The 461,373-nt window shown below is 27.6% G+C and carries 406 protein-coding genes, 4 tRNA genes, 1 rRNA gene, 8 pseudogenes and 1 riboswitch (2 of these 420 cut by a window edge); of the genes and pseudogenes, 236 read left to right on the top strand and 183 right to left on the bottom strand.

The window, feature by feature from the left end; genetic code table 11:
- A protein-coding gene (locus tag BPP43_RS07400) for a dicarboxylate/amino acid:cation symporter (RefSeq protein ID WP_013244360.1) crosses the window boundary here: on the top strand, positions 1-68 show its 3' end. It extends 1,225 nt beyond the left edge of the window; 68 of the gene's 1,293 nt are visible here — the last part of the coding sequence; the start codon falls outside the window, past its left edge; it ends in the stop codon at positions 66-68.
- A 100-nt stretch (positions 69-168) separates the two neighbouring features.
- On the opposite strand, the gene BPP43_RS07395 is transcribed toward BPP43_RS07400, so the two are convergent.
- On the bottom strand, positions 169-1,593 hold the full coding sequence (locus BPP43_RS07395) for a 6-phospho-beta-glucosidase (protein ID WP_013244361.1): 1,425 nt from the start codon (positions 1,591-1,593) through the stop codon (positions 169-171).
- Between the two features lie 175 nt (positions 1,594-1,768).
- On the opposite strand from BPP43_RS07395, the gene celB (BPP43_RS07390) reads away from it, so the two are divergent.
- On the top strand, positions 1,769-3,109 hold the full coding sequence (gene celB, locus BPP43_RS07390) for a PTS cellobiose transporter subunit IIC (RefSeq protein ID WP_015274604.1): 1,341 nt from the start codon (positions 1,769-1,771) through the stop codon (positions 3,107-3,109).
- 51 nt (positions 3,110-3,160) lie between these two features.
- On the opposite strand, the gene BPP43_RS07385 is transcribed toward celB (BPP43_RS07390), so the two are convergent.
- Together BPP43_RS07385 and BPP43_RS07380 are read right to left on the bottom strand one after the other, a co-directional pair.
- Positions 3,161-5,326 (bottom strand): peptidase U32 family protein, encoded by a 2,166-nt coding sequence (locus BPP43_RS07385; protein ID WP_015274603.1) that lies wholly within the window; start codon positions 5,324-5,326, stop codon positions 3,161-3,163.
- Positions 5,327-5,591: 265 nt separating this feature from the next.
- Positions 5,592-6,014 (bottom strand): hypothetical protein, encoded by a 423-nt coding sequence (locus tag BPP43_RS07380; protein WP_015274602.1) that lies wholly within the window; start codon positions 6,012-6,014, stop codon positions 5,592-5,594.
- A gap of 175 nt (positions 6,015-6,189) precedes the next feature.
- Here BPP43_RS07380 and BPP43_RS07375 point away from each other — a divergent pair, with 175 nt between their 5' ends.
- The 4 genes from BPP43_RS07375 (at position 6,190) to BPP43_RS07360 (ending at position 9,677) form a co-directional block, all read left to right on the top strand.
- On the top strand, positions 6,190-6,759 hold the full coding sequence (locus tag BPP43_RS07375) for an ankyrin repeat domain-containing protein (protein ID WP_015274601.1): 570 nt from the start codon (positions 6,190-6,192) through the stop codon (positions 6,757-6,759).
- Between the two features lie 229 nt (positions 6,760-6,988).
- The gene (locus BPP43_RS07370; RefSeq protein ID WP_014936817.1) at positions 6,989-8,017 is read left to right on the top strand and encodes an ankyrin repeat domain-containing protein; all 1,029 of its coding nucleotides are present in this window, start codon (positions 6,989-6,991) and stop codon (positions 8,015-8,017) included.
- A gap of 183 nt (positions 8,018-8,200) precedes the next feature.
- A complete protein-coding gene (locus tag BPP43_RS07365; RefSeq protein WP_015274599.1) occupies positions 8,201-9,070 on the top strand; it encodes a hypothetical protein in 870 nt (289 codons plus the stop codon).
- A gap of 28 nt (positions 9,071-9,098) precedes the next feature.
- Positions 9,099-9,677: a DUF4234 domain-containing protein gene (locus BPP43_RS07360; RefSeq protein WP_015274598.1), complete on the top strand. Its 579-nt coding sequence runs from the start codon at positions 9,099-9,101 to the stop codon at positions 9,675-9,677.
- Positions 9,678-9,748: 71 nt separating this feature from the next.
- Here BPP43_RS07360 and BPP43_RS07355 read toward each other — a convergent pair whose 3' ends face one another.
- Positions 9,749-10,708 carry an HTH domain-containing protein gene (locus BPP43_RS07355; RefSeq protein WP_015274597.1) on the bottom strand — a complete coding sequence of 320 codons (960 nt, stop codon included), beginning with the start codon at positions 10,706-10,708 and terminating at the stop codon, positions 9,749-9,751.
- A gap of 412 nt (positions 10,709-11,120) precedes the next feature.
- On the opposite strand from BPP43_RS07355, the gene BPP43_RS07350 reads away from it, so the two are divergent.
- Positions 11,121-12,218 carry an ankyrin repeat domain-containing protein gene (locus BPP43_RS07350; RefSeq protein ID WP_015274596.1) on the top strand — a complete coding sequence of 366 codons (1,098 nt, stop codon included), beginning with the start codon at positions 11,121-11,123 and terminating at the stop codon, positions 12,216-12,218.
- A gap of 145 nt (positions 12,219-12,363) precedes the next feature.
- Here the strand turns inward: BPP43_RS07350 and BPP43_RS07345 are convergent, their stop codons facing one another.
- Together BPP43_RS07345 and BPP43_RS07340 are read right to left on the bottom strand one after the other, a co-directional pair.
- Positions 12,364-12,711 (bottom strand): hypothetical protein, encoded by a 348-nt coding sequence (locus tag BPP43_RS07345; RefSeq protein ID WP_015274595.1) that lies wholly within the window; start codon positions 12,709-12,711, stop codon positions 12,364-12,366.
- A 128-nt stretch (positions 12,712-12,839) separates the two neighbouring features.
- Positions 12,840-13,598, bottom strand: coding sequence for a hypothetical protein (locus tag BPP43_RS07340; protein ID WP_015274594.1), 759 nt, complete (start codon positions 13,596-13,598; stop codon positions 12,840-12,842).
- A 221-nt stretch (positions 13,599-13,819) separates the two neighbouring features.
- Between BPP43_RS07340 and BPP43_RS07335 the strand changes: the two genes are divergently transcribed.
- The 3 genes and pseudogenes from BPP43_RS07335 to BPP43_RS07325 all read left to right on the top strand — a co-directional run bounded on the left by BPP43_RS07335 (position 13,820) and on the right by BPP43_RS07325 (position 17,093).
- Positions 13,820-14,191: a hypothetical protein gene (locus BPP43_RS07335; RefSeq protein WP_015274593.1), complete on the top strand. Its 372-nt coding sequence runs from the start codon at positions 13,820-13,822 to the stop codon at positions 14,189-14,191.
- Between the two features lie 210 nt (positions 14,192-14,401).
- Positions 14,402-15,764: pseudogene (locus BPP43_RS07330) on the top strand (phage terminase large subunit).
- A 219-nt stretch (positions 15,765-15,983) separates the two neighbouring features.
- Entirely contained in the window at positions 15,984-17,093 is a 1,110-nt protein-coding gene (locus BPP43_RS07325; RefSeq protein ID WP_015274590.1) for a hypothetical protein, read from the top strand.
- Between the two features lie 64 nt (positions 17,094-17,157).
- Here BPP43_RS07325 and BPP43_RS07320 read toward each other — a convergent pair whose 3' ends face one another.
- The 3 genes from BPP43_RS07320 to aspS all read right to left on the bottom strand — a co-directional run bounded on the left by BPP43_RS07320 (position 17,158) and on the right by aspS (position 22,672).
- Entirely contained in the window at positions 17,158-18,567 is a 1,410-nt protein-coding gene (locus BPP43_RS07320; RefSeq protein ID WP_015274589.1) for an alanine/glycine:cation symporter family protein, read from the bottom strand.
- A 357-nt stretch (positions 18,568-18,924) separates the two neighbouring features.
- Positions 18,925-20,712: a tetratricopeptide repeat protein gene (locus BPP43_RS07315; protein WP_015274588.1), complete on the bottom strand. Its 1,788-nt coding sequence runs from the start codon at positions 20,710-20,712 to the stop codon at positions 18,925-18,927.
- Between the two features lie 196 nt (positions 20,713-20,908).
- Entirely contained in the window at positions 20,909-22,672 is a 1,764-nt protein-coding gene (gene aspS / locus BPP43_RS07310; protein WP_015274587.1) for an aspartate--tRNA ligase, read from the bottom strand.
- A gap of 313 nt (positions 22,673-22,985) precedes the next feature.
- On the opposite strand from aspS, the gene BPP43_RS07305 reads away from it, so the two are divergent.
- The 6 genes from BPP43_RS07305 to BPP43_RS07280 all read left to right on the top strand — a co-directional run bounded on the left by BPP43_RS07305 (position 22,986) and on the right by BPP43_RS07280 (position 28,272).
- Positions 22,986-24,149, top strand: coding sequence for a DUF819 family protein (locus tag BPP43_RS07305; RefSeq protein WP_015274586.1), 1,164 nt, complete (start codon positions 22,986-22,988; stop codon positions 24,147-24,149).
- Between the two features lie 60 nt (positions 24,150-24,209).
- Positions 24,210-24,767: a class IV adenylate cyclase gene (gene cyaB, locus BPP43_RS07300; protein WP_041752878.1), complete on the top strand. Its 558-nt coding sequence runs from the start codon at positions 24,210-24,212 to the stop codon at positions 24,765-24,767.
- 129 nt (positions 24,768-24,896) lie between these two features.
- A tRNA-Val gene (locus BPP43_RS07295) sits at positions 24,897-24,969 on the top strand.
- A 34-nt stretch (positions 24,970-25,003) separates the two neighbouring features.
- Positions 25,004-26,098, top strand: coding sequence for a M15 family metallopeptidase (locus BPP43_RS07290; protein WP_013244384.1), 1,095 nt, complete (start codon positions 25,004-25,006; stop codon positions 26,096-26,098).
- Between the two features lie 616 nt (positions 26,099-26,714).
- Complete coding sequence (locus tag BPP43_RS07285; RefSeq protein ID WP_013244385.1) at positions 26,715-27,866, top strand: VWA domain-containing protein; 1,152 nt, start codon at positions 26,715-26,717, stop codon at positions 27,864-27,866.
- A gap of 19 nt (positions 27,867-27,885) precedes the next feature.
- Entirely contained in the window at positions 27,886-28,272 is a 387-nt protein-coding gene (locus BPP43_RS07280) for a VOC family protein (protein WP_013244386.1), read from the top strand.
- An 89-nt stretch (positions 28,273-28,361) separates the two neighbouring features.
- Here BPP43_RS07280 and rseP read toward each other — a convergent pair whose 3' ends face one another.
- The 3 genes from rseP to BPP43_RS07265 all read right to left on the bottom strand — a co-directional run bounded on the left by rseP (position 28,362) and on the right by BPP43_RS07265 (position 32,172).
- A complete protein-coding gene (gene rseP / locus BPP43_RS07275; RefSeq protein ID WP_013244387.1) occupies positions 28,362-29,738 on the bottom strand; it encodes an RIP metalloprotease RseP in 1,377 nt (458 codons plus the stop codon).
- 790 nt (positions 29,739-30,528) lie between these two features.
- A complete protein-coding gene (locus BPP43_RS07270; protein ID WP_013244436.1) occupies positions 30,529-31,119 on the bottom strand; it encodes an L-threonylcarbamoyladenylate synthase in 591 nt (196 codons plus the stop codon).
- A gap of 30 nt (positions 31,120-31,149) precedes the next feature.
- On the bottom strand, positions 31,150-32,172 hold the full coding sequence (locus BPP43_RS07265) for a diguanylate cyclase (protein ID WP_013244437.1): 1,023 nt from the start codon (positions 32,170-32,172) through the stop codon (positions 31,150-31,152).
- Positions 32,173-32,393: 221 nt separating this feature from the next.
- On the opposite strand from BPP43_RS07265, the gene BPP43_RS07260 reads away from it, so the two are divergent.
- Complete coding sequence (locus tag BPP43_RS07260; protein WP_232478458.1) at positions 32,394-32,969, top strand: OmpA family protein; 576 nt, start codon at positions 32,394-32,396, stop codon at positions 32,967-32,969.
- On the opposite strand, the pseudogene BPP43_RS12680 reads toward BPP43_RS07260, so the two are convergent.
- A pseudogene (locus tag BPP43_RS12680) lies at positions 32,966-34,523 on the bottom strand (NAD-dependent epimerase/dehydratase family protein). The gene BPP43_RS07260 and the pseudogene BPP43_RS12680 sit on opposite strands and share 4 nt — an antisense overlap.
- 8 nt (positions 34,524-34,531) lie before the next feature.
- Complete coding sequence (locus tag BPP43_RS07250; protein WP_015274584.1) at positions 34,532-36,103, bottom strand: hypothetical protein; 1,572 nt, start codon at positions 36,101-36,103, stop codon at positions 34,532-34,534.
- A 221-nt stretch (positions 36,104-36,324) separates the two neighbouring features.
- Between BPP43_RS07250 and clpX (BPP43_RS07245) the strand changes: the two genes are divergently transcribed.
- Positions 36,325-37,533 carry an ATP-dependent Clp protease ATP-binding subunit ClpX gene (clpX, locus tag BPP43_RS07245; RefSeq protein WP_013244441.1) on the top strand — a complete coding sequence of 403 codons (1,209 nt, stop codon included), beginning with the start codon at positions 36,325-36,327 and terminating at the stop codon, positions 37,531-37,533.
- Positions 37,534-37,885: 352 nt separating this feature from the next.
- On the opposite strand, the gene BPP43_RS07240 is transcribed toward clpX (BPP43_RS07245), so the two are convergent.
- A complete protein-coding gene (locus tag BPP43_RS07240; protein ID WP_353933487.1) occupies positions 37,886-39,712 on the bottom strand; it encodes a DUF5682 family protein in 1,827 nt (608 codons plus the stop codon).
- Between the two features lie 35 nt (positions 39,713-39,747).
- Positions 39,748-40,224, bottom strand: a complete 477-nt coding sequence (locus tag BPP43_RS12675; protein WP_353933482.1) for a DUF5682 family protein — start codon at positions 40,222-40,224, stop codon at positions 39,748-39,750.
- Positions 40,225-40,405: 181 nt separating this feature from the next.
- Between BPP43_RS12675 and BPP43_RS07235 the strand changes: the two genes are divergently transcribed.
- The gene (locus BPP43_RS07235; protein ID WP_015274583.1) at positions 40,406-40,771 is read left to right on the top strand and encodes a DUF4234 domain-containing protein; all 366 of its coding nucleotides are present in this window, start codon (positions 40,406-40,408) and stop codon (positions 40,769-40,771) included.
- Positions 40,772-41,111: 340 nt separating this feature from the next.
- Here BPP43_RS07235 and BPP43_RS07230 read toward each other — a convergent pair whose 3' ends face one another.
- Positions 41,112-42,113 carry an NADP-dependent oxidoreductase gene (locus BPP43_RS07230; protein WP_015274582.1) on the bottom strand — a complete coding sequence of 334 codons (1,002 nt, stop codon included), beginning with the start codon at positions 42,111-42,113 and terminating at the stop codon, positions 41,112-41,114.
- 390 nt (positions 42,114-42,503) lie between these two features.
- On the opposite strand from BPP43_RS07230, the gene BPP43_RS07225 reads away from it, so the two are divergent.
- The 5 genes from BPP43_RS07225 to BPP43_RS07205 all read left to right on the top strand — a co-directional run bounded on the left by BPP43_RS07225 (position 42,504) and on the right by BPP43_RS07205 (position 45,876).
- Positions 42,504-43,079, top strand: a complete 576-nt coding sequence (locus BPP43_RS07225) for a hypothetical protein (RefSeq protein WP_015274581.1) — start codon at positions 42,504-42,506, stop codon at positions 43,077-43,079.
- Positions 43,080-43,279: 200 nt separating this feature from the next.
- The gene (locus tag BPP43_RS07220) at positions 43,280-43,849 is read left to right on the top strand and encodes a hypothetical protein (protein ID WP_015274580.1); all 570 of its coding nucleotides are present in this window, start codon (positions 43,280-43,282) and stop codon (positions 43,847-43,849) included.
- A gap of 567 nt (positions 43,850-44,416) precedes the next feature.
- Positions 44,417-44,950 carry a hypothetical protein gene (locus tag BPP43_RS07215; protein ID WP_015274579.1) on the top strand — a complete coding sequence of 178 codons (534 nt, stop codon included), beginning with the start codon at positions 44,417-44,419 and terminating at the stop codon, positions 44,948-44,950.
- Between the two features lie 32 nt (positions 44,951-44,982).
- Positions 44,983-45,240 (top strand): hypothetical protein, encoded by a 258-nt coding sequence (locus BPP43_RS07210; RefSeq protein WP_015274578.1) that lies wholly within the window; start codon positions 44,983-44,985, stop codon positions 45,238-45,240.
- A gap of 27 nt (positions 45,241-45,267) precedes the next feature.
- Complete coding sequence (locus tag BPP43_RS07205) at positions 45,268-45,876, top strand: hypothetical protein (RefSeq protein ID WP_015274577.1); 609 nt, start codon at positions 45,268-45,270, stop codon at positions 45,874-45,876.
- A gap of 57 nt (positions 45,877-45,933) precedes the next feature.
- Here BPP43_RS07205 and BPP43_RS07200 read toward each other — a convergent pair whose 3' ends face one another.
- The gene (locus tag BPP43_RS07200) at positions 45,934-46,515 is read right to left on the bottom strand and encodes a hypothetical protein (protein ID WP_015274576.1); all 582 of its coding nucleotides are present in this window, start codon (positions 46,513-46,515) and stop codon (positions 45,934-45,936) included.
- Positions 46,516-46,794: 279 nt separating this feature from the next.
- Between BPP43_RS07200 and BPP43_RS07195 the strand changes: the two genes are divergently transcribed.
- From BPP43_RS07195 to BPP43_RS07150, 10 genes and pseudogenes are all read left to right on the top strand, one after another.
- Positions 46,795-50,532 (top strand): glycosyltransferase family 117 protein, encoded by a 3,738-nt coding sequence (locus BPP43_RS07195; RefSeq protein WP_015274575.1) that lies wholly within the window; start codon positions 46,795-46,797, stop codon positions 50,530-50,532.
- A gap of 173 nt (positions 50,533-50,705) precedes the next feature.
- A complete protein-coding gene (locus BPP43_RS07190) occupies positions 50,706-51,404 on the top strand; it encodes a hypothetical protein (RefSeq protein ID WP_181893520.1) in 699 nt (232 codons plus the stop codon).
- A 188-nt stretch (positions 51,405-51,592) separates the two neighbouring features.
- Entirely contained in the window at positions 51,593-52,243 is a 651-nt protein-coding gene (locus tag BPP43_RS07185) for an amino acid ABC transporter permease (protein WP_041747773.1), read from the top strand.
- Entirely contained in the window at positions 52,227-52,985 is a 759-nt protein-coding gene (locus tag BPP43_RS07180; protein ID WP_013244453.1) for an amino acid ABC transporter ATP-binding protein, read from the top strand. Before BPP43_RS07185 ends, BPP43_RS07180 begins: the two co-directional genes overlap by 17 nt.
- 92 nt (positions 52,986-53,077) lie before the next feature.
- Positions 53,078-54,816 (top strand): annotated as a pseudogene (locus BPP43_RS07175) (sulfatase).
- Positions 54,817-55,007: 191 nt separating this feature from the next.
- A complete protein-coding gene (locus tag BPP43_RS07170) occupies positions 55,008-55,244 on the top strand; it encodes a 4Fe-4S dicluster domain-containing protein (protein WP_013244455.1) in 237 nt (78 codons plus the stop codon).
- Positions 55,244-56,299: a 3-methyl-2-oxobutanoate dehydrogenase subunit VorB gene (gene vorB / locus BPP43_RS07165; RefSeq protein ID WP_015274571.1), complete on the top strand. Its 1,056-nt coding sequence runs from the start codon at positions 55,244-55,246 to the stop codon at positions 56,297-56,299. Before BPP43_RS07170 ends, vorB begins: the two co-directional genes overlap by 1 nt.
- Positions 56,296-57,030, top strand: a complete 735-nt coding sequence (locus tag BPP43_RS07160; RefSeq protein WP_013244457.1) for a thiamine pyrophosphate-dependent enzyme — start codon at positions 56,296-56,298, stop codon at positions 57,028-57,030. The genes vorB and BPP43_RS07160 overlap by 4 nt, the downstream gene beginning before the upstream one ends.
- A 13-nt stretch (positions 57,031-57,043) precedes the next feature.
- Positions 57,044-57,598, top strand: coding sequence for a 2-oxoacid:ferredoxin oxidoreductase subunit gamma family protein (locus BPP43_RS07155; RefSeq protein WP_013244458.1), 555 nt, complete (start codon positions 57,044-57,046; stop codon positions 57,596-57,598).
- Between the two features lie 195 nt (positions 57,599-57,793).
- On the top strand, positions 57,794-58,435 hold the full coding sequence (locus tag BPP43_RS07150; RefSeq protein ID WP_013244459.1) for a hypothetical protein: 642 nt from the start codon (positions 57,794-57,796) through the stop codon (positions 58,433-58,435).
- A gap of 79 nt (positions 58,436-58,514) precedes the next feature.
- On the opposite strand, the gene BPP43_RS07145 is transcribed toward BPP43_RS07150, so the two are convergent.
- Complete coding sequence (locus tag BPP43_RS07145) at positions 58,515-59,576, bottom strand: hypothetical protein (RefSeq protein WP_015274570.1); 1,062 nt, start codon at positions 59,574-59,576, stop codon at positions 58,515-58,517.
- Positions 59,577-59,793: 217 nt separating this feature from the next.
- On the opposite strand from BPP43_RS07145, the gene glyA reads away from it, so the two are divergent.
- Positions 59,794-61,233, top strand: coding sequence for a serine hydroxymethyltransferase (glyA, locus tag BPP43_RS07140; RefSeq protein ID WP_013244461.1), 1,440 nt, complete (start codon positions 59,794-59,796; stop codon positions 61,231-61,233).
- 73 nt (positions 61,234-61,306) lie between these two features.
- Here glyA and BPP43_RS07135 read toward each other — a convergent pair whose 3' ends face one another.
- Positions 61,307-61,960: an HAD family hydrolase gene (locus BPP43_RS07135; protein WP_013244462.1), complete on the bottom strand. Its 654-nt coding sequence runs from the start codon at positions 61,958-61,960 to the stop codon at positions 61,307-61,309.
- 194 nt (positions 61,961-62,154) lie between these two features.
- On the opposite strand from BPP43_RS07135, the gene BPP43_RS07130 reads away from it, so the two are divergent.
- Positions 62,155-62,913 carry a glucosamine-6-phosphate deaminase gene (locus BPP43_RS07130; RefSeq protein ID WP_013244463.1) on the top strand — a complete coding sequence of 253 codons (759 nt, stop codon included), beginning with the start codon at positions 62,155-62,157 and terminating at the stop codon, positions 62,911-62,913.
- An 81-nt stretch (positions 62,914-62,994) separates the two neighbouring features.
- On the opposite strand, the gene BPP43_RS12260 is transcribed toward BPP43_RS07130, so the two are convergent.
- The 5 genes from BPP43_RS12260 to yajC are packed head-to-tail and all read right to left on the bottom strand — an operon-like array spanning position 62,995 to position 67,111.
- Positions 62,995-63,624 (bottom strand): tetratricopeptide repeat protein, encoded by a 630-nt coding sequence (locus BPP43_RS12260; RefSeq protein WP_252832290.1) that lies wholly within the window; start codon positions 63,622-63,624, stop codon positions 62,995-62,997.
- Positions 63,625-63,653: 29 nt separating this feature from the next.
- Positions 63,654-64,160, bottom strand: coding sequence for a hypothetical protein (locus BPP43_RS12255; RefSeq protein WP_252832289.1), 507 nt, complete (start codon positions 64,158-64,160; stop codon positions 63,654-63,656).
- Between the two features lie 13 nt (positions 64,161-64,173).
- A complete protein-coding gene (gene secF / locus BPP43_RS07120; protein WP_015274569.1) occupies positions 64,174-65,118 on the bottom strand; it encodes a protein translocase subunit SecF in 945 nt (314 codons plus the stop codon).
- A 20-nt stretch (positions 65,119-65,138) separates the two neighbouring features.
- Positions 65,139-66,650, bottom strand: a complete 1,512-nt coding sequence (gene secD, locus BPP43_RS07115; protein ID WP_013244466.1) for a protein translocase subunit SecD — start codon at positions 66,648-66,650, stop codon at positions 65,139-65,141.
- A gap of 35 nt (positions 66,651-66,685) precedes the next feature.
- Positions 66,686-67,111, bottom strand: a complete 426-nt coding sequence (gene yajC / locus BPP43_RS07110) for a preprotein translocase subunit YajC (RefSeq protein ID WP_013244467.1) — start codon at positions 67,109-67,111, stop codon at positions 66,686-66,688.
- 350 nt (positions 67,112-67,461) lie between these two features.
- Here yajC and BPP43_RS07105 point away from each other — a divergent pair, with 350 nt between their 5' ends.
- From BPP43_RS07105 to BPP43_RS07065, 11 genes are all read left to right on the top strand, one after another.
- Positions 67,462-68,853: a hypothetical protein gene (locus BPP43_RS07105; protein WP_015274567.1), complete on the top strand. Its 1,392-nt coding sequence runs from the start codon at positions 67,462-67,464 to the stop codon at positions 68,851-68,853.
- Between the two features lie 230 nt (positions 68,854-69,083).
- Positions 69,084-69,518, top strand: a complete 435-nt coding sequence (locus BPP43_RS07100) for a hypothetical protein (RefSeq protein ID WP_144044148.1) — start codon at positions 69,084-69,086, stop codon at positions 69,516-69,518.
- A gap of 5 nt (positions 69,519-69,523) precedes the next feature.
- Positions 69,524-70,150, top strand: coding sequence for a hypothetical protein (locus BPP43_RS07095; protein ID WP_015274565.1), 627 nt, complete (start codon positions 69,524-69,526; stop codon positions 70,148-70,150).
- A gap of 3 nt (positions 70,151-70,153) precedes the next feature.
- Complete coding sequence (locus BPP43_RS07090) at positions 70,154-70,933, top strand: glycosyltransferase family 2 protein (RefSeq protein ID WP_015274564.1); 780 nt, start codon at positions 70,154-70,156, stop codon at positions 70,931-70,933.
- A 192-nt stretch (positions 70,934-71,125) separates the two neighbouring features.
- Positions 71,126-72,058: a GDP-L-fucose synthase family protein gene (locus tag BPP43_RS07085; protein WP_013244470.1), complete on the top strand. Its 933-nt coding sequence runs from the start codon at positions 71,126-71,128 to the stop codon at positions 72,056-72,058.
- An 18-nt stretch (positions 72,059-72,076) separates the two neighbouring features.
- Positions 72,077-73,075 carry a GDP-mannose 4,6-dehydratase gene (gene gmd / locus BPP43_RS07080; protein WP_013244471.1) on the top strand — a complete coding sequence of 333 codons (999 nt, stop codon included), beginning with the start codon at positions 72,077-72,079 and terminating at the stop codon, positions 73,073-73,075.
- 127 nt (positions 73,076-73,202) lie between these two features.
- Entirely contained in the window at positions 73,203-74,525 is a 1,323-nt protein-coding gene (locus tag BPP43_RS07075) for an MATE family efflux transporter (RefSeq protein WP_015274563.1), read from the top strand.
- A 363-nt stretch (positions 74,526-74,888) separates the two neighbouring features.
- Positions 74,889-75,083, top strand: coding sequence for a hypothetical protein (locus BPP43_RS12250; protein WP_015274562.1), 195 nt, complete (start codon positions 74,889-74,891; stop codon positions 75,081-75,083).
- Between the two features lie 182 nt (positions 75,084-75,265).
- Positions 75,266-76,948 carry a hypothetical protein gene (locus tag BPP43_RS07070; protein WP_015274561.1) on the top strand — a complete coding sequence of 561 codons (1,683 nt, stop codon included), beginning with the start codon at positions 75,266-75,268 and terminating at the stop codon, positions 76,946-76,948.
- A 13-nt stretch (positions 76,949-76,961) separates the two neighbouring features.
- The gene (locus BPP43_RS12245; RefSeq protein WP_252832288.1) at positions 76,962-77,492 is read left to right on the top strand and encodes an NAD(P)-binding protein; all 531 of its coding nucleotides are present in this window, start codon (positions 76,962-76,964) and stop codon (positions 77,490-77,492) included.
- A complete protein-coding gene (locus BPP43_RS07065) occupies positions 77,407-78,465 on the top strand; it encodes an FAD-dependent oxidoreductase (RefSeq protein WP_252832287.1) in 1,059 nt (352 codons plus the stop codon). Before BPP43_RS12245 ends, BPP43_RS07065 begins: the two co-directional genes overlap by 86 nt.
- A gap of 58 nt (positions 78,466-78,523) precedes the next feature.
- On the opposite strand, the gene BPP43_RS07060 is transcribed toward BPP43_RS07065, so the two are convergent.
- A complete protein-coding gene (locus tag BPP43_RS07060) occupies positions 78,524-79,699 on the bottom strand; it encodes an acetyl-CoA C-acetyltransferase (protein WP_013244475.1) in 1,176 nt (391 codons plus the stop codon).
- A 108-nt stretch (positions 79,700-79,807) separates the two neighbouring features.
- Here BPP43_RS07060 and BPP43_RS12240 point away from each other — a divergent pair, with 108 nt between their 5' ends.
- The 3 genes from BPP43_RS12240 (at position 79,808) to BPP43_RS07050 (ending at position 81,615) form a co-directional block, all read left to right on the top strand.
- Complete coding sequence (locus BPP43_RS12240; protein ID WP_252832286.1) at positions 79,808-80,200, top strand: TRM11 family SAM-dependent methyltransferase; 393 nt, start codon at positions 79,808-79,810, stop codon at positions 80,198-80,200.
- Between the two features lie 30 nt (positions 80,201-80,230).
- Positions 80,231-80,551, top strand: coding sequence for a hypothetical protein (locus BPP43_RS12235; protein WP_252832285.1), 321 nt, complete (start codon positions 80,231-80,233; stop codon positions 80,549-80,551).
- A gap of 137 nt (positions 80,552-80,688) precedes the next feature.
- Positions 80,689-81,615 (top strand): glycosyltransferase family protein, encoded by a 927-nt coding sequence (locus BPP43_RS07050; RefSeq protein ID WP_015274560.1) that lies wholly within the window; start codon positions 80,689-80,691, stop codon positions 81,613-81,615.
- A gap of 67 nt (positions 81,616-81,682) precedes the next feature.
- Here BPP43_RS07050 and BPP43_RS07045 read toward each other — a convergent pair whose 3' ends face one another.
- The 4 genes from BPP43_RS07045 to BPP43_RS07030 form a co-directional block, all read right to left on the bottom strand.
- Positions 81,683-82,651: a beta-ketoacyl-ACP synthase III gene (locus tag BPP43_RS07045; RefSeq protein ID WP_014936758.1), complete on the bottom strand. Its 969-nt coding sequence runs from the start codon at positions 82,649-82,651 to the stop codon at positions 81,683-81,685.
- Between the two features lie 83 nt (positions 82,652-82,734).
- Complete coding sequence (locus tag BPP43_RS07040) at positions 82,735-83,511, bottom strand: YdcF family protein (protein ID WP_015274559.1); 777 nt, start codon at positions 83,509-83,511, stop codon at positions 82,735-82,737.
- Between the two features lie 123 nt (positions 83,512-83,634).
- On the bottom strand, positions 83,635-84,444 hold the full coding sequence (locus BPP43_RS07035; protein WP_013244480.1) for a family 1 encapsulin nanocompartment shell protein: 810 nt from the start codon (positions 84,442-84,444) through the stop codon (positions 83,635-83,637).
- 46 nt (positions 84,445-84,490) lie between these two features.
- A complete protein-coding gene (locus BPP43_RS07030) occupies positions 84,491-84,841 on the bottom strand; it encodes a demethoxyubiquinone hydroxylase family protein (RefSeq protein WP_013244481.1) in 351 nt (116 codons plus the stop codon).
- A gap of 205 nt (positions 84,842-85,046) precedes the next feature.
- Here BPP43_RS07030 and BPP43_RS07025 point away from each other — a divergent pair, with 205 nt between their 5' ends.
- Complete coding sequence (locus tag BPP43_RS07025) at positions 85,047-85,676, top strand: lactate utilization protein (RefSeq protein ID WP_015274558.1); 630 nt, start codon at positions 85,047-85,049, stop codon at positions 85,674-85,676.
- Between the two features lie 45 nt (positions 85,677-85,721).
- Here the strand turns inward: BPP43_RS07025 and BPP43_RS07020 are convergent, their stop codons facing one another.
- Together BPP43_RS07020 and BPP43_RS07015 are read right to left on the bottom strand one after the other, a co-directional pair.
- Entirely contained in the window at positions 85,722-86,249 is a 528-nt protein-coding gene (locus BPP43_RS07020) for a hypothetical protein (protein ID WP_041752876.1), read from the bottom strand.
- A gap of 46 nt (positions 86,250-86,295) precedes the next feature.
- Positions 86,296-87,264, bottom strand: coding sequence for a P1 family peptidase (locus tag BPP43_RS07015; RefSeq protein ID WP_015274556.1), 969 nt, complete (start codon positions 87,262-87,264; stop codon positions 86,296-86,298).
- Positions 87,265-87,397: 133 nt separating this feature from the next.
- On the opposite strand from BPP43_RS07015, the gene BPP43_RS07010 reads away from it, so the two are divergent.
- Both BPP43_RS07010 and thiD read left to right on the top strand, forming a co-directional pair.
- Positions 87,398-88,108 carry an ANTAR domain-containing protein gene (locus tag BPP43_RS07010; protein WP_015274555.1) on the top strand — a complete coding sequence of 237 codons (711 nt, stop codon included), beginning with the start codon at positions 87,398-87,400 and terminating at the stop codon, positions 88,106-88,108.
- Between the two features lie 18 nt (positions 88,109-88,126).
- The gene (gene thiD / locus BPP43_RS07005; protein WP_015274554.1) at positions 88,127-88,936 is read left to right on the top strand and encodes a bifunctional hydroxymethylpyrimidine kinase/phosphomethylpyrimidine kinase; all 810 of its coding nucleotides are present in this window, start codon (positions 88,127-88,129) and stop codon (positions 88,934-88,936) included.
- Here thiD and BPP43_RS07000 read toward each other — a convergent pair.
- Positions 88,933-91,122, bottom strand: coding sequence for an LTA synthase family protein (locus tag BPP43_RS07000; RefSeq protein ID WP_041752826.1), 2,190 nt, complete (start codon positions 91,120-91,122; stop codon positions 88,933-88,935). The two genes, thiD and BPP43_RS07000, sit on opposite strands and share 4 nt — an antisense overlap.
- A gap of 179 nt (positions 91,123-91,301) precedes the next feature.
- On the opposite strand from BPP43_RS07000, the gene rpmG reads away from it, so the two are divergent.
- The 11 genes from rpmG to rpoC all read left to right on the top strand — a co-directional run bounded on the left by rpmG (position 91,302) and on the right by rpoC (position 102,670).
- Positions 91,302-91,478: a 50S ribosomal protein L33 gene (gene rpmG, locus BPP43_RS06995; protein WP_013244490.1), complete on the top strand. Its 177-nt coding sequence runs from the start codon at positions 91,302-91,304 to the stop codon at positions 91,476-91,478.
- Positions 91,479-91,492: 14 nt separating this feature from the next.
- A tRNA-Trp gene (locus BPP43_RS06990) sits at positions 91,493-91,565 on the top strand.
- A 41-nt stretch (positions 91,566-91,606) separates the two neighbouring features.
- A complete protein-coding gene (gene secE, locus BPP43_RS06985) occupies positions 91,607-91,927 on the top strand; it encodes a preprotein translocase subunit SecE (RefSeq protein ID WP_013244491.1) in 321 nt (106 codons plus the stop codon).
- A gap of 3 nt (positions 91,928-91,930) precedes the next feature.
- Positions 91,931-92,104, top strand: a complete 174-nt coding sequence (locus BPP43_RS12230; RefSeq protein WP_252832284.1) for a transcription termination/antitermination NusG family protein — start codon at positions 91,931-91,933, stop codon at positions 92,102-92,104.
- A gap of 55 nt (positions 92,105-92,159) precedes the next feature.
- Complete coding sequence (nusG, locus tag BPP43_RS12225) at positions 92,160-92,513, top strand: transcription termination/antitermination protein NusG (RefSeq protein WP_252832283.1); 354 nt, start codon at positions 92,160-92,162, stop codon at positions 92,511-92,513.
- Positions 92,514-92,531: 18 nt separating this feature from the next.
- Complete coding sequence (rplK, locus tag BPP43_RS06975; RefSeq protein WP_013244493.1) at positions 92,532-92,954, top strand: 50S ribosomal protein L11; 423 nt, start codon at positions 92,532-92,534, stop codon at positions 92,952-92,954.
- 73 nt (positions 92,955-93,027) lie between these two features.
- Positions 93,028-93,729: a 50S ribosomal protein L1 gene (rplA, locus tag BPP43_RS06970; RefSeq protein WP_013244494.1), complete on the top strand. Its 702-nt coding sequence runs from the start codon at positions 93,028-93,030 to the stop codon at positions 93,727-93,729.
- Positions 93,730-93,830: 101 nt separating this feature from the next.
- Positions 93,831-94,355, top strand: coding sequence for a 50S ribosomal protein L10 (gene rplJ / locus BPP43_RS06965; RefSeq protein ID WP_013244495.1), 525 nt, complete (start codon positions 93,831-93,833; stop codon positions 94,353-94,355).
- A 57-nt stretch (positions 94,356-94,412) separates the two neighbouring features.
- Positions 94,413-94,802 carry a 50S ribosomal protein L7/L12 gene (rplL, locus tag BPP43_RS06960; RefSeq protein ID WP_013244496.1) on the top strand — a complete coding sequence of 130 codons (390 nt, stop codon included), beginning with the start codon at positions 94,413-94,415 and terminating at the stop codon, positions 94,800-94,802.
- 129 nt (positions 94,803-94,931) lie between these two features.
- Complete coding sequence (rpoB, locus tag BPP43_RS06955; RefSeq protein ID WP_013244497.1) at positions 94,932-98,453, top strand: DNA-directed RNA polymerase subunit beta; 3,522 nt, start codon at positions 94,932-94,934, stop codon at positions 98,451-98,453.
- 14 nt (positions 98,454-98,467) lie between these two features.
- Positions 98,468-102,670 carry a DNA-directed RNA polymerase subunit beta' gene (gene rpoC / locus BPP43_RS06950; protein WP_015274553.1) on the top strand — a complete coding sequence of 1,401 codons (4,203 nt, stop codon included), beginning with the start codon at positions 98,468-98,470 and terminating at the stop codon, positions 102,668-102,670.
- A 558-nt stretch (positions 102,671-103,228) separates the two neighbouring features.
- On the opposite strand, the gene aroF is transcribed toward rpoC, so the two are convergent.
- Both aroF and BPP43_RS06940 read right to left on the bottom strand, forming a co-directional pair.
- The gene (gene aroF / locus BPP43_RS06945) at positions 103,229-104,272 is read right to left on the bottom strand and encodes a 3-deoxy-7-phosphoheptulonate synthase (RefSeq protein WP_014932355.1); all 1,044 of its coding nucleotides are present in this window, start codon (positions 104,270-104,272) and stop codon (positions 103,229-103,231) included.
- Between the two features lie 326 nt (positions 104,273-104,598).
- Entirely contained in the window at positions 104,599-105,627 is a 1,029-nt protein-coding gene (locus tag BPP43_RS06940) for a threonine aldolase family protein (protein WP_015274552.1), read from the bottom strand.
- Positions 105,628-105,864: 237 nt separating this feature from the next.
- On the opposite strand from BPP43_RS06940, the gene BPP43_RS06935 reads away from it, so the two are divergent.
- Both BPP43_RS06935 and BPP43_RS06930 read left to right on the top strand, forming a co-directional pair.
- Positions 105,865-106,341 (top strand): chemotaxis protein CheX, encoded by a 477-nt coding sequence (locus BPP43_RS06935; protein ID WP_013244501.1) that lies wholly within the window; start codon positions 105,865-105,867, stop codon positions 106,339-106,341.
- A complete protein-coding gene (locus BPP43_RS06930) occupies positions 106,338-106,661 on the top strand; it encodes a hypothetical protein (protein WP_014936749.1) in 324 nt (107 codons plus the stop codon). Before BPP43_RS06935 ends, BPP43_RS06930 begins: the two co-directional genes overlap by 4 nt.
- Here BPP43_RS06930 and BPP43_RS12220 read toward each other — a convergent pair.
- From BPP43_RS12220 to BPP43_RS06910, 6 genes are all read right to left on the bottom strand, one after another.
- On the bottom strand, positions 106,658-106,879 hold the full coding sequence (locus BPP43_RS12220; protein WP_252832282.1) for a hypothetical protein: 222 nt from the start codon (positions 106,877-106,879) through the stop codon (positions 106,658-106,660). The genes BPP43_RS06930 and BPP43_RS12220 overlap by 4 nt on opposite strands.
- Positions 106,880-106,906: 27 nt before the next feature.
- Positions 106,907-108,118, bottom strand: coding sequence for an HD domain-containing protein (locus tag BPP43_RS06925; RefSeq protein ID WP_252832281.1), 1,212 nt, complete (start codon positions 108,116-108,118; stop codon positions 106,907-106,909).
- 97 nt (positions 108,119-108,215) lie between these two features.
- Positions 108,216-108,593, bottom strand: coding sequence for a YkgJ family cysteine cluster protein (locus BPP43_RS06920; RefSeq protein ID WP_013244504.1), 378 nt, complete (start codon positions 108,591-108,593; stop codon positions 108,216-108,218).
- A gap of 79 nt (positions 108,594-108,672) precedes the next feature.
- Complete coding sequence (locus BPP43_RS12215; RefSeq protein WP_252832280.1) at positions 108,673-109,707, bottom strand: LysM peptidoglycan-binding domain-containing protein; 1,035 nt, start codon at positions 109,705-109,707, stop codon at positions 108,673-108,675.
- Positions 109,708-109,735: 28 nt separating this feature from the next.
- Positions 109,736-110,737 (bottom strand): hypothetical protein, encoded by a 1,002-nt coding sequence (locus BPP43_RS12210; protein WP_252832279.1) that lies wholly within the window; start codon positions 110,735-110,737, stop codon positions 109,736-109,738.
- A 4-nt stretch (positions 110,738-110,741) separates the two neighbouring features.
- The gene (locus BPP43_RS06910; RefSeq protein ID WP_014932359.1) at positions 110,742-111,494 is read right to left on the bottom strand and encodes a hypothetical protein; all 753 of its coding nucleotides are present in this window, start codon (positions 111,492-111,494) and stop codon (positions 110,742-110,744) included.
- Between the two features lie 568 nt (positions 111,495-112,062).
- Here BPP43_RS06910 and BPP43_RS06905 point away from each other — a divergent pair.
- Positions 112,063-113,575 (top strand): 16S ribosomal RNA (locus BPP43_RS06905).
- Between the two features lie 360 nt (positions 113,576-113,935).
- Here BPP43_RS06905 and BPP43_RS06900 read toward each other — a convergent pair.
- From BPP43_RS06900 to rbsD, 9 genes are all read right to left on the bottom strand, one after another.
- Entirely contained in the window at positions 113,936-115,465 is a 1,530-nt protein-coding gene (locus BPP43_RS06900) for a vWA domain-containing protein (protein ID WP_015274550.1), read from the bottom strand.
- A 194-nt stretch (positions 115,466-115,659) separates the two neighbouring features.
- Positions 115,660-116,142, bottom strand: coding sequence for a Spy/CpxP family protein refolding chaperone (locus BPP43_RS06895; RefSeq protein WP_013244507.1), 483 nt, complete (start codon positions 116,140-116,142; stop codon positions 115,660-115,662).
- Between the two features lie 53 nt (positions 116,143-116,195).
- Positions 116,196-116,444 carry a hypothetical protein gene (locus tag BPP43_RS06890; protein WP_015274549.1) on the bottom strand — a complete coding sequence of 83 codons (249 nt, stop codon included), beginning with the start codon at positions 116,442-116,444 and terminating at the stop codon, positions 116,196-116,198.
- A gap of 46 nt (positions 116,445-116,490) precedes the next feature.
- Positions 116,491-116,736 (bottom strand): hypothetical protein, encoded by a 246-nt coding sequence (locus BPP43_RS06885; RefSeq protein ID WP_013244509.1) that lies wholly within the window; start codon positions 116,734-116,736, stop codon positions 116,491-116,493.
- Between the two features lie 189 nt (positions 116,737-116,925).
- Entirely contained in the window at positions 116,926-117,795 is an 870-nt protein-coding gene (gene rbsK / locus BPP43_RS06880) for a ribokinase (RefSeq protein WP_015274547.1), read from the bottom strand.
- Between the two features lie 64 nt (positions 117,796-117,859).
- The gene (locus BPP43_RS06875; protein ID WP_015274546.1) at positions 117,860-118,753 is read right to left on the bottom strand and encodes a D-ribose ABC transporter substrate-binding protein; all 894 of its coding nucleotides are present in this window, start codon (positions 118,751-118,753) and stop codon (positions 117,860-117,862) included.
- A gap of 42 nt (positions 118,754-118,795) precedes the next feature.
- Complete coding sequence (locus BPP43_RS06870) at positions 118,796-119,731, bottom strand: ABC transporter permease (protein ID WP_015274545.1); 936 nt, start codon at positions 119,729-119,731, stop codon at positions 118,796-118,798.
- The gene (locus tag BPP43_RS06865; RefSeq protein WP_015274544.1) at positions 119,728-121,215 is read right to left on the bottom strand and encodes a sugar ABC transporter ATP-binding protein; all 1,488 of its coding nucleotides are present in this window, start codon (positions 121,213-121,215) and stop codon (positions 119,728-119,730) included. Before BPP43_RS06865 ends, BPP43_RS06870 begins: the two co-directional genes overlap by 4 nt.
- A gap of 21 nt (positions 121,216-121,236) precedes the next feature.
- Positions 121,237-121,632 (bottom strand): D-ribose pyranase, encoded by a 396-nt coding sequence (gene rbsD / locus BPP43_RS06860; protein ID WP_015274543.1) that lies wholly within the window; start codon positions 121,630-121,632, stop codon positions 121,237-121,239.
- A gap of 200 nt (positions 121,633-121,832) precedes the next feature.
- Between rbsD and BPP43_RS06855 the strand changes: the two genes are divergently transcribed.
- From BPP43_RS06855 to BPP43_RS06840, 5 genes and pseudogenes are all read left to right on the top strand, one after another.
- On the top strand, positions 121,833-122,489 hold the full coding sequence (locus BPP43_RS06855; protein ID WP_252832278.1) for a LacI family DNA-binding transcriptional regulator: 657 nt from the start codon (positions 121,833-121,835) through the stop codon (positions 122,487-122,489).
- Between the two features lie 22 nt (positions 122,490-122,511).
- Positions 122,512-122,823: a substrate-binding domain-containing protein gene (locus BPP43_RS12205; RefSeq protein ID WP_252832277.1), complete on the top strand. Its 312-nt coding sequence runs from the start codon at positions 122,512-122,514 to the stop codon at positions 122,821-122,823.
- A gap of 83 nt (positions 122,824-122,906) precedes the next feature.
- Positions 122,907-123,392, top strand: coding sequence for an SsrA-binding protein SmpB (smpB, locus tag BPP43_RS06850; protein WP_015274542.1), 486 nt, complete (start codon positions 122,907-122,909; stop codon positions 123,390-123,392).
- Positions 123,393-123,394: 2 nt separating this feature from the next.
- Positions 123,395-124,326 (top strand): annotated as a pseudogene (mnmL, locus tag BPP43_RS12560) (tRNA modification radical SAM protein MnmL/YtqA).
- Positions 124,327-125,024: 698 nt separating this feature from the next.
- Positions 125,025-128,177 carry an efflux RND transporter permease subunit gene (locus BPP43_RS06840; protein WP_015274541.1) on the top strand — a complete coding sequence of 1,051 codons (3,153 nt, stop codon included), beginning with the start codon at positions 125,025-125,027 and terminating at the stop codon, positions 128,175-128,177.
- A 28-nt stretch (positions 128,178-128,205) separates the two neighbouring features.
- Here BPP43_RS06840 and BPP43_RS06835 read toward each other — a convergent pair whose 3' ends face one another.
- The 5 genes from BPP43_RS06835 to BPP43_RS06820 form a co-directional block, all read right to left on the bottom strand.
- Positions 128,206-128,955: a DMT family transporter gene (locus BPP43_RS06835; RefSeq protein WP_252832274.1), complete on the bottom strand. Its 750-nt coding sequence runs from the start codon at positions 128,953-128,955 to the stop codon at positions 128,206-128,208.
- Positions 128,897-129,070: an EamA family transporter gene (locus BPP43_RS12190; RefSeq protein ID WP_252832273.1), complete on the bottom strand. Its 174-nt coding sequence runs from the start codon at positions 129,068-129,070 to the stop codon at positions 128,897-128,899. Before BPP43_RS12190 ends, BPP43_RS06835 begins: the two co-directional genes overlap by 59 nt.
- A 1-nt stretch (position 129,071) precedes the next feature.
- The gene (lpxD, locus tag BPP43_RS06830; RefSeq protein WP_014936734.1) at positions 129,072-130,112 is read right to left on the bottom strand and encodes a UDP-3-O-(3-hydroxymyristoyl)glucosamine N-acyltransferase; all 1,041 of its coding nucleotides are present in this window, start codon (positions 130,110-130,112) and stop codon (positions 129,072-129,074) included.
- A 159-nt stretch (positions 130,113-130,271) separates the two neighbouring features.
- Complete coding sequence (locus tag BPP43_RS06825) at positions 130,272-130,949, bottom strand: DUF305 domain-containing protein (protein WP_015274540.1); 678 nt, start codon at positions 130,947-130,949, stop codon at positions 130,272-130,274.
- A 61-nt stretch (positions 130,950-131,010) separates the two neighbouring features.
- On the bottom strand, positions 131,011-132,681 hold the full coding sequence (locus tag BPP43_RS06820; protein WP_014936733.1) for a restriction endonuclease: 1,671 nt from the start codon (positions 132,679-132,681) through the stop codon (positions 131,011-131,013).
- Positions 132,682-132,869: 188 nt separating this feature from the next.
- On the opposite strand from BPP43_RS06820, the gene BPP43_RS06815 reads away from it, so the two are divergent.
- Positions 132,870-133,451, top strand: a complete 582-nt coding sequence (locus BPP43_RS06815; RefSeq protein ID WP_014932375.1) for a thymidine kinase — start codon at positions 132,870-132,872, stop codon at positions 133,449-133,451.
- A gap of 1 nt (position 133,452) precedes the next feature.
- Here BPP43_RS06815 and BPP43_RS06810 read toward each other — a convergent pair whose 3' ends face one another.
- Positions 133,453-134,334 carry a fumarylacetoacetate hydrolase family protein gene (locus BPP43_RS06810; RefSeq protein WP_015274538.1) on the bottom strand — a complete coding sequence of 294 codons (882 nt, stop codon included), beginning with the start codon at positions 134,332-134,334 and terminating at the stop codon, positions 133,453-133,455.
- A gap of 243 nt (positions 134,335-134,577) precedes the next feature.
- Here BPP43_RS06810 and BPP43_RS06805 point away from each other — a divergent pair, with 243 nt between their 5' ends.
- The 7 genes from BPP43_RS06805 (at position 134,578) to BPP43_RS06780 (ending at position 137,857) form a co-directional block, all read left to right on the top strand.
- Positions 134,578-135,225, top strand: a complete 648-nt coding sequence (locus tag BPP43_RS06805) for a hypothetical protein (RefSeq protein WP_014936731.1) — start codon at positions 134,578-134,580, stop codon at positions 135,223-135,225.
- 157 nt (positions 135,226-135,382) lie between these two features.
- Complete coding sequence (locus BPP43_RS06800) at positions 135,383-136,336, top strand: peptidylprolyl isomerase (RefSeq protein WP_015274537.1); 954 nt, start codon at positions 135,383-135,385, stop codon at positions 136,334-136,336.
- An 87-nt stretch (positions 136,337-136,423) separates the two neighbouring features.
- Positions 136,424-136,555: a bL21 family ribosomal protein gene (locus tag BPP43_RS12185; protein ID WP_015274536.1), complete on the top strand. Its 132-nt coding sequence runs from the start codon at positions 136,424-136,426 to the stop codon at positions 136,553-136,555.
- Between the two features lie 43 nt (positions 136,556-136,598).
- Positions 136,599-136,739 carry a bL21 family ribosomal protein gene (locus tag BPP43_RS12180; protein ID WP_252832426.1) on the top strand — a complete coding sequence of 47 codons (141 nt, stop codon included), beginning with the start codon at positions 136,599-136,601 and terminating at the stop codon, positions 136,737-136,739.
- Positions 136,740-136,745: 6 nt separating this feature from the next.
- Positions 136,746-137,102, top strand: a complete 357-nt coding sequence (locus BPP43_RS06790; RefSeq protein WP_014936729.1) for a ribosomal-processing cysteine protease Prp — start codon at positions 136,746-136,748, stop codon at positions 137,100-137,102.
- Positions 137,092-137,346: a 50S ribosomal protein L27 gene (gene rpmA, locus BPP43_RS06785; RefSeq protein ID WP_013244528.1), complete on the top strand. Its 255-nt coding sequence runs from the start codon at positions 137,092-137,094 to the stop codon at positions 137,344-137,346. Before BPP43_RS06790 ends, rpmA begins: the two co-directional genes overlap by 11 nt.
- A 106-nt stretch (positions 137,347-137,452) precedes the next feature.
- The gene (locus BPP43_RS06780; RefSeq protein WP_015274535.1) at positions 137,453-137,857 is read left to right on the top strand and encodes a YbaN family protein; all 405 of its coding nucleotides are present in this window, start codon (positions 137,453-137,455) and stop codon (positions 137,855-137,857) included.
- A 479-nt stretch (positions 137,858-138,336) separates the two neighbouring features.
- On the opposite strand, the gene mnmA is transcribed toward BPP43_RS06780, so the two are convergent.
- From mnmA to rpoN, 5 genes are read right to left on the bottom strand one after another with little or no spacing between them, the layout of a single operon-like run.
- Positions 138,337-139,398 carry a tRNA 2-thiouridine(34) synthase MnmA gene (gene mnmA / locus BPP43_RS06775; protein WP_013244530.1) on the bottom strand — a complete coding sequence of 354 codons (1,062 nt, stop codon included), beginning with the start codon at positions 139,396-139,398 and terminating at the stop codon, positions 138,337-138,339.
- A gap of 41 nt (positions 139,399-139,439) precedes the next feature.
- Positions 139,440-140,390 (bottom strand): HPr(Ser) kinase/phosphatase, encoded by a 951-nt coding sequence (hprK, locus tag BPP43_RS06770; protein ID WP_013244531.1) that lies wholly within the window; start codon positions 140,388-140,390, stop codon positions 139,440-139,442.
- On the bottom strand, positions 140,390-140,854 hold the full coding sequence (locus tag BPP43_RS06765) for a PTS sugar transporter subunit IIA (protein ID WP_014932382.1): 465 nt from the start codon (positions 140,852-140,854) through the stop codon (positions 140,390-140,392). The genes hprK and BPP43_RS06765 overlap by 1 nt, the downstream gene beginning before the upstream one ends.
- A 40-nt stretch (positions 140,855-140,894) precedes the next feature.
- A complete protein-coding gene (gene hpf, locus BPP43_RS06760) occupies positions 140,895-141,671 on the bottom strand; it encodes a ribosome hibernation-promoting factor, HPF/YfiA family (protein WP_013244533.1) in 777 nt (258 codons plus the stop codon).
- Positions 141,672-141,690: 19 nt separating this feature from the next.
- On the bottom strand, positions 141,691-142,959 hold the full coding sequence (gene rpoN / locus BPP43_RS06755; RefSeq protein ID WP_015274534.1) for an RNA polymerase factor sigma-54: 1,269 nt from the start codon (positions 142,957-142,959) through the stop codon (positions 141,691-141,693).
- Positions 142,960-143,099: 140 nt separating this feature from the next.
- On the opposite strand from rpoN, the gene BPP43_RS06750 reads away from it, so the two are divergent.
- Positions 143,100-144,485 carry a sodium-dependent transporter gene (locus BPP43_RS06750; RefSeq protein ID WP_013244535.1) on the top strand — a complete coding sequence of 462 codons (1,386 nt, stop codon included), beginning with the start codon at positions 143,100-143,102 and terminating at the stop codon, positions 144,483-144,485.
- A 412-nt stretch (positions 144,486-144,897) separates the two neighbouring features.
- Here BPP43_RS06750 and BPP43_RS06745 read toward each other — a convergent pair whose 3' ends face one another.
- The 6 genes from BPP43_RS06745 to BPP43_RS06720 all read right to left on the bottom strand — a co-directional run bounded on the left by BPP43_RS06745 (position 144,898) and on the right by BPP43_RS06720 (position 152,987).
- Entirely contained in the window at positions 144,898-148,065 is a 3,168-nt protein-coding gene (locus BPP43_RS06745; protein WP_015274533.1) for a DUF4132 domain-containing protein, read from the bottom strand.
- A gap of 19 nt (positions 148,066-148,084) precedes the next feature.
- Complete coding sequence (locus BPP43_RS06740) at positions 148,085-148,924, bottom strand: TP0624 family protein (protein WP_013244537.1); 840 nt, start codon at positions 148,922-148,924, stop codon at positions 148,085-148,087.
- A gap of 63 nt (positions 148,925-148,987) precedes the next feature.
- The gene (locus BPP43_RS06735) at positions 148,988-149,824 is read right to left on the bottom strand and encodes an ankyrin repeat domain-containing protein (RefSeq protein ID WP_015274532.1); all 837 of its coding nucleotides are present in this window, start codon (positions 149,822-149,824) and stop codon (positions 148,988-148,990) included.
- 235 nt (positions 149,825-150,059) lie between these two features.
- On the bottom strand, positions 150,060-150,860 hold the full coding sequence (locus BPP43_RS06730; protein WP_015274531.1) for a uracil-DNA glycosylase: 801 nt from the start codon (positions 150,858-150,860) through the stop codon (positions 150,060-150,062).
- Positions 150,833-151,741, bottom strand: a complete 909-nt coding sequence (locus BPP43_RS06725; protein ID WP_014932388.1) for an SAM hydrolase/SAM-dependent halogenase family protein — start codon at positions 151,739-151,741, stop codon at positions 150,833-150,835. Before BPP43_RS06725 ends, BPP43_RS06730 begins: the two co-directional genes overlap by 28 nt.
- Positions 151,742-152,024: 283 nt before the next feature.
- Positions 152,025-152,987: a class II fructose-bisphosphate aldolase gene (locus BPP43_RS06720; RefSeq protein ID WP_013244541.1), complete on the bottom strand. Its 963-nt coding sequence runs from the start codon at positions 152,985-152,987 to the stop codon at positions 152,025-152,027.
- 607 nt (positions 152,988-153,594) lie between these two features.
- On the opposite strand from BPP43_RS06720, the gene BPP43_RS06715 reads away from it, so the two are divergent.
- The 3 genes from BPP43_RS06715 to BPP43_RS06705 all read left to right on the top strand — a co-directional run bounded on the left by BPP43_RS06715 (position 153,595) and on the right by BPP43_RS06705 (position 157,523).
- Positions 153,595-155,034: an aminoacyl-histidine dipeptidase gene (locus BPP43_RS06715; RefSeq protein ID WP_013244542.1), complete on the top strand. Its 1,440-nt coding sequence runs from the start codon at positions 153,595-153,597 to the stop codon at positions 155,032-155,034.
- Between the two features lie 59 nt (positions 155,035-155,093).
- Positions 155,094-157,019: an OPT family oligopeptide transporter gene (locus BPP43_RS06710; protein WP_013244543.1), complete on the top strand. Its 1,926-nt coding sequence runs from the start codon at positions 155,094-155,096 to the stop codon at positions 157,017-157,019.
- A gap of 96 nt (positions 157,020-157,115) precedes the next feature.
- Positions 157,116-157,523 (top strand): hypothetical protein, encoded by a 408-nt coding sequence (locus tag BPP43_RS06705; protein ID WP_015274529.1) that lies wholly within the window; start codon positions 157,116-157,118, stop codon positions 157,521-157,523.
- On the opposite strand, the gene BPP43_RS06700 is transcribed toward BPP43_RS06705, so the two are convergent.
- Positions 157,516-159,852, bottom strand: a complete 2,337-nt coding sequence (locus BPP43_RS06700; protein ID WP_015274528.1) for a hypothetical protein — start codon at positions 159,850-159,852, stop codon at positions 157,516-157,518. The two genes, BPP43_RS06705 and BPP43_RS06700, sit on opposite strands and share 8 nt — an antisense overlap.
- Positions 159,853-159,960: 108 nt before the next feature.
- Here BPP43_RS06700 and aroB point away from each other — a divergent pair, with 108 nt between their 5' ends.
- A complete protein-coding gene (gene aroB, locus BPP43_RS06695; RefSeq protein ID WP_015274527.1) occupies positions 159,961-161,013 on the top strand; it encodes a 3-dehydroquinate synthase in 1,053 nt (350 codons plus the stop codon).
- 79 nt (positions 161,014-161,092) lie between these two features.
- On the opposite strand, the gene BPP43_RS06690 is transcribed toward aroB, so the two are convergent.
- The 4 genes from BPP43_RS06690 to BPP43_RS11485 form a co-directional block, all read right to left on the bottom strand.
- Positions 161,093-161,524, bottom strand: a complete 432-nt coding sequence (locus BPP43_RS06690) for a flavodoxin (RefSeq protein ID WP_041752875.1) — start codon at positions 161,522-161,524, stop codon at positions 161,093-161,095.
- A gap of 22 nt (positions 161,525-161,546) precedes the next feature.
- On the bottom strand, positions 161,547-162,128 hold the full coding sequence (locus tag BPP43_RS06685; RefSeq protein ID WP_015274525.1) for a DUF3793 family protein: 582 nt from the start codon (positions 162,126-162,128) through the stop codon (positions 161,547-161,549).
- 89 nt (positions 162,129-162,217) lie between these two features.
- A complete protein-coding gene (locus BPP43_RS11490) occupies positions 162,218-162,487 on the bottom strand; it encodes a topoisomerase DNA-binding C4 zinc finger domain-containing protein (RefSeq protein WP_051013558.1) in 270 nt (89 codons plus the stop codon).
- Positions 162,488-162,567: 80 nt separating this feature from the next.
- Positions 162,568-162,936, bottom strand: a complete 369-nt coding sequence (locus BPP43_RS11485) for a nuclease-related domain-containing protein (protein WP_051013557.1) — start codon at positions 162,934-162,936, stop codon at positions 162,568-162,570.
- A gap of 439 nt (positions 162,937-163,375) precedes the next feature.
- Between BPP43_RS11485 and htpG the strand changes: the two genes are divergently transcribed.
- Positions 163,376-165,295 carry a molecular chaperone HtpG gene (htpG, locus tag BPP43_RS06675; protein ID WP_015274524.1) on the top strand — a complete coding sequence of 640 codons (1,920 nt, stop codon included), beginning with the start codon at positions 163,376-163,378 and terminating at the stop codon, positions 165,293-165,295.
- Between the two features lie 286 nt (positions 165,296-165,581).
- Positions 165,582-167,183, top strand: a complete 1,602-nt coding sequence (locus BPP43_RS06670) for a peptide ABC transporter substrate-binding protein (protein ID WP_015274523.1) — start codon at positions 165,582-165,584, stop codon at positions 167,181-167,183.
- A 442-nt stretch (positions 167,184-167,625) separates the two neighbouring features.
- Here BPP43_RS06670 and BPP43_RS06665 read toward each other — a convergent pair whose 3' ends face one another.
- Together BPP43_RS06665 and BPP43_RS06660 are read right to left on the bottom strand one after the other, a co-directional pair.
- On the bottom strand, positions 167,626-168,234 hold the full coding sequence (locus BPP43_RS06665) for a hypothetical protein (protein ID WP_014932397.1): 609 nt from the start codon (positions 168,232-168,234) through the stop codon (positions 167,626-167,628).
- 89 nt (positions 168,235-168,323) lie between these two features.
- Positions 168,324-169,664: a CoA-disulfide reductase gene (locus BPP43_RS06660; protein WP_015274522.1), complete on the bottom strand. Its 1,341-nt coding sequence runs from the start codon at positions 169,662-169,664 to the stop codon at positions 168,324-168,326.
- Positions 169,665-169,803: 139 nt separating this feature from the next.
- On the opposite strand from BPP43_RS06660, the gene BPP43_RS06655 reads away from it, so the two are divergent.
- The 5 genes from BPP43_RS06655 to pnp all read left to right on the top strand — a co-directional run bounded on the left by BPP43_RS06655 (position 169,804) and on the right by pnp (position 174,556).
- Positions 169,804-170,184, top strand: a complete 381-nt coding sequence (locus BPP43_RS06655; RefSeq protein WP_013244554.1) for an STAS domain-containing protein — start codon at positions 169,804-169,806, stop codon at positions 170,182-170,184.
- A 48-nt stretch (positions 170,185-170,232) separates the two neighbouring features.
- Positions 170,233-171,180, top strand: coding sequence for a hypothetical protein (locus BPP43_RS06650; RefSeq protein WP_014936708.1), 948 nt, complete (start codon positions 170,233-170,235; stop codon positions 171,178-171,180).
- 4 nt (positions 171,181-171,184) lie between these two features.
- Positions 171,185-172,114 carry a bifunctional riboflavin kinase/FAD synthetase gene (locus tag BPP43_RS06645; protein ID WP_014932400.1) on the top strand — a complete coding sequence of 310 codons (930 nt, stop codon included), beginning with the start codon at positions 171,185-171,187 and terminating at the stop codon, positions 172,112-172,114.
- On the top strand, positions 172,087-172,356 hold the full coding sequence (gene rpsO, locus BPP43_RS06640; RefSeq protein ID WP_013244557.1) for a 30S ribosomal protein S15: 270 nt from the start codon (positions 172,087-172,089) through the stop codon (positions 172,354-172,356). The genes BPP43_RS06645 and rpsO overlap by 28 nt, the downstream gene beginning before the upstream one ends.
- Positions 172,357-172,417: 61 nt before the next feature.
- Complete coding sequence (gene pnp, locus BPP43_RS06635; protein ID WP_015274521.1) at positions 172,418-174,556, top strand: polyribonucleotide nucleotidyltransferase; 2,139 nt, start codon at positions 172,418-172,420, stop codon at positions 174,554-174,556.
- Positions 174,557-174,616: 60 nt separating this feature from the next.
- On the opposite strand, the gene BPP43_RS06630 is transcribed toward pnp, so the two are convergent.
- Positions 174,617-174,883, bottom strand: a complete 267-nt coding sequence (locus tag BPP43_RS06630; RefSeq protein WP_014932402.1) for an HPr family phosphocarrier protein — start codon at positions 174,881-174,883, stop codon at positions 174,617-174,619.
- Positions 174,884-176,755 (bottom strand): BglG family transcription antiterminator, encoded by a 1,872-nt coding sequence (locus BPP43_RS06625; RefSeq protein WP_015274520.1) that lies wholly within the window; start codon positions 176,753-176,755, stop codon positions 174,884-174,886.
- Positions 176,756-176,914: 159 nt separating this feature from the next.
- Between BPP43_RS06625 and BPP43_RS06620 the strand changes: the two genes are divergently transcribed.
- From BPP43_RS06620 to BPP43_RS06565, 13 genes are all read left to right on the top strand, one after another.
- Positions 176,915-177,223: a PTS sugar transporter subunit IIB gene (locus tag BPP43_RS06620; protein ID WP_014932404.1), complete on the top strand. Its 309-nt coding sequence runs from the start codon at positions 176,915-176,917 to the stop codon at positions 177,221-177,223.
- A gap of 43 nt (positions 177,224-177,266) precedes the next feature.
- The gene (locus BPP43_RS06615) at positions 177,267-178,349 is read left to right on the top strand and encodes a DUF871 domain-containing protein (RefSeq protein ID WP_013244562.1); all 1,083 of its coding nucleotides are present in this window, start codon (positions 177,267-177,269) and stop codon (positions 178,347-178,349) included.
- Positions 178,350-178,397: 48 nt separating this feature from the next.
- A complete protein-coding gene (gene celB, locus BPP43_RS06610; RefSeq protein WP_013244563.1) occupies positions 178,398-179,735 on the top strand; it encodes a PTS cellobiose transporter subunit IIC in 1,338 nt (445 codons plus the stop codon).
- Positions 179,736-179,769: 34 nt separating this feature from the next.
- Positions 179,770-181,107 carry a PTS cellobiose transporter subunit IIC gene (gene celB, locus BPP43_RS06605; protein ID WP_015274519.1) on the top strand — a complete coding sequence of 446 codons (1,338 nt, stop codon included), beginning with the start codon at positions 179,770-179,772 and terminating at the stop codon, positions 181,105-181,107.
- Between the two features lie 23 nt (positions 181,108-181,130).
- Positions 181,131-182,516 (top strand): glycoside hydrolase family 1 protein, encoded by a 1,386-nt coding sequence (locus BPP43_RS06600; protein ID WP_015274518.1) that lies wholly within the window; start codon positions 181,131-181,133, stop codon positions 182,514-182,516.
- A gap of 21 nt (positions 182,517-182,537) precedes the next feature.
- Positions 182,538-183,869 (top strand): 6-phospho-beta-glucosidase, encoded by a 1,332-nt coding sequence (locus BPP43_RS06595; protein WP_013244566.1) that lies wholly within the window; start codon positions 182,538-182,540, stop codon positions 183,867-183,869.
- Between the two features lie 18 nt (positions 183,870-183,887).
- On the top strand, positions 183,888-184,208 hold the full coding sequence (locus tag BPP43_RS06590) for a PTS lactose/cellobiose transporter subunit IIA (protein ID WP_013244567.1): 321 nt from the start codon (positions 183,888-183,890) through the stop codon (positions 184,206-184,208).
- A gap of 80 nt (positions 184,209-184,288) precedes the next feature.
- Positions 184,289-185,302, top strand: a complete 1,014-nt coding sequence (locus tag BPP43_RS06585) for an alpha-hydroxy-acid oxidizing protein (RefSeq protein ID WP_013244568.1) — start codon at positions 184,289-184,291, stop codon at positions 185,300-185,302.
- A 406-nt stretch (positions 185,303-185,708) separates the two neighbouring features.
- The gene (gene trxA / locus BPP43_RS06580; protein WP_332835222.1) at positions 185,709-186,044 is read left to right on the top strand and encodes a thioredoxin; all 336 of its coding nucleotides are present in this window, start codon (positions 185,709-185,711) and stop codon (positions 186,042-186,044) included.
- Positions 186,045-186,161: 117 nt separating this feature from the next.
- Positions 186,162-186,875 (top strand): hypothetical protein, encoded by a 714-nt coding sequence (locus tag BPP43_RS12175; protein WP_252832272.1) that lies wholly within the window; start codon positions 186,162-186,164, stop codon positions 186,873-186,875.
- Positions 186,876-187,068: 193 nt separating this feature from the next.
- Entirely contained in the window at positions 187,069-187,809 is a 741-nt protein-coding gene (locus BPP43_RS12170; RefSeq protein WP_252832271.1) for a hypothetical protein, read from the top strand.
- A gap of 21 nt (positions 187,810-187,830) precedes the next feature.
- The gene (locus BPP43_RS06570) at positions 187,831-189,369 is read left to right on the top strand and encodes a bifunctional ADP-dependent NAD(P)H-hydrate dehydratase/NAD(P)H-hydrate epimerase (protein WP_015274516.1); all 1,539 of its coding nucleotides are present in this window, start codon (positions 187,831-187,833) and stop codon (positions 189,367-189,369) included.
- 1 nt (position 189,370) lies between these two features.
- Complete coding sequence (locus tag BPP43_RS06565) at positions 189,371-189,913, top strand: hypothetical protein (protein ID WP_014932412.1); 543 nt, start codon at positions 189,371-189,373, stop codon at positions 189,911-189,913.
- Positions 189,914-190,498: 585 nt separating this feature from the next.
- Here BPP43_RS06565 and fliN read toward each other — a convergent pair.
- Genes fliN through BPP43_RS06550 form a run of 3 tightly spaced genes read right to left on the bottom strand, consistent with a single transcriptional unit; the run spans position 190,499 to position 193,157 of the window.
- Positions 190,499-191,545, bottom strand: coding sequence for a flagellar motor switch protein FliN (gene fliN, locus BPP43_RS06560; RefSeq protein ID WP_014936697.1), 1,047 nt, complete (start codon positions 191,543-191,545; stop codon positions 190,499-190,501).
- 4 nt (positions 191,546-191,549) lie between these two features.
- Positions 191,550-192,581, bottom strand: a complete 1,032-nt coding sequence (fliM, locus tag BPP43_RS06555; protein WP_013244574.1) for a flagellar motor switch protein FliM — start codon at positions 192,579-192,581, stop codon at positions 191,550-191,552.
- Positions 192,582-192,611: 30 nt separating this feature from the next.
- Positions 192,612-193,157 carry a flagellar basal body-associated FliL family protein gene (locus BPP43_RS06550; RefSeq protein WP_013244575.1) on the bottom strand — a complete coding sequence of 182 codons (546 nt, stop codon included), beginning with the start codon at positions 193,155-193,157 and terminating at the stop codon, positions 192,612-192,614.
- Between the two features lie 239 nt (positions 193,158-193,396).
- On the opposite strand from BPP43_RS06550, the gene pyrR reads away from it, so the two are divergent.
- Positions 193,397-193,924 (top strand): bifunctional pyr operon transcriptional regulator/uracil phosphoribosyltransferase PyrR, encoded by a 528-nt coding sequence (gene pyrR / locus BPP43_RS06545; protein ID WP_013244576.1) that lies wholly within the window; start codon positions 193,397-193,399, stop codon positions 193,922-193,924.
- Here the strand turns inward: pyrR and BPP43_RS11480 are convergent.
- From BPP43_RS11480 to BPP43_RS06525, 4 genes are all read right to left on the bottom strand, one after another.
- The gene (locus BPP43_RS11480; protein ID WP_015274515.1) at positions 193,921-195,729 is read right to left on the bottom strand and encodes a midas domain-containing protein; all 1,809 of its coding nucleotides are present in this window, start codon (positions 195,727-195,729) and stop codon (positions 193,921-193,923) included. The genes pyrR and BPP43_RS11480 overlap by 4 nt on opposite strands.
- Complete coding sequence (locus BPP43_RS06535) at positions 195,677-199,192, bottom strand: midas domain-containing protein (RefSeq protein ID WP_015274514.1); 3,516 nt, start codon at positions 199,190-199,192, stop codon at positions 195,677-195,679. The genes BPP43_RS11480 and BPP43_RS06535 overlap by 53 nt, the downstream gene beginning before the upstream one ends.
- A gap of 2 nt (positions 199,193-199,194) precedes the next feature.
- Positions 199,195-199,506 (bottom strand): hypothetical protein, encoded by a 312-nt coding sequence (locus tag BPP43_RS06530; protein ID WP_014932417.1) that lies wholly within the window; start codon positions 199,504-199,506, stop codon positions 199,195-199,197.
- A 76-nt stretch (positions 199,507-199,582) separates the two neighbouring features.
- Entirely contained in the window at positions 199,583-201,094 is a 1,512-nt protein-coding gene (locus BPP43_RS06525) for a DUF4026 domain-containing protein (RefSeq protein ID WP_014932418.1), read from the bottom strand.
- Positions 201,095-201,260: 166 nt separating this feature from the next.
- Between BPP43_RS06525 and BPP43_RS06520 the strand changes: the two genes are divergently transcribed.
- From BPP43_RS06520 to BPP43_RS06500, 5 genes and pseudogenes are all read left to right on the top strand, one after another.
- Positions 201,261-202,724, top strand: a complete 1,464-nt coding sequence (locus BPP43_RS06520) for an AlbA family DNA-binding domain-containing protein (protein ID WP_014936618.1) — start codon at positions 201,261-201,263, stop codon at positions 202,722-202,724.
- Positions 202,725-202,809: 85 nt separating this feature from the next.
- Positions 202,810-203,748, top strand: coding sequence for a thioredoxin-disulfide reductase (gene trxB / locus BPP43_RS06515; protein ID WP_013244581.1), 939 nt, complete (start codon positions 202,810-202,812; stop codon positions 203,746-203,748).
- A 153-nt stretch (positions 203,749-203,901) separates the two neighbouring features.
- On the top strand, positions 203,902-204,450 hold the full coding sequence (locus BPP43_RS06510) for a ribosome assembly cofactor RimP (protein ID WP_014936619.1): 549 nt from the start codon (positions 203,902-203,904) through the stop codon (positions 204,448-204,450).
- A 28-nt stretch (positions 204,451-204,478) separates the two neighbouring features.
- A pseudogene (gene nusA, locus BPP43_RS06505) lies at positions 204,479-205,967 on the top strand (transcription termination factor NusA).
- Entirely contained in the window at positions 205,967-206,863 is an 897-nt protein-coding gene (locus BPP43_RS06500) for a class I SAM-dependent methyltransferase (RefSeq protein WP_015274513.1), read from the top strand. Before nusA ends, BPP43_RS06500 begins: the two are co-directional and overlap by 1 nt.
- Before the next feature lie 65 nt (positions 206,864-206,928).
- Here the strand turns inward: BPP43_RS06500 and BPP43_RS06495 are convergent, their stop codons facing one another.
- The 4 genes from BPP43_RS06495 to lepB all read right to left on the bottom strand — a co-directional run bounded on the left by BPP43_RS06495 (position 206,929) and on the right by lepB (position 213,773).
- Positions 206,929-209,883, bottom strand: a complete 2,955-nt coding sequence (locus BPP43_RS06495) for a PD-(D/E)XK nuclease family protein (protein WP_015274512.1) — start codon at positions 209,881-209,883, stop codon at positions 206,929-206,931.
- A 71-nt stretch (positions 209,884-209,954) separates the two neighbouring features.
- Positions 209,955-211,031, bottom strand: a complete 1,077-nt coding sequence (queA, locus tag BPP43_RS06490) for a tRNA preQ1(34) S-adenosylmethionine ribosyltransferase-isomerase QueA (protein ID WP_015274511.1) — start codon at positions 211,029-211,031, stop codon at positions 209,955-209,957.
- A 38-nt stretch (positions 211,032-211,069) separates the two neighbouring features.
- Positions 211,070-212,713 carry a hypothetical protein gene (locus BPP43_RS06485; protein WP_015274510.1) on the bottom strand — a complete coding sequence of 548 codons (1,644 nt, stop codon included), beginning with the start codon at positions 212,711-212,713 and terminating at the stop codon, positions 211,070-211,072.
- A 13-nt stretch (positions 212,714-212,726) separates the two neighbouring features.
- The gene (gene lepB, locus BPP43_RS06480) at positions 212,727-213,773 is read right to left on the bottom strand and encodes a signal peptidase I (protein ID WP_013244588.1); all 1,047 of its coding nucleotides are present in this window, start codon (positions 213,771-213,773) and stop codon (positions 212,727-212,729) included.
- A 185-nt stretch (positions 213,774-213,958) separates the two neighbouring features.
- On the opposite strand from lepB, the gene BPP43_RS06475 reads away from it, so the two are divergent.
- Both BPP43_RS06475 and BPP43_RS06470 read left to right on the top strand, forming a co-directional pair.
- Entirely contained in the window at positions 213,959-214,402 is a 444-nt protein-coding gene (locus BPP43_RS06475) for a hypothetical protein (protein ID WP_013244589.1), read from the top strand.
- A gap of 26 nt (positions 214,403-214,428) precedes the next feature.
- Positions 214,429-215,790 carry an MATE family efflux transporter gene (locus BPP43_RS06470; protein ID WP_015274509.1) on the top strand — a complete coding sequence of 454 codons (1,362 nt, stop codon included), beginning with the start codon at positions 214,429-214,431 and terminating at the stop codon, positions 215,788-215,790.
- 24 nt (positions 215,791-215,814) lie between these two features.
- Here BPP43_RS06470 and BPP43_RS06465 read toward each other — a convergent pair whose 3' ends face one another.
- Entirely contained in the window at positions 215,815-216,306 is a 492-nt protein-coding gene (locus BPP43_RS06465) for a hypothetical protein (protein WP_013244591.1), read from the bottom strand.
- Positions 216,307-216,763: 457 nt separating this feature from the next.
- Between BPP43_RS06465 and BPP43_RS06460 the strand changes: the two genes are divergently transcribed.
- Genes BPP43_RS06460 through BPP43_RS06445 form a run of 4 tightly spaced genes read left to right on the top strand, consistent with a single transcriptional unit; the run spans position 216,764 to position 220,670 of the window.
- On the top strand, positions 216,764-217,822 hold the full coding sequence (locus BPP43_RS06460) for an ABC transporter ATP-binding protein (protein WP_013244592.1): 1,059 nt from the start codon (positions 216,764-216,766) through the stop codon (positions 217,820-217,822).
- Entirely contained in the window at positions 217,819-218,634 is an 816-nt protein-coding gene (locus BPP43_RS06455) for an ABC transporter permease (RefSeq protein WP_013244593.1), read from the top strand. Before BPP43_RS06460 ends, BPP43_RS06455 begins: the two co-directional genes overlap by 4 nt.
- A complete protein-coding gene (locus BPP43_RS06450; RefSeq protein WP_013244594.1) occupies positions 218,631-219,443 on the top strand; it encodes an ABC transporter permease in 813 nt (270 codons plus the stop codon). Before BPP43_RS06455 ends, BPP43_RS06450 begins: the two co-directional genes overlap by 4 nt.
- Positions 219,444-219,467: 24 nt before the next feature.
- Positions 219,468-220,670, top strand: a complete 1,203-nt coding sequence (locus BPP43_RS06445; RefSeq protein ID WP_015274508.1) for an ABC transporter substrate-binding protein — start codon at positions 219,468-219,470, stop codon at positions 220,668-220,670.
- A 421-nt stretch (positions 220,671-221,091) separates the two neighbouring features.
- Here BPP43_RS06445 and BPP43_RS06440 read toward each other — a convergent pair whose 3' ends face one another.
- Both BPP43_RS06440 and BPP43_RS06435 read right to left on the bottom strand, forming a co-directional pair.
- Entirely contained in the window at positions 221,092-221,718 is a 627-nt protein-coding gene (locus BPP43_RS06440) for an MBL fold metallo-hydrolase (RefSeq protein WP_015274507.1), read from the bottom strand.
- Positions 221,719-221,739: 21 nt separating this feature from the next.
- The gene (locus BPP43_RS06435; protein ID WP_013244597.1) at positions 221,740-222,495 is read right to left on the bottom strand and encodes a hypothetical protein; all 756 of its coding nucleotides are present in this window, start codon (positions 222,493-222,495) and stop codon (positions 221,740-221,742) included.
- Between the two features lie 318 nt (positions 222,496-222,813).
- Positions 222,814-222,910, top strand: a riboswitch (purine riboswitch).
- Between the two features lie 19 nt (positions 222,911-222,929).
- Here BPP43_RS06435 and BPP43_RS06430 point away from each other — a divergent pair.
- Both BPP43_RS06430 and BPP43_RS06425 read left to right on the top strand, forming a co-directional pair.
- On the top strand, positions 222,930-224,288 hold the full coding sequence (locus BPP43_RS06430; protein ID WP_015274506.1) for an 8-oxoguanine deaminase: 1,359 nt from the start codon (positions 222,930-222,932) through the stop codon (positions 224,286-224,288).
- Between the two features lie 191 nt (positions 224,289-224,479).
- A complete protein-coding gene (locus BPP43_RS06425; protein WP_015274505.1) occupies positions 224,480-225,544 on the top strand; it encodes a Leu/Phe/Val dehydrogenase in 1,065 nt (354 codons plus the stop codon).
- A 227-nt stretch (positions 225,545-225,771) separates the two neighbouring features.
- Here BPP43_RS06425 and BPP43_RS06420 read toward each other — a convergent pair whose 3' ends face one another.
- Positions 225,772-226,641, bottom strand: coding sequence for a glycine--tRNA ligase subunit alpha (locus BPP43_RS06420; RefSeq protein WP_013244600.1), 870 nt, complete (start codon positions 226,639-226,641; stop codon positions 225,772-225,774).
- 232 nt (positions 226,642-226,873) lie between these two features.
- On the opposite strand from BPP43_RS06420, the gene adhE reads away from it, so the two are divergent.
- The 7 genes from adhE (at position 226,874) to BPP43_RS06385 (ending at position 238,021) form a co-directional block, all read left to right on the top strand.
- Positions 226,874-229,477: a bifunctional acetaldehyde-CoA/alcohol dehydrogenase gene (gene adhE, locus BPP43_RS06415; protein WP_015274504.1), complete on the top strand. Its 2,604-nt coding sequence runs from the start codon at positions 226,874-226,876 to the stop codon at positions 229,475-229,477.
- Between the two features lie 206 nt (positions 229,478-229,683).
- Positions 229,684-231,627 (top strand): hypothetical protein, encoded by a 1,944-nt coding sequence (locus tag BPP43_RS06410; protein WP_015274503.1) that lies wholly within the window; start codon positions 229,684-229,686, stop codon positions 231,625-231,627.
- Positions 231,627-232,520: a glycosyltransferase family 2 protein gene (locus BPP43_RS06405; RefSeq protein WP_013244603.1), complete on the top strand. Its 894-nt coding sequence runs from the start codon at positions 231,627-231,629 to the stop codon at positions 232,518-232,520. The genes BPP43_RS06410 and BPP43_RS06405 overlap by 1 nt, the downstream gene beginning before the upstream one ends.
- Before the next feature lie 93 nt (positions 232,521-232,613).
- Positions 232,614-233,909: a phosphopyruvate hydratase gene (gene eno, locus BPP43_RS06400; RefSeq protein WP_013244604.1), complete on the top strand. Its 1,296-nt coding sequence runs from the start codon at positions 232,614-232,616 to the stop codon at positions 233,907-233,909.
- Between the two features lie 267 nt (positions 233,910-234,176).
- Positions 234,177-234,626 (top strand): bacteriohemerythrin, encoded by a 450-nt coding sequence (locus BPP43_RS06395; protein ID WP_013244605.1) that lies wholly within the window; start codon positions 234,177-234,179, stop codon positions 234,624-234,626.
- A gap of 117 nt (positions 234,627-234,743) precedes the next feature.
- The gene (locus tag BPP43_RS06390; protein WP_013244606.1) at positions 234,744-235,202 is read left to right on the top strand and encodes a bacteriohemerythrin; all 459 of its coding nucleotides are present in this window, start codon (positions 234,744-234,746) and stop codon (positions 235,200-235,202) included.
- A gap of 38 nt (positions 235,203-235,240) precedes the next feature.
- On the top strand, positions 235,241-238,021 hold the full coding sequence (locus BPP43_RS06385; RefSeq protein ID WP_015274502.1) for a trep protein: 2,781 nt from the start codon (positions 235,241-235,243) through the stop codon (positions 238,019-238,021).
- Between the two features lie 169 nt (positions 238,022-238,190).
- Here BPP43_RS06385 and BPP43_RS06380 read toward each other — a convergent pair whose 3' ends face one another.
- The 6 genes from BPP43_RS06380 to BPP43_RS06355 are packed head-to-tail and all read right to left on the bottom strand — an operon-like array spanning position 238,191 to position 242,014.
- Entirely contained in the window at positions 238,191-238,442 is a 252-nt protein-coding gene (locus tag BPP43_RS06380; protein ID WP_101503085.1) for a DUF167 domain-containing protein, read from the bottom strand.
- Between the two features lie 13 nt (positions 238,443-238,455).
- Entirely contained in the window at positions 238,456-239,052 is a 597-nt protein-coding gene (locus tag BPP43_RS06375) for a tia invasion determinant (RefSeq protein ID WP_015274500.1), read from the bottom strand.
- A gap of 9 nt (positions 239,053-239,061) precedes the next feature.
- On the bottom strand, positions 239,062-239,679 hold the full coding sequence (locus BPP43_RS06370) for a tia invasion determinant (RefSeq protein ID WP_015274499.1): 618 nt from the start codon (positions 239,677-239,679) through the stop codon (positions 239,062-239,064).
- A 29-nt stretch (positions 239,680-239,708) separates the two neighbouring features.
- Entirely contained in the window at positions 239,709-240,485 is a 777-nt protein-coding gene (locus BPP43_RS06365; RefSeq protein ID WP_014932442.1) for a hypothetical protein, read from the bottom strand.
- A gap of 9 nt (positions 240,486-240,494) precedes the next feature.
- The gene (locus tag BPP43_RS06360) at positions 240,495-241,430 is read right to left on the bottom strand and encodes a hypothetical protein (protein WP_015274498.1); all 936 of its coding nucleotides are present in this window, start codon (positions 241,428-241,430) and stop codon (positions 240,495-240,497) included.
- Between the two features lie 56 nt (positions 241,431-241,486).
- A complete protein-coding gene (locus tag BPP43_RS06355; RefSeq protein WP_015274497.1) occupies positions 241,487-242,014 on the bottom strand; it encodes a hypothetical protein in 528 nt (175 codons plus the stop codon).
- A 190-nt stretch (positions 242,015-242,204) separates the two neighbouring features.
- On the opposite strand from BPP43_RS06355, the gene BPP43_RS06350 reads away from it, so the two are divergent.
- The 4 genes from BPP43_RS06350 (at position 242,205) to BPP43_RS06335 (ending at position 245,353) form a co-directional block, all read left to right on the top strand.
- On the top strand, positions 242,205-242,627 hold the full coding sequence (locus BPP43_RS06350; RefSeq protein ID WP_015274496.1) for an HIRAN domain-containing protein: 423 nt from the start codon (positions 242,205-242,207) through the stop codon (positions 242,625-242,627).
- Between the two features lie 9 nt (positions 242,628-242,636).
- Positions 242,637-243,503, top strand: coding sequence for a DNA polymerase III subunit delta (gene holA / locus BPP43_RS06345; RefSeq protein WP_015274495.1), 867 nt, complete (start codon positions 242,637-242,639; stop codon positions 243,501-243,503).
- Between the two features lie 240 nt (positions 243,504-243,743).
- Positions 243,744-244,298 carry a DJ-1 family glyoxalase III gene (locus BPP43_RS06340; protein WP_013244616.1) on the top strand — a complete coding sequence of 185 codons (555 nt, stop codon included), beginning with the start codon at positions 243,744-243,746 and terminating at the stop codon, positions 244,296-244,298.
- Positions 244,299-244,366: 68 nt separating this feature from the next.
- Entirely contained in the window at positions 244,367-245,353 is a 987-nt protein-coding gene (locus BPP43_RS06335; RefSeq protein ID WP_013244617.1) for a sugar phosphate nucleotidyltransferase, read from the top strand.
- Here the strand turns inward: BPP43_RS06335 and BPP43_RS06330 are convergent.
- Genes BPP43_RS06330 through prfA form a run of 4 tightly spaced genes read right to left on the bottom strand, consistent with a single transcriptional unit; the run spans position 245,350 to position 249,031 of the window.
- Positions 245,350-245,775 carry a hypothetical protein gene (locus BPP43_RS06330; RefSeq protein WP_013244618.1) on the bottom strand — a complete coding sequence of 142 codons (426 nt, stop codon included), beginning with the start codon at positions 245,773-245,775 and terminating at the stop codon, positions 245,350-245,352. The two genes, BPP43_RS06335 and BPP43_RS06330, sit on opposite strands and share 4 nt — an antisense overlap.
- 18 nt (positions 245,776-245,793) lie before the next feature.
- Positions 245,794-247,230, bottom strand: coding sequence for a spiro-SPASM protein (locus BPP43_RS06325; RefSeq protein WP_015274494.1), 1,437 nt, complete (start codon positions 247,228-247,230; stop codon positions 245,794-245,796).
- Positions 247,231-247,240: 10 nt separating this feature from the next.
- On the bottom strand, positions 247,241-247,945 hold the full coding sequence (locus tag BPP43_RS06320) for a hypothetical protein (RefSeq protein WP_013244620.1): 705 nt from the start codon (positions 247,943-247,945) through the stop codon (positions 247,241-247,243).
- A gap of 9 nt (positions 247,946-247,954) precedes the next feature.
- Entirely contained in the window at positions 247,955-249,031 is a 1,077-nt protein-coding gene (prfA, locus tag BPP43_RS06315; RefSeq protein ID WP_014932451.1) for a peptide chain release factor 1, read from the bottom strand.
- A 370-nt stretch (positions 249,032-249,401) separates the two neighbouring features.
- Here prfA and BPP43_RS06310 point away from each other — a divergent pair.
- The 3 genes and pseudogenes from BPP43_RS06310 to BPP43_RS06300 all read left to right on the top strand — a co-directional run bounded on the left by BPP43_RS06310 (position 249,402) and on the right by BPP43_RS06300 (position 255,048).
- A pseudogene (locus BPP43_RS06310) lies at positions 249,402-250,791 on the top strand (MATE family efflux transporter).
- A gap of 73 nt (positions 250,792-250,864) precedes the next feature.
- Positions 250,865-253,036: a single-stranded-DNA-specific exonuclease RecJ gene (gene recJ, locus BPP43_RS06305; protein WP_015274493.1), complete on the top strand. Its 2,172-nt coding sequence runs from the start codon at positions 250,865-250,867 to the stop codon at positions 253,034-253,036.
- Positions 253,037-253,386: 350 nt separating this feature from the next.
- A complete protein-coding gene (locus BPP43_RS06300) occupies positions 253,387-255,048 on the top strand; it encodes a formate--tetrahydrofolate ligase (protein WP_013244624.1) in 1,662 nt (553 codons plus the stop codon).
- A 391-nt stretch (positions 255,049-255,439) separates the two neighbouring features.
- On the opposite strand, the gene BPP43_RS06295 is transcribed toward BPP43_RS06300, so the two are convergent.
- From BPP43_RS06295 to BPP43_RS06275, 5 genes are all read right to left on the bottom strand, one after another.
- Entirely contained in the window at positions 255,440-255,907 is a 468-nt protein-coding gene (locus tag BPP43_RS06295; protein ID WP_015274492.1) for a PepSY-like domain-containing protein, read from the bottom strand.
- Between the two features lie 210 nt (positions 255,908-256,117).
- Positions 256,118-257,686 (bottom strand): FAD-dependent oxidoreductase, encoded by a 1,569-nt coding sequence (locus tag BPP43_RS06290; RefSeq protein WP_014936627.1) that lies wholly within the window; start codon positions 257,684-257,686, stop codon positions 256,118-256,120.
- A 63-nt stretch (positions 257,687-257,749) separates the two neighbouring features.
- A complete protein-coding gene (locus BPP43_RS06285) occupies positions 257,750-259,114 on the bottom strand; it encodes a 2Fe-2S iron-sulfur cluster-binding protein (RefSeq protein ID WP_015274491.1) in 1,365 nt (454 codons plus the stop codon).
- Positions 259,115-259,132: 18 nt separating this feature from the next.
- Positions 259,133-260,269, bottom strand: coding sequence for an NADH-ubiquinone oxidoreductase-F iron-sulfur binding region domain-containing protein (locus tag BPP43_RS06280; protein ID WP_015274490.1), 1,137 nt, complete (start codon positions 260,267-260,269; stop codon positions 259,133-259,135).
- A complete protein-coding gene (locus BPP43_RS06275; RefSeq protein WP_014932459.1) occupies positions 260,266-260,538 on the bottom strand; it encodes an NAD(P)H-dependent oxidoreductase subunit E in 273 nt (90 codons plus the stop codon). Before BPP43_RS06275 ends, BPP43_RS06280 begins: the two co-directional genes overlap by 4 nt.
- Positions 260,539-260,812: 274 nt before the next feature.
- On the opposite strand from BPP43_RS06275, the gene BPP43_RS06270 reads away from it, so the two are divergent.
- Both BPP43_RS06270 and BPP43_RS06265 read left to right on the top strand, forming a co-directional pair.
- Positions 260,813-261,229, top strand: a complete 417-nt coding sequence (locus BPP43_RS06270) for a secondary thiamine-phosphate synthase enzyme YjbQ (protein ID WP_015274489.1) — start codon at positions 260,813-260,815, stop codon at positions 261,227-261,229.
- Positions 261,230-261,231: 2 nt separating this feature from the next.
- Positions 261,232-261,990, top strand: a complete 759-nt coding sequence (locus BPP43_RS06265) for an HAD-IIB family hydrolase (protein WP_015274488.1) — start codon at positions 261,232-261,234, stop codon at positions 261,988-261,990.
- Positions 261,991-262,070: 80 nt separating this feature from the next.
- On the opposite strand, the gene BPP43_RS06260 is transcribed toward BPP43_RS06265, so the two are convergent.
- Complete coding sequence (locus tag BPP43_RS06260) at positions 262,071-263,957, bottom strand: alkyl/aryl-sulfatase (RefSeq protein ID WP_015274487.1); 1,887 nt, start codon at positions 263,955-263,957, stop codon at positions 262,071-262,073.
- A gap of 85 nt (positions 263,958-264,042) precedes the next feature.
- Here BPP43_RS06260 and BPP43_RS06255 point away from each other — a divergent pair, with 85 nt between their 5' ends.
- Positions 264,043-264,645: a TetR/AcrR family transcriptional regulator gene (locus BPP43_RS06255; RefSeq protein WP_041752873.1), complete on the top strand. Its 603-nt coding sequence runs from the start codon at positions 264,043-264,045 to the stop codon at positions 264,643-264,645.
- Between the two features lie 52 nt (positions 264,646-264,697).
- Positions 264,698-265,243 (top strand): hypothetical protein, encoded by a 546-nt coding sequence (locus BPP43_RS06250; RefSeq protein ID WP_015274485.1) that lies wholly within the window; start codon positions 264,698-264,700, stop codon positions 265,241-265,243.
- 616 nt (positions 265,244-265,859) lie between these two features.
- Here the strand turns inward: BPP43_RS06250 and BPP43_RS06245 are convergent.
- From BPP43_RS06245 to BPP43_RS12155, 3 genes are all read right to left on the bottom strand, one after another.
- A complete protein-coding gene (locus BPP43_RS06245; RefSeq protein WP_013244633.1) occupies positions 265,860-267,020 on the bottom strand; it encodes a phosphopentomutase in 1,161 nt (386 codons plus the stop codon).
- An 87-nt stretch (positions 267,021-267,107) separates the two neighbouring features.
- Entirely contained in the window at positions 267,108-267,317 is a 210-nt protein-coding gene (locus tag BPP43_RS12160; RefSeq protein WP_252832269.1) for a hypothetical protein, read from the bottom strand.
- A 13-nt stretch (positions 267,318-267,330) separates the two neighbouring features.
- Positions 267,331-267,639 (bottom strand): hypothetical protein, encoded by a 309-nt coding sequence (locus tag BPP43_RS12155; protein WP_252832268.1) that lies wholly within the window; start codon positions 267,637-267,639, stop codon positions 267,331-267,333.
- Between the two features lie 119 nt (positions 267,640-267,758).
- On the opposite strand from BPP43_RS12155, the gene BPP43_RS06235 reads away from it, so the two are divergent.
- Positions 267,759-269,021, top strand: coding sequence for a M16 family metallopeptidase (locus BPP43_RS06235; protein ID WP_015274483.1), 1,263 nt, complete (start codon positions 267,759-267,761; stop codon positions 269,019-269,021).
- A 369-nt stretch (positions 269,022-269,390) separates the two neighbouring features.
- On the opposite strand, the gene BPP43_RS06230 is transcribed toward BPP43_RS06235, so the two are convergent.
- From BPP43_RS06230 to coaBC, 3 genes are read right to left on the bottom strand one after another with little or no spacing between them, the layout of a single operon-like run.
- Entirely contained in the window at positions 269,391-271,706 is a 2,316-nt protein-coding gene (locus BPP43_RS06230) for an ABC transporter permease (RefSeq protein ID WP_013244636.1), read from the bottom strand.
- 27 nt (positions 271,707-271,733) lie between these two features.
- Entirely contained in the window at positions 271,734-272,441 is a 708-nt protein-coding gene (locus BPP43_RS06225; RefSeq protein WP_013244637.1) for an ABC transporter ATP-binding protein, read from the bottom strand.
- A 32-nt stretch (positions 272,442-272,473) separates the two neighbouring features.
- A complete protein-coding gene (gene coaBC / locus BPP43_RS06220; RefSeq protein ID WP_013244638.1) occupies positions 272,474-273,676 on the bottom strand; it encodes a bifunctional phosphopantothenoylcysteine decarboxylase/phosphopantothenate--cysteine ligase CoaBC in 1,203 nt (400 codons plus the stop codon).
- Positions 273,677-273,874: 198 nt separating this feature from the next.
- Between coaBC and BPP43_RS06215 the strand changes: the two genes are divergently transcribed.
- Positions 273,875-274,945, top strand: coding sequence for a mannose-1-phosphate guanylyltransferase (locus BPP43_RS06215; protein WP_015274481.1), 1,071 nt, complete (start codon positions 273,875-273,877; stop codon positions 274,943-274,945).
- 2 nt (positions 274,946-274,947) lie between these two features.
- Here BPP43_RS06215 and BPP43_RS06210 read toward each other — a convergent pair whose 3' ends face one another.
- The 6 genes from BPP43_RS06210 to BPP43_RS06185 all read right to left on the bottom strand — a co-directional run bounded on the left by BPP43_RS06210 (position 274,948) and on the right by BPP43_RS06185 (position 280,008).
- A complete protein-coding gene (locus BPP43_RS06210) occupies positions 274,948-275,772 on the bottom strand; it encodes a hypothetical protein (RefSeq protein ID WP_015274480.1) in 825 nt (274 codons plus the stop codon).
- 5 nt (positions 275,773-275,777) lie between these two features.
- A complete protein-coding gene (locus BPP43_RS06205; protein WP_015274479.1) occupies positions 275,778-276,779 on the bottom strand; it encodes a hypothetical protein in 1,002 nt (333 codons plus the stop codon).
- Between the two features lie 68 nt (positions 276,780-276,847).
- Complete coding sequence (locus BPP43_RS06200; protein ID WP_015274478.1) at positions 276,848-277,678, bottom strand: hypothetical protein; 831 nt, start codon at positions 277,676-277,678, stop codon at positions 276,848-276,850.
- Positions 277,679-277,683: 5 nt separating this feature from the next.
- Complete coding sequence (gene pncB, locus BPP43_RS06195) at positions 277,684-278,883, bottom strand: nicotinate phosphoribosyltransferase (protein WP_015274477.1); 1,200 nt, start codon at positions 278,881-278,883, stop codon at positions 277,684-277,686.
- 23 nt (positions 278,884-278,906) lie between these two features.
- On the bottom strand, positions 278,907-279,125 hold the full coding sequence (locus tag BPP43_RS06190) for an AtpZ/AtpI family protein (protein WP_013244644.1): 219 nt from the start codon (positions 279,123-279,125) through the stop codon (positions 278,907-278,909).
- Complete coding sequence (locus tag BPP43_RS06185) at positions 279,109-280,008, bottom strand: M23 family metallopeptidase (RefSeq protein WP_014936682.1); 900 nt, start codon at positions 280,006-280,008, stop codon at positions 279,109-279,111. Before BPP43_RS06185 ends, BPP43_RS06190 begins: the two co-directional genes overlap by 17 nt.
- A 220-nt stretch (positions 280,009-280,228) precedes the next feature.
- On the opposite strand from BPP43_RS06185, the gene rplS reads away from it, so the two are divergent.
- From rplS to BPP43_RS06170, 3 genes are all read left to right on the top strand, one after another.
- On the top strand, positions 280,229-280,666 hold the full coding sequence (gene rplS, locus BPP43_RS06180; protein WP_013244646.1) for a 50S ribosomal protein L19: 438 nt from the start codon (positions 280,229-280,231) through the stop codon (positions 280,664-280,666).
- Positions 280,667-280,720: 54 nt separating this feature from the next.
- Positions 280,721-281,533: a sulfide/dihydroorotate dehydrogenase-like FAD/NAD-binding protein gene (locus BPP43_RS06175; RefSeq protein WP_252832267.1), complete on the top strand. Its 813-nt coding sequence runs from the start codon at positions 280,721-280,723 to the stop codon at positions 281,531-281,533.
- Positions 281,534-281,620: 87 nt separating this feature from the next.
- Positions 281,621-282,031: a hypothetical protein gene (locus tag BPP43_RS06170; protein ID WP_015274475.1), complete on the top strand. Its 411-nt coding sequence runs from the start codon at positions 281,621-281,623 to the stop codon at positions 282,029-282,031.
- Positions 282,032-282,065: 34 nt separating this feature from the next.
- Here the strand turns inward: BPP43_RS06170 and BPP43_RS06165 are convergent, their stop codons facing one another.
- The 4 genes from BPP43_RS06165 to coaD form a co-directional block, all read right to left on the bottom strand.
- On the bottom strand, positions 282,066-283,058 hold the full coding sequence (locus tag BPP43_RS06165) for an ATP:guanido phosphotransferase domain-containing protein (RefSeq protein WP_015274474.1): 993 nt from the start codon (positions 283,056-283,058) through the stop codon (positions 282,066-282,068).
- The gene (locus BPP43_RS06160) at positions 283,045-283,602 is read right to left on the bottom strand and encodes a UvrB/UvrC motif-containing protein (protein ID WP_015274473.1); all 558 of its coding nucleotides are present in this window, start codon (positions 283,600-283,602) and stop codon (positions 283,045-283,047) included. The genes BPP43_RS06165 and BPP43_RS06160 overlap by 14 nt, the downstream gene beginning before the upstream one ends.
- Positions 283,603-283,712: 110 nt before the next feature.
- A complete protein-coding gene (gene miaB, locus BPP43_RS06155; protein WP_015274472.1) occupies positions 283,713-285,023 on the bottom strand; it encodes a tRNA (N6-isopentenyl adenosine(37)-C2)-methylthiotransferase MiaB in 1,311 nt (436 codons plus the stop codon).
- 41 nt (positions 285,024-285,064) lie between these two features.
- Positions 285,065-285,553, bottom strand: coding sequence for a pantetheine-phosphate adenylyltransferase (coaD, locus tag BPP43_RS06150; protein ID WP_013244652.1), 489 nt, complete (start codon positions 285,551-285,553; stop codon positions 285,065-285,067).
- 164 nt (positions 285,554-285,717) lie between these two features.
- Between coaD and lspA the strand changes: the two genes are divergently transcribed.
- Positions 285,718-286,272 carry a signal peptidase II gene (gene lspA / locus BPP43_RS06145; protein ID WP_015274471.1) on the top strand — a complete coding sequence of 185 codons (555 nt, stop codon included), beginning with the start codon at positions 285,718-285,720 and terminating at the stop codon, positions 286,270-286,272.
- A gap of 3 nt (positions 286,273-286,275) precedes the next feature.
- Complete coding sequence (locus BPP43_RS06140) at positions 286,276-287,172, top strand: RluA family pseudouridine synthase (RefSeq protein WP_015274470.1); 897 nt, start codon at positions 286,276-286,278, stop codon at positions 287,170-287,172.
- Between the two features lie 45 nt (positions 287,173-287,217).
- Here the strand turns inward: BPP43_RS06140 and BPP43_RS06135 are convergent, their stop codons facing one another.
- Positions 287,218-287,406 carry a hypothetical protein gene (locus BPP43_RS06135; RefSeq protein WP_013244655.1) on the bottom strand — a complete coding sequence of 63 codons (189 nt, stop codon included), beginning with the start codon at positions 287,404-287,406 and terminating at the stop codon, positions 287,218-287,220.
- Between the two features lie 300 nt (positions 287,407-287,706).
- On the opposite strand from BPP43_RS06135, the gene BPP43_RS06130 reads away from it, so the two are divergent.
- The 4 genes from BPP43_RS06130 to BPP43_RS11720 all read left to right on the top strand — a co-directional run bounded on the left by BPP43_RS06130 (position 287,707) and on the right by BPP43_RS11720 (position 291,564).
- Positions 287,707-288,759 carry a galactose ABC transporter substrate-binding protein gene (locus BPP43_RS06130; protein WP_013244656.1) on the top strand — a complete coding sequence of 351 codons (1,053 nt, stop codon included), beginning with the start codon at positions 287,707-287,709 and terminating at the stop codon, positions 288,757-288,759.
- A 110-nt stretch (positions 288,760-288,869) separates the two neighbouring features.
- Positions 288,870-290,372 carry a galactose/methyl galactoside ABC transporter ATP-binding protein MglA gene (gene mglA / locus BPP43_RS06125; RefSeq protein ID WP_013244657.1) on the top strand — a complete coding sequence of 501 codons (1,503 nt, stop codon included), beginning with the start codon at positions 288,870-288,872 and terminating at the stop codon, positions 290,370-290,372.
- 22 nt (positions 290,373-290,394) lie between these two features.
- Positions 290,395-291,417, top strand: a complete 1,023-nt coding sequence (gene mglC, locus BPP43_RS06120) for a galactose/methyl galactoside ABC transporter permease MglC (protein WP_013244658.1) — start codon at positions 290,395-290,397, stop codon at positions 291,415-291,417.
- A 6-nt stretch (positions 291,418-291,423) separates the two neighbouring features.
- Positions 291,424-291,564: a hypothetical protein gene (locus BPP43_RS11720; RefSeq protein WP_015274468.1), complete on the top strand. Its 141-nt coding sequence runs from the start codon at positions 291,424-291,426 to the stop codon at positions 291,562-291,564.
- A 332-nt stretch (positions 291,565-291,896) separates the two neighbouring features.
- On the opposite strand, the gene BPP43_RS12815 is transcribed toward BPP43_RS11720, so the two are convergent.
- The 5 genes from BPP43_RS12815 to BPP43_RS06100 form a co-directional block, all read right to left on the bottom strand.
- The gene (locus tag BPP43_RS12815) at positions 291,897-292,013 is read right to left on the bottom strand and encodes a peptide-methionine (S)-S-oxide reductase (protein WP_232473449.1); all 117 of its coding nucleotides are present in this window, start codon (positions 292,011-292,013) and stop codon (positions 291,897-291,899) included.
- 1 nt (position 292,014) lies between these two features.
- The gene (gene msrA, locus BPP43_RS06115; protein WP_015274467.1) at positions 292,015-292,503 is read right to left on the bottom strand and encodes a peptide-methionine (S)-S-oxide reductase MsrA; all 489 of its coding nucleotides are present in this window, start codon (positions 292,501-292,503) and stop codon (positions 292,015-292,017) included.
- Positions 292,504-292,520: 17 nt separating this feature from the next.
- Positions 292,521-293,045, bottom strand: coding sequence for a peptide-methionine (R)-S-oxide reductase MsrB (gene msrB / locus BPP43_RS06110; RefSeq protein WP_013244660.1), 525 nt, complete (start codon positions 293,043-293,045; stop codon positions 292,521-292,523).
- 79 nt (positions 293,046-293,124) lie between these two features.
- Positions 293,125-294,108 (bottom strand): hypothetical protein, encoded by a 984-nt coding sequence (locus BPP43_RS06105; protein ID WP_013244661.1) that lies wholly within the window; start codon positions 294,106-294,108, stop codon positions 293,125-293,127.
- Positions 294,105-295,244 (bottom strand): hypothetical protein, encoded by a 1,140-nt coding sequence (locus BPP43_RS06100; protein WP_015274466.1) that lies wholly within the window; start codon positions 295,242-295,244, stop codon positions 294,105-294,107. Before BPP43_RS06100 ends, BPP43_RS06105 begins: the two co-directional genes overlap by 4 nt.
- A 474-nt stretch (positions 295,245-295,718) precedes the next feature.
- Here BPP43_RS06100 and BPP43_RS06095 point away from each other — a divergent pair, with 474 nt between their 5' ends.
- The 3 genes from BPP43_RS06095 (at position 295,719) to BPP43_RS06085 (ending at position 298,555) form a co-directional block, all read left to right on the top strand.
- Positions 295,719-297,017, top strand: coding sequence for an O-acetylhomoserine aminocarboxypropyltransferase/cysteine synthase family protein (locus BPP43_RS06095; protein WP_015274465.1), 1,299 nt, complete (start codon positions 295,719-295,721; stop codon positions 297,015-297,017).
- A gap of 27 nt (positions 297,018-297,044) precedes the next feature.
- On the top strand, positions 297,045-298,082 hold the full coding sequence (metX, locus tag BPP43_RS06090; protein ID WP_015274464.1) for a homoserine O-acetyltransferase MetX: 1,038 nt from the start codon (positions 297,045-297,047) through the stop codon (positions 298,080-298,082).
- Between the two features lie 77 nt (positions 298,083-298,159).
- The gene (locus BPP43_RS06085) at positions 298,160-298,555 is read left to right on the top strand and encodes a hypothetical protein (RefSeq protein WP_015274463.1); all 396 of its coding nucleotides are present in this window, start codon (positions 298,160-298,162) and stop codon (positions 298,553-298,555) included.
- Between the two features lie 89 nt (positions 298,556-298,644).
- Here the strand turns inward: BPP43_RS06085 and BPP43_RS06080 are convergent, their stop codons facing one another.
- Positions 298,645-299,931, bottom strand: a complete 1,287-nt coding sequence (locus BPP43_RS06080; protein ID WP_015274462.1) for a malic enzyme-like NAD(P)-binding protein — start codon at positions 299,929-299,931, stop codon at positions 298,645-298,647.
- 60 nt (positions 299,932-299,991) lie between these two features.
- Entirely contained in the window at positions 299,992-301,611 is a 1,620-nt protein-coding gene (locus BPP43_RS06075; RefSeq protein ID WP_015274461.1) for a peptide ABC transporter substrate-binding protein, read from the bottom strand.
- A gap of 242 nt (positions 301,612-301,853) precedes the next feature.
- Here BPP43_RS06075 and BPP43_RS06070 point away from each other — a divergent pair, with 242 nt between their 5' ends.
- The 3 genes from BPP43_RS06070 (at position 301,854) to BPP43_RS06060 (ending at position 304,140) form a co-directional block, all read left to right on the top strand.
- The gene (locus BPP43_RS06070; protein WP_041752823.1) at positions 301,854-302,753 is read left to right on the top strand and encodes a tetratricopeptide repeat protein; all 900 of its coding nucleotides are present in this window, start codon (positions 301,854-301,856) and stop codon (positions 302,751-302,753) included.
- Between the two features lie 206 nt (positions 302,754-302,959).
- Positions 302,960-303,544, top strand: coding sequence for a chromate transporter (locus BPP43_RS06065; protein WP_015274459.1), 585 nt, complete (start codon positions 302,960-302,962; stop codon positions 303,542-303,544).
- A gap of 2 nt (positions 303,545-303,546) precedes the next feature.
- Entirely contained in the window at positions 303,547-304,140 is a 594-nt protein-coding gene (locus tag BPP43_RS06060) for a chromate transporter (protein ID WP_015274458.1), read from the top strand.
- Here BPP43_RS06060 and BPP43_RS06055 read toward each other — a convergent pair.
- Positions 304,127-305,917, bottom strand: a complete 1,791-nt coding sequence (locus BPP43_RS06055; RefSeq protein ID WP_015274457.1) for a glycosyltransferase — start codon at positions 305,915-305,917, stop codon at positions 304,127-304,129. The two genes, BPP43_RS06060 and BPP43_RS06055, sit on opposite strands and share 14 nt — an antisense overlap.
- A gap of 153 nt (positions 305,918-306,070) precedes the next feature.
- On the opposite strand from BPP43_RS06055, the gene BPP43_RS06050 reads away from it, so the two are divergent.
- On the top strand, positions 306,071-307,024 hold the full coding sequence (locus tag BPP43_RS06050; RefSeq protein ID WP_013244674.1) for an ROK family protein: 954 nt from the start codon (positions 306,071-306,073) through the stop codon (positions 307,022-307,024).
- Here the strand turns inward: BPP43_RS06050 and BPP43_RS06045 are convergent.
- Positions 307,021-307,956, bottom strand: coding sequence for an N-acetylmuramoyl-L-alanine amidase family protein (locus BPP43_RS06045; RefSeq protein ID WP_013244675.1), 936 nt, complete (start codon positions 307,954-307,956; stop codon positions 307,021-307,023). The two genes, BPP43_RS06050 and BPP43_RS06045, sit on opposite strands and share 4 nt — an antisense overlap.
- A 172-nt stretch (positions 307,957-308,128) precedes the next feature.
- Here BPP43_RS06045 and BPP43_RS06035 point away from each other — a divergent pair, with 172 nt between their 5' ends.
- From BPP43_RS06035 to BPP43_RS06015, 5 genes and pseudogenes are all read left to right on the top strand, one after another.
- The gene (locus BPP43_RS06035) at positions 308,129-309,595 is read left to right on the top strand and encodes a S41 family peptidase (RefSeq protein ID WP_014932490.1); all 1,467 of its coding nucleotides are present in this window, start codon (positions 308,129-308,131) and stop codon (positions 309,593-309,595) included.
- Between the two features lie 150 nt (positions 309,596-309,745).
- A complete protein-coding gene (mrdA, locus tag BPP43_RS06030) occupies positions 309,746-311,728 on the top strand; it encodes a penicillin-binding protein 2 (protein ID WP_041752821.1) in 1,983 nt (660 codons plus the stop codon).
- Positions 311,721-313,038 (top strand): annotated as a pseudogene (locus BPP43_RS12670) (FtsW/RodA/SpoVE family cell cycle protein). The gene mrdA and the pseudogene BPP43_RS12670 overlap by 8 nt, the downstream one beginning before the upstream one ends.
- Complete coding sequence (locus BPP43_RS06020) at positions 313,038-314,204, top strand: fused response regulator/phosphatase (RefSeq protein ID WP_014932491.1); 1,167 nt, start codon at positions 313,038-313,040, stop codon at positions 314,202-314,204. The pseudogene BPP43_RS12670 and the gene BPP43_RS06020 overlap by 1 nt, the downstream one beginning before the upstream one ends.
- A gap of 134 nt (positions 314,205-314,338) precedes the next feature.
- A complete protein-coding gene (locus BPP43_RS06015) occupies positions 314,339-315,055 on the top strand; it encodes a periplasmic-type flagellar collar protein FlbB (protein ID WP_013244680.1) in 717 nt (238 codons plus the stop codon).
- 73 nt (positions 315,056-315,128) lie between these two features.
- On the opposite strand, the gene BPP43_RS06010 is transcribed toward BPP43_RS06015, so the two are convergent.
- The 3 genes from BPP43_RS06010 to BPP43_RS06000 are packed head-to-tail and all read right to left on the bottom strand — an operon-like array spanning position 315,129 to position 317,668.
- The gene (locus BPP43_RS06010; RefSeq protein ID WP_013244681.1) at positions 315,129-315,791 is read right to left on the bottom strand and encodes a hypothetical protein; all 663 of its coding nucleotides are present in this window, start codon (positions 315,789-315,791) and stop codon (positions 315,129-315,131) included.
- A 3-nt stretch (positions 315,792-315,794) separates the two neighbouring features.
- Positions 315,795-316,514 carry a DUF5058 family protein gene (locus BPP43_RS06005; protein WP_013244682.1) on the bottom strand — a complete coding sequence of 240 codons (720 nt, stop codon included), beginning with the start codon at positions 316,512-316,514 and terminating at the stop codon, positions 315,795-315,797.
- Positions 316,514-317,668: a M20 metallopeptidase family protein gene (locus BPP43_RS06000; RefSeq protein WP_013244683.1), complete on the bottom strand. Its 1,155-nt coding sequence runs from the start codon at positions 317,666-317,668 to the stop codon at positions 316,514-316,516. Before BPP43_RS06000 ends, BPP43_RS06005 begins: the two co-directional genes overlap by 1 nt.
- Before the next feature lie 157 nt (positions 317,669-317,825).
- On the opposite strand from BPP43_RS06000, the gene BPP43_RS05995 reads away from it, so the two are divergent.
- The 3 genes from BPP43_RS05995 to BPP43_RS05985 all read left to right on the top strand — a co-directional run bounded on the left by BPP43_RS05995 (position 317,826) and on the right by BPP43_RS05985 (position 319,687).
- Positions 317,826-318,698, top strand: a complete 873-nt coding sequence (locus BPP43_RS05995) for a VIT1/CCC1 transporter family protein (RefSeq protein WP_015274455.1) — start codon at positions 317,826-317,828, stop codon at positions 318,696-318,698.
- A gap of 32 nt (positions 318,699-318,730) precedes the next feature.
- Entirely contained in the window at positions 318,731-319,252 is a 522-nt protein-coding gene (locus BPP43_RS05990; RefSeq protein WP_015274454.1) for a YcxB family protein, read from the top strand.
- A gap of 90 nt (positions 319,253-319,342) precedes the next feature.
- A complete protein-coding gene (locus BPP43_RS05985; RefSeq protein ID WP_013244687.1) occupies positions 319,343-319,687 on the top strand; it encodes a DUF1232 domain-containing protein in 345 nt (114 codons plus the stop codon).
- On the opposite strand, the gene BPP43_RS05980 is transcribed toward BPP43_RS05985, so the two are convergent.
- Positions 319,684-320,361, bottom strand: a complete 678-nt coding sequence (locus tag BPP43_RS05980) for a tetratricopeptide repeat protein (RefSeq protein WP_015274453.1) — start codon at positions 320,359-320,361, stop codon at positions 319,684-319,686. The two genes, BPP43_RS05985 and BPP43_RS05980, sit on opposite strands and share 4 nt — an antisense overlap.
- A 73-nt stretch (positions 320,362-320,434) precedes the next feature.
- On the opposite strand from BPP43_RS05980, the gene BPP43_RS05975 reads away from it, so the two are divergent.
- The gene (locus BPP43_RS05975; protein WP_015274452.1) at positions 320,435-320,842 is read left to right on the top strand and encodes a hypothetical protein; all 408 of its coding nucleotides are present in this window, start codon (positions 320,435-320,437) and stop codon (positions 320,840-320,842) included.
- A 249-nt stretch (positions 320,843-321,091) separates the two neighbouring features.
- On the opposite strand, the gene BPP43_RS05970 is transcribed toward BPP43_RS05975, so the two are convergent.
- Entirely contained in the window at positions 321,092-321,862 is a 771-nt protein-coding gene (locus tag BPP43_RS05970; protein ID WP_015274451.1) for a hypothetical protein, read from the bottom strand.
- Positions 321,863-321,956: 94 nt separating this feature from the next.
- The gene (locus BPP43_RS05965) at positions 321,957-322,559 is read right to left on the bottom strand and encodes a hypothetical protein (RefSeq protein ID WP_013244691.1); all 603 of its coding nucleotides are present in this window, start codon (positions 322,557-322,559) and stop codon (positions 321,957-321,959) included.
- Between the two features lie 288 nt (positions 322,560-322,847).
- On the opposite strand from BPP43_RS05965, the gene mnmG reads away from it, so the two are divergent.
- The 4 genes from mnmG (at position 322,848) to BPP43_RS05945 (ending at position 328,687) form a co-directional block, all read left to right on the top strand.
- Positions 322,848-324,692, top strand: coding sequence for a tRNA uridine-5-carboxymethylaminomethyl(34) synthesis enzyme MnmG (mnmG, locus tag BPP43_RS05960; RefSeq protein WP_015274450.1), 1,845 nt, complete (start codon positions 322,848-322,850; stop codon positions 324,690-324,692).
- 77 nt (positions 324,693-324,769) lie between these two features.
- The gene (locus tag BPP43_RS05955) at positions 324,770-325,480 is read left to right on the top strand and encodes a zinc metallopeptidase (protein ID WP_013244693.1); all 711 of its coding nucleotides are present in this window, start codon (positions 324,770-324,772) and stop codon (positions 325,478-325,480) included.
- A 551-nt stretch (positions 325,481-326,031) separates the two neighbouring features.
- Positions 326,032-327,072: a thiamine biosynthesis protein gene (locus tag BPP43_RS05950; protein WP_013244694.1), complete on the top strand. Its 1,041-nt coding sequence runs from the start codon at positions 326,032-326,034 to the stop codon at positions 327,070-327,072.
- A 1-nt stretch (position 327,073) separates the two neighbouring features.
- Entirely contained in the window at positions 327,074-328,687 is a 1,614-nt protein-coding gene (locus tag BPP43_RS05945; protein ID WP_015274449.1) for a hypothetical protein, read from the top strand.
- On the opposite strand, the gene BPP43_RS05940 is transcribed toward BPP43_RS05945, so the two are convergent.
- On the bottom strand, positions 328,688-329,983 hold the full coding sequence (locus tag BPP43_RS05940; protein ID WP_041752820.1) for a hypothetical protein: 1,296 nt from the start codon (positions 329,981-329,983) through the stop codon (positions 328,688-328,690).
- Between the two features lie 113 nt (positions 329,984-330,096).
- Here BPP43_RS05940 and pepT point away from each other — a divergent pair, with 113 nt between their 5' ends.
- Entirely contained in the window at positions 330,097-331,323 is a 1,227-nt protein-coding gene (gene pepT / locus BPP43_RS05935) for a peptidase T (protein WP_015274447.1), read from the top strand.
- Positions 331,324-331,341: 18 nt separating this feature from the next.
- Positions 331,342-332,448, top strand: a complete 1,107-nt coding sequence (locus tag BPP43_RS05930; protein ID WP_015274446.1) for a glycosyltransferase family 2 protein — start codon at positions 331,342-331,344, stop codon at positions 332,446-332,448.
- On the opposite strand, the gene thiL is transcribed toward BPP43_RS05930, so the two are convergent.
- Together thiL and BPP43_RS05920 are read right to left on the bottom strand one after the other, a co-directional pair.
- Complete coding sequence (gene thiL / locus BPP43_RS05925; protein WP_015274445.1) at positions 332,445-333,398, bottom strand: thiamine-phosphate kinase; 954 nt, start codon at positions 333,396-333,398, stop codon at positions 332,445-332,447. The two genes, BPP43_RS05930 and thiL, sit on opposite strands and share 4 nt — an antisense overlap.
- Before the next feature lie 49 nt (positions 333,399-333,447).
- Positions 333,448-333,520: transfer RNA gene (locus tag BPP43_RS05920), tRNA-Thr, on the bottom strand.
- A gap of 150 nt (positions 333,521-333,670) precedes the next feature.
- On the opposite strand from BPP43_RS05920, the gene gatB reads away from it, so the two are divergent.
- From gatB to ade, 4 genes are all read left to right on the top strand, one after another.
- A complete protein-coding gene (gene gatB, locus BPP43_RS05915; protein ID WP_013244700.1) occupies positions 333,671-335,122 on the top strand; it encodes an Asp-tRNA(Asn)/Glu-tRNA(Gln) amidotransferase subunit GatB in 1,452 nt (483 codons plus the stop codon).
- A 70-nt stretch (positions 335,123-335,192) separates the two neighbouring features.
- The gene (locus BPP43_RS05910) at positions 335,193-335,708 is read left to right on the top strand and encodes a DUF262 domain-containing protein (RefSeq protein ID WP_015274444.1); all 516 of its coding nucleotides are present in this window, start codon (positions 335,193-335,195) and stop codon (positions 335,706-335,708) included.
- A 7-nt stretch (positions 335,709-335,715) separates the two neighbouring features.
- Entirely contained in the window at positions 335,716-336,918 is a 1,203-nt protein-coding gene (locus BPP43_RS05905; RefSeq protein ID WP_015274443.1) for an HNH endonuclease family protein, read from the top strand.
- 63 nt (positions 336,919-336,981) lie between these two features.
- Positions 336,982-338,712 (top strand): adenine deaminase, encoded by a 1,731-nt coding sequence (gene ade / locus BPP43_RS05900; RefSeq protein ID WP_015274442.1) that lies wholly within the window; start codon positions 336,982-336,984, stop codon positions 338,710-338,712.
- Between the two features lie 4 nt (positions 338,713-338,716).
- Here the strand turns inward: ade and BPP43_RS05895 are convergent, their stop codons facing one another.
- From BPP43_RS05895 to BPP43_RS05885, 3 genes are all read right to left on the bottom strand, one after another.
- Positions 338,717-340,390 (bottom strand): restriction endonuclease, encoded by a 1,674-nt coding sequence (locus BPP43_RS05895; RefSeq protein WP_015274441.1) that lies wholly within the window; start codon positions 340,388-340,390, stop codon positions 338,717-338,719.
- Between the two features lie 32 nt (positions 340,391-340,422).
- Positions 340,423-342,099 (bottom strand): tetratricopeptide repeat protein, encoded by a 1,677-nt coding sequence (locus tag BPP43_RS05890; protein WP_252832264.1) that lies wholly within the window; start codon positions 342,097-342,099, stop codon positions 340,423-340,425.
- Between the two features lie 93 nt (positions 342,100-342,192).
- Entirely contained in the window at positions 342,193-344,064 is a 1,872-nt protein-coding gene (locus BPP43_RS05885; RefSeq protein ID WP_015274439.1) for a methyl-accepting chemotaxis protein, read from the bottom strand.
- A 340-nt stretch (positions 344,065-344,404) separates the two neighbouring features.
- On the opposite strand from BPP43_RS05885, the gene prmC reads away from it, so the two are divergent.
- From prmC to BPP43_RS05870, 3 genes are all read left to right on the top strand, one after another.
- The gene (prmC, locus tag BPP43_RS05880) at positions 344,405-345,277 is read left to right on the top strand and encodes a peptide chain release factor N(5)-glutamine methyltransferase (RefSeq protein ID WP_015274438.1); all 873 of its coding nucleotides are present in this window, start codon (positions 344,405-344,407) and stop codon (positions 345,275-345,277) included.
- Between the two features lie 18 nt (positions 345,278-345,295).
- The gene (locus BPP43_RS05875; RefSeq protein WP_013244707.1) at positions 345,296-345,706 is read left to right on the top strand and encodes a hypothetical protein; all 411 of its coding nucleotides are present in this window, start codon (positions 345,296-345,298) and stop codon (positions 345,704-345,706) included.
- A gap of 205 nt (positions 345,707-345,911) precedes the next feature.
- Positions 345,912-347,624 (top strand): amidohydrolase, encoded by a 1,713-nt coding sequence (locus BPP43_RS05870; protein WP_015274437.1) that lies wholly within the window; start codon positions 345,912-345,914, stop codon positions 347,622-347,624.
- A 195-nt stretch (positions 347,625-347,819) separates the two neighbouring features.
- On the opposite strand, the gene aroC is transcribed toward BPP43_RS05870, so the two are convergent.
- Positions 347,820-348,929, bottom strand: coding sequence for a chorismate synthase (aroC, locus tag BPP43_RS05865; RefSeq protein WP_014935464.1), 1,110 nt, complete (start codon positions 348,927-348,929; stop codon positions 347,820-347,822).
- A gap of 196 nt (positions 348,930-349,125) precedes the next feature.
- Between aroC and BPP43_RS05860 the strand changes: the two genes are divergently transcribed.
- From BPP43_RS05860 to BPP43_RS05850, 3 genes are read left to right on the top strand one after another with little or no spacing between them, the layout of a single operon-like run.
- Positions 349,126-350,088 (top strand): Gfo/Idh/MocA family protein, encoded by a 963-nt coding sequence (locus tag BPP43_RS05860; RefSeq protein ID WP_015274436.1) that lies wholly within the window; start codon positions 349,126-349,128, stop codon positions 350,086-350,088.
- A 53-nt stretch (positions 350,089-350,141) separates the two neighbouring features.
- Positions 350,142-351,161 (top strand): galactose ABC transporter substrate-binding protein, encoded by a 1,020-nt coding sequence (locus BPP43_RS05855; protein ID WP_015274435.1) that lies wholly within the window; start codon positions 350,142-350,144, stop codon positions 351,159-351,161.
- 25 nt (positions 351,162-351,186) lie between these two features.
- On the top strand, positions 351,187-352,221 hold the full coding sequence (locus BPP43_RS05850) for a galactose ABC transporter substrate-binding protein (protein WP_015274434.1): 1,035 nt from the start codon (positions 351,187-351,189) through the stop codon (positions 352,219-352,221).
- Positions 352,222-352,273: 52 nt separating this feature from the next.
- On the opposite strand, the gene BPP43_RS12135 is transcribed toward BPP43_RS05850, so the two are convergent.
- Together BPP43_RS12135 and BPP43_RS05840 are read right to left on the bottom strand one after the other, a co-directional pair.
- Positions 352,274-352,522, bottom strand: coding sequence for a LexA family protein (locus tag BPP43_RS12135; protein ID WP_041752819.1), 249 nt, complete (start codon positions 352,520-352,522; stop codon positions 352,274-352,276).
- A complete protein-coding gene (locus BPP43_RS05840; RefSeq protein WP_041752818.1) occupies positions 352,479-352,901 on the bottom strand; it encodes a LexA family protein in 423 nt (140 codons plus the stop codon). Before BPP43_RS05840 ends, BPP43_RS12135 begins: the two co-directional genes overlap by 44 nt.
- Before the next feature lie 146 nt (positions 352,902-353,047).
- Between BPP43_RS05840 and BPP43_RS05835 the strand changes: the two genes are divergently transcribed.
- Both BPP43_RS05835 and lptB read left to right on the top strand, forming a co-directional pair.
- Positions 353,048-353,584 carry a ferritin gene (locus tag BPP43_RS05835; RefSeq protein WP_013244714.1) on the top strand — a complete coding sequence of 179 codons (537 nt, stop codon included), beginning with the start codon at positions 353,048-353,050 and terminating at the stop codon, positions 353,582-353,584.
- Positions 353,585-353,613: 29 nt separating this feature from the next.
- Complete coding sequence (gene lptB / locus BPP43_RS05830) at positions 353,614-354,441, top strand: LPS export ABC transporter ATP-binding protein (protein WP_013244715.1); 828 nt, start codon at positions 353,614-353,616, stop codon at positions 354,439-354,441.
- 618 nt (positions 354,442-355,059) lie between these two features.
- On the opposite strand, the gene BPP43_RS05825 is transcribed toward lptB, so the two are convergent.
- Entirely contained in the window at positions 355,060-355,866 is an 807-nt protein-coding gene (locus BPP43_RS05825) for a ZIP family metal transporter (protein WP_013244716.1), read from the bottom strand.
- A 131-nt stretch (positions 355,867-355,997) separates the two neighbouring features.
- On the opposite strand from BPP43_RS05825, the gene BPP43_RS05820 reads away from it, so the two are divergent.
- From BPP43_RS05820 to BPP43_RS05805, 4 genes are all read left to right on the top strand, one after another.
- Positions 355,998-356,327 carry a histidine triad nucleotide-binding protein gene (locus tag BPP43_RS05820; protein WP_013244717.1) on the top strand — a complete coding sequence of 110 codons (330 nt, stop codon included), beginning with the start codon at positions 355,998-356,000 and terminating at the stop codon, positions 356,325-356,327.
- Positions 356,328-356,346: 19 nt separating this feature from the next.
- The gene (locus BPP43_RS05815) at positions 356,347-357,165 is read left to right on the top strand and encodes a TatD family hydrolase (RefSeq protein WP_013244718.1); all 819 of its coding nucleotides are present in this window, start codon (positions 356,347-356,349) and stop codon (positions 357,163-357,165) included.
- 72 nt (positions 357,166-357,237) lie between these two features.
- Positions 357,238-357,900, top strand: coding sequence for a hypothetical protein (locus BPP43_RS05810; protein ID WP_015274433.1), 663 nt, complete (start codon positions 357,238-357,240; stop codon positions 357,898-357,900).
- Between the two features lie 20 nt (positions 357,901-357,920).
- The gene (locus BPP43_RS05805; protein WP_015274432.1) at positions 357,921-358,667 is read left to right on the top strand and encodes a hypothetical protein; all 747 of its coding nucleotides are present in this window, start codon (positions 357,921-357,923) and stop codon (positions 358,665-358,667) included.
- A gap of 400 nt (positions 358,668-359,067) precedes the next feature.
- Here BPP43_RS05805 and BPP43_RS05800 read toward each other — a convergent pair whose 3' ends face one another.
- The 4 genes from BPP43_RS05800 to BPP43_RS05785 all read right to left on the bottom strand — a co-directional run bounded on the left by BPP43_RS05800 (position 359,068) and on the right by BPP43_RS05785 (position 363,193).
- Complete coding sequence (locus BPP43_RS05800; protein ID WP_013244721.1) at positions 359,068-361,275, bottom strand: transcript cleavage factor; 2,208 nt, start codon at positions 361,273-361,275, stop codon at positions 359,068-359,070.
- Positions 361,276-361,279: 4 nt separating this feature from the next.
- Positions 361,280-362,260 (bottom strand): tetratricopeptide repeat protein, encoded by a 981-nt coding sequence (locus tag BPP43_RS05795; RefSeq protein ID WP_013244722.1) that lies wholly within the window; start codon positions 362,258-362,260, stop codon positions 361,280-361,282.
- Positions 362,261-362,366: 106 nt separating this feature from the next.
- Complete coding sequence (locus tag BPP43_RS05790) at positions 362,367-362,786, bottom strand: PepSY-like domain-containing protein (protein WP_013244723.1); 420 nt, start codon at positions 362,784-362,786, stop codon at positions 362,367-362,369.
- A gap of 14 nt (positions 362,787-362,800) precedes the next feature.
- Complete coding sequence (locus BPP43_RS05785) at positions 362,801-363,193, bottom strand: PepSY-like domain-containing protein (RefSeq protein ID WP_013244724.1); 393 nt, start codon at positions 363,191-363,193, stop codon at positions 362,801-362,803.
- A 292-nt stretch (positions 363,194-363,485) separates the two neighbouring features.
- Between BPP43_RS05785 and BPP43_RS05780 the strand changes: the two genes are divergently transcribed.
- The 19 genes from BPP43_RS05780 to BPP43_RS12125 all read left to right on the top strand — a co-directional run bounded on the left by BPP43_RS05780 (position 363,486) and on the right by BPP43_RS12125 (position 383,945).
- Positions 363,486-364,148 carry a LolA family protein gene (locus tag BPP43_RS05780; protein ID WP_013244725.1) on the top strand — a complete coding sequence of 221 codons (663 nt, stop codon included), beginning with the start codon at positions 363,486-363,488 and terminating at the stop codon, positions 364,146-364,148.
- 24 nt (positions 364,149-364,172) lie between these two features.
- Positions 364,173-365,531: a helix-turn-helix domain-containing protein gene (locus tag BPP43_RS05775; RefSeq protein ID WP_013244726.1), complete on the top strand. Its 1,359-nt coding sequence runs from the start codon at positions 364,173-364,175 to the stop codon at positions 365,529-365,531.
- A 62-nt stretch (positions 365,532-365,593) separates the two neighbouring features.
- Positions 365,594-366,916 carry a 30S ribosomal protein S12 methylthiotransferase RimO gene (gene rimO, locus BPP43_RS05770; RefSeq protein ID WP_015274431.1) on the top strand — a complete coding sequence of 441 codons (1,323 nt, stop codon included), beginning with the start codon at positions 365,594-365,596 and terminating at the stop codon, positions 366,914-366,916.
- Between the two features lie 146 nt (positions 366,917-367,062).
- A complete protein-coding gene (clpX, locus tag BPP43_RS05765) occupies positions 367,063-368,733 on the top strand; it encodes an ATP-dependent Clp protease ATP-binding subunit ClpX (RefSeq protein ID WP_015274430.1) in 1,671 nt (556 codons plus the stop codon).
- 60 nt (positions 368,734-368,793) lie between these two features.
- On the top strand, positions 368,794-369,363 hold the full coding sequence (locus BPP43_RS05760; protein WP_014932538.1) for an RNA polymerase sigma factor: 570 nt from the start codon (positions 368,794-368,796) through the stop codon (positions 369,361-369,363).
- Positions 369,360-369,701 (top strand): hypothetical protein, encoded by a 342-nt coding sequence (locus tag BPP43_RS05755; RefSeq protein ID WP_014932539.1) that lies wholly within the window; start codon positions 369,360-369,362, stop codon positions 369,699-369,701. Before BPP43_RS05760 ends, BPP43_RS05755 begins: the two co-directional genes overlap by 4 nt.
- Positions 369,702-369,842: 141 nt before the next feature.
- Positions 369,843-372,347: an ATP-dependent Clp protease ATP-binding subunit gene (locus tag BPP43_RS05750; RefSeq protein WP_014932540.1), complete on the top strand. Its 2,505-nt coding sequence runs from the start codon at positions 369,843-369,845 to the stop codon at positions 372,345-372,347.
- A 319-nt stretch (positions 372,348-372,666) separates the two neighbouring features.
- Positions 372,667-374,022 (top strand): MATE family efflux transporter, encoded by a 1,356-nt coding sequence (locus BPP43_RS05745; protein WP_014935478.1) that lies wholly within the window; start codon positions 372,667-372,669, stop codon positions 374,020-374,022.
- Between the two features lie 93 nt (positions 374,023-374,115).
- Positions 374,116-374,766 carry a deoxyribose-phosphate aldolase gene (gene deoC / locus BPP43_RS05740; protein WP_013244733.1) on the top strand — a complete coding sequence of 217 codons (651 nt, stop codon included), beginning with the start codon at positions 374,116-374,118 and terminating at the stop codon, positions 374,764-374,766.
- A gap of 37 nt (positions 374,767-374,803) precedes the next feature.
- Positions 374,804-375,604 (top strand): nucleoside phosphorylase, encoded by an 801-nt coding sequence (locus BPP43_RS05735; protein WP_014935479.1) that lies wholly within the window; start codon positions 374,804-374,806, stop codon positions 375,602-375,604.
- 8 nt (positions 375,605-375,612) lie between these two features.
- Entirely contained in the window at positions 375,613-376,416 is an 804-nt protein-coding gene (locus BPP43_RS05730) for a nucleoside phosphorylase (protein WP_015274429.1), read from the top strand.
- 58 nt (positions 376,417-376,474) lie between these two features.
- A complete protein-coding gene (locus tag BPP43_RS05725; protein WP_014932543.1) occupies positions 376,475-377,545 on the top strand; it encodes a BMP family lipoprotein in 1,071 nt (356 codons plus the stop codon).
- A 61-nt stretch (positions 377,546-377,606) separates the two neighbouring features.
- Positions 377,607-378,668, top strand: coding sequence for a BMP family lipoprotein (locus BPP43_RS05720; RefSeq protein ID WP_013244737.1), 1,062 nt, complete (start codon positions 377,607-377,609; stop codon positions 378,666-378,668).
- An 86-nt stretch (positions 378,669-378,754) separates the two neighbouring features.
- Positions 378,755-380,257, top strand: a complete 1,503-nt coding sequence (locus BPP43_RS05715) for an ABC transporter ATP-binding protein (RefSeq protein WP_258017740.1) — start codon at positions 378,755-378,757, stop codon at positions 380,255-380,257.
- The gene (locus tag BPP43_RS05710; protein ID WP_013244739.1) at positions 380,257-381,378 is read left to right on the top strand and encodes an ABC transporter permease; all 1,122 of its coding nucleotides are present in this window, start codon (positions 380,257-380,259) and stop codon (positions 381,376-381,378) included. The genes BPP43_RS05715 and BPP43_RS05710 overlap by 1 nt, the downstream gene beginning before the upstream one ends.
- Before the next feature lie 43 nt (positions 381,379-381,421).
- The gene (locus BPP43_RS05705; RefSeq protein WP_015274428.1) at positions 381,422-382,375 is read left to right on the top strand and encodes an ABC transporter permease; all 954 of its coding nucleotides are present in this window, start codon (positions 381,422-381,424) and stop codon (positions 382,373-382,375) included.
- A 45-nt stretch (positions 382,376-382,420) separates the two neighbouring features.
- Positions 382,421-383,209 carry a Cof-type HAD-IIB family hydrolase gene (locus BPP43_RS05700; RefSeq protein ID WP_013244741.1) on the top strand — a complete coding sequence of 263 codons (789 nt, stop codon included), beginning with the start codon at positions 382,421-382,423 and terminating at the stop codon, positions 383,207-383,209.
- The gene (locus BPP43_RS12130) at positions 383,206-383,715 is read left to right on the top strand and encodes an HAD family hydrolase (RefSeq protein WP_252832263.1); all 510 of its coding nucleotides are present in this window, start codon (positions 383,206-383,208) and stop codon (positions 383,713-383,715) included. Before BPP43_RS05700 ends, BPP43_RS12130 begins: the two co-directional genes overlap by 4 nt.
- Positions 383,712-383,945, top strand: a complete 234-nt coding sequence (locus tag BPP43_RS12125) for an HAD family hydrolase (RefSeq protein ID WP_252832262.1) — start codon at positions 383,712-383,714, stop codon at positions 383,943-383,945. The genes BPP43_RS12130 and BPP43_RS12125 overlap by 4 nt, the downstream gene beginning before the upstream one ends.
- 56 nt (positions 383,946-384,001) lie before the next feature.
- Here BPP43_RS12125 and BPP43_RS05690 read toward each other — a convergent pair whose 3' ends face one another.
- Together BPP43_RS05690 and BPP43_RS05685 are read right to left on the bottom strand one after the other, a co-directional pair.
- On the bottom strand, positions 384,002-385,390 hold the full coding sequence (locus tag BPP43_RS05690) for an HD-GYP domain-containing protein (RefSeq protein WP_013244743.1): 1,389 nt from the start codon (positions 385,388-385,390) through the stop codon (positions 384,002-384,004).
- A 2-nt stretch (positions 385,391-385,392) separates the two neighbouring features.
- Positions 385,393-386,004: a DUF8513 domain-containing protein gene (locus tag BPP43_RS05685; RefSeq protein ID WP_013244744.1), complete on the bottom strand. Its 612-nt coding sequence runs from the start codon at positions 386,002-386,004 to the stop codon at positions 385,393-385,395.
- A 139-nt stretch (positions 386,005-386,143) separates the two neighbouring features.
- On the opposite strand from BPP43_RS05685, the gene BPP43_RS05680 reads away from it, so the two are divergent.
- Complete coding sequence (locus BPP43_RS05680; protein WP_014932552.1) at positions 386,144-387,481, top strand: TonB-dependent receptor domain-containing protein; 1,338 nt, start codon at positions 386,144-386,146, stop codon at positions 387,479-387,481.
- A gap of 21 nt (positions 387,482-387,502) precedes the next feature.
- Here BPP43_RS05680 and BPP43_RS05675 read toward each other — a convergent pair whose 3' ends face one another.
- The 9 genes from BPP43_RS05675 to pheS all read right to left on the bottom strand — a co-directional run bounded on the left by BPP43_RS05675 (position 387,503) and on the right by pheS (position 399,549).
- Complete coding sequence (locus BPP43_RS05675) at positions 387,503-387,997, bottom strand: TspO/MBR family protein (RefSeq protein ID WP_015274427.1); 495 nt, start codon at positions 387,995-387,997, stop codon at positions 387,503-387,505.
- Positions 387,998-388,091: 94 nt separating this feature from the next.
- A complete protein-coding gene (locus BPP43_RS05670; protein WP_013244747.1) occupies positions 388,092-389,090 on the bottom strand; it encodes a squalene/phytoene synthase family protein in 999 nt (332 codons plus the stop codon).
- 10 nt (positions 389,091-389,100) lie between these two features.
- Positions 389,101-389,574, bottom strand: a complete 474-nt coding sequence (gene ispF / locus BPP43_RS05665; protein ID WP_015274426.1) for a 2-C-methyl-D-erythritol 2,4-cyclodiphosphate synthase — start codon at positions 389,572-389,574, stop codon at positions 389,101-389,103.
- A 141-nt stretch (positions 389,575-389,715) separates the two neighbouring features.
- Positions 389,716-392,913, bottom strand: a complete 3,198-nt coding sequence (locus tag BPP43_RS05660) for an efflux RND transporter permease subunit (protein WP_013244749.1) — start codon at positions 392,911-392,913, stop codon at positions 389,716-389,718.
- 56 nt (positions 392,914-392,969) lie between these two features.
- Positions 392,970-394,424, bottom strand: coding sequence for a TolC family protein (locus tag BPP43_RS05655; protein ID WP_015274425.1), 1,455 nt, complete (start codon positions 394,422-394,424; stop codon positions 392,970-392,972).
- 25 nt (positions 394,425-394,449) lie between these two features.
- The gene (locus tag BPP43_RS05650) at positions 394,450-395,160 is read right to left on the bottom strand and encodes a TetR/AcrR family transcriptional regulator (protein ID WP_013244751.1); all 711 of its coding nucleotides are present in this window, start codon (positions 395,158-395,160) and stop codon (positions 394,450-394,452) included.
- A 501-nt stretch (positions 395,161-395,661) separates the two neighbouring features.
- Positions 395,662-396,060, bottom strand: a complete 399-nt coding sequence (locus BPP43_RS05645) for a phosphoribosyltransferase (RefSeq protein WP_014932559.1) — start codon at positions 396,058-396,060, stop codon at positions 395,662-395,664.
- 20 nt (positions 396,061-396,080) lie between these two features.
- A complete protein-coding gene (gene pheT, locus BPP43_RS05640) occupies positions 396,081-398,504 on the bottom strand; it encodes a phenylalanine--tRNA ligase subunit beta (RefSeq protein WP_015274424.1) in 2,424 nt (807 codons plus the stop codon).
- Positions 398,505-398,529: 25 nt separating this feature from the next.
- Positions 398,530-399,549: a phenylalanine--tRNA ligase subunit alpha gene (gene pheS, locus BPP43_RS05635; protein WP_013244754.1), complete on the bottom strand. Its 1,020-nt coding sequence runs from the start codon at positions 399,547-399,549 to the stop codon at positions 398,530-398,532.
- 178 nt (positions 399,550-399,727) lie between these two features.
- Between pheS and BPP43_RS05630 the strand changes: the two genes are divergently transcribed.
- Positions 399,728-401,473: a TrkH family potassium uptake protein gene (locus BPP43_RS05630; RefSeq protein ID WP_015274423.1), complete on the top strand. Its 1,746-nt coding sequence runs from the start codon at positions 399,728-399,730 to the stop codon at positions 401,471-401,473.
- A gap of 231 nt (positions 401,474-401,704) precedes the next feature.
- Here BPP43_RS05630 and thpR read toward each other — a convergent pair whose 3' ends face one another.
- Both thpR and BPP43_RS05620 read right to left on the bottom strand, forming a co-directional pair.
- Positions 401,705-402,235 carry an RNA 2',3'-cyclic phosphodiesterase gene (thpR, locus tag BPP43_RS05625; RefSeq protein WP_015274422.1) on the bottom strand — a complete coding sequence of 177 codons (531 nt, stop codon included), beginning with the start codon at positions 402,233-402,235 and terminating at the stop codon, positions 401,705-401,707.
- Between the two features lie 16 nt (positions 402,236-402,251).
- Positions 402,252-402,929: an 8-oxoguanine DNA glycosylase gene (locus tag BPP43_RS05620; protein ID WP_014935493.1), complete on the bottom strand. Its 678-nt coding sequence runs from the start codon at positions 402,927-402,929 to the stop codon at positions 402,252-402,254.
- A gap of 146 nt (positions 402,930-403,075) precedes the next feature.
- On the opposite strand from BPP43_RS05620, the gene BPP43_RS05615 reads away from it, so the two are divergent.
- Both BPP43_RS05615 and BPP43_RS05610 read left to right on the top strand, forming a co-directional pair.
- Positions 403,076-404,131 (top strand): metallophosphoesterase family protein, encoded by a 1,056-nt coding sequence (locus tag BPP43_RS05615; RefSeq protein WP_015274421.1) that lies wholly within the window; start codon positions 403,076-403,078, stop codon positions 404,129-404,131.
- Between the two features lie 19 nt (positions 404,132-404,150).
- Positions 404,151-406,304, top strand: coding sequence for an ATP-binding protein (locus tag BPP43_RS05610; RefSeq protein WP_015274420.1), 2,154 nt, complete (start codon positions 404,151-404,153; stop codon positions 406,302-406,304).
- A gap of 80 nt (positions 406,305-406,384) precedes the next feature.
- Here BPP43_RS05610 and BPP43_RS05605 read toward each other — a convergent pair whose 3' ends face one another.
- The 3 genes from BPP43_RS05605 to BPP43_RS05595 all read right to left on the bottom strand — a co-directional run bounded on the left by BPP43_RS05605 (position 406,385) and on the right by BPP43_RS05595 (position 408,033).
- Positions 406,385-407,212: a thioredoxin fold domain-containing protein gene (locus BPP43_RS05605; protein ID WP_015274419.1), complete on the bottom strand. Its 828-nt coding sequence runs from the start codon at positions 407,210-407,212 to the stop codon at positions 406,385-406,387.
- An 86-nt stretch (positions 407,213-407,298) separates the two neighbouring features.
- Positions 407,299-407,934, bottom strand: coding sequence for a flagellar biosynthetic protein FliO (locus BPP43_RS05600; protein WP_013244761.1), 636 nt, complete (start codon positions 407,932-407,934; stop codon positions 407,299-407,301).
- A 13-nt stretch (positions 407,935-407,947) separates the two neighbouring features.
- Positions 407,948-408,033: transfer RNA gene (locus BPP43_RS05595), tRNA-Ser, on the bottom strand.
- A 186-nt stretch (positions 408,034-408,219) separates the two neighbouring features.
- Here BPP43_RS05595 and BPP43_RS05590 point away from each other — a divergent pair.
- From BPP43_RS05590 to BPP43_RS05560, 7 genes and pseudogenes are all read left to right on the top strand, one after another.
- The gene (locus tag BPP43_RS05590) at positions 408,220-410,787 is read left to right on the top strand and encodes a BspA family leucine-rich repeat surface protein (RefSeq protein ID WP_015274418.1); all 2,568 of its coding nucleotides are present in this window, start codon (positions 408,220-408,222) and stop codon (positions 410,785-410,787) included.
- Positions 410,788-410,880: 93 nt separating this feature from the next.
- Positions 410,881-411,783, top strand: a complete 903-nt coding sequence (locus BPP43_RS05585) for a glycosyltransferase (protein ID WP_013244763.1) — start codon at positions 410,881-410,883, stop codon at positions 411,781-411,783.
- Between the two features lie 134 nt (positions 411,784-411,917).
- The gene (locus BPP43_RS05580) at positions 411,918-414,500 is read left to right on the top strand and encodes a BspA family leucine-rich repeat surface protein (RefSeq protein WP_015274417.1); all 2,583 of its coding nucleotides are present in this window, start codon (positions 411,918-411,920) and stop codon (positions 414,498-414,500) included.
- Positions 414,501-414,538: 38 nt separating this feature from the next.
- Positions 414,539-417,089: pseudogene (locus BPP43_RS05575) on the top strand (BspA family leucine-rich repeat surface protein).
- A 289-nt stretch (positions 417,090-417,378) separates the two neighbouring features.
- Positions 417,379-418,722 carry an MATE family efflux transporter gene (locus tag BPP43_RS05570; protein WP_015274414.1) on the top strand — a complete coding sequence of 448 codons (1,344 nt, stop codon included), beginning with the start codon at positions 417,379-417,381 and terminating at the stop codon, positions 418,720-418,722.
- 134 nt (positions 418,723-418,856) lie between these two features.
- The gene (locus tag BPP43_RS05565) at positions 418,857-419,135 is read left to right on the top strand and encodes a type II toxin-antitoxin system RelB/DinJ family antitoxin (protein WP_013244767.1); all 279 of its coding nucleotides are present in this window, start codon (positions 418,857-418,859) and stop codon (positions 419,133-419,135) included.
- The gene (locus BPP43_RS05560; protein WP_013244768.1) at positions 419,128-419,394 is read left to right on the top strand and encodes a Txe/YoeB family addiction module toxin; all 267 of its coding nucleotides are present in this window, start codon (positions 419,128-419,130) and stop codon (positions 419,392-419,394) included. The genes BPP43_RS05565 and BPP43_RS05560 overlap by 8 nt, the downstream gene beginning before the upstream one ends.
- 65 nt (positions 419,395-419,459) lie before the next feature.
- Here the strand turns inward: BPP43_RS05560 and BPP43_RS05555 are convergent, their stop codons facing one another.
- From BPP43_RS05555 to BPP43_RS05550, 3 genes are all read right to left on the bottom strand, one after another.
- Positions 419,460-420,164 (bottom strand): DUF2806 domain-containing protein, encoded by a 705-nt coding sequence (locus BPP43_RS05555; RefSeq protein ID WP_252832424.1) that lies wholly within the window; start codon positions 420,162-420,164, stop codon positions 419,460-419,462.
- 113 nt (positions 420,165-420,277) lie between these two features.
- Positions 420,278-420,478: a hypothetical protein gene (locus tag BPP43_RS12120; protein ID WP_015274412.1), complete on the bottom strand. Its 201-nt coding sequence runs from the start codon at positions 420,476-420,478 to the stop codon at positions 420,278-420,280.
- 133 nt (positions 420,479-420,611) lie between these two features.
- Positions 420,612-423,266 carry a valine--tRNA ligase gene (locus tag BPP43_RS05550; protein WP_015274411.1) on the bottom strand — a complete coding sequence of 885 codons (2,655 nt, stop codon included), beginning with the start codon at positions 423,264-423,266 and terminating at the stop codon, positions 420,612-420,614.
- Between the two features lie 256 nt (positions 423,267-423,522).
- Between BPP43_RS05550 and BPP43_RS05545 the strand changes: the two genes are divergently transcribed.
- From BPP43_RS05545 to BPP43_RS05535, 3 genes are read left to right on the top strand one after another with little or no spacing between them, the layout of a single operon-like run.
- Positions 423,523-425,460: a methyl-accepting chemotaxis protein gene (locus BPP43_RS05545; protein WP_014935506.1), complete on the top strand. Its 1,938-nt coding sequence runs from the start codon at positions 423,523-423,525 to the stop codon at positions 425,458-425,460.
- A gap of 14 nt (positions 425,461-425,474) precedes the next feature.
- The gene (locus BPP43_RS05540) at positions 425,475-427,418 is read left to right on the top strand and encodes a methyl-accepting chemotaxis protein (protein WP_014932575.1); all 1,944 of its coding nucleotides are present in this window, start codon (positions 425,475-425,477) and stop codon (positions 427,416-427,418) included.
- A 3-nt stretch (positions 427,419-427,421) separates the two neighbouring features.
- A complete protein-coding gene (locus BPP43_RS05535) occupies positions 427,422-427,877 on the top strand; it encodes a CvpA family protein (protein ID WP_015274410.1) in 456 nt (151 codons plus the stop codon).
- 55 nt (positions 427,878-427,932) lie between these two features.
- On the opposite strand, the gene BPP43_RS05530 is transcribed toward BPP43_RS05535, so the two are convergent.
- From BPP43_RS05530 to BPP43_RS05520, 3 genes are all read right to left on the bottom strand, one after another.
- Positions 427,933-429,321: an MATE family efflux transporter gene (locus BPP43_RS05530; protein WP_013244775.1), complete on the bottom strand. Its 1,389-nt coding sequence runs from the start codon at positions 429,319-429,321 to the stop codon at positions 427,933-427,935.
- 158 nt (positions 429,322-429,479) lie between these two features.
- Entirely contained in the window at positions 429,480-431,084 is a 1,605-nt protein-coding gene (locus BPP43_RS05525; RefSeq protein ID WP_015274409.1) for a peptide ABC transporter substrate-binding protein, read from the bottom strand.
- 93 nt (positions 431,085-431,177) lie between these two features.
- On the bottom strand, positions 431,178-432,407 hold the full coding sequence (locus tag BPP43_RS05520) for a M20 metallopeptidase family protein (RefSeq protein WP_013244777.1): 1,230 nt from the start codon (positions 432,405-432,407) through the stop codon (positions 431,178-431,180).
- A 142-nt stretch (positions 432,408-432,549) separates the two neighbouring features.
- On the opposite strand from BPP43_RS05520, the gene BPP43_RS05515 reads away from it, so the two are divergent.
- The 8 genes from BPP43_RS05515 (at position 432,550) to BPP43_RS05475 (ending at position 443,014) form a co-directional block, all read left to right on the top strand.
- Positions 432,550-433,278 (top strand): gamma-glutamyl-gamma-aminobutyrate hydrolase family protein, encoded by a 729-nt coding sequence (locus BPP43_RS05515; RefSeq protein WP_014935510.1) that lies wholly within the window; start codon positions 432,550-432,552, stop codon positions 433,276-433,278.
- Positions 433,279-433,328: 50 nt separating this feature from the next.
- Positions 433,329-434,612 (top strand): APC family permease, encoded by a 1,284-nt coding sequence (locus BPP43_RS05510; protein WP_015274408.1) that lies wholly within the window; start codon positions 433,329-433,331, stop codon positions 434,610-434,612.
- 232 nt (positions 434,613-434,844) lie between these two features.
- Positions 434,845-435,222, top strand: coding sequence for a GrdX family protein (locus BPP43_RS05505; RefSeq protein WP_013244780.1), 378 nt, complete (start codon positions 434,845-434,847; stop codon positions 435,220-435,222).
- A gap of 22 nt (positions 435,223-435,244) precedes the next feature.
- The gene (locus BPP43_RS05500; protein ID WP_013244781.1) at positions 435,245-436,201 is read left to right on the top strand and encodes an NAD(P)/FAD-dependent oxidoreductase; all 957 of its coding nucleotides are present in this window, start codon (positions 435,245-435,247) and stop codon (positions 436,199-436,201) included.
- Between the two features lie 271 nt (positions 436,202-436,472).
- A complete protein-coding gene (gene grdC, locus BPP43_RS12555) occupies positions 436,473-438,662 on the top strand; it encodes a glycine/sarcosine/betaine reductase complex component C subunit beta (protein ID WP_015274405.1) in 2,190 nt (729 codons plus the stop codon).
- Between the two features lie 13 nt (positions 438,663-438,675).
- A complete protein-coding gene (gene grdD, locus BPP43_RS05485) occupies positions 438,676-439,845 on the top strand; it encodes a glycine/sarcosine/betaine reductase complex component C subunit alpha (RefSeq protein WP_013244786.1) in 1,170 nt (389 codons plus the stop codon).
- A 138-nt stretch (positions 439,846-439,983) separates the two neighbouring features.
- Positions 439,984-441,384 (top strand): alanine/glycine:cation symporter family protein, encoded by a 1,401-nt coding sequence (locus tag BPP43_RS05480; protein ID WP_015274404.1) that lies wholly within the window; start codon positions 439,984-439,986, stop codon positions 441,382-441,384.
- Positions 441,385-441,604: 220 nt separating this feature from the next.
- A complete protein-coding gene (locus tag BPP43_RS05475; RefSeq protein ID WP_014932641.1) occupies positions 441,605-443,014 on the top strand; it encodes an alanine/glycine:cation symporter family protein in 1,410 nt (469 codons plus the stop codon).
- A 64-nt stretch (positions 443,015-443,078) separates the two neighbouring features.
- Here the strand turns inward: BPP43_RS05475 and BPP43_RS05470 are convergent, their stop codons facing one another.
- Positions 443,079-444,065: a Rieske 2Fe-2S domain-containing protein gene (locus BPP43_RS05470; RefSeq protein ID WP_015274403.1), complete on the bottom strand. Its 987-nt coding sequence runs from the start codon at positions 444,063-444,065 to the stop codon at positions 443,079-443,081.
- A gap of 280 nt (positions 444,066-444,345) precedes the next feature.
- Between BPP43_RS05470 and ychF the strand changes: the two genes are divergently transcribed.
- Positions 444,346-445,446, top strand: a complete 1,101-nt coding sequence (ychF, locus tag BPP43_RS05465) for a redox-regulated ATPase YchF (RefSeq protein WP_015274402.1) — start codon at positions 444,346-444,348, stop codon at positions 445,444-445,446.
- An 81-nt stretch (positions 445,447-445,527) separates the two neighbouring features.
- Positions 445,528-446,784: a chloride channel protein gene (locus BPP43_RS05460; protein ID WP_013244793.1), complete on the top strand. Its 1,257-nt coding sequence runs from the start codon at positions 445,528-445,530 to the stop codon at positions 446,782-446,784.
- Positions 446,785-446,867: 83 nt separating this feature from the next.
- Here BPP43_RS05460 and BPP43_RS05455 read toward each other — a convergent pair whose 3' ends face one another.
- Positions 446,868-448,040 carry a dicarboxylate/amino acid:cation symporter gene (locus BPP43_RS05455; RefSeq protein WP_041752817.1) on the bottom strand — a complete coding sequence of 391 codons (1,173 nt, stop codon included), beginning with the start codon at positions 448,038-448,040 and terminating at the stop codon, positions 446,868-446,870.
- Between the two features lie 252 nt (positions 448,041-448,292).
- Between BPP43_RS05455 and BPP43_RS05450 the strand changes: the two genes are divergently transcribed.
- From BPP43_RS05450 to BPP43_RS05420, 7 genes are all read left to right on the top strand, one after another.
- Positions 448,293-449,564 carry an L-cysteine desulfidase family protein gene (locus tag BPP43_RS05450; protein ID WP_014935521.1) on the top strand — a complete coding sequence of 424 codons (1,272 nt, stop codon included), beginning with the start codon at positions 448,293-448,295 and terminating at the stop codon, positions 449,562-449,564.
- Between the two features lie 85 nt (positions 449,565-449,649).
- A complete protein-coding gene (locus BPP43_RS05445; protein ID WP_013244796.1) occupies positions 449,650-450,492 on the top strand; it encodes a hypothetical protein in 843 nt (280 codons plus the stop codon).
- Positions 450,452-451,291 (top strand): tetratricopeptide repeat protein, encoded by an 840-nt coding sequence (locus tag BPP43_RS05440; protein ID WP_015274400.1) that lies wholly within the window; start codon positions 450,452-450,454, stop codon positions 451,289-451,291. Before BPP43_RS05445 ends, BPP43_RS05440 begins: the two co-directional genes overlap by 41 nt.
- A gap of 5 nt (positions 451,292-451,296) precedes the next feature.
- Positions 451,297-451,737: a DciA family protein gene (locus BPP43_RS05435; protein WP_014932648.1), complete on the top strand. Its 441-nt coding sequence runs from the start codon at positions 451,297-451,299 to the stop codon at positions 451,735-451,737.
- Positions 451,738-451,745: 8 nt separating this feature from the next.
- Positions 451,746-452,615 carry a hypothetical protein gene (locus BPP43_RS05430; RefSeq protein ID WP_015274399.1) on the top strand — a complete coding sequence of 290 codons (870 nt, stop codon included), beginning with the start codon at positions 451,746-451,748 and terminating at the stop codon, positions 452,613-452,615.
- A complete protein-coding gene (locus tag BPP43_RS05425; protein WP_015274398.1) occupies positions 452,612-453,118 on the top strand; it encodes a hypothetical protein in 507 nt (168 codons plus the stop codon). The genes BPP43_RS05430 and BPP43_RS05425 overlap by 4 nt, the downstream gene beginning before the upstream one ends.
- 289 nt (positions 453,119-453,407) lie before the next feature.
- Complete coding sequence (locus tag BPP43_RS05420) at positions 453,408-453,956, top strand: DNA-3-methyladenine glycosylase I (RefSeq protein WP_015274397.1); 549 nt, start codon at positions 453,408-453,410, stop codon at positions 453,954-453,956.
- 12 nt (positions 453,957-453,968) lie between these two features.
- On the opposite strand, the gene BPP43_RS05415 is transcribed toward BPP43_RS05420, so the two are convergent.
- From BPP43_RS05415 to BPP43_RS05390, 6 genes are all read right to left on the bottom strand, one after another.
- Entirely contained in the window at positions 453,969-455,591 is a 1,623-nt protein-coding gene (locus BPP43_RS05415) for a Na/Pi cotransporter family protein (protein WP_015274396.1), read from the bottom strand.
- Positions 455,592-455,663: 72 nt separating this feature from the next.
- Positions 455,664-457,499, bottom strand: coding sequence for a methyl-accepting chemotaxis protein (locus BPP43_RS05410; protein WP_015274395.1), 1,836 nt, complete (start codon positions 457,497-457,499; stop codon positions 455,664-455,666).
- A 177-nt stretch (positions 457,500-457,676) separates the two neighbouring features.
- The gene (locus tag BPP43_RS05405) at positions 457,677-458,516 is read right to left on the bottom strand and encodes a beta/alpha barrel domain-containing protein (protein WP_013244804.1); all 840 of its coding nucleotides are present in this window, start codon (positions 458,514-458,516) and stop codon (positions 457,677-457,679) included.
- Positions 458,517-458,535: 19 nt separating this feature from the next.
- Complete coding sequence (locus tag BPP43_RS05400) at positions 458,536-460,095, bottom strand: phosphotransferase system protein (RefSeq protein WP_015274394.1); 1,560 nt, start codon at positions 460,093-460,095, stop codon at positions 458,536-458,538.
- Positions 460,096-460,199: 104 nt separating this feature from the next.
- Positions 460,200-460,916, bottom strand: coding sequence for a GntR family transcriptional regulator (locus tag BPP43_RS05395; protein ID WP_013244806.1), 717 nt, complete (start codon positions 460,914-460,916; stop codon positions 460,200-460,202).
- A 39-nt stretch (positions 460,917-460,955) separates the two neighbouring features.
- On the bottom strand, positions 460,956-461,373 hold the 3' portion of the coding sequence (locus BPP43_RS05390; RefSeq protein WP_015274393.1) for a hypothetical protein. It continues 164 nt past the right edge of the window; only the last 418 of its 582 coding nucleotides appear in the window; its start codon lies beyond the right edge, outside the window — the gene reads right to left on this strand; it ends in the stop codon at positions 460,956-460,958.

Below are 461,373 nucleotides of genomic sequence, written 5' to 3'. Positions count from 1 at the left end.
ATTTATGCGGTACTGCAGTGGTTGCTAAAATTACTAAACAGATGGATATGAGTAAGTGGCAAGATTAAATATTTATTAAAGTTTGTTCAAATAAATTGTTAAATAAAATAAAGGCTTTTAGTGGGAAAAACACTAAAAGCCTCTACAATAAAATAAAAAATACCTCTATTATAAATTTTCCCCATTACTATCTATAACTTGTTTATACCAGTAGAATGATTTTTTCTTGCTTCTTTTTAGAGTTCCATTTCCAAAATCATCTCTATCTACATATATAAAACCATATCTCTTAGACATTTCACCGGTACCAGCAGAAACCAAATCTATAGGTCCCCAAGTAGTATATCCTATCAAATCAACCCCATCAATTTCAACAGCATCTTTCATATTTTTTATATGTTCTCTCAAATACTCTATTCTATAATCATCTTCTACATAACCATTTTCATCAGGCTTATCATAAGCACCAAGTCCATTCTCTACTATAAACATAGGTTTTTGGTATCTATCATAAATGTCATTTAAAGTTATTCTTATACCAAGCGGATCAACAGTCCAACCCCAATCAGTTTGTTTTAATTCAGGATTTTTTATATCGCCTTCCAAATTATCTTTTGTTATTGTATATTTACTCTTATCAGCAGTAGCACATCTTGTTGAATAATAAGAGAAAGAAATAAAATCAACAGTATATTTAGCTAATATATCTAAATCTTCTTTTTCCATTTTTATGTTTAAGTTTTCTCTTTCAAACTTTTTTAAAGCATAATTAGGATATTTTCCTCTTGACTGTACATCAACAAAGAAATACATCTCATCATTTTTATGCTGTGCTGCCAATACATCTTCAGGTTTTGAAGAGTAAGGATAATAAATTCCTGCAGCCAACATACACCCAACTTTATTATTAGGGTCTACTTCATGAGCTATTTTAGTAGCTATTGCACTAGCAACCAATTCATGATGGCTTGCCTGATATTTCATTTCTTCTTCGTTTTCGCCTTCTTCAAAATAAAGTCCAGCTCCCATAAAAGGTGCATGCAAAATCATATTTATTTCATTGAAAGTAAGCCAATATTCAACTAAACCTTTGTATCTATTAAATATAACATTACAAAGATTCTCATAAAATTTTATCATTATTCTATTTTTCCAACCGCCGTATTTTGTAATTAAATGCATAGGGCAGTCAAAATGTGTGATAGTTACTAAAGGTTTTATATTATATTTTAAGCACTCTTTAAATACATCTTCATAAAATTTTAAGCCTTCTTCATTAGGCTTTTCTTCATCGCCTTTAGGAAATATTCTGCTCCAAGCAATAGACATTCTGTAAACTTTAAAACCCATCTCAGCAAAAAGCTTTATATCTTCTTTATAATGAGTATACATTTCTATAGCGTCTTTTGAAGGATAAAAATGTTCATTATCAAAATCAAACATTTTCATTTTTCCTTTAATAACAGCAACTCTATCTTTACCATGCGGAGCAACATCTACATTAGCTAAACCTCTTCCGCCTTTATTAAATCCGCCTTCGCATTGATTTGCTGCGGTAGCTCCGCCCCATAAAAAACCTTCTTTAAATGGCATAAATGACTCCTTAAATATATTAAAAAGTAATATAAAATTAATATGAAAAAGATAAAAACTCAAACAAGATTTTTTCCATATTAATCTGGTAATTAATTAATATAACTTTAATTGAATTTATAAAATTTGATAATTATACTATAAAGAAATGAAAAGAAAATTTAAGGAGATAACAATGAAAGAAAAATTCAATGCTTTTATGGAAAGCAAATTTCTTCCAATAATGTCAAAAATTGCTATGAACCGATATTTGAATGCTATTAAAGATGGTTTTGTATTTGCAACACCATTCATTATTATAGGCTCTTTTGTATTATTATTATTTAATTTACCTTTGAGTGATAAAACTAATTTTATGTATTTCCCTCCTTATGAAAATTTTGTACAAGCAGTATCAGGAAATTATATACAAATATTTAATGTTAGTATGGGGATAATGTCATTGTTTGTTTCTTTTGGTATTGGATATTCTTTAGCTGGATATTATGGTCAAGACCAAATTACAAATGGTTTATTATCTATGTATGCTTTTCTATTATTATCTGCAAAGTCTTTGGCTGTAACTGTAGTAGGAACTGCTGCTGAGTTATTGCATGTAGCAGAAAATGTTAATGTTGGTGTATTGGATGCAAGATATTTAGATGCTAAGGGGCTTTTTGTGGCTATTATTGCAGCATTGGTATCTGTAGAAATTTCTAGATTTTTAGCAGCAAAAAAAATCATGATTAAACTTCCTGAATCAGTGCCTCCTGCTATATCCAAATCTTTCGAGATATTAGTTCCTGTAGCTGTAATTTCTTTCTTGTTCCAAACTGTAAATATGCTTATACAAAATGGTATGAAGATTATGGTGCCAGATTTGATTATGAAGATTTTACAGCCATTATTAAATATGTCTGATGGTTTAGTATCTATAATCATCATATTGTTATTGATACATATATTGTGGTTCTGCGGTATACATGGTGCTAATGTTGTTAATGCTGTGTTGCAGCCTATTACTCTTACAAATTTAGCTCTTAATCAGGCTGCTCTTGCTGCTGGTGAACAGATACCAAAAGTTTTATCTGGTGAGTTTATGAATTGTTTTGTATATCTTGGCGGTTCTGGAGCTACTTTAGGTTTATGTATTGCTATGATTATGACTAAAAATGCTCATATGAAATATATTGGTAAGCTTTCTATAGTACCTGGTTTCTTTAATATTAATGAGCCTATAATGTTTGGTGCTCCTATAGTAATGAACCCTATATTTATTATACCTTTTATTTTTACTCCTATATTTAATGCTACTGTAACTTATTTATTTATGAAGTTTAATATAATAGGTAAAGTTGTAGCATTGGTTCCTTGGACTACTCCTTCTATATTGGGTTCATTTATCTCTACTAATTTGAATTTTATAGCTCCTTTACTAGTAATAGGATTAATTGTTTTAGATTATTTTATATACAAACCTTTCCTTAATATGTATTTAAAAGAATTAGAAAAAGAAGAGAGTACAGCAAACCAATAAATATATATTTACTATTAAGGGGCTAGATATCAAATAATATTTAGCCTCTTATTATTTTATATAAATCTCGCCTGTTTTATTTTTTATATTCTCTAAAATAAAGCTTGTTTTGTTATATATTTTCACACAATCAAATATTACAATATTTCCTTTGTGGTCAATAATATCTTCTTCTTTGCATTTAGAACATCCTACAGACATACTCTTTGGACAGAAGGCAAAGTTCATAGCAGGAATCAAACCTTCTTTTATTGATAATGTGTGTTTTAAATTTTTACCAGCTTCAATAGCTGATATAACAACATCAACTCCTAATTTATATAAAAAGTCTACAGTATAGTTATTAATTGCATTAAGCCCAATGCCAGCCCATAATATAGCTTTTTCTTTTAATGCTTCAATATGACCTAAGTTATTGCATATTACTATCATATTATTTGTTTTTTCTACTATGCTTTTTATCACTTCAATGTCTTTATCGAATGTTACATGAGGAAGAATTATTCCGTCTATTTTTTTATTTTCAAAAAGCTTAATTATATTTTCATCATAAACATTTGGAAATAATATTTTTTTGTCATAATGAATATCAGAATATAAATTAATTTTCTCTTCACTGTTAGCAATTAAAACTTTTATATTTGTGTTTGGATAATTAATATTTTTTTCAAAATCTTTATTATAATCAATTTTTTTTGACTGCATTAAAACATTTTCTAATTTTTCAATTATGCATCTTCTAGCTTCATTTAAAATTTTAACAGGTATAAAAGGATTTTTGAATTTTTCTTCTATATTAATATTTTCAAATTCAAATACTGTTCCTCCTGTTTTTGAAAGAGAATTAAAAATATCTTCTTTAATTGTTGCTTTAGTTTTAGCTTCTTGAAGTGTATAATCGCTAATATATTCTATATTATTTAGTCTCTTATCATATTTGCTATGAACTACTAATTTTATTTTTTTATTATCATCAATGTCATTAAATCCAATAATACAATTTAAATCAAGCAAATGCTTAAAATTATCACTTTCAATTATTTTCTCTGCTTCGTCCATTTGTAATTTATCAGTAGTTCTATAAACTTCATCACCTACATTTACATTTTTTATAACAGCCGAAAAACTTAAATTTCCTTTAGCTCTTTTTACTCTAATATTATCTTTATATAAATCAGAAATCTGCATTCCTACCTGTCCGCTATCTCCAAATGAAAGCCCATCATAAACATTTAATTCTTTTTCTGCTTTTATATGTATTTTATTTTTTTTGTATGCTACAACTTCTCCTATATATTCACCGTCATGACTAGGCTTATAATTTTCAAAAATATCTTTTGAATTATAATAATACCCTTGAGAAAATCCGCCTCTATTAAAAATCTTCATCAAACTTTCTCTATATTTCTGGATAGGTATATCTTTATTTTCTAAAGCCAAATCGATGGCATGTCTATATATCGAAGTAGTAACTGCAACATATTCACTTCTTTTAGCACGTCCTTCTATTTTAAAAGAAGTTATTCCGCTTTCAAGTAAGTTTGGAATTATATCAATAGTCATTAAATCTTTAGTGCTTAGAGGATAATCAGTTTTTCCTCCAGTATATTCCATTCTGCAAGGCTGTGCACATGCACCTCTGTTTGCGCTCCTTCCTCCATGCAAATAAGAATAAGCACATTGACCAGAAAAACTTACGCATAAAGCTCCATGCACAAAAGTTTCAAGTTCTATGTCTGTGTTATCTCTAATATATTTTATATTCTCTAAACTCATTTCACGTGCTAGAACAACTCTGTCAATACCAATGCTTTTAAGAAGTTTTACACTATCTAAATTATTACAAGACATCTGCGTGCTTGCATGCATGGCAATATTTAAATTATTTCTAACAATATCAATAATACCTAAGTCTTGAACTATAATAGCATCGGCTCCTAAATCAGAAACAGTTTTTATTAATGGAAGTACTTTATCAATTTCATCATTATAAACTAAAGTATTAACTGTAATATAAACATTCACATTTCTTAATTTTGCAAACTTTATATTTTCTTCAAGTGTCTTTTCATCGAAGTTTTCAGCCGCACCAACTCTCGCATTAAAACTTTTAGTACCGAAATATACAGCATCAGCCCCCGCATTAACAGCAGCCTTTAACCCCCTTTCATCGCCAACAGGTGCGAGCAGTTCTATTTTTTTGTTTTTATTATTCAAATCATTTCCTATTAATTATATATTTATTGCAAAACTATAGCATATAAGTAAATGAATTCAAGTGTTAAATAGATTTTTGATAATTATATTTTATATTGAAAATATATTTGATAGTTTATTCAACTTTTTCTCGTAATAAAAAGTTAAAAGATTTTAGTTTTATATCAAATATATATTAATAATACATTTATTTTTTAACTATATAATATTTTATATAAAAAAAGCCTGATTAAAAAATCAGACTTTTTATATAATACAAATTTATTTAAATATTTTTTGTTATAATTTCATTAACATCAGCATTGTGAAGTTCTGTTCCATCTTCTGAAACAGCTTTCTCATTTATTTTAACTGTTCCTGAATTTTCTGTATCAAAAGTTATATCTAAAGTTAAAGTTATTACAGCAGTAACATAGTCTTGAACTAAATTTTCTTTAAATACAATTACATAGTTGTTTTCTGAGTTTTTTGTAAAAGATTCTGCTTTTTTATTGTTTATTATACAAGAGCCATCTTTATTAATTGTTAAAACTCCTCCTTTATAATTAGGTGTATTAGTGAAAGTCCAACTGCCTGAATATTTTAAATCATTATTATTATTTGATGATGGTCCAGTTTTATTTTCATTGCTGCAGCTTACAAATAAAATAGCAGTTAAAAATAGTATAGATATTAATTTTTTCTTCATAAACACTTCCTTTTTAAATTTTATAAAAAATATAACCATAATAATATAATGAAGTAAATTTATTATAGATAACAATAAAGAATTATACCTCATATATGTACATTGACTTTTGTATTTTAATTATTTATACTTTCAAAATTAGTAATGAGAATATAAACAACAATGGAGGTATATAATGAAAAAACTAATTCTATCATTTTTATTGGGTATCTTTACTATATCTTGTTCAAATAATAATAATATATTAGATGCTATACTAAATAATGATTTAGAAGGTCTCAAAAAATTAATAAACAAAGAAAATATTAATACTGGAATAACCATAAAGGATGAGGTTTCTATATTAGATAGATCTTATGAGATTAATAAAGAAACTCCTATCATATTAGCTGTACTTAATAAAAATAAAGATATGATAAGATATTTGCTTGATAATGGTGCTGATCCTTCTATTTATGATGGTAGAGAGAGAAATGCTTTTCTTTGGGCTTGCGGTGCAGGTGATGTTGAAATTATACAGATGTTAGTTGAACATGATCCTAATTTAGTTAATTCAAGAACTGGCAATAATGCTAATGGAATTATTATAGCAGCGGATTTTCGTAATATAGATGTATTTGAATATTTAGTAAAAGATTTAGGTCTTGATGTAAATCACATGGATGATTTAGGAGTAACTGCTCTGCTTTTATCTCGTAAAAAAGAGGCTAAAGAAAAATTAATAGAGCTTGGTGCAACAAGATAAGAATAATAAAAAGTTAGTCATAGCAGCCAGTAACTTTAGTTGCTGGCTTATATTGTCGCTTAACGTTTTGCAAGGCACTATTACTTGCGGAATAGCAATGATATAAAAGTATATCATTTCATATATAGTAATAATAAAATATAATTTATAAAAATTGTGAGCCTCTAGCAAATTTATTTGATAGAGTTTGATTAGCGAACAATTTTTATTAGTAATAATAGGAACTAAAATGCTAAAAAAATATATTGTGTTAATTATTGTTGGAGTAGTTTTAATGGTCAATGATTCTTATGGTATAACTCAAGATGAAAGAAATTTTCTTCATGCATGCCGTTATGGTCAAATGTATGTAATTGAAGAATTAATTGATAAAGTTAATATTAATGTTCAAGATGAAGAAGACGGATTTACTCCTTTAATGAATGCTGTAACAGAAGGAGAAATAGAGGTTGTTAAAATTTTATTAGAGCATAATGCAGATGTTATTAAAATAAAAGATAATAAGGGAAGAAATGCATTTTTCTGGGCTGCTGTTTTAGATGAACTTGAAATCTTAAAACTATTTGAAAAATATAATCCTGATTTTAATGTGTCAGATAATTATGGTTCTAATGTTTTCTTTTTTACTAGAAAAAAGGAAACCGTTAATTATTTCCTTCAACATGGTGCAGATATAAATAAAAAAAATAAATCTGGAAGAACTCCTTTAATACAGCATTCTTTAGCTTATGAAAATCAAGAACATGTAAAGTTTTTACTTGAAAAAGGTGCTGATATTAATGCTCAAGATAATGAAGGTGTTACTACATTGATGTTTGCTGTTCAAACTGATAAAGTACAAATAATAGATATATGTTTATCAGAAAATGCAGATATTAATATAAAAGATAATGAAGGAAAAACAGCTTTATTTCATACAATATCATCTTTTGGTGTTTTAGAGAATGTTAAGGCAATGACGGAAGATATGTTTGGAGATCATGCTAAAACAGACTATATAAAAGATTATATGAATCAGAAGAAAATGGAAGAGACAGATAGGGCTATTAGACTTATAAAGTTATTAGTATCTAATGGTGCCGATATTAATGCTCAGGATAATAAGGGAAATACTTTATTAATGTATGCTATAGAACTTCGCAATGAACCTCTTATAAATGAGATATTAAAATTAAATCCTGATGTTAATATAAAAAATAAAAAAGGAAAAACAGCTAATGATATGGCAAAGGAGTACGGTTATAAAATAGTAAAATAGTGAATGTTTTATAAATTGTAATATTTATGTTTTAATTTATATATAATGATAATAAAAAATTAAAACTACATAGAATTAATAAAAAACTTATGAATGTAGTAACAAATAAGTTTTTTATATATAATAAAAAAATGTAGGTAATACACCATTACGGGTGGCATAGCAATAATAGGAGTTATTACAATGAAAAAAATTATTTTATTTCTTTTAAGCATTAATTTTTTATGGGCATTTCCACCTAGTGAAGCGTATTTTTCTGAACTTTTAAGTGATAATGGTAAAGTGACAAAAAATACACTTAAAGCCTATAATGTAGAAAGTTATGGTATGGTTTATTTTGATGGAGAGATTACATTAACAGGAGTTCTTGAAAGATCTGATAATTATGATATGGGAAATAATTATACTGCTTTAAGATTTTATCCTGATAATAATGTAGATCTTCCTTTTTTATATGCTTCATTTGAAATGAATTTGAAAAATCAAGGGGCTTCTAAATATGGTGATTCTTGGGATTTTAGCGGCGTTAAATTTGACAGATTGGAATTCGGTGTTTTATTAAAAAATATTGAAGTAAAATTACCAGAACCTTTGAATAAAAGATTTTTAGGTGCTGCTGCTGTAAGAGCTGAAGTTACAATTAGAAATTATCGTTTTTATGGAGAAGGTGAAGCATCTAGAGAGGCTTACGGTGATATTGTAGGTTTTAAGGCTTTAGGTGATGTAGAAACAGAGTATTTTAGTAAAAATAATTATAATTCAGGAGATGTTCATTACAACGAACTTCAATATAATTCTCAAGACAATTATGTGAATATAAGAGATAAAGCAAATGGAAAAATAATAGGAAAGATTTTGAAAAGAGATATGATTTATAATGGGGGAGTTTTATTATCTATCAATGGAGAAGGTATTGATTATGAGAATTATCAAGATATCGAAACAAAGTGGCTTGAAGTATTTTATCTTCCTCCAGAGGCTGAAGACGGAAAAGATGCAATTCATGGCTTTGTGCATGGTTCGCAGATAAAACTTGAAAATGGAGGCTATTAAAAGAGCATAACAATAATAGGATAACAATATGAATATTATAAGGTCTATTCCTATAATGTTTCTTTTAAACTTTATTACTTGCGGTATATATCATTACTATTGGATTTACAATGTTAGCTTAGAAGTTAAAAAATTTACTAGTAGAAAAGACATATCTCCTGAATTAGAACTTCTACTTAGTATTTTAACATGCAATATCTATAGCATATATTGGTATAATAAATACGGAAATATTATTTATAAAGAAATAGCTTTAAAAATTGATGAAAAAGATAAAAATAATGTTACTCAAATAATTATGGTTTCATTTATTATTGTATTATTTGTGGGTATGCCAATTATAGGTGGATTAATACTTGCTTTTGTTATGGGAGTATTTGTAAGCGGTATGTCGGTACTTTACGGAGGAGCTTATAATAATTACACTTTAATTGAATCTATTTCCCATGCTCCTGAAGTATTATTAGTATTTGCTGGTACTATATTAGCAGTTATTGCTATTGTTCTAGTAATTACTGCTATGCTGCTTATTCCTGATATTATTATGCAAAAGAAATTAAACTCTATATGGATAAAACTAAAAGAATTTTATAATAATAAAAACTAATTCGTATTCAAGATATAATAAAATATTATTTATAAAAATAGTTATATGAAAAATTATAAATTATAAAATCTTCAATTAGGGTTATTAAATCTTTTACTATTTATCAAACTTGATATTATATGATTTTTTGATTTATCTTTAGCTTCCAATATTTCATTAACATCATTAATAAAATCTTGAAACTGTCTGTTATAGCAAAGCTTATGCATAGTGTCTATATCTAAATTATTTCTTTTTTTAGCTGAAAATAATATTTCTGAATCTTCAGGATTATAATAATTTAATTTTATTATACCTACACCAAAAGACTGATTTAATCTTTTTATTTCTTCCATTAATTCATCATAGTTATTTTCATCTATTTCCATAGCAACAAGCCAAGCTTCATTAGCCCAGCCTGAATTTGATAATGCTTGAAAATAATATTCAGTTAAAGTTCCAAGTGTGAGTTTTAATTTTAATTCATAAGCGTAAATTTCTGTAGTTGGCAGGTTTATATGATTAAATAATTCTAAAACTGATTTATTAATATAATCTTTAAAAGTAACAGATACAATATCTGGAGTGCCCCATTTCATTTTTCCTTTTAAGTTAATATCTGTAGCATTGGCATTTATAGTTTTAGAATATATTTTCATTGAGTACAAATATTTTGTGAGAGGTATATGCAAATCTTCTTCTAATATTTTTTTATTTGTAATTGTATTTTCTGAACTTTCTTCTGTATCTTCTTCTTCGCTTAAATCATTAATTTCATTTATTAAATTTTGATTAGAGCTATTTATTTTGCTTTTTAATAAAAATTTACCTTTACCAACTTTAGTAAAGATTGTAGTATCTGGATTAAATTTTATATCTGTATATATTTTTGCTCCTAAACTTGCAATAGGAGTTTTACTCATTTTACCGTTTAATGTTTCAGCTATAATTTTATCATAACCTAGTTCGCAAGCCTTCTCCCATATTTCATCAACTTTCATAGGAACATCGCTTTGCTCTAAAACTTTTTTTGCTGCATCATAATATGTCATAGCTAACTCCTAAAACTTATATACTAATAATACACTATTTTTGTAAAAACTCTATAAAATTTTGTACAATTTAGACATTAAATATATTTAAAAATTTTTTCTCACTCCCCGCCCTTTAGATTTTATGATTTTGTTTGAACTTTTTAGTCTTATATTTTTTGTTGTTTAATAAGAAATGTTAACGCCCGCCCAAGTTCGCTTTAACTTTTTTAATCTTACTTCCCGCACGCAGAATAAAATTAAAAAATATATAACATCTAATAATTGCATTTATGTTATAACTAATAACCTGCTTACCGTGCGGTGAATAAATTATAAGTTTAATCAAGTTTTTTGTATCAAGCATTCAATATTATATATACGAATTCCGAATTTGTAATAAGGCTAAAACTATATTTGAGGAATATTTATTATGCGTTATCTTAGTTTGATTTTTATACTTATTTTTAATATATCTTTTCTATTTTCTCAAAATACTAATACTGGAAAATTAGACCAATTATTAGATTATGCTAATACAGGTAATATTAATGGAATAAAAAGATTAATTTCTGCTGGTTCTATTTCAAGTTATATAGATTTTGGAGATATGCAGGGACATAATGCTTTAATAACAGCTACTTTTAGAGGTTATAAAGATATAGTTGTTTTGCTATTATCTCAAAAAATAGATGTTAATGCTAGCTGTATACATGGAAAGACTGCTTTAACTTATGCGGCAGAAAACGGATATGTTGATATAGCTTCTTATTTGCTTGCTAAAAATGCTAATCCTAATATAAAAATTAATAACGGTACTACAGCTTTACTTCAAGCAGCTGGTAAGGGGTATTATACTATAACAGAAATGATTATTAATGCCGGTGCTGATGTTAATATGTCTGGACTTTATGTTAATCCTGATGATGCCAATTATAATATGACTCCTCTTATGGTTGCTGCTTATAATAATCATGATGATATAGTGAAATTGTTGCTTGACAATGGAAGCGATATAAATAAAGTTAATAATGTTGGAGCTAATGCTTTATTTTATGCTATAGCTAAGGGTAATGGAGAAGTAGCTAAAATGCTCCTTGAGAGAAATGCTGATGCTAATGTAGTATCTAGTTATGGATATTATGGAAATATTACAACACTTGCTTTAGCTTCATCATTGGGATTGAATGATATAGTGTCATCACTTTTAATAGGTAAGGCTAATATTAATTATAGAATGGCAGATGGAAGAACTGCTTTAATATGGGCTAGTATATCAGGCAAGAAGGATATTGTTTTATCATTAATTAACGCTAATGCTGATGTTAATATTAAAGATAATGATGGAAAGACTGCTTTGATGTTTGCTGCCGAGAATGGCGATTATGATTCAGTTCAATATTTACTTGACGGTAATGCAGATTTGAGCATAGTAGATAATTTGTCAAAAAATGCTTTAATGTATGCTATGGAAAACGGAAATACAGATATAGTTGATTTAATTACAAAAAGAAGTTTGGCAAAGAAATAATTTATAAAATATATTTAAAGTTTATATATTGCTGTGAATAATAACTAATATTGATTAAAAACTAAAATAGCAGTGTATGGGGTTTAGATTATATAAAAAGGCTTTGAACTATAAGTTTAAAGCCTTTTATATTTTGTAATTATTATTATTGTTTTGTCAATGTACCACTATGAGGTGTTCCGTCAGGTTCTGGGGCATCATAAGAACCGGTAGTATCACTAGTAAATTTTAATGTCAATGTTACTGTACCATCTGTATTTGTAAATACTATACTATAAGTTTCATTTCCTCTATCTGTAACATCAGTACTATTGAGATTTAATTCTTTAAGATTTACTGAGCCATCTTCAGCTATTACCATAGTTCCGCCGCCACTACCTGTAGTTGTTTCTTTCAAAATCCAAGTTCCTGCATAATTAGCTAAACCTTTGCTAGTGCTAGAGTCGCTTCCTGTTTTATCTTTGTTGCTGCAGCTTACAGCTAAAACACTCACTAAAAAATAAAACCGAAATTAAACTTAATAATTTTTTATTCATAAAGTATATTATCCTTTTTATTTTATAATTAAAGGCTTCAAACTTAATGTTTAAAGCCTTTTATATTTTTTTAATTGTATATTTATTATTTTTGTTTTGTCAATGTACCAGAACTTATAATATCATCTAATTTTGCTTCATAAGAACCAGTATTATCATCATTGTTAAATTTTAAAGTTAATATTAATGTTGATGATATTCCAGCATTAGGGTCTTCATCTACAAATTTTACTTCATATATTTCGTTTCCTTTATTTGTTACATTTGTACTAATGTATTTATCAAAAGTGACAGAACCATCATTTCCTATAATAATATTTGGATTTTGAGCAGCTTGAGCTGGTTGTTGATTAGGAGTAAGTATCCATGTACCTTCATAATACCATAAACCTTTGTTTCCGCCATTTTGTTTTTTTATAACTCCATTTCCATAAAAATCATAAGTATCATTTATAGTACCTGACTTTTCATCCGTAAATATAATAGTTACTGTTGAATGTTCTCCTCCTACAATATGTTGTACGCTCATAGTATATGTATTCCCATTTTCTGTTATATCTGTGGCTTCTTTTGTAGTGAGTGAGCCATCATCTATAGTTACTTTTCCATCAGTACCTATAATAACTTTATAACTAGCAGTGGCATTAAATTTAGCTGTCCAAGTGCCTGCATATTTTGCTATACCTTCAGGAGTTGGAGTTGTGCCGCCATCGCCGCCTGTACCGCTGCCACCATTTCCGCTATTATTATCACCGCTTCCTGTTTTATTTGCATTGCTGCAGCTTAAAACAAGAATACTGCTCAAAAACAATATACTAACCAACCTTAAAACTCTTTTACTCATATTTTACTCTCCTTTTTTACTTTTATTAAATATAACAAAAATAAAGCACTTTTTCAAATGAATTTTTTATTATAATTACTTATATTTAATACTTATATTATATATTAAAAAATGGATTATTATGAATAAATACAGCAAAAAAATAAGAAAATGAAATATATAATTTTATAAAAAAACTAACCCAACAATCGAAGAAGTATCTAAAGAATTAAATATAAGCTATGATAAAATTAAAAAGCTATATTAATAAATCTAGTAAAAAAAATAAAAAAACTCTAGTAAGAAAAATTAGGAAAGCAAAAGACGAATATTTTTTAGATGCAAAAACAAAAATAGAAAATGCATTAATAAAAAAGTCATTAGGCTATTATAGTAAAGATATTATAAAAGAAAGAAAAATAGATAAAGACGGAAATGAGTCTAAAACAAAAAAAATAGTATATAAATATAATCCTCCAAGTGAAAGAGCAATGATAGTATTTTTTGAGTTACTAAAAAAGCGTAATGATAAAAGGCTAGAATATATAAGAAAAAAGATAGAAGAAAAAGAAAATAATAATAAAATCAATATAAGAGTAGGGTTTGATAATTAATAAAAAACTATTCTGATAAATAACATATGTTTTAAAATATACGAAATAAAATTTATTTTTTAATATTTCAAAAATAATCATTTATTAACGCACGGTAAGTATACTCTATAAATAAAAATAATTTTGATTAATAACTGTTTTTATATTTTTTATATTCACACCGTGCGTGCGGATAAGATTACTTATAATTTTTACACCTTTGAGAAATTTATGAATATTAATATAAACATTTTAAAACCTTTTGAAAAATGGATTAACACTGAAAAACGATTAAAAATAGCATTCGGCGGACGAGGAGGCGGAAAAAGTGAATCTATTGCAAGAATCTTAATAGCTAAAAGTTTTGAAATTAATGGAGTAATATTATGTGCGAGAGAGATTCAAAAATCTATTTCTTATTCCACTTATCCTCTTCTTATAAGCATTATAAAAGAACTTAATTTAAATGAGTTTTTTGTAGTAAAAAGAAATGAGATAATAAACAAAATTACAAACTCTAAGTTTATATTTTTAGGTATTAGAGAATGTTCTATAGAGGAAATTAAATCTATTTACAATGTAAGAATATGTTTTATAGAAGAAGCTCAAACTCTCACACAAAGAAGTTACGAAATATTAGAGCCTTCAATAAGGGCTGATAAAAGTGAAATATGGCTTGCATTTAATCCTCGCTTTGAAACTGATTTTATTTATAGGGTTGTAAGTCAATTTAATTTAGATAATAAGGTTTATAGAGATAAAACAAACAAAGAGTATTATTATAAAGAATATGAAGATGCTAATATATTAATTACTTTTATTAACTATGACGGCAATTATTATTTTAGCGACATATTAAATAAATCAAGATTATCCACATTAAAACTTATGCCAAAGATGTATGAACATATATGGCTTGGAAAAATTAAAAGTAAACATGGAAAAGTTTTTTTGTATTCAAAATTAAAGTTCTATGATGAAAATAAAGAAAAAGATAAAATATATTCTAATGAGCATAAAGCAATAGTTGACCCCGCATTTGGAGAGTATAATTGTTTTACTTCTGTTATAGTCTACACACAAATAGATAATAATATTTATTTGATAGACAGCGGACTTATGCGTAATGATTCAAACACAACAACAGATGAAAGCATCACAAATTTTTTAGTAAGCAGAAACGTAGAAAAAAATATTATGCGAAAGTAATTTTGCTCAAAAGGAATTAGTAAAAAGACTTGAGAAACATTTTGAAGTAACGCCGTTTTTTGTTCATAAAAATAAAATAGAGAGAATAGTAAATGCAAGTTATGTTATATATGAGAGAGTATATTTTCCTATTGGCTGGCAGGAAGTACCTGAAGGCTCTGATACAGATAAATGGCTTCAAACAAATAATGGACGCGGATATATAGCTCTTCGTCAATTACTTAATTTTGATGATTCTGTAAACAATATTAAAGGAGATGTTTTTAGTTATTTGGATTTTCCAGATGCTTTATCAAGTTTAATAAGCTTTGGAATGGAAGATGCAGAAGATGATGAAAAAATTGAAGAAGATAATAGTTTTATGGATTTTATTTTTGGGAATTAATTTTCACTATAAATCAATTTATAAAGAAGCTATATACTTCGTATACGCTTCTAGAAATAATTGATTTTTAATAAAAATATAAGTATTGTTTTATATTAACAAATATCTCCTACATATAAAGTTAAAATATTTGCACTTTTTGGTTCTTTTTGCGGCGGGAAAAAGAACAACATAAAATTAACAAACTTAATAAATTTCAGTATATAAAAAGGAGCATATATGGATAATAATTTAAACTATATAAAAGAAATGAATGAAGAGCTTATTAAAACTCAAGCTTATATAGGCAGTATTAATAATGCTATTGGTGTTGAATTAAAAGAAAGCTCTAATGTTGCTGCTGATTCCATTAGCTTAATTAAAGATAGTATAAACAAAATAGATATAAAAAGTTTCTCTTCTGATATTAATAGTATATTGTCTAGCACATCAACTTTGTATAGCAGTATATCATCAAGTTTCTTTTCGTTTTTTGATTATGACTTGAGTATTTATGATAATGCTATAAATGAGGCTAAACAAAAGCTTGAAGAGTTTAATAATTATCAAAATGAGCTTAGAGAAAGCAATAAAGAAAAAGAAGATGAGTATTACAATAATTTTTTAGCTCGCTTAGATGAAGAATTAGAACTTACTATAGAAAATGATGATTTGATGAGTGCTGAGGCTATAAGAATAAAAAAAGAGGAGATAGCAAAAAAGAAAGAAGAAGAAAATAAATTATTATTATTAGAAAAAGAAAAAAATGAACAAAAAGAATTATTAGAAAGAAACCTAGCAGAAGCAGAGTATAAAAAAGATTATGCCAAATGGGAAAATGAAGTAAAATTGGCGGAGATGGAAAAAAGTAAAGCTATTGCTGATGCTGTATTAATACCTTCGCTTGCAATAGCAAAGTCTGCATTAGGTGTAGCTACTTCTTTTGCTGAAGGCGGATTAGTTGGCTTTGCTGCTGGGTTGGCTGTGTCTGCTACAACTGTTGCTTCTGCTATTTCTGCTGCTTCTGGTATAGTATCTTCTACAAATGCCCTAGATAGTGTAAAATCTAATCCTCCAACTCCTCCAAAATTTGCATTTGGTACTACAGGCTACACCATTCCAGACGGAGGATATGCTATAGTTGGAGAGATGGGGGCTGAACTTGTTAGAAATAATGCTGGTAAAATTACAGTTCAAAGTAATGCACAGTTAAATGACAATTATAATTCAAGAGATTCTATGTATATAGAAAATGTTATTTTTAATGTTTCTCAAGTATTAACAGAAGAAGAAGTTTATAAGTATATGAATGATTATAAATATAGAAACTCACAAATGTATGTAAGATAAGTGATAAAAATTATACCTCTTATCTTACATAAATTATTACAAAATTTAATTACCAAAAATATAATTATTCATTTACATTCCACTGACTAATAGCATCATCATTTGATAAATCTGCAATAGAGTTTTTATTGAATTTAGGTTCTTTATGTTCTTTTAATTGTGATACATAATGTTTTGTAAGTAAGTATACTGGTTTATTAAGTATTACCATTACTATAATGTTTAATAAAGCCATAAATCCCATAAACATATCACCTGCTCCCCAAATAGTTTTGAACTCTGCCAATGAACCAGCAAATACCATTACTATAGTCATAAGTCCTACTATTATATATGATGCAAAATTATCTTTTACAGCAGCAGCACCTGTTTTTATATAGAAGAAATTACCAAGTATAGAGCTATATGAGAAGAACAATATACATACAGTAATAAATATAGAACCAAAACTTCCTAAATGTGATTCCATAGCATATTGAAATAAATTAATACCTTCTATGTTTTTTACTTCTTTCATAGCTTCAGGAGATAATAAAAGTATAAAACCAGAAATAGAACATATTAATAAAGTATCTGTAAATACAGAGAACATTTGTATAAGTCCCTGTTTACAAGGGTGAGAAGTATGAGCAGCAGCAGCAGCATGCGGAGCTCCTCCCATACCAGCCTCATTTGAGAATAATCCTCTTTTTAATCCGTTTGAAATTGTAATACCTATAGCACCTCCAAAAATTGCACTAGGTTTAAATGCTTGTATAAATATATTTTGAAAAACTGAAGGCACTGAAGGTAAATTAGTGAAGAATATAAAAAGCCCCATTAATATATAAGGTATTGCCATAACAGGCACTATAAATACGCATGCATGTGTTATAGTATCTCTCTTTTTGCTGAATAATATTAATGCTGTGAGTATTGTTAAAATAACAGCAGTAATTATTACAGATACATTATATTTTGATAATGCATTTGATATAGTATTTGCCTGAACTCCATTAAAAGTAGTATAAGTAAATATCATACATAAAGCAAATAGCATTGCAAGTACAGGTTTTTTTAATTTACTTTTTATATAGAAAGAAGCTCCTCCTATAAACTTACCCATAGAATCTTTTTCTTTATATAATTGTGCGAGTGTACTTTCAGAAAAAGCTAAACTTCCGCCTAAAAGAGCCATAATCCACATCCAAAATAATGCCCCAGGTCCTCCCGCAGAAACAGCACCCATAACACCAGTAATGTTTCCAGTACCTACTCTTGAAGCAGTACTTATACAAAAGCTTACAAACCCTGAAACTCCGTCTCCTTTTTCATGCTTTGAGAATAGAAGTTTTAGTGCATGTATAGAGTGAGAAATTTGTATTCCTTTTAGTCTAATAGTAAAAAATACAGCCACCACAAAAAATACGGCCAAAAGTAAATATCCATACATAACATTATTTGTGTTTGTTATAATAGAATTAATAATATTCATATGCATAACCTCTTAAAAAATTGAAAATATTAGATTTTGTAAGCAATTATTCATTACTAATAATAGAATTGTTAAAAATATATATTATTTTTATGATTTTGTCAAAAAGTTTTTATATGAGTTTTGAATAGATTTTATTGATGATTTTTTATTGTTCTTTTTCCTGCCTTACGCTCTGCGGACTTCGTCAAAGAACCAAAAAGGCTATGGTTTTAGATAGAATTTAGGTATTATATTATTTATATGTTTTTAAGCATATAAGTAAAAATATTTGCACTTTTTGCAACTTTTTGCGGCGGGAAAAAGTTGAATAAAAAAACTTACATAAAAAATATAGTTGTAATAGTTTTAGTAAAATTAGTATTCCCAACACATTTCATCGCATATTTTTATCATAACATTATAACCTTGTTTAGCAAAATTTATAGCTTTTTGTTTATACTTATCTTTTAATTTATCATCAGCTAAATTATAACCATTGATGAAATCATTATAAGCTTCTTCTATTAATTTATTTTTTTCTTTTTCATCTTCTGTTGTATTTGCTAATAATTGTTTTGGTAATACCATATTAAAATAAGCATCTGAATTACTAGGATTTAATTCTATAGCTTTATCATAATCTTTAATAGCTTCTTTATATTTTTCTAGTTTATGTTTTGAAACACCTCTATTATTATAAGCATTTGAATAATTAGGATTTAATTCTATAACTTTATCATAAATTTTAATAGCTTCTTCATTATAACCTAAGTTTGACTTAGCTGTGCCTATATTATTATAAGCTTCTGAATTATTAGGATTTAATTCTATAGCTTTATTATAATCTTTAATAGCTTCTTCATATAATTCTAAATATGATTTAATATTACCTCTATTATTATAAGCTTCTGAATTATTAGGATTTAATTCTATAGCTTTATCAAAATCTTTAATAGCTTCTTTATATAGTCCTAAATATGATTTAGCATTACCTCTATTATTATAAGTTTCTGAACTATTTGGATTTAATTCTATAGCTTTATCATAATCTTTAATAGCTTCCTCGTTATAATCTAAATCTGATTTAGCGTTACCTCTATTATAATAAGCAATAAAACAATAATTTTTATATTGATAATATTCTTCAGAGTTTTCATCATATCCTTTTAATAATTCATCTGTCATTTCTATAATTTTGTTATAATAATTTATAGATGAATTATAGTCCTTATTATTATCAGATTGATAAGCTAAATTAAATAAATTTGATATCTCTATATTTCTATTATTTTCTTCTATTAATTTTTTAGTTTCTTCTTCTGCTTTATCTTTTATTGATTCTATTAATTGTTTGCTTTCTGTTTGTGCTTGTTTTTTTATATCTAATATCATTTGATTTGATTTTTCTTGAATTGAATTAATAGAGTTATTAAATTCTATTTTTAATTTATCTATTGAATTTAAAGCTTCACTATTTTTTTCATTTATTTCTTTCAAAAATTTATTTGAACTTGTTTCTAATTCAAATATTTTTCTTTGTGTTTCTGTATCAATTTTTAAATGTAAATTTTTAGTATCAAGTTCATAATGTTGTATTTTATCTTTGTAGTTTTCAATATCTTTTTTTAAGATTTCTATATATTCCAAATTTTCCTTACTTTCAGATAAGATATTATTATTGATAAATATACTAGAAAATGTAAATACTATCATTATTACAGACAAAAATGCAAACCAGAAACTTAATAAATCATTTGAGTTTTTCATTATCTCTGCCATTGAGGATTCTAGCATTCTTGTGTTTATATCAAATGTTGATTTGAAACTATTTGCTATTTCATCATTAATTATAAATTCGTTGTTTATTGTAATGCTATTTTCTGATTCATTAGTTATAACAGTTTTATCTATGGTTGTATTGCTTATTATAGTTTGGATATTTAGAGAGTAATTTTCTAATGCTTTATCAAATCTGCTTTCTATTTTTTTAGTATGTGAAGAATATATCAATGCAAATGCCCCAAAAGCGAGCAAAAATAATGCAATCATTATGCAAGTGTTATTTTTATATTTGCTATTATTTTTAGGGTTGTTAGGTTTATCATTTGTGTTGTTGTTTGTATTGTTGTTGTTTGTATTGTTGTTGTTTGTATTGTTATCCATAAATAATCCTCAAGCTATTTGCTATATTATACAGTATTATGAAAATTATTAAACAATATATAAATAGTTTTTGGGTTATATATATGCAATATTTTTTACTTATCGTGTGTTTTGAGAATTAAAAATTTTAAAAAAATAAAAGCCCCTTATAACTTTAAGAGGCTTTTAATTAATTTATGTATTTATTAATTTTCTTTTATTCTTCTATACTCAAATGAAGCTCTTCTAATTGGTCGGCATCAACAGTAGAAGGACAGCTGCTCATCAAACATTGTCCCTTCTGAGTTTTAGGGAATGCTATAACTTCTCTTATGCTGTCTTGTTTTTGTAATAACATTATAACTCTGTCTATACCAAAAGCCATACCGCACATAGGAGGAGCACCATATTTTAAAGCATCAAGTAAGAAACCAAATCTTATTTTAGCTTTCTCTTCATCTATGCCTAAAAGTTTGAATATAGTAGCTTGTACTTTGCTGTCATATATACGCTGACCGCCTCCGCCTATTTCGTTACCGTTTAATACTAAGTCATAAGTATCACTTCTTACTTTTAGAGGCTCGCTTTCAAGTATAGCAACGTCTTCAGGTACAGGAGCAGTAAATGGGTGGTGAGTAGCTGATATTCTCTTTTCTTTGTGGTCATATTCAAATAATGGAAACTCTACTACCCACAAGAAGTTTAATTTGTTTTTATCTATTAAATTTAACTTCTCAGCAACTCTTAATCTTAAATTACCTAAAGCATCAAATGTAACTTTTGGTGTATCAGCAACAAAGAATAGTAAATCGCCTTTCTCTGCTTTTGTAACTTCTAATATTTTCTTTTGATTTTCCTCAGAGAAGAATTTAACAATGTTAGATTCAAGTCCGTTTTCAGTAACTCTCATCCAAGCAAGACCTTTAGCACCAAATATACCAACATATTTAGTAAAGTCATCAATATCTTTTCTGCTTAATTTATCAACTCCGCCTTTAGCATTCAAACATCTTATTATAAATTTGTTATCTAATGCATTTTTGAATACTGCAAAATCACAGCCTCTAACAGCCTCTTCAACATTAATAAGTTTTAATTCAAATCTAGTATCAGGCTTATCGCTTCCATACATTTCCATAGCATCATAATAATTTAATCTAGGGAATGGAGTTTTTAAATCTATATTATAAACATCTTTAACTATATTAGAAACAACTTTCTCCATAATAGATAAAAACTCATCAGTATTAAGGAAAGAAGTTTCAATATCAACTTGAGTAAACTCAGGCTGTCTGTCAGCTCTCAAGTCCTCATCACGGAAACATTTAGCAACTTGATAATATCTCTCAAAACCGCCAATCATAAGTATTTGCTTGAATATTTGAGGAGACTGAGGCAATGCGTAAAAATCTCCAGCATTTAATCTTGAAGGAACAAGGAAGTCTCTAGCACCTTCAGGAGTACTTTTGTTTAATATAGGAGTTTCAACATCTATAAAACCATTGTCAGCTAAATGTTTTCTAAAAGCATTAGTAATTTCAAATCTTTTATATAGGTTGTTGAATACTTTAGTTCTTCTTAAGTCTAAATATCTGTATTTTAATCTTATATCTTCACCAGTATCAATATCATCTTCAAGTAAGAAAGGAGGAGTTTCAGAAGTATTAAGAAGCTCCATTTTTTCAACCATAACTTCTATTTCACCAGTAGGAATTTTAGGGTTAATCATCTCTTCGCTTCTTGCTCTTACTTTACCTTCAACACTTATAACATATTCGCTTCTTAAATCTTGAGCGTTATTATGTGCTTCTTTGCTTATCTCAGGATTGAATACTATTTGTACAAAACCTGTTCTATCTCTTAAATCTACAAATATTACTCCGCCATGGTCTCTTCTTCTTAAGACCCAACCAGCTAATTTAACTTCTTTACCAATATCATTTTTTGTTAAAATTCCATTATAGGCACTTTTAAAACGCATATTAATTCCTCTTTAAAATTATTTACTTGACTATAAAATATAGTTATTTTAATTCTAATAAATACAATTATTATATTATATATAAGTATAAAAATCAATTGTTAAATACGAGTTAATTTTATATTATAATATATATTATAGTGTGTATATATGCTCAATATAGCAAATCTAATATAAAAATTAGCTAATATTGTTATATATTATTTGTTTATAAATAAAAAATAGTATATTAATTAGCGTAAATTTGAAATTAATATAAAAATATCCTATATTATTAATATTGTGTAAAAATAAAAAAATATAAGAGGTTTTTATGAGTTCATTTTTTCAAAGTGATGCTAGTATTTTAGCTATTATCTTTTTAATAACATCGCTTGCATTATTAGGGCAGCAAATAAAATTAGGTAGGATTTTAGGTCCTGCTTTAAGCGTTATATTATTGGGTATATTTTGTACGAATGTAGGCTTAACTCCTGTTGATCATAATGTATATGGAGTATTTTTTACATATTGTGTGCCTTTATCAATTTCTATAATACTTATGGGGGTTGATATTAAGGCTTTACTAAAATTATCAAGAGAGCCTTTTGTGGCTATGCTTGTTTCTGTTCTTAGTGTTTCTTTTTTGGCTTTTCTTTTTGGATTAATATTTGCAAAAGAAATAGAAGATGGTTGGAAAGTTGCTGGAATGTTTGTAGGAAGCTATACAGGAGGAAGCCCAAATTTAACTGCTATAGCTACTGCATTAGGAACCAGCAGAGAAGCAATAGCTGCTGCAAATGCTGCTGATTATGTGGTTGGTACACCTGCTGTTATTTTTTATATGTCTCTTCCTCCTATATTAAAAGCATCAAAACAGTTTAATAAAATTTGGCCTTATTCTTTTACAGAAGAAGAACTTGCAAAAGATGATGGACAGGGGGAGTTTTTAGGAAGCAAAGAATGGAGCATTAAAGAGATTTCTTCATTAATAGCAATAGCAATGATAATAGTTGCTGCTTCAACTTTTGTAAGTCAATATTTTCCTGATAGTGTTAAAGGTTCTGCTAGATTAATTTTAATAAGTACAGTTTCTTTAATATTATCAAGATTTCCTTTTATAAGAAAGCTTAGAGGCAATAATGATTTAGGTCTTTTCTTTTCACTTCTTTTTTTGACAGTGTTGGGTCTTACAATTAATTTAAAAGGTTTTTTAAGTTCAACATTTTATATAACAATATTCTGTGCTTTAATTATAATATTTTCTATGATTTTTCAATGGGTTGTTTCAAGGATATTAAAGATAAAATATCAATATGTTTTATTAGCTACAGTTGCTGCTGTTTGGGACGGACCTACTTCTGCTTTAGTTGCTGGAGGAGCAAAGTGGAAATCTTTGATGTCTATTGCAATTATAATGGGAATTATGGGAGGTGTTTGCGGTAACTATTTGGGAATAACTGTTGCTTTTTTAATTAAAAATACATTGGGGCTATAAATAAATATTATTATTAATTATTTTTTGACAATTTATTATATATTAAATATAATAATAGTTATGGTTAATAATGAAATAGAAATAAAAGCATATATTAGAGATTTTGAAAATACTTTAAGTTTTCTTTATAAGAATGCAAGATTTAAAAAGAAGTATTTTAAAAAAGATATATATTATGCTAAAAAAGATGATATTTTAAATGATGATATAAAATTAAAAAACTGCATTAGGCTTAGGGTAGAACATGGAGGCTATACATTTTGCTCTAAAGACAGAAAATTAATAGACGGCGTAGAAGTTAATGATGAGATAGAATTAAAAGTAAGTAAGAAAAACGCTAGATTTATAATTAATTTTTTATCATCTCTTCAAGGCTACAGAGAGTATGTGAGAAAAGAGAAGAAAGGTTATGCTTTTACATATAAAAACTCTTTAGTGGAAGTATCGAAAATAAAAGGTTTAGGTGATTTTGTAGAGATAGAGTTTTTAAATAGTGAAGAGAGTGTAGAAAATCAGGTTTGTCAGTTAAAAGCGATATTAAAAGAAATAGGCATAGACGAAAAAGATATAGAAACAAGAGCGTATATTGATATGCTTAAAAAAGCTAAAGAATTATAGATTATTTCCGAGAATGAATCATAATTTTTTAAGTTTATAAGTTAGGCTTTGTTTTTGTGTTAAAAAGATTTAATATACGCTTGACTTTTTTTAAGGTATATGCTAATATATTTAAGTCTTAAAACATGAGGGCGATTAGCTCAGCTGGGAGAGCGGGTGCCTTACAAGCACTAGGTCGGCGGTTCGAACCCGTCATCGCCCAAAGTCTTCTAAATGTTTAAATTATTTTTTAGTATATGGCAGGTTTTGAATATCTTTTAATTATAGTAGCTATTCTTTTTCTATTAATCTTACTTACTTTTCTTATTAAAAAAATTACTAAACATATTTCTATATTATTTGCTGTTATTATTATAATGGTGCTTTCTGTTGCTTCTATTGTAGGAGTATATTTTAATTATACAACTAATATCTCTGCAAATATGGAAAGCTTCTCAATGGAAAAACAAAGAGCAGAAGAGAAAAAGAGACTTATTAACAGTGTAAGCATGAAAGACGGAGTATTAGAGATTTTGTCTTTGCATTTAGCTTATTCTAATAGAATATCAAAGCCTATAATAAGAAATGGTGAGATAGGATTTTATTTAGATGATATTTGGTTTAACTGGGCTGACGGCAAGCTTTTAACAGATGAAGATATATCTAATGCTGATAATTATATAAGTTTTGGTTTTTATTCATATCCTGTTAATGGTCTTCCTGTTATACAAAAGGCCACACCTGAAAGAACTCTAGAGCTTCAAGAATATTATAAAAGAAGAATTAATAACAAAAAAATTATTAATAATACATTTTTAAATACACTTTATGATGGTTCTTCGCCTAAGACTATGATGAGGCATATAAAAACTGTAAGCATATTAGGATATAGAACTAGCATACATGATTATATAGTAGAGCCTCTTTCCAATGCGAGTGTAGAAGTTAAATCTATGGCTCAAACTAATGTTCAAGTAAAAAATTATTTAGCATCATTAAAAACAGTTAGCGGATATGTATGGAAAATAATATCAAAAAGTGCAAGCAGAAGCTATCATAGTTATGGAGTTGCTGTTGATACTCTTCCTAAGAGAAGTAACGGCAAGCAAATATACTGGGCTTGGACTAGGGTAAACAATAAAGAGTGGTATGCTGTTCCTTTTAATGATAGATGGAATCCGCCTAAAGAGGTTATAAAAATTTTTGAGAAGTACGGATTTATTTGGGGCGGTAAATGGCATAACTATGACACTGTGCATTTCGAGTATAGACCAGAACTTATAATATACAACAGAATAAAAGAAGATGAAGAAGAGCTTTACAGACTCATAAAAGAATACGGTTTATATTAATTAATAGCATTAAAAAGTATATTTCTTAAATTATCTTTATTGTATTTTTATAAAAACTAAATATTCTCAAATTTATAAAAAATTAGTTTTTTTATTATTTGTAATGACTATTGTTTGCTAATAGATATAATGAAAGTATAAAGCTTTAGTATTTGCACTTTCGCGAAGCGTACCCGAAGGGTGAAAACTTTGACGAAGTCCAGCTAAGGCGGGAAAAAGAACAATAAAAAAGTTGAATAAAAAACTTATTATATATATTGAAAACTTTTAATTTTATAAAAGATATTTTTTTAGTTTTTTATTTGAGGGGACTAGCCCCCGCACCCCCACTTCTTTTGCCGACGCTCTGCGTGCCTGCGGCAAGGTACCTACTCGGTATTGGTATAAAAGAACTGCATTTTTATTATAAATTTTATAATTTAATTGTACATTAAAAGGCACTCCCCCGCACGACTAAGAAGTTATAATTAAAGCATAACATTACCGTGCGGCAAGGTGGTACAGCTCGTACGCGGGAAAAAGTTGAATAAAACAAAAACTATAATATATTCATAAAAATTGACAAACTCAGTAATTTTTAGTATTATATAAAATAATATCAATATAAAAAATAAATATGATAAAATTAGATAATAATAACGAAAATAACACTCTAAATAGATGGCGTCTTATACTCGGAGATTTCGCAGATAATAATATTGAATTGCAAAATGGATTATCTGAACTTAATGAAACTCTAAATTTTTTGTATGACAGAGAATATTCACAAGAAGATGGTTATTATAATGATGATAATAGTACAACAACAAAGGGCGGTAAAAATAAAAGCAATTTAACTGTGCCGATATGGGTTTCTAAGATAAGAAAACTCTTTCCAAAAGAAACAGTTCAGATTATGCAGACTCATGCGCTAAATAAATATAATCTAACTGAGATGATTACAGATGAGAATATTTTAAAGGAAATGGAGCCTAATATGGAACTTCTTAAAAATATTCTAACATTCAGAGATATGATGGATTCTAATGTAAAAAAACTTGCATATGGAATAGTAAGAGATATTGTAGAAAAACTAAAAAGAAAAATGGAACAAGATATTAAAAAAGTTTTTTATGGTAAGAAGCTTCCTCATTCTTATACAATGCAAAAAAAAATGTTTAAAAATCTTGATGTAAAAAAAACAATCAGACATAATTTAAAAAACTATAATATTCAAGATAACACAATATTTGTAGATAAACTTTATTTTAATAACAATATAAAAAACTACAATCCTTGGCATATTATAATACTTGTAGATGAAAGCGGATCTATGCTTGATAGCGTTATATATTCTTCTATAATGGCGTCAATATTTGCTAATTTGCCTTATTTATCTGTGAAGCTTATTATATTTGACACTTCAATAGTTGATCTTACTGATTATGTTAAAGACCCGGTGGATACTCTTTTAAAGGTTCAATTAGGAGGCGGAACTGATATTGTTAATGCTTTGGAATATGCTAAAAAAATTACAACTATTCCAGATAAGACTATATATTTGCTTATAAGCGATTTGGAAGACAGCAATGATTATAAATGTATGCATAATAGTGTAAAGGGCATTATTGAGGCAAGGAGTAAGATTTTTATATTAACGGCACTAGATTATGAATGTAATGAATCGTATGATAAAAATGCTGCTCAAAAACTCTCTAAACTTGGTGCTAAAGTAGCTGCCATAACACCAAATAAATTAGCTCAGTATGTAAATGATGTTATATCATAATTAATTTAAGGAGCATAAAATGAAAATATCTCATATTGCTATTTGGACTAAAGATATTGAAAAGATGAAAGAGTTTTACATAAAATATTTTAATTGCAAATGCGGCGATAAATATGTTAATACAAAAAAATGTTTTGAATCTTATTTTCTTGAGTTTGAAGATAATAGCTCTAGATTAGAGATTATGAAAAGAAATGATATTAATGATTTGGATAAAAATAAAGAATATTATGGATTTGCTCATATTGCTATATCGGTTGGAAGCAAGGAGAGAGTTGATAGCTTAACTAATTTGTTTGAAAAAGACGGTATTAAAATATTATCATATCCTAGAGTAACAGGCGACGGCTATTATGAGAGTGTTATACTTGATATAGAAAATAATAGAGTAGAGATAACAGTTTAAAATTAATCTTATAAATAATCTTATAAATAAAAAAGAGAATCTATTAAATATAGACTCTCTTTTATCTATTTTTTATTTTAAACCTTCATTTATTTAAATATTTGAGTGATGTCGTTTATTGTTATAAATATAGCAAGCGTTATTAAAAATGCTGCACCAAAAGCTTGTATTTTTGTAAGTACGCTTCTATTGATTGGTCTTCTCATTACAAGCTCTATAAAAGAAAATACTATCATACCTCCGTCTACAACAGGAAGAGGCAAAAGATTCATTAAAAATAATATTAAACTTATAGTAGCAGTAAAAGACAATATAGTTCTAATTCTGTCAACACTAACAGATATTACCTGAGAAGAAAGCTGTATTATTCTTACAGGTCCTCCCAAATTTTCTCTTACTGATAGCTTTCCTGTAAATAAAAGTTTTAATCCATTTACATAAGAAACAATATATTTACCAGTCTCTTTAAAAGCCTCTGGTATAGATTTTGGAAAAGGTGTACCCTCTATTTTTTCAACCTTTATAGGTGTGCTCATAAACTCTATGCCTAAGCTTCCATAAGTACCGTTTTTTGATTCTACAGGTCTTGGTATAGCTTCTCTTGTTATCTCTTTGCCGTCTCTTAAAACAGTGATTGTAATTTTATTTAAAGCATTATCCATTATAAGAGGTCTGAAATCTGCTATATTATCAGCATTTATATTGTTTACAGCTAATATCTTATCTCCATTTTGAAGACCAGCTTCCTCAGCAGCAGAACCTTTAACTACATTTTTTATAATTAAATCACCGCCGAAATAAAAGCCTAATGCTCTCTCACCGCTTAATGCTTTTAATATTTCTACAGAAGGTATAGATACATTTACTTTTTCTATATTTCCGCTTTCTGCAGATTTTCTGTTTAATGTGAATTTGATGTTGTCTGCATTTTTTTGTACTGCTTCTTCATTTATAAGTTTTAATACATCATTATCATAATTAACTTTAGTTCCATTTACAGCAGTAATAGTGTCTCCGCTTTTCATGCCATATTCATAAGCTAATGTGCTTCCAGATTTGGCATGCATATATCTAGCATCTTTAAATACGCTTATAGTTGGTGAATATAAATCCACTGTAGAAGGTATTGATACTAATATAACAAGAAGCAAAAAAGCAAATAAATAATTAAAAAATGGTCCTGCAAAATATACTATGATTCTTTTTAAAGGCGACATGCTTATAAAATCATCATCTTCCACTTTTCCGTCTTCTGACATCTCTCCCTTAAACTTACAGTATCCTCCAAATGGTATGATAGAGAATCTAAAATCTATTCCTTTTATAGTTTTTCTAAATATTATAGGTCCGAATCCTATTGAAAAAGCTTCAGCCTTTATGCCTACAGCCAAACCAGCAAGTAAATGCCCCATTTCATGGACAAATACAAGTACACTTAATAATATAATAGCACCTATCCAACTCAATTTTTAGCCTCCTTATATTAAATACTATATTTATTAAGAATTATTACTAATAAGTATATAATACACAATAAAATATTTCAATACTAATGTTTTAATATTTTTTAAATTTGAAAAATGATATATTATTTTTAATATATTTCAATAGGAATTATGTAAATTTATTTTTTATATAAATTAATAGACTTGTTTCAAAACTAAATTAATAAATATTTATTTTGTTTTTATTTTAATTATTTGTGGGGACTAGCCCCCACACCCCCACTTCTTTTGTTGCCACAAAGAAGCAAAAAGGCTACATTTTTTAGCTCAGATTTAGGTATTACGTTATATTTAATACATATTCCAAATATACAAAGTTAAAACACTTGCACTTTTTGCAACTTTTTGCGGCTGGAAAAAGTTGAATAAAAAAATCATATAACAAAATGTAGTTATTTCAGAATATATTGAAAATTTTTAGCTTTTTTTATTTTTATTATTTTGTGGTGGCTTTGCCCCCTGCGAAGCGTGCCCTTAGGGTACACGACCCCAGTTCTTTTACGACCAAAGGGGGAGTCCTTCCGGACGACCGAAGGAAGTGCCTGCGACTGAAAGGAGTACCCTTTAGGTATGGTATTGGTATAAAAGAACCTCATATCCTTCGGATACGCTTCGCGAAGAACTGCATTTTTATATACTAAAATAATTAATGATACAACATGTAAAATATTGTTTTGTAAGTAAAATTATTTTTATTTTTTTCAACTAATTTTCTCAAGTACTTTTGAAACAAGTATAAAGTATTTTAAAACTATAGATAAACACTTCCCTGACGAAGCACTTTATTATTAATACAATCATATAAGGTAGAAGGTAATTTTTTTTCAATAGTGCCGCAATTAACAATAAGATCAACTTTGTCTTTATATAGCTCTACTAGTTTATTTCCGTCATATATTACTCCATAACCTGTAGGATTAGCAGAAGGAGCAACTAGCGGAGGAGTTAATTTTAATAGTTTTTCCATATAATCATCTTTAGGTATTCTAAGAGCAACTGTATTTTTAAGATATAGAAAATCTTTTTTTATAATTTCTTTTAGAGGCATGATAAAAGTAAGTTCGCCTGGTATTTTTGCTTTTACTATATCAGGAATATTTCCTTCGCATAATATATTAATAAACTTAGAATCTTTTAAGAGTATAAGAAGCGGTTTTTCTCTTTCTCTCTCTTTTATTGAATATATTCTATTAATAGCATCAACATTAAAAGCATCAGCCAACATTCCATAAACAGTATCAGTTGGAGATATTACAACCCCTCCATTATTTATAACTTTAGCAACCTCTTCTACAGCATATTCTATACTATCAGAATTATTTTTATCAAGCTCAATTACCATATAACTATCCTCATAATTTATTTTTTTAAATTATCTTCTAATAACAGTAGGGTGAATATACACTTTAGCAAAGCCTCTTCTTTTAGCATTGTGTAAAGCAAGAAGTGAAGGGGCAATTTCTTTGTCAAGATTATCAAAATGATAGTTAGCCTTGTATGCAGTATATGCTATTCCAGCAGATACAGTATATTTTATAACTATTTCATTATACATTATTTCATTTTTATTAACTAATTCTTTTATTTGTTCTATTTTATCTTCATAGAGTCTTATATCCATTCTCTTGAATGCCACCATAAATAAATTAGTATCATATCTAGTGATAATATCTTCTTCTCTTGCGGCATTAGTTAATACTTTAGAAAATTGTAATATTATTTCTTCTCCAGCCATTATTCCAAATTCTTCTATAATATCATCTATACCGTCTATTGAAAAAGAAGCTAATATAATAGTTTCCTCATGTCTTACTGTTTCTGCTAATAATCTTTTAAATTGAATTAAAAACTCTTTTTTATTATAAAAACCTGTTTCCAAATCAATATTTAATATCTCTTCATATTTCTTTTGCGAATCTTTATAAGACTGATAATTTTTATTTGAAGTTTCAGTCATATTATTTAGAGCATTTTGCAAATAATCAATTTGTTTTAGAGTTTTTTGATGTTCTATATACATTTTCTTTTGCTTCATGGCATTATGAACATTAACTATAAACTCCATTTCATCAAAAGGAGTAAATACAAGCCCGTCAATGTCTAATGATATAGCCTCTTCTATAAACTCTATTTTTTTATATGGCGTACTTAATAATATTACAGGTATTCCTTTAGTATTTTCTTGATTTTTAAAAGTGTCCAAAAGCTGAAGCCCTTGAGAATCGCCTATATCTGCATCAATAATTATTAAGTCAATAGATGTTTCATTAGATATATTAATAGCTTGAGAACGTGATTTTGTTGATATTGGGTTATAATGTCTTTCTTTTAATATATCAACTATTTTTTCTAATAGTTCTGCTCTATGTTCTATGACTAAAATGTTTTCATTCATAAATAATACTTTACTAATTTGATATGTATATGTTTTAATATCGTAAATAAAACAAAATATATTAAATAAAAATATTCAAATTGCATGCTTAAAATGTAATATGTAATTTTAGAAAAAATAATATGAATATTAGAGTTTATAAATAATTATCCGATAATATAATAAAATTTAAATAATAATAAGTAGATAAAATTAATTGTATAATGAGAATTTTTATATTATTGTTTTTGTTATTTTTTATAGGCTGCCAAAGTGCCGTTATTATATCAAAAGATTCTAATGAAGTAAATAATAAAGAAAATATTACCAACGAAATAACAACTAATACTAATAGTGTTTATTATGTTCAAAATACTAAAAGAGGAAAACTCTTAATATTGAAAGACCCTATATTATTTGATTCTAATAGCAGTGTTGTAAATACAAATAAATATGCAGAAACTTTGGATTATCTATCTTTAGTATTAAAATCTACAAATATTCTTAATATATATATAGAAGGTCATATTGATTCTAGTGAAGTTAGATATATGAATAAGAATACTGTATACAATTTAAGTACTACAAATAATATATTATATTTATATGATAGAAATAATGAAGTTGATTTATCATATTTACGTTCATTAGCTGTAGGAGATTTATTAACAGATAATGATAATAAACTAAAAGCAATAGGGCTTCAAAATTTAATAGACTATGGTACACCTGAACAAAATAGAAGAGTTGAATTTGTAATAATAGAAAACTCTAATGATATGTATATGTATACCAACTATATATATAATTTATATTAAACTTTTTTGTAATGAGCTTTAAAGTTCTCATCAAAGTAATAAATCATATTTTCATTTTCATCATGTGAGTCATACCATACTTGAGCGAAGTAAGGATTTTTCTTAGCTAGTATATCAAAGTTCCAAGTGTAATCTGGCATACATTCTTCGCACCAATGTCCTGCTTTTATAACAGTAAATGGAGAAGCTTCAAATTCATGACCTTCAGCACAAGACCATTTTAATTTTGTATATAAATCACCTTTAGTCATGCTAGTGCTTAAAAGTTTACCGCCTCTAAACTCTGCTGCTTTTTTAAGGTCTTCCAAATCTATTTCACTATCTTTTTTAGTTTCATCATAACCATGACTAAGAAGCTTAGCGTTTTTTATATCAAGTAAAGCCCTATAATCTATGTAATTTCCTTCAGAGTCTTTATTTTCAAAAAGCAAATTAAAATCTTCCCATTTTTTAGGTAAATTATCAAAGTTTTCTAAACTTCCAAAATAAGCAATTATTTTTCCGTCTTCATTATTTTTACGCCAATATGTTGGTGAATTAGGGTGAGGCAAAAGTCTCTGTATGGCAAAAAATGATATTAAAGAAGGCGGTACTATTTTACCAAATGCATAATACCAATGAGTACGACCTATTTCATTCCAATAATCAGTAACAGACTCTTTTTGATATGAGAATAATTCTTTCTAATTTGTATCCGTCATAATACCAAAGACCATGGAAATTTCTTGTAGCATTCCAATTAGGCTTCATGTATTTTTTTGTAGAGCCTCCAATAAGTTTAAATCCGTCATTAAATGTATCATAACCAATAAGTCTGTTTTCTGCCTTGCTTCCCAAATTGAAACAGCCTTTCCAAAAATAGTCATCTAAATTGCCTTTTATATCTTCTTCAACAATTCTTTTCATTAAAAGTCCGCTGTCTCTTGCAGTAGCCCATTCAAGCGGTGCATTATAACAAGTATGAAACATTAATCCATCGCTCATATTGTCAGTAAGCATTCTGTTATGAAGCATTGCAGTTTGTCTTATTATAGCTCTGTTTTCTAATGATGAATCAAGAACATATCTTTCACCTTTTAGTTTAGAGAAAGAATAAGCATCATAAGGACTTATAAGTAATGGGTCTCCAACTCTTCCCCAAGGGTGTTTTTCGTTTCTGTTTCCATAAAGAGCAACTGTTGATATATGAACAAGTTTAGGACGTTTGTCTTTAGGCATTTCTTCTAATATATCAACAATGTTTTTAACTCCTACAAAGTTAGTTAAATGTGCTAGTTTTGGGTATTTATCAGAATTTGGCGGAATAACTGCGGCAAGATTAAGCACATAATGGCTGTCTTTTATTAAGTTTTTGCAGTCTTCTTTATCATATAAATAGCCTGTAACTATTTCTACTCTTTTACCATACTCTTTTTTAAATTTTTCGCCTGCTTTTTTGCTTTCTTTTCTTACAAGTACCTTTACAAGTTCAATATCTTCTATCTCCATTAATTGTCTTAATGTTTCAAGCCCCATATTTCCTGTAGCACCGGTTAAGCTAACTGTATATTTCATTAATTCTCCTATAATATGTCATTTGTAATATTATTGTTGTTTAAGTCAATATCATTATTTGTGTCGCCATTTGTATAAGAATATATAGGAGGTTCTTCTTTTTGTAAATAGTCAAATTTAGTAAATGCATAAGATAATTGAAGTCCTACACCATTAACCCATATAGATTCTTGTTTACTTGTTACAGCTAAATCTAAAAATAAATCAAGGAATAGTCTGTCTTTCCAAGAAAAACCAAGACCAGCATACATTCCTAATTTTGATACAAAATCTGTTTCAAGTGTTTTTATTACTTCTTTTTGGGCTGTTTCTCTGTATAAAGAATATATATTCATATCTATTCCATATTTTATTCCAGCTCTAATTTCAAACCATTCTAAAGGTTTTATTGTAGTACCAACTGGTATTTCTAAATATGGAATAATACTTATTGCATTATGAAGTATATCGCCTGTTGCTATTAAATTACCTTCATCTATTGTATTATTAACATCATTATAAGTATTAGACATTACATAAGTTGTACCTAAATTAGTTATATCTAGTCTTAAACCTAATCTAGGCTCTGTTGTTAATTTTATTACTCTGTCTATAATATTCCATTCTAAAGTAGGAGCAACACTAATATCAAAACTCATATTAAGATTATAAGTTTGATTGCTTTTAGCTAAGCTTCCATTTATTACTTTATCTATTTCATTTGGTGATATATTAGTTGAGTTTAAAATAAATCTATTTTGATTATCTTTGTAAAGGTCAAACTCCAATCCTAAATTGAAAGTTAGTTTTTGTAAAGGTCCTGCTACTAAAGGCATCATAAACTCTGGATAAAATAATAATCTCACAGAAGTATCAAAAGAATTTGTTGCGGTGTTTATATATTGATGGCTTAATGTATCTTTAGTGCTATTGTTTGTTGTATATCTTTGTGAATAGTTATTTACTGCTACTGCTATTGGTAAATTTAATCTCATATCATTATCAAAATTAATTGCAACAGCTATTTCATTATACCATTGAGAGTTTGTAATATTATTTGTAAGATTAGCATAATTGTTTACATTAGTTTGATGATAATAAGTATATCCTTGATTAAAATAATATCCTCCGGATTTTGCTAATAAGTAATGTATAGATATCATATCATTAATTTTAAATACTGGTCTAATAGCAAAAGAAGTATCTAAGTTTTTTTCTTCTCCAAGTATTACTCTATTTATTACAGGTATATATTCCCTATTATAGTTCATGCTTTGAGAGTCTATAGAGAAAGCTCCTCCAATACCAAAATACATTTCATTATCTTTTATTGGTATTCCAAAGTATAATTGTGCTGCATTTTGCATACCGTTTTTAAAACTAGGTGCATACATTCCTGAAAATAATGTTCTGTCTAAATCAAATATATCCTTTGCCATTAACTTATCTGAATATGAAGACATTTGAGAAGCTGTTGATCTTTTTACTGCTGAGTTGTCTAGATTAAATATTATGTCTTTAGTTGTGTATAGATTTTGAGAGAACAGATTTGAAAAAGAAAATACAATTATGAAAATTATAAATATTTTTGCATTATTCATTTATCTTTCCTAACTAATTTTGTTGTATAAATATTAAAATTTCATTTTCATTATATCAAAATTTATTATAAATGTAAATTAATAAAAAAAATAAATTTTAATAATATTATATTCGTAATTTCATATTATAATATTTATAATTTCTATTGAAATACTTTTATTTTAGTATAGAATGTATTAACTTAATTAAAAAATATATATAACATAAGAATGGAACGTATATGTCTAAAAAAAATAATAAAGAAGCATGTGCTTTATGCGGAAGAGAATTAAAAGAACTTAGCAGATATATAGAAGGAAATGAGGGGTATTTATGCTCTGATTGTTCTGCTATAGCAAATGATTATTTCAATGCTCATAATAGTATAAAACCTAATAATAAAAAATATGATATAAAAATACTTCCTCCAAAAGAGATTAAAGCATTACTTGACCAATATGTGATAGGGCAGGATTATGCTAAAAAGATATTATCAGTTGCTGTGTATAATCATTATAAGAGAATAATGCAAGATAATACTAATAATGATGTTGAAATAGAGAAGTCTAATGTACTTTTAATAGGACCTACAGGAAGCGGAAAAACTTTACTTGCTCGCACTTTAGCTAAGGCTTTGAATGTGCCTTTTGCTATTGCCGATGCTACTACTGTTACAGAGGCTGGGTATGTGGGTGATGATGTTGAGAATATACTTCTTCGCCTTATACAAAATGCTGACGGAGATGTGAAGTTAGCAGAAAAAGGAATAATATATATTGATGAAATAGACAAAATATCACGCAAGAGTGAATCTCGTTCTATTACAAGAGATGTTTCTGGAGAAGGTGTTCAGCAGGCTTTATTAAAGATAATAGAAGGAACAATATCTAGCGTGCCTCCTTATGGTGGAAGAAAGCACCCTCATCAAAATAACATAGATATAAATACTTCTAATATACTTTTTATATGTGGTGGGGCTTTTATAGATATAGAAAAGTCTATTGCGGAGCGTACTTCAAAAAAAGGTCTTGGTTTTGCTGCTGAAGTTAATTCTATGGAAAACTTGGAATATGATGAGATAATGAAGCATATTGCAACTGAAGACTTAGTAAAATTCGGTCTTATACCAGAGCTTATAGGAAGGCTTCCTGTTGTTGCCACTTTACAAGAGCTTAAAGAAGAGGATTTGATTAGAATATTAAAAGAGCCTAAAAACTCACTCATTAAACAATATAAAAAATTATTTGAGTATGATAATGTTGATTTAAGTTTTGATGATGAGGCTTTAAAAGTGATAGTAAAAAAGGCAATGGAAGAGCATACAGGAGCAAGAGGTTTGAGAGCTTTATTTGAAAAGGTAATGCTTGATTCAATGTATGATTTGCCTTCTGATAAAAAGTCTATCAAGATAAAAAAAGAATACGTTGAAGAGAAACTAAATATACACTGAAAATTTTTAAGTTTTGTAATTTTTTATTGTTCTTTTTCCCACGTACGAGCTGTACCACCTTGCCGCACGGTAATGCTATGCTTTAATTATAACTTCTTAGTCGTGCGGGGGAGTGGCTTTTAATGTACAATTAAATTATAAAATTTATAATAAAAATGCAGTTCTTCGCGAAGCGTATCCGTAGGATATAAGGTTCTTTTATACCAATACCGAAAGGTACCTTGCCGCAGGCACGCAGAGCGTCGGTAAAAGAAGTGGGGTGCTACCCTACGGGCACGCTTCGCAGGGGGCAAAGCCATGCAATATTTTAAATTTATAAAATATAATTTTTAACTACAAATAATTAATTTTCTTAATTAAATATCTCATATTCTCTCATCTTCTCAAATATCTTTTGGTCTAATAATATATCTGCTTCAAACTCTTTATTTATTTCTTCTGCTTTACTTTTATTATGCAGCTTTGATAAAAATAAAGAAAGCCTGTCTATTTCATCTGGTGAGAGATTTGTAAAGGCATATCTTAAATTGGGTAGTATACTTAAAAAACTCTCTTCATCTTGCTTTTCTACAATAGTGTCTATTTTCTTTATTATATCATCATTAATAAATAAAATATCTCTTGATATAATAAATATTCCAGACAAAAAATAACTTATAGTATTAGCATCAGATGATTCTAAAAAATTGCATATAATGTTAGAAAACTCTTCTGTTGTCATTCCTTTTAATTTATATTTTATTGCCAAACAAACTGCATATATATGTGAGCTTCCAAATGTGTTTGACAATATAGAGTTTATTTTTATAGTGAAAGCTTCTATTAAATCAGCATCATTTAATATGTTAGTGTAAATGTTTTTTATATGCTTTGAATATTTAATAGCTTCCTCTTCTTCTAAATCTTTTACATAATCCATATTGTTTATGGCACAAATAAATGTTGTGTTTAAAAGTTTTTTTATTAAGTCATTAGCAAAAGATTCTTTTTTTATCATGGTGTTATATTCAACTATATTTAATAAATAATATAAATTATATAAACATTCGCATAAACTTATAAAATTACTGTCTTTTAAAATAACATCTTCTATTTTTGAATAGTTGTTTACTAAAAAACCTTCTATTCCCATCATATTAGTTTCTATTATTAATTTTGAAATCTCGCTTGAGTTTATATTACTATCTAATTTTTCTTTTATTATATTAATACAAACTTCATCTATAGTTACTCCATAAACTGATTTATCTATTAACAAAGATTCTGAATTTGTTTTATATTTATATTTCCAAATCTCTCTTGCTAAGTTTTTATTAATCCTATTAATATAATCCGGACCTTTTATTAGCTTACAAAAATCAATATCTAAAAATCTTATTTTATGAAAGAATCTGCTCTTTTGAAAATGTGTGTCATCTTTAACAATATCAAGTATAGTTTCTACTTCGCTGCTGTTGTCTAATTTAATTTTGAACTTTTTACATAAATTTCTAAAGTCAATTATTACAGGAGGCACTGAACTTTTTGATGATACTTTTCCATTTTTTATACCAGATAATAATTTAATAATAAAATCTATATTTGATTTATTTTCTAAATTAATATCTCCTTTTATAAATGAAGTTTTTAATGAATCTATAAGCTCATAAACTCCTGCTGTGCTTTTGCCTCTTAGTTTTGAAAGATTAACTGCCATGTAGTAGGCGTTTATACAATCTGATATGCTTGAATTATTGTTATTAAAATCCACATTTGAAGCTTTTATTATAAAATACATAATAGTGTCTAAATAACTATTTAAATTATTTTCTTCTAATTTATTATAAACAAAATTATAGAATGCAGGAAACTCTATACCAGACTGATAGCCGTTTCTTCTGTCTGCATCTTCAAATGAATACGGTATTAAATAGCTGTTTGCATTTTTTTTATTGTATTTTTTTAGCTTTTCTTCTATATTAATATTTTCTTTTAATTTAGCTATTATGCCTTCCATATGAAAGCTTCCTATAATAACTAAAATTCTATCATATTTTTTTATGGCTTTTTTTATATTACTAGCCATAAAATATTCTCTGTTTCTTGTTTCTGTATCTTCTTGTTCTATTAAACGCATATAATAGCCTAATGTATATACGCTTTTAAAAAAATCTTCTGGGGTTTTTACTATACCGTTTATTTCGAACTCTCTTTCCCAAAGCTCTTGAAATGTTCTTAATCCTGATTTTTGTGTAAGTTTTTTGTGTAATCATTTATATCAAATTTTAAATCATCTTTATCGTATACGGAACTTATTTTTTGATATTCATCATCTGTATTTTCTATCATAGAAGCAAAAGGCATATCTATAAACTCGCAGTTGATATTTCTTTTTGATGCTTCTTTTATTGCTACAAACTCTGGAGAATAATCTAAAAATGGATAGTAGCTTCTATATTTAATATCACTATCATAGCTGGAATATATACAAAATGGTGCTTTGGTTTCTTCGTCTGTCATAAACTCCATTAAGTTGTTAGAGTCTATTGGTCCTTCTATTAATATACAATCTGGGTTAAAACTATTTATTACTTTTTTTAAATGATATGAGCAAGCTGGAGAATGATGCCTTATAGGTAATAGTAGTTGTTGTTTTTCTAAGTTATTTTTTTTGACATTATTATAATACAATATTTTTTTATGATGATACAATATATATTAAACATTGCAAGCACAAAATTGATTATTGCAGTATATAGTTCTTAAGTTTATTATTTTATTCAATTTTTCCCGCAGCAAAAAGTACAAGTATAAAAATTAATATAAAATTAATTGTTGACTTATATGCTTTTTTATTTAAACTTAAAACAAAAAAAATATTTTAGAGATATTTATGAAAATAGAAAAGAAATCATTATTAAATGTTGCTTTATTATCATTAATTACATGCAGGGTATATGTGATTTATTGGATTACTGTTACAACAAAAGATATTAATAGCTATATGGAAAATGAATACATCTCTCCAACATTAGCTTGCATATTATCAATAATAACTTGCGGATTATTTGACATATATTGGTTTTATAAATATGGAAATATTGTTTTTAATGATATGTATAAAAAAGCTGATATTGATAGTTATGGAGAGAATGCTTTTGTTTTGGTATTGTTTTTTTTCATTCCTTTTGGATATATATATTCTGTTGTTACATTGCAGTCTAAGCTTAATATTATTTATGATAAAATTAATTCTTAATTAAAGCTTGGGCGGGAGCTATAATTTTTAATTAAATAGAAAGTTTAAATAAAATGTAAATTACAAGATAAATTATAAAAAATAAAGGGCGGGGTATGTAAAAAAGATTTTAAATTACATCTGCCCACCCTCTAGTTTTTTTGCTTTTATAAGTTGTTTTTATATTATTTTTCTTACTAATTTTATACTGTTATTTTAATACCCACCCTAAATTTATTTAAATTTAAAAATATATTCATCGCACGGATAGTTGAATTATGAATATTTGTTTATTTATAAATTATAACTTCAATTATGTGTAAGTGTCTACACACCGTGCGTAAAAGTAATATAAAGCTAATTACATAGATATTATTATTTTTCCATCTGTATGTTTTTGTAAAACACATTTCAAAGCATCTGATGCATTATCCATATTGAATATAGTAGAAAATATTTTAGGCTTTATATTTTTATCTTCTACAATTTTTGTAATTTTACGAAGCTGTTCTCCGTCAGCACGTACAAACATAAAACGATATTCTTTTTCATCTTTCATTGCTTTTTTATCATATTTAGAACCAGCAAGAGAAAATAATAATTTTTTGATAAAAGGAAAATTATTGTCTTCAGCAAACTTTTTATTTGGGCTAGTTCTCAAACTTAAAAGTCGTCCGCCTTTTTTTAATACAGATAATTCTTTGTCAAATTCATTTGCTCCAAGCGTATCTATTACATAATCAACATTTGAAACTAATTCAGAGTAATTTTCTTTATTATAACTAATATATTTATCTGTTCCTAAATCAATAAAATGTTCTTTTAATCTTTCATTACCAGAAACTATAACATTTAACCCCAAATATTTTGCAATTGGAACAGCAAGTTCTCCAAAACTTCCAGAGCCTCCTGTTATTAAAACAGTTTCTCCTTGTTTAGCTTCCAATTCTTCAGTAAATGCTTGATAGGCTGTGAGAGCTGTAAGGGGTATTGCTGCTGATGTAATAAAATCATAATCTTTAGGCATAACTGATACGAATTTACTATCTACTGCAACATACTCAGCAAAAGCTCCTATTTTGGATATAGGAAGACGAGTGTAAACTTTATCTCTAATTTTGAAATCGGTTACATTCTTGCCTATATTTTCAACTGTTCCAGAACATTCATTGCCTAATGTTAATGGCATTTTATAATCATGTATAAGTCTTACAGAACCTGTTAATGTTAATATTTCAAGAGGATTTACTGCAGCAGCTTTTACTTTAATTAATATTTCATTATCAGAAATATTAGGAATTGGAATATTTGAAACTTCTATATTTATATCTTTTGAATATTTTTTAATTTGAATAGCTTTCATATAATATCTCCTTTTTTGTTTTTTATAAAAATAAATTTATATGCTATATAAATCAATATAAAATTTAAAGAATTTATTGTTACTAATGTGGTAACAATAATATTTGTGTGTATAATAATACATATAAAACATATATTGTAGTTCACAAAATAAATATATTTTAGAGTTTTTTAAAGTACTACATGATTTTTTTATCAAAATTTATACTGGCGCACGTTAAACTAAATTATAAAAAAGAACTAATTATAAATATTATTTTGATTATATATATAGAGTCATTCACCGTGCGTTAAGAATTCTATAAACATATATTTACATTGACAAAAAGTGCCTATATATTAGAATTGAAAACTATATATGATAAAATAATTTTAATTAAAGAGTAGTTAAATGAAAATTAAAAAGAAAAAAAATGATAGCAAAGACAATATCAATATAATAGGTTTAATAATATATCTCTTCTTATCTTTAATTATACCGTCTACTGCAATATCATTTTTTGCTATGGCTGATAAAAATATAAAAGAAAAAAAAGAAATAATATATAATGATAAAGAAATAATAGATAATAAACAAACTAATGCAGCAAATTTTGACAAAGAAGAAATGCTTCAAAAAATAATAACATTATTATTAAAAGGAAGTTCATCATCTAAATATAGCAGCTCAAAAGTGGATTTTAGAATTCTTGGTATAAGAGTATTAATTGTATATGGACTGACTTATATATTATCGCTTGCAATTACCGCAATTATAGCCCAAAAATATTATCATGAAGAGATAAAAATAGAAGAAGATATTAGAGAGACTATAGGAATAATATTAGTAGAGTTGATTACTCTGGCATTAATTGCATTCATTTTAATAGTAGCAGTAATATATATGAAAAGTAATAGAGAATATTTAGCTTTCAGCGGAGTGATTTTTGGTTTTATAGCCTGTATTATCATTAGGAAAATAACATAAATTTATTAGTATTCTAAAAATATATACTTAATTTTTTAAGTTTATCAATTTTTGGTTTAATAGTTTTATTTTACGCTTACAATAAACTAAATCAATTTATAATTCAATAAACATCTATACTGTATTTACAAAAAAACTATATACATTAAAATTGAAAAACTATATATGCTAAAAAATAATTTTAATTAAAGAGTAGTTAAATGAAAATTAAAAATAAAAAAAATGACAGCAAAGTTAATGTAATAGCTTTAATAATATATATCTTCTTATCTTGTACTATACCTCCTACTGCAATATCATTTTTTGCTAAGGCTGATAAAAATATAAAAGAAAAAAAAGAAATAATATATAATGATAAAGAAATAATAGATAATAAACAAACTAATGCATCAAATTTTGAAAAAGAAGAAGTACTTCAAGAAATAATAACAATATTATTAAAAGGAACTTTATCATCTAAATATAGCAGCTCAAAAGTGGATTTGAATATTGTTGGTGTGAGAGTATTAATTGTATATATACTGACTTATGTATTATCGCTTGCAGCTACCGCAATTATAGCCCAAAAATATTATCATGAAGAGATAAAACTAAAAGAAGATATTAGAGAGACTATAACAACAATATTAGTAGTGTTTATTACTCTGGTATTAATAGCATTCGTTTTAATAGCAATAGTAATATATATGGAAAGTAATAGAGAATATTTAGCTTTCAGCGGAGTGATTTTCGGTTTTATAGCCTGTATTATCATTAGGAAAATATCATAAATTTATTAGTATTCTAAAAAATTTTAATTTCATCTATTTTTTATCAACTTTTTCCCGCCGCAAAAAGTTGCAAAAAGTGCAAGATATAAAATTAGTACTAAATCATACTAAAATTGTTTTGCATGTAATATAAACTATTAATTTAAGCTAAAATATAGCCCTTTTGCTTCTTTGGGGCACCAAAAGAAGTGGGGTGCGGGGCAAAGCCCTGCAGATAGTTAAAATTTAAAAAAATTATTTTTGACAAAATATAGTTGTTTAGGTATATACTTAATTTTTTTTATTTTAATAATTATATATATCAAATTATTATATTGCATTTTTATATTTACTTCAATTTTTGGTTTAATAGTTTTATTTTAGGCTTACAATAAACTAAGTCAAATTTATACAATATATCTAATTCAATAAACATATATACCGTATTGACAAAAAAGGTATATATAATAATATAATGACGAGGATTATGGAAAAGTAAAATTATACTAATATAAATATTTATATATTCATAAATAAAAAAGTATTGTCTTTATATTTTCTAATCATAATATCTATAAAGGCTTAAAAATGAGTAAAAAAGAATCTGCAAAATCTATAATAATTTTTGCAATATTTTTGTTTTCACCTATTATAATACCTCCTGCTCTTATAATATTATTTTCTTACAGAGATACAAATATAGGATTTGCAAAAGAAGTAGAAATAAATATAAAAAATGATTTAGAAAGAACTTATTTAAAAAATATATCAAAAGAAAAAAAGAAAGTGAACTTTACAACATATATAAAAAATAGTTTCTTTATAAGATATTATACGGCAAAAGCTTTTTTTAATACTATATTTATGAGAGTTTCTTTGCTATATGCTATATTGGCTATATTTACAGGTATTATACCAAATACAAAGAATGAAATTAAGAAATTCTACAGAACAATGAAAGAGGATAAAAAAGGTTTTCTATTCATACTTTTTTTATTTGCAAATGTTATTACTATAACAGTTTTATGTGTTATTAATGCTAAAAGTAAAATAGAATATTTAGCATTTAGTGCAATAATTTTTAGAAAAATACTAGATACTTTCTTAGAAAAATATTCATAAATATATATAGAGTAAAAAAGGATAAAATAGCTATGAGAAAAAGAAAAAAAGATAAAGAAGAAAAAATTGATGTAAGAGGTATTATTGCTATTTTATTTGTTATTGTATTAACTATGGGAATGATATTGTTTATTATGAATGTTCCTGATATATTAAATAAGTATGATGTAGTAAATAATAAATCAGAAACAATGTATAAATATTCTAAAAAACATGATTTACTTAATTTAATAAGAGATTTTATAACTTATCGCCGTCGTTACATAAGATTTGCATGGATAGACGTATAAAATTATTATGGAGATATATAAATATTTATGAAAGATATTATTTTTAATTTAATATATAAAATCAATATACCAGAAAATGATTTATTTAGAATGGCAGCATTATTTTTATGCTCTTTTATAATAGTATTTTTAATATTGCTTTTAATTAAAGGAATTGGTGAAACAGTAGTAGATGGTGATAGTGTAATAGGTTTGGCAATAGCTATAATATTAATAATAGTCTTTTTTGGAGTATCAGGATTTTTTATAATAAAAAATATTGAAAATACTTATGAATATATATTTATAGCCATTGGTATTATAACGGCATTATTTAATTTAAATGAAGATAACATAAAAAAGACATTGCTTGTTGCTTTTGTATTTTTTCTTATGCTTTTATATGCAGCGTTTTTTAATGCTCCGCCAATCATAAATGATGCCTTTATAAGTAATAAAACAAATAATTATACTAATAATTTGAAATCAACTTTATCAATTCAAAAAGATATTATTGAAACTATTTTAGGACCTTCAAATATTTTTACTATGGTTTTATTTGGAGATATTACATTAAAAGATGCTTTAATTATAGGATTAATTTTAATTTTATTAATAATTATAGCTGGTTATGTTTTTAAAAAAATTAGAAAATGAATATAAGAAAAACAAATATTATTATACATTAGTTGTACAAGAATTAAATTTTTATAATTATTCATTATTTTTTTTATTATCTTTATCCCTAAGGTGTTTACTAATAAGCAATACTATAAAAGATATTACACCGCCGAAAAAGAATGCTAATAATTCTAGTATGCTATCTATACTTCCGGCAATATTAAAAATAGCCAAGTTTTTATGTATTTTATAAATAATAACCGAGCTTATTACAAGAATTATTGCAAGTACAATAATATAGTATTTATAAGAGTCTTTTTTAAAAAATAATATCTCTATCAAAACACCTAGTATGGCAGCCCCTATCATAAATATTATTATTAATCTCACATATAAATCTTTTGAATCCTCTTCAAAATCTACGTTAGGATGCTCTCTATCTCTCCATCTAAGGTAGTTGCGGCGAATTTCTTTAATTTCTATACTACTATTAAAATCATAAGTATTTTCTAAAATAATATCATTATCAGTTACTATATAGTTTGCGTTGTAAATATTGTTAATTGTATTATTATTATTATTATTATTATTATCTATAAAGTCATTATAAAATATGTAAGAAATTATAATAAATATTAATATAATAGTTAATCTATTTGTTTTTAAGAAGTTCATTTTATTTCCTGAATATAACTGCTAAATATCATTTTACTATAATTTAAAAGATGTTTTATTTCAATATAAAATAAGTTTTACATTATTGAATAATAAGCGATTTTATTATATAATAACTGATTATAGTTGTAATATTTGAGTATTTAAAATTTAACAACTATTTGCACTTTTTGGTACTTTTTGCGGCTGGAAAAAGTACAAAAAAAATTTATTGCCGCATATAATCCAAAATAAAATATATCTGAAACTATTTAAAATTAGATAAGAGGAAATAATTCAATGGCTAAACTTTCGCATCTTGAAAAAGAGTATATTAAAGCTAATTACAAAAATAAAAGCATTGATGAGCTTACAAAAAAACTAGAAAAAGACAGAGAGTTAATAGAAGAATATATTAATAATCTGCAAAATGCTCAAAAAAATAATGCAAAGAATAATAAGAAAGAAAAAGCTAATAAAGAAAAAAGCGAAAACATACTTTCTAAATTATTCTCAAAGTCTTCTAACAGCGAACCAATATTTAAAAAGTACGAAATAAAACCCTATCACCTTTCAAAGATAGATATAATATTTTCTAGTGTAGCATTTTTGTTTACATTTTTGCTTTATTTGTTTACATTAACTCCTTCACTTTCTGCAGGAGATAATGGAGAGCTTACAACAGCAGCTTACTTCTTAGGGGTAGGGCATGCTCCGGGATATCCTTTTTATACTTTAATGTCTAAACTATTTACTTATATACCATTTGGAAACATCGCTTGGAGAACAAACCTATTTTCCGGCACATGCGGTGCTATTGCTATGATTTTCTTCTATCTTATCATGGTTAAAGTATTAGGACAAAACAGAATTGAGAGAGGTTTTTCTCCTGTAGTACATATACCAGCATTACTTGCAAGTGTTGCTTTTGCTATATCTGACAATATGTGGGCACAAGCTACTATGGCTGAAGTTTACAGCTTAAACATTCTTCAAATAGCTTCTATGCTTTTAATACTTGTTTATTGGTTTGAAGCAGTTTGGCAGCATGCTGATGATGATGTTCCTTACTATGGAAATAAATATTTAATGGCTTTCGGTTTTCTTTATGGGGTAGCACTTGCTAATCACCACGTTACTTTGCCTTTTGCTTTTGCTCCTCTTTTGTTTATAGCTATTGTATTATTCTTGGTTCATAAAGACAGATATATAGAAAACATTGAAACTCCTTTTATATCTATATTTGTATTTTTAGTGTTGCTCTTTATAGGTGGATTTGGATACTATAGATTTATTATGAATTATGAGGCTTATTTATATTTCCCTCCTGGTGTAGCTTCCAATGATTCTATATTCTCTATACTCTTTAAGCCTTTCACAGATATGAACATTTTAAGCGACATATTTACAGCACTTGCTAATGGTTCTTATTTAAGACCAGATATGATACAAAACTTAAAAGCTCCTTTCTACCCAACTCTTTATAAAGGAATGTTCTTAGTATTTTGGCCTTTATTTTTAGTTGTAGTTTGGGTGTTGGTTTATAGATATTTCTTGTGTAAGATAGATAAGTTTAATAATGATAATGATTTTATCACTGGAATATCATTTTCTTATTATAAAATGCTTTTAATGCTTGCTGTTGGCGTTATGATATATGCCTACATGCCTATAAGAGCAAGGGCTTTACCTCCTCTAAACTGGGGACAGCTAAATGAGCCATCTGGTTGGGAGAATTTAAGCTATTTATTTAGTATGATACACAGAAAACAATATGGTGCTTCTGGTAACGATATTGCAGCAGCTTTCATACTTCACCCAGAACAAGTATCTGCTTTAATTAATATATTTAAAACTCAATTAACTGTTTTAGGATTATTATTCTTAATACCTGGATTATTTCAGATATTTAAGAAAAATAAGTTTATAGGAATATTTTCAGTATTTGGACTATTAAGTTTTGGTGTATCTTTAATGGCATATACTAATCCTCCTCCAAGTGTAAGAACTTTATCATTTGTTGAAGTATTCTTCTTGCCTGCTACTTTATATATGATTGTAATAGTTGGATTTGGTATACAATGGTATATGGAATATTTTAATACTAATATAAAAAATGTATTAAAAAAACCTTCTGAAGAGACTACAGATACAAAATTAAAGCCTTATCATGCAATATCACTTATAGCAATATTTGCAATAATGGTTCCTATATTTGTAATGAACTTTAGCCGTAACAATAACTCTAAAGATTTTAGTAACCACGACTATTCATATAATATGATGAACTCTCTTCCAGACAATGCAATATTTGCAACAGAGGGAGGAGATAACCAAGTATTCGGTCTTGTTTACTATACTATGGTTGAAAGAAGAAGACCGGATTTAAAAATATATGACCAGAAGGGTAATGTATTTGAGAGAATATATGGTAACCTTATGAAAACAGACGGCAGATGGCTTGGAAGCATAAGCGATGCTGTGGACAAAGATTTTATAGACAGCGGCAGACCTTATTATATGGCTTGGAGAAGAGATGGTCTTGAAAGGCTTGGAGATTATTACTTTAAAGCTTACGGACTTGTATTTAAAGTTCAGCCTATAAAATATGCTTTAGTTGATGAGTTAGAGTTCTTCAAGGTGCTTACTGTTAATGATTATAAAGCAATAGCAAGAGAGCATTTGAAAAGAAATTATGAGAATGAAAAAGTTGCTTCAGATTTGAATGCTTTGCTTGATGAAGGTTTAATATCGGTAGAGAGAAAAAATAACTATAATGGCAATGAAGAGATAACTTTCGTAAAAATGTATGAACTTCCTTTCCCAGAGTTAAAAACAGAAGAAGATTATTGGAATAGCTACACTATGAAAGGAACTGCTGAAGAGATTTCTCATTATGACTTTTTAACTAGAGAGATTTTTGTAAGTTCTTATTCACTTGCTAAAATAGATATGTATAACAGAAGAATAAAAACATATCAAAAATTGCTTGGTTTTATGGGTAATGGAGACATTGCTAAAAACGGCATTACAAGAGAAGAGGCTAATGCAAAAATAGAAGAGTATAAAAAGCTTAAAAGAGAAGAAGAAGAAAGAATGCTTACTATAGGCTTTGATATGTCTAATGTTTACTTTGCTATAGGTAATCAGGCTATATTAGATGAGGATTATGAGAGAGCTACAGTGATGTATGAAGAGCTTATAAAACTTGAAAAGCTTATTTATCCTGCTTATTTCAATTTGGCTGCTTCTTATGAATATTTAGCTCGTTCTAAAAATACTCCTTATGAGAAAGAGGCTGAATATTTAAATAAAGCTAAAGATGTAATGGCAAGAGCAGAGAAAACTTTCCATAGAGGTAAAGATATGGGAGATGCTGCAAGGGCACAAAACACTACTTATCAGCAGATAATGCAGTTTAATAATAGATTAGATTTACAGCTTAGAACTACAAGACAGCAGGCAGATGCTCTAAAACAGCAGGCTATAGCTGAAAACACTTTTGATAGTTATACTGCTTATGCTAATTATATTTATCAAAACAGACAGGATTTAGATGAAACTATTTGGGCTAAAACTGAAGCTAAAAAGAGAGCTGTTAATAATACTCAATTGATAAATGTTAATAAAGAGCTTGCTATACTTTATGCTAATATTGGTGATGTTAATACTGGTATTAATATATTAAATGATACTTTGAATCTTCCTAATATTACTAGAGATGATAGAAGGGGTGTAGATTTTGATTTGGCTAGCATTTATCTTAATCAAAAGAGATATAATGAGGCTATAAATATATACTCAAAATATACAAATGATTTAACTCAAGACGGTGCTTTTGCTTTGTATGCTATAGGTCATATATATATAGAGCAGAATATGATTGTTGAGGCACTTAATGTTTATAATGATTTTAAGGTGAGAATGTCTCCTCTTGCTAAGGATAATCAGGTGATAGCTAATTTGGATAAAGATGTTGAAAGCAGAAGGGTACAGATAATGCAGTATTTAGGTACTGTTGGGGCTCCTAATCAATAATAAAAAAGTATAATAATTATTAAGGCTTGCTATTATTATAATAGTGAGCCTTTTTTTATTACTATAATAAGTATTGTAAAATTTCTTTTCATATTGATTTTTTAAATAAAATTAATATATTCTATAAAGAATAATGTATTTAATAATATATTTTATTAAACAGGAGATTAAAAATGAAAAAAATTATAGTTTTAGGATTAATGCTTATTTCATCGTCATTAGTCTACTCGCATTCATTGGGGATAGGTATGTATATACCGCTTGGAGGAAGTCTTCCTAGTTTTTATTCAGATAATGCAGAAGCTACTTCCTTTTTTAGTCCAAAATCTGCTTTTGAAGTTGGAGTAATATTCAACCCTAGAGTTAATTTTAATATAGGAGATGGAACTCATACTGTATCATTAGGTGTAGATGTTGGTTGGTATAGAGATACTTTTAAGTTTGCAAGTTCTACTGATGTTACTCATGAATTTGATACTGTTATGACAGGGCTTAATTTAGAGTGGAGACCTTTATTATTTCAATTAGGCGTTGGCGGAGGAGTAAAATTTCCATTTTTAGGAAAATATATAGAAGGAAATAATAAAATGGCATTAAGCGGCGGAGCTTTTGCAAGCAGATATAATAATGTTTTTATACCTTATATAAGATTGTATACAGGTATTAATATAATATTTATTAGCTTATCATTATATGTTAATTTTGATATACCTTATTTACAAATGAAAGATGGTCTACAAGGTTTGGGTGTTGGTTATAAATATCCTGGTAAATTAGGCTCTGTTGATGTTGGAGTTCAATTTGGAATACATTTAGATATATTTAATTTTGGCGGAACAAAGAAAAGAGAAGTAATAGAGTATAATATATAAAACTATTGTTAATTTTTATAAATGGGGGTATATTTTTATACTCCCGTTTTTTTAATATTGAATTTTTTATAAAAAAAGTAACATTTTTATTAATAGTATTTTAATAAATGTATTGATATTTTTATGAATAATATTATACTATTATGAATAGTAATACTATAAATATTTTTATTATAAAGTTTTATTATATGGAATACATAATATCTACAACAATTTATTTATTGAAAGGCACATATGTTACAATAAGCCTTTATTTAGTTACGGCAATATTTTCTATGCCATTATCTATCATTTTTGCAGCATTACAATTCAGTGCTCCAAAATTTGTTAGATATATTTTTGACATTTACGCTTGGCTTTTTAGAGGTACTCCTTTAATACTTCAATTAATATTTTTCTATTATGGTATTCCTCTTATTACCAATAATAAAATAGCTTTCCCGGCATTTACTTCTGCAGCTATTACTTTTGTTCTTAATTATGCAGCTTATCTTATGGAGATATTTAGAGCAGGTATAGAGAGTATAGATAAAGGTCAGTATGAGGCAGCTTATGTACTTAATTTGAATTACAGACAAATAATGACTAGAATAATACTTCCGCAGGCTATAAGAAAAGTATTGCCTCCTCTTTCAAATGAAGCTATTAACTTAATAAAAGACACATCATTAGTAATAGTTCTTGGAATAGGCGATTTAATGCTTTATGCAAGACAGGTTTTAACTAGAGATTTTAAGCTTATACCTTTCGTAATAGCAGGAATAATATATTTATTATTTACATTTGTTATAGTTGTTCTTTTTAGAAATTTGGAGAAGAAGTATGTCATTAGAAGCTAATTTAAAAGTTGTTGATTTAAAAAAGAAATATAAAGACTCTGCTGCAGTTAATGGTGTAAGTTTTACAGTACATAAAGGAGATATAGTTTCTATTATAGGACCATCTGGTGCAGGCAAGAGTTCGCTTCTTAGAAATATTATACAAATAGACAAGCCTGATTCTGGAGAGGTTTATATAGACAATGAACCTTTATTTTCAAATAATCTTGCTATATCTAAAGAAGATTTTGTAAAGAGAAAAGAAAAGATAGGAATGATATTTCAGCACTTTAATTTATTTCACCACAAAACAGCTTTAGAAAATATCATAGAAGCACCAATTATTGTAAAGAAGCAAAACAAAGATGAAGCAATAGAAGAGGGATTAAAATTACTCGATATGGTTGGTCTTAAAGATAAAAGAGACAGCTACCCTAGTGAACTTTCAGGCGGACAAAAACAGCGTGTTGCCATAGCTAGAGCTTTAGCAATGAAGCCTGAGGTTTTATTATGCGATGAGCCTACTTCTGCTTTGGACCCTGAACTTATAGGTGAGGTTCTTACTGTACTTAAAGGGCTTGCCGAAGAAAAGATGACTATGATTATAGTAAGCCACGAGATTAGCTTTGTAAGAGAGCTTTCTACAAATATAGCGTTTATGGACAAAGGCAAAATCATTGCTATGGATAATTCTGAAAACTTCTTTAATAATCAAAATAATGAAAGAATTAAAGAGTTTTTAAGCAAAATATTTCATAATTGATTTATACGTATTGAATAAAAAATATTTTAATTATATAATTCTCAAAATATAAATTTTATATAATAGTGTTTAGATAATAGTGTTTGGTACATATGAAAAATAATTTTTATTTTATTTCTTTTTTTATAATATTAATATTGTATTTTTTATTAATAGATTTTTTATTTCCATTTATGTCTTTAGGGAGCTTTGAGTTTCATCTAATTGATATAATATATATTTATTGGTTTTCTGTAATAGCTTATAATATATGTGATTATATACCAACAAAAAAAGACTTATAATATCATATTCTTTTGTAATTGTTGCTATATTTTCTTTTTTTAGTATAGAGCCTCTGGGTATCTCTGTAGTTACAAAACCTTTATTTTTTACAGATATGCCTGATTTATATCCATCATTAATAGAGGTTGTGCCTTTATATTTACAAATTATAACTATAGCTGCTACTGTACTTTATTTTTCTCTGCTTATAGCTTTTGCTTTATATTTTGTATATAGATTATATAAGATGTATAAGATAAAAAGAGTAAAATCTATTTCTTTAATAGTGATTGTGATATTAACAACATATTTATCATTTTTTAGACCTGTAAAGATTAATTCAATTTATGCAAATTATTTTGATATAGCAAACAGCAAGGGTATAATAAACACAATAAGCCATAGAATATCTTTTGATAAAAAATACAATAATATAGAATGCAATCTTAATGATGTAAAAAATGCAATTAATTTATTAAGTCAAAGAGATATAGATGTATCAAAACTCATAATGCCATATAGTGATAATACGGTTACAAATAGAAGCGTATTTTTAATATATTTAGAATCTTTTTATGATTACAGTCATTTTGCAAGTTTGTTTGATAAAGACCCTTTTCCAGAGGAGTATAGAAAGTGGGCTAAAGCTTCATCTAAAGTTGGACCTAATGATGGAAACGGTAGTTTGTTTGCAAGGCTATCTGGATTAACTGCTAGCTCGCCAATATTTCCAAAAAAGCCTGATTCTACTATCATCACTAAAACTCTTCCATTTTTATTTAGAGATAAAGGATATAATGTTATAGCTTTGGAAGAATCTGGAGTTACTTATTATTTAGATAAATTGTTTCCTGATATTGGAGTTGAAAAAACAGTATTTAGTTTAGGAATTACAAATATAAAAAACTATATTAAAGACAATATTTCAGATGATGGTGTTTTTGTTACAGGATTTACATTTTTAGGTCATGCTAATACTCATATAAAGAATGATTTAAATTTTGTTTCGAACAATCAAAGATTTATGAGAAAGATAGATAAAAAAAATAGAGCTGTTTTGGTAGAGACTCTTGAAAACTCAGCAATGACTGCTATTGATATAATAGAAACTAGAGATATTATATTAGAGAAATATCCAGATGCTATAATCATATTTAAACATGACCATTTATATCCTTATTTAAAAAATATTATATACAACTCTTCTATAGATGAAAGCATAAAATTATCTTTTTTAAGTTCATATACTGTAAATCCTCTTCTTATATGGAATGGTAAAGATGGTGCTTATAAACTAGAAGATGGTTTTCCTCCAGAGAATATACCTATGTTTATAGCAGCTAATACTAAGCTTGATTATACAAATAGTTTGATAGAGCTTCTATATAAAGAAAATACTGATAATGTTATAAGATTTTATAATAGTTTTTACACTAATAGTTATGGTAATATAAGACGTATAGAAGTTGACAGAGAAAGTTTATCATATAAGTATGACCATGCTCAAAGGATAGTATCAGAAGATATATTTAGAGGGAGTAAATACTTCAATTCTTTAATAGATTAAACGAATTAGACATTTATTACTATAAATAATAGTTATATATTATCATTCATAAATTTTTATTAATAATTTAAAATAATATACAATATTTTGACAAACATTATTTTTTTAATATACTAATTATAGGTAAATAAATTTTTGTTAAGAATATATGTAATTATTATAAATTTTATTAAAAAATAAATGGAGGTAATATGGCTAAAGGTCGTGTTATTATTGATAGTGAACAATGTAAGGGTTGTTCTAATTGTGTATCTGTATGTCCTACCAAGATATTGTATTTAGATAAGGAAAATATGAATTCTTGGGGGTATTATCCTGCAGCGGTTACAGACATGGAGAAATGTATAGGCTGTGCTAACTGTGCCATGATGTGCCCAGATATATGTATAAAAGTAGAGAGACTTGATGAGAAGAAGGAGGGTAAATAATGGCTAGAAGTTTGATGAAAGGTAATGAGGCTATGGCTACTGCGGCTATTGCTGCTGGATGCAAATGTTTTTTTGGATATCCTATTACACCTCAAAATGAGATACCAGAGTTTATGTCTAAGGCTATGTATGAATCTGGAGGAAAGTTTGTACAGGCAGAAAGTGAGGTAGCTGCTATTAATATGGTTTATGGTGCAGGCGGAGCTGGAGTTCGTGCTATGACATCATCATCATCACCTGGTGTTGCATTAAAACAAGAGGGTATATCATATTTAGCTGGTGCTGAGATTCCTGCTGTTATACTTAATGTTATGCGTGGTGGTCCTGGACTTGGAAGCATACAGCCTGCTCAGAGTGATTATAATATGATGACTAGAGGAGGCGGAGACGGAGATTATAATTGTCCTGTTTTAGCACCTGCAAATCTACAAGAAGCTGCAGACATGATAATGGAAGCTTTTGACATTGCTGACCATTATAGAACACCTGTTTATGTAGCTGCTGATGGTTTTATTGGTCAGATGATGGAGCCTGTAGAAATTATATATAAACCCAAATATGAATTAAAAGAGAAAACTTGGGCTGCTTGCGGTCATAGAGGCAAAAGAGAGAAAAATATTGTTAATTCACTTTATTTAGAGCCTGAACTGCTTTATGAACACAATATACATCTTCAAGAGAAATATAATGAAATAAAAGAGAAAGAGGCAAGAGCTGAAAATTATAAAACAGATGATGCTGATATTATACTTGTTTCTTACGGCACTATGTCTAGGGTTGTAAGGGGAGTTGTTGATACATTTAGAGCTGAGGGCAAAAAGGTAGGTATGATTCGTCCGCAAACTTTATGGCCTTTCCCTGTAAAAGCATTTAATAATCCTAATTGTAAAATGTATATTTCTATAGAGATGAGTATGGGGCAGATGATTGATGATATTAAGCTTGCTATTGAATGCAGGGTGCCTGTTAAGTTTTTTGGTAAAGCTGGCGGATTAGTTCCTGCAGCTTATGAGATAATAGAGCATGTTAGAGAGTTTGCAGGAGGTATTTTATGATAGTATTTGAAAAATCTAAGGGGCTTACTGACAGTAGGACACATTATTGCCCTGGTTGTATGCATGGTGTATCACAAAGAATAATTGCTGAATGTTTAGAAGAGCTGGGTGTATTAGATAGGTCAGTAGGTATAGCTTCTGTAGGCTGTTCTGTACTTGCTTATAAATATTTTTCTTGCGATATGCAGCAGGCGGCACATGGTAGGGCTCCTGCAGTTGCTACTGGAGTAAAGAGAGCTATTCCTGACAGCGTGGTGTTTACGCTTCAAGGTGATGGAGATTTAGCTGCTATTGGTACTGCTGAGATAGTGCATGCTGCAGCACGCGGTGAAAATATTACTGTTATTTTCTTAAACAATGCTATTTATGGTATGACCGGAGGACAGATGGCTCCTACAACTCTTGAAGGTCAAAAGACTACTACTACTCAGGCTGGAAGAGATTTCCACAGAGCTGGTAAACCTATAAGAGTTTGCGAAATGCTTGCTACTATTGAAGGGGCTACTTTTGTTGAGAGGGTTGCTTTGGATACTCCTGCAAATATTAGAAAGGCTAAAATGGCTACAAAAAAAGCTTTTGAAAACCAGATTGCTGGAAAGGGTTTCTCTATAGTAGAAATGCTTACAAGCTGTACTACTAACTGGGGTATATCTCCAACTGAATCGCATAAATGGATAAGAGAATATTTAATTCCTCATTATCCGCTTGGCAATTTCAGGAACGACGGTTAATTAAGGAGGAAATATGAGTACAGAAAGATTAATTTTTGCTGGTTTTGGCGGACAGGGTGTTATGTCTATGGGGCAGATGATTGCTTATGCTGGAATGATAGAAAATAAGCATGTTACTTGGTGTCCTTCTTATGGACCTGAGATGCGTGGAGGTACTGCTAACTGTTCTGTGGTTGTGAGCGATGAACTAGTTGGTTCTCCTATTGTTTCGCATGATGCTACTGCTGCTGTTATAATGAACCTTCCTTCATTAACTAAATTTGAAAAAGATGTTCTTCCTAATGGTGTGCTTCTTATAAATTCTTCTTTAATAGAAAAAAAAGCTTCAAGAAATGATATTCGTGTCGCTTATGTTGAGGCTAACAAAATAGCAGGCGATATTGGTAACCCTAAGGCTGCTAATATGGTTATGCTTGGTGCTTTACTTACGCTTCAAAATATTGTTTCTTTTGACAGCATTCAACAGGCTTTCTTAAAGGTATTTGGAGAGAGAAAAAAAGAGTTTTTACCTGGAAATGAAAAGGCTTTGAATGCTGGAAGAGATGCAGTTAAAAATTTAGTTTCTTAAATAAAATATTTTAATTTATTATTTTAATTATTTAAAAAGCCCTGTCATTATTATGATGGGGCTTTAAATTTTATATTAAAATATTTATATCAAACTATGTAAATATAATATCATTAATAATTGACTTTTTAATTATTTTATATACAATTTGTAGTTACATATGATTTTAATTATTTAATTATGGAGAATTAAAAAATGAAAAAAATTATATTAATGATTACATTATTTATCATGACTATAAGTACAACACTTATGGCTAAAAGCGGTGCTGGCGTTGATATTACTGTACCTCTTGGTGCTGGTATTGGATATTTCTTTGAAGATGGTAAGAAAAGTGAAACTCTTAAGCCAAATGCTGGTTTTGAGGGCGGAGTTTATTTAAGACCTAATTATTATTTTGATTTAGCTATACTTTCTTTAGGTTTCTCATTAGACTTAGGTTATCAGAGAGATGTTTTTGCTTATAAGTCTGATATAAATACTGAGTATTTAAGTTTTGACAGTTTAAGTATAGGTTTAATGCCAAAAATAGATGTATTATTTATGTCTATAGGTGTTGGTGCTGGTGTAAAATTCCCTCTTGGCGGAGCTAGTTATTCAAAAGAAAATAGCGGCGGAGAGCAAAGTCATACATACACTTTAAAACAATTACAAGAACAATATGATAATTTATGCATACCATATATTAAAGCAAGTTTAGATTTTCTTCTTTTATATAACTTTACTTTGGGTGTTTATGTATCCTATGACTTCCCTACAATGAAAACAAAGACTGTTAATCCTCAAGTTACTTTTGGCGGATTAGATGTAGGCGGACAAGTTGGTATAAGATTCTAATTAAGATATTTAAAAAAGTAAGAGGCTTTGATTATTTTCAAGGCTTCTTACTTTTTTTATAGTTTTATATTATTAAAAACTAATTATCTTTTCTAAACCTCGATGATGTAACATCAAATTTATTGAGTCTAACCATACAAATTGATAATATTATAGCAAGTAAAACAGCAAGCGATATAGAATAATAAGCAAGAGATACTTTTTTATTGTTTTTTATAATATTTATCTGTTCAGATTTTGAGTTAATATTTTCATCTATTGCACTAGCTTCTGCAATATTTCCACTTTCCATCAAAGTTCCCTTTTGAAGACGCAAATTATCAATATCTTTTATAATACTTTCTATCATCTTCTCTCTTTTTATTTTGTTATAGAAATCAAATCCCCATATTCCTATGCTAATGAGAGAAAATATTGCTGTTATTATTATCAATACAAATATAGCAAATTTTCTTTTTTTAATGCTTACATTAGAAATATTAACAGATTTTATTTTTATATCATTTATATGATTTATTAAATCCTCAGAATCTGGATATAATAGTTTTGACTCTTCCATACAAGATAAAAGATTAACCATAGCCTTATATCTTTCTGTTCTTTGAAAGTTTAAATAATATTTATCTATATCTTTTATTTTTTCTTCAGGACTAGTTATATGTTTATTAGTTTTATTTGAATGGAAGTTTAAAAGATAAGTTTTATTTTTTTTCTTTTCAGTGTTCTTCTTTGTATTTTTATTTAACTCTTTTTTAGTTTCTTTATTATCTTCTTCATTTGCATCTTCATCATCATCATCTACTAATGATATTTTTTTATGTCTTTCATCTTCATCAATATAATCTTTAGATAATTTCCTTATTCCTCCTAAAGTACTTGATTGACTTACAGTATTTCCATCTCTATCTTTAACTTGCACTCTTATACCAAATTTATCTCTAAACATAGCCTCTAAAGTTTCTACGCTAGTATCTTTGTCTATAACAATAGAAGCTTTTTGATTTTTTCTAGGGTCAGCTATTTCAAACAATTTTATATTATTAGATTTTTTAGCTCCTTTATATATTCCCAAAGTAATTCCAAATTCTCTGTCGAAAGAATCAAGCAAATTAGAAATAGACATGTCCAAAGTTATTTTCATAAAACCCTCTATATGCAATAATTATACATTTATAATTAATATCGAAATTATAATAAATAAAACGCAAAAAATAATAAAAAGAAAAATAAATAATTTAAAATTACTGAACATTTTAATTGAAAAAAAAGTGATGTTGGTATATCATTAATATAAATTATCATTTAATCATTTTTTATTATCAAAGTTTTTTAATAATAAAAGTTTCATTGGAGGTATTATGGCTGTATCTAAAAAAAATACTAAAGGTTCATTAAAGAAAGTATCGAAAACTGTCAAGAAATTAGCTGCAGAGAAAAAAACTGTTGCTAAGAAAGCTTCTTCTGCTGTAAAGAAAGCTGCTAAAAAAGTTGAGAAAAAAATCGAGAAAAAAGTTGCTGCTCTTCCTAAATATTATGTATCAGAAGTTCCTCTTAAGAGTGCTGACAGAGAGATATTTGCTGCAATGAAAAATGAGTATAAGAGAGAGATAAACGGACTTGAACTTATTGCTAGTGAAAATATAGTTTCTCGTGCTGTTATGGAAGCACAGGGTTCTATATTTACAAATAAATATGCTGAGGGTTATCCTTCTAAAAGATATTATGGCGGATGCAGTGAAGTTGATGTTGTTGAGAACTTAGCAAGAGAAAGAGCAAAAAAATTATTTAAAGCTCCTTTTATAAATGTTCAGCCTCATTCTGGTTCACAAGCTAATATGGGTGTTTATATGGCTATATTAGAACCAGGCGATACTTGTTTAGGATTATCACTCGATTCCGGCGGACATTTAACTCATGGTAAAAATGTTAATTTCTCTGGAAAGATTTATAAGTTCGAGCATTATAATGTTAGAAAAGATACTATGCAAATAGATTATGATGAAGTAAGAGATATAGCTAAAAAAGTAAAACCTAAATTGATAGTAACAGGCGGAAGTGCTTATCCTAGACAAATAGATTTTAAAAAGTTTAGAGAGATTGCAGATGAAGTTGGTGCTTATTTAATGGTAGACATGGCTCATATATCTGGTTTAGTTGCTACTGGACTTCACCCTAGCCCTGTACCATATGCTCATTTTGTTACTGGTACTACTCATAAAACTTTAAGAGGACCTCGCGGCGGATATATTATTTCTACTGAAGAAGAATTAGCTAAAAAAATAGATAAAACTATATTCCCTGGCATACAAGGCGGACCTTTGATGCATGTTATAGCTGCTAAGGCTGTATGTTTCAAAGAAGCACTTGACCCTAAATTTGTTAAATATCAAGAGCAGGTTTTGAAAAATGCTGATGCTATGGCTAATATGTTCCTTTCTAAAGGTTATGAACTTATTTCCGGCGGTACTGATACTCATTTAATATTAGTTGATGTAAAAAAATCTAAAGGCATTACAGGTCAGCTTGCAGAAACTGTTTTAGATAAAGCTCATATCACTATTAATAAAAACGGCATACCTTATGATACAGAATCTCCAATGGTTACTAGCGGTATTAGACTTGGTACCCCTGCTATTACTACTAGAGGATTTAAAGAAAAAGATGTTATGGAGCTTACTCAATATATTGATGAAGTATTAAGTAATGCTAATGATGAAAAGGTGGTTGCTTCTGTTGCTAAGAAAGTAGCTGCTTTATGCAAAAAATTCCCAATGTATAAGTTTATAGGCGATATGTAATCAAATAATAATTTATTAATATAAAAAAAGGGAGACTATTTTTAGTTTCCCTTTTTTCTTGTTTTTTTATTATTTAAATATTTAAATAATTAATGGCTTCGCTTATTTTATCTACAACAATATCAGCACCATGTTTTAATAATTCTTCTCTTTTATAAGTATTTGTAATTGCTATTATTTTTATACCTGTTTTTTTAGCTCCATCAATTCCAGCTAAACTATCTTCAAAAATAACAACATCATCTTTTGTTATATCATTATTTCTTGATTTTAAAATTTCAAATGCATTCAAAAATAAATCTGGTTCTGGTTTAGCTTTCAATGTTTCATTATGACAAGAATATCCTACTATATATTTTGATATAGATGTTTTTTTAGACATTCTTGTAACATAATCTATATTGCTGTTTGAAGCTATAACTATATCTATGTTTTTTAATTTTTCTAATATTTCAATAACACCGTCAAATGTTTCTAAATCAGTTTCTATTATTCTGCGGAAATATTTTTCTGCATTTTCAAAGAAGTTTGTAGGTATAATATAATTTTTTTCTCTTAGCATTCTTTTTATGTCATTAGTTTGATATCCAGCCATTGAAGAAAAATCTATATCTGTAAGTTCATTCATTTCTTTTGAAGTATATATTAATGCTTTTGTATACAAAGTTTCACTGTCTACCAATGTACCGTCAAAGTCAAAAATAGCTCCTTTAATTTTTTTATTCATTTTACTTCCTTTCTTATATAAATTTATTATTATTATGATGATATATTTTATATTTAATTATTAGTTACATCAATAGCTTTTATTTATTGTTAATAAAAATTATATTAATTGTAAATAAATTGCATATATGCTATAATTTAAACGTATTAGTTTATGAAAAATATTATAAATTAATAAAAGGAGTATTAAAAATTATGGGATTAAAACTTATAATTGCTAAAGACGCTAATGGAGTAGGAAAAAAAACGGCTAATGAGATTATTAATATATTAAAGGTAAAAAAAGATGCTGTTTTAGGTCTTGCTACAGGAGGCACAGCAGAGGCAGTGTACCCTCATTTAATTAAGGCTTATGAGAAAAAAGAGATTGATTTTAAAAAAGTGAAGTCTGTTAACTTAGATGAATATAAAGGTTTAGATGGAAAAAATGAACAAAGCTACAGATATTTTATGAACAAAAATTTATTTGACCATGTAAATATTGATAAAAAAAATACTTTTGTTCCTAAGGGAATAGGTGATAAAGAAAAAATATTAAAAGAGTTTAATGATAAAATAGAAAAACTTCCAAGAGATATTCAGTTACTTGGAGTTGGTCCTAATGGTCATATTGCTTTCAATGAACCTGATGAAGCTTTACATGCTAATGCTTTATGCGTGAAGCTTGATGAAAAAACTATTAAAGCTAATGCTAGATTTTTTGCTTCAGAGAAAGATGTTCCAAGAGAGGCTTTTAGTATGGGAATGGGCGGAATATTAAAAGCTAAAAAAATAGTAATAGCTGCTATTGGTAAGGGTAAAGCTGCTGCAATGAAAGAACTTTTAAATCATGATAAAGTTATGACTAGCTGTCCTGTTACTTTCCTTAAGCTTCATAATGATGTTGTTGTTGTTATAGATGAAGAGTTGGCTGATGCTATAGGATATAAGAAAAAAGTTTGTAAGAAAAAATAATTGGTTTAATAATTAGTTTATAAATAAAATGCAATGGGGTTTTATTAATCTCATTGCTTTTTTATTGAATTATATAATATATTAATACTTGTATATATAGTGAGGATTGTTGTTAGAGTCTAGAGATTCTTCTGAATTAATATTAAATGCTTCATTACAATCTTTTATTGATTTTTCAAAATATTTTTTATCTTTTGTATATTTGTATTTATCAAAATAAAGTATGCTTCTGTTGCTTAAGGCATATATATTATGATGGTCTATTTCTATAAGTTCATTATAATCTTTTAATGCTTCATCAAAAGAAGATGCATTTGCTGTAAGTTTATAATTTAATAAATTCAAAGTTGCTCTATTATGAATAATATCAAAATCATTATTGTAAGAGGATATTGCATTATTAAAAATACTTAAAGCAGTGTTATAATCATTATTGTTATTATCTTTACCATATTTAGTTGAATATAATATTGCTTTATTATTTAGAATATCTTTGTTTTTATTATATATAGAAATTGCAGATTCATAAAACTTATCAGCCTTTACAAAATAAGTGTTATTTCCGTTTTTAGTATATATCTTTGTATAAAGTATTCCAGCACCATTCAAAGCTAAATAGTTTCTGTCATCTATTTGAAATATTTTTTCAAGTATTTCCATAGCACTATCTTCTTTGGAATTCTTTATTTCTTTTACAAGATTTTGATACATATTATTTATTTCAATTTCTTTTTTATTATCTATCTCATTAGAAATAATAATATTAGGTTTTTCCTCTTTTTTTTCATTTCCTCTTTTACAATCTTTTTTGTAGTTTGAATATTATTTTTTTCTTTATTGTTATTAGTAAGTAAATTAATTATTAAGCCGGATATAAATGTAAATACAGCTAAAAACAATAAAACATAAGTTGTGTTTCTATTTCTTAATTGTATTATATCATTAATAGATGACTTTAGATTGTTAAAGTTTGAAGAGGATATTGATGCTGTGTTTTCTTTTATAAAATTATTTAATTCATTTCTTTTATTTTGATTAGTTTCATCTATTAGTTGTTCTTTAAAATATAAGGATAATATTTTTATATACTGATTTTTCATATTTTCTGCTAAAATATTACTAGTACTATCTATTTCTTTTTTGATATTATTATTTGCCCCTATCGTATATACATTGTATACCACTGTTAATACTAAAAATATAAGAGAAAATATTATAAGTATAATAAAAATATTATTCTTTTTCATTTTATTCTTTTAATTATGCTTTTTTTCCTTTCATAAATAATATTAAAAGGCCGCTTGCAATAAAGTTACTAGCATAAGTACCTATCACTACACCGCAAAAGAATGTAAAAGCAAAATCATAAAGTATAAATCCGCCCCATATCATTATAGCAAGAGCAGCAAGCAATGTAGAAACACTAGTAATTACAGTTCTACCTACAACATTATTAAGACTTATATTAACAATTTCTTTAAATGGTCTTTTAACATCAGCATTTTCTCTGATTCTATCAAATACAACTATTATATCGTTGATTGTATAACCTATTAAAGTAAGCATTGAAGAGAGAACTAATACAGAAAACTCTTTATTCAAAAATAGAAGTATACCAAATACTATAACAACATTATGTATAAGAGTAATAATAGCAGGGAAAGCATATCTATAATTAAATCTTATAGTAATGTATATCATAATGATAATCCAAGACACTATTACAAGTATAAAAGCTAGTTTTAAATTATCAGAAGATACAACACCGCTTATAATATTACTTCCTATAAGAGTTACTTTTTCTTTTGTATATTTATCATAAAGCACTTGCATAGCTCTATCAGATTCTTCATTAGAGCCTCTAAATCTTAAAAGAAAAGCATTGATATTATCTTCTCCTTCAAGTTCTTGTATATTAACAGTTTCTGTACCAAAGTTTCTGTATAAATTTCTTATTTCAGCGATATTTATTACTTCTGGATTATCAATTTTCACTTGTAATTCAACACCGCCTGCAAAATCTATACCCATATTAAAGCTATTAGTAGTCAATTTATTAATAAAAAGCCCAATAGAAGCTATAAATAATATACTAGATATAACAGCCGCAACAGGCATAAATTTAACAAAAGGAATTTTATTTTTTGTTACATCATTATTTTCAGTTTTTTTAACATCATTATTTTTTTTAATATTTTCGCTCATACTATAAAATCCTTATTATATTAAATAAAGAAGAAACCAGCTTTCTTCACAAGTTTTGTACGAATAATTTCCTCATATATATATCTAGTAATAAATACAGCAGTAAATAGGTTTATTAAAATACCAAAGAACAATGTAACAGCAAAACCTTGTACAGGGCCGCTTCCAAATATCCATAGTATTAAAGCTACTATTATTGTTGTAATGTTAGAGTCAAATATTGTAGCAAAAGCTCTGTCATAACCAGATATAATAGCATCAGAAATATTAGATTTTATTTTTAATTCATCTTTTATACGTTCAAAAATAATAACGTTAGCATCAACTGCCATACCTATAGTAAGTATAAGACCAGCTATACCAGGCAAAGTAAGAGTAAATCTTAAAGGAGAAAGTATAGCTATAATAAGTATAACGTTTATAAGCATAGCTATTGTAGATAAAACTCCAGATACTCTATATACAGCAATCATAAATACAGCAACTAATATTGCAGCCATAAATAAAGCAGTAGTACCAGCCTTAACAGAGTCAGCACCTATAGATTGACCTACAACTTCTTCCTCTACAACACTTACTTTTAAAGGTAAAGCACCTTCTTTAAGTATTCTAGCTAAATCTTGAGCTTCTTCCAAAGTAAAGCTTCCAGAAATAACTCCTCTTCCACCTCTAATTTCCTGATTGATATTAGGAGCACTTATTACTTTATCGTCTAATACAATAGCAAGCATTCTATTAACATTAGCAGCAGTTACTAATGCAAACTGTTCAGCTCCTTCATTATTAAGTTCAAACTCAACAGTAACCTCTCCAAATTGTCCGCCGCCTACATTAGCATTAATTAAAGCAGAACCATCTAAAGAAGCCTCTTTTTCTATAAATACAGGAGCTCCTCTAACTCTTCTTCCAAAGTCATCTTTTTCGCTATAAAAATAAACTTGCTTGTCGTTTTCTGGTACTTTAGCAGTATTAGTGAAAACTCCAAGAAGTAAGTCATTGCTAGTAATTGTAGCAGAAGCCTCTTGGTCTACCAAATTGAAAGTGAGAGCACCTTGGCTAAGTACAACACTTTTAATTCTATCAGGGTCTCTAGCACCAGGAAGTTCAACAACCACTCTGTCATCGCCTTGCTTTCTTATACCAACCTCACTAACTCCAAATTGGTCAATTCTTCCTCTTAATCTAGATATAAGTCTTTCCATAGCATCATTTTTCTCTTCAGCAGTAAGAGATAATGCTGTTCTGTCTAATTTGTTGGCATAATCTTCAAAATCTGCCTGAAGTACTATTCTTATACCGCCCTGTAAGTCTAATCCTAAATTTACAGATTCGCTTCTAAGACGTTTAAGAGACTGAATCTCATCAATTTGTTCTTTTGTATATCCATTAGATATCATCTCATCTAATGACATATTACTTTCTTCTTTTTTATCTTCTGGTGTGAAAAAATACCATCTTACTGTAGGAGTGATAAACCAACCCATTATAGCAAGACCTATAATTATGAATGCTAGCCTTAAATTATGACTCATATTATTTTCCTATTTCTTTATTATTATTTTTTCTATTATTCTTTTTTTTCTTCAGATTGTGCTTTTTCTAACTCTTCTTTTATCTGATTTTTGTCTTCTATAGCTTTTTTATCTTTCTTTTCTTCTTTTTTATTGTTAAGAACTTCTTCGCTAACTACAGCTGATATAGAAGATTTTATTATTTCTATTTTTGTATTTTCTCCTAATTTCACTATAGCAACTCTTCCGCCTTCTTTGTCAGATACATATTCAGCTACTATACCGCCGGCTACTATTATTTTATCGCCTTTTTTTAAACTAGCTATGCTTTGAGCCAATTTTTGTTGTTGTTTTTTTTGTGGTCTAATAAGTAGAAAGTAGAATATAGCAAAAATAGCTACCATCATACCTATTGATACTAAAGGACTTCCTCCTGCTTGAGCTCCTCCTGTAGTTTGTGCATATAAAGTTGCTGTGAACATTTAATTACCTCTTTAAAATTATTTTTTATATTTTCAATGATTTTATATGATATCAATAATTTATACTTATGTCAATATTGCAGTATTTCATTTTTATAGTATTTGTTTTTAATAATTTATACTATTGTTTTATTGACAATAGCATTAAGTATAGTATAATATCGTGAAAATTGGGTAAAATTATATGAAACAAACAAACAAACAAACAAACAAACAAACAAACAAACAAACATTTCTCTATATACTCTCAAGTTTTATTCTACTAATACGTTCTATTTCTGTTGCAAAAATAAATACTACAAAATTAAATATCTTTTTTCTAAACTTTGTATGTTTTCAAGAGGTAGTATATGAAAACTAAAGAGATTTTGATAAAGATATTTGTTGTTTTTTCATTTGTAATAATTATTTCAATAGCTGTATTAGGATTATTAGGTATAAAAGAAAGAGTAGGATTTTTATCAGATTTTAATTTAAATATAGATAAAACTTTATATATTAATGGATTAGATATAAATGAAACTAAAAAATTATTTACATTAGATGATAAGTTAGACTATAATTCTATTACCAATTATATTTTTACTAATGATTCTATAACAAATTATAGTTATGACTTTAGAATAAAATATTATAGCAAAGTATTTAGAAATAGCGATATATATGATGTTTATCCTAATATAGAAAATATATTAAATAATAATAATTTTATTAAAGAAATAAAAATGGGTGAGAAAGGTAGTCCTTTTGGTGATTTTATTTCTAGTAAGATTATATATACAGAAAAAATTGATAATATAAATTATACGCTAAAATTAAAATATAAAATTATATTATCTATATTAATTACATTGTTCTCTATATTAGTAATTTTTATATTTTATTTTTATAGAAATAAAATATTATTATTGGTTAATAATATTCGTAATTTTTTAATTAATGATTGTGAGAACAATTTTAATATTTCTATTATAGTTTTTATTATATTTTTTCCTTTTATATTTTTTATCTATAATCATATACGTTTATCATATTATTATTATTATATGACCGATTCTACAAATCAGTATACAAAAGATATGCTACTAGTTTCATTAAATATGATGCCAGAGCATTTTCTACATCCTAATATGATACCTTTGGTTCTATTTAAAATAATATTCATTCCATTTGGTAAGTTCTTTAACATACTTACAAATATTACTTTTGAAGATTTTAAAATTAGTTTAAATCCTTATTTTATATTTGCAGAAATGGCAGAATATTCTATTACAATATTTTATATATCTTTTCTTCTATTTTTGTCAATAATGTTTATTAATGGAATGAAAATAATTAATAAATATAATATTGTTAAAAATAAGTTTTTATATTTTATTATATCAATATTGATGCTGATATTTTTTATGTTTCCATCTTCTATAAGTTCATTTTATATATTTAATGCTTTTATAAATATTATTAGATATGAAACTTTTGGATTACTATTTGCTTCTATATCGTTATTCTTTATAATATTATCATCTGAAACAAAAACTTGTATTAGTAATAAACATAAATTATATATAATAATATCAGGTATATTTTCTGGTTTTGCTATTTTATCAAAGATACAATTATCTGGATGGGCAGTATTAATTTTTATAATTTATATTTTGCTTAACTTAGATAAATTATATAAAAATAAAAATAATAATATAAATTATAAAATATATTTATATTATTATTTTTATTTACTATAGTGCTTATAATTTTTAATATTGTAATATATAAACTATTTATTACTAAATCTATTAAATCAAGCTCCTTATTATACGATATAGATCCTAATAAATTAATATATTTACAATCTTTATTGCCTATATTTTTTATAATATTAACAGTAATTATTTCTCTTATTTATTTTAATAAAATTAATGTTTATTGTATAATCAAATTATTAATTAAATATTTTGTAATTTATATATTAGCTATGTTATCTCCTTTATTATTATCTTTATTATTACCAGATCCATTTGATAGTTTAGCTAATACTTATATTTTATCTTATGCTGGCGGTAGTATTCTATCAATTATAAATTGGGAAATTGTTGGATATGGTGATGCTAGTAAAAATGTACTTAAATATTTGATTGTTTTTATATTATTATTTATTTTTATTTTAATTGTATCAACTATATTTATATATAAAAATAAAAAAATTAGTATATCAAAAATAAAGTCAAGTTTAATAATCTCTATATTAATACTTATAATATCAATATTATTTATGAATACTATTAGAAAAGGAATTAGTACTGATTTTTTTATATCTGTTTATCTTGTTAAATTTTCTTATTTTGTTTATTTTTTGCAAATATATTATCCTGTAAAAGATATAATAATATTATATTATCACTCTTATTAATTATATTGTTAAAAAATGGATATGAATCTTTCTTATGTATAAAAAATAATATACCAAATACTTCTATAAGCAATAATAATGTACATTATAATCAAGATATATGGAAGAGCCATACTTATAATACAGATAGGGGAACAATATATACAAATATCATGAGTATATCAAGCATAAATACGAATGTTTGGAACTCTTCATTTTATTGGGCAAAAGATATAAGAAAAACTAAATTATTATTATTTAATACATATTCTAAATTTACAGATGTTACAGTATCAGATAATGGTTCACTAATATCTAAAGGCGCAAATGAATATATTTCTGATATAGATAAAAATATATCTGGAGGTTTATTAATTTTAATGACTAAAGATATTAATTATATTAATGTAAGAACAGATTATGATTTTTATTTTATATCTGATATTAAATATAAAAAAGAAGATGAAAGAATAATTTTTACAAATTATGATTTTTATATAAATAATAAAAAATATTTTGTGTATAAATTAAGCATGAAAACATTTCAAGAATTACCTTGGACATATAATGGTTCATATAATTTCGAAAAAGGTGAAGATTTTCTGAATAGAGGTTTTATTTTAATTAATGATAGATTAGCAAAAGGACTTTAACTAATGGAAAGAGAAATACCAAATTATGAATATAAAGAATATTTTAGTAAAAGAAATGAGTATTGTTTATTAATACCTACTTGGAACGAGGGAGAAAGAATACAAATAGAACTTAAACGTTTGAAAGATTCTGATATACCTGGAAAGATAGATATATTTTTGCTTGATGCTGGAAGTACAGATGGTTCTATAAATGATGATTTTCTTAGAGATATAGGAGTAAGGGCTGTTCTTACTATTAGAATGAAAGGTCAAGCCAATGCTTATAAAGCAGGTTTCTCAAAAGTATCTGATGAGAAATATAAAGGAATAGTTACAGTAGATGGTAATAATAAAGATAGTGTAGAGCAGACTATGGAGTTTGTAGAATTATTAGAAAAAGGTTATGATTTTGTTCAAGGTTCAAGATTTATGAAAGGTGGATATCATGAAAACACACCACTTTCAAGAGTATTAGCAATTAAATTAATTTCTAATCCTCTATTATCATTATCTTCAGGATTTAAATATACAGAAACAATGTCAGCCTTTAGAGGTTTTTCTATGAAGATAATAGATGATGATAGAATAGCTATTTTTAGGGATATATTTACTAGTTGGGAATCACAATGGTATTTAGCAAATATAATACCTAAATTGGGTTATAAAGTTATAGAGATACCACAAACAAGAGTTTATCCCAAAAGTGGTAAAATACCAACTAAAATAAATTTTTGGGGGAATTTACAAATAATGTCACAGTTAATAAAAGTAGTAACTGGATATTATAATGTAAAGAAATAAATTTGAGTTGACAAATAAAAGATAAACCATATAATCATCTAAAAGACGAAGATATGTAAAGTAAAATTAATTCTATATTATGTTTTTTATATAGAGAAATATTTACTTAAAAGGTTAATTTGCATTTTGGTTTTAATTTGTTGGATATTTGTAATATTAAATAATGTTTAATAATAATGAGGTATTTTTATTATGAAGAAAATATATATAGCAGGACATAGAGGTTTAGTTGGCAGCGCAATAGATAGAGTGCTTACAAAAAAAGGTTATTCTAATATAATAAGAAAAACACATTCAGAGTTAGATTTAAGAAACAGAGAAGATGTTTTTAAGTTTTTTGAAAAAGAAAAACCAGAGTGGGTATTTTTATCAGCTGCTAAAGTAGGCGGCATATATGCTAATAATACTTATCCAGTAGATTTTTTATTATATAATTTACAAATACAAAATAATATAATAGAAGCTTCTTATACTTATGGCGTTGAAAAATTAATGTTTTTAGGTTCAAGCTGTATATATCCAAAAGAATGCCCTCAGCCGATAAAAGAAGAATATTTACTTTCAGGATATTTAGAAAGTACAAATAGACCTTATGCATTAGCAAAAATTACAGGTATAGAATTGTGTGAATCTTATAACAGACAGTATAATACTAATTATATAGCTGTTATGCCTTGTAATCTTTATGGTATAAATGATAATTATCATGCAGAAAATGCTCATGTTATACCAATGCTTATAAGACGTTTTCATGAAGCAAAAATAAATAATTTGAAGGAAACTGTTATTTGGGGTAGCGGTACTCCTTTAAGAGAGTTTATGTGTTCAGATGATTTGGCAGAGGCTTGTATTTATTTAATGGAAAATAAAGATGCTAAAGATATAGGCAAATTTATTAATATAGGTTCTGGAAAGGAAGTTACTATAAAAGAATTAGCAGAGTTAATAAAAAAAGTTGTAGGTTTTACAGGTGAAATAAAATTAGATAGCTCTAAACCAGATGGCACTATGAGAAAATTATTAGATGTTTCAAAGATAAACGCTTTAGGTTGGAAATATAAAACAGAACTTGAAGATGGTTTAAAAATAGCTTATGAAGATTTTTTAAAAAATTATAATAAATAATAAATAGGATATAAAAATATGAAAAAAGCACTTATTACAGGAATTACAGGACAAGATGGTTCTTATTTAGCTGAACTTTTATTAGAGAAAGGCTATGAAGTACATGGTATAATTAGAAGAAGCTCATCTTTTAATACAGAGAGAATAGATCATTTGTATAGTGATCCTCATATTAATGATGTTAGAATGTTTTTACATTATGGAGATTTATCTGATAGTTCTAATTTATCAAGATTGTTAGAGAAAATACAGCCAGATGAAATATATAATTTGGCAGCACAAAGTCATGTAAGAGTAAGTTTTGATATGCCAGAATATACTGCTGATGTTGTAGGATTAGGTACTATAAGAATACTTGATGCTATTAAAGAAACACATATAAAAACAAAATTTTATCAAGCTTCAACAAGTGAATTATATGGTAAAGTTGTTGAAACTCCCCAAACTGAGAAAACACCTTTTTATCCAAGAAGCCCTTATGCTTGTGCTAAATTATATTCATATTGGATTACGGTTAATTATAGAGAAAGCTATGATATGTATGCTTGTAATGGTATATTATTTAATCATGAAAGCCCAAGAAGAGGTGAAACTTTTGTTACTAAAAAGATAACACATGCAATTGCTAAGATTTTAAAGAAAGAACAAGATAAACTATATTTAGGTAATTTGGATGCTAAGAGAGACTGGGGATATGCTAAGGATTATGTTGAGGCTATGTGGCTTATGTTGCAGCAAGAAAAAGCTGATGATTATGTTATAGCTACAGGAGAGACACATTCTGTAAAAGAGTTTCTTGATGAAGCTTTTGGTCTTGTTGGTCTTGATTGGAAAAAATATGTTGAAATAGACCCTAGATATTATAGACCTGCTGAAGTAGATTTACTTTTGGGAGACCCTACTAAAGCTAAAGAAAAATTGGGTTGGAAGCCAAAAACTACTTTTAAAGAGTTAGTAAAAATAATGTTAGAATATGACTTAAATAGTGTAGGATTAAGTTTAAAGGACTTTAATTAATATAAAAATAATAATGTAGAAAATAATTAAATTTGTCGCCGGATAAATTTATTTAGAACGTTTGTATTCATACCGTAGGCCTTAGAAAGTATGAACGCAAACGTTTTTTTATTATAGGGTATTTTTTATGAATAATATACTTCATCTATTTATTAAATATGTATCACTTAATGTGCTTGGTATGATTGGTTTATCTTGCTATATACTTGCTGATACTTTTTTTGTTGCTAGAGGAATAGGCTCTGATGGGCTTACCGCTTTGAATATTGCTATACCTATTTTTAATTTTGTTAATGGAATTGGTTTAATGCTTGGAATAGGCTCTGCTACTAAGTATGCTATATTAAAAGCACAAAATAAAAATAATGAAGCAAATATTATATTTACTAATTCTTTAATTTATATATTGATAATATCAGTTTTGTTTATAACTTTGAGTATTTTCTTTACATCTAGTATAGCTTATATTTTGGGAGCTAGAGGTAATATACATTCTATGACTAATATTTATATAAAGATGATACTTTTATTTTCGCCTATGTTTATGCTTAATAATGTGCTTTTAGGTTTTGTGAGAAATGATAATCACCCGAGACTTGCTATGATTGCTATGCTTATGGGAAGTTTGTTTAATATTGTTTTTGATTATATATTTATTTTTCCTTTTAATATGGGAATATTTGGAGCTGTGCTTGCAACAGTATTTTCTCCTGTTGTGAGCATACTAATATTATCAGCATTATTTATAAAAAAGAAAAATACATTTTTTATTGTAAAGCCTAATATTAGTTTTAGAAAATTCTTTGAAATATCATCTCTTGGTGTATCTTTTTTAATTACTGAAGTTTCATCAGGTTTTGTTATTTTATCTTTCAATATAATAATATTAAATATTGCAGGCGATGTAGGAGTAGCTGCTTATGGAATTACTGCAAATATAGCATTAGTGATTATAGCAATATTTACAGGAATGGGGCAGGGAGTGCAGCCTATTATAAGTATTAACTATAATAATCAAGATAATATAAATAAAATATATAAATATGCTGTAATTTTATCAACCAGTATTTCTATTTTTGTTTATATAATTACTTATTTATTTGCTAATGAAATAACTTCAATTTTTAATAGAGACAATATAGAAGAGCTTCAAAGAATATCAGTTAATGGACTTCGCATATATTTTACAGCATTTATATTTGTGGGATATAATATTATCACTTGCGTATATTTTTCTTCTAGAGATAAAGCTAAGCAGGCATTTATAATATCTATATTAAGAGGTTTTATATTCATAATGCCTTCAATATTTATTTTATCTAGTATTTTTAATATGACAGGGGTATGGTTATCATTTCCAGTTGCAGAGATTTTAACAAGCATTTTTTCATTTTTATTTTTTATTAATAGCAGAAATAAATTGATTAGTAATATTAATAATTTATTATAAAGAAAAATAATTATATTTAATTAAATAATTTAAGTGATACAAAAGGGTTAAAACAATCAAGCTTTAATACTTATTTATTGTTTTAATTATAAATTACATCTCTACAACTAAAGTAGTACACTACAGTTTCTTATACAAAGCTTAGCAAAACTTTTTTAGAACTGATTTTTTATTTTTTTATTAATAAGAATATGATTGATGATTTTCTTTATTATGATATAATATTTTATTTAAATGGAAGAATAATATGCAAACAAACAAATATTTATATATAATCTCATATTTTACTTTACTAATATGCTCTATTTTTGTTGAAAAAAATTTTATTTATAATAAACTATGTATTTTTTACAAGGATAAAATATGAAAAATAAAAATATTTTTTTAAAAATATATATAGTATTTGTTATTATACTAGCTATTTCAATTATAGTTTTATATGTTTTAGGAAAAAAAGAAAGAATAGGATATCTATCAGATTTTGAGATAAATGTTGATAAAACATTAGAAATAAATGGATTAGATTTAGAAAGAAAACTAAAAAATTATTTATTATAGAAGATAAATTAGATGAAACTTCTATTAATAATTTTTTATTTACTAATATATCTATAACAAATTATAGCTATAATTTTAGAATAAAATATTATAATAAAGTATTTAGAAATAGTGATATTTATGGTGTTTATCCTAATATAAACCAAATTTTAGAAAATAATAATTATATTAAAAAAATAGAAATGAATGAAAATGGCGGTCCATTTGGTAATTTAATTTCTAGTAAAGTTATAGATGCTGAAAAAATTTATAATATAACATATGTTCTGAAACTAAAACCAATGTTATTAACATATTCTATATTTATAATATTTTTAACAATATATATTAAAATAAGAAATATTTTTAATCTTAAAAAGATATTTCATACTGATAGAGATGTTATAATTACTATAATATTAATAGGATTTATATTATTTTTATTTCATTTCTGGTTGGGATTTCCTGGTTATTTCTATAATCCAGATAATATAGTCATACTAAAACAATCAATATTGAAAGATTATTCTAACTGGCATCCAGTTATAATAGCAGTAATACTTAACCTCTTATATAAAATATTTGGACAGCATACTTTTTATTTAACTTTAATTAATTTAATTTGTCTTTATAGCGGACTTTCATTAATAATAATTGCACTTTATTTAAAGTATAAAAATCCGCAAGTTTTGTTATTATTTTGTATAGCATTTATATCAGATATGTTTTTTACTACATTGACACAATTAAAAGATATAACATGTTCTATGTTTATATGGCTATCTATATCATTAATATTTTTTATGATATTAGTGCCAATAAAAAATATAATATTAAATATAATTATTAGACTTATCATTTTGGTGTCATTATTATTAGCACTATTATGGCGACATAATGCAATAGTAACAATATATCCAATAATATTATTTCTAATATTTTTATTAGTATGCAAATTTAATTTGAAATCTAAATTGAAAAATGTTTTTCTTTTTATATCAATTTCATTTATAGCAGCAATACTAATGGTGTTTATAGTAAAAATCAATCCTTATATATGGATAAAGTCAAATGATGGATATTATTATAAAGATATTAATTATGATGATTTATATTCTAAATATGGATATGTTATAGATTATGAAATTTGGATGGATATTAATGATAGATTTGCAAGAAATGCTCCAAATAATATATTTGCTATGCAAATAGCTGCCTGTGCTGCTGCTAATAATGATGATTCTCTAATTCCTAGTGATTGGTATGAAAAAGGAAAAGATTTTGAAGATTTAAAAAAATTGTATAATTCTACTTCATTATTTGGAGATGTATTTGTATTTTCACATTTCCCGCAGAGAATATTTAAGCCTGGATATTTGGAGAATATAAATAAAGTTTGGATTAAATATATATTAAAATATCCAAAAAGCTATATTAGTCATATATTAAAATTTGCTAATTCTGTAATACTATCTAAAAATGTATGGATAATTGGATCTTATCATACATATTATATACCAAAAAATTTAGAGGAACTTAATTTCAAAAATTATAATATAGAACCCAATAGTGTAAAAATATCAATATATAATTTTTTACACACTTTTTCTATAAGGCTATATAATTTATTTAATATATTTATTAGTATATTAATATTTTTTACATCATTATTTTTAATTATAAAATTAAGAAGTTTTAATAAATTATTAATGTATTCTTTTTTTGTATCATTTTCTAGTTTTGCTACAATTATTATAGTAATAATATTTACTTCTTTAAATGATAGTAGGTTTTTATTTCCAATAGTAGTAATGAATTTTAGTTTATTAGTATCTTTTATATCATATATATATGATATAGGTTTAATAAAAAAATATTTTATTTAATTAAGGAGAATAAATGGTCAATAATAAAAAAATAGTTATTATAGGTGCAGGACCTGCAGGGCTTACAGCTGCTTATGAGTTATTAAAAAAGAATGAGAACCTTAAAGTAGATATATATGAAGAAACTAATGTGATAGGCGGAATTTCTCAGACTGTAAATAATAATGGAAATAGAATGGATATAGGAGGGCATAGATTTTTTTCTAAAAGTGATAAAGTAATGAATTTTTGGCTTAATATTATGCCTGAAGAATCTAAAGATTTAAATCCTGAAAATATAGATAGGGTTATGCTTATAAGAAATAGGCTATCAAGAATATTTTTCTTAAAGAAATTATTTAATTATCCTGTAACTTTAAGTAAGGATTTAATATTTAATTTAGGTTTTTTAAGATGTACTAAAATAGGTTTTAGTTATATCAAGTCTTCTCTTTTTCCATATAAAAAAGTAGATTCTCTTGAAAAATTTTATATTAACAGATTTGGAAGAGAATTATATAATTTATTTTTTAGGGACTATACAGAGAAAGTGTGGGGGTGTTAAACCTTCTGAATTAAGCCCAGATTGGGGAGCACAAAGAGTTAAAGGGCTTTCTGTTTGGAAAACTATAATCAATGCTTTAAAACCAAAAAAGAAAAGTAATGATATAAAACAAAAAGGTGTAGAAACTAGTTTAATAGAGAAATTTTTATATCCTAAATATGGTCCAGGTCAATTATGGGAAACAGTTGCAAAAGAAATAGAAAACATGGGCGGAAAAATATATTTTAATAAAAAAATAGATAAAATAAAAATTGAAAATAATAAGATTATTTCAATCGCTTCAAATGATAATGAAACTATAGATAATATTGATTATTTAATTTCAACAATGCCTGTTAAAGACTTAATACATTCTATATCATCTATGAGTCAAATTCCTCAAGATGTATCAACGATAGCATCTAAGCTTCAATATAGAGATTTCATAACAGTTGGATTATTATTGAAAGACATAGCTTTGCATAATAAAGATGGAGTTGTAAAAGATAATTGGATTTATATACAAGAGCCTTATGTAAAAGTTGCTAGACTTCAATTATTTAACAACTGGAGTCCTTATATGGTTTCTGATAAAAAACTTCATTATGTTGGTATGGAATATATGTGCTTTGAAAATGATGAGTTATGGTCTATGAGTGATGATGAGTTTATAAAATTTGCTATAGGTGAAATGAAATCATTAAAATTAATAAGAGATGAAGATATAGTGTCTTCTAATGTTGTTAGAATTAGAAAGGCTTATCCTTCTTATACAGGTGTTTATAATGAGTTTTATAAGATAAAAGAATATACAGAAAAAATAGATAATTTATTTTTGATAGGAAGAAATGGAATGCATAGATATAATAATATGGATCATTCTATGCTTTCTGCTATGGAAGCTGTTAATTGTATCATTAATGAGAATATGGATAAAAGCAGTATATGGAATATTAATACTGAAGAAGAATATCATGAAGAAAAATCCAATTAAAAATTATAAGGGTTAAAACAATTAAGCTTTAACCCTTATTTATTGTTTTAATTATAAATTACATCTCTACCACTAAAGCAGTACCCATACCGCCGCCTATACAAAGTGTAGCAAGACCTTTTTTAGAACCGCGTTTTTTCATTTCGTATAAAAGTGTAGTGAGTATTCTAGCTCCTGATGCTCCTATTGGGTGACCTATAGCAATAGCGCCTCCATTAACATTTACTATATCCATATTGAATTTTAGCTCACGTGCAACAGCAATAGACTGAGCAGCAAAAGCTTCGTTGCTTTCTATTAAGTCCATGTCTTCAACTGTGAGATTAGCCATTTTTAAAGCCTTTCTGCTAGCTTCTATTGGTCCAATTCCCATTATCCTAGGCTCAACACCATGAGTAGCATAACCCAAAACTTTAGCCATAGGTTTAATTCCAAGCTCATCAGCCTTTTCTTTAGACATAAGTACTACAGCAGAAGCAGCATCATTAATACCAGAAGCATTACCAGCAGTAACAGTACCGTCTTTTTTGAATGCAGGCTTTAATCTGGCTAAAGATTCCATAGTAGTACCAAATGTAGGGTGTTCATCAGTATCTACTACTATTTCTCCTTTTTTGGTCTTTATTGTAACAGGCACTATCTCATCTTTAAATCTTCCGCTTTTTATAGCAGCCTCAGCTCTGTTTTGACTTCTGCATGCAAACTCATCTTGTTCTTCTCTTGTTATTTTCCACTGTTCTGCTATATTCTCTGCAGTAACCCCCATATGATAATGCTCAAAAGCACATACAAGAGCATCATTAAGTAAAGTGTCTTGCATTTTTGTCTCACCCATTCTTGCCCCCATTCTCATAGCAGAAGAAGTATACGGTGCCATGCTCATATTTTCAGTTCCACCAGCAACCACTATATCAGCATCACCAGCTTTAATCATTTGTGCTGCCATTGATACAGCTCTAAGTCCAGAACCGCATAATATGTTTATGGTCAATGCAGGTTTTTCTACAGGTATACCAGCATTAACAGAAACCTGCCTTGCAACGTTTGGAAGAAGTGCTGATTGTATAACACAGCCAAAATAAGTTTCATCAACTTGCTCTGGTTTTATATTTGCTCTTTTTAAAGCCTCTTTCACTGCAATAGTACCAAGCTCTACAGCTGAAGTATTTGCAAATGAGCCTAAAAACTTACCGACAGGTGTTCTAACGGCACTTGCTATTACTATTTCTCTCATAATATAATCTCCTAATAAAAAGCTTATTATGTATAGTATAGTCAATAAAAATATGTTTTACAATACTTTATACTTGTTAATATAGTTTTATAGTGTATAATGAGGAAAATGAAAAAGAAGCTAGAATTACAAACCACAACTCTTTGGGATTATCCTTCCCAGCAATATTTAAAAAGTGAAGAAGAAAAGCATAAACATTATATAGGAGCAACACCTTCGTATATAATATGGAATTTATTAAATAGATACACAAAAGAAAAAGATTTAGTTGTAGACCCAATGGCTGGAAGCGGAACAACGGTTGATGTTGCAAGAGAACTCGGAAGAAGGGCTTTAGGGTATGATATTAATCCAAAGGCTTTAGAGAGAAAAGACATTTTTAGAGCAGATGCTAGAAAGATACCTATAGAAGATGAAAAGGTAGATTTTGTTTTTATTGACCCTCCTTATAGCACGCATATCAATTACTCTGATAGAAAAAAATTGCATAAGGAAAATTAACTGACTAAAACAGATGAGTATTATAATGCTATGGAGAAAGTTATATCTGAAATATTTAGAATAATGAAAAAAGATAGGTATATGGCTTTATATGTTTCAGACTCTTATGAAAAAGATTATCCTTTTATGCCTATAGGTTTTAAGCTTTTTGAGATTATGAGTAAATATTTTATGCCTATAGATATAGTTTCTGTTGTAAGGCACAATAAAAGTTTAAGCAAGGGTAATTATCATTTATCTGCTATAGAATATAATTATTATTTAAGAGGTTTTAATTATCTTTTTATAATGTACAAACAAGGAAATAAAACCATAGATAAAAACGGCAAGGTTCATTTAAGGAATTTGTAAATATATTATTTTTATGAGTTAATTATCAGTAAGATATTTTTATTGATAAAGAATTATCGAAAAAGTATATAGTTAAAACAATTTGACAAATAAAAAAAATATTATATATTGTAATAAAAAAGGTATGTAATAATCTTATGAAGAAAAATACGGCTATTGTATTAGGCGGCAGTTTCGATTTATCATTTGCAATTGGTGCTTTTTTAATAAATTTAAAAAAATATTCTCCAAATTTAGCTGATGATATAATTATTTATCATGATAATATATCTGAAAAAGATCAGGAGATTATGAATAGCATAATTCCTGTCAAATTTATTAAATTTGAATTAAATGAAAAATTAAATAATATAGATACTTTTGTAAGAGAAAGATTTTCTGATTTGATATTTTTTAAATATGAATGTCTTAAATTATTAAACGAATATAAAACAGTAATAGTTACAGATTTTGATGTATTATTATTAGATGATATTTCTGAAATAGCTATACCAAAAAATAATAATGTGAAATGTAAAATGCTTAAAGACTTTATAGAAATTATTGGCGGTGATTTGTCTCATGATATTCTTAATGAGCCATCATTTAAATATGATAAAGATATGTTTGTAATGGGTGCTGGTTTAATAGTTTTTTATGATACTATAAAAAATATTGATGAGTTATATAATTATTGTTTAGATAAAACTATGCAATATAGTAAATATTTACTTTTGCCGGAGCAAGCAATTTTTAGTTTAATGCTTCATGATTTTAATATAGAGCCGGAAGTAATAGATAGAACAATATATGTTGTACACCCTAGGGAACATCATAAATATAAAGATGCTAAAATTTTACATGCTTTTGGTCCTCAGAAATTTTGGAATTCTATAGAAAATGATTCTTGGAATGCGAATTATAAGGAATGGATTAAGCTTGGGGGAAGCAAAAAAAGAAATTCTATTTTTGTAAGTTCAAAATTAAGCCATAGAGATTTTATCATTAATAAAATTGCTTGGTGGATTCCTATAAAAAAATGGCGTGGTAGTTTTAAAAATAAATTTAGAAAAAGCAGATTCTAATTTATTTAATTTAAAAAAAAGGATAGCCTTAAAGCTATCCTTATTATATATTTTTAAAAAGGTCTTATTACCAAATCATTAAACTGGAACCCCAAGTAAATCCGCCACCGAATCCTGTAAGAAGAACTAAATCTCCGTCATTAATTTTATTTTCTTCTAAAGCATCAGTTAAAGCTAAGCCTATACTTGCTGAAGAACAGTTTCCGAATTTATTTAATACAACGCTTACTTTTTCCATAGGAAGACCTATTCTTTTTGCAACAGCCTGCATAATTCTTAAATTAGCTTGATGCGGTACAAAATATTTAACATCGCTTAATTGTTTTCCAGTAGATTCTAAAACTTTATCTATACTATTAGAAAACTCAGTAACAGCTCTCTTAAAAGTTTCAGAACCGTCCATATGTATTTTAAACTCAGGAGCTTCTAAATCATCGGCTCTTATAGGGCAAACGCTTCCGCCATTAAGTACAATACTCATATCAGGCTCGCTTTGCATATGCATGCCTATTATTCCTTTTCCGTCATCTCTTGTTGTAATTAATGAAGCAGTAGCAGCATCTCCAAAAAGAATTGCAGTACCTCTGTCTTTCCAATTAACATCTTTAGTAAGTTTTTCGCTTGAAACTATAAGTACATTTTTACACTGTCCGCTTTCTATCAAAGAAACAGCTGTGTTTAGTGAATATATATATCCAGAACAAGCAGCAGATAAGTCTAAAGCAAAACAATGATTAAGTCCTAATGCTTGTTGTAATTGTCCAGCCATAGATGGAAATATATAATCTTTTGTTACAGTAGGAACTAATATAGCATCAACTTCTTTTAAATCCACACCTTTTTTCTCTAAGTTTTTAACAGCATTAATTCCCATTTCAAAAATAGTTTCATCAGGTCTTGCCATATGTCTTGTTTCTATACCTGTACGAGTTACTATCCATTCATTATTGGTGTCTAATATGCTTTCAAAATATTTGTTGTCTAATATTCTTTCTGGTACATAATAGGCTATGTTTTTAATGTATGCTCTTTTCATTATAAGCTCCAATTTAAAATATACTTTTCTAGTATAAAATATATTACTTTTTAAAAAAAATGATATAGTTATTAGTAACTATTTTATTTCTCTTTTGCCTCTCTTACCATATTAGGATAATATTTTTTTAATTCTAAAAATGCATTCTCCACTTTTTCTGGTATATCTATATGAATTAAAAAATCTTTACCCCTTGGTCCGTAACCTTCTTTATTGTCTGTTAATCTTGGTATCTCTCCCATAAGAAGATTAATATATCTATCTATATTCCACATTCCAATAGGGTAGTTGTCATAAATTAATTTTGAATCTTTATTTATTACTTTTACTTTATATGCTGCATAGTTAATAACTTCTATACTTTTATCTATATACTTCTTTATAACAGCACTCATTCTTAGCTGCATAGATGCATCTTGAATTAATATTATATTGTTGAAATCTAATTTTTCTTTTTTTATTATTTCTAATAGATTAGTAATATTATTTCCGCAATTTGTGGAATGCAGTTCCAAAAAATCTGCTTCTAGATTGTATTTATTTTTTATATATTCATTAAATATTTCTGCTTCTGTTTTATAGTTTATGTTTGGCATTATTTCTTTTATATTATTTATTAAAGTATCTGTTGTATGTCCGTATCCTCCGACTATTATGTATTTTTTAGCAATTTTTTCTTTTATAGCTTGAGCAAATATATCGCCTCCTTCAATTATGCTTCCTCCAAATAATACGATAATATCTGCTTGATTTATATTATATTTATTTTTTAACTCTTCTTTATTTAAAAAACTAATATCTCTTGTACCGCAAAAATCTGCTAATATGTTTATATATTCTGATATTTTTTTGTAACACATAAATTATTCCATAATATTTTTTATATATATTTTTTTAATAAAACTATATAAATAAAAAAAAGCAAAAATAAGCTTTATTGCCTACTTTTGCTTTTTTATAATATTTAAAAAATTATTGGGGTATTATTCTAGTACAACAATAGCATTAGGTTCTTTTATTCTAGGTAAAACAGTTTCCATAATTCTAAAAGTATGATTAAGGTCTTTTTGCTCTAAGTATGCAGTAGACATATCAACACCAATAGCTAAATCTATATATTGAGGCTCTACACATATAATAGCAGCTTTTTTACCTTTTATTGTAGGTATATTATATAGATTATGAATCATATTAGTTATTCTTTGAGCTTCAGTCATGCCAGTACCTTGCTGTATTCTCTGTAAGTCGAAAAATAATCCCTGACTCAAAGCTAGTATTATTCTTCCAACTATTCCTTTTTCTCTAATCATATTAATAGCTTTTACAATATCAATGTAAGGATTTTCACCAGCAGACCAATCGCTAATTTTTAGTTTTTGTACACCTTTAGTGTTTAGTATTCCAGTAACTCCAACAAACTCATTACCATAAAAAATTAATTCATCTTCTTTATTTGATAAAGTTTGTGCTGCAAATGATGTTACAGATAAATCTAAAGGCATTTTATTTTTTTCATTATTTTCTATATCTCTCCAAAGAAGAGTGAAGTCTTGATATAGCTGAGGAAGTTCCACAGAATGCCTTCCAGAAGTTTTTACTATACCATCTTGAAAAACTTCTTCTCTATCATTTCTATCATATTGCACGCTTATAGTGCCAGAACCTAAAGGTCCATATATACTTAAAAATCTTCTTCCTATTAAAGTTCTGCTTGCAGTTTCTATTACTGCTTTATCTATTTTACTCCAAAAGTCGCTATCAAAAGGCGAACCATCTCTTGCTAAAAAGTCCATATATTCTCCTTTTAAATTTATTTTATAATATTTAGTATAATAATAATTATTCTTTTTTCAAACTTCCAACTGTAAGACCTGATAAATCTGGTTCTTTTATTCCCAACTCTTCCATCATTTCTTTTACTTCCATTTCTCCAGAAGCAAAATGTTCAGCCTCTTTAGGGTCTAAATGTCTTAAAAGAGCCATAAGTTCACCTACATGTGCCTTTTCCTCATCTCTAATATCAGCTAAAACTGCCTTAGCAACAGGGTCATCTGTAGCCATACAATGAGCATCATATAAATATATAGCCTCTAATTCTCCAGCTATATCCAATCTCACAGCCTGTATTAATTCTTCTTTACTAATCTTTCTTTCAACATTTGCATTAAACGGGTTTGCAAAACTAGGCATATTTTCCTCCTTTGAAATACCTAATTATACTAATACAATAAATTACTTATTAATATTAATTACTAATAACAAGTATAGTATAAAAAATTATAAAAGTCAACATATAAAACAAATATAAAAAGAAAAAATGATATGTATTTACAAATATTTTTATATTAAGTATAATTTATTAGAATATTTAGTTAATTATTTTATGGAGTTTTTTATGACTATTCAAGAAGAGTATTTTAAGAATTTATCTAATATATTAAAAATAAATTTCAATAAAAAGGGTTTTGCTTTTGATAGCTTTTCTAATAAAGAAGAGGCTAAAAAGTTTTTGTTATCTCAAATAAAAAAAGATGATGTTATAACATTCGGCGGAAGTACTAGTGTTAATCAGATGGGTATATTAGAAGATTTAAAAGATTATAAAAACTTTGTAGATAGAAACAATAAAGAATTAAAAACAGAGGCAGAGATTAAGGCTTTTACTGCTGATGTATATTTATGTTCTGCTAATGCTTTGAGTAAGAATGGAGATGTTATCGCTATAGACGGAGGCGGAAATAGGGTTTCTGCTATGATTTACGGACCAAAAAAAGTATATTTAGTTGTTGGAAGAAATAAGATTGCTAATACTCAACAAGATGCATTAAAGAGAGCTAAAGATTTTGCTGCTTCACAAAACTCTATAAGATTTAAAGTAAATAATCCTTGCAGTGTGGGTGATATGGTTTGTAATGAGAATTGCAATATAGAAGAGAGATTATGTGCTTATACTGTTATTATAAATAAATGCCATATAAAAAACAGAATACATATATTATTTATAGATGAAGAATTAGGTTTTTAATTTATTACAAATTATAGGGCTTTTAAGTTTACTAGAAGTTTTTATTTAATCACTCAATTTTTCAGTAATATAAAAAGTTCCATGAATATTTACTTTTGTAGATTTATTAGCCTCTATGATTGTTTTATCGAATGCTTCTATATTAAAGCTTACACTTCCTTCGCAGATGCCGTTTACTTCTAAAGTGTTTCCATTATCATAAAAATTAAGCATTATATTTCCGCTTGCTGAAACTGATGAGATATGGGGTATAATATATTTTGTGATATTGTCTATTACCTCATATTGAGTGCTTGATTTTCTTATAATTTTACTTTTATTTACTTCTACATCTGTGTCTGTATCTATTCCTATTATTAATGATGTTGGTATTACGGATATAATATTTCCATATTTTGAAATTTCTATTTTAAAATTTTGTAAATGCACTTCTCCTGCTGCATCAGAATATGCAATCAATGTTCCATAATATATTCCAGCATAATCATCGATATTTTTATATTGATTATTGCTTATATTATTGCTGAAAGCTAAATTTGTAAGTATTAATAAAAAGATAAATATTTTTCTCATTAATTTAAATATATCAATTTTTAATATACTTATTAATAAAAAATAATTAAAAAATATCATTATAAGCTTTTAGCCCATAAGCAGCAGAAGTATTTTTTACAGCATTGTTAATAGCTCTTCCCATTACAATGGCAGCCAAACTTCCAACCGCATCAATACTAGCCTTAATATCTCCAACAGACATAGCATAAATACTATCCCCGTCTAATGTAGTATGTACTGGTTTTATAGTTCTAGCAAAACCATTATGAGCCATAGAGGCAATTTTTCCCATTTGTGTTTTTGTAAACTTAGCATTTGTGATAATAGCTCCTATTGTTGTGTTTTCTACTAAATTAAATGATATCTCTTTATCTCTTGTGAGTTTTATCAATTCTTCTTCAGAGCTTCTAAAACTTTTTTTATCTTCACCTAAAAGCCCTGCTAATTTCTCTCCAGTGTCATAATCAAATATATCCCCAAAAGCATTAACAGAAACTATAGCTCCCACTTTAACCCCATCAACTTCTAAAGCATAAAAACCTAATCCAGATTTCATAGCATAATCAACTCCCAATATCTTACCTACAGAAGCCCCAGTACCAGCTCCATAATTACCCATTTTAGGATTATTATTCTGAGCATCAATACAAGCATTATAACCCATTTCTATATCAGGACGAACCTTATAATCTCCAACACGCAAATCAAATATACAAGACTCACAAACCAAAGGCACTTTAGTAACACCCACATCAAAACCAATATTTCTCTCTTCAAGATACTTCATCACTCCGCCAGAAGCATCAAGACCAAAAGCACTTCCACCGCTTAATAGTACAGCATGTATAACTTCTGTAGTTGCAAAAGGTTTTGTAAGTTCGCTTTCTCTCGAAGCAGGTCCTCCTCCGCGTACATCAAGAGAAGTGTTAGCACCGCGTTCGCATATTATTACAGTGCAGCCTGTAGCAGCTTCTATATTTTGAGCGTTTCCTATTTTTATATTTTCTATATCTGTGATTTTTATTTCTTTCATTTTTGATGTCCTTACTTTATTATTAAATTGTGAGTTAAATGTATATTTGATAATTATAACATAATTTAGTTTTTTTTCTTGATTTTAATTTTAACTATCTTATAATTAATATATAGGCAAATGGAGGTGCTTTATGAGGGTATTAGTTTACGATTCTAATCACACTATAAGAGATAATATCACAACAATACTGCTTATGCAAGGTTATGATGTTGTAGCAGTAAAAGATAAAAAACATATACTTCCTACTTGTTCAAAAATGCCTTTCTCTATTGCTATTATAGAAACATCTCCTTATGATGAAGAAGCTAATAATATTTTAGAAAAAATGTATTATAATGATATATATAAAAATATTAAAGTTTTAATTTACGTTCCAGAAATTACGCCTGGGTTTGTTTCTAAGATGTTTAAAATAGGTGTTGCTGGAATATTATTTAAGCCGTTTAATGAAAAAGATTTTTTCAATAGATTTTCAAATATATTATCTAAATCTAATTTACTTCCTAAGAGATTAAAATATCCTGTTATTGGCAATGTAAATTATGATATAGTATTTAGACATGAAGAAACTAAGCAGATAGTACATAGTATGATATTAGAGATGTCTGCTAGGGGGTTAAAGTTTTTAATACCAAATGAGCATGTACGTCTTAATGTTGGATATAATATACAGCTTGTTTATATGTCTATAGGTTCTTATAAGATGACATTTTCTCTAAATATTATAGAGGTAATAGGTAAAGAATATATTGGATTATTTGAGAATTTATCTTCTTTTGACCATAAAGTAATTTGTAAATTTATATACGAAAAATATATAGAAAAAAATTTAATATCTTAAGTATTGGGATTTGTTATTATGATTAAGACTTTAACTATAGCTGGTTTTGATGGTTCTGGCGGTGCTGGAATACAGGCAGATTTAAAGGTGTTTTCTGCTTTGGGCTGTTATGGAATGTGTGTATTAACTGCATTGCCTGTACAGAATACTCAAGGGGTGAGAAGCTGTTATGAGATAGATATTAAGGCTATAGAAGAGCAGTTATATTGCATATTTGATGATATAGTGCCAGATGCTATAAAAATAGGAATGCTTTTTAATAATGATATAATAAAACTTGTTGCTAACTTTTTAGAGAATAATGCTAAAAATATACCTATAATAGTTGATCCTGTTATGGTTGCAAAAAGCGGAGATAGGCTTCTTTTGGAAGATGCTGTTGAAAGCTTAAAAAAATATATTATACCTATTTCTACAGTGATTACTCCAAATATACCAGAGGCAGAGGATATTACAAACAAAAAAATTGTTACAGATGAAGACATGATTGCTGCTGCTAATGATATACTAAAAATGGGAGCAAAAAATGTAATGCTTAAGGGCGGGCATTTAGACGGAAAGCTTTCAAGAGATTTATTTATAAACTACAGAGAGCATGAGTTTCTTGATGCTATTAGAATAGATACTAAAAATACACATGGCACAGGATGCACATTATCTGCTGCTATTTGCAGTTATATTGCACATGGTAAAACTCCTTTAGAAGCATGCATTTTAGCTAAGAATTATTTATTTAATGCTTTAGAATCTGCTAAAATTGACAGTGTTGGTAAAGGTCATGGACCTGTTAATCATTTTTATGAGCTTTGGAAGTATTTAAAATTTTAATTAGTTTTTTCTAAATTGTCTATTAACTCATAATAATATTTTTTACCTTGAAATATATCTTGCGACAATATTTTTTGGGCATTTTCGTATTTAAAAATTTCAGAGTTTTCATCAATATTATTTTCTATTATCAATGAGTTATTAGTAATTTTATAATATTTATGATATGTGCTTATAGTGTTATCAATATTTTCTTTGTAAAGCAGTGAAATAATAGAGTTTTTATAATTTGTTGCTCCAGCATTAATAGCTATAAACATTGGTATATTTTCTGGAACAATATTTACTGGTGCTTTGTATGCTCCGTTAGTGCCGTCCCATATAAGAAGCGGACTTGGACTACTATCTTCTAAAAAGCTTTTCTTTATGTTTTCATCTATAGTTGAACGCTCTACTATTGCTCTTAAATATGGATACAAATGGTCATGTTTGAATATTATTAATGCATTTGGTGAATATTTTAGTATTGTGTCTCTAATTTTTATTATTTCAATTGCTGCCATTACGGAATTGTCCATAGTTTCTATGAGATTGAGTTTATCATTGCCATTAAAATAATTCATAAACTTTTTATTTTTTTCTGCTATATTAAAATCATTTTCTATATGAGAATCTGTGTGTCCTAAAATTGTAAAGCCAGATACGAATAGAGGTTTTTTAAGATTGTTTATATTAGTTTTTAGGTATGTGTTTATATTTGTGATGTTTAAACCGAATATTGAATTACTAAAACCTATTGAAGGGTAGAATGTCTTAAGGTTGTATGTGTTTAATGCTTCTTCTAATGCCAAAGTGTAGTATCCTTCTTCATTTAAAAGGCTTATTAAAGTGTTATTTATTTTTTCTGATTGAGTTTTTGGATATAGTGGGCTTGAAGCAGTAAGTCCTGCCAGTCTTGCATAAAAACTTCCATTATTAACATTTGGAGATATTTTTTGAGAGGCATTTGCCCATTTTCTATATTCTTTTGGGAATGGGTCTTTATTAAATAGTTTTACAAAATGGGAATAATCATAAAAGGACTCTAAAAATATTAAAAATATGTCTCTTTTGTTTTCACTTTCTTGTAATAATAAATTTGATATGTCTCTTTTTTCTTCATAGGATTTCAATAAGTTTATAGAGTTTAATACTGCTTCTTTGCTTGGCTTTATATTGTTTATTCTGTCATAATTTATTCTATAATTGAGTGTATATATTATTCCTCTTTTGTTGGCATTTCTTAAAAAATCTATGCTCCATATGTCAACTTTGCTTGGTCTTAAAAATAAAACATATGATATAGCTATGATTGATAATATCATAATTATTGCATTTGATTTTTTCGTTTTAAACATTCTATATAAGTTGTATATAAATAGTGATAATAAAAATAATATTGAAGAGAAATATATTATAGTGGATAGTATTGTTATAATCTTCATATATAGAGGAAGCACTGTTATAAGTGAAGAATATAGATTTGGCATATCAGAAAAAAGTATTACCATATCTAACACGCTCAATGCTATAGTCTCTATCACAAAAAAAGAAAAATTTGTTATAACACAAAATAGTATCGTAAAAATTATTCTATGATTTTTTAAATGTATAAAATTTGGTATATAGCTTAGTAAATTATATGAAATTATTACAAACAAATATGAGTACAGTATATCATAAACATTTGTTTGTAATTTTAACATTGAAAATGATGGGAGAATTAATTTAGTTATTGAGAAGTAGAGCAGAGTATGTATTATTAGAAAAAGTATATATGTTTTATAGTTTTTTATTATGTTTGGTATTATATATAAATACAGTATTGGAAATATTAGTATTATTAAAATAAAAAATATAAATACTTCTTTTTTTAATTTTAATTTGTATTCTATATTCTCTATTTTGTCGTTTGTATTTAGTTTCTTATCTGTAATTAATGTGCCGAATGAGCTTCCATTTTTAAATTTAATAGAGATTACATCTTTTATTGTTTGGTTTGTGTTTGGCTGTATTTCATATATTTTATTATTTTTAAAAATTTTTGATTTATATTTAAATGTAAAAGAGTATTTATTTTCTACAATATTTTTAAAGTCTGAGATATATGCAGTTCTTTTGAAATTCCCCATAATTGATAGAGGTATTAGTATTAATATTGATATAATTATTGTTATAATAATGTATTTATATAATTTGTTTTTCATATGTTTTCTATGCGGTATTTTTTTATTATAAAACTGTAAAAATAAAATTATGTAAATATTTTTTATTATATATTAATATTGTAAAAAATTGCTTTAAAATCTATTGACATAAAAGAAAATTAGTTATATAATTGAATACCACTTAAAATATAAGTAGTCTAAATTTCGGAGATATAAAAATGGCAGGTAATAAAGTAAAAACCGAGCAAATACATTTACAATGCACAGAATGTAAAAGAAAAAATTATATAACAACTAAAAATAAACAAAATGTTCAAGAAAAATTAGAATTAAAAAAATATTGCCCTCATGATAGAAAACACACTATCCACAGAGAATTGAAAGTTTCAAGATAATTTTTTATATATTTGGGTCAGTAGTTCAATTGGTAGAGCACCGGTCTCCAAAACCGGGTGTTGCAGGTTCGACTCCTGTCTGACCTGATTTTTTACTTAATTTAATATTAAAATTTAAGGTATTGTATATGGCAGAGAAGAAAAAGAACAAATTATTTAATTCTTTAGAAGAGATAAAAAAAGAGCTTTTTGAGAGAAGTGTATGGCCTACTCGTCAAGAGGTTCTTAATCAGACAGTTGTTGTTGTGATTTTGCTTATTTTGTCTGCTGCTTTTTTGGGTGCTGCAGATTATATAGTAACATTTCTAACTAGAGCTTTATTAGATGGTTCTATATTATCTTCTATAGCTTCATCAAAAATAGCTTTGGTTTTAATACTTCTTGTTGTGGTATTATTTGTGGTTTATTTCGCTATACGATACATTAGAAAAAATAGATATAGTAGGTGATGTATGTCTGAAGAAATGACTAGAGATTATAGATGGTATATAGTTCACACTCAGCATGGTTATGAAAATAAAGTTCGTGAACGTTTAGAAAAAAGAATTAAAGAAAATGGTATGTCTGATTTGGTAGTAGACATATATATACCTTCTGAGACTGTACAAAAAAATAAAAATAGGTAAAAAAGTAACTAAAGAAGAGTTCTTTTACCCTGGTTATGTTTTAGTTAAGATGGTAATGAATGATGCTACACAATCTATGGTAAGAAGAACACCAGGAGTAGCAGGATTTATAGGAAGTCATGCTACAACTAAAGAAGAAGGTAATATAATTCCAACTCCATTAAGCGAAGCTGATGTTGCTCGTATATTTGAAGACAGAGAAGCTAAAAACAAAAATGATATTAATGAGCTTATAGGAATGGAATTTGAAATAGGGGAGAAGGTACAAGTTATAGACGGACCTTTCAATGGTTTAAATGGCTTAATAGAGAATATTAATGCTGATAAGGGTAAGGTTACAGTAAAAATAGAGATATTTGGAAGAAGTACCCCAACAGAATTAGACTTTAATAAAGTAAAGAAATTATAATAAAAAGAGGTAGTAAAAATGGCTAAAAGAGTAGTTGGTATTGTAAAGGTTAGAATACCCGGCGGAGAGGCAACTCCTGCTCCACCACTTGGACCTGCATTAGGTCAGAAACAAATACAAATAGCCGCTTTCGTTAAAGATTTTAATGCTAAAACATCTAAAATGAAAGGTCAGCTATTAAACACTTATATAACAGTGTATGAAGATAAAACTTATACATTTGTTACTAAAGGTACATCAACTTCTACTTTAATTAAGAAGAAATTGGGTATTGAAAAAGGTTCTGGTGAGCCTAACAAAACAAAAGTTGCAACAATCAATCAAAAGCAGCTTGAAGAAATAGCTCAAGAGAAAATGGCTTATATGTCAGCTAATGATATAGAAGCAGCAAAGAAAATAGTTGCGGGTACAGCTCGTGCTATGGGTATTAAAGTAGAATAATTATTAATTAAAAATAGGCAACACCATTTATAAATAATAAATGGAAGTACGCGTTTGAAAAAGGAAAGAAAAGATGGCAACAAAAGAAAAGAAAATAGGTGGCAAACGTTACGACGCTATAAGAAAGACAGTAGAGAAATTATCACTCTATTCTGTAGAAGAGGCTATTGATTTAGCTAAGAAAAATGCTACCTGTAAATTTGATGAAACTATTGAGGTTACAATCAACCTTAATATCTTACCAAAACACACAATAAGAGATACATTATCATTCCCTAATGCTTTCGGTAAAGAGAAAAGAGTAGTAGTATTTGCTCAAGGTGAGAAAGCAGATGAGGCAAAAAATGCTGGTGCTATGGAAGTAGGTTTTGAAGATTTAATAAGCAAAATTAAAGGCGGATACACTGACTTTGATGTTGCAATATCTACACCAGACTTAATGAAAGAAGTAGGTAAATTAGGACAGATTCTTGGTAGAAAAGGACTTATGCCTAACCCTAAAACAGGAACAGTTACACTTGATATAGCTCAAGCAGTAAAAAGCTTTAAAGCAGGAAGAATGGAATACAGAGCAGACAAATTCGGTGTTGTAAGAATGGCTATAGGTAAAGCATCTATGGACGTTAATAAATTAAATGAAAACTTCAGAGCTTTTTATGATGAGATATTAAGAAAGAAACCATCAGACTTAAAAGGTGATTATATAAAAAGCGTTGGTGTAACATCAACAATGGGTGTTGGTATAAAAATAGATTATAAAAAGATAAAACTATAATTAGCTGATAAACATTTTTATAAACGAAGTCGTATTTTGTGATCCCATTATATGAATAGCTTTATAGAGATTGTTTAATATAAATAGAAGAAGGTGGATATATGCCTAATAAGAAAAATATAGAAACAGTTGCAGCTCTTAAAGAAAGTATGGGCAGTTGTGCTGGTTTAGTATTCTTCGATTATAGAGGAGTAACAGTATCACAGCTTACAGATTTAAGACGCGAATTAGCAAAAACTTCTTCTTCAATGAAAATATGCAAAAACTCATTAGTAGACATTGCTTTGAAAGATTTAGGCAGAGAAGTAAAAGATGAGATGTTTATTAACCCAACAGCAGTTGTATTTGCAAAAGAAGATATGCCTTCAGCTGCTAAGGTTATTAGTGAAGCCGCTAAAAAGAATGATAAAATCAAAATAAAAGGCGGTTACATGGGAGAGGATTTATTAGACCCTGCTAATGTACAGGTTGTAGCTAATATACCTCCAAGAGAAGTTCTACTTTCTCATCTTGTTACAGCACTCGAGTCTCCTATATCAAGTTTTGCAAACAGCTTGCAAAGCGTTATATCAGAGCTTGCTTATGTGCTTGACAGCGTTGAAGAGGAAAAAAAGAAATCAGCATAATATGTTGATATTAAATTAAAAATAAGAAATTAAAGAAAACATTTAAGGAGAATAAAAATGGCTTTAAGTAAAGAAGAAATATTACAAGCAATAGAAGAAATGAAAGTTATCGAGCTTCATGAGTTAGTAGAAGCTATAAAAGAAAAATTTAACGTAACAGCAGCTATGCCAGTAGCAGCAGTAGCAGCAGCTCCAGCAGCAGGTGGCGCAGCAGCAGCAGCTGATGAAGAAAAAAGCGATTTCGATGTTATTCTTACAGGTTTTGATGCAGCTCAAAAAATTGCTCTTATTAAAGAAGTTAGAGCAGTTAGCGGTTTAGGCTTAAAAGAAGCTAAAGACGCTGTAGAAAAAGGCGGCGAAACAATTAAATCTGGCGTTTCTAAAGATGAAGCAGCAGCTATCAAAAAACAATTAGAAGCAGCTGGTGGTAAAGTTGAAATTAAATAATATCATTAATATTTGATTATATTTAAGAAGGGTATGATACAATTTCTACCCTTCTTATTAGCGTATCTTAAGAAAATAAAAAATAATAATATATAATAACTGTTATAAATATAGTGGAGATCTTTAAATATGTCTAATAACATTCAGATAGATAATAAAGTATATAAGGAACGCGGAGTAGAATTCGCAAAAAAATACAGAATGGAGAATGGCCGTGTAAACTTTTCACGTTCGGCTTCTGTGATAGAGCCTCCAGATCTCCTCGCTATACAAAAAGAATCTTATGAAAGCTTCCTTCAGAAAGATGTTCCTGAAAATAAAAGAAAAAATGAAGGCTTACAAGAGGTTTTAACTTCTATATTCCCTATAGTGGCAACTAATGAAAAAATGCAAATAGAGTTTATTTCTTACTCTATAGGCGAGCCTAAAATATCTGAAAAAGAAGCTAGAAGAAGAGATAAAACTTATGCTTATCAATTCAAAATAAAAGTACAATTAACTGTAAGAGACCCAGAAAGAATAATAGAACAAGAAATATTTGTTGGTGAAATACCTGCTATGACAGATAGAGGTACATTCATTATTAACGGTGCTGAGAGGGTTGTTGTTTCTCAGATTCATAGGTCTCCTGGTGTTGTATTTAACCGCAGTGATAGAGATGCTATGTTTGTAGCTAAGATTATCCCTGATAGGGGTACTTGGCTCGAGTTTGAACTTGATACCAAAAAAGATATAATGTATGTAAGAATTGACAGAAAGAAAAAACTTCCTGTTACAGTATTTTTAAGAGCTATTGGTATCACAACTAATGAAGAAATTTTAAAATTATTCTATGAAATAGATAAAATATCTTTGGCTAAACTTTCTGATGAAGAGAAAAAAGCAGCACTTATAGGAAGACGTTCATATTCAACAGTATTTGATAAAGAAAACCCAGAAGAAATCATCTTAAACCCAGGCGAGCTTATTAACCAAAACTTGGCAGAAAGACTTTTAATGAGCGGTATAGATGAAATTGAAGTATTAAATATGGAAGCAATAAAAGACAATGTTACTATAATTAATACTCTAGATAAAGACACTACAAAAAATCAGAAAGAAGCTTGTACAAAGATTTATAATGTAATAAGACCGGGCGAACCTGCTTTAATAGAGAACGTTGTAAAAACTTGTAATGATTTAGTATTTGACCCTAAACTTTATGCTTTAGGTGATGTTGGACGTTACAAAATAAACAAGAGATTAAACTTCCCAGAAAGTGAGCAGGATAAGGTTTTAAGACATAAAGATATAATAGAGACAATTCGCTTTTTAATAAAAGTTTTCATAAATGAAGAGCAATTAGATGATATAGACCATTTAGGCAACAGACGTATAAGAAGCGTTGGTGAATTATTGGCTATGCAGATAAAAACAGGCTTTACAAGAATGGAGAGAGCAGCTAAAGAGAGAATGCAAATGCAAGACATGGAAGCTGTAACTCCTCAATCACTTGTAAGCATAAAAGTAATACAAGCAGTAATTAAAGAGTTTTATGGTACAAGCCAATTATCTCAGTTCATGGACCAAAACAATCCATTATCAGAGATTACACACAAAAGAAGATTAAACGCTTTAGGTCCTGGAGGTCTTACAAGAGATAGGGCTGGTTTTGAGGTTCGTGACGTACACCATACTCACTACGGTAAAATATGTCCTATTGAAACTCCTGAAGGTCCAAACATTGGTCTTATAGTTTCACTTGCTACTTATGCTAAAATAAATAAACATGGATTCTTAGAGACTCCATATAGAAAAGTTGTTAATGGTAAAGTAACTGATGAGATAGAATACTTAACAGCTCATGATGAAGAGCGTTATCATATTGCTGATGCTAATGCTCCTTTAAATGAAGATGGAACATTCAAAGAAAATCTTATTTCTACAAGATACAGAAGTGAATTCCCATATTCTACACCAGATCAAGTACAGTATATGGACGTTTCACCTCAGCAGATTGTTTCACTTTCAAGCTCACTTATTCCATTCTTAGAGCATGACGACGCTAACAGAGCTTTGATGGGTTCAAACATGCAACGTCAAAGTGTACCTCTTTTATTCCCAGAATCACCTATAGTTGGTACTGGAGTAGAAGCAAAAATCTGTCAGCCTGGCACAGGAATAGCAGTTCATGCAAAAAGAGCTGGTAAGGTTATAAAAGTAGTTCATGATGAAATAGTTATTAAACCTACTAAACAAAATAGTGATGATGATTATGATGTTTATGAACTTATAAAATATCAAAGAACTAACCAAGATACTAATTATCATCAAAGACCTGTAGTTAATGTTGGGGACACTGTTAAAGCTGGCGGGCTTTTAGCTGACGGTCCTGCTACAGACCATGGTGAATTGGCACTTGGAAGAAACGTTTTAGCAGCATTCATGATTTTTGAAGGTTACAACTTCGAGGACGCTATTCTTTTAAGCAAAAGATTAGTACAAGAAGATGTATTTACTTCAATTCACATAGAAGAGTTTTCAGTTGAAGCTCGTGAGACAAAATTAGATAAAGAAAATATTACTAGAGATATACCAAATGTACCAGATTCTGCATTCAAAAATCTTGATGAGAGAGGTATTGTAAGAATAGGTGCTAAAGTAAAAGCTGGAGATATATTAGTTGGTAAAGTAACTCCTAAAGGTGAAACAGAAGTTACTCCAGAATATAGACTTCTTCATTCAATATTTGGTGAGAAGTCAAGAGATGTAAAAGATACTTCTTTAAGAGTTCCTCATGGTAAAGACGGTACTGTTATAGATGTAAGAGTTTACAGCAGAGAAAATGGCGATGAATTAAAGCCTGGTGTTGAGGAAGTAGTAAAAGTATTCTTAGCTAAGAAGCGTATAATACAAGAAGGCGACAAAATGGCTGGTCGTCACGGTAACAAAGGGGTTGTTGCTAGAATAATGCCTATAGAAGATATGCCTTATTTAGAGGACGGTACTCCTGTAGATATTTGTTTGAACCCTCTTGGTGTACCTTCTCGTATGAACATTGGTCAGGTAATTGAGATGTTACTCGGTTGGACTGGTCATAAGATGGGCTTAAAATATGCTTGTCCTGTATTTGAAGGTCCTAAAGAAGATGAGTTAAAAGAGGCTATGATATCAGCTGGTCTTAACCCTACTGGTAAAGTAAAACTCTTTGACGGCAGAACAGGAGAGCCTTTCAAAAATGATGTAGCAGTAGGATACATGTATATGCTTAAACTTAACCACTTGGTTGAAGATAAGGTTCACGCTAGAAGTACTGGTCCTTACTCACTTGTTACTCAGCAGCCTTTGGGCGGTAAATCACAATTCGGTGGTCAGCGTTTAGGAGAGATGGAAGTGTGGGCATTAGAGGCTTATGGAGCTGCAAATATGCTTCAAGAGTTCTTAACTGTCAAATCTGACGATATGACAGGTCGTGCTAGAATATATGAATCTATTGTTAAAGGTGATGTTATATCTTCTCCAGGTATACCTGAAAGCTTTAACGTATTGGTTCAAGAGCTTAGAGGCTTAGGTCTTAATATCACTATTCACGATGAAGAGGGCAATCAGCTTCCTTCTACTGAAAAAGAATTAAAGAAAAAAACTAAAAAACAAACTAAGATTTTTAAATAATTAGGAGAAGTTTAATGCAATTTACAAACTTTGACCAAATAAAAATAGGTATAGCAAGTCCTCAGGTTATGAGAGAGTGGAGTTATGGCGAAGTTAAAAAACCAGAAACTATCAACTACAGAACTTTAAGACCTGAGAGAGATGGGCTTTTTTGTGAGAAGATATTTGGAACTACTAAAGAATATGAATGTTATTGCGGTAAGTTTAAAAGCAAACGTTATAAAGGTGTTGTTTGTGATAAGTGTGGAGTTGAAGTTACACATTTCAAAGTAAGACGTGAGAGAATGGGTCATATAGAGTTAGCTGCTCCTGTTGCTCATATTTGGTATTATAGAAACACTCCTTCTAGAATCGGACTTCTTCTAAACATGAATATATCTCATTTAAGAAGCGTACTTTATTTTGAGAGATATGTTGTTATTGATGCGGGTGATAGTGATTATTCTAAGGGTGATTTGCTTACTGAAGATGAATATAATGAAGCTTTAGATAGATATGGTGATAATATTCGTATTGGTATAGGTGCTGAAGGTATACGTGATATGCTTAAAGACCTTGACATGGACGAAGAAATCAGAAAGCTTAGAGAAGAGATGATTAAAAAGGGTGAGAAATCTGACAGAAGACTTAGAAAACGTCTTGAGATTTTTGAAGATTTCAAATCATCAGGTAATGACCCTACTTGGATGATACTTGATGTAGTACCTGTTATTCCGCCAGAATTAAGACCTATGGTTCAGCTTGATGGTGGAAGATTTGCTACTTCAGATTTGAATGACCTTTATAGAAGAGTTATAAACAGAAATATTCGTTTAAGGAGATTATTAGTTTTAAGAGCTCCTGATATCATTATAAGAAACGAAAAAAGAATGCTTCAAGAGGCTGTTGATGCTTTATTTGATAACAGCAAGAGAAAAAAAGTTGTAAAAGGACCTGGAAACAGAGCTTTGAAATCACTTTCAGATATGTTAAAAGGTAAGCAAGGTCGTTTCCGTCAAAACCTTTTAGGTAAACGTGTTGACTATTCAGGCCGTTCAGTTATTGTTGCTGGTCCTAGACTTAAAATGCATCAATGCGGTCTTCCTAAAAAAATGGCTGTAGAATTATTTAAGCCATTCATTATGAAAAAATTAGTTGAGATTAATTCTGCTCATAACATAAAATCTGCAAAAAGATTTGTAGAAGAGGGCAGAGAAGAAGTTTGGGGAGTATTAGAAGAGATTGCTAAAGAGCACCCAGTTCTTTTAAACCGTGCTCCGACACTTCACAGACTTGGTATTCAGGCTTTTGAACCTGTACTTGTTGAAGGAAAAGCAATTCAGCTTCACCCACTTGTTTGTCACGCTTATAACGCTGACTTTGACGGTGACCAGATGGCAGTTCACACTCCGCTTTCTGCAGAATCACAAATTGAAGCTTGGACTTTAATGCTTGCTCCTCATAACATATTAAACCCTGCTAACGGTGAGCCTATTGTTAATCCTACTCAGGATATAGTTCTTGGTATTAGTTATTTAACTAAATTAAGAAGCGGTATGAAGGGTGAAAATAAAGTATTTGCTTCTCCTGAAGATGCTTTACTTGCTTATGACAGTAATTTGATTGAGCTTGAAGCTAGAATTAAAGTTCTTATGAAAGATAAAAACGGAGAAGAGAAATTTGTTGAAACTTCTGTTGGAAGAATTAAGTTTAATCAGGTGATACCTGAGGACTTTAGATTCCAAAACAGAGATTTCGGAAGTAAAGATTTAGCTAAATTTATTCATGAAGTATATTTAAAACATGGTACTGCTATTACTGTTAATATGCTTGATGATATTAAAGAACTTGGATACCAAAGTGCTACTGTATTTGGTTCTACAATATCTGTATCTGATATACTTATTCCTCCAATGAAAAAACATGAAATTGAAGAGGCTACTAAACAGGTAGAACAGCTTAGAGACCAGTACATGAACGGTATTATTACTGATGACGAGAGAAGCCAGAAGGTAAAGGACTTGTGGACTGCTGTAGAGGGTAGAATTACCGACGCTATGATGGATAACTTGAGACAAGACCAAGACGGATTTAACCCTATATACATAATGGCAGAGTCTGGAGCTAGAGGTTCTAAGCAGCAGATAAGACAGCTTGCTAGTATGAGAGGCCTTATGGCTAAGCCTAATGGTGATATTATAGAGCTTCCTATTATTTCAAACTTCAAAGAGGGTCTTACTGTACAAGAGTACTTTATCTCTACTCACGGTGCTAGAAAAGGTCTTGCTGATACTGCATTAAAAACTTCTAGTGCTGGTTATCTTACTAGAAAATTGGTTGACGTTGCTATTGGGGTTGTTGTTTCAGAACATGACTGCGGTACTGTTAAAGGTATTGAGATTGAACCTATTAAAGAATATGATGAGATTAAAAAATCATTAAAAGAGAGAGTTGTTGGTTTCTTCAGTAATGAACATATTTATCACCCTCAAACTAAAGAGCTTATATGTGAGGCTAATACTGAAATTACAGAAGAGATTGCTGATAGAATAGAGCAGGCTGGTATAGAGAAAATAAGAATAAGACACCCTCTTACTTGTGAAAGCAGAATGGGTGTTTGTCAGAAATGTTATGGTAGAAGCTTATCTACTAACACACTTGCTTCTATTGGTGAGGCTGTTGGTGTTGTGGCAGCTCAAAGTATTGGTCAGCCTGGTACACAGCTTACAATGAGAACATTCCACATTGGTGGTGTTGCTACTCAGTCTGTTGAAGAAAATGAAGTTAAGCTTAATTACCCTATATATATTGAGCAGTTCTCTAACTATGTTGTACAGCCTAATGGTGTTAAAATTACAGCAAGAAATGGTGAGCTTTTAATAAGACGTGTACTTAACAAATGGGAAAAAAGCTCTATAAAAGATATATTAAAAGAAAACAATGCAAAAGTACTTATAGGGGACGTTATTGCTACTACAAAAGATGGTGAAGATATAAAAGCTACACATAATGGTACTTTGAAAATCACTAGCGATAACAAATATGTAATGATTACAGGTGCTAAGCATAATATACCTATTAAAGTAGGTAGTGAATATAGAGTTAATGAGAATGTATTTATTGATGCTAATACAGTAATTGCTAGCTTCGATGGTTATAATGAACCTATAATATCTGAAAAAGCTGGTATAGTAAGATATCAAGACATCATTACTGGTAGAACTATGGTTGAGGCTATAGACGAACAAACTGGTAACGTTACTAAGATTATTCAAGAGTTTAAAGATGCTAGTATGCAGCCAAAAATACTCATTGTTGATGGTGATGATATTTTTGAAACTGATATACCTAATGGTGCTCAGCTTATGGTTGAAAATAACCAAAAAGTTGAAGTGGGTGAGGTTATAGCTAAAACTACTCGTGTACAACAGAAAAGTAATGACATTACAGGTGGTTTGCCTCGTGTACAAGAGTTGCTTGAGGCTCAAAAACCTAAAGATACTGCTATTATTGCTGGTATTGACGGTGAGGTTGAAATTGGCGGTTCTCATAAGGGTAAAAAAGTAGTTAAAATTAGAAACGAGTTTGATGAAACTAAACACTTAGTTCCTCATGGTAAAAAATTGTTGGTAAGAAATGGGGACTATGTTAAAACTGGTACTCAATTATGTGACGGTAAAATTAACCCTCATGATATATTGGAAACTCAGGGTGATTTGGCTTTACAAACTTATTTGCTTGAAGAGATACAGAGCGTTTATAATAAGCAGGGTGTAGGTATTAACGACAAGCACTTCGCTTTAATTATTAGACAGATGCTTAGAAGACTTGAGATTATTGACCCAGGTGATACTAAATATATTGTTGGTCAGTATGTTGATAAGTATGAGTTTGAAGAAGAAAACAGACGTTATGAAGAGGCTGGCGGTTCTCCTGCAAGCGGTAAGCCTGTACTTCTTGGTTTAACTAAAGCTGCTCTTAATACTGAAAGCTTTATATCTTCTGCTTCATTCCAAGAGACTACTAAAGTATTGACTAATGCTGCTATTAAAGGTAAAGTTGATAAGTTGCTTGGATTAAAAGAAAACGTTATTATCGGACATCTTATACCTGCTGGTACTGGTGTTAAACTTTATAATAAATTACATGTTTACAACAAAGAAATCGGTGATATGAGTAATGATAATGATATAGATTCTTCAGCTAAAGAAGAAGATGTAATGCAAATTACAGTTTGATAAAAAAATCATATTGATGATATAAAAAGCGATAGTACGGATTGTATTATCGCTTTTTTATTTATACTCAAGCAACTATATTTTTCTATATAAGTTTTTATTTTCTTCAACTTTTTCCCGCCTTCGCGGTGCGGACTTCGTCAAAGTTTTTACCCTACGGGTACGCTTTGCGAAAAGTGCAAAATATTTCAGTTTTATATCTAAGAAATATGTAAATAACATATTCTATTTTTTAACTATATCTAAATTCTACTTCATAAAAATGCAGTCCTTTTGCTTCTTTGGGTCACCAAAAGAAGTGGGGTGCGGGGCAAAGCCCTGCAAAAATTTTTATTTAAAAAATATTTTTTTGACATTAATTTTTATTTTATTCAACTTTTACCGCCGATACGCTCTGCGGACTTCATAAAAGTTTTTACCCTACGGGTATGCTTCGTGAAAAGTGCAAATACAGAATTATATTAATATTTTAAAGTTTTAAAATAATTATAAAAAATAAGCGATAGTACATATTGTATTATCGCTTATTATCACTTATTATCATTTAATTAAAATATTTTATTTTGTATAAACTCTTCCGTTGTGTTTTGCTTTTATTTTGGATACTGTTTCGCTAATCATATTAACAGATTCCATTACATCTGCAAATGTTTCTGGTCTTATAGATTGTGCTCCATCGCATAAAGCATGCTCTGGGTCATTATGTACTTCTATAATCATGCCGTCAGCACCTGCAGAAATTGCTGCAAGAGTTAAAGGAAGTGCCATCCAAGCTCTTCCGCTTGCATGTGAAGGGTCGCCTATAACTGGTAAGTGGCTCATTCTTTTTATCACTGGTATAGCTGATACATCGAAAGTGTTTCTTGTATATGTTTCAAATGTTCTTATACCTCTCTCACACAACACTACATTAGGATTGCCTTTATCTAATATATATTCAGCACTCATAAGCCATTCTTCCATAGTGTTAGCTAATCCCCTTTTTAAAAGTATTGGCTTTTTTAATTTACCAACCTCTTTTAAAAGTTCAAAGTTCTGCATGTTTCTAGCACCTATTTGAATCATATCAACAGTGTTTTCAAAATCTTCTAAGTGTCTTATAGATACTATCTCACTTACAATAGGAATGCCTACTTCTTCTTTTGCTAGTTTTAATATTTTAAGTCCGTCAAGTGCCAAACCTTGGAATGCATAAGGGGAAGTTCTAGGTTTGAAAGCTCCTCCTCTAAGTATTGAAGCTCCTGATGCTTTTACACTTTTTGCTATATTTATTACTTGCTCTTCACTTTCTACAGAACAAGGTCCTGCTATAATTACTGGTTTTTCTCCGCCTATTTTTACTCCACTAACATCTACTATAGTGTCTTCTTTTTTGAATGCTCTGTTTGCTCTTTTGAATGGTTCTTGTACTTTTAATACTTTATCTACACCTGGTAATGTTGCTATTAATTCTTTATCTACTTTTGAAGTATCTCCTACAATACCTATAACTGTGCAGTCTACTCCTACGATTTTATTTGTACCAAGTCCTAAATTTGTTAATCTATCTGTTATATTATTAACTTGTTCTTCTTTGGCATTAGCCTTCATTACGATAATCATGATTTTTCTCCTTAAAATATAATTTATTTTTTACAATAATATTAAGCATTATGCTTTATAATAATGTTTTTGTTTTGTTTATTAAATTAAAATGTATTTGTGTGTGGTTGTTTAAAAAAAGATACTCTGGCGCTTTAAACGCCAAAATAATAAAAAGACTTAAAGTAATAAGCTAGAAAATTATTTGTATTTAAAATAATATTACCTTTCATAGTAATATATTATATTCAAAATAATTAAAAAGTCAATAGATTTATAATTGTTTTTAATAATTTTAGTAATATTTTTTTAAACTTTTTGTGATTATTTTTTATTTAATATTGTTTTTAAATATTATTTTTAAAGCTTTTTATTATATCACAAGCTTCTTCAACTTCTTTCATGCTAATATCTCTATGAGTTACAAACCTTAATTTATAATCACCAAAAGAACTTGCTTTTATTCCTTTTTCCAAAAGTTTATTTACCAATTCTATTGATTTCTTTTGTGTTTTTGCTATAACAATATTAGTTTCAACTTCATCTAAACTCAACTCACCCAATTTTGATTCAATTACAGCAGAAGCTATTTTTTTTGCCTTTATATGGTCTTCTTCTAATGAGCCTATATTATTTTCTAAAGCATATATTCCAGCAGCAGCCATCAAACCAATCTGTCTTAATCCGCCTCCTATTAACTTTCTAATTTTGAAAGCCTCATCTATAAACTCTTTTTTTCCGCATAACATAGCTCCCATAGGTGCACCGAGTCCTTTTGACAAACAAAATGTGATAGAATCTGTATTAGAAGCTATTTCTTTTACAGAAGCTTTTGAAGCAATAGAAGCATTAAATACTCTCGCTCCGTCCATATGCATATGCACGTTTTTTGATTTTGTAAAACTATATAATTCTTTTAAAACCTCTATTGGGTATACGCTTCCCCCATGTCTATTATGACTGTTTTCAACTTCTACTATATTTACATTAGACATATAATAAGGCTGAGGAGAAAAATAATCTTCTATTATAGATTTTGTTAATATTCCTCTTTTAGCTTTTACTGGTAAAGGCAAAACACCAGCCAATGCAGCTACTCCTCCAAGTTCATAATGTACAATATGAGATTCTTCTTCCAAAAGTATTTGTCTTGTTTTTGAAGATAATATTAATAAAGGTATTAAATTACCCATAGTACCGCTTGAAACAAATATTGCTTTTTCTTTTCCTGTAATTTCTGCTGCCATGTCTTGAAGTTTATTTACTGTAGGGTCTTCCATATAAACATCATCACCGCATTCTGCTTTATATATTGCTTTACGCATTTCATCGCTAGGCTTTGTTATTGTGTCTGTTCTTAAATCATAAACTCTCATATTGTTGCTCCTAATATATAATAAAAGTTGATTGTTTTTATTTTATATACCTATTTTGGTATAAAAATATAATATTACAATTTTTACATAATGTCAAGAATTTAAAAAATATTACTCTACTTGATAAATTAAATATTATTAATATACTATTATTTATATATGAGTTTATTTTTATAAAAAAATATTAAATAATTTCCGATATTATTATATATAAATATTATTGTAGGTAAATAAAATATGTTTGATTTAGATGTTGTAAACGCTTTTAGTAAGGGTACAGTTGTTATATTAAAGAGTTATTTTAATTCTAATGTTGGTAAGGGTAGTATAAAAATACATAGAAATGCTAATCATGTTGGCGGGGTTATAGTTTTTATTGGTATTAATGGAGATTTAAGCGGAAGACTTATGTTTAATATGAGTAAGGCTACTGCTTTCAAGTTAGCTTCTGCTCTTAATATGGAATCTATTACTGTTATAGATGATATGTTTATTTCAACTATAAAAGAATTTGTTAATATGGTTGCTGGTTCTGCAATAAATGAACTTTCTACTAAACATATAGATTTGGATATGACTCCTCCTGCAATATTAATGAGTGACCAATTATCTATGCTTGAAAGAGAAAACGACCAAATACTTTCTATATGCTACAAAACAGAGCTTGGCGAAATATTTATGAACTTAATAATATTTAATCAAACTCCATCATGATTAATTATCTATTAATATTATTTGCTTTTACCCTTCTTATAAAATATATAGTTTCTAAAATAATAATATCAAAGAGAGCCAATATTTTTTTAAATAAACATTTTCAAGATGAAGATAAATTATACACAATAGAAGAAGTTTCAAATAGTTTTAAATTAGATAAAGAACATTTCAAATCACTTATAAGCATATTAGAAACGCATCAATATTTTAGTTTTTTTAATAAGAGAGGCGTTACTATGGTGAAAGATTATTATTCAAGATATGAGCTTAAATATTTAGTAGAGCTTCTTTTAAAGAAAAAGAAATTAAAGTTTTAATATGTTGCTTCTAACTTAGAAGAGAGTAAATCTTTTTCTATAGAATTGCTTAAAAACTCAACAAATACATCATAAAGTATAGGGTCTAACTTAACATGCTTTTCTATAAAATCTTCTTTCATAATCTTTAATGCTTCTTCAGGAGTAAAAGTTTTTCCTCCTCTGTATTTTCTTGCAGGGTCAATTAAAGCATCATATACATCTATTATCTCAAGCATCTTAGCAGGGAAATAAGCAAAAGCATCTCAGTCATCTATTACTTTAGCCTCATAAGACATTATTCTTGGTATCTGAAAGCTAGGAACTTTCTCTAATTTTAATTTGTATAAACGCTCATAAGGTCCATAACCAAGCCCATAATATTCATGATGCAAAGCAACAGTTAAAATAACCTCAAGAGAATATTCAGAAGTTTGGCTTACAAGAGTGTAGCTATTAAATAAATGTTTTTTTATTCTCTCATAATCTCTTCCAGATTCACCCTCAAAATAATCCAAATCTTTTACTTTTCCTATATCATGAAGCAAAGCACCAATAGAATATAAGTTCATCTCTTTTTCTTCTACAAAACGCATACCATTATCAATACAGTCTTCAAGAGTTCTAAAGTCTTCGTATATTCTGTATTTTTCTGAAGAAGAAGTCATATTCTCATAATATTTTTTATACACTGTAGGAAAAGATGTTCTTATGCTATGTATTAAATTTCTTCTTTTTATGAGATTGTTATAAAAGGCAAGAAAATTTACATAAGAGACAAAAACCCTATTTGAGTGAGCCATTACACCGCCGTCAGAGAAATTTCTTAATTCTGTAAAAACTTTCTGTGTTTCTAAATTTTTTGAAAGCATATTAACTATTGTGTTTACCAAAGAAGTAGTAGTATCATTAATTTCCTGATTCTCTAATTTTGCCTGGTCTTGTGTAATCTCATTTCCTTTAATTTTTTTGATACTTTCAAACATAGTAACTTTGGCAATAAGCCCAACATCATTACCAGCGTCTACTATCTGCTGAGCTGTGTTTCTGTTTATTGTATGTTTCTCATCAACTTTAATTTCTTTTAATTCTTTATTATAAGTTTCAATTATATTTACTTTTTCATTATAGCTCATTTTAGAGATTTCAGATATTTTTCTGCTCATCTCTTCAGCAGCTTCCTTTGGAGTTTGAAATACATATTTATTAGTTTCTATATATGTTGCTGCAGAGTTTGTGTTTAATAATTTAAACTCATTTATAAAATGAGAAAAAGTTTTTGGGGCATATAATTTAACATTAGAATATTTTGGATTATCTACAATAAGACTTAACTGCTCTGTTGGAAAAGCTATTATATTGTTTTCTTTATCCATTCTAAATAATGGTATATTATGTGCTATTAGATTATCTTTAATTTCTTTTATTTCATCTATAGTAAGAACGACATATTTATCTATATTTAATTCTTCAGGCATATTTATTAATTTTCCTTAAATTATAATAATTGTGTGTAATTCTAGTATATAATATTTTATAAAAAAATAAAACCACTATTTTTTTATAAATTTCACATTATTTCTTATTTTTTACTCTAACGCCAGGACAAGGTCTATTGAATTTTCCAGATATCAAATTTCCATTTTTATCAGTATATTCATTCCAATAAGGAAAAGTACGGCACTGTTTCGGCTTTGCATCATGTATAATACATTTATCATTTTCATCTAAAAAAGGACATCTATTTTCTTCATCAACTTTTATATGATATTCTAATGAATAGCTATGTTTTAAATATTTACTTATAAACACAAGAGGATTGATATTTAAATAATCTGAAGCTTTTTTTATATCTTCTAAAGAAAAATATACATATCCATTTTCTTTACAGCATAATCCGCAGCCTGTACAAGAGAATTCTAATATATCATTTTTCTTTTTAGTTTTTTTCATTATTTTATATTATTAGCAGCGTTTCTTACTATATTAGCCATATTAGTTTTTCCAAGTTCAATATATCTATCAGCCACTTTCATATAAGCATCATATAAATTTTTTTTTCAGTTTGATTCATATCTTCAATTTTTTTTTTGCCGTCATTAGGTATTTTTATATTTACATTAAATACTATTTTATCAGGGTCTGTAAATATATTATCATTAGCAGCAAATATCATAGGCCATTTTCTAGCATCTCCAAGCTCTTTTGTAGCAATAGAAGTTAAAGTATCTGTCCATTTAGTTTTATATACATTTCCGTCTATATATGAAACAGTATTGTTTTGAGTATTATTATTTTGTGTTGCAGGCGGAGTAGGAGGGTCTGGTATTACAGGAGGATTAGGCAATTCAGGCTCTTTTGGAGGGTTTACATTTGTGTTAATTGTGTTTGTTTTTACTACTGCTGTGTTTGTTTGAATATTATTTGTTTTTGCTTGAGTATCATTTGTTATTTTGTTTATTTGATTATTAGTAACAATATTGTTAGTAGGTGTATTATTAGTTACAATGTTATTAGTAATTTTATTTGCGTTGTTGTTTTGGTTACTTATAAGATTATTTTGATTGCTGCTTATAGCGTTTATATTTGATATATCAGATAAATCATCATAATCATTAGTCATTTCATTAATATTTTCATTGCTTAATACATTTTCATTTGTAACTATATTATAAAATCCATCATCATTGTTATCATTTTTAGAAGTTAAGAATTGGAAACCTAAGAATGATAAACCTAATATTATAATTATAATACCTATGATTGGTATAAGCTTATTTGATTTTTTCTCATCATTTTCAATAGAATGCTCTGGAACTTTGTAAGGTTCTACAGGTTTCTTTTCTATTTCAGGTATAACAGTAGATGTTTTTAATTCTTCTTCAGTTTCTATAATTTTAATATCTTTTTCTTCTAATTCTTTTAATTTTTTGTTTGAATAATTTTGATAAGCTTCCACTGGAGTATCATCATCTATTTCTACAGCATTTTCTATTGCTTTATCCATTTCTTCTTGATTGAATGTTGGCTCTTCATTAGATATTTGCTGTATAGTTGTAGGAAGCACAACTTTTTTATTTTTAAATATATCGCCTTTAGTGTAAGTTACTTTTTCTTTTGTTTCTTTCTTTTTTTGGCTCTTCTATTTCAGTTTTTGTTTCTATACCGTCAATATCATTTTTTATTTTTTCTAATTCTTCTTTTATCTCTTCAGTTTCTTTGTCTTTATTTTCATCTTCTTTGTATTTATCAAATGAATCAAAGTTATATTTTTTTACAACTTCTTCTAAAGTTTGAGGCTTATCAGTATTTTCTTTAAGAATTATATCATTTTCTTTTTTATTAAGTACATTATTTACTATATCACTTGTTTTGTTAAAGATATTTTCATTGCTTTTTATATTATTATCAACTTCTTTATTTGTTTCCTCTTCTATTTTATCATCTGTTACTACTAAATGTTTTTTTGCAACTATTGGCTTTGAAACATTTTTAGATTTAGCTCTTATAGCTTCTTTTAGTAATGTAATAGATTCTCTTTCTGAAGGTTTTTCAGTTGTTTTTATTGGCTCTATTTTTCTTATAGTTGATGATGTTCTTAATGGAATAAATGCTGTTTCTTTTGATGTTTTTGAAGATTTATCAGCAGAATCATCTTTAGTAGCCATTTTTTTGAAAATATTATCTATTGTTTTTTGTGTATTGTCTTTTTTTAAAGAAGTTAGGGGTGTTACTGTTTTTTTTGTTTCTGCAGCAGTTTTTTTAGTTGTATCTTTAGCGTCTGTTTTTTTTATGCTTGAATCAGCAGCTTTTTTGGTTGTAAGTGTTGTTTTAGCTGATGTTTCTTTATTAGCAGCAGATGTTGTTGTTTTTTTTACTGTGCTAGTCTTTTTTACAGATGCTTCTAGTTTTTTTAGGTGCTTCTTTAGTATCAGTCTTTTTAACAGTTGAAGCAGTTTTTTTAACAGCAGCAGTTTTCTTTTTTTGTTTTCTTTAGCTGATGTTTCTTTATTAGCAGTTTTTTTTGCTGTAGTAGTTTTTTTAGCTGCAGTAGATTTTTTTGCTTCTTCTTTATTTGTTGTTTTTTTTGTTGCCATATTTTTACTCTGTAATATTTTGTTTATTTTTTATAATTATATTTCTTATAGTATTCATTTTGTCATTATCAAATATGTTTTCTCTAATGTTTCCTTTTTTTAATAAATCTATAAGATATTTATTTAGGTCTATATTGCTATCATTTAAATTATATTTCTTAACTATATAAACCGAATCAGCCATAAAAAGTATTATTCTTAATTTGTTTCCATCAGAAGAGTATTTTTCTATTATTTTCTGCGGATTATCTATACCAAGACAACTTAAATTATAACAAACTTTGAAGAATAATTTATCTATAGCTTGTTTAACTTGCTGTTCTTTTTTAACTTTTTTGTTTATTGTGTATAGTACAGAAAAATCTCTAGGACTAAAACGGCACATATCAGCAAAAAACTTTTCTTGATATGGCATAAGATAATAATGGCTTTTTACTTTAGATTCAACTCTAGTAATAAAATTGTTTTCTTCTAGAGTATCCAAAGATTTTACTATAGTAGCGTTTCCTCCAATTCCAGCTTCATTAAGCATTTGAGAATGAGTAGTTTTTGCTATACCATTTTCGTAGTCATAATTAGCAACTAAAACTCTATATACTTCTTTAGCTGATAGAGGAAGTTTTTTCCATTTGTTGTTTTCTGTTATAGATTTTGGAATAAATGAGCATAAATTAGCTATTGATATAAAAGTATCCTTGTCTAAATTTTTGATACTCTCTAATTGTACCTTATTTATGATATCTAACATTGTTTCCAAAATACTTCTCCGATTATTATAGGATAATATAATACATTAGAATTGATATAAAATCAAGCTTATGAAAAAAATTTATAATTATTAAATTTTTATCAATTTATTTTGGTAAATATGCGTTAAAAATGATTTTAGAAGTTAATTTTTTCCTGATAATCAGTATTTTTAGAAGAATTTTGGGTGGAATTTGAGTTGAATTTGGGGTTAATTTTTAGTTTTAGGAATTTGGGTTTAAAAATATGTATAAAATGTAGTGTAAATAGGCTGATTTATGGAAAAAGATAAAAAAATTCAAAAAATTAGCCTTAAAACCTATTGCTATTTATCGCACTCATGCTATAATAATAAAACAAACGATGAGAAATAAAAAAATCGCTTGAAACAAAAGTTCTTTGAAATATGGATAGCAGAAGCTAGTTTAATAAAACAAAACACAACTGGTGTAAACGAACTTTTAATTAAGTTCGGAGACCTAAACGCGTTACAATAAGTAACAATTTCTTTGCAAAAAGTAAATCATCACTTAGTAAAGTGATAAAATAAAGAATCGAAAACGATTCACTGAAAAGTGAGTATGGAGAGTTTGATTCTGGCTCAGAGCGAACGTTGGCGATGCGTCTTAAGCATGCAAGTCGAGCGGGCTTATTCGGGCAACTGGATAAGTTAGCGGCGAACTGGTGAGTAACACGTAGGTAATCTGCCGTGAAGTGGGGGATAACCCATGGAAACATGGACTAATACCGCATATACTCTTGCTACATAAGTAGAGTAGAGGAAAGTTTTTTCGCTTCACGATGAGCCTGCGGCCTATTAGCCTGTTGGTAGGGTAATGGCCTACCAAAGCTACGATAGGTAGCCGACCTGAGAGGGTGACCGGCCACATTGGGACTGAGATACGGCCCAGACTCCTACGGGAGGCAGCAGCTGAGAATCTTCCACAATGGACGAAAGTCTGATGGAGCGACATCGCGTGAGGGATGAAGGCCTTCGGGTTGTAAACCTCGGAAATTATCGAAGAATGAGTGACAGTAGATAATGTAAGCCTCGGCTAACTACGTGCCAGCAGCCGCGGTAATACGTAGGAGGCAAACGTTGCTCGGATTTACTGGGCGTAAAGGGTGAGTAGGCGGATTTATAAGTCTAAGGTGAAAGACCGAAGCTCAACTTCGGGAACGCCTCGGATACTGTAAGTCTTGGATATTGTAGGGGATGATGGAATTCTCGGTGTAGCGGTGGAATGCGCAGATATCGAGAGGAACACCTATAGCGAAGGCAGTCATCTGGGCATTTATCGACGCTGAATCACGAAAGCTAGGGGAGCAAACAGGCTTAGATACCCTGGTAGTCCTAGCCGTAAACGTTGTACACTAGGTGCTTCTATTTAAATAGGAGTGCCGTAGCTAACGTCTTAAGTGTACCGCCTGAGGAGTATGCCCGCAAGGGTGAAACTCAAAGAAATTGACGGGTCCCCGCACAAGTGGTGGAGCATGTGGTTTAATTCGATGATACGCGAAAAACCTTACCTGGGTTTGAATTGTTAGATGAATGATTTAGAGATAAGTCAGACCGCAAGGACGTTTAACATAGGTGCTGCATGGCTGTCGTCAGCTCGTGTCGTGAGATGTTGGGTTAAGTCCCGCAACGAGCGCAACCCTCACCCTCTGTTGCTACCGAGTAATGTCGAGCACTCTTAGGGGACTGCCTACGTTCAAGTAGGAGGAAGGTGGGGATGATGTCAAGTCCTCATGGCCCTTATGTCCAGGGCTACACACGTGCTACAATGGCAAGTACAAAGAGAAGCAAGACCGCGAGGTGGAGCAAAACTCAAAAAAGTTGCCTCAGTTCGGATTGGAGTCTGAAACTCGACTCCATGAAGTTGGAATCACTAGTAATCGTAGATCAGAACGCTACGGTGAATACGTTCCCGGGGATTGTACACACCGCCCGTCACGCCATCGGAGTTGGTTTTACCTGAAGCCGTTAGCCTAACCGCAAGGAGGGCGGCGTCGAAGGTGGGACTGATGATGAGGGTGAAGTCGTAACAAGGCAGCCGTACCGGAAGGTGTGGCTGGATCACCTCCTTTATTCGGAGTTTGTCCTTTTAAACTCTTACTGCTATTCATATTTGAAAGAACTTTTATATATCTATACCTCGTTAATAACTAGCCTACTCGGCTGGTTTTTTTGTATCTAATTCTTTATTAAGAAAAACATTTTATAACCGCACGCAAAATAAAATCTATATATAATAAAATTACAAATTATATATAGAATAAAATATATAATATTTTTCAAACGTGCGTTAAATAGTAGTTAAAATATAAAATAAATCTTGGGTGGGTAATGCTTTATTTAGTAGGCATTATAAAAAATTGAATTATAGATTATAATAAATACAACAAACCTATAGGGTGGGGAATGTAAATAAAATTTTTAAAAATTAATTAAAATATTGGCTTTTCTATGTCTTCTGAATTTCTTTTTATTTCTTTTACGAGTATGTATTCTATTTTAATATTTTTTTCTTTGGCAGTTTTTTTGTTTGTGTCGGCGTTGGCTTTACCTATAACTTTGGCAGGGGCATCTGTAATTACTATTACTACTTTGTTGTCGTTTTTGTAATCAAAATCTTCTAAAGCTTTTTGTATTGCTTCATACATAGGTTCTGCTTTATCTCCGCCTCCGCTAGCATAAAAATAATTAACATCTCTATATATTTTATTTATATTATTATCGAAATCTATTTTTTTAGTGAGGTATGTATCTTTCACATCTCTATAAAGCAAAAAACCAATTCTTGAATTAATATCTTTTTTAAATACTTGTTTGCTTATAGATTTTATTTCTTCTTTTATTGAAGTTAAGTATGGATGCATACTTTCTGTTGTATCTAAGACTAATACCAAATCTACTGCTGAGTTATATTTATTTATAATATTATAAACTTGAGTATTCAAATCTTTTTCATCATCAGCATAGTGGCTTTTTAATTCACTAGCTTTGTTTAAAGAATCTATTGCTTCACCATCAAAAAAATTTCTTTCTATGTTATTATTTATTTGATTTTTTCTTACTATCATTTCATTTGTATTTAATTCTATAATTTCTTGATTAGGAGGTTCTATTATAGGAGGAACATTAACTTTTTCTTCTGTAGTTGTTGTATTATTTGTGATATTGTTTGTTATTTTGTTTTCTATTATATAATCTATAGGATAAGTAAAAGTTTCTCCTTTAGTATTAAACACATTAAATGATAAATATCTATCTTCTGGTAATTTTTTAAAATATGCTTTTATATATAATTGTTTTCCTATTTTGCTATTGTATGTGTCTTCTAATACTATTCCATTATTATCTGCTTTTACTGTATAATTTAATGAAGTTTTAATTAATTTATATGTAGTATTAGTTAAACCCTCTCTCACATAAAATGCATATTTACCATTTTCTCCTCCAGAATAGTAAAGATAAAATGCGTATAAATCACCTTCTTTTTCTACATTTCTTAATGTTATTATAGGGTTAGTTTTTTTATTATTGTCTATTTTAAATAAAAATTTTGAATCTGTTACAATATTTCCATTATTATCTAATGCCTCTAATATAAGCTCCATATTATCTGATAGTAAAATTCTTGCATTTCCATTATTAGTATCCAAATATACAGATTCTCCTATAGATGCTTGTAAAGCTGTTCCTAATTTATTATGTATTGATACTTTATTAATATTTATTAATGAATTAGCATCAGATGACTGATTTAAATAAAGATATGAGTATTTATTATTTTGTAATTTAAATAATAGTCTTATATTGTCTATATTATTTTTTTTTCTTATATTTATTTGATATCCTGTAACTAATTTTTCTATAATAATATCATCTTGTGTTATTTCTGTGTATTGACAATATAAATTTTCTAAAGCACTAAAAAATAGTACCGATAAAATAATAAATAAAAACTTTCTCATTGTTTAAAACCTCTATAATTTATTATCGGCTCTATTATTTATAAATATCTATTGTTATGTTAATTACATTTTAAAAATTATCGCTTTTATAAAAAATTAATATTTAAAATCTTTATTTAAAAATATTAATTTAAAATAAAAAAATACCCGCACAATATTATGCAGGTATTTTTATTTTAGCTATAAATATTTTATTATTTTACTTGAAACACTTTATCCATTTCTAAGAAAAACTCTGTTCTTAATTTGTCTAAATCAGATAAAGTTTTAGCTCTATCATCTATAGCTTTATTTATAGCATTTTGGTCAGGGTTTTGTTTGCTCATTTCTAAATTTATAACTTGGTTTTTGTTATATACTTCTCTTCTCAAATCATCTATTTGAGGGAAATATTTACTTTCTATAGATTGTATTTGATTAATTTGGTCTTGAGTAAGGTTGTAATATCCGTAACCTCTGCCATATCCTGCACCATAACCTCTGCCATATCCATAGTTACAACCCATTCCGTAACCTCTGCCATATCCTCTGCCGCAACCCATACCGTAACCTCTGCCGTATCCTCTACCATATCCTGCACCATAACCTCTGCCATATTGTCCAAATAGAGATACAGAACCAAATACCATAATTGCTATAGAAACTAATATTAATACTTTTTTGTTAATGTTTTTCATTTTAATTCTCCTTTAGTTGTGTGTTTTTTATTTAATTTTTTTTATTTGTTTTATTATTTAACATATGGGTTGTTATAATAATAACATCCATTGTATCCGTTAAATCTTTGGTTATAATATCTGCCTTCATATCCTTGATTATTGTATCTAGCATTGTATCCATAATTACAACCCATGCCATAACCTCTGCCGTATCCTCTACCATAACCCATTCCATAGCCTCTGCCATATTGTCCAAATAGAGATACAGAACCAAATACCATAATTGCTATAGAAACCAAAATTATAAATCCTTTTTTCATTTTTAATTCTCCTTAGTTGTGTGTTTTTTATTTATTTTATTTTTTATTATTTTACGTATGTATTATTGTAATAATAACATCCGTTGTATCCATTAAATCTTTGGTTATAATATCTGCCTTCATATCTTTGATTATTGTATCTAGCATTGTATCCATAATTACAACCCATACCATAACCTCTGCCATATCCTCTACCATAACCCATTCCATAGCCTCTGCCGTATCCAAATAAAGATACAGAACCAAATACCATAATTGCTATAGAAACCAAAATTATAAATCCTTTTTTCATTTTTAATCTCCCTTACTTTTATATTTATTTTATTATTTTTTGTTTTCTTATGCTTTATTAGACGTAGAAAATAAATAAAAGTTCCCAATAAAATAAAAAAAATGAATTTTTTTATATACTATACTAGGGTATAAAAAAGGGAGCCTTTTAAAAAAGCACCCTTTAATATAGAATATTAATTATTTATTATTAATAGTTATCAATTACTTCATTATATGTAGGTATAGAATCTATTGCTCCTTTTCTAGTAACAGTTATATTAGAAACTTTAGTAGCAAATTCAATAGCCTCTTCAATAGTTTTATCGTCAGCAATCATTCTTACAACTCCGCCTAAAAAACTGTCTCCTGCAGCAGTAGTATCAACAACATTAACTTTATATGCATCAAAATGTTTTCTATTTTGTTTTGTTATAAGCTCGCATCCATCAGCACCTAAAGTAAGTATTATATTTTTAACTCCGCATTCAAGTACATAATCAATACCACCTATAATATCTATTTCTGTTTCATTTGGAATTAGTATATCTACACAGCTTAAGAAATCTCTATCTAGTTTTACAGCAGGGGAAGGATTTAACACAACAGTTTTACCAAGTTTTTTAGCAATAGATGCAGCATATTTTGCTATTTCTAAAGGTATCTCCAATTGCATAACTATTATATCAAATGATGCAATTAATTTTTCTTTGATATCATCTTTTGTAATTAAAGCATTAGCTCCTTGTGCTACAATAATATGATTAGCTCCATCATTAGTAACTGTAATAACAGCTATACCTGTAGAAATATCATTTTTTATTAATAAATTATCTATATTAACATTATTAGAATATAAAGCATTTGATAAATCTTTACCAAAATTATCATTTCCAATAGCACCAAGCATGGCTACATTTCCACCCAATTTACCTATGGCACATGCCTGATTTGCTCCCTTACCGCCATTAGCAGTATAAAAATTATTGCCAAGTATAGTTTCACCTTCTTTAGGAAAACGTGGAGTTGTGATAACTAAATCTTTATTTATACTTCCTATAACTAAAATTTTTTTACTCATAAATTAAATCTCTTAAATTAAAAAAGCAGTAATAATTTATTATTACTGCTTTTATTTATTATAATCACTCTTTTATTAAAGTAACTTCTACAGGTATGCTTTTCTCTACTGTTTCACCATTAATAATTTTTAAAGCAGTTTCAACAGCTATAGCTCCCATTAAATCAGGTTGCTGAGCTACTGTAGCTTTGATAGAACCATCTTTAACTGCCAAAACAGCATCATCTGTAGCATCAAAACCTATAATAGATATATCTTTTCCTGTAGCTTTAATAGCTTCCAAAGCACCTAAAGCCATTTCATCATTATGAGCAAATACACCTTTAATATCTGGATTAGCTTGTAATATATTTTCCATTACTGTTAATCCTTCTGCTCTATTAAAATTAGCAGTTTGACTTGCTATAACATTTAATTTAGTGTCAGCTATTTCATGGAATCCTTTACCTCTATCTATAGTAGCAGAAGCACCAGGTATTCCTATAAGTTCAGCTACTTTTGCTTTTTCTCCTATTAGTTCTACTAAATATTCTCCAGCCATTCTAGCACCAGCAACATTGTCAGAAGCTATTTGAGCATTAACATCAACTCCATTAACAATTCTATCTAATGCTATAACAGGTATATTTGCAGCTATTGCATTTTCTACAGCAGGAGCAACAGCATCAGAATCAACAGGGTTTACTATAATTACTTTAACATTTTTAGATATTAAGTCTTCTATATCACTTGCTTGTTTAGCAGTATCATCAGAAGCATTAACTACACTTAAATTTATATTAAGTTCCTTAGCTTTAGCCTTAGCTCCCTCTGACAAACTTACAAAGAAAGGATTGTTCAATGTAGATACAGATAATCCAACACTTACTCCACTACTGCTTTCACCATTACTATTAGATGAGCCGCATGAAAACATAAATACTGATAATAATGAAATGATTAAAATAATTTTTTTCATGATTTTTCTCCTTAAATATTTAATTATATATTTTTTTATTTTTTATCTATTTCTATCTGAAACAACTGCTAAAAATATTACTAATGCTTTAACAACATCTTGATAATATGATGATACTCCTATAATATTTAGTCCATTATTTAATACTGCTATTATAAGTATACCAATTAAAGTTCCTGTAATCTTTCCTCTTCCTCCAGTCATACTAGTTCCACCTAAAGCAACAGCAGCTATAGCATCTAATTCATATCCCTCTCCTAAAGTTGGCTGTGCCGAACCTAATCTTGATACTAATATTAAACCAGATAAAGCAGACATAAATCCTGATGTAGCATAAACTATTAATTTAGTTTTATTTATATTTATACCAGCCAATTCAGCAGCATTAGCATTACTTCCTGTAGCATATATCTGTCTTCCAAATACAGTTTTTTTCAATACAAATAGGAATATAGCAAAGAATACAACCAATATCCAAACAGGTGTGGGTATTCCTAAAAAAGAACCCTTACCTATATGATTTAATAAAAAATTATTTCCAAGTCTTGATATAGGTTTACCTCCGCTTATTATCATAGTTAAACCTCTATATCCTGTCATAGTTATTAATGTGGCAATGAAAGGCTGTAATCTAGATTTTGTAACCATCAATCCGCTTATCACACCTAATATTATACCAAATATTAAAGCTATCAACATAGCTAAAGGAGCAGGCAAACCTAATTTAATTGTATGAGCACATATTATACTTGTTAATGCCAATATAGAGCCTACAGATAAATCTATACCACCTGTAAGAATAATACATGTCATTCCAAAAGCTATTAAACCATTAATTGCTGATTGTCTTAGTAAAGATAAAAAGTTATTAATAGTTCTAAAATCAGGACTTACAATACTTATAGCTATTATTAATAATATCAAAGCTATAAATGAACCATAATCTTGAAGATATTTTAATTTATTTTTAGTATTCACAGTTGTCCTCCAGTTGCTAATATCATAATATTTTTTTCTGTAGCCTGACTTCTGTCTAGAAATCCAGCTACCTTTCCTTCATGTATAACCATTACTCTATCACTCATACCTATAATTTCAGGAAGCTCTGATGAAACCATAATCATAGCTAATCCCTTAGATGCTAAGTCATTCATCATTGTATATATTTCTTTTTTTGATGCTATATCTACACCTCTAGTAGGTTCATCTAATATAAGGATTTTAGGCTTACTTAATATCCATTTTGCAAATATTACTTTTTGCTGATTCCCACCACTTAAATTATTACATATATGATTAACTCCGCTGCATTTTATATTGAAATCTCTAACTGCAAATGAACTTGTGAAAGTTTCTTTTTGTCTGCTTATTATAAAATTATTTGTTACTATTCTAGGAAAATTATTTAAAGATATATTATTTTTTATAGTTTCATTTAACATTAATCCTTCTACTTTTCTATCTTCTGTAATAAAACCTATTCCATTTTTTATAGCTTCTTTAGGATTTTTTATGCTTACTTTATTTCCATCTAATTCTATTTCTCCAGAATCTAAAGGCAAAACTCCAAATATTGTTTTCATTATTTCTGTTCTGCCGGCCCCCATTAAACCATAGACACCTAATATCTCTCCATAGCTTACATTAAAAGATACATTGTTAAAATATTTTCCAGATGAAATCTCTTTAATATTTAAAGCTATTCCTTTTTTTTCATTATCTGTCTTCGAAAATCTTTCTCCTATATCTCTTCCTATCATCATATTAATGATTTCATTCATATTCGTATCTTTTATATTTTTAGTTCCTACATATTCTCCGTCTCTCATTATTGTAATTCTATCGCATAGCTCAAATATTTCTTCCATTCTATGAGAAATATATATAATAGATACACCTTTTTCTCTTAAAGAATTAATTATCTTAAATAAATGCTCTGTTTCATTTATTGTTAATGCGGCAGTAGGTTCGTCCATTATTATTACTTTTATTTCAGATATTAATGCTCTTGCTATCTCAACCATTTGCCTTTGTCCTACAGACAAATCAGCTAATTTATCATTTGGATTTAAATTCATTCCCAAAATAGATAATGTTTCTTTTACTTTGTTTTGCATGTTTTTTTTATCTAAAATGCCAAATTTAGTATAAATCTCTTTTCCAAGAAATATATTCTCTTCTACTGTCATATCAAGCAAGCTATTTAATTCTTGATATATAAAAACAATACCATATTCTTCTGCCTCTTTAGGGTGATTAAATGAAATATTTTTTTCGTCTATAAATATTTCTCCAGCATCTTTACTATAAACACCTGTTAAAACTTTCATTAAAGTAGATTTACCAGCTCCATTTTCACCCATAAGAGCATGAATCTCTCCATCTGCTAATGAAAAACTAGCATTATTCAATACCTTTACTTTTCCAAAGGATTTCATAATATTTTTCATTTCTATTTTCATAATTAATAATCCTATAATTTATTAAAATATACAAGCAGACTGTAATATTATATTAGCGTAAGGAGTAGCTTCCCCACTTCTAATAATAGCTTTACAGTTTTGTGTTTTTTTCTTAAAATCATTATGACTTACATACTCAATAGATACCCCATTAAATATTTTTAATATTTTTTCATGTACATCTTTATTATGATTTTTTATTTCTTCAGCTAATATAATATGTTCTATTTTTAAATCCTTATAAACTTCTTCTAATACGTCTATAAAAGAAGGAAAACCAATTTTTAAAGATATATCTATATATTTTACATTATCAGGACAAGGCAAACCTAAATCTGATATACATATAGAATCTGTATGTCGCATATTGCTTAGAGTTTCAGATATATTAGTATTTATTATTCCATTTTTTTTCATATAGCATGCTTCCATTAATATATTTTTTTATATAAATAATAGTATATGAATAATCAAGTGGTTGTCAATTTTTTTCTGTATTTTTACAGAAAATTTTCTGAAATTTTTCTGTAAAATAACTCTTTATTAAAATTATATTGACAAATTAAACTTCATGCATTATAGTAATAAAAAATCTTAATTAGTATGATTTGTATATTATGAACGATAAAAAAATAACATTAAGCTATATAGCAAAAAAGGCAAATGTCTCTGTTGCTACTGTTTCTAGAGTATTAAATGGAAACAGCAGTGTTGATGAAAAGATAAAAAATAAAATAAATAAAATTATTAATTCTGATGGATATAATCTAAAAAAAACTATTAAAAATAAGCAAATTATATCAGTGATTATTCCAGATATTAGAAATCCTTTTTTTGCAAATATCATTGAAGGAATAGAAAATACTGCTAATCTTTATGGATATCATATTATACTTTCTCAGTTCAAAGAAAATAAAGATATATCAAATTTTAAAGATATAACAAATATAGGAGTATCTGGATATATTATAATACCATCTGTAGGAAGTACAAAATATTTTGATGATATAATTAATAATTCTAATTTGCCAATTGTTTTTTTGGATAGGAAAGTAGAGTTTGATAATATAAATTATGTTGGTTCCGATAATAAAATAGGGGCTTATAATGCAACTAAATATTTAATAGACTTGGGGCATAAAAATATTATATATATGGCAGGTCCTCAAGATATTAGCACAGAGAAAGAAAGATTTGATGGGTTTATAAAAGCATTAAATGATAATGATATAGATTTTGACAATACCAAATATAAAAAAGTAGCAAATTTTTAATTTTGATGAAAGTTATGAGCAAATGAAAGATATAATAAAATCAAAGCTTAATTATACTGCTATATTTTCTGCATGCGATGTTATGTGTTTTGGTATAAAGAAAGCAACAGAAGAGTATGGAATATCAATACCTAATGATATATCTTTAATGGGTTATGATAATATACCTTATTCATCTATGATAGGTCTTACTACTGTATCTTCTCAAGCTTATGAAATGGGTAAAAATGCTGTACTTTCTGTATTAAATATTATAAGTGAGAGAATAACAGATAATATAAATATTGTGCTTCAGCCTAATATAGTAATTAGAAACTCATGTAAAAAAATATAAATTAATAATATAGTTTTAAATTATTTCTTTATTTTGACAATTTTTGCAATTTATGTATAATCTCATATAAGAGTAAATGAAAAATGGCTAAAAAAGATAAGAAAGATAAAAAAAATAATTCTGTCTCATCTGGTGAGATAGCAAGAAACAAAAAAGCACTTTTTAATTATGAGGTGATAGAAAAGTTTGAGGCAGGTATAGTTTTACTTGGTACAGAAGTTAAATCTCTTAGAGATAGGGGAGTTAATATGTCTGATTCTTATGCTTCTTTTAAAAAGGGTGAGCTTTTTATAGTGAATATGCATATTTCTCCATATCATTTCGGCAACAGAAACAATCATGACCCTTTGCGTGAAAGAAAACTTTTAATGAAAAAAAGAGAGATTAAAAGACTTTATGGTAAAATAAAAGAACAGGGACTTACTTTGATTCCTATTAGTTTATATTTTAGCAGAGGAAAGGTAAAAGTTGAGCTTGCTTTGGCTAAAGGTAAGAAGCTTCATGATAAGAGAGAGACTCTAAAGAAAAAAGCATTAGACAGAGAGATGGAAAGATATATTAAAAGATAGATATGCAAAATTATTATAGTTTTTCTGATTATGTAAAAAAAAGTTCGGTTTTAAGGTTGGCAAGATTTCTATAGACACAGATTTCGGCTGTGCTCATAAGGCCAATAATGGAGGATGCAAGTTTTGCAATTTAAATAGTTATAAACCTCCATATGTGGAAGAAGATGATATAAAAAATCAATGGATAAACGGCGTAAACAATTATAAAAATAGATATAAAAAATATTATGCTTATTTTCAGCTTGGCACTCCTTTATCAAAATTAGCTTCATCAGAATCTCTTAAATATGCAAATAAATTAATTGAGTTTGAGGATTGTGTGGGGTTAATGTTTGGGGCAAGAAGTGATATGCTTGAAGAGGCAGTGCTCTTAGAATTAAATAATTTATCTAAAAAATATAATAAAGAGATATGGCTTGAAATGGGGCTTCAATCTTCAAATGATGATACTTCTATTTTTATAAACAGAGGACATAATTTTGAGTCTTTTGCTGATATGACAGAAAACATAAAAAATAATTATAGTAATCTCATAATATCAACTCATATAATATTTGGTTTGACCTAAAAAATAGAAGGTAAAAAAATAATTTTGGAAACAAGAGAAGAGATGCTTCAAACGGTAAGAGATATTTCTAAATTAAAAATTGACAGTGTAAAGTTTCATCAGCTTGATATTGTAGTTGGAAGTGCTTTTGAGTCAATGTACAAAAATTATGATTTTCCTACGCTTGATGAAGATTTTTATATAGAGCTTATGGCTGATGCTATATCTATTTTAAGAGAAGATATAATAGTGTCAAGGATTATGGGGGACAGTTTAGGAGATAGTTTAATAGCACCAAAATGGAAAAAATCTAAAGGCGAAATAATTAATTCTATAAACAAATTGATGACAGAGCGAGAGTTGCGTCAAGGCAGCAGGTTTTTATAGAGGCATTATCGATTTTTTTGTTGTTCTTTTCCCCGTAGCTTACGCGGTGCGGACTTCGTCAAAGTTGCAAAAAGTACGAATTTATATGTTGCCAATATATATAATAAAAAACAATATGTATTTTTTAGATTAAAATTGCAGTCTTTTTGCTTCTTTGGGTCACCAAAAGAAGTAGGGGGTTGGGGGCTGGTCCCCAAAATATAAAAACAAAAATTGATAAACTTAAAATTTTTAGATATATAATAAGTTTTTTTATTCAACTTTTTCCCGCGTACGAGCTGTACCACTACTCGCCGTAGCAGCTTGCCGCACGACAATACTCTGTTTTAATCATAGCCCTTTAGACGTGCGGGGGAGTGCATTTTAATGTACAATTAAATTATGAAATTTATAATAAAAATGCAGTTCTTCGCGAAGCGTATACGAAGGATATAAGGTTGTTTTATACCAATACCGAAGGAACTTCCTACGGTTGCTTTGCGGACTTCGTCAAAGTTGCAAAAAATGCACATATTATATCTAATATCTTAGGAATATGTATTAAATGTGGTGTAAAACCTAAATTTTAGCTAAAAAATCTTAATAAAAATTCACACAAATACACTCTAATACATAACTTAATTTAAAACTTTTTTATAACCTTATTCGTCTAAAATTATACAACAATATGTATACATACTATATAAGAAGGAGTGCGAATGAGGAGTTTTATAGAGTTAGTAGTAAAAAGACCTGTAGCTGTTTTTATGTGTATAGTGGCTGTATTAATATTAGGTTTTGTAAGTTTAACAAAATTAGCAGTAGATTTTTTGCCTGATATGGAGCTTCCCTATATTACAGTAAGAACAGAATACGAGAATGCAGGCCCAGAAGAAGTAGAAAAATCAGTAACTAGAGTAGTTGAAAATGCAGTTGCTACAGTAAGCGGCATTAATTCAATAACTTCTACTTCAGAAGAAGGTCAGTCAAGTGTATTTATAGAGTTTAATTGGGGTACAGATTTAGCCGTTGCTACAGCCGATGTAAGAGAGGCAATAGACGGCATAAAAAACTCTCTTCCAGATGATGCAGAAAGCCCTACAGTATTTAAATTTTCTACAGATATGATGCCTGTAATGGAAATAGCATTTTTTGGTACAGATAATTTAGGGGCATTATATACTTTAATAGACAATCAAATATTAAATAAAATAGAGCAAGCATCAGGAGTAGCAAGAGCAGAAATTAGAGGCGGACTTAAAACAGAAATGAAAGTTGATTTAGTGTTAAACCGTCTTCATGCTTATGGTTTGGATATTAACAGCATAGTTTCTCTTTTGTCATCAGAAAATCAAAACCTATCAGGAGGAGACACATACGAAGGAGTTTATAAATATACTATAAGAACAATGGGTGAGTTTACAACTGTAGAAGATATTGAAAATACTGTTGTAGCATTAAAAACTAATGATACACCCATAAAATTAAAAGACATAGGAAGAGTTTATCAAGGATACAGCGACGATTCTGAGATAGTAAAAATAAATGGAATGCCTGCTATATCGGTATCTGTTAATAAAGAATCTGGAGGAAACTCTGTTAATGTATCAAAATCTGTAAAAAAACAATTAGAAAATTTGAATCTTCCAGAAGGCATAAAATATGAAATATTATTCAACAGTGCTGACAATGTAAATGAATCTATAAACGGAGTATTAGAAACAGCTTGGCAGGGAAGTTTATTTGCTGTTATAATACTTATGCTTTATTTGTGGAATATAAAAACAGTTTCTATAATAGCAATATCAATACCAATATCAATAATTATTACATTTACATTAATGTATTTTATGGGAATAACTTTAAATATTATTTCATTATCAGGACTTGTACTTGGAATTGGTATGATGGTTGATAACTCCATTGTAGTGCTTGAAAATATATTCTTTTATCGAAATAGCGGATACGGGAAATATTCTTCTGCCATAAACGGAACTTCTACAGTGGCATTAGCAATATCAGCTTCAACACTTACAACAATAGCTGTATTTTTGCCTTTTCTTTTTGTTGAAGGTCAAACAGGGCAGCTTTTTAAAGATTTATGTATCACTGTAACAGTTTCAATGATAGGCTCTTTATTTGTTGCTCTTACAGTTGTTCCTATGCTTGGAGCTAGACTTGTAACGAATAAAAAAACTCAATTTTTAATACCAATAGAAAATTTTGTTAATAAACAATTTCACGATAGGGTTAATAATATATACTCTTTTATGCTTAACTTTTCTATAAAAAATAAAAAGAAAGTTTTAATTTCTTCTTTAAGCGTGATACTTGCTGTAATAGTGTTTGGTTTAACATTTATAGGAAAAGAAGGTTTTCCAACTTCAGATGAAGGTCAATTTAAAATAGATGTAAAAATGCCAGTGGGTACAAAATCAGAACAAACTCAGTCTTTTGTAAACAGAATGGAAACAGATATACAAGAAGTAATAGGGGAAGATTTTGACAGAATGCAGTCAAGAGTAAAATCAGGTTCAGAAGAAAACTCTGCTGAAATAAGAGTGCAGTTAAGAGATAAAAGCGAAGGAAGAGAAAAGTCTGTTTATGAATATATAGAGCTTACAAGAAATGTATTATCATCTTACCCAGCTCAAATAAATATAGCAGCAATAAGTACTTCAGGTATAGGCGGCGGCGGAAGAAACGGAGGCACAGGCGGGCAAGAAATAGAAATAGAGCTTGTAGGCGATGATTTAGATAAAGCAACAGAAATAGCAAACAATATAATAAATGCAATATCCGACATAGAAGGGATAAGAGAGCCAAGACTTACAAGAGATGATTCAAACCCAGAATTAAAAGTATATATTAATAGAGAATTAGCAGCAAAAATGGGATTAAATGTTAACACTATAGCAAATATCATTAAAACAAGTTTTGCAGGAACAACAGCAACAACCATGACACCAGACAATTCTGATGTTACAGATATAGATGTCAATGTTCAGTTGGGTGAACCTGACAGACTTAATATAGATGATATATCAAGACTTATGATACCAACAACATCAGGAATAGTGCCTATATCATCAATAGCAACAGTGGAAAAAAGCTACGGACCTACAGAGATAGAGAGAAAAGACAGCACAAGAATAACAAGTATAAAAGCTTCAGCTTATAATAGAGCCTTAAGCGATGTAATGCTTGATGTTCAAGAAAAAATAAAAAATGAAGTATTTATACCTTCAGGATTTAGCATTAATTATGCTGGAGATTTTGAGGATATGAACGAAGCATTTTTACAATTACTTCAGGCTTTGATATTAGCATTAGTTTTGGTTTATGCAATAATGGCAAGTCAGTTTGAATCGTTTATTGCTCCTTTTGTTATAGCATTAGCTATTCCATTTGGGTTTGCAGGTTCATTAATAGCATTATTTATAAGCGGGCAAACATTAAGCGTGTATAGCGGTATAGGTTTTATAGTGCTTATTGGTATTGTAGTAAATAATGGTATTGTGCTTATAGATTATATGAATCAGCTTATGCATGAAAAACATGTTAGCGGAGATGAGGCTGCTTTAGAATCTGGACCTAGACGTTTAAGACCAGTACTTATGACAACACTTACAACAATACTAGGGCTTTTACCTATGGCATTATCTGGAGGAAGCGGAAATGAAATGTATCAGCCTTTATCTATTGCTGTGTTAGGAGGGCTTTTACTTTCAACTATGTTTACTTTAATAATAGTTCCTACAGTTTATGCTGCTATAAGAAATAAAATACCTCTAAAAGATTATGATAAAAAAGATTTAGAAAGCAGAAATGACTTTTCTAATTATGATACAATAACTGTAACAGGTAAATAATAATTTTTTATAGAGTATTATTTGTTTTTTAAGTTTTTATTTTTGATGACATTATCATAAATATAGTGGACATTACAACTAGTATTGAACCAAATAATATATTTATGGTTAATGTTTCATCATAAATAAATATAGAAGCTATTACTGTGGTTGTAGGTTCAAACATATTTAATATTGAGGCAAGTGAAGAGCCTAATTGTTTTACTCCATAAAGCAAAAGACCTAAAGAAAATATTGTACAAAGCAGAGATGTAGCAAGGAAATTATTAAATACATTTATGCTGTCAATCATTTTTAGGCTATTAGTTGCTATACCAAATATAAAAAATACTATAGATACAAATAAAGACATATAAAAAAGCGAAACCATAGTATCAAGTTTGGCAAATGAAGCCTTTTTGTTTGATATAATATAAACTCCGTATGTTACTGTGGTTATTAAAGCATATATTACACCCTTAAAAGATTCTACTTCCACAACCCTAGTTAAAAGCACTATTCCAATAACCGCAGAAATTACAGAGATTATTTTTAATATATTAATTTTCTCTTTATATACTATAGCCATTAATATAATTACTACAACAGGATATCCAAAGTGAATCATATTGGTAAGCCCTGCTGATATATATAATAAAGAAAGCGATAAAAAGAAAAATGTTAAGCCAAGACCTATTATACTAAATAAAATTAATTCAAAAAATTGTCTTTTATCTATTTTAAAACTTTTTTTTCTTATGAGTATTATAAAAAATAAAAAATATTGCTGTAAAAGCATATCTGTAAAAAACTATAGCTACAGATGAATAATTTTCTCTTATAATATTTTTTGTAAATATTGGAAGAAAACCATAGGCAATAGAAGCTATAATTACTAATAATACATTAATCATTTTATTTAGCTCTTCTTATCTTAACATCAAAACGCTCTTCTACCAAACTAATTAATTCAGGAAGTTTTTGCTCTGCTATCATTTTTAATTTTTCTCTGTTGATATTTTGAGCAGGGGAGCCAAGCATAATAGAGTTTGATTCTATTTTTACATTAGACATAACACCGCTTTGTCCGCCTAATATTACTCTATCTCCCAAAGTAACATGGTCAGCCAAACCAACCTGTCCTGCAAGCACACAATGATGACCTAATTTACTGCTTCCTGCAATTCCAACTTGTGATACAATGATAGAATGCTCTCCTATGTCGCAGTTATGAGCAATTTGCACTAAGTTGTCTATTTTTACGCCCTCTCTAATAATTGTAGAGCCTAAAGTAGCCCTATCTATACAAACATTAGCACCTATTTCAACATCATTTTCTATTACAACATTTCCCCTTTGAGGAATTTTCATCTGCTTTCCATTAACTTCAAAAAATCCAAAACCATCATTGCCAATAACAGTAGATGAACCTATTATAACATTGTTTTTGATTATGCATCTGTCATGTATAGAAACATTTGAATGTATAATGCAGTTTTCTCCTATTTCAACATCATCTCCCAAAAATACTCCGCTCTCTATTACACTTCCTTTAGCAATTTTTACATTCTTTCCAATATGGGCATTATCTCCTATATAGGTTTCTTTATCTATTTTTGCATTATCTTTTATAACGGCAGTACTTTCTACTGTACCTAATGGATATTTTTTATCTTCAAATAAAATATAGAGAAGTTTTATAAATGCTTCTTTAGGGTTTGCATGTATAATAGCAGTTTTCTTTTTAAAATCTTCTATAGTGTTTGCTAAATCCTCTCTTAAAATAATTGCACTCGCCTTACTATTTAAAGCTGTTTCTATGTATTTATTATTATCAACACAAACTATAGAGCCTTCTGATATATCATTAATAGGAGAGAGTGTTGTTATATTAATATTATCATCTCCTAGTATTTTTATGGCATTCAAAAATTTAGAAATATCTTTAATATTCATGTTAGCTCCATTTACAAATTTATTAAAAAATGTTATTTCATTTTATAAATAAATATGTTTTTTTGCAAATTTATATTTTTCTTATTATATTTTTTAAAAAATAAAAAACGCTATAGATAATAAAATCCATAGCGTTTAATATTGTATTATTTACTATTATTATTTTGAAGTTAGTGAAGCTAATAAATTGTTCATATCAGCTATTTCTTTTTCTTGGTCAGCTATTATTCTATTAGCAATCTCTTTAATTTTATCATCTTTTGTATAAGCTAATATTTGTTTAGAAGCATCAACAGCACCTTGATGATGAGGTATCATTCCTTTAATGAAATCTATATCATTATCAGCACTAACTTCTATCATAGACATTTCCATCATCATATCATTCATTATTTTTTCTGCTTCATCACCAAAAGCAACAGTATCTATATCGCTATAATCTGTATTTTTTGCTTTTAATTCATCTACTAAAGCAGTAAACTCTTTTATTTCTTTTTCTTGAGCTTGTATAATATTATTAGCCAAAGTTTTTAGAGTTTCATTTGTAGTAGTCTCAAGAAGTATTTTAGAAGAATCTATAGCACCTTGGTGATGAGGTATCATATTAACTAAAAAGTCAACATCTATATTTTTAGTTTTCTCAAAAGCCTGAGCCATCATAGGAGCATGCATTGCATCTATTATCTTAGAGCCTGATGCATTATGAGCAGCATGTGCATTATGAGTATTTTCTGCATTATTAGTTTGTGCTGCAGGAGTTGTATCTGTTTTTTGATTACAAGAAACAGTAAAAACTAACATCATTATAATAGTAATTATAGTTAAAAAGTTTTTCATTATGTAAATATCCTTTAATAAAATGTACTATTATAACATCTTAATTACATAAATGGTAAAATTATATAGATTCATCTTTTAAAAAATTATTAAATTGTGCCCTAGAATAAACTTCTATTCTATTGTTATGAAGTACGAAGCTTTTAGCACTGCTTGTGAGGTCTACTGGTACAATTAATATTCCATTTTTAGCACCAGCCTCAGAAACAAGCATTAAAAAGTCTCTAATCATAAGCTCGCCAATTTCAACATTATTCCATCTCTTGAAAGATATTAAAGTTAAATCTTTTTTACTGCTTTTCATGTTGTATGCTAAATAATCTACCTCATCTCCATAACTGTTTTTTCCTTTTTCGCCTGTGTATTCCTGAACTATAGAATGTGATAATTTATTTTTTATTATGTTTTGGCAAACCTTTTTAAAATCAAGCATACTCATTTTAAATATTTTATCTATTTTATTGGTAGTGCTAAATGTGTTTGATTTATTTTCATTTATAGATATTTTTAATTGATTTAATATAGAATCAGTATTAATTGTAGATGTTGTTTCTACTAAAGTGGATATATAATCAAAATCTATAAAAGAAGCTTCCCATAAACTAATTGTTTTATCCCAAAAAGCTGTTAAATCTTTATCTATATAGTTTTCAAAGTTATCATTTTTGTATTTTTGAAGATAGTATGAACCTGAATCTTTTATTTTATTTAATTGGTCTGATGCTTTATATATTTCAGATAAGTAGCTTAATATTTTATCAAGGTCATAGATATTAAACTCTTCTATATTGAATGATTTTACCGCTCTGATAGATTGTATTGAAAATTCTATGTCTCTTAAAAAATATGAATAGAATGCGTAATCAAATATTAAAGTTGATATTTTTTTATCAAATTGAGGAATTTTATATATTGAATACAATTTATCATAATATGTTTTAAATTGCTTATTATCTTCTAATTTGTATAATATAAATAAATATAACTTATCCAAATCAAATATATATTTATCATCGAGAGATTTATCTGCAAGTGTTATCTCTAAAAAAGATTTTGCTATATTGATTTCTTCAGATATTAAGTATAGTGAAATTAAAGATTTAGCTATTTGTTTAGATAGTTCTTTGTTTGTTTTTTCTTTATTTACTTTTTTATAGAGCATTTCTAAAAATGTAAGAGCTTTTTTATAATCTTTTACTTTATAAAAAGCAAAAGCTGCTGCTTTAATATTATCAATATCAAATTCATCTTTTGAAGATAATACTTTAGAAAAATAATCGCAAGCTATTTTAAAATTTCCTTCGTATGTTAATATAGTTGCAGCCTTTATAGCATATATTGTATTTTTAGGGTCTATTTTAAATACAATAGCAGAATATTTTAATGTGTTTTCTCTATTTCCTAATGAATAGTATTTTTCCTCCAATTTTTTTGCAGCATCAATCTGAGCCTTTCCTCTTAAATATCCTATATCCATTAATTGTTCATATTTTTTTAATGCTTCTTCATTCTCTCCTATATTTTCTTCCAACATTGCAAGTTCATATATTGCCTCATAATCATTTTCATCTTTAGCAACTCTTTTTTTTAATTCTAATATTCTCTCTTTGTTTAATTTTGCTGATACTTTTCCTATTTTAGTATCTTTATTTGCTATTATTTTTTTTATTAAGATAAATGTAAAGAAAGCTAATGCTATTAAGATTATTAAATATATAACTATATTATTCATAAATTATCTTTTTGTCCTTTCACTATTTTTTTCAAAAATATTTTATATTATTTTTTATTTTAAATAAAGTTAAAGATTATAAAATATTTTTTAGAAGTTTGTGTTTTATAGTTTTACTTGCAAAAAGTGTTTTTTTTGATAAAATCTATTTTAATTTTTTACTTATTTTAGTTAGGTTTTATATTTCTATGAATTATTTAATAACAGGTCCCATGTTTGCAGGGAAGTCAAAATATTTAATAAAGACTTTGGATTATCTTCTTATGGAAAAAAGTGATATTAAGATACTATTTATATATCCTAATATTTCTTATAGGGGGTATTTTTGCAGGGATAAAAATGTTGTATTTGACAAGAGAATAGATATTATAACTGAAGAGGAATTAGAGGATAAATTTACAAATATAGAAAATTATTTATCTAATTATGATGTTGTAGGTATTGATGAGTTTTGCTTTTTAAATAAAACTTCTGAGTTTATTAAACTAATAAAAGATTTTTCAAGAAATAATATTAATATAGATTTTTACATAGCTTCTTTGGATATGGATTTTAAGAGGAATTATTGGGAGAGTGTGAGCAGTTTGATTGAAGAAGATTTGATTGATGTGCATATAAAGGTTTTTGGAAAATGTGATTGCGGAAGAAAGGGGATATATTCAAAAAGAATAGTTAAAGATGTTGATAGAATTGTGATAGGAGATGATATATATAAATGCGTATGCAGGTACTGCTATGAGGGTGAAGATGAAGTTAAATTAAACTTATAATTTATTTAACATAATTAGTCAGCTCGCCAATATTTTCTATAGAGCAAGTTATTTTATCACCATTTTTCATATATTTAGGAGGGTTAAATCCCATACCAACTCCAGAAGGTGTGCCGGTTGCTATTATATCTCCTGGTTCTAGTGTCATTCCTTTAGATATATCGCTTACTAATTCATATATATTATGTATCATATGTTTTGTATTTGAGTTTTGTCTTATTTCATCGTTTAGAGTTGATTTTATATTTAAGTTATTTACATCTTTTATATCATCTTTATATACTATGCATGGCCCCATTGAACTGTAAGTATCTAAACTTTTTCCTTTATACCATTGAGAATGTTCTTTTTGTATTTTTCTTGAAGATATATCATTAAAAATACTATATCCGAATATATATTCATTTACTTCTTCTGCTTTTATATCTTTTGCTTTTTTACCTATTATAATTGCTAACTCTGCTTCATAGTCTAATGCTTCATCTAAATCTAATCTTGCATTTATATTATGATTATGTCCTATTATATAAATAGCTCTTTTAGAGAAATATACAGGTTTTGTGTTTTGTACATCATTAATATTATTTTTTACTTCGTTAATATGGTCTTGATAATTTACTCCTACGCATATTATATCATGTATAGGCTTTGTGATAGGTGAAAGTAATTGAAGTTTTTCTATTGAATAAGTTTGCTTGAAAGTATCTATTTCTTTTTCTAATTTATTTAGTATTTCTTTATTACAATTTTCTATAAAATTAATCATATTATAATTTTTAAACTCTGGTATAATATCTGCTATAGGTATAACATTTTGTTCATTTTTAGTTAAAATTCCTATTGCTTCAGTGTTATTCCATTCTAAATAAGATACAAATTTCATATGTTTCTCCAAAAAAACTCTATTTAATTATAATAAATAGTTGTAGTTTTTCAAGCATAATGAAAAAAAAGTGATTTTTTTTACTTTTATTGTATATGGAATTTTATTTTTATAAAAAAAATCCGATAAATATATGTATTATTATTATATTGAAAGCCTATACAAAAATAATACTTGACTAAAGCATTAAATATTATTATACTTTAATTAAGTATAGGTAATTAGTATTTTTAGGAGACAATGATGAAAAAACTAATTTTAGTAATCTTTTTAGTGAGTTTTAGTACAGTTTTTCCAGCATTTGAAGTTGATGTTATAGGACAGCTTAGTGCTGTAACTGGATTTCCAATTTTGGATTCTCAGACTGTAAAAATTAATGGATCAACAGAAGTAAGACCAGACCTTTCTGTTCAAATAGGATATATGCTTCCTATGCAAAACGGATTAAAAGGTATAAGCCTTTTAGGTGATGTTATGATAGAGCAAACTACTATAGGTATCACTTATCCTGGAGATAAAAAAATAGTTAATAAAGAAAGCGGTCTAAGTATGGGATTAGGTTTTACAACTAAATTTGTAATTGGAAATGTTAATAGCTTAATTCCTAGAGATACAGTTTTGGGTGTTGGGGTTGCTGCTAAAGCTTTAATATATGCTCCAAATATAGTACTTACTATGACTCCTCCTCCTATAAGTATTTATTTCAAAACTTTTGTAGAACAGAGATTCTTTATATCTAGACAGTTAGCTTTTGTAGTTGGACTTAATTTATATGTAGACTACATGCTTCCTATGACTTATAAAGTTGATCAGTTGTTTATGGGTTATTTTGTAACTAGTTACCTTGATTTAGGTATAGGTCTTAGCGTAGGACTTCACTTCGGTAATTAATTTTTATTGTTAAATAAATATATTTAGGGGACTATTAAAAATTTAATGGTCCTCTTATTTATTTTTTTAAATAATATATTATAATTCTATTAGCTAAAAATTTCTTTTTATGATTTATTTTCAATTTGGTTAATAATTGTATTAGAAGGAGAGAATATTGAAAAAAAAGATTTTGCTTATTTTATCTGTATTCGTTTTTTACAGTAATATTTTATTTAATGATGTAGTTAATAGTATAGTTGGAGTTGTTGGTTCTATTCCAATTACTTATGAAGATTTTGTAAGTAGGAAATCTTTTTTATCTCTTCAGGCTAGGTCTATTGGTAAAAAAATTAATGATGATATGGTTTACAAGGATTTAGTTGAAGAGCGAATAATGTATTTGAAGCTTAAAGAATATAATTATGTTATAGAAGAAAATGATGTAAGCAGACGTCTTGAGAACATTGCTAATCAGTATAATCTTACATTAGACCAATTTGCTAAACAGTTAAAAGCAGAAGGCATATCATATGACGAATACCGTAATTCCATAAAAAAACAAATAGCTATGGAAAATTTGAGCGGACTTGTTGTAAATAATACAGAAATCACAGATGCTGAGGCAGATGAGTATTATAATAATAGTAAAGATAAAACAGCCTTTGAGGTAGATACTTTAGTAAAGCTTTCTTGGATATTTTTCAAAGCGACCACTTTTACAGAAAAAGGTGAAAAGCAAGAATTGGCAGATAAAGTTAGAGGTATGGCGGCAAGAGGTAATGATTTTGCTGAGTTAGCTAAAAAATATAGCGATGATGAAAAAACAAAGAATTATGGCGGAGATTTGGGCTATAATCTTTTATATGATGCAGGAAAACGTTCTTTGCCTGCACAGGTAAATGCTGGTCTTACTTTAGCAAAGAGAGGATATAAAGTAGGTACAGTGAGCTCAGTTCGTGAGTTGGTTGGTAAAGGCTTTTATATAGTAAAAATAGTAGAAATACAAAAGGATATGGATAGTATTCGCACAAGAGTAAAAAACTACCTAAGCGAGATTCGTATGAGAGATTCTTTTGTAAAATGGCTCGATGATGAAACTAAAAGAGTTACTATAAAGTTATATAAATAGTGTTGACAGAATTGTAAAAATATAGTATAATATATTACTCATGTAATAGTAGAATTTTAAAATTAATATAAATGGAGAAAAACCATCATGTATGCAATAGTAGAAGTAAAGGGAAAACAATACAAAATAGAAAAAGGACAAGATATCTTAATAGAATATTTGGGCGATGATGCTAAAGAATCACCAGAAATAAAAACGCTCCTTTCTAAAAAAAGATGATGAAAGTGTAGTTGTTGGTACACCTTATGTAAATGGAGTAAAAATAAGTTCTAAAATAGTTGAAAGCTTAAAAGGTGATAAAGTAGTAATAGGTAAACACAAAAGAAGAAAAGATTATAAAAGAAAAACAGGTCATAGACATAAATATCATAAAATCACTATAGAAGATATTACATTAGCTTAATATATAATGTCTTCTTTATTCAGTGTTGTTTATAATAGTGATGGTGTTATAATAAAAGTTACTATAGAAGGGCATGCTGGAATAAAAAAGTCTGGTGAAGGTTATGAGGTATGTATAGCTTTGAGTGCTTTATCTCAGGCTATGCTTAATGCTCTCACTGAAATAGTTGGCAGTAAGAGTATTAAACATAAAATTAATGATGGATATTTAAGCTTTGAATTGATTGGGTTTGATAAACTTAACAAAGAAAAAGCTTATGAGTATATTACAGTTAGTAGAGGGTATTTACTAGGTATAAAATCTCTTATTAAAGAGTATCCCGACTATGTAAAATATAAAGAGGAGTTAAAAAATGGCACATAAGAAAGGTGGCGGAAGTTCAAAAAATGGACGTGATAGTCAATCTAAACGTTTAGGTGTGAAAGTTTATGGTGGAGAAAAGGTTGTATCTGGTAACATTATAGTTAGACAAAGAGGTACACAATTCCATGTTGGTAAAAATGTTGATATAGGCAGAGACCATACTATTTTTGCAACTGCTAATGGTGTTGTTAAATTCCACACTAATAAGTTTGGTAAAAAAACTATAAGTGTAATAGCTGAATAATATTATACACTTAAAATATATTATTTTTATTAATATCCTATTCTTATTTTAAGAGTGGGATATTTTTGTTTATTTGTTATATTTAAACCAAGAGGATAATTATTTTATGAGAATATTATTTATAGTTTTAGGATTTATATTTCTTGGAGTAGGGGCTATTGGTATAGTTGTGCCTATTTTACCTACAACACCTTTTTTACTCTTGGCTTCATTTTTCTTTGCTAAAGGCTCTAAAAGATTTCATGATTGGTTTTTATCTACAAAATTATACAAAAAATATTTAGAGAGCTTTGTAAAATCAAGGGCTATGACTCTAAAAGGAAAATTAACAATACTTATACCTGTAAGCTGCATGCTTATAATAACATTCATTTTAGTAGATAATATATATGCTCGTATAGTTTTGGTGATATTATTTATTTCAAAATATGTTTATTTCTTTACGCAGATTAGAACAGTTTCAGATGAAGAGCTAAGTAAGATGCGAATAAGCTATCAAGAAGAGGAATGATTGTTTCAGTATATAAGTAATAAATAACTATATTTTTATTTTATATTATTGGCTTTACCAGAATTAAGGAATTTTGCTATAACACTTGTACTTTCGCGAAGAGTGCCCGAAGGGCGAAAACTTTGATGAAATCCGCAGAGCGAAGGCGGGAAAAGTTGAATAAAATAATCATATAACAAAATATAGTTATTTTAGAATATATTGATTTGAGTTTACCAAAAAATATTTATTAAGTTTTTTGTTTGTGGTGGCTTTGCCCCCTGCGAAGCGTGCCCTTAGGGTACACGCCCCCAGTTCTTTTATTGGTATAAAAGAACCAAAAGAACTGCATTTAATAAAGTATAGCTTTTTATATCCATATATTAAATATTTTACATTTATTTATGTATTTACTAACATACAAAGTTAAAACACTTGCACTTTTTGGTTCTTTTTGCTACGGGAAAAAGAACAAGAAAAAGTTGATAGAAAATATTATTTTAATATACAATTCCGCCGCACAATGTAATCTCGCCGTCATAGCAAACGCATGATTGTCCTTTGGCTACTATACCTGTAGGCTCTAAAAAATGTATATCTATTCTGTTATCATCTATTGGCACAACATTTGCCATAGTACCTTTATGGGCACTTCTTGTTTTTACTAATGCTGTAAACTCTTTTTCTCTTTTGTTTACTATCCAGTTTATATCATATATTGTAACTTTGTCTATAATGGTGTGATTTTTATTTCCAACATAAACAGTGTTAGTGCTGCTGTCTAATGATATTATAAAAAGAGGCTCTTTGTATGCAATGCCAAGTCCTTTTCTCTGCCCAACTGTATAATGCCATATTCCATTATGCTTACCTAATATTTCATTAGTTTCTATATGCACAATATTTCCTTCTAAATCCTCATCAAATAGTCTATGATATTCACCTGCAAAAAAGTCTTGACTATCATTTTTTTCTGCCACATCAATAAGATTATACTCTCTTGCTAAGCTTCTTGTCTCTTCTTTAGTCATCTCATACATAGGAAACATTATTTTTGATAATTGCTCTTGGGTTAATCTATATAAAAAATAAGATTGGTCTTTGATGTGGTTTTTTCCTCTTAAAAGTATATATCTTTTTTCCTCTTCATCATATCTCACACCTGCATAATGTCCGGTAGCAAATTTATCGAAAGTTAAACCGCTTTTTTCTATGGCATCAAATAAAGCCATAAACTTAATTTCTCTATTGCACATTATACAAGGGTTTGGGGTAAGACCTTTTTTGTATGAATCTTTTACATAATCTATTACTTTTTTTTGAAATAATTCACTAACATTAAAAGCATAATAATCAATGCCAATTTGAGCGGCATATTTTTTGCATTCTTCTACCACTTTATTTTGATAAGGACCATAACAAGAACCAGCTAAAGGAGCTCTCTCATCACCGTCCCAAAGAAGCATTGTAACTCCAAAAACTTCATTACCCTGTTCTTTTAAAAGCTTTGCCGTTGTTGTAGAATCTACTCCTGCACTCATACCAACAGCTATTTTTGACATATATTTTTAATCCTTTTTTAATGTAATAGATATGTTTGTTTTTATGAACCTTTTTTTTGCATAGCTTCTATTAAATCTTTATCCAATTCTTTAGCACTATTATAGCCCATCTCTTTTAAACGTAAGTTTTTAGCGGCAGTTTCTATTAATATACATATGTTTCTTCCGGCACGCACAGGCAATTTTATATAAGGTATTTCAGTGTTTAGTATATTATAAGTTTTATCATAAAGCCCCATTCTGTCATACTGCTCATCATCTTTCCACTGTTCAAGCTCAATCACCAAATCAAGCCTTTTTTTATCTCTAATGGCACTCATACCAGAAAGCCTGCTTATATCTACTATTCCAATACCTCTTACTTCCATTTTATGCTTAATAACATCATGTTTTTTACCAATAATTCTGCCGTCTTTTAATTTTTTAAACTCAACAGTATCATCTGCTATAAGCCTATGACCTTTATATATAAGCTCTAAAGTAGCCTCACTCTTACCAACACCGCTTTTACCTAATATTAAAATTCCAACTCCAAAAACCTCAACAAGCCCGCCATGAACTCTAAAAGATTCTAAAAACTCCTCTTCTATTAAGTTTTGCATAGATAATACAAACTCATTAGTAGGAAGTTCAGTAACAATAACACATATATCATTCTTTTTAGCAATTTCTATAAAAGATTCAGGCGGTACAAGCCCATAAGTAAATATACATATAGGAATCTTATAAGAAAGCATCTCTTCAAATATATCAGTCTTATTTTCTTTGTCTAAAGTTACAACATAATTTCCTTCGCCTTTTCCGAATATCTGTATTCTTTCAAAAGCAAAATCCTGAAAGTATCTAAATAATGCCATACCAGGTCTGTTGACATCGCAGCTGTATATTTCATTTTTCATGCCAATTAAACCAGTTAATCTTCTTATTTTTAATATGTTGTTTCTGTTTTCGTTGATTTCAAGGAATTTTTCAACATTTATTTTTTTAGGCATTATAATTTCATTTCCTCTTTAGCGATAAGAGATATTATATCTTCATTTTTATCTGTGTTTATAAGTTTTTCTACAAAATGGCTATTGTCTCTAAGTATTTTAGCTATTGTAGTTAATACTTTTAAATTCTCTGATGCAGAATCTTTAGGAGCAAGAAGCATAAAAACTATAAATACTTTTTTCTTGTCTACAGATTTATAATTTATTCCATTTTTTATTGTGGCAACAGTTAAAACTATCTTGTCTACAGCATCAGTTTTAGCATGTGGAATAGCTATGCCATTTCCAACCCCTGTGCTCATGAGTTTTTCTCTAGCCATAATTGAATGTTCTGCTTCGTCTTTACTCAGCAAAAGACCGCATTCATTAAGCCTTTCTACCATTTTAGAGAGCAAACGTTCTTTATCTGTCTCTTGAACATCTATCATTATTGCATCTTTGTTGATATAGTCTATCAAGCTCATTTTTATTAAGCCCTCCAAAATAGTATTAATTTATAAAAAATTATATCTCAAATATTCTTATTAAAGTAAAAGATATATCTGATTCTTTATATAAAGCTTCTACCTGACCTGTAACACTGCTTACATATACTACAAATTTTTCATTGTTGTTTTCTGTTAAGTAGTTTACTGCCTCACTCACATTGTATTCTTTTAATTCATATTTTTTGCTAGAACTAGCATCTATATTATTGTCGCTAGTTAAACTTACTTCATCTATATTCCAAGAATTAGAATCATCGCTCTCATATATTTCATAAGTTTTAGAATCATTTCCTTTAAATAAGTAAGAAGGATATTTACCTATTTTTACACTGTACAAATCTTCTTCTCTTTTTATAGGGAAATAAGCAAGATACGGTCTCTTATCATGATTAAATATAACAAGAGCATCAATTTCATCTAAAGGTTTTTCATACAAAGATACTGTATTTATAGAATAAGAAGCATCATCTTCAGTTTGTACACTTTTATCAACTACAGCTCTTTGAGATTTATCTATATTTTTCTCTTTAGATTTTCTAACCTTTCTTTCTATTTTTTGAAACATTGTATCTATTGCTGCATACAAGTCTTTTTCTTTTTCTTTATCATGGAATACTTGTTTACCGAAAGTAATAGTACCTTGAACTATATATTCTTCATGTATATGCTCACATATGATATTAGCATCTATGATTTTATCAGAATGAACTTTTATATTTTGCATCTTATTAGCTATATGTTCTCTTACGTTTTTAGTGATTCTCACATTTTTACCTATAATGTTTTGATGCATAAAATTTCTCCTTTGGTTTTTATAATATTGATGATGAAAGCCTATATTTAGCAACTGTTCTTCTTGATATATCAATACCTTCGCTTTTTAATATCAGCCTTATTTTTTCATCAGTCAATTTAGCGGGGGAGTCTTTTATTATTCTTTTTATTATTTCTTTCACAGCCCTTGATGATACACCACCTTTAAGCTCTTTTGAAAAGAAATATTTTATAGAAAAAGTACCCCAAACTGTATTTAAGTATTTACCATTTGATATTCTGCTTATTGTGGACTCACTTAAAGAGACTTCCAATGATAAATCTTGTAATTTTAAGGGCTTTACAAACTCTTTTCCATTTTCAAAGAAAGGAAGTTGAAATTTTAATAATCCTTCGCCTACTTTTAATAGTGTTTTTTTTCTTTCACCAACGGCATTTATTAAACTTTCAGCCATTTTCTTTTTTTCTTTCAAAAAGTTTATATCTTCTCTACTACTATTTTTCCCCTCATTTATTAGTTTACTATATTTTTTGCTAATTTTCAAGGGTTTTATAAAGCTTTCATTAGTTTTTACAACCCACTCATTGTTTTCTTTGAATATAAAAATTTCAGGAACTATATATTTTATAGGTGTAGTGTTATATTCTCTTGCAGGGTAGGGCTCTAATGTTTGTATTATCTTTAGAGCTTCAAGTACTTTATCTTTAGTAATATTAATTTCATTTGCTATATAATCATAATTTTTACTTCCAAGCTCTTTTAAGAAGTTTTCTACTATTTTTATAGCTATTTCTTTTATACTCTCTTCTATATCATCTCTCGATTTAAGCTGTATAGATAAACATTCTCCAATATCCTTCGCACAAACTCCTAATGGGTCAAAGGTTTTTAATATATTAATTATTCTCTGTACATCTTTTATATTTGCATTCAAAGTTTCTGATATTGTTTCGTATGGTGTTTTTATATATCCCTCTTTATCTATAAAACTGCATATATGTTCTGCTAATTCTATATCTTTTTTATTGTCAAATGCTATATTTATTTGTGTTTTAAGGTGTTCAAATAGGCTTTCTCCCTCGCTTTGAAGTGTGTTCTCTATTATATTATCAATATCTTTATTACTAGTATTTTTAAAATCATATTCCAAGAAAGGGTTTTCTTCCATTTCTTTTTCTATCTTTTCTTTTAATTCTATTGCTGGCATTGATATTGTATCTAGCCATAATTTTGTTTGAGCATTTAATCTTAATTCATGTCTTAATTGAGTTTTGATGTTTGTAGATAAATTGATAGATGAACTCATGAAAAAAGTATATAATAGTAAATTTTTTTGTCAATAAAATGTATATTAAAAAGTGTTAGCTATTGATTTTATTTGTTTTATATAATATCATACTAAATTATTATATATAGAAACATAATGTTTTTATTGGAGTATTATTTATGAAAGAGAGAGAAAAACTTGGCAGCAGATTAGGGTTTATACTTGTTTCGGCTGGCTGTGCTGTAGGTATGGGTAATGTTTGGAGATTTCCTTATATTACAGGTCAGTACGGCGGAGGTGCATTTGTTGTACTTTATATTATATCTATAGTGGCATTTTGTACTATACCTATGATTATGGAGTTTGCTGTAGGGAGAGCCGGCGGCCATGATATATCTAACTCTTTTCTAAAATTAGAGAAAAAAGGTCAGCATTGGCACAAAATAGGCTATGTTCAGATTATTGGTAATGTACTTCTTATGTTGTTTTATACTACTATATGCGGTTGGTGTTTAGCTTATTTTTATTTTACTTTAACTGGCAAGTTTACTTCATTAGATGCTAATCAGATTGGAACTTTTTTTAATGGCGTACTTGGAAGCCCTTCTACTTTAATTTTGTGGATGGGAGTTAGTGTATTAATAGGTATTCTAATTTGTTCTTTTGGGCTTCAAAACGGAGTTGAGAGAGCAAGTAAGTTTATGATGATATCTTTATTTGCTTTGCTTATAGTGTTAATAATAAGAGCTGTAACTTTAGACGGTGCTGTTGAGGGATTAAAATTCTATTTAATTCCTGATTTCAATAAATTATTCGGCGGCGGATTTTCTGGTTTTATTGGTATATTTTATGCTGCTATTGGACAGGCTTTCTTCTCTCTTAGTGTTGGTCAGGGAGGAATGGCTATATTTGGAAGCTATATAGATAAAAAACAAAGATTAACAGGGGAAGCTCTTATAGTTGTAGCATTAGATACATTAGTAGCTTTGCTTGCTGGTCTTTTAATATTTCCTGCTAGTTTTGCTTTTAATGTTAATCCTGGTCAGGGAGCTGGATTAACTTTTGTTACTTTGCCTAATATATTTAACTCTATGCCTTTGGGAAGATTATGGGGCTCTTTATTCTTCTTATTCCTTGCTATGGCTGCTCTTACTACTATCATTGCTGTATTTGAAAATATATATTCTTTTGCTATGGATAAGTTTGGATTATCAAGAAAGAAAGTTTCTGTAATATTATTTTTCGTAGTGTTCTTTGGAAGCTTGCCTACTGCTTTAGGTTTTAATGTTTTATCACATATTAATCCTTTGGGCGAGGGTACTGTAATACTTGATTTATTAGACTTTATAGTAAGTAATAATATACTTCCTCTTGGTGCTTTGGTTACTTTATTCTTCTGTACTAGAAAGTTTGGCTGGGGATTTGATAATTTTCTTAAAGAGGTTAATACTGGTGAAGGAATTAAATTCCCTGCATATTTAAGACTTTATAGCAGTTACATTATACCGCTTATAATACTTGCTATATTTGTTTATGAATACTTAAATAAATTTGTATTGAAATAAATATTTTTTAATATTATTGAGATTTATAAAAGATAGTGCTTATAGTAGTGCTATCTTTTTTTATTAATTTTTAAGTTTATTAAATTTTTCTTGTTCTTTTTCCCGCAGCTCGCTGTGCGGACTTCGTCAAAAGAACCAAAAAGTGCGAGGTTTTAGTTTTATATCTTTGTAATATACAATCTAAAATAATATTTATATTTTGTTATACATAAAAAGCTAGACTTTATTAAATGCAGCCTTTTTGCTTCTTTGTGGCACGCCGCAAGGGCACTTCCTTCGGTCGCCCTGAAGGACTCCCTACAGTCGCAAAAGAAGTGGGTTGCTACCATACGGGCACGCTTCGCAGGGGGCAAAGCCCCTGCAAATAATAAAACAAAAACTTATAATTTTTTAGATATATACTAAAAATCTTTTATTCGTATAATCCTAACGATAAATAATAAAGTATTGAACTAACAAACTTTTGACTAATTTCAAATGGATTTATTTTTTTGCCTAATCTCTCATTCTTTTCAAGCTCATAAAACTCTATAGAGCCTAAAACTATCTCTTCTCCATAGGCAAATGCATTAATTTTGCATACTATTTTTAATACATCATCAAATATCATATATGAAGCATTATCATTAAAATAAGTATCTCTTATATCAAGCTCTCTGCATAGTTGATTTATATATGAAGTGTCAATTTTTATTCCTTCAAACATTATAATAGAATCATATTTTACATTTTCTTCTTTTAATGTTATAAGCTCATTTATAAATTGATTAATTGGCTGTTCTATATCATAAAGTTCTAATTGTTCTTTCCACTTATAAAATTTTTCTATATCATCATCAATTATATTGTATATTCCAATATAGCAGCTGTCTGGAAGTTCATATAGTTCATCATCTGCTGTTATAAATGAACCGTCTTCCATATATCTAAATGAATCAATTAAAACATCATTTTCATCATAAACACCCCAAACAAAAGAGAGTGTAAAATAATGCATTATTGGATTATTTATAAATACTTCAAAAAAAGTTTTATAATCCCATTTTCTTCCATTTATTAAGGCTCTTGTTAATTTTATTTTCTCATGATTGATTATTTCTTTTAATGTTTTTTGAATATGTAAAAAATCTTCCTTTATATTTTCTAAATCTTTATCTCCGTCTGCATCTGGTAGTTCTTTAATTATTGAAGAGTTTTGAATATCAAATATTTCTAAATATGAATCGCTTAATAATTGTAATTGAAAGCTTCTATTACCATAGTTTATTATTTTTTTGCCTTCTATACTAAAGCCAAAGTTAGGGAATAATCTTTCAAAGATATTATCTATATTTGTATTTAATATTTCTGATGCATAAACGAGAATGTCTTTTATATTATTTTTTATTTCTTTGTTATTGCTGTTTAGAGCGAATTTGTTAATCATTTTTAATGCTGAAGTTTTACCGTTTATGGCTATTGATTGCATTGTATATAGTATTAATGGTGTTTTAAAACTATTATTCCAGTTTATTAATAATTGATGAAGTTTTTCTATATGACTTTCATCAGCATATATTGCATAAGGAGTTATTATTTTTATATTATCTTCTATTAGGTTATTATTTATAAAATATTCTACTGTATTTTCAACTGCTTCTATAAAAGATTTTATGTCTATAAACTCTAATATTTTCTCTGCATCTTTTATTTTTATAGGTTTCTCTATTTTTAAGAATTCATTTAATATATATTTTAATACTTTAATATTTATATTAGTGTTTTCTCTAGAGGCTATATTATAATAATTATTATCCAAAAAATCTAATAACTCATTGTCTGTATAATAATAATCAACATAATTATAAATCTCTTCAATGCTATTAAAACAAAAATCTTCTTTATTGTAATTCCATTTTTTTAATATCTCTTTAAACTCTTTGCAATTATCTAAATTATCTTCTATGTATTTTCTGTTTAATTCTTCGTTTTCAGCAATAATGTTTAGAGCATATTTTTTTAGCTCTTCATTATCAGTATTTAAAATATTATAAACAATACTATAATCATCAAAATTATTTTTACTATAAACTAATTCCAAAAAATCAATTAATGCATAACTTTTATTTGATACAGTATTTAAAAAGTCTATATCTTCAAATGCTTCTTTAATATTATAAGCATAGTTATTCAATAATTCTGTAATGTATTGAGATTTAAATATGTATATAGGGTAGCTATTAAAATAGGATATTAGTAAATCTTTTATGTTTATATTATATTGTTTTATTGTATCGTCTATATTTTTGTTAAATAAGTTTATATTGTTTTTTATAATTATAGGAATCATTAAATTGTATGGAAAAGATTCTAATACAGCATTTACAATTTTTTTAGAATTATCATCAGTTTCATAAAACCAATTAAAAACATTCAATAAAAATATTATACGCTCATTAAACTTAATAGTGAAATCATCTTTATATATTTTTAGAGCATGAATTAAATCATATATACTATTAAATTTTATATGCTTAATATTAAAAAAGTTTTCTAATTCTTTTTCTAAAGATTCCAAAAAATAATTTATATTATCAATACTTCTGTTTGTTATTAAATTAAATATTGACATTAATTCTATTGCATATTTATTATTATCTGAAAGTTTTAATACTTCATATATTTTATTAAAAGTCTCTTCATCATATTCTTTTATTTCTATAAGCTCTGAATATATATTATTATAGTTTAAGTGTATATTATTACTTAAATATTTAATTAAAAAAATTATATAATTATCTGCATTTAAATCTTTTAAATAGTTTATATAATCATCATAATTATTAAAATCAAAAAAGTATTTATTTTCTATTGGAAGCCTTGCTATATAAATAAAATCTGCTATAAGATTTTTATTATCTTTTTCTAATTGTTTTAATAACTCTAAAAATTTGTTTTCTATTTTTTTGTTTTTATCTACTATAATGCTGACAGCAAGCATAGAGTCTAGTGTATTTATATTATCTAAATATTCTAAAATTCTTTCTATATATTTTTCATTATTATTAAAATAGTATCCAACAACTAAAGCCATTAATGGTATTATTATATTGTCATTATATTCTTTATAAGATTCTTCGAATGTTAGTTTATATACATTTTCAATATAATTGTTTATATAGTTTGGAAAATATTTGTATGCATTATCAAAGTAGGTGAAGATACAGAATTTTCTTTTTAGTATTTCTTCTTCTGAAATATTCTCTTTATTATAATTTAGTATTTTTTTATTATTTATTGTTTTTAATATAGCATCTTTTATTTTTAGTCCTGCTATAATATTAATAATAAAAGCTTCAAATACATAAATATTGTCTATATCATATAAAGAAATAATTTTAAATACTCTAATCACATAATCATTATCATCATCTTTTTGAAAATATTTTTCTACTATTTTAGAATATACAGATTTGTCATTTGATATATTATTTTTATTTATTTTAAAGTTTATAATATCTGTTTGTTTTAATACATATTGTTTAATATCTTCTTGATTTTCTTCAAATATATAATCAATATAATATTCTATCTTTTTCATAATATTAAAAAGCTTATTATTAGTCTATTATAACTGTAACCTTACAATTTCTAATAGCCTCTTTTAATTTTTTGGCACTTAATATAATACTAGCATCTTCATTTCCTATCACCAAATCACTAGCGAATTTTCCTCTAGTACTCCAAGCTACTATATTATATGGTTTTTTGCCTGTAATATTTGTAGATATTTGATTAGTTAAAAATGAGTTTGTAGAATATTTTATATATCCATTAGTAGAAGCAATTTTCTTGTCTATATAAGCAATATCATAAATAGCATCGCCATTTTCATTATATATTGTAGGAAATAAGGAAGGTTTAAAACCTATTCCTCTAGCATCAATTACAAGTCCGTCATAATCAGTACCAGCATCAATATATGTTACTATTGGTGTAGGTTTGTAAGTATTCATATTTTGTATAAAGTTTGACATTAACTGATTAGTGATAATATCTAAAGCCATTAATACTTTAACGCTTGTTCTGCTAGGATAGGACACCCCTAAAAGTCTTGCATCATTAACAAAGTCCATAACATCTTCTCTTAATTTAGCATTTTCTTCTATAATGTTATAAACTGTATAATCACCATTAACTATAATATTACCTAAAGTCTGATAAAGAGTTCTAAAAGTTTCTTCTTCTGCCTGTTCTTGAAGTATTAATAATGCCTCTGGGTGTAAAACTTTATCTGTGAGAATATCAGCAGTAGCATCAGCATATATTGTATATGTTGTATAATCTACTCTTCCTACTCCGGTATTTATTAATATATTATTATCTCCAACATTGGAAGTAGATTGTGCAAATAGAAGTATGTTTATACTTATAAATAATAAGATAACTTTGATATTCATTATACTCTCCAATATACTGCAAATATTTTCGGTTTATATAAAAAATACTTAAAGACATTTTTATTATTCATCATTATACAATTTTTGTAAATAGTTAGACACATTTATTTTATTATTATATTTTAACACTTCATGAGCTTTTAATCCAATTGAGTTTCTGCTTTTATAATCTATATCATTGTAAATTAAATATCTAGCCATTTCTATTTTTGTAACATAAAATATAGCATTCTGTCCCCAGTCATCTTTTTCATTAATATCCACTTTTACTTTTTCTACTAAATATTTCACTAAGTTTAAATTCTCACTTTCAACAGCATACATCAATATGTTTTTACCTAAAATATCCCTTTGGCTAATATTACTTTTCTCTTTTATAAGTAATTGTACAGACATAATATTTCCTTTTTCTGCAGCAGTGAGAAGGGCTGTTTTTCCTTTATTGTCTATAGCATTTACATCTGCATTATTTTCTATAAGAAGATTTAATATATATGGATAATCTGCTGATAGTATTAAAGCATTTTCACCATTTGAGTTTGTAATATTTATTTCTGCTTTTTTATCTATTATATAGTCAACTAAATCGTAATAGCCTATTGCTGAAGCTTCCATTAAAATAGTGTTGCCGTTTGTGTTTGTGGCATTAATATCTCCGCCTTTGTCAATATAGTTTTGAAGATTAATTATTGTATCTTTTATTTTATATGAAGGGTTTATATAGTCGAATATAGTTGGTTTTGTGGGGGTGTTTGTTTTTTTGTTTTCTATATGCTCTTCTTTATCATTTGTATAATATTCTTTATATTCATTTGTGTCAAAATCGTCTGGTAATAGATAATCAAATTCTTGAGCGTATAAACAAGCACTTAAACAAAATAGTAATATTATTCTTTTCAAATCCGTTTCCTAATAAAAAAGTTTATATCAAAACAAGTATATTTTGTCATATAAGTTTATTTTATTCAACTTTTTCCTGTAGCTACGCGGTGCTGACTTCGTCAAAGTTTTACCCTTCGAATACGTTTCGCAAAGAACTAAAATTTTAAGCTAAAGCATTTGCACTTTTTGGTTCTTTTTGCGGCGGGAAAAAGAACAAAGAAACTTAAAAATTTTCACTATACATAAAATATAATTATTTTAGTTTTTCTAATTCCCTCATCATAAACTCCAAATCTTCTATTACTTTTATTTCTTCTTTTTGATTTCTCAATATATATGCAGGGTGATATGTTGCAATTACAGGTATGTTATTATAATAATGAATATTGTTTCTCACTTTTCCAAAAGGAGTTTTTAAATCAAAATCTACAAGGTTAGAAAAACCATGTCTTCCCAATGCACATATAATTTTTGGATTTAATATTTCAAGTTGCTTTGTAAAGAACTCTCTGCAATTATCTTTTTCTTCTAAAAGCGGGTCTCTATTTTCAGGCGGACGGCATTTTAAAGCATTCATAATATAGTAGTTAGAAATGTTTAGCTTCTCAATCCACTTATCTAATAATTTACCAGCTCTCCCTACAAAAGGAAAACCTAATTTATCTTCATCAGCACCAGGAGCTTCTCCTACAAATACTATATCAGGTTTTTCATCTCCTCTTCCAAATACCACATTTTTACGAGTGCTGCATAAAGCTTCGCATTTCATACATTTAGTTATAGTTTGATATAGTTTCTTTAACTCTTCATTTTTTATTTCTGTATTTTTTATTTCCATCTGTACTCCGTTAGTTTTTTTGAGATGCTTGTTTTTTATTATTATCTTTTTATTTTTATCACAGTGAATAGTATCGAAAAATTTTATTTTGTTTGTATTTAAGAGATATTGTTCTATTTTTGTCATATTTATATTACTATAAATTATAATAATGGGCTTTTTGTAAAACCCATCATTATAATTTTTTATTATTTTTTTGTAATTTCCATACTCCAATTAGGTCCGCTATATACTTTATATCTTTCAGAGAAATTACCCATATTAATAGCTAGAGAAAAATTAAGTTCAGAATTAAAATAAGCCATATTTTCGTTTTCAGGTACATCTCCAAAAGTATTTACAAGCTTAACGTCTCCAGTCCATACAAGCTCATTATAATTATATATTTTTACATTGAGAGTGTCTCCCGTATTAATTCCATTATCAATCATTAATTTACGAGGAAGTGATGACCATACATTACCATATTGAATATCAAGCACAGGTATATTAGCATAAAAAACTCCATTCTCATATTTAGCTTTTTGATATTCAATTTTTGTTATATTAGTTCCTAAAGATTGACCAACCTCTTCAAAAGTAATTTGCTTAGAGGCAAGTTTAGCCCCAGTATAAACATAAACATCTCTTCCATGGAAAGTGTATGATTCTTGTGAGTTTGTAAGTCTATTTTTTACTTCATCAATTTCTCTTACTTCTTCTACTCCTAAAGACTCTGCAACAAAAGTTAAAGTACCATTATCTGGAGTAACAAAGTAATAATTATTTTTAGTCTTCATAACAACCGATTTTCTATCAGTACCAACACCAGGGTCTACCACACTAACAAACACAGTACCTTCAGGCCAATACCTAGCAGTTTGGTCAAGTCTTAAAGCAGCCTCCCATATATTGTATGCAGGTATTTCATGTGTAAGGTCATAAACTTTTAAATCTTTATCTACACTAAGAGCAACCCCATACATGCTTGCTACAGCATTATCCTTTCTTCCAAAATCTGTTTGAATTGCAAGAGGGGATTTATTATTTACATTGTTTTGATTAGTACAAGAGATTACAAAAAATATTACTAATATTGATATAATAATCTTTTTCATTTTTCTACCTTAAATAAAATAATTTTAAATGTTGTTTAAAAATAAAATGTTTTAATTATATTGAATTATTTATTAAATATATTTATTTTACTAATGATTTATTATCAAATTACTAACAAAAAATTAAGGGTATAAGAAAAAACTTACACCCTTAAAAAAATCTTGTTTATTTAGCTTTAGCATTAAGAGCATCTTTTTGTCTTTTGATTCTTCTTAAAGCTCTTTTGCGTTTCACTACTTTTCTATGTTGTTTTCCCACAGTATATATCTCCTTTAATTTTTATTATATTTTACCATTTGAACCTAATACATTCATTATTTTATGAATATAAAGTTTTTTCATTTCATCACGAGCAGGTCCTAAATATTTACGAGGGTCAAATTCTTTAGGGTTATCATGGAATACTTTTCTAATAGCAGCAGTCATAGCAAGTCTTGAATCGCTGTCGATATTGATTTTACAAACTGCACTCTTAGAAGCTTCTCTTAATTGCTCTTCTGGAATACCTATAGCATCATCAAGTTTACCGCCATTTTCATTAATCATTTTAACATATTCTTGAGGTACGCTTGAAGAACCATGAAGTACAATAGGAAATCCTGGAATCTTTTTCTCAATTTCTTTAAGAATATCTAATCTTATTTGAGGGTTTTGACCAGGCTTGAATTTATAAGCACCGTGACTAGTACCAATAGATATAGCAAGTGAATCAACACCTGTTTTTTTAACGAAATCTTCTACTTCTTCAGGTCTAGTATAAGTATGACTTTCAGCTACAACATCATCTTCTACACCAGCAAGTACACCCAATTCTCCTTCAACAGTAACATCATATTTATGAGCATACTCTACAACGCTTCTAGTAAGTTCAACATTTGTATTGTAATCATGATGGCTTCCGTCTATCATAACAGAAGAGAAACCATATTCAATACAGCTTTTACAAAGTTCTAAGCTATCACCATGGTCAAGGTGTAATACTATAGGTACATTAACACCTAATTCTTTAGCATATTCCACAGCTCCTTGAGCCATATATCTTAATAATGTTTGATTAGCATATTTTCTAGCACCAGAAGATACTTGAATAATAACAGGGCTTTTAGTTTCTACACAAGCCTGTACTATAGCCTGAAGTTGTTCCATATTATTAAAGTTAAATGCTGGAATAGCATAACCGCCGCTAATAGCTTTTTTAAAAAGGTCTCTACTATTAACAAGACCTAAGTCGGCAAATTTAACCATATTTCACTCCAATTTTATAAAATATATTTTAATGATATAACAAAAATAATAATTTTTCAAGTAAATATATGCTTTTTATATTTTGGTATAGAGTTTTATATACAGCCCCGCCCTTCATGTTTTTTTGAATATTTTTAAGAAGTTTTATTTTTTTTTATATTTATTGCCTAATTAGAAATGTTAGCCCCCGCCCAAGCTTTGATTTGATTTAATGCCAACTTACCGCACGGTGTGTAAATTTATAAATATAAGATTAAAGTTAAATTTTAAAATTATTTATATATTTTGCTTGCTCTACCGTGCGGTGAGTAGATTACAAATTTTTAAAAAACTAGGGTGGGAAACAAAAATTAGAGTGTAACTAAAAAAATAAATATAATTTAAGATTTTAGTAAAAAACAAAAAGCCTATTGGGTGGGGAGTTAGAATAAAATTTATTTATGAAATTATATTATAAACAATAAAGTATATTACTACTTGAAGTTACATAAAAGTAAATTTTTTGATATATTATTAATTTTTTTTGACAATTTTTATATTATTTATTATACTAATAAAAGTACAAAATAATAAAAATAACTTATATTATTTTAAGGAGTAATATACTATGGATTTAAATGCTTTTAATTCAATAGAATCAAAAGAAGTATTCAAATGGTTCAATGAAATAAATAAAATACCAAGAGAATCAGGACATGAAAAAGAGATTAGTGATTTTTTGGTAAAGTTTGCTAAAGATAGAAATTTGGAAGTATATCAAGATAGTGCTATGAATGTAATTATAAAGAAGAAAGGTACAAGCGGATACGAAAACAAGCCTGCCGTAATAATACAAGGTCATGTTGATATGGTATGCGAAAAAACAAAAGACTCTAAGCATGATTTTAGAAAAGACCCTATAGAAATGATAGTAGAGGGCGATATATTAAGAGCTAATAATACAACACTTGGAGGCGATGACGGTATTGCTATAGCTATGGGTATGGCATTGCTTGATTCTAAAGACTTGCCTCACCCTCCTATAGAATTACTAGCTACTACTGCAGAAGAAACTGGTATGGACGGAGCTATTGCTATTACTGGTGAGCATATAGACGGTAAAACTATGATTAATATAGATGGAGAAGAAGAGGGAATATTTTTGGTAAGCTGTGCTGGCGGAATGAACACTTTAACAGATTTTGATATTAAAAGAGAAAAAGCAGATGGAAAGGCTTTAAAGATAGAAGTATCAGGACTTAAAGGCGGACACTCTGGAATAGAAATTATTAAACAAAGAGCTAATGCTATAAAATTGCTTGGCAGATTATTATATGCTGTAAGAGATGATGTTGTTATATCACATATAGAAGGCGGTGCTAAACATAATGCTATAGCAAAACATGCAGAGGCTTTAGTAGTTTCTAAAGATATTAGTAAAGTAAAAAAGACTTTAGAAGAAGTTGCTAAAAACATAAAAAATGAATATAGAGTAGAAGACCCTGATATGGTTATAAATGTTTCAGAGGCTTCAGATGTTAAAGAAAGCTTTACTAAAGAATTGAGCAATAATGTTATTAACTTTATGATGCTTGTTCCAGATGGTGTTGCTTATATGAGTAAAGATATAGAAGGTTTAGTTCAGACTAGCTGTAACAATGGCGTATTAAAAGAAGAAGATGGAAAATTAAGATTTACTATATCAGTAAGAAGTTCTGTAGAAAGCTCATCTAAAGAGATAGGTTTAAAGATAGAATCTGCTGCTCATATGACAAAAGCTTCTTTCCAAATGTCTAATGGTTATCCTGCTTGGGAATATGATGCTAATTCAAAAGTTAAAGATATAGCATTGAATGTTTATAAGAAAGTTACAGGAAAAGATGCAAAAATAGAGGCTATACATGCAGGATTAGAATGCGGAATACTTAAAAAGCCTTTGCCAGATGTTGATATGATAAGTATAGGTCCAGATATTAAAGATGTACATACACCTGCTGAGCATTTGAGTATATCTTCTGTTGATAGAATGTGGAGATTCTTGAAAGAGCTTGTTATAAGTATTGCTTAAACAAAAATACTTAAATAAAAAATATTAAATAATAATAAAAAATAGGGAGAGAAATAGGAATGTCTATTAAAGAAGAGGCTAGAAAGCTATCAAAAAATGCTTATGGCGGAATAAAGGGTGAAGATTATGTTCCTTTTATACCTGCTACTACTGTGATGCCGGAGATGACTGGTTATTCTATAATACTTGGTGTTATATTGGCTATAGTTTTTGCGGCTGCTAATACTTATTTAGGATTGAAAGTAGGTCTTACAATATCTGCTGGTATACCTGGTGCTATACTTGCTACTGGTGTGTTTAAAGCTTTATTTAAAAGAAATAACATATTAGAAGCTAACTTTGCAGCATCACTTACTGCAGTTGGTGAATCTATTGCGGGCGGTATAATATTTATTTTGCCTGCTTTAATATTGTTTGGTATGGGGCTTTCAATATTTACCGTAATAATTGTTACTATTATCGGCGGATTTATGGGTTGTTTTTTCATTACTCCTGTAAGAAAATATTTGATAGTAGAAGAGCATGGTTCTTTAGTTTATCCTGAAGCTATGGCTCAGGCTGAAGTGTTGGTAATAGGCTCTGAGGGCGGTAAAGGTTTTAAGTATATGATTACTGGTATTATTGCTGGTGTTGGATACAAACTTTTATCTGGCGGATTTGGTTTTTGGAAAGAGAGTGCTACTTACATAATTAAGCCTTATGAAAAAACTATGCTTGGAGTTGATACTTTAGCTTCACTTCTTGGTGTTGGTTTTATTATTGGACTTGAAACTTCATCATTAATGTTTGCAGGCGGTATAGTTGCTTGGCTTGGTCTTATACCTATCATTAAATATTTTGGAAGTTTAATTAATACTCCTATATTCCCTTCTACTACTTTGATATCAGAAATGTCTGCTCAGGAAGTTTGGGGCAGTTATATAAGATATATTGGTGCTGGTGCTGTTGCTATGGGAGGTTTTATCTCTTTAGCTAAATCTCTTCCTACAATTATAGATTCTTTCAAAAAGTCTATAGCTGGTATGGGTGAGAAGGGTGCTAGTGATAATCATGACAGAATCAATCAAGATGCTCCTATAATATGGCTTATTACTGCTGCTATATTTGGCTTTTTAGCTACTTGGCTTGTTCCTATAATTGGAGGCGGAATATTAGGCGGTATATTGGCTGTAGTATTCTGTTTCTTCTTTGCTGTTGTATCTGCAAGAATGGTTGGAGTTATTGGTGCTAGTAATAACCCTGTTTCTGGTATGACTATTGCTACTCTTTTAATTGTTGCTACTGCTTTCAAATTAACAGGCAATATTGGTGAAGAGGGTATTAGAATGTCTCTTGTTGTTTGCGGTGTTGTATGTGTATCTACTGCTACTGCAGGAGGTGTTGCTCAGTCTTTGAAATCTACTTTTATAATTGGCGGTTCTCCTAAAAATATACAAATTGGTATGTTTATAGCTCTTTGTGTGGCTTCTGTTGGTGCTGCTGCTACTGTTATACTTATGCAGACTGCTTATGGTATTGGTAGTGAGGCTGTTCCTGCTCCTCAGGCTACTTTGATGAAACTTATAGTTGAAGGTATTATGACTGCTCAGTTACCTTGGACTTTGGTTATAATTGGAGCTTCTATTGCAGTATTTTGTGCTTTAGCTAAACTTCCTATTCTTCCTGTAGCTTTAGGTTTATATTTGCCTATCACTTTAACTACTACTATATTTATTGGCGGTATAGTAAGAAAATTAGTTGAAATGAAGTTTAAAGACAAAGAAGAAGAAAAAACTGAGGCTGTTGAAAAAGGTATATTGCTTGCTTCTGGTTTAGTTGCAGGTGATGCTATTACTGGTATATTTATAGGTGTTATGGCTGCTTTGAATGTTGCTATTAATTTTGGTTCAAAAATTGTTCCTCAAAGCAATGCTATTACATTTATAATATTTATACTATTTGCTGCTTGGATTTATAAGTATTCTGTAAGCAAGGATAAAAAATAATATTTAAAAATAAATAGTATGGGCTTGGCAATCACATGAGCTAAGCCCATTATTTTATAAAAAATTATTTATATAATTTATAGGATTTTTTAATAAATGAAAGATAATAGATTCTCATTAGATAATTTCTTAAAAGAAGAAGATAAGCATAATTTTGTATTGTATGTTCCAGAGATTATACATACTAATTGGAAAATAAATGATAATGGAAAAGTACTTTTAATATTTGATGTTAATAACCCAATTACAAAAATAGCAGCTTGGCTTTTAAAAAAGAAACCAAATAAAGATATAGAATTCGATGAACTATGCACTTCCGCTTGGCTTAATATAGACGGAGAGAAATGCATATTTGAAATAGCTAAAATACAAAAACAAAACTCTAATGATAATTTTAAAAACTCTCTTATAAGATTAATTAAGTTTATGCATTATATACAAGGCAGAAGATGGATAAGATATAAAAAAGTAAAAGCAAAAGAAGATGTTGATATATCTAAATAGTGTTATTTTTATGATGCATAATAATATTTTTTAATAATTTATAAATAAAATATAATATCAATATACTAATAACTATTATATGAGATACTGCACTTATATAATTTGACAGTGTAAAATATTTTGGCTCTTCCCATTTAACTTCTTTAAAACTTAAGAAATTATTTAACTTATCAATATCATTTGTATTAAAGCCGCTAAATTGTGGAAAATTATTGTTAAAGAATATTAAGCTTCTTGGGTCTGTAAAGTTATATTTATTATTAACTATCTTGTATGGAGAGCCTTCTTCTTTAGCTTTAAAAGTTTCTAAGCCATATCCATATATTGATTCGTAGGGTAATCTTGATGTATTTAATTCATAAGCAGTATTATTTGTAAAATCTATCATGTTATATATTTCTAATTTGTTATTTATATATGTTACTTTATATTTATCATGATTGCTTTTTATAGAGTAAAATACTTTATCATCAAAATCTATATTTGTTTCAACATAATTTGTATTAATAGTTTGTATGCTAATAAATCTATGATAGTATAAGATTGTAGTTGATAGAATTATAAATATAGAAAGTATAATTTTTTTATTATTATTCCAAATATTTATTTTAGTAAATATCATTGAAAATATCATTAGTATAGGTATTATCAGAGTGCTTGCTATTCTTAGATGCAAGTTTACAGATCTTAGTTTTGTAAATGCAGAACGTATTAATCCATTTGCAAAAAATATGTCAAAGTATATATAAAGAAACATTAGTATAAATATAATATTAAATTTATATTTTTTTATAAACTCTATTTTTTCTTTTTTTGATGATTTTAATATAAAATATAAACTTATAAAAATTAATAATACTATCATCATTGTAGGCAAAGCTATATCATGCTCCCATCTTAATCCTAAATTATCTTTAATATATGATGCTGCAGATAATATAGGGTATAGTAATAAATTGCCAACAGTTCTAAATATTAGTGCTGGATTATTATCATGAAGACCAGAATTGCCTCTTTCTATTAGTCTTCCAAAATATACAGATTGTGTGAACTTTGAAAGTGATAATATTATTCCTAATAAACATGATAAAATAATAGATAAGCATTGAATAATAAACTTTTTATTTGGTTTAAATAATATAGCGGCAATACCTAATAAAGTAAAACAAGTATAGAAAAATATTGTCTGCATAGCTCCGCCGAATATCATTGCAGAAAATGTTAATGCATTTATTAATATTTTTATAACATAATTTAGTCTATCAGTAAATGAAAGATAAACTATTAATGCAGTTAAAGGGTGATATAAAAAAGTCCAGTGACCTATCATTATATGATGTATATAATATCCTGTAAAAGAAAATAATACAGCAGACATTAAAGATGTTTTAAAATCTACTTTTAATACATCTTTATTAAAATAATAAAAAGAAATAAATCCTATTATTGAAAATAAAAATACGCATAGTAAATAAGCTTTCCAAAAAGGCATTATATATCTTAAAAAGTAAAATATTGAAAATTGGTCATATTGAGGATTGGGATACGATATTAAACCGGCACCAAACAAAGGCGAAGCAAACTCTATGTTAAATATTCCATTATTTTTAGCATAGGTTAATAAAGAATATCCTCTTGGAAGTATCATGCTTATATCTTCTCCAACAAGAGGGTAGCTATAATTTATAATAAAAATATTGCTTAAAGCTACTAATATAGAAGATGTTATTAAAATTATTTTTTGATGTGTTATATTATTTAATTTGTTGGGAGGGTTTATATTATTTGATATTATTATGAGATAAAACGATATTAATAAAAATATTCCTGTGTAATTTATATTTACTTTTATTATAGCATTTATTATTATTAATATTATTAAAGAAAGATATAAAAAAACCGCTCTCTTTTTTAATGATTTTACATTAATGTTTATTATAATTAATAAAAGCAAATAAGATAGCATTAAAGATATAATATAAACCTCATTTTTTAATGATACTATATATTCTGCTTGATATTCTTTATTTTCATCTAGTTTCTCTGATGATATAATTTCTAGACTTGTATAACCTTTATTTGTTGATGATATTTCTTTTATATAGCTTGGCAGATTTTTTTCATTTAAAAATATAAAAAATAAATCGCTGTATCTAAATATTTTATTTGAGGTATACATATTTAATTTGTATTTATAAGTATTATTATTATTTTGTTCTAATAATTTGAACTTTAATGTTGCAGTTCTTGGTATATTTCCTAATATTGAAAATGATATTATTAGAGTGGGTATTAATATAAATATAATTATTGGTATTATTTTTTTCATTTTTATTCCTAAATATTTAGGTGTTATTATATATTTAATTAAAATAAAATGTTATCTATTTTTTTAAAATAATTTATAATACTAAAAAATAAATTAGGGCTTATATGTATGAATAAAGTTAATATTAATATAAACAACGATTTAAAAATAAACTATGATATTTTAGTTAAGAAAGGATTAATAAATGATACAGGTAAATTAGTAAAAGAAGTTCTTAGAGGAAAGAGGGCTTTAATAGTTACTGATGACATAGTTGATAAGTTTTATACTGAAACAGTGAAAAAAAATTTAGAGAAAGAAAATGTTATCACATCTGTATGCGTACTTGAAAATGGAGAAACTAACAAAAACATAGAAAGCATTTATAATATATATTCAGCTCTTGCAAAAAATGAGTTAAGCAGAAAAGATATAATAATAGCATTAGGCGGCGGTGTTATAGGGGATATGGCTGGGTATGCTGCTGCTACTTGGATGAGGGGTATTGATTTTGTACAGATACCTACAACACTTCTTGCTTGCGTTGATTCTTCTGTTGGCGGAAAGACAGGAATTAATATTAAAGAAGGTAAAAATCTAGTGGGTGCTTTTCATAGCCCTAGACTTGTTATAATGGATAGTGATGTTTTAAATACGCTTCCAAAGAGAGAGTTTAATGCGGGTATGGCTGAAGTTATTAAGCATGCATTTTTATTTGATAAAAAACTTTTAGAATATTTAGAAAATAATAATAACTTTGATATGGATTTTATTCTTAAGAGAAATTGTGAATTGAAGGGTCATATAGTAGAGATTGATTATAAAGAGAAAAAAGAGAGAATGTTTTTAAACTTTGGTCATACTATTGGGCATAGTGTGGAAAATGCTGCTGGGTATGGTGTATTGCTTCATGGTGAGGCTGTTGCAATAGGTGTGATTTTTGCTATAGAGTATGGAATAAAAAAGAATATTACTAAAGATAAAAGTTTACTTGAGAGAGCTAAAAATATATTTGCTAAATTCTCTCTTCCTACCGAAATACCAAGCAATATAAACTTAAAAGATGCAATTAAACTTGATAAAAAAAGAAGCAATGATGAAATTAATTTTGTGTTTTTAGAAGATATAGAAAAGCCTTTAATAAATAAAGTAAGCATTAATGATATAGTAAATCTTTTATAAGATACTAAAATATATTAAAAAAATAAGAGGCATTAAATTACTTTAATACCTCTTTTTTATTTATTTTACTTTATTTCTTTTACGCCTTAGCTAATTCTTCTCCTAATTTAATACATTCGTTAATAGCATTATCATCTGGAGTGAGATTTGCAATAAGTCCTTCTTTAACTAAAGAACCTCCCGCACTATTTACGTCTTCCTGCCATATTCTCATCCATTCGCCATCGCCCCAATCATAAGAGCCGAATAAAGCTACCTTTTTATTAGAAAGCTTATCTCTTATTGAATCATAAAAAGGCTGAAACTCAGATTCTTCCAAAACCTCAGCTCCCATAGCAGGACAGCCTAATGCTAATTTTGAATAATTATCTATATTTGCAGAATCAAAACTAGATACAGAACAAATATCAGCTTCTGCACCTGCATTTTCAATACCCTTTTTTACATTCTGTGCCATAAGCTCAGTATTGCCTGTAGCACTCCAATATATTACAGCTATTTTGTTACTCATTTTTATCCTCCATAAATTTTTATTAAATATAAGCATATTCTTTATAATCATCCATTATCTCCAATATGCCCTTACCATTTAAAAATGTGCTTGTATAAAAATCTCTGCACCTATTGTAGCTTTCAAAAGTTTTTATAGCTTCTTTTTTGTTATGATATACTTTCCAATATCCAGTGTATAAACTGTTTTTTCCATAATTATTTATAAAGCCGTATATGTCCATAAGAGGATATCCTAAAAATATTCCTATCTCATGAGGAAACTCTTTGTTATACTGCATTCTCTTTTTTAATAGTTCTATACACTTATATAGGTTTTTATCTTTATACCCATAATCCTCTAAAAAATCAAAAATCTCATCATTAAAAATATATTCCTCAAGTCTTTTTTTATTATAAACATAAACTATTACTTTATTATCATAATCTTTTATAATAGATACATTTATATTGCGGCTATTTAATATTTTGTTGTATGATGCTATTTTTTTATAAACATCTTTTTTAGAGAGGTATTGATATGTAAATATGTTAGCTATTTTTATACCAGAAAGTGTTGGTGCACAGTGGTTAATAATTAAATTATCAAAGTTATGCTCATTCATATGTTAGAGTATTCTAACATATATTTTAAAATTGTCAATAGTTTTGTTAGTGTATTCTAACTTTTTATTTAAAATTTATATAATAAATTTTATTTTTTTATAGTAAACCTACATCTTGGATAATTAGAGCAGCCGTAAAATTCTCCGTATTTTCCTTTTCTTAAAATGAGTTTTCCATTACACCTAGGACATATATCATTATTTATTTTATAGTTTGTATTTTTTATATTTGATATATGCTCTTCTTTAGATATAATTTGATTATTTGAAATTAATTTATTATAAATATAATTCATATCATCATCAGTATAATTTGAGCCATCATTAAATTGATATAAATAATTTTTTAAGTCGCACAAATTAATAACATTTCTTATATTGATATTATCAGCATTATTTTGAGTAAATACTATTACAGAATTAATATTATATTTGTTTCCTAATATTTTTTTAAATGATATATATGAGTATTATTTTGTTTTATTGGGTTATAAAAATAATTTCTTTCACCTTTTCTTAAACATTGTGTCCATTTTCTTTGATATTCACTTCCAAATATAAGTCCGCTATAGTTTTTAGTTTCTATACAAAATATTCCATTTTCTCTTATTTCAATATGGTCTATTTGATGACTTTGACCATTATTATCTACTATTGTTAAATTGTTTATTTGTCTATGTTTTACTTTTCCAAATAAATAAGGATTGAGAGTAGAATCAACTTGAATCTCCCCAACTTTACCTTTAATTGAATCTAAATCAAAAAAAGCATTAAAAATATTTTTTGCAATATATTTAAATAGTCCCATAATTATAAATATGTATTTTTATAGGTTGAACTAATATTAATTTATACTTAAATTTTATTTTGTCAAATATTATATTTTGTAAAAATGATATAAAATATTTGAATTTTCTATTTAACTTTTTCCGTAACAAAAAGTACAATTTATATATTGGAATATGTCTTAGTATAAAATAATACCAACATTTTAAGTATAAACAATGCAGCCTTTTTGCTTCTTTGCGGCTGCAAAAGAAGTAGGGGTTCGGGGACTAGTCCCCGAGAACAACAAAAACTTAAAATAATTATTATTAAAAAATTTGAATTTTTTTATTTTTCTTTTATAATATATTAAACTTTATTTTAGACTTTATATATTCACTTCAATACTTTTTATATATTTAATCTTTAATCCGTATAAAGAATTTTTTTAATTTATAAAAACCTATAAAGGAGAGTTTATTATGGCAGAAAAACAAATACTTAATTTTGAAGCCGAAACAAAACAGATATTAAATTTAATGGTGCATTCTATATACACTCATAAAGAAATATTTTTAAGAGAGCTTATATCAAATGCAAGCGATGCTCTAGATAAAGCTAGATTTGAATCTATAACTAAAAGCGATAAATATACTGATATAGATAATTTAAGAATAAAAATAGAAATAGATGAACAAAATAGAACATTGAGTATTATAGATAACGGAATAGGTATGACAAGAGAAGATGTTATCAATAATATAGGCTCTATTGCAAGAAGCGGTACCAAAGCATTTTTGGAGAAAATACAAAAAGATAAAGAAGCATCAAAAGAAAGCGGAATAGATTTAATAGGACAATTTGGTGTTGGTTTTTATTCTGCATTTATGGTTGCTGATAATATTATAATAGAGACTAAAAATGTTGATAGTGAAAAGGGTGTTCGTTGGGAGAGTAATGGAGACGGTTCTTATTCTATAGAAGATATTGATAAGCAAGACAGAGGAACAAAAATCATACTTAAGTTAAAACCAAAAGATAAAAAACTAGAAGAAGACGGATTTGTTGATGATGATTATTGCAACAGATACACTTTAGAAGGACTCATTCATAAATATTCAAACTATGTTCATTATCCTATTATTATGGATATGCCTATACCAAAAAAAGATGAAAAAGAAATTCAGCAATATGAAGAAAAAACTATTAACTCAATGGTGAGTATATGGCAAAAATCAAAAAGCGATGTTAAGCCAGAAGAGTATAATGAGTTTTATAAAGAGCATTTCCATGATTATGCAGACCCATTTGAAGTAATACATACAAAGGCAGAAGGTACTATAGAATATACTGCACTTTTATTTATACCTTCAAAAGCACCTTTCAATTTCCTACACCCAGATTTTGAGAGAGGTTTAGAACTCTATTCAAGAAACGTATTTATAATGGGTAAATGTAAAGACTTGCTTCCTGAATATTTAAAATTTGTAAGAGGTTTGGTTGATTCTCCTGACTTCTCTTTAAATATTTCAAGAGAGATTTTACAGCATAGCACTCAATTAAAAAGAATAGCATCAAATGTTGAAAAAAAGGTTTTGGAAACTTTAGAAAATATATTAAAAAATGACAGAAAAAGATATCAAGAGTTTTTCAAAGAGTTTGGTGAGTCTATAAAAATAGGAATATATTCAGACTTTAGTAAAAAAGATAAGTTATCTAATTTATTGTTATTCCAGTCATCAGAGACAAAAGACGAAGAATATACAACATTAGCAGAATATAAATCAAGAATGAAAGAAGGTCAAGAGTTTATATATTATGCAGCTGCTAAAGATAAAGCTACAATAGAAAAACTTCCTCATATGGAGGGCATGAAAGATAAAGGTTATGAAGTGCTTTATTTTACTGACAGAGTTGATGAGTTTATGGTTAATATGATGAGAGAGTTTGACGGCACTAAACTTCATTCTATACTTCAAGCTGACAACAATACAGAAAATAAAGATGAAAACAAAGATTCTTCTAATAAAGATGTACTTAATGCTATAAAAGAAGTATTAGGTGCTGATAAGGTTGCTGAGGTGAGAGAGACTAACAGACTTAAAGAGAGTGTTGTATGTTTATCAAATAAAGAAGATTCTATAAGCTTTAATATGGCTAAAGTTCTTGCTGAAAGCGGCAATCCTATGTTTGCTATGAAGCCAGAGAGAGTATTAGAAATTAATATTTCTCATGATGTATTTAAAGCAATAGAGAAAGAATATCAGGCTAATAAAACTTCTGATTTGTTTAAGGAGTATAGCGAACTTCTTTATGATGAGGCTTGTATATTAGAAGGACTTCCTCTTGAAGACCCTAAATTATTTGCAAGCAGAATGAGTAAGTTAATGTTAAAGTTATAATAGTTGATTATGATTTTATTAAAGATAGAAATTGGGAGAATAATTTTTAAAGGTTATATTTTTTCAATTTTTATCTTTTAAGAATTTTATTGTAAATTTTTTGAAGCATATGTTTAACATATTTCATAAAAATAGTTATAATAATTATTTTCTATCGACTTTTTCCCGTAGCAAAAAGTACAAATATTATAGCTATTATCTTAAGAATATATGTAGTTATAATACCGATATTTTAGCTAAAAAATGCAGTATTTTTTAAATATATATTAAATATTGGAGTTAATTTATGAGATTAAAAATTATTACTTGTTTAATGATGTTATCTGTTTTATTAGCATCTTGTTCTAATAATAATGAGTCATCTGATAACACATTAAATATCAACCTTGGTCCGCAGACAAAAAGTATAGACCCTGCTATAAGCTCTACTGTTATAGGATCATACTATATCACTCATGCTTTTGAGGGTTTAACTACAATTGATAAAGACGGAAAAATGTCCGGCGGAGCTGCTGAAAGCTGGGAAGAGCTTGACGGCGGTTTGAGATACATATTCCATTTAAGAACTAATGCTAAATGGAGTGATGGAAAAAATGTAACTGCTGAAGATTTTGTATATTCTTGGAGGAGAGTTGTTGATCCAAAAACTGCAAGCGATTATGGATATCAATTTGCTCCTGTAAAAAATGCAGAAAAAATTATAGCTGGTGAATTGACTAAGGAAGAATTAGGAGTTAAGGCTATAGATGATTATACTTTAGAAGTTGTATTAGAAAGACCTACTGTTTATTTTTTGGATTTAGTTGGTTTTACTACATTCTACCCTGTAAGAAAAGATATTATAGAACAGTATGCTGATAAATGGGAAGTAAATGCAGAAACTTATATAGGAAATGGTCCTTTTACAACTATAGAAATTTCTCCCGATGATAGAATAGTAATGGTAAAAAACACAAATTATTGGAATTATAAAGAAGTGTTGCCTGAAAAATTAAACTTTATAATGATGCAAAACCCTACTGCTTCAGTTGCTGGTATAAAAGACGGAACATTAGATTTTTCTAAAGTAGTTCCTACACAAGATATACCTGTATTAAAAGAAGAGGGCATATTGCAAATAAAACCTTTATTAGGCTCTTACTATTATTGTTTCAGCACTACTAATGAGATTTTAAAGGATGTGAGAATACGTAAGGCTTTAACATTAGCTATTGACAGAAAATATATAGTTGAAAATGTTACTAAAGGCGGAGAAGTTCCTACTAGTGCTTTTGTGCCTTATGGTGTTAATGATGTTGATGGAGAAGATTTTAGAGAGAAGGGCGGAGAGTTCTTTGATATAAATGATTATGCTAAAAATGTTGAAGAAGCTAAAAGGTTATTAGCAGAGGCTGGATATCCAAATGGTGAAGGTTTTCCTGTTTTAGAGTTTAACACAGACAGCGGATTAAATGTTACAATATTTGAAGCGGTTCAGCAGATGTGGAAAGAGAATTTAGGTATAGATGTTCAAATAGTTCAAGAAGAGTTGGCTGCTTTCTTTAGCAATAGATATAGCAGATTATTTACTATAGTGAGAGGCGGTTGGTATGCAGATTTTAATGACCCTATTAACTTCTTAGATTTATTTACCACTCCAGCACCTCTAAACTTCCCAACTTTTAGTAATAAAGAATATGATGAATATTTAAAAGTAGCTTTAACTTCATCAGATAAAAATGCTAGAATGGACGCTATGCATAAAGCTGAAAAGATATTGATAGATAGTTATGCTATAATGCCTATGTATTTCAATACTGAGCCTTTGCTTGTATCAGAGAAATTAAAAGGTGTATATTATAATCCTCTTTCAATACATAGATTCACATATGCTTATAAAGAAAAATAATTTTTAATAAATTGTGTTTTGACAAAAGTTCTTTTACTGCTAAATGAAGTACATACGGTAGTAAAAGAACTTTAATTTTTTTTGCTAGATTTCTAAAAATTTACATACTATGCTAATATTTAATTATATATATTATAATGCTTATATTTTAGGTTAAAAATGAAGTTCTTCGCGAAGCGTATCCGAAGGATATAAGGTTCTTTTATACCAATACCGAAAGGTACCTTGCCGCAGGCACGCAGAGAGTCTGTAAAAGAAGTGGGGTGCTGTACGGTGTGTACTTCGTTAAGCGCAAAGCCCTGCAAATAAAAAACTTAAAAAATATCACAACGCACGCAGAACATTACTTTAAAACATAATAAATCTAAAATGATAAGCCAAATTTTTAACCAAAATTTTGTCTACCGTGCGGTTAATATTTTAAACTATTTTAGATTAATTATTAATAAGTATTTGCTGAACCTTGAATTTCTTCAAGCTTGTTAATGGCATCTCTAAACATAGTAAAATTGCTTTGCCAGTTGCTTGTTGCTGTAGGCGATATTGCTATGTCTTCGTAGGTGTTTTCGTTTAGATTATTAATAAAATTAAATCTTATATTTGATATGCTTTTTGTAGTGAAATTGTCAAACTCATTATCATTATTAAATTTATATCTTACTTCTATATCATAGTATTTTAAATTACCCATTGTAAATGGATTATATACTGTTTTTTGTATGTTTGTTAATTCTAAAGTGCTTCCATCATCAAACATAAATATTATAGGAGTTGAGCTTGCTACTTGAAAATAGTATGGATATCTATATCTAAACTCTAATGTTAAAGTTCTTCCATATCTTTTGAAAAATCTAAAACTATTTTCACGCATATATTTTTGAGTATTTTTCCAAGAGGTAAGTATATTTATTTTTGATGTGAGTTTATCTCTTTCTGTGATATATGCTCTGTTTTTTAATATGTCATACATTATGCTATTAGTGTCCATATTGTTTTGAGCAGATAGCATTAGAGAGCTAAACATTATAAAGATAAATATATACCTATACATAAAAAACTCCAATTTTAAACATTATAACTCCATATAATAAAACGGAATTATAATATTTAAAATTGAATGTAAATACTTAATTTTTTATATTATTTAGCAGCATTGCCTACAACATTTAAAGAGTCCCAAGTGCGTGCAAAAGGAGGAGCATAACATAAATCAAGCATACCCAACTCATCAACAGTAAGCCCAGCATGTATACAAGCAGCTATTACATCGCTTCTAAGCACAGCCCCTCTTTTTCCAGCAATCTGACCGCCTAATATTTTTCTGTCTTCTGCAGAATATACTAGTTTAATGTGTAAGTCCTGATAATCCGGATAATAATGTGTATGGTCAATATCTTTTACTGTAACAGTTTTATAATTAATATTTCTTTTTTTAGCTTCTTCTTCTGTAATACCAGTTCTTGCCATCTCCAAATCAAAGCAAAGTATACAAGCGCTTCCTAAGCTCCCAATAAACTTTTCTTTTCCTCCAATCAAATTAGAAGCAACCATTCTTCCAAGTTTATTAGCACCAGTAGCTAAAGCAGCATAGCTTGTATCATTTAATACTCTGTCATATATTCCAGCACAATCCCCCGCAGCATATATAGAATCAATACTAGTCTTTCCTTCTCTATCAACAAATATAGCACCATTTTCCATTAATTTTATTCTAGCCTCTTTAGCCAAATCACTATTAGGGGTCACTCCAATAGCAACAACAACATAATCAGCATCATATTTACCTTTATCTGTAACAACTGCTTTAACATTATTATTGCTGTCTGCTTCTAATGATAAAACTTTTTCATTTAAGTTTAAATCAATATGTGCCTTTATATTTTCAATAGCTAAATCAGAAAACTCTTTATCAAATTTCGCTCCAAATACTCTATCAGAACGCTGTATTATTCTCACATTTTTACCAAGATGCTTTATATTATGTGCAGCCTCTATAGCTATAAAACCAGCACCAAGCACTACTACATTCTTTATTTTCTCATCTTTCATTTTTTCTTTCATGTTAAGAGCATCAGTAAACTCTTTAAGTGTAGATACATTTCCAATATTAATATTTTCTATTTTTGGTATTATAGATTTTGCTCCAGTAGCTATAAGCAAAGTATCATAGCTGTCTTCAAACTCTTTATTATTTTCTAAATCTTTTACTACTACTTTTTTGTTATTAGCATCAATTTTTAATACTTCATGTTTAACTTTTAAATCTATTCCAGATTTTATAGTAGCCTCAGCAGTTCTTGCTATCATAGTGTTGGAACTATCAAAAAAACCTCCAACATAATACGGCATACCGCAAGCTCCCCAAGATACATATTCAGTTTTTTCATAAACTGTTATAACAGCATCTTTGTCTAATCTTCTTGCCTTTGCAGCAGCACTCATTCCAGCTGCAACGCCTCCTATAATAATGATTTTTTTCATAAATAATAAACTCCGTTAATAAAAATAAATCTACGTTTAAAGTATAATAGATAATACTTATTTGTCAATTAAATGTTAACAACAATATTATTTTATGAATTTTTGTTGACAAAAGATAAAAAGTTGTTATCATATAAATATGATTGATTGTTCATTTGAAATTAATTATCTCATAAAAGAAGATTCTGTAATGGTATTATATTTAAAAAAGAATATATGCTTAGAATCTCTTCCTAAAATAAAAGATATAATGTTTGAATATCTATCTAAGGGCATTAATAATATAATACTTAATCTTTCTGAATGTTCTTTTATTGAAAGGGATATATGGAATTATTTTATAGATTTTAAAAAAGAACTTAATAATGATTGCTATGGAGATATTGTACTTTCAAATATGAATGGTATTGTTCAAATGGATTATGATTTAATGGAGCTTTCAAACTCAATAGAATCATTTGAGAGTTTAAATGATGCTCTTTACAATTTTGGAATATTTAATCATACTAAATCTGCTTAAATGTTTTTTATGCTTGAATTTTTGTCTTTATAGTATAATATATATGTTATGAAAGTTGCGAAGAATTTATTTACGGCATTTATATTTTTTATAATATTTTTTTGTATTTATTTATTTAGATATTTAGAAAACTTTTTATATGGTTTTAATATAAGTGTTTTAAAAAATTTTTGCATAAGTAATATTTTTTCTATATTATTTATATCTTTTTTATGCAGCTCTATATTTATAGGCGTATTTAATAAAAAAAATCATATATTAAATATTATTACTATAATTATATTTAGTATAATAGCTTTAATATATCCATCTTACATAATATTTTTTAATGCTAATTTTAATGATATAGAATATGCTGATAAATACATCATAAAAGATTCAAATTATTTATATAAGGTAGATAATTATTTAATAAAAGCTACTCCTACTAATGATGCATATGCTAGTTCAATATTAATAGATACTGTATATTCTAATAAACTATACTTTGCTGATAATATGATTGTTACAAAAAATGAAGTTATTATGAATAATGTTGTAGAAATAAATAGCAATGATGTTGTAAATAAGGATTTGGTTTCTTTGAGCAGAAAAAATATTTATGGCTATATATCTGGAATTGTAGAAGATATAGTATTTGGCTTTGATATGTCATCTTATTTGAATAGATTATTAAAATATATTAGTGTTAATGATTTATCTGTATTTTTTGTATCTATTTTATATATTGCTTTATTTTTATTGTTGTTATCAGTTTATATGATTAGCAGCTCTTTATCATTTTCTAAGTTTGTATATCATAATATGCTTTTGGGATTTATTATTTATATAATGCTTGGAATAGTATTTTTCTTTGTTAGATTTAAATATAGTTTTTTAATGGATAATTATATTAATTTTAGTATATTTTTATGTGTTTTTTCTTTATTAATTATAATATTGTCTTTAGTTATAAATATTATATTAATGCGTAATAATAAGAGAATGGAAGAATGATAGAATGAATCAAGTTGTTATTAATGATTTTTGCAAGATAGATATAAAAAAGGGTAGTGTAGTTACAATAGGTAAATTTGACGGTGTTCATAAGGGGCATCAGAAGCTTATTAAATATACTGTTAATATGGCTAAGAAATATAACTTATTATCTGTTGTTATGATGATAAGAAAGAAGAATGTATCTATTTATAATATGGAAGAAAATATATCTTTTATCAAGGCTTTGGGTGTTAATTATATAATAGTTATTGACTTTTTACCAGAATTTTATACAATGGAGGCTAAAGAGTTCTTTAATAGGTTAATAGAATATTATAAGATGAAGCGAATTGTTATTGGAGAAGACTTTGCTTTTGGTAAGGATAGAGTTGGAGATATTGATTTTCTAAAGAGATATGCTTTAGAAAAAGGCGTTAATGTAAATATAGTTAATTTTCTTAATCATTGCGGAGATAAGGTATCCAGCAGTAAAATAAGAGATTGTTTATCTAACGGCGAAGTAGATAATGTTTCTAAGATGCTTGGCAGAAATTATAGTATGAGCGGCATTATAATACATGGTAATGCTTTGGGCAGAAAGATTGGTTATCCTACTGCTAATTTAGAATTAAATGATAGCATATTTGTTCCTAAGATGGGGGTTTACAGCTCTTTAGTAAAAATAGGAAACAGTGCTAAATTATATAAAGCTCTAACGTTTATAGGTATAAGCAACATAAATAAAGAACTTAGAGTAGAAAGCCATATATTAGATTTTTCTAAAATGATATATGGTAAAAAAATAACAGTTATATTTCTTAAATATATTAGAGATAATATTAAAGTTAACTCTATAGAAGAAGTGAAATCATTATTAGAAAAAGATGAATACAATGTAAGAAAATATTTCAAAAGGAGAAAAAAATGTCTATTACAGCAGACGAAAAACTAAAAATTATTAAAGAATTTGGAAAGAACGAAAAAGATACAGGTTCAGCAGAAGTACAAATAGCTCTTTTAACTAATCGTATAACTTATTTAAAAGGACATTTCCAAGAGCACACAAAAGATAATCATTCAAGAATGGGACTTCTTAAAATGGTAGCTAAAAGAAGAAAACTTCTTAATTATTTAAGAAGAACTGACCTTGAAGCTTATAAAAATCTTATACAGAAATTAAAAATAAGAAAATAATAGTGCTTGATAATAGTGAATAGTTAATACTGTCTATGGTATTTTGTAATAAGGAGAATATATGGTAACAGTTAAGAGTGTATTTTGCGGAGAAGAATTAATTTTAGAGACAGGACTTTTAGCAAAACAAGCACATGGTTCAGTAACTTTAAGATTAGGAAATACTACTATTTTAGCTACAGTTGTTGCGGCAAAAGAGCCTAATTTAGAATCAGACTTTTTCCCGCTTACTGTAAATTATAATGAAAAATATTATGCAGGCGGTAAAATTCCTGGTGGTTTCTTCAAAAGAGAAGCTAAACCTAGAGATAAAGAGATACTTATTTCTCGTATAATAGATAGACCTTTAAGACCGCTTTTCCCTGAAGGTTTTAGAAATGAGGTGCAAATTATTCCTACAGTACTTTCTGTAGATACTGATATGCCTACAGATGCTTTAGCTTTAATAGCTTCATCTGCAGCACTCACTATTTCTTGGATACCTTTCGGAGGACCTGTGGCAGCTGTAAGAATAGGGTACAAAAATGGTGAATATATCATCAACCCTAAAAACCGTGAACTTGCATCAAGCGAATTAGATATTATAGTTGCTGGAAGTAAAGATGCTATACTTATGATTGAAGGTGAGGCAAGAGAGGTTTCTGAGGAAGTATTTATCGGTGCTATAGAGTTAGCTCATAAAGAGATGCAGAAATATATTGATATGCAAAATGAAATGGCTGCTCTTTGCGGTACTCAAAAAATAGAACAGGAATTATTTGAGTATGATGCTGAATTAGTAAAGATGGTTACTGAATACGGCAGAGAAAAAATAGAAGCTGCTAATTATAATCCTGATAAAGCTAAAAGAAATGAAAGTATGGATAATGCTTTTAATGAAGTAGAAGAGTATATTAAAACAAAAATAGAAGATGAAAAATTAATATCTCAAGTTAAAGGCATTTGTCATTCTATAGAAGAAGAAATTGTAAGAGAGGCTATAGTAGAGAAGGGAATGCGTCCAGACGGAAGAGCTTTAGATGAGATTCGCCCTATAAGCACAATGACTAATCTTATTCCTAGAGTTCATGGTTCTGCTTTATTTACTAGAGGACAAACTCAATGTTTATCTATAGTTACATTAGGAAGCGAGAAAGATGCTCAATTAATGGACGATATATACGGAAAAGAAAATAAAACTTTCATGCTTCATTATAATTTCCCTCCATTTTCTGTTGGAGAAGTTGGAAGATACGGCTCTCCTGGAAGAAGAGAAATTGGACATGGTAATTTAGCAGAGCGTTCTTTTAATGCAGTACTTCCTCCAAAAGATAAATTCCCATACACTATAAGAGTAGTTGCTGAAATATTAGAAAGTAACGGTTCTTCATCAATGGCTACAATCTGTGCTTCCACTATGTCGCTTCTTTCAGCTGGTGTTCCTCTTAATGCTAGTGTTGCTGGTATTGCTATGGGACTTGCTACTTATAAAGATGGATATAAAGTGCTTACAGATATACAGGGTGTTGAAGACCATTTAGGAGATATGGACTTTAAGGTTGCTGGTACACGTAAAGGTATCACTGCTTTCCAGCTTGATATTAAACTTACTGGTATATCTACTCAAATATTAAAAGAGGCTTTAGAACAGGCTAAAAAGGCAAGATATTTTATACTTGATAAAATTGAAGCTACTATATCTAACCCTAATGAGATTTCAGATTTTGCTCCTAAGTATAAAACTATGGATGTAAACCCTGAGAAAATTAGAGTATTGATTGGACCTGGAGGAAAAAATATAAAAGCTATCATTGAAGAGACTGGAAGTGATGTTGAGATACAAGATAGCGGCGTAATTAATATATTTGCTCCAGATACTCCTACTTTAGATAAAACTATTAGCCTTATTAACTCTTATGTTAAAGACCCTGAGGTTGGTGAAGTTTATGACGGTGTTGTAAAAGACATTAAAGAGTTTGGTGCTTTTATAGAGATTTTACCTGGTGTAGAAGGACTTTGTCATATATCTGAACTTGCTTATAAACATGTTATGAATGTGGAAGAAGTTTTAAAGATTGGCGATGAAGTAAAAGTAAAAATTATAGATGTTAAAGGCGGCAAATACTCTTTAAGCAGAAAAGCTTTACTTGAAAAACCTGCTGATTATGTTGAAGAAGAAAACAACAATAAAAGAAAGCATGACAGAAAAAAGAGATTTTAATATTTTAGTATTATAAATATATAAAGAGGTTATTATTTAATAATAGCCTCTTTTTTTATATTAAAAATTCGTTTTAAAAAAATTCAAGATATTTTTTTTAGCTTCACTCTCTTTTGATTTATTTTCTCCTTTTATATTGATAATAACTTCATCTCCAACTTTTAAGCCTAATTGCATTATGCCTATTATTTTTTTTATATCTTTTGATGTATTATCTTTTATTATAGTAACATCGCATTCGCTGTCTTTTGCTATTTTAGCAAGTTCGCTTAAAGGTCTTGCATGTATATTGTTTGTATTGTTAATAATATATTTAAAACTTTCCATTTATTCTCCCGAAGAATTTTTTAATAAATACATTAGATTTTCAAAACTTCTATTTTCTATAAGCTTTATCACGTTTTTTTCATTTAACAAAAAGTCAACAGTATATTGATAAAACTTCTGTAAATTATCATCTTTTTTATTTGATATAGAAACTAAAAATACAACCTGCACATTATTTTTATACCATATAATAGGCTTTTCTAATATAGCAACAAATACAAAAGTTTCATCAGTTACAATTTCAAAAGGATGCGGAATTGCAACAAGGTTTCCGAAATCTGTTTCTGACAAGCTTTCTCTTTTCATTACCAAATCATAAAAATTATCTGGTATATTAATATATTTTTTAATATTTTTACATATGTTTTTTATAATCTCTTCTCTGCTGTTTCCTGTTATATTTGTAGAGAATAATTTTTTATTATAATAATTATTTAAAAAATCATTTTCAGATAAATCTAGTACATTTTTTACTTTTATAATATCATTAGTCTCTAAAAATAATCCTATATGAACAATAGGAACAGGTACTTGAAAAACTATAGGTACTGTAGAAAATATATAATCTACTTTAGAAAAATCAAACTCTTTAAGCATTATCAAATCTGTAGTATAAATATTTTCTATATAGTCAGCAAACTCTTTTTTATATTTATGCATAAGAAGCTTTGAAGTAGTTTTTCCGCTTCCGCATACTATTAGTATATTGATTTTCTTTTTCTCTTCGCTATTTTCCTCTAAAGCTATTTGAAATAATAATGCCAAAAAACCAATTTCATCATCTGATATTTCTTTATTATAATATGTTTTAAGTACAGTATTAGCTTCTGATGCTATTAGGTATGCTAGAGAATAATTTGTTTTTATGTCGCTAAGCATTGGATTTTTTTGTAAAACATTATATCTTATTCTTATATCAAGCGGTATCATATGATGGTTAAGCAATAATCTTAAGTTTAAATTATCTCTTAAATCTATTTTTAAATTATTGTATATCAAATCGAGCATATCCTGAACTACATTGTCTAGTTTGTTTTGTATAATATAATTTTCACTATTTGATAATAAACTTTTTGATGCTATATGAATTGCTATAAAAATTATTTCAGTATCATTTAATTTTATATTTAATTCTTTTTCTAATATATTTGCTAATTTTCTTGCTAATTTCAATTCTTCTTTTTTTACATCTTTTAATATGTTATCATCATTATAATCGTTTATATTTTTATTTTCTTTTATTCTCTCTATTGATGCAGAAATATATAATATAAAGTTTTCTAAGTTTACCTCAGATAGTTTTATATCATTTTTCTTTATAAAATTAATTACTATATTTTCTATAGTTTTATTTATATATTTTTTATCATATATTTGCTGTTTTAAATAATAATCTATTATGCAGTTTCTAATATCAAATTCTTTACCAATTAATTTAATACCATAATTTGGCTTGCGTTCTATTTTTAAGTTATAATATCTAATATTATCTTCTATGATTTTTAATGTATTTGTTAGTGTTGTTTTTGATATATCTAATGCACTTATAAGATTATCAGATTTTATATATGTATTATTATTATTAATAAGATGTTCAAATATGTATTTTAATCTATATTCAAAATCGTTAAATATATGTGCATTAAGGTTTATATTTGACATATCTTTATGATTATCGCATTCTAAAATATAACCATATCTTGCTTTGGATACTACTTTAATTCCTGTGTTTTCTAATTCTTTATTTAATTCTGCTATTTTTATTCTTACAGTTTTTTCACTTATTTGCAATTTTTTTGCAAGCATTTCTGCTGTGATATATGATTCATTAGAGAGAATGGATAATAGTTCTTTTATATATTTACTTTTCATAATTCATATAAACTTATAAAGATATTTATATTATATATTAATATAAAAAAATAATACACAAAAAATTACCAGATTAAAATAGAAATTTTCTTGTTTGAGTTATTAATATAAAGTGTTATCTTTATAATAAATAAAAAATAAAAGAAGAGGTAAATATATATGACTAAAATTTTATTATTATGTTCAGCAGGAATGTCTACAAGCATGGTTGTAAAAAAAATGAAAGAATCTGCTGCAAAGAGAAATATTGAAGTAGAAATAGAGGCTGTAAGTACTGCAAGATTTAATGAGCTTTTAGACAGCTATGATGTATTTTTACTTGGACCGCAAGTAAAATTCCAGCTTAAAGAATTCCAAGCAAAAGCAAAAGAAAAAAATAAACCATTAGATGTTATAGATTTTAAAGATTACGGTATGATGAATGGAGAGAAAATATTAGATTTCGCTCTAAACTTGAAAGTTCAATAATAGCGTTACAAAATAGTTTTATTAATTTATTAGGATATACTTTATGAGAGAGTTAGGCATTTCTATTTATCCGTTTCATTCAAAAATGGAAGAAAATAAATCTTATATAGACTTAGCTTCTAAATATGGTTTTACAAGATGTTTTATGTGCTTATTATCGGTTGAGCATTCTAAAGAAGAGATTATAAAAGAGTTTTCTGAGATTATAAATTATGCAAAAGAGAGAGGAATAAAAACTACTTTAGATATTTCTCCAGCAGTATTTAAATCTTTAGAAATATCTTATGATAATTTAGAGTTTTTTTATAAATTAGGAGCTTGGGCTATAAGGTTAGATTTGGGTTTTAGCGGAAATGAAGAGAGCTTAATGACTTATAATGATTATAATTTAAAAATAGAGCTTAATATGAGTAATTCTACTTCATATATAGATACTATAATGAATTATTATCCTAATAAAGAAAATCTAATAGGCTGTTATAATTTTTATCCTCATGCTTACAGCGGATTAGATAAAAAGCTATTTATTGAAAGCATGAATCGTTTTAAAAAGCATTCAATAAAATCATCAGCCTTTATTAATGCAAAAGAGGCTAATTTTGGACCTTGGCCTGTAGATGACGGGATATGCACTTTGGAAGAGCATAGAAATCTGCCTATAGAAATACAGGCTATGGAATTATTTTTCTTAGGTGTAGATGCTGTATTTATTGCTAATTGCTATGCCAATGAAGAGTCTTTTAAAAAGCTTCAAAGTTTAGATAAAAGACTCATAACATTAAAGGCTAAATTATTAGACAGTATCCCTGAAATAGAGAGAAAAATTGTACTTGAAGAACTTCATCAAAACAGAGCTGACGCTAGTGAATATTTTATTAGGTCATCAAATCCTAGAGTAAAATATAAAGGACATAATTTTAAGTTATTTAATGCTGTTACAGAGATTAAAAGAGGAGATATACTTATTGACTCTTCAGAATATGGAAGTTATGCAGGTGAATTACAAATAGCATTAAAAGACATAAAAAACACTGGAAGAACAAATGTTGTTGGAAGAGTTGATGAAGAGTATTTGTTCTTACTAGACTATATAAACATGGCTCAAAGATTTAAAATAACAGAATAATTTTTTTTATAATAATAATAAGGATATATATATTATTGGAGATTGATAATGAATGATAAATTAATGACTTTTATAGAAAATAAAATTTTACCTATAGCTGCTAAAATAGCAAGCAACAGATATTTAAATGCAATAAGAGATGGATTTGTTTTTGCTATGCCATTTTTAATTGTAGGTTCATTTATACTTTTAATCTTAAACCTTCCTTTTACAGACAAAAACAACTTTTTATATATGGAATGGTATGATAATTTAATGAAAGCTTTTAAGGGTGATTTAGTTCAGCCTTTTTATGTGAGTATGGGTATAATGTCATTGTTTGTAGCTTATGGAATAGGTTATTCTTTATCTGGACATTATAATCTTAATTCTATAACAGGCGGATTTTTATCATTATTTAGTTTTTTACTTGTATCTGCAAAGGTTGAGTATGTGCCTATAGTGGAAGCTGTATCAAAATCATTTTTAGTTGACGCTGATAGCTATATACCAGTAATGGACGTAAGATTTATGGACGCTAAAGGATTATTTGTAGCTATTATATTTGGAATAGTTTCTATAGAGATATTTAGATTTTTGGTTCATAAGAAATTAATTATCACACTTCCAGAATCTGTTCCTCCTGCAATAGCTAAGTCATTTGAGCTTTTAATACCTGTAGCAGTTGTGATAGTATTATTTCAAGCATTAAATATTATTATACAAAAGAAACTAATTATGATGATACCTGAACTTGTAATGAAAATATTTGAACCGCTTCTTCATGTATCTGATTCTTTACCTTCTATAATAATATTATTGTTGGTTATACATATATTATGGTTTGCAGGTTTACACGGTACTAATATAGTTGATGCTATAGTAAAAGCAATTACTTTATCAAACTTAGCAATAAACCAAGCGGCATTACAAGCAGGAGAGCCTGTAACAAAAATATTTGCCGGCGGTTTCTTTGATTCTTATGTATTTATGGGCGGTGTTGGTACTACTTTAGGTTTGGCAATAGCGATGGTGAGAAGTAAAAATGAACATATAAAATCTATTGGTAAATTGTCAATAGTGCCTGCAGTTTTTAATATTAATGAGCCTATAATGTTTGGTGCTCCAGTGGTAATGAATCCAGTATTAATGATTCCGTTTATAGCTCTTCCTATAATCAATGCTACTATAGCTTGGATATTTACCAAATTAAATATTATAGGTCATATTGTATCATTGGTGCCTTGGACTACTCCTGGTCCATTAGCTGCTTTGCTTGCTACTAACTTAAATGTTGGTTCTATGATATTAAGTTTAGTTTTAATATTTACTTCATACTTAGCTTATATACCTTTTCTTAAAGCTTATGAAATATCTTTAGAGAAAGAAGAATCAGCTAATAAATAAGATTATAATATCATTAATAAAATGGAGCATAAAAATGAATGATAAAATAATGCATTTTATAGAAGAGAAAGTACTTCCTATAGCAGGAAAAGTTGCTAGTAATAGATATTTAAATGCAATAAGAGATGGTTTTGTATTTGCTGTACCATTTTTAATTGTGGGTTCATTTATACTTTTAATATTAAACTTACCTCTTACTGACAAAAATAATTTTTTATATTTAGAATGGTATACCAATTTAATGGCAAAATATAAAGCAGATTTAATGCAGCCTTTTAATGTGAGTATGGGTATAATGTGTATGTTTATAGTTTATGGAATAGGTTATTCTTTATCTGGACATTATAATCTTAACTCTATAACAGGCGGATTTTTATCATTATTTAGTTTTTTACTTGTATCTGCAAAGGTTGAGTATGTACCTATAGTGGAATCTGTATCAAAATCATTTTTAGTTGACGCTGATAGCTATATACCAGTAATGGACGTAAGATTTATGGACGCTAAAGGGTTATTTGTAGCTATTATATTTGGAATAATTTCTATAGAGATATTCAGATTTTTGGTTCATAAGAAATTAATTATCACACTTCCAGAATCTGTTCCTCCTGCAATAGCTAAGTCATTTGAGCTTTTAATACCTGTAGCAGTAGTTATAGTATTATTTCAAGCAATTAATCTTATAATACAAAAAAGTTTATTATTAATGCTTCCTGATTTATTTATGAAGATATTTGAACCATTACTTTATATATCAGATTCTCTTCCATCAATAATATTAATACTATTTTTGGTGCATTTATTATGGTTTGCGGGTCTTCATGGTACTAATATACTTGGAGCTATAATTTCTTCTATAAGCTTATCAAATTTAGCATTTAATCAAAGTGCATTACAGGCAGGAGAAGAAATCACTAAAATATGGGCTGGAAGTTTTTTTGATTTATATGCCCTTATAGGAGGAGTAGGAACAACATTAGGTTTAGCAATAGCAATGGTTAGAAGCAAAAATGAACATATAAAATCTATTGGTAAATTGGCATTAGTGCCATCAATATTTAATATTAATGAACCTATTATGTTTGGCACACCTGTAGTAATGAATCCATTATTAATGATACCTTTTATATTTATACCTATTATCAATATAACAATAGCTTATATACTAACAAAATTAAATATTGTAGGTCATGTTGTTACTTTAGTGCCTTGGACAACTCCTGCACCTTTAGGAGCATTGCTTGCTACTAATTTAAACTTTGGAGCTATGATATTAAGTTTAATTTTTATATTTACTTCTTATCTAATGTATAAACCTTTTCTAAAGGCTTATGAAATATCTTTAGAAAAAGAAGAAGCAAATAATAAATAAATTATAATGAGGTTTTTTATAATATGAAACAATATAGATTTAAAGATAATTTTTTATTTGGAAGCTCTACATCAGGACCTCAAAGTGAAGGTTTTTATGATAAAGCTAATAAAAGTATATGGGATTATTGGTTTGAAATAGCACCAGATAAATTCCATAATAAAGTAGGTCCAGTATATACATCTAATTTCTTTAGAGATTATAAAGAAGATATAAAATTAATAAAAGAAACAGGACATAATGTTTTTAGAACTTCAATACAATGGAGCAGAATAATAAAAAATTTTAACACTCTAGAGTTAGATGAAAAAGCAGTTGAGTTTTATAATAATGTTATAGATGAACTTATAAAAAATGATATAGAGCCTATAATGTGTTTGTATCATTTTGATATGCCTTTAAAACTTCAAGAGATTGGCGGATTTGAAAATAGAGAAGTTGTTGAACTCTATGCTAAATATGCTTCTAAAATGTTTGAACTATATGGAGATAAAGTAAAAAAATGGTTTACATTCAATGAGCCTATAGTTGTTGCTGAGGGAGGATATTTGTATAAGTTTCATTATCCTGAAGTTGTATCATTTAAAAGGGCTATTCAAGTAGCTTATAATATGAACTTGGCTAGTGCAAAGGCTGTAAAAGCGTTTAAAGAATCTGGAAAAACTGGAGATATAGGAATAATATTAAACTTAACTCCTTCTTACCCTAGAGATGAAAACAATAAAGAAGATTTAAAAGCTTCACATATATGCGATTTGTTGTTTAATAGAAGTTTTTTAGACCCTGCTACTAAAGGAGAGTTTCCAGAAGATTTAGTAAAATTCGTAAAAGAAAATAACCTTACTCCTATATGCGAACAAGGCGACAAAGAATTATTAAAAGAAAATACTATAACTTTGCTTGGAATAAATTATTATCAGCCTAGAAGAGTGAAGGCAAGAGAGACAGAGTTTAAATCAGATACTTTAATGCCTGAAAACTTCTTCGAGCCTTATGAAATGCCTAACAGACTTATGAATCCATACAGAGGCTGGGAAATATATTATAAAGGTATTTATGATATAGCAAAAAATATTCAAGATAATTATTCTAATATGAGATGGCTAATAACAGAAAATGGAATGGGTGTTGAAAATGAAGAGAGATTTATAAAAGAAGGCGTTGTAGAAGATGATTATAGAATAGAGTTTGTAACAGAACATTTAAAATGGCTTCATAAAGCTATAGAAGAGGGTTCTAATTGTCTTGGTTATTTAATGTGGACGCCTATAGATTGCTGGTCTTGGCTTAATTCTTATAAAAATAGATATGGTTTTATTCGATGCGATTTAGAAACAGGAAAGAAAACAATAAAGAAATCAGGTCATTGGTTTAGAGAGCTTGTAAAAAATAAAGGCTTTGATGCTTAATAAAAAATTAGAGGTATAAATATGTCAAATAAATTAAAAATTGCTACTATTGGAGGAGCTTCTTCATATACTCCTGAAATTATAGAGGGTTTTATAAAGAGATACGATAAATTGCCGGTAGATGAACTTTGGCTTGTTGATATAGAGCCTTCAAAAGAAAGATTGGAAATAGTTGCTAATCTTTCAAGAAGAATGATAGAAAAAGCAGGATTAAAAGATAAGTTCAAAATATTTACAACTTTAGACAGAAGAGAAGCTATAAAAGATGCTAGTTTTGTAACTACTCAATTAAGAGTTGGTTTACTAGATGCTAGAATAAGAGATGAGAGAATACCATTAAGTTATGGAATGATTGGTCAGGAAACTAATGGTGCAGGAGGATTTGCTAAGGCATTAAGAACTATACCTGTAATATTTGATATTTGTAAGGATATAAAAGAATTATCTCCAAATGCTTATCTTATAAACTTTACTAATCCGTCTGGAATAGTTACAGAAGCAGTTTTGAAATATCACCCAGAAATAAAAATGATAGGTCTTTGCAATGTTCCTGTAAACATGAAAAAAAGTGTAGCAGAAATATTGAATGTTTCTGATGAAGAAATTACTTTTGTTGCCGGAGGATTAAATCACTTTTTGTGGGGAAGAGAGGTAATACATAAAGGTGTTGATAGAACTCAGGAAGTTTTAGAGAAATATTTAGATGGTTTTGAAAATGGTCCTGCTAATATTAATACTGAAATAGCTTGGATAAAAGAACAAGTGCTTGATACAAAAATGATACCTTGCCCTTATCATAGATACTATTATCTTACTGATGAAATGCTAAGAGAAGAATTAGCAGAGTTTAGAGACGGTAAAGGCACAAGAGGAGAACAGGTAAAAGCAATAGAGAAAAAATTATTTGAAATATATAAAAATCCAGATTTAAATACTAAGCCTGAAGAGTTAAACAACAGAGGCGGAAAATATTATTCTGATTCTGCTTGCGAACTTATAAGTTCTTTGTATAATAATGCAGGTACAGAGATGATAATATCTACAAGAAATAATGGCACTATTGATTGTTTGCCTAATGATTGTGCTGTTGAAATTACAGTTAATGTTTATAAAGATGAATTAAAACCTCATAAGCAAAAACCTTTCCCTATTGAAGTGAGAGGATTATTACAACTTATGAAAAACTTTGAAGAATTAACTGTAGAGGCGGCTGTTCATGGAGATTATGGTAAAGCACTTCAAGCATTAACTGTCAATCCGTTGGTTGTAAGCGGAAGAGTTGCTAAAACTGTACTCGATGAAATAATAAAACAAAATAAAGACTATTTACCTCAATTTTATAAAAATAAATAATACAATAGGGAGTTTAATATGACTGAAGAACAAGAAAAGTTTATGGAAGAGAATGTATTTCCTATTATTAGTTTGGCAGGAGAAAGTAAAAGTTTAGCTTATGAGGCTTTAAGACTTGCTAAAGAGAATAAATTTGATGAGGCTGAAGAAAAAATGAAAGAGGCTGATTCTTTACTTTTAAAATCTCATGAGTTTCAAACTAATTTAATAAGTAGGGAAGCAGATGGCGAGAAAATAGAGATTACAATGCTTTTTGTACATGCTCAGGACCATTTAATGACTGCTATGAGTGAAAAAAACCTCATAAAAGAAATGATAGATATATTAAAACAAAAATAATTTTTTTTAATTAAAAACTATTTTATTTATTTTTTTTATTATATAATTATAAGATACAGTTTTAATTAAAGGAATTTTTTATGACATATAAAGAGATTATAGAAGTTGCAAAAGACTGCATGGGTTTTTGTAAGGCTTGTGCTATATGTAATGGAAGAGTGTGCAGAGATTGTATGCCTGGACCTGGAGCTAAGGGAATAGGTGATGTTGCTATTAGAAATTATGATAAATGGAGAGAGATAAGACTTAATATGGACACAATATCTTCTAATGAAGATGTTGATACTTCTTTTGAGTTATTTGGCAAAAAGTTTAAATATCCTATATTTGCCGGTCCTGTTGGAGCTGTTAAGCTTCATTATGGAAATAAGTATGAAGAAGAAGAGTATAATGATATATTAGTAAAATCTTGTGCTAATGCTGGTATTGCTGCTTTTACTGGAGACGGAACTAATCCTAATGTAATGATTGCTGCTACTACTATGATAAAAAAGCAAAATGGTATAGGTATTCCTACTGTAAAGCCTTGGAATATAGATGTTATAAAAGAAAAAATGAAACTTGTTGCAGATTCTAATGCTTTTGCTGTTGCTATGGACGTTGATGCTGCGGGTCTTCCTTTTTTGAAAAATCTTACACCAAAGGCAGGAAGCAAAACTGTTGATGAATTAAGACAAATAAAAGAAATTGCTAACAGACCATTTATAATAAAAGGAATAATGACAGCTAAAGGAGCTAAGAAGGCAGTTGAGGCTGGAGCTGATGCTATAATAGTATCAAATCATGGAGGAAGAGTGCTTGACCAGTGTCCTTCTACTGCTGAGGTTTTGCCTGAGATAGTTGATGCTGTTAAGGGTAAAATTAAAATATTAGTAGACGGCGGTATTAGAAGCGGTGCTGATATATTAAAGGCTCTTGCTATTGGTGCTGATGGGGTTGTTATTGCGAGGACTTTTGTTATAGCTGTTTATGGCGGGGCAGAAGAAGGAGTTGAATCGTATGTTGCTCAATTGGGGGCTGAACTTGAAGATGCTATGACTATGTGCGGGGTTCATAGCTTAAAAGAAATAACTAGAGATATTGTTAGATTTTAATTTTTTATTTTTATAGACCAATATTTAAACTCAATATTAAAGAGATTTAAAATTCTCTTTGTATTGAGTTTTTTTATATTTTGTTAAATTTTTATTATATTTTTAGTATACAAAAAATTTTATATATATTTTTTTCTATAAATATATAATTTTTGTACTGCTAATTTCTTTTGAATAAATATAATCTTATTTTGTAAAAATTAATTGTGTTTTTATTGGTTTTATTTATTATATTCAATATATATCTATAATGTGTATTATATGTTTTTTATAATATATTGGTATATTATAAAAATATTTGAATTCGTATATAAATATGTATTTATATAAGTTTGATTTTTAAAATTAACATAATTATATTGACATTTATTAAAATTATGTTTAGATTATACTAACATTAAATATTATGAACGAGGGGATTAATATGTCAGTACAAGAATTAAAATCAGATAATTTTGAAAGTGCTATATCATCAGATAAAGCAACTTTAGTAGATTTCTTTGCAGAGTGGTGCGGACCTTGCAAAATGCAAACACCTGTTTTGCATAAGGTTGCAGATGCTAATTCTGATAAAATGAATTTTGCTGCTGTAAACGTAGATGAAGCAGAAGAGATAGCTGCTAAATATGGTGTTCAATCTATACCAACACTTATGGTTTTCAAAAATGGAGAAATTGTTAAGAGAGCTGAAGGAATGAAAAATGAGGCTCAATTAAAAGAGTGGCTTCAAGAATATCTATAAAAATAAATTAAATAAATAAAAAATTAAAAGCCTGATTTTTTTATAAAATTATAGAATTAGGCTTTTTTTTATTTTAAATTAATATATAATTTTATTATGTTTATTTAAGGGGTAGTTATGTTTAGTACAAACAGTATATTAATTGATAGATTGTCTTCAAGATTGAGAACCACAAAAACCGAAATCAATAAACTAATTAGTGAATTATTTTCCAGTATTACTCCATATGTTTTAAACAATAAAGTTTTTTATATGTACGAGCTAGGGTATATATATTTAGATAAAAATTATAATATTATATTTAGAAGTTCTGATATATCTTTTGATGCTTCTTTGAATACTATAACAGAAAAATATGACACAGTTAAAAATAGAGCTATTAAAAAGAAGCTATATGAAATGATTTTTGAAAATATAAGACATTTAGTTGATAATGGAGAGAAAGTATATATAGAGAATTTTGGTACTTTTTTCCATGATGATGGATATGTGAATTTTGAGGAAGATAGAGCTTTAGTTTATTTGGTTGAAATGAAGATTCAAAATATCAAAAATAAATATTTGGGCTACAATAAACTACTTGATAGATTATGTTCTGCTAGAAAGAATTTAGATAGAAATGTTGTTAAAGATGAAATTAATAATTTATTTGAAAATATTAGTGCTTTGGTATTAGAAAAGAAAATATTTTTTATGTATGAAGTTGGAAATATATTTATTGACAAGAATTATAATATAGCTTTTAGAAGTGCTGATATGGGGTTTGATGCTTCACTTTACAGTATTATAGCTAAGATTGATGATGTTAATGAGAGATTAGAAAAGAAGTAAATTTTTTGAGGCTGTATTTGAAAATATTAAACATTTAGTTGATCATAATGAAAGTATTTATATAGATAATTTTGGTACTTTTTTCTACAATAAGGGATATATTAGTTTTAATGCTGATGCTGTTTTTGTTAATAGAGTTGATAATAAATTCTTTAATGAAAAAGCTGCTCTTAGTAATGAAAATAAATTAGAAATGAAAGATTATAGTAAAGATGAACTATTAGATATATCAAATATTTCTGATAAAGAAGTAAAATCTAATAAATCAAAACAATCTTCAGAAAAGAAAGAAACAAAAGGTAATTTTATTTTATTAAAAATAGCAGCAGTAATAGTTGTAATTATTGCTGTTATAATGATGCTTGCTTTGAATGTTAATAACAATGGAAGCAATAATGTAGATAATGAGAAATTATATAATATAGTAAACGGATATTTTACAAATGTAAAAACAGCTAATTTATCTTATACTGTATCAAACAATATGTATTATTGGGATATAGCTAAAGAGATTTATGGAAATTCTACATATTGGCCTATAATATCTGTTTATAATAAATATAATATAATTACTCCAATCAAAAAAGGAAGCAAAGTAACTTATAAATTACTTCCAAGATTTTGTACTGTAAATGATTTAAAAGCATTTGAAAATACTTTATCAAAATCTTTTATTAAAGTTTATCCTATTTTGCAAGATGGTAAAAAATATAATCATGCTATGTGGTCATTAAAATTGGCTGCTTATTATGATATAAGAGTTTTTAAAGATAATACTAATTCAATATCTAATGAAACATATACAAAAATATTATCACAGCATTCTGGATTTAATGATTTATTGTATAAAATGAGCAGATATAATAAAGTTACTAAAAATCCTGCATCTTCATTTGTAGAAATAATTAAAGATAATACCAAATATAGAAAATAACTTAAAAATAAGGATATCTAAATGAAGGTAGTAACAACAGAAGAGCTAATAAACATAGATAAAAAAACAACAGAAAAAATTCCTTCTATACTTTTGATGGAGCATGTAGCTTTAGATATATTTAATTTATTAGAAGAAAGATATGCTGAAACACTTAATACTCATTTTGTGCATATATTCTCATCTGTTGGAGGCAATGGCGGAGACGGTTTTGCTGTTGCGAGATATTTAATAAAAAACGGATACAATGTAAATGTTTATATTACCGGCAATTTAGACAAGGTTAATAAAGACACTTATGCTAATTTCAATATATTAAAATCTATGAATGTTGAAATAAAGTATTTGGGCAATGAAGAGAATGTTTATGAAGCTATTGATTTGATAGATGAAAATGATATAGTTTTAGATTCATTATTCGGCACAGGCGGAAGAAGACCTTTAGGCGGTATACAAAAGCTTTTAGTTGATAGTTTAAATGATTTAAATATCATAAGAATAGCTATAGATATACCTTCTGGACTATATTCAAAGATTGATGATAGTTCTAATAGTTGTTTTAAGGCAGATGAAACTTATACTGTATGTTTTGCTAAAGACATTATGTTTTTATACAACACTAGAGAGTATATTGGGGACTTATTTATAATCAAATCAATATTTCCAGAGAATATATTAAATGAAGCTCCTTATATTGCTAATTTAATAGATTATGATGAAAATATAGAGATAGTGAGAAATGCTTTTTATTCTAAGAGGGAGCAGGGTAGGCTTGCCATAGTATGCGGAAGCTATGAATATACAGGAGCTTGTATACTATCTGCAAAGGCTGCTTATAGGAGTGGGGTAGGATATATTAGACTTTATGTTCCTAAGGCAATATTAGAAACTGTTAGAAATGCTGTAATGATAGATATGCCTGAAATTGTTGTTATAGGTGTTGGAGAATATGATAATAAATATTTTACAGCAGATGATTTATATATTGCAGAAGATATAAATAAAAGTGATGCTTGTATAATAGGCTCTGGTATAGGCAGAGATATGTCTACAGAGGTTTTTATCAATTCTATATTAAAGCAAATAAATATTCCTACAGTTATTGATGCTGATGCTTTATATTTGATGTTTCAAAGCACTTTATCAGAATTGGGTAATAACTTTTTACTTACTCCGCATATTTATGAGTTTGAAAAGCTTATGGGTATTAATCATATAGAAGCTTTAACTAATCCTTATAATGCATTACAAAGGTTTAGAGAAATTACTAAGGCAAATATAATATTAAAAGATGCTGTAAGTTTTTTGATGAATGATGATGATATATATATAAATTATAATCCTACAGTTTCTATGGGTAAAGCTGGAATGGGAGATGTATTAGCTGGTTTTGTAGGGGCTTTTTTAGCAAGAAAATTACAAATGCTTGAGGCTTCAAAGTTAGCATTAATATTGCAGTCACAAAGTTTTTTAGAGGCCAGCAAAAAATTGGGCAGCGATTCTGTTCAGGCTAAAGATGTTGCTTATTTTCAGTCAAAAATATTAAAGAGGATGATGTAAATTGGCTAGAGAGGTATATGACCCAAAAAAACCAGAATTAGAGTTTTATAATGTTAAACCGCCGCATACTCCAAAAATGCCTAAAATACCAAGGACTACAAATATATTTTCTAGAAGATGGTTTATGCTTCTTTATGGAGGATTTCTTACTGTTGTGGTAGTACTCTTTTTTGCAAACAGGGCTGGATTATTTGATAATATAGAGTTTTTTAGAAAGTTTAGAGCTCCTATTACAAGTAAAATTAATAATATAGATTCAAAGAACCCTGAAGTTGTAGTAGCTACTATAGAAGTTAATAATTTTAACTATACTAATTCTAATACAATAGAAGAACTAAAAGCGAGTGTATCATTGTATAATAATAAAAAACTCATCTTTACAGGTAATGATAAGTTTTATAATGTAATGTTTCCTGTTGGTCAGCGTATTGGTTTTAGAATGCCGTTTGATAAAAATTATTGGAAAAAAGCAAATAGAATGCTAATCATTTTAGATATAGATGATAATTTTACTCACAGCAATTTTGTGAGAATAAGAAGATAGCAATTTTTAGTTTGTACTGAAAAATTGTCAAGTCTATAAGAGATTAGTTTTTAGCTTAAAATGTTGGTATTATTTTATATTAATACATATTCCTAAGACATTAGCTATAGTATGTGCGTTTTTTGCAACTTTTTGCTGCGGGAAAAAGTTGATATAAAATAATAGTTTTAATATACACTAATAATTATTAACTTTTTTATTTTAGTTATTTGCAGGCTTTGTCATTAACGAAGTACACACCGTGCAGCACCACACTTCTTTTGCGACCGAAGGAAGTGCCTTCGGTATTGGTATAAAAGAACCTTATATCCTTCGGATACGCTACGCGAAGAACTGCATTTTTATTATAAATTTTATAATTTAATTGTACATTAAAAGGCACTCCCCCGCACTTCTAAGAAGTTATAATTAAAGCATAACATTACCGTGCGGCAAGGTGGTACAGCTCGTACGCGGGAAAAAGTTGAATAAAATAAAAATTTATATAACAAAGTATAATTCTTGATTTATACTTTAAAAATAAAAAACGGAGCTTTTAAAAACTCCGTTATAAAAAGGTATTTATGTTTAATTAAATCTTATCTCTTATTTAGATTTGTTTCTTAATCTGTCCATAGGGCTAATGATATCAGTTACACGAACACCGAAGTTTTCATCTATAACTACAACCTCACCCTTAGCGATTAACTTTCCATTAACAAGCAAATCAACAGGCTCACCAGCTAACTTTTGAAGCTCAATAATAGAACCTTCACCAAGACCTAAAATATCTTTAATAGTCATAGTAGCTCTTCCAAGTTCAACAGTCATGTTCATAGTAACGTCCATTAAAAGACCAATGTTACCAGTACCTTGAACATCAGAAGCAGGCATTAAAGAATTAAATTCTGCATGCTGTACTCCAAGCTGTTTTCCATTATCATTAGCTTGAGTATTATTGCTGCTGCTTGCACTTGTTTTATTTGCATTAGAAGTAGTTTTTGAAGCATTAGATAAAATAGCTTGTAAAACAGGCAATTCAAAAGCAAATATATAAGGAGCGTTATCTATTTCTCCATCTATACTTAGAGAACCGCTTACTATAGCCAAAGGTCCAGTAATGCTTATTGAAGCGGAATCATCTAATATACTAGTTTCTACAGGAGCATTAGTAAAGTTTCCTCCGAATTTAGAAGTTAAAGCACTATCAGAAACTCCAATCATTTGAGAGAAAGCTTCTTTTAATACTTGAGCTACCATATCATTCAAATCAGTCTCAGCTTGACCAGTCATAAGAGAAGCTATAGTTAAAGCCTCTTTCTCATCCATAAAATAATAAACATTACCATTAGCTGAGCCAGTGTATGATACTTTTGCTTCTATTACTTTACCAGAAAGCATCTGATGCAAATTACTTACATCTCCAACAGTTGTAGTAATATTTGTGATGGACACAGTCTTTGTAGAAATAGAAGATAATGAATAAGCTTGATTATCTGCTATGATTTTAGCTGCCTCATTAAAAAGCTGCTTATCTACATTATTGCTGCTTCCAGCAGATGCTGAAGTGCTATCAGTGCTTCCAAAAGCCTCTTCACTTCCTTTAAGCAAAGCTTCTATTTCATCTTGAGATAATGCACCGTCACTCATCATAACCTTAATCCTCCTCTTTTAATAAATCATCTTCGGTGATATCAGTTTCTCCATCCATAACACCAGTAAGCTGTACAGCCATTCTGCTTCCAGATATACCAGGACGGCATAAGAATTTCTTCCTAGTACCAATCTTGAATATCACAGGGTCAGTAATCTTAGTCTCAGTAAACTTAACAACATCACCCTTTTGTAAATTAAGAATGTCTGATAATGGTAATTGCATAGAACCAAGTTCAGCCGAAGTTTCAACATATATATTTTGTAATTTTTCTTTAATAATTTTTAAGTTTTCGCTAGTACTTCCTCTTCTTACAGAAGCATACCAATATTGAGCAGAGAATTTAGAAAGTATAGGTTCAATAGTAATATAAGGTATACAGAAGTTCATCATACCTTCAACATCAGCAACCTTTGTCTCTAAAGTAATAAGTACAACCATGTCATTAGGGCTAACCATCTGAGCAAACTGAGGGTTAGTTTCTATAGAACCCAAACGCGGTCTTAAATCTATTACCTGAGACCAAGCCTCTCTTAAGTTACCTAATATTCTTACTATAATACCTTCCATAACAGACAACTCAATATCTGTTAATTCTCTATTTAAGTTTTTAGGGCTTTCTCCAGCTCCTCCAAACAACCTATCTATAATAGTAAAAGTAATAGATGGGTCAATCTCTAAAATAGAACTTCCTTTTAAAGGGTCCATACTCACAATAGCCAAAGTAGATGGATTACTTACACTTCTTATAAACTCTTCATAAGTAAGCTGGTCTACGCTTGCTACGTGAATACCTACCAAAGTTCTTAATTGAGCTGATAATGAAGTTGTAGTAACACGTGCAAAGTTTTCATGCATCATTTGAAGCGTTCTTATTTGGTCTTTAGAGAATTTGTCAGGACGCTTAAAGTCATAAATTTTAATCTTTCTATGCTCTACTTCCACACGTTTAGTATCAATATTATCCAACACTTCGCCAGATGATATAGCACTTAATAATGCATCTATTTCACTTTGTGACAATACTTCTGTCATACTATTATCCTTATACTTTATTTTAACTCATTAACTCAACAAGAAACTATCAAATAATATATCATCTATTTGTCCGTTTTTTAACATACTGTTTATTTCACGTTTAATATCAGCTTTCAATTGCTCTCTTCCTTCATTAGTTCTTAATTGGTCATAAGTATAAGAACTTATTAAAGAATATATTCTATCTCTTATCATATATCCTCTCTCTGGAAGCTCTACTGCTAATTGTTTAACATTAGTAGTGTAAGTCAATACTATGCTTACTCTTACAAATCTTGCAACATCCATATCAGCAGTATTAACATTAAACTCTGGAGTAATAGCAAAATATGTTGGAGGTGGCTGTTTAATCATGCCATCTACTACACCAGCATTTACTCCTGCGGCTCTTCCTACGCTCTTAGAAACAAAAAACGCTATAAGTCCAGATATTAAAGCAACTACTAAAATGGCAGCTACTATCATTAGTATTTTTATTATCATCGGGCTTAAAGTGAATTTTTTCTTTGCTTGAGCTTCGTTTTGTTCCTCTTCTTCGCCTTCTTCTAATTCTAAGTTTTCTTCTTCTGCCATATATAATTTCCTCTCTTATAAATATTATAATATTAATAATATCATTATATAACAGTAAAATAAATAATCAACTCTTATGTTAACTTTGTTATTACTGTATCTATATTAAAAATCGGTAAACTAAGAAAATACTTAACATATTTTTTTTATAAAATGTAAAAATTATTATATTGCTTTTTTTTGCTTTAATATTATAATCAAATAGTATTTTTAATGATAAATAAAAAGGGGTTATATTGATGAGAGTTTTATTAAAAGCTGAAGATTATGAAAAAGTTCTTCCAAGACTTGCTGCTGAAGTAATTGAAAAGGAAAATATGGATAAACTTTCTATTGTAGGCATAAGAAGAAGAGGCGATTATTTAGCTGTAAGACTTAAAAAACTTATAGAAGAAAAAATAAACATAGATATACCTATAGGTGCTATTGATATTAACCTCTATAGAGATGATTTATCTACTTTATCAGAATTCCCTGAAATTAAAGAAACTGACATACCTTTTGATATTACAGGAAAAACTATTCTTCTTGTAGATGATGTACTTTATACAGGCAGAACTATTAGAGCTGCTTTAAATGCTTTATTTGAATATGGCAGACCTCAGAGAGTTGTTTTACTTGTATTAGTTGATAGATTTGGAAGAGAGCTTCCTATATCTGCAAATTATGTTGGACTTGCATTAAATGTTCCTGCTGACCAATATATATCTGTAAGAATTAAAGAATTAGAGGGTGAGGATATAGTTTTACTTAAAGATAAAGCTTAATCGTCAAACTTTCTGCTTAAAGATGAGTAAAGGTCATAGAACTCTGTTTTAGAGAAATCTTTTAAACATTCAGTTGGCATTTTCTCTACTATGTTTTTAAAGTATGAGAATAGTTTTTTAAATTTATTCATTTCGCTTTCTGAAAGTAAAAGGTCATTTTTACCGCAATATGCCATTTCATTATTGTTGTTATTATTTTCTTCAGCTTCAAACATCTTTATAGCGAAATCTAAATCTAATTGACTTATTTCTCCGTCAAAATCTTCATTTGGGTTGTATTCTGTATTTTCTTTTTTTTCTATATCTTCATTAAGGCTAAATTCATCTTCTACTTTTACATTTGTTTCTATATTGTTTTTTTCAGTTTCATATAATTCTTTTTCTTCAGCCATTGTATGTTCCTTTGTTAGAAGTTTATCTGTTTCATCATATTCTTCAACAGATTTTTTATTTTTGTTATTATTGTTTATATTTTTTTTATTATCTATATGTATAAGTTCATGACCATCTTCATCGCTTTGACCTGATATAAGATGTTCCATAATACTTAAATCGGCATCTTTTACCTGATTAACAGCATTTAATTCCATAATTTCATTTAATTTTTCTAAATTATTTTCTACTATTTCTTCAAGTTCTTCATCATCGCCTATTAGAGTATTATCATCAATGATTACTTCATCATCTCCTATCAAAGAGTTATCATTTATATTTTCTTCTATTTCGTCTGCACCTATTAGAGTATTGTCATCAATTATTTGTTCTTCTTTTTCGTCATTACCTATTAGAGTATTGTCGTCAATTATTTGTTCTTCTTCTTCGTCATCACCTATTAAAGTGTTATCGTCTATTGTTGGTTCTTCTTTTTCATCATCGCCTATTAGAGCATTGTCGTCTATTATTAGTTCTTCTTTTTCGTCATTACCTATTAGAGCATTGTCGTCTATTGTTGGTTCTTCTTTTTCGTCATCACCTATTAAAGTATTATCATCTATTATTAGTTCTTCTTCTTCGTCATCACCTATTAGAGTATTATCATCTATTGTTGGTTCTTCTTCTTCGTCTGCACCTATTAGAGTATTGTCGTCTATTATTAGTTCTTCTTTTTCATCATCACCTATTAGAGTATTATTATCTATTGTTGGTTTTTCTTCTTCTTCGTCATCACCTATTAAAGTGTTATCATCTATGATTGGTTCTTCTTTTTCATCATCACCTATTAGAGCATTGTCGTCTATTATTAGTTCTTCTTTTTCGTCATTACCTATTAGAGTATTGTCATCAATTATTTGTTCTTCTTTTTCATCATCACCTATTAGAGCATTGTCGTCTATTATTAGTTCTTCTTTTTCTTCATCATCGCCTATTAGAGTGTTATCATCAATTATTTGTTCTTCTTCTTCATCATCACCTATTAGAGTGTTATCGTCTATTGTTGGTTCTTCTTTTTCTTCATCGCCTATTAGAGTGTTATTATCTATTGTTGGTTTTTCTTCTTCTTCGTCATCACCTATTAGAGTATTATCATCAATTATTTGTTCTTCTTTTTCTTCATCTGCACCTATTAGAGTGTTATCGTCTATTGTTGGTTCTTCTTTTTCATCATCACCTATTAGAGTGTTATCGTCTATTGTTGGTTCTTCTATTTCGTCATCACCTATTAGAGTGTTATCATCAATTATTGCTTCTTCTTCATTATTTTGTGTTAAAATTTCATCGTTTTTAGTTTCTTCTATATTTTCAGCTTTTTTTTTAGTTAGTTTTTCGTTTTTTTTTTCCTCTTCTTCTTTTATTATATTCTTCATTCATCTGCTTTAATTTAGCCAAAAAATCATTACTTTCTTTTTCTTCTTTTTTAGATTCTTCTTCTTTTCTCTCTTTCTCTTCTTCTTTATATTCCTCATTCATCTGCTTTAATTTAGCTAAAAAATCATTATTATCTTCTTCTTTGTTTTGCTCTTCTTTTTTTTCTTCATCTATTTTATTTTCTTCTATTTTGTTTTCTTCTATTTTGTTTTCTTCTATTTTGTTTTCTTCTATTTTGTTTTCTTCTTTGTATTCCTCGTTCACCTGCTTTAATAAAAAGTCATTGCTCTCTTTAATTTCTTCTTTTCTCTTCTCTTCTTTTTCTCTTTTATATTCTTCATTCATCTGCTTTAATTTAGCTAGAAAATTATTACTATCTTCTTCTTTGTTTTCTTCTTCTTTCTTATCCTCTTTTTCCTTTTTATATTCCTCATTCATCTGTTTTAATTTAGTTAAAAAGTCATTATTATCTTCAGCTTGTTCTTCTATTATATCTTTTTTTTCTTCTTCTATTATTTTATTTTCTTCTTTACTATTTTGAACTGATTCTAAATTGTTATTTATTTCTTCTTTATATTCAGTAGATAATAAATCATCGCTTGTTTTATTGCTCTCATCTTCTATAGAAGTATCAGAAGAACTATCAGAACTGCTGTTTTCTATATAGGCTTTATACATTAATTCTTCTTCATCTGTTAGCTCATCAGTTTTATCTTCAGAATCATCTCTATCTATGTACTCTTTATACATATTCACTTCTTCATCTGTCAACTCATTAATATCTTCTTTTTTATCAATACCTTCCAAATTATTAATACTTTCTTCTTTTTTTATATTTGTGTATTCTTTGCCCTCTATATAGCTTTTATACATATCTATTTCTTCATTAGAAAGCTCGTTCTCATCTAATTCATTATTCTCTATGTACTCTTTATACATATTCACTTCTGCATCTGTGAGTTCATATACTTCATTATTGTCTGCGTCCGATATTTGATTATTATATATACTATTTTCTTCATTAGATAATTCATCTATCTCTAATTCTTCTATATCTTTTTTTATTTTATTCATATCCATATACTCTTTATTATTATTTTGTATATATTTATATTCAATATTTTCATCTTTAGTTATTAAATCAAGTTCATTTCCAGATAATTCTATAATATCATCTTGATTATTATTTTCATTAATATAATTTGACTCATCTATATAATCAACATCATCAATATCAGGCACATCAATATTATGAATATTTTCTGTAATAATGTTTTTATCATCATTGTCTAATGAATGTTCAATATTTTCTATTTCATCTAATCCCTCTGATACCATTTCAGCTATATCATCATTATTTTCATCAACAATTTCTATTATATTATCATCACTTTTCAAAGAATTATTTTCAGCATATTCAATATTTTCTATTTCAGCTAAACCCTGCGATACTATATCAGCTATATTATTATTGTCGTATTCTGTATTGTCTAAGTTTTCAACTAAATCATCTAGTTTTTCTAACTCATCAATTACTTCATCATTATTTATAATATCAGTGTCAATATTCTCTTTTATTTCTGTATTTTCTAAATTGTCATTATTGTTTTCAAAGCTTTCAGCTTCTAAATAATTATCTAAAGCATTATTGATTTCATCATTAACAGTAGTTTCAAAAGTAGTATCATTTTCTTTGTTAATGTTAGTATTATTTTCATTTATATAGCTCTCTTCATCAATGATTTCTACTACACTGTCATCATTTTGCAAAGAACTATTTTCAGCATATTCAATATTTTCTATCTCAGCTAAACCATGCGATACTATATCAGCTATATTATTATTGTCGTATTCTGTATTGTCTAAGTTTTCAACTAAATCATCTAATTTTTCTAACTCATCAATTACTTCATCATTATTTGTTTCATTATTTATAATATCAGTGTCAATATTTTCTCTTATTTCTGTATTTTCTAAATTCTCATTATTGTTTTCAAAGCTTTCAGATTCTAAATAATTATTTAAAGCATTATTGATTTCATCATTAACAGTGGTTTCAAAAGTAGTATCATTTTCTTCAGTAATATTATCATCAATTGCAATATCATTATTTTCTTCAATACTTTCTGCTATATCGTTATTATCATTGCTGTTAGAGTTTTCAGCTTCTAAATAATTATCTAAAGCATTATTGATTTCATCATTAACAGTGGTTTCAAAAGTAGTATCATTTTCTTCAGTAATATTATCATCAATTGCGATATCATTATTTTCTTCAATACTTTCTGCTATATCGTTATTATCATTGCTGTTAGAGTTTTCAGCTTCTAAATAATTATCTAAAGCATTATTGATTTCATCATTAACAGTGGTTTCAAAAGTAGTATCATTTTCTTCAGTAATATTATCATCAATTGCGATATCATTATTTTCTTCAATACTTTCTGCTATATCGTTATTATCATTGCTGTTAGAGTTTTCAGCTTCTAAATAATTATCTAAAGCATTATTGATTTCATCATTAACAGTGGTTTCAAAAGTAGTATCATTTTCTTCAGTAATATTATCATCAATTGCAATATCATTATTTTCTTCAATACTTTCTGCTATATCGTTATTGTTTTCTAAATTATCATTAGTTTCAGAGATTTCATTAGCAGATTCTTCATTATTGATGCTAGCAGTATTATCTGATGCATCTTCTATAATAGGAGTACTATTAGTAAAAAAACTCTCCAAATTAAAATCATCAACATCACTTATAGCATTCAAATCATCTTCAGATATTCCAACATTGCTCTCTATTTCATTATATGCTCTATTTTCTTCTTCTGTGTATGCCTCTACAGTTTCATTATTAACATCATTTGTATTATCTTCAGAAATTTCCTCTATGCTTATAGTATCTTCATTATTATTTGAATCATTTTCTGCCGTATCTTCTATACTAGGAGCACTATTAGCAAAAAAACTCTCCAAATTAAAATCATCAACATCGCTTATAGCATTCAAATCATCTTCAGATATTCCAACATTGTTTTCTATTTCATTATATATTCTATTTTCTTCTTCTGTGTATGCCTCTACTGTTTCATCATTATTTACATTTTGGAAATGGTTTTCCAAATTAAAATCATCAACATCGCTTATAATATTTAAATCATCTTCAGATATTCCAATATTGCTTTCTATTTCATTATATATTTTATTTTCTTCTTCTGTGTAGGCTTCTACAGATGCTTCTTGATTATTATTTTCTATTGCTATATTTTCATCTGATGCAGAAGTTATGCTGTCATCTATTATAGAGCTATGTATGCTAGGAGATTCAGTACCTATAGATACAGTAGGAAAATTGTTTTCATTAATTTCTATATTTTTATCTACAAGAGAATCTATATCATATTCATCAAGAGAGATATCATTATTATCATCAAAAATATTTGAATTATTTAATTTCAATTTTATCTCCCTTCAGTATTTTTTTTAATGCTGTAATACTTAGCCGGTATATTTATAGTTATATCATTTGTTATTGGCATATTGTAATCTAAACCTTCAGGTAAATATCCTCTTTCTGTAATTCCTCCAGCTGTTTCAATTATTTTAGCAAAAGAAGAACCATATTTGCAAAAATATACACCCGAATGTCTTACAGCACCTTTCATAGTTACTTTTATATACCTTTCAGTATCGGTGTTATTAACAGTATTAATTATAATACCAAATAAAAAAACCAATAAAATAAAAGATAGACAAATAATTTTTTCTTTCATTTATAATAAATAATAAACTATATTTTATATTATTAATGATATCATTATTTCTATATAAGGTCAAGAAATTATAAATTTAATCTTCAAATAATAAATATATATTTTTAGAGTCATAATGTACGGATTTATAGTATATTATCCAATCTGTAAGATTTTCTATGCTATGCATTCCTCTGTCTCCCTCATGCATATTCAAATCTTTATAAGGCTCATTTATTAATGTAGCATCAAAATATCCGTCATCTGTAAAATCATGAACCTCAAACCATAAATGCTCTAAATCATTAGGGTCTTCGTCTTCTCTAGCATAACCTAATTTTACTAAAAACGAAGTATCTTCATCTTTCTTTTTCTTTGTTAATAATTCTATAAAATATTCAATTTTATCAAAAGCAGCTTCTCTCATTATAGCAGTTTCAAAATTGCTAAGCATAAAAATAGGATTATCTGTAAGTTTATCTTTATAGTAGTCCATAGTATGGTAATTTCCTTTTTCATCTACAGCTACTAATACACCAGAAGGAGTGTTATGTATATTATCATTTCTGTCTTTATAGCTTCCAGAAAAATCTTTATCAATATTAAGTTTTTCTAAAGCCTCTTGCCAAGGAAGCCAGCAAACACTAACACCATAAGCAGGAGTAAATTTAAAGCCTTTTTCAGGAACTCCTCTCTCTATAAATAGTTTTGCTACAGTGTTTAATAATTCTCCATAATAAGCATTAGAATCTTCAACACCAACTATTTCTAATTCTATCACACCAGCTCTGTATAATCCATGCGTATGAAACCAATATTCTACTTTGTTTGGGTCTTTATCATCATCATATATAGCATGAATAGTGTAAAGATAGTCTAGTGAAGGTAAAAGCGGGAATGTGGCAGTGTATGCAAGCCAATCTCCAGAACGTGCAGTAGAACAAGACATATCTAAAAATAATGAAGCATCTGCTACTATGCTGTTTAATAATTGTAATTGTCTTTGATAGTCTGTAAGAGGATAATTTTGAAATACTGTTGATATATGTATTGCATAATTTACTTCTAATGCCTCTTTATAATTTTCTTCTTTTATTGTATTAACTGAGAATATTTCAGGTACATTTTCTGTTACAGTTTTTGCATCTATTAGAGCAATATAGAATGTAAGTTCATCATTTTGTTTTACTTCTTCATCATGATTGCCGCAAGAGCATTGATGATTTTCTCCATGGCTGCAAGAGCATTGATGTTCTTCTTCATGGTGATGTCCGCATGAGCATTGATGTTCTTCTTCGTGATTATGTGAGCATTCATGTCCTTCACAAGAGCAATCGCTATCGCATTCATCATCACACTCATCATCATATTCTTCTATATATTCTGCTTTTAATATTACTTCCCATTTTGAGTTTTCTCTTATATAATTTTCTTTTTCTACCTCTTTTAATTCTGTAACTATAAAGCTATTTTCCTCTGCTAAAATTTCTTTAAGCTCATCTATAGTTACATTATGGTCATATTCTTTAGAAAATACAGCCGCCATCCAAGATTCTAATCTATGCTCCTTGTTTGAAAATACATTATATAGTTTTTCATTATAATCCATACTTTATTAACCTCTTAAAAATAATTAGTATATGATAAAATAAAAAATATTTTTTTGCAATTTATGAAAATATTATTATTTTTATTTTTTCTTTACAGGTTGATATTATAATTATATTATGTTATTATTATAAAAAAAGAATAAAAATAGGTACTATGGATATGGCATGAAAATAATATCTGGGAGATTTATCTCAAAATCTGAATTACGTAATAAGATACTTAGAGATGTGCTGTTAGTATTTCTATTTTTATCAGTGGCAGGGTTTGTATATTTCCAAATGAGAAGCCCTGTGCCTGTAAAGTTTCTTTTTAAATCACTTTTTCAAGATGTAAAAAACAGTGTAGTAGAGGAATATTCTAAAATATATTATCCAACCTACTATTTTTCTATGCAGATGACGCCTATATTTGATATAATCAATCAGGCTCCAGATGTTTATAAGGTTTTAATAACTAATTTCTTTCCAAAGCATACTTTTATAGAAAAAGCGGCTATGCAATTTGGAGATAGTTATATGTCTATTACTAAATCTGGAAATGGATATAAAGTTCAAGGTACTATTGCCACGAATAATATGCAAAAATACTCCGCAATACCAATGGAGCAGCTTAGTATAGACTCATTTTATGTAAAAGACGGTAAGCCTTATATACATTTAATTTATATTGCAAGTGAGAATGTTGCTTTTGAATATATTTCAGAGTTTAATGTGAAGTTTGATAATTTAGATATAAAAAATATGAATAATATATATGCCTATTTGGTTACTGGAAACAGTAGAATAATTTTCCCTGTATCTTTATCTAATACCAATGAAAACCCTATGGATTTTGTTGAAATAGCAGATATGCTTAATTATGAGTTTCAAAAGAATGAAAATGAAGATATAGCTAAAGTAATTTATAATAATAAGCATTATTGGGGATATAAGGGTAATTTTAGTGTATCAGAAAATAAAGTTGAAATAGGCATTATAATACCAGAGAAGTCTTTAATAAATAAAATACAAATACCTATAATACTTTTCTTTATTATATTTGTACTTCTTACAATAGGGCTTATAGTAATGTTCTCTGCTCATTATGTAAGGATAATAGAAGAGCTGAGAAACAATCATATGAATATTAAAAACATTATTAAAGAGGGTGAAAGTACAAATGTAGAGTTTAAATCTACTTTAAGATATGACAGCAATACAGAAAAGATAAATAAATCTCTAGAAGAAGTGATAATGAAATCAATTGCGGCATTTGCTAACACAGAAGGAGGCCGACTTTTTATAGGAATCACTAATGATGGAGAAATTATAGGTCTTGACCATGATTATTCTACTTTAAAACAGCCTAATAAAGATTTCTTTGAACTTCATCTTAGAACTTTGGTTGAAACTTATTACGGCAATGCTTTTTCTGCTGAAAATATTAGGATAGATTTTGTTGAAGAAGAAGGAAAAGATATATGTATTGTTTATATAAGTAAAAGCAGAGAGCCTGTATATAGTAAAATTACTAATAAACAAGGTCTTAAAGAGGAAAAATTCTTTATTAGAGTAGGCAATTCATCTAGAGAAATAGCAAACACAAGCGAGATAATAGCCTATATCAACAAGCATTTCAAAAAGCTATAAAAAGTTATAACACTATAACAAAATGTTTGACTAATTTAAAAAAATACGATATAATAATAATTACTAATAAAAAAGGAGTTCGATTATGTCAAATAATATATATGATTCTATTGTTATAGGCGGAGGTCCTGCTGGTCTTTCTGCTTTGCTTTATTTGGGAAGAGCTTTAACTAATTCTTTACTTATAGAGAAGAAAGGTATTGGCGGACAGATGATGAGTACTGATACTGTTGAAAATTATTTAGGTTTTCCGGAAGAGATGACTTCTTTTGAACTTGTTGATAGAATGCAAAGACATGCTGAAAAATTTTCTAAAAACCCTATAGTTTATGATGAGGTAACAAAAATAGAAAATATTAAAGATAAAGTGAAAACTATTCATACTGCAGATGGAAAAACTTATCAAACTAAAACAATAATACTTGCTATGGGTGGTTTTGCTAAGAAATTAGGCACTAAAGGCGAAGCAGATTTTGCTGGAAAAGGTGTTTCATACTGTGCTACTTGTGATGGTGCTTTTTATAGAGGAAAAACTGTTGCTGTAGTTGGAGGCGGAAACAGTGCTTTTGATGAGGCTTATTTCCTTACTAGATTTGTTAATAAAATATATTTAGTTCACAGAAGAAAAGAGTTTAGAGCTGATGCTATCAATATAGAACATTTAACTAATACTGGTAAAGTAGAATATGTATTAGACAGCGTGATAGATGAGATTTGCGGAGACGGAAAGGTTACTAATATAAAAATAAAAAATGTATTAGATAATTCTATACATGAACAAGCTGTAGACGGAGTATTTGTGTTTGTTGGTCAAGAGCCTGCTACTAGCATATTAAAAGATACTGGTATTGCTATGAAAGAGAGCGGACACATTATAGTTGATATGTCTACTATGGCTACTAATATAGACGGAGTTTTTGCTTGCGGAGATTCTGTATTTAAGCCTGTAAGACAAGTTGCTAATGCTGTTGGAGAAGGTGCAGTGGCAGCTGTAAGAGTTACTGAGTATTTATCTCATCTTTAATTTTTAAAAATTGCTTGACAAAAATATTTATTGATATAGAATTAATTTTATAATCAATAGGACTTTAATAAAAGAGTGTTGGTTTATCTCCCAAAAGGGAAAAACTGACCCTCTTTTTTTGTTAACAATTAAATATAATAGTAGTATGGTATTATGAGCGAAAAAAACAACAGAAGACCGCAAAGGCAAAAAGAATACGGCAGAGATGCTAAAAAGAAAAAAGTTAAACCTGTTAAAAAAGATGAAGTTAAAGTAATAGACCAAGAGTTGCTTTTTGAGAATGCTAAAAAATTAATAGAAAAGCATAATATTTATTTATTAGATTTAAAAGTACTTGCTGTTAAGGATAATAAAAAAGTTTATGCTGTTATATTTAAGAAAAAAGAGAGTGTTTCGCATAATCATTGTATTGAAGCTACAAGAGTAATTCAAGAAGTGATAAAAAATAATGGTTATGATGAGGGGGATTATACTATTACTGTATCTTCTGCTGGGTTTAGATGGAAATTTGATGATAATTATGAGCTTTTTGAAGATATGCCTATAAAGATTAAATACAAAGTAGATGATGATAATTATATTACTACTACTGCTATATTAAAAGAAGCTAAAGATGATTATATTATTATAAAGAATGATGATGATAACATTGATATAAAGATATTAAAATCTAATATTATAAAAACTAGATTAAATTGCTAGTAAAAAACAAAAATGGAGAATTAAAACTATGTTTGAAAATGTTGGTACTTATTTACAAATGCTATCTGAAGAAAAAGATATAAGTATTGATTTGCTTAAAGAAGTTGTAGAATCTGTTATGATTTTGGCTTTAAAAAAGAAATATGGAGATAATGTAAACTTCCATATTAATTTTGATAATAATAATAACCCTACAGTATATAGAGGAGTTAATGTTGTTGAAGAGGTAAAAGACGACAGAAAAGAGATATCTTTAGAAGAGGCTAAAAAACTTGATAGTGATATTAATTTAGGCGATGAGGTTTTAATATTAGTTGATCATGTTGGTGATTTTGGAAGAATAGAGAGTACTGCTGCAAAAAACTACTTTCTTTCAAAAGATTTCTGAGCTTGAAAAAAATATTATATATAATGAATTCAAAAGAAGAGAAAATCAATTAGTAAATGGATATTTTCAAAGAGAAAACAGAGGAAATATATATGTTAATTTAGGTAAGACTGAGGGTGTTTTACTAAAAAAAGATTTATCTCCAAGAGAGCATTATGCTGCGGGAGATAGAATAAGAGCATATATATACAAAGTAGAAAATGACAGGTCAGGACACCCTACTATATATTTAACTAGAACTAAAGCTGACTTTATTAAGAAATTATTTGAATTAGAGATTCCAGAGATTGCTGACGGCACTATAGAGATAAAAAATGTTGTAAGACAGCCGGGATTAAAAATAAAAATAGCAGTAGTATCAAATAAGCCTGAAGTTGATCCAATAGGAGCTTGTATTGGTCAGAAGGGTATAAGGATACAGGCTATTATAAAAGAGATTGAAGGTGAGAAGATTGACGTTGTAAAATGGTCTAAAGATATTAGAGAGTATATTGCAGAGGCTATTGCACCTGCTAAACCTACTAGAATAATTATTACAGATCCTGAGAAAAAAGAGGCTATGATTATCATACCTGATGACCAATTATCTCTTGCTTTAGGAAGAAGCGGATATAATGTTAAATTAGCTTCTCAGCTTACTGGTTATACTTTTGACCTTAAAACAGAAACTGATATTAAAGAAAATCCTGAATTATTAAAAGACATAGTTCCTTTGAATCAGATATTTGCTGAAAATGTTGAAGAGAATGTTGAAAATGAAGAAGCTATAGCTGATACAGAAGATACTCAAGAGGCGGCAGTAAGCAATTTATATTCATTAACTGATATAGATAAAGATGTAATAAAAACACTTATTGACGGTGGTATTAATTCTATAGAAGAACTTTATGGAATGGACGCTAATACTATTATAGAAAAAACTAATCTTGATGAAGAAACTGTTAATAACATTATAAATATTCTTAAAGAAGTTGTAAGTGTTGTAGAAGAGACAGATGAGAACTACGAAGGAATTGCAGAAGAGGTTGTTGAAGAGATAGAAGTTTATGAATGTCCTAACTGCGGTTCTAGCATTACTGAGGATATGACTAAATGTCCTAAATGCGGTATTGAGCTTTCTTTTGAATAATGGCAAATACTTGCAAAGTTTGTTCTTCCAATCATTATAAAAAAATTGGGGAAATTAAAAATATTTGGAAAGAGTATAAAGACGTTTATCAATGTGATGAATGTTCTTTATACTTTATAGATTCTCCAACCGATGAAGAGATTAACTCATTATACAAAAATGAATATCATAATAATATAAAAAATAAATTATTTGAGACAGCTAAAAGCAAAATGCGTTATGCTAGAAGTTTATCTCAATTTAATTATATAAAACAAACTATAGATTTGAAAAACAAAGATATATGCGAGATTGGTGCTTTTGACGGATTATTATTGGGTTTATTCAAAAAAAATAATAACAATGTTTTTGGGTATGAGCTTAATGATGATGCTAGAGTATATGCCAAAAAAAAATATGATATTGATTTAAAAGAAAACTTTTTGGAGAGTAAATCTAAATACGACATTATAATACTTTCACATGTAATAGAGCATTTTAGAGAGCCTAAAGAGATATTAATAAAAATAAAGAGTATGCTTAAAGAGAATGGATTTATATATATAGAAGTTCCTAATTCTCCTATGCCTAATGAATGTTCTTACAATATGCTTATGAGATATCTTAATACAGAGCATATTGTTAATTTTAATATGGATAATTTAATTAAGTTTGCAGAAAGTGCTGATTTAAAAATAGTGAGAAGTGAATATAATAATTATAATATTAGTATAGATAATGAAAATTTAAGAATAAGCCTATTAGAAGGCTCTTTGCCTAATTTTAGTAATTATTTTGCTTTTTCTTTGTTTGCTTTAAAAACTCTCATTGTTCCTAATGTAACTTTTACCAATTATAAAAACAAATCTAATAAATGGTCTTATGGAGAGAACATTAGATTAATAGCAAAAATATAAAATAAAAAAAATATATACTGAGAATTTTTAAGTTTGTCAAAATATAGTTGTTTAGGTATATATTATTATTCATAAACATAATGCTCTTTACATAGATTATAATATATACAATCTCTGCATTGATTTTCACCTGCTATAAAAATTAATTCTCCATCTGCAATATGTCTTAATACCTTGTCAAAATAATTATGAAGTATATTTTCTCCGTTGTATCCTAATATAGTAAGTATTGTTTCTTTATCATCAAATTTGATATAATTATTTTCTTTATTTACTACATTCTCTTCTTTATAAATACTAAAACCTAATTCGCATTTTTCTAATTGTTTAAATACATCAATATTTTTATTTTGTTTAATTATATATTCTTCTATAGCATATTTTAAATATAATAAAGGCTGTAAGTAATTATTAATTATATCATCATAATTATCAGAGCTTGCGATTTTTTTAATATTGTAGCTGCTTCCCTTATAATCTATGATTCTTATTCCATTTATTGTTTTATCATCATTGTAACTTAAATCTATTCTGTCTATTCTACCTTTAATTTTTACATCAAGTCCATTATAAGAATAAACTTTAACATAGCTAAAAGACTTTTCAAATTCAAATGGTATAAATCCATATTCTTCAATATTTTCTATTTCATTTGATATAAAATGCTTCATTATATTATTTATTTCATATGTCATTATTTTTTTATCATTGTCATCAGTAATTTCTTTATGTTTTATTAAAGTATCTTCTATAACTTCTTTTGCTATATTGCTGTAATTATCAAACTCTGAAGTTTTTAGTTTTAAATCACCATATTTATTTTTTATATTTTTGTAGAAATAATGAAATATATCATGATAAATACTTCCCTTTAATATTTTATCTATACCAACAGGGGCAGATGATACAGCTTCTATTTTACATTCATCATTATATAAAACTTTAGCAGGGCATTGCATTATATTAAGTAAGTAACTTACACTAATACCCTCATTACTATTAAATAATTTTTTTTGTATTATTTCTATTGCATTGTTATTAGCATCATCATATTCATTTTTATTAATTTTATTATAAACACTTTTTGTAATATCTTTTATATTAATTGGAAGCTTATTATTTAAATATTTATTATTATAATTTTCTCTTTCAAAAAATAAGCTCATCATATTTTCTTTTGAAGTGTGAATATTATCTGATATATAGTTTTTTCTATAAATAAAAGAGTTAATATCATTAAAATCTTTTATTCCAATTTCTGATGCTATATCTTCTAAATAATAAAATGGTATATCTAAATTGCCTTCATCATCTTTAAATCTAAAAGAGAAATAAACCTTACTGTCATCTTCTAATGAAGAGAGTATATTTAAAAATAAATTATAATACATATCAGATAATAAACTTTGAGTATTAAATATATGTTTTTTATATTTATTATTAATTTCTTCTCTAAGTTTATTACTCATAAAAAAGGTATTTGGCTTTCTCATTAAAAAATCATTATTCATACCCAATATAAATAAATGTTTTACTTTTATTCCTCTAGCATCATATAGATTACTTAATGTTATAGCATCATATTTACTTTTATCTGTTTTTATGTAGCTGTCTTCTATTAATGTACTTAAAGCAGAATAAAAATCATAATAATCTATTTTCTCTTCATCTTCTGTTGCTTCAAGTTTTAGTATTAATTCTATAAATAATCTTAATGTGTTTTGATGAATGTTAATGAGATTATCATCTTTATAAATCAGCTTATTATCAAATATTAAATCTACTTTTAAAAATTTTAATATTTCTATATAAACTATTGCTATAGTTTTATAAGTGTTTGCATATATTAGTTTTTTTAATAGTTCTATAAAATCTAGTATAAACTTATTGTCTTTTACGTTTTTTATAAAATCATCTAACGGCATAATGCTAACTATTTTTTCATTAGCATACAATGTGTTTCTTATGTTATAGTTATTTATCTCTTCACAATTGCTTATAAAAGGAGATGATAATATTTTAATTAAATTATCTACATCAATGTTTATTTTATCTTTTTTATCAAGCACAGTAAATACAGACATTAATACAGGTATAAGAGGCATTTTCCATATAAAATTCCCTCTTCTTTCATTAAAGTTAATATTACATTCTTTTAATCTTTCAACTATAATATCATGATATTTATCAGCATCAGAATAAATTATAGTAATATCTTCTAAAGAAATATTTGATTCTATTAGTTTTATTATTTCATCTAATACAGTATTAACTTCCTGTTTTATGCCGAATGCTGTTATTAATTTTATATTATCTTTTTCTATGTTTTTTTTGTTTATTAATGACTTTGCGAAATTTGATATTTGATAAGTATTTATATTATAATCATTAAAATAACTCTTAAAGTTTTTTACGCATTCCTCTGCCAAGAGTATATTTATTTTTATGTTGTATGAAGTTTGTATTGTATTTAATAATATACTATATAAATGAGGGAGGCTTTCAAAGTTGTATATATTTATTTCATCATAGTTATATTGCATCTCTTTGTTTTTTACTGCATTAATAAAATATTTAAATGCATCAAATTCATCAATAGCATTAATTGAAGCATTTTTTAGTTTATATATTTCTATGATTTTATTTATATCTTTTAAGTGTTCATTATTAAAAATTATCTTTTCATTACACATCAATTCAGCAAAACTAATCTCTTCCAAAAAAGAGTATAAACTTGAAGCTAATTGATAAGTGATAACTTGTTTAGATAATATTGATTTTTTATTTTTTTGTGCGAACTCATTTATAGCAGAATGCATATTTACTATAGCAATTGCTTTTTCTAACATATAAACATTATTTTCTATAGAATATTTTTTAAGAAAGCTCTCTATATTGTTTTTATAAAATTCATATATTGTTTTATAATTTGTAATATCAAGACTATAATATTCACCATTTTCTTTAATAATATAATGGTCTCTTGCTTTAGAGTTTGGAAAGAGAAATAATTTATTCATGCTATAAAATATCCATAATGCTTATTTTTAAAAAATAATAAACTAAAATACTATTTAATCAAGCATTTAAGTTAATACAAAAAAGTAGCATCTCCATAAGAAAAGAAATGATAATTATTTTCTACAGCAATTTTATATGCATTCATAATATTATCATAACCAGCAAAAGCACTCACCATAGCAAGAAGAGTAGAGTGCGGTGTGTGGAAATTTGTAATAAGAGCATCTACACATTTAAACTTGTATGGAGGATATATAAAAATATTTGTAGAGCCTTCTAATCTATTAAAATTAAAATCATTATATTCACTTTCTAAAACTCTTGCCACAGTTGTTCCGCATGATACTATTCTTTTTCCATCTTTTTTAGCATTTATTATTATATTGGCAGTTTCTTTTGGTATAGAAAATTTCTCTTCATGCATAACATGTTTTTTTAAATCTTCTTCTTTTATAGGGTTGAAAGTAGAAAAACCAACATGCAAAGTAACATAGCAAATAGTAATGCCAAGAGATTTAATTTTTTCTAAAAGCTCTTTTGTAAAATGAAGTCCTGAAGTAGGTGATGCAATACTTCCCTCATTTTTAGCATATACATTTTGATAGAACTCTTTATCTTTATCATTATATTCTTCTTCGCCTTTTTTCTTTCTGCTTTGTATTATATATGGTGGAAGAGGTATTTTACCGATTGTATCTAATATATTCGAAGTAAGCGGTTTTGAGAACTTTATTAATTTTGTTGATATATTATCTTTTATTATAGAAGCTTCAATTATTCCAATGTTTTCTATATGGCTATAATCTAAATATAATATATCATTTTCTTTTATGTTTTTTCCTTTTATTAAACATTCCCATAAATCTTCGCTATTATTGAATTTATTTAGAAGCAGTATCTCTGCATTTCCGCCTGTGTTTTTTTTAGCGTATATTCTTGCAGGTATTACTTTACTGTCATTAAGAACTAATATATCATCTTTATTTAGATAATTAATAATATCGGAGAAAATTTTATGTTCCACTTCTCCTGTGTTTTTATTAATTGTCATTAACTTACAATGATCTCTCTCATAATTTGGAGTTGTAGCTATTAAATTTTCCGGCAAATAAAAATTATAAGTTTCTCTATTTAAATAATCTATCATAAAAATATTTCTCTTTTATAAAAGTTAAATCTAAAAAATTAAAAAGTTACTATTATTCTTCTTTGTCTTAAAAATTTCGTTAAAGTCTTTTTGCTTACAGAATTGTATTTTAATATAGCATATTCATCATTAATTTTTTTTATGTTCATGCCTTTTCTGTTTGCCTCATAGACTATCTCTTCAAGTTTATCTTTATCTTTTATATTTATCAAAGTAATGTTTTCATATATTGAAGATATAATTCCTCTTTCATACCATCTGTTAATATTGCTTTCAACATGTTTTGGTATTGTAAGAGAATACTCTTCTAATACAGATTTTAATTTGCTTAAAAAATTATTAAAACTATATTTAGAGTCAGTTTCATTTATAATTGTTTTTGCTTTCAATATTTTATCTTCTGTGATTTTATAAGTATAAACACTTTCTATTTTTTTCTTAAGCTCAAAGTATAAATTACACATATAAATAAAATCATCATCAAAAGCATTATGATTGATTAAAGTTATTTCAAAATTGCCATTAATAAAACATTTTTTAGGATTGTTTTTTATGTCTTTTATACTTTTTAATGCAACAATAGCTCCTTCATAAAAAGAAGCTTCTACAAGACCAAATAAAAACATTGTGTATAATATATTATTATACATTTCTGGGGAGATAGTATTTTTTTCTTTTAATTCTAATAATAATTTAGTTTTAGAAATGTTTTCATTATCTTCTAATATTTGTAGTATTTTATTTTGATATTCTATATGATTTTTAAATATTTGTTTTAGTATAGTGTCTCTTCTTTTTTCTATATCTAATGATAGGAATTTTTTTACATTATCACTTTCTAAGGAAATAAATCCTTTATTGTCTATTACTATTAAATCAAGCTTCAAGCAAATATCTATTATTGTATTATAATCTATATTGTTGCTAAAAACTTCTAAGTTAATATTATCTATATTTATTTTTTGAATATCAACTTCATAAATAAAGTTTTCTATATCATTTAATATATTAAGGTGATTATATATAAAAATAGAAGAAGCAGCATTATCTTCGAGAGATTTTTCTATAGTATTTAATACATTTATGTTATTGATAGCTATAAATGCATTTTCACTCTCTTTTGTAAAGTACAATGTAACAATATTAGCTTTGCATAAGTCAAATAATTCATCATTAGTAATTTTGATTTTTGTATTTTCTATTATGCCGCCATTTTCATATATGGATATTATTTTTTTAAGATACTTTTTGTATGTTGAAGTATTATATTTTACATCAATATAGTTTTCTATTTTTTTAGTATTTTCTTTTAAGATAAGTGTTTCTAATAATTCTCTAATATTTGGCAGGAAGTTTAATGTATCATCATTAGCATTAAGTTTTCTTCTTTTCATTTTCAAATATAAAAGCCCAGATTTTTTTATATCATCAACATAATTAAAAAACATAGGCAATTGTTTTTGAGTATATTTAAGAGAATATGCAATATCTATAGAATTAATTTCTTTATCATAATTTTTAATGACAAAATAAACAATTTCCTTTTCTTCTTTATTTAAAAGAAAAAACTTATATGAAATCAAAGATATATTATCAGTCTTATTTTGCAAATCATCTATATTTTTTGCTTTCCAAATTTTTAATAATTCTTTTAATGTATCTTTTGATATTTGGCTATACATAATATATATTCACTTATTTTATAATAAAGTATTTAAAGAAACCTTGAGGCACATCATCAGGTCTTTTTGATTGTATCCAAGCAATCATAGGCTGACCCTTAATGAGTCTGTAAGGCACAAGTCCCCACATTCTGCTGTCGCAGCTTTGGTCTCTGTTATCACCCATTACAAAGAAATAATCTTCAGGTACATTATATATATATTCATCTGGTCTGTCTTTAGCATAAGGTATATATATATTCATCCAGAAAAATAGTTTTATATCATCGCTAACTATTTTATCATTAATATATACTTCAAAAGATTTAAGGTCATTATAATAATCTTCTCTATCAACAATCTTTTTAAATATTATAACATCACCTTTTTTTGGCACATAAATAGGACCATATATATCTATAATAGGTACAAAGTCTCTCTCTCCATAGTAGAAATAACCCCATTTATCTTCTATTTCATTTCCATTTATAATTATCTTTTTTTCTCTAATTTCAACAGTTTCTCCAGCAGTAGCAATTACTCTTTTAACAAACTCTTTTCTAGGGTCTAAATCTACAGTTTTAAGTCCAAAGAATAATTTAGCAGGAGCAAGATGCTTTCCTCCAGTGAGTTTTTCACCTATAAAGTCTGCAAGCAAAAATCTAGGGTCCCAGTTAAAAGGAGTAAGTGAAAATACCATTACAGGCAATTTTAACATCTGTACCAAAGGTGAAGGTTCATAGTACGGCATAGAAGATTCGCAGCCAAAAGTAGAAGAAGGAGGTGCTCTAAATACAACTAAGTCTCCTCTTTGAGGTGATTTGATTTTAGGAAGTCTATATCCTAAAAGCCCATCTGTAAATGGAAGTTTTACACCATATACGAATCTATTTGCAAATAACCTATCTCCAGGCATAATAATTGGTATCATAGAGCCTGTTGGAATTTGATAGTTTTGTATTAAAAATGTGTTTATAATTAGCACTATTACTATTGCGTATAAAATTTCTTTTAGGGTATGTTTAAAAGTTCTGCATTCGCCTATTATGATATCTGTAATATTTTTTATAGGGTTTTCCATAAATATAAGCACCTTCTCTAAATATTAATGTGCTATTGTATAATAATATTTATAAAAAATCAACTTGAATAATATGTATAATTTTTAAAATATATATTATTTTTATAGTGCAAATTTGATATTTGACTTTATATTTTTATGATATATTATCTTTAAAATAATGTTTTAAAAATGGTAATTAAATTATGAATAAAAAAATTATACTACTCATAATATTTTTAAGCATAGTTTTATCTTCTTGTATTATTAATTTAAACACTTCTTCTATTTTTACAACAGGAAGAACATATACAGGAGCTTGGTCTGGATATTTATATGGAACAGATAATATACATGGTAACTCTATTATAAGAATTGCTTCTGACGGTACTATGCAATTTAAAGACCAGTATAATATTACTATAGATTTTTATAAATATGATATTGTACATAAAACTGTTTCTGGGAATGATGTTTATGAAGCAAGCAAATATATGTATGATAGGGGAGATAGTGTTACTTATTATTTAACAATAGAGTTTGTAAAGAGCAGTTATAATGAAAGTATTTATATAGCTAATGTTAGGCTGGTCGAGAAAAGAAATATTATGAATGATAAAATATATAGCGGTACTTTTAATAGATATTAATTAATTTTGAAGGTTATAATAATTATATGTCAAATCATATAGGCAAAGATCTCACAGAGTCAAAAGTTTCTTCTACACTCATCACACTTTTAGTGCCAATATTGTTATCAAACACATTAAATGTTGTTTATAATATAGTAGATAGCATATGGATAGGCAATATTATAGGGCCTCTTGGGCTTTCTGCTGTTGCTGTGAGTTTTCCAATAACACTTATGATGGGCTCTTTTGCTTTTGGTGTAAATATGGCTAATGGGGTTATAGTATCTCAATATTATGGTGCTAAAGATTATAACACGGTTAGCCATGTAATAAAGGTATCTACCACTTTGGGAGTTATTATACTTTTTACTGTGGGTTCATTAATGTTTATATTTGCTAAAAAAATATTAATAATAATGAACACCCCAAAAGATGCTTTAGATATGGCTGTTATTTATTTGAGAATAACTATAATAGGCTTGCCGTTTGCTTATTCTTATTTTTTTATATCTTCTATACTTAGAGCTGTTGGCGATAGCGTGAGACCTTTAATATTTTTGATAGTATCTTCTATTGTTAATATTATATTAGACCCAATACTTATAAAGGGCTTTTTTATAATTCCAGCAATGGGGCTTAAGGGTGCTGCTATTGCCACTGTAATATCGCAATGTATTTCTGTGTTAATAAGCACATCATATTTAAGAATAAAAAATAGCTTTATAAAAATTAACCCTTTTATATTTACATTTGATATTAAAATAACTAAAAAGATAATGAAATTAGCAATTCCAATTTCGTCAAATCAGTTTATAGTAGCTTTTGGCTGGCTTATAATAACAAGGCTTATAAGCAGTTTTGGAGAAGCTGCAAGTGCTACGGTTGCTATAGTAAATAGGGTAGAATCTTTATTTATTATGCCTATAGGGGCTTTGGGTAATGCTGTTATGACAATGTCTGCACAAAATATTGGAGCTAATAAATTTGATAGAGTAAAAGAAATTTTTCAAAATGGTATTGTTATTGGTATAATTATCTCTTCTGTGATGAGTATATTTTCTATAGTTAATCCTCATTTATTAATTAATATGTTTACAAAAGATTTGGAAGTTTTTGAATATTCTAAAAGCTATATTTATACTATAATGCCTATATTTATATTTTATTCTATAATGTTTGTATGTAATGGTGTAATTAATGGAGCTGGCAAAACTATAGTAATAATGATTTTTAGTACTTCTACTACGCTTATTTTAAGAACAATATTAGCTTATGCATTATCAGGAAAGTTTGCACTTGTTGGTATATGGGCATCTATGGGTATTTGCTATATAATAAATACTTTATTTAGTTTATATTATTATAAATCTAATAAATGGCAGAAAAACTCAAATATCACACAATAGATAAAAAATTAAATTAAAAATTATTTATTCTATAAAAGTTAATTCTTTAGTATAAGGTATTTGGAATTTCATGTTTTGTATTGTAAAAGTTAAAGTAATTTTAGCGGAGCATTTGAAGTTTTTATTTTTTATGCTTCCAAATGCTGTAGTAAATACATCAATATATTTAGCATTAAACTCCATATTAACATCTTCTGATTGCTTAGAAGCTATTTTTAGAGTTTGAACAGTATTAGCAGTTGCGAAAACTTTATTGTCTGTATTGATTAATTCTACATCTATTCTTTCTAATGGAAGTTCAAAAGGAAAATTATTTTTTATATTTAGAAGCACATCTAAAGTTATATCTTTAAAAGTTATACTAGAAATAGAAGCTTTTTTTACTTTTATCTCTGGTTTATTTTCTTCTATATATTCTCTTGTAATTTCTTTTGCTGTATTTTGTAATGTTTCGCATGAAGATAATACAAATAATAAAGATATTAAAACAATAGATATTTTTTTGATATTTTTCATAGAATGAACTTCCTTGATGTTAATTTGTTATAGAACTAAAAATCTATCTATATTGGATTATATATAATTTATAATAGTATTGCAAATTTGTATATTAAGATTTCATATTTAATTTTATATAATTTTTTATTATAGAAGTTTTTTTGATATATTAATAATATTTATAAAATATTTAATTAGAATTAAAAAACTTAAATAAAATTTTATTTATAGTATTGACATTATTTTTATTTGTATTATATTGAGTTTCATTAAAAAAAATAATGCAATAGCTCGAGTAATGGATATTCTTTGCAGGTGTATCTGTTGACTAAGAAAGGCTTATTATTAGTATAATTAGCTAGAACGAAAAAAACCCTATGCGGGTAAGCGACGAGTAAACTGCGTTTTATACGTTAACATGTATATACGTAATTTTACGGAGGCTATTGTAAATATACGCATAGGGGGTCGTGTAATGGGCGATAATATTATCGTATCTTTAAAAAATATCAATGTATCTTATGGTGAAAATACCATACTTGAAAATCTCAATTTAGACATAAAAGATAAAGAGTTTCTCACTCTATTAGGACCTTCAGGCTGCGGTAAAACAACTATACTTAGAACTATAGCAGGTTTTGTTAAGCCAGATTCTGGAGAGGTATTGTTTGACGGTAAGGTGATAAATAATACTCAGCCCTACAAAAGGGAAGTAAATACTGTTTTTCAAAGATATGCTTTGTTTCCGCATCTTAATGTGTTTGAAAACATTGCTTTTGGTCTTAATCTCAAAAAGGTTCCTAAAGCAGAGATTAAAGATAGAGTTCATCAAATGCTCAAGATGGTGAACTTAGAAAATTATGGAAATAGAAATATTAATAATTTATCAGGTGGTCAGCAGCAGAGGGTAGCTATTGCAAGGGCTTTAATAAACAAGCCTAGAGTTTTGCTTCTTGATGAACCTTTGGGGGCATTGGATTTAAAACTTAGAAAAGAGATGCAAATAGAGCTTAAAAAAATTCAGCAGTCATTAGAAATTACTTTTGTATATGTTACTCATGACCAAGAAGAAGCTTTAACTATGAGCGATACAGTGGCAGTTATGAAAGACGGTGAAATACTTCAGATTGGCACTCCTCAAGATATATACAATGAACCAAAAAATGCATTCATAGCAGATTTTATTGGAGAGAGCAATATTATAGACGGTATTATGCATGAAGATTATTTGGTTGAGTTTGCTGGTTATGTATTTAATTGTGTTGATAAGGGTTTTGAAAAGTTAGAGAAAGTTGATGTTGTTATTCGTCCGGAAGATATAATAGTAGTGCCTGCTGATAATGCTAATATATCTGGACTTGTGGAATCTGCTATATTTAAAGGTGTTCATTATGAGATGATACTCGATGCTCATGGTTATAAATGGATTATACATTCTACAGAAAAATGGGAAGCTGGTACTGAGATTGGTATTGATGTAGCTAAAGAAAATATTCATATAATGAAAAGAGAGGAAGAGGAGGTACTTTTATGAAAACAAAAATACCTGCTATACCTTATCTTATTTGGACTTTAGTTTTTATATTGGTGCCTTTAGTTTTGGTTATATATTTTGCTTTTACTAATCAGAGAGGGGATTTTACTATAAAAAATTTTGCAGATGTTTCTACATTTGCCCCTGTTATAATGCGTTCTGTTATGCTTGCTTTTGTGTCTACTTTGGTGTGCTTAATACTTGCTTATCCATTATCTTATTATATATCAAGACAAAACAAAACAGTTCAGCATGCTTTAATAATGCTTGTAATGCTTCCTATGTGGATGAACTTTTTATTAAGAACATATGCTTGGATGACCATATTAGAGCAAAATGGTTTAATTAATAAGGCTTTGATTTTTTTCGGGCTTTCACCTGTAAAGCTTATAAATACTCAATGGGCTGTGCTTATAGGGATGATATATAACTATTTGCCTTTTATGATACTTCCTCTATATTCTGTAATGACAAAAATACACAAAAGTTTAATAGAGGCTTCTCAAGATTTGGGTGCTAATTCTTTTAATGTATTTACAAAGGTTGTTTTTCCTTTAAGTTTGCCTGGTATGGCTTCTGGCGTTACTATGGTATTTGTTGCAGCGGTAAGTACGTTTGTAATTTCTCGTATGCTTGGTGGAGGCTCAAACATACTTATAGGTGATTTGATAGAGATGCAATTTTTAGGAATGTCTTATAATCCTAATTTGGGTTCTGCTATTAGTTTAGTTTTAATTGTAATTTCATTATGTGCTATACTTCTTATGCAGCAGATTGATGATGATGACGATGTGGAGGGTATGCTATTATGATAAAAAAAATACTCTCTAGAACATATATTGCTTTTATATTTTTGTTTTTATATGCTCCTATAGCTATATTAATATTTTTTTCTTTCAACAAAGCAAGAGGACGCGGAGTTTTTACAGGATTTACTTTTGAATGGTATGAAAGACTTTTTTCAAATAATTTGATATTAACTTCTTTTTTAAACACAATTATAGTAGCTGCTGTTTCATCTGTACTTGCTACAATTATAGGAACTATGGCTGCTATTGGGATAAGCTCTTTCAACAAAAAAATGAAAAGTGCTATTATGGGTGTTACATATATATCTATAATTAACCCTGAAATAGTAACTGGTGTTTCATTAATGCTTTTATTTGTAATAATGAAATTGAAATTCGGTTTTACAACTTTGATACTTGCTCATATTACTTTTAATATACCTTATGTAATATTAAATGTTCTTCCAAAATTAAGACAGCAAGACAGCAGTTTGTATGAAGCGGCATTAGATTTGGGTTGTACTCCTACTTTGGCTTTTTGGAAGGTTGTAATTCCTGATATATTTCCTGGTATTATAGCTGGTTTTTTAATGGCTCTCACTTATTCTTTAGATGATTTTGTTGTTAGTTATTTTACTTCCGGTATCACTTCGCAAACTCTTCCTATAACAATTTATTCTATGACTAGAAAAAGAGTAAGTCCGGAAATTAATGCTATATCTACTGTAATATTTACTATAGTGCTTATCACTTTAGTAGTTATTAATATTAAAGAGATAAAAAAAGAAAAATATTTAACACAGCTCAAAAGAAAATTTAATAAAAATAATTAATAGTTAAAAGGAGAATAACAAAAAATGAAAAAATTATTTTTTAGTTTTGCATTAGTTTCTATGTGTTTTTATTCATTGAATGGACAAACACTTGATACTAGCAAGCTCGATTTAAACTACTATCAGAAGTTTAAAGATAAGAATATGTCTTTAAACGTATACAACTGGGGCGAGTATATATCTGATGGTTCTGATGAATCTATGGATATTAACAAAGAGTTTGAAGAGCTTACAGGTATAAAAGTAAATTATTCAACTTTTGCTTCAAATGAAGAGCTTTATGTAAAATTAAAAGTTGGCGGCATTGCTTATGATATAATAATACCTTCAGATTATATGATAGCAAAATTGATAAAAGAAAATCTTATACAAAAGATAAATTTCAATAACATACCAGCTGCTAAAAATATAGACAGCAGATTTTATAAACAACTCTATGACCCAACAGGTGAATATTCTATAGCATATACTTGGGGGGTAAATGGAATAATATATAATACAAAAAAAGTAACAGAAGATATAGTAGATTGGAATATACTTTTTAATGATAAATATAAAGGTCAAATACTTATGTATTATAATCCAAGAGATGCTTTTGGAGTAGCACAGGCTTATTTAAACTATTCATTAAACACTACTAATGAAATGGAATTAAGAGAGACTGCAAGAATATTAAAAGAGCAAAAACCTTTAGTTCAGGCTTATGTAATGGACGAAATATATGATAAAATGGAGTCAGGTGAGGCTGCACTTGGTGTTTATTATGCTGGAGATTCTCTTTCTATGATAGACAATAATCCTGATTTAAAATTTGTTATACCAGAGAAGGGAGCTAATTTATTTGTAGATGCTATATGTATACCTTCAAATGCTCAAAATGTTGAGGCTGCTGAACTTTATATAAATTTCTTATGTGAGGCAGAGGTTGCTTTAGCTAATATAGAATATATAAATTATGGTTCTCCTAATAATGCTGCTATAAATATTATGAGCGATGAGGTAAAAAATAATCCTTTAATATATCCGCCTGCTGAGGTTCTTGACAATTGTGAAGTTTATATAACATTACCAGATGAAACAAACTTGCTTATGGAAGAGCTTTGGAATGAGATATTATCAGATGATTCAACTTACGGCGGTTGGGTTGTTCCTATATCTTTGATTGTAGTTGTAGCTTTATGCGTAGCTATAATAGTTTTGAGAAAGAAAAAGAGAAGAGAAAATTAATAATTATTTTGTAGATAAATAAAAGCATGTATTTTAATGTACATGCTTTTTTATTGCATTTTTTCTTTAGGTATATACTAAAAATTTTTTAGTTTGTCAAAAAAATTATTTTATTGTTTTTTTTGTGGTGGCTTTGCCCCCATACCCCCAGTTCTTTTACGACCGTAGGAAGTGCCTTCGGTATTGGTATAAAAGAACCAAAAGAACTGCATTTTTATATGTTACAATATAATTAGTAGATTGTATATTAACTATATAATTTGCACTTTTTGGTTCTTTGACGAAGTCCGCACCGCGAAGGCGGGAAAAAGAACAATATAAAATTGGTAAACTTAAAATATTTCAGTATATTTTTATAAAAAATAAAAGCATGTATTTTTATGTACATGCTTTTTTATTATCTTTTATATTTATAAATAAATTACATTATGCCCATCTTCTTTCTTTGCGATAATTTAAATCCATAAGCATCATGACCTGGATAAAGTAACGTATCATCTGGGAGTTTATATATTATATTTGTTATGCTGTTTTCAAGTTCTGCATAATTTCCTGTAGCTAAATCGTATCTTCCTATTCCATATGCAAATATAGTATCTCCGCAAAATAAATGACCTTCTGTATAATAGCAAACTCCTCCTCTTGTGTGTCCTGGAGTATGTATTACCTTAAACTCTTTGTCTTTTAATTTGAAAGTATCCCCATCATTAAACTTTATTTCTGGGCTTTGGCATTTAATTCCGCTTCCAAAATATCCGCTTGCATTTAAATCAGCATCTTGAAAGAAGTCATAATCATCTTTATGTACACCATGCTTTGTATCTTTATAAATACCTCTTATATCATCAGCACCAGACATATGGTCAAAGTGCCCATGTGTAAATAATACATTAACAAGTTTTTTACCGTCTAAAAGCTTTTTATAATCATCATATCCAAATGATAATTTTGCAATATCTATTATAATAGCTTCATCTTCTACAGAAACTATATAAGAGTTCATTCCATACATATTAGTGTTAATACAGCTTACTTTTAATTCACTCATTAGTTTTTATCTCCGTAATTTTTATTTAGATTTATAATCAGTTAAATATATATCTATATTATCAAACATTCCAGTAATAGAATTATATTTTATTATTTTTCTTGAATCATCATTTTCTTCTATATATGCTCCCATTTTTGGAAGGAATATAGAAAAAGGTATGCCTTCAATTTTTACTTCCATCTCATAAGCATTTTTTTGATTATTATTAACGTCTATTTTTTTTATTCCATTATATACAACATAGGCTCTAATTTTACTGTCTGGGCTTGATGTTGGCATGATAATACTCATTTGATTTGTAGAACCTATTGGATAAGCCCTTGCAATTTGATATATTCCATACATAGAAAATATTGCTAAGCTTCCGGAATTGTTTGTATAATTTATTTTATTTCTTATATCAAATGTATATTCAGTATTTCCAAACTCATAATAATCTATGTTTTTGGCATATACTGTACGCATATTTTTTAAATCTATTGTGGAGTATGTTTCTGATTTTCTTACATTAGTTAAGAAACTTTCTTTTAGTTTAAAAGGGTCTTTTAATTTATTTGTTACATTTCCTCTAATGTATGTTTCTTTTATATTCCAGTAGTTTTTATCAATAGAAGTTTCTGTGTATATAATTATTGCTTTATCTTTTTTTGAAGATATTCCTTTGTAAGTAAAATATTCATTTTTAGGTAAATTTTTTATATTTGTATATGAGTAATATTGTGCATTTAGAATATTAAATGTAAATACTATAAAAATAATTATTAATTTTTTCATTGCTATATAATAAACTTAATAGTACAAATTTCAATATATAAAAGAGAAAAATATATTATTTACCGCACGCAGAGAGTATTTATATATATAAGTTGATTAATAATGATAATTTTTTTTATAAGTATAAATGCATTTACCGTGCGTTAATAGAGATTCAAATAATAATAAAAGCTTGGGTTGGTTTTGCATTTTTAGTGAAATAATAAAGAAAAAGTTAGTTTGTTGTTAAAAAACGAAGCAAAAAATATATAGGGCGGGGTATGTAAATAAAAATTATTATATTTAATTGACATAGGGTAAAAAAGCACTATACTTATATATGGGCAAAATATTTATGCTTATATAAGTTCATAATACGGCTGAACGTTTCTACCAATTACCTAAATAATTGACTATAAGTTTTGTGCCTTATTTTAATTAAAGGGGTGATTTATATGTCAAGTCTATTTATAAAAAATGCTTCTTCAATAGTTACATGTGATAATAATGATAGAGTTCATAATAATAGTAATATTTTAATAGAAAATGGAGTTATAACCTATATTGGCAAAGAAGAAAAAAATGCTGATAGAGTAATTGATGCTTCAGGCTGTTTTGTATATCCTGGACTCATTAACACTCATCATCATTTATTTCAAATATTTACAAGAAACCTTCCTCAAGTACAGAATATGGAATTATTTGAATGGCTTACTAATCTCTATGAAATATGGAAGAATTTAAATCATGATGTTGTTTATTATAGTTCTATGACTGCAATGGGAGAATTATTAAAAACAGGCTGTACTACTTGCTTTGACCATCATTATTTGTTTCCGCAAAAAAACTCAGAAATGTTGTTGGATTCTCAATTTAGAGCAGCTAAAGATTTAGGGATAAGAATGTACGCTTCAAGGGGAAGTATGGATTTAAGCAAAAAAGACGGCGGACTTCCTCCAGATTCTGTTGTTCAGTCATTAGACGAAATTTTAAAAGATTGTGAGAGAGTGGTAAAAAAATATCATGACCCTTCAAAATATTCTATGAGTATGGTTGCATTGGCTCCTTGTGCTCCTTTTAATGTAACGGGTGAATTAATGAAACAATCTGCAGTTTTGGCAAGAGATTTAAAAGTAAGACTTCATACACATCTATGCGAAACTAAAGATGAAGAAGTATTTGTAAGAGAAAAGTTTAATATGCGTCCTTTAGAATATATGGAAACATTGGGCTGGGTTGGTGAAGATGTATGGTATGCACATGGCATTCACTTTAATGATGAAGAGCTAAAATATTTGGCTGATACAAAAACAGGAGTAGCACACTGCCCTATATCAAACATGAAGTTAAGTTCTGGAGTTTGCAAAATACCTGAAATGCTTAAGCTAGGCGTGCCTGTTGGACTTGCTGTTGATGGAAGTGCTAGTAATGACGGTTCTAGTTTGCTTGAAGAGATGAGGGTTTGTTATTTGCTTCATAGGCTTAATTCAAGTGATAAAGCTCCTAGTGCTTATGATATATTAAAAATTGCTACTAATGGAGGAGCTAAAGTTTTAGGACGTGATGATATAGGAAGTTTGGAAGTTGGTAAGGCTGCTGATTTATTTATGATAGATATGAGAAGATTAGAAATGGTTGGTGCTAACTTTGATGCTAAATCTTTATTTGGTACTATAGGCTGGAAAGGAAGTGTGGATTATACTATAGTTAATGGAAAAGTTGTTGTTGAAAAAGGCAAAATTGTTACTATAGATGAAGAGAAAATATACAGACTTGCTGATGAAACAGAAAACAAGTATTTATCAAAAGTATAAATTAATTTTTGTTTAATAAAATAGATAGTATATATAATATTATTTTTAATTTTAAAATAATTGTATATAAAAAATTATTATTTAAAAAATAAATTAAAAATATAATTATTATCAAAAAATCTTGACAATGCTTAAAGCCTTACTATACTTGAATACATATGATAATTTTATATTAAGGAGACATACAAGCTATGGAAATTTTTAATTACATGGAAAAATATAATTATGAAGAGCTAGTATTTTTCAATGATAGTAAAACAGGTCTTAAAGCTATTACATGTATTCACTCTACAAAATTAGGTCCTTCTTTAGGAGGTACTAGACTTTGGAATTATAAATCAGAGAGTGAAGCTATAGAAGATGTTTTAAGACTTGCAAGAGGTATGTCTTTAAAATCGGCATGTGCTGGTCTTGATTTGGGAGGCGGTAAAACAGTAATAATAGCAGACCCTAAAAAGGTTAAAGGCAATGAACTTTTCTGGAGGTCATACGGAAGATTTATTGAATCTTTAAACGGAAGATATATTACTGCTGAAGATGTAAACACAAGCACAGAAGAGATGGAATATGTTGCTAAAGAGACTAGTTTTGTTGCAGGGCTTAGAAGTAAATCAGGAGACCCTTCACCTATGACAGCTTATGGTGTTTATATGGCTATGAAGGCTAGTGCTTTTAAGGCATTTGGAAGCTATAATTTGGGTGGTAAAAAAATATCTGTTCAGGGACTTGGACATGTGGGTTTAGTTTTATGTGATTATTTGGCTAAGGATAATGCTGAGTTAGTAGTATCTGATATTGACAGCGATAAAGTAAAAAAAGTTGTTGAACTTTATAAGGCTAAAGAAGTTAATGTTAATGCTATATATGAACAAGATGTTGATATATTTGCTCCTTGCGGACTTGGTGCTATTATTAATGATGAAACTATACCAAAATTAAAATGTAAGGTTATAGCTGGTTCTGCTAATAATGTTCTTAAAGAATCTCATCATGGAAAGATTTTAAAAGAAAAAGGAATAGTATATGCTCCTGACTATGTAGCAAATGCAGGAGGAGTTATAAACGTAGCTATGGAAAATCCTGTTTATAATTATGAAGCAGCAAAAAGTGCTACAGAGAAAATTTATGATAGAATACTAGAGATTTTTGAAATATCAGACAGAGAAAATATTTCTACTAATGAAGCAGCAGATAAATTAGCTATACAAAGAATAGAATCAATAGGCGAAATACATTCAAGGTACATAAGAAAGTAGTGTATACAATTATATTTTGCAATATAAGGTTGTTTTATACAAATACCGAAATGGTAGATATTTTTTAAAATAATTTGGTGCGTTGTGAAACAGGCACAGCGGTTGAGTAAATCTACCGCAAATAAAAAAATTGAAAAAGTCTTGACTAATTAAAAAATTTTATCATATAAAAAAGCGGGCTTAGAAAATAAGTCCGCTTTATTTTTTTTCTTTATTGTTTTATATTTTTATTTTTTTATTAATGGGTAGCCCATTTTCTCTCTTGATTCTATATAGGCAGCGGATACTTTTTTCATTAAATCTCTTACTCTTGCAATATATCCAGCTCTCTCTGTTACACTTATTGCATTTCTTGCATCAAGCATATTAAATACATGCGAGCTTTTCATTACCATATCATAAGCAGGAAGTACGCATCCATTAGCCAAACATCTATCGCATTCCTCTTCATATTCTTTGAAGTGTCTGAAGTACATATCAGTGTCAGCTATTTCAAAATTATATTTAGAAAACTCTTTTTCTCCCTGTAAATGTACATCACCGTATTTTATTCCATGTCCCCATTCCAAATCATACACATTATCAACATTCTGTAAATACATACATATTCTTTCAAGACCATAAGTTATTTCACCTGTTATAGGTTTTAAGTTTATTCCTCCAACAGCTTGGAAATATGTAAACTGTGTTATTTCCATACCGTCAAGCCAAACTTCCCAACCAAGTCCCCAAGCTCCGAGGGTAGGTGATTCCCAGTCATCATGAACAAAACGTATATCATGGTCTTTAAAGCTTATTCCTAATGCTTCCAAGCTTTGTATGTATAAATCTTGTATATTTTCTGGAGACGGCTTCATTATTACTTGATACTGATAATAATGCTGAAGTCTGTTTGGATTTTCTCCATATCTTCCGTCTGTTGGTCTTCTTGATGGTTCTACATAGGCAACGCTGAAAGGTTCTGGTCCTAATGCTCTTAATGCAGTTGCTGGGTTAAATGTTCCTGCTCCTACTTCTAGGTCATAGCCTTGCTGTATTATGCATCCATTTTCACTCCAGAATTTATTTAAAGTCATTATTAAATCACTGAATGTCATTTTTGAGTTTTCTCCGATAATATTATATTTTTATATGTATTATATAATATATGCAATTTAATTGCTATAAATTTATTAAAAAATCATATTATTTTATATACTTTTTTATATTTAATATTAAAATTTACTCTATTTATTGTACTCTATTTATTGTATTATGATATTGCTATTGACTTTATTATATAGTTATAGTACAATATTATCAAAAATTTTTAAGGTTTAGGAGAAGTAAATGACTAAAGATACAAAAGCAAAAAGCGGAAATTCTGTACTAGATGACTTAATATCAAAAGCGAAAAAAGCACAAGAAATATATTCTACTTTTTCTCAAGAACAAGTAGATGCCATATTTAAAGCATGTGCTATTGCTATTAACAGCAGAAGAATACCTTTAGCAAAGATGGCTGTAGAAGAAACAGGTATGGGAGTAGTAGAAGATAAAGTAATAAAAAATCACTTTGCTTCTGAATATATTTATAACAAGTTTAAAGATATGAAGACATGCGGAATCATAAGTGAAGATACTGCTATGGGAATGAAAAAAATAGCAGAACCTGTTGGTATAATAGCTGGTGTTGTACCTACTACAAACCCAACATCAACTGCTGCATTCAAAGCATTAATAGCTTTAAAAACAAGAAATGCAATAGTATTTTCTCCGCATCCAAGAGCTAAGAAATGTACTCTTGAAGTTTGTAATATTATTAACAAAGTAGCTGTTGAGCATGGGGCACCTGATGGACTTGTTGGCTGTATTGAAGAGCCTACAGTTGAGCTTTCTGCTGCTTTAATGAGTCATCCTCAAATTGATTTAATACTTGCTACTGGAGGACCTGGAATGGTTAAGGCTGCTTATTCTAGCGGTAAACCTGCTTTAGGTGTTGGTGCTGGTAATACTCCTGCTATAATAGATGAAACTGCTGATATAAAAATGGCTGTTAATTCTGTTATAATGAGTAAAACTTTTGACAATGGTATGATATGTGCTAGTGAACAGACTGTTGTTGTTGTAAAAAGTGTTTATGAGGAAGTAAAAAAAGAATTCCTATACAGAGGAGCTTATCTTTTAAATAAAGATGAAAAAGCTAAACTTAGTAAAGTAATGATTATAGACGGTGCTTTGAATGCTAAGATAGTAGGTCAGCCTGCTTATGTGATAGCTAAAATGGCTGGAATTACTGTTCCAGAAGAGACAAAAATACTTATAGGTGAAGCTTCTTCTATAAGCAAAGATGAAGCATTCTCTTACGAAAAATTATCACCTGTACTTGGTATGTATAAGGCTGATAATTATGATGATGCTGTTGAGAAAGCTCATAGTTTAATAGTATTTGGAGGACTTGGACACACTTCTGTACTTTATACAGATGAAGATAATCAAAAAGAAAGAATTAAAAAATTCTACGAAAAAATGCCTACAGGAAGAATACTTATAAATATGCCGTCTTCTCAAGGTGCTATAGGAGATGTATATAACTTTAGATTAGAACCATCTTTGACATTAGGCTGCGGAAGCTGGGGCAACAACTCTACAAGTGAAAACGTTGGTCCTAAACATCTTTTAAATATTAAATCTGTAGCTTCAAGGAGAGAAAATATGTTATGGTATAGAGTACCAGAAAAGATATATTTAAAAAGAGGTTCATTAGATGTTGCTTTAAGAGAATATGCTAACAAAAAAAGAGCATTAATCATCACAGACGGACCGCTTTTCAAATTAGGTGTAACTGACAATGTTACTAAAGTATTAGATGATATAGGAGTAAAATATACTATATTCTCTGATGTTAAGCCTGACCCTACAATTAGTACTGTTAGAGATATAGTAAAAACGGCTAATGTATTTGAACCTGATGTTATTATAGCATTAGGAGGCGGTTCTCCAATAGATGCTGGTAAGATTGCTTGGCTTCTTTATGAAAACCCTGAAGTAAAATTCGAAGACATTGCTATGGTATTTATGGATATAAGAAAGAGAATATGTGATGCTGGTGAATTAGGTAAAAAGGCTCAGTTTGTTGCTATACCTACTACTTCTGGTACTGGTTCTGAAACTACTCCTTTTGCTGTTATTACTGATGATGCTACACATATTAAATATCCTATTACAGATTATGCTTTAACTCCTGATATGGCTATACTTGATGCTAATTTGGTTATGAGTATGCCAAAAGGTTTATGTGCTGCAAGCGGTATAGACTCTTTAACTCATGCTCTTGAGGCTTATGCTTCTATATGTTCTACTGAGTTTTCTAATTCTAATGCTGAAAAAGCTATTAAATTAATATTTAAATATTTGCCTGCTTCATATAAAGAAGGTGCTGAAAACCCTGTAGCTCGTGAACAAATGCATTATGCTGCTTCACTTGCTGGTATGGCTTTTGCTAATGCTTTCTTGGGTATTTGTCACTCATTGGCTCATAAACTTGGTGCTGCTTTCAATATTCCTCATGGTATTGCTAATGCTCTTTTAATATGTCAGGTTGTTAAATATAATTCTAATGAAAAACCTACTAAACAAGGTTTATTCCCTCAATATAAATATCCTCATGCTAGAGAGAGATATTCATTTATTGCTGATATGCTTGGTCTTGGCGGCAAAAATGATAATGAAAAAGTAGCTAATTTAATTAAGGCTATCAATGGTCTTAAGAAAGATTTGGATATACCTTTGTCTATTAAAGATTATGGTGTAGCTGAAAAAGACTTTATGGCTAAACTTGATGATATAGTAGAACAGGCATTTAATGATCAATGTACTGGTGCTAATCCGGTTTATCCTCTTATGAAAGAATTAAAACAAATTTATTTAGATGCTTATAATGGTGTTTATTAATAAAATTTTTCTTTTATAATTTTTTATGGGTGAGAAGCTTTATATTAGTTTCTTGCCCATTTTTTATTTTATAATTGACAATATTAATTTTTATACTATAATTTTCAAAAGTTTTATTCTGAAATATAAAAAATATTTTTTATCATAGAAATTATTAAATGAAATTATAATTTTTTACATACTTTATTATTTTTTTGGGATTAAAAATGAAAAATAAAAATCTATTTTTTAAAATATATATAGCATTTGTTGTTATATTTGCTGTTTCAATAATTGTATTATCTTTTTTAGGAAATAAAGAGCGAATAGGTTATTTATCGGAGTTTAAAATAAATATCACTGAAACTTTAGAATTAAATAATCTAAATATAGAAGAAATTAATCAACTATTTACTGTAAACAATAATTTAGATGAAGCTGCTATTACTAATTATGTTTTAACTAATAATTCTATAATGAATTATAGCTATAATTTTAGAATAAAATATTATGATAAGGTATTTAGAAATAGTGATATTTATGATGTTTATCCAGACATAAATAAAATTTCAGAAAATAATAATTATATAAAAAAAATAGGAATGATTAGAAATGGAAGCCCTTTTGGCAATCTAGTTTCAAGTAGGATTATAGATGATAATGAAGATAGTTATGATATTTCTTATACTTTATCTTTAAAAATAGAGTACATAATATTTTTATTTTTTATGATAATATTTCTTATCATTTTCAAATATAAGAGTGATAGTGCTTTTTTTGATAAAAATATTAATATAAAATTAAGTACAATGATGATTATGGGATATTTATATTTAATACTTCCATATATGATATTTGTTGTTACATGGACAAAATATTTTGTATCTATACCAATTACCATTTCTATGATTATACTTTTGTATGTATTAATAAAAGATTCTATTAATAATTATAATAATATATTGAAAATAAATATTTATACATTATGTGCTATTATTTTTATATCTATTTTATTTATATTGATTACAGGTGTAGGAGAAGTTTTTGACCAATCTTATGATGCTTTATCTGGAAGAAATGCTGTTTTTAGAGATTTAGTAAATTTTTCTTGGCCTTTAATTTATTCAGAAAATGGATTTGGATTTGTTTTCTATTTTGCTCATTGGGTAATACCAGCTTTATGTGGTAAATTATTTGGTTTTTCTTTTGCAAAAGTTATGCTAGTTTTATGGAGTTCTTTTGGTATATTAATATTTTTTATTCTAACAATGATGCATATAAAAAACAAAAATAATATTTTTATTATTATTTCATTATTTATATTTATCATATTTTGCCCAATAGATTTCCATTGGTTTTTTAGTTTTAAAACTGCATATAACTCAAATATTCAGAATATATATTGGTTATTTAATCAATCAATAGGAATTTGGGTGATGTCTTCTTTATTTTTACATCAGAAAAAATCAACTAATTTTGCATTTTTAGGTCTATCTATTGTATTTTATTCACCTTATGCAATTATAGGAATATTACCATATATGATTGTGAAAGTTATTTTAGATGTAAAAAATAATAAATTATCAGAAATAAAAAATATCTTTAGTGTTAGTAACATATTATCATCTATATCTATATTTCCATTAATGTATCTTTATTTGTCATCTACAAGTACAGTTAATGATGGATTTACTATACTGATACAACAAAATATTTTAAGATTACTTATAAGCTATATGTTAAATTTTGGTATATTAATGTTATTGCTATTTAAAGATAATAAAAATAATTATATCTTCTATACAACAATATTTGTATTTATTTTTGTTTCAATGATACAATATTCATTAGATCATAATTTTCACAGAACTAATACAACAGCTTTTTTCTTTTTATATGTATTTGTAATAAAATACTTTAATGATAATTTAAATGTACAATCTTTTAAGAAATATGTTATGATGTTTATTATTATTTATTCTTCTACTGGAGTATTATCATATATAGATTTTCAATTAATGAGTTTTATTAATAGAGGATTAAAGCCTACTAAAAATATTGGAAATACTACTTATAATGTTAAAGAAAATAGTTGGGTTTTGAGAACAATAACTTGTCAAGATATGGACAATTCTATATTTTTTAAATATATTGCAAAGGATAAAAAATAATGAAAGTATCAGCAATAATACCATGTTATAATGAAGAGCTTACTATTAAACAAGTAATAGAAGATATAAAAAAATATTCTCCTGAATGTGAAGTATATGTATTTGATAATAATTCTACAGATAATTCATACAATATTGCAAAAGAAGCGGGTGCCATAGTAAAAAAAGTTATGTATCAAGGCAAAGGAGAAGTTGTTAGGCAAGCTTTTTCTATTGTTGATAGCGACATTTATATATTAATAGATGGTGACAATGAATGCGATGCTTCTGCTATACCAAGACTTGTAGATTATTTGGTTAACAATGATTTGGATATGGTTACAGTTGTACGTAAAGCTGGTAAATACAGAAAGGGGCATTCTTTTGGAAATAAAATGCTTACTGGTTTTGCTAAGTTTTTATTTGGCAATAATGTTAATGATATATTAAGTGGTTATAGAGTTTTTTCACGCAAATTTGTAAAGACATTTCCTGCAACTTCAAGAGGTTTTGAAATAGAAGCAGAACTTACTATATTTGCTATGCAGATGCGTATGCAAATAGGAGAAATGGATGCAGAATATAAAAGCAGACCGGAAGGTTCTTTCTCTAAACTTAATACTTTTAGAGATGGGTTTAGAATATTATTTCTTATGATATATTTGCTTATGACAGAAAAACCTATAATATTTTGGTGGATAATAGCTTTATTTTTTGCTTTATTTGGTTTTTATTATGGCATACCTGTTATATTGTCATTTATAAAAGAAGGCTTTGTTCCTATTGCCACATCAGTGCTAGCTACAGGTTTTATACTTCTCTCTGGAATATGCATTATAACTGGGCTTATAATGAATGCTATAGGAAGAGCTATAGCTGAAAATAGAAGATTTAAATATAATTCTTTTAATTAATTATATTATTACATTCATAATTATTTTTTAACTTGAAATTTATATATTATGTTATATGATATATACAATTATAATTTATAAGGAGTTAATAATATGTCTTTAATAGATGATATAGTAGCTAGAGAGATATTAGATTCAAGAGGAAACCCTACAGTTGAAGTTGATGTTTATTTAGACAGCGGCGTTATGGGAAGAGCTGCAGTTCCATCTGGAGCTTCTACTGGAGAACATGAGGCTGTAGAATTAAGAGACGGTGATAAATCTAGATATTTAGGTAAAGGTGTTCAAAAAGCAGTTGAGAATGTTAATGAAATTATTTGTAATGAATTAATTGATATGGACGCTTTAGATCAAGTTGAAATAGACAGAACTATGATAGAACTTGATGGTACAGAAAATAAAGGTAAATTAGGTGCTAATGCTATACTTGGTGTATCACTTGCTGTTGCTAAAGCTGCTGCAGAAGAATTAGGTATGCCTTTATATAGATATATTGGCGGTACTAATGCTAAAACTTTACCAGTACCTATGGCTAATATTTTGAATGGCGGTGCTCACTCATCAGCTCCAATTGACTTCCAAGAATATATGGTTATGCCAGTTGGTGCTCCTACTTTCAAAGAAGGAATACGTTATGTAGCTGAAGTATTCCATAACTTAAAAGCTATATTACATGACAGAGGATTAAGCACTACTGTTGGTGATGAAGGTGGTTTTGCTCCAACTCTTAAAGATAATGAAGAGCCTCTTCAAGTAATTATGCAGGCTATAGAAAAAGCTGGATATAAACCTGGTGATGATATAATGATTGCTATGGACCCTGCTTCTAGCGAATTCTATGATAAAAACAAAAAGAAATATGTATTTAAGAAATCTGATAAAAGAGAACTTTCTTCTGCTGAGATGGTTGATTTTTATGCTGATTTATGCAGCAAATATCCTATTATCTCTATAGAAGATGGTGTTGCTGAAGATGACTGGGAAGGTTGGAAAATCTTAACAGACAAATTAGGTAAAAAAGTTCAATTAGTAGGTGATGACTTGTTTGTTACTAATGTAAAAAGACTTCAAATGGGATTAGATAAAGGCGTTGCTAACTCTATTCTTATTAAAGTTAATCAAATAGGTTCTTTAACTGAAACATTAGATTCTATTGAACTTGCTAAAACTCATAATTATACTGCAGTAGTTTCTCACCGCTCTGGTGAAACAGAAGATACTACTATTGCTGATATAGTTGTAGCTACTAATGCAGGTCAAATTAAAACTGGTTCTGCTTCTAGAAGTGATAGGATTGCTAAATACAATCAATTATTAAGAATAGAAGAAGAATTAGGAGACAGAGCTATTTATTTAGGTAAAAAAGCTTTTTATAATTTAAGTCTATAATTTTGTCTATATAAAAATTAAGCTTACAATAGGAGATATTTCTTATTGTAAGCTTTTTTATTTTAAAAATATATTTTTAATTGTTATAGAAATATCATTTTTCTAGTATTTATTATCAGTATGTAAATATATAAAAAAATAATTAAAAAACAAATATTTTTTAGTTTTTTCTATAAAAAATATTTTATTTTTATTGACAAGCATAATATTTTTTATATGCTGATTTTATGGAGATTTAAGTTTATATATTCGTATAGGGGGTATATTATGACAATTGTTAATGATGAAAAATACATTGTGTGGAAAGATACTTTTAATACTGGATATAAAAGAATTGATGAACAGCATGAAAAATTTGTTGGTATGCTTAATAGACTTTATGATATTAATGCTGATAAGGATTTAAGTAATCCTAAAATTAGGCAAGAGTTTAATTCTGTGTTGAAAGATACTATAGATTATATGGTTTATCATTTTAGGACAGAAGAAGATATTATGAAAGCAATTAATTATAAAAATATTGCTAAACATTCATCAAAACATAGAGACTTCTCAAATAAAATATTTGATGAGGTAAAAAATTATACTGCTAATAATTACATAGATATAGTAAGTTTAATAACATATTTAAGAAATTGGTTATTTAATCATATTTTAATAGAAGATAAAGCGTTTGTATATGAACTTAAGGCAATTTTAAAAAAAACAGATAATTAATATAAAAAATATCCGAATAAAGAAATAGATGTTTAATATTTTGTTTAATTTATTATATACAAAAAATTAAAATTTTGGTTATATTTAAATTAGAATAATAAAAAGGATATTTGGTATATGGAAGATAATGTTCAAGAAATAAAATGGGAAAGTAGGTTTAATACTGGATATAAAAGAGTAGATGACCAGCATAAAGAACTAGTTAATATATTAAATAAGTTATATATATTAGTTATGAATAAAGACATATCGAAAGATGATGTAGCAGAAGAATTAAATAACATTATTAAAGATACTGTTGATTACGTTGCTTATCACTTTTCTACAGAAGAGGCTATAATGAAAGCTATAGATTATAGCGGATTTAAATCTCATGTAGTTAAACATAGGAATTTTACTAATAAAGTTTTAGAAGAAGTAAATAATTATAAGATTGGCAAAGAAATAGATATAAAGGGATTCACTATGTTTTTGAGGGATTGGCTGTTTAATCATATTGTAGTTGAAGATAAAGTTTTTATTAATGAAGTAAAATCTACTTTAGAAAAAATGGCTAGAGAAGAATATAATAGCTAATTATTGACAAAAACTCCCAATAATATATATTCTAATCTATGAAAAAATATATATTGTTTTTTTTAATATTTTCTATATCTGTATTGTATGGTCAGCTTCAAATATTCAAACCATTTAGACAATTACATACAATAAATACAGAGAAATTTGAAATAATATTTCCTATTGAGTCTAGAAGAAGTGCTGAAAAATTAGCTGGTATTGCTGATGATATTTATGAAGAGTATTCTAAAATATTAAATAGCACAGTATACGGCAAAATTCCAGTAGTAATCACTCCTGATATAAATTTATTTAATTCTGTAGCAGTACCCGTTCCATATCCAAGAATAATATTATTTGATACAGCAGAATCTGGCGAGCTTACCATAGATGAAGATAATTTTAGAGGTACATTTATACATGAGCTTGTGCATTTACTTAGTTTAAACTCTGAAAAAGCTGGTATTCAAACAAGAATTTTTGGAAGTTGGGCTTCACTTGTTTTTATTAATACACCCGGGTTTATGCTTGAAGGTGTTACTGTGAGTATGGAGAGTTATAAAGGCTTTGGCAGAGCTAATGACCCATTAGTAAAACAGAGATTAAGACAAGATATATACGAAGGAAAGTTTAAGACACCTATGCAGGCTAGCGACCTTTGGAGAAAAAAACCTTATGGAACTGTATATTATGAATATGGCGGGCTTTTTTCAAAGTATTTGCAAGAGCGTTTTGGAATGGATAAGTATAATGAACTTTGGGAAGCTATGAGGCATAAATTCTCTTTTTCTTTTAATGTATATAATGCAGGATTTTATGGAGCTTTTAAAAAAGTTTATAATATAGATTTTCTTGATGTATGGGGTGAGTTTCAAAATTATATTATGATTAAAAATATTAATCCAAGCGAAGCTCTTAGGGTTAATGATAAAGAAACATATATTGAAGATATAGATTCTTATGATGATACGCTTTATTATATAGATTCTAATCTTGGTGCTTTATATTCATACAAAAAAACAAGAAACAATGAAAACAATAAAAAAGATTTAAAATTTGAATTTCTAATAGATAAAAGTTCTGAGAGTTTGGATATTTCTGCAGACGGTAAAAGGGCGTTAATTGTATCTTATACTTATAATGCTGGGCTTTATAGATATATAGTAAAAGAATATGATTTAGAAACAAAAAGAAGAACAAAAAGAAAATGGTATGATTTACAATATGCAAGTTTTTTTAGAGGCGGTATAATAGGCATAGGTAAAGATTTGCATAATACTACTTTTATCTATATTGATGAAAATAATAATAGAGAAGTATTGCTTGAGCCTAATGATACTATTACTTATACTTCTCCTACAGTAATAGATGATAATACAGTAGCTTTAATTGTTATAGACAAAGGTATTAAACATATAGCAATTTATGATTATAATAATAAAACTCTTAAATATGTTAATACACAAGATAATACACTTAATTATGTGCGTTATTTAAGATATTCAAATAATAGGCTTTTATTTTCTTATAATAATGATGATAGTTTTTATAGGTTAGGGGAATTAGATTTAAATGCTAATAGAATAAGATTATACAATAAAAATTATTCTGGAGGAGTATTATCATCTGTTAATGTTTTAGAAAATGGTGAGAATGTTGTTTATTATAAGGGAAGATTTTCTCAATACGATAGATTAATGACAGAAGACACCACTATTAATCCAGAAACAAAAAATATAACCCTAACAGATAAAACAATAGAAAAGTATAATTTCTCTCCTCAAATGGAATTAGGAAAACATAACCCTTTTAAATATATTAAACCTTGGTCTTTATGGTTTCCTTTCCCATTATTTAATGAAACATTTCAATATTTCTTTAATGGTATAGGATTAGCTACTGCTGTATCTTCTGTAGAGTTTGATAATCTTTCTATATTGATGATTGGTTATGATATACCTTCTCAGTTTTTACAAACTCAATTAGATATGACATTTAATGATTTGCTTTATCCTATAAATTTTCAATTTGGAAGCGATATAGTTTATTCAACTTATAGTAAATATTGGAGAGTAAGCAGTGCTATTAATATGCAATTTAATCTCTTTACAGAGAGTGATAAGGTATTATTTTATATAGCTCCTACAATATCTACAGCATTATTTTCTGATACAATATACTATAACAATCCTCTTTATTATCAAAGTGCTTTTAATTGGAAATTTTCTTCTTGGACTTTTAATACTACATTAGCTGCTATTTTTAGATTTAAATCTGCTTCTGATAAACCATATTTTAATGACTTAGTTCAAATAGCGCTTTATCCTACTTATTCTGTAAGGTATAATAAATTTGCTCTAGATTTTAAAACATTATTTCAAACAAGATATGCCCCTATTAGAGTAAGTTTTTATGGTTCTTATGCATTTGATACTACTGCAGCATTTAATGGAGCTTCAAGAGTTTTCGGCGGAAGATATGTTGCGGCACCTAGTGAGTTTTATAATTATGTAAGCCAACAGAAATACAGCGATAATTATTTTCTTGCTGGTGATATAGAGCTTTTTGGTTATTTGGATGCTCAGTTTAATTTGAGTCATTTATATTTTGAAAACTTTTTTGCTTCACTTTCTTATAGGGGAGCTTATTATGCTAAAGATTATATGCAGTCTGTAGCATTAAAGGTGGGCTGTGATTTAAGCGTGCTTGTTTTGCCGTATAATGTACTTACTGCTCAGCCTTATATATCTTTAGCACTAAAAATGCCTGAAAAAATTAGTGATAACATATCTATTAATGATTTATATATAAATTTCGGCTATCAGTTTGCTTGGTAGATTATCTGTAAGTTAATTTTCTTGTTCTTTTTCCCGCAGCTACACGGTGTGGACTTCGTCAAAGTTGCAAAAAGTGCAAATAATAAAATAATACTAATTATATTTTAATATAAATTATTAAATTAAAACTAAAACAATATAAACATAATTCAGTTTTCAAACAAGTATATTATTTACTAAAATAGCTTTCCAATTTATCTTCATCTATGTTTAGAGAAATAAGTTTTTTGCTGCTTTTCTCGCCCTTTAATATTTCTACATCTTTTTTCTTTAAATTAAGTTCACTCGATAAAAAATCTATTATTGCCTTATTTGCTTTGCCGTCTATGGCTTTGGCAGATATTCTTATATAATATATTCCATTTTCTTTTTTAAAACTATTTGATTTAGCTGATGCTGTTACTTTTACTTCTATATTCATAATAACTATTTTTCTAAACTTTTGGTATTGTAAATCTAAAACCAAGAAGCACTTCATTATATATTTTTGGATTTATATCTATTAAGAATTTATATCCTACTTCCAAAGCAACCCAGCTTGTAATATGATAAACAAAACCAATACTCGCACCAAAAGCAAGAGCATCTTGACCAGTTTTAACTTGTTCAGTAATTTCTTGATTTATAACACTTCCAACAGAAAGTCCAAAGTAAATAGAAAGTACTGGGTAATCTCTAAGTAAAATATCGGCTCTTGTATCAAAATCTAATTTTCTATCTGTAAAATAAAAATTAAGGTCATAATAAAAACTTCCAAGTATATAATGCTGTCTATATGTATTATCAACTAAAATACTTTGAAGAAAAGAATATTCAAATTCAAATCTAAAAGGAGATACTCTATTTTTAGAGGGTACTCTATAACCTAAAGAAAAACCTCCTCCAATAAAATTAGCAAAATTAATAGTTTCACTTCCAACATTATATGCATTATTAATATCAAATGCATAATTAAATTTAGGAGTAATATATAATTCTGCAAATATTATTTGAGGCAATATTAAAAATAAAATGATAATATATTTCTTCATCATAATCCCCTAAAAATTTAATCTCATAGAAAGAAGCACATCATGATTGAGATTAATAGCCGTATCAAGTAATAATCTATATCCAAGCTCTAAAGTAATTGTTGGATTTAAATGAAAACCAAAACTAATATTAGGTCCATACATAAAAGCAAAATTATCATTATAAGAATAGTTCTTTACAAGTCCAAACTTTTCATTGAAAGAAGATGATAAACTATAATCAATATTTCCTCCTAAAGAAAAACCTAAAGATATAGTCATTATATGCCTTTTGCCGTTTCTATATATATTATTTTCTTCTCCGTCATAATTAATATAAATTAAGTTAATATCATAATAAGCATTAAAAAGCATGCTATGTATATTAATATTATCTATATTGTTTGGATAATTATTTACTTCTAATCCATTTTTATATAAATATTCAAACTCAACTCTTATAGGCGAATATTTTGAAAGTATATTAAAATTATAACCAATGCTTGCCCCAGCACCAACAAACATATTATTATTGCCTTTTATAGAATAAATAAATTTTGGGGATATATAAACTCCATTTTGAAAAGAGTATGATATATTAGCAAATGATAAACATATTACTACAATTATTAATATTTTTTTTATCATAATTTTTCCTTATTTTACTTTCAACAAAACTAAAATAAAACCCCAATAGCAATTCTCGGAAGCGGTATAAACCTAAGCAAATATGTATATGATAGTCCTATATCAAGCAAAGATATATCTATAAATGGTCTCACCCCCGTATCAATTCCCATTCCTCTTGATAAATCTATCCTAAAGCCCATTTCTCCGGCAACAAAAGCATCAAAATATATTCTATCTTTATTTATTCTATTTACTACTCCAGCTTCATTTGTAGAGTATTCTTTAATTTTAGCTATATGAAGTGTAGCTCCTACTTTAGGCATTAAAAAGAAACCAGAAGCTCTATTTCTTTTATTAAAATAAAATCTCATTCCAACAGATAAAGGTATTGAATATGTTTCAGTAAATTGCGGATTAGCAATATTAGTCATAAAACTGCTTGCTATATAATTACCTAAATCTATATCTAGTTCCATTTTATTCATTATTCTGTATGTATAAGTTAATCTAAAACCAAATTTACCTTCAAAGTTTTGCTGTTTGGCATTTTTTACTATTTGAAAAGGCAGGCTAAATAAAAGCGGTCTTGTTGTTGTTATAAATAAAGTAGTTCCGAAATCTATACCAAGAGAATGTCTATGCGATTTTAATCCATTTTCAAATAAAAGTATTTCAGCATTTTTATCATTAGTTAATGTTACATATGAAGGAATTTTATCTGAAGGTACTATATCTATAACATCATAGTTCATGATAAAATCAGATTGAGCAAAGATGGTCTTGCTATATAAAAATAAAAAACATATTAATAATTTTTTTATCATTATAAGTCCTTAAAACCGTATAGTTACTCCAATTCTCGGAAATAAAGATAATTTAAGTGATGTTACAAAATCAACTGCGGCAGGAAAAGTCTCCCACAGAGGTAAAAATTTAGTAATATCCACAAATCCGCTTCCAAAAAAGCCAACTCCCTCTCTAACATCTCCATAAACTCCAGACATAGACGAAGTAATATAATAACCAATTTCAAACAGGGAAATATCTAAATAAGTGCGAACCTTCCAATCTTTTTTAGGAAATAAATCAATAGTCCAGCCAAGCTCATATGATACATAAAAAGTAGGGTCTATAGTAGAGCGTTTAGTTTTGAATCCTGTAAGTCCGTTTTGAGTTACTATATCATATATTACAGTTTCAATGCCGAATCTAATAGTATTTACAAACTCTCCATTTTTACCAGATAAAAGTTTTACACCTATTGTGATAGGCAGATAATAAAAGCTTCCTTTAAAAACAGTATCCCCTGCTAATAATGAAGCTATGTCTCCTATATTGCCTGGTAGATTTGGAACCTGAGCATGGTTGGTAGCTAATATTAAAGCATTTTCTGGAGTAATTGTTAGAGTATATTCTAAATGCTGAAGAGAAGCAGAAACTTCTAATCCTATTCCTTTGTATAAATAAAATGTATAAGATATATTTGGTACATACCAGAAACTTCCTTCTGTATCAACATAATCAAAAAAAGTTAGATAATCATCAAAGTTTATTTGAGCTATAGAAGTAAACGTATCAACATTATATAAGAGGTTATCAGCTAAAGGAGGAAAAATAACTGAATAACTTGGAACTGCATTTATACTTATAGACTGTCTTTTTTGTTTCCACTCATCTTTATCATTATAGGAAAATGGATGCAATATGTTTTGGTATATCATTATTATGAAAGGCACATAAATAAATATACAAATAAAAATCTTTTTCATAAATATTATTAAACATATCACCCCACTAAAAAATAATTAAATAAATACAGTATTTTTTATATAGGGTATTTTTGATAACTATCAGGGTCTCCTTTACCATTTAATATATCTAAATATTCTTGTATTTTTTCTTTTTCTTTCTCAGTAACATTAGCATTTTTTACAACATTATCAACTTGTGTATTTCCATCACTTTGACCTATACCTGTAATTACTCCCAATGCATTTTCTTCGCCAACTATATCTATAATTCCATTTATAGCATTTTTCTCTTCTTCATTTACTTTTACAGTATGTAGGTTGCTTCCATCAGGTACTGCTATAATATAATCTCCATTATTTTTATCATCTTTATATATTCCGCCAAGACCAGCTATTGTGCTGTCTAGTGTATAATTTCCTTCACTATTTCCGCCTGTTATACTAATAGTATTACCGCTTACATTAACACCAGCCCAATTACCTTTTGCTAATTTATCTAAAAAGAAGTCATCTCCAGGTCCTGTTTTGGTTAAATTAGTTTGTCTACATGATAATATAGTTATTAATATAAAAATTATATAAAATACTTTTGCTCTTTTCATTAAAAAGTCCCTAAAAATATACTTAACTATATATAAATATACAATTTTTATAAATAAAAACAATATTTTAATATTATAATAATCGACTTTATGTATTAAAAAATTAAATTTACATATTTTACACTTGACAGAAAATTTGAATTGAAGTAAAATTTAATGTAATAATAAAATATTATTAAGGTTTAGAAAATTGTATTCACAAAAAAACAGTAAACATACTACATATATAGTTAATTATCAAGAAAGTTTTAAGAGAATTATTATCAACAAATATTATAAAATGAATAGGTATTCTATAGACTTTTTTGTTGCAGGATATAAATATAATGACGGTAAGGATATTATAGAATTATTGTCTAGAAATGAGCCTCTTAATCTTATAAGAGAATATTTTATTGGTTATGACCCATTTGCTATAGCGGTTTATGATGAGAGATGCGAGATAAGGCTTGGATATGTACCTAAAATAATAGCTCCTCTTTTAACATACAAAATGGAAGATGAAAATTATAAAATAAGAGCTATAGTAAAAAATGTAAAATTAGAAGAGAGAGATGATTGTAAATTAGAGATAAGAGTTTTTATAGAAAAAGCTTTGAAAAAGGCTAATTAAAAGATTATTATGATTGGAAGAGTAGTAGTTAAGACAGAGTCTGATTTTAAAAAAATAAAAGATTTATATATAAAAGAACCTTTCAAATATTCTATATATGTTCTTACAGGAAAAGAGAGATTATTTAAAAAAGCATTTATCACTTCTATGCATTCTCTGATTTTTAAAGATGAGGGTGATAGCGAGATGAATTACAGCCTATTTTATGATAAAAATGATGCTGTAGGTTATTCTCCTTTGGAAGTAGCTGATACTCCTCCTTTTGGCTCTAATATAAGGCTTGTTGTTATATACAAATACAATAATTTTCAAGAAGATTTTTTGGAATATTGTATTAATCCTTCAAAGTCATCTATAATAATATTAGAAACAGAAAACAGCTTAGAAGAAGATGGTATATATAAATATTTTTCAAAGAAAGACAATGTAGATTATATTCATTTTATAGATTTTCCTATTCCTGATGAGAGGGATTTTCGCTCATTAATTACAGCGTATATAAACAAAAATAATAAAAAGATTTCTAATGATGCTGTTGATTATATAGTTAATAATATTAATTTAGATTATGATTCGCTTTATTCTGAATTGGATAAAATATGCAGTTATAATGATAAAGAATATTTGAATGTTGAAGATATTATGGATTTTACTTATGTGTCTAAAAATAGAAATATATTTGATTTTTTAGATTCTGTATTTGAAAGAGACAGGAAAAAATGTTTTTCTATTATGCATAGATTAGACCAAGATGCTTCTAGTTCACTTACTTTGATGATGAATAATTTTTTGGCATTGTATTATATGAAGATATTCCCTCCTCAAACTACTTTAAATGATATAAGTAAATTAACTAAAATACCTCATTTATACTAAACAAAAAAAAAGCAAGTATTAAAACTTTATTCATTGAATGAGATAGTAAATATAATCTCACAAATATCCAAATTAAATACATTGAGCGTTACAACACCAAATAATATTTTTAAAGCACATTTTGAACTTTTTTTATTTTCAATTACAAAATAATTAATTATATAATATCTGTGTTGCAAATAAAGAAAATAAATATTAAAATATTAACTTAATAATACAACTTATAAGGAGAAAAATATAATGTCAAAAAAAGTTTTAGTACCATTAGCTGAAGGTTTTGAAGAAGTAGAGGCTGTAACTATTATAGATATATTAAGAAGAGCAAATATAGAAGTAACAACTGCTTCTTTAACTGATAATTTAGAAGTAAAAGGCTCACATGGTATAGTATTAAAAGCTGACACTATATTAGACAAAATTATAAATGAAGATTTTGATGCTATAGCACTTCCTGGCGGCATGGGCGGAATGAATAATTTAAAAAATGATAAAAGAATCATATCTAAACTTCAGAAAATGTATGAAGCTAAAAAATTAGTATCTGCAATATGTGCTTCTCCTATAGTATTAGGTGAAGCTTCAGTTATTAAAGGCAAATATACTTGTTATCCTAGCTGTGAAAGCATGGTTAAAGGCGGAGAGTATGTTGAAAAAGATTTAGTTGTGATTAATGATAATGTTATTACTTCTAAAGGTCCTGCTACTACAGTATTTTTTGCCTTAGAATTAGTAAAATATTTACTTGGAAATAATGAAGAAGTTTCTAAAGGTTTACTTGTACCATTAATTAGATAATATGTTGATTTATTTGTATTTATGAATATATTATAATATGTAAAATATTTTTTATAAGGATATGTAAATTGAAAGTTATAATACCAGCAGCAGGTGAAGGCACCAGATTAAGACCGCACACAATAACAAAACCAAAACCTATACTTCCTATAGCAGGTTCTACAATTATAGATTTTATTATGAAAGAGGTATTGGAGTTAGAGAATCTTGAAGAGGTTATATTTATAGTAGGATATTTAAAAGATAAGATGATAAACTACTTAACTTCTAAATATAAAGATGTAAAACTTACTTTTGTAGAGCAAAAAGAGTTTAGAGGATTAGCTCATGCTGTTTCACTTACTAGAGAGCATATAAAAGATGATGATAAGCTTTTTATTATACTTGGAGATACAATATTTAAGCTTAATTTATCAGAAATAGTAGCTAAAAATGAAAATGCATTAGGAGTATGTGAGGTTGATAATCCAAGCAGATTTGGTGTTGCTTTGCTTGACAGTAATGGTGTTATTACGAAGCTTATAGAAAAACCCAAAGAGCCTGTGAGTAATTTAGCTTTAACAGGAATGTATAATATAGTAAGTTCTAAAGAGTTATTTGATGCTATAGATTATATAATTAAAAATGATATAAAAACAAAAAATGAGTATCAATTAACAGATGCTTTAGAGCATATGATACAAAATGGAAGTGTGTTTAAAACATTCAAACTTGATGGTTGGTATGATTGCGGTGAGAAAAACACTATGATAGAAACAAATAAAACTATAATCACTCATAGCATACTCAGTAAATGGGTAAAAGATACTGCTATAATACCTCCTGTTTTTATTGAAGAGGACGTTAAAATTAATAGGTCTGTTATAGGTCCTTATGTGCATATAGGAAAGAATTCTAATATAGAAAACTCAATATTAAAAAACTGTATAATGTTTGAGGAAGTGGATATATCAAATGCTTTAATGGAAAATTGTATAATATCTGAAAATGCACATTATAAGGGAAAGACTAATTCTATGGATATGGGTGCTTCTATTAATATTGAGCAAAATTAAATAATTATTAGAGCCATTATAAAAAATTGTATAATTAATATTGTTATACTTATAATTGTATTCATTACAAAAAGAGAGATAGGGTAGTCGCTCATTATTATTGTAAATTTAAACTTCTCAAAAGTGGATATAAAAGCATATATTAAAAAAGCTATAACTATTTCTATATAATTATTTATTGATAAAAAATAATGAAACAGCATCACTAATAATGCTAAAAATAAACTTTGAGATATAGAGAAAATTTCAAAATAATAAATCATTTTTAATCTATTATCCCAATTTCTTACCCCAGGTAAAATTTCTCTTGTATAATAGTATTTTTTAAAATATGGAATCTCAGATATAAATCTTATAAATAAAAACTTAATTAAATAAGCAGCAAAGAAAAGCTCTAAATATTCTACAATTAATTTTTCCATAAACTCAAAAAAATATTATTAAAAATTAAATAAATACCACTCATCGCAATTCTTACAAAACTCTAAACTTTTTAAAGTATTCTCTTTATAATAGTTTTCTAATTTTGTCCAAATATTCTCCAAAGTCTCTTTATATATAGACGCTATAAGTTTTTCTTTATTTATATCAAATCTGCAAATATAAATGTCTCCATAAGCATCTATAAATAAATCCCTAGCTAAATGCCAGCAGCCTACATTTATTAAAGGAGTCATATCTCCAATTTTTTTATTTTCTACAATTCCTCTGTAAGTATAATATTTCTGCATTATAATCTCTATTTTATACTTATCAAAATATTTGTAGTATGAAGCCAAATAATCAAAATTATCATTTTGTTTTGTAATTTGAAGATATGTGTTTTTTGGCTCTCTTATAAAATAATAATCTATATTAGAAAGTATTGTTTTTAAATGGTCTTCTTTATAAATTGCATTAAATACATTTTGCTCTACAGTATCTAAATGAATTATTACATGCAAATTATTATTTTTCTCTTGAAGCATAAGAAGTTTTTTAGCTTTTTCTTCATCTAGTAAAACAGCATTAGTCTCTAAATATACATTTACATTTTTATTTGAAATAGCGTATTCTAATATATCAAAAACATCTTTATTTAAAAGAGGTTCATAATAGCTTCCTATTGATAAATGAAAATCATCACAGAAATCTACTAGTTTATCATATATTGTTTTAAACTCTTCTAGGCTTAAATTTTTCTCTTCTTTGTTTATTTCATTTGAAAAAGCATTAGATGATAATAAGTTTTTATTTATTAAGTTTTGTCTGTTATTAATATCTATTTCAATATATGAAGGCAAAGTTCTTCTTAATGAAGCTTCTTCTCTTATAGCCTTACTAATTTCATCATAATTTTTATATTTTATTAGTTTTGATATAATTAGAGCATTTCTTTTACTATTTGCAAATAATGATACTCTATAATATCTCATATCATATTCAGACACTAATATTTCTATTTCAAAAAAGTTAGGGTCAATAAATACGATATCTTTTATAGTATTTTCTGTTATATTAATATTTTTTGTTTTTATGCAATTAAATAATTTTTCAAAAGCATTTCTTCTTATTATAAAAGGTATGATTCCTTCAGGATAATTTTCTCCATAAGTAAAATATGATATGTTTTCATTATGTATTTTGGTGAGCTTTACAGTTTCATCTATATTAAACATAGGCATATTATTTGGAATATATATAATATTGTCATAGTTTTCTGTTTCTTTATATATATTGTTCAAATAATCTTCAGTAGTATTTGCAATATAATTTATATTCTTTACATCGCAATTAAGTTCCTCTTTTAAGAGTTTTATTTTATTAGAGAAATCTTCTAAAAATATTTTTGAATATTCATTTTCAAATGATTCATCAACAATTATAATGAATTCCATTAAAAACACCTCATATATAATCTAAAATAGTTTTTGGGCTTCTTATAACCAAATTGCATAAAGCACAAACATAAAAATCATCATGCTCAATATTTTCCATATTATCATACATATCATTAAAATCATAAACGTCCATTTTCTCAAATGTATTATTATTAATATCTATTATTTTTAATATATTAGTAGAGGCACAATATGGACATCTATATACAAAGTCTTCGTTAATATTTCTTATGTTTATTTTTTTGTATTTATTTTTAGCATATATTTTAAATCTATTATTAATATATCTATGCGGAAATATTTTTATATAATCATCTAATGATATTTTTTTCAATGGATAAGCTTCTATAGATTCAAATTCTTTTTTTGCTGTGCTAAAGAGATTGTTTAAAGTTATATTGTGTAAATTAAGCACATCTATAAACTTATCATTAGTAAGCTCATAATTGTTTAGAGTTGCATATTCAGGATAATCGCTTATAACAATTTTTGATTCATATCTATTTTCTTTAAATAAGCCAAACTCACCAAAACAATATTTATTATCTTTAGAGTATGCAAATAATCCTGCTAAAGAAATTTCATTATGCTTATATGAATAATCACAATATAACACATCGCTAAAACTTTTTATATAATTGATAGCAGTATCATCATCTTTTATATTATGTAATATTTTTTCATCACCAAGTATATTTTCTATATATTTCATAATTTTTTATTAGTCTGAGTAAGAAGCTAATAATTCCTCCTGCTCTTTTTTAAATAAAGCATCAGTAATTTCTGTTATTTCCCCGTCCATAAATCTATCTAATTTGTATAATGTAACATTAATTCTATGGTCTGTCACTCTGTTTTGAGGGAAATTGTAGGTTCTTATTCTTTCGCTTCTGTCTCCAGAACCTATTTTATCTCTTCTTTCTTTAGCTTCTTTTGCCTTTCTTTCAGCTTCTTCTTTTTCGTATATTCTTGCTCTTAATACTTTTAATGCTTTCGCTTTATTTTTGTGCTGACTTTTTTCATCTTGACACTGCACCACTAAACCAGTAGGCAAATGGGTAATTCTAACGGCACTGTCAGTTGTATTAACTGATTGACCTCCCGGACCGCTTGAACGAAATATATCTACTCTTATATCTTCATCTTTTATTATTACGTCGCTTTCTTCTGCTTCAGGCATAATTGCTACAGTTGAAGCTGATGTATGTATTCTTCCGCCTGATTCTGTTGCTGGTATTCTCTGAACTCTATGCGTACCGCTTTCAAATTTTAAAGTTCTATAAGCATTCTTTCCAGAAACAGAAAATATTACTTCTTTATATCCTCCAAGCTCAGTAGGGCTTATATCTATTATCTCCATTTTAAAATTGGCCCTCTCTATAAAACGGCTGTACATTCTAAACAAATCCCCCACAAATAAAGCAGATTCATCTCCTCCAGTGCCAACTCTTATTTCTACTATTATATTTTTGCCGTCATTTTTATCTTTTGGAAGAAGTAGAAGCCTTAAATCATTAATGATATTTTCTTTTTTTTGATTTAATTCTTCTATTTCAAGCAATGCCATATTTTTTAATTCTTTATCAGTGTCAGAATGATTAAGCATTTCATTTGCATCTTCTATTTCTTTCAATACTGTTTTTAGTTTTTTATATTCATTTACTATGTCTTCTATTTCTGACTTTTTTTTCATTAAATCCTGTATTACTCTATTGTCTTTTATATTTGCATCATTTAATTTGTCTACTATATCATTGTATGTGTTTTCTACAGATGAAAGTTTATCTATTATTGACATAAAAATTATTATTCTCCTAAATATTGTTTTTTATTATATATGAATAAAGATATTTATCAACTATTGTATTTTAATCAATATTAATATAAAAAAATTATTATAAAAAAATATTTTTTTTATGTATTGACTTTATTTTTTTGTAGGTTAATATTTCCTCTTGTTTATCTGAATATTTTTATTTTATCTAATTGTATTAAGCTTTTTTATATAAAGCTTTTAAAACGCAAGCAAAAAAGAAGCTGTAATTGTTCAAGCATTGTTTATATGTATATTTTATTTTTTGTCGAAACTACAAAACTTTGATGAAATAAAAAATATTACTATCAAAAAAAATAATAATTAATGATAATTAATAATGATGAGGAAAACTATGGAAAAAAATAAGATGTTAGAGCTTACAGAAGGAAATGTAAATAGAGGGCTTATTAATTTAGTAGTACCTATGATACTTGGCAACCTTTTAAATATAGCCTACAATATAGTTGATACAATTTGGATTGGTCAGATGATAGGACCTAAAGGGCTTGGAGCTATTGCTGTTAGTTTTCCTATAATATTAATACTTCAAGCTATTGCTTCTGGTGTTACTGTTGCTGCGAATGTTTTGATAGGTCAATACTTTGGTGCTAATGATAAGGATTCTGTGCTTTATATTTCTAGAGTTTCCACTACTATGAGTGTAATACTTTCTTTAGTTTTGGGCTATATTAGGATATATATTTGCACCTATGCTAATGAGATTTTTGAATGCTGCTGATAGTATAATGGAATATTCTGTTAGCTATTTTAGAATTAGTATGATAGGTTTTCCATTTTTATTTTATTATTTTTTAATATCTGCTTTGCTTAGGGGAGTAGGTGATACTGTAAGACCTCTTATATTTTTAGCTATAGCTTCTATTGTCAATGTAATATTAGACCCTATAATGATAAAAGGATTATTTGGTTTTCCTGCTATGGGTTTAGATGGTGCTGCTTATGCCACAGTATTTTCTCAAATTCTTTCTGTAATTGTGAGCATAATATATTTAAAAGTTAAAGATAGTATAGTTCGTGCTAATCCTCTTAGAATAGTTTTTGATGCTAATATAACTAAATTAATGTTTAAGATAGGTTTGCCTTTTGCTGCTATGCAATTAATAATTTCTATAAGCTGGTTATTTTTAAATAGAATTATTAACACTTATGGAGAAGAGGCTTCTGCTTCGGTTGCTGTATCTATGAGGGTGGACTCTTTATCATTTTTACCGCTTTTAGCTTTATCTGCTGGTATTGCTACTATGGTTGCTCAAAATATTGGAGCTAATAGAATGGATAGGGTAAAAGAGATATATAAGGCAGGGCTTAAAATAGGAATAGGGCTTTCTAGTTTTATGGCACTTTTTTCTGTGTTATTTCCAGAGCTTATAGTGAGATTATTTACTTCAGATATGAGCGTATTAAAATATACAAAAAGTTATATATATGTGGTTATGCCTTCTATAATAATGCTTTCTGTGATGTTTGCTACTAATGGTGTTATTAATGGGGCTGGAAAAACTTTTATACTTATGATATTTGCTTTTGTAGCTCATATACTTATAAGAGTTCCTCTTGCACATTTCTTATCTACAAAGATGGGTTTGTGGGGAGTATGGACTACTATGGCTATTGTAAACTTTATTAGTATGTCGCTTATACTTATTTATTATTTTACAGGGCATTGGAAAAAAGGAGCTAATATAGCCAGTCATTCTGCTACTAAAGAAAATGAAGCTTAAAATGATACTTGAAACATTGAAGCAAATAAAATATACTGGTTGTTGTAATTCATAAATATTAATAAAGGCTTTTATGCAAAAAATTGACATAGATAATTTGAATCCTATTATAAAAGAGTTGCTTAAATTAAGGGGAGTAGTTTCAAAAGAAGATATTTTTGATTTTTTCTTTCAAGATATATATTCGCTTTCTAATCCATTTAATATTAGGGATATGAATGCTTTTGTAGATAGGCTAAAAGAAGCTATAGAGTATAATGAAAAAATATTGATATATGGCGATAAAGATGCTGACGGTGTTACTGCTGCTTCTATAATATATAATACTCTTAAGGCTGTTACAAAAAATGTTGAAGCTTTTGTTCCTAATCATGAAGTGGGATATGGGCTTTCAAAAGATGTCATTGAAAGTTATGCTAATTCTGGGGTGAGTTTAATCATTACGGTTGATTGCGGTATATCGAATGTTGAAGAAGTTGAGTTTGCAAGAGAACATTCTATAGATATTATAGTAACAGACCATCATGATATACCTGAAATACTTCCAAATGCTTACTTAATATTTAATCCTAAACTTTCAAATACTGGTTTTGTTTCCAAAAACTTTTCTGGGTGTGCTGTTGCATTTAAGCTTATGCAGGCATTTGTTTTTTCTTATACCAAACTTTATAACAAAGATATCATTATATTAGATTATGAGATAGATAAAAATACTGATAAGTTAAAAAGAATAAGAGCATTAAAGTCTACTAATTTTGTTTATAGTGATGATGTATTTGGCTTTGAGCTTGTAAATAATGATAATGCTTACAAATCTATTTATTTAGATTATTATGAAGAGTTTTTGTCGGAAGATGAAGTTTTAGAAGAGTTAGCTAGTTATATGTTTGAGGGGGAGAATGTTGTATTGGTTTTAACTGGCGGAGAGATTAGGCTTAAAAAACTTCTTAGACTATATGAAAAGTATGAGCTATATTTGCCTGAATATGATAATGTTTATGATTTACTTCAGTTGGGGGCTAATTATGGCGGAGTTAATATCAAATCAGTAAAAACATTAGATGAGTTTGCCTTGCTTCTTAAAGTTAATATATATAAGTATGATAATATTCTCTATAGAGACTTAATAATAAAAATGGAAATTTTTAGAAGAATGTATTATTTAAGTCAAAAGCAATTGCAAAACTATATAAAAAGAGAATCTATATTAGTATTGTTTGGAACAGTTGCCGATGTTGTACCGCTTATTGAAGAGAATAGGGCTTATATAAAATGTGCTTTGGCAGAATTGGAAAAGCCTAATCATATAAGGTATAATGTGATACTAGAGAGAATAAAACTATTAAACACTAAAGTTGATACTCAGGCTGTAAGCTGGAGACTTGCCCCTTTTATTAATGCTGCGGGTAGAATGGGAAAGCCTGAATATGCTTTAAGGCTTTTAACTTCTGAAACTAGAGAAGAGGCTTTTCAATTGTCTGAAGAAGTTTATAATTTAAACGAAACAAGAAAATCTCTTACAGAAAGCAATTTTAATATAGTGTGCGAATATATAAAAGAAAATAATTGCATGTCTTATCCTATTATAATAGTAAAGAGTGATTTAATAGATAGAGGTTTAACAGGTCTTATAGCGGGTAAAGTTTTAAGTCAATATGGAAAGACTGCTGTTATACTTTATGAATCCAAAGAAGATGGAGTTTGTACGGGTAGTATTAGAAGCAGAGGTGATGACAATGCTCGCGATATGCTTGAGTATTCTAGTGTTTATTTAGATAAGTTTGGCGGGCATAAGAATGCTGCTGGTTTTACTGTGAGTGTAAACAATTTTGAAAAGTTTGCTAAAAAAATTATTAAATATGCTTCGGAAGAGAATTTTAACACTTCAAAAGATGAAAAGACTTATGATTTGGAATTAGATTTTAAAGATATTAATATGCAGTTTGCTGAGTACTTAGAGTTATTTGAGCCTTATGGTTTTGCTAATGAAGAGCCTGTATTTTTTACAAATAGGGTTACTATAAACTCTATAGAAAAAATAAATAAAAATAATAAGATTCATTTAAAACTGCAATTACAAAAAAATGGCAGCAGAGCTAATGCTATAATTTGGAGTTCATCAGAAGAAGAATGCTCTAAATTGGAAGCTTCAAATTTTATAAATATTTCGTACAAGATAAAAATAAATAGATTTAATGGCAGCAAAGAAGTAAAGATTTATATAGAGAATTATGAGATAAATTAAAATATTTTAGTATATACCTAAACAATTATAATTTGTCAATTTTTATTTATTTGAAAATAGAACCATAATTTATTAAGGATATAAAAACTTATAATATATTATTAAATATGCTTTATATCTAAAATAAACTCTTATTTTTGTGTAATAATAAGCAATTAAACCGCACGTATAGAGTGTATTGAATAAATGTAGTCAATACCGTGCGTATAGGTGCTGCGGCTCACAGTTGACAAACTTAAAAAATTTTACTATTTTATTGTATAATAATTTTTAAATCTATTTTATAATATTTTAAATACTTTATAATAGTCTAAAATCTATAAATAATTTATTGCTTAGGAGTCATATTTATGAAAACAGATATACAAATAGCACAAGAATGCAAATTAAAAAGAATAGATGAAATAGCTAAAATGCTTAATCTTACAGATGAAGATTATGAGGTTTACGGTAAATATAAAGCAAAGATAGAATTATCAGTTTTAAATAAATTAAAAGATAAAAAAGACGGTAAATTGGTATTAGTAACAGCAATAACTCCAACACCAGCAGGAGAAGGAAAATCAACTGTTACAATAGGTCTAACACAGGGCTTAAACAAAATAGGTAAAAATGCCGTTGCTGCTTTAAGAGAGCCTTCACTTGGTCCTGTATTTGGAATTAAAGGCGGAGCTTGCGGGGGAGGTTATGCTCAAATTGTTCCTATGGAAGATATTAATTTACATTTTAATGGAGATTTCCATGCTATAGGTTCTGCGCACAATTTAATATCAGCTTGTATTGACAATCATATTAAACAAGGAAATGAATTAAAAATTGATACCAATAAGATAATATTTAAAAGAGTTGTTGATATGAATGACAGGGCTTTGAGAGATATCGTTATAGGTCTTGGAGGAAGCGAGAACGGAGTTACAAGACAATCATCTTTTCAAATAACTGTTGCTTCAGAGATTATGGCTATACTTTGTTTGTCTAATTCTTTAATGGACTTAAAAGAGAGAATAGGAAATATAGTATTTGCTTATGATGTTAATGATAATCCTCTAAAAGTAAAAGATTTAAAAGTTGAGGGAGCTGCTTGTGCATTGCTTAAAGATGCCATAAAACCAAATTTAGTTCAGACTCTTGAGAATACTCCTGCTATAGTTCATGGAGGTCCTTTTGCTAATATTGCTCATGGCTGTAACTCAATACTTGCTACAAAATTGGCTTTAAAACTTTCTGATTATACTATTACAGAGGCTGGTTTTGCTGCTGATTTGGGAGCTGAGAAGTTTCTTGATATTAAATGCCGTGTTGCTGGGCTTAAGCCTAATTGTATAGTTTTGGTTGCTACTATAAGAGCTTTAAAACATCATGGCGGAGCTTTAGAACTAAACAAAGAAGATTTGAATGCTTTAAGTAAAGGTTTTGAAAATTTAGACAAGCATATTGAAAACATGAAAAAATATAATGTGCCTGTGGTTGTTGCTATTAATAAATTTGTTTCTGATACTGATAAAGAAGTAGAATTAATTAAAAAACATTGTGAAGAGATGGGTGTTGATATTTCATTATGCGAAGTTTGGGAGAAAGGCGGAGAAGGCGGAGAGGATTTAGCAAAAAAGATTGTAAAAGCAACTTCTGAAGAGTCAAATTATAAGCCATTATATAATTTAGATAAACCTATAAAAGAAAAGATTGAATACATATGTAAAGAAATATACGGAGCAGGAGAGGTAAAATTCTCTAATAAAGCTAATAAAATGATGAAAAAAATAGAATCTATTGGCTTTGGAGGTTTGCCTATATGTATGTCAAAAACACAAAAGTCAATATCAGATAACCCAGCACTTTTAAATGCTCCTAAAGGCTATACTTTAAATATTGATGAAATAAAACTTGCTTCAGGTGCAGGTTTTATTATTGCTATGGCAGGCGGAATTATTGATATGCCTGGTCTTCCAAAAGTGCCAGCAGCATGCAATATAGATATAGATGAAAACGGCAAGATTACAGGTTTATTTTAATTTTGTATGAGCTGATTTTTGAATATAGTTAAAATTTTGAGTTTGTAAATTTTTATTGTTATTTTTCCCGCGTACGAGCTGTACCGCCTTGCCGCACGGTAATGCTATGCTTTAATTATAACTTCTTAGTCGTGCGGGGGAGTGCATTTTAATGTACAATTAAATTATGAAATTTATAATAAAAATGCAGTTCTTCGCGAAGCGTATCCGAAGGATATAAGGTTCTTTTATACCAATACCGAGTAGGTGCCTTGCCTACGGCACGCAGAGCGTCGGCAAAAGAACTAGGGGTGCGGGGACTAGTCTCCGTAGATATTTACAATAAAAAATAATTTTGAATAAAAGAAATCATTTGCTATGTATATTCGTTAAATAATAAAAGCCTCAAATCCTAGTACAATTTGAGGCTTTTTGGTAAATTCAATATTCTTAAATCATCAAACTTCTGTCCCATAAGCTGTCCATTTGAAGATATAAATAATTCCATCATATTGTTTAATTTTACTTTGTAATTACCCCATTCTTTTTCAACGTCTATTACCATAGCTTGAGGATATGTTTTCTTTATAGTAGAACTTATAGCAGCAGGTAAAGCAGAAAAAGGAACACCGTTATACTCACCGTCTATACTTTGCCAGTTTCCATTAGCTAAGAAATCAATAGAAGCACCATTAGAAAGTTTTACTTCAAATTTTCCTCCGTCTCTTTCAACTTTCCATATCTGAGCATTAGGATAAACTTTCTGTATGAAAGCTCTTGATTTTTGTGGTAATGAAGAAGCAGGTACTACCCAATCAGCAAATAAGCTAGAGCTAGCAAAAATTGTCAATGAAATTAATAAAGTTAAAAATTTAGTCATAAATAAACTCCTTAAAAAGTGATTGTAAATTATCTTTACAATTATAATATAACAAATTTTAGGATTATTGTCAATATTTTTTACAATAAATTTACTATTTTTTTACTTAAATACGCTAAATTATAGATATTTATTATACATTTTATACATATGAATGTACTAAATAGCTAAAAATTAGCTATAAAGTAAATATTTTTTACAAAAGAATGCTTAATATAAAGAAACTCTATTTCTCTTTATCTCTGTTCTATATCTTTTTATTTCGTATTCTACCTTTTTACTGTCCCAACCCAAAATTAAACCCATTTCTTGGGCAATATGTTCTGCTAATAATGTTCCGCAATCATTTTCTGTGAGTATAAATCTTAATCTTCTCATCATTATATCATCTAAATGCATTGCATATTCTACTTCAACAAAATATTTTATTAATCCTCTAGGTATTCTATTATCAAGACCAACAGAGACAAGCAAAGAGGAATCATTTTTACAGAATTCATTTAATCTTAATACCATATCAACAGAGCCGAAATAATCTATTAAAAATTTAACAGTATCTTTGTTTAATACCCAATCTACTGCTTTATCTATTCTATTATTCATAAACTTTTTAACGCTAAACCACTTATAAGGCTTACCATACATTTTAAGTAAAGTTTTAATAGCAAGATGAGAAGACATAGTGAAATTTCCGCCCTCAACCATAAATAAATCATAAATAGGGTGCGAATGTATCTTCATATCCATAGGATTAACAGTCATCATTCCAGATTGTGAAGTAACTATATGGTTTTTATTAACTATAGAGCCAAAATAAGTATTATAAATATCAAGTAAATATTCTATCTCATCACTTGTTGAATATATACAATCTAAATTACCTGTATACTTTTTTACAACAGGTCCTATTATAGTCATATCCTTCCATTTTGTTAGAAAAACATTAGGTCGGTCTTTTATTTTTGGCAAAACAACAGATTTATTAATGTGAATTATATCGCTATCAACTATAAAATTAGTAGCTTTTACATATTTTACTTTATCTGTAAAGTTAGATTTTGGAAGCATAGATACTATACTATCTCCCCAAGCTCCAGCTGCAACTAATATTTTTTTAGCACTTATTTCGTATATTTTGCCGTTTATTTTATCTGAAAGTATAGTTTTATTAATTTGTTTTTCATTATAATCAAAAGCTTTTACTTCTGCATAATTAATAATATCAGCACCATATTCCTTAGCTTTTAATAACAATTCTAAAACATATCTGCTGTCATCTATTTTACCTTCAAAGAACTCTGTAGCTCCTATTACGTCATTATTATTTAAATCCGGTAAAGTTTCTAATACAGAGTTTCTGCTATGAGATTTATGTTTTTTAGTTTTTCCAAAAATTGACATTAAATCATATATATTAGCTTTTAATTCATTTCTTATTAAACCAGAATTAGCATTTGTACCGCCGCTAAAATATATTGGGTATAATATTCCAAAAGGGGAGGCTGAGGATTTATTAATGATATTATTTCTTTCTCTAACTTTAAAAACTGTAGATATGAAGTTATTAGCAGTCATATCATTAAAACCGCCTGTAAGCATTTTTGAAGTTCTAGAAGATGAACCAAATGAGAAATCATGTTTTTCTACTAGAAGGGTTGAAATTCCTACTCTTGCTGTTTTCATAGCGATAGTAGCACCTATTACTCCGCCGCCTATAATTAAAAGATCATAAGTTTTATCTTTAAGATTAGAGAGTATATTATATCTTGAATTTACCATTAATAAACTCCTTATAATAAAGCTCAATCATAAACCTATATATATATATTATATAATAAATTTTTACAAATACAAATATTTTATTAAATTCTTAAACTCTAATCTATTTTTATTTTTTTCTAAGAAACTTTTAATAAACTTATTTTTACCATGAGAATCTATATATTCCCCCTCAAACTCTCCAAACCCAGCAATAGGAAAAGTTAAATAAGAATTATATGCTAAAATAGATTGATAAGGAGTAAATACTATATAATTTCTTCTGTTTTTCTGTATAAAGTCCATTGTATCATCTACTATTTCAAATAAAGGGTCTTCTAATATTATAAACTTATTAAAACTATTATTTATCTCATTTAAAGTATATTTATAATTCTTTGATGAATATTTGTTAATGTTAGTATAATTTTCTCTAATGACATCAGATGTTGTTTTTATAATATTTTTTTTATATATAAAGTTTGTAATTCCTAGTGAATATATAAAATCATTAAAAGCTTCCAAATCTTCCATAGTATAAAGACTAGAAGAAATTGCTAAAATATCTTTTTTATCTGTTTCTTCTAAAAACTTATGAAATAAATCTTTAGCTTTATTAAAATCATCTTCTATCCCATTTATTAATGGGTATTCAAAAGTTTTATTTGAATAATATAGCATATTACGTCCAAAATCGCATATACCATATTTTTTTAATTCTGGTGATTGTATATCTATTATAGTTTTCTCATCATAAAAATAATTGCATTCGCAAAGTTTATTACATCCAATACAAAAGCTATTTATTTTTTTATATTCAATTTGCTCTTCGTTATCATCAATTTTTCTATCAACTCTAAACACCTTAGTAGGGCATAAATCTACTATCATATTCTTATAACCAGATATAGTTTCGTATCTGCTGCAAACTCCGCAATTAATGCATTTATCATAATCAATTTTTATATTTTTATCTAAATTAAAATTGTCTACAATAGTTTTTATCTCTTTTAATTTTGAATCATTATCTCCTTCAAACCTTTCTATTTTTAATTGATAAAAGTCTATATATTTTTTTAATCTGCAATTGTAATAACTGCTGCATTTATCGCAAAATGGTTTATGCATGTAAAGTATAGCTTTAAGTAAAGATTTTCTGTATTCGATAATCTCTTCATCATTGCTTATAATATCCATTCCATTTTCAACTATCTCATTACAAGCATATTTTAAACTATATTCCTCTTCATTTTTCTTTTTTACTTTAACCAAACAAAGTTTACATTTAAGCAAATCATTTTCTTTTTCTTCTTCAAAATCTTTTATTCTGTCTAATTTGTAATAACATAAATGTGCTATATCTATTCCAACATACGATAATGCTTTTAATATTGTATATCCGCTTTGTGATGATATCTCTCGTCCATTAAAATTAAATCTTACTATCATAATATATTTACAATTACCCTATTTATTAATAAAACTATAAAGTGTTATCTTTTTTTCTAAAGCATATATAAACTCATATTCAAACATTTTTATAGTCTCTATTATACATTTTGCTATATTATATATATATATACAAGAAGAGCCTTTAATAATCATCTCTACAGCATTTACTAAATTTTTATAATCATTACTATTAGACTTTCCTAATATAATTTTATTTAAATAATACTCGCATAAATTAAAACCATAATTACAAGGCATGCAGTTTGTACAAGAAATACTTTTTGCAAATTGAATAATTTTCATTACTACTCTAAGCATGCATCTATTTTCTGCTATAAAACATATACCCCCATTACCAATATTTATTTCATCATATGATAAACTTTTACTGCTTAAACTCTCTAAAGTAGTAGGGGCATTTAAAAATCCATTTGTAAATACACATTTTATATCATTGTTATAAGAAATATATCCGCTGGCTTTAATTATTTCATTAAATGAACTTCCAAACTGAAATTCATGTAAATTTACATTTGGAATATCACCAGAAAAAGAAATTAAACATGTACCTTTATGGTTTTCATTTCCATATTTAGAGAAATTTTCTAATCCCATATGAGCAAAATATCCAAATTGTATAACAGTTTCTAAATCTAATGCATATTTTTGTCTTTCAATAAAATAAATATTTATATTTTCTCTAAAATTATTTTCATCATATATATTTATATTTATTTCGCTTTCAATTTTGTATAAATCTTCTGCTTCTACTATAGCATTAATTAATGTTTCTTTATTATAGTAGCTTCTAATTAGAATATCTATATTTTTGATGTTTAAAATTTTAGCAATTAATATAGCAGAATCTAAAATGAGATGAGGGTTATTATCTATAAAGAATTTGTCTTTAAATACTAAATATCCGAAAGAATAGGCATTTATAATTAAAGATTGATTATCATTATTTTTGCTTGATAAAATATTATATAAAGATTTTTTATATACATCTCTTGTGAATATGTTAGCTATTTTTAAGCATTCAAGCAAAGTATCATATTCATTAATAGTGGTGTGTAGGTAATCACCGAAATTGTCTTTATAATCTTTGATATTTTTTGTAGCATAATCATTATATAGAATAAATTTTTTCATCTTACTTTAACATGTACAGCTTCTATATATTTAATAACGCTGCCAAAAGAAGAATCATTGCATTCTATGCCGTTAATTAAAACAGAAATGGCATTATTACAATTATGCATACATTCCACCTCTTTAAGGAGCATACCGTCATAAGAAGGAATGCCGATTTTCAAATCATAATGGGCTCTAATTGATTCCAAAAGAGCATACGAACCCTTCATAGAACAATGAAGCCCTACACATACTTCTATAACGGTTTTTATCTCGTCCTTTTGCATTTAACAACTCTAAATAAAGAGATGAAAAGTTATTATTTCTTTTTATGCCTATTTTTGCGTAAACGTTTTTTGCGTTTATGCGTAGCCATCTTTTGACGAAGTCTTTTTCTTCCTGAAGGCATATACACTCCCATTTTTATATAATTTGAATATTTATTATATCATATAAAAAATTTATTTCAACAATAAAACCAACAAAAATATTTTTGACAAATGATTCTTATTTTGATATAATCTTTTACATAATAAATAAAATAAAAGAGTTTATGCAAAAATGAAATCATATAGAAAAGTTTTAGAGATAAATTATCCAAAGAGAAGAGGATATATTAATATTACTAACGAAGTTCAAAGATGTTTAGAAGAAAGTACAATAAAAGAAGGCTTAGTTTTATGCAATGCTATGAATATTACTGCTAGTGTATTTATTAATGATGATGAGAGCGGGCTTCATAATGATTTTGAAGTTTGGCTTGAGAAATTAGCTCCAGAAAAGCCTCATAATCAATATAGGCATAATGGTTATGAAGATAATGCTGATGCTCATTTAAAAAGACAGATTATGGGAAGAGAGGTTGTTGTGGCTGTTACTAATGGTAAGTTAGATTTTGGTACTTGGGAGCAAATTTTTTATGGTGAGTATGACGGAATGAGAAATAAAAGAGTACTCATCAAGATTATTGGAGAATAAAAATGAAGTTATTTGTTAGTGATTATGATATGACTTTAGCTATTAATCGTGTTGTAGATGATAAGGTAATTAATGCTATAAAGAAATGGAGAGAAAAAGGAAATATATTTGCCATTGCTACAGGCAGAAATAAATTTTCAATATTAGAACAAACTTATAAAAACAATATAGAAGTTGATTATATTATAGCTAATAATGGTGCTTTAATTATAGATAGAAATAATAATATATTGCTTAAAGAAGAGATAGAAAAAAATAATGCTATGGAAGTTATTAATTATTTATACAATGACTATGAAGGAAGCGTTGAGATATCAAATGAAAATGAGATTTTATCTATAATTCCTAGAAAAGGAGAGCATAATTTGCCTTTTAAAGTAGACAGAAAAATAACAATAGAAGAAGCAAAAAATATATCAAACATTATTCAAATAAATAAAATGAGTCCAGATGTAAATACTACAGAAATTATACAAGATGAAATAAATAATAAATTTGATACTGTAATAGCTTATGGAAATATTACAGCTATAGATATAGTAAGAAGAAATATTAGTAAAGCTACAGGAATACAAAATCTTGAAAATATTTTAAAAGATAAAAATATAGAAAAAATATTAGTAGCTGGGGATTCTAACAACGATATAGATATGATAAAAAAATATGATGGCTATGTTCAAATTAATGCTAGAGAGCATATAAAAAAATTGACAAATAAATATTTTAATTTAGTGTCTGATATTATAGAAAATAATTTATAATTAAAAAGAATAGTATTTAAAATATATTAAGGCTATGAGAAAATATCATAGCCTTTTTATTTATATTAAATGAAAAAGTTTTATGGTGTTACAATGTTAAACCAATAGTTAAACGTATCAAAGTAAGATAAAAATTCATTGAATGCTTCTTTGTTTGAAATATTTATATCTTCTGTATTTCTTATAAATATAGCTTTTTTGAAATCAGACATATTTATATCTATTTTGTAATCAATATTTTCATTATTATATTTTTTGTATTTAAGAACAGAATTTTCTATTTGTAAAAGATATTCATCATCATCTGATATATTTAAAAGAATTGAAATATTTTTATCTTTTATTTTATCAGGATTTAAAGCTACAGATATATATTCAAACATATTTTCAGCAGATAAAGCATTAATCATATCTAAAGAAACAGTTTGAGGAGCTTTCATATTATTATCTATATCATTTCTAAGTTCATAAGCCCCAGTAAGTAAATAAGCTCTCCATACAGCAGATTCGCTAATATATCCAAGCTGCTCCATAGCATCAGCACTCAATCTTCTTGCCTTCGTATTATTAGGATTTGCAAAAATAACATGATTTAAAACTTCAACAACCCATCTATAATCTCCATTGTCATAATATTTTTTAGCCATCTTTAAAATATTATCTTCTCCCCCCATAAACTCGACATATCTTTTTGCTGCTTCTTCAGGAGGAAGTTTATATAAATTAGCAGGATTTCCGTCCCACCAAGCACCAAAATAAAAATCATAAACAGCTTTTACATCATGGTTTACAGAGCCATAATAACCTCTATTATAAAACTCTTTTGCTAAGCTGTCTGGTATTTGTATTTTTTCTGCTATCTCTATAGGAGTATATCCCATATTAGCAAGTCTTAAAGTTTGGTCATGAATATATTTATATAAATCGCCATGTTTTGTAATAAAATCATCTATATTCTTTTGTTCCCATATAGGCCAGTGATGAGAACCAAATAATACATCTGTTCTATCTTTTAAAAACTCTTTTGATTTTTCTATAGCCTTAGTCCATATAAGAGAATCTCTGGTCTTAGCTCCTCTTAATGTTGATAAGTTATGAAGAGTATGATTCATTACTTCAGCACTTGATGCAGCTTTATATTTTGGTATATAAATCATAAATTCAGCAGGTGCTTCAGTATTTTCTGCCATTAAAAATTGAAATTCTATTCCGTCAATAGTATATGACTCATAATCTTTTGAAATAAGTTTTGTAGGCTTTATTATTCCTGGAGTTCCATTAGCCACAACTTTTCCTAATCCAGCATCAACTGTGCCTTTTTCATCTTTTGGTAAAAGACCTCCATACATATAAGAAGAACGTCTGCTCATAGCATTTCCAGCTAAAAGATTTTCTGATACAGCTTCTTCAAAAAATCCATCAGGAGCTACTATAGGTATATCAGCATTTTCAATAATACCCTTTATTCCTCCAAAATGATCAATATGAGAATGTGTAAATATTATTCCTGTTATTGGGTCGTTTCCTTTATGCTTTCTAAATAATTCTATTGCTTTAGATGCAGATTCTTTTGTTGTGAGTACATCTATTATAATCCAGCCTGTATTTCCTCTTACAAAAGTTATATTTGCTAAATCAAAACCTCTTACCTGATATATATCCGGAGTTACTTCAAATAATCCTGATATATTATTTAGTTGAGCCTGTCTCCACAAAGATGGATTAACAGTATCAGGTGCTGATTGATTTGATATAAAAGGAAAAGATACATTACCATCAGAAGTTTCTATAAAACCTCTTTTAGCATTCTCAAAATCTGTGTTATCATTGAATGGCAAATAGTTTTTTATTTTCTCATTTTCTTTTTTTGTATATTCTGTTGCTTCTTTTCTTTCTGAGTTGAAATTATCAGAAGAACAGGATATTAAAAAAATTAGAACTGGTATAAAAGTAAAAAATTTATTCATTAGCTCTCCTTTTTATAGAATTAATTCGGTGAATATATTCTATAAAATATTTGCAATTTGTCAAGTTGTTTGTTATAATTTTAAAATGGAAAATAAAGAGAAACTTACAAGAAAAGAACAGGCAGAAAAAAGTAAAAAGAAAATTGTAGAAACTACTATTAATTTGTTAAAAAAATACTCTTTAAATGAGCTTCAAATTAAAGATATTTGTAGTAATGCTGATATATCTATAGGTAATTTTTATCATTATTTTACTAACAAACAAGAAATAATATTTTATATTTTTAATACTAATGCTGATATTTATAAAAAAAAGATATTAGCAAAAGATAAAACTAATTCATATAAAGATATATTATATGCTTTTAAAGAATTTGCTAAATTAGTTTCTGAATTAGGTGGAGATTTAATACTTGAAATATTTAATTATAGTATTATGAATAGAAATAATGCTTTATTATCAAAAGATGCTTTTTTTTATAATCATATTTTATCTTTAGTTAATTCATTAAGAGAAGTTAATTTAGTAATATCTGATGATAATTCTGATGTTATAACCAAGAGGCTTATAGTGTTTTTTAGAGGTTTTTTTTATGAATGGGCTTTATCAAATAGTAATTTTAATCTTGTGAAAGAAACTGAAAAAGAAATGAAGCTGTATTTATCTTTGTTTATAAAAATAAATTAGTATTGAAAGAGTTAAAAAAAATATTATAATATAAACAAAGGTTTTTATTTATATGTTGAAAAAATTTTTATTTATTATAACTATATTATTTTTAAGTATATCCTGTGCTAATTATTCTCTCAAAGTAAAAGATGATAAGCTCACAGGCATACAAACTTATACATATGCAGATGAATATTATGAATATGGAGCTAAATTATATTTTCAAATAAATAATAATAAAGAAATTACTTGGTGGCTATATATAGGCACTAAAGCTATGCCTAATTTTATTTATGCTAATATGGCATATATATTTGATTCTAAAACATACGATAAAATAACATTTACTTTAACTAATGTTTCAAGAAATATTTCTACAACAGCGGCAGTAATTAATGAGTATGCATATATACCAAGTCAAGTGAATTGTTTGGAGAATGCTATAATACAAATTAGCGAAGCAGAAGTAAAAGAGCTTTATAGGATACTTACTAATGCTAAAAGTGTAGGTTTAAGGATATCTGGAAGAGAGTATCAAGAGTTTATCTTATCATCATCACAAGTAAAAGCAATGATTGACACTATAGAATATTATAACAACGAGTTTAATAATTAATATTATATACAAAAATAATTTATAATGTTTTTCTTTTCAAACTAAATTAGTAAATATTTATATTGTTTTAATTTAATAATTTATATTAATAATATAATTAGTATTATTTTATTATTTGTACTTTTTGCTACGGGAAAAAGTTGAATAAAATAAAAAACTTATATAACAAATTTTTTAAGTTTTTATTTGCGGGGACTAGCCCCTGCCCCCCACTTCTTTTGCGACTGAAAGGAGTGACGGAGGCGTGGCCCAAAGAAGCAAAAAGACTGCATTTAAATCAAATATATTATTTTTATAAATATTAATATATAAAGTTTAAATATTTGCACTTTTTGCAACTTTTACGAAGTCCGCACAGCGACCGAAAGGAGTGCCTGCGACTGAAAGGAGTACCTTTAGGTATGGGTGCGAAGGCGGGAAAAAGAACAATTATTATAAATTTAAAAATTTTTATGTTTTTTATTATTTATGGTGGCTTTGCCCCCATGCCCCCAGTTCTTTTATTGGTATAAAAGAACCAAAAGAACTGCATTTTATATCAATATATCTAAAACATAAAATATAATTAGTATAATTTTATATTGTTTTTATGATTAATTCACATAAATATATTTTATTATATAAAAGCACCTTCTAACTTTGTTTGTCCAAGCAAATACTTTTCTATTGTAGCTGCTATAGAAACAAATGATTCTTTTACACCTATATTAATATTTTTATTTAATTTCTTTCCAAAAGCAAGTATTGGTATATATTCTCTTGTATGGTCGCTTCCTTTGTATGTAGGGTCGCATCCATGGTCGGCTGTTATTATAAGCAAGTCATCATCATTTAAATTATCAATCATCTCTGGTATATATTTATCCAATTCTTCTAAAGCGTTTTTGTATCCTATATAATCTCTTCTATGACCATAAAGCATATCAAAATCAACTAAATTAGTAAATATAAGACCATTATCAACTTCTTTAATAGCCTTAATAGTCTTTTCTATACCATCAAGATTATTTTTGTTAGTTAATCTGTTTTCAGTAATACCAACACCAGCGAATATATCACTAGTTTTACCTATACCAATAACAGGCAAATTATTATTTTTAAGTCTATCAAGTATAGTTTCACCGCTTGGAGGCACAGAATAGTCATGACGTCTTTCTGTTCTCTTATAATTACCCTTAGTGCCAATATAAGGACGAGCTATAACTCTAGCAACAGGTGAATATTTATTGCATATCTCTAAAGATTTTTCGCATATTCTATAAAGTTCATCTACAGGTATAATTTCCTCATGAGCTGCTATTTGAAGTACAGAGTCTGCAGAAGTATATACTATTAAAGAACCGTTTTTTAACTGTTCATCAGCATAATCATCTATAACTTCGGTTCCAGAATAAGGCTTATTGCATACAACAGCCCTTCCAGACATTTTTTCTATTTCTTTTATTGTAATATCAGGAAAACCATTAGGATAAGTATTAAAAGGCTTTGTAGAAACTAAACCAGCTATCTCCCAGTGTCCAGTAGTTGTGTCTTTTGCTTTAGAAGTCTCCATTGCCTTACCGTAATAACCTTCTGCATTATCTACTTTTGCCACACCTTCTATATCTATAATATTTCCAAGCCCAATTTTCTCCAAATTAGGCAAACTTATTCCTCCAGATGCCTTAGCCAAATTAGCCAAAGTATTTACTCCCTCATCGCCAAATTCTTTAGCATCAGGCAAAGCTCCAACACCGCAGCTATCTACAACTATTAAAACAGCTTTTTTCTTATTCATATTAAAAAAATCTCCTAATTGATAAATATTCTTATACTATATTTAACAGTTTTTAATATAAAAAATAAAATAATATAATAAAAATAATTATCTTAATACGCCAAAATTAATAGGTCTATTAAACTCTACTTCATCAGGATTTGGTATAGGATATTCTGTTATATCTTTACCTTCGCGAAGAAAACCATATAGATTTAAATTGTTTTTGTTCCAAGTATTTAATCTATTATAATATGCTCTAGTATAATCTGAAGTCATAGATATATTATTTCCATCTAAAATAAAACTTACATACATATTAACTTTTTTATTAGGTATCTCTGAAGTAGTTTTTACTATTGTGTACAACTTTTTTCAAAGGTGTTACTTCATAATAATAGGCATTAGTTTCACTTTCTGCATAATCAAACTTACCTACACCACGTTTTTTTCCAAATAAACTATATTCCACATCGCCATTATCTAAAAAAGTGTATAAATATCCATTTGGAGCAACAACTCTTTTACCTTTTACTTTTTTTATCCATATATTATTATAATTTCTATTAGCTGTTTTCATGTTTGATGCACAAGAGAATGTGAAGAATAATAATAAAAAAATACCGAATAACTTTTGCATGCCTATTTCCTAAAATATTTAATAACAGTATCGACTAATATTTTAATTATCATTAAAATATTTGCAAATACTTATGTTATACATTATAATCTAATTTCAATAAACTAGGAAATAAACAAATGGTAAAAAGATTAACCTTAAAGAATGGCATAAGAATAATTTTAGAATATATGCCAATTTTAGAGACAGTTTCAGTTGGTTTTTTCTTTATTACAGGCAGTGCAAATGAAACTGAAAAAGAAAATGGATATTCACATTTTATAGAACATATGCTATTTAAAGGCACTAATGATATGACTTCTAAAGAGATAGTGAGATATATAGAAGGGGTAGGAGGAGTATTTAATGCCTATACTTCAAGACATTTCACTTCTTTTTATATAAATATAATATCAAAATATTTTGACAGAGCTATAGATACATTATCTAATATAGCATTAAACTCAGCATTTAGAGAAGAAGATATAAAAAAAGAGAAAAAGGTTATTATAGAAGAGTTAAAAATGACATCAGACTCTCCTGAAGAAATAATGACTAATCAATTTTTTGCAAAAGCCTACAAAGGCACATCTATGCAATTTCCTATAGGCGGTAATATAAAAAACATTAAAAATATAAGCAGAGATAAAATATTAAATTATTTTCAAAATCACTTTAATTCAAATAATTTAATAGTATCAATAGCAGGCAATTTTAATGTAAAATCTGCAATAGATAAATTATCTTCTTTAGAGCTAAAAGAAAATGTATTAAAAGCAGATGAAGAATTACCATTCTTTTATAAATCGGTATCAAAAGAAAAATCTGATTTAAATCAAGTATATTTTGCCTTAATAACACCGTCATATAATGCAAAAGATAAAAGAAAATATACTATGAACATTGTAAACGATATATTCGGAGGAAGTTCATATTCAAGATTATTTCAATCTATAAGAGAAAATAAAGCATTATGCTATAGTATATACAGCAACAACTCTGCATTTCTAAACGGAGGAACTTTTGATATATTTGGTTCAACTAGTTTAGATAAATATGAAGAAACATTGATAAGCATATATAATGAAATAGAAAGATTATTAGACGAGAGAATAACTAAAGAAGAGCTTGAAGAGGCAAAAGAGAGCTATAAAAGTTCTATGTCTTTTAGCAAATTCAGTGCAAGTTTTGCTATGAATAAAAATGCAAGAAATGAGCTTTATTTTTCTAAATATGTATCTTATAAAGATTTGTATAACACAATAGATAAAATTAGTATAAATGATATAAATAAAGCAATAGAAGATATATTTCAAAATAAAAAGTTTTTTCTCACAGCAGTAGGCCCAAAAGGAACAAAGAAAATTACAGATAAAGTAAGTAAGAAATTAAAACTTAATTGATTAATTTTTAATTTTTTTATTTGTGATGGTTTTTCCAACTGATAAGCGTATACGTATAATAGCTCCAAAAGTTCTTAAAAAGCTGATAATACATTCATAAAAATTATCAAAATATAGCTGTTTATGTTATATACTGAAACAACTATATTTTATTCATATTCCAAACATATAAAGCTAAAGCTCTTGCACTTTTGGGTTCTTTGACGAAGTCCGCACCGCGACCAAAGGGAGTACCTTTAGGTTCGTAAGGCGGGAAAAGTTGATAATACATTTATAAAAATTATCAAAATATAGCTATTTATGTATATGCTAAAAATAATTAAAAATATCTATTTTAATAAAACTTAAAATACTTATTGAGAAAGTTTCTTATTCTTCTCTGTCTTTTAAGCCCTCAACCATATCAAGCTTATTAACATAATGCATACTCATCAAAGACACCAAGAATATTACAACAACAAGTAATACTATTGCTAATAAATAACTGTAATTATAAATATGCGGTACAAATGAAAATAACTTACTTGAAAATGGTTTCTTAACCAAATAAAGTATACCATATCCTGCTAATATTCCTGTAGGTATTGCTATTATCACTTGAGTAATAGTTTCTTTTAATGAAGCAAGCATTATCTCTTTAGTGGTGTATCCCATAACTTTAAGAAGAGTAAACTCGTATCTTCTTGTAGCCAAAGTAATAACACCAACACCATAAAGCGATGTAGCACCAAGCAAGAATGCTATAAATATAAGTATTTGTACAAGTAAATATATTGTAGCTATTTGATTTTTATATGCCTGATATTCATCATTTCTAAAGCTGTAGTATGATACTTCACTGCTGTCGTCTAATAGAGTTTTTATATCATCTTGACTAACATCAGAAGTTAAAAATACAGAATTATAAACATTTTGTACTTCAAAAGTGTCTTCTGCAAAATCTTTATCCATATAAATATAAAACATACCTTGCTGTTCAACAAGCTTACTAACTTTCACTCTTCTTGATACGCTGTTTCCAACAGTATATAGTTCTATACCTATATAGTCATTTTCTTTTACTTTTAATTTATCTGCCAAATATTTTGGAATCATTACAGAATCTTCTTTACTATCATTATATGGTATGTCAAGAGAAGAAAATCCGTCTTTATATATCAAAGTAGGCAAATAAATACTTTCGCTATCATCATCAAAAGCAGGATAGAGCCTTGATTGATAGATGGCAGCCTTGTCATAATATTTTATACTATCATTAGTAAGTATATCAGTATTATCTTCCCATTTTGTAGGAGTTATACTAACAGAAGCATCATATAAAGCAAATTTCTCATATAGAGTATATAAGAAATAATCAAAAGAGTTATTAAACCCTTGAGCAAATATAGTCATACTAATTGCAGCAAACATTCCCCAAAGCGATGCTAAATATCTTGTTTTACTTCTTGAAGCATTTTTTATAGCATATCTGCTGTTAAATGATAGTTTATTCCATATACTAAATTTCTCTATTAATGTTTTTCCAGAGCTTTTTGGAGGCTCTCCTCTCATTGACTGAGCAGGGTTTAGTTTTAATATAGAAATAGCAGCAAGCAAATTAGAGAATATGCATACAAACAATATTATTAAAGTTGATATTATCCATAAATCTAAATATATATGATAATTATAATTAGGCATATCAAATATAGCCCCAAGGGACTTAAATATTGGAGGTAAAAGGAACTTACTTGCTACAAAAGCTAATAATATACCAAAGAATGATACCAAAAACGAATATTTGATATACATAAACATAATAGAAAAGTCTGTAAGCCCAATAGCTTTCATTATACCAATTTGTTTTCTTTCAACAGCAACATTTCTTCTTTGTATAATATATAAAAGAAGTATAGCCATAAGTAAAAGTATAGAAGGCGAAATATATGAGAAAGAATCTATTTGAAGCAATGTTTGTTCATAGTTTATATAATTTACAGATTGGCTTCTATCTGTGAAGAAGAATATTTTCTGTTTTAATTTTATTCTTATAAGCTGTTCTATATTATCTCTATTTACATTCTCTTTGTACTTTATATATATAGAATTGTATGGAACATAATTAAAGTTATCATCATTCATTTCTATAACGGCAAAATCTTTAGCCTCGGAAGCTGTAGAAGCTCCGTCTTTAAATAAAAACACATAATTAGGGTAGGAGACTAAAGCGGCTATTGTAAAAGAATTAGTTTTATCATTATATATAACCTCAACTTCATCTCCCAAAGATAATGAATTAGCATCTGCAAAATTTTTATTAATTGCTATTTCATTAGTCTCTAAATTATCTTTTCCGTCATATATATAAGGCTTATTTATTTTATTATTATTATCCTTTGAAGCATATATAATAGCATCAATATCATCTATTTTGCCCTGAAATCTATGTTTAGCTTCCACCATATCAATACCATTAATCTCTTCAATAGTTTTAATATCATCTTCGCTAAACATTCCAAATAATACTAAATCATCTAAATTATTTTTATCGAAATACTCTTCAGCAGTAAGTTTAAAATCTCTATATACAGTCTTTACTGCCACAAAAAAAAGCACCGCTAAAGTTACTATAAAAATAGCAGACATAAATATCGCAAGCTGTTTGCTAATTTTTCTAAATAAAAGTTTTGTTTTTATATTAACCATTATTTTCCCATTAATAAAATTATTTTATTACCATTCTATATCTTCAGGATTTAAAGGATTTTCTACATCATATTTTTCTATTACTTCTCCGCTTAAAACCTTAACAACCGTATCAGCCATTTTAGCAATCTCTTTACTATGAGTAATTAATACTATACTAGTACCAAAATCCTTATTTAAGTTTCTTAATATCCTAAGAGCCATAATACCAGTTTTATTATCCAAAGCACCAGTAGGCTCATCGCATAATACAACTTTTGGCTTTTTAGCTATAGCACGAGCAATACTTACCCTCTGCTGTTCTCCTCCAGATAATTCTGTAGGATAATGTTTCATTCTATGCTCAAGTCCTAAAAGCTTTAAAGCATTTTCAGCATTATCTCTTGTAAGACCAGTTATTTCTGTGGAGAACTCAACATTTTCTAAAGCAGTTAAATTTGGAAGCAGGTTATAACTCTGAAACACAAATCCAATATTTTCTCTTCTAAACTTAGCTAATTGTTTATTGCTGTAATGAGTAATATCCTCTCCCAAGAATAATACTCTTCCTCCAGTAGGCTTATCTAATGCCCCAAGTATGTTTAAAAGTGTACTCTTACCAGAACCGCTCGGTCCAAGTATAGCAGTCAGTTTTCCTTCTTCTATAGTAAGATTAATAGATTTTAATGCCTCTGTGGCACCTCCTCCATGACCATATATCTTACTAATATTGTTTATTTCATAAAGATAACTCATTCATTGTTCCTATTTTTTTTATTTATATTTAATTAAAGATTTTTATTCTTCCATTCTTCAACAGCAATACTAACAATTTCTTTTGCACATTCCCTTTTACTTAATACAGGGAAATTTCTTACTCTGCCGTCTTTGAAAAAGATAGTTATTTTATTAGTATCTTTTCCAATAGCATCTTTTATATTGTTAGCTACTATCATGTCTGCCCCCTTTTTGTTCATTTTGTCTATAGCATAATTTTTTAGCTCTTCATCATTAATAGCTGTTTCTGCCGCAAATGAAACTATAAGAGTGTTTTTAGATTTCTTATCTTTGGTACTAACCAATATATCATCATTTTGTTTAAGTTCTATAGCATTAATATTTTGTTTTTTTACTTTTTTGTCATGAACAATAGCAGGTCTAAAATCTAGAGGAGCAGCTGCCATAAGTAAAATATCAGTATTTTCAAGTTCAGCAAGTACATTATTTTTTAAATCTTCTGTAGTATCTATTTTTATTTTTTTATCGCTTGCATACACACGAAGCTCTTCATTAACATCGCCTTCTATATAAGTAGTAACTCCGCCTCCAAGATGTATTTCATTATATATAGCTTCTCCCATCTTACCGCTTGAATTGTTTGTAATATATCTTATAGGGTCTATCCACTCTTTTGTAGCACCAGAAGTTACTGTAAATCTTATATTATCATATTTCAAACTAAAATGACTAAAGTTATTAACAACTTTATCTAATATCTCTTCCAAATTAGCAAGTCTTCCTATTCCGGTATCATTACAAGCCATATTTCCGCTTTCAGGACCTATCATAGTGTATTCAAGCTCATCGATTAAATAACGTACATTTTTTTGCACCGCTTTATTAAACCACATATTAGGATTCATAGCAGGTGCAAACATTTTTTTTCCGGTGTAGGCACATGCTATGGTAGTGATGGTATTATCACATATGCCGTTTGCTATTTTAGATATTGTATTAGCATCTGCTGGAGCTAATAAGAATACATCGGTTTTTCTGCTAATGTTTATATGTGTAAGAGGGTCTTCTTCTTGCCACATATCTCTTATAACACTGTTACCGCTCATTGTTTCTAATGCTTTTATACCAACCATATATTCTGCATTCTTTGTAACAGCACATATTACTTCATGTCCTTGCTTCTTTAGCATACTAACAAGAAATGGCATCTTATATGCTGATATAGAACTAGTTATAGCTAATAAAATTTTCATAAATTAATCTCTTAATAGTTATTAGTGAATTTATTATATATTAATATAAATAAAAAAAATAGTCTATATTTAATTTTATTTTTTTATATGATTATATTACTTATAATATACAATTACTAACTATTGATATTTATATATAATAAAATATAATAAAATTAGAGAATTAATAAAGAATTAACAAAGAATGGAGTTTGTATAATGAAAACTTCTGTAATTATTATGGCTGGAGGTATAGGGGAGAGACTATGGCCTTTAAGCAGAGAAAAAAAACCAAAACAATTTTTAAAAATAATTGACAATAAATCACTTATAGAACAAACAATAGATAGAGCTTTGCAAATTACAGAAGAAGAAAATATTTTCATAATAACAGGAAAAAGATATAAAGAGGCTTTCTCTACTTATATACCAAACTTTAAAAAAGATAATATTATATATGAACCTATTGGAAGAGATACTGCTGCGGCTGTAGCTTTAGGAGTATTAACTGTAAAAGAGAAAATAGGCGACTCAAATGTAGTGATAATTCCAGCTGACCCTATAATAAAACAAGAAGATTTGTTTATAAATACAATAAAAGAGGCTGTAAATGCAACTATAGAAACAAAAAATGTTGTAGTTGTGGGTATAGTGCCGACTAGAGCTGAGACTGGATATGGATATATAAAATTAGATAAAAATATAAAAGGCAATGAGTATATTGTTCATAGATTTGTAGAGAAACCAAATTTAGAAAATGCCAAAAAGTTTTTGGAAGAGGGAAGTTATTTGTGGAATAGCGGCATGTTTATATGGGATAGTGAAAGTATACTAAACAGTATAAACAAATTTATGCCTGACACTTTTAATAAAGTAAATGATACATTAAAAAATATTAATAATGAAGATAAGGCATTAGAAATATTTAACAGTATTGATAAAATTTCTTTCGACTTTGGTGTAATGGAAAAACTAGAAGATATTATATGTATAAAGTCAGAGTTTTTTTGGGACGATTTGGGAGCTTTTTCTGCTCTTGGAAGGATATACAAAAAAGATGAAAATAACAATGTTGTAATAGGGCAGGTTTATCTTAAAAACTCTAGCAATAATATAATAATAAATGATGATAATGATTTGCTTACTTTAAATGGTGTTAACAATCTCACAGTAGTAAAGTCTAATGGTGTTGTTTTAATGTATCCTAATAATGAGGATTCTAAAATAAAAGAGATATTAAAAGATATTAGAGAGAAAAATGAATTAAATAAATATAAAGAATTATTATAATTTCATATTTTTTTATTTAATATAGTTTCTTTATATATTTTTTCTTTTGCTTGTTTTACTTTTTCTTGGCTTTCTTTTTCTTTTTTGCTTTTTTGATTGTCTTCTATAAGTGTACCATTTATAAGTACATTTTTTAGAATTATATTTTCATTTTTAATTAATTCATGAGGCAAAGTTGTACCTTTTATTTCAACATTTTCTAATTTTAAACTCTTATGAAAAATAAGGTTTCTAAAATCTGCATCCTTTTCAACTATTATATTCTCTAATGAAAAATCATCTTTTAAGTTTACATTTAAAAGGCTTAAATTATTGCTAAAATGAACATGGTTGAATGTAGTTTTTTTTATAAAGTCAGAATTAGTAAAATTGGCATTACAATTAATTTTGGCATTATATAAATTAATAGATTCAAAATTTGATATTGAAAAGTTTAAATCCATATTTACAACAGTATTTTTCATTATAATTTCTTTGTTTATATTAGACATCTTTATAAATATTCCAGAATCAAATAAAGCATTAGTAAAATCAAGTGATATATCTAATTTTAAATTATTAATATTAAACGGAGCATAAAACGAAGAATCAGAAAAGTTGAAATTTGAATCTTTTTGTATTTTTAAGCCTTCAAAATTAAAGCCTTCATAGCTAATCATATGAGAAAAATTATAATATCCTCTATATATATCATCTCTTATAATGTTTCTAAATAGATTAGCAGGTTTACTGTCTGATTTATGATGTATAATGCATAAATCATCTTTATAAACTTCTCTGTCGCATTTTTCTGTGTTTGATATTAATTGTTTACATATACTAGGCATAATTATTAAAACATAAAGCTTAAACCAAAATCATGAGAAATATTGTTTTTATTAAACTCATCAAATATTATAGCATAATCAAGTCTAAACAAATCAATATATAATGAAAGCCCCAAAGAAACTCCATTATTTCCAATACCAAGTCTTGCTAAAACACCGCTTGGTAATTTAGCAGAACGTCTTTTTTGCATAGCACTAGGTTCATCTAATACGCTCTCAGGCAAATCATCATACCAAGAAGATGAAGAATATTTATTAAATAACCCTAATTTATTAAAATCTATTATCATAGCTTCAAGACCTAAAGATATATTATGCGTAATAGAAGGAACTCCTACAGAATAAGTAAGCGAAACAGATACTGTAGAATCTTCTTTAGCATAAGCAACTGAAGCTACAATGTCTGTATCTATGTTAGCAAATACGTTATTGTAAAAACCAAAATTTCTAATACCAGCACCAATTTTAAACACTGGAGTAAAAATAGATTGCATATAGTATACGTCTAAAAATCCTCCAAAAACGTTTTTATTTAAAGAATTATTTAATACTCCTTTAATATTTCCGCCTATAAAAGATTTATCATTTATAGCATAAGCAAAGGCAATATTTGCTAAGTAAATACCGTTATATATATTATCTTTTTTATTTCCAAGTGCATCATAACTTTGTATTTTGTTTATTTCTGAAGCAAAACCCAACCCTATTGCATAAGAATTACCTGTATGAGAATATGAGGCATTAAATATATATTCGTTTTTAAAGTCTGGTGATAGAGTGTAGTTTATATTAATGCTGTCTCTAATAAGCCCCATTAATGAAGCAGAGTTTACAAATAATGCAGAAGAGTCGTTTCCTATTAGAAAAGTGCTGTTCATCATTCCTCTGCTTCTTGTGCTTGTGTAGTTTAAAATAGATAAAGAATGTCTTGAAGATAATGTATCAGCGTATAATAAAAAGCTAAATACAAAAAGAATAATAAAAATAAAACTTAATTTTTTTATCACGATATAACTCTAATCAATAATTTTTGTAATTATAACATATAAGAAATCTTAATACAATAAATTAACTATTAATTATTATTGCTAAACTCATAATGCAAAATATATTGCTCTATCAAATATATATCCCCATAATAAACTAATGCTATATAATATTCCTTATTTTTGCTAAAACTTATATTGTCAATTCTGTTTACGGCTTTTCTTATATAGTTGTAATTTTCATCAAAAAGTATAATCTCTATATCTTCTTTATATTCTAGTATAATATTTATATAAGAATCTATATCTGTTTTGTTTTTTATTCTGTAAAAGTCTATATCTATTATATTATAATTTTTTAAATATGGTTTAATCTTTTCATCTAAAACTAAATCTTTCTTAATAAAAAAGCCGTTTATTTTTTGATTTGGATATTCTATCTCTTCAGCATATAAAATATTATCATTATATTCATTGCCGTTTTTATATTTATAATCATCAGAAAAATTTAGTTTTAGGTTATAGTCAATATTATCTTCAGAAGTTAATTTTAATAAATATTCTTTTTCATTTAATAAAATATTTTTTAATTCTATATTTCCAAAATAATTTTTAGCATTTTTAGTTTCTACTCTAAAAACAATATCTCTATTTTCTTTATTATAAAACTCTAATACAATATCAGAATCATTATTAGCATAAAGTCCAAAGTTCATTATAAAACCATTAGTAGGCTTAATATGATAATAATCTATATCATCAATATTAAAACTTCCTTTTAAGCTTATATCAGATTCTATAAACTGAGCATACTCTTCATTATCATTAGGTTCTATTTCATTAACTGTAGTTGTATTATTATTTCTGCTGCAAGAAATTGATAATATAAATGTAAAAATTAATATAATATTTTTTATCATATTAATCATTCCATAGCAACAATTTTTAAATAATGCAAAAACTCTTTATCATCGCACATAGTTTTGCCTTCATCATCAGATAACTTAGCAACAGGCTTACCATTAACCATCTGAAGTTTCATTACAATATTTAAAGGTTTGGCAATAGGTTCAAAATCATTCATAATAAATGTGCCTATTCCAAATGTAACTTTAGTTTCGTTTTTGAACTCTTTATATATATTGTAAGCTTTGTCAAAATTAAGGCTGTCAGAAAATAGTAGGGTTTTAGTTTTAGGGTCAATTCTTAAGTTTTTATAATGTTTTATAACTTTGTATCCCCATTCAATAGGGTCTCCAGAGTCATGCCTTATGCCGTCATAGAGTTTTGCAAAATATAAATCAAAATCTTTTAAGAATTTATCTGTTCCTAAAGTGTCAGATAATGCAATACCTAAATCGCCTCTATATTCATTAACCCAAGACTGAAGCATAAATTTTTGGCTCTCTGCAAGCCTCACTTTATCTAAAGCCTGACCAACTTGATAATATTCATGAGCATTAGTACCAACCGCAAGTAAATTATATTTCTTAGCAAAATATACATTGCTAGTACCCACCAAACAATCAGCAGGAACTTTTTCTTTTAATATAGAAATAGCTCTATCTTGCCACTTAAAAGAAAATCTTCTTCTAGTACCAAAATCAGAAAATTTAAATCCGCTTTCAGCCTTATATATAGGAAGTAATTTATCATCTAGCTTTTTTATTAAGTTTGATTTGCCTTGTTTATAAACTGCTTCTTCTCCATTAGTCTTACAAACAGTATAGTAATAATATATTTCACTAATCATAGCAAGTACAGGTATCTCCCAAATAATAGTTTGATACCATGGACCTTCTATAGAAACAGTTAATTTATTATCTTCAAAAGATGCATTAATATGTTCTTCTAATGGTCTGTATAATTTTAAAAACTCTATATAATCTCTCTTTATAAATCTAAGAGAAGCTAAATATTCAAGTTCATCTTTTTTGAATGAAAGATTGCAAAAATGCTTTATCTGCTTTAATAGCTCATCATGCATCTCTTTAGTCCATTCTAATATATTTCTGCTTCTAAAAATATATTTTACCCAAACATTAGAAAATTGCCTTAAAGCACATTGCTGCATTGTGAATTTATATAAATCAGTATCAAGCAAACTATTTATTATATTATCCATAAATAAATCCTTAAAAACTTTATCTATTTTTTATTTCTTTCTATAATTTTAGAAAGCTGATAAAGTCTGTATATGCCAGATATAAATCCAAAAAATATACCAGCTATAGTAAATAATGGAGAAGTATTAAATTTTTTATCAGCTAAATTTCCAACAAAAGCAAGTCCAAGTATTATACTTCCAAACTCAATACCTAAAGCCGTATATTTTATTCCATTTTTTATATTATTCTTGCTGTTCATAATTAAGCGTTGTAAAAATTAAAGGATTAACATATTCAGAAGCTAATTTTAATTCATATTCAAGTTCGCCTGTTTTTGCGTTTCCTATAATATCACCCTTTTTTACATCAACATTTGTTTTTACAGAAGTAGTGGCTAATCCCTTATAAGTAGTTATGATACCATATCTATGATAAATAACTATGCTTACTCCTTCATCTTTATCGTATACTACACTATTAATTGTACCAGATGCTGTTGCTCTAACAAGTGTACCTGCTATTGTTTGAAAGCCTATGCCTTTTGATAAGAGAGAGTCTTTTTGATATGGTTTTGATATAACTGCATATCTAGAGTCTATTGGCGTAATTGTAGGCACATATTCTAATGAAGTGTTTTTAGAATTAATATTAGCTTTCAATTCTTCTAAATAATTTTTTAAATTTTCAAACTCTTTAGCTCTGGCATTGAGAAGTGCTATATTATCAGTATTGTTTGTATTTATTAAATTAGTATTTTCTATTTTAAATTTATTCATCATATTAGACATATCTTCTCTATATGAATCATTAGAAAATACAGAATTAAATAAGTTTTCCAAAGAATTAATTTCTTCAAGTCTCTCTTGATAGCTTCCAGTAAGAACTAGTGTTTTGCTTGCAATAACAGTGTTTTTTGTAAGAGATGAGAATGTTATTAATAGTGCTGCTGCTATAATTAAAACTATTATTAAAAGACCATATATAGGTATAGATAAAGTTTTAGTTTTCTTTTTAGAATGCGGTATAAACATAAAATAAAGTCTGTGCGATAATATTTTATGCAGTTTGCTTAAAAACGAAGAATTATCAGAGTTATTCTTTTTATAGAAATTGCTTTTATTCTTTTTTTTATTTTTGTACATATTTAAAATTATAACAATAATATAAAATTATATCAATATCAAATAAATAATTGCCTTTTTAATAAGTTATAATTTCGTAAAACTATAAGTTAAATATTAATAATTGTATCAGATAAAAAATTCTATATATTATACTTGATTAAATTAGTATATTGTGATAGAATATAACTTCTATAAAGTGTATTTAAATAAATTAATATAAATTTTTAGGAGAAAATCAATGGAGCAACAGATTAGATTAGTAGAAGCAAAACATAAAAAAGAAGCTATTTTGCCTTTTGAAATAGGTGATACAGTAAAAGTATGGGTAAAAATTATAGAAGGTGATAGAGAAAGATTACAGGCATTTGAAGGTGTTGTTATTTCAATGCGCGGTAAAGGTATCAATAAAAGTTTTATAGTTAGAAAAATATCTTATGGTGTAGGTGTTGAGAGAATATTCTTAGTAAACTCTCCTAGAATTGACCATATTGATATTATAAGAAAAGCTAAAGTAAGAAGAGCTAAACTTTATTATTTAAGAGATAAAGTAGGTAAAAAAGCTCGCTTGGTAGAAAGACTTGGCGTAAAAATACCTAAACATTCTGATTTAATAAAATCTGAAGAACCTGCTAAAGAAGAATCAGCAGAAGAAACAACAACAACAGAAAATAATTAATAAATTTAAATAATTTTATATTTTAAGGAGAAATCTTTATGGGCTATAAAATTGTTGCCAAAGAACAATGGTCAGATTAAGGTTTTTATGATGAAAGTTGTAGCTCCCGATATAGCTAAGCATCGTAAAGCAGGTAATTTTATTATTTTTAGATTAGATGAGTTAGGGGAGAGAGTGCCTCTTACTATAGCTGATGCTGACCCTGAAGCGGGAACAATTACTATAGTAACTCAAAGTATTGGTTATTCTACAGCTAAATTGATGGAACTTAAAGTTGGCGATGAAATAATGGACGTTATAGGACCATTGGGACAGCCTACTCATATTGAAAAGAAAGACGGCATTATACTTGGTGTTGGAGGCGGTGTTGGTATTGCTCCTTTACACCCTATAGTACAAGCCCATCATAATGCTGGTAATAAAGTGATATCTATATTAGGTGCTAGAGATAAATCACTTATCATTATGGAAGACATGATGAGAAAAGTATCTGATGAACTATTAGTTTGTACTGATAATGGAAGTTATGGTGAGAAAGGTTTAGTTACAGATATGATTAAAAAAATACATGATAGGGGCGAGAAAATTTCTGAAGTTATAGCTATTGGTCCTGCTATTATGATGAAATTTGTTTGTAAGCTTACTAAAGAATATAATATTCCTACTACTGTTAGTTTGAATCCTATTATGATTGATGGTACTGGTATGTGCGGATGCTGTAGAGTATTAGTTGGTACTCAAACTAAATTTGCTTGCGTTGAGGGTCCTGAATTTGATGGTCATTTGGTTGATTTTGACTTGCTTATGAAAAGACAGGCTATGTATAAAAAAGAAGAGCATGAATGTAATTTAAAATTGGCTAATTAATGGCATTTTAAGTATTTATTTAAAAAAATAAGAGTTATAATCTTTATAAAGGTTATAGCTCTTTTTTATCTTTAAAAGGAGTATAATTTGAAAATACCTGTAGATTATAGTTTTGGAGGTTTTGAGCTAAAAAAATTTGAATGGGAGTCTACAAATGTGAATATTCTTGTTAATATAAAAAATAATGCTCCAATAAAAATGGTTTTAGATGATTTTGAGTGTAATCTTATTAACAGCAGAAATGAAAAGTTTGCTTATTGTGTGTCAGAAAATATAGCTATTAAATCTCATTCATCATCAAGTGTTAATATTAATGTTGTGTTTTATAATAAAGAAACTTCTAATTTAATATCAGATTTTATTAACTTAAAAAAATCAGAGTTCAAAATACATGCTGTTAATGGCAAATTAAAATTATTCTCTCTTCTTCCAATTAACCTCTCTAATAGAGTAAAACATTTTAATATATTAGATATTATAAAAGAATTGATGAAGTAAAATTATTTCATTATATCTCTTAATGCAGCTGCTCTCATTTCAGATACTTTTTTATACTTTTTTTGTTATTAAACATTGATTTTAAATGATTATTCTTAGCAATAAATATCATATAAGATAAAGTATCTAAATCTATATCATCAATAATATTACAATCAAGTCCAACTCTAAGCCATAAATTATGCTTTATAAACTCCATATAATTCATAACCCTCGCATTTGACAATAAAGACTTGCTTCTATAAACTTTATCTTCTATATTGAGCCTATCTATATTTTTTATTTTTAATCGCATTTTTTTCTCTTTGTCTAGAATATAATTTACGATTTCAAGCATATTATTTAAAACATCTCTCTCTGAAATACCCATCATGGTTCTATTTGTTATATTGAGTACAGGCATTGTTCTTCCTGCTCTAATTGATATATCAAAGCCTTTTTTTGATGCTCTATTAATAAAATATTCTATATTGTCTGGTGTTTTCCATATTAAAGCTGGTATTGCCATAGATACTGTTACATTCATTGCAATACCTATTTTTTCTGGAGAACTAGTTAGATATCCGAATTTCTTATTAAAAGCGAAGTCTATTTTTTTATCCAACATGCTCTCTATTTTATAAGCTCTGTTAAAACATTCTTCTAATTCTAAGCCTCTAGCTATAGTTTGTATTTCGCAATGTTCATTAGAGTTTATTAAGATAGATGTCTCTTCATCTTCATCAATATATATAGAAGCGTTTAATAAATTTCTTTTATTTGGTATTGTAAGATTTTCTTTTAAAAGCTTAATTTCTATTGATGGAAGCTCTATTAATTTTATTTTTTCAAGATGAATATCTAATTTTTTCAGTTCTTCTATTTCTTTTGTGAGAATATTGTCAATTTTTTCTATATCATCTTTATCTATATGATTGTAGAATCTAATATTGTCTATATTTCTATATATGGATACTTTAGAATATAATATAATATTATCTTCTAAGCCTTTTTTATATATCCATTTAGCAATATTATCTGCGGACATCTTTATTTTCACTTAAAGTTTCTTTTATATTTAAAGTTTGTTTAAGGTTTTCTATTTTATTTTTAATAATAGAAGCTTCTTCATAGTTTTCTATTTTGATGAGCATATCCATAGTAGCTTCATATTGTTTAATTTTTTCTTCTATATCTCTATTAGTAAGATTTTTATTGGCAACTCTTCCTAAGTGTTTGTTGTAAGTATGTATTTTTCTTACATATTTAGCTATACTTTTAGAGAAGTTCTCATAACATTGAGGACAAGACATTATACCTGTTTTTTTAAACTCTCTTAAAGAATAACCGCAAGAAGGGCATATTTTATCTTTTAGTTTAGGTCTTTTTACACTTTTCTTTTTTATATCAACGACTGGTTTAGATTCTGGAAATATTGTATGCAAGTTATTAAATTCAAGCTCTATACATTTTTCCATTATATTCATTTTTTTTTCGCATTCTTCGCAGATATGCATTTCGTATTTTTTATTGCCTATAGATTCTTTTATATGTAAAACGGCAAGATTCTTGCCACAAATATTACAACTCAAGATGCTACCCCTAAAATTATTATAATAAAATTTTACCATTTAACAAAAAAAATTGCAAATATATAAACAGAAAATGAATTTTTTTTTCACAAATTATTTGAATATTTTTTTTAATTTATTAAATTTCCAATCAAAGTATGATTTTTTATTTCTGTTATCTCACAGTAATATATATCACCCATATTAAGTTCTTTTTCTTTTTTTATTAAAACTATTCTGTTTTCTTTGCTTCTGCATAAATAATGCATATTATCCTTAGCAATATCATCTATCATAATATAAGCTTTTTTGCCAACTTGTTTAGAGAGTAATTTTTGTGCCAATTCTCTTTGGAAGTTAACTATTTGAGTGAGTCTTCTTGCCCCCGCAACTTTATCATATTGCACTTTCTTTTTGTATGCAATAGAGCCTTCTCTCTCAGAATATTTATATAAATAAGCCTCTTCAAAACCAATGCTTTCAAGTAAATCTAATGTTTCTTGATATTCCTCTTCAGTTTCATCAGCATAACCAACTATTATATCCGTAGAAATAGGAAAATCATCGGCATGCTCTCTTAAAAATGATACTTTTTTAATATATTCTTCTTTTGTATATTTTCTATTCATTAAAGATAATATTCTATCCGAACCGCTTTGAAAAGGAAGATGTATATGCTTGCATAAGCTATTTAAACTCCATATAGCATCAGCAAGTTCTTTATCAAAATCTTTAGGGTGTGAAGTTAAAAATCTTATCCACACTTTATCTTTTGCTTTTTCATCTATTACTTTGTCTATCTTGTATAATAACTCTGTAAAGTTTATTTCATTATCAATATCAAGCCCATAAGAGTTAACATTCTGCCCAAGAAGCGTAATTTCTTTAGCTCCTTCATCAATAAGCCTTTTTACTTCATCTAATATCTCTTCAGATTTTCTGCTAATCATCTTTCCTCTGGTGTGAGGTACTATACAATATGTGCACCAGTTGTTGCATCCATGCGTAATTGGTATGAATGCTTTGTGCGGTTTGTCTTCATCAACATAAGACTTATTAAATATATAATTATCATTAAACTTTCTTACAAAAACCTCTTCATCTTTCAAATAGTCTATTATATTAACTTCATTGTATACATCAAATATTTTATCAACACCTAAACTCTCAAGATGTTCTTTAGAAGTTTGAGCCATACAGCCCATAATGATTATTTTTGTATCTTTTTTGTTTTTTTTCCTGTTTGCATTAAATAGCTTTACCCTTGAAAAAACTCTCTCTTCAGCATGTGCTCTTACACTGCATGTATTTATTATAATATTATCAGCATTTTCATGATTTTCTGTTTGTATAAAGCCTTCTTGCATTAATGAGTTTATTAAACTATTTGAATCTGCTTTATTCATTTGGCAGCCGTAATTTTCTAAGTAAAAATTTTTCATATTCTAATCTTTATTCGTTTTTTGATGTTTTATTTATTATTTTATTTTTTTATGAATTTGGATTTAATATCATCTATTAAAACTTCTGGAACTAAACCATCTATAGGTCCATTAAATTTAAGTATCTCTTTAATGAGAGACGAACTTATATAAGCATAATGCTCAGATGTATGTAAGAATATAGTATCCATCTCTGGGTATAATAATTTATTCATTCTTGACATTTTAAGTTCATAATATAAATCTTCGCTGTCTCTTATTCCTCTAGCCAATACTCTTATATCATTTTGCTTCATATATTCTGTAACAAGCCCAGATATAGACACTATTTTTATTGTATCATTATTTCCAATAACTTTTTCAATCATCGCCTTTCTTTCTTCTATAGTGAAAGTTGGAGATTTTTCTAAGTTTACAGCCACAGATATATATACTTCTTCAAATATATCAGCAAGTCTATAGAGAACATCAAGGTGTCCCAAAGTAAAAGGGTCAAAAGTACCCGGAAATATTACTTTTCCATTTTTCATAATAGTAAATTATATACAAAAAATATATAATATCAATATAAAAGCATTATTTTTAAATTATATTAATTTATAAATATAATTTTTTTTATTTAGTTTTTCTAGGTTGTAATTTTTATTAATATAAATTATTATTAGCACTTGATTATATAAGGAATTTATTTTTTATGAGTAAGATTTTATTGCAGATAAAAGACAAAAAGATATATTTTTTAATATCTATATTAATATTTATAGCAGATACTGTTTCAAAATATTTTATTGATAAGTATTTACAGCCTATTGTTTATAAAAATATTATTGGAGATATACTAATATTTATATATACAAGAAATTATGGAGTTTCTTTTGGCTTTCTCAATAATGTACCAGAGGTTATACAGCATATTATACCTGAGTTTTTAAAGGTTGTTGTTTTTTTAGCGATGATTGTTGTATTTTATATAATAACTATCATAGATAAGAAAAAACAGAGAATATCTATTGTTGGTTTTAGTATGGTGTTAGGCGGAGCTATGGGCAATTTATTAGATAGGATTATGAGAGGCTTTGTAACAGATTTTATTAATATGGGTTTTAATTTAAAAATTAGATTTCCTTGGAATTATAATATTGCCGATGCTGCCATTACTATAGGTATTGTAGTTATAGCGATTGGAGTATTTTTCTTTAAAGAAGATTTTGATAGTACTTTTAAAAAAGCAAAAAAAGAAAATAAATAATAAATGTATAAATTTTCAATAGAAGAAAAAGATTTAAATAAAAGACTTGATATATTTGTAAGCGAGAAATTAAATATAAGCAGGTCTCAGGTAAAAAATTATTTATCTTCCATACTAGTTAATGGTAATATAAAAAAACTTTCATATTCTCTAAAACTTAATGATATTGTAGAGATAAACATTAAAACAGATGATAATGAAGAAGAAGAGGATATATTAGCAGAGAATATTGATTTAGATATTTTGTATGAAGATGAATATTTATTGGTTGTAAATAAGCCTTGCAATATGAGTGTTCATTGTTCTCCTTCTGAAAGGCATGGCACTTTAGTTAATGCTTTGCTTTATCATATAAAAGATTTTAATTTTGTTGGTGATAAGAGTAGGGCAGGCATTATACATAGATTAGATAAAGATACTTCTGGTATAATGATTGTAGGAAAGAATGCTGATATAGTTTCTGCTATTCAAGAGCAATTTAAAAATAGAACAATAAAAAAGATTTATCATGCTATAGTTATAGGTGTATTGAGAGAGAATTTTTATGAGATTAATTTGCCGATAGGAAGGCATAGCGTATATAGAAAAAAAATGACAGTTCGTGAAGACGGCAAGAAGGCGTTGAGTTATATAAAAGTATTAAACAGATTTAAAAAGCATACTTTAATAGAGGTTAATATTAAAACAGGACGTACTCATCAAATAAGGGTTCATTGTTCATATAAAGGATTTCCTGTAGCGGGCGATAAGATATATTCTAAGAGTTATTCAAATTATAGTAATTTAATGCTTATAGCAAAGCAAATAGAGTTTACTCACCCTATTAGCGGCGAGATTATGAAATTTGAAGTTGATTATACAGATTATTTTAGAGATTTTTTGATTTCAGATGAAATTTAAAAAATAAGCCAATTGCTTTAATTGCAATTGGCTCATACTAACTTTTTAAGCATATGCATCTAAATTCTTTCCTAAATTGTAATTTACTTTAACTGAAGTACCCTGTCCAGAGACAAACTCATTTATTCTGCTTATAGAATCAGATAAATTATACACATTAAGCCCTGCACTATACATATGTCCAGTTAATGGAAACATTTTAGATGAATAAATAGAATTAATAGATATATCCATTTTTAACCTCCAAATGTTTTATATGTATATTATCGGATTTTTTTATATTGTTTTTATGCAGATATATAAAAATAATAATTTTTTATATTTAAAAACAGAATTTTTTAGTAAATTTTTTGTAAAAGAGCTTATAATATTTTTATGTTTTCATATTGTATATGTAATAAATTTTATATTTTTATAATGATATGAAGATAGTATTTAAAAGGTTTTTTATTTGAATATTAAAAACTTGATTTAATCAATAAAATTTATATACTAAAATTATAGAATATTAATTAAATTAAGGAGTTTTCTATTATGAAAAAAATATCCATTATAAGTTCTATGCTTATAATAGCAACAATTTTCATGGTATCTTGCGGCGGCGGCACTAAAGACAATGCAGCAACTTCAGATGCTAATGGTCCACTAATTGGGGTTACAATTTATCGTTATGATGATAACTTCATGTCTTTCTACAGAAGAAACATCGAAAGTAAAATAGCAGGCAAAGCTAATTTGATAATTAACGATTCTCAAAATAACCAAGCTCAACAAAATGACCAAGTAGATGTTATGATAAACAAAGATGTTAAAGCTTTAGCAATTAACTTAGTTGACCCTCAAGCAGCTCAAACTATTATAGACAAAGCTAAAGCTAAAAATATACCAGTAGTATTCTTTAACAAACAGCCTAGTGCTCAAGCTATGGCTAGCTATGATAAAACTTGGTATGTAGGTACTACTCCAGAAGAATCTGGCGATATGCAAGGTAAAATCGTTGTAGATGCTTGGAAAGCAGATCCTACTTTAGATAAAAACGGTGACGGTGTTATACAATACGTATTAATTAAAGGCGAACCAGGCCACCCAGATGCAGAAGCAAGAACTTCTCATGTAACTATGTATATTACTAATAATGGTCTTAAAGTAGAAAAATTAGAGGCAGAACAAACAGCTATGTGGGATACAGCAAAAGCTAAAGATATAGTAGATGCTTGGATACAAAAACATGGCGATAAAATAGAGTTTATTTTTGCTAACAACGACGCTATGGCTTTAGGTGCTTTACAATCTATACAAGCTTTAGGATACAACACAGGCGATAAAGCTAAATATATCCCTATAGTAGGTGTAGATGCTATTCCTGATATGTTAAACGAAATCAAAAAAGGAACAATATTAGGTTCAGTACTTAATGACCCAGTTGGACAATCTCAAGCTCTTGTAGATTTAACATTAAATGTTGCTGCTGGTAAAGACCCAGTAGAAGGTACTACTTGGACTTTAGACGAAGTAAAAGCAGTACGCGTTCCTTATGTTCCTATAACTGCAGATAATGTTACTATAGCTGAAGAAGCTTATAAGTAATAATCATTTTTATGAATGGGGATATTATGCTTTTATAATGTCCCCAATTTCATATTTTTAATTTCGTATATCGTATTTTTTTTAAGTGTAATTTTAAGGATTTTGTTTTTATGGAAGAGAGAAAAGTAATTCTTGAGATGAAGGGCATATCAAAATATTTCCCTGGTGTTCAAGCTTTAGATAAGGCTGAACTTGTTGTGAGAGAGGGAAATGTTGTTGCTCTTATGGGAGAGAATGGTGCTGGAAAATCCACTCTTATGAAATGTTTATTTGGTATTTACCATAAAGATGAAGGAACAATATTATTAGATGGTAATGAAGTGAATTTTACTTCTCCTAAACAAGCTTTGAATAATGGTGTAGCAATGGTTCACCAGGAGCTTAATCAGGTTAGGCAAAGAAATATACAAGATAATATTTGGCTTGGTAAATATCCTACTAAATTAGGGTTTGTAGATGAGAAAAAAATGTATAATGATACTAAGGCTATTTTTGATGATTTAGAAATACCTTTAGACCCTAGAACTAAAGTATCCACACTATCAGTATCTGAAATGCAAATGGTTGAAATAGCAAAAGCAGTATCATACAATTCTAAAATACTTGTTTTAGATGAGCCTACTAGTTCGCTTACAGAAAAAGAAGTTGCTAAATTGTTTAAAATAATAAGAAAGCTTCAAAGCCGCGGCGTTGGTATGATATATATTTCACACAAAATGGAAGAGATATTACAGATATCTGATGAAGTTACTATAATGCGTGATGGTAAGTTTGTTTCAACTACTCCTGCTAAAGAATTAACAACTGACCTTATTATTAAACAGATGGTAGGTCGTGATTTAACTAATAGATTCCCTCCTAAAACTAATACTCCTGGTGAAGGAATTTTGGAGATTCAAAATTTTACAGCATTTTATCAGCCTTCTCTTACTGATATTAATTTTAGTGTGAGAAAAGGTGAGATTTTTGGTATAGCCGGTCTTGTTGGTGCAAAAAGAACTGAGGTGCTTGAAAGTATATTTGGTATGCGTACTTTATCAAGCGGTAAGATTATTAAAAATGATAAAGATATAAAAAATAATACAACAAGAAAAGCTATTAAGCATGGATTTGCTTTGGTAACAGAGGAAAGAAGACAGACTGGTATATTTGGTATGCTTTCTATTAATTTTAATTCTATAATAGCTAATATAGATAATTATAAAGGTAATTTTGGATTTTTAAATAATAAGAAGATGAGAGAGGATACTAAATGGGTAATAGACAGTATGCAGGTAAAGACTCCTTCAGAGAAAACTGCTATACAATCATTATCTGGAGGTAATCAGCAGAAGGTAATATTAGGCAGATGGCTTTTGAGTGCTCCTGATATTCTTATGCTTGATGAGCCTACTAGAGGTATTGATGTAGGGGCAAAATATGATATATATAAACTTATAATAGATTTAGCTACGGAAGGTAAGACTATTATTATGGTTAGCTCTGAAATGCCTGAATTACTTGGTATAACCGATAGGATAATGGTTATGAGTAATGGAAGGGTTGCGGGCATAGTTGATACAGCTAGTACTAATCAAGAAGAAATAATGGCATTATCTGCCAAATATTTATAATTTATTAATAAAGGAATAATATATGTCAGACAGAAATTCTACTATAAACAAAATATTAAAATTTATACTGAATAATGCCATATTTGCAGCACTTTTGCTTATACTTATTGGTATTATTATTAAAGAGCCATCTTTCTTTAGACTTAGCAACTTTGTAAACATTTTTGCTCAGGCTTCTACTCGTATGATTATTGCTGTTGGTATTGGTACTTTGCTAGTAACTCAAGGTAACGACCTTGGTGCTGGTAGGGCTGTTGGTCTTGCTGCGGTTGTTAGTGCTTCTTTACTACAATCTATGAGCAATCCTACTAGAATGTATCCTGATTTGCCTTTACTTCCTGTTATAGTACCTATATTATTGGTAATGGTTATACTTATGATATTTGGTTTTATAAATGGTTTTATTATTTCTAAACTTTATGTAACTCCATTTATTGCTACTTTGGGTATGCAGCTAATACTTTACGGTGTTACTAGTACTTATTTTGACAGACCTCCTTATGGTGCTCAGCCTATTGGCGGACTTGACCCTAGATTTACTAATTTAGCTCAAGGCGGTATAAAAATAGGCGGACTTACAATATCATACTTAATAATATTTGCTGTAATTATTACTTTAATTATGTGGGTAATTTGGAACAAAACTAAATTAGGTAAAAACATATTTGCGGTTGGAGGCAACCCTGAAGCTGCTGCTGTAAGCGGTGTAAACATTCCTCTTACTCTTATGATAGTTTATACTATGGCTGGTGCTTTATATGGTATAGCTGGTTCATTAGAGGTTGCTAGGGTTGGTTCTGCTACAAACAACTTAGGTAATGGATACGAACTTGATGCTATTGCTGCCTGCGTTGTTGGAGGAGTTTCATTCTCTGGAGGTATTGGTTCTATTTTGGGTATTGTTTCTGGGGTTTTGATATTCCAAGTTATTAACTACGGTATGACTTTCGTTGGTATTTCACCTTATATGCAATACATTATTAAAGGTGCTATCATCATTGCTGCTGTTGCTGTTGATACTCAAAAATATTTGAAAAAGGTTTGATGAATTGTGGAAAATGATCCTTTTAGAACAGAGTTTAATAAAAAAGAGACAAGAAAAAGAACTATTAAGTCTTGGATATTTTTTGGATTTGTGTTTCTAATTTTTGTGGTTGCTGAATTGATTAGATATATCAAAGGCTTGATGTAGTTATTTATTAAAATAATAATAGAGCTATTGCTAATTTAATTAGTGATAGCTCTTTTATTTTATATATATTTCTTAGATATAAAAACCTAAATACTTGCACTTTTTGGTTCTTTGATGAAGTCCGCAAAGCTAAGGCGGGAAAAAGTTGAATAAAATAAAAAACTTACATATTTAGTTAAAATACAAGTATTATATATGTATTCTAAGATATAGAATAAAAACACTTGTACTTTTTGCAACTTTTTGCTACGGGAAAAAGTTGAATAAAAAACTTGTACAAACAATAAAATTAAAACAATATAAATATTTATCAATTTAGTTTTTAAACAAACTTAAAATATTTTGTTATAGAAATGGCAATAAGGTATAGAGCCTTTTCTCTCATAATAGTTTTGATGATAAGCTTCTGCTGGGTAGAAGTTTTTATACTCTCTTAAAGTTGTTGCCACATCATAATTTTTTTTCTTTTAGCATGTCTATATATTTTTGAGCTATTTCTTTTTCTTCTTCTGTTTGATAAAAAATAGCAGACAAATATTGCGAGCCTATATCAGGACCTTGACCATTTTTTTGAGTAAAGTCATGAGTTTCAAAGAAGAGTTTAACTAAATCTTCATAAGTAGTTTCATCTGGGTTATATGCAACCTGTACTGTTTCTAAATGTCCTGTAAGACCTGTGCAAACTTCTTGATATGTTGGGTTTATTTTATGTCCTCCTGCATATCCGCTTACAACTTCATATACTCCTTTGCCTTTTTCAAACCAATATTCAGTTCCCCAAAAACAGCCGGAAGAAAAATATGCGTATTTAAGATTTTCTGGAATCATTTTTGTCTCCTCCTTATTTTCTTTAATATTTGAAGATTCGCTATTTAATTTTTCATTACATGATATTAAAGAAAATATAGAAATAGCTGCTATTAATGCAATTTTTTTCATATATAGTTTTTACCTCATTATTTGTTTGTACTATCATTAGTTTCTTCAAATTCTGCCTTATTAACAAAATTTAAAGATACAGAATTAATACAATATCTAGTTTGTTTATCTGTAAAGCCTTCATTGTAAAACACATGTCCTAAATGACCTCCGCATTTTGCACATGATACTTCTACTCGGCACCCATCTTTTACTAATTTTATGTTTTCTGCAACCGCATCATCAAAACTAGGCCAACCTGTACCTGAATTAAATTTAGCATCAGATTTAAATAGTAAGTTACCGCATAGTTTACAAGTATATACACCATCAGATTTTACATCTAAAAGGTCTCCTGTAAATGGAAACTCTGTACCTTTGTTTATTAACACTTCATATTCTTTTGAGGTTAATTTTGATGTGGATACTTTTATATCATCTCTATTATTATTATTTGATATATCAGCTTTATTTGTTTGTACTATTATATTGTTTATCTCTTTGCCGTTGCAAGATATAGATATAATAGATATTGTTAAAAGTAATATTATGTATTTATACAAATTAAAACTCCTATTAATTTATTTAAATATAAAAATTATACATACTATACAAATATAATAAAAATATAAATATTTACAATTATTTATATAACTTTAATGGGAAAGTTAATGTTTTTCCGCTTCTTATATCTAATATATTTCCTGTAGTATCTATAATTTTAGTTCCAAACATAGTAGTAAATCTTTTATATTGTATATTCACAGGAAGAAGCAAATATTCTATATTACCTGTGTCTATATCAATTCTATAAAGTATCATACTCTCTTTAAGATTTTTATCATTTTCCATATTATCTTTTGATATAGCCGGATTGTCAAAATATATTTTTTTATCCAAATAAAATATTCCGCCATCATATTCACAGCTAAATACAGATGATAATTCTACTTTCCATACAATTTTTTTATTGCTATAGAATGCTATTGATTTATTTGATTCCATTAATACAAAGTCTTTTCCTACAGAATATATACTGCTTATCTTCATATTTGGGTTTTCTAATTGTATTTTACCGTCATTTAAAGTAAGCACATTCACTTGATATAATATTTTATTATTTATAGCAGATGGATATGTAAACATTACTCTTTTTTCATCAAAAGCTCCATCAGATATAAATGTATTTTCTTTTAAGCTGTATACTATTTTTTTCTCTTCTATGTTATATAAAAAAACATTAGTTCTATTAAATTCTTTAGCTCTGCATATTATTAATTTAGGATTAGCAGTAAAATATGCCTCATAAACATACATTCCAGATAATTCCAAAAATACTTTATTAGTACCTATCTCTACAATTTTTAATGTATTGTTTGAACTATTAACATTATCTACAGATATAGTTATTATTTTTTTACCGTCTAGAGATAAATCTAGTATAGAATAAGATTTAGCATTCTTATGAAATATTCTGCATTTATCAAGACTAAAATCATAGAAGAAACTATTATAAGAACCTTTGAAATATGGAGTAAATATACCTCTATTATTTTTTTTATCTATATAGATATAATAGTCCTTTTTATCTGTCTTGTTAAAAATAACATTTTGTTTTATTATCATAAGTTCTTATCCTTTTCTTCATTAATTTTTACTTCCATAAGCAGCTCTATTTTTGCATTGCTTTTATTTTCTAATATAGCATAATTATCATATAATTCTATAACTTTTGCTTTTGTTACTAATGTTTTTCTAGTTTTATAATATCTATATATATAAAGCATTTCACTTGTATACCAAAAATCTCCATTAGCATTTTCTCTTGTTTGTCTATAAACAGAAGAAGAAGCATTATTAGAGTTATTATATTGTTTAGATATATTACTTTTATTATTATTATTATTATTATTATTTGATGATTGATTAGTAGCAGTATATGAATTAGTATTATTGTGTACTACAAAGTTATTTGGGTCTATATTATTTGTTAATATTCCATTAGTTAGAGAGCTTTGTTTTCTTTCATTAATTTTATTTATAAGATATTCATTGTTAGGAGGCAAATCCAAATATTTTTCTACACTATATATTCCAAACTCATCTCCTATCTTTATATTGTTTCTTTTTCCTAAGTTTATAAATATTTTATTGTCTTCTATTCTTGTTACAGTTCCAATTAGAGGAGGTATTTCTAAAAATTCTGATATTTCATTAGCTATATTATTAAAAGCTAAAATAGTAGCCCAACCTAATGCACTTTCATAAAATAAAGCATCTTCAGAATTATATACAACACTGTTTCCAGGAAGTACATAACTAGCAGAATTAGTAAAAGTTTTTACTGTTTTGGCAGTATTTATATCTATAAGATTAACCTTAAACTCTACATTAGCCGTATCTTTTCCGCCTTGTTTGAGATTAAAATCAAGAACTTCACCAGTGATTAAATAATCAGATTCAAAAGTATCTTTAACAAAATCGCTAGCCACAGTTATATTTGTAGATAATGCTTTATAATCCATAACATTATCATATGACTCAAAATATGAAATAAGCAAATCATAATCGCTTACATCAAACATATGCGTATTTCTCAAAGATATTTCAAAAGCTCTGGGCATTCCGTCATCTACCATATATTTTTCTACCCATTCTTTATCTTTGCTTAAAAATGGAAGCACAGTTACTTTTACACTATATAAATTAGAATTAAATAATGTTAATAAAAATAGTAATGAAATAATTTTATATTTGAACATATAATTAGTAGTCTTTTCCTATAACTTTATCTTTTTGATTTTTTTCATAACTTGTTATTGTACCTATTGAAATTAAGGCTAATAACAATCCAAAAATAAATATCATTTTTCTTAAAATATTCATTTTTAAAATACCTTTTAATTTATTATTAGTGTATATTATATATCAAGCATATACCAATTTCAATACTATTATTAAGCTTTTAAAAAATATACGAATAATTTTATAAAAGTTTTAATAATTACTATTGACAACAATATATTTTTTATATATAACATATAAATAAAATATAAAATTTTGAATAAATGTAAAATATTATGAATAATGCAGTTATTATGAACATGCTTTGCCTCATGCAAATGCAAAAAATCATTACGGCTGCATAGTATAATAAATATTAATTTTGTAAAATTACAGCCGTCAAATTTTTTGGCGGCTTTTTTATTTTTAAATTTAAATATTTAGGAGTTTATATGTCAAGACAATTAAAATTTGAAACTTTATCTGTTCATGCAGGACAAGAGAATAATGATGTGTTTGGAAGCAGAGGTGTACCTATATATAAAACAACATCTTATATGTTTAAAAACTCTAAACATGCTGCTGATTTATTTGACTTAAAAGAGTTAGGCTATATTTACACAAGATTAGGCGACCCTACTACAGACGTATTAGAAAAGAGAATTACAGCAATGGAAAACGGCAAATCTTCTATAGCGGTATCTTCTGGAACTAGTGCTATATTTAATACTATGATTACTATATGCGAGGCTGGTGATGAAATATTATCATCTTTTAGTTTGTATGGAGGTACATATTCACAATTTGCTGCCATTCTTCCAAAATTTGGTATTAACACAAACTTTGTTGATGCCAAAGACCCAAAAAACTTTGAAAATGCAATTACTAAAAAAACAAAAGCAATATATATAGAAACAATATCAAACCCTTCATTAGATTTTACAGATATAGAAGAAGTAGCAAAAATAGCCCATAATAACAACATACCACTAATAGTAGATGGTACTTTTACAACACCTTATCTACTTCAAACTATAAATTATGGAGCTGATATAGTAATTAACTCTCTTACCAAATGGATTGGCGGGCATGGAAGCAGTGTTGGAGGGGCAGTTACTGATGCTGGTAAGTTTAATTGGAAAGATGATAAGTTTACTTTGTTTACTCAGCCTGATGCTAATTATCATGGATTAAAATGGGCTTATGATTTGCCTGATGAGTTAAGAGATATTGCTTTTACTATGAGATTTAGAACTGTGCCTTTAAGAAACTTAGGAGCTTGTTTGTCGCCTGATAATTCTTGGGTATTTATTCAGGGAATGGAGTCTTTGCCTTTGAGAATGGATAGGCATTCATTTAATGCTATGAAGGTTGCTGAGTTTTTAGAGAAAGATGATAGGGTTGAGTGGGTGAGGTATCCTGGTCTTAAAAATGATGCTTCTTACAATGTAGCTAAAAAATATTTGAAAGATGATAAGTTTGGCGGAATGGTTGTATTTGGCATAAAGGGCGGATATGATGCTGCTGTTAAGTTTATAGACAATATAAAACTATTTTCTCATCTTGTTAATGTGGGAGATGTTAAGAGTTTGGTTGCACACCCTGCTTCTACAACGCATTCTCAATTATCTGAAGAAGAGTTAATAAATGCAGGTATTACCAAAAACTTTATAAGGCTTTCTATAGGAATAGAGCATATAGATGATATATTGTATTATCTTGATGAGGCTTTAACTATAGCAAGTAAATAATAAATCAAAAAATAGGGTAAGTTGTGTATGATAGAATATTTTAATTATAATAAAACTTTTAAATTTGAAAACTCTGCTGCTATAGATAATTTAAAAATAGCTTACACTACAAATGGTAAATTAAATGATAAAAAAGATAATGCCATATTAATTTGCCATGCTTTTACAGGGGATAGTGATGTTCTAACTTGGTGGAGCAATTTTGTTGGCAAGAAAAAAGCTATAGACACAGATAAATATTTTGTAATATGTTCAAATGTGCTTGGAGGCTGCTACGGTACTACTGGTCCTTCATCAAAGAAACCTAATAGTAATTTGTGTTATGGTACAGATTTTCCAAGCTTTACTATGAAAGACATTGTAAAGGCTCAAAAGTTATTAATAGATTATTTGAAGATAAATAAGCTTTATGCTGTTGTAGGCGGTTCTATGGGCGGAATGCAAGTCTTGCAGTGGAGTGCATCATACCCAAATATGATGGATAAATTAATCATTATAGCAAGCTGTATGAGTCATTCACCTATGCAAATAGCTTTTAATGAAATATCAAGACAGGCTATCACAGAAGATTCAGAATGGTATGGAGGTAAATATTACGGCATATCCACTCCAGATAATGGACTTGCTTTGGCTAGAATGCTTGGGCATATCACATATATGAGCGAAGAGTATATGAGAAAGAAATTTGGAAGAAGAAGAAAAAAGGCTATAAAATATTTTACTCCTTCTTTTGAAGTAGAAAATTATTTGCATTACAATGGGGAGAAGTTTACTGAGAGATTTGATGCTAATAGTTTTTTGTATCTTACTAAGGCTATGGATTTATTTGATGTGAGAGATGATATAAAAAAAATAAAGAAGCACTCTATAGATAAAGTTCTTGTAATATCATTTGTATCAGATTGGCTTTATCCGAGCTATCAGTCTGAGGATATAGTAAAAACTTATAGAGAAATTAATATTGATACTGAGTTTCATGAATTAAAATCAAACTATGGTCATGATACTTTTTTACTTAAAAATGATGAGCAGACAAAATATATAAAAAACTTTTTAAACTCTTAATAATATTTGTTTTTTGGGGAACTTTTATATTTAATAGCTCGTCTAATAATATATAAATAATATTTATGGAGATAAATATGAAACACATTTTAAGCATTATTTTTATCGTATCAATTTTATCAGTACCTGCTTTTGCTAAGAATAATTCTTCTTATAACAAAGCTAATAATTATTCTTATTGTGATGGTGAAACTTATAATTATGGATATTTTATTTATAATTCTGCTTCTCTCACTAAAGAGCAATTAGCTGAAATAACAAAATTAAAAACTGAATATCAGCCAAAGATTTCTGAATTAAAACAAAAAATAAATACAGAAAAAACAAAAATGCGTTTAGAAATGCTTAAAGAAAATCCAGATAGTGAGATAATTAATAATTCAATGAATTTAAATATTGAATATGCAAAAGAATTACAAAATGTATCAAATGAGTTTTTAGCAAAATACAGAGCAATAAAAGATAGTAAATAATTAAGAATAAATAAAGAAAAAATAAAAAAAGAGAATTTATAATAAAAAATAAATTCTCTTTTTTATTTGCATTTATTAATATATTTTTATTAATTCCAATATTTTTTCATTCTATCTTTTAGAGAAGCCTTATATTTTTCAAAATCTGTGATAGGCTCTCTAGCAAGCCCCTCATCACAAGCAGCCTTAGCAACAGCAGGAGATACCCATTCAATAACCCTAGGGTCAAAAGGTTTTGGCACTATATAATTTTTGCCAAACTCAAAAGTCTTGTTTCCATAAGCTTTGAAAACTTCTTCAGGAACTTTTTCTTTAGCAAGGGCAGCCAATGCTAATGAAGCCGCCATTTTCATTTTTTCTGATATAGCTTTTGCCTTCACATCTAAAGCACCTCTGAATATAAAAGGAAAACCTAACACGTTGTTAATCTGATTAGGATAATCACTTCTTCCTGTAGCCATAATTAAATCATCTCTTATAGCTATAGCCTTCTCGTATTGTATTTCAGGGTTAGGGTTAGCCATAGCAAATATTATAGGGTTTTTAGCCATAGATTTAACCATATCCTCACTAACACAATCAGCAACAGAAAGCCCAGCAAATACATTAGCCCCTTTCATAGCTTCTTCAAGATTTTTTACTTTTAAATCTGTTGCAAACTCTCTTTTCTCTTCAGTAACAGATTCTATTCTCTCTTTAGTGATAACACCTTTACTGTCGCACATAATTATATTTTCTCTAGGAACCCCTAATGCTACAAACATTTTAGCACAAGAAATGCCCGCAGAACCGGCACCGTTAAATACTATCTTGGCATTTTTTTTGTCTATATTTGCGATTTCCAAAGCATTAATCAAAGCAGCAGAACATATTATAGCAGTTCCGTGTTGGTCATCATGAAATACAGGTATATCGCATTTTTCTATTAGAGTTTTTTCTATTTTGAAACATTCAGGAGCTTTTATATCTTCAAGGTTAATTCCTCCAAATGTAGGCTCTAATGCTTTTACTATTTCTATGATTTTATCAGGATTCTTTTCATTTATCTCTATATCAAAAACATCAATATCAGCAAAGCGTTTAAATAATATACCCTTTCCTTCCATAACAGGTTTTGAAGCTAAAGCACCTCTGTCCCCCAAACCAAGTATTGCAGTTCCATTTGATATAACAGCTACTAAATTCCCTTTAGAAGTATATTTATAAGCATCATTTGGATTTTCTGCTATTTCAAGTACAGGCTTTGCCACTCCCGGAGTATATGCTAAAGATAAGTCATCAGCAGTTTTACAAGGCTTTGTTGCTATAACTTCTATTTTGCCTGCTTTTTCTTTTGAATGATATTCTAATGCTTTTGTCTTTAATTCATCTGACATAATATTATTTTCCTTAAATATTATATTTTAAAAAATTAATAATTATTATTAAATATATGATTATCTATTTGTCTTTTTAGTTACTTCTATATAGCAGTAATTAAATTTATGTCTTCCTAAAGGGCTTAATACAACATTTTTTAGTATTGGGTTTACCATAAATAAATCTGTTCTATAATAAAGCGGTATTATAGGCATTTCGTCCATAAGTATAGCCTCAGCTTCTTTCATAGCATTCATTCTAACATCATTATCAGCAGAAGTTTTTGCTATGTTAATAAGATTATCAAAATCAGCATTTGAAAAACCTGTATGATTAATTCCGCTATAGCTAAGCATTATTTCAAGCATAGTCATAGGGTCATTATAATCCCCAGTCCAACCCATTCTAGCCATTTCATAATTTTTATCTACTAAAGTTTGTAATGTAACAGGGAACTCTTCTTGTAATAATTTAATATATACATTTAAATTATCTCTCCACATTTGCTGTATAGTCTCTCCAAGTAATACATAAATACCAGGAGATACTTTTAATTCTAAAACAGGGAAGTCTTTTCCGTTTGGATATCCAGCTTCAGCCATTAATCTTTTTGCTTTTTCAACATTTGCTAAATAAGTTTTGTTGTTTATATATTCTTGATTTTCAACTCTAAATGTAGAATTAGAACCTTTAACAGTAGGCGGTATAAATGCTCCTGCAGGAGTTTGTCCTCCTTTAGTTACATTTAATACTAAATAATTTCTGTCTATTGCCAAAGATAAAGCTTGTCTTACTCTCTTATCTCTTAAAGCATTATTTGTAATATTTAATTCTATAAAATAAGTTCCAATAGCATTGTTTTCAACTAATAAATTATCAGCCTTTAGAGAGGCTATTTCTGAAGAAGGCGGTTCTAATGCTGAAAAGTGTATAGAAGAACTTTTAATACCGCTCATAGCTGTATTTGGTTCACTCATTAATACAAAATTAATTTTTTTAGCAACTTGCTCATTTGGATTATAATAATTTTTATTTGCAGAAAATACTATTTTTTCATCTGCTAATCTTTCTGTCATAGTGTAAGCACCATTAACTATATAAGTTTCCGGTTTTAAAGTCCATTCATCTCCATAAGTATTTATAATATCTTCTCTTAATGGCATGAATATTCCAGTAGAAGCTATAAACTCAAGGAAATATGGCGAAGGATTGGCTAGTGTTACTTCAAATGTATAATCATCTATAGCTTTTACTGCCAATTCATTATAATCCATAGTGCCTTCATTTATTTCTTTAGCATTTTGTACTATTTCCATCATATATGCATATTCAGCAGCAACACTAGGATTAACACTTCTCTTCCAAGAATATTCAAAGTCCTTAGCTTTAACATTTGTTCCGTCAGACCATAAAGCATTGGTTCTTAAATGAAATGTATATGTAAGTCCATCGTCTGATATATCCCATCTTTCTGCTATACCAGGCTGAACTGTATTATTAGAATCCATTTTAGTTAAGCCTTCAAAAGCATGAAGTATATAACAAGATGCAGAGCCTAATGAGTTTAATGTTGGGTCTAAAGTTTTTGGCTCTGGCCCCATGTTAATGGAGATAGCTTCATTTACAATTGAATTTTGTTTTGCACAAGATATAGTATATATAAAAATAAAAGATACAATTAATATAATTTTTTTCATTTTTGGTACTCCGTATATTTTTTACATTATATGATATGTCTATGCAAAGTCAATAAAAAATTCTATAAATAATAATTATAGCTTATAAAAAGTGTTTTATGTATTTATCAATCAATATTAATATATATTTTTTATAATATGAAAAAATAATAATGCCAAAATATAAAAAAGTGTAATTAAAACTCTAATCTTTTGTTATATATTTCCGAAAATATTACAGAATTATATTTTTGGAGCATAAAATGATGAAAAAAGCTTTATTAATAGTTTTAAGTTTAATTTTTATAATATCTTGTAATAAAAAAGATGATAATATTCAAAATGATTATCTTAATCAAATAGAAAATGAGTATAATCAAAACACAGGAAGTAATGTAGTATTAGAAACAGATAATACAACAATTGAAGATACAGGAATATTAACAGATAATCAATATTCTGATATGACAATGAGCAATGATGTTTATACTCAAACTCCTATGCAGCCGGCTAATACATATACACCAACAACAACACCAAATGCATATGTTATGCCTGGTCCAAAAAAGGCTACTGTAAATAATTTCTATAGTCCTTGGGCAGATACACATAAAACAGACCCTTTAATAATACAAGAAATTAGAGTAATGATAGCAAACAAAGAATATGTTCAAGCTAAAAATTATATAGATAGATTGGATTTTAATAATTTACCTGCTAATGTTGATTTAGGTCAATTATATCAATTTAAAGGTATAGTTCATTATTTCTTATCTAAATCTGATAAAGGTAATATTGCTATAGCTAATGATTCATTCAAAATGGTTGCAGCTTCTACAAAAATAGAGAAGTTTAAGCCTTTATCATTGTTATGGAATGGTATGTTATATCAAACTTATTCTAATGACCCTAATGAGTTACAAAATGCTGTTTCATTATTTGATAACATTATCAATTCTTATCCTAGAACAAGATTTGCTAATGATGCTATATTCTATAAAGCTTTAACACTTAAAAAAATGGGAAGACCTGCTAATGAATATAATGATTTATTCTTATCTGTTAAAAGAGGCGGATTTGCAGATACTTTAGTTTTCTCTCAAAAAGTTAATGATTATGTTCCTGCTAATAGATTAGTTGATGAACAGATGGTGCAGTATTAATTTATAATTAAAAATATAATTTTATAAGATAATGGCAATTTTTAATAATTGCTATTATCTTTTTTTTATTTATTAGTTTAAAAAATAATTTCAAAAATTAAATTTTTTATAAAAAATAATATCTTTGTATTTTATTGTTGACAATTTATTTAACTAATATTATCTTATATTGAAATAAATATTAATGAATAATGGGATTATTATATATGATAGAAGAAGAAAAAAAAGAAGAAAAACCAAATAAAATTTCTGCTCTTACAATGTTTATTTCGTTTTTTTATATAGGTCTTGTTACAATAGGGGGAGGATTAGCTATGCTTCCTATTATGCAAGAGGAGTTTGTTGATAAGAGGAAGTTTTTAACAAAGGCTGAGATAGTAGATGTATTTGCATTGGCACAGAGTATACCTGGTGTTATAGCTGTTAATACTTCTCTTCTTACAGGTTTTAAGATAGCAGGTATTTTTGGAGGCATAATGGCTGGTATTGGTGTGATGATGCCTTCCTTTATTATTATACTTATAATAGCTCCTATATTTGAAAGAGTACAAAGCTTAGAATATGTGAATAAAGCTTTTTTAGGTATAAAGGGTGCAATAGCTGCTTTAATACTTATATCTGCTTATGATATGGGAAAGAGCGTTTTAAAAAATAAATTTACTGCTTTACTTTTTATTTTAAGTTTTATTTTAGTTGTATTTCTTAATTTTAATGTAATATATACTTTGCTTCTTTCTGCTTTTTTGGGTTGGCTTTATTATTTGATTAGTAAAAAGTTTATTAGGAATTAATAATGATATATTTTAGATTGTTTTATATATTTGCAAAGCTTGGAATTTTTACTTATGGCGGCGGGTATGCTATTATAGCGTTACTTTTAGGAATATTAGAAGGTTATGGCTGGGTTAGCCCTAGCGAGTTTTCTAATCTTGTTGCTATATCTCAAGTAACTCCGGGGCCTATAGCTATTAATGCTGCTACTTTTGTGGGTTATAAAGTTGCGGGTGTATTGGGTTCTTCTGTTGCTACATTTGGAATATTTTTACCTGCATTTATAATATGTATGATTGTTTCTCAGTTTTTCTATAGTCTAAAAAATAATGAGCAGTTTAATAGTATAATGAACGGACTTAGAGTATGTGCTGTTGCTTTGATAGCTTCTGCTGTTATTACATTTTGTAAAGATGCTTTCTTTGTAAAATTAACTGATTCATCTATACTTAATAATGTAGCATTTATAAAAAATATTTTTAATTATATAAGTCCTGTAGGTTTATTTATATTTGCTTTATCTCTCTTTTTGAAAAAAATAAGGGTAGCAGGAAGGAAAGTGCCTATTATAGCTATAATATTAATAGCAGCTGTAATTGGAGTTATTCTTTACTAATAAATCCTTGCATAAAACCTTTGATAAAGAAAAATCCATAGGTGAGATGCGATAAAAATATTCCTATGGCCTTGCAAAAACCTTTTGTAAGAGAGAGTGTACTAATCCAACTTCCTATTAAGCATAATACATAAAAACTATGAGGAAATAATAATAAAGAAAGAAATATATTTTTATTAATTGCTGGTATTAAATTATTTAAAACTTGAGGCAAATTAAAATATAATGCAATTGGAAGAAAAATAGTATAGATTAAGAATATTGACGGTATAAAATATGATAAAGCTAATGAGTTTCCGCCGAATCTTTTTACAAAATATCCTCTATGCCATGCATAACCTTTTAACTGTTTGAAATGCCCAAAAAATAAATCTCTTCTATGATGATAAACCAAAGCTTCTGGAGTATATAATATTTTTTCTTTTTGTTTCATTATATTATTGCAAAGAATAGTGTCTTCACCAGGCCAATACTCGCTGTCAAATCCTCCAGCTCTATCATAAAGCTCTCTTGTGATTATAAAATTGCAGCTTGGATAATCATTAACATATTGAACCTTGTCTGGTATATATCTTGCTCTATGTTTTCCGCTCATAAGTGTTGAACTATAAATAAGTCCGCTAATTTGTTTTGAGAAATTATCTTTTGGAGTGTTGATAGCAGGTCCCCCAAGGGCATAAACTTTTTTACTTTCCATAGCTCTTAATGCATTCAAAAGCCAATCTTTCTCTGGATATGTATCATCATCTAAAAATGCTAATATGCTTCCTTTAGAGTTTTTCACTCCAATAGCTCTTTTTATTGCAGGAGGAAGTTCTCCTGTTTCTATTATTTTTATTCTTTCATCTTTAAAAAGTGTTATATCAATTTCTTCGTTTGTATATTTGTCTGGAAGTATTATTACTTCAAAGTTTGTGTATATTTGTTCAAGTAAATATTCTGTCTCTTCTTTTATATAATCATTAATTTTTTTTAATGGTATAATAATGCTTACCAATGGTTTTTCTTTTAATTCTGAAAACAAATCATCATAAAAATGAACAATATTGAGTCTGTAAAATATTGCTAAAGTATCAATGAATGTTCTCCACAATATAGGAAATCTAATAAAACCAAAATGTCTATTTGGATTTACTATTACAGGAGCAGAAACTATTTTTTTATTATTAGAATTGCATGCAACCAAAACTTCCAAATCATAAGCAAATGCTTTTACGAGTATTCTAGGGAAAATATTTATTATGGCATCTCTTTTAAAAAGTTTTAATCCTGTTTGAGTGTCTTGTATTGGAAGATGAAAAAATATCTTCACAAACATAAAATAAATAAAAGAAATAAGTTTTCGTATATTAGAATAATTAACTACAGAATCTTTATGTCTCTTAGAGCCTATAACAACATCAGCATTTTCTTTTTGCATGATGTTAAAAAAGTTTTCTAATTGAGAAGGGTCTATTTCCATATCGCCATCGCAAAATATTATATATTCGCCATTAGAAACTTCGCAGGCTCTTTTTAATGCATGTCCCTTTCCTTGATTTTCTTTTGCATAAACTCCTATTATGTTTTTCAGATTTGCGTTTTTATTTTGAAAGTTTAAACATATTTTTTTTATTTCTTCTTTTGAGTTGTCGCTGCTTCCGTCATCAGAAATAATTATCTCAAAGTTCATTAAAAATGGAGAAACTTTATCTATTAATATATTTATATTTTTTTCTATAGTGTTTTCTATATTATATACAGGTACTAATATTGATACTAATTCATTTATTTTCATAGGAATACTTTAAAATATTTTTTATTTATTATGTTTATTATAATTGATAATTCATAAAATTGAAATAGATATATTATTATTAATTATTAATCATTGACAATTTTTTATCTTAATACTAAAATATGATTATAAAATTATGGAGGCATATAAATAATGAAAGATGCTGTTATTGCTTTAGATATAGGAGGCACTTCAATAAAGGGTGCTATAATTAATGAAGAGGGAAATATTTTATATAAAGATAGCTTTAATATAGAAGCTAATTTTACCTCTGAAGAACATAAGACAAATATAGCAAATATAATAAAAAAGCTTTTAGAGAATATGCCTTCAGAATATAATGCTATAGGAATTGGTTTAGATTGTCCTGGAGTTATGAACTCTGAGACGCTTCATATGGGAGGAGCAGAAAATGTTCCTGGTTTGCATGGTATTAAGTTTTCTGATATAGGTGATTTATTTGATTTGCCTATAAAAACTGCCAATGATGCTAGTATGGCTGCATTAGGTGAGGCTAAATACGGAAGCGGTAAGGATAAAGAATATAAATCTGTAATGTTTATTACACTTGGCACTGGTGTAGGCGGAGGATTTGTATTTAACGGAAAATTATTTACAGGTTCTTTGGGAGGAGCTGGTGAAGTAGGGCATGTATTTGTAGTTCCTGATGGTGATAAATGTAATTGCGGTTCAAGCGGCTGTATAGAGCGTTATGCTTCTGCTACTGGTTTTATTGCTATGGCTAAACAAAAGATTCATAAAAATGTTGTTCCTACTACTTTAACTTATGAGGAATTAGAAAAAGGTAAGGCTAAGGCTATATTTGATGCTGCTAAAAAAGGAGATGCTCTTGCTAAAGAGACTATTGCGGAGTGTTCTTATTATTTAGGTATGTCTATAGCACAGGCTTTGAATATGCTTGATTTGGATTTGGTTCTTATAGGCGGTGGGCTTTGTAAAGATTTTGATATGATGATAGAGCATATTAAAAGAGGCGTTAATAATTATGGTCTTAGAATGATGGTAAGAAATCTTGAAATAAAACCTGCTTCTTTAGGAAATGATGCCGGTGTATTAGGCTGTGCTGCTATGTTTTTTAGAAATTAATTGCAGTATACATCTACTAAGGCTTTATATATTTTATCTGATATATTGCTTAATTCTTTGGTGCTTCCTAGTCTCCAATCATGCATAAATCCAGATTCTACCATAACTGAAGGTATATCTTTTTTGAATGTTTGTTTATTGTACTCATATTCAAAACTATCACCTAATAGAACTAATCCTCTTAAAGCAATTCCTTTATTTAATAAATCTTCTTTATTATAAAATTTCCATACATTATCTGGAAGTATATTATCTGTTGCTATAACAGGAGATATTTTATAACTTTCCTGCATTCTTTCAGATATTTTATTTGCTATTTTCATAGAAGTTTGAAACTCGCCATTATATGGACTTACTATAATATGAAATCCTTCAGTTTTTTCTCTTTGCTTTATATAAGGCATATAATCAAAATGCAAACTTATTAAAGCATCAAAATTATTGTCTATGGCATAATGTCTAATAGCATATATTTCCATAGTTTGATATCTTGTTAAGTTTCCTGTTCTTTCAGTTTTTTCTAATTCTGTATTGTATATGCCTAATAGTTTTTGATAATTATTTGTTATATATTCTTTTATAGGTTTATCATAATAGGCACCTGTTCTGCTTAAAGTGTATTCAAATCTATCATCTTTATCAAGTATTGCTGTAAGCTGTTTTGCAAGCCTTAAAGTCATGTAATATTCATAACCCAAAAATCCAACAGCACCTTTTGTAGCAGCATTATGACCTGGATCTATTAATATTCTAATTTTTTTATTTTCTTTTTTATTGCTTGCATAATTGATTTGATTAGTATTGTTGATTTTTTTATAGTTTGTATCTTTACTAATATTGTCATTTGCTGTTATCATTAAAGAAGAAAATGATATTATAATTAATACAATAATAACTGTAGAAAAAATTATAAAACGGTTTTTATTTTCCATATTACTTTGAGTATCGGATTTTTTATTATAAATTTTATTTGCTTAAGTATATAAATAATATTAACATGTATATTCTTTTTTTTACCATTTATGTTATAATACCAATTATTATTGTATAGAAAAAAATAGAAATAAATCATTTTATATTTAATTAGAATAGAGGTTACAAAATATGATGAAAAACAAAGAGCGAGCATTATGGATATTTCTTTTAATATTTGTTTTAGCTATATCATTTTTTAATTTTAAGAGCCCTTCAATAGCTATAGCACAGCAAGGTATGGCTCAATCGGATAATGATTTTTATTATTACAGCAGGCTATTTCAAAAAGTTTTTGCTACATTACAGCAGAACTTTGTTGATACAAATAATGTTACTACCAAAAAACTTATGTATGGTGCTATTAAAGGTATGCTTGAAGCTACCGATGACCCATTTACATTTTTGCTTGATGAAAAGCTAAATGAGGCACTTAGTACAGAGATGTCTGGAAAATACGGCGGAGTTGGATTATCTATATCAAAACAGCCAGATAGAGGACTTTTGGTTGTTGCTCCTATAGAAGATGGTCCGGGTGAAAAAGCTGGAATATTGCCTGGAGACATTATTATAGAGATAAATGGCGAAAGCACTAAAGATATGTCTGTAGACAATGCTGCTAATATCATGCGCGGTAAGGCAGGCACTAAAGTAAAATTAAAAATAGCAAGACAGGGTGTAGTTGAGCCTATAGAATATACTTTAACTAGAGCTATAGTTGAGATAAAAAGCGTAAAATATAAAATGTTAGAAGACAGTACTATAGGATATATTAGAATAACAAACTTTGGTGATGATACTTCAAAAGAATTAGATACTGCTTTAGTTGATCTTAAAAAGAAAGGCATGACAAAGCTTATTTTAGATTTGAGAAATAACCCAGGCGGAAGATTGGATACTGCTATTAATATAGTAGAAGAGTTCTTATCTGATGGTAAGATAGTTTATACAAGAGGAAGAACTAAAAACGAAAACCAAGATTATTATGCTAGTATGAAAGGCGATCAGTGGGTAGATGGCGATATGTTAGTTCTTGTTAATCAATACAGTGCTTCTGCATCAGAGATTTTAGCTGGAGCTTTACAAGATAATAATAGAGCAAAATTATTAGGTGAAACTACATTTGGTAAGTTTAGTGTTCAGTATGTACTTCCTTTAGATGTAAAAGATAATACAGCATTTAAATTTACAGTAGCACATTATTATACACCTAATGGAAGAAGACTTCATGGTAAAGGATTAACTCCAGATTTTGTTGTTGTTGAGCCTAAATTAAGTAATACAGATGTAATAGCATTAACAGAGCTTAGAAAAGGCGGACAGATTGCAGAATATGTAAAAAAATATCCAAAAGAAGAGGCAGATAAAAATGCTTTACCTCAATTTAAAGAGGAGCTTAAAAATCAGAATATAATTGCTAGCGATTATTTGCTTGAGAGATTAATATATAATGAGCGTAATTTAGGCAACTATAATGAGATAATTGACCTTAAATATGATAAGCAGCTTAAATCTGCTATTGATTATTTAAATACAGGTAAACAGCCTCCTCAAGATAAAGAAGAACCAAGAGAAAATTGGTCTAATGAAAAAGAATAATTAAGTAGAAAATTTTAAGGTATATGCAAATATAATTTTTGTATATACCTTTTAAATTTTTTATTTACTTAAATTTAAGTAATAAATACCGTTACTTATAAATAGTATAAAAAATTTTTATAAGGGTTTTTTATATGACTTTTTTAGGAAATTGAATTAAATAAAGATAAAAAAATTGAAGGCGAAGATTTTAAATATAAGAAAAAGCTGATAGTAGTATTAATTATTTCTGTACTAATATCGGCTATGCTTATTATTAGGCTATTTTATTTGCAAATTGTTTTGAACTCTCATTATGATAGTTTGGCAAGAAACAATAAAGAGCAAATAATACCAATAGATGCCTATAGGGGAGAGATATTCGATAGAAACGGTGTTATTGTGGCAGAGAATATCAAAATCTACACAATGTATATTATACCTGTTTATTTGCCTAAGAATTATTTTGAGAGAGAAGAGCTTTTATATAGAGTTTCTAAACTATTTAATATAGATTTAGGTTCTATAAAAGAAAGCTTATCTAAAGTTTCTAAAAACAGTTATGATTCTGTAGAGATATCTGATAATATTAGTATGTCTCAGATGAGTTATTTAGCAGAGCGTTCTGAAGATTTTCCGGGTGTTTATTACGGAAGTAAATCTATAAGAAATTATCCTCTTGGCGAAACTATGACTCATATATTAGGTTATATAGGTAATATTTCACAAGAAGAGTTTGAGAGTAAAAGAATAGAAGGATATAGAAGAGACAGCGTTATTGGTAAAGAGGGTGTTGAGCAGTATTATGATAAAGAGCTTAGAGGAATAGATGGTTATGAGCAGTGGATAGTGGACTCAAGAAACAGAGTAAAAGAAACTATTGCTCCTGCTGTTGGTAAGCCTATACCTGGTAAAAAATTAATACTTAGTATAGATTCAAAAATACAAAAGGATGCAGAAGAGCTTCTTAGAGGTCAGGTTGGAACTATTATAATATCAAAGCCAACTACTGGTGAAATACTTGCTATGGTAAGTTCGCCTTGGTATGACCCTAATATTTTTATAGGTAAAATAGATGCTAAAAAATATTCTGAGCTTATTAATAATCCAGCTAATCCGTTTTGGAATAAGGCTATAAGAGGAAGATATCCTCCAGGCTCTACTTTCAAGCTTGTTAGTGCTTTGGGTGCTCTTGCTGAGGGAAGAATTGGACCTTATACTACAAGATTCTGTGCGGGCGGTATGCTTCTTGAAAACAGATTTTATAGATGCACTGGTCATCACGGCTATGTTAATATGTATAAGGCTATTCAGTTTTCTTGCAACACTTATTTCTACAACTTGGCTTATGAGCTTGGACCAAACTTTATAAAGAAATATGCAGAGTTATTAGGCTTTGGAGAGCTTACAGGAATAGATTTGCCTGGTGAAAAAATAGGTACAGTTCCTAGTTCTGAATGGAAGAGAAGAAAAATTGGAGAATATTGGTGGGACGGTGATACTCTTCAATATGCTATTGGTCAGGGTTATATGTCTGCTACTCCTATAGCGGTTCATATGGCTACTTCTGCTATAATAAATGACGGAATTATGTATAGACCTCATGTTGTTAAAGAGATTAGAAGTTCTCAAACTGATGAGGTGATATACAACAATGATAAGATTGTGATGAAAAAATTGGATATAAGTAAAGATATATTTACAGTGATAAAAGAAGGCATGAGAATGGCTGTAGCAGGCGGTACTGCAAGAAACGGTGCTTGGTCTCCAAACATAAAATTGGCAGCTAAAACTTCTACTGCACAAAATGCTCAAGGTAAAGACCATACTTGGATTACTATTTATGGACCTTACAATCAAAGACCTAAAGATGATATGATTGCTGTAACAGTTATGCTTGAAAACAGTGGTGGTGGCGGTGGTTCTACTGCTGGACCTATTGCTACTGCTATGCTTCGCTCTATAATAGACGGCGATGATGCTATACAGGCTAGAAACTCTATATATGGAAGAATGCAAAATATATATAGACAAATTAGAATGGCTAGAGAACAGCAGGCTTTGGAAAATGGGGCAAATACTGAGAATACTGAAAATAATAATCAAAACACTGATATAAATAATCAAGAGGATAATAGAATACAATATGAATGAAAAAAAAGAATTAAAAAGATTATTCGTATTTGATTGGAGAATACTTATTTCTATACTTTTTCTTATGGTAGCTGGTGCTATAGCTGTATATTCTTCAACATATTCTCCAGATTCTGGTAAAACTAGTTGGATATTTTTGAAATATATATTTTTTTCTGTTGTTGGTCTTGTTATTATGTGTATTACTATGTTTATCAACTACACAAAACTTGCAGAGCACAGAATGTCTTTATATATACCAATGCTTGTTGTATTGATACTTGTACTTATTCCAGGTGTTGGTACTACAATAAACGGAAGTAGCAGTTGGCTTTTTGGTATGCAGCCTTCTGAGTTTGGTAAGATAGTAATGATTATATTTTTAGCTGGTTATTTAGACCAAATAGGTGATAAAATAAAACAGGAAAAATATTTTTTAATAGCTGGTATTTTTATTTCTATACCTATTGGTTTAGTTTTAATGCAGCCGGATTTGGGTACTGTTTTGGTATATTGTTTTATAGTGTTTGTTATGCTATTTGTCGGAGGGGTTCCTTTAAGATATATTATATCATTATTAAGCATAGGTGTTATAGGGTTATCTATACCTATGTTTTTGGAATACAAGAGAATGTCTGATGATATAAATAATATTCTTTTTAACTTCTTATCGCAAAGGCTTTATATAGGATATATTGCAGGAGGATTTTTATTTATATCAATACTTCTTCTTACAATAAACTTCTATATGAATAACAAATATGTAGAGTTATTTTCATTTACATTTTTTGTTTTATTTTTTGAGTATGTGTGCGGCTTTAACTTTTGATATAGGATTAAAAACTTATCAGAAAGAGAGATTATTAGTATTTATGAATCCAGAGCTCACAAGGCTTAGTTCCGGTTACAACATCATTCAATCACTCATTGCTGTTGGAAGCGGCGGGCTTTTTGGAGAGGGCTTTCTTAATGGAAGTCAGTCGCAATTAAACTTTATACCTCAACAGGTAAATGACTTTATTTTCTCAAATATTTGTGAGGAGTGGGGTTTTATAGGAAGTGCTTTGGTGGTATTAGCTTATGCTACTATATTTGTGAGAGGTATTACTGTTGCTTATTTTGCTAAAGATAGGCTTGGGGCTTTGATTATATCTGGTGTAGTTGCTATGTTTTTATGTCACGTGCTTATTAATATTGGTATGGTTGTTGGTATGATGCCTATTACTGGTTTAACTTTGCCTTTTGTAAGCAGCGGCGGTTCTTCTATTTTGACTTTTTCTATATCTATTGGGCTTATATTTAATGTTGAAGCTAGAAGGTATGTACATTAATGGCTAGTACAAGAAATAATATTTTAACTGAGAAAGTATTAATAGTTGATACTAATATTGATTATGCTAAGTTTATTCAAAAATTCTTAAAAAAAAATAATTATTTATGTTATATAGCTTTATCTTATGAAGAAGCTATTAATATGACATATGAGAAAATACCAGATTGTATATTAGTTGATTATATGCTTCCTAATGCCGGGGCTTGCAGACTAGCTGGATATATAAAATCTGATAATTTATTAAAAAATATAGCTGTGCTTTTTTTAACTGCTTCTGACAATAAAACAGAATCTCTTAAAGCATTTGACTGCGGTGCTGATGGATTTTTTGAAAAGTCTATTGATACTGATTTATTTCTCTCTAAAATGAAATCTTATATTAGACTTAAAAAAGCTATAGAGTCTAATATGATGTATATGGATATATTAAAAAGAGATATAGAATATGCTGCTAAATTGCAAAAAACTATACTTTCTTATGGAAACACATCTATACCTAAAAATGAAATATCTATACATCATTATGCACCAAATGAAGTTTCTGGGGACTATAGCGGAATAAAGCTTATTAATGATGGATATTATGCTATACTTCTTGCAGATGTGTCTGGGCATGGTGTTGCTGCTAGTATGCTTACTATTTTAATAAAATCTTTTTTTGATTCGCATGCTATTATAGATGACAAAAATACTTCACCTGCTATTTTTTTAGAGAAGCTCAATAAATTTTTTATAGAAGAGGGCTTTGATAAAAACTTATTTGCCTGTGTATTTTATGCTCTTTATAATAATGATACAGGGGCATTATTATGTTCTTCTGCCGGCTCTCCAAAACCTATTTATTATTCAAACGGTAAAGATGAAATATGTACTGTAGATATAGATGGTCCTTTAATTGGTATGATTGATGATAGCGAATATACAGAGATGGAAATTCAATTGAATAGAAATGATATTCTATTTGTTTTTACAGATGGTGCTTATGAAGTATTTGATGATAATAATAATATGTTTGGTGATGAACATTTAAAGCAAATATTTTCTAAAAACGTTAAAAACAATGTAAGTGATATCAAAGAAAAAATTATTAATGAGATAAAATCTTTTACAAAAGAACCTTTAAAAGATGATGTTAGTATGATTCTCTTAAAAAGAACTACTTAAATATAATAAAAAAAATCCTTTTTTAAAAAAATATGATAACTAAAAAACTATATATTACGATAATGATTTTAGTTGACATATTATAGTTTTTTCTGTATTATGTATACTATAATGTTATTTAGGTGTGAATGTTTATGAGATTTAAAATAGCAATATTGACTGTAGTTAATTTAATAGCTTTTATAGCATTACTTTATATGTTTGATATATTTGGAGTTGTTAATTATTATACTTTAATGCGTACAAAAATAGCTCCTAATGTACCTTCTTTTTTAACTAGATTTACTCAAAAACCTAGAGTTGAAGATATGGCTCTTTTGGCTAGAGATGACCTTAATAAAATGAGAGAGTCTTTTAATTTAAGAGAAAAAGATATACAGGCACAAGAGGCTTTAATTGCTAGCAGAGCTATAGAATTAAATTCACAATCTGAATTAATAGAACAAGACAGACAAAACTTATTAAATGCTTGGTCTAATTATCAGGCTACTATGGACGAATCTGCACAGTATCAATTAGTACTTACAGATTTGGCTAATAAAATTAATAGTATGCCTCCTCAAAACTCTGTTGCTTTGCTTAATCAATTGGCAGCTAATGGTTCTGATGATTTAATTATTGATGTATTAGTAGAGATGGATTCTATAGCAGCAACTGAAGGAAGAAACAGTACTACTTCTTATTTGCTTAGTTTAATGGACCCTACAGTGGCAGCAAGAATATTAGAGAAATATGAAGCACGCACTAATCCTAATAATAATACAGTGCCTTCATCTCCTAATGACTTCCCTTCATATGCTCCAGATAATAATGAAATGCTTAATGACGGTATAATGGATATGGGAGCTTAAAACTAGAAATTAATATATATAAAAAAAGATGCTGGATTTTTTATTCCAACATCTTTTTTATTTTAAACTATAATTAAGCTTTTACTTTGTATAATATTTTTGAAGCAATAATTGTAATTACTAAACCTGATAATGTGATAAGAAAAGCAGGCATAGCAGGTATTAATAATTTACAAGCTAGAGGTATTCCTAAACCAAATACTAATAACTTAGGATATTTCATGCTAAACTGCATCAATACCGCACCAAATATAGCAGGCACAGCATAAGATTTAAAAGCTTCAGCGATTATAGGAGGCACAACATTAAGAATAGTAGCTCCTAATACAGCAGCCAATGTAACAAAGAATAGGTTAGTTATAATAGAACCAGCTATTCCCAAAGAAGAAATAATTTCTACATTACGAGTTCCTTCTGGAGTATCTGTAACATCTAATGCACAAGCAGCAGCAGGCACTCTCATATTACCTCCATTTCCAGAAAGAAAGTTCATGTAAGAACCAGCCAAACCTAAAACAGGATAATAGCTCAAAGGCTCTAATACATACATAACGCCATAAGAAGAAGCAACCAATACCCAAGCTTTTATCACAACATCTATAGGCGGAAATATTTTATGACTAATCATCAAATATACAACAGGGAAAAATGAAGCAACAACAGCAGATAATAATGTAACTCTTCCAATTAAATTAACAGGGTCATTCCATAATTTTTGAAATTCTTTATCAGTCATACATTAACCTCCAATAGATATTTTTACAATTAAAGCCACAGCCATACCAACCAGCATTGCAATACCCAAATTGTATTCACGAATTTTAAGTCCAATCTTAGTTTTTGATACAAATTTTACTAATATAAACATAGTTAAAGCAGCAGCCAAAACAGAAGCAGCAGTGTCTATTTTAGGTAAATAACCAGAAGCCAAATTACCAAATACCGCAACCATAGAAGCAGCAGAAAGCAAAGCTAAACCAGCCTGATTACCTCCGGAAATTTTTGTTCTTAATTTCTCTAATTTACTTCCCATAATTGATGCAGATATCAACCAACCGCATCCATTAGCAGCCATAGTAATCCAAGATACAACTAAAGCAACTTCATTATAATCAGGTCCTCCAAACTTTACTCCCATAGCCTCAGCACCAAATTGTGCTCCAGCCATCTCTGTTGTAGCAGCACCAATAATAGAAAGTCTCATCCAGCTCATAGGTGCTCCTATTACAGAAATCATTCCTACCATTACTATGAAACCAGATATAGCAGGTCCTATTGCAGTTATTAAACCAGCTTTAAAAGCTTTTTGGCAAGTCTCACTTGTAATGCCTAAAGTTTTTGCAGTTTTATTAGCAAGTCTTGTATATAATATAGCTTGTATCAAACTTATAAGAACAACAACAGCACATAATGGCCATAGTATTAATTGATTGGCTAATTTCAAAATCTCTTCATTCATTATTTACCTCCTAAATGCTTAATTGCCCATTCGCTCATTAATATACTAGGCTGATATAATTTTGATTCATCTATCTCGAATTTACTATTATGATGAGGAATATTTTTTTCTGTCATAGTAGAGAAGAAAATAAATACGCCAGGCATTTTATGTTGATATTCAGCAAAATCTTCTCCGCCCATAGAAGGAGTAAAAGGTGCTGACTTTTTGAATCCTAATTCTTTACATACTTCTGATAATTCATTAGCTATTTGGTCATTATTAATAACAGGAGGGCAGCCCCATTCCATATTTACTTCTGCTTTTGCTCTGTTAGCTATAGCAATAGACTGTGATATTTCTTTTATTCTATTTCCTATAAATTTTCTATTCTCTTCACTAAATGTTCTGAAAGTACCTTCTATGTTTACTTCTGAAGGTATTATATTATATTGACTTCCGCCGTTTACAATACATATAGATATTACTGTAGGGTCAGTGGCTATTATTTCTCTGCTTTTTATATTGTATATGCCTTGTATTATTTGACTAGCAGTTAATACAGGGTCTACTCCAGAATGAGGATAAGCACCATGAGAACCTTTTCCTATAACTTTAATAACAAATTTATCATTAGATGCCATTAATGGTCCTCCTTGAAGGACAAACTCTCCGCTAGGCACATCTGTAGCTATAGTACCAATATGAGTACCAACTATAGCACTAACGCCATCTAATAAGCCATCTTTTATTAAATTATTTGCTCCTTTAGATATCTCTTCAGCAGTTTGAAAAACTAATCTTACAGCGCCATTTTTTAATCTGTCTTTATTTTCCAATAAATAATGTGCTGTTCCTAGAAGACAAGCTGTATGAGCATCATGCCCGCAAGCATGCATATTACCATTTTTTGAAGCATACTCTACTCCAGTCTCTTCAACTATAGGTAATCCGTCCATATCTGCCCTAATAGCAACTATATTTCCGCTATTAACATTTCCTATGTCGCATACTATTCCAGAGTCCAATGAACATTCTTTTACTTCAAGTCCTAATGATTTTAATTTATCAATAACATATTTTTTAGTTTGAGGCAAATCTGTACCAATCTCTGGTATTTGATGCAATTCTCTTCTCATACTAACAATCATGTCATTTAGTTTTTTATTATCCATTTTCTAACTTTACTCCTTTAAAATATTTATATAAAATATAGCATATAAATATTTAATCGAAAATCAATATACAATTTCAATATAAAATAATATTAAGTTTTGCAATTAATTAATTTTCATTGTAGTATTTAATTAATTAATATTTAGGATTAATGTTATGAAACCGATATCAAAAGAAACAATTAAGTTTTTATTGGAATTACAGCAAAATGAGATTACAGAGCATGCTATGTATGTAAATCTCGCTAAATTTGTAAAAAAAGAAGATGATAAGCAAATACTTATTAATATTGGAAAAGAAGAATTAGCTCATGCTAAAATATTAGAAAAATACACTAATAAAAAATTGAAACCTCAGAAGTTTAAAGTTTTTATCTATTTTATTTTAAGTTTTATATTTGGATATACATTTGTTATTAAGATAATGGAGTCTGGAGAGAAGAGTGCTGAATATATATATTCTAAGATAGTAGATGAAGTGCCTGATGCTAAGACTATTGCTTTTGAAGAGTATGAGCATGAAAACAAATTAATATCTATTTTAGATGAGGATAGGCTTAAGTATGTTGGCTCTATGGTTTTGGGGTTGAGTGATGCTTTAGTGGAAATTAGCGGAACTTTGGCTGGGCTTACATTTGCTTTACAAGACAATAGGTTGGTGGCTTTATCTGGAATAATTACTGGAATATCTGCTACACTTTCTATGGCTTCTTCCGAGTATTTATCTGCTAAGGCTGAAGGAAGTAAAAATGCTTTTAAGTCTTGTTCTTATACGGGCATAATGTATTTGATTACTGTAAGTCTTTTAATAATGCCTTATTTGATTTTTAGTGTTTCTGTATATGCACTTATTACTATGCTTATAATTGTTATTGCTATAATATTTTGTTTTACTTTTTATATTGCTGTGGCTAAAAGTATTTCTTTTAGAGAGAGATTTTTTGAAATGGCAGGAGTAAGCTTAACAGTTGCTGGAATAAGTTTTTTGGTTGGAATACTTGTAAAACAGTTTTTGGGTATTGATATTTAATTAATACTTAAATTTATATTTAAAGGAATTATATGAAAAGAGAATATAAATATAATATTGAGCATAATGATTTTATTGATTTTCAGCTTCATTATTTGAAAACTAATCCTGAGCTTCAAAGTTCATTAAAAAAGAATCTTATTATTATTATTGCTGTTTATATTATTGTGCTTATTGGAATGTTTATATATTTTAAAAGCAGTTTATTTATGCTTTTAATAGTTGCTTTGATAATGATAGCAGTATCTGTTCTACAAATAATTAGTTATAAAAAGAGAGTTCAAAAAAATATTGTAAAAAAAGTTTTGTCTTATATAAAAACTGGAAAACTTGATGATATATTTGGAGAAAAGATTTTAACTGTTTATGATGAAAAGATTGTTTTTAATGAAACTAAAGGTATAAAAAACTTTAATAAATCTGATATCAAAAAAATAGAGCAGAGTAAATTATGTATTTTTATATATACAGATGAAATGTCTGCTATAATAGTTCCTAAAAAAAATCTCACTAAAGAGGATATTGATTTTCTAGTTTCTTATAAAAAAGTTTAAAGTGATTATATTTAGTTTTTTTGTTTAAAATTTTTCATTATAATGTTATAGTATATGTAACTATACTTTTATGAACATTATAGGTGTAATATGTTAAATTTATTTAATAAAGACGATGAAGTAATAAAATCAAAAGATGGTGTATTTGATAAATATCATCATATTATAGCTTGGATACCATTTGTAGCCAGTGTATTTTATTGTACATCGCCATTAGATATAGTGTCTGATATACTTCCTTTATCTGGAAGAATAGACGAAGGATTTTTATTAGTAGCAACGATATTGCATGGTATTCAAAATGGAGTTTTTTATACTTATCCTAAAATTAGAAGAACTATTAAAATAATAAAATATATTGTTATTATTGTTGGTATAATATTTATGCTTGGATTATTTGGTCATTTGATGATTAATTCTAACCAAATGCCTTAAAGTTTATTTATTTTTTCAAGCATATTTTTTGATTTATCATTGCCTGTATTTTTGTATAATTCATATAAAATAACATATATTTTTTTGTTGTTATCACTATACTCTAAACATTTCTCAAATATTTCTATAGCCTTATTATAATTATTTATTTCTTTGTAGCATAGTCCAAGATAATATAAACTCTCTTCATCATATTTATTAAGCTCCAAAGCTCTATTAAAAGAATCAATTGCCTCATCGATTCTATTTGTATTAAATAAAGCAATGCCTAAATAACGCCAATTAATATATTCTTTTGATGCTATCATAAAAGATTTATTTAACACCTCTATAGCTTCATTAAACATTTTTAATTCTATATAACAGTTTCCAAGATAATTTAAACTTATATAATCATTATTTTCTAATTCGTATGCTTTTGTTAAATAAAAAATTGCTTCTTTGAAGTTTTCTATTTTTGTATATGATATACCAATCAAACGCCATATTGTATAATCTTTATCATTTATATTAAGTGCTGTTTTTAATACTTCTATAGCTTCATTATATTTTTGCAATTGCGTATAAAATATTGCAAAGTCTACTCTCACTTTATGGTTATTAGGTTCTAATTTGCAAATGGTTTTATATTGTTCTACTTTGTTATTAATTTTTGTTTCTAAGCTTTCATTCATAAAGGTTGTTCTTACCTTATAGTTTTTTTGATTTTCGTATTATATAGTATATAATGTTTGAAGTAAATATATTATGAGCAATAATAAAATGGATAAATATTATATAAGAGAAAAGATTTACAGCGATAAAAACTTAGATAAAAAAATAAAAGAAGAAGTTGAAAATTATTTGGATAATAGCGTTTTAAAATTATATAGTTCTTCTTGTGTTAGTGAATATAGCTATAATAATAATTTTGAAGTTGTTACTACAGAGATATTTGAAGAGGGTTATATTTTATCTGATATTCATATAGAAGTTGATATGATTGTTTATGATTATATTTCTAATAATGATGATTATAAAAAAGAGAGAAAAGTTTTAATTAATAACAAATATTTTATAGGTTTTAACATTAGGTTTAACTTGAATAGTGATAATACTATAGAAAATGTGATAGTTAGATATTTTAATATATATGCTATAAGCAAGAATGAATGATAATTTTTTAAAATTTATTTACATACCCCGCCCTTTATTCTTTATTAATGTATTTGTAAATTTGTATTTTTAATTTTTTTATTAACTTAATTAGAATTGTTAATGCCCGCCCAAGTGTTGATTAGATTAAAAATTTTTTTTCAACGCACGGTTAACAGAATTTGTAATATAATAAAATTTTAATTACAAATAACTCTACCTTTTTTAGCTTAATTCTGCGTGCGGTAAGTAAACAATAAATTTAGAAAATTAACTATTATTTCTTCCAAATGAAATGCCTATATAAAAAATAAATGATAAGTAAGATAATCTATAACTTTTTATTAAAGTTTTATCTGTTATTTGTATATAATCAGTATTATAAAGCATTGAAAAATCATAAGCTATATAAGCACCATATAAGAAAGCCAATTTTTCAGTAAAATAGTAAAATCCGTCAAAATTTATTTTTATATAAGGAGACACTGGAACTTTATATATTTTTTTTATATCATCAAAATTCCAATGCTTTTTATCCTGATACATTAAAGAGCCTTCAAAAATGGTATATTCTTTCATTATCTCGCCTCTATAATCGCTTTTTTCTAATACATCAGCAGACAACGGTATTTTCATTCCTACACCTAACCCTAATGAAAAATTATTGAAATTTATTTTAGGGTTTAATCCTATAATAATATTATGCATACCTAAAGCTTCAAAAATTTCAAAATAATCATATGAATCAGCATACGGATAATCATAAGTTATACTATTAGCATTAAAATAATATCCTGTTTCAAAAAGAAAACTTATACTTTTTATATGAATATCTTTATTTAATTTTATATTATATCCAAGCTGAGCAATAACTCCTAATTCTCCGCCTATATCTCCCTTTATACTTTGATATGTATGATTAGGGTTGCTTAATGTTATAAAAGGTAAGCTTCCATTAATACCAAAAGGTATAAATGCATTTACTTCAAATTGAGCAAATAAAGTTATATTTATAATAAAAAAAAGAATAACTGCTTTCATAATTATTATTAATAAAAATTGTTTAGCTTAAAATCTATAGTAAATTGTTATAGGCTTTCAATTTTAATCTTCTCCTTTGTTGCCAATATAAAATTCAAGAAACAGGTATTATACCATTTGCCTGAAGTGATGCATATATAAGTATTGTAAGTATAACTATTTTAAAATTATAATTTTCTTTATCTGATAAATAGCTGTAAGTTTTGATACTGTTCATGATTGTATCTAAATCTGTACCAAAATCTATTGTTGTGGTATTACTGCCATTAATTTGTTTGTCAAAAGTTAATGTTAATTGACTGCCGTTTATACTTACATTAGTAACACTAAAAACAACTTCAAGCATTGTATTAGAAAACAAATAAGAAATATTCTTTATCTTTTTATAGTCATATCTATCAAAAAGTATACTAAATTGATATTTATTCATATACAAATCACATGATGTAAAATATGTCTTTCCATCATACAATTCTAAACACCATATATTTGTAAAATCATTAGCAAAATCTTTTAATCTGAACTTTATAATACTAGTTACATCTTTAGAAACATATCTATAAATTTCTGAATTATTTTCTACTGTTGTTACATACTGAACTTCAACATCTCTTTCATTAGGATCTAATATTTTTACATTACTGCAAGAAATCATAGATAGCATTAAAAAAGATATTAATAATATATTTTTAATCATAAAAAACCTAAAATATATATTTTTATTATAATTATTTATAGTTTATAATGAGTTTTCTAGATTCCTATACTTAAGTAATAATATATACAAAATAGTTATTATATATATTGAAAAAGTTTTTTAATTTTAGTATATTCATAAATAATTATGAAATTATAATAATATAAAATTACTATGAAGTCAATATAATATAAAAATTAACTTATAAAAATGCAGCTTTACAATATAGTATTTTTAATATATCATTTTTAATAATTAAATAAAAAAATATAGAGAGAACTCTTAATTATGAATAATAAATATGATGTTATAGTAGTTGGTGCTGGGCATGCTGGTATAGAGGCGGCACTTTCTTCTGCAAGACTTGGAATGAAAACTTTGATTATATCTATTAATTTGGATACTATAGGGCAGATGTCTTGTAACCCTTCTATAGGAGGAGTTGCTAAGGGTACTATTGTAAAAGAGATTGATGCACTCGGCGGTGAGATGGGCATATTAATAGATAAAACTATGATGCAATTTAGAATGCTAAACAGAAGCAAAGGCAAAGCAGTATGGGCTCCGCGTGCACAGGCAGATAAATATGCATACAAAGAAGAAGCTACTAAAACATTATACGCCGAGGATAATCTCACACTTCATCAGGATATAGTAACAGAAGTAGTTGTTGAAAATAATGTAGTTAAAGGACTTAAAACAGAAAGAGGTATAGAGTATGAATGCCAAGCAGTTATATTAACAACAGGAACATTTTTAAATGGGCTTATTCATATTGGTAAATATCAAAAACAGGCAGGAAGAATTGGTGAGCTTCCAGCAATAGGGCTTTCTGATAATTTAAGAAAATTAGGGCTTGAAGTAGGAAGATTAAAAACAGGAACACCTGCGAGAGTGGATTATTATTCTATTAACTTTGATATATTAGAAATTCAAAAAGGTGATGATGAAATAACTCCATTTTCTTTTTTGGACGATAAAATTGATATAGTTCAAGAGCCTTGCTATATCACTTACACAGATGAAAACATACATAAAATAATTCAAGACAATATTCATTTATCTCCAATGTATAGCGGAGTGATAACAGGTATAGGGCCAAGATACTGCCCAAGCATAGAAGATAAAGTTGTAAGGTTTGCAGATAAGCCTCGTCATCAATTGCATTTAGAGAGAGAAAGCTACAGAACAAATGAAGTTTATATAAATGGATTTTCTTCAAGCTTGCCTGAAGATGTTCAAATAAAGATGATAAGGTCATTAAAAGGTTTAGAAGAAGTAAAGATATTAAAACCAGCATATGCGGTAGAATATGATTATGTAAACCCTATAGAATTAAAGCCTACTTTGGAAACTAAAAAAATAGAGGGTTTATTTTTGGCAGGTCAAATTAACGGCACAAGCGGATATGAAGAGGCAGCTTGTCAGGGTATTATGGCTGGAATAAATGCTTCTCTTAAAATAAAAAAAGAAGAACCATTTATATTAAAAAGAAGTGACGGTTATATAGGGGTTTTAATTGATGATTTAACCACTAAAGGAACTAAAGAGCCTCATAGAATGTTTACTTCCCAAGCAGAACATAGAATGCTCTTAAGACAAGACAATGCTGATGAAAGGCTTACAGAACTTTCTTATAATATAGGGCTTGCAAGTAAAGAGCGATTAGAGAAAGTGAGAGATAAAAAACAAAAAACTCAAATACTTGTGGAATACTTAAATAAACGCACACTCACACAAAAAGAAACAGAAGAGTTAGGTTTTACAAAAGAGGCTAAAGAGTACCGCACAATGAGTTTATCTTCTATAATAAAACGTCCTGAATGCAGTATCGATATGGTTAAACATTTGATAGACGGCGATTATAATAAAAATGTTTTGGAGAATGCCGAGATTGCTATAAAATATGAGGGATATATTGCAAGATATTTAAACGAAATAAGAGATATAGAAAAATACGAGAAAATGCGTATACCTGAAGATTTTGATTATTCTACTTTGAAAAGTGTGAAGATTGATGCTATTAATAAACTTAAACAATATAAACCGTATAATATTGCTCAGGCTTTGAGAGTTCCTGAAATTGATATGTCTGTTGTTCAGGTTTTAATATTAACTCTTACAAAGAAGTAAAAATATTTTACTTTATTGGTATTGAGGTTGTTATATTTTAATGCTATAATTTTAGAGTAATTTTAGGAGGATAAATAATGTTTGGCGGATATTTTGAATATTATTTTGGATATATATGGATATTAATACCTGGTATATTATTAGGTTTATGGGCACAGATGAAAGTAAATGGTGCTTATTCAAAGTATAGCAGGGTAGAGAACAAAAGAGGAATAACAGGAGCACAAACAGCAAAATATATATTAGATGCTTATGGCTTAAATATTCCAATAGAGAGAATAAACGGACATTTAACAGACCATTATGATCCAAGTGCTAAAGTTTTAAGACTTTCTAATAATGTTTATAATGGTACAGATGTTGCTGCTTTAGGTATTGCTGCTCATGAGGTAGGTCATGCTATACAACATGATAGAAGCTATGCACCTTTAACTTTAAGAAATAGTTTTTATCCATTATGTGCTATTGGCAATCAATTTGGACCTATGCTTGTACTTATTGGTATTGTTATTGGAGGAGCTGGAAGCATTTCTCAATATCTTATGATGGGAGGAATTATATTATTTGCTTTTGCTGTATTCTTTTCTTTAATAACATTGCCTGTAGAGTTTGATGCTTCTAATAGGGCTATAAAGATTTTGGATAAGGGCGGATTTTTAGATTCTGAAGAACTTTATGGTGCAAAAAAAGTGCTTAATGCTGCTGCTTTAACTTATGTTGCTGCTGCTGTTACTGCTATACTCAGTTTACTAAGACTTTTGATGCTTGCTAACAGAAGAAGAGATTAAAAATTATATATAAGAGATTTATTAAATAAGGTTAATCATTTTTATGATTAGCCTTTTTATTTATAAAAATATTATGATAAAATCAAACATAAATAAAAATATTTTTAACGTATATATCTAAACAACTATATTTTGTCAATTTTTTGTTGTTTTTTTTCCCGCCTTCGCATCTAAAGGTACTCCATTCGGTCGCAAAAGAAGTGTGGTGCGGGGCAAAGCCCTGCAAATATTTGAAATTAAAAAATATAATTTTTTATAAACTTTAAAATTTTTACTATATATCTAAATAATTATATTTTATCATATAAGTTTTGTTTTATTCAACTTTTTCCCGCTTTCGCTCTGCGGACTTCGTCAAAGTTTTTACCCTACGGGTACGCTTCGCGAAAAGTGCAAACACTACAACTTTATATTTTTACAATATATCTTTGATGTAATATAACATCTAAAATTAAACATATAGAAATACATTAAACAAAATAAATTATTATTGAATAAATTAGAAAATAAATATATACTCAGAAAAATTATTAAATAAAGGTAAAATATAAATGAAAAAAGCTAAGGCTATTTTGCTTCTTTCAGGCGGGCTTGACAGTATGCTTGTGGGGGCTATATTAAAAAGAGAAAATATTGATGTTCTTGCTGTAAGATTCGTTACTGGACTTGAATATCCTGTAATTAAAAATGAGCTTATGAATATACATTATGATGACCCTGCTAAAAAGGCTGCTGACTTTCTTAATATTCCAATAAGATTTGTTTCTTTGAAAGATAAATATATTGATATGTTTTTAAATCCAAAATACGGTTATGGAAGTTCTATTAATCCTTGTTTGGACTGCCATATACTTATGCTTAAAACTGCAAAAAAGATAATGGAAGAAGAGGGTTTTGATTTTATTGCTACTGGAGAAGTTAAAGGGCAAAGACCTATGAGCCAAAAATCTCAAGACCTAATTAATTCTATAAGAGAAAGCGGACTTGAGGGAAAACTTTTAAGACCATTATCTGCAAAGCTTCTTCCTATCACAATAGCAGAAAGCGAGGGTCTTATAAACAGAGAAAATCTTTATGATATATATGGACGAAGCAGACAAGTGCAGATGGAGCTTGCTAAAGAGTTTGGTATAGATGATTATCCTATTCCTTCTGGTGGGTGCTGTTCTATAGTTGATAAAAGTTACGGAAGAAGATACGAGGAGCTAGTTTCTCACAATGGAAGAGAGATTATTAATATGGAGCTTATGCAGTATTTAGCTATAGGAAGGCATATAAGAATTGATAATAATGCTAAACTTATACTAGGCAGAAATGAAAATGAAAATGATGCATTAGAAAAGAGAGAGAGAAAAAACGCTATTACATTTAGACCAAATTATAATAAGGGTCCTTTTGGATATTTAGAGCTTTATGGTGAAGTTGAGAATATAAAAGAAGCAGTATTAAAATCTGCAAACATAATGGGTTATTTCTCTAAAGAAGATACTGAAACTTTATCTATAACAGTTTCTTATGCTAATAATGAAAAAGATATAATAGAGATAGATAATAAAAAATCTAAAGAAACACAATTTACACAGATATTATAATATGAATGAGTATAATTCCAAAAAAAGATATTTAGGTGAGTTTTATACGCCTTTGATATTTGCCAAAAAATCTTTAGAGTATATTAATGACGTTATTTCTATAGATGAATTAAAAAGCGGTAATTACAGAATATGGGATATGGCATCTGGAACTGGTAATTTAGAATATTATTTAGATAAAGAATTATATAAATATTTGTATATGTCTACAATAGATGAAAATGACATTGACTATTGCAAAGAAAAGTTTAAAGAAGCTTGTTTGTTTCAATATGATTATTTAAATGATGATATAGTTGTTTCAGAAAATATTTTTGATTATAAAAAGCTTCCGAAAAAATTAATAAAAGATTTAAATAATAAAAACTTAAAATGGTTAATATTTATAAACCCTCCATACGCTACAAGTCAAGTTGCAGGTACAAATTCAAAAAGCAAAAAAAATGTGAGTATTAGCAAGATAAGAGATATTATGCACTCTGAGAAATTAGGAGAATCTTCAAGAGAGCTTTATGCACAGTTTATGTTTAGAATATATAGAGAGTTTTTAGATAGAGAAGTTTATTTAGCAATATTTTCTAAAACAAATTATATAAAATCAAATAACAATGAAAAGTTTAGAAACAATGTTTGCAATTATAAGTTTATGAATGGTTTTATATTCTCTTCTTCTAATTTTGACAACACTTCAAAAACAACTCCTTTTCCTGTGAGTTTTATTATATGGAAAGTTTCAAAATTATTTAATATAAAAAAAGAAAATATAGTTCTAGATATACTTGATGATGACGGAGAATTAAAAACTAAAAAAAATTATAGTGTAGTTTCAAGAGAAGAGCTATTAAATAAATGGATAAAAAGAATAAGGACAACATCATCATTTGTTCCTTTGTCATCTGCTATAGTTGTAAAAGAAAATGGAAAAGACATAAGAAATAAAATATGCGATGGTTTTATAGGTTCACTTATGAGCTGCGGAAGTGATTTGCAAAAACAAAACCTTACTGCAATATTTTCTGCTCCTCAAGCTTCTGCTGGTTCACTTTCTATTACAAAAGAAAATTTTGAAAAAGCTATGATTATACATGCTGTGAGAAGGACTGTGAAAGTTAATTGGCTTAATGGAAGCGACCAGTTTATTATACCAAAAAAAACTTTTTCTGATGATTTTAAAAATGATTGTATAGTGTGGAGTTTATTTTCTACTTCAAATCAAACTTCTGCTATGGATAATATTTATTATAATAATAAATATTACAAAATAATTAATCAGTTTTATCCGTTTGATTATAGAGAAGTTTTTTGTAATAATAGTTTTTTTAGTTATGATGGAGAAAGCAGATTTGTATGCGATTATTTAAAAAATATTTCTCAAACAAAAGAAGCTAAAGATTTAATTGATATTTCAAAAGAGCTTTATAAGTATTTTTATAGTAATGTAGAAAAAGTTAATACTAATAAATTTAAAATATCTCTTTGGGACAGCGGTTTTTGGCAAATAAGAAAATCTCTTAAAGATGCTTCTCTTGCATTGGACATTCTAAAAGAAATAAAAATAAAAAGAAACATCTTAAGAGAAAATATTTTAAAAGAAATTGATAATTTTGTCTCCTAATTATTTACCCCAAACTCCTCCAAACTTGAAACTAAGTCCTATATAAAAATCATTGTCTACAGTATAATGACCGTTTTTTTCATTATATGAAATTACTCCAACTTGATTTCTGCCTTCAAGCTCATAGTACTGATAATTATTTTTATATACAGGGTCGTAAGTAAATGTATCTGAAACCATAATTTTAAAATCTTCTGTAACATTAAAAGTAAGTTTTAAAAATGCTCTATATTTAGGCTGAAAAATATCTTCACTGTTTGAATAAATATTATTATCATATACTCCAACATGTGTAGTGATATCTATAATCCATAATCTTCTAGCCTCAAAGAAAAGAAAACCGCTCATAGCATAATAAGGTTTATTTCCATCAAATGTTTGAATTGAAAAATCTGTATAATATCCTCCATTATAATTATGAGGATTATTGTTGTCACTACCAGGAGAATATTCATTATTTCTTCTTATTCCATGTCTAAACCAAAAGCCTTCTATACCAACGGTAAATCTTCCGTCTCTTCCATTTCTAAAATAGAAAAAAGCATTAATACTGTCTCCCCATTCTTTTATTGGTATAGACCCTATCTCTGTAACTATTCCAGCTACTCCAGTATTTATATAATCATTGCTGTATGATATTTTAGCCATTAAACCTTTAGATGAATTAGCATCAAGCCCCATTTCTCCATTAACCATACCAACTCCAATAAATACACCATAAAATGATGATTCTATCATAATACCTGTATCATATCTTGGTATAAGCTGACTTTCATAACCTATAGGCATATCTCTCGGTCCTGATAATACAGTTGCTTTATTGCTGCTTACTGTGTGAAAATAAAATAGAGTAGGGAAGTATGATGTCATAGGTATATTTCTTGTGTATGGCTCTAATACTCCAGCTCTTATTCCTATATATTTAAAATTTACAAATATGTTCATTTTAGAAAAGTCGAAAACAGGAGGCGACATATCCTTATAAAATCTTGCCTTATGCGATAATGGCTCATAAAATCTTGCATTAATGTTTGCTTCAATAGATGCATACTTATATTCTTTTATATAGTGTAAATCTCCATAAAGAAGTACACCTAATGTATCTTCATTTCCTGTTTGCTCTATTAAGTCGCTCATTCTTCCATATGCAGTTAATTCTAATGAGGCACTTAAAACTCCGTATTTACCAGAGTTTGTGTTTGTGGTTTGGCTATTTGTTGTTTGAGTGTATAAGGTATTAAAAATGTTAAAAATGATAATTACTAAAGACAAATATTTTTTCATAATATTACCCATTGTTTATTAATTCAGCCAATATAACATAAACAAATTAAAATATCAATTAAATAATATATTGAATATTTATTCTTTTTTGATAATATATAAATATTAATTTTTAGGATATATTTATGAAAGCTTATGAAAGATTTATAAAATACACTACTTTTGACACTTCATCATCATCTGCTAATGAAAATGAAACACCAAGCTCTATTGGGCAGAGAGTGTTTGCTGAGTATTTATTAAAAGAATTAAAAGAGTTGGGAATTAATGATTCTTATATTGATGATAAATCTTTTGTATATGCTTCTATTCCTGCAACTAAAGGAAAAGAAGATAAGCCAAAAATAGGTTTTATTGCCCATTTAGATACAGTAGAAGATGTTAGCGGTAAAGATATAAAAGCTAATATAATAAAAAATTATGATGGAAAAGATATAGTTTTAAACAAAGAAAAAAATATAATATTTAGTGTTAAAGATTTTCCTAGTTTAAATAAATATAAAGGTTTTGATTTAATAGTAACAGACGGAACAACACTTTTAGGTGCTGATGACAAGGCTGGTGTTGCTGAGATTATGACTATGGCAGAAACTATAATGAAAGATAAGAGTATAGAACATGGTGAAATAAAAATAGCATTTACTCCAGATGAAGAGATAGGTTCTGGAATAGAGCATTTTAATGTTGATGAATTTGGTGCTAATTTTGCATACACTATAGACGGAGGAGAATTGGGAGAGATAGAATACGAGAACTTTAATGCTGCTTCTTGTAATGTAATTGTTAATGGAGTTAATGTTCACCCTGGCTATGCTAAAAATAAAATGAAAAATGCTTTGCTTCTTGCTATTGAGTTTAATAATATGCTTCCTCAGAATGAAAAACCTGAATATACAGAAAATTATGAAGGATTTTATCATTTATCATCTATAGAAGGAAATGAAGAAAATGCCAAACTTGAATATATAATAAGAGACCATGATAGAGAAAAGTTTGAAAATAAAAAAGAGTTTATAAAAAATATTTCTGAGTTTTTAAATAAAAAATATGGTGAAAATACATTTGAGATTAATATTAAAGACAGCTACTACAATATGAAAGAAAAAATAGTTCCTCATATGCATTTAATAGAAAATGCTAAGAAGGCTTTTAATGAATGCGATATAAAAGAAAGAATAGTTCCTATTAGAGGAGGCACTGATGGGGCTAGGCTATCATTTAGAAATCTTCCTTGTCCTAATTTATCTGCTGGAGGAGAGAATTTTCATAGCAGATTTGAATATATTCCTGTTCAATCTTTAGATAAGATGACAGAGGTTTTATTAAAAATAATAGATATATATTCTAAATAAAAAAAGGAGATGGTTCTAATGCCAAAAGTTTCTGTTGTTATACCAATTTATAATGTAGAAAAATATTTAAAAAAATGTTTGGATAGTGTTATTAATCAAACATTAAAAGATATAGAGATAATTTGTGTAAATGATTGCTCTTCTGATAATTCTGAAAGTATAATTAAAGAATATATAAATAAAGACAACAGAGTAAAACTAATTAATAATAAAAATAATTATGGAATAGGTTATTCTCGTAATATTGGTATTGATAATAGTTTGTCAGATTATATTTCTTTTATAGATTCTGATGATTTTGTATCTGAGAACTTTATTGAAGAGTTGTATAGTACTGCTTTAAAAAATGATGCAGATATAGTTTTTACAAATAATATATATACAGTTAATGAAGACACTAACAATATAAAACCTTATTATCACAATAGAATGAATATTTGGAAGAAAAAATTTAACAACTCTTATATTGAAGGTATTAGCAATTTTAATGTTAATACCGAAGAAAAAGAAAATACTCCTGAATATCCTTTAGTTGTTGTTTGGAATAAATTATTAAAAAAAGATTTTTTATATAAGAAATATATTCGTTTTTTTGATTATAGAATAGCTGAGGATGCAGATTTTTTCTATAGAATTTTAGCTAATAATCCTAAAATGTATTATAACAATAATGCTAAATATTATTATTTCCAAAGATGTTCATCTTTAATGACTAATATTAAAAAAGATAATGATATGCCTATAGTTATATTAGAAGTATTTGAAAATATTTTTAATTACTACAAAGAAAATAAAAAAGAACTTTTAATAGATTGTAATTATTATAATTTCTTTTCTCTTCTTCATACTTTTAATAATTATAAAGCAGATAATAAATATGAGTTTTATAAACTTTGTCATAACTTAATTAAAAAACTAGATGTTGAAATAGATAGAAAAAAACATGCTTTCTATTCTTATAATGTTTATATAATGAAAACTTATGATGATTATAATATCTATATAGAAAAAATAGAATCTATAAAGAAAAAAGTATTTTCTGTTGCTTGGTGGATACCTTCTATCACGCTTAGAGAAAAATATAAAAAATATGCTTTAGATAAAATTGCTAATAGTAAATTTTAATTATGATTATATCCTTTGTATTTAAAATTTACTTCTTTGTTATTTTTATCTATAAACAAAACTCTATTTTCTTGATTTAATGAAGTTATTTTACCTATTTTTATAAGATTATCTTTCTCTTCTATATTATCTTGAGTGGTAAATAATACAGCATAATCTTCTCCGCCTGTGAGTATTGAGTTTAATACTTCTTTGTTATTATTGTTAAAAAATCTATTAACCTTTTGCCAATTAGATTCTTCAAATACTTTAGCATACAAATTAGACTTCTCTGCTATATGAGATAAATCTTGTAAGAGTCCGTCACTAATATCTATAGAAGAGTTTATTTTATATTTTTTTATTATCTCTTGCCACTCATTAAAGAAAAGTTGCGGTCTTAAATGAGTTTTTACGCTTTCATCATCATAGCTATAGTTTCCAGATAATAGTTTTTTTAATCCTAAGTCACTTTCACCAACAATACCTAAAACATAAATATTATCATTGTCTTTTGCTGTGCTTCTAAGTATTGCTTTATTTTTTTCTATTTCACCGATTAATGTTATAGATATAAAAAAATCATTATTTGAACTAGTTGTATCTCCTCCAGCAATTTCTATGTTGTATGGTTTGCATGCTTCTAAAAAACCGTCATACCATTGTAAAATATTTTCTTCTGTAATATTTTTTGGTATAGATAATGATACAAACACACTCTTAGGAAAAGCACCCTTACATATAATATCACTAATATTAACTTGTGCCGATTTGTAACCAACATCATAAAAAGAATAATATTTAAGGCTAAAATGTATATTTTCAACTAATATGTCTGTTGTTACAAGAATATCTTTTTTATCACTAAGATTTTTTAACACAGCACAGTCATCACCGATATTTATATTTGAAGTTTTATTAAAATTGTTTGAGAGTTGTTTTATTTTTTCTATAAGTTCAAATTCTTTCATATTGTTTATTATTGATAAATTAATTATTAAAAATATTTCACAAATAAAAAGCCAACCATGGGAATCGAACCCACGACCCACGCATTACGAATGCGTTGCTCTACCAACTGAGCTAGGTTGGCGTTATTTTTATAATTATAACAGTATTATATGCTTTGTCAATTTTGTTGAAAGTTAGTTAATTAAACTAAATAATTTTTTAATATATTGAAAAAAAATTAAATTCGTATAAAATATAACAAATAATAATTTTAAAATTAGGATTAATAAATATGGAATATGAAGCAGTCATAGGATTAGAAGTGCATGTTCAGCTTAATACTAAAACTAAAGCATTCTGTTCATGCCCAAACACTTTCGGTGCTCCTGCAAACACTCTTACTTGTCCAAGATGTCAGGCTCACCCTGGTACTTTGCCTATAGTCAATAAAGAAATGGTGCATAAAACTATTAAAGCAGGACTTGCTACTAACTGTACTATTCAAAAGAAAAGCAGATTCGCTAGAAAACATTATTTCTACCCAGATTTGCCTTCTTACTATCAGATTACTCAAATGGATGAACCTATTTGTACTGAAGGTCATCTTGATATTACTGTACTTAATGAAGATGGTTCTTCTTACAATAAAAGTATAAGAATAAACAGAATACACATGGAAGAAGATGCTGGTAAACTTGTGCATGATGATACTGGAAGACCTTTAAGTTATGTAGACTTAAACCGTGCTGGTTGTTGTTTGATAGAATGTGTAAGCGAGCCTGATATTTCTACAGGTGAAGAAGCTTATCAATATTTAACAGAGCTTAAAAAAATATTTAAATATATTGATGTTTCTGATTGTAACATGGAAGAAGGTTCTTTAAGATGCGATGCTAACGTTTCTATACGCCCTAAAGGAAGTAAAGAACTTGGAACTAAAACTGAAGTTAAAAACATGAACAGTTTTAGAAATGTAAGACTTGCTATTGACTATGAAATAAAAAGACAAATTAAAGCTTTAAACAATGGTGAGAAAATCTTACAAGAAACTAGACTTTATGATGCTAAAGAAAACACTACTAAAGGTATGCGTTCTAAAGAGGGTGCTGCAGATTACAGATATTTCCCAGACCCAGATATACCTCTTTTAGTTCTTAAAGATGAAGAGATTGAACAAGCTAAAAAAGAGCTTCCTGAACTTCCTCAGCAAAAACGTGAAAGACTTAAAAAAGATTATGATTTGCCAGATCAGGATATAGTTGTATTAACAGAAGATGCAGCATTAGCTGATTATTATGAGGCGGCAGTAAAAGCTTATCCTAAACAGCCTAAGAAAATAAGCAACTGGATTATGGTTGAAGTTAATGCTTACTTAAATAAAAAACTTCAAACTATAAAAGATTTTAAACCAAAACCAGAACATATTGCTGAAATATTTAAACTTATAGATGAAAATGTTATAAGCGGTAAAATAGCTAAAGAGATATTTGAGGATATGTGCGAAACAGGAGAAGCTCCTTCTGCGATAGTTGAGAAAAAAGGTATTAAACAAGTAAGCGATACTGGTGAGCTTGAAACAATCATAAGAAAAGTTTTAGAAGAAAATCCTAAATCAGTAGCAGACTTCAAAGCAGGTAAAGAAAAATCATTCGGATTCTTAGTAGGTCAAACAATGAAAGCTACTAAAGGTCAAGGTAACCCTAAACTTGTTAATGAAGTTTTGAGAAAAATTTTAAGTGAATAATTAAAAATATATTAAATAAATAAAGCCTAGCTATGAAAAATAGTTAGGCTTTATATTTTTGGAGATTATAATGAATAATAATAAAATGATAAATAATGTATATCATTTAAGTTTAATTGAATTATTATCTAATACAGCTAACAATGAATTCTATTTTTCAATCCCATTATATCAAAGGGATTATTCTTGGAAAAAGGATAATATAAGTGAATTTATAAATGACATATTTGAAGCATATGATGCATATATAAATGGCTATCATAATAATTATTTTTTTGGTTCTGTAATAACCGTAGTAGATGATAATGATCATAATAAACATAATTTGATAGATGGTCAGCAGAGATTAACAACTTTTATTTTATTTTTAAAAATAATACAAAAAGATCTTAATGAGGAATGCATATCTAAAATTAATTCATATTCAGAAGATGATCAGGAAACAATTTCTGAATTAAGTACATATTTAAAAAATTGTTTATGGGCAAAGAAAAAAGAAATATGCAAAATTATGTCTGAAAAGTCTAATGATTCATCTTATATAATGGATTTATTATTGAGTCAAGAATTAAAAAAAAGAAGATGATAAAATATTGATATATAAAAATTATTATTTATTAAAAGAGTTTTATGATGATTTAAAAAAAGAATATTCAAGTAATTTTAATATTATAAAATTTATAAGTTTTGTTTTATCAAATATAGAATTTGTCAAAGTTGAAACTTCATCTAGGAGCAGTGCTTTAAAAATATTTTCTGTTTTAAATACAAGAGGTCTTGAGTTAAATTCTACAGATATTATTAAAGCAGAAATGATGTATGATTTAAATGTTAGCAGACATAAAGATTTTGAATCTAAATGGAGATCTTTAGAGTATAAAGCATCTGAATTGAGTATATCATTAGAATCTTTATTTAAATATTATATCACTATGTACAAACCTGATAGTATTAAAGGTACAAGCGATGAAAATATTAGAGGGTTATGGAAAGATAGAGATAAATGGAATGCTATAATAGAATTTGAGAATTTTATATCTTGTTATGAGTATATTATGAATATGAGAAATGCTTATATTTGGTGCTTGAGACATTTGTTAATAATGGGTAAAAATGCATATACTTGGATTCCTTTACTTATAACTATGAAGTTTAAAAAATATAGTGATGATGATATTATGTATATTGCTAAATTTTTAGTTAAATGGCATTGGCTGCATCTAGTAAATGGTTATACAATAGAAAAAATAAAATCTTTTAATTTTTCTATTTTAAGAGTTATAAAAACTGATAATAATTCTATAGATGAAATTATAAAATTAGAGCCAAGAGTTATTACACATGATGCTAAAACTTTAGAAATATTATCTAAAGGAGTTTGTAATACTTTAAGAATATCCAATTTTTATAATTTAAAATGGGGACGTGCATTATTGTATTTTTTATTTAATAAACCGTTATTAGAAACTTTAGAAAATACAATAGATATAGCTTTTACACCTCTTAAATCCACAATAGAGCATATATATCCTCAAAATCCAAAAGAGGACGAGTGGATAAATTGCTCAGAAGATTTTAAACATAAATTAGGAAATTTAACATTACTTGATAAAAGATCTAACATACAGGCAAGTAATGATATAGATAAAAAAATTAAAATATATAATAACAAATTATTTATGTATACACCTGAACTTTCAAAAGAAAATCCATGGTCAGATGAAAAGATAGCATCAAGAACTGAAGAGTTAATAAAAGATTTTTGTGAATATATAGATATTAATTATTATAATTAAGAAATTTGAAAATCTACTTATAATTTACTATATTTAAATATATATTAATTATAAGGACTATTCATGACTATAGAAAAATTATCAAAAATGATTGAAGTATCAAGCGGAAAAGTTTTGGCTGATTTGGTTATAAGAAATTGTAAAGTGGTAGACCCAATATCAGCAACGATTACGGACGGAGATATTGCTATTGTTGATGATTATATTGTTGGTGTTGGTTCTTATAATGGAAAAGAAATTATTGATGCTAAAGGTTCTTATGCTACTAGTGGTTTAATAGATTCGCATGTGCATATAGAATCATCTTTATGTGCACCAGCAAATTTTGCAGAAGTTGTTATTCCTTTTGGTACTACTTTAATTGTAACAGACCCTCATGAAATTGCTAATGTATGCGGTATTGACGGTATCAAGTTTATGATTAATTCTGCTAAAAAAAGTCCTCTTAAATGTAAGTTTATGCTTTCTTCATGTGTGCCTGCTGTTGGCTTTGAAGATTCTGGAGCTGTACTTGATTCTAAGGTAATAGAAGAGTTTATAAATGATGAAGATATATTTGGTCTTGCTGAGATGATGAATGCTCCGGGTGTATTATCTCTTGATAAAGATGTACTTAAAAAATTAGTTGCTGCTATTAATGCTGATAAGATTATAGATGGGCATGGTGTTATGCTTGGAGGAAAAACTTTAAATGCTTATAGGGCTGCTGGTATTTATACTGACCACGAATGCGTATCTGCTAAAGATTTGAAGGCGAGAATAGCTAATGGAATGTATGTGCTTTTAAGACAAGGTTCAGCTGCACAGAATTTAGCTTCACTATTACAGGGAGTTAATCAAAGCAATGCTAGAAGATGTGCAATGTGTACCGATGATAAGCATTTAGACCATATTATAGAAAATGGACATATATCTCATAATTTAAAAATAGCAGTTGATCATGGACTTGATGTATTTAATGCAATTGCTATGGCTACTATTAATGCGGCAGAATGTTACAGACTTAAAAATATAGGTTTGGTTGCTTCAGGATATAAGGCTGATATTGTTTTATTTGATGATTTAAAAGATTTTAAAGCTAATAAAGTGTTTATAGATGGAAAATTATCTGCAGAAAATGGAAGGGCTTTATTTAAAGTAGAAAAAGATAATTATAATAGTAATATTTTTAATACTATAAATATAGCACCTATTACAGTTAATGATATACAAATAAAATTAAAATCTGATGAGGCTAATGTTATAAGAATAGTTAATAAAGATTTAGTTACAGAGAAAAGTGTAAGGATAGTAGGTTTTGAAAATGGTTATTTTAAATATAGAAAAAGTGTTGATATATTAAAATTGGTTGTTGTTGAAAGACATAAGGCTACTGGTAAAATAGGTTTAGGCTTAATAGAAAATTACAAATTAAAAAGCGGTGCTATTGCCACAAGTGTATCTCATGACTCGCATAATATAATAGCAGTAGGGGATAATGATGAAGATATAATACTTGCTATAAAAGAAATAGAAAAATGTTCAGGAGGAATCACTATTGTAAAAAATGGAAAAGTGCTTGATACATTACAATTAAAAATAGCAGGAATTATGTCAGATGAAGCACCTAAAGATATAGTAAAAAAAATATATTCTATGCATGAACTTGCTTACAATGAACTTAATGTTAATAGAGAAATTGACCCATTTATGACTTTATCATTTATGGCGCTTCCTGTTATACCTGAAATAAAACTTACAACTAGCGGTTTATTTGATGTTAAGGAATTTAAGTTTGTTGATGTAAGTGCTTAATTATTTAAAAGATTTCACCCTTTAATAAATTGTTTAATTGATTTCTAGAATAAATTGTAACAATTTCACTATGTACAGCATAACTTTTTGCACTGCTTGTTAGCTCTACAGGTACTATTAATACTCCTCTTTTAGCACCGGAATCTTTTACTTTTACAATAAAATCTCTTAATATTAATTCCCCAATATTAGTATTTTGCCAACGTTTAATAGAAATAAATGTTAAATTATATTTGCCGACTTCACTGTCATATGCTAAATAGTCTATTTCATCTATATTATCATCAGGGTTATCTATAAACTCTTGTACTATAGTATAAGAAAGTTTATTTGTTATAATATTTCTGCATAGTTTTTTAAAATCATTAAAAGTTAAATTATATATTTTATCTACAATATTGTTGTTAGAGTTATTATGAGTACTTCTAGTTTTATTGTCAAATTTAATGTTATGAGTAATTTTTAAATTTAATAATATATTATCTACATCTATAGAGCTTTCATTATTTTTTGGTGCTAAAGTATTTATATATTCAAAATTAGTAAAACTATTCTCCCAAATCTCTACAGTGTTTTCCCACTCATTAAGGTTTTCTTTTTGTACATAATCTTCATAATATTGATGTTCATAAATATTATCTAGTTTGCGGTTTGCTTTATTAACTTGAAAATTAGCTCTGTAAACTTGATATAAGTATCCTAGTACTTCATTTATTTTATATGTTTTTAATATACTAGAATTAAACTTATTAATTATTTCAAAATATTTTATAGCTTCATCTATATATCCTAAAAAGTAAGAGTAGAAGCCAAAATCAAAAATTAATTCTTCATTTATAGTTTCTAATTCATCAGTTTTTAATGTCGATTTTATTTTTCTATATATCTCTTTAAACTTCTTTTTATTTCCTAATTTATGCAATACAAATAAATACATTCTATTATAATAAATTAATAAGCTTCTATCTAAATTATTAGCATCTGTTAAAAGTTGTTCTATGTATTCACTAGCATATTGAAGTTTATCAGTAAATAAATACATAGATATCAAAGTCTTTCTAATTTCTATTAATTCATTTTGTAAATTAATGGAATCTTTATTTATTCTTTTTTCTAAGTCTTCTAAGAAAGTTATTGTTTTCTCATAATTTTTTATATTATAATAAGAATATAAAGCTGCTTTAAGTTCATCTATATTGAATTCTCTCCTAGACATAATAACTTTATTAAAATAATTGCATGCAAATTGATATTTTTTTTCATTAAATAATGTATAAGCCACTTTTATTAAATAAATTACATTGCTTGGTTCCAAATTAGTAATAATTACATCATATTTAAAAACTTCTTCTTTATATCCTAATTGAGTGCATATGTTTTCCATTCTTTTATATATTTTAATTTTTTCATTATCATTAAAATAATCAACAGATATAAGAAACTCATATTTTTTTAAAGCATCAAGAATATCTCCATTTTCATCTTTTATCAAAGCTAATTTATAAATAGTATTATAATCATTTGGGTTTTTTAATAATTTTCTATTTAATTCGCCAATAATATTTCTAGCAGATTGATTGTTTTTTTTATATATATTATTATTTATAAATAAATATAAAGCTATTACAAATAATAACATCAATAGAAATATAAAAATATATATATAAATATTTTCCATAAATAAATCCTAAAAGTATAAAAATGATTGTTTTAGAATATTTCTCCTTTAAGCAAATTATTAAATTGATGTTTAGAATATACAGTAATGCTTTCATTATGAGAAACATAACTTCTAGCACTTTTAGTCAATTCAGCAGGAACAATTAATATTCCATTTTTAGCTCCAGATTCTTGTACTTTCATGAAGAAGTCTCTAATGCTTAATTCTCCTATATCTACTTTATTCCATCTTCTAAAAGATATTAAAGTAAGCTCAACTCTTGCCATTTTATTATTGTATGCTAAATAGTCTATTTCATCTCCTTTTATTTTATCAGCACTGTCTATATATTCCTGTACTATTGTGTATGAAAGCTTTGATAATATTATGTTTTGACAAATCTTTTTAAAATCTGAGAAACTTAAATTAAATATTTTATCAATTTTATTTGAATGTATAGAAGGTCTTTGATTATCTTGCATGTTATAATTTGGTAAATCATATAATTTAAACTCTTTAAGCACTTCTTCTATATTCATAGTTTTTTTTATTTCTACTAGATTGGATATATAATCTAAATGTATAAAAGAACTTTCCCATAAATTAATAGCTCTTTCCCAATTATCTATATACTCTTTTCTAATATAGTTTTCAAAATTATCATTTTTATATTTTGAATCATATATCTTTTTTTCTTCATAAAGCTTAGTTAATTGTGAATTAGCTATTTCTACATTTCTTAAATATTCTAGTATATTGTTTATATTGAATACATCATATAATTCTATGTTAAAAGTTTTTATTGTATCAAAATATCTAATAGAAGATTTTATATCTTTTAAGAAATAGCTATAAAATCCATAATCAAATATTAAATCAGCTAAATCTATAGAATCATTATTGATTTTATACATATCTATTAGTTTATTATATATTTCAGTGAATTTTTTATTATCATCTAATTTATATAATATAAACAAATAAATTTTATTCATATAAAGTCTATTATCACTATCTATAGCTTTATATATAAAAGCTTCTTCTATAAAAGATTTAGCAATATTAATTTCATCAGAAAGTATGTATATTGAAACCAAAGACTGCATTAATCTTGCAATATCAGTTTTATATTGATTTATATCTTTGCACATTTTTTTGTACAACTTTTCTAGATATATAATAGTTCTTTTATAATCTTTCAACTGAAAAGAAGAGAATGCAGCATATTTATAATCATCTATAGAGAATTCAGCTTTTAATACTAATGCTCTATGATAATATTCATATGCTAATTTAAAGTATCCTTCTTCTACAAGAGTATGAGCTATTTTTATATAATAATATTTATTTTCTGGTTCTTCTTTATTTATGATTAATGTATATTTGAAAGCCTGTTGTATATCACCTAACTCTTCACAAATGATTTCTAATTTTTTATATATTTCTATTTTTTCTTTATCTGAAAAGAAGTTTTCATCTAGAAGCATTTTATATTGATTTAAAGCCTTTTCTTTGCTTCCGAATTCTTCTTCTATGTTTGCGAGTTGATTTATTGCATCATAATCATATGGATTTTTTTTGAGTCTTTTATTTAATTCTTCTATACGTTTTTTTAATGCCTTTGGTTTTTTTACTTTATCTTTATTCAGTATCAATGTTTTTAGAAGCACTAATGCGGCAAATAATACACCTAAAATAATTAAAGCATAAAGATAAATAACTTCCATAAAAGCACCTATTATTAAAAAATAAATATTTTTTATTTTTACAGTAATAAATGCTTTATGGAGCATTTATTACTGATATTGTACTATTTATAATTATTCATCAATTTTATCGTCTTTATCTATTTTAAAGAATTTCATAGCCTCATAAAGTTCTTGTGCTTGATTAGATAAAGACATAGTAGCTGCATATGATTCCTCTACCAAAGCAGCATTCTGCTGAGTAACACTATCCATATCAGCAACAGCCCTATTAACCTGATCAACTCCAGTTTGTTGTTCTACAGCAGTAGAGCTAATATCTTGCATTATTCTAGCTGTTTCATCTATTTTTACTCTAAGGTCATTAAATATTTCCTGAGAAGTTCTAGCAGAGTCTGTAGCTTTATTAATTTTGTCATAAGCATTGTCTACTAAGTTTGTAATATCTTTTACAGAAGACTGAGTAGTTTGAGCTAAGTTTCTTACTTCAGAAGCAACAACAGCAAAGCCCTTACCTTGGTCTCCAGCACGTGCAGCCTCTACAGCAGCATTCAAAGCAAGTATATTAGTTTGGAATGCTATATTTTCAATAATGTTTGTAATATCTTTAATTTTAGTACTAGCCTCATAAACTTCTTCTATATTTCTTGTAGTTTCAAGTATAATATCACCAGCACTTTCTATAGACTGTCTAGATTCAACCATCATTCTATTACCTTGTACTGATTGGTCTGTAGAAGATTTTATTGTAGAAGCCATCTCTTCCATAGAGCTTGCAGTCTCTTCCAAGCTTGCTGCTTGAGATTCTGTTCTATGTGATAAATCATTACTGCCCTGTGAAAGTTCATGAGCACTGTTTGTAATTTTTTCTACTGAATCTCTTACTCTTATTATAATATCTACAAGTTCTTGACGCATTATAGTAAATGAATCAGCTAATTCTCCAAGTTCATCTTTTCTATGAATTGTTTGTTCTGTATTTGTTAAATCACCTTTAGATATTTCTTTAGATATTTGAATAATTTTTTGTAAAGGATTAGTTATGCTTCTAATATATAATAATACTAAAATAGAAGCTATTATAATAGATATAACTCCTATAATAATTGCTTCTAAAATTATAGTATATATTTGACTATATATATCAGAATCATTTTTAGCAAGTATTACAGACCAAGGAACTCCTGTTATGCCATTATATGCAGATGTCCTTGCTGTTTTTGTATTAGCACTTTTATAAGACGGTATAATACCGCTATCTTGTGTTTTTATAACATCATATACAGAAGATAAAGTAGCCCCAACAAACTCTTCATCAGATGATAATAATACCATTTTATCATGGTTTGCTACTGTTAATCTTTCGCTTCCTTGAAGAGGTAAAGATTTAATAAATGAGTTATTTACTTTATCCATATCTAGACTTATATATGATATACCAAGTATATTGCCTACATCATCTTTTATACCGCCCATTAGCATTAAAGAATTCTTTCCTGTAGATAATGATTTTGTTATAACATTATCAAACTCAAAATCATAATTGTTTTTTACAATACTCTGATATAAATCAGGATGTATATCAGCAAGTGAAACACCTACTAATTTAGGGTCAGAACTATCTATTAATATAGTGCCATCAACAGTTGCAATACCCGTATTGGTTGAATAATAGTTAATATTGTTATAGTTTTCCAATACTTTTACTAAATTATTTCTTGTTTCTATGTCATTATAATTTGTGATAAAATTTTGGAAAGTAGCACTTTTTGAATATGTTTCAATAAGAACAAGCTGTTCATGCAAAACTAATTCTATTGTTGATGCATAACCTTGTACTGTACTTTGAAAACCATTTAAAGTAGCATTTCTTATGCCTCTAGAAGCTGCGATTGTAAGTATAATAGATAATACCAATATAGTTACTACTATAATAGAGCTAACCATAATTGGTACTTTTACTGATAAACTATGCATTTTTTTCATAAAAATCAACCTTTATGTATTTGTATTACTCTAATTTTTAAGCTTACTACCACTATATATTTTCGATTAATTTTTTATAAATTTTAATTCCTAACACTACTTTGAAAAAATTATAAAAATATGCCTATCTATAGTATAGTAATTTTTTTAAAAAAAACAAAGAGCCATATAAATTATACAATAATTTTTTATAAATTCTAGTAATTTTTAACTGAGTTTATTTAAAACAGAATTATTGTATACTAATAGGTATAATAATTACTATATTAATATAGACACTATTTATAAACTTTGATATAATTTTAATTAGCAATGAAGTTTAATAGAGTGAACAAGCAAAATGAATATTAATAATGCTTTAATAAAATACGCTAAGTGTTTAGAAAAAATAAATAATGATTATAAAATTTCATATATAGAATCACAAACCATTTTAATGCATGTTTTGAATATAAGTAAGATGAAATTAATATCAGATTCATTAAGAGAATTAACTCAAAAAGAAGTTAATAATATAGAAGAATTAATTAATAGGCGTCTTAATTATGAACCTATCTCCTATATTATAAATAAAAAAGAGTTTTACGGATTTAATTTTTATGTTGATAATAATGTGCTAATACCAAGACCAGAAACTGAAGAGCTTATTGATTTGGTATTAGATTATATGAAGGATAAAAATAATATTTCGATTTGTGATATTGGAGGCGGAAGCGGAAACATAGCAATAACGTTAAAAAAGTTGTTTTTGGAGCAGAATAAAAATATTGATATTACAGCTATTGAAATAAGCGAAGGAGCTTTTCAAGTTATAAAGAAAAATGCTTTAAATATATTGGGAGATGAAAAACTAATAAATATAGTAAATACTGATGCTTTAACTTTTATACCTGAAAATAAATATGATGTAATAGTTTCAAATGCTCCGTATGTACCTTTAAGAGATAAAGATTCTCTTCAAAAAGATTTGGAGTTCGAGCCTCAAAATGCATTATATTCAGGGGAAGACGGGCTTGATTTTTATAAGAGTTTTTTAAGTATCATAGAAAAATATTTAAAGGATAATGGAGCTTTCTTTTTTGAAATAGGCTATGATCAGGGAGAGGCATTGATTAATATATGCAATTCTCTTGATATAAAAAATGTATCAGTAAAAAAAGATTTAAGCGGTAAGGATAGATTTCTTGTTTGTGAGAATATGAAGAATTATTAGTTTTAAGGAGAATATAATATGCAGTATGTGAAATTTGGAAGCAGGAGAGGGGAGCATGGAGAGATTAAACTTTTAGATATATTTTATAAGCATAATATTGTATTTGCTGAAGTTAAGGCTGGAGCAGATAAAGTAAAAGAAAAGAAATTTTTAAAAGGTACTAAAATAATGATAGCTGATGGTTTAACTGCAGTTGCCGTTGCTGAGGCTTTAACTGATTCTGATTCTCTTGATAATTTAAATATTAAATTTAATAAAAATGAAATTGATAGAGTTAATATTTCTAATTGGGTAATAGCTGCCAAAGTGAAAATATATAAATTAAAAGAGGAAGATTATTTTCCTACCACAATAGGTAAGTTCTATCATATAAAAAACAAAGATAAAATTAAATTAATAGATGAGCTATTAGAAAAGTATTCAAATTAATATTAAATATTTCTTTAGCTCAAATAAAAAAAATAATTTTGAAATCTCTTAATTATTATTCATTTTATGGAAAAATATAAAAAAATTAAATTTATTTTTATAAAAATCAAAAAAAATTGAATATTCATTATTGTATATAGTATAAAATTAATATAAAATTATGCTCCTATTTTAAAAAAATTTATTTTAAAGGAGTTTACAAAAAGTGAACAAAAAAACATTATTACCAATCATTTTACTAGTTTTCTCTTTTATTGTTATCGGTTGCAGTAAATCAAATAACTATGCTGATACTGTAATAACTGGAACAATATACACTTCTGAGACTAATCAGAAAATAGTATCTGCTATTGCTATTAAAGATGGTGTGTACCAATATGTTGGGGACGAAGAAGGAGTAAAAGCGTTTATAGGTGATAATACCGAAGTTATTAATTTAGAAAGCGGTATGGCAATGCCTAGTTTTTTTGAAGCTCATGCTCATGCTGAGTTAGGCGGTATAGGTAAATTATACCAAGTTGAATTGTATGACGGTAAGTCTATGCAAGATTATGAACAAATAGTTTCAAACTTTGTGGCGGAACATAAGGATTTGAAAATATTAAGGGGTTCTGGTTGGGGAAATGGATACACTCCTAAAAATGGTCCAACTAAAGATGTACTTGATAGGATTTCTACAGAGATTCCTATAGTATTGACATCACAGGATTATCACTCAATTTGGGTGAATTCTAAAGCTTTAGAAATTGCGGGTGTTGATGCTAATACTCCTGATGTTGAAGGCGGAGTGATAGAGAGAGACCCTGTTACCAAAGAGCCTACTGGAACATTTAGAGAAAAAGCTCAAGACCTTATATTGTCTAAATTGCCTGATTATACTATTGAAGAATATAAAAACGGCATATTATCTTATCAGGAAGAGGCTTTATCTTATGGAGTTACATCTATATTCAATCCTATGCTTAATATGAATACAGATGGAAAGAATTTATTTTCTGCTTTAAATGAATTAGATAAAAACGGAGAATTAAAATTAAATTATTTCTCTGGTTATCAGGTATTAGCAGAAAATGAACCAATATCAAATTTAAATGTAATAGCTGAATTAAAAAAACAAGCTAATGGAAATAAATTTAAACTTACAACAGTAAAATTATTTGCTGACGGTGTAGTAGAAGGAAAGACTGCTTATTTACTTGAAGATTATACTTCTGACCCAGGATTTAGAAGTGTAGGATTATGGGAGCAGGACTTTATGAATGAAGTATGTTTGAAAGCTCAGGAATTAGGTCTTCAAATACATATACATTCTATAGGAGATGCAGCAGCTAGACTTTCTATAAATGCACTTGATTATGTACAAAAACAAACAGGTGCTACTAATAAAAGACATGCTATAACTCATTTACAGTTAGTTCATAAAGATGATATAAAAAGAATGGGAGAGTTAAACATAGTTGCAGTTGCTAATCCTTATTGGTTTTTCAAAGAAGATGGATATTATTATGAATTAGAGCTTCCTTATTTGGGAGAGAGGGCAGAGCATGAATATCCTATGAAAGATTTATTTGATGCGGGTTGTGTTGTGTCTCTTGCTAGCGATTATCCTGTAACAGTACCTCCTAGACCTTTAGACGGTATACAAGTTGGTGCTACAAGAATGAATTTAGAAGGTGAAGCTCACTCATTACTTGGTGCTGACCAGATTGTAACTGTTGAACAGATGATGGACAGTGCTACAATTAATGGAGCTTATCAGAATTTTGCTGAGGATACTTTGGGTTCTATAAAAGTGGGAAAGAAAGCTGATTTTATAATATTAGACCAAAATATATTAGAGATAGCTCCTACAGATATTACTAAAACTAAAGTGTTAAAAACTTATTCTGATGGAAAATTAGTTTATGAAGCAGCATAATTAATTTTCAAAAAATAAAAAAATGCCCCGTTTATTATTTTTAAATAATTTGCGGGGTTATTCTTTTTTTCCTTTCACTTTATCAATTAAACCAATAATTCCAGCTATAATCAGACCGATTAAGCAAGTTATTCCTCACATATATAATCCTTTTTTAATATACTATATAGTAGTATATTAAAAAATATGGTTTTGTCAAATTAATCTGCCTTTCATGTCTAAACATAAATCGAGTATGCTTATAGCAAGTGCTGCCTCCACAACCGCAACAGCTCTCACAGCAATACAAGGGTCATGGCGTCCTTTAATTATTAATGCTTCTTCTTCTTTTGTTTCTATGTTTAATGTTAATTGCTCTTTAGATATTGACGGAGTAGGCTTTATTGCCACATTTACAACTATAGGCATTCCATTAGAAATACCGCCCAATATTCCGCCATTGTTATTAGTTTTTGTCTCTATAGTTTTTATGTTGTTGCTTTCTTTTATAGTGTATGCATCGTTACATTCGCTTGCCTTGTAGTTTACAAAATCAAAACCAAGTCCAAACTCCACACCTTTTACCGCAGGTACAGCAAACATAGACGAAGCAATTCTGCTTTCTATAGAAGAGTAAAAAGGGTCTCCAAATCCAGCAGGTACATTAAAAGCAACCGCTGTTATAATTCCTCCTACAGAGTCCATATCAAGCTTAGCTTTCTCTATTGTGCTAATCATTTTCTCCATAGCATCATCATCAAATACGCTCAATTCTTTATTATAGTTCTTTATAAACTCTTCATAACTTGGAAGCTCATTATTAGGATATTTATCTTTTATATTATATATTTGTTTTATATGTCCTGCTATGTTGATATCAAACTTTTCTTTAAGGGCCAATTTAGCCAAAGCACCGGCAAATACTAAAGGAGCAGTAAGTCTTCCAGAAAAATGCCCGCCTCCTCTTATATCATTAAAACCTTCATATCTAAGCATAGCGGTATAATCACTATGCGATGGTCTAGGCAAGACTTTTAAATTAGAATAATCTCCGCTCCTTTTGTTTTCGTTTTTTATAATAGAAGCTATTGGCATACCTGTGCTTATATTATCCAAAACTCCTGATAATATTTCAACTTTATCGCTTTCTTGTCTTGTTGTAGAGAGTTTATTGTTTTTGGCTCTTCTTCTATCCATTTCGCTTTCTATAAAGTTATTATCTATATTTATTCCATAAGGAAATCCGTCTAATACACAGCCTATAGCCTCTCCGTGAGATTCACCAAATATGCTTAATTTTAAATTATTACCAAATACGCTTCCCATTATTTTTATATTTCCTAAAATTAATTTTTTTATTAGTATATATTATTTTTTATAAACTTTCTATATAAAAATATTTGATGACTATACAATAAATTATTATTAAATAAAATATTAATTTGTTATTGAATTTTGCTGTATTATAATTATAATCTTTATAGTTATAAAATTTTAGTAATTAAAAAAGGATATTATGATAATGGATAAAGTAAATATTTCTCTTATAGGTGTAGGCAGAATGGGACAATTCCACCTTAATGTTATAAATCAAATAAATAGTATTAATTTAAAAGGTATATATGATGCTGATGAGAATCATCTTAATGAAGTATCTAATAAATATAATATTAATAAATTTAGTAGTTTAGATGAAGCCATAGACAATTCGGATGCAGTAATAATAGCAAGCCCAACAAAGTATCATTTTGAAATAGCAAAAAAAGCATTAGAAAAAGGCAAACATGTATTGGTAGAAAAGCCAATGACAGAAACTTATATACAAGCTAAAGAATTACAAGAGATAGTAAATAAAAAAAATCTAATACTTCAAGTAGGACACGTTGAAAGATTTAACGGTGCAGTTCAAGAACTTCATCATATAATAGAAAAGCCTTATTTAATAGAAGCAAGAAGATTAGCACCATTTACACCTCGTATTACAGATGTTGGTGTTGTATTTGATATAATGATTCATGATTTGGATATAGTAACATCTCTTGTAAAAAAGCCTGTTATAAGATTTTCAGCAAGCGGTAAGAGAGTGAGAACAAACAATGAAGATATTGCTAGTGCTTTATTAGAGTTTGAAGATGAAACTATAGCAACAATAAGTGCAAGCAGAATCACACAAGAGAAAATTAGAACTTTAGCTATAAGTACAGAAGATGCTTATTTTATATTAGATTATGCTACCCAAGATATTACAATACACAGACAAGCAAGCAGTGAAAGTAAAATCAAAACTTCTATAGGAATTAATTATACTCAAGAATCAATCATTGAAAGAGTATTTATTCACAGAGATAATCCATTAAAATTGGAAGATGAGCATTTTGCAAACTGTATATTAGGTAAAGATAAAAGATTCGTCTCTGTGGAAAATGATGTAAATACCATTAAATTAACAGAAGATATACTCAAAAAAATTAAAGAAACTTGGTAATAATTTATCTTGACAATGAAAATATATTTAACTATAATTAAATTGAGGTATTTATGGGTAGGCGAATATTAAATTTTGTTATTTTATTGTTTATATCATCTTCTTTAATATTTACTCAAAACAAAAAAAGCAGCATAGGGGTAGCTTTATATAGATTTGATGATAATTATATAAAATATTTAAAAAGCTATATAGAAAAAAATATTGGAAATAAAGCTTCTCTCACTATATTAGATTCTCATAACAGTCAAATAACACAAAATGACCAAATAGAAATATTTTTAAATAGGAAAGTTAATTTAATAGCTATTAATTTAGTAAATGAAAGCTATGCTCAAACTATAATAAATAAAGTTAGTGTTAGAAATATACCTATTATATTTTTTAATAGAGAGCCTGATTTAGAAGCTCTTAATAGTTATAATAATGTTTGGTATATTGGAGGAAGCAGCGAGAATGCGGGTACAGCACAGGGAAGAGTGATAGCTGATAGTTGGAAGTCTCATGCTAATTGGGATAAAAATGAAGATGGAAAGATTCAATGCATAATAATAAAAGGAAGAACTAACAGTGTTGAAAGTGAAAATAGAACTCAATATATGAAAGATTATTTAAAGAAAAATAATATTAAGCTTAATATATTGGCAGAAGTTTATGCTTTTGATAATAGAAAAACTGCTTCTATTGAAATGGATAAATTAATGGCTAAGTATTCTCAGAAAATAGAATATATTATTGCTAGTGATGATAATATGGCATTAGGTGCTTTAGATTCTATTAAGAAATTAGGTTTTAACAATGACAGCAGAATGCTTAATTATATACCAATAGTAGGAATAGGCGGCACACCAGAATATTTAGAAGCGATAAAAAACTATTCTGTATTTGCTACAGTAATGCAAAATCCTTCTACGCAGGCTGAGGTTTTATCTAAGGTTTCATTAAATATAATAAATAATAAATCTCCATTAGACGGCACAACTTTGAGTTTTGAGAATAATAAATATATTTTTGTGCCTTATATACCTGTAACGATGTTTAATTTAGATAGGGCTATTGAAATTTATAAATAATATTTTTACAAATAGGAGTAATTTTATGAACAAATTTATTTTTTCATTGCTATTATTTTTATCTATTTTGTCTAGTTGTTCATCAAAGAAGGTTAATGAGTCTAATGATAAGTCAATAGATGTTGCTGTGGCAATATATAGATATGATGATAGTTTTATTTCTTTTATGAGAAGGAATATTGAAACATTCTTAAAGAGTGATAATGTGAAGTTTACTATGACTGATGCTGAGAATGACCAAGTTAAGCAATATGACCAAATAGAGGCTGCTATACAGAGAAATGTTGATGCTCTTGCTATTAATTTAGTTGATCCTTTAGCTGCTAATTTGGTTATAGAAAAAGTAAAACCTTCAAACATTCCTGTAATATTTTTTAATAAAGAGCCAAAAAAAGATGATTTATTAAGTTATGATAAGGTTTGGTATGTTGGTACTAGAAGCGTTGAATCTGGCGATATGCAAGGAAATATAGTATTAAATTCTTGGCTTTCAAATCCTTCTTTGGATAAAAACAAAGACGGCAAATTGCAGTATGTTTTGCTTAAAGGTGAAGAAGGACACCCAGATGCTGAAGGAAGAACAGAGAGAGTTAAGGCTATATTAGAAGAAAATGGTATTGTATTAGAAGAGCTAGAGATGAATAATGCTAATTGGGATATACTTCAGGCACAAACTTTAATGGACGCTTGGATAAAAAAACATGAGAATAATATTGAGTTTATTTTCTCTAATAATGATGCTATGGCTTTGGGAGCTTTAAAATCTATACAAAAAGAAGGTTATAATATAGGAGACAGCAATAAATTTATACCAATAGTAGGAGTTGATGCTATACCTGAAGTAATAGAAGAGATAAAGAAAAATGCTATACTTGGTACTGTATTACAAAGTCCTAAAGACCAGGCTAAAGCTATAGTTGATATGGTTATGAATGTTGTAAATAATAAAGATGTACTTGAGGGTACTGGTTATACTTTAGATGAAGTAAAAGCAGTAAGAGTTCCATATAAGGCAATAACTATAGAAAATATTAATGATGCTATGGACGCTTATAAGTAAATATATTTATAAGAGTTTTTTAAGAGGCTTCTTTTTAAAGAGGTCTCTTTTTTTATATTTTTAATCTTATTAGTCCTACTACTTTACCTACTATAGAAACTTTTTCTTGTATTATAGGAGGATATTCTTTATTTTCAGCAACCAATTTTATGCAGTCTTTTTCTTTAAAAAATCTTTTAATAGTTATCTCTTCATCTCCATTATCATCTATTTTGGCTACTACAATGTCTCCATTTTGAGGCTCTATATTTGAAGGATTAACTAATACCATATCTCCTTCTTTTATATGAGCATCTATCATAGAATCTCCTTTTACTTTCATAAGGAAATTGTTTTCTATTTTGTGCTATAGATTCTGGTAATGGAAAAAAGTCCTCATAAGACTCATCAGAAACGTCCATTAAAAGACCAGCTTTAACTTCATTTGTAAGTAAAGGTATTTTTATAAGATTATCTTTTTTTTCTACTGTATTTATAGGTACACTTCCTCTTGCTCTTTTACCTGTCTTTTTTACATAACCTTTTTTTTCTAATGCTGTTAAATGTGTAGTTACAGCTGTTGGAGAGGCAAAATTAAAATGAACCATTATTTCTTTTACTGTTGGAGGATATCCATTTTCATTCATAAACTTTTGCAAAAAATTTAATATATGCTTTTGCTTATCTGTTAATTCTGTCATATTAGACACCTCATATATATTAGTATAATATTTATTATTATACTATACAAAAATATGATGTCAACATTTATAAATTAAAAATAACATTTTCTTGATATATTTGTTATAATGTTATACAATATTTATATAATGATAGGAGTTATTATATGTCTATAATAAAAGAAGATATAATTAAATTATTAAATGAACAGTTAAATAAAGAGCTTTATTCTGCTAGTCTTTATTTTAATATGGCAGGCTGGTGCGATAAAGAGGGATTGAAAGGATGCAGCCAATTCTTATATGGTCATTTTAAAGAAGAAACAACTCACTTTGAAAAGTTTAGAGATTTTATTAATAAAGTTGGCGGACAGGCTATTATTACAGAGATGAAAGCTCCTCAAAGTAAATTCAAATCTGTAGAAGATTTATTTAAAGCTATATTAAAACATGAAGAATATGTTACTTCTTGTATTAATGAATTAGTTGGAAAAGCTATGGAAAGTAAAGACCATATTACAGTAAGGTTTTTAGATTGGTTTATACAAGAGCAGCTAGAAGAAGAGGAATTATTTAATGAAATATTAAGCAAAATAAAAATGCTTGGAAATGGAAAATTAGAAGGAAGAGACCTTTATACATTTGACGGTATTATGGCAGATTTTGATTCTAAAAAACATTCTGCTTCTTCTAATGAACAATAATAAAATATAAAATAATAAAGTGAGGGTATATGTTTCATAAGTTTTTAAATATTTTTAAAAAGAAAGATAAGGATATACCCTCTGCAAATAGACTTACAGTAGATAATTTTTTTAATTATGATAAAGAAAATCCTTCAGAAATAAGAGCAGTCAATTTAACAAAATTTTACGGCAAGAGAAAGATAATAGAAAATATTTCTTATAGTGTAAAGCAAGGCGAAGTAGTTGGGCTTTTAGGACCTAATGGGGCAGGAAAGACAACTAGTTTTTATATTACTGTTGGTTTTGTTACAGCTACTAATGGAAATGTTTATTTAAATGATATAGATATTACTAAGCTTCATATGTATCAGCGTGCTCAGCTTGGTATAGGTTATTTACCGCAAGAAGCTTCTATTTTTAGAAAACTTTCTGTTGAGGATAATTTGCTTTCTATACTTGAATATAATGATGCTTTAACTCAAAAGGATAGAATGGATATTACAGACAGACTTCTTGAAGAGTTTAATATCACTCATGTAAGGAAACAAAAAGGATATACACTTTCAGGCGGTGAGAGAAGAAGATGCGAGATAGCAAGGGCATTAACTGTAAACCCTAAATTTATTTTATTGGACGAACCATTTGCAGGAGTTGACCCTATAGCAGTTATTGACATACAAAATATAATAGCTTCATTAAAAGAAAAAGGACTTGGCATATTAATAACCGACCACAATGTACGCGAAACTTTAAGAATTACAGATAGGGCATACATAATGGGTAATGGTAAAATATTAGTTCAAGGAAGCCCAGAAGAGATTATAGCGAATCCTTTGGCACGTAAGATTTACTTAGGTGAATCTTTCAGTATGTGATATATATAACTATATTTTTCTAAATTTATTATAAACTTTTTCCAACCTTCGCATCCATACCTAAAGGTACTTCTTACGGTTGCCCTGAAAGGCTCCCTTCAGTCGCTTTGCAGACTTCGTTAAAAAACCAAAAAGTGCGAGTGTTTTAACTTTATATTTTTGGAATATATAAATCTAAAATAATGTTTATATTTTTATCTGTACATAAAAGATATATTTCATAAAATGCAGTCTTTTTGCTTCTTTGGGTCACGCCTCCGGCACTTCCTTCGGTCGCCCTGAAGGACTCCCTTTGGTCGCAAAAAAAGTGGTGTGCTACCCTAAGGGCACGCTTTGCAGGGGGCAAAGCCCTGCAAATAATAAAAAAAATAAAAATTTTATTGTTCTTTTTCTTACTTTCACGGTGTGGGCTTCGTCAAAGTTTTTACCATTTGGGTACGCTTCTCGAAAATGCAATAGTTTTAACTTTATATGTTTGGAATATTTATAAAATATAATATAGCATATGTGTTTTGGTAAAATGTAATCATTAAAGAATCATATACGAAATATATTATTTTCCTTTATAATAACAAAATATAAAAACTAAATTTTGATAAATTTAAAAAACTTCAGTATTTATCCTAAAGCAACATCTAAAACCATCATTATAGCAAAACCAAATATAAAGCCAAATACTCCAAAGTGATTATGCTCTTCTGCAACAGCTTCTGGAACCAATTCTTCTATAACAACATATATCATAGCACCTGCAGAAAATGATAATGCTATAGGAAGTATTAATGTAAGTTTAGTAACAGCAATTGCACCTATCACAGCAGCAATAGGCTCTACTATTCCAGATATTGCTCCAAGTAAAAAAGATTTTGATTTTGAAACACCTGTACTTTTAAGAGGTAATGAAACAGCAGCACCTTCTGGGAAGTTTTGAAGACCTATACCAAGTGCTAAAGCTAAAGCAGCATTAAAACTAACCCCGCTATCTCCTATAGAAAAAGCTCCAAATGTTACACCAACTGCCAAACCTTCTGGTATATTGTGTAATGTAATTGCTAAAAATAATAGTATACTTTTTGATAGCTTTACTTTAGCGCCTTCAGTTTCTTCATGACCATTAACTATATGCATATGCGGTAACGATTTATCTAATACCCATATAAAAAATGCACCAAATAAAAAACCGCCAACAGGTATAAGCCAATTTGGTAAATTAGTATTTTCTGATAGTTCTATAGAAGGTGCAAGCAAAGACCAAAAACTAGCAGCAGTCATTACCCCACCTGCAAAACCATACATAGTAGCAAGCAGTTTAGGTTTTATTTCAGATACAAAGAAAAATACTAATCCTGCTCCAAGTGCTGTAAAAGCAAATGTAATTCCACCTCCAAATAGTGCTAAAACAACTGGTGATGCATTCTCTATCATTAATTACCGCCTTTTTATTTTTTTTGTTTTTATTTTATAATTATATATATTATTAAATTAATTTTCAATACTAATTAGTAATAATTATTAATAATTTTCTATCTTATTAATAAATATAGGAGTTTTATACTATGAGTAATGATTGTATATTTTGTAAGATTATTAAAGGTGAAATACCTTCAAAGTTTATAAAAGAAAATGAATATTGTGTTGTATTTAAAGATTTAAATCCTAAATCTGATGTTCATTTGCTTGTTGTACCAAAGAAGCATTTAAAAGATATAACAGAGATAGATAATGATTTGATGGGAAAAGTGTTAGATACTATTAAAGAGGTTGCTAAAGAGAATAATTTAGAATCTTTTAGAATAGTTAATAATTGCGGAGAGAATGCTGGTCAGAGCGTATTTCATTTGCATTTTCATGTTTTATCTGGTGCTAATTTAAAAGACAATTTTTAAAAATTAATTAGGAGTTATTATGATAGATAGTCATTGCCATCTTACTTATATATCTAAGAAGGCTAAAGATTTGAAAGAGGTTTTGGAGAGAGCAAACAAGGCTGGAATATATTATTTTGTGGATATAGGTGTTCACCCTAGCGATATAGATGAGCGTTTATATATATTATCAGATGCTGAAGGCGTATTTTTTAGTATGGGTTATTATCCAGACTATGCCAATGAAAATGATGAACATACTATTAAGGCTTTTGAATTAAAAATAAAAACTATAAACAAAAAAACTTTAGAAAACAGGAAAAAACTTATTTATGCTGTTGGAGAAATAGGATTAGATTATTATCATGATGATTCCAACAAAGAGGAGCAGAAGAAATTTTTCAGTGCTTTATGCAATGCTGCAAAAAATGTTGATCTTCCAATACTCATTCACAGCAGAGATGCATTTAAAGATACTTTTAGCATACTTAAAGAAGCAGATATACCAAAAAGAGGAATATTTCATTGTTTCAGCGGAAATGTGGAAGATGCTAAAAATGCTTTAGATTTGGGATATATACTTTCTTTTTCTGGTTCTTGTACATATTTAAAGAATGATTTTTTAAGAGAAGCGGCTAAATATGTTCCTAAAGATATGTTTACAATAGAGACTGATTCTCCATATTTAACACCTCAGAAGATGAGAGGAAGAGCTAATGAACCTAGCTTTATACCATATACCGCAGAAGTTTTGGCAGAGGCTAGGGGAGAGAGCGTTTCTGATATTATGGAGAATGCTTTAATCAATGCTTCAAGAGTTTTAGAGCTTCCTATTGATACTAGCAAACATATAAATTAACATAATTATTTTTGTTTAAGCAAATTATATATATTACGATAATAACTTTTAAGGAAGACAATTAAAAAAACTATGAGAAAATACTTTACTTTTATAACTTTACTTTTTTTATTATCTTTTTTTAATTTACTTCATTCTCAAGATATTTCTTTTGAAGAGCTTTATAACAAAATAAAAGATAATTATACAACTATATATCCAAAACGTTTCGATGCATATATAGAAGGCAAAATAGTAGAAGCTCAAATATCAACTATACCTGCAAAAAATTATCTATCTTCAAAAGACAAAATCAGATTAAAGTTCACTCTCGTACAAAACTCTAAACCAAACATTGTGCTTGAAAATGTTGATAGTTTTTATGCTAAGATGTTTTCTGTGTTTGAAGAGCCTTTGGAGACTGTTGGATTTTATGCTATTGTATCTGAGAGTTATAGTTCACTTTCAAAGAAGTTTACTGTTGATTCTTTAAAAGAAGATAATGATAAATATGAAGTTGTATTAAGAGCTGTTGGTGAAAACAAGGACTATAGTATAAACTACACAATAAATAAAAATAGTCTTTTGGTGGAAAGTGCTGATTATTATAATAAAAAATCAAAAATTTATGATGTTGATATATCATACACAAATATTGATAATTATACTGTTCCTGAAATTATTAAATACAAAAGTTCTGACGGTAAAGTAAACTCTCAAATACAGTTTGTTGATATAAAAGTGTCTTCCAAATAAGTATTATTGGATATTTTATTATGAAAAAATTCTTTATTTTTTGTTTCTTTATTTTTAGCTTTATGAGTTTATATGCTATTAATGATGATATTAATGCATTATTTAATTTGCAAGGCTCTGGGGATATTGTTTATTATAATAGTGATAGCGTTGTAGATAATAATGAATATTCTCAGGCAGATAGTTTAAAAACAAAATTAGAAAGAGATGGATATAAAGTATATTCTATAGTGATAGCAGATGTTTTGGACTCTTCAAAGGGAAATGAGTTTATAGCTTTGATTAGTTCTATTGAAGGAGAGAAGATATCTGTTTATGGAAGCAATTTAGATGAAAAGTTTTCTTATCAATCTTCTAGAATTGGAAAAAATGCTGCTATAGATTTAGAGAGTTTTTATGATAAGAAAAATGAGGTTGGTATTATAAAATATTATATACTCAATGACAGCGGAGAAGATAGGGATATTTATCTTTATATATTTAGAGTTGAAGAAAATAAAATTAGTTTGGTTGCTGATGTATCTTATTATAGAGAGATTAATTCCATGAAGAGTGGTGTTGTAAATGAGATGAAATTTGCTTTTAAAGATATTGATGATGATGGAATAAGTGAGATGTTGGTAGAGTATAAAGAGAGAGTTGTAGGAAGGGCTGAAAAGATAGAGTATCAAATTTATAAATTAAGTAAAAATAAATATGAATGTGTAGCTTCTTCTTGGCTAGATGATGAATATATAGATTTATCTCCGTATTTTAAAAGAGATTAGTTATAGATAAATAAGTATATTTTGTAATAGAATTTTTTTATTCAATTTTTTTGTTCTTTTTCCTGTCGCTCGCACCCACAGGCACTCCTTTCAGTCGCGGTGCGGACTTCGTCAAAAGAACCAAAAAGTGCAAGTACTATACCTTTATATGTTTTGAATATGTATATGCTATATTGTAATACCAACATTTTAAGCTAAAAAAATGCAGCCTTTTTGCTTCTTTGTGTCACGCCGCAAGGGCACTTCCTTAGGTCGCAAAAGAAGTGGGGTGCGGGGCAAAGCCCTGCAAATAATAAAAACATAAAAAAATTACAAACCTACAAAATCTTGGTATATAAAAAATAAAGAGTGCAAGATTTACTACTTGCACTCTTTTTTATTAATAAAAATATTTATTTAATTATATTTTCCAATTTGGGAATCTTTTTAATACAGCTGTTATTATATCAGTTTTGTAATGCTGTTCCAAATTAACTAACTTTTGGAATTCACTAAATACTATTTTTACATCTTCCTCATTTTCTGTTTCTATAAACTTAAGTAAATAAGCCTTATCAAATACTAAATCATATACTATTTTTATTAACTTTCTTCCCTGAGGAGATGTTTCTTTATTATCTAGCATTTTTGATAAATTAGGTATTATACTTAATAAACCTATCATTAGAGAGTTTTTATTAATTTTTATATCTCCCTCTATTTCATCATAATACTCACCGTCAAGTATCTTTTGAGCAAAATAAACAAAAGATTCTGGATATTCTTTATAATGTAAGAATATATCATCTATAGTTTTAGCAAGCATATCAACTTTACCATCAGCAAATAATTTGTTTACTATTAAATAATGGTTTTTTACCTGAGGTGAATACAATATTTTTAATATAATATTATAATATTCATCTGGTTTTCCTTCTTGTATAGCTTTTACAAATTTATCTCTGTAGTTTGAAGATGGTAATATTTCATATATATGAGTATAGTTATCAACTTCTTTTATAAGCTCAGAAAGCATAGGTATATCTTTGTTAGTATCATTTTGTGTTTTTAGATATATTGTGCTTATTATTCTATTGTCGCTAGGAGCTTTTTTATCTTTTGCTGTATCAACAAAATAATTATACATTTCTTTTGCTTCATCAGAGTTTAAATTTGGAGTATAAGTGAGATATTCCATATAGATTTGATATCTTTCAAGGAAATTATCTGTCTTATTAAATTTAGATAAACTCTCAGCATCATAAGTTTCTGCTTCTTCATTATAAAGGAAAGTGTTTTTATCAAATTTCACTGTAGTAGAAGCTCTTACAGATTTCTTAGCATTTTCAAGCCATTTGTTATAAGAAGAATCTGCTATTACTATATGAGGAGCGGCAGTTAATTCTTGTTTTAAATCTTTAGTGTTGATAGTTTTTTTGTATTTTAATATTATAGTAAGAAGTTCTGTAGGATTTTCTTCTGCCATTTTTTTAAGCTCATTTAGTTTATAAGCTTTATATACATTTATATCATCTTCTGGAAGTGTTGTAAGAGATTGTATAGCCATATCAAATGTCATTTTTCTCTCTTCTTCCTGAGATACAAATTTTATTTTTAATTCATTTATGTCTATATATTTAATTTTACCAACGCCAAAATTTCTATGCATAACATATTTGTTTACATCATATTGTATATACTTTTCAAATGTTTCTATACAAGTTTTTGGCTGTTTATTTACATTAGTAATAGTTGATATTTCTTCTATCTTTTCAAAAAGGGTATGATTAGGATATAATTTTGCATAAACATCTACTAATCTATGTCTAAAGAATTTAGCCTTTTTATTATTTTGTGCTACTATAGCTTGTTCATAGTTTAATAAATTTTTGATAGTTTTTAAAGCATCATTAAATCTATTATTTTCAAAATAGTAGAAGAATATTATCTTCCATACATCTATCATAATATTAGCATCAACTAATTCTTTTAAAGCATTTTCATGTTTTAATAAATAGTTGTAATTATCAGGTTCATATTCAAGTACTTTTTTAATATTGCTTTCAGCATTAGTTCTTTTTCTGATTAAATTTCTTTCAAATGCAATTTTATAATAGTGTACAGCACTAGTAATATCTCCTGCCAACTCTTTTGTATGAGCTATTTTTTCAGGTAATTCAGGGTTTGATACATCAAATTTTATTAATCTCTCTAAAATTTCTAGAGCTTCAGCTTCTTTATTTGATATTTGATAATAGCTAGCTAAATATCTTAAAGCATAATCGCATTCATAATATTCATCTAATATTTTTTGTGCAATATATTCTACTATATTCCATTTTTTAGCATTTTTAAATATACCAATAAGTTTATCTAATGTATTATCAGTATAGTTTTGAAGCTTAAGATTTAAAAATCCGCTTGCATATAATGCTGATATATGATTATTATTTTTTTGCAATTGTAAATTAGCAGTATCTAAAGCAGACTTAATATCTTCATTACTATTAATATCATTAATAATTGTAGATAGATCTGCAAAATATTTTACAGTATAATTTAATAAAGGTTTTCTTGTAAAAGTTTCTTCTGAAAATATATTTTCTAATTTTTGTAGAGCTTCTGACATCTGTTTACCCCTTATTTAAAATTTTTATATAAAATTGAAGCAAATCTTTATCTATTTCAGACATTTTTCTGCCCCATATTTTAATTTCATCCATATCTTCTTCTGTATGCCTCATTATCAAATATGTTGTTAAAAAAGCATATGCAGATAAAAGTCTTGGAGCAGTAGCTTCTCTTAATTTTAACTTTCTATAATCTGCTTCTAGTTTAGATATATTTTTTCTTAATTCAAATTCTTCTTCTTTAGTTAATTCTCTTTTAATATCTAAAATATTCATAAGTTCGCCGTAAGCACTCATCCAAGAGATAATTTCTTCCTGACTATTATTATGAATACCCCTTCTTATAATAATATCTCTAATCTCTCTTACTGCATCAATAGTAATTCTTTCAAATTCTATATCTAAAGGAGCATAAAACAAAGCATCTCTAATATACATTTTTGCTTTTTTAGTATCTCCCAATATATGGTTAATTTGTGCTATATTTGAAAGCGTATTACCATTATAAGGCTCTATTACATTTAAATATTCATATGCTTTTAATGCTCTTGAGTAGTCTCCAAGCTCTATAAAAGCATTAGCTAATAAATGCAGCTCATCTTTACCTCTAATCTCTTCTACATTTTTCTGCATTATAGTTGTTATAATGTTATTGTATATGAAGTAATGAATAGCCTTTATTGTTATCAAAGTTTTATTATATGATTTAGTCTTAATAAACTCCTCAAATTTTTTATAAGACAAATCTAAAAACTTGCAGTATTCTAAATAATCTCCTTTAAAACTTTCTATTTTGTCTGCTCTATTAATCCAAAACTTCACACAGGATATATTTTCATATAGATTCGGATATTCAAAGTCCATAGACATAATTTTATCCAAATCTTCCATAGAGTCTTGGAATAGACCTTTTTTTAATTTTTCTTCTACAATTAAAAAAATATCTTTTACTGTTTCTTTTCTCGAAAATAGTTCATCAGCCATAAATCAAAAAAAGCCCTCCAGTATAAAGATATATACTATTCTATAAAATATAATATAATAGAATAATTTTAAATTGTCAAGTAAGCAATAAAGATAAAATTGCATATTAATCATCAAATTTTTGTCCTAAAAGCTGTCCATTAACATCTATATAAAGAGCCATAGAATTATTAAGTTTTACTTCATATAGATTCCATTTCTTTTTTATTTTTGTTATAGTAGTATTTGGGAATGTTACAGATACTGTATTTGCAACTGTTTTTGGCAATATTTCTGGCGGTACTGCTACATAATTGCCTTCTACTTCTTTTAATTCACCATTAATAAAAAACTCTAACTCCACGCCATTTTCAAGTACTATTTCATATTTTTTTCTATCTCTTTCAGCTAATATAATTCTATTATTTGGAAAGAACTTATTTATAAAATCTATAGCACTTTGCGGAAGCTCATTAGGATCAACTTTCCAGTCATCTGCAGCAAGGACTGAGCTGAATATAATTAATAATATAAATACTTTTTTCATTACTATCCTTTTTATTAATCTGGAATCTTTTGTCCTACAAGCATGCCTGAAGAATCTACAAATATATTAATATGAGTATCTAATGTTATAATATAAGTATTCCATTTTTTTACTATTTTTAATATATTTGTATTTGGATTAGTTCTATTAACAGTATACATTACATTTTCTGGTATAAAATCAGTGGGTATAGGCTTATCTTTACCATCTACTTCACACCATGTTCCTGCATCATTAAATATTAGTGAACAATTATCTTCTAATAATACATAAAAACGATTATTTATTTTATTTATGGTTTTTATACTAGTGTTATTAAAATTATTTTCTATAAAAATTTTGGAATTTTCTGGTAAGTCATCTAATAATATAGAGTTATATCCAAATAATTCAAGAGAAATAATCACTATAAGAAATAAACTACTAACAAATTTCCTAATCATATTTTTAAATATAACAAATTTTTTACAAAATATCAACATTTTATGACATAAACTTTACATTACTCAAAATTAAAAAATATATCACTATGTAAATATAATAATTAAAAATAACATTATTAATGCTTGTTTTTTATGGTTTTTTGTTATATTATAGGTATAATCACTATTATTTTATTTTTAGGAAAAAAGTAGAAAATTATGAAAAAGATATTGACTTTATTTATTTTTATTTTCAATCCCTTTGTTTTCGCAGATAATGACTCCAGAGAAAGTTATTAGCATGATGTCCAACAGATTTGCTACTATGAATAGTTTTTCAACTAGCTTTACAGAAAGAAATGGAAGTAAAATAAAAACCGGTACTCTTATAAGTAAAAATCCAAATATATTTAAGTTAGAATATTCAGGTGGTACTAATAGCGATTCTATATATTGTGACGGTAAAACTTTGTGGATGATATTTCCAAGAAAAAAGGTTGTAAGCGAACAAACATTGCATTATGGTGATTCTGGTGCTATTTATACAAAAGCAGGCATATCTAGACTTATATCTAAGTATAATATAGATTTTTATTCTGATAGGGCGTTAAGACCAGTGAGCAGTTTTGACGGAAGTGCTTTAAATATATCAGGTTATAGCAGTTCTCAATATACTGGTGATGATAACAGATTAGCTTATCATATGCTTCTTACTCCTAAACAAGCGAGTGTTGATAGAACTGGTTTTCCTACAATACATTTATGGATTGCTGAAGATGGTATGATTATTAGAATACTTGGAATATCTACGACGAATGTTCCTGTAGAATATTTATTTAAGTCTATTAGATATAATGTTCAATATGATAATAAGACATTTGTACCTGTTATACCTGAAGAGATGCAGGTTTTAAAAGATGGTTTAATATCAGGCAATTAAAAACTTTAAAGGATTTTAAATTATATGGAAACCATAGGACAAATATTAAAAAATGCCAGAGAAAAAAAAGGTCTTACCATAGAAGAGTTAGCGTCAAGCACATATATTGTATCTAAATTTATAAAGGCTCTAGAAGATGAACAGTTTGATTTGTTGCCTGGTGAGATATATGTTAAAGGGTTTATTAAAAATTTAAGTGATAAGCTTTCATTAGATTCTGATGCTATGATAGAGCGTTATAATTTGCAAAGAAATGGAAATAAATTCGAAGAAGATATATCAAAGTCTAGAAAGTTTAAAATAAATCCTAAAAAGAAAGAAGAAAATAAAGAAGCTAAAAAATCAGAAACTAAAAAAGAAGAAATAAAAGAAAGTACTGTTTCTGATAATAATGAAGATTCTAAAGAAGAAACTAAAAAAGAAGAGACTTTAAAAACTAACAGCAGTATTTCAGTAAATAGCAAAACATATACTCCAAATAGTGCTGAGGCAGAATTATTATATATTACAAAAAGAGATTTAAATAAGCTTAGAAATAAAAAAAGCAAAGCTAATTCTTTTGTACCTATTATAATGATATTAGCTGTGTTGGTTATTTTTGCTGTTATATTTTTTAATATAAATAATATAAAAGCTATATTCTCTTCAAATAAGAATAATAATAAAAGAGAAGTTGAGATAGCAAGAAACATTGTTGATAATAATGCTAGGCAGAATGTAAAAACTGGAGATATTATATATTTCAAGCCGCTTGGAATATCTGCTACAATTAAATTTAATAGTATAGGCAATGTTATTAGAATGAATATTAATGGTCAGGATTTATCTTTTTCTAAGAGCAATCCTATAATATTGGATTTGAATGGAAACGGAATTAATGATTTTAAGATAAGTATAATAGAAGTTTATGATAATTTGGCTACTGTGGAGATGGAAAAACTTGAAGAGAATCAGATGATTAATTCTGTTTACAACAATGAAGAAAATACTAATTATTTAAATGAAAATAATATTACTAATAATATGGTTGTAGCATCAGATGTAAAATTGCCTGTGATAGATGGGGAAACTTATATAGAACAAGATACTGAGAAATCAAATATTAGAATAGAGATAACTGCTAAGCATTTTGTTTATTTAAGATATTTTATTGATTCTGGCGGACCGGCTACTACAAATCTTTTAAGCGGTAAAACATTATATTTAGAGGCTAGAGACGTGATGATGCTTACTATAGGTAATGCGGGCGAGGTTGTAGTTAAGGTTAATGGAAAGATAGTTGATGTTGGAGCTCTTGGAGAGACTGTTAATAAAACTATTAAGTGGACTAAGAATTTAAATGATTCTACTAGATACAATTTGATTATGACTGATACTAAATAATTATTAAAAATAAATTAAAAAAATAGTTTTTAGAAAAAAAATAAAAATAAGGATATTGTGATTTGCAAAACATATATTTACATAGTTTAGGCTGCGAGAAGAATACGGTTGATGGCGAGCATATACTTGCTATATTAAATAAAAATGGATACAAGATAGTTGATAAAGCAGAGGATGCAGATGTTATAGTTATTAATACTTGTGCTTTTATAGAAGATTCTAAGAAAGAGTCAATAGATGCTATATTTGACCATTCTCTTTATAAAAAATACGGCAAATGTAAGAGGCTTATAGTATCTGGCTGTATGAGTGAGAGATATAAAGAAAATTTTATGGAGATGTTTCAGGAAGTTGACTCTGCTATTGGTATACATGATTTAGAAAAGATTTTAACTGCTGTAGAGAAAGACGGTTTTCATGATGCTGAAGAGAATACTACATACAAAGAGTATGTTGATAGAATAAATACTTCTACAAATTATAGTGCATACATAAGAATAAGTGACGGCTGTCATGCTAATTGCAGTTTTTGTGCTATACCTTCAATAAGGGGAAAACATAGAAGCAGAAAAATAGAAGACATAGTTAAAGAGGCTAGAGAATATGCAAAAAATGGTGCTAAAGAAATAAATTTAATAGCCCATGAAACTACCTATTATGGTTATGATATATATAAAAAATTAGCATTGCCTGATTTATTAAAAGAGCTTTCTGTTATTGACGGCATAGAATGGATTAGAGTTCTTTATCAAAATCCTGTTGTTTTAAATAAAAGTATAATAGATGCTATGTTTAAAACAGAAAAAGTTGTCCCTTATTTTGATATACCTTTGCAGCATATAGATAAGGATATATTAAAAGATATGAACAGAGGAAACAGGGGATATTCTTTTTACAAGGATATGATAAATTATATTAGAAGCTATGATGAAAATGCGGTTATAAGAACTTCTTTAATTGTAGGTTTTCCTGGAGAGACTGTTGAGAGCTTTAAGAAGTTGGTTAGTTTTGTAAAAAAGATGAAGCTTGATAGGGTTGGAGTTTTTACATATTCTGAAGAAGAAAATACTGATGCTTTGCTTATTAACAAAAAGAAGATTAGTAAAAATAAAAAATTAATGCTTAGAGATAAACTTATGAGAATTGCTCTTGAGGTATCTGAAGAGAGACTTTCTAGGTTTATAGGAAAAAGCATTGATGTACTTATAGAGAAGAAAGAGGAAGATAAGTTTATAGGCAGAAGTAAATATGATGCTCCTGAAGTTGATGGATTTGTTGAGGTTTACTTTGATAAAAAGAATGTTGATAATATCAATATTGGCGATATAGTAAAGGTAAAAATAGTGCATAATACAGAGTATGATTTAGTTGGTAATTTGGAATAAGGTTTTTTTGTTGTATAATGAGAGGAGATTAATGAGACAAAAAAAATAATAAGGAATATAAAAATAGAGAAGAGGCTTTTAGAGATTATTTTGAAAGCGTAAGTAAAATTGTATATACATTAAACTTAATATCTGATAGAAATGATATGACAAGAAGACTTTCTAATAATATCAATAGAGTATTAGGTTATGATGATGAAACAATTATTAATGATGAAAAAACTGTAAATAACAATAATGATGAGATAGCTATATTAATAGATTCTATAAAAAAAGATTTAAAAAAGATACATACATTTAAACAATATAATTTTAATATAGAAAGATTTATAAATGAGTTTGAATTAAATGATGATGAAAGATTTATTTTATATTGTTTAATTACTTATACGATTTATGGGGATTCTATGTCTGCCATATCTGTAAGAAGAATATTAGAACTCATCACAATGGATGCAGATATTTATATTAACAAGTATCATTATTTCGATAGTAAAAGCAGATTAATGTCAAGCGGCATACTTGTTTTATCTCATGAGCCTTATTCAAGTATTGGTCTTTTAGAGGTATCTAATACTTTAATTACATTTGTTAATTCAAAGATAGTTTTTGCTTTTTTAGAAAAAGAAAGCTATGATTTAATATTAGATATTACAAACAAAGAAAATTATATAGATACAAAATCTAAAAAGAAGATTATAAAAGATCCAAGAATATTAACACCAAAAGAGATAGTTTCCGAGCTTAACAAAACAGTAATAGGTCAAGATGATGCTAAAAAGGCATTATCAGTTCATGCTTATTTACATTGTTTAAGAATAAATGGAAATAAAGATATACCATTTAGGTCAAATATTCTTATGATAGGACCTACTGGTGTTGGTAAAACATATTTAGTAAAAACATTAGCAGATATTTTAGGTCTTCCATTTGCACGTGCAGATGTTACTACGCTTACTGAAACTGGTTATGTTGGAGATGATGTTGAGGTTGTTTTGTATAATCTTTATAAGAAGGCTAATGGCGATTTAGATAAAGCTCAGCATGGTATAGTATTTTTAGATGAGGTAGATAAGATAGCAAAAGCTGATGCACATCAATCTACCACAGGCAACCCTTCGGACAAGGCTGTTCAGGAGGCTTTGCTTTCTATGATGAATGGAGAGGATATTAGAGTGCCTGAGTTTGGCGACAGAAGAATGATGCATTCTAGTGACGGCATTGTTATGAACACTAAGAATATTTTATTTATTTTCGGCGGTGCTTTTGTGGGGCTTGAAGATATTATAAAGATGCGTCTTAAAGGTGAGAGCAGTTTGGGTTTTGGTTCTAATGCGGTTTTAAATAAACTTCAAAAGAATAAAATACTTAGTCAGGTTGATGTGAAAGATGTAGAGAAATATGGTATGATACCAGAGTTTATAGGAAGAATACCAATAATTGTTACTCTAAATGAGCTTACTAAAGATAATCTTAAAGATATATTGCTAAAAACTAAAGAATCACCTATAATAAAATATGTAGATTTCTTTAAAAGCATAGGAAAGAAGCTAATATTAACAGATGATGCTATAAATTATATAGTGGATAAAGCTTCTACTATGAATATGGGAGCAAGGTCATTAAAAAGTATAGTTGAAACTGCTATGGTTAATATACTTTTTAATTTAGATGGTATAAAGGGTAATGCTTTAACTCTAACTAAAAAAGATATAGAGAAAGCATTTGAAGAGAGGGAGGTAGTAATTTCAAGCGATAAAGATTTTGTTAAAAAAACTAATATTGGTTTAAAAGAAGATAAAACTTATATGGCTTGATTTTACTTAAATGTTTAAAGTCTGTTTTATATATGTAAACAGTAATGGAGTTGGCAAATAATGATGACAAAAGAAAAAGAATTATTAAAAGATTATGAATTAATAGAAGCCCACAAGAATGGGGATAATGAAGCTTTGGATATTTTACTTACTAGGTATAAAAATTATATCTTTAATATATCTTATCGCTTTATGCATAACTATGAAGATGCTATGGATTTAACTCAAGATGTTTTAATCCGTGTATATAAAGCTATAGGAAGATATGAAGAGAGAAACTATTTTAAAGGTTGGTTATACAGAATTATTAGCAATACTGCTATTAATATGTATTCTAAGGCTTATAGACGTGAATCTCCTTATCTTGAAAAATTAGAGGTTGTGGACGATAAGAGATATAATACCGAAAAAGAATATGAGAGAGTGTATTTGCAAGAGAAAATATACACAGCTTCTAGCAAATTGAAAGGAAAACAAAGAGATGTATTTATTTTGAGATATTATGAAAATTATTCTTATAAAGAGATAGCTGATATTTTAAATATATCTAGTGATTCTGCTAAGAGTAATTATTCTTATGCTCTCAAAAAAATGAAAACTTTGTTAGAAAAAGAAAGGACTCTTTTATGAAATTACATGAAATGATGCAATTTAAAACTAAAATTGAAAGAAAAAGGAATTATTTCAATTTAAATAACTTGCCAGATGATGAATGGGTTCGCATGTTAAATAGGGCTAAGGTAGAAAGTACTATAGTAAAAAAAGAAAATACTCTTTTTGATTATATGTATACTATGATGTGCTCTAGAAAACTTTCATTTGTATTATCTATGGCTATAATTGCAGCATTGATTTTATCTTTTTTATACACTAACCCTAGTGTTATAAAAAATAGTGAGTTGGATAATATTAATACAGCTTCTACTAATAGAAGAAATGTACCTGTTATTAATGTATCTAGGTTGTAATTTCTTCTAATAGTGATTAAATATAGTAGAATTGTATATATTACTGTAATATGCAATTCTATTTTTTTATAAGCTTAGTTTTTTTATATCCGATAAATATTGAAAAAGAAATATAATATATAAATTTAATAGGAATACAATATGTCTTATCCATTTCGTCTTACTAATAAAGCTATAAGAATATTAGACTTACACTCTGTGGAAGAAGCTAAGAGATTAAATCATGATATGCTTACTCCAGAGCATGTTTTATTAGGAATATTTCATGAAACTGATTCAATAGTTGTGAATGTTTTAAATAAATTAAAAATAGATATAGAAAAAATTAAATTTGATATAGAATCTTCTATGGTAAAATCTACAAGCAACACTAAATTGTTTGGTAAGATACCTCCATCACCACGCATTCAGCATTTAATAAGCAGAGCGGCAGAAGAGGCTAAATCATTAGGAGATAATTGCATAAGCACAGAACATTTACTTCTTGGTATTTTAAAAGAGGAAAATGGAATAGCATATAATGTACTTACTAGCTATAATTTAGATTTAAAAACATTAAGACATGAGATGATGAGAATTAGAGGTAAATCTGGTTCTTCATCAAATATTTCTGAATCTTCTTCTAGCACTATTCAAGAAGATAACACAGCAAGAACTCCTACTTTAGATAAGTTTGCCCGTGATTTAACTAAAATGGCTAGAGAAAAGGCTTTAGATAGAGTGATAGGCAGAGAAAACGAGGTAATGAGAGTTGTACAGATACTTTCAAGGAGAAAGAAAAATAACCCTATACTATTAGGAGAGCCTGGTGTTGGTAAGACTGCTATAGTTGAGGGGTTGGCTGAAAAGATTGTTTCTACTGATGTGCCTGATATATTATTAAAAAAGAGAGTTTTGAGTTTAGATTTATCTTCTGTTGTTGCTGGTACTAAATATAGAGGTGAGTTTGAAGAGAGAATAAAAAACATAGTAATGGAGATAAAGAAAGTTGGCAATATTATAATATTTATAGATGAGCTTCATACTTTAATTGGAGCAGGAGGAGCAGAGGGAGCTTTAGATGCTGCTAATATGCTTAAGCCTGCACTTTCACGCGGAGAGATTCAATGTATTGGTGCAACTACAATTAATGAATATAAAAAATATATAGAAAAAGATGGTGCTTTGGTGAGAAGATTTCAGCCTATAAATGTTGAAGAGCCTTCTATTGAAGATACTATAGAAATATTAAATGGAATAAAATCTAAATATGAAGAGCATCATAAAGTAAAATATACTGATGGGGCTATTTATGCTTCTGCTGTATTAAGTAAAAGATATATATTTGAAAGACATTTACCAGATAAGGCTATAGATTTAATTGATGAGGCAGGTTCGAGAGCAAGACTTATGAATATGGTAAGACCTCAGGAATTAAAAGATTTAGAAAATAAAATAAAAGAGCTTAATCAAGAAAAAGAGACTGTTGTAAAAAATCAGAATTTTGAAGAGGCTGTTAAATTAAGAGATGCTATAAAATCTTTACAAGAGGAATTGGATAAAAAAGAAGCTGAGTGGAGAAGCGAAAGAGACAAAACAGAAACAATTATTAATGAAGATGATATAAGACATGTAATATCAGAAATTACAAATATACCAGTAAAAAGATTATTAGATTCTGAGAGTAAAAGACTTATTGGTATGGAAGATGAACTTCACAGTAAGATAGTAGGTCAGAAAGAGGCTATATCATCTATATCAAAAGCTATAAGAAGAGCAAGAGCCGGATTAAAAAGTACTAAAAAACCGCTTGGAAGTTTTATATTTTTAGGTCCTACTGGTGTTGGTAAGACGGCTTTAGCTAAAGTACTTTCAGAGTTTATGTTTGGAGATAGTGATGCTCTTATAAGAATAGATATGAGTGAGTTTATGGAGAAGTTTGCAGTAAGCAGACTTATTGGAGCTCCTCCTGGATATGTTGGATATGAAGAGGGAGGCGGACTTACAGAGAAGGTGAGAAGAAAACCTTATTCTTTAATACTTTTTGATGAAATAGAAAAAGCTCACCCCGACATCACAAACATACTTTTACAGGTGCTTGAAGAGGGGCAGCTTACAGATAACTTTGGAAGAAAGGTTGATTTCTCTAATACTATAATTATTATAACAAGCAACTTGGGTGCAAGAGATATTGTTAAAGGAACTTCTTTAGGTTTTAATGCCATTGGAAGTGAAAAAGATATTAATGACATGAAAAACTTTGCTATGGAAGAATTGAAGCAGAATTTCAATCCAGAGTTTTTAAACAGAATAGATGATATTATAGTATTCCATACTCTTACAAAAGAAGATTTGAAAGATATTATAGAGATTATGCTTAGAGAGTTGAATGAAGCTATAAAAGATAGAAATATTTTTATAAGTTTAACTGATGATGCAAAAAATTATATAATAGATAAAGGCTTTGACAAGAAATATGGTGCAAGAAGTTTAAGACGTGCTATACAAAAAGAGGTTGAAGATTATATTAGTACGGAGATACTTTTCGGGCATATTGAAGAGGGCGATAATATAAATGTTGATTCTGATGGGCAGTCGCTGCTATTTAATGTTGAAAAGGTAAAGACCTACAGAGAAAATGAGGTAGAAGAGTTATCTAAGAGTTGATTGTTAAGAGCTCCAAATATTAATTTATTTGGGGCTTTTTTATATCATTAATATACACTTTTTGAGACTGTATTGGATATTTGCGAATTTTATAAATAATAAATAAAAATGATGAATTTTTATTTAAAAATACGTTATTATTTTATATATATATTTCTAACATAGAAAGATAAAAATATTTGCACTTTTTGCAACTTTGACGAAGTCCACACAGTGTGCGTCGGGAAAAAGTTGATAATACATTTATAAAAATATATGAATTAATAAAAAATATAATATATTTTTAATTATCAAACTAAAATAATTTTATGAGGTATATATGATTGATAAAAAAATTGATGTGTTTGAGAACTATCCTGTTTATAAGGCATTAATTACATTAGCACTCCCCACAATACTAGGAATGCTTGTGAATGTGTTTTATAATATGGTTGATACTTTTTTTGTAGGCAAAACAAATGACCCTAATCAGGTTGCTGCTGTTTCTTTAACTATGCCTATATATTTAGTGCTTATGTCTTTTGGTTCTATATATGGTATAGGAGGTGCTTCATATATATCCAGATGTTTGGGTTCTAAGAATTATGATAAAGCTAAGAAGGTTTCATCTTTTGTATTTTATGCAAGTGTTGTTACTGGTTTGGTATGTATGATAGTATTTTTTGTGTTTTTAGAAAATATATTAAAATTATCTGGAGCTAGTTCTAATACATATAGTTTTGCTAAGGATTATTTACTTATAGTTGCTATTGGTGCTATATTTGTGGTTTGTCAAATGTCTATGGGGCAGGTTGTGCGTTCTGAGGGAGCTTCTAAGGAGGCTATGTTTGGAATGATGCTTGGTACTGTAATAAATATTATACTTGACCCTATAATGATACTTTATATGAATATGGGAGTTGCGGGTGCTGCTTTGGCTACTATAATAGGAAATGCTTGTTCTTTTTTATATTATACTTTTTATATACTTAAAAAAAGCACTTTTCTTTCTATAAAGATAAAAGATTTTTTAATTAGCAGTGATATATTAAGCAATGTATTTTCTATTGGCTTTCCTGTGTTTATGAACAATGTGCTTATAAGTGTGGCAAATATTTTAATTAACAATTTTGCTTCTAGGTATAATGATAATGTTGTTGCTGGGCTTGGAGTATCTCAAAGGATATTTACGCTTGTACTATTAGTGTTTATAGGTTTGGGTCAAGGGGTACAGCCTTTTATAGGGTATAATTTTGCTTCAAAAAATTATAAGAGAATGAATGCATCTATAAAACTTTCTTGTTTGGTTAGTTTTATTTCTGGTATTTTATTTTTAGTCGTTGCTTTTATATTTTCTAAAGATTTAATTAGGATTTTTATAGATAATGATGAGGTTATAGAGTATGGTTCTAGGTTTTTAATAGCGGCTTATTCTGTAGCACCTTTTATAGGTTTTCAATTTATATTTATGTCTACATTTCAGGCATTAGGAAAAGCTTTGCCTTCTTTGGTGCTTTCTATATGCAGGCAAGGTTTGGCATTTGTTCCTGCTATATATATAGGCACTAAATTTTTTGGCATAAAAGGTATAATATGGTCGCAGCCTATAGCGGATATTGTATCTATATTATTGTCTGCTATAATGTATATTTATATATATAAAAAGGTTAAAAGAAAGTCTATAGACGTTGTATAATTGTTTTTTGTATAAATTTTATATATAATCGAAAAAATAAATTTGACAAAGAGCATAATATTTTATATCCTAATATATAGAGGTATATAAAAAATGGAAAATCTAAATCAATTTATAGATCATACTATATTAAGAGCAGATGCTACAATAGATGATATAAGGAAATTATGTATAGAAGCTAAGGAGCATAATTTTTATTCGGTATGTGTTAATTCTGCTTATGTTAATGTTGCGTACAATTTTCTTTTACATTCAAATGTTAAGGTTTGTTCAGTTGTAGGGTTCCCTCTTGGAGCTATGATTAAAGAGGCTAAGGCTTATGAAACAAAATTTGCTATTGACAGCGGTGCTAATGAAATAGATATGGTAGCAAATATTGGTTTTTTAAAAAGCAAAAAGATAGATTTATTTGAAAGAGATATTAAAAAAGTAAGAGATGCTTGTCATGTTGGAGTACTTAAAGTAATTATAGAAACTTGCCTTTTAACAGATGAAGAGAAGGTGTTAGCTTGTAAGATAGCTAAAGAGTTTGGAGCAGATTTTGTTAAGACTTCCACTGGTTTTTCTACAGGAGGAGCTACAGAGCATGACGTTGAGCTTATGAGAAAAACAGTCGGTGATAAAGTGGGAGTTAAAGCTTCCGGCGGAATCAAAACTTATGAAGATGCTATAAAAATGATAAATGCTGGTGCTAATAGAATAGGTACTAGTAATGGTGTAGCTATAATGAAGTCTTTAAAGTAATTTCTTTAATAAAATAAAAAATCAAGGATTATTATAAATGGAATATAGAGAGCCTAAAGCATTCTATGATGAGGAAGCTTCTAATAAGGGATTATTGCAGTATCATATAAAATTAAAGAAGGGTGATGTTGCAAGATATGTTTTGCTTCCAGGAGACCCTAAAAGAGTTGAGTATATAGCAAGCTTTTTAGATGATGTAGAGTTTAAAGCTGATTACAGAGAATATGTTACAGTTACTGGAAAATATAAAAATGTGCCTGTAAGTGTAACATCAACAGGTATAGGAGGTCCTTCTGCTTCTATAGCTATGGAAGAGCTTATAAAGGTGGGGGCTGATACTTTTATACGTGTTGGTACAGGCGGCGGACTTAGTTTAAAAGTAAAGCCTGGTGATTTAGCTATAGCTCAGGCTGCTATAAAAGATGAGGGTACTTCTTTAGAATATATACCTTTTGAATATCCTGCTATTGCTAATACTGATATAGTCTTTGCTTTGAGAGATGCGGCAAAATCAAAAAATTATAATTATCATATAGGTGTTGTTCATAGTAAAGATTGTTTTTATGGTGAATTAGAGCCTGAGAATTCTTTTTTTAGAGAGAGATTTGAAAATAATCTTAAATATTATACATTATGCGGAGCTATAGTTTCAGAGATGGAATGTGCAGCTCTTTTTTCTTGTGCGGCTATTAGAAATGTGAGGGCCGGCGGAATTATGCATGTTGTAGAAAACACTATGATAGAGAGAATGGGTACACATTTAAACTATTCTTCAAATATAGATAATATGATTTTAACTGCATTAGAAGCTATAGTATTATTAGAAAAGAGAGGGTAATATATTTTATGTCTAATACAAAAAACGCTTTGCCAAAACCTTTTTTTAGAGAAGATGAGAATTTAGTACATCATTTAAAATTAAAAAAAGGTGATGTTGGAAGATATGTTATAATGCCTGGAGACCCTAAAAGATGCGTAAAAATAGCAAAGAGGTTTGATGATGCTAAACTAGTAGCAGATTTTAGAGAATATGTTACTTATACTGGTTATATAAATGGAGTTAAGGTTTCTACTACTTCGCATGGTATAGGAGGACCTTCTACTGCTATAGCATTAGAGGAGCTTATAAAGGTGGGGGCAGACACTTTTATACGTGTTGGTACTTGCGGCGGAATGAATATGAATGTGCTTCCTGGAGATGTTGTAATAGTAAGCGGTGCTATAAAGGTTGGGGGCACTATGAGAAACTATATACCTAATGAGTTTCCTTGCGTACCAAATATAGATGTATTAGATGCTATGATTAATGCTTCAAAAAAAATTAATATAAAAACTCATGCGGGTATTGTTCATTGTAAAGATGCTTTTTATGCACAGCATGCTCCAGAGAGTATGGCCGTTGATAAAGAGCTTTTGTATAAATGGGAATCATATATAAAGGCTGGCTGTTTGGCTTCAGAGATGGAATCGGCTGCACTTTTTGCTGTTGGAGCTTCTAAGGGAGTGAGAACAGGTGCTTCTATGCTTGTGCTTCATAATCAAGAGAGAATAAAAAATGGTATAAACGACCCAAAAAATTATACAGGAGAAGAGGCTATAGATTTAGTGATAGAATCTATTAAAGTTTTGATAGATAATGATAAAAAATAATTTTGGGCTTTAATAAAAATTAAACAATAAATGTTTTACAAAAAAATTAGGAGAAAATATGAAAAAAGTTTTATGCTTATTAATTTATATAGCTCTATTTTTTATATCTTGCATGGGAGAAAAAAAATCTAATGATTTTGAGATAGCTCTTTTGATAGATTTAGGAACTATAGATGATAAATCTTTTAATCAAGGTTCTTGGGAAGGCGTACAAGAATATGCTCAGCAAAATAATGTAAAATATAAATACTATAAAGTTCCAGAGAAGGATATAGATTCTTATCTAAATACTATAGAGCTTGCTGCTAAAGGCGGAGCTAAATTGATTGTTACTCCAGGATATATGTTTGAACCTGCTATTTATAAGGCACAGGATATATACACTAACATTAATTTTATATTGATAGATGGAGTTCCTCAAGACGGTACTTATACTGATTATAAGACAGCTAATAACACAGTATCTATTTTGTATGCTGAGGAGGAGGCAGGATTTTTAGCTGGTTATGCTGCAGTTAAAGAAGGCTACACTAATTTAGGAGTTATGGGAGGAGTTGCTCACCCTGCTGTTGTTAGATTTGGATATGGTTTTGTACAGGGGGCAGAATATGCTGCTAAAGAAATGAATTTAGCTAAAAATAGTATAAATATAATATATACATATGTTGGAAATTATGATGCTACTCCAGAAAATCAAACGCTTGCTACTTCTTGGTATAGAAATGGGGTAGAGATAATATTTGCTCCTGCAGGCGGTGCTGCTTATTCTGTGATGAGTGCTGCTGAACAAAACAACGGCTCTGTTATAGGTGTTGATGTTGATCAAAGCTTTGAATCAAGTTCTGTTATTACTTCTTCTATGAAAAATATTAAGGGTTCTGTTTATGATGCTGTGGCTTCATATTATAATAATAGTTTTGCAGGCGGTAAAAATTTAATTTTAGATGCTAAAGTTAATGGTATAGGGCTTCCTATGGATACTTCAAGATTTAAGAAATTCACTAAAGAAAATTATGATAAAATATATAATGAACTAATAGAAGGCAAAATAAAAATATTAAAAGATACTGACATTGATAGCCCTGATAAATTGCCTTTGAATATAGTAAAAATAAATTATGTTAAATAAATTAATTAAGGCTTTAATAAAAATTAAGCAATAAATATTTTATAAAAGAATAGGAGAAAATATGAAAAAACTTTTATGTTTATTATTTATTTCTGTAATGATATTATCTTGCGGAAGCGGTGGTAAGGGGTATGAATTGGCTTTGATTACTGATGTTGGTACTATAGATGATAGGTCTTTCAATCAGGGAGCTTGGGAAGGTTTGAAGAAATATGCAGAAGAGAAAAAAATTGCTCATAAATATTATCAGCCTGCAGAAAAATCTACAGATGCTTATATAAATGCTATAGATTTAGCTGTTGCTGGTAAGGCTAAAGTTATAGTTACACCTGGATTTTTATTTGAGCCTGCTGTATATAAAGCACAAGATACTCACCCTGATGTAAAATTTATACTTTTAGATGGTGCTCCTCAAGATGGTACTTATACTGATTTTAGAATAGAAAGCAATGTTTATTCTGTATTTTATGCAGAAGAGCAAGCTGGTTTTTTAGCTGGTTATGCTATAGTAAAAGAAGGTTATACTAATTTAGGTGTTATGGCTGGTATGGCTGTGCCTGCTGTTATAAGATTTGGTTATGGTTTTGTACAAGGTGCAGAATATGCAGCTCAGGAATTAGGATTAGCTAGCGGAACTATTAAAATGAATTATACTTATGTTGGTAATTTTAATCCTACTCCAGAAAATCAAACACTTGCTACTTCTTGGTATCAAAGCGGTGTACAAGTAATATTTGCTCCTGCAGGCGGTGCTGGAAACTCTGCTATGGCTGCTGCTGAACAAAATAATGGTCTTGTTATAGGTGTTGATGTTGATCAGAGTGCTGAGTCTAAAACTGTTATTACTTCTGCTGTAAAAATGCTTGGTGGTTCTGTTTATGATGCTATAGATGCTTATTATAATAATAATTTCCCTGGCGGACAATCTGTTGTACTTGATGCTAAAGTTAATGGTATTGGTCTTCCTATGGAAACTTCAAGATTTAAAAACTTTACTAAAGATAATTATGATGCTATATATCAGCAATTAGTTGCTGGAAACATCAAACTTCTTAAAGATACTGATGCTGATTCTGTTAATAAGCTTCCTTTAAATATTGTTAAAGTTAATTTTATACAGTAAAAAAATTATTTTTATATAAAAGGGATACCTTTTGATGAGGTATCCCTATATTTTAGGAGGGATATATTGTGGAATATGTAGTTGAGATGTTAGGAATCACAAAAAAGTTTAAGGGAATAGTAGCTAATGATAATATTACCATACAATTAAAAAAAGGTGAGATACATGCTTTGCTTGGAGAAAACGGTGCTGGCAAATCTACACTTATGAGCGTTCTTTTTGGACTTTATAAACAGGAAGAGGGTATTATTAAAGTTCATGGAAAAGAAGTTAATATTGATAATCCTAATACAGCAAATGCTTTAGGTATTGGTATGGTGCATCAGCATTTTAAGCTTGTTCATAATTTTACGGCTTTAGAAAACATTATGCTTGGGGTGGAAACTGTAAAAAATGGAGTGCTTCAAGTAGATGATGCTAGAAAAAAGGTTATGGAATTAAGTAAGACTTATGGACTTGAAATTTATCCTGATGCTATTATTAGTGATTTGACAGTTGGAATGCAGCAGAGAGTTGAAATATTAAAAATGCTCTATAGAGATAATGAAATACTTATCTTTGATGAGCCTACCGCAGTACTTACTCCTCATGAAATTGAAGAACTTATGAAGATAATGAAGTCTTTAACAAAAGAAGGTAAATCTATACTCTTTATTACTCATAAATTAAATGAAATTAAAGAGGTTGCTGACAGATGTTCTGTGCTTCGTAAAGGAAAATATATTGGGACTATTGATGTAAAAACTACTACAAAAGAAGAGATGTCTGAGATGATGGTTGGAAGGAAGGTCTCTTTAGTAGTAGAAAAAACAGAAGCTAAACCAAAAGATATAATATTATCAGTTAAGGATTTGAATGTTAAATCTCCTCATAGTGAAAAAAATATAGTAAAGAATGTTTCTTTTGATGTGCGTGCTGGAGAGATAGTATGTATTGCTGGTATTGATGGAAATGGTCAAACTGAGCTTATATATGCTTTAACAGGACTTATGGATATGTCTAGCGGAAGTGTTAGTTTGAATGGAAAAGATATTACTAATTTATCTATAAGAAAAAAGACATTAAGCGGCATAGGGCATATTCCTGAAGACAGGCATAAACATGGACTTGTGCTTGATTATACGCTTGCTGAAAATACTATACTTCAAACTTATTTTACTGATAGGTTTCAAAATAAGGGATTTTTAAAATTTAAAGAAATTGAAGATTATGCTAATGGACTTATAAAAAGGTTTGATATAAGAAGTGCGGAAGGTGCTAAAACTTTTGCAAGGAGCATGTCTGGAGGAAATCAGCAGAAAGTAATAATAGCGAGAGAGATAGATAGAAATCCTGATTTACTTATAGCTGTTCAGCCTACTAGGGGATTAGATGTTGGGGCTATTGAATATATACATAAAGAATTAATTGCACAGAGAGATAGCGGTAAGGCTGTTCTTCTTGTATCGTTAGAGCTTGATGAGGTTATGAATTTAAGTGACAGAATACTTGTTATATATGAAGGTGAAATTGTAGCTAATATGTTAAATAAAGATATTACTATTAATGAGTTAGGCTTATATATGGCTGGTTCTAAAAGGAGTGCTTAATGAGCAGTAATTTAAAAGATAAATTTGCGAGTTTTTTAGAGAAAGATGGATTTGTAAATGTATTTTCATCTTTTCTTGCTATTATTATAGGTTTACTTTTAGGTCTTATAATACTTCTAGTTAGTAATGTAAGAGATGCTTTTCCTGCTTTTATAACTATACTTTCTGGAGGTTTTTCTGGAGGAATGAGAGGAATAGGCCAGGTTATATATACAGCTACTCCTTTAATATTAACAGGTCTTTCTGTTGGATTTGCTTTTAAGAATGGTCTTTTTAATATAGGAGCACCTGGTCAATTTATTATAGGTGCTTATGTTGCTGTTTTTATTGCAATTAAATGTACATTTTTACCTCCTGCAATTCATTGGATTATTGCTTTAATTGGTTCTTTTATAGCTGGCGGTTTATGGGCTTATTTGCCTGGACTTCTTAAAGCAAGATTTAATGTTAATGAAGTTATTTCAAGCATTATGATGAATTATATTGGTATGTATCTTGCTAATTATTTAGTTACTTTAACTGTTTATGATATGCTAAAAAATCAATCGCAAAATATTCCTCCTTCAGCTACATTGCCTGGTATGGGTTTAGATGTATTATTTAGAGGCTCTAGTGCTAATGGCGGTTTTTTTGTTGCTGTGATAGTTGTTATTATAGTTTATATAATACTTTCTAAAACTACTTTTGGCTTCGAGCTTAAAGCTTGCGGATTAAACAAAGATGCAAGCAGATATGCAGGTATTAATGAAAAAAGAAATATTATACTTTCTATGGTAATTGCCGGTGCTTTAGCTGGACTTGGAGGCGGGCTTCTTTATTTATCTGGTATTGGTAAGCATATTGAGGTTGTTGATGTGCTTGCTGAAGAGGGTTTTATGGGTATACCTATTGCATTGCTTGGTCTTTCTCACCCTATAGGCGTTTTAATTGCTGGGCTTTTTATTGCTCATATTACCGTTGGCGGATTTTATATGCAGGTTTATGATTTTACACCTGAGATAATAGAGATGATTATTGCTTCTATTATTTATTTTAGTGCTTTTGCTTTGCTTTTTAAATCTATTGTTGGATTTATATCTAAAAAGATAAACAAAAATAGAGAAACAAATGCTAATGATTAAATGCAATTAGTAAAAGATAAAAAAACAAAAAAAGGAGTTTTCAATGGATACAATTTATTTTTTAGTACAGCAGACTATGTTTTTTTCTATTCCTCTTTTACTTGTTGCTTTGGGAGGAATGTTTTCTGAGAGGAGCGGAGTTGTTAATATTGCTCTTGAGGGTATTATGATAATAGGAGCTTTTGCGGGAATATTTTTTATAAGCAGGCTTGGAGCAAATTTCCCTCCTACTATTACATTATTTTTGGCTATGATTATATCTGCTTTAGCAGGAATTATATTTTCTCTTTTTCATGCTTATGCTGCTATTAATATGAGTGCAGATCAGGTTATTAGCGGTACAGCTTTAAATATATTTGCACCTGCTTTTGCTATATATGTTACAAGAGCTATTCAAACTGTTCAGCAAATAAGTTTTGTTAATAATTTTAGAATAGAGTCTGTACCTATACTTGGCAATATTCCTATTATTGGCAATTTATTATTTAAAAATACTTATATAACAACTTATATAGGTTTTATAATATTAGCTTTATCTTGGTTTATGCTTTATAAAACAAGATTCGGTCTTAGACTTAGAAGCTGCGGAGAACACCCTCAGGCTGCTGATTCTGTTGGTATTAATGTTTATAAGATAAGATATATTGGTGTTGCTATATCTGGTGCTTTGGGCGGACTTGGAGGATTAGTATTTGTTATACCTACTTCTACAAACTTTAATGCCACTGTTGCTGGATATGGATTTTTGGCTTTGGCTGTGCTAATATTTGGTCAATGGAAACCTATTAGAATACTTTATGCTGCTTTTTTCTTTGGGCTTATGAAAACACTCGCTTCAGCATATTCTGGTATACCTTTGCTTGCTAATTTGCCTATATCAAACAGCATTTATAAAATGATACCTTATATTGCTACTTTAATTGTGCTTTCATTTACCTCTAAAACTTCTCAAGCCCCTAAAGCTTCTGGTATACCTTATGATAAGAGTATGCGTTAAAAAAAGGTGCTTGAATTAGATTGTTTTTATGGTATTATATAAAACATGCATGATATAAAATTAATAGCCACCGATTTAGATGGCACTCTTCTTAATAATGATAGTGAGATAAGCGATTATAATAGAGATGTGCTTAAACATTGCATTAATAATGGAATAGAGCTTATATTTGCAAGCGGAAGACCTTTTGATGGTCTTAAGAGATATAGTAAATATTTGGATAATAATAATTATTCTATAGTTTGCAATGGTTCTGTTATTACTGATAGTGAAGGAAATATTGTATATAATGAAGTTATTAAAGAGAAAGATGTTTTTTATTTAATGGATATTGCCAAAAGCTATGATGTTTATTTGCATGTTTATAATGGAAATCAATATATAGTTTCTGAAGAAGATATATATTTCAAAAATTATGCTCAAAAAGAAAATATTACTGACGTTGTTATAGGGTTTGATTCTATTGATAATTATAATTTTAGTAAGATGTTATTTATTGGAGAGAATGATGTGCTTTCTAATCTTGAGACTTATATAAGAGATAATCTTGATGTTCACACTTCATTTTCTCACCCTAATTTTTTAGAGGTTTTAGCTTCTGGCATCAATAAGGGCAGTGCTTTAAAGTGGTTATGTGATAAGAAGGGTATTGACAGAAAAAATGTAATAGCTTTTGGTGATAATTATAATGATATAGAAATGATTGAGTTTGCGGGTGTTGGCGTTGCTATGGAGAATGGTGAAGATATATTAAAACAAAGAGCGGACTATATTGCTTTAACTAATGAAGATGATGGATTAGGTAAGTTTTTAAAAGGATTATTTAATTTATGAATAACAATATAAAATTAATAGCTAGTGATTTAGATGGCACACTTCTTAATGATAATAGTGAAATAAGTGATTATAATAAAACCATTTTAAAAAAACTTATGGAAAAAGGTATTGATATTGTAATTGCTACAGGAAGACCTATTTCTTCTATGGATTTTTATTATGAGGAATTACAAAATAATGGTGAATCTATAGTATTTAATGGGGCTATGGTTGTTGATAAGAATTTTAATTGCATTTTTACAAATCCTCTAAAAAGAGAAATAGCCAAAGAAATAATAAATCTATATAAAGAAAAATATATAAATGATACTTCATTAAATATTTATTCTATACAAAAATATATAGTTGCCAAAGATAATTTTAAAATTCAAACTCATACTGAAAAAGTTGATAAAAAAAATAAAATAGTTGGATTAGAAAATTTTAATGATGATATTGAAGCACAAAAGATAATTATACTTGGAGAAAATGATATACTTTTAGATGTAAAAAAAGAATATTGATAATTTATTTACAGTTCATACTTCTTTTTTCAAATCCAAATTTTTTAGAGATACTTTCAGCAGATGCAAATAAGGCAAATGCTTTAAAGTGGTTATGTGATAAGAAAGGTATTAGCAGAGATAGTGTAATGGCTTTTGGTGATAATTATAATGATATAGAGATGATTGAGTTTGCAGGTGTTGGTGTTGCTATGGGAAATGCCGAAAGCAATGTAGAAAAAAAATGCTAAATATACCACAGTTAGTAATAATGATAATGGCGTTGGAGTATTTTTAAAAGAGTTTTTTAATTTGTAGTAATATTTAATTTTATTTCATAAGTTTCAGATAAATAATTAATAAACAAATCTAAAATAATAGGGTCTAATTTTATTTCATCTGCCATTAATTTATCTTTTATATATATTATTACATCTTCTATATTTTCTTTTTTTCTTGAGTTCATAAATAATAATACATCAAATATGTCTATTATTTCTAATATTTTTGAAGGCACATAGGCATATACTTCGCCTTTTATAAAATCTTCCGCTTCAAATGATAATATATTGTCTGGATATTTGTTATTTAAAAATTGTTTTATAAGATTATTTTTTGAATATCCATAATAGTCATGATGAAGTCCTACTAATAAAGAAACATCATCTTGAAAGTTCAAAGTTTTCTTTATAAAGTTATATCCTTTTAATGCATGCAAGTCTTGATTGTTGTCTGTATCTTTTAGAAAGTTATTCATAGGTACAGAATCAAATATTTTTAATAAGCCTATATCATGATATAATGCACCTATAGAAAAATTAATAATTTCAGTGGTGCTAAATTTTCTTATTCCAAATTTAAATACTCTTTCTAAATTATCTATTGGTATATCATTTTCAAAATGTGATATAATTTTTTTGTATTTATCTATATACTTATTCTTATATTCTAACCTTAATTTGTTTCCTAATCTATTTTTAAACTCTTTGTTGTAATAAAGCATAAACTCTATCATCATCAATGAAACTCTGTTGCTATGTGATATCATATTAATATCTTGAAAATCATGATTATCAAAAATATAATTAAAAATATTATTATGCTCTAAATAAGAAACTATACTGCTCATTATATGATATATATACATGTCTTTTTTATCTACTTTGTTGCCTATAATCATAGATTTTTTTATAGCTTGTATATATTTAATAAAATCAGTTCTTATTAATATTCCTATATCACTTAATATTCTATCTATTAAATACAATGTATCTATATTTATCTTTTTTGTAGATTTAAATATTGATTTTAATTTATCAACATTTGGTTCTAAAAATAAAAAGCGTTCTTCAGATTTTTCTTTACATATTTTTTTTAAAGTTTCATTGTTTTCGTCTTTAAGTTTATTAGAATATGGTATGCAGTTTAAATAAATACGGTAAAAATATTCAGCTTCATTAAATTTTTCTTTATTAGACACTTCCTTTTCATCTAATAATACACTAGTGAAAAATTTAGAATTTTTTAATAAAGCATTATTATTTTTTATTTCATCTATAAATATATCAATAGCCTTGCCTTCAAAATAAGTAACTATACCATTCATATTTTGACATTTTATAGTAATATCATCATTATATATTTTGGTTTTAGATTTAATTATGGTTTCAAATTCTGTTTCATAATATTTATCCATACTTATTCCATCATATTTAAGATTTCTTCTATATGCTTTAATTGTCTGTCAGCAGTTTTATTATAATCTATTTCTCCAAGAGCTATTTTATATGCTTTATCTATTAAATTATCCATTTCTAGTTTTGATTTATTTTTCATTACTTTTTCAGCTAAATCTTTAGTAACTATCCATCTTTCTTTGGCTAAATTATAAAAATAAACAGCATATTCAAAACTCTTTTTTATATCTTCATCAAATTGTGAATTATAAAAATAATAGTTTTGTTTATCATAAAGACCTGCTAAATATATATAATTTTGAGTGATAAGATAATTAAATTGCATATGCATAAGGTCTTTATATTTAGTATATGCTTCTTCTGTTTCTATTATTGTTAATGCTCTGTTTACAAAATCAAAAGGTGCATTTAATGCTCTTTCTAAATAATCCACATTTCTAAGCAAATCATATTCAGCATAATATGAAGGAAGTGAATAGAGTCTATAATAATCTTCAGCATAAACTATATAACCATAATCTTTTTTTTCTATTATAGTAGATTGTTTCATATCTATTTTAGGATATAGATTGCTGATAGATAAAATTATAAATAATATAATTAATTTTTTCATACTTCTTATTATAAGATATCGGTATAAAAAAACAATTCTTTATTATAATTAATATTTTGATTTATTTTATTATTGTTCTATTTTTTTGTTATATATAATTACAGTTGATAAATTTTGGTAGTTTTTGTAATATTGATATATGAAAAGATTTTTATTATTGTTATTAATTATAATTAATGTTTTTTCTTATGATTTATTTTCATACATAGAAGAGAATACTGATAATATAGAAGATGGCACTAATTTTGAAAATATAGAAGAAAACACTAATAATTTTTTTGATAGTTATTTAATTATTAGAAAAAATGATATTAAATCTTCTAAATCTAAGAACTTAGCAGAAATTATAAAAGAGTTTAGCAACATTAACATAAAAAATAAAAAAGTATATTCCCAATCCACATTTATAATTAATGGGAAAAGATTAAATGATGAAGAGAAGAAGATATATTTATTTTTGTATGATAAAAATAATATAGATTCTATTGATATAAGATATAATATTTATGATGGTAATATAGTTTATAATATAGTTACTTCTAGATATTCTCAGGGTGAAGAGCTGATTTATAAAAATATATTAGAAGGTGTTTCTTTAGAGCTTACAAATCAAAAAATAACTTATAAAAAAATAGAAACTAATTCAAGTAAAACCTATGGTAATTTAAATGTATTGAATTATAAAATAAAAAAAGATGATAATTCACTTAATTTTAAATTGGATACATCTGGAGAAGAGAAGGGGTTTACTGGCAGAAAGAGTAAAAATGCAGATTTAAGAACCTATTTAAAAAGTGATGTGAGTTTTAATTTAAAGCCTATTGATGAGATAAGTTTTACAGGTAAATATTTTTTAGATTTACAAACGGATATTGGTTTATTAGGGAAAAATGAAACTAATAATATAAAAAATCAAAATATATATCAAGGCGGAACTTTAGGAATAAAATTGCAGCCTATAAGTTTTATAGTGATAGAAAGCATGTATTTTGTAACAAGTAAAAAGGATACTTTAACTATTACAAATAATCGTTATCTAATGGCTCAAGGAAATAAAACAACTATTACTTTTAATATACCATTGGCTTCTATTAACTCTAGTATTAGAGTAAAAGGTAATTACTCTTATCTTTCTGGAGAGAATACATATAATTTGAGTGTCAATAATAATTCGCTTCCAGGTCTTCCAAAGCATCAATTTAATACTTCTGTAGAATATGTTTATGGCATTAATTTAAATTATGAATATGCTTTAATGTTTAATGTTCAGTATATAGGAGATGATTATAATAATACTACCAAAAGCGATTCTGATAAATCTTATACAACTTTTGATTTAATATCTTCTTTTAATTATAAAAAGACACTTTCTTTAAAATGCGGAGTAAAAAATATTCTAGATATAAAATATGAAACTATAAAGGGCTATCCTATATCAAGCAGAGAGTATTTTGCAAATATTTCATTTATTTTTTAACCCTTTATAGTTTTCTGTTATTCAATTAAATATTAATACATGGAGAGTTAAATAGCTTGCAAATAAGCACCATAAAATATAAGGTATTAATATATAACTTGCTGCTTTTGATATAGTTTTGAATTTCATTATTGTAATTATAATAAGTATATCTAAAATTATTATTTCTATAAAACCAAACAATGGACTTTTTAATCCAAAGAATATATAAGTCCAAAACAAATTTAAAATAAACTGAATAATAAAAAGAAATATATAATTTTTAATATTTTTCTTTATTTCTAAATCTTGTTCATCTATGTATTTATTTATTATAATAGCTATTGAAATACCCATTAATAGATATAATATACTCCAAGCTATAGGAAATATTATATTTGGCGGATTTAGAGGAGACCTATTTAGAGAATTATACCATGAGAAATTATCTGCTTTTACAGATATTCCAGCTAAATATCCCATAAACAAACAAATAGCAATACTTATAATAGGAATTATAAAGTATCTTTTTTTCATTTTATACTCCTTATAATTATTTTATATTATAATTATAACAAAAATATAAAAATTTCAAAAGAATTATAATTCATATATTGGTAATTTTAGTTTATTATTTATCTTCCTTTGATGCTTTATTATCTTTTTCAGATAAATATGTTTCTAGTAAATCTTCTAATTTTTTATTTGTATAATAGTTTGCTTTTGCTTTAGCAACAATATCCATAGTTTCTTTTTTTGCTATTTTAATAGGTTCGCCAGAGAAAACATTATAATTATTATACATTGTCTTTAGAGTTTTATATGCCATTAATGCTGCTATCAAACAAAAATGCCTATATCCTACAGCTTTTTTTTCTATTTCCATTATATATTTTATAGTATCTTCAAAATCATCCATAGCATTATCAACCATTTTGTTAAGAATCTCTATAGCTTTATCTTTATAAGTTTCTTCTTGAAAATATGATGCTATATTATCATCATTAAATAGATTTTTAGGCCAGAATATTCTATTTTCTTTAAAATCATTTCTTACATCTTTAATAATATTTACTTTTTGAAGAAATCTTCCAAACTTTTTTGCTTTTTCTTTGTCAAGCGATAAATTATCCAAAGCCCTAGTAAGTTCAGTTAAATATACTCCCACAGTACCAGCAACATAATAACAATAATCATTTAAATCTTCAAAATTATTTATACTATGGTCTTGATAATATATCATTCCATAGCCCATTTCATTTAAATACGATATAGACATATTTTTTATATGAGAATCAAAACCAAAAAATGTTTTTAACACCAAATCTATATTTTCTATCAATATTTTATCATTATCATTTATTGTTTTTTCTAATACTATATATTTAAAATTATCAAGGTTTTTAATATTTTCTAAACTTGAAGATTTTAATATATTTATAAATCCTGTTATTAGCGTTTCTTTATCATTAGTGTTATGCATAGAATCTTCTATAGTATCTATAATTCTTGCTAATAAATACTGTACTTCTACTTTAGATTTTTTATTTTTGTCTAATAGGGGTATAGTTAAAGCAAAGCTTCTAGATACCAAGTCAAGTAAATATTTGTTTGTAATTTTTGTTCCCATGTTTTTTCTCTTATATTTTTTCTAATAATGTTACGCAATGTACAGCTACAGCTTTGCCTTCGCCAACAGCGTCCATTTTTTCATTTGTTTTAGCTTTAATAGAAATATTATCTATACTAGTATTAAGAGCCTTTGATAGGTTTTCTCTCATTACATCTATAAAGTCTCTCATTTTAGGTTTTTCTATAATTATAGTAATATCAGTATTTGATAGAGTATAATTTTTTTCTTTCATGATAGATATTGTTTGTTTTAATAGTTCCATAGAAGATATATCTTTATACTTTTCATCATTATCTGGAAAATGACTTCCTATATCTCCTAAAGCTAATGCTCCAAATATAGAATCTATTAAAGCATGTACTACAGCATCAGCATCTGAATGACCTTTTAATCCTAAATGATATGGTATTTCTATTCCTGCTAAAATTAATTTGCGATTCTCCTGAAATACATGCGAATCATATCCATATCCTATTCTCATTGTTTTTCCTAAAAATAAATGTTTATAAAATTATATATAAAATTTTATAAATTGTCAAAATAATATATTTACTGTTAAATAAAAAATAAGCCATTATTTTAATATAACGGCTTATTTAATGTAAGAAAAATATGAAAAAGTTTATTTGCCTGTGCTAGTTATGATAGTAGTCATATCCTCATTTCTGTTTATAGGTTCAGGTATCTTGATTAATCTTAAGTCAAACATTACCATGAACATACAAGGCAAGAATATGAGTGTAAGAAGAGAAGCAAATAAAAGTCCATAAGCTAATGCCATAACTATAGGAATAATAATATCAGCTCTTCCTCCTATACCATAAACAGTAGGTAAAAGTCCAACTACAGTAGTAACAGTAGTTAAAAATACCGGACGAAGACGCTGCTTAGCTCCTTCAACAATAGCTTTAGCAACTCCTTTTTTACCGCCCTCAACACCTTCATCAATAATTTTGTTAATTAAGTCAACAAGTATAATACCATTGTTTACAACAACACCAGCCAAACCAATAATACCTACAACACCCATGAATGATAAAGGCATTTTGTGAATAGCAAATCCAAGAAGTACACCAATCAAACCAAATGGAATAATTATCATTATCATGATAGGCTGTATAAATCTGTTTAACTGAAGTAGTAATACAATATATACAAATATAAATGCCATAGCAAAACTGAAAGCTAACTGTTTTAATGCTTTTACAGTTTCTTTAGCCTCACCGCCAAACTCTAATTTTAATCCTCTATAGTTTTTTGAGAAATCTTTATATTTTTCTCTAACAGCATTCATAACCTGCTGAGAAGTATTTTTACCATATTCTATACCAGCTGTAATTGTTATAGTTCTTTCACCGTTATAGTGTTTCAAAGTAGCAAGTCCGTCTGCTTTTTCTATAGTAGCTAAGTTTTTAAGATAAATTAATCTTCCAGTAGAGTTTGGTATTAATAAGTTTTCTAGATATTTTGTATCATAAGTATATTTATCATCAAATTGTACTCTAAAGTTTAATTTATTTTCAAGCTCTTGTATGTATGTAGCTTCAGTACCATAATATGCAGTTCTCACTTCATTAGCAACACCGGCAACATTTACACCAAGTTCAGCTATCTTGTCATAATCAAACATAACTCTCAATTCTTCTTTACCAACTTTATCATCATCATCAATATCTATAACACCAGGTATAGTAGCTAAATATGATTTTATATCTTCTTTAGCCTTTTTAGCAAGCTCAGTATCATTACCTACTATCCTAATGTCTACAGGGTCTCCAGGGTCAACACTTCCTTTTGTATTCATAGTAAATACAGGAACAGTTTGTCTTATATCTGTCTTATCTATTTCCTGATTTATTAAAGCAACAAGCTCATCAGCAGTTCTATCTCTTTCTGCAGCAGGAACTAAATAAACCATAATACCAGCTAAACTTCCTTTCTCTTCAGAAACAACCTCTTGGTCAACTTGCTTACCAACAAGAGAGTATAAAGCAACAAGCTCTTCTGGTTTTACTACCCTTGATACAGCATCTTCTATTTTAGCTATGCTTTCTGTTGTAACTTCTTTTGTAGTACCAGTAGGCATTTCTATGTTAATTACTATAGTGTCAGCACTAGTATCATAAATAAGTACGAAGTTTTTGAAGCTGTTTTGTGCTAAGAATATAGAAGCTATAAACATAACTACAAAGAAACCTATTACTATATATCTTACTTTTATTAGTTTTTCTAATGCAGCACCGAAAGGTATTTTCATTTTATCAAATAAAGCATCTTTGTCGAAATCGAGAGGGTTTTTGAAATTAAATCTTTTCTTTTTAGGTTTGTATGATTTGTATTTATCTTCTTTATCTTGTAATTGGTTAGGTAAGAGTAAAGTAGCCTGAAGCATACTAACAACAAGAGTAAATATTACTATTTTTGGGAATATATTTAATATTTTACCCATTATACCGCTTATTGTAAGCATAGGGAAGAATGCTGCAACAGTTGTAAGTGTTGAAGCAAGCATCGGCATTACAACATCGCTTACAGCAAGTCTTGTAGCTTCAAGTCCTTTATAACCAGCCTGCTTAAAGTTAAATATATTTTCTGATACTACTATTGAGTTATCTACTATCATACCAAGTACAGTAATAATAGCAGCTAATGACATAGTATTAAATGTAATTCCTGTTACTTGCATGTATATAAAACAAGCAAACATCGTTATTAACATACCCAAGCTTGTAAACATCGCACTCTTGAAATCTAAGAATATAATCAAAGTTATAAATATGATTATAAATCCTTGAATAAGGTTTGAAGTTACAATACTTAAAAGTGAATTTATAGTTCTTGATTTATCGCCCATTACAGATACTTGAATATTATCTGGTATTAAATCAGCATTTTCTTTTAAATATTTGTTTACAGTTTCAATAGTTTTAAGAATATCAGCATTTTCGTTTTTAACTATATCTAAAGAATAACCAGAAGCTCTATTTACTCTCATCAAAGTAGTTTTTTCTTCGAAGCCTTCTTCTATACGAGCTATATCATTTACTCTTACTCTTTGACCATTAAATGTAGAACGTATTATAACATTGCTTGCTTCTGTTGGAGTTTGAAATTCACCGAAAGTAACAACAGTTTGTTCTTTACCAGCAGATTCCATATCACCGCCAGTAGCTCTTACGTTTCTTATGCTAAGAGCATTAACTACATCGCTTAAAGATATATAATTTTCCTGCATTTTTACAGGGTCTACATATACTTTAACTTCAGGGTCAGTTCTTCCGTTTATTCTTACCTCAGACACACCATCAAGTCTTACAAGCTCATTTTCTAGTCTTTGGCTTACATCAAATAATTCTCTCTCATTGCCTTCCATTCCCTCTTTAAAGTGTACAGCTAATGTGTATATAGACATCTTATTAGGGTTTAAGTCATAAGTTGTAACTTCTTCTACATCTGTAGATAAGTCAGGAACGTTTTGCATTTGTCTGAATATTTCATCTTTTATTGGCTGTCTGTTTGGTATAGTTTCATCTAGCTTTACTATAATAATCGCTGCATTTTCAATAATGGTTGTATTGTATTCATCTATACCAGATATACCCTGTAACTGTTCTTCTATTGGTATAACAGCATTTTGCTCTACGTCAAGCGGAGTAGCACCTGGATATATTACCGATACTAACATCATATCTAAATCTGTAGATGGAATGGATTCTTTTTGTAAATTGAAGTAGTAATATCCTCCAACAGATAATATTGCAATTACTATTATATTAACAAGCATAGTTTTCTTGGCAAAAAATACTATAATTCTTTCCATATATTAGTCACTCTCCTTGATATTAACTTCTATTGTTTTTCATTAAAATACTTTTATTAGTAGTCCATAGCAAGTAATGCTCTATAATCAAATATTGTTGTAATAAACTCATATTGTAAGTTTAAGAGTTCTGTTTGCGTTGCTACTAAGTCTAATCTTGAAGTAAGTAAATCATCTATTTCTAAACGTCCTTGGTCAAGTTTTTGAAGCTGAGTTGCTATTCTTGAGTTTATTGCTCTTATTTGTGTTCTTTTACTGTTCATTAAATTTTTATATGTTTCAAATTTATAAATATATCCTTGAAGCTGTGTGTTATAATCTTTTTCAAGCATATCATATTGAGCTATTATTCCGTATAATGAGTTTTCAGCCATTTTGTATTGTGCTTCATTAGCTCTGTTACCAAGAGGGTAGGAGAATTGTACTCCTGCAAAAAAGTCAACATTAGTCATACTTCCAAATGAATTAAAATAACCAGAAGTATTAGGGCTTACTCCATTTAAACTCACGCTTCCTACTATATCTAAATTAGGTAATGTACCATTTTTCATTGCAGATAAAGCATATTCTGCTCTAATCTTTGATTGATATGCAATCTGTCCATTAACGCTATCAGCAAAAGCAACAGCCTCCATAGTCATATTGCTTCCCAAATCCAAATAAGAATCCCAAGTTGTGTGGTCTGGTTTAAGATTAGTTACAGGGAAGAAGAAACTTATAGTTGTGAGCAATGTGTCTAAAGCGATTTTATTTTGTGCATAATAGTCGCTATAAACTAAAGTTTGTGTTCTAGCATTTTGATAAGAGTCATTATCTATAAGTCCATTATTGTATCTGTCTCTCATTTGGTTTTCAAATCTTTTTGCTGTAATGTACATGTTTCTATAATATTCCAATAGCTTTTCATACATTATCCATTGATAATACAATTTTTGATAAGCTACTAAAACACTAGCATCATCTAATTTTCTTTGAAGTTTTGCTATATTTAATGCATATTCAGCATCTTTTATTGGGTATCTATCTAATGCCCCAAAGAAGTTTCTTAAAAGAGGCTGAGTTACTTCTAATGTTAATGATGGCTGATAATTTTGAAACTTTGTTTTTGTACCATCAGGTGAAACTAAATCTCCTGTGAGAAAAGAGTTGTGTGTTAAATTAACAGACCATTTTGTGCCTGTATATGGTATTAAACTTCCAAGTCCAATTCCAGCTTGAATGCCTGTAGCACCAATAGAAGGATTTAAAGTTGGGTCGGTATATCCTGATGATAAGCTTCCATATTTACCAACTGCTCCAAGTTGTGCAGATAGGTTAACATCGCCGCTTGATTTTGCACTAAGTAAATTCATTTCAGCATTTGTTTCTGTTACGGCATTTATTTTTAGTTCAGGTATTAAATCTCTAATATTTTCCATATATTGAGCGTAACTTAATGTATTAGTAGTTTGAGCGTATACCAAGTTTATACTAAAAAATATTGATAATAACACAATAATGTTTTTTCTCATTTATGCTCCTTTAAATAATCAAAACTTAAGTTCTAAAACCATATTTGTATACATTTTTACTTCCAAGTAAAAGTAGCAATGTTTTATATAATGTATCAATTAAACCATCTAAATTAACTTCTAAATTTTTATTCTTTCTTTTTTCCTCCCTATAGTAATAAAGCTTTCTGTCTAAGTTATAATACTTGTTTAATATTAATTCATTACCAATCCCGCCAACGGCAACTATCATCTGCATGTAAATGTCATGTGCATTAAGTACAGGAGTAAAATATTTTTCATCTATTTTTTGATCTATAAATATTAATAATTCACCAAACCAATAATTTAATATAATGTCTTTATTGATATTATCTTTTAATATTTTCAATCTCTCCATATTGTTGAAAAACATAGGCTGCAATTCAAACATTATTTTTCCAAATTCTTTTGCCGTTATGAAGAAAAACTTTCTAAAAGCATTGAATAATTCAAATATAGCCTTTTCAGGGTCATTACTATATTTATCTAACAATTCTTTTGGTTTTACAGGTACAGTAATAGTATTAAGTAAAGCCACAACAATTTCATCTATATTTGAATAATACTTGTAAACACCTCCTTGACTTAAACCCGACTCATTAACAATATCTTTCATTGTAACGCTATAAGCAGGTTTTCTTTGAAAAACTCTCATAGCTGCATTTAATATTATTTTCCTCTTGTTTTCAAAATATTCTTCATCTACTTTTGGCATTTTGGTTTTTTTGTGTTCACCTCATTAAATATAGTTAATAAAAACGACATACATGTCATTTTTATTCGGAAACTAATATTAATACAATTAAAAATAATGTCAATAGCCGAAAATAAAAAAATAGTTATTTATTTTATCTTTACATATGTTTTATTATAAAAATGATGTTTTTAGTATTTAGAAATATTTTTGTTTTTTATTAGCATCATAGAATATATTAGTTTATTTGTTGTTGATTTTTGTGTTTTTAATAATTTTTATTTGTGGTGTAGGATATATAGTATTTTATATAAGCAGTTAATTTATATAATATTTAAAAACTTTTCAAATAAAAAATATAAGAATATTTTATTTTATAATTTGAATAACAAAATTAATATTTATCTTATTATAATATAAAATTTATATTATACGAAAATAAAAAAATAAAGCATTATTATTTAAATAATGCTTAATATATTTTATTTTTATAAAAGTGTAATTTAATATTATATAAAATTTTTATTTACTAGATGATTTTGTCTCCCAAGGAAATAATAGCCAATCATCATGATTTATACTTCTATATATATATTTTGGTCTTATTTTGCTAGTATGCTCTCTAATAAATAAAGTAGCTATATCAAATTTCTGATCATCAAAATATTTTAAAGTTTCACCTGTATCAGAGATATCATCTACAATTAAAACAGACTTATCTTTTACCTTTAATCTCCACACCTCTTCCATATTAAGAACCATAGGCACTTTTAATCTATGAGAAAGCATAACAGCAGGAACTAATCCTCCGCGTGCAAGTCCATAAATTACTTCATATTTTATTTTTGAATCTTCTATTTGTTTAGCTAAAATCTCAATAGCCTCATCAATATTTTCCCAAGATATAACATCATATTTCATTGTAAATAAATCCCCCACTTTTATGAACGTAATTCTATACTAAATCTTGTTTTGAGCATTTCAAGTAAAGAACTCTCTACAGCATTAATATCTTCTTCTCTCAAAGTTTTATTAGGGTCATAATAAGTTATAGATATTGCTATAGATTGTTTTCCTTCTTTTACCTGCTCTCCAACATATCTGTCTACCACATCAACATTTTGTATAATATCATTAAACTTAGAAATAGATTTTATTACCTTGCTAAACTCAATATTTCTATCGCAAACTAATGCCAAGTCTCTAAATACAGCAGGGTATTTACCTATGTCTTTTAACTGCTGTTTTTTTACTCTTTTTTTGATAAGCTCAACAGCATATCTTATATTAATATCAGTAAAATAAACATCAGTATTAATATCAAATAGAGCTAATATTTTAGGGTGGATTCTTCCAATAATACCTATTTTTTCACCAAATATCACTATATCAGCAGACATAGTAGGTATAAACCAATCATGTTCTTTAGGTATAAGGTTATAATCAGTGCTATTTAAATCTTTTGTAATAAGCTCTTCTACAACACCGCTCATATCAAAGAAGTCATAAGCTCTTGATTCTTTATTCCATAATTTTTCTTGATAAAGCCCAAACATTACAGCAGATAAATGCTTCTCTTCTACAAACTTGTCATTTTCTTTATAGAATATGTTTCCAACTTCAAATAAAGCACCATTTTTATGTCTATGATTTTGATTGTAAGCAATACTATTAAGAAGAGAAACCAATGTAGTAGGTCTTAAAACGTCCATTTCACTTGTTAGAGGGTTTACAACACTAATTAATTGTTCATCTTTAAAACCTATATTTTTAAACATTTTGCTGTCGCCAAGAGAATACTGCTTAGTTTCATAAAGTCCATAAGAAGCCATTCTATGCTTAACAAAACTTATATCAGCATAATCTGTTTTAATAGGGTTGCATTTTATATGAGGCACATTAGAATCAAGATTATTATATCCGTAAACACGTGCTATCTCTTCTATAAGGTCTTCTGCTATTGTAAGGTCATGTCTATAAAAAGGTATATCTACTTTCAAGTTATTCTCACCCAAAGCAGATGCATTAAAGCCGTATCTTTTAAATATTGAAGATACTTGCATTTTATTCATATCAAGACCTAAATATCTTTTTACAAGTCCGCAGTCAAATACTATTCTTGTAGCTTCAAATTGTTTTACATTTACTTCTTTAGCTCTTGATACTATTTTAGCATTATTATCTAATGTTACTATTAAATCTACTGCTCTGTTTAATGCTGCTAAAGTAAGAGTGTGGTCAATTTCTCTTTCAAATCTATATGAAGCATCAGTTTTTGTATTAGTAGCTATAGTAGATTTTTTTACAGCAATATGGTCAAAATATGCACTTTCTATTAATATGTTTTTAGTAGTATCTTCTATTTTAGTGCTGTCTCCGCCCATAACGCCAGCTACACCTATAGGTTTTTCACTGTCAGCAATAACTAAAACTTCATCTGTAAGATTAATTTCTCTGCCGTCTAAAAGAGTAATTTTTTCATCATTTTTGGCATTTCTTACTATAATTTTTCCGTCTTTTACTTTATCAAAGTCATAAGCATGAAGAGGCTGACCATATTCAAGCATAACATAATTTGTAATATCTACTATATTATTAATAGGGTTAATACCGCATTTTTTAAGTCTGTTTTGCATCCAATCTGGAGAAGGTCCTACTGTTATATTGTTTATAAGTCTTCCAACATATTTATAGCAAGATTCCTGATTTTCTACTGTAATATCAATATTTCCGCCTGTAGAATCATATGTATTTACAGAAGGTATGCTTACTCTTTTTTCTAATACTAAAGAACATTCACGAGCAAAACCTATAATACTAACCAAATCACCTCTGTTTGCTGTAATTTCTACATTAAATATATGGTCTGTAGAACCTACAATTGTTGAAAGAGAGTTTCCTAAAATACTGTCTTTATCTTCTATATTTAATTTGTCTATATGTTCATCTAATATCCAAATACCGTAAACGCCTTCAATTTCTTCATATCCTAATTCTGTTCTAGAACAAAGCATTCCGCTGCTTTCAAAACCTCTTATAGAAGCTTTTTTTATAGTAAGTCCATTAGGAAGTTTAGCTCCTATCATAGCAACAGGAACATATATATTTTCTCTTACATTAGGAGCACCGCATACTATAGAAAGTACATCGTCCCCAACATTCACTTTACATACGCTTAATTTGTCAGCATCTGGGTGTTTGTGTACAGTTAAAACTTTACCTATTATAACACCAGGTATATCTCCGCCGGTAGTCTCTATAGAAGAAATCTCGCTTCCAGAAAGAGTGATGTTTCTAGCAATCTCTTCCACCTCTAAACCATCTAAATTAACAAATTCTTTTAACCAACTCAAAGGAATTCTCATAATTATAATAACCTCAATTAATAATTTACCATTGTTTTAAGAAATCTATATCATTATCATAAAACATTCTAATATCTGTAATGCCATATTTAATCATAGCAACTCTTTCAATACCCATTCCAAAAGCAAAACCAGTATATTTGTTAGCATCATAACCAACATGCTTAAATACATTAGGGTGAATCATACCAGCGCCCATAAGCTCAAGCCAACCTTCGCCTCCGCAAGTTTTACAGCCTTTACCGCCGCATATAACACAAGTAGCACTTAAATCAGCACCAGGCTCTACAAAAGGAAAGAAATCAGGTCTTAATCTAATCTGAGTCTTATCTCCAAACATTTTTTTACAGAATAATTCCAATATTCCTTTTAAATCATTAAAACTTACATTTTTATCAACTAAAAGTCCCTCTATTTGATGGAATATAGGTGAGTGTTTTGAATCTATAGCATCTCTTCTAGCACATTTACCAGGTGAAACAACCGCTATAGGAGGCTCAGTTTCCATCATAGTTCTTATTTGCATACCGGAAGTGTGAGTTCTTAATACATGCTCTTTAGATACAAAAAATGAATCATGACTGTCCCTTGCAGGGTGATAAGATGGTATATTTAAAGCCTCAAAATTGTGAAAGTCATCTTCTATTTCATTACCTTCTACCACTCTAAAGCCTATTTCTGTTAATATACCTACAATTTCTTCTTCCACTTTAGTAAGTAGGTTTACGCTTGCAGATTTAGGTCTTCTTCCAGGCATTGTTATATCTATTTTATTTTTTTCTAAAGATTCTAAAAATTCTTTATCTGCTAATAATTTTTTCTTTTCTGTTAAAGTATTTTCACAGTAGAATTTAAGTTCATTTATTTTTTTACCGAATTCTTTTTTCTCTTCAATACTCTCTATAGAAGACATATTTTTTAGAAGTTCTGTAATTTTACCTTTTCTACCTAAAAAATTAATTCTTATCTCATCTATTTCTAATTGATTTTTTGCATTTGATATATTTTGCTCGAAAAGCTCTCGAATAGAATCTAAATTATCCATTATACTGTCCCTAACTAAAAAATAAAATTATAGTTTTTTATTATAATACATATAAAAATATTTTCAAGGAAAAAAAATAATATGTAATAATTTGAATGATGTTTTTTATATGTATTTAACTATTTACTTATAGCATATTATATATTAAAATAAAGTAATGTGTTAGGGTATTATATATATGAGAAAAGATATTTTGAATGATATATTTAATAACAAAAAGAAGTCTATCCTTCAATCATTAGATGAAATTTTAAGAAGGCTTTCCAATTTAATTGCAATAGCAGGTTCTATATTTGCAATATTTGTTCTTTTAATGCAAGTAAGACAGATTACAGTTTATAATTTTTATATATATTATTATGATAAAATAATAAACATTATAACAGTTTGTTTTATTATCATTTTGATAGACCAAATAAGAATAGCACCGAGAAAGTTGTATATAATCGTTCCTATAATACAAATTATAGGGCTTTTACTTCTTAATTTCTTCAGCAGAAAATATTATGGTATATATGCTAATAGAGTTATATGGACTATAGCAGGCTCTATACTATTCTTTTTAATAATAGTAATAAACTGGCTTAGATTATCATATTCAAAGTTTACTCTCTATCAGATGATTATAGCGTCATTTATTTTTATAATTACATTAGGGGCTTTGCTATTATATTTGCCATTAAGTACAATCAGCGGAAGGCTACCTTTTATTGATGCTTTATTTACTGCTACTAGTGCTGTTTGTGTTACCGGCTTAAGTGTAATAGATATTTCTAAAGAGTTTACTTTTTTTGGTCAGATTGTTGTTTTAATATTGATACAGATTGGCGGGCTTGGAATAATGTCCATATCTGCAATAGTGATTTTATTTTCTATTAATAAAGGAAGTGTGCAAGACAGAATAAGAACGCTTGAAATGTTTAATACAAAAAATAAAGATATTATACGCTCTACTGTAAAGGCTATATTTTTGGCTACTTTTTTAGTTGAGTTAATTGGGGCGATATTGCTTTTTACTGTTATGGATAATAATAGAATAGGGGAGAGGATATTTTATTCTTTGTTTCACTCTATAAGTGCTTTTTGTAATGCTGGATTTGCTTTATATACCGACAGTCTCCACAGATTTTCTGATAGTGCAATTGTGAGTATTACTGTAAGTTTATTGATAGTGCTTGGAGGAATAGGATATCCTGTATTTGTAAGTGTATATACTGCTATTATTAGCAAGATTAAAGGCAAAAGATATGTTATTGATGTGCAAACAATAATTATTTTACTTACAACTGCTTTTCTTCTATTGTTTGGAACTTTATTTATATTTTTCAATGAGTATTCTAATGCTTTAGAGGGAATGCCATTAAAAGAAAAGATTTTAACTTCAATATTTCAAAGTGTAAGTACTAGAACGGCAGGTTTTGAGACTATTGCTTACAATTCTATGAATAGCGTTACGATAGGTGTTGTAATATTTCTTATGTTTATAGGTGCTTCTCCGAGCAGTACAGGTGGCGGTGTTAAAACTACAACTTTTTTTGTATTTATAGCTTCAATCATTACGGCTATTACTAACAGACCTTTTATTATTGTAAAGGGAAGAAAGATTAAAGATGATGCTGTTAATAAATCCATTGCTATATTTACTTTAGCTATTGCGATATCTGTATTTGGAGCATTGCTTATATTTTATATTGATGGGCATAAGGCTATGATGCCTGTAATATTTGAGACGGTTTCTGCTATATCTACAGTTGGGCTTTCGCTTGGTATTACTGCTGGGCTTTCTGTGTGGAGTAAAATTATAGTAATAGCATTAATGTTTATTGGACGTGTTGGATATTTAACATTATTTATGAGTATTGGTTCGGTTGACAGCAGATACGGTTTAATAGACTTGCCTACAGCAGAAGTTAATATTGGTTAATTTGCAATAATTATATTTTTTGATTTTTTATTTGTGGTGGCTTTGCCCCCACACCCCCACTTCTTTTGTTGGCACAAAGAAGCAAAAAACCTGCATTTTTAAGCTCAAATTTAGGTTTTATTCTATATTTAATACATATTTTAAAAATATAAAGTTATAATAATTGCACTTTTTGCTGCGGGAAAAAGTTGAATAAAAAATTATATAATAAAAATAGTTGTTTCAGTATATTCAAAACGTTACTGTGAATATTTCTTTGTAATTAACAAAGTCGCTTTCATAAAGTGTGATAGAGTTCGCTAAAAAACTGCTCTTTTCAAAACTAATATTATTTATTATCTCTTTTAATTTATCATTATCATAAACCTTTTTTACTCTTGCCAATGTGAGATGAGATTTAAAATCTTTTTTGTCATATTTTATATTAATATTATCTCTTAAATGCTTTACATATTCATCTAATTCTTTGCAATTTGCTTTTACAAACAAAACATTTATATCATTAAACTTATTTGTGAAATATGAGAGTTTTTCAAATAATATATTAAAAGGCTTTATTATATTGCTTGTTTTTTCTAATGATGATTTTATTTTTTCTATATCGCTTTCTTTTATATTTTCAAAAAAAACTAATGTGATATGCATTTTATTTTTATTTACAAATTTCACTTCTGCTATATTATCATCTATCTTTTTTAGTAAAAGATTATGGTATTTATTTTTTATGTTTTCATCAATATTTAATGCTAAGAACGCTCTCATAAATTAATAAATAATATTATTTAAATATATCGTTAGTGGCATCATACCAAAATACGAAATCTAAATATTCCATTGGTATTTTTTCTTTTTTTGAGTATTCTACTAAATTTGATTCACAGCTCATATAATTATTTTTAGTTAAGCTTGTTTTTGGAGTCATAGATTCTGGAAGTATATCCAATTTACTCATTACTCTCATTATATGCCTGTCAAGTATGGCAATTTTTTGTCCGAAACCAATATTCCTTAAAAAATGGCTAGCCTCTTTAAGTCCATATCCTTTAACTTCTTTTGCTAATTCATTTCTCAAACTCACAATAGAATCATTTTTTATGGCATCATCAATTCTCTCTCTCAATATAAATTTCTCTTTTGGAAAATATAGCTTTCTTGCAAGAACTATATTTCTCGCTTTCATGTTGTGAAAACGTACATGCTTTATTAATATATTAGCAATGCTCTCTTCAGAACCCTTAAAAAGTAAATTATGATTATAAAGGTCTATTATAGCAGCAGCCCCGCTTCTTGCTTTGGTTTGAGGAGTACATATACAAAAGGCTAATTCTGCAAATAGCCTTTTATCGTTTTCTCTCTTGTAAACTCTCTCAAAATATTCAAGTCTTCTTTTCATTCTCTCATGAAGTATTTTATCTTTGTATATACCCATTAGATGTTTAGCATATTCTTTGTCCATTGTTTTTTAGCCTTTATTTTATAAAATTAAAAAAATTATGCTCATTATAATACTACCATAATAATTAAATTTCAATTCTTGATTAATTAATATATATAATCTATAATACAAAAAATAATATATATACTTCAGAGAAAATAAAAATTATGCCAAAATTATTAATAGCTTCAGATTTGCACTTAAGCGTTTCAGAGAGAGAATATTCTTTTAATGTGCTTAGAGAAATAATAGAAATATCAAAAGATTATGATGCTTTATTTTTGCTTGGAGATACTTTTGATACATTTGAAGATTTGAAAGAGCTTAAAGAAGAGTTTATAAATATAATAGAAGAAAATAAAATATATCTTCTTAAAGGCAATCATGAGAACTTAAAATCTAAAGGAATTACTTTAAGTCAATTGAATTTCCCTAGCAATATTACAGTGTTAGAAGAGATAAGTACTTTTAGTATAGATGATTTAGACATAATTGCATTGCCTTATAATGATAAATATTCTGTAAACAATGAGTTTTTAGAGTTGGTTGATAGTCTTAAAAATGAAAAGAGAATACTTTTAGCACATGGTATAGTAGAGGGTACTTTGTGGGCTATAGAAGAAAATGAGGCTTCTGCAAGTATACCTATTGATATAATAAAAAAGTCTAATGCTGATTTAGCTATAGTTGGGCATATTCATAAACAGATGGATACAAGAATAGAAAATATTGAAATAGTTTATCCGGGTTCTTCGAGAGTTTGGAGAAGAAGCAAGGCAGAAATTGGTATTAGAAGATGTTTAGCTTTAGAGATAAAAAATAATAAAATAAAAAAAGAGTATATTAATATAGAATCTGCTGGAGAGTATAGAGTTTATGAGTGCAATAGTTATGATATTGAAACAAAGATAGAGAGTTTATCTGTTAATTGGAAAAAAAATGATATTATAAGCATTAATATTTATGGCATTATAGAAGATGAAAATGAGCTTGAAAAAACTAAGAAGTCTATAATAAATAAATATTCAAAAAATGTAAGAGATATTAATTTGAAAAACAGTCAATTATATTTTTTAGAAAATGCCTACAATGAAAGGATAATTAAAGAGTTTTTAGATGTTGTAAATAGTTATGAGTTTGATATTAACAATAAAGATAATTTAGAAATATTAGAGCTTGCTAAACGATTAGGAATAGAGAAAATATATAATGCTTTACAATAAAAAATAATGGGTTTTGTTTATGCTTTTGAAACTAAATAATTTTGGAAAGTTTAAGAATAAAAGTTTTGAGATATCAGATTTTATTACTTTATTTTATGGGGCAAATGAATCTGGAAAGACCACTATATTTGATTCGCTTATGTATTTATTTTCTGAGAATAAAAAGAGTTTAGGTTTTTCAAAGATGATAAAAAATAGATATGGTGATGAGATTGATGTAGAGAGTGTGCCTGCAATTGATGATAGTATCAAACTTCACCCAGATTCTTATAATAATTTGTATGCCATAAGACAAAGCGAAATAATATTTAATATGTCTGATAATAAAAAAGATTCAAAAGAGTGGGAGAGTGAAATAAAGAAAAAGTTATTCTCTTCTGATATTGATATAGGAAAGATGATTTCAGAAATTAGAGCAGAATATAGCGGAAGAGCTCAGTCGTCTATACCGTATCAGATTAACTTAATGGAAAATAAAAAAAATAGTATAAAAGAAGAATTAAACATACTTTATGATAAAATAAATAATGAAAGCTCTAAAAAAGAAAAGATAAAAGAATTAAATGATAAGCTTAATTTTAATGCTAATCTTATGAGAGAAAAAATTAAAGAGCATGATGAAATATTTAAGATATTTGATTTAAAAAAGAAGGCACAATTAAAAAATTATAAACTTGATTTACTCTCTCTAATAAATAATTTTTATAAGAAAAATAATTTTTTAAGTGAAAATAAAATACTTCAAAATGATTATTCTAATGAAATAAAATCTATTACAAATAATATTGATGAATTAAAAAATAAAGAGTCTTACTTAAATGGAAAAATAGAGAGTCTTAAAAAAAATATAGAAGAGAGAAAATCTATTGATTATAACAGCATAAAGATAAGAATAGAAAATGCAATAAAAAAAATAGATGAGGTAGTAAACAAAAATAAAAAAGTTCCTAAATTTGTTTTTATATTAGTTGTTGCGTTTATATCTATTCTTCTTAGTGTTTATTTTAAGAATGCATTTTGGCTTGTTATAATACTTCCTTCTTTACCTTTCTTATTTATAAAAGAAAATACAAATACAAAAATTATAAAAGATATTTTGGATACTTTACCTGAATTAAATATAAATAATGATGTTAATGATTATAATTATTTGAGAGATTTATTAAATAAGGAATTGGCGAAAATAGAATTAATAATTAACAGTAAAGATAATGAAGAGATTGATAAATATTTAGAAGAGTTAGAGACAGTAAAAAAAAGCTGTGAAGAGGAAAACTCAAAATTAGAAAATCTATTAAATAAACTAAATGCAAAAAATATAGAGCATTATTATTCTATGAAAAGAGATTATGATGCTTTATATAAAGAGACAAGCGAGCTTTATAATAAACTTATGCAGGAAGCGAAAAAAAACTCTCTAAAAGATATTAATATGCTTGAGGCTGATTGTAATAGGATTATTAAAGAATTAGAAACTATAGGTTATGATGATTTTAATGAGGCTGAGTTTAGAGGATTAGAAAATCAACTAAAAGGCTTAGAAAAAGAGATTGAATTAATAAAAGAAAATATAAACAAAATAGAAAAAGAAATATCCTATACCAGCGGAGAGCTTAATAATTTTGATAATATACATAATACTATAGTTAATCTTGAAAGTGATTTATCTAAATTAGATGATGAGATTATAAACATAAATAAAAGAAAAAAAGCATTACAATTACTTGAAGATATTTTATCCAATATAAATCAGAAAAATGATAATGTGTTTGAATCATTATCTAATGAAGCTAAAGTTTTATATAATCATATTACAGGCAAAAATCTGCATGATGATGGTATAACAATGTCTGGTTTTGATAAAAATAAAATAATAGTTTTAGATAAGCAAAATGAAAAAAGAAATATAGAGTTTTTATCTTCTGCTACGAGAGATGCTGTTTATATAGCAATGCGTCTTTCAATACTTACTAAGATACACAAGCAAGGCAGATTAATTTTACTCGATGACCCTTTTATCACTTTTGATAATAATAGAATATTAGAAGCTCTTAAGTTTATAGTTGAGTATTCAAAGGATTATAATATACCTATAGTTATTTTTACGAAAGATGTTTTTATAAGAGATGTATTAAAAGAGTTTGAGGCAGTTAATATTCATGAGCTTTCTTAAAAGTTATTATGAATTAATTTAAAAATAAAAAAGAGATATAGTTTTGCTATACCTCTTTTTTTATTTGATTATAAATTTTATTAATTTTCGTTTATATATGATAATAATGTGTTGTATTGTACTTTCATATCTTCTGGTATTTTAGGGTCGTCTAATAATTTTTCTAAATATTTTTTAGGCTCTTCTTTTTCTCCTGCCAACACCATTGTTACTGCTTTATAATAATGTGCTATATAAACTTCTTGAGAGTTAGGATATTCTTTTATAATTCTGTCAAAATAAGAATTAGCTGTATCATAATCATTTTTTTGTGCTCTCATCAAACCAAAGCCTAATATATATTTAGACATAGCTTCTTTTGATATAGCTTTTTTTTCTAATAAAGCATTAAATATTTTTGAAGATTCTTCTTCGTTTCCAGATTCCATATATAAATCTAATTTTTCTAAACTAGGCTCTTTACTTTGAAGAACAATTCTTATTTTTTTTAACTTTTCTTGAGCATTTTTCATGTATGGTACAAACTTTTCACCTTCAACATATCCGCCTACATTTTCTAAAACAAAACCATCATGACTAATAAAAAGTATAGTAGGAAAACCTTGAACTCCATATTTTTGAGCTATATCAGCACCTTCTTTTGATGTTTCCGGATTAAGTTTAACAGATACCATTTTTTTAGCAGCATCAATTACTTCTTTGTTAGCATAAGTATTTTTATCTAATTCTTTACACCAACTGCACCAATCAGTATATATATCTATCATTATAGGTAAATCTTTATCTTTGGCTTTTTTTACAGCAGAAGCTAAATCTTTTTCCCATTTTATAGCAGCATAAGAATCATTACAAGAAATAGTAAAAGCTATTACAATAAGTGAAATAATCATCATTATATTTTTATTCATAATTCTCTAGTCCTTTATAATAAGATATTTAATATTTATCATATATTATTTTGTATAAAAAACAAGAAGGGTATAGTGGGTATATATTATTCTTTATTATTATTATTTTCATTTAGAGATTTTAATTTTTCTCTTATATCTGATGTTGTTTTTAGAGCATCTTCTTTTTTCATTTTTGGCTGTTTGAAAATTGTTAGAGTTTGGTCTAATATATTTTTAAAACTATCTTCCACTGTATTTTCTTTAGAATTAACGTACATCATTTTTATTTGGTCTTTCATTTCTTTATCTTCTATTTTTGAAAGCAAATTTATATTATGGTCAGATACTGATATTAAATACATTTCATTTGCAATTTCTATTATGGAAACATATCTGTTTGATGCTATAGCAGTAGTTGCTAATACTTTTATAATTTCATTAGAACCAGATACCTTTTTGCTTTTGTTTTTCAAATACACAAAAACAATATATATTCCAACCAATGTTACTATAAAACCAATAATAGCTCTTATAAACATAGAAGTAGTGCTGACATTTGCTCTATTTTCTATATTTCTAATATCTTGAAGTATAGCAGGTTCATTGTTTGTATTATTTATTGTGTTTTCTTGAATATTAAAATAATTTGATTGAGTAGTATCATTTGTTATGTTATTAGTATCTTGTGAATATAGAAGAGATATGGTGAGTATAGTAAATAATAATATTTTTTTTATCACAGATATTCCAATGCGGAGAGAGCGGGATTCGAACCCGCGGTAGGGGTTGCCTACGACAGTTTAGCAAACTGCTCCCTTCGGCCTCTCGGGCATCTCTCCAAATATTATCAATTATTAGTTTATCTATATTAACATAAATAACTTTTTTAGTCAATATAGTTTATTAGTTTTATTAATATATATGTATATTAATTTTTTAATTAAATAATAGTGATTAAAAATATTTTTACATAGTGAATTTATATGATATCTATTATATTATATAAACTATATGGAGATAGAATTATGCCTAAATATAAACCTAAAACAAAACAAGAATTAGAAAAATTAGTATATACTGACGGAATAAAACTTTATGATATAGATACAAGTCTTATAACAGATATGAGCGAGCTTTTTTATAAAAGCAGCAGAAAAGATTTTGAAGGTATAGAAGATTGGGACGTTTCTAATGTTGAGGATATGTCCTATATGTTTGCATATATGAGTTATGATAGTTTTGAAAGCCGTTCTAAAGCTAAGTTTAATCGTAATCTTAATAATTGGAATGTATCTAAAGTTAAGCATATGAGTTTTATGTTTTATTATTGTAATGATTTTAATCAGCCTTTAGATAAATGGGACGTTTCAAATGTTGAGGATATGTTTAGAATGTTTGATAATTGTAAAAAATTCAATCAGCCTTTAAATAACTGGAATGTTTCCAATGTAACAAATATGAGCGGTATGTTTCAGGTAGCGGAAAGTTTTAATCAGCCTTTAGATAAGTGGGACGTTTCTAATGTTACAACTATGAGAGCTATGTTTAATTATGCTAAAGCATTTAATCAAGATATAAGTAATTGGAATGTTAGTAAAGTTGAAGATATGGGTTACATGTTTAGTATATGCGTTAATTTTAATCAGTCTCTTAATGATTGGGACGTATCTAAAGTAAAAACTATGGAAGGTATGTTTAGAAGTGCTTTCAAATTCAATCAGCCTTTAGATAAATGGAATACTTCAAAGGTTGAAAACATGCATGAGATGTTTAATGAGGCTTTAAAGTTTAATCAGCCTTTAAATAGCTGGAATGTTTCAAATGTAAAAACTATGGAATGTATGTTTCGCGGTACTGAATCTTTTAATCAGCCTTTGGATAAATGGGATACAAAAAAATTAAAAACGATGTTTGGAATGTTTGACTTTGCCAAAGGTTATAATTGTTTTGATTCATTATCAAATTGGGATTTAAGTAAAGTATCAGAAATGAGTAATTTATGCTTTGGCAGATATGAAGAGTTGCCTTTAAGAATCAAGGCATATCTTCAAGCATTTTATGGTTCTTATAAAGATTATTTAACTATCACAAAAGAGAATGTAAGAGAAGTATATAATGCTATATCGAAAGACACAAATAAAAAAGTTTTGTCATTAAAAAAGAGATTAGAAAGTGAGTTTAGTGAAGAGCTTTCATCGGTTACTAATAATTATAATTTTAAAACCATAGAAGAAGCAGAAAAGTATGTTGAAGATAATTATAATAAAAAAGATGATAAGAAAGTAAGCTTTATAAATGATTATAAGGTTGTAATAAAAGATAAATCGAGAGAAGTTGATAATAAAGTTTTAAAATATATATATTTAGAATATTTGCTTCTTAAAAGAGATGTAAAAAAATTAGTGCAGATTGATAATATAATTAATTTACTTGATAAAGATTCATTTATAGAGTTTATTAAAAATGTTTATGATGAAAATAATAAAGAAACAGCCGCTTTTATTTATGGAATATATGGAGGAGATGAAGCTTTATATAATATATATAAAAAAGAACAAGATACAAAACTTTCTCTTTTAATAATTAAATTAAATAGTGAAAGTAAGTATGCACTTAGGTTATTGTATAAAATATATACAAGCACAAAAAAATCTGAAGTTCGTTATGAAGCCGATAAATTGATTGACGAAGTGATGGAAAAAATGGATATTGACTATGATGAATTCCAATTAAGATACTCATCTGATTTAGGATTTAATGCTAAAGGTGAAAAAGTATTGAATAAAAATTATAAATTGGTTTTGAATAGTGATTATTCTTTAAGCTTGTTTGATATAAAAAATAATAAAGAATTAAAAAAGATTCCTCAAAACTTTGATGAGAATTTAAAAGAAGAGATAAAAAGTTTAAGAAAAGAAGTTGCTGACTTTATAAAAAATACTTCTCATATTTTAAGTGTTTTACTAATAGAAGGCAAAACATACAGTTATGATTTTTATAAAGATGTTTTTGTTGATAATACAATGATGAATAAGTTTGCTTCAACATTAATATGGAATCTATATGACAAAGATTATAAGTTTTTAACAACTTTTAGATATTCAGGAGACGGAAGCTATTCAAACTTTAATGATGAAGAGATAAAAATTGATAATAATAGTTTTGTGGGTTTAGCAAGTCCTGTAGAAATGGACGATGAAACTATATCTAAATGGAGAAAGCAGCTTGAAGATTATGAATTATCACAGCCATTAGAGCAGTTATCTCTTATAAAACTAGATAAAGATAATTTGCAAAAAGAAATAGAGAAAATTCAAAATACTGAAATAAGCTATATTACTTTTAAGAATTTTGGAAGCAGATATGATATGGATGCAGATTTTTTAGGATATAAAGTTATTAAGTCATATTCATTTGAGTCAGATGATGGAGACAGTTTTTTGATAACAGCAGATGTTAATGCAAATACAAACTATAGCGATAAAATAAAAATAAATGTTTATTTTGAAAATGGAGAAGAGACAAGTAAAAGATTTATTTATAGTTTATTAATATTAATGATTCATGATTTTAGATTAACAGATTTATTTTAAATATAAAAATATTAATATACTAGTACTAATCTAGTTTTATAGTATAATAAAAATATTAATCAAGTATCATTTCACTAAAAGGAAATTAAGAAAATGAAAAAATTAGGCATTCTTTTATGTTCAACTGCAAATCAAATATTTGCTGTAGGAAATGTTTTAATAGGATTAAAAAAGCATTTTTCACTTCCTGAAGATGAATATGATGTTATATTGTATATTGATAAAGATATGCCTAAAAGAAATGAAAAAGCATTGAAAAAGATATATAAAAATATTATTATAAATAATTTTAATAAAATTTTTAGTAATGAATATAGTCAGTCTAATGCTATAAGGTATTTTACAATTATGGCCCATGCTAGATATGAGGCTTTTGATTTACTTAATGAATATGATAAAGTATTATATTTAGATACAGATGTAATAATACAAAAAGATATAATAGAAATATTAGATATGAATGAACATGATATGTATGCGGCTTTTGAAAAAATACCTATAAGAATGAATTTAGAAAATAAAAATTTTATAACAATATCTGATAAAGAATTAAAATATAATATAGAGAAAATTGTATTTAATTCTGGAGTACTACTTTTTAATAAAAAAATGATTAAAAATAAAAATGGAATAAAAGAATGGTGCTATAATAAATCAGATGAATGGAAAGCTGCCGATCAAATAATATTAAATTTGATGGTTCAGGAATTTAATGTTGATATTGCCGATTTTACTGATAAATATAATAGATATGTATTAGATAATCTTGAAGATGCTATTATAATTCATTCATATACTTGGAATTTAAAATTTTGGGATGGAATATATAATAAAGATTGGGAAGAAAATAATAAAGTATGGATTTCTTTTGGTGGATTAAAATATAAACAGAAATTTAAAAAAAAGATTATCAATTCTATAGTTTGGTGGATTCCAAATAAAAGCTTGAGAGATAAAGTTAGAAGTTATTTTTATCAAAAAAATTATATTAGATAGAGATTTCAAATATATATATATTTATAATATGAACTATAAAACTAGGATATCTAACTTAAAAAATAATATTAAATATATATTTGTTGTATATAATATTTTTAATATACTTATTTAACTAATATTTAGGAGAATTTATGAAAAAATATAAACCAACAACAAAAGAAGAATTAAAAAGATTAGTATTCACTAACAACGGTATAAAACTTGGTGATATTGATACAAGTCTTATTACAGATATGAGCGACCTTTTTAATGAAAGTAAAAGAAAAGATTTTGATGGCATAGAAGAGTGGGATACTTCTAATGTTGAGAATATGTCTTATATGTTTGCATATATGCACTACAATGTTTTGGGACAATATTCAATGACAGAGTTTAATTCTAATTTAAATAATTGGAATGTATCAAAAGTGAAAAACATGATTTATATGTTTGCTGGTTGTACATATTTTAATCAGCCTTTAAATAAATGGGACGTTTCAAATGTGGAAAATATGTCTGGCATGTTTTTTGGTGCTAAAAAGTTTAATCAGCCTTTAAATAATTGGAATGTATCTAAAGTGAAAGATATGAGCGATATGTTTCATAACTGTGAAGCATTTAATAAACCTTTGGACAAATGGGATGTTTCTAATGTTAAAGATATGTCTAATATGTTTAATGTGGCTTTGAAATTTAATCAGAATATAAATAATTGGAATGTATCTAATGTTGAAGATTTATCAAAGACTTTTCGTTATTGTAAAGCTTTTGATCAGCCTCTTAATGATTGGGATATATCTAATGTGAAAAATATGCAACATATATTTGAGGACTGTGAAAATTTTAATCAGCCTTTAGATAAATGGGATACTTCTAATGTTGAAAGTATGGAATTTGCATTTAGAGCATGCGGTAAATTTAATCAGCCTTTAAATAGCTGGAATATGTCTAAAGTAACAAATATAGAGCATATGTTTGCTTTTACAGAAGAATTTAATCAGCCTCTTGATAAATGGGATACAAGAAATGTCATTAGTGTAATGTTGTTGTTTGCCTATGCACGCAAGTTTGATCATTATGAATCTTTAGCAAATTGGAATTTAGACAGTTTACAAGCTATAAATATAATTTGTGATGATAAGGATATGGATAAATTACCTACAAGAATTCAAGTATATAGGCAGGCATTTTTTCCTAAGGCCGATATTATAAGTATAACAAAATTTAATGTTAAAGAAATATATGAGCTTATTGCAGATGATAAAAATAAAAAAGTTGTAAGATTAAAAAAAAGACTTGAAACTGATTTTTCATCAGAGCTTTCATTTGTTACAAACGATTATAATTTCAAAACTATAGAAAAAGCAGAAAAATATGCTGAAAGAAATTACAATGCTAAAAAATATGATAAGAAACTTGAGTTTATAAAAAATTGTCATGTATTAATAAAAGATAAATCAAGAGAAGTAAATATCAATCTTATAAAGTATATATATTCAGAATATTTGTCTTTAAAGAAAACTATTAAAAAATTAGAAAAAATTGATAATATGGTTAATTTGCTTGATTTAAAATCATTTGTGAATTTTACTAAGGAAATTTATTTAAAAAATCAAGATGAATATATTACTGCTTTTGTTTATGCTATGTATGGAGGAGATGAAGCTTTAAAGAAAATATCAGAATTAATGTATACTATTGAATCAAAAAATTTACTTACAATGATAAGCTTCAATATAGAAAGCAGATATGCTCAGAGTTTATTATATAAAATATATATAAATTCAACTAAAAGTGCAATTCGTAAAGAAGTAGTAGAAATGATTAATGAGTTACTTGAAAAAATGAATATTAGCTATACTGAATTTAGATTAAGATGTACAGCTAATTTAGGATTTAATTCTAAAGGTGAAAAAATATTAAATGAAGATTATAAATTAATTGTTAATAATGATTATACTTTAAGTTTATTTAATAGAAAAAATAATAAAGAATTAAAAAAGGTAGCTCAAAATCTTGATAAAAAATTAAAAGAAGAAATAAAAGAATTAGGAAAAGAAGTAGATAAGTTTATTAATCATAGCTCACATGTTTTAAGTATTATGTTAATAGACGGCGATATATTAAGCTATGATTTATTTAAAGAAGTTTTTATTGATAATTATTTAATGAATAAGTTTTCATCTTCTTTAGTATGGAATCTATATGACAAAGATAATAACTTTATAACAACTTTCATGTATTCAAATAATGGAAATTATTTAAACTGTGAAAATAAAAAAGTAAAAATTAATACTGATAATTTTATAAGTTTAGCAACCCCTATAGAAATGGACGATAAAACTATAGATAAATGGAGAAAACAGCTTGAAGATAATGGATTATTACAGTCTATAAATCAATTTACATCTATAAAATTAAATAAAGGTAATCTAAAAAAAGAAATAAAGAAAATAAAAAATATAGATGCAAGCTACGGAGCTTTTAAGGCATTTGCTAAAAAATATGAAATGCATAGCAATGATGCAGATAATGATACTATAACCTATACATTTACAGCAAATGATGGAGATATTTTTACGATGTCTGCAAAAGTTGATGAAGATATTGAATATGATGATTTGATAAATATTACTATTGATTTTAAAAAAGCTAAAAAAGCAATAAGTAATAGATTTGTTTATACTTTTTTAGTATTTATAATTTTGGATTTTAGATTAACAGATTTATTTTAATACATGATAAAATTATCTAACAATCTTTAGGAGAAGTTATGAAAAAATATAAACCAACAACAAAAACGGAATTAAAAAAATTGGTATTTACTGATGGTATAAAACTTTATGATGTTGATACAAGTCTTATTACAGATATGAGTAAACTTTTTTATGAAAGCAAAAGAAAAGATTTTGAAGGCATAGAAGATTGGGACGTTTCTAATGTTACAAATATGGATATGATGTTTGCATATATGGGTTATAATATGCTTGTAAGATATTCATCTATAGATTTTGATCAGGATTTAAGTAATTGGAATGTATCTAAAGTAACAAGTATGAATAATATGTTTGCTTATTGTTCTAATTTTGATCAGCCTTTAGATAATTGGGACGTTTCTAATGTTGAAGACATGTCATTTATGTTTTGCGGAGCCAAAGAGTTTAATCAGCCTTTAAATAGCTGGAACACATCAAAAGTAAAAAATATGAGAGGAATGTTTCAGGAATGTGAATTTTTTAATCAGCCTTTGGATAAATGGGATACTTCTAATGTTGAAGATATGTCTAATATGTTTATTAGGGCAAAAAGATTTAATAAGCCTTTAAATACTTGGAATATAAATAAAGTTAAAGATTTATCAAGTATGTTTGCATATTGTGATGCTTTTAATCAGAATCTTAATGATTGGGACGTTTCTAATGTTACGAATATGGATTCTTTGTTTAGGCAATGCGATAAATTGAATCAGCCTTTTGATAAATGGGACACTTCTAATGTTGTAAATATGGAAAAGACATTTTTTTCATGTACTAAATTTAATCAGCCTTTAAATAGTTGGAATGTATCTAATGTAGAAAATATGGATATGATGTTTTATATGGCACAAAGTTTTAATCAGCCTCTTGATAAATGGAATACACAAAAATTAATAACTGCAGCTGGACTATTTAGATTTGCTTACAAGTATGATTGTTATGAATCTTTAGAAAATTGGAATTTAGATAATTTGCAGGAAGTTGGTACTTTTTGCGATGATGAGGAAAAATTACATACAAGACTTAAAGTATATATGCAAGTTTTTTATCCTAAAGAAAATTATATAACTATAACAAATAATAATGCAAAAGAAATATATAATTTAATACTTAAAGATAAAAATAAAAAAATTGTAAGATTGAAGAAAAAAAATTGAAAGTGATTTTAGAGAAGAGCTTTCAATTTCTGAAGATAATTTTGCAACTATAGAAGATGCAGAAAATTATATAAAAAATAATTACAAAGAAGATAAAAGACTTAAGTTTATAAATAACACTAATGTTTTAATAAAAGATAAATCAAGAGAAGTAAATATTAAAGTTATAAAGTATATATATTCAGAGTATTTATCTTTGAGTAATATTATAAGATTAAAAAGAATTGATGATATAGTAAACTTGCTTGATATGGAAACATTTGTAAAACAAATTAAAGAGTTTTATTTAGAAAATAAAGGAGATGCTGCTTGTTTAATTTATGGAATATATGGAGGAGATGAAGCTTTAAAAGATATATATGAATTAAAATTCGATTCTAATTTTTTTCTTTCACTAATAAAGCTTAATATCAAACATAAATATGCTCTAAAATTATTATATGAAATATATACTACTACAAAGAAAAGAGATATAAAAAAAGAAGCTTCTAAAATTATTGATGAAGTTCTTGAAAAAATGAATATTAGCTATAGCGAGTTTAAATTAAAGTGTATGCCAAATTTGGGATTTAATTCTAAAGGTGAAAGAGAGTTCAATAAAGATTATAAATTAATTTTAAATAGCGATTATTCTTTAAGTTTGTTTGATATAAAAAATGATAAAATATTAAAAAGTATGCCTAAAAAAATTAATGAAGATTTAAAAGAAGAAATACAAAATTTAGAAAAAGAAATACATAAGTTTATGAGGGCAAATTCTTATCTTTTAAGCATCATATTAATAGACGGCGAAATATATAGCTATGATTTATTTAGAGAATATTTTATTGATAATATTTTAATGAACAAATTTGCATCTACTTTAATATGGAATTTGTATGACAAAAACAAAAAAATTATAACAACTTTTAGATATTTAGGCAAAGATAAATATATAGATTCTGAAAATAAAGAAATAAAAATTGATGCTGATAGTTTTGTTGGTTTAGCAAGCCCTGTAGAAATGGACGATAAAACTATAAATAAATGGATAAAACATCTTAAAGATTATCAATTATCACAGCCTCTAGAGCAATTAAAACTAGTGAAATTAAATAAAAATAGTTTGCAAAAAGAGGTAAAAAAATTATCAACCATAGAAGGAACTTACGGAGCTTTTAAGGATTTTGCAAAAAGATATGAAATGTATGCTCATGATAAGTTTGGAGAAACATATACATTTCAATCAAATGATGATGATATATTTTCAATCTCAGCAGATATTGATGAAGATATAGAACATGATGATATAATAGAAATTAAACTTAGTTTTGGAAATCAAAATTACAACAAAATTAGCAGCAGATTTATTTATACATTTTTGGTGTTTATAATTTGCAGTTTCAAGCTTAATGATTTTATTATAGATTAATTTTATATTTTATTTATAAAGTAAACATTATAACTTATCAAAGTTAAAAGAATAGTATTGACATAAGAGAAAAAATACTCTATACTAAATAGTACATAATCGGACTTTATTTTTTATAAGGATAAATAAATGTTATCTTATTTAAAAATATTTATACCCTCAAAACTTAGTATATTATTTTTTATATACAAATCAATTACAAAAGTATTCTAATTCATTTAATAATTTTTTTAATTTAATCAATAGAAATATTTTATAAAAATTTATATGCCAATCTACGGAGTATATTATGTATCTTAATAATAAAGTTTTAAAAGAAAACTCTAGTAAAAAAATATTTATAAACTATGCAATTCCAAGTATGCTCGGAATGCTTACAGAAAGCTCAGCAGTCTTTATAGATGGATTATTTGTAGCGAATTTTATATCATCAGAAGCATTTTCTGCAATAGGTATTGTTTGGCCTATTACAGCTTTATCATTTGCATTATATGTTATGCTTACATTAGGCTCTATTGCAATAGCAGGAAAGTGCATTGGTGAAAATAATATGAGACGTGCAAGTTTAATATTTACCCAAACTTTGATAATGGTTTTAACTTTAACTACTCCTATATTAATATTAATTTATATATTCAGAGAAACATTACTTCCATTATTTGGAGCACATGGAGATATATATAATTTTTCATTAGAGTATATTAATGGTGTTATTGTAGCAGTATTTTTCTGGGGAATGGCTTATGTGTTTAGTCAATTTATAAGGCTTAACGGTTCTCCAAAGTTTGCATCATTAATGTTTATCATTTCATCTTTATTCAATATAATATTAGATGCATTGTTTATTGTAGTATTAAAATTGGGTATTTCTGGTGCTGCTTGGGCTACAGCTTTTTCGTATATTATTTCATTTATTATAGGGATATCATATTTTTTTAATACTAAATGCAAAATAAAAATTATTAAAGTATATGGAGGTTGGAGTAATATATTTAAAGCTATATTAAATGGATTTTCAGAGTTTTTAAGTAATATTTCTTCTGGTATAATACCTTGGCTATTTAATATAACAGCATACAAAATATTAGGAAATAACGGAATACTTATTTATTCTGCTGCAAATTATATAATTACATTTTTTATAATGATAGCAAGCGATATAGGAGAGATTTTATCATCTTTAATAAGTGTTTCTTATGGAGCTAAAAACAAAAATAAAATGAAAGATTTTCTAAGAATGGGAATAATATTTGTTTCATCAATATCAATATTAGCTTCTATAGTATTACTTATAAATCCAAGTATATTAGTTAATGTTCTGTTAAAAAACATTGATTCAAAAACAAATGAAGATGCTATATTTTTTGTAAGGGCATCTATACCTATATTTATATGTGTTGGTATAAATATAATAATGAGTGCCTATTATACTTCAATTCAAAAAGCTGGAGCATCTGCTTTGATTGCAGCCTTAAGAACTTTAATTTTACCTGTTTTACTTGTACTTACTTTGCCGAATATATTAGGATTTTTAGGGCTTGTGTTAGTTCTTCCTATAAGCGAGATTATAACATTAATAGTGTCAATAGCTTTATATAAAAATAGAAGTATTGATATTTTAATTAGAGCTTAATTGTTTTTCAAGTCTATATAAATATATTTTGTATAGAGTTAATTTTTTAATTGACTAAACTAACAAAATAATATTGTATTTAATTAGTTTATAGATATAATAAGATTATACTAAATATTTATGGAGCAATATAAATGTCCGAAATAACTATTAAAATTGATGATAAATTAAAAAATGAAGCTGATAAACTTTTCAATGATCTTGGATTGGATTTTAATACAGCTATTAATATATTTTTGAGAACATCTATAAATACTCAGTCTATCCCATTTAAAATAGAAAAAACTAAACAATTAGATATAAATAATGAAGAAGATAATTTCTACAATGAAGAAAATATAAAATTTTTAAAAGAAGGATATTTGGAATTAAAATCTGGATTAGGACATAAAAGAGAGTTATTAAATGAATAAAATTTTTTATGATAAAGCTTGGGAAGATTATCTTTATTTTCAAAAGAATGACAAAAAAATATTACAGAAAATTAATGATCTTATAAAAGACATAGAAAGAAATGGCTTATTAATTGGTACAGGAAAACCAGAGAGATTAAAAGGTGAGTTGAATGGATTGTATTCAAGGCGAATAAATCATGAACATAGATTAGTATACTATATTGAAGACAATAATTTATTTATAGTTGGTTGTAAAACTCATTATAAAAATAATTAAACTATTTTTTTATATATTATTTATAATGAGTTTGTATACAAATAGATTTTCAAAATCAAAATATTTTATATACTATTAATCAAATTATTATTTTTAGTATGTATCAAACCGTTTTCAAAATCAATTCTTTCTACTTCTCTCAATATGAGCTCTACATTCCAATAGTTTTTCTTTATATATTTAATATTATCAATAAAAAAATCATTATTTGAACATTTTTCATCTACTAATTTTAATATTTCTTTTCCTGCTTCAGATACTTTATATATTGGTATTTGAGAGCTATTAATATTATTTTTTATATCAAAAATATTAATACCATTTATTAATTTTATTTGAAAATAATAGCCATTATTCAATATAGTTGTATTATTTTCAGAAAGATTAATAAATAATCTTTCTATGCTAACAAATAAACCTGCATCCATAAGTTTTAGTATATCTAAAAATTTAATATTATATTTTTCCAATAAAGTCATATTTTTAAATAAAAAATATTCATTATTAATGCTATAAAATAAAAATTTAGATATTTTTACAAAAAGTTCTGCTTCTTCTTTAGATATATTTTTTAATGTTTCCAAAGTTCTAAGCGAAAAGCTATTAGGTTGTTTTATTTCTCCAGCCAATACTCTAGACCATAATTCTTGCATATAGTCATCGCTTATATTTTCTGCTATATTAAAAAATCTTTTACTCCAATCTTTATTTACAGGATCATCAGAAACTTTTTCTTCATCTTTTAATTTTTCAATAACTTTTATTACAATATTGTCAATATTATTTGTTCTTTCTATTTCCTGATATAAAAGTCTATTATATGTTCTTTCTAATATTGGTTTATTGTCTAAGGAAACATTATTTGTGTAATAATTAATATTGACTATTTCTTTTTTTCTACTACATTAGATATTTCATTTATTTCCTTTAATTTATCTTTTAACTCTAAATCTCTTTTAAATGACTTTGCTTTTGCAATCCTTTTAATATGCGTTGGTTCATATAATTTTCCAATGGCATTAGAAATAGTTTCTACTAATTTTTTTAGTGGTTCAGATAATCCTGCTAAATCTTTTATTTCCATAATTACATTCCATAGTTGTTTTTTATAATATGAAATAATAATTATTTGTCAAGTCATAAATTAGTTAAAATAAAAAACTTGACTTACATTAATAAACATAAGCCAAGTTTTTAATTACGAAATATTATAAAAATTATAAAGAAGCCAAAACTTCCTCTATACCTTTTAATTTATCTTCAAACTCTTTTTTCTTTCTGTTTTCAGTATCAATAGCTTCTTGTTTAGCTTTACTCATAAAGTTTTCATTAGAAAGTTTTTTGTTTACAGCTTCCAAATCTTTTTTGTATCCTGCTGCTTCTTTTTCTAATCTTTTCTTCTCTGCTTCTAAATCTATTATGCCTACAAGATTAACATTTATCTCACCACCTTCAAATACTTTAACAAATGAACCCTTATTTCTATCACTATCTTTTGAAGAGATTATATTTAATGATTCTGTAAGTGAAAGTGCTGATATAATATCTTTATAGCTTTCTGCAGTATTTTTGAAATAATCTGAAGTATAGCGAATTATTACATCAAGTTTTTTGTTTGGAGGCAAATTAAATGATGAGCGAGAATTTCTTATTCCTGAAACAATGTCTTGAATCAAGTTGAAATCTTTTTCTATATCTTCAAATATATATTTAGCATTAGATTTTGGATACTCTCTAATCATCAAAGCTTTTGAATCAATATTATGCTTTGGTAAATTAGAATAAATTTCTTCTGTGATAAATGGCATAAATGGGTGAATCATAGCCATTGATTCTTCAAGTACATATAATAATACAGCAATAGTTTTTTCTTTTTTGCTTTCATCTTTCAAATCGAATTTACTTATTTCTATGTACCAATCACAGAATTCATTCCAATAGAATTTATAAATTGTCTGAGAAGCCTCATCGAATCTATACTCTTTTAATTTTTGAGTAGTTGATTCAATAGCTTTCTGAAGTCTTGATAATATCCATTTATCTTTATTTTCAAGAGTGTAAGTATCTAAATCTTTTATATTAGCATTGTCTTCAATATTACCAAAAATATATTTAGCACTGTTGTAGATTTTATTAGCAAACTTTCCGCCCATTTTGAAAAGTTCTCTGTCAAGCCAAATATCCTGTCCGCCTAATGAAGTTATGAATGATAAAGTAAATCTGAATGCATCAGCTCCATGTTCGTCTATGATTTCTATAGGGTCAATACCATTTCCTAAACTCTTAGACATTTTTCTTCCGATTTTATCTCTTATAAGTCCGTTAAGATAAACATCTTTGAAAGGTACATCATTCATAAAATGAGTTCCTGCCATAATCATTCTAGCAACCCAGAAGAATAATATATCATAACCTGTAACAAGTGCAGTAGTAGGGTAGAAATATTTTAACTCTTCATTAACTTCAGGCCAGCCGAAAGTAGAGAAAGGCCATAACCAAGAAGAAAACCAAGTATCAAGTACATCTTCATCTTGATGAATATTTTTGCTTTTACATTTACTGCATTCTGTAACATCAGTTTTTGATACCATCATCTCACCACAATCATCACAGTACCAAACAGGTATCCTATGTCCCCACCATAATTGTCTGCTTATACACCAATCTCTAATATCAGTCATCCAGTGATTATAAGTGTTAATCCATCTTTCAGGGTATATTTTTGTATTGCCGTCATTAACAGCCTTGTATGCTTTTTCTGCTAAAGGCTTCATTTTTACAAACCACTGATCGCTGTAATAAGGCTCTACAACATTATGACATCTGTAACAGTGTCCTACTTGGTGTTTGATGTTGTCTTTTCCAACGAATGCACCTATCTCTTCAAGTTCTTTTATAATTAAATCTCTTGCTTCTTTTACATTTTTACCTTGATAATTAGCAGGTGTATTTTCATTGAACGTGCCGTCTGCATTAAGTATATTTATTATTTCTAAATTATGTCTTTGAGCTATAGCAAAGTCATTAGGGTCATGTGCTGGAGTTATTTTTAAAGCTCCTGTACCAAACTCTTTATCAACATAAGTATCTTTTACTAGTCTTAATTTTCTGCCTACTATAGGAAGTATTAAAACATCTTGTTCTGTAAGATGAGCATATCTTTCATCATCTGGGTGAACAGCAATAGCAACGTCAGCTAAAATAGTTTCAGGTCTTGTAGTAGCTATTTCAATATATTCATCTTTTCCTTCTATTTGGTATTTAACATGATATAAAGCACCAGCAACTTCTTCGTGTTCAACTTCATCATTAGCCAAAGCAGTACCGCAGCTAGGACAATAGTTAATAAGATATTTTCCTCTATATATTAAACCTTGATTATAAAGTTCAACAAATACCTCTCTAACAGCATTGCTTAAGCCTTCGTCAAGAGTAAATCTCTCTCTCTCCCAATCGCAAGAACAGCCTATTTTTTCCAACTGTTTTACTATGATAGAGTGATGCTCATTAGCTACTTCCCAAGTTTTTTTAACAAAAGCCTCTCTTCCCAAATCATGTTTGTTTTTGCCTTCTGCTTTTAATCTTCTCTCTACAACGTTTTGAGTAGCAATACCAGCATGGTCAGTACCAGGCATCCATAAAGTACATTTTCCAAGCATTCTATGGAATCTTATAAGTATATCCTGAAGCGTATTATTAAGACCATGTCCCATATGAAGTACGCCTGTAACATTTGGAGGAGGTATGACTATAGAATATGGTTCTTTATTTTTATCCATAACAGCATGGAAAAATCCGCTAGTTTTCCAAAAATTATATAATTTGTCTTCGATGTTCTTAGGGGTATATGGCCCTTCTAAAGTATGTTTCATACTCTCTTTCCTCCAATTAATCAATATAATAATCTTAAAAATTGATATTTTATTTTATACTATATACAATATTTTTCAATTCTAATTTATATATTATTTGCTATTCATTATCAATCAAATTTAGAAATAAAAAATAATTTGTTATAATAAATAGTTACTGCTATAATGCCGATGATATAAAAGATACTTTATATATAATTTAGTTTAAATATATTTGTTTATAGTATATAATAGAGTAATTAAGGTTTTGTAAATTATGAATTATTTTTTTCATAGCGTAATTATAGAATTGGGTGTATCCACAATAGCAGCTGTTATAGCATTTGTTGCTATAATAGTGCATTTTTATATATTTTTCAAACTATATGAAGAAACTCAGTTGATAGCATTGTTCCTTTCTATATTATGCTTTATTTTTACACTTTCAGAAACAATAAATATAATAGTTTCGTTATCTATACAAAATGTTAAATTATCTCTATTAATGTATAAAATAGAACAAATAGCCATATCATTAACCATACTCCCTTGGATTAGATATACTAAAAATACTTTAAAACTGAATGATAAATTGCATTCTTTTCTAGATAAGGCAGAAAGTGTGGCTATATTTTTATTTATGGTAATATTAGTTATTGCTTTAATTTATTCTCAGTTGTTTGTTTCTACAACAGAGGTTACTGCTACATTAAATAGTTCTGCTGTTAATAGTGTAAAAGTGAGAGGAGCAATAGGACCTATATATATTTTTAGAGATTTTATATTCTCTGTTTATAGTGTAATAATAATATGTATGTTTCTTTATGAAATATTTGTTAATAAAATATATAAAGTTAATATAGGTACATTAGTATTAATATCTATGATATCATTAGCATTTTTTGATGATTTTAATGGAATTTCTACTTATTCAAAATATTCTAGTAATTATTTGTTGCTGCCGTCTTTTTCTTTTTCTAGATTTTCTTTAGTTTATATGATTTTTAATATTTTTTCAGTTTATGGTTATATTGTTAATTTTATTGATGCGGTGTACAAAAGGTCTGATACTAAATATTATGACTTGGAATCAATTAAAGCTCAAGACGCTGTTATTATTAACACAGCAATGAATACTTCATCAAAATTGCTTGAGTTAAGAGAACATTTTAATAGTCTTGTGGGTACTTTGGTAGATAAAGTAAAAAATACAAATTTATCTGTTAATAATTTAAAAACAGATATATCTAAAATAATAGATAATACAAATGAATTTATCACTATAGAAAATTTCCAAGTAAATGACGGTAATACTAATATAGAAAAAATAGAACAGCTAATAGAAACTTATCCTAATTTACAAGTTAGTTCTGAAATGCAAAAAAATATGCTTGAAGAGTATATTAATATATTGCAAGAATCAGTAAAAGAAGTTTATATTTTACAATCTGAAAGTGTTAATATATTAAAAAGTTTTGAAGAGTTTCAATTAAATATAGAAAAAGAAAGAAATGATATAATAAAAATCTTAGATAAAACTTTAGTGTTTAACCAGCTATCTTTTCAGATAAATAAGATATTATCATTTATGACTAATATGCAAGATAAAGTAAAAACACTCTCAATTAATTCAAGCATACAGGCATCTAAATCTGGAGAATGGTATCATAACTTTAATGTAGTATCTAAAGAGGTTTCTGAGTTAGTTGTAGAGACAGGAAATATTACTCAAAAGATGCAAAAACTTTTATTTCAAATAGAAGAAATTTTTAAAAATTATAACTATGCTAGCAATAGTATAAAAGCTGGTACTATGGAATTAATGCGTGAAACTTCTTCTTATCATAATAGATTAACAAAATTCAATAATAGTATGGAAAGGCAAAATGATTATAATATTAATATAATAAAGAGTACAGATAAAATGTATAATTCTATATCTGATATGAGTACTATTATAGTTAATGAAGAAAATGACTTTATGAATATAAAAACAAAAATAGAAGAGTTTAATGATTATATATCAGATATATCACAAAATGCTAACAATCAAAATATTGAAATAAAAAATATTATGAAAGATATGAATAAATTGCTTGCTACTAGTGAAGATTTTGAAGATATAACTAATAAGCTTGATGAAGAAACTAAAAAATTATTGGAATATTCAGATAATCTCAAAAAGGTTATTAATGAATATTCTAAAGTAATATAAGGGCATAAAAATATATGAATATATTAACTAATTTTATACCAGGATATAATGTTTCGATTATAGAATTACTAGTACCTATCATTGGTACTTCCATGGTTTTTATATTTATTATGCTTTATACAATATTAATTGTAAAAACCAGACAGCGTACTTATATTATGGTAGCCTTAGCACTTTTGCTTTTACTTTTATATAATATAATATCTTTTATTATAATATTTTTAGGTATGTCTGGTAATGACGTTGTATTAGCTTCCAATTTATATATAATTAATCATATAATATTTTTGCTTATTATTGCTTTGCTTCCAATTAATAATAGAGTTTTCTTAAAAAATGAAAAAATAGTTGGTAATATTAGTAATTTAATTATATTTATTACTATCTTGATTATAGCTTCTCTTGTTGTTGTAAGTATAATAAATAAAAATACATTTTTTAGTACAACTTTAAAAAGTTTCCCAGATAATGCATTTACTGTTTTAGGTAATGGTACTTTCTTTGTTTATCTTACTTATTTAAGTTTGATTATATATGCTATGGCTTTTGTACCTATGGTAATTGATATATTTTTAGGATACAGCATAGTTGGAAATAGTATTATTATACTTTCTAATCTTTTATCTTTTGTTTTAGTTATTACAAATATAGAGTTTTTTAATATAAGAAAAGATATATATTTTGATAAATTAGATTTAGCGGTTATATTGTCTTATTTGATTAGTTCTGTTGCTATATTTTCTTCTTTTACAAGAAATGCTTTGGAATCTATAAGAAAGGATACTATATTAAATAACAGATTAAAATCTAATTTAAATATTGTAACTGAGATAAATAATATATCAGAAAAGTTAAATAATATAGATAGAAATTTTATGGATTCTTCTATGTTTGTTTTAGAAGTAGATAAAGAGAATAAAGATGCTTTAAACATTATAGAAAATAAAATAAATACTGTTATAGATTCAAAAAACAAATTAGGAGATACGAAAGAGAGTAAAAAACATCTTATTAGAGATGGTATAAAGTTTACTAATACTATATTTACTTTTTTTGATAAATATAAAAATCAAATGCAAGAACATTTTAGAGCTTTATCTCAGACTATGTCTAATATGAATGTATCTAATTTATCTTATGAGCAAATATCTTCTTTAAATGAAGATTTAAAAGAAATAAAAAAGAATATAGAAGAGAGTTCTAATAATACTATTGCTGATATAAAACAGCATTTTGAAAATTTTAAAGATGTAAACAAAGTAACAGAAGATATATATGATACTATAGAATATATAAAAAATATGACTAATAAAACAAATTTGCTTTCTATCAATGCCGGTATACAAGCATCTAAGGCTGGTGTTTTGGGTAAGAGTTTTTCTGTTGTATCTAAAGAGATAGGGGTATTATCTTTTGAGATTTCAAAGGGTACTGCATCTATAGAGAGTATGCTTACAGATATATTTGGCGGATTGGTTTTAATAGAGAACTCTTCTTTTTATATAGATGAGCATTGTAAGAATATAGAAAATGAAACTAAGAAAATTGTTGAAAATATAGATGCTTATATTAAAAATATAGAAGAGCGTATTAGTAAAATTTCTACAGAGTTTGAAAATTTTAAATTATTAGAGAAATATAATAATGTTATGTATAATATAGTAGAAGAGCAAAGTGATATAGTATCTTCTGTAAGAGAAAATATTGTAGCTATGCTTGATATTCAAAATAGCTTAAACTTAAAAATAGATTCTCAGGGTGCTGATATAATTAAAATTTTAGGAAGCTTTAGCAGAATTATAGAAGTAAAAGATGAGCTTAATGATGTTATAAAGAAAATAGGTAATTACTCATCTGCTTCGCATACTTATATAGAAACTCTTTCAAATATTATAAGCACTCATAGAAATAAAAGCAGTATGGCTTTTAAACCTATAATAACTTTATTGAAAAAATAGTGTATGTTTAATAATATTGATATAGTTGTAATAATATTTTTAGTATTTATATTTATTTATGGTTTTTATAGAGGTATTATATCAATTACAATACCAGTGATAGCTATAATATCTACTTTTATCATAGCACCAATTATATATAATCATGCTTCTAAATATTTTGACCATTCTATTATATTAAAAATAGTGTCATTTCTTATAAGTTATTCTGTAATAAGGATAATACTTTCAAAGGCGGCAGATAGCATAAAAAAAGTTTTAAAGATGATATTTTTATCTTGGGTAGATAGGATTCTTGGGGCAATAGTTATGCTATTTATAGTTTCTCTTATAATTTCTCTTGTATCATATTTTGTACTAAATATGACAGAGTATGGCGGTATTATATATAGCTCAAAAGTTTTAATGTTTATATATAATATATTTAATACTAATAATTACATGAACAATTTTGTATAAAAATACTAGAAATTTTGTGGTTTTACAAAATATATTTTTTGCTAAAATAGTTTTTTTATTCTGTCAATTTTCTTACCCATCTTTCTTTTTTAAGCATTATGACACCTATTGTAATTTTTGCAAAGTCAGTTAATTTCGCTATACCAAACATAGCAACAGGACCTACTGTAGTAAACTTTGCAAGTATCAAAGCCAAAGGTGCAAACATAAGTAAAGACACAGGCACATCTACCGCAAAACCAAACACCGTATCACCTCCAGCTCTCGAAACAGCAAATTGAGCATTAATATAAGTCCAAACAGGCATATATGAAGCTATTAATATTACTAAACTTCTAGTTATACCCTGAGCATCTGGAGTTAATTTTGAAAATATAAAAGGTATTAATAGGGTAGAAGACATTTGCACTAGCCCAACTACAGCCCCCGCTATAACAGACCCATTTAATATCCACCTTGCTTTATTTTTTGCATCTTCAAGTTCACCCCTTCCAAGTGTTCCTCCAACCACAACCATAGTAGATACAAATATTCCCTGAAATACTAAATAAAATATATTAGCTATAGTAAAACCAGAAGCCATACCCGCAACAGTTTCAGCACCGCCTCTGCTGTTGTATAGTGCCGTCATAAACATTTCGCTAAGTCCCCAGCTTATTTCACTTAAAAATATTAAACTAGATTTCTTTAGCATAGAATAAAATACATTAAGTTTTACTTTTAAAATTTCTCTAGTTCTTACATAAAACTTTTCTTTATGCAATTTGATATACACTATAAATAATATCATCTCTATTATTCTAGCAATAAGAGTTGCAATAGCAGCACCAGTTTCTTCAAGTCTAGGAGCTCCAAAGTTTCCGTATATTAAAATATAGTTTCCAAATGTATTACAGAATGTTGCTATTACTGATATTATAAGAGGTATATGCGGTTTACCTATTTCTCTGTAAGAAGTTCCTATTGCCCCAGAAATTGATATTGGTATAAATGTAAAAGCTATTATACTCATATATTTAGTACTTGAAGCTAAAATTGCCTCTTGTGAATTGTTTCCATTTGTCATTAAACGCATGAATATTTCTGGATTTATAAGCATTAATATCATATATATAGCTGATATAGTAAAAGGAAGTATTACTTTAAATCTAAATGCCTGCTGCATACCTTCTTTGTTGTCAGCACCGGCATTTTGTGCCATATATATTCCGCCCGCACCATAACAAGTGTTGAGTATTACTAAATATATAAAATTAAGCTGATTAGATACATTTACGGCAGCCATTTTTATATCACCGAGTTCTGCCACCATAAAATTATCTATTAATGATACCATTCCCATTATAAGCTGCTGAAGCATTACAGGTACAGCTATTGAAATGCATAATTTGTAAAAATCTAAATTTCCAAATAATTTATTTTTAATCAAATGATTATTGTTCATGTTTTTGCTCAAAAAATTAATATGTATTTTAGTGCAGTATTATATATTATAGATTGATTACTTGTCAATATATTATATTAAGCAAAGTTAATTTAAAAAAATATCCTTATTATTATCAATAATAAGGATATAAAAAATAATAAATTATTAATATAAAATTATTTTTCTAAATATGAATAAGAAAATTTATATTGAGCAAAAGGTATATAGAACACATCTTTTAATTTAGGGCTTTTTAATACAGCAGGTTCAAAATACGCTATAGGTATAATAACAGCTTCATCTTCTATAAGTATTTTTTCTGCTTTGTGTAATTCTCTCATTCTAATATTTTGGTCAGTAGTTTTTGATGCTATACTAATTGCTTCATCAAAAGCTTGGTTTGTAAATAGAGAGTGGTTTTTATATGAATAGCTAACAAACATACCTAAAAAAGTAGTAGGATCGTTATAGCTTCCAGTCCAACTTGCAGCTGCCATAGTATAATTTCTCTCTGTTCTAAATGCATGAATAAACGGTGCAAACTCCATTTGTGTAAGTTTAACATCTATACCAAGATTCTCTTTCCACATATTCTGTACAGCTTCAAACATAGGTATATCATTACTAAATGTAAGATAAAACTCTAATACAGGAAAACCCTCTCCGTTTGGATATCCTGCTTCTGCCATTAACCTTTTAGCTTCTTCTACATTTTTTTGATAATCTGCTTTATTTGTGCTTATATATTCACCGGCATTATCTCTAAAATATCCTTCAACATCTGTAACCCCCCAAGGTACTAATGCACCAGCTGGCTTACCAGATTTTATAATATTATCTACTATATAATTTCTGTCTATAGCAAGTGATAATGCTTTTCTTACTCTTTTGTCTTTTAGAGTTTCATTTGTAGTGTTGAGTGCATAATATTGAGTACCTATTCTTGTTGCTGTATCTATTAAACCTTCTTCTCTTAATGTGTCTACATCTTGATATGGAAATTGGTCAGAGAAATGAAGAGAGCCTTCTTTAACACCAGCAACTGCAGAATTAGGATTATCCATAAGAACGAATTTAATTCTTTCAGCCACTATTGTATCAGCTCCCCAATAATTAGTATTTTTTACAACAGTAATGCTTTCATCTGGTTTTCTCTCTTTCAACATAAAAGCACCATTACCAATACAAGTTTTAGGGTCTCTAGTCCAATTATCAGGATTTTTTTCAACCATATCTTTTCTTACAGGTGAAAATACAGGAAGATTTACAAGCTCCAAAAAATAAGCAGTAGGATATTCTAGTTTTACTTCTAATGTATAATCATCTAAAGCTTTTATACCAAACTCATCAACAGGCATATATCCAGCATTTACATTAGAAAAGTTAAGTATAGGCTCAAATAAATAACTAGGCTCGCTTGCTGTATTTGGATCAACAACTCTCTTCCAAGAATATTCAAAATCTTTTGCTGTTAGAGGTTTTCCGTCAGACCATTTACCGTTGGTTCTTAAATGAAATATATATGTAAGACCGTCTTCAGATATATCCCAACTTTCTGCAGCACCTGGCTGAATGGCTATATCTTTATATTTTGTAGTTAAGCATTCAAATAAATGCGTTACATAAGTAGAGCCTTGTAATGTAATATTTAGAGCAGGGTCTATAGTTTTTGGTTCTGCTCCAAGATTTACATAAATAGTGTTTTCGTCGATAGTCTTTTTATTTGTACAAGATAAAATAGATAAGAATAAAGCGGTAAGAATAATAATATATTTTTTCATATTACCCACCCTTAGTATAGATTTTTTAGAAAGATTATATTTTATAATATAATCTTGTCAATAAGTTTTTTTTATTATTTATAAAATATTATATTATCTATGCATTCCCATTGGGAAATTTTCTCTTTGAAGGTAGGTTTTATATATATTCATTATTTGCAATGTAAGCCCTATTGCAATGCAAGATTCATCTACATCAAACAAACCGCTATGTGCATTAGGTGTTATTGATTTTTTATTGTTTCTAGCACCAAGATTAAAAAATGCTCCTGGCTTATTTAATATAAAATAAGAAAAATCTTCAGCTCCTAAAGACGGTTTTATATTTAATACGTTTTTCTCTCCTAATAAATCTATAGCATTTTCTCTTATAATATTTGCAGCTTCTTTCCAGTTAATTAATCCAGGAAAATAAGTGGTTTCTATAAACTCTCCGTCTGCTTCCATTGATATAGCTATGTTTTTAATTATTTTTTTCATTTTATTTATTATGCTGTTAATGGTGGTGTCTCTTAATGCCCTAATAGTTCCAGTCATTTCCACATAATCACATATTACATTTGTAGCTTTTCCTCCATTAATAGTGCCTATTGTAATAACTGCATTTTCTCCAACATATGTGCTTCTGCTTATGATAGTTTGTATGGCGTTTATAATATTTGCTGATACTACTATAGCATCTACTCCGTCAGCAGGATTAGCTCCATGAGATTTTTTGCCGTATATTTTTATTTTGAAATCTAAACAGCTTGCATTAACTATACTGTCAGTTATTTTGATATTTCCTACGTTAGAATTTACATCTACATGAAGAGCATAAGTGATATTAACATTATGCAAGGCATTTTCTTTTATCATATTAGAAGCTCCGCCCGTTGTTTCTTCTGCAGGCTGAAATATTAGTCTTATATTGCATGGAGGAATGAAGTTTTTATCTTTGTTTGAAAATATTCTTGCTATACCCATATTTATTGCAGTATGTACATCATGTCCGCAAGCATGACAGACTCCTTTATTTTTTGATGCATAGCTGCAATGTTTTAAATCCTCTATAGGCAAAGCGTCCATATCTGCCCTAAATGCAATAGTAAAACTTTTATCTTCTCCCAAAATATCTGCTATAATTCCAGTATTTGCTATTTTTGTTTTATGTTTTATTTCATGCAAGTTTAAATAATTTGATATAAACTCCATAGTGTTAAATTCTTGATTGCTTAATTCTGGATATGAATGTATATGTCTTCTTATGTTTATAAGTTCATTTTCTATTTCTTTTATTTTTGTTTTTATGTTATCTAAAATATTGAGGCCTTCTTGTTTCATAAAATTAAAATACCATTTGAATATTATTTTGAGTAGAAATACTATCTTTGTATTATAAATTATATAAGTTTTTTTGGACAAATGATTTATTTTTTACTATACTTGAAATTAAAACTATAAAATTATTAAAACGGAGTATTTTATGAAACCTATTATAGGTATAAGCGGCAGTATATTGGCTATTGAAAATGACGGAGTTTTTTCGGGTTATGAGAGAGCTTATGTAAACGATGATTATGTACTTTCTGTTACAAGAGCTGGCGGCATACCATTTATTATTCCGATGATAGATGATGATGATGATATAAAAGCACAAATTTCTAATGTTGATGGAATTGTTCTTTCTGGAGGATATGATATTGACCCTATATATTGGGGAGAGGAAGTTAACTCTAAACTTGGAAGAATATTTCCAAGAAGAGATAATCATGAATTAAAAATAATAAAATATGCTTTAGAAATGAAAAAACCTATACTTGGTATATGCCGAGGCTGTCAAATTATTAATGTTGCTTTTGGCGGAAGTTTATATCAGGATTTATCTTTTATAAAAGATTGTTATATAAAACATTCTCAATCTGCTAAGCCTTATGAACCTACACATAATATTACAACTAAAGAAGGCAGTATTATTAGAGAGATAGTAGGGGATAGTTTAAGAGTTAATTCTTTTCACCATTTAGCTATTAAAGATTTGGGTAAAGGCTTAATTGCTACAAGTCATTCTACAGATGGTATAGTTGAAAGTGTAGAGTATACTGAAAACGGCAATTTTGTATTTGGGGTACAATTTCACCCAGAAATGATGCATTCTCATTATGATTTCGCTTTAAATATTTTCAAAAAATTGATATCTGTTTGTAAGAGATAATTGTTTACCTCTTATATTGTTTTTTAAAAAATATTTTTAAGGAGTTTTTTATGTCGGGTAATAAGTTAGGGCTCTTTAGTATAGTATTACTTGGTATTAATGCTATAGTTGGAACTGGTATTTTTTTGCTTCCCAATCAGGCTTATGCTGAAGTTGGGGTTATGAGTATAGGGGTAATTATCTTTGATGCTTTTTTAGTTATTTCTATAGCATTATGTTTTGCTGAAATGGGCGGAATGTATAAAAACAATGGCGGACCTTATCTTTATGCAAAAGATGCTTTTGGCGAGTTTGTTGGCTTTGAAGTTGGTATAATGAAATGGGCTATAAGTATAATTGCTTGGGCTGCTATGGCTATGGGATTTCCTACAGCATTGGGAGCAGTTTGGGCACCAGCTCAAAATCCTTTAGTTCAAAAAGTTATTGCTATAAGCATACTTGTTTTACTTGGTATAATGAACATCATGGGAGTTAAAATATCTAAAATAATGAACAATATAGTAACAACAGGTAAATTAATACCTTTAATATTGTTTGTTACAGTTGGTATTTTCTTTATAAAGGGTGAAAACTTTGTAAATCCTGTAGCTGAAAATGGTGAAGTTGTATTAAAAGGTACATTTGGAAGTGCTGCTTTACTTATATTTTATGCTTTTACAGGTTTTGAATCTATAGGTGTTGCAGCAGGAGACATGGATAATGCTAAAAAGAATGTTCCTTTGGCTATATGTGTAGTTTTGGTATTAGTAGCTATAATATATATACTTATTCAGGTAAACAGTATAGGTATATTAGGAGCTTCTCTAGCAACAACAAGCACACCAGTTGCCACTGCAGCAGAAAAGTTCTTGGGTAAATGGGCTGGAGCTATGGTAACAGCTGGTACTTTGATTTCTATAGGCGGTATTAACGTAGCTTCTTCATTTTTAACTCCTCGTGCGGGTGTTGCTATGTCTGATGAAAATCAGCTTCCAAGCTTTATTTCAAAAAGAAACTCTAAAGATGTTCCTTATGTAGCAGTAATAATATCTGTTGTATTAACAGCATTAGTAACACTTACAGGAAGTTTCACTACATTAGCAGCTATTAGTGTAGTATCACGTTTTGCTCAGTATATTCCTACTTGTTTGGCAGTGCCAGTAATGAGAAAAAAAGCTCCAGATATGGAGAGAGGTTTTACTCTTCCTCTTGGACCTGTTATTCCTATAATTGCTATAGTTGTTAGTTTGTGGTTATTATCACAATCAGATTTAAAGAAAATTATATTTGGTTTGGGCGGTCTTGTAGTAGGAGCTGTTATTTATTTTATAATGAAATTATCAAATAAAAGATAATCTTTTTGTTTATAAAATACCCTCTGTTTTTTAGTTTTCACTATAAAGCAGAGGGTATTTTTATTATAGTTCTTTTATTTCACAATAAATACATATTTATGTTTTAAATAACTGTAAGATGTAATATTATAAATAGTAATTTTGTTTTTTAAGCCTTTTTTGTTTAAAAAAATAGAATGATGATGTAATAATATATTGACAAATGAAGAAAATAATATATATTATATAGAGTATGAATTGTATTGTTGTAACCAATAATCCAAAGATTTTTGAACAAGTAAGAAGTAAGAATGCAGAAATAATTTATATGTCAGACTCAGATTTTATGGAAGTTCTTTGTAAAGTTAGAGATTTCGTACATTCAGGTTATCAATTATTAACTCATCCTATAGTTAGTAGTATAAAACCTTATGAAACTCCATACAAAAGCGTTGCTTTGTCTAAAGGTTCAGAATTGGATTTATATTCTCTAGAATTAATAGAGAATGCCATTGAGCTTACAAAAAACTTTTTGGATAAACCAAGAAGAAAATTAACAAAAGAAATTGATGAAGATTTTAGATTAATAGATTATAAATTAGTTATTGGAGCAATAGAAAATATTTTGTAGTATCAAATAATGGAGATTTTGTATGAGTAATTTATATGATTGTATTATAATAGGCGGCGGACCATCTGGTTTGGCTGCTGGAGTTTATTCTGCTAGAGCTAGATTAAAGACTATTCTTTTTGAGAAGGCTAGTTTTGGCGGACAGATTAGTATTACTGATGAGATTGCTAATTATCCTGGTTTTTATGAGCCAGATGAAGAGGCAAGACATCCTAAAAATCTTATTGGTAAAATGATAGAACAGGCTAAAGCTTTTGGTGCTGAAATAGAGCATAAAGAAGTAGTTGATGTGAAATTAGACGGCAAGGTTAAAGAAGTTAAAACTGCTGACGGAGAAGTTTATACATCAAAGACTGTAATAATTGCTACAGGTGCTCAGCCTAGAAAATTAGGTTGTAAGGGTGAATTAGAATACACTGGTAAGGGTGTTTCTTATTGTGCTACTTGCGATGCTAACTTCTTTGAAGGTATGGAAGTTTTCTGTATAGGCGGAGGAGATACTGCTGTAGAAGAAGCTATGTACTTATCTAAATTTGCTAGAAAGGTAACTTTGATAGTAAGAAAAGATTATGTTCGTTGTGCTAACTCTATAGAAGAAAAAGCTAAAGCTAATCCTAAAATTGAAATAAAATTTAGAACTGAGCTTTTAGAGCTTAAAGGTGATGGAATAGTTGAGTCTGCAATATTCTTAAATAATGAAACAGGTGAGACTTATGAATATAAAGCAGATGAAGAAGACGGCACATTTGGTGTATTTATATTTGTTGGTTATGTTCCTCTCACAAAATTGTTTGAAGGTAAAGTAGAAATGAAAGACGGTTTCATTATTACAGATGAAGAGATGAAAACAAATGTTGAGGGTGTATTTGCTTGCGGAGATTTAAGACCAAAAATGCTTAAACAGGTTATTACTGCTACAGCTGATGGTGCTATAGCTGGTATTTCTGCTAACAAATATATAGAAGAACATTATTCTTGATTATTTAAGATTATTTAATTAAAGGAAACAATTTGTATATGATAAAATTTAAAGGCTGAGTAAAAAATATCTCTTGCGTTGCAATGAATGAATATTCTATTTATAGCGGTATTATTGCATTGTTTGCTTTTCTAGGGATAAATTTATCAGGGATTAAATTGTTTTTATTTAAATTTAAGAGTGGCAGCATATTTTTATATGCTTCTGCTCTTTTTTTATTGCTTATAACTTATATTTATAAATAAAAATAAAAAAATATAAAGGAGACTATATGAAGTTAGAGTTAGGCGAGATTTATATTAAAGATATAAAACTTGACAAAATTTCAAAAGTCGAGAATGGAGTACTCTATGTAAACGTTGATGAGATTACAAAGATGGTACTTGAAGACGACAAGTTGAAAAGTGTAAAAATTGATGTAGCTCGTCCGGGAGAATCTGTTCGTATAACACCTGTAAAAGATGTTATAGAGCCTAGAGTAAAAGTAGAAGGCAAAGGCGGAGTATTCCCTGGAATGATATCTAAAGTAGATACAGTAGGTGAGGGTAAAACTAATGTATTGAAAGGTGCTGCTGTTGTTACTTGTGGTAAAATAGTTGGTTTCCAAGAAGGTATCATTGACATGTCTGGTCCTGGTGCTGATTATACACCATTCTCTAAGCTTAATAATTTATGTTTAGTTATAGAGCCAGTAGACAATTTAGAAAAACATGATTATGAAGCTGCTGTAAGAGGTGCAGGTTTAAAAGTTGCTACTTATTTAGGTCAATTGGCTAAAGAAGTAAAAGCTGACAAAACTTTCACTTATGAAACTAAACCTATATTTGAACAAGCTGCAATGTATCCTAATTTACCAAAAGTAGGTTATGTATACATGCTTCAAACACAAGGCTTATTACATGATACTTATGTTTATGGTGTTGATGCTAAGAAAATAGTTCCAACATTTATTTATCCAACAGAAGTTATGGACGGTGCTATTGTAAGCGGTAACTGTGTATCAGCTTGCGATAAAAACACTACTTATCACCACTTAAATAACCCTGTAATTAAAGCTTTATATGAAAAACATGGTAAAGATATTAACTTTATGGGCGTTATTATAACAAATGAAAACGTATTCTTAGCAGATAAGATGCGTTCATCAGATTGGGCATCAAAATTAGCTAAATATTTCGGATTAGATGCAGTAATCATCTCTGAAGAAGGATTTGGTAACCCAGATGCTGACTTAATAATGAACTGCAGAAAAGCAGAAGCATTCGGAATTAAAACTTGTATTATCACAGATGAATATGCTGGTAGAGACGGTTCATCTCAGTCTTTAGCAGATTCAGATGTATCAGCTAATGCTACAGTAACAGCTGGTAATGCTAATATAGTTATTAACTTACCAAAAGCTGAGGGTTTATACTTCAATGAAAAATTAGTTGGTTGTGTAAAAAGAGCTCATGATGTTGATATTAACTTGAGTGCTCATGTTATTTTTGAAAACTTAGCAGTTAAAGCTTCTGGTGTTATGGCTTTAAAAGAACTTATTAGAAAGAAAAATGTTGATCCTAGCAGTATTGATTTAGTAATAGAATGTTCTGAAGAGGCTTGCGGTGATATGAACCAAAGAGGCGGCGGTAACTTTGCTAAGAGTGTTGCAGAAATTGCTGGTATACCAAATGCTACTGGTTTTGATATTAGAGGTTTCTGTGCTGCTCCTTCACATGCTTTAGTAACAGCTGCTTCATTAGTAAAAGCTGGTTCTTATAAAAATGTTGTAATAGTTGCAGGCGGTGCTACTGCTAAATTGGGTATGAATGGTAAAAGCCATGTAACTAAAAATCTTCCTATTATAGAAGATATACTTGGTGCTTTTGCTGTACTTATCAGTGAAAATGACGGAGTACACCCAATTATTAGAACTGATGTACTTGGAAGACACACTGTTGCTACAGGTTCTGCTCCTCAGGCTGTTATGAACTCTTTGGTAGTTAATCCTTTAGAAAAAGCAAACTTAAAAGTTACTGATATAGATAAATATACTGTTGAGATGCAAAACCCTGATGTTACTAAACCTGCTGGTGCTGGTGATGTACCTGAGGCTAATTACAAAATGATAGCTGCTATTGGTGTTAAGAAGGGTGATATTGAGAGAAGTCAATTAGCAGAGTTTGTTGAAAAGCATGGTATGTCTGGTTGGGCTCCTACTCAAGGACATATTCCTTCTGGTGTGCCTTATTTGGGTTATGCTATTGAAGACATTATGGCTGGTAAAATTAACCGCATAATGCTTATAGGTAAAGGTTCACTTTTCTTAGGAAGAATGACTAACCTTTTTGATGGTATATCTGTTATTATAGAAAAAAATAATGGTGATAAAGGCACTGGCGAAGGTGTTTCTAAAGAAGAAGTTAATAAACTTATTGCTAATGCTATGAGAGATTTTGCTAAAAGCATGTTAGGTGAATAAGGAGGTATTATATATGAGTGATGCTTCTAATTCAGCTATAAAATCTATGATAGGGGAGACTTTTCTCTCTCTTGCTAATGCTTTGGAAACTGGTCAATTTGGTAAGAAGGTTCGCGTTGGTATAACAAATAGAGGTTCTGAGCATGGTGCAGAAGCTGTATCTCTTGGCGGCGTAATAGCTATGAAGAGAAACAAAAATGTTGAAGTTGTTTTGATTGGTGAAAAAAACTCTACTGGTCTTCAAACAATAGAAACTGATTGCGATGAAAAAGCTCATAAAATAATGGAAGAGATGCTTGCTAAAGGAGAGTTAGATGCTTGTGTTACTATGCATTATCCTTTCCCTATAGGAGTATCAACTGTTGGAAGAGTTATTTCTCAGGCTAATGGTAAAGAAACTTTTATTGCTACTACTACTGGTACTTCTGCTACTGTTAGAGACCAGGCTATGTTTAAAAATGCCATTTATGGTATTATCACAGCTAAAGCTTGCGGTATAAAAGAGCCTACTGTTGGTATATTAAATATTGACTCTGCTCGTACTGTTGAGAGAGCTTTAAAAGAGCTTGCTTCTAATGGCTACAATATTAAATTCGGTTCTTCTAATCGTGCTGACGGCGGTGCGGTATTAAGAGGTAATGACCTTATTACTGGTGCTGTTGATGTTGTAGTTTGCGATTCTCTTACTGGAAACATTCTTATAAAAATGTTCTCATCATTCAATAGCGGCGGAAGCTATGAGGCTATAGGTTATGGATATGGTCCTGGTATAGGATTTGGATTTAAAACTCCAATATTCATTATTTCTAGAGCTTCTGGTTCTAATGTTATTGCTGGTGCTATTGAGTATGCTTATCAGTGTATTAGCGGCAATATAATAGATGTTATGAACAAAGAAGAAGAGGAAGTAAAAAAATATGGTTTTGATGCTATATTAGAAAGCTTAAAACCTAAGGCTTCTTCAGTTACTGAAAAAGCTAAACCTACTGTTGCTAAAGAAGTTGTAACTGCTCAGATTCCTGGCGTTGAGGTTATGGACTTGGATGCGGCTGTAGAGTTAGTTATGGAAAATGGTATATATGCTGAGTCTGGTATGGGTTGTACTGGACCTATCATATTGGTTAGTGATAAAAATAAAGAAAATGCAGAAAATATTTTGAGAAAAGGCGGATTTATATCTTAGGTTAAGATTGTCTGCTGCAAAGAATAATTATAGTAACTTTTTTACTAGTTAAAAATATGGAAACATTAGATATAAAAAATAATATCTAGTGTTTCCATTTTTTATTTTATTAATATATTAAAATTATAGGAGTTTATTATGGATGTTATTTCAAACATAGTAGCAAAGGTAAACAGCATTTTATGGGATTATCTATTGATAATCATGCTATGCGGTAGTGGAATTTATTTCACTTTGAGACTTAAATTCGTACAAATAGCAAAGTTTAAAGATGGCTGGAACAGAACTTTTGGAAGTCTTTCTTTAAAAGGTAAAGCTGCTGACAAAGAAGGTATGAGTTCTTTCCAATCTTTAGCAACAGCAATTGCTGCTCAAGTTGGTACTGGTAACTTAGCTGGTGCTGCTACTGCTTTAATTGCCGGCGGTCCTGGTGCTATATTTTGGATGTGGGTGTCTGCTTTCTTTGGTATGGCTACTATATTTGTTGAGGCTTCTTTAGGTCAAAAATATAAAACTACTACTGAAGATGGCCATGTTATAGGAGGACCTGCTTACTATATTACTGCTGCTTATAAAGGTGCTTTTGGTAAATTTTTAGCTGCTTTATTTGCTATATTTATTATATTAGCTTTAGGTTTTATGGGTAATATGGTTCAATCAAACTCTATATCTGGTGCTTTTGTTAATGCTTTCCCTCAAATTAAACCTATATATGTTGGTATAGTTTGTGCTATAATATCTGCTTTCATCTTTATTGGCGGTTTAAGAAGAATAGCTTCATTTACAGAAAAAATAGTACCTATAATGGCTTTATTCTATATCATTGGTTCTGTAATCATTATAATAATGAATATTAAAAACCTTCCTAGTTCTATAGCTTTAATATTTACTGCTGCTTTTAATCCTCAAGCTGTTATAGGTGGTGGATTAGGTATAGGTATACAACAAGCTATGCGTTTTGGTGTTGCTCGTGGTTTATTCTCTAACGAAGCTGGTATGGGTTCTACTCCTCATGCTCACGCTTTAGCTAAAGTTAAACACCCTTGTGAACAAGGTGTTGTTGCTATGATAGGTGTATTCTTTGATACATTTGTTGTTGTTACTTTAACTGCTTTAGTTATATTAACTTCTGACATATTACAAACTAAAATATATCCTTTAGAATCAGCTGCTCTTATACCTGAAGCATTAAAAGGTGTTGGTTTACCTCAAGAAGCTTTCAGAATGGGTTTTGGTTTCTTTGGTGTTATATTTGTTGCTGTATGTTTATTCTTCTTTGCTTTCACTACTATAGTAGGTTGGTATTTCTTTGGTGAACAAAACATTAAATATTTATTTGGTGTTAAAGCTGCTAAGATTTATGCTATTTTAGTTGTTGGCTTTGTACTTTTAGGTTCAACTTTAAAAGTTGATTTAGTATGGGCTTTAGTAGATACTTTCAACGGCTTAATGGTTATACCAAACCTTTTAGGTCTTTTAGCTTTGAGTGGTGTTGTTAGTGTTTTATTTAAAGAATATAATGATTTGAATAAAAAATAATAAACATAATTATTTGATTTATTAATAAAATGTCTGGCAAGTATTACTTTCCAGACATTTTTCATCTAAATAACTCTTATTATTTATAGTAATAAATAATAAAATGATTTTTTATATATTTTTCTTGATAAAATATTTATAAAGATTTATTAAGAATATTTTTTGTATTTTAATTTATTTATAAATGTAATTATTTTTACATTTATTATTAGGAGATATAATGTATCTTATTGAACAATTAGTTTCAAGAATCAATTCATTTTTATGGGATTATACATTACTTATATTTTTATGCGGTACTGGGCTTTATTTTACTATACGATTAAGATTTATACAGATAAGAGAGTTTAAAGATAGCTTTAAGTCAACATTTGGTTCTGTTTCTTTAAAGGGTAATGCTGCTGATGAGCATGGTATGAGTTCTTTCCAATCTTTAGCAACTTCAATAGCTGCTCAGGTTGGTACTGGTAATTTGGCTGGGGCTGCTACTGCTTTAGTTTCTGGAGGACCTGGGGCAATATTTTGGATGTGGGTATCTGCTTTTTTAGGTATGTCTACAATATTTGCTGAAGCTACATTAGCTCAGAAATTTAAAACTTATAAAGATGGTCAAGTGATAGGAGGACCTGCCTATTATATACAGGCTGCTTACAAAGGGGCTTTTGGTAAATTTTTAGCTGGTTTGTTTGCTGTTCTTATTATTTTGGCTTTGGGAATAATGGGAAATATGGTGCAGTCTAATTCTATATCATCTGCCTTTTCTAATTCTTTTCCTGTTAATAACAAAGTTGTAGGAGTGATAGTAGCTATTATTTCTGGATTTATATTTTTAGGCGGTGTTAAGAGAATAGCTTCATTTACAGAGAAGATAGTTCCTATTATGGCTATATCTTATCTTCTTGGTGCTATTATATTAATACTTTTAAATATAACAAAAGTGCCTCATGCTTTTTATATGATATTTGTATCAGCATTTAATCCAGAGGCTATAATTGGAGGTTCTTTAGGAATAGGAATACAGCAGGCTATGCGTTTTGGTATAGCTAGAGGATTATTCTCAAATGAGGCTGGTATGGGTTCTACTCCTCATGCTCATGCTATTGCTAAAGTTGATCATCCTTGCGAGCAGGGTGTTGTTGCTATGATGGGAGTATTCTTTACTTTTATAGTATTAACATTAACTGCATTAGTAATACTTACTTCTGGAATATTAGAAAATCAGGTTTATAACTTAGAATCTCCAAGTTTAATATCTGAATCTTTAAAAGGTATTGGTTTGGCTCAGAGTGCTTTTCAAATGAAATTTGGGCATGTGGGTGTGATATTTATTGCTTTATGTTTGCTATTCTTTGCATTCTCTACAATTATTGCTTGGTATTTCTTTGGCGAGCAGAATATTAAATATTTATTTGGTCAGAAGGCTGCAAAAGTATATGCTTTAGTTGTTGTTGTATTTATATTTATAGGTTCTACTCTTAAAGTTGATTTGGTGTGGTCTTTGGCTGACTGTTTTAATGGGCTTATGGTAATACCTAACCTTCTTGGTATATTAGCATTAAGTCCGCTTGTATCCTCACTTGTAAAAGATTATAAGAGGTTCAAAAAAGAGAAAAAAAATAAAGCTAATTGATATGATTCTATAATATATATAAAAGACTTGTTGGATTTTTTTATAAATTATCTGCAAGTCTTTTTTATTTATTATTTAATTTTTTTAGCTTATCTCTATGGCTTCTATAGGCTATTATAGGCATATCTCCTGGTATTAGTTTTTCTTCTTTCATTCCTAAATATGATTCTTTAGAGCTTTGAGTTTTTACAACATCTTTATCTTGTTTTAATACATAAGCTGAGAATTTTTTACCTATAAAGTTTACTATATTTTTTATTATTGGTATATTTACAACTTTTTGATAAAATCTAATATAAACAACAGTATTTTCATCATCAACCGGAGCAAATGCGGCAAATACTCTCATCTTTTCAAATATATAATTTTGCCAAATATTAGGAAAATAAAAATATAAAAAATATTTAAAATCTTCTTTTTTCATTTCTGATGCACTTAATGCTTTTTGTCCATTATCAATTACATTATTTACATAAAATTTTAATGTATTAGTATCTTCATTTAGTTCAACTAATGGACCATTTACTAAAGTTTTATTTCCTTTGCCTATTGTATTATAATGAACAAAGGCTACATGAACTACATCAAGTTGATTTTCTATGCATCTTGTATAATGATTATGCCACTCATCTCTTATTGTAGAGTAAGAAAACTTTTTATCTTCCAAATCATCAGGAAACATTATTTTATCATTGATTTTATCTTTATCTCCATACCATAACCATATTAAACCATAAAGCTCTCTCACCTCATAGCTTTCAACAAAAAATCTTTCATCAACTTGAGTATTTTTTCCATTAGCAGGAATCATTACAACTTTGCCGTTTTTGTTAAATTGAAAACCATGAAAAGGGCATGCTATATTATTACCGCATACTTTTCCATGAGAAAGAGAAGCTCCTCTATGACAGCATTTATCTTCTATACAGCATATATTATTATTTTCATCTCTCCAGAACACTAGATTTTTATTTAATCTTTTAGCGAAGAGCGGTTTGTTTTTCTTTACTTCTTTAGAGTCTAATACTCCATACCACATATTGTATATCATATGTTTGTCCTTAATTTAATATCAATATTTCATAATTATATACCTTTATTTTAATAAATAAACATTTTATAGTATGAATTTTATAAAAAATTATACTATAACCTTTTATATGTATAAAAATCATGAGATATAATTTTCTTTAAGAACATAAAATTTTTTAATATAATATAAGATTATAGTTTTAATATGCTTGTTATTAATATTTTTTAATATATAATATTACAGAAAATAATTCAGGTTTTCAATTTTTTTAAATAAATTAGTTTAAGGAAATAATAATATGGCTTTATCTATAGGAATTGTAGGACTTCCAAACGTAGGAAAATCAACACTTTTTAATGCACTAACAAATGCTCATGCAGAGGCAGCTAATTATCCGTTTTGTACTATAGATAAAAATGAAGCCACTGCAATAATAAAAGATGAAAGAGTAGATAAATTAGCAAATCTTTTTAAATCAAAAAAGAAAGTTTATAACACTACTACATTTGTTGATATTGCCGGACTTGTAAAGGGAGCTTCTAAAGGTGAAGGGCTTGGAAACAAATTCCTTTCGCATATTAGAGAAGTAAATGCAGTGCTCCATGTTGTGCGTGTATTTGAAGATGGAAACATTACTCATATAGGGGAGGTTGATCCATTAAGAGATTTGGATATAATATTAACAGAGCTTATGCTTGCAGATATTGAAACACTTAATGCTAGAATGGAGAGACAAAAAAAGGTTGCTAAAGGAAGCAAAGCAAAATCAGTAGAAGAAGAGATTGCGTTACTTGAAAAAATACTTCCAGAGTTAAATAATTTTAAGCCAATATTTAGTTTAGATTTAACTGATTCAGAAAAAGATATATTAAAACCATTATTTTTATTAACATCAAAAAGCATGATGATAGGGGCTAATTTATCAGAAAATGAATTAGCTAACCCAGAAAAAAATTCTCATTATGTAACACTTCAAAATTATGCCAAAGAGAGAAATATAGAGCTTATACCTTTCAGTGCTAAAATAGAAGCAGATTTACAGGATTTGGACGAAGAGGAGAGATTAAGCTATTTAGCAGATTTAGGTGTTAAAGAATCTGGAGTAGAGAGATTAACTAAAGCAGGACATAAATTATTAAAGCTTTTAACATTCCTTACTTCTGGAGAAGATGAAACTAGGGCTTGGACTGTGAGAGAAGGTGCTTATGCTCCAGAGGCTGCTGGAGTTATACACAGTGATTTTGAGAGGGGATTTATTAGTGCTGAGGTTATTAACTGTGATAAACTTTTGGAGCTTGGAAGTTTTGTTAAGGCTAAAGAGGCTGGTGCTATTAGACTTGAGGGTAAACAGTATCTTATGCAAGAGGGTGATGTTGTAACTTTTAGGTTCAATGTTTAATTTTCTTTATATAAGACTTTAAAGAGTTTAATTCCAAATAAAAAATAAGATATAAAATAAAAATATCAAAAAAATAATAAAATGAAACCGAATTTTGAAGCTAAATATATCAAATTATATGTACTTTCATCTTTTATAGGTGCTACTGTTGGTTTTATAGTGTCTTTTTATAGAATGATATTATATAGACTAAGCATTAATGTCTTTTATGTTTCAAATTTTATTCTTAGCAAATGGTATTATCCTATAATAATGTTTATAGTTTTAATTTCTCTTGGCTCTCTTATAGGATTAATATTAAGACATTATCCACAGATAAGAGGTGCTGGAGTTCCGCAGATAAAATATTATCTTTCTCTTAATGAACCAAAAAATATTGTTGTTGAAATAGCATTAAAACTTTTTGGAAGTATGATATCTTTTGCAAGCGGACTTTCACTTGGAAGAGCTGGTCCTTCTATGCATATAGGCACGCTTGTTGGGCTTTTTTATCATAAACATTTTTATAGTCATATATCCAAATATAGAAGATATCTTATTATAGCTGGTGCTTGTGCTGGTATGACTGCAACTTTTAGTGCACCATTTACAGGAATTGCTTTCTCTTTTGAAGAGCTTAAAGAAAATAAAAATCATATAGTTTTTGTTTGTATAGCACTCTCTTCAATATTTTCTATACTTGTAATAGAGCATATTTTAGGTCAATCTATGATACTTAATTTTAATTTGCCTAGAATACTTGAAGTAAGACATTATATATCTTTACTTCCTTTAGGTTTAATATGCGGACTTCTTGCTTCTTTTCAAAATATACTTATGAATACATTTAGTAAATTTTATCAGAAGATAAAAAATGATATATTACGTCCTGTGCCTGCTTTTATAGTTGCTGGTATTATGATAATGTTTTTCCCTTATGTATTAGGAAGCGGAGATTTGCTTATAGGAAGTATAGTAATGGATAAGTTTCCTATACATATGTTATTTATACTTATATTTGTTAAGCTCTTTTATACATCAGTATGTTCTACATCTGGAGCTGTGGGTGGAGTATTTTTCCCTACTTTTATTCTTGGCTCTTCTATAGGGTCTTTGTATGATATTTTTTTGGTGCATTATTTTCCGGAATATGCTATGTATGGAGATTTGTTTATAGTGTTGGGTATCACTTCTATGATGTCTGGTATTACAAGAACACCTATAATGGTATGTATATTAATATTAGAGATATCAAGTTCTGTTTCAAATTTTGTTGCTCTCATGATAGTAGCTATAATATCATATATGGTAGCTAAAGTTCTTGGAGTAACTTCTATATATGATTTCAAAGAAGATTAAAGAATATTAAATAAATAATAATTAATTAAAAATAAAAAAGCCGCCTAAAAATAATAGACGGCTATAATTTTTTTAGTTAATATTTAAGCTTTTACAACTTTCTTTTTATATATTGTATCCACTATAACACCTAAAGCATTATCACCAGATACATTACAAGCAGTACCGAATGAGTCTTGAGTGATGTATAAAGCAACCATTATAGCACTTAAAGGACTGTCAGGACCGCCAAGACCAACCATATAAAGGAATGGTAAAGCTGTCATTATAGAACCGCCAGGAGCACCAGGAGAAGCTATCATAGCAATACCAAGCATAGCAATAAATGGAAGTATAGTATTATAAGAAATAGGAATCTGATTCATCAAACATACTGCTGTGGCACATGCTGTAATTGTAATCATAGAGCCTGCCATGTGAATATTAGCACAAAGAGGTACTACGAAATTTCTTATTTGTTCAGATATACCATCTTTTTCTGCACATTGTAAATTAACAGGTATAGTAGCAGCAGATGATTGTGTACCTAAAGCAGTTGCATATCCTGCAATTTGGTTCTTCATAAGCATAAAAGGATTTTTCTTTCCTATAGTACCAGATACTAAGAAAGCTATTAGAAGATATATTAAATGCATAATAATAACTACTAAGAATACTTTCCATAATATTCCTAATATTACAAAAGTTTTTCCAGATCTAGTCATATCAACAAAAGTACCACAAATATAAAGAGGAAGTAAAGGAATTATAGATACACGCAAAACTTTACCAATAATAGTAGATAATTCTTTAAATACATTGTATAAATATTCTCCTATTTCTTTTCCTCTCATAGTAGATATTCCAAGTCCTATTATAAATGCAAATAAAACAGCAGCTAAAGTATCTAATAAAGGTGTTACGGTTATAGATAAATAAGGAGTAACAGAATTACCAGCAGCATCAGCAATTCTCTGAATATCATCAGCACTCATAAAGCTAGGAAATAAATTGTAAGCCACCAAGAATGATGCAGAGCCAGCAATTAATGTAGAGCCATAAGCCAATATACATGTTACAAGCAATAAGAACCCTGAACCTTCTTTCAAATCAGCTATACCCATAGATACATAAGAAACTATCATCAAAGGTATTACAAATTTTAAATAAGAACTAAATATACCAGATGCCGTTACTATGACTCTAGATATTACTTCTGGTATAAATTGCTGTCCAAAAAATATACCAAGCAAAATTCCGATAATCAGCCTAGGCACTAATCCAAGTTTTAAATTTTTTTTCCATTTTTACTCCTTAAAATATTTAAAAATATTTATAAATACTAATATATACAAAAATCACAATAAGTAAATAAAAAATCACATTTTTTTGTATTTAATAACTATAAGTAGTAATATTATTTGCCATAAATTTGCAATTTTTATGCAATGTAATAATATAATAACATATTGATTTTAATATAAAACTATATATACTTTAAGTTGTATAAAAAATCGGGGGAATAGAAAATGGATAAAAAGCTGTATGATAACTATATTAATATTTTAAAAGAGGAATTAGTTCCTGCTTTGGGTTGTACTGAACCTATAGCTATAGCTTTTGCTGGAGCTAAAGTTAGAGAAGTTTTGGGAGATATGCCGGAATCTGTTGTTGTGAAATGCAGCGGAAATATTATTAAGAATGTTAAAGGGGTTACAGTTCCTAATTCTAATGGATTAAAAGGAATAGACGTTGCGGCTGTTTTAGGAATAGTTGGAGGAGATGCTAGTAAAAATCTTGAGGTATTAAGCAGTATTAAACAAGAGGATATTGATAATACAAAGATATTGCTTAAAACAGATTTTTGTAAATGTGAGCTTATAGAGAACGTTGAAAACTTATATATTATTATTGAAGCTAAAAATAAAAAATCTAATGCTGTAGTTGAAATAAGAAACGGACACACTAATATTACAAAAATAATTAAAGATGGTAAAGAAATTTTTAAATCTGATGATAATTCTTCTTCAGATTCTAATACAGATAGAGAATCTCTCACTGTTAAAGATATATATACTTTTGCTAATGAGGTAAAAATAGAAGATATAAAAGATGTAATATCAAGACAAATAGATATGAATACAGCTATATCCAAAGAAGGTATTAATAATGAATACGGTGCTTCTATTGGAAAGACACTATTAAAATATTATGGAGAAAATGACATAAGAAATAAAGCGAAAGCTTATGCTTCTGCAGGTTCTGATGCTCGTATGGGCGGATGTGCTATGCCTGTAGTTACAAATTCTGGAAGCGGAAATCAGGGTATTACTGCTTCTATTCCTGTAATAGAATATGCATCTCATTTAAATGTATCTGAAGAGAAATTATATAGGGCTTTAGTTTTATCAAACTTAATAGCTATCTTACAAAAGAAACATATAGGTAAATTATCAGCATTTTGCGGGGTTGTATGTGCTGCTACTGGTGCTGCTTCCGGTATTGCTTATTTGCATGATGCTACATACAAACAAATATCTGATACTATAATTAATGCTTTAGCTACTATAGGCGGAATGGTTTGCGATGGAGCTAAATCTTCTTGTGCTTCCAAGATTGCTGAGGCTATTGATTGCGGAATACTTGCTTTTAATATGGCTAGAGATGGAAAAGTATTTAAGTCTGGTGATGGACTTGTAAAAGATGATGTTGAGGCTACTATTGACAGCATAGGAAGAATGGCTAAAGATGGCATGAAAGCTACAGATGTTGAGATACTTAATATTATGATAGAAAAATAATTTCCTTTTTTTGTTTATTTATTTTTTAAATATTGTATAATATATTGATTAATTCATAATTAAATTATTAGGGGATTTTAATAATATGCCTGGTTTAAGTGATAAAGAAATTAATGCAACTTTAGCAAAAATTAGAAAAGATTATGCTGAAGGTGCTGAAAAATATGGTGCTAGAATATATAATGTTGATTCTTTTAATAGTAGATATAGAGAGGCTTTAGAAAATAGACAGGATTTATCTAGTTTTTTATTATTGGAGATTAAGATATTAGAAGATATTAAAACAACTTTAATGCAAAAAGAAGAAGAGGCACAAAGAAAGAAAGCTGAAGAAGAAAAAGCAAAAGAAAACTCTTTTATGAAGAAAGTTGATAACATGATAGAGAAATTTAGAAATGCAGTAGAAAAATATCCAGAAGCAAAATTGCATGACAAAGCTGATTATGAACTTCAGCATTTATATGGTGCTTTTAGAGAGTTATATGAATGTTTTTCTGTTGTAAGATATTTTTCAAGCGGTCCTGCTAGTGATTATATAGTAGAAACTGCTTTGAAAGATTATGATAATAAACTTCAAAGATTTGTTACTCCTATAGGCGAGAGACGCATTCCAGAGATGTTTAGCGATTATGTATATGCTTTAGATAAGGGTGATAATTCTAGCAGATTTGAACAGTTTATATTAAAAGAGGCTGGTTTTTTATTACATTCTTTTATTGATAAAATGAGCTCTATTAAAATGATGGTTTTAAAAAATAGCTTTGAAAATAATGTTATATTGCCTGAATCTCTTAGCTCTCAATCTCCGAGAGTATATTCCTTTTTTAAAGGAAAAAATAAAGAAGATATTTATAATGCTACTATAGCTTATGCTTCTGCTATGATTAATGATTTTAGGCTTCAAAGTTTTAGAAAAGATGAAAATTAAAATACTTATTTTATTTTTACTTCTTTTTAGCTTAAGTTTTACCTATGATGCTTCTAATATTAATAATGCATATAGACTTTATAGAGCTAAAAATTATAAGAAAGCTGCAGAATTGTTAGAAGAAGAGATTAAAACTACACCTATATTAAAAATAGAATATTATGAAATGCTTGCTAATGCATATATGTATATGAAAGATTATAATAATATGCTTAGAGTGGCAAGAGATGGTATTATAGTTAATAGATTTTCTCATAAGCTTTATTTTCAAAAGGGGTATGCTTTATATAAATTGGGTAAAACTAATGAGGCTATTGAACCTGTAAGGCATTCTCTTATATTAAATCCTGATGATGCTTATATGAACAATTTTTTAGGTTTGTTATATCTTTATACTGAAGATTATAAATTAGCTGAAGCATCTTTCTTAAAGGCTAATATATATAGCACTAATAATATTGTATATATGATTAATTTGGCTGCTACTTATGAGAGAGATAAAAATTATGTATCTGCTCTAAAGATTTATGAAGATGTTTATAATATAGATAAAACTTATAGAAATGTGGCTGAATCTATAAATAGAGTTAAAAATTATTTAGGATATACAAACGAAGATATTAAAGTTGTTAATACTGTTGAAACTGCTCATAATGAGGATACAGAAGTTAATTTAATAAACCCTATTGAAAATACAAATCAAACTGTTATTACTAATAATATATATACAAATAATATCATTAATACTAATAGTACAGTAAATACTAATGATACTAATTCAAGTACTACGAATCAATAATATTTATGAAAGAGATTATAGACATATTAAATGAATATTCAAATAAAAAAAATAGTAATTTATATTCATATTTAAAAATTGCTAATAAGTGGAATATAATTATGGGAGATGTTTTATCTAAAATATGCTATCCTTCATTTTTTAGAAATGGCATTTTAAGTGTTAATGTTATAGATAGTGTATGGGCTAATGAGATTATGATGAATAAAATAAAAATATTTAATAATATAAAAAACGAAACTAATATTGTAGTTTATAATCTTGTTACAAGAATAGATGATATTAATAACAATAATTTTGACAATAATACTAAAAAAAACTATGTAAAAAAAACTGTTACTGAAGAGCATAAAAGATGGGCAGATGAAACTATAAAAGAATCCAATATAGAAGATGAGAAAATGAGAGAGAAGTTTTATAATATTTTACTTGAGGCAGAGGATTGAATAATAAAATGTTTCTTATTGATGATGACTATATAAAGAAAAATATATCTATTTATAAAGCTACTAGAAGTACAATTACATTAAAAGATATTAATGAACATTTATCTAGATATATTTATAATTATCCGAGAAAGGCTTTTGGTGTTAATCATGAAAGTGCTTTAGATTTTTATTGCTACTATATGGAGAGAATAGAAAATATTATACTAAAATATAATGAGACTGAAGTGAAGTTTATTACTTGGTTTACTTATACATTAAGAAATAGTTATTTAAATTATGTTGATTATAAAAAAAGAAAAGAAAAATATAATAACGTAGAAGAAGTTTCTATAGATGCTCCGCTTTGTAATAGGGAAGCTTATACTTTGCATGATGTATTGTATGACACAAAAACTTATTCTTTAAGCGATTATGTAGATAGTACTGATGATATAGAAAATATTAGCTTGAAGATGTTTGATTATGTAGAGAGTATTTTTAATGCTAGAGATTCTCTAACATTTTTTATGCATAATTTGGAGCTATTTATAAATCTTGTTTCAAAACCATTAATGAACTATTTTAATATTTCTTATGAAGAGGCATATTCTATTATTGAAAAAGCAAGAGCTACTTATATACATAAATATAATGATATAATAAAGCTTCAAGATTCTATAGCCAGTATCAATTTACAAATAGCAGAAAATAATAGAAAAGGAATTTTTACTATACATTTGGCTAGCAAAAAACAACAGAGAATAAAAAAATTGCAGTCTATTAAGGTTACTGTTAGCTATGACTTTTTATCTAAACTTTTTGATATCACTGTTAATGCTGTTACAAAGATTATAAAAAAGATAAAAAATCAATTAAAGGAAAGTTTTAAGCTATGAATAATAATGATGATAAACTTCAAAAATATGAAGAAGAAATTATAAAGTATGTAAGCGGTTTAGAGGTTTCCAAAGAATTTTTATCATTACTTGAAAATGATATTGATATTCAAAATAGAGTTAATAGTTTGAGGTTTGATTTATTTGTAATGGAGAATATAGAAGATTCTAATATGTTTGAGAAATCTATTAATAAGGCTTCTATTAAAATAAAAAATGGAATAATTGAGAGTTTTAATTATTTTTCTATATTAACACCTCTTTTAAGTAGGGGAGAGAATGATACTGAAAAAACTTATATTTATAAAAACATAGAAATAAGTAAATACGAAAACGAATATTATTTAAATATTAGAGATATAAAAAAATATTGTATCATACATAAAAACAAAGAGGAGATAATTAATATTTGGGGTGATAAAGAGAGTTATGAATTAAAATTGGATAATGGAAATTATAATATAAAAACAGATTATTATGAATGTGATATAAATATAGAATAAGTGAAAGAGATAGTTTTTTACAATTTTTAGCTATATATAAACAACTATATTTTGTTAAAAGAAAAAATTTTCAAGTTTTTTGTTTATGGTGGCTTTCCTAAGCATGGTTCGTGCTTATCTAAGAGCAGTATTTTTATATAAAAACACGGCTATTATTTAGATTTTATAAATATTACAATATATAAAGTAAAAATATTTGCACTTTTTGGTTCTTTTTGCGGCGGGAAAAAGAACAATAAAAAATTAATAATTTAAAAAATTTTTAGTGTTATACGAAGTAGGTTATAAAATGAAAAAAATATGCAAATGGGCTAAAACCGATATAGAAATAAAATATCATAATGATGAATGGTGTAAGGTTTGTCATGATGAAATAAAATTATTTGAAATGCTTATACTTGAAAATATGCAGGCTGGTTTAAGTTGGAGATGTGTATTAAATAAAAGAGAAGCTATGAGAGAAGCTTTTGACAATTTTGATTATAAAAAAATATCTAATTACGATGAAAAAAAAATTGCATCTCTTTTAGAAAATAAAGCTATTATTAGAAACAAAAGAAAAATAGAAGCCATGATAATAAATGCAAAGAAATTCATAGAAGTTCAAAAAGAGTTTGGAAGCTTCGATAAATATATATGGCATTTTACAAATAATGAAGTTTTATATAATAAACTAAATTATGATGATGCACTTCCAGCAGAAAATGAACTTTCAAAAACTGTAAGCAAAGATTTAATAAAAAGAGGCTTTAAGTTTGTAGGAAGCATTATAATATACAGCTACTTAGAAGCTATAGGTATTATTAATGATCATTATACAGATTGCCCTTTTAAATAATAGTTTTTAAAATTATTTATCTTTTCCAGTAATAGCCTCTACTATATTAACCAAGTTTGAAATAGAGCGGTTAAAATAAACAAGTACATCTCCGTATAAATGGGCATTTAATGCTGGTATTAAAGATTTATCAACATTATCATAATGCCTTTGTCTTGCTTCATAATAGAAACCTTTTATTTGATGATATTTCTCCATAGCTTCTTCATAAGTTTTTTCTTTGTTTATAGAATAATTATTAAGTATTAGAGTTGATAAATAATCTATAAACTCTTTATTGTTATGAAGCATTTGAAGTATATCTTTCCTTTGTATTTCATTAAATAAAGTTTTTTTCTCATTTCCCTTAATAATGGCTTTACCCAAATCTTTCAAATTATCGCCTAAGTTTTCGTAGTATGTACTAATATTAATTAGAGAAGCAATATCAGCAGAGTTGAGTGTGCTTTTTCCTAGAAGTTTAAGCAAGAATGTATGTATTTCATTGTCTGTATTATCCAGCATTTTTTCATGGTCGCGAATTTTATTAAGAAGTTTTTCACTTGGGCTGTCAAATAATTGTTCTATTCTTGACAACATTTTTTGAGCAATTTCTCCCATGTATGCTACTTCTTTTCTTACTTCTATCTCAGCAGAAATAGGCATATGTAAAAGTCTGTCAGATAATAAGCTAATATGTTTTTCTCCGTCTTTATCTTTAATAATTAGGCAAACAATATATTCTAACTTATCAGTAAGGAAGAAGAATACTATAACGTTTACTATATTAAAAATCGTGTGTGCAGCAGCAATATAGAAAGATATATTAACATAATTATTATTAACAACTAAATCAGGTCCTCCAGATACCATAAATCCAACTATAAAATCAACAAGTTTAAGATAGTATGGGAATAGGAAGAACATATAAATTACACCGAATATATTGAATAAACAATGCACCAAAGCAGCTCTTTTAGCATTAATAGAAGCACCTATTGTAGCAAGTACTGCAGTTATAGTAGTACCAATATTTTGACCAAGTATCAAAGCAACAGCAGTAGGGTAGTCAATCAAACCAACAGTAGCAAGTGAAATAGTAACACCTAAAGCAGCACTACTTGATTGTATTATAGCAGTTACAACAGTTCCTATTAATACACAAATAAATCTTCCTTGAAGAGTGTATGCATTTGCCATTAAAAATAAGTTTTTAAAATTCTCAGAATCTCTTACACCCTCAAAAGCCATTTTCATTAAAATAAGCCCATAGAATATCATACCAAAGCCCATTAATATTTCGCCGAAGAATTTTATCTTTCTGCTTTGGCTTGCAAATATTACTATAATAGCACCTATACCCAAAGAAGGTAATGCTAAAATATCTATATCTAATGAAATTATCCAACCAGTAACAGTAGTACCAATATTAGCACCCAATATAATATTTATAGCTTGAGATAAAGTTAATATGTTCGCATTAACAAAGCTAACTGCCATTACAGTAACAGCACTACTAGACTGTACTATAGCAGTAATTGAAAAACCAAGAGCTATACCTAATATTTTATTTTGAGTAACTTTGTGAAGTATTTCTTTTAATGTGTTTTCAGTACTTTCTTGAAGACCATCAGAAAACACTTTAAGTCCATACATAAAAAGGCCCAAAACCGCCTACCAATGAAAAAAGCAAAGTGAGTATCATATTTCCTCTTTTATTAATTTAACTCAAAATTTAAATTGTGAAACTTCTACAACAATATTTTGAGCTTTATCTAAAGCATTATTGCTGTTTATAGCCCCCTGTTCAGCTATAGCCGAAGTTTCTTGAGTTATATTATTAAGCTCCGCTACCGCAGAGTTTATTTGTGATATACTTTCTTCCTCATTTGTAATAGCATTAGATATACCAACAAGCAAATTTGATACTTCATTAACAGATTTTTCTATTTGATTTAATATATATGATGAAGCTTTTACCGAAGTGCTTCCAAGTTCAATTTTTCTAACAGTATCATTTATTATATCAGATATATCTTTAGCAGCATTAGCTACATTATTTGCCAAACTTCTAACTTCATTAGCAACAACCGCAAAACCTTTACCTTGCTCTCCCGCACGTGCAGCTTCTACAGATGCATTCAAGGCTAATATATTTGTTTGTAAAGCTATTGATTCAATTATTTTAGTTATATCAGAAACCTTTTTACTAGACTCTGCTATATCTTCCATATTGTGTGAAGTATCCTCTACAGCATCAACACCTCTTTTTGTAGATTCAAATACCTCTTCACTCATTCTTTTAGCATCGCCGGCACTGCCAGCTGTTTCTTTTAATGAAGCTGATACAGATTGTATTGAGCTTGCTAGTTCTTCTAATGCACTTGCTTGTGAATTAGCTCTGTCAGATAAATTAACACTAGCAGTTGTTATGGAATTAACTGAATTATTGATTTCATTTATTGAGTTAGTGAGATTGTATATTACTTTACCCAAAGTTTTTTGCATTTTACTTAATGCTCTTACCAATTCTCCAGCCTGATCTTTTTTATTTAATTCTTTTTCATTAAATTTTATATCAAAATTACAATCAGACATAGTTTCTATTATTTTTACAGTATTGTTTAATGTAGTAGAGAGCGGTTTAGCTATTAAAATTACAAGTCCAGACTCCATTCCTATAAGAAGTATAAATACTACTACAATTAATATGTAAAGCTTGTAAAACATCGCATTAAGTTCTTTTTTAGATATATCAGCTACAAATATCCAATTTGTATCTTTTATTTTTGATGATATATGTGTAAACTTTGTATTAATATATGTAAAAGTATTATTATTTAATATATTATTTTTATTTTCTGTAAAGTTAGGGTTTGAGAATATATTATTTTTTAATATGCTATTTTTATCAGCATTAAACAAATATAGTCCGGCATCATTAATTATATAAATATTATATCCATACTTTTTATTTTCATTTATTGTAGATTGTATAAACTTGTCAAAATCTATGTCAAACCATAAAACACCATATACTCTATTATTTTTATATATAGCTTTTGCAAAAGATGCTATTGTTTTATTATTTTTTATATATGGTGTAGCAGTTATAATTTTGTTATTTGTCATAACATCTTTAAACCATTGTGTTGTCATTGGATTGTAGTTTCCTAATGGTTCATTATTGGCATTTATATAAAAACCGCCTTCATTATATGGTATAACATCAGAATAAAATATATTAACTAAATAATTATTATTTTTTAATACATTTTGAAATACTTCTAATGCCTTATCATTATTGTCTTCTTTTTCTAAATATGCAGAAAGTACATTAATTTCAACTATTAAGTTTTCTACATTATTTTCTAATATATTCTTTAATTGTATTGTATTAGCTTGGCTATTTGTCATGTATGTCTCTCTATATTGCGGAGCATAAATGAAATATATAGCAATACATATTAGTATGATAAAAGTTATATATGGTATTAAAAATTTAAGTATTAAACTATTTTCTTTAAAAATATTATTTATTATTTGCGATAACTTCTTAAACACATTAACCTCTAAAATCTTAAAAACGTCCTTTTTATTATATGAATTAAATTGATTTTATGCAAGTATTTTTATTTATTTGAATATTTCCTATATATAAATTGAGAAAGCCTCATATATGAAGACTTTCCCAATTTTTTTATTTGTATATAGTAGGTATTTTTTATTTGTCTAATTTAATTATTTAGTTAAAAAATCTTTAACTACATTTGCAGCGGCATTACATACTACATTATCTATTGCTGTTCCTATTACAAGTATATTTACACCTGTATTTTTGAAAGCTTTATAATTAGTTATATTAATTCCGCCTTCAGCTAATGTAGGTACTTTAACAGCAGAAACTAAAGCTTTTAATCTTTCTTCTATTTCAGGGTGTATTTCTCCTGCTTTAACTCCTTCATAACTCATTCCAGTCATTAAGCCGATAAAATCAACCCCAATTTTTTCCATTTCTTTAGCAACATTTTTTACATCATCAGGAGTTTTAGCCGGTATACCGAATGTATGTAAATCAGTAGGCTGTCCAATATATGCATCCACTAATAAACCGTATTTATGAGCTTTTTCTACTAATTCTTTTAAATCTTCAATAGATGATTTATGAGTATGTAATCCATCAGCCCCTGCTAAAGATATTTTCTGAAAATCACTATCTTCCAATATTATAGGCATAACTTCAGTAAATCCGCCAGGAACACCAACTGTAATATATATATCATCTCCAACTACATTTCTTACCCCAGATACAACCTCAAGCATCTTTTCTAAAGGAAGCTCATGTCTTACTTTTTCAGCATTATGCATATTGTTGATACCTTTATATCCTCTAGCTAATACAACAGCAGGGTGGTTTGGCTCTAATAATTTAGCACCTGCATCTACTACAGCCTTAGCAATTCTAGCATCATCTCCAGTAATTCCTGTACTTAATATTGTATATCCATTTCCTTCTTTTATGGCATCAAGTACTTTTTTTCTAGATATTTCCATTTTTTTAATCATATCATTTCTTATCATTTTATATTCACTCCTTAAATTATTTATCCTGTGCTTTTGATATTTTATTTACTATAACAGTGAGCAAGAAAGCAACCAAAAAACTAGTAAGCATTGCAATTACAAAGCCTATAGGTGTAGTGGAAAGCCCAGGAGCTATTATAGCTGGAACATAAGCAGTACCTCTTACATTAAACAATCCTACCACAGCACCTCCAACAGCAGAAGATACTATAGCACTAGCAAATACCAATTTATTTGAGAACATAAACGGATAAGAAGCCTCTACAAATGTACCAAAACATACATTGATAAGAAAACCAGGTACAGCTATTGATTTATCATCTTTTCTTCTAGGAGCTATAATATTGGCAAAAGTAATACCAGCAGAACACATAACAAGTCCAACCATATCTATAGAACCTAAAAAGCTGTTTCCAGTAGCTTCCATTTCTAATAGAACTATAGGCAATATTGCAGCATGATATACTCCTCCAATAATAGCAGGCCATATTAATAATCCCCCAACTACACCAGCCAATATAGGTGAGAATGATATAATAGTTTCTAATAACTTTTTTATACCCTCTCCTATAAATAAAGCTACAGGTGCTAGTAAGAAATAAACTAAAAGACCTGCTATAATTCCAGATAAACCTCCTGCAATTATATTAGCAGTAGTAGCCGGCACTCTTAAATCAAAACATTTAGTAATGATAAAATAGCTAAACAACCCAGCTAAAATACCGCCAATAATCCCGCCAATAATGCCTCCCTCAACAGATAATACACCCGATATTACACCCGCAACTATTCCAACTTCATCTAATCCAGATACTTGCTTAGCTGCTATTACAGCAACAATAACAGGGAGAGCCTTTATTAAAATATCAAAAACATCTGTTAGCTTTTCTAAACCAGGTATTTTACTCACAGCAAGTATTAATGCCATAGATATAAATCCTGGCAAAGCCCCCATCATAATTCCTCTAAAATTTATTCTCTTAAATACATTTTCTTTTGTTGATACGCCTGAAGAACTTCCGCTAGAACCTATTACAGGTCTGTATTTTATATTGAAATATTTACTTAAACTTGTAATAGCTGATATTGCTCTGGTTCTATTTGTAGTGCCGGTTGTACCAGAAACTGCTATAACATTTGCACCATTAGACTGCAAATCTGCCATAGAAGCTCCGCCTGTACCAACTATAGGTATTTTTTTGCTTATTGCTGCATCAATACTTTTTTTGTTAATATTTGAAGGGTCGCAGCTCATTAATATTAGTCCGTCTATATTACCACTCTCTATAATATTGGCTAATTCTAAATCATATTTCTTTGCATCTTCATTTATCTCTGATAAAGTTTTTACCTCTGTGCTTACAATCTCACCATTTTCAAGCCTAAATATAGATGCTTTTGCTGTTGGCTTTATATTATCCATAGGAGCATCTGCACCTATAAATAAAATATTAGATATGGCAATTTCTGTAGAGTCTGTTTGTAATTTTATCTCTGATAAAAGTTTTACAGGGTCTTTACCGCCTAAATTGTATAAATTTCCCCCACTACTTCCTATGATTGCTATATTTTTCATATATTGTATCCTTTGATGTGAGTGTGATATATACGTATATACATTATATAGTATAGTAAAAAATACCTACTTGTCAAATAATAATTAATAAAAATACGTATTTTTTATTCTCGTTGTAATACCGTCGTGAAAATGTATTCGCTTCCTATGTAATTAGCGATAACTGTGTACAATGGAATATTATCTATTGTGAATATTGTGGCATTCATCATCAATATGGCATCTCCATCTTTAATAGAAAGGATTTTTGCCATATCTGATGGGGCATTAATTGCTTCAAAAGTATATTTTCCGTAACTAATTTTTATATTATATTGATTTTCATATAGATTGAATAATGAAGTATTTGGAGATACGTATTTATCTATATCAGGGCAGAGCTTTTCATTTATATATGTTTTTTCATAACATACTACTTTATTTTCAGCAAGTCTTAATCTTTCTATAAAAAATACTGACTCGTTTTTTTTTAATTCCATTTTATTTGCTATATCATCATTTGGAATAATTCTTTCTGCTCTATATACTATGCTTCTAGGTGTTTTATTTTCTCTTTTAGAAATTTCACTGAAACTTTCAATAGAAGCTAATTTGTAGTCTAATTTTTTTTCTTTAACATATGTAGCTATACCACTTTTGGAATATAGAATGCCTTCAAATTTAAGCCTAGATAAAGCTTTTCTTAATGTATCTCGGCTTACATTATATGATTTTAATAAATCTTTTTCTTTAGGTATTTTATCTCCTCTTTTCCATACTCCATTATCTATCTTTTCTAAAATATCATCATATACCTTTTTATATAGAAAATTATTGCCCATAATAAAACTCTATTTTTTTTATTTTAAAAAATTAATTAATTAATAATATCTAAGCGATATGCTTCCTCTTTTTATTGTAATAGTTACTGTAGAATTGCTTAATTTTAATTCTATCTCATTGTTTCTCTTTTTATCTTCCCCTATAGTCCAAGCTCTATTTTGCGGTTCAAACAATCCTACCTTTGTATTTCCAAATCTATTTTGTTCTCCTAAAAATATTTGAACATCATAATATTTTATTACTATTCCGTCAATTCCTTTTATAGTTTCTTCTGTAATTTTTAAAGGTGCTACTAATGATGAGTTTTTGATTTCATCTTCTGTCATATCTTCTATATTATCAGCACTTAATACATAATATTTTTTGCCGTTTATATATAGAGATTGTATTTCAGAATCTTCACCATATTTTAGAGTTTTATCTTTTGAATCATCTTCTTTTAATGGTTCTTCTTTA

It is taken from the genome of Brachyspira pilosicoli P43/6/78, assembly GCF_000325665.1.
GTDB lineage: Bacteria > Spirochaetota > Brachyspiria > Brachyspirales > Brachyspiraceae > Brachyspira > Brachyspira pilosicoli.
The sequence above is the reverse complement of the archived record's forward strand: the minus strand, read 5'-3'. Positions and strand labels throughout refer to the sequence as shown.

Bases quoted from the DNA above. Each gene is read 5' to 3' on its own strand.
- BPP43_RS07395 (WP_013244361.1), bottom strand. From the start codon at position 1,593: ATGCCATTTAAAGAAGGTTTTTTATGGGGCGGAGCTACCGCAGCAAAT.
- celB (WP_015274604.1), top strand. From the start codon at position 1,769: ATGAAAGAAAAATTCAATGCTTTTATGGAAAGCAAATTTCTTCCAATA.
- BPP43_RS07380 (WP_015274602.1), bottom strand. From the start codon at position 6,014: ATGAAGAAAAAATTAATATCTATACTATTTTTAACTGCTATTTTATTT.
- BPP43_RS07375 (WP_015274601.1), top strand. From the start codon at position 6,190: ATGAAAAAACTAATTCTATCATTTTTATTGGGTATCTTTACTATATCT.
- BPP43_RS07370 (WP_014936817.1), top strand. From the start codon at position 6,989: ATGCTAAAAAAATATATTGTGTTAATTATTGTTGGAGTAGTTTTAATG.
- BPP43_RS07365 (WP_015274599.1), top strand. From the start codon at position 8,201: ATGAAAAAAATTATTTTATTTCTTTTAAGCATTAATTTTTTATGGGCA.
- BPP43_RS07360 (WP_015274598.1), top strand. From the start codon at position 9,099: ATGAATATTATAAGGTCTATTCCTATAATGTTTCTTTTAAACTTTATT.
- BPP43_RS07355 (WP_015274597.1), bottom strand. From the start codon at position 10,708: ATGACATATTATGATGCAGCAAAAAAAGTTTTAGAGCAAAGCGATGTT.
- BPP43_RS07350 (WP_015274596.1), top strand. From the start codon at position 11,121: ATGCGTTATCTTAGTTTGATTTTTATACTTATTTTTAATATATCTTTT.
- BPP43_RS07340 (WP_015274594.1), bottom strand. From the start codon at position 13,598: ATGAGTAAAAGAGTTTTAAGGTTGGTTAGTATATTGTTTTTGAGCAGT.
- BPP43_RS07335 (WP_015274593.1), top strand. From the start codon at position 13,820: ATGATAAAATTAAAAAGCTATATTAATAAATCTAGTAAAAAAAATAAA.
- BPP43_RS07325 (WP_015274590.1), top strand. From the start codon at position 15,984: ATGGATAATAATTTAAACTATATAAAAGAAATGAATGAAGAGCTTATT.
- BPP43_RS07320 (WP_015274589.1), bottom strand. From the start codon at position 18,567: ATGAATATTATTAATTCTATTATAACAAACACAAATAATGTTATGTAT.
- BPP43_RS07315 (WP_015274588.1), bottom strand. From the start codon at position 20,712: ATGGATAACAATACAAACAACAACAATACAAACAACAACAATACAAAC.
- aspS (WP_015274587.1), bottom strand. From the start codon at position 22,672: ATGCGTTTTAAAAGTGCCTATAATGGAATTTTAACAAAAAATGATATT.
- BPP43_RS07305 (WP_015274586.1), top strand. From the start codon at position 22,986: ATGAGTTCATTTTTTCAAAGTGATGCTAGTATTTTAGCTATTATCTTT.
- cyaB (WP_041752878.1), top strand. From the start codon at position 24,210: ATGGTTAATAATGAAATAGAAATAAAAGCATATATTAGAGATTTTGAA.
- BPP43_RS07290 (WP_013244384.1), top strand. From the start codon at position 25,004: ATGGCAGGTTTTGAATATCTTTTAATTATAGTAGCTATTCTTTTTCTA.
- BPP43_RS07285 (WP_013244385.1), top strand. From the start codon at position 26,715: ATGATAAAATTAGATAATAATAACGAAAATAACACTCTAAATAGATGG.
- BPP43_RS07280 (WP_013244386.1), top strand. From the start codon at position 27,886: ATGAAAATATCTCATATTGCTATTTGGACTAAAGATATTGAAAAGATG.
- BPP43_RS07270 (WP_013244436.1), bottom strand. From the start codon at position 31,119: ATGGTAATTGAGCTTGATAAAAATAATTCTGATAGTATAGAATATGCT.
- BPP43_RS07265 (WP_013244437.1), bottom strand. From the start codon at position 32,172: ATGAATGAAAACATTTTAGTCATAGAACATAGAGCAGAACTATTAGAA.
- BPP43_RS07250 (WP_015274584.1), bottom strand. From the start codon at position 36,103: ATGAATAATGCAAAAATATTTATAATTTTCATAATTGTATTTTCTTTT.
- clpX (WP_013244441.1), top strand. From the start codon at position 36,325: ATGTCTAAAAAAAATAATAAAGAAGCATGTGCTTTATGCGGAAGAGAA.
- BPP43_RS07235 (WP_015274583.1), top strand. From the start codon at position 40,406: ATGAAAATAGAAAAGAAATCATTATTAAATGTTGCTTTATTATCATTA.
- BPP43_RS07230 (WP_015274582.1), bottom strand. From the start codon at position 42,113: ATGAAAGCTATTCAAATTAAAAAATATTCAAAAGATATAAATATAGAA.
- BPP43_RS07225 (WP_015274581.1), top strand. From the start codon at position 42,504: ATGAAAATTAAAAAGAAAAAAAATGATAGCAAAGACAATATCAATATA.
- BPP43_RS07220 (WP_015274580.1), top strand. From the start codon at position 43,280: ATGAAAATTAAAAATAAAAAAAATGACAGCAAAGTTAATGTAATAGCT.
- BPP43_RS07215 (WP_015274579.1), top strand. From the start codon at position 44,417: ATGAGTAAAAAAGAATCTGCAAAATCTATAATAATTTTTGCAATATTT.
- BPP43_RS07210 (WP_015274578.1), top strand. From the start codon at position 44,983: ATGAGAAAAAGAAAAAAAGATAAAGAAGAAAAAATTGATGTAAGAGGT.
- BPP43_RS07205 (WP_015274577.1), top strand. From the start codon at position 45,268: ATGAAAGATATTATTTTTAATTTAATATATAAAATCAATATACCAGAA.
- BPP43_RS07200 (WP_015274576.1), bottom strand. From the start codon at position 46,515: ATGAACTTCTTAAAAACAAATAGATTAACTATTATATTAATATTTATT.
- BPP43_RS07195 (WP_015274575.1), top strand. From the start codon at position 46,795: ATGGCTAAACTTTCGCATCTTGAAAAAGAGTATATTAAAGCTAATTAC.
- BPP43_RS07190 (WP_181893520.1), top strand. From the start codon at position 50,706: ATGAAAAAAATTATAGTTTTAGGATTAATGCTTATTTCATCGTCATTA.
- BPP43_RS07185 (WP_041747773.1), top strand. From the start codon at position 51,593: ATGGAATACATAATATCTACAACAATTTATTTATTGAAAGGCACATAT.
- BPP43_RS07180 (WP_013244453.1), top strand. From the start codon at position 52,227: ATGTCATTAGAAGCTAATTTAAAAGTTGTTGATTTAAAAAAGAAATAT.
- BPP43_RS07170 (WP_013244455.1), top strand. From the start codon at position 55,008: ATGGCTAAAGGTCGTGTTATTATTGATAGTGAACAATGTAAGGGTTGT.
- vorB (WP_015274571.1), top strand. From the start codon at position 55,244: ATGGCTAGAAGTTTGATGAAAGGTAATGAGGCTATGGCTACTGCGGCT.
- BPP43_RS07160 (WP_013244457.1), top strand. From the start codon at position 56,296: ATGATAGTATTTGAAAAATCTAAGGGGCTTACTGACAGTAGGACACAT.
- BPP43_RS07155 (WP_013244458.1), top strand. From the start codon at position 57,044: ATGAGTACAGAAAGATTAATTTTTGCTGGTTTTGGCGGACAGGGTGTT.
- BPP43_RS07150 (WP_013244459.1), top strand. From the start codon at position 57,794: ATGAAAAAAATTATATTAATGATTACATTATTTATCATGACTATAAGT.
- BPP43_RS07145 (WP_015274570.1), bottom strand. From the start codon at position 59,576: ATGAAAATAACTTTGGACATGTCTATTTCTAATTTGCTTGATTCTTTC.
- glyA (WP_013244461.1), top strand. From the start codon at position 59,794: ATGGCTGTATCTAAAAAAAATACTAAAGGTTCATTAAAGAAAGTATCG.
- BPP43_RS07135 (WP_013244462.1), bottom strand. From the start codon at position 61,960: ATGAATAAAAAAATTAAAGGAGCTATTTTTGACTTTGACGGTACATTG.
- BPP43_RS07130 (WP_013244463.1), top strand. From the start codon at position 62,155: ATGGGATTAAAACTTATAATTGCTAAAGACGCTAATGGAGTAGGAAAA.
- BPP43_RS12260 (WP_252832290.1), bottom strand. From the start codon at position 63,624: ATGTATCAAAATCTTGTAAAAGAAATAAAGAATTCCAAAGAAGATAGT.
- BPP43_RS12255 (WP_252832289.1), bottom strand. From the start codon at position 64,160: ATGAAAAAGAATAATATTTTTATTATACTTATAATATTTTCTCTTATA.
- secF (WP_015274569.1), bottom strand. From the start codon at position 65,118: ATGAGCGAAAATATTAAAAAAAATAATGATGTTAAAAAAACTGAAAAT.
- secD (WP_013244466.1), bottom strand. From the start codon at position 66,650: ATGAGTCATAATTTAAGGCTAGCATTCATAATTATAGGTCTTGCTATA.
- yajC (WP_013244467.1), bottom strand. From the start codon at position 67,111: ATGTTCACAGCAACTTTATATGCACAAACTACAGGAGGAGCTCAAGCA.
- BPP43_RS07105 (WP_015274567.1), top strand. From the start codon at position 67,462: ATGAAAACTAAAGAGATTTTGATAAAGATATTTGTTGTTTTTTCATTT.
- BPP43_RS07100 (WP_144044148.1), top strand. From the start codon at position 69,084: ATGTTATCTCCTTTATTATTATCTTTATTATTACCAGATCCATTTGAT.
- BPP43_RS07090 (WP_015274564.1), top strand. From the start codon at position 70,154: ATGGAAAGAGAAATACCAAATTATGAATATAAAGAATATTTTAGTAAA.
- BPP43_RS07085 (WP_013244470.1), top strand. From the start codon at position 71,126: ATGAAGAAAATATATATAGCAGGACATAGAGGTTTAGTTGGCAGCGCA.
- gmd (WP_013244471.1), top strand. From the start codon at position 72,077: ATGAAAAAAGCACTTATTACAGGAATTACAGGACAAGATGGTTCTTAT.
- BPP43_RS07075 (WP_015274563.1), top strand. From the start codon at position 73,203: ATGAATAATATACTTCATCTATTTATTAAATATGTATCACTTAATGTG.
- BPP43_RS12250 (WP_015274562.1), top strand. From the start codon at position 74,889: ATGAAAAATAAAAATATTTTTTTAAAAATATATATAGTATTTGTTATT.
- BPP43_RS07070 (WP_015274561.1), top strand. From the start codon at position 75,266: ATGAATGAAAATGGCGGTCCATTTGGTAATTTAATTTCTAGTAAAGTT.
- BPP43_RS12245 (WP_252832288.1), top strand. From the start codon at position 76,962: ATGGTCAATAATAAAAAAATAGTTATTATAGGTGCAGGACCTGCAGGG.
- BPP43_RS07060 (WP_013244475.1), bottom strand. From the start codon at position 79,699: ATGAGAGAAATAGTAATAGCAAGTGCCGTTAGAACACCTGTCGGTAAG.
- BPP43_RS12240 (WP_252832286.1), top strand. From the start codon at position 79,808: ATGAAAAAGAAGCTAGAATTACAAACCACAACTCTTTGGGATTATCCT.
- BPP43_RS12235 (WP_252832285.1), top strand. From the start codon at position 80,231: ATGGAGAAAGTTATATCTGAAATATTTAGAATAATGAAAAAAGATAGG.
- BPP43_RS07050 (WP_015274560.1), top strand. From the start codon at position 80,689: ATGAAGAAAAATACGGCTATTGTATTAGGCGGCAGTTTCGATTTATCA.
- BPP43_RS07045 (WP_014936758.1), bottom strand. From the start codon at position 82,651: ATGAAAAGAGCATACATTAAAAACATAGCCTATTATGTACCAGAAAGA.
- BPP43_RS07040 (WP_015274559.1), bottom strand. From the start codon at position 83,511: ATGTGTTACAAAAAAATATCAGAATATATAAACATATTAGCAGATTTT.
- BPP43_RS07035 (WP_013244480.1), bottom strand. From the start codon at position 84,444: ATGGACTTTTTAGCAAGAGATGGTTCGCCTTTTGATAGCGACTTTTGG.
- BPP43_RS07030 (WP_013244481.1), bottom strand. From the start codon at position 84,841: ATGCCTAGTTTTGCAAACCCGTTTAATGCAAATGTTGAAAGAAAGATT.
- BPP43_RS07025 (WP_015274558.1), top strand. From the start codon at position 85,047: ATGACTATTCAAGAAGAGTATTTTAAGAATTTATCTAATATATTAAAA.
- BPP43_RS07020 (WP_041752876.1), bottom strand. From the start codon at position 86,249: ATGAGAAAAATATTTATCTTTTTATTAATACTTACAAATTTAGCTTTC.
- BPP43_RS07015 (WP_015274556.1), bottom strand. From the start codon at position 87,264: ATGAAAGAAATAAAAATCACAGATATAGAAAATATAAAAATAGGAAAC.
- BPP43_RS07010 (WP_015274555.1), top strand. From the start codon at position 87,398: ATGAGGGTATTAGTTTACGATTCTAATCACACTATAAGAGATAATATC.
- thiD (WP_015274554.1), top strand. From the start codon at position 88,127: ATGATTAAGACTTTAACTATAGCTGGTTTTGATGGTTCTGGCGGTGCT.
- BPP43_RS07000 (WP_041752826.1), bottom strand. From the start codon at position 91,122: ATGAAAAACAAATTATATAAATACATTATTATAACAATAATTATATCA.
- rpmG (WP_013244490.1), top strand. From the start codon at position 91,302: ATGGCAGGTAATAAAGTAAAAACCGAGCAAATACATTTACAATGCACA.
- secE (WP_013244491.1), top strand. From the start codon at position 91,607: ATGGCAGAGAAGAAAAAGAACAAATTATTTAATTCTTTAGAAGAGATA.
- BPP43_RS12230 (WP_252832284.1), top strand. From the start codon at position 91,931: ATGTCTGAAGAAATGACTAGAGATTATAGATGGTATATAGTTCACACT.
- nusG (WP_252832283.1), top strand. From the start codon at position 92,160: ATGAATGATGCTACACAATCTATGGTAAGAAGAACACCAGGAGTAGCA.
- rplK (WP_013244493.1), top strand. From the start codon at position 92,532: ATGGCTAAAAGAGTAGTTGGTATTGTAAAGGTTAGAATACCCGGCGGA.
- rplA (WP_013244494.1), top strand. From the start codon at position 93,028: ATGGCAACAAAAGAAAAGAAAATAGGTGGCAAACGTTACGACGCTATA.
- rplJ (WP_013244495.1), top strand. From the start codon at position 93,831: ATGCCTAATAAGAAAAATATAGAAACAGTTGCAGCTCTTAAAGAAAGT.
- rplL (WP_013244496.1), top strand. From the start codon at position 94,413: ATGGCTTTAAGTAAAGAAGAAATATTACAAGCAATAGAAGAAATGAAA.
- rpoB (WP_013244497.1), top strand. From the start codon at position 94,932: ATGTCTAATAACATTCAGATAGATAATAAAGTATATAAGGAACGCGGA.
- rpoC (WP_015274553.1), top strand. From the start codon at position 98,468: ATGCAATTTACAAACTTTGACCAAATAAAAATAGGTATAGCAAGTCCT.
- aroF (WP_014932355.1), bottom strand. From the start codon at position 104,272: ATGATTATCGTAATGAAGGCTAATGCCAAAGAAGAACAAGTTAATAAT.
- BPP43_RS06940 (WP_015274552.1), bottom strand. From the start codon at position 105,627: ATGAGAGTTTATGATTTAAGAACAGACACAATAACAAAGCCTAGCGAT.
- BPP43_RS06935 (WP_013244501.1), top strand. From the start codon at position 105,865: ATGTTTGATTTAGATGTTGTAAACGCTTTTAGTAAGGGTACAGTTGTT.
- BPP43_RS06930 (WP_014936749.1), top strand. From the start codon at position 106,338: ATGATTAATTATCTATTAATATTATTTGCTTTTACCCTTCTTATAAAA.
- BPP43_RS12220 (WP_252832282.1), bottom strand. From the start codon at position 106,879: ATGCTTGAGATAATAGATGTATATGATGCTTTAATTGACCCTGCAAGA.
- BPP43_RS06925 (WP_252832281.1), bottom strand. From the start codon at position 108,118: ATGCCTGAAGAATTAAATATAGATAAATATGTCGTTCTTACTATAGAT.
- BPP43_RS06920 (WP_013244504.1), bottom strand. From the start codon at position 108,593: ATGAAAAAAACTAAAAAGAAAAATGATATATTAGAATTCTCTTGTACA.
- BPP43_RS12210 (WP_252832279.1), bottom strand. From the start codon at position 110,737: ATGGCAACAAAAAAAACAACAAATAAAGAAGAAGCAAAAAAATCTACT.
- BPP43_RS06900 (WP_015274550.1), bottom strand. From the start codon at position 115,465: ATGAGAAAGTTTTTATTTATTATTTTATCGGTACTATTTTTTAGTGCT.
- BPP43_RS06895 (WP_013244507.1), bottom strand. From the start codon at position 116,142: ATGAAAAACATTAACAAAAAAGTATTAATATTAGTTTCTATAGCAATT.
- BPP43_RS06890 (WP_015274549.1), bottom strand. From the start codon at position 116,444: ATGAAAAAAGGATTTATAATTTTGGTTTCTATAGCAATTATGGTATTT.
- BPP43_RS06885 (WP_013244509.1), bottom strand. From the start codon at position 116,736: ATGAAAAAAGGATTTATAATTTTGGTTTCTATAGCAATTATGGTATTT.
- rbsK (WP_015274547.1), bottom strand. From the start codon at position 117,795: ATGAGTAAAAAAATTTTAGTTATAGGAAGTATAAATAAAGATTTAGTT.
- BPP43_RS06875 (WP_015274546.1), bottom strand. From the start codon at position 118,753: ATGAAAAAAATTATTTTAATCATTTCATTATTATCAGTATTTATGTTT.
- BPP43_RS06865 (WP_015274544.1), bottom strand. From the start codon at position 121,215: ATGAAAATAGAAATGAAAAATATTATGAAATCCTTTGGAAAAGTAAAG.
- rbsD (WP_015274543.1), bottom strand. From the start codon at position 121,632: ATGAAAAAAAATGGAATAATAAATACTAATATATCTGAAACTCTAAGC.
- BPP43_RS06855 (WP_252832278.1), top strand. From the start codon at position 121,833: ATGAACGATAAAAAAATAACATTAAGCTATATAGCAAAAAAGGCAAAT.
- BPP43_RS12205 (WP_252832277.1), top strand. From the start codon at position 122,512: ATGAAAGATATAATAAAATCAAAGCTTAATTATACTGCTATATTTTCT.
- smpB (WP_015274542.1), top strand. From the start codon at position 122,907: ATGGCTAAAAAAGATAAGAAAGATAAAAAAAATAATTCTGTCTCATCT.
- BPP43_RS06840 (WP_015274541.1), top strand. From the start codon at position 125,025: ATGAGGAGTTTTATAGAGTTAGTAGTAAAAAGACCTGTAGCTGTTTTT.
- BPP43_RS06835 (WP_252832274.1), bottom strand. From the start codon at position 128,955: ATGCTTTTACAGCAATATTTTTTATTTTTTATAATACTCATAAGAAAA.
- BPP43_RS12190 (WP_252832273.1), bottom strand. From the start codon at position 129,070: ATGATTAATGTATTATTAGTAATTATAGCTTCTATTGCCTATGGTTTT.
- lpxD (WP_014936734.1), bottom strand. From the start codon at position 130,112: ATGAATATTAAAGATATTTCTAAATTTTTGAATGCCATAAAAATACTA.
- BPP43_RS06825 (WP_015274540.1), bottom strand. From the start codon at position 130,949: ATGAAAAACTTTTTAACTATAATTACTATTATAATGATGTTAGTTTTT.
- BPP43_RS06820 (WP_014936733.1), bottom strand. From the start codon at position 132,681: ATGAATAATATAGTTATATATTTAATAATCTTAATAGCATTAGCTTTC.
- BPP43_RS06815 (WP_014932375.1), top strand. From the start codon at position 132,870: ATGAATTATTTAATAACAGGTCCCATGTTTGCAGGGAAGTCAAAATAT.
- BPP43_RS06810 (WP_015274538.1), bottom strand. From the start codon at position 134,334: ATGAAATTTGTATCTTATTTAGAATGGAATAACACTGAAGCAATAGGA.
- BPP43_RS06805 (WP_014936731.1), top strand. From the start codon at position 134,578: ATGAAAAAACTAATTTTAGTAATCTTTTTAGTGAGTTTTAGTACAGTT.
- BPP43_RS12185 (WP_015274536.1), top strand. From the start codon at position 136,424: ATGTATGCAATAGTAGAAGTAAAGGGAAAACAATACAAAATAGAAAAA.
- BPP43_RS06790 (WP_014936729.1), top strand. From the start codon at position 136,746: ATGTCTTCTTTATTCAGTGTTGTTTATAATAGTGATGGTGTTATAATA.
- rpmA (WP_013244528.1), top strand. From the start codon at position 137,092: ATGGCACATAAGAAAGGTGGCGGAAGTTCAAAAAATGGACGTGATAGT.
- BPP43_RS06780 (WP_015274535.1), top strand. From the start codon at position 137,453: ATGAGAATATTATTTATAGTTTTAGGATTTATATTTCTTGGAGTAGGG.
- mnmA (WP_013244530.1), bottom strand. From the start codon at position 139,398: ATGTCAAAAATAGCTGTTGGTATGAGTGCAGGAGTAGATTCTACAACA.
- hprK (WP_013244531.1), bottom strand. From the start codon at position 140,390: ATGCCTAAAAAAATAAATGTTGAAAAATTCCTTGAAATCAACGAAAAC.
- BPP43_RS06765 (WP_014932382.1), bottom strand. From the start codon at position 140,854: ATGAGCTTGATAGACTATATCAACAAAGATGCAATAATGATAGATGTT.
- hpf (WP_013244533.1), bottom strand. From the start codon at position 141,671: ATGCATCAAAACATTATAGGTAAAAATGTGAGAATCACTAAAAACGTA.
- rpoN (WP_015274534.1), bottom strand. From the start codon at position 142,959: ATGAGTTCATCTATCAATTTATCTACAAACATCAAAACTCAATTAAGA.
- BPP43_RS06750 (WP_013244535.1), top strand. From the start codon at position 143,100: ATGAAAGAGAGAGAAAAACTTGGCAGCAGATTAGGGTTTATACTTGTT.
- BPP43_RS06745 (WP_015274533.1), bottom strand. From the start codon at position 148,065: ATGAAAAAGATAGAATATTATATTGATTATATATTTGAAGAAAATCAA.
- BPP43_RS06740 (WP_013244537.1), bottom strand. From the start codon at position 148,924: ATGAATATCAAAGTTATCTTATTATTTATAAGTATAAACATACTTCTA.
- BPP43_RS06725 (WP_014932388.1), bottom strand. From the start codon at position 151,741: ATGAAAAAGATTATTATATCAATATTAGTAATATTTTTTGTAATCTCT.
- BPP43_RS06720 (WP_013244541.1), bottom strand. From the start codon at position 152,987: ATGGTTAAATTTGCCGACTTAGGTCTTGTTAATAGTAGAGACCTTTTT.
- BPP43_RS06715 (WP_013244542.1), top strand. From the start codon at position 153,595: ATGGATTTAAATGCTTTTAATTCAATAGAATCAAAAGAAGTATTCAAA.
- BPP43_RS06710 (WP_013244543.1), top strand. From the start codon at position 155,094: ATGTCTATTAAAGAAGAGGCTAGAAAGCTATCAAAAAATGCTTATGGC.
- BPP43_RS06705 (WP_015274529.1), top strand. From the start codon at position 157,116: ATGAAAGATAATAGATTCTCATTAGATAATTTCTTAAAAGAAGAAGAT.
- BPP43_RS06700 (WP_015274528.1), bottom strand. From the start codon at position 159,852: ATGAAAAAAATAATACCAATAATTATATTTATATTAATACCCACTCTA.
- aroB (WP_015274527.1), top strand. From the start codon at position 159,961: ATGAATAAAGTTAATATTAATATAAACAACGATTTAAAAATAAACTAT.
- BPP43_RS06690 (WP_041752875.1), bottom strand. From the start codon at position 161,524: ATGAGTAACAAAATAGCTGTAATATATTGGAGTGCTACAGGCAATACT.
- BPP43_RS06685 (WP_015274525.1), bottom strand. From the start codon at position 162,128: ATGAATGAGCATAACTTTGATAATTTAATTATTAACCACTGTGCACCA.
- BPP43_RS11485 (WP_051013557.1), bottom strand. From the start codon at position 162,936: ATGGGACTATTTAAATATATTGCAAAAAATATTTTTAATGCTTTTTTT.
- htpG (WP_015274524.1), top strand. From the start codon at position 163,376: ATGGCAGAAAAACAAATACTTAATTTTGAAGCCGAAACAAAACAGATA.
- BPP43_RS06670 (WP_015274523.1), top strand. From the start codon at position 165,582: ATGAGATTAAAAATTATTACTTGTTTAATGATGTTATCTGTTTTATTA.
- BPP43_RS06665 (WP_014932397.1), bottom strand. From the start codon at position 168,234: ATGTATAGGTATATATTTATCTTTATAATGTTTAGCTCTCTAATGCTA.
- BPP43_RS06660 (WP_015274522.1), bottom strand. From the start codon at position 169,664: ATGAAAAAAATCATTATTATAGGAGGCGTTGCAGCTGGAATGAGTGCT.
- BPP43_RS06655 (WP_013244554.1), top strand. From the start codon at position 169,804: ATGATTGATTGTTCATTTGAAATTAATTATCTCATAAAAGAAGATTCT.
- BPP43_RS06650 (WP_014936708.1), top strand. From the start codon at position 170,233: ATGAAAGTTGCGAAGAATTTATTTACGGCATTTATATTTTTTATAATA.
- BPP43_RS06645 (WP_014932400.1), top strand. From the start codon at position 171,185: ATGAATCAAGTTGTTATTAATGATTTTTGCAAGATAGATATAAAAAAG.
- rpsO (WP_013244557.1), top strand. From the start codon at position 172,087: ATGTCTATTACAGCAGACGAAAAACTAAAAATTATTAAAGAATTTGGA.
- pnp (WP_015274521.1), top strand. From the start codon at position 172,418: ATGGTAACAGTTAAGAGTGTATTTTGCGGAGAAGAATTAATTTTAGAG.
- BPP43_RS06630 (WP_014932402.1), bottom strand. From the start codon at position 174,883: ATGGAAAGTTTTAAATATATTATTAACAATACAAACAATATACATGCA.
- BPP43_RS06625 (WP_015274520.1), bottom strand. From the start codon at position 176,755: ATGAAAAGTAAATATATAAAAGAACTATTATCCATTCTCTCTAATGAA.
- BPP43_RS06620 (WP_014932404.1), top strand. From the start codon at position 176,915: ATGACTAAAATTTTATTATTATGTTCAGCAGGAATGTCTACAAGCATG.
- BPP43_RS06615 (WP_013244562.1), top strand. From the start codon at position 177,267: ATGAGAGAGTTAGGCATTTCTATTTATCCGTTTCATTCAAAAATGGAA.
- celB (WP_013244563.1), top strand. From the start codon at position 178,398: ATGAATGATAAATTAATGACTTTTATAGAAAATAAAATTTTACCTATA.
- celB (WP_015274519.1), top strand. From the start codon at position 179,770: ATGAATGATAAAATAATGCATTTTATAGAAGAGAAAGTACTTCCTATA.
- BPP43_RS06600 (WP_015274518.1), top strand. From the start codon at position 181,131: ATGAAACAATATAGATTTAAAGATAATTTTTTATTTGGAAGCTCTACA.
- BPP43_RS06595 (WP_013244566.1), top strand. From the start codon at position 182,538: ATGTCAAATAAATTAAAAATTGCTACTATTGGAGGAGCTTCTTCATAT.
- BPP43_RS06590 (WP_013244567.1), top strand. From the start codon at position 183,888: ATGACTGAAGAACAAGAAAAGTTTATGGAAGAGAATGTATTTCCTATT.
- BPP43_RS06585 (WP_013244568.1), top strand. From the start codon at position 184,289: ATGACATATAAAGAGATTATAGAAGTTGCAAAAGACTGCATGGGTTTT.
- trxA (WP_332835222.1), top strand. From the start codon at position 185,709: ATGAACGAGGGGATTAATATGTCAGTACAAGAATTAAAATCAGATAAT.
- BPP43_RS12175 (WP_252832272.1), top strand. From the start codon at position 186,162: ATGTTTAGTACAAACAGTATATTAATTGATAGATTGTCTTCAAGATTG.
- BPP43_RS12170 (WP_252832271.1), top strand. From the start codon at position 187,069: ATGAAAGATTATAGTAAAGATGAACTATTAGATATATCAAATATTTCT.
- BPP43_RS06570 (WP_015274516.1), top strand. From the start codon at position 187,831: ATGAAGGTAGTAACAACAGAAGAGCTAATAAACATAGATAAAAAAACA.
- fliN (WP_014936697.1), bottom strand. From the start codon at position 191,545: ATGATGAGTGACGGTGCATTATCTCAAGATGAAATAGAAGCTTTGCTT.
- fliM (WP_013244574.1), bottom strand. From the start codon at position 192,581: ATGACAGAAGTATTGTCACAAAGTGAAATAGATGCATTATTAAGTGCT.
- BPP43_RS06550 (WP_013244575.1), bottom strand. From the start codon at position 193,157: ATGGCAGAAGAAGAAAACTTAGAATTAGAAGAAGGCGAAGAAGAGGAA.
- pyrR (WP_013244576.1), top strand. From the start codon at position 193,397: ATGAGAGTTTTATTAAAAGCTGAAGATTATGAAAAAGTTCTTCCAAGA.
- BPP43_RS11480 (WP_015274515.1), bottom strand. From the start codon at position 195,729: ATGAAGAATATAATAAAAGAAGAAGAGGAAAAAAAAAACGAAAAACTA.
- BPP43_RS06530 (WP_014932417.1), bottom strand. From the start codon at position 199,506: ATGAAAGAAAAAATTATTTGTCTATCTTTTATTTTATTGGTTTTTTTA.
- BPP43_RS06525 (WP_014932418.1), bottom strand. From the start codon at position 201,094: ATGGATTATAATGAAAAACTATATAATGTATTTTCAAACAAGGAGCAT.
- BPP43_RS06520 (WP_014936618.1), top strand. From the start codon at position 201,261: ATGAAAATAATATCTGGGAGATTTATCTCAAAATCTGAATTACGTAAT.
- trxB (WP_013244581.1), top strand. From the start codon at position 202,810: ATGTCAAATAATATATATGATTCTATTGTTATAGGCGGAGGTCCTGCT.
- BPP43_RS06510 (WP_014936619.1), top strand. From the start codon at position 203,902: ATGAGCGAAAAAAACAACAGAAGACCGCAAAGGCAAAAAGAATACGGC.
- BPP43_RS06500 (WP_015274513.1), top strand. From the start codon at position 205,967: ATGGCAAATACTTGCAAAGTTTGTTCTTCCAATCATTATAAAAAAATT.
- BPP43_RS06495 (WP_015274512.1), bottom strand. From the start codon at position 209,883: ATGAATAAATTATTTCTCTTTCCAAACTCTAAAGCAAGAGACCATTAT.
- queA (WP_015274511.1), bottom strand. From the start codon at position 211,031: ATGATAGATTATTTAAATAGAGAAACTTATAATTTTTATTTGCCGGAA.
- BPP43_RS06485 (WP_015274510.1), bottom strand. From the start codon at position 212,713: ATGTATAGCCAAATATCAAAAGATACATTAAAAGAATTATTAAAAATT.
- lepB (WP_013244588.1), bottom strand. From the start codon at position 213,773: ATGGAAAACCCTATAAAAAATATTACAGATATCATAATAGGCGAATGC.
- BPP43_RS06475 (WP_013244589.1), top strand. From the start codon at position 213,959: ATGAATAAAAAAATTATACTACTCATAATATTTTTAAGCATAGTTTTA.
- BPP43_RS06470 (WP_015274509.1), top strand. From the start codon at position 214,429: ATGTCAAATCATATAGGCAAAGATCTCACAGAGTCAAAAGTTTCTTCT.
- BPP43_RS06465 (WP_013244591.1), bottom strand. From the start codon at position 216,306: ATGAAAAATATCAAAAAAATATCTATTGTTTTAATATCTTTATTATTT.
- BPP43_RS06460 (WP_013244592.1), top strand. From the start codon at position 216,764: ATGGGCGATAATATTATCGTATCTTTAAAAAATATCAATGTATCTTAT.
- BPP43_RS06455 (WP_013244593.1), top strand. From the start codon at position 217,819: ATGAAAACAAAAATACCTGCTATACCTTATCTTATTTGGACTTTAGTT.
- BPP43_RS06450 (WP_013244594.1), top strand. From the start codon at position 218,631: ATGATAAAAAAAATACTCTCTAGAACATATATTGCTTTTATATTTTTG.
- BPP43_RS06445 (WP_015274508.1), top strand. From the start codon at position 219,468: ATGAAAAAATTATTTTTTAGTTTTGCATTAGTTTCTATGTGTTTTTAT.
- BPP43_RS06440 (WP_015274507.1), bottom strand. From the start codon at position 221,718: ATGAGTGAATTAAAAGTAAGCTGTATTAACACTAATATGTATGGAATG.
- BPP43_RS06435 (WP_013244597.1), bottom strand. From the start codon at position 222,495: ATGAAAAAATTAATAATTATTTTTATAGTATTTACATTTAATATTCTA.
- BPP43_RS06430 (WP_015274506.1), top strand. From the start codon at position 222,930: ATGTCAAGTCTATTTATAAAAAATGCTTCTTCAATAGTTACATGTGAT.
- BPP43_RS06425 (WP_015274505.1), top strand. From the start codon at position 224,480: ATGGAAATTTTTAATTACATGGAAAAATATAATTATGAAGAGCTAGTA.
- BPP43_RS06420 (WP_013244600.1), bottom strand. From the start codon at position 226,641: ATGACATTCAGTGATTTAATAATGACTTTAAATAAATTCTGGAGTGAA.
- adhE (WP_015274504.1), top strand. From the start codon at position 226,874: ATGACTAAAGATACAAAAGCAAAAAGCGGAAATTCTGTACTAGATGAC.
- BPP43_RS06410 (WP_015274503.1), top strand. From the start codon at position 229,684: ATGAAAAATAAAAATCTATTTTTTAAAATATATATAGCATTTGTTGTT.
- BPP43_RS06405 (WP_013244603.1), top strand. From the start codon at position 231,627: ATGAAAGTATCAGCAATAATACCATGTTATAATGAAGAGCTTACTATT.
- eno (WP_013244604.1), top strand. From the start codon at position 232,614: ATGTCTTTAATAGATGATATAGTAGCTAGAGAGATATTAGATTCAAGA.
- BPP43_RS06395 (WP_013244605.1), top strand. From the start codon at position 234,177: ATGACAATTGTTAATGATGAAAAATACATTGTGTGGAAAGATACTTTT.
- BPP43_RS06390 (WP_013244606.1), top strand. From the start codon at position 234,744: ATGGAAGATAATGTTCAAGAAATAAAATGGGAAAGTAGGTTTAATACT.
- BPP43_RS06385 (WP_015274502.1), top strand. From the start codon at position 235,241: ATGAAAAAATATATATTGTTTTTTTTAATATTTTCTATATCTGTATTG.
- BPP43_RS06380 (WP_101503085.1), bottom strand. From the start codon at position 238,442: ATGAATATAGAAGTAAAAGTAACAGCATCAGCTAAATCAAATAGTTTT.
- BPP43_RS06375 (WP_015274500.1), bottom strand. From the start codon at position 239,052: ATGAAGAAATATATTATCATTTTATTTTTAATATTGCCTCAAATAATA.
- BPP43_RS06370 (WP_015274499.1), bottom strand. From the start codon at position 239,679: ATGATAAAAAAAATATTAATAATTGTAGTAATATGTTTATCATTTGCT.
- BPP43_RS06365 (WP_014932442.1), bottom strand. From the start codon at position 240,485: ATGATAAAAAAATTATTAATATGTTTTTTATTTTTATATAGCAAGACC.
- BPP43_RS06360 (WP_015274498.1), bottom strand. From the start codon at position 241,430: ATGAAAAAGATTTTTATTTGTATATTTATTTATGTGCCTTTCATAATA.
- BPP43_RS06355 (WP_015274497.1), bottom strand. From the start codon at position 242,014: ATGAAAAGAGCAAAAGTATTTTATATAATTTTTATATTAATAACTATA.
- holA (WP_015274495.1), top strand. From the start codon at position 242,637: ATGATTGGAAGAGTAGTAGTTAAGACAGAGTCTGATTTTAAAAAAATA.
- BPP43_RS06340 (WP_013244616.1), top strand. From the start codon at position 243,744: ATGTCAAAAAAAGTTTTAGTACCATTAGCTGAAGGTTTTGAAGAAGTA.
- BPP43_RS06330 (WP_013244618.1), bottom strand. From the start codon at position 245,775: ATGGAAAAATTAATTGTAGAATATTTAGAGCTTTTCTTTGCTGCTTAT.
- BPP43_RS06325 (WP_015274494.1), bottom strand. From the start codon at position 247,230: ATGGAATTCATTATAATTGTTGATGAATCATTTGAAAATGAATATTCA.
- BPP43_RS06320 (WP_013244620.1), bottom strand. From the start codon at position 247,945: ATGAAATATATAGAAAATATACTTGGTGATGAAAAAATATTACATAAT.
- prfA (WP_014932451.1), bottom strand. From the start codon at position 249,031: ATGTCAATAATAGATAAACTTTCATCTGTAGAAAACACATACAATGAT.
- recJ (WP_015274493.1), top strand. From the start codon at position 250,865: ATGCAAAAAATTGACATAGATAATTTGAATCCTATTATAAAAGAGTTG.
- BPP43_RS06300 (WP_013244624.1), top strand. From the start codon at position 253,387: ATGAAAACAGATATACAAATAGCACAAGAATGCAAATTAAAAAGAATA.
- BPP43_RS06295 (WP_015274492.1), bottom strand. From the start codon at position 255,907: ATGACTAAATTTTTAACTTTATTAATTTCATTGACAATTTTTGCTAGC.
- BPP43_RS06290 (WP_014936627.1), bottom strand. From the start codon at position 257,686: ATGGTAAATTCAAGATATAATATACTCTCTAATCTTAAAGATAAAACT.
- BPP43_RS06285 (WP_015274491.1), bottom strand. From the start codon at position 259,114: ATGATAGTAAGATTTAATTTTAATGGACGAGAGATATCATCACAAAGC.
- BPP43_RS06280 (WP_015274490.1), bottom strand. From the start codon at position 260,269: ATGAAAAAATTTATTCTATATAATGATTATGCTACAAAAAATATCAAA.
- BPP43_RS06275 (WP_014932459.1), bottom strand. From the start codon at position 260,538: ATGCAAAAGGACGAGATAAAAACCGTTATAGAAGTATGTGTAGGGCTT.
- BPP43_RS06270 (WP_015274489.1), top strand. From the start codon at position 260,813: ATGAAATCATATAGAAAAGTTTTAGAGATAAATTATCCAAAGAGAAGA.
- BPP43_RS06265 (WP_015274488.1), top strand. From the start codon at position 261,232: ATGAAGTTATTTGTTAGTGATTATGATATGACTTTAGCTATTAATCGT.
- BPP43_RS06260 (WP_015274487.1), bottom strand. From the start codon at position 263,957: ATGAATAAATTTTTTACTTTTATACCAGTTCTAATTTTTTTAATATCC.
- BPP43_RS06255 (WP_041752873.1), top strand. From the start codon at position 264,043: ATGGAAAATAAAGAGAAACTTACAAGAAAAGAACAGGCAGAAAAAAGT.
- BPP43_RS06250 (WP_015274485.1), top strand. From the start codon at position 264,698: ATGTTGAAAAAATTTTTATTTATTATAACTATATTATTTTTAAGTATA.
- BPP43_RS06245 (WP_013244633.1), bottom strand. From the start codon at position 267,020: ATGAATAAGAAAAAAGCTGTTTTAATAGTTGTAGATAGCTGCGGTGTT.
- BPP43_RS12160 (WP_252832269.1), bottom strand. From the start codon at position 267,317: ATGTATGTAAGTTTTATTTTAGATGGAAATAATATATCTATGACTTCA.
- BPP43_RS12155 (WP_252832268.1), bottom strand. From the start codon at position 267,639: ATGCAAAAGTTATTCGGTATTTTTTTATTATTATTCTTCACATTCTCT.
- BPP43_RS06235 (WP_015274483.1), top strand. From the start codon at position 267,759: ATGGTAAAAAGATTAACCTTAAAGAATGGCATAAGAATAATTTTAGAA.
- BPP43_RS06230 (WP_013244636.1), bottom strand. From the start codon at position 271,706: ATGGTTAATATAAAAACAAAACTTTTATTTAGAAAAATTAGCAAACAG.
- BPP43_RS06225 (WP_013244637.1), bottom strand. From the start codon at position 272,441: ATGAGTTATCTTTATGAAATAAACAATATTAGTAAGATATATGGTCAT.
- coaBC (WP_013244638.1), bottom strand. From the start codon at position 273,676: ATGAAAATTTTATTAGCTATAACTAGTTCTATATCAGCATATAAGATG.
- BPP43_RS06215 (WP_015274481.1), top strand. From the start codon at position 273,875: ATGAAAACTTCTGTAATTATTATGGCTGGAGGTATAGGGGAGAGACTA.
- BPP43_RS06210 (WP_015274480.1), bottom strand. From the start codon at position 275,772: ATGCCTAGTATATGTAAACAATTAATATCAAACACAGAAAAATGCGAC.
- BPP43_RS06200 (WP_015274478.1), bottom strand. From the start codon at position 277,678: ATGATAAAAAATATTATATTAATTTTTACATTTATATTATCAATTTCT.
- pncB (WP_015274477.1), bottom strand. From the start codon at position 278,883: ATGGATAATATAATAAATAGTTTGCTTGATACTGATTTATATAAATTC.
- BPP43_RS06190 (WP_013244644.1), bottom strand. From the start codon at position 279,125: ATGAACAGCAAGAATAATATAAAAAATGGAATAAAATATACGGCTTTA.
- BPP43_RS06185 (WP_014936682.1), bottom strand. From the start codon at position 280,008: ATGTACAAAAATAAAAAAAAGAATAAAAGCAATTTCTATAAAAAGAAT.
- rplS (WP_013244646.1), top strand. From the start codon at position 280,229: ATGGAGCAACAGATTAGATTAGTAGAAGCAAAACATAAAAAAGAAGCT.
- BPP43_RS06165 (WP_015274474.1), bottom strand. From the start codon at position 283,058: ATGTCCGCAGATAATATTGCTAAATGGATATATAAAAAAGGCTTAGAA.
- miaB (WP_015274472.1), bottom strand. From the start codon at position 285,023: ATGAAAAATTTTTACTTAGAAAATTACGGCTGCCAAATGAATAAAGCA.
- coaD (WP_013244652.1), bottom strand. From the start codon at position 285,553: ATGAAAAATGGAAAAGTAATATTTCCGGGTACTTTTGACCCTTTTACT.
- lspA (WP_015274471.1), top strand. From the start codon at position 285,718: ATGAGTAAGATTTTATTGCAGATAAAAGACAAAAAGATATATTTTTTA.
- BPP43_RS06140 (WP_015274470.1), top strand. From the start codon at position 286,276: ATGTATAAATTTTCAATAGAAGAAAAAGATTTAAATAAAAGACTTGAT.
- BPP43_RS06135 (WP_013244655.1), bottom strand. From the start codon at position 287,406: ATGGATATATCTATTAATTCTATTTATTCATCTAAAATGTTTCCATTA.
- BPP43_RS06130 (WP_013244656.1), top strand. From the start codon at position 287,707: ATGAAAAAAATATCCATTATAAGTTCTATGCTTATAATAGCAACAATT.
- mglA (WP_013244657.1), top strand. From the start codon at position 288,870: ATGGAAGAGAGAAAAGTAATTCTTGAGATGAAGGGCATATCAAAATAT.
- mglC (WP_013244658.1), top strand. From the start codon at position 290,395: ATGTCAGACAGAAATTCTACTATAAACAAAATATTAAAATTTATACTG.
- msrA (WP_015274467.1), bottom strand. From the start codon at position 292,503: ATGAAAAAAATTGCATTAATAGCAGCTATTTCTATATTTTCTTTAATA.
- BPP43_RS06105 (WP_013244661.1), bottom strand. From the start codon at position 294,108: ATGATAATAAAACAAAATGTTATTTTTAACAAGACAGATAAAAAGGAC.
- BPP43_RS06100 (WP_015274466.1), bottom strand. From the start codon at position 295,244: ATGTTCAAATATAAAATTATTTCATTACTATTTTTATTAACATTATTT.
- BPP43_RS06095 (WP_015274465.1), top strand. From the start codon at position 295,719: ATGTCAAGACAATTAAAATTTGAAACTTTATCTGTTCATGCAGGACAA.
- metX (WP_015274464.1), top strand. From the start codon at position 297,045: ATGATAGAATATTTTAATTATAATAAAACTTTTAAATTTGAAAACTCT.
- BPP43_RS06085 (WP_015274463.1), top strand. From the start codon at position 298,160: ATGAAACACATTTTAAGCATTATTTTTATCGTATCAATTTTATCAGTA.
- BPP43_RS06080 (WP_015274462.1), bottom strand. From the start codon at position 299,931: ATGTCAGATGAATTAAAGACAAAAGCATTAGAATATCATTCAAAAGAA.
- BPP43_RS06075 (WP_015274461.1), bottom strand. From the start codon at position 301,611: ATGAAAAAAATTATATTAATTGTATCTTTTATTTTTATATATACTATA.
- BPP43_RS06070 (WP_041752823.1), top strand. From the start codon at position 301,854: ATGATGAAAAAAGCTTTATTAATAGTTTTAAGTTTAATTTTTATAATA.
- BPP43_RS06065 (WP_015274459.1), top strand. From the start codon at position 302,960: ATGATAGAAGAAGAAAAAAAAGAAGAAAAACCAAATAAAATTTCTGCT.
- BPP43_RS06060 (WP_015274458.1), top strand. From the start codon at position 303,547: ATGATATATTTTAGATTGTTTTATATATTTGCAAAGCTTGGAATTTTT.
- BPP43_RS06055 (WP_015274457.1), bottom strand. From the start codon at position 305,917: ATGAAAATAAATGAATTAGTATCAATATTAGTACCTGTATATAATATA.
- BPP43_RS06050 (WP_013244674.1), top strand. From the start codon at position 306,071: ATGAAAGATGCTGTTATTGCTTTAGATATAGGAGGCACTTCAATAAAG.
- BPP43_RS06045 (WP_013244675.1), bottom strand. From the start codon at position 307,956: ATGGAAAATAAAAACCGTTTTATAATTTTTTCTACAGTTATTATTGTA.
- BPP43_RS06035 (WP_014932490.1), top strand. From the start codon at position 308,129: ATGATGAAAAACAAAGAGCGAGCATTATGGATATTTCTTTTAATATTT.
- BPP43_RS06020 (WP_014932491.1), top strand. From the start codon at position 313,038: ATGGCTAGTACAAGAAATAATATTTTAACTGAGAAAGTATTAATAGTT.
- BPP43_RS06015 (WP_013244680.1), top strand. From the start codon at position 314,339: ATGAGATTTAAAATAGCAATATTGACTGTAGTTAATTTAATAGCTTTT.
- BPP43_RS06010 (WP_013244681.1), bottom strand. From the start codon at position 315,791: ATGACTGATAAAGAATTTCAAAAATTATGGAATGACCCTGTTAATTTA.
- BPP43_RS06005 (WP_013244682.1), bottom strand. From the start codon at position 316,514: ATGAATGAAGAGATTTTGAAATTAGCCAATCAATTAATACTATGGCCA.
- BPP43_RS06000 (WP_013244683.1), bottom strand. From the start codon at position 317,668: ATGGATAATAAAAAACTAAATGACATGATTGTTAGTATGAGAAGAGAA.
- BPP43_RS05995 (WP_015274455.1), top strand. From the start codon at position 317,826: ATGAAACCGATATCAAAAGAAACAATTAAGTTTTTATTGGAATTACAG.
- BPP43_RS05990 (WP_015274454.1), top strand. From the start codon at position 318,731: ATGAAAAGAGAATATAAATATAATATTGAGCATAATGATTTTATTGAT.
- BPP43_RS05985 (WP_013244687.1), top strand. From the start codon at position 319,343: ATGTTAAATTTATTTAATAAAGACGATGAAGTAATAAAATCAAAAGAT.
- BPP43_RS05980 (WP_015274453.1), bottom strand. From the start codon at position 320,361: ATGAATGAAAGCTTAGAAACAAAAATTAATAACAAAGTAGAACAATAT.
- BPP43_RS05975 (WP_015274452.1), top strand. From the start codon at position 320,435: ATGAGCAATAATAAAATGGATAAATATTATATAAGAGAAAAGATTTAC.
- BPP43_RS05970 (WP_015274451.1), bottom strand. From the start codon at position 321,862: ATGAAAGCAGTTATTCTTTTTTTTATTATAAATATAACTTTATTTGCT.
- BPP43_RS05965 (WP_013244691.1), bottom strand. From the start codon at position 322,559: ATGATTAAAAATATATTATTAATATCTTTTTTAATGCTATCTATGATT.
- mnmG (WP_015274450.1), top strand. From the start codon at position 322,848: ATGAATAATAAATATGATGTTATAGTAGTTGGTGCTGGGCATGCTGGT.
- BPP43_RS05955 (WP_013244693.1), top strand. From the start codon at position 324,770: ATGTTTGGCGGATATTTTGAATATTATTTTGGATATATATGGATATTA.
- BPP43_RS05950 (WP_013244694.1), top strand. From the start codon at position 326,032: ATGAAAAAAGCTAAGGCTATTTTGCTTCTTTCAGGCGGGCTTGACAGT.
- BPP43_RS05945 (WP_015274449.1), top strand. From the start codon at position 327,074: ATGAATGAGTATAATTCCAAAAAAAGATATTTAGGTGAGTTTTATACG.
- BPP43_RS05940 (WP_041752820.1), bottom strand. From the start codon at position 329,983: ATGGGTAATATTATGAAAAAATATTTGTCTTTAGTAATTATCATTTTT.
- pepT (WP_015274447.1), top strand. From the start codon at position 330,097: ATGAAAGCTTATGAAAGATTTATAAAATACACTACTTTTGACACTTCA.
- BPP43_RS05930 (WP_015274446.1), top strand. From the start codon at position 331,342: ATGCCAAAAGTTTCTGTTGTTATACCAATTTATAATGTAGAAAAATAT.
- thiL (WP_015274445.1), bottom strand. From the start codon at position 333,398: ATGAAAGAATTTGAACTTATAGAAAAAATAAAACAACTCTCAAACAAT.
- gatB (WP_013244700.1), top strand. From the start codon at position 333,671: ATGGAATATGAAGCAGTCATAGGATTAGAAGTGCATGTTCAGCTTAAT.
- BPP43_RS05910 (WP_015274444.1), top strand. From the start codon at position 335,193: ATGAATAATAATAAAATGATAAATAATGTATATCATTTAAGTTTAATT.
- ade (WP_015274442.1), top strand. From the start codon at position 336,982: ATGACTATAGAAAAATTATCAAAAATGATTGAAGTATCAAGCGGAAAA.
- BPP43_RS05895 (WP_015274441.1), bottom strand. From the start codon at position 340,390: ATGGAAAATATTTATATATATATTTTTATATTTCTATTGATGTTATTA.
- BPP43_RS05890 (WP_252832264.1), bottom strand. From the start codon at position 342,099: ATGGAAGTTATTTATCTTTATGCTTTAATTATTTTAGGTGTATTATTT.
- BPP43_RS05885 (WP_015274439.1), bottom strand. From the start codon at position 344,064: ATGAAAAAAATGCATAGTTTATCAGTAAAAGTACCAATTATGGTTAGC.
- prmC (WP_015274438.1), top strand. From the start codon at position 344,405: ATGAATATTAATAATGCTTTAATAAAATACGCTAAGTGTTTAGAAAAA.
- BPP43_RS05875 (WP_013244707.1), top strand. From the start codon at position 345,296: ATGCAGTATGTGAAATTTGGAAGCAGGAGAGGGGAGCATGGAGAGATT.
- aroC (WP_014935464.1), bottom strand. From the start codon at position 348,929: ATGGGAAGCGTATTTGGTAATAATTTAAAATTAAGCATATTTGGTGAA.
- BPP43_RS05860 (WP_015274436.1), top strand. From the start codon at position 349,126: ATGGATAAAGTAAATATTTCTCTTATAGGTGTAGGCAGAATGGGACAA.
- BPP43_RS05855 (WP_015274435.1), top strand. From the start codon at position 350,142: ATGGGTAGGCGAATATTAAATTTTGTTATTTTATTGTTTATATCATCT.
- BPP43_RS05850 (WP_015274434.1), top strand. From the start codon at position 351,187: ATGAACAAATTTATTTTTTCATTGCTATTATTTTTATCTATTTTGTCT.
- BPP43_RS12135 (WP_041752819.1), bottom strand. From the start codon at position 352,522: ATGATAGATGCTCATATAAAAGAAGGAGATATGGTATTAGTTAATCCT.
- BPP43_RS05840 (WP_041752818.1), bottom strand. From the start codon at position 352,901: ATGACAGAATTAACAGATAAGCAAAAGCATATATTAAATTTTTTGCAA.
- BPP43_RS05835 (WP_013244714.1), top strand. From the start codon at position 353,048: ATGTCTATAATAAAAGAAGATATAATTAAATTATTAAATGAACAGTTA.
- lptB (WP_013244715.1), top strand. From the start codon at position 353,614: ATGTTTCATAAGTTTTTAAATATTTTTAAAAAGAAAGATAAGGATATA.
- BPP43_RS05825 (WP_013244716.1), bottom strand. From the start codon at position 355,866: ATGATAGAGAATGCATCACCAGTTGTTTTAGCACTATTTGGAGGTGGA.
- BPP43_RS05820 (WP_013244717.1), top strand. From the start codon at position 355,998: ATGAGTAATGATTGTATATTTTGTAAGATTATTAAAGGTGAAATACCT.
- BPP43_RS05815 (WP_013244718.1), top strand. From the start codon at position 356,347: ATGATAGATAGTCATTGCCATCTTACTTATATATCTAAGAAGGCTAAA.
- BPP43_RS05810 (WP_015274433.1), top strand. From the start codon at position 357,238: ATGAGAAAATACTTTACTTTTATAACTTTACTTTTTTTATTATCTTTT.
- BPP43_RS05805 (WP_015274432.1), top strand. From the start codon at position 357,921: ATGAAAAAATTCTTTATTTTTTGTTTCTTTATTTTTAGCTTTATGAGT.
- BPP43_RS05800 (WP_013244721.1), bottom strand. From the start codon at position 361,275: ATGTCAGAAGCTCTACAAAAATTAGAAAATATATTTTCAGAAGAAACT.
- BPP43_RS05795 (WP_013244722.1), bottom strand. From the start codon at position 362,260: ATGGCTGATGAACTATTTTCGAGAAAAGAAACAGTAAAAGATATTTTT.
- BPP43_RS05790 (WP_013244723.1), bottom strand. From the start codon at position 362,786: ATGAAAAAAGTATTTATATTATTAATTATATTCAGCTCAGTCCTTGCT.
- BPP43_RS05780 (WP_013244725.1), top strand. From the start codon at position 363,486: ATGACTCCAGAGAAAGTTATTAGCATGATGTCCAACAGATTTGCTACT.
- BPP43_RS05775 (WP_013244726.1), top strand. From the start codon at position 364,173: ATGGAAACCATAGGACAAATATTAAAAAATGCCAGAGAAAAAAAAGGT.
- clpX (WP_015274430.1), top strand. From the start codon at position 367,063: ATGACAAGAAGACTTTCTAATAATATCAATAGAGTATTAGGTTATGAT.
- BPP43_RS05760 (WP_014932538.1), top strand. From the start codon at position 368,794: ATGATGACAAAAGAAAAAGAATTATTAAAAGATTATGAATTAATAGAA.
- BPP43_RS05755 (WP_014932539.1), top strand. From the start codon at position 369,360: ATGAAATTACATGAAATGATGCAATTTAAAACTAAAATTGAAAGAAAA.
- BPP43_RS05750 (WP_014932540.1), top strand. From the start codon at position 369,843: ATGTCTTATCCATTTCGTCTTACTAATAAAGCTATAAGAATATTAGAC.
- BPP43_RS05745 (WP_014935478.1), top strand. From the start codon at position 372,667: ATGATTGATAAAAAAATTGATGTGTTTGAGAACTATCCTGTTTATAAG.
- deoC (WP_013244733.1), top strand. From the start codon at position 374,116: ATGGAAAATCTAAATCAATTTATAGATCATACTATATTAAGAGCAGAT.
- BPP43_RS05735 (WP_014935479.1), top strand. From the start codon at position 374,804: ATGGAATATAGAGAGCCTAAAGCATTCTATGATGAGGAAGCTTCTAAT.
- BPP43_RS05730 (WP_015274429.1), top strand. From the start codon at position 375,613: ATGTCTAATACAAAAAACGCTTTGCCAAAACCTTTTTTTAGAGAAGAT.
- BPP43_RS05725 (WP_014932543.1), top strand. From the start codon at position 376,475: ATGAAAAAAGTTTTATGCTTATTAATTTATATAGCTCTATTTTTTATA.
- BPP43_RS05720 (WP_013244737.1), top strand. From the start codon at position 377,607: ATGAAAAAACTTTTATGTTTATTATTTATTTCTGTAATGATATTATCT.
- BPP43_RS05715 (WP_258017740.1), top strand. From the start codon at position 378,755: ATGTTAGGAATCACAAAAAAGTTTAAGGGAATAGTAGCTAATGATAAT.
- BPP43_RS05710 (WP_013244739.1), top strand. From the start codon at position 380,257: ATGAGCAGTAATTTAAAAGATAAATTTGCGAGTTTTTTAGAGAAAGAT.
- BPP43_RS05705 (WP_015274428.1), top strand. From the start codon at position 381,422: ATGGATACAATTTATTTTTTAGTACAGCAGACTATGTTTTTTTCTATT.
- BPP43_RS05700 (WP_013244741.1), top strand. From the start codon at position 382,421: ATGCATGATATAAAATTAATAGCCACCGATTTAGATGGCACTCTTCTT.
- BPP43_RS12130 (WP_252832263.1), top strand. From the start codon at position 383,206: ATGAATAACAATATAAAATTAATAGCTAGTGATTTAGATGGCACACTT.
- BPP43_RS05690 (WP_013244743.1), bottom strand. From the start codon at position 385,390: ATGGATAAATATTATGAAACAGAATTTGAAACCATAATTAAATCTAAA.
- BPP43_RS05685 (WP_013244744.1), bottom strand. From the start codon at position 386,004: ATGAAAAAATTAATTATATTATTTATAATTTTATCTATCAGCAATCTA.
- BPP43_RS05680 (WP_014932552.1), top strand. From the start codon at position 386,144: ATGAAAAGATTTTTATTATTGTTATTAATTATAATTAATGTTTTTTCT.
- BPP43_RS05675 (WP_015274427.1), bottom strand. From the start codon at position 387,997: ATGAAAAAAAGATACTTTATAATTCCTATTATAAGTATTGCTATTTGT.
- BPP43_RS05670 (WP_013244747.1), bottom strand. From the start codon at position 389,090: ATGGGAACAAAAATTACAAACAAATATTTACTTGACTTGGTATCTAGA.
- ispF (WP_015274426.1), bottom strand. From the start codon at position 389,574: ATGAGAATAGGATATGGATATGATTCGCATGTATTTCAGGAGAATCGC.
- BPP43_RS05660 (WP_013244749.1), bottom strand. From the start codon at position 392,913: ATGGAAAGAATTATAGTATTTTTTGCCAAGAAAACTATGCTTGTTAAT.
- BPP43_RS05655 (WP_015274425.1), bottom strand. From the start codon at position 394,424: ATGAGAAAAAACATTATTGTGTTATTATCAATATTTTTTAGTATAAAC.
- BPP43_RS05650 (WP_013244751.1), bottom strand. From the start codon at position 395,160: ATGCCAAAAGTAGATGAAGAATATTTTGAAAACAAGAGGAAAATAATA.
- BPP43_RS05645 (WP_014932559.1), bottom strand. From the start codon at position 396,060: ATGAAATATGATGTTATATCTTGGGAAAATATTGATGAGGCTATTGAG.
- pheT (WP_015274424.1), bottom strand. From the start codon at position 398,504: ATGAGAATTCCTTTGAGTTGGTTAAAAGAATTTGTTAATTTAGATGGT.
- pheS (WP_013244754.1), bottom strand. From the start codon at position 399,549: ATGGATAATTTAGATTCTATTCGAGAGCTTTTCGAGCAAAATATATCA.
- BPP43_RS05630 (WP_015274423.1), top strand. From the start codon at position 399,728: ATGAGAAAAGATATTTTGAATGATATATTTAATAACAAAAAGAAGTCT.
- thpR (WP_015274422.1), bottom strand. From the start codon at position 402,235: ATGAGAGCGTTCTTAGCATTAAATATTGATGAAAACATAAAAAATAAA.
- BPP43_RS05620 (WP_014935493.1), bottom strand. From the start codon at position 402,929: ATGGACAAAGAATATGCTAAACATCTAATGGGTATATACAAAGATAAA.
- BPP43_RS05615 (WP_015274421.1), top strand. From the start codon at position 403,076: ATGCCAAAATTATTAATAGCTTCAGATTTGCACTTAAGCGTTTCAGAG.
- BPP43_RS05610 (WP_015274420.1), top strand. From the start codon at position 404,151: ATGCTTTTGAAACTAAATAATTTTGGAAAGTTTAAGAATAAAAGTTTT.
- BPP43_RS05605 (WP_015274419.1), bottom strand. From the start codon at position 407,212: ATGAATAAAAATATAATGATGATTATTTCACTTATTGTAATAGCTTTT.
- BPP43_RS05590 (WP_015274418.1), top strand. From the start codon at position 408,220: ATGCCTAAATATAAACCTAAAACAAAACAAGAATTAGAAAAATTAGTA.
- BPP43_RS05585 (WP_013244763.1), top strand. From the start codon at position 410,881: ATGAAAAAATTAGGCATTCTTTTATGTTCAACTGCAAATCAAATATTT.
- BPP43_RS05580 (WP_015274417.1), top strand. From the start codon at position 411,918: ATGAAAAAATATAAACCAACAACAAAAGAAGAATTAAAAAGATTAGTA.
- BPP43_RS05570 (WP_015274414.1), top strand. From the start codon at position 417,379: ATGTATCTTAATAATAAAGTTTTAAAAGAAAACTCTAGTAAAAAAATA.
- BPP43_RS05565 (WP_013244767.1), top strand. From the start codon at position 418,857: ATGTCCGAAATAACTATTAAAATTGATGATAAATTAAAAAATGAAGCT.
- BPP43_RS05560 (WP_013244768.1), top strand. From the start codon at position 419,128: ATGAATAAAATTTTTTATGATAAAGCTTGGGAAGATTATCTTTATTTT.
- BPP43_RS12120 (WP_015274412.1), bottom strand. From the start codon at position 420,478: ATGGAAATAAAAGATTTAGCAGGATTATCTGAACCACTAAAAAAATTA.
- BPP43_RS05550 (WP_015274411.1), bottom strand. From the start codon at position 423,266: ATGAAACATACTTTAGAAGGGCCATATACCCCTAAGAACATCGAAGAC.
- BPP43_RS05545 (WP_014935506.1), top strand. From the start codon at position 423,523: ATGAATTATTTTTTTCATAGCGTAATTATAGAATTGGGTGTATCCACA.
- BPP43_RS05540 (WP_014932575.1), top strand. From the start codon at position 425,475: ATGAATATATTAACTAATTTTATACCAGGATATAATGTTTCGATTATA.
- BPP43_RS05535 (WP_015274410.1), top strand. From the start codon at position 427,422: ATGTTTAATAATATTGATATAGTTGTAATAATATTTTTAGTATTTATA.
- BPP43_RS05530 (WP_013244775.1), bottom strand. From the start codon at position 429,321: ATGAACAATAATCATTTGATTAAAAATAAATTATTTGGAAATTTAGAT.
- BPP43_RS05525 (WP_015274409.1), bottom strand. From the start codon at position 431,084: ATGAAAAAATATATTATTATTCTTACCGCTTTATTCTTATCTATTTTA.
- BPP43_RS05520 (WP_013244777.1), bottom strand. From the start codon at position 432,407: ATGAAACAAGAAGGCCTCAATATTTTAGATAACATAAAAACAAAAATA.
- BPP43_RS05515 (WP_014935510.1), top strand. From the start codon at position 432,550: ATGAAACCTATTATAGGTATAAGCGGCAGTATATTGGCTATTGAAAAT.
- BPP43_RS05510 (WP_015274408.1), top strand. From the start codon at position 433,329: ATGTCGGGTAATAAGTTAGGGCTCTTTAGTATAGTATTACTTGGTATT.
- BPP43_RS05505 (WP_013244780.1), top strand. From the start codon at position 434,845: ATGAATTGTATTGTTGTAACCAATAATCCAAAGATTTTTGAACAAGTA.
- BPP43_RS05500 (WP_013244781.1), top strand. From the start codon at position 435,245: ATGAGTAATTTATATGATTGTATTATAATAGGCGGCGGACCATCTGGT.
- grdC (WP_015274405.1), top strand. From the start codon at position 436,473: ATGAAGTTAGAGTTAGGCGAGATTTATATTAAAGATATAAAACTTGAC.
- grdD (WP_013244786.1), top strand. From the start codon at position 438,676: ATGAGTGATGCTTCTAATTCAGCTATAAAATCTATGATAGGGGAGACT.
- BPP43_RS05480 (WP_015274404.1), top strand. From the start codon at position 439,984: ATGGATGTTATTTCAAACATAGTAGCAAAGGTAAACAGCATTTTATGG.
- BPP43_RS05475 (WP_014932641.1), top strand. From the start codon at position 441,605: ATGTATCTTATTGAACAATTAGTTTCAAGAATCAATTCATTTTTATGG.
- BPP43_RS05470 (WP_015274403.1), bottom strand. From the start codon at position 444,065: ATGATATACAATATGTGGTATGGAGTATTAGACTCTAAAGAAGTAAAG.
- ychF (WP_015274402.1), top strand. From the start codon at position 444,346: ATGGCTTTATCTATAGGAATTGTAGGACTTCCAAACGTAGGAAAATCA.
- BPP43_RS05460 (WP_013244793.1), top strand. From the start codon at position 445,528: ATGAAACCGAATTTTGAAGCTAAATATATCAAATTATATGTACTTTCA.
- BPP43_RS05450 (WP_014935521.1), top strand. From the start codon at position 448,293: ATGGATAAAAAGCTGTATGATAACTATATTAATATTTTAAAAGAGGAA.
- BPP43_RS05445 (WP_013244796.1), top strand. From the start codon at position 449,650: ATGCCTGGTTTAAGTGATAAAGAAATTAATGCAACTTTAGCAAAAATT.
- BPP43_RS05440 (WP_015274400.1), top strand. From the start codon at position 450,452: ATGATTTTAGGCTTCAAAGTTTTAGAAAAGATGAAAATTAAAATACTT.
- BPP43_RS05435 (WP_014932648.1), top strand. From the start codon at position 451,297: ATGAAAGAGATTATAGACATATTAAATGAATATTCAAATAAAAAAAAT.
- BPP43_RS05430 (WP_015274399.1), top strand. From the start codon at position 451,746: ATGTTTCTTATTGATGATGACTATATAAAGAAAAATATATCTATTTAT.
- BPP43_RS05425 (WP_015274398.1), top strand. From the start codon at position 452,612: ATGAATAATAATGATGATAAACTTCAAAAATATGAAGAAGAAATTATA.
- BPP43_RS05420 (WP_015274397.1), top strand. From the start codon at position 453,408: ATGAAAAAAATATGCAAATGGGCTAAAACCGATATAGAAATAAAATAT.
- BPP43_RS05415 (WP_015274396.1), bottom strand. From the start codon at position 455,591: ATGTATGGACTTAAAGTGTTTTCTGATGGTCTTCAAGAAAGTACTGAA.
- BPP43_RS05405 (WP_013244804.1), bottom strand. From the start codon at position 458,516: ATGATAAGAAATGATATGATTAAAAAAATGGAAATATCTAGAAAAAAA.
- BPP43_RS05400 (WP_015274394.1), bottom strand. From the start codon at position 460,095: ATGAAAAATATAGCAATCATAGGAAGTAGTGGGGGAAATTTATACAAT.
- BPP43_RS05395 (WP_013244806.1), bottom strand. From the start codon at position 460,916: ATGGGCAATAATTTTCTATATAAAAAGGTATATGATGATATTTTAGAA.